Below are 461,373 nucleotides of genomic sequence, written 5' to 3'. Positions count from 1 at the left end.
TTTATCCTGGAAGGTACGGGGGCTAAGATTCGTTCTGCGTCTGATATCAATATCAGCGCTACCTTGGGGAACTGGGGTCTAACTATGTACAACGATGCGTTGATTCAATCAACGGGTGGAAATATTTTAATTACCTCTAGCGGCACATCTGGAGGTTTATATACAAATACTACTGGCGGTATAGCAGCAAGCAGTGCTGCGACTACGCCAACAACCACCACGCCAACTGATGGCGGTACGCTCACAATTAATGCAACGGGCGCCAGCCAATATGGTCTTCAGATGAATACTGGCTCGCTGGTTTCATTCGGTGCGATGAGTATCACCGCTCGTGGTGCCGGAGCATTTCAAGGTGCGTATGTTTACGGTACGGGCACATTTAAAGCGGTTGGTAACGTCACCATCAATAGTTCCACCAGCGGTGGGCAATGGGGGTTGGATTTCAGTGCTAGCCGTGTTATGCAATCTACTGCTGGCAATATTTCAATCACTGCAGTTGGTGACTACGGAATGTATTTGAGCGGTAGCATCGTGGCAAGCACTAGTACGACCGATACATCCCTTGCAGCCGTTCCAACGACCGGCGGTTCTATTACGATTAGTGCGACTGGACGCACCCAGCAAGGTTTGGAAATGGCTGCAGGCTCGCTCTTTGCTAATAACGCGATATCGATTACGGGCAGTGCCACGGGTGGATACCATGGCGTTAAATTGGCTGGTGCGGGCACCACAAAAGCTGTTGGTGATATCACCATTAATGCCTCGAATACTGGTGCGCAATGGGCGTTCTACCAATACGACAGCCGCTTTACGCAATCAACAACCGGTAATATTGCCATCACCGCAACGGCGTTGGCGGGCCATGGTATGTATATTTACGGCGGCGGTTTAGTCGCGGGCAACAGTACCACCGCGCCAACAGCGGGGGGCAGCATAACAATTAATTCTACTTCTGGCGCCAATAATATTGCCGGCGCAGCTTTGCGCATGGATGCGGATAGCACCAAGATCATTGCCTACGGTGATATCAATATTTACGCCAATGGTGCAGCTGCAGGTTTGAATACAGCTAGTCAGCAAGGTCATGGCGTGATTCTTTGGGGTAGTTCACAAGTGATTCGCAGTTATAACGGCGCCTTAAGTATTACTGGTTATGCAAGTCAATATTACGTCTACAACACAGGATTATCTGATTATGCTGGGGGTATTACCCTTTACAGCGGTTCAGATTTATTGCAAGCCAAAGGCAATGTGACGCTGAATGCGGTAAATATGCCAGGCATAGCCCTTTATTTAACAGCGGCAAACGCTTCGGGTGGTGGCGTTATTTCTGATACAGGAAATATCGTCATGAACGGCTTAAGTAATTGCATTGCTCAGCCCGCTACCTATATTCGTATGGCGATTACCGCCACACTGGGCTCAGTAACCATTTCAGGCGCAGGCAATAAATATGGAATTTATCAAGATGCTTGGTCTGGTTCGGTTACGGCTAAAACAGATGTGAATATGATTGGCTACGCATTAACAGGTTATGGCATTTACTACGGTATTGGCCCAGTCACCTCAAGCAATGGAAATGTGATTTTGTCTGGCTATACCTCGAGCGCCACAACTACCGATTACGGAATTTACTCAAATGCGATAGGCGTATCAGCTAGCAATGGCTCAGTGACTTTCCAGGGCTCTAAGATGACTTCGGCATCAACAGGTAGTGGTTATTTAATTAATGCTGCCGGTACCATGTCTGGCGGAACGCCAAATATTCCTGTGCCAATATGTGCAGTCGCTGATTCTGCGAATTCAGCTTTCGCTGCAACTTACGGTGTCTACTGGACCGGAGCAATTGCAGCTAATACAACAACTGGTCAAATTAACTTGTACGCTAAAGCCCCGTATATCAGCGGTGTGATGACGGCATATGGCTTATTGTTGGGAACTGCAAATCAAAGCTATTCGCTCACAGGGGCAAACTCTGTAATTAGCGTGCTCGCCGGCAGTATTGGTACAGGCAGCTTAAGTTATCAAACTGCATCGAATCTTGAGATTGGCTCCTTGTCTGGTGTTGATGGATTTACTGGTGGCAGCTTATCGATTACTGAAACTGCAACCCTCACTCAAACTAAGCCAATTAGCGTCAACACCTTAACGCTGGCTGGTTCTGGTGGTGTATTTGTATTGAGTCAAGCAAATACCGTCAATACCAGCATTACTTTGAATAGCGGTACGCTCAAAGTGGGTAACTCTTCTGCTTTGGGTAGCACTTCCAAGCCATTAACTATGGCCGCTTCTACGATTTTGCAAGCAAATGCTGATTTGTTAACGTTGAGCAACCCCATTTCCATGAGTGGTGCGGCAACAATTAATGCGCCATCGACATATACATTTACCCTGTCTGGCATTCTCAGCGGCGCAAGTGGGGCATTAGCGATTAATAGCCCAACTTCAAATACCGGCACAGTCATTCTGACTGCAGCCAATACATACGGTAGTACAACGACTGTCAGCTCAGGTACCTTGCAAATTGGTGCGCAAGATAATAGCTCTGCAACTTTAGGTGCAAGCGCAAGTTACGCTCAGGCCTTGACTGTTTCATCTGGAGCTGCATTTAATTGGTATAGCTCTGCAGCGCAAACATTTACCAATCTTGCGGCTGGTGGTACGACCGGCGCTATCAATTTCAATAGTACTGGTACCAATGCAGTCACGATTAGTGGTGATCAAGCATTTACAGGTGTGGTGAACGTCTCCCAACCAGTAATCATGTCTGGCGGATCAAATGGCGCTAAAACTGGATTAGGTAATACACAAACAGTGCGCATTAAAAATGGCGGCACCATTACGTTGACCACGACAGCCGATAACGCTTTCTTAGGTTCTTCAGTAAGCTCCAATCTAATTATTGATCAAGGGGGAGTCCTCACAACTAACGCATCTTCAAGTTATAGCTACCACATGGGTACGATTACCCTAAATGGTGGCACCTTGGCTTATGGGAATACATCCTTAGTATCTGGTGGTTGTGCGCTTGCGTGCGGAACTTACAACCTAGACGGTAAAGTTACCGTGACCGCGAACTCAACAATCAGCGCAATTGGGGTTCTGTTAAGTCAAACTAGTGGGACTATTTTTGATGTTGCCAGTGGCGTTACTTTGACAGTAAGCGGCATTTTGTATAAGCCAACCATCTCTATACAGATACCGGCTTAATTAAGCAGGGCGTCGGCACCATGATTTTGTAGGGAGCTAATACAGGTGCAACTACAGTGAGCGCTGGTATTTTGGCCGTCGTTCATGCAACAGGCTTGGGGGCAACTGCTGGTGGAGTAACAGTGGCCAGCGGCGCAACGCTAGACCTTCAAAATATAAGCGTGGGTGCTGAGGCGACTACGCTCAATGGCGGAACATTATTGGTCAGTACAGGAACTTCTAGCTTAGGTGGCACGGTTGCCCTGGGTGCCAATAGCACGGTGAATGTAGCTGGTACGCAACTCACCATTTCTGGCGCAATTTCTGGAACAAATTTTGGTTACACAAAATCTGGAGCTGGCGATTTAATTCTGACAGCAACGAATGCCTATACAGGCGCAACCACGATTTCTGCCGGTACATTGATATTCCAGAATGACGCACCAAGCTTAACTTCAAGTAGCTTTGCAGGCCCTGGTAGCTTAGTTATTAAACCTAATGGCACAAGCTTCACTAGCGCCTATACATTTGACGAGTCTCTCAGCGCGGTAACTAAGTTGAGCGCATTGACACTGGGCAAGTCGGGCAATGCGGCAAACATTACGGTTTCAACCGCTGCCAATGTAGCAGGCCCAATCACCATCTACGGTGGAAATATTGTCATCAGCAATGCCCTAAATACCACTGGAGCTACTGGATCTACTGGCGTAGTTAGCTTGTATGCTAGCGACACAATTAAAGTTTCAAGCAATATCACCACTACTGGCGCCGCTGTATTAATCACCTCGAATACTGATGGCTTAAATGGTGGGGCAATTAACTTGAATGCCTCTACCATTACAGCAGGGTCTTTAACTATTCCTGCAGGATCAACTTCTGCAATTAACTATATTCAGCTAGCCTCAGGCGCAATTCTGAATCCAGGAACAATTGGATCGGCTTCAATCAATTTGCCTGGTTATGTGATTCTTGATAATACGTATGGTTGCGCAACCACAGGCTGTACTCCATACAGCGGTTATTTGAATAGCAGTCTAGCCAATTGGGCAACCTTAGTCACGTCGAGTCACGCAATTACAGTAACGGCAGGTAATCCTATCTATGCCGCTAGCAACATCACTATTAATGGTGTTAGTGCAGGCGGTAGGGCGGTGCTGATAGGCTCAAATTTAATATCTAGCACAGGCAATATTAATGTTGCTGGTACGGCTACAAATGCTTGGTCAGTCACGAATTATGATGGCACCAATTGGTTAACTGCCTTAATCACTGCCAATAATGGGGCTATTAATATTACGGGAATATCGACTACAACAGGTAGCGGAATTGTTCTCGGACCAAACAATAGTATTAGCGCTAAATCGATCACTATCTATGGCTCGGAAGTTGGTGGATCTTATGCGGCGTATCTGAATACTTTGACGCTTGTTGCAGGCGGCAGTAATTTGAATGCTACAGATACTGGCATTTATCAGGCTGGAGCTATTACTGGTAATGCAGTGGGCTCAAGCATTACCTTTATTAGTAACGGCAAAATCAATCAAACCGGTGCGATTGCGTTGGTGGCCAATACGGGTGCTCCAGTTGCCAATGTTATTTATGACACAACTGGCGGCAATAAATCCTCGGACATCACTAGCGGAACCTTATCTTTTACTTCTAGTGCCAGCACTGTTATTAACTTTATTGCCAAATCGGCAGGCTCTGCTATTGCAACGAGTGCAATTGGTACAAGCGCAATACCGTTACCCGGCTATGTATTGATAGATAACAGCTTCGGTTGTGCAACAAGTGCTTGCACACCTGCCAGCGGATACGTTGTTACAGGAAACGCATCCACCTTAGCAACGGCCTCAGCTGGAGCAACTATTTCTGGCGCAATCTATGCCATTGGAAATATCAACATCAAAGGTCTATCAAGTGGCGCATCTGGCATTAATTATGCCGCTGCAATTAAATCAACGGGCGATGCTATTACCTTAACGGGTATGTCTACTACTACCTACGGTATCTATGGAAGCACTGCGGCTAGCATTGTGACTGCAAGTAGCACGACGGCTGGGCTGGTGAGGATGACGGGTACCTCTACGCTCAGTACAGCCACCGGAATTTATACAGCGTCTTCAGCAACGATTACAGGTGGCGCAGGCGTTTATTTGATGGCTGATGGTGCGGGTGGCAGCATTAATGCTGGTGCACAAATTGAAAACACTGGTTCTACCAGTGGTGTAACAGTAAATGCCTACGGCAACGTAAATCTGACTGGCGTCAGAAATACGGGTATTAATGGAATTACCATTATTGCTGGTAGAGGCATTGCCGCTGGCACAACTAGTGGCGGCAACGTAACAGCGGTTGGCACTTTATCCAATAGCGGTGGCGGTGTGATTGCTGTATCGATGGCGCTACCTGGCAGCGCTACAGGCGATGCAATTGCAACCGCTTTAGGGATTACTAGTGCCAATGCAGATGTAACTAAGAATCTAGCTTACGGGATTGTTGGCGGTACACCCGTAAAACCGAGCGGCTACATTAGCGGGAACTATATTAGTTATCGTCAAAAGATTTCTAATACCGTTACAGTAAATGCCACTTTAAATGCTGATTACTCAGCTGTATATGGCACGGGTTATAACTCTTCCTCTGCCAATGCTTGGTTGCAGGCGAATTCAACCATTAGTTATACAGGCGCAATTACGGCAACCTTTGGGTTGCCAACTGTATCTTTGGCTTACATTAAGTCTGCGTTGGTATTTAGCCCAACAGTAGGCGGAACTACTTCAGCCAATGGTACAAATGCCAATGCCGTGCAATCTGCCACGCTACTGACAGCTGCCAGCATATCGTCTACAGACGGTTCGATAGTCAATGTGACGCCTGCAGGCCATACCTATACGGTCACTCCAGCAATATTGGGTATATCAGTGTCAGGTGTATATAACGGCACTAGCACATTTACTAGCGCTAATGCCACGATTACAACTACAGGCTTGGCATCTTGGGACAAGATTACGAATGTCACAGTAAGCGCATCAAGTGCCAATGGCGTTGGCACTTATGTGACAGGCATCGCTGGAAATACTCCTGCAACCGTTACCAATACTTTCTCATCGCTAAATTATTTAATTAATGCAGGCTATAACAACACCTTAGCTAGTGGATTACCCGTTAATGCTACTCAATCTGCTGCTACTAATATAGTTAGCATCACACCCGCACCCTTAGGCGTGACTATTAATGCAATTTATAGTGGCACCACAACAGTTACGCCGACTTCTTTTGTGGTGACAGGCTTGGTAAACAGTCAAACTATTAGCGGCATTAACTCGGCAACGATTAATGCAATTAATGTGGCGGCTAATAATAGTAACTATGTTACGGCAATCACCATCGGCAGTGGTACTGCATCAATTAGCAACTATTCCATCACTGCCGCCTATAGCACTGTCGGCAGCAATACTCAAAATACCGTCACGCTGACTCCAAAAGTATTAACAGTCACTGGCATCACTATCGCACCTAAGATCTATGATGGTACGAAGAGTGCGACAGTCAGTGGCGGCTCATTGGTTGGTGTTGCAGTAAGTGATATTGCTAACGTCACCCTTGCTCAGAGCGCTACTTTTGTCTCTGCTAATGCAGCAAATAATGTAGCCATTAGCAATGGTTGATAGCATTTCAGGATCAGCAAGCGGTAACTATGTATTAACTCAGCCAACAGGAATCACTGCCAATATTGCACAAAAGGTACTTACTGTTAAGCGGTACGGTAGTTGCGGCAAATAAAATTTATGATGGTTCGAACACGGCAACAATTTCTGGTGGAACGCTAGTTGGCGTTATTGCTGCAGATGTAGCAAACGTAGATTTGACTCAGTCTGGCACTTTTACGCAAAGTAAGGCTGGTAATGCAATTACGGTAACCATAAACGATAGCTTGAGTGGGCCCGCAGCATCCAATTACATTCTGACTCAACCAGCTAATGTGACTGCAAATATCACGCCAAAAGTGCTAACGGTTACTGGCACTACTGTTGCAAACAAGGTTTATGACGGCTCAACAGTCGCTACAGTTACCGGTGGCAGCCTAGTAGGTGTTCTGAGTGCTGATGCAGCGAATGTGACTTTAACTAAGGCCGGTAGCACTACTGCAAATGCAGGAACCGGTATTGCGGTCACTATTACCGATAGTATCAGCGGTAGTTCAAGCGCAAACTATGTATTGACTCAACCTAATGGTGTAATTGCCAATATCACACCAGCGCCATTAGGTATCACGTTAGCTGCTTTATACAGCGGTTCAACCACTGTTACCCCGACTTCATTTACGTTGACTGGCTTGGTCAATGGTGAAACTATCACTGGAATTTCTAGTGCTACCGTTTCAAACATCAATGTCGCCGGTAATGCAGGTAATTTTGTGCGTTCAATCGTGATTAGCGGCGGCACAGCGCTTGCCAGAAATTACGCCTTTACTTCTGCGGCTAGTAATACAGCAGGCACTAGCCTCAATAGTGTGACGTTATCAGCTAAGACGCTTACTGTTACCGGAACTCTTGCAGATTCTAAGGTTTATGACGGGACAAGCAGTGTAAACGTATGGGGCGGTACTTTAGCCGGTGTGGTTGGTGGTGATGTTGTAAGTCTAAAGCAGGCGGGGGCGTTTAATAGTGTCAATGTGGGTTCAGCAGTTTCAGTCATTGTTAGTGACAGTATTTCTGGTTTATCTGCCGGTAACTACACTCTAGTTCAGCCTACCGGGGTAACTGCGGCAATTACACCTAAAACCTTAACCGTGAGTGATGGAACAGTTGCACACAAAACCTATGATGGCACCACATATGCATCGTTGACTGGCGGCGGATTAATAGGTCTGGTTACAGGCGATATTGGTAAGGTCAACCTGGTGCAGGCCGGCAGCTTCTCTTCACCAAACGTCAGTAACGGCATCATTATTATTGTGAATGACTCGATTACTGGTGTGGCAGCAAGTAACTATCGCTTAGTACAGCCAACTGGAATCACTGCAAATATCACCCCTGCAATGCTGGGTATTCAGGTTGTAGGTGTAGCTAACGGCACTAATAACATTACCCCGATTTCATTCACCATTAATGGTTTGATTAACGGTCAAACGATTACCGGTCTGAGCAGTGTGACCGTTAGCAGCTCAAGTATTAGCAGTAATGGCAGTAACTTTGTGACTGCCATGGTGATTTCTGGTGGTACCGCATTAGCGACAAACTATGCATTTGCTCCGGCCTATAGCGCTACCTCAGGCATCGGCCAAAATATTGCAACTTTGGCGGCTGCAAGTCAGAGGGTATTAACAGTTACAGGTACGGTTGCAACTACTAAGGTATATGACGGCACAACCACAATTACGATCACTAACGGCTCGCTTGTAGGTTTGTTGGCTGCTGATATCGGTAAAGTTACGCTTGTTCAGTCAGCGGTTCTGGTTAGCGCTAATGTTAGCAATACCGCCTCTGTAATCATTAGTGACACAATTACTGGGGCATCGGCTGCAAACTACATCTTGGTTCAGCCAAGCGGCATCACAGCTATCGTTACTCCAGCGCCACAGTAAGCAATGCGAACGTAGCCAATAACGGCAGCAACTACGTGACCTCGATTGTGAGCAGCGGTGGTACCGCATCACTCATCAACTACAGTATTAATTCTGCCTACAACGCGACTGCTGGCAACATTAAAAACATTGCTACCATTACAGCAAAAGCGCTAACTGTAGGTAGCGGCTCAGTTGTTGCCGATAAAGTCTATGATGGCACGACGGCTGCAACGATTACCGGTGGTTCGTTGGTTGGTGTAATTGGTTCTGATGTCGTAAGTCTCACTCAGGCAGGTAGCTTTGCTCAAAGCGCAGTGGGTAATTCAATTGCTGTTACTGCTGTCGACACGTTAAGCGGCGCATCAGCCACCAATTACTCCATTATTCAGCCAACAGGTCTCAGCGCTAGCATTACGCCTAAATCGTTAACGGTGAGCGGAATTACTGTTAGCAATAAAGTCTACGATGCAACTACTGCTGCGGTTGCTACAACCGGTACCTTAGTTGGTCTAGTGGCCGCTGATGCAGCTAATGTGACATTCACGAAATCAGCCACTTTCAGCTCCGCTAACGCAGGTAATGCCATCGCTATTGTCATGAATGACAGTATTACTGGAACCGCTGCGGGCAATTACGCCTTGACTCAACCTAGTGGCATTACAGCAAATATCACGCCTAAAGCACTTACGGTGACTGGAACTTCGATTGCGAATAAGGTTTATGACGGCACGACATCAGCTGCCGTAATTTCTGGAGGCAGCTTAGTTGGGGTTATTTCTGGGGATGCGGTTGGGTTAACTGAGGCTGCAAGCTTCAGTCAGTCCAATGCAGGTACAGGTCTTGCAGTAACTATTGCCGATGCACTCACCAACAATGCAGCTGGTAACTACACGCTTACTCAGCCAACTGGATTTACCGCCAACATTACACCCGCACCAATTACGGTTTCTATTGCATCTCAAACTAAAGAATATGACGGCACCAATGCCGCTAGCTTAACAGCTGGAACTAGTGGCAATGCTGGTAGTTACACTCTCACTGGATTTGTTAGTGGGCAGGGCGCATATATTAATCAAGCCAATGCCACCTATAACAGCGCAAACGTTGCTAGCGCAACAGCAGTCACAGCTTCACTAAGCCCTAGCAACTTTATTGCTACTGGTAATACGAATCTATCTAACTATGCATTACCCAACATCTGTAAGTGCTACTGGGGTAATCACTCCAGCTACCTTGACGATGACGGCCAATGCTTCAGCAAAATTCGATGGACAGTCTGACCCGAGTTTTACCTACTCACTATCTGGGCTCAAGGGTGCGGATACCTCGAGCGTATTAAGTAATGCAAGCGTTACTCGGGCTGCGGGTGAGGTTGCGGGCGCTACTTATACATTAACCCCTAGCGCAACAGCGGCAAACTACACCATTGTCCCGGTGACAGCTAGCTTTACGATCATGGCACAAGGTCAGCTACTCATAACCGTTGCCAATGCATCAAGAGCGTATGGCACATTAACAGCCGCCAATATTGCTTCTGCCGCAACTGTGTCAGCATCCTATTGCACGATTGGCGCAGATTGCTCTCTATCTGCCATCTATCATTACCTTGAACATGGTGGCTGGCTCATCAGTAAATACATGGGTTGCAACGGATGCCAAGCCAGGCGCTACTCAAGGCAACTACACGCTGACTATTACACCGCCAACATTGACTGCGGCCAATAGTAGTTCTGGTGGCTACTTAAACGTAGGCAGCTATACATATTTACTCCATCAACCACCGTAGTGACCAATCCTGGTTTCTCTGCAAACTATGCGACTGGTTATCCAGTACTCGTCGTGCCAGGCACGATTTCAATTACTCCATTGGCGTTGAGTATTAATGCACCAACACAAACCAAGGTCTACGACGCTAGCGCTGCGATTACTGGTAAGACCTTGACTGCAAGCAATGCTGTGGCCGCCGATCAACTGACAATCACTGGGTCTGGTACATATGCAAGCGCTAATGCTGGTACTAACTTGTCATACACCATCGGCGCTATTGTTCTTGGTGGTGCTGATGCAGCAAACTATTCATTCCCAGCTAGCGTGACTGGCACAAACGGCGTCATTACTAAAGCGGCCCTAACAATCAGCGGCGCTACCGTGGCAAATAAAACCTATGACGGTACTAATACAGCAAGCTTTAGTGGCGGCACATTAAACGGTGTAGTGAGTACCGATAGCGCCAATCTTACCCTGACACAGACTGGTACATTTAGCCAGGCAAACGTAGGCAATAACTTGGCGGTCACTGCAGCAGATACTCTTAGTGGTTCAGCTGCTAGCAACTACACCTTAACTCAACCGACTGGCTTAACTGCCAACATCACGCCAGCACCATTAGGTGTAGTAGTTACTGCCACATATGGCGCTAGTGTGACGGTTACTCCGACTTCCTTCGCCGTGACAGGTCTTGTAAATGGTGAAACGATTACCGCTATCAGCAGTGCCGTCTTTAATAACGCTACCGTAGCAGCTAATGGCAGCAATTATGTAAAAGCCATCACCATCGGCAACGGTACTGCAGTTATAAGCAATTACGCTATTACTCAAGCCTACAACAGCACATCAGGAAGTACGCAAAATACAGCAACGATTGATGCGAAAGCCTTAACAATTACTGCCAATGACGTAAGCAATGCTGCCTACGGTACTGCTTATGCATTGGGAACAGCAGCATATACAACTAGTGGTTTGGCGGCCGGCGATGCCATTAGCTCAGTCACCTTGTCCTATGCTTCCGCTAATACAGTTTCAGCAATTACCAATGCGGGAACCTATAGTGCCGGCATTATTCCTAGTGCTGCGGTTGGCACTGGCTTGTCAAACTACGCCATTACCTATGTGCCAGGCAGCTTAACCGTAGGGCAAGCCACCCTTACTATTGCACCAAACGCTGTTTCAACGGCCTATAACAGTAGTGCTTTAGATAATGCGGCGTATTCTCAAACGATTATCAACTACACAGTGTCTGGATACAAAAACTCAGATTCAGTAGTCAATGTTCCTGTAGCTTTAACAGGCAGCATGAGTTTTGGAGGTGCTGTTAACGCTAATGTTCAGAATGCCGCTAGCTATAGCCTTGCAGGTAGCAGTAGTAACTCCAACTACACAATTACTTTTGCAAATGCGGCTAATAATGCCTATGTCATTACTCCGATCACGCTCGCAATTTCCGCAACCAAGGTTTATGACGGCACAACAGCCTTTGCAGGTAGCGCCATCTCATCAAGTACTGGCATTGGTACTCAAACGGTTGTCCTGACTGGCTCAGCAACAGCTAATAGTGCCAATGTTCTCGGTGTAAGCAGTCTTACTACATCCGGTTTGCAAATTGCCAACGGTACAAATGGTGGTTTAGCAATCAACTATGTTTTGCCAGCGAGTACCGGCAGCGTATCTATTACGCCGGCCCCAATTACGGTATCAATCGCCAATCAAACCAAGGTTTATGACGCCGCAAATACTGCTAACTTAACTGCGGGTAGTAGTGGAAGCGCTGGAAGTTATGTTTTGAGTGGATTTGCCACAGGGTAGGGTGCATATATTAATCAAACTAGCGCAATTTATAACAGTGCGGACGTAGCTGGTGCTACTACGGTAGCGACAACATTGAGTAACTCGAACTATATCGCTACTGGTAGTACAAACTTATCAAGCTATTCATTACCACTTTCTATAAGCGGTAATGGGGTTATTACACCAGCAACCCTAACAATGTCTGCCAATGCGGCAGCGAAGTTTATTGGACAGGCTGATCCTGTCTTTACCTATACTTTGTCAGGTCTTAAGGGTAGTGATACTCCTAACGTACTGATTAATCCGGTGGTGACACGCCCCGCAGGTAATACTGCAGGCGCTACCTATACCTTGACCCCAAGCGCTACTGCAGCTAATTACACGATTACCCCCGTAACTTCTACCTTTACGATCATTGCTCAAGGTCAGTTGCTGTTGACGGTGACCAATACCTCTACTGCATATGGCACTTCGACTGCGGGTAATATTGCCGCTTCTATCCCAGTGACCGCATCCTATTGCACGATTGGAAGTGACTGCTCGGCCCCATTCATCGTAAATCTCGCCGTTACTCCAGGAGCTTCCGCTAACACTTGGATTGCTGTGGACGATAAAGTTGGCAGTGCCCAAGGTAACTACACCTTAACCGTGACACCTCCAAGCTTTACTGCTGCAAACAGTAGTGCGGGTGGATTCTTAAAGGTTGGCAATTACACCTTCACGCCATCGACAGCAGTTGTTACTAATGCTGGGTATTCCACAAACTATGCCACTAGCTATCCAGTGGTGAGCCTAGCTGGAACTATCTCAATTACTCCATTGGCTTTAAACGTCGCAAATTCAGCTCCTTCGAAGGTGTATGACGCAACCAATGCAATTACTGGCACGGCTCTCATTGCAAGTAATGCAAAATCAGGCGATTTAATTAGTCTGATTGGGTCAGGAGTTTATGGCGCTGCTAATGCAGGTACTGGCTTGTCCTACACCATCAATAGTCTAGCTATAAGTGGTGCCGATGCAGCTAACTATGCCTTTAGTGGGGCGGTTACGGGTGCCAACGGTGTTATCACGCCAGCTCCATTAACCGTGAGTGGCATCAGCGCTAATAACAAAGTCTATGACGCAACTACGGCAGCCACATTCTCCGGAACGCCAACCTTAATCGGCGTTATTTTGGGCGACTCGGTCACAGTAAGCGGCACCCCATCTGCTGTCTTTACTCAGGCTAACGTAGGAAACAATATTGCAGCTGCATTTGATAACAGCAGCCTGACGCTAAGCAATACCAATTACACAATTAGTGGTTTAACCCTGAGTCAGCATGCCAATATTACGCCGGCGCCTATCACGGTGACAGCATCTAAGGTTTATGACGGCAATACTTCTGTAAATGCATCTGGTCTAGTTATTGTGGGTGTTGCTGGCCAAACCCTTGGTGCTAGTTCTGGAAGCGCAATTTTGACAAATCCAAACGTTGGTGCTGCTGCGCTACAAAGCTTTAGTAATTTGGTGTTGGCTAACGGCACTGGATTGGCATCCAATTACACCTTGCTTAATCCAATCTTCGGAAGCGTCACAATTACACCGGCGCCATTAATGATTACAGCCCCTAACGATAGTAAGGCATACGGCAGCTCCACTACGACCAGTAAATGTTACCTACAATATCTTAGGGTCTTCTACAGCATCTTCTGGCTACGTTGTCTCAGGCCTCATTACTGGAACCGCCGATGCTATTGGCTCAGTTACTTTGAGTAGTTCCGGTGGCCAAGCAAGTGCTGGCGTCAATGGTGGTAACACATACACCATTACCCCAGGTGCAGCTTTAGGAAGTGGACTTGCAAACTACAGTATTACTTATATTGATGGCGCAATGACAGTTACGCCGGCGCCAATTACAGTAAGCGCTACTGCAGCATCCATGGTGTATGGATCTAGCGCTCCAAGCTTGGTCTACACCTATACAGGCTTAGTAAACGGTGATGCGTCCGCAAACTTCAGTGGTGGCCTCATCACAACAGCGACAAGCTCTTCTAATGTAGGTTCAAATTACCTAATTAGCCGCGGAACTTTGGCGGTTTCCGGCGACTACGCATTGACCAACTGTGTGCCAGCCAATATTACGGTGACTCCAGCGTCAATCACAATCTCAGCGGCAAAAGTTTATGACGCTTCCACCGCAGTGGCTGCATCTGGTTTAACTATTACAGGTATTTTGGGTCAAACTCTTGGGGTTGTTTCTGGTGGAGCCGTTTTAACCAACCCGAATGTGGGATCTGCGGCTCTGCAAAGTCTGAACAATCTCGTTTTGGCGAACGGTACAGGTTTAGCTTCCAACTACACCGTAATCAACCCAACTTTTGGCAGCGTGACCATTTCGCCAGCGCCGTTAACTGTGCGTGCTACAGCTGCTTCCATGGTTTACGGTTCCGCAGTTCCAAGTTTGGCCTATACCCTATAGTAGTGGTTTAGTTGGGGGTGATACATCTGCCACCTTAGCCGGTAGCCTCACCACAAACGCCTCCAATACCGCTAATGTCGGATCAAGCTATGTCATTAGTCAAGGAAACGTAGCGGCAAGTGGAAACTACACTATTGCTAGTTATGTTCCAGCGAACGTCACGATTACGCCTGCACCACTTGTTATTACTGCTGCAAACGATAGCAAGGTCTACGGCAATCTTGCTACAAGTACTAATAGCGTTACTTATAACAGCGGTGGGGTAGTGGCTTCCGCTGTTGTCGGCTATACAAGCTCTGGCTTGTTGAATGGAGATGTAGTAAATTCCGTCAACCTCAGTAGCACAGGAGGTCTTGTTACAGCATCAGTAAATAACGGTTTGGCTTATGCAATAACACTAAGTTCTGCTACCGGAGTGGGTCTGGGCAATTACACCATTAGTTATGTGGCCGGACAGATTACTATTACGCCTAGGGCTTTGACAATTGCAATTGATAATAAAACGATGGTATACGGTGCATCCACCTTACCCGTGCTTACGTATTCAATTGCTGGTCAAGGATTGGTCAATGGCGATTCCACGCCGGTATCTTTAACAACAACAGCGCGCTCCTTTAATGGAACGGCTGGTTCAGCATCTCCCGTAGCTAACTACCCAATTACAGCAACCGCTACAAGCAATCCTAATTACATCATTACTGCTCCAGATGATGTGCTCAGCATTACGAAGGCAAACTTAATAATTGCTGCAAGTAATCAAACTACAACCTATGGATCCCCATTGGTGCTGTCCCAACAATCAGCCCTTACGGCTACAGGCCTAGTAAATGGTGACTATGTATCAACCGCCGTCATTTTGAGTAATGCCTCACAAACAGGCCAAGCGGGGGGGCAATAGCCAAGTAGTTTCTGGACTGATTAATGCTAATCCAACGGGCTATGCCGGCAATCTTCTCATTAGCAATCCTGCAGGCTCAACAGTAGGATCGGGTGGTTTTGCAGGTAACTACGACATTACGTATACACCTGGAAATCTCATTGTGAATAAGGCTGTCCTAACTGCAAATAGCGTCGCGATTGATAGCCTCAGTTTGAATGGTGCTAATTTTGGCAATGGCCTTGCTGTATTAGGTTTGATTAATGTAACGCCTAAAGTATTGAGCTTCAATGATCTTGGCATTACCGGCACTACTAAACCATATGACGGTTCTGTATATATGACTGGTTTGGCCTTAACGACAAGTCCTGGAGCATTTTTCAATGGCGATAATGTGAGTGCCTTGGCTACGGGTACCTTCAGCACTCAGAACGTAGGTGCTAATTTGGGTTATACAGTTGGCATTACTTTCTCAGGTGCTGGTGCCAGTGCCTCCAACTACGTTGTATCTGGTGGTGCTGTTTATGTTGCTGGAGCCGGTGGTAATGGACCCGCGAACGGTGAGATCACGCAACTCAATTCAGTTACCGATACAGGCCCTAATGGAGGCAATTGGTCTAATCCTGCGAGCTGGACAACTACCGGTACTTCTATAGTTGGCGCGGTACCAACGCAATCACCAGTTGGTTTGGTTGGCGTAGGGACGCCTAACGTAGCAAATGTCATCATCCCAGTCGGGAAAAATGTTGTTTACGATGCGGCGGTAGGTATGCCCATCACATCTGCAGTTGAAGATAACGGCAATCTTGCGATTAACCTGCCAAGCGCTGCAACTCTAGCAATGCCAATTAGTGGTGTTGGTAGTGTCACGATTATGAATACCGGTGCGGTAACCCTATCTGGAAACAATTCATTTACCGGTGGCACAACCATCAACTCAGGTGCAACGTTAATTGCAGGGTCAAATAATGCGATTGCTGCGGGCAATATCCAGTCCAACGGCGGTCTATTTGGTACGGCTAGCGGCGGCGTGACATTAGTTGCCGTTAATGCGACGGGCTCTATGACCCTCTTGAGTAGCATCACCACTACAGGCACTCAGTCTTATGGTGACTTAAGGCTTGCTACAACTGCGGCTGGTTTAAACGCCTCCATGGCAGGCGCAAATACTATTAGCCTAACTACCCAAAATGCCAATATCAGCTTGCTGGGCACTGTTGACGGGCAGCCTCTAAGACGCAATCGTTATTAGTTGATGCAGGTACCACGACCGTTACATTGGGCGACAGCATTGGCTTAATTGCACGCCTTAATTCCATCGAGATTACAGGTAGATCGATATATGTGTTGGCAGATATCCTTACTGCAACATCACAAACATATACTGGCAACATATTCATTGGTGATGCTACTTATTTGAATAAACCAAGGACACTCGGTTTCTTGTTTAACGGCTATCGTGAGTATTTTGAATACCAGCGCGGCGCCTTAGTGAGCTCGATTGATTACCTCAATACAAACCCAATGTACATCAGAACCTTGATTTCTGAATACCCTAGCGTTGTCTTTAATGGTTCCGTAAATGATGTCATAGTGAATACGCATACTTTACTGGTAGCTGCGATTGCACCTTCAATTGCCTCGGCTGCATCCAGCCCGCCAGCCATTGTGTATGGTGAGCCTGTGGGTGCTATTGCACCACTCTATAGCGTGAACAGCCAAACAGCCATAAACCACAGCGCCGTGCCTGCAAGTAGCAATAGTCAGTATGTTGGCAGCATCAGCATTGTTGGTGGTGCAGCTACTTATTCAAGTCAAATCTACGGCGCGGCAAGTATGACGGCTTCTGCTGCTACAAGCGGTGGCGTTGTTACATTCTCAGTCTGGGATCCAGTGGCTGCACAGGCAGTTAACTTCATTCTGCCAACCCACACAAGCAACGGTGAGGTGCAGCTCAATCTTTACAACGGTAACTCTGCATCATTAGCTATCTATGGATCAAGCAACTATGCAAATAATTCAAATACCGGTAGCGCTTCCAATCAATGGTCTGCGCCAACCTTGGCTAATGCTCTTGGGTATGTTGCTCCTGAGACATATCAGGCGCCATACCAAGCGTCTCCATCCATTGCATTTACACCTTCAATTGTGGATGCTGGTTCACTCAGGGAAGTAATAGACTTCCACGCAGATCAAGTGCAAATGACGGCGAATGAGCGCGCCCTCATAGCAGCCGTCTCTGTCAGCGCTCCTGTAAGGGCTGAGATTGTGCGTAGCAGATCGGTTGCTGCAAATGCATTGGTTAGCAAGGATGGCGTGGATGCAGTATGTACCGTTGATTCCAACGGTGATATGAATTGCGGTGACAACTAAGAAATAAAAAATGCCCCTCAATAAAAAGAGGGGCATTTAGAGGCTCTCAGATCGAACCTTCATCGTTAGATTAAGAAGATTTAAAACGGCAACTTTGCACCAGGCTTAGCAGCCAACAATACAGCTTTAAATTCTGCTTGAATACGAGCAATCGCTGCTTCACTATCAGCCTCAAAACGCATGACCACTACAGGAGTTGTATTGGATGGTCTAGCCAAACCAAAACCATCGGCATATTCCACGCGTACACCATCAATTGTGTTGATCGATTCAGAAGTGGGGAACTTGGCGTTGGCTTTGATGGTTTCTAGCAAAGCAAAAGGCTCACCTTCAGCGCAGGCTAGTTGTAATTCAGGGGTGCAGATCGCATTTGGTAAATCATTGAGCGTTTGATTGGGATCTTTCTCTTTGGAGAGGATCTCTAATAAACGAGCGCCGGTATAAAGGCCGTCATCAAATCCAAACCAGCGGTCTTTAAAGAAGATATGGCCTGACATTTCACCGGCCAAAGGAGCGCCAGTTTCTTTGAGCTTTGCTTTAACTAAAGAGTGACCCGTTTTCCACATTAACGGTTCACCGCCGTGTTGTTTTACATAGGTAGTGAGATTGCGGGTGCACTTGACGTCATAAATAATCTGACCGCCTGGATTTCTGGAGAGAACATCTTTTGCAAACAACATCATTTGACGATCAGGAAAAATCACTTGACCATCTTTAGTGACTACGCCTAAACGGTCGGCATCACCATCAAAAGCAAGGCCTAATTCATTATCGGTAGTCTGTAGGTTCTTGATGAGATCTTGCAGGTTCTCAATATGGGCTGGATCTGGATGGTGATTCGGAAAATGGCCATCAACCTCGCAGAATAGTTCCTGTACTTCGCAACCTAAGGCTCTAAAGAGTTGACCCGCAAATGCACCGCCAACACCATTACCGCAATCGACAGCAATTTTCATAGGGCGAGCTAACTTCACGTCTCCCACAATATGCTTGAGATACATCGGGAAGATGTCAAAAGTAGAGCGGCTACCTTGACCTGTGGCAAATTTCTTGGCTTCAATGCGCTGACGTAAAGCCTGAATCTGATCGCCGTAGATTGCTGCGCCACCCAAAACCATTTTGAAGCCGTTGTAGTTTGGCGGATTGTGGCTACCAGTAATCATGATTCCTGACTTAGGCTTCTTGCCATCAAGTACTTGGTTCGCGCCAAAGTACACCATAGGGGTCGCAACCATGCCTAAGTCAATAACATTAATGCCTGTAGAGAGTAAGCCTTCAGTTAAGGCTTCAATCAGGCTGGGGCCTGACAAACGTCCATCGCGACCAATGACAATCTCAGTTTCGCCAAGCTCGCGCATTTCAGTGCCAAATGCTTGGCCAATCAACTTGGCAATAGAAGGATCTAGCGTCTCATCGATGATGCCGCGAATGTCATAGGCTTTAAAAATAGATGGAGACAGTTGCATGAAAACCTTCTAACTAAGAATTTAAGAAATTAATGCGGGCCGCTGTAACTGCGTCGATGCTATCTGTTGGGCTAATTTGATCTGAGCCGCCTACTAAGGCTTTTTCAATCGGCTTAGCGAGTACTTTGCCGTATTCAACACCGGGTTGATCAAAACTGTTGATATTCCACAGTGCACCAAGAGTGGCTGCACGATTTTCATATAGCGCTAAGAGGGCGCCGAGGTAGAACGCATTGAGTTCAGGCAAGAACAAGAGATTGCTTGGGCGATTACCTGGGTAAACATCATTTGGGTTGGCGGCTGACTTGCCGTGTGCCAAAGCCTGTGCTTGAGCCAGGCAATTGGAAAGCAGGATGTGATGATGAGCCATGGCCTCAGGCCGATCACTCATCGGTTTGCGCACAGCAATAAAGTCAATGGGGATGACTTCAGGGCCTTGGTGGAAAAGCTGAAAATAAGAATGCTGCGCATTACTTCCTGCGCTACCAAATACCACTGGTGAAGAATGCTTAACTGGCTTACCATCCCGACCAACGCTCTTGCCGTTACTTTCCATATCCAGCTGCTGCAGCCACTTTGGAAACCAATCTAAGGCATCCGCATACGGAATGGCTGCATAAGCTTTGATGCCACGTTTTTCTTGTTGGTGCAGTAGGGCAAGCGCCATGATCACCGGCAGGTTTTGCTCAAGCGGGGCATTTTTAAAATGCAAATCCATGGCATGAGCGCCGGCTAGGAAATCTTCAAAAGTTTTAAAGCCATATTGCAAAGCAATTGGTAGGCCAACTGCAGACCATACAGAATAACGGCCACCCACCCAATCCCAGAATGGGAAGATGTTATCCTCTTCAACGCCAAACTCTTTGGCGGCAGGAACGTTCGCTGTCACTGCAAACAAAGAGCGCGCAATCTGACCTTGGGTGCAGCCACTGTTTTTAAGCCAGGCAACGACCGCCTTGGCATTCATGGCGGTTTCTAGGGTGGTGAACGACTTAGAAACAATGATGGCACGGGTGCTATTGGGTTGTGCACGATCTAGGATGCGCGCTAATTCAGCAGTATCAATATTGGCAAGAAAATGCATCTGCATACCGCGGCTTTCAATCTCGGGAACGTGTGCCAAAGCTTCGATAGCCAGGCGTAGTCCGAAATCAGAGCCGCCGATACCAATATGAATGACATCGGTAACGCCAACCCATTTATTACAGAGCGCTTCAATGCGCTGCCAGACTTTGGTTACCGCAGGCATGACATCTTTACCGTCGAGCAAAACTGGTGCTTTAGAAAGATTGCGTAGCGCAGAGTGCAGAGCCGGGCGATCTTCGCTTAAATTGATGTGCTTGCCGGCAAACATGTCGGCAATGAATTCTTCTAGCTTGGATTTTCTGGCGGCAGCAAACAAATCGCTCCACTGCGCGTCATTGATATTTTGATAGGCAGTGTCCAGCACTACGTCTACAGCTGTATGCGCGCTATTGGGCAAATTGTCTGGGGATTGCATGGGTCTAGAAGACATTTCTAGATTTTATCAAGAAGGGCTGGAAAAACCCCTAAAACACTGAAAATGATAGGATTTCGGCATATTCCAGGCAAGGAATGAAAAACCCATAAAAATTGGACAATAGTGGGTAAATAAGTGAGACAAATTCATGGAGCAAATTGACTGTGTAGTGATTGGGGCCGGAGTGGTGGGGCTTGCTGTCGCTCGCGAAATGGCGCTTCAGGGTCGAGAAACCATCTTGCTAGAGCGTGAGAATGCCTTTGGCACAATTAGTAGCGCCCGAAACAGCGAAGTGATTCATGCGGGTATTTATTACCCCAAAGACTCCCTCAAAGCCAAGCTCTGTGTCGCAGGCAATCGACTCCTTTATGAATATTGCCGTAGCCACCAGGTAGCTACTCAACCATATGGAAAACTGATTGTGGCTAGTGATGCCACTCAAATGGATGATCTGCAAGCCATTCTGTTATAAGGCGCAAAACAATGGAGTGCCTGAGATCAAAATGATTTCGGGTGATGAGGCAAGGGCGCTTGAACCTAATCTACAGTGCTGCGCAGCGATTCTGTCATCCTCAACCGGTATTGTGGATAGTCATGGTTACATGTTGTCACTACTGGGTGGCTTTGAAGATGCAGGCGGCATGATTGCTTATCAATCTCCTTTATTAAGCGCCAAGCCTATTGGCGCAAATGCAGAAGGTGGATTTGAGCTAGAGATCGGCGGGCCCGATGGTATGAAGATTCAAACCACGCTGCTGATTAATTGCGCAGGTATGAGTGCGCCTGCAGTGGCTCAAAAAATTGGGGGCTTAGAAAAGGGTCGAATTCCGAAAGCCTATTTTGCAAAAGGAAACTATTTCTCTCTGTCTGGTAAGTCACCCTTCAAACATTTGATTTATCCGATCCCAGAGCCTGGCGGGCTAGGCGTTCACCTCACATTGGACATGGGAGGGCAGGCCAAGTTTGGTCCCGACGTAGAGTGGCTCGATATCGAGACGGAAGGGCAGATTGACTACACAGTCGATCCAAAGCGGGGAGAAGGCTTTTATGAGGCAGTCAGGCGCTATTGGCCAGACCTCAAAGACGGCTCATTACAACCTGATTATTCAGGGGTCAGGGCCAAAATCGTCCCCCAATGCCCCGGCCGGAGACTTCTGTTTTGACACCCCCAAAGAACACGGTTTGCATGGACTCTTTAATCTATATGGCTTTGAGTCCCCTGAGCTTACTTCTAGCTTGGCCATAGCCAGGTATTTAGAAGGTCAAATCAAAAGTTCTTTATAATCTAGGGCTTGAATCGAATCGGATTCAAGAAATGGAAGAGTGGAAATGGAAGAGTGGCAGAGCGGTTGAATGCACCAGTCTTGAAAACTGGCGAGGATGAAAGTCCTCCGTGAGTTCGAATCTCACCTCTTCCGCCAAATTCTACTAACCACCTGCGGGTGGTTTTTTTATTGGTTATCGTTATTGATTGCAGTATGATTTCTTAGCTTAGGCAAATCAAGCGCCTCAAAGCAGCTTGCAGATAAGCGGTGCGGGCTGAGTATAAAAACATTACAAAGTGGAGATGGCGATGTTCTTGAAGAAAATCCTGATTGGAATATTGTCCATTTCATTTATGCATGAGCTGCCAATGGCTAATCCAAACTTTTCTTTAAAGTGTCTACCGCTCGCGGCGGTCTCTTTGCGGATTTAGTTGCAGAGATGGATTATCGCGTTGGACAGGTAATGCAGGCGGTAAAGGATGCTGGTGTTGAAGACAACACCATCTTCATTTTCAGTAGTGATAATGCTGGCGGCGGTGCAAGTCCTCAAGTTGGTGGGGCGACTAATGGGCCATTTCGCGGTAATTTTTTCAGCACGCCGTTTGAAGGAAGTATGCGCGTGCCTGCAATGATTCGTTGGCCGGGTCATGTTCCATCTGGCGTCGTTACTGAGGAAATGTTTGCTGCAGTGGATTGGATGCCAACAATCGCTGGCATGGTCGGCTCATCCAATTTGGTGCCAAAGGATAGACCGATCGATGGCGTGGATGCTTCGAATTTCATGTTAGGTAAGAGTAAAACGACTGGCCGCGATTTATATCCATTCTTTGGTATTGATGGTGAGTTGATGTCGATTAAGTGGAAAATCTATAAAACGATCTTCCGCTACGCAGAATCTCCTGAGTCAATTGGTAAGCCTTATGTGAAGCCGCAGATTCCGATGATTTATGACTTGAGTAGCGATCCGCATGAAGATAACAATCTTATGTACACGGATCTGACTCTAGGTTGGGTTTATGCCATGAATTTCAAATGGATTGATGGCTATGAGAAGAGTATTAAAGAGTACCCCAATATCAAAGTAGGTGAGGACTTTAAGGACTACCCTAAAAAGCAGGCATCTCTAATTAATGATTGAATTTAAAGTGAAGAGAACAGCAATGCTATTTAAACGCATTCTTATTGGAGTTTTGTCTGCCACGATGGTTGTGCCGGCTGCATTCGCCCAATCTACTTCAACCCCAAATCAAAAGAAACCAAATGTTGTATTCATATTGGCGGATAACGTTGGATATGGGGATCTGGGTTCTTATGGAGGCGGTGAGTTACGAGGTGCGCCTACACCACGTGCAGATGAATTGGCTAAAAGTGGATTGCGACTCACTCAATATTTGGTTGAGCCTGCTTGCACACCATCACGCGCTGCATTGATGACTGGGCAATACTCGATTCGCAATGGTTTGTCACTCGTTGCTGAGCCCGGGACGCTCAACACTCTTTCTAGTAAGGCCTACACAATGGGCCAGCTATTTAAGGATGCAGGTTATGCGACAGCTATCTTTGGTAAGTGGCATCTTGGAGGTGCGCCTCAAAGCCTGCCAGGTGCTCATGGCTTTGATCAGTACTATGGAATCCCTCCAGATACCTCTTGGGATTCTGCTGCATATGTGCAAATGGCAATGCAAACACACTCGTTTGGAAATGCTCCTGAGAAAGTTCTTTATGACAAAGGTCCGTGGATAAATCAGCAAAAGGGAAATGGACTGCTAGAACATGTGAAGCCATACACCATGGCTGGCAGTGCGTGCAGAAATTGACAATGAGCTCACTGATAAGTCGATTGCATTCATGAAGCAGCAAAATGCAGCTGGCAAACCATTCTTCCTTTATCTCCCATTTTCAATGGGGCATTCACCGAACCTCCCATCAAAGCAGTTTGCTGGAAAGTCTCGCATTGGTCAGTATGGAGACAAGATGATGGAAGGCGATTATCACGTTGGACAGGTAATGGATGCCCTCAAAGAAATGAATATAGAGGACAACACTATTCTTGTATTTGCGTCTGACAATGGTGGCACCGGCCAATACTTTATGAATTGGGATCGTCTGGGCTTGGGCGCGCCAGACATGGGATCGAACGGTCCGTTTCGCGGCGATCTCGGTGAGCCTACTGAGGGTGCTGTTCGTGTACCTTCTGCATTATTCGTTGGCCTGGTCATATAGCACCAGGAAGCACTTCGTATGCCATGTTCTCAACCATGGGCTTTATGCCGACCTTTGCCAATATTCTGGGTGCAAAGCTGCCGTCAGATCGCGCCATTGATGGAGTTAATCAGATAGATGTGCTGAATGGAAAAAGTACCGCAGGCAATCGCGAATCTTTGCTTACCTTTATTGGTCCTGATTTAGTGGCTGGGCGCTGGAAGCAGTGGAGATACTATTTCAAAGACATGGCACGAACAGGTACTGGGCAACAGATGGTTGGCGGTATCTATGCGAATGCTGCACCGATGTACTATCCAAAGTTCTACAATATTGAAATGGATCCACACGAAGATCTACAAATGACCCATTACGGATGGACTGCAGAGCCAATCTTTAAAGTGGTTCAGGAGTATTTGGCGTCTGTTAAAAAATTCCCTAATCCGCCACCTTCTAATGCGACTAATTTTTCACAGCCATTAGGAAAATAGAAGTTTTATCCTCAATTGAATTCACGAATTAAATAGAATGAATAAACCCAAAAGGACTCAACATGTATTGTTCGAGTCCTTTTTTCTCGTAATGCTATCGCTATTGCCGATAATGGCTCAGGCCAATACGCCAGTATGGCGGCCGTTCCTATGGCTACTGGCTGGTCTCTGGTGGCAATGCCATACTCCTATAGCGGTAGCGCAGATAAATCCAAAACATTCCAACACGGACAAAGTGTGAATGCTGGATTGAGCGCAAGAGAATCTTTTATGTTGATTCAGCTTGGATATGTCGCAGAGGAAAAGGTGCTTGGTGGCCAGCCTTATGTTGGTTTAGGTTGGGGGCCTGGTACAAACACCACAACGGCATCAGTTAGTGTTACCAATCCAAATGCGCAATTGAATCGCTCGAATACCAGTAACGGAAGTACCAATATTTATCCGCTAGCAAGCCTGACCTGGAATAAGGGAAATAACAATTTCAAAACCTATATCACTGGCGATATTCCCGTTGGCACCTATAGCCCAACGAGTTTATCTAGTATCGGTATCGGGCATGCGGCGATGGATATACCTATTTAAACAATACCACTGGCCTTGAGTTTTCTGGCATCTTTGGTGCGACGTATAACTGGCAAAACAATCAAACCAATTACAAAAACGGTATTGACTCACACTTAGATTGGTCTATTTCACAATTTGTATCTCAAAGCTGGTAAGTTGGTATTGCGGGTTATGTTTACTATCAATTAACTGCAGATACTGGCAGCGGAGATAACGATGGCGCCTTTAAATCACGCGTGTCTGCTGTTGGTCCACAGATCGGATATCTGTTTAATATTGGGGCCAAGCAGGCCTATATTAATGTTCGGGCCTATAAAGAGTTCTGGGCTCAAAATCGGGTCGAAGACTATGCGACTATTGCAACTGTCAGCATTCCTCTAGGAAAGTGATTTGATGAAAAGATTTCACTATCGTTTCCTGTATGCAGCTTTACTAGCGGCAATCACAATTGGTGCATATTTAGCCTGGAATACATTTTCTGCAAAACCTCAACAGGCAGCTCCGCAAATAATCTTGGGCGATGGGGCAAATGGACCTAAAGGCATGGCCTGGGTTCCTGGCGGTGAATTTCTGATGGGAAGCGATCACCAGAAGGCGCAGGCCAATGAGAAACCAACGCATAAAGTGAGGGTGGCCGGATTTTGGATGGACGCTACCCATGTCACAAATGACCAATTTGCACAATTTGTAAAAGCTACTAAATACAAAACTACGGCAGAGCAAGTTCCGGATTGGGAAACCATTCGTGTGCAGTTGCCACCTGGTACACCTAAGCCGCCAGCCTCGGTTTTTGTTCCAGGTGCAATGGTTTTTGTTGGCACCAAAGCGAAGGTTAATCTCAATGACTACTCGCAGTGGTGGGCATATGTTCCGGGCGCGAATTGGCGCCATCCGACCGGCCCCCAAAGCAATATCGACGGTAAGGGTGACCACCCAGTAGTGCAGGTGAGCTATGAAGATGTCTTGGCTTATGCAAAGTGGGTGGGCAAGCGTATACCTACTGAAGCTGAGTGGGAATTTGCCGCGCGCGGAGGACGCGGAGGATTGAATCAAGCGACGTATGTGTGGGGCGATCAGTTAGAGCAAGATGGTAAATTGCCAGCCAATATTTGGGATGTCAAAAAACAGGCATTTCCGGTAGTGAGTCCAAAGGCTGGTCTATTGGTACAAGTGCGGTTGGAACCTATCCTCAGAATGGGTATGGCCTGTTTGATATGACTGGCAATGCATGGCAATGGGTTGCTGATTGGTATCGCAAGGATTATTTTGCAATGCAGGCTAAAGAATTCGGCAATAGCGTTATTAATGATCCAAAAGGACCAGGTGACTCTAGCGCTCCGCTCCAGCTAATGTGCCTAAACGTGTAGTGCGTGGAGGCTCGTTCTTATGTAATGAAGACTACTGCCAGTCTTATCGTCCTAGCGCTCGGCGAGGCGCCGATCCTTATAGCCCAATGTCGCATTTAGGATTTCGCTTGGTAAAGGACGTCTTACCGCAAATGGGTTATGCCTGATGAAGCTCTGCTAACCACCTTCGGGTGGTTTTTTATTAGAAGCTTGCGGCTAAACCTATAGAGGTGCCGTGTACGTTTTGACCAAATTGGTAGCGGAACACTACGCGAATTCTAGTAAATATCGGATCAGATGCACTTCGATCCAACTCAATGCCAGTGCCGACAGATGAGAGTGAATTAAAGCCTAGTGCACCACGGAGATCCCCCAGAAATTCCGTATGAGCTAATTCAAACACCGCTCTTAATGGCCGATCCAAAAGAGTGATTGGTGTTGGAACACGACTGCGAGCCCAGATTGCAGCACTTTGAGAGTCTGCGGATCCTTTAACCGCTGTAGATGAATCAAATGTTTGCACTGGAATATTGGTGTAGCGCAATTCAATATCAATTTCTTGATCAGGCTTGTAGTTTTCATAATCCAGCATGACCGAACCACCAAGGCCATATGAGTTCATGCGGCCACCATTCAAAAATTGCATATCAACGCCAGTGCGATTTTGGATCACTCGTGAGGCAATTGATATATCGCTCTCTAAGTGACCTAGCATCACGTTGGCAATAGGTCTAAAACGCAATTCATTGGTAATAGGGAAGTCCCAGCCGATACCACCCGTACCAGTGATGCTGTTCCAGTGGACGGGAACGGTAACCGAGCTATTCCCAATGCCATCACTAAAGTTTGGATTGTATCGATTGATTGTCATGGTTCCCTCAAGGTAAAGGGGGAAATTGGCGCTTATACGGTCACCGCCACCCAAAGAGATCATTTGCAAATCAGAGTTATCGCCGCCGTTATTGCGTATAGAGAGCGATCCAGTGGTGACATCAGGCGTCAACGAATAGCCTGTAATCGTCATAAAGGCATCCGCTCTTTTCTTAAGGTAGTTATTTGCCGCGTTGTAGGGGGCAGATTGGGCATAAGCCTCTCCCAGGGTGATGCCCATCAGCACAGCGCAAGAAAAGAGAAGTCGGGATAGATAAAAATGCATTGGCATGAATTTTAGCTAATCATGTCCGTCGAGTTACGATATAGCCATGAAGATCTTGAACGCCCTGTACTTTTTCATTCTGGCCATTATTCAGGCGGGCTTGTTCCTGGGTGTTTATCACTATTACCGCTCCCAGGGATCCGTTAGGCCGAGCCCTTATTGGATGGGGTCGCTGTTAACGAGCATTCTTGCGCTCATTATTTTTGGAGCGGGCATTGTCACTATTACAGACGTTGCTAAACCAGAATTTAATTTCACTATTGCAAATTCGCTATTTTATATTGCCGCCATTTTGCAAGGTCTCTTCTGTAGGTCTCTAAATCGAGAGATCTCTAAGAAGATCACCATTATTTTTTTATAGCTTCCGCAGTCCTTTTTGCAATTACTCTTGAATTGTTACGTATTCATTCCAATTTTGAAATTCGCACTGCATTTATGTGCATTCTTACTAGCATCCTATATGCCTGGTAAATTATTGAATTAAAGACAAAACGAAAAGAGTCTCCATCGCGGCAATTGCTGTATTTGCAATTCGCCAGCACTGGAGAGTTGTTTTTTGCAATGGGGCGTCTGGCAATTCTCATTATTTCCTCGCTGGCCATACGTGAAGTAGAGCAAATCCCTCAGATATTGATTCTCTTTACGATTACGCAGCTGGTCAAGAATGCTTTGCCCTACATTGCCATCGGCGGTTATTGGGCAGAGCGTATAGCAGTTAGTAATGCTCAATCTAAAACGGAGAACCAAGAGATTAGGGCGCTACTGCAAGAGCGTGAAAACCTCATCAACTCATTGTTAAAAGCCAACAAGACAGCGGCTACCGGGGCTTTGTCAGCTTCTATTGCCCATGAGTTAAATCAGCCCTTGGGGGCGAGCAGCTTAAATATCCAGTTTTTACAAAAGAAATTAGCCGATGGTCAGATGGACCCTAAGCTCCAGGAAGAGGTCTTAAATACCTTGCTTGTCGACAATCAACGCGCGGCTAATATTATTCGCACCCTAAGATCTGTTTTTGCAGACGAGCGCATTGAAAGTGCTAACGTCGATTTAAGTCTTTTAATTAATGACGTGCTGAGTATTGCAAGGCCGGAGATTGTTTCAAAGCAAATAAAAGTGAGGCAATTGCTTCCATCAAACCTTGTTGTGCAAACAAATCGTAGCGAGATTCAACAAGTGCTATTGAATTTACTCAATAACGCTATTCAGGCCTTAGCAAGCTCTAAGCAGGCCGCCAAAGAAATTGTGATTGAAGGGCGCTTCACCGAGTCCGGCGTGGAATTGCTGATAATGGCGACGGTGTTCCTTTGCAGGCTCAGGCCAATTTATTTGAACTCTTAGCTGATAGTCAGAAGAAGGGCATGGGTTTATTAGGGCTTTGGTTATGCAAGCACATCGTCATGCGCCATGGTGGAACGATTCATTACGAACCCAATCTGCCAACTGGTGCAAGATTCATCATCCAACTTCCTGTTGCGTCTAAAGCAATCTAGTTTTAATCTACAGTTGCAACTATCTATTAGCTCTTAAGCTAATTGCCATTGAAGCATCCAAACATATCATTCAAAGTATTAAGTACTTTTTTAGGAATATTTAGATGAATATCAGGCTTACTCAAATTGCATTGGCAGCTTCATTGCTTTCTTCTGGGCTTTTGATGGCTGCTGGTGGGGGCGGTGTTATCGCTGATCCAGGCGCAATGCAGGGCAAAGATTTTGATAGCGTGCATCCTTCGTTGCAACGTCAGGCTATTCTGAATATGGGCTATGGCCTTTATGAAGTGGTGCCAGGAAAGATCTATCAAGTTCGCGGCTTTGACTTGGCCAATATTAGCTTTATCAAAACGAATTCTGGATGGATCGTATTTGATCCATTGACTGCTAAAGAAACTGCTCGCGCAGCACTTGAGCTTGTAAATGAAAAATTAGGCGAGCGACCAGTGGTTGCAGTGGTGTATTCACATTCACATGGGGATCACTTCGGTGGTGTGCGAGGCGTAGTGGATGAGGCGGATGTAAAAAGTGGCAAAGTCAAAGTTATTGCGCCTATCGGTTTTATGGACCATGCCGTGGCTGAGAATGTATATGCTGGCAATGCCATGACCCGTCGCATGTATTTTCAATATGGCGTCTTATTACCCCGCAGCCCATTTGGTCACGTTGACCAGTCAATTGGTAAAAATACAGCGGCCGGTAATCTAGGCTTAATCGAGCCTAACGTTTATATTACTCAGCCATACGACACTATGAACGTCGATGGCGTGGAGATGGAGTTCCAGAACACGCCTGGTACAGAAGCGCCTGCGGAGATGAATACCTATTTCCCGCAATTTAAAGCATTTTGGGCTGCTGAAAACATTACTGCGACGATTCACAATATCTACACCTTGCGTGGTGCCTTGGTGTGAGACTCTCTCGCTTGGTCTAAAAACATCAACAATGCTTTATATCGTTATGGCACACAAAGTGAAGTTATGTTTGCGTCACATAGCTGGCCACGCTGGGGTAATGAGCGCATTCAGGAAGTAATGCGCACCCAAAGAGATAGTTATGCACATTTACACAACGAAGTTTTGCATTTGGCTAACAATGAATGGCGTCACGATTAATGAGATTCAGAACGTCTATAAGCAACCAGACAGTCTCAAGAAGCAATGGGCGGCTCATAGCTATCACGGCTTAGAAGAGCACAACAGTCGCGCCGTCATTAACCGTTATCTTGGCTATTGGGATGCAAACCCTGCAACCTTGGCGCCGCTATCGCCTAGAGATTCTGCCCCTTTATATGTAGAGATGATGGGTGGATCTGGAAAGATTCTCGCCAAAGGCAGAGAGCTTTACAGGCAAGGTAAGTATCGCGAAGCAATGGAGATTGTGAATAAGCTGGTTTACGCACAACCTGACAATACTGCCGCTAAAGACTTACTGGCAGATATCTTTGAGCAAATTGGCTATCAAAAGGAAAGCCCCAGTATGCGCAATAGCTTCTTGGGTGCTGCCTATGAACTACGCCACGGTATGCCAACAGGCGCATCGCCAAAATCAAATGGCCCTGACATGATTAAAGCGATGAACACGGAGTTATGGCTCAATTCATTGGGAATCAGCTTGGATAGCAAGAAGGCTGCCGGTATGAACTTCACAATTAATTTATCTACCCCGGATAACGGTGAAAAGTTTATTGTGGAGATGAGCAATTCTGCGTTGACCAATATTAAAGGTCAGCAAGCCAAGAATCCAACGCTATCTATAACTCGGCATCGCAGTGATTTAGAGCGAGTGATGGGCGGTCAAACAACCTTTGAGCAATTGCAGGCTGAGGGTAAGGCGAAGTTTGATGGTGATCGCAAAGCTTTTGACCAACTCAAGAGTGCTCTCACTGTATTTAAGCCGGACTTTGAGTTAATGCCAGGTACTAAGTCTAAGCAGATACCAAAACCGGTCAATACAAAACCACAAGATCCATTTACTGCCCAAGAATTGGCAATTACTGCTGGAGAGTAAGGGCTTGAATAGGAAGGTTGATTGAGAAGGTTAAGAAAGAAATAAAAAAGGACTTGAAGAAGTCCTTTTTTATTGTGTGCAACGAATTAACTGCTCAGTAATTAATTGAGGGCCACCTGGAGTTTTGCATCCTTCGCCAACTTCGCCCACTGATTGCGATCTTTGGTGATGAACTTACTAAAGGCTGCCGGTGTGCCGCCACCGTCTTCTGCGCTAACCTCGGCCAATTTGGCTTGGATTTCAGGTTTACGTAGAACGGTATTTACGTCAGCGTTAATTTTGTCCACTATTTTTGGATCTAATTTTGCGGGACCCATCAAGCCGTACCAAGCGGTAGCTTCAAAACCAACATAACCCAATTGCTCCATGGTTGGCACGTTCGGGTAAGCTGGTGAGCGTTTTGTACGAGTTTGTGCCATTGGAATAACTTTGCCGCTTTGAATATGGGGCGTTGCTGCACCCATGGTTTCAAAGGTGTAGTTAATGTGACCGGCCATCAGATCTACTAATACGGGACTGCTACCTTTGTAAGGGATATGTAAAGCCTGTGTACCAGCCATATGCATAAAGAGTTCATAGGCCAGGTGTTGTGTGCTGCCATTGCCGGCTGAGCCAAAAGTCACCTTGCCTGGGTTCTGTTTCATGTAGGCAACGAGATCTTTTACATTTTTAGCGGGTGCATCGACATTGGCAATCAGAATGTTTGGTGTAATTCCCAATAGAACGATGGGTGTAAAGTCCGTGCTGGCGTTATAGGACATTTTTTGTCCTAAGGCCGGAATGGATGGACATTGCATTGACGTGAGCTAAGCCTAACGTGTATCCATCGGCAGGAGATTTGGCTACAAGATCAGCCGCAATCGTTCCAGCTGCACCGCCGCGATTATCAATAACAACTTGTTGACCCCACATTTGAGAGAGGTTGATTGCAATGACGCGTGCAATAGCGTCGGAGCCGCCAACGATGAGTTTGATCGGTTTATCGGGCCAGTTTGCTTGAGCAATAGCGGCTTGCGAAAATGTTAAGGTGCTCATTGCTAAGGCGATGCAAACCAATAGGCGAGAGCGGATAAGGCTCTTTAAATCGTGATGAATCATGAATTGTCTCCGAGGCGGATTGTTATATTTATTAAGCGGTTTACTTTAACCGAGAAATATCTCTTGGAGATTATTGAGGTAGCGTAAACCCTGATCAGTTGCCTTTAATTTAAGGGGGTTTTCATCCAGCAATCCCTTTTTACTGGCTTCAGCAATCCCTTTGCTGATAACGTTTAAAGGTAGGCCCGTACGCTCGCTAAAGGTATGGGTGTCGACACCATCAGTTAGTCGCAAGGTATTGAGCATGAACTCAAAGGGGAGATCTTGTGCGTTTATTTCTTTGGATTCTATTAAGGCATTGCCTTGAGTTTCCATCGCCTGCATATAGTTCTCTGGATGGCGCTCCCGCACCTGGCGGGTAATTTTTCCGGGGAAAGAAATCTTCCCATGCGCACCTGCGCCAATGCCAATGTAATCTCCGAAGCGCCAGTAGTTGAGATTGTGTTTGCACTCTTGATCTTTTTTGGCATACGCTGAAACTTCATAACGTTTGTACCCAGCTTTCTCAAGTAAGGCTAAGTTTTGCTCAAAGATGGCATCAATCTCATCATCACTTGGTAGCTTGGGTGGGAAGTTGGCAAAGTAAGTATTGGGTTCTAGTGTGAGGTTATAAAAAGACAGGTGTGGAGTATTGAAGGAGAGCGCAGTTTCTATATCGGCTTTAGCGGCCTCAAGAGTTTGATTGGGTAAGCCGTACATCAAGTCCAAATTCACCGACTTAAAGTGTTTTAAGGCAATATCAATCGCACGTTTTGCTTCGGCGCCATTATGGATACGACCCAGCGCCTTAAGTTGTTCATCTTGAAAGCTCTGAATACCCAAGGAGATTCGGTTAATGCCTGCCTTTGCAAAGCCCGCAAGCTTGTCTGTCTCTACAGAGCCTGGGTTTGCCTCCATCGTAATTTCAGCATCAGGCTCTAAAGTCACTCTGGCGCGAATGGCGGAAAGTAATTCATCCATACCCTCTGGTGAAAGTAGGCTTGGTGTACCGCCGCCAATAAAAATACTGTGGACATGCCGACCCCAAATATTGGGCAGCTCAGTTTCTAAATCTGTAATGAGTGCTTTGATATAGCGCTGCTCATCAAACCCCGCTTTACCAACTCCGTCTTTAATTTGATGAGAATTGAAATCACAATATGGACACTTCTTTTCACACCATGGGAAGTGAATGTACAGGGCCAGTGGCGGCAACGCGGTGAGCGAGACTGTATTGGGGCTACTGTTAATCACGATCAGAATCTTTAAGTGCGTGACTTCAATTGCACAATAAGCTCTCGCAAAGCTTGGCCGCGATGGCTAATGAGATTCTTTTGCGCAGGATCCAGTTGGGCTGCAGTGAGATTGAACTCAGGAATATAGAAGTGCGGGTCGTAGCCAAAACCATTCGACCCTTTGGGCTCCGCAATGATTTGCCCATGCCAGCGCGTTTGCACAATCAGTGGCTCAGGATCATTTGCACTAGTTACAAAGACGAGGGCGCATACATAATGCGCACCCCGATCTGCTTGGCCATTTAAGTCTGAAACAAGCTTTTGATTATTTGCGCCATCGTTTGCAGGCTCGCCTGCAAATCGTGCAGAGAACACGCCTGGCTTTCCGTCTAAGGCATGCGCGCAGATACCGGAGTCATCTGCCAGAGCGGGCAAGCCACTAGCAGAGCTAGCATGACGTGCTTTGGCTAAGGCATTTTCTACAAAAGTTAAATGAGGCTCTTCGGCTGACGGAATGTCTAATTCACCTTGCGTGATGACCTGAAAATTCAGTGGGGCTAAAAGCGCCTGAAATTCCTTCAGCTTGCCAGCATTGTTGGAGGCGAGAACAATTTTCTGCATCAATAGAATCGGTTATTTGAATGCGTCAATTTGTAACTGGGTCAATTCATGAATACCTTGTTCGGCAAGATCAATCAAGGCATTCAGTTCTGCTCTAGAGAAGGCTGCGCCTTCTGCTGTTCCTTGAACTTCAATGATGCCGCCTTTGCCAGTCATAACGACATTCATATCGGTATCGCAAGAAGAGTCTTCCGGATAGTCTAAATCTAATACAGGGGTGCCTTGATAGATGCCAACAGAAATTGCTGCAACGCTATCAATAATTGGATCTTGTTTTAGGGTGCCACTTTTGAGTAATTGATTCACTGCATCTCTTGCCGCAACATAGGCGCCCGTAATAGAGGCTGTGCGAGTGCCGCCGTCTGCTTGCAAAACGTCACAATCCAAATGAATGGTGCGCTCACCCAATATCTTCAGATCAAAAACACTGCGCATAGAGCGGCCAATGAGACGCTGAATTTCTTGTGTGCGACCAGATTGTTTGCCGCGGGCTGCTTCGCGATCACTGCGAGTGTGGGTAGAGCGGGGGAGCATGCCGTACTCCGCGGTAACCCAACCTTCACCTGAGCCTTTTTTATGTGGCGGAACCCTTTCCAAAATACTCGCCGTACAAAGCACCTTGGTATCGCCAAACGCGATTAGTACAGAACCTTCAGCATGTTTGGTAAAAGCCCTGGAAATAGTGACTGGTCTTAAGTCTTTTGGTTTACGACCGCTAGGACGGCTGATATTGGCTGTAGAGGGGCTGGTTTGGGTGCTCATGGGTCAAGTCCTAAAGGGTGGGCTGCAATTGGTCTGAAATTCGGTCTGTGCGTCTATAAAGAATCTACAATGTCCATATGATATCGAGCATGACTGGTTATGGCAGCGCTTCTCGCCAAGTCTCCCTAGGAGCGGGCGTAGTTGCTGATCTGCAGGTGGAATGTCGGGCTGTTAACAGCCGCTTTCTGGATTTGGGCTTTCGTCTTCCGGACGAGTGTCGTGGGGCCGAGCCTGCCTTGCGTGAGATGGCTACACAAAGCCTTTCTCGCGGCAAAGTTGAGTTTCGGGCTGCTTGGCGCGTAAACAGCGGGGCTGCTGGTGCCGCCAGGAGTAATCCGCATGCCCTCGGTGCAATTAATAAAGACCGCTTAGACGCACTTTATACCTTGCAAGAAAAGGCCCAGGATGCCTTTCCAAAGGCTCAAGAACTCAGCATTGCAGAAGTATTGCGTTGGCCTGGTGTTGTATCCGAGCCTAGAGGCGAAGAAGAGGGCTGGATGAGCGCAACGGTAGAGGCCGGTCGCGCTGCTTTGGCTGCTTTGATGGAAAGCCGTCATGCAGAAGGCAAGGCCTTGGTTGGCGTTCTGACCAATATCACTACCAAAATGTGGGAGATCGTTAAAACGATTGAACCCAAGGTACCGGTTTATGTAGCCCAGTATCAAGAAAAGCTGACTGAGCGCTTATCGGAAGCGTTGGCTGCACAAGAGCAGGCTAAATCTGGCGCAGAACTGATGGAGCGCATTCGTCAAGAGGTTGTTCTCTATGCGGTACGTATTGATGTTGCCGAAGAATTTGCGCGCCTCAAAACCCACCTACAGGCAGTAGATACTGCGCTGGCTGGCAAAGGCCCTGTAGGCAAGCGCTTAGACTTTTTGATGCAAGAGCTCAATCGTGAAGCTAACACCTTAAGCTCTAAATCTGTTTCTGAAGAGTGCACTCAAGCAGCGCTTGAGCTCAAGCTATTAATTGAGCAGATGCGCGAACAAGTTCAAAACTTAGAGTAATCCGTACAATTTACAAATGACCAGCCCCATCTCGACCCCCTCATACCAAGGCAGCATGTTGATGATTGTTGCGCCTTCTGGTGCAGGCAAATCTTCGCTAGTGAGTGCATTGCTAAAAGATGATGCTGGACTCAAACTTTCTTTATCCACTACTACACGTGCGCCAAGACCAGGTGAAGTAGATGGCAAGGACTATCGCTTTGCTAGCAAAGAAGAGTTTATTAGCGAAAGAGATCAAGGGTACTTTTTGGAGTGGGCAGAAGTGCACGGCCATTTTTATGGCACTTCAAAACCTTGGATCGAATCTCAAATGCAAGCAGGTAGCGATGTCATGTTGGAGATCGATTGGCAGGGCGCACAACAAATACGCAAAATTATTCCAGCGGTGCAATGGACCTTTATTTTCCCGCCATCTATTGAGGCTTTAGAAGAGCGCCTACGCAAACGTGGTCAGGATGATGAGGCGACGATTCAGCGCCGATTGGCGGCTGCCCATGTAGAGTTATTGCATGCCCATGAGGCTGATTACATCGTGGTAAATGACTCCTTTGATCAGGCCTTGGTAGACCTGAAGCATATTTTGGCCTCCAGCCGCCTGCGCTCAGGGCCCAGTATGGCTAGAAACCCAGCCCTTTTAAAGCGACTCGGGGTCTAATCAGTTATCCTATAGGTATTGAAGCTAAATTAAGTGAGTTCCGCATGGCCCGTATTACTGTAGAAGATTGCCTTAAAACCATCCCAAATCGTTTTGAATTAGTTTTGGCTGCGACTTATCGCGCTCGCCAATTAGTTCAAGGTCACTCTCCACGCGTTGAGTCAAGAGACAAAGCCACTGTAGTTGCCTTACGTGAAGTTGCAGCTGGCGTGACTGACCGTGACATGTTGACCAAAGTTCCTTTGTAATTTAGGAGTTCCGGTGTGGAGCTCCCTTTAGGAACAACCAAAACATCGGAATTAGTAGTAGGAGGGGTCTCGTCCACCGAGGCCTCGCTTGGAACCCTCCAGGCAGATCTGTTGGACTCTCCATCAGACTCAGATACTCAAGGCGGTAAAAAATCGATCATTGCGTCTTTATTGGCGCAATCGAGTCGTCATTTGTTCGGCCCCACTTCGGCTCCGAGCACACCCTTAAAACATCAAGTTGTTTCTATTGAAGGTTTGATTTCTAAACTGAGCTATCTCAAGCCAGAAGAAATTGCGCAAGTTAAAAAAGCTTTTCAGTTCTCAGATGCTGCACATCTGGGTCAGTATCGCCATAGTGGCGAGCCTTACATTACTCACCCTGTAGCCGTGGCTGAGCTCTGCGCCACCTGGCGTCTTGACGCACCATCGATCATGGCTGCATTGCTGCATGACGTGATTGAAGATACGGGCTGCACCAAAGCCGATTTAGTAGAGAAGTTTGGCACCAAGGTCGCTGAGCTCGTTGAGGGCCTTACTAAGCTTGATAAATTAGAGTTTCAGAGTCATGCAGAGGCGCAAGCAGAGAGCTTTCGCAAGATGTTTATGGCAATGGCCCGTGACGTGCGGGTTATTTTGGTCAAGCTGGCTGATCGCACGCACAATATGCGCACCTTGGATGCCGTACCCATGGCCAAGCGCCGTAGGGTAGCTGCTGAAACAATTGAGATCTACGCACCCATCGCCCATCGTTTTGGCCTTAACGTTATTTATCGCGACTTACAAGATCTGAGCTTTCGCTATTCCATGCCCATGCGTTTTCGGGTTATCGAAAGCGCTGTTAAACGGGCGCGTGGCAATCGCAAGGAGATGGTCGAAAAGATTTTGCAAGCCTCACGTATGGCTTTTGCAAAAGCCAACCTCGATGTTGATTTGCGCGGACGTGAAAAAACCTTATTCAGCATTTACACCAAAATGCGCAATAAGCATCTCAGTTTTTCTCAGGTGCTTGATGTATATGCATTCCGTGTAACGGTCGGCAGTATTGATGAGTGCTATCTATCGCGCTCTAGGAAGCAAGTTTAAGGATTACATTGCTATCCCTAAGCTCAATGGCTATCAGTCATTGCACACCACCTTGTTGGGGCCTTCTGGCGTTCCTGTGGAGTTTCAAATCCGTACAACCGATATGCATGCGGTCGCGGAGGCGGGTGTAGCGGCTCACTGGGCTTATAAGGATGGTTCTCCTGATATGAGTGAGGTGCAAAACCGCGCTCATCAGTGGTTGCAATCTTTGATCGATATTCAGGATAGTAGCGGCGACTCTCAGGAGTTCTTGGAGCATGTGAAGATTGATTTGTTCCCGGATGCGGTATATGTGTTTACGCCAACTGGACAAATTCGCGCTCTACCAAGAGGTGCTACCGCTCTAGACTTTGCTTACTCCATTCATAGTGACCTCGGAAATACCTGTGTCGCCGTCAAAATTAACGGCTTGCAGTTGCCATTACGCAGTGAGCTAAAAAACAGCGACATTATTGAGGTGATTACCTCAGCTAGCTCACAACCGAATCCAGGTTGGTTAGCATTTGTACGCACCGGTAAAGCGCGTGCCTCAATTCGCCACTCATTAAAAACAAAACATTATTCAGAGTCTCTCCAATTAGGCGAAAGACTCTTGGTCAACGGCCTACGCCAACAAGGGGTTGATGCGGCGCTATTGACCCCAGAGATTTGGGAAAAGCTGATGCACTGGACGGGCGATAAAACTCGCGAAGAAGCTTGCGTCAATATTGCTTTAGGTCGTCACTCGCCTCAAGAGTTGGCAATTCGTCTTAAGATTTTGATTGACGATGAGGGCGGCTCAGAGCAAATGCGCCTTGGTGCGGCTGACTGGGTGGCGCCTAATCAGGAGATGAATCACCATCAGCGTCAAGCCATTCTGGTGGATGGCTGCGAAGGGAACTCCATCCACTTTCAGAGCTGCTGTCATCCCATCCCTGGCGACAACATCATCGGCTATTTAGGTAAGGGCGAGGGACTGCAGGTTCACACCAATGATTGCCCAATCGCTTTGCGCATGCTTTCTAAAGATAATGACAAGTGGGTCGAGGTCGAGTGGGGCAAAGATGTTAATCGCGAGTTCGAGGTGGATCTTGCAATCGATACCCGTCAGGGTAAGGGTGTATTGGCACGCGTTGCTAGCAGCGTCACTTCGGCAGACCCCAACATCATGAATGTATCGATGGATGACCGTTTTAAAGAAGATTCAGTCACGATTCGATTTACCATTCAGGTCTACGATCGTTTGCATCTCTCTAAGGTAATGCGTAGTCTGCGTACCAATCCAGATGTGATGCGCGTTACGCGTACTAGAGCTACCTAGTAAAAACTAAAATCAAGCTAAAAATACGCAAACCCTACAGATATTGAACGTCTAGGATTTCAATTTCACAAGGGCCGGTTGGCGTTTGGATAAATACGCAGTCACCAATTCTTGCTTTGATCAATGCCTTGGTAATGGGTGATACCCAACTGACATGTCCTTTGTCGAGATCCACTTCATCCACGCCAACAATAGTGATGCTGGTCTCTTTTCCGCTCTCTGGGCCGTCCAGCGGGGTGTAGGTGACGGTAGCGCCAAAGAAGACCTGGTCGGCATCAGATCCCCCGGATTTTCGGGCTGAATTATCGACAACCACAGCAAATTCCAGGCGTTTATTGAGGAAGCGAATCCGCCGATCTATCTCCCGAAGGCGCTTTTTTCCATAGATATAGTCGCCATTTTTAGAGCGGTCGGGTCGCCGTTGCTGGCTGCCCAGTGAGCCACCTTTACAACCTCGGGCCGATCAAGGTTTAGGAGCTGTAGGAGCTCACTTTTGATGCGTTCGTGACCAGCGGGTGTGATGTAGTTCTTCTCTTCCATGGCATAATTATGACTGTTGCGGCTGTAGCTCAGCTGGATAGAGTACTTGGCTACGAACCAAGGGGTCGTGGGTTCAATTCCTGCCAGCCGCACCATCTCATACAGGGCCTAGTTGAAAAACTAGGCCCTTTTTCTTTTTTGGCGTTTTTTATATCTTTCACACAGAGCCCTTATAGTTTGTCTATGAGTATTTCTACAGCCATTTCCCCTGTTTCAGAGTCCCCGGTTGCGGTTTGGTCCCAGCCAGACAACGCGACTGCAAAAGTGACTCTGAGCGGGACCGTAAATGTCTATTCATTGGGTGGCACGTGGTCTCACATTCGTGAATCGCAAGATGCCTGGTTAAAGCAAGGCGACCCAAAAAGTAAATCATTAGTTTTTGATGCATCTCAAGTTGCTTCTTTAGATGGTGCCGGCATTGCATTCTTGATCGGCGTTCAGGAGGCGCAGCAAAAGGCTGGCGCTAAATTTGAAGTGCAGGGCCTTGATACTCGCTATCAGCCATTGCTTAAAGAATTTGATCCGATTGCAAATTTATTCCCGGCTCCAGTAGAAAAGCCCAAAAGAAGTTTTGTGGTCAGCGCTGGTATGGCTACGCAAAATCTATTAGATGATGCCAAAGGCTTAATCACATTTACGGGGCATCTAGCAGCAGACTTAGTTTGGTCTATTCGTCACATTAAACAAGTGCGTTGGGGTGATTTTGTGAATGCCGCAGTAGAGGCGGGGATTGCAGCCTTACCAATCATTGGTTTGGTTTCCTTTTTGATCGGTGTGATTCTGTCCTTTCAGGCGGCTATTGGCATGAAGCAGTTTGGGGCAACCACCTTTGTAGGCCCCCTGGCAGCACTTGGGATTGTTCGTGAGATGGGCCCTTTAATCACCGCCATCTTATTGGCTGACCGTTCATCCGCTGCGTTTGCTGCAGAAATTGGCACGATGACAGTCAACAGCGAAGTGGATGCCTTGGTAACCCGGCGGCCTTAGTCCGATTCGATTCTTGGTGGTGCCAAGGGTGTTGGCCGGCATTTTGGTTGCGCCCATCTTAACTCTTTTTGCAGACATCGTGAGCGTTATCGCATCGATGCTAACGATGTTAATTTATGGCATTCCATTTATTAACTTTTACAACGGCATGATTAGTGCGGTTGATGTGGAAGACGTGCTTTCCGGTTTAGTAAAGGCGACGATGTTTGGTGTCGTTGTTTCGGCGATGGGATGCTTGAGGGGTATGCAGACAGGAACCGGGGCAGCTGCCGTAGGTATCTCTGCAACCCGTGCTGTGGTTAGCAGTATTGTGATGATTGTGATTGTTGACGGCATCTTCGCCGTTATTTCCTACAAGACGGGTTTCTGATGAATACACCAGTTACCACTCCAGCAAGCACATGCGCCATTGATGTAAAAAATCTTACCGTAGGGTATGGATCCAATGTACTGATGAAGGATCTCAACTTCACAGTGAATAACGGCGAGATCTTTGTGATTTTATGAACTTTGCCCCACGCGCAATGATGTCCTTAGAAGATTTGCCGGCTACAGGTTTAATTGGATTGGGAAGTAAGGGCGACTTATCGACTTCTTCTAGCTGGGTCGGATGATCTGATATCGGCCATCTTTAGATTGCTATTGGGCTACTTAGTCCAACATCTATTGATAGTGCTCTTAGGCGGATTACTGATTGCGAATTTACCAATCATTTCACCTGCGCCTGCATTGTGGAGCGTTCTCTTTGCATGGACTCTGTTGCTAGGCTTTGCAGGACCTTCTTTATTGGGTTTAATTAAGGTTTCGCCGATCCGCCTTATTCGTAAGGAATTCGCCTCTTTTCAAACTGCAAAAGCTTGGTTGGTATTAATGGCTTTTATTACCTGTGCGGCATTAATTGGCATTGCTGCTCGTGACTGGAGGTTGGCACTTTGGACTGGTTTAAGTTTTAGTGGGGCCATAGTCCTATTTGCATCTACTGCTTGGGTTTGTTTGTTGTTGCTTTCACGTTGGCGTACTAGTAACTTTGCCATCATTGCTCAAGCTAGGCAATCCGGTTATGCCGTCATGCAAATTACAGCCTTAGGAATTGCTTTGATGGCTTTGGTGATCATTTTGTTGTTGCGTCAGGACTTGTTGAGTACCTGGCAAGGAAGTATTCCTGTTGATAGCCCCAATCGCTTCATGATTAATGTCCAAGGTGATCAAAAGCAGAAAATCTTGAAGACTCTAGAGGGTGGATGCTGGAGTATCAACGCCTACTTTTTATCCCATGGTTCGCGGCCGCCTTACCGCCATTAATGAGCGTGACGTTTTGCCAAACGATTTTGCCGAAGACAATGCCCGCCGTCTAGTGGATAGAGAATTCAATCTCTCCTATACGGATCAATTGCCAGCGGGTAATCGCCTGCTTGCTGGTGAGTGGATTAAGGGTGATGCACCGCAAATTTCCATGGAAACGGGAATCGCCAAAACCTTGAAGCTCAAGCTGGGCGATACGCTAACTTTTGAGGTGGCAGGCGAATCGATCACTGCACCCATTACTTCATTGCGTAAATTGGATTGGGGCTCAATGCGAGTGAATTTCTTTGTCATCATGCCGCCTGCTCAACTGAGCTCGTTGCCGCAATCGTGGATCACTTCCTGCTATCAAGCTCCAAGCGTGGGCTCTTTGGATTTTCAACTTAGCCAGGACTATCCAAACTTAACGGTGGTGGATGTTTCTGCTTCTTTGGGCCAAATACAGGATGTGCTGAATAAATTATCTGCCGCCTTGGGCCTATTGTTTGGTCTAACCCTATCAGCCGCAATCTTGGTTCTGATGGCAGCTATGATGGCAACTCAAGATCAGCGCTATCGAAATGCTGCATTGCTAAAAGCGGTTGGTGCTTCACGAGCTGTGCTGGCAAGTATCTCTCGCTTTGAACTGCTAGTCGTGGACTTGATATCGGGTGTGCTGGCAGGCTTAGCGTCAGGGCTAGCTGCTTGGCTGCTAGGGCGTTACGTCATGGAAATTGAGTTCAATGCTTTTGGCCAAGCCTTGATGATGGGTGTGCTCTTTGGCGTTGCTGCAAGTCTAGCAGCTGGATATCGATCCCAGAAAAGAATTCAGAGTGCTACTGCAGTCGAATGCTTAAGAGAGAGTTACTAGGTTCTTAGGGAGTTCTACGAGGCGGGTGCCGGCCAATCGGTCTGCAAGGCTCTGACGCAACAGAGGTGCTGTGCGATCAAGGTAAATACTCAGTGGCCAAAAAAACAATGCCACCGTAAACAGCATTTCAATAATTTGCCACTTTTCTAAATGAAAAGCCCATTGCAATAAAACGCAGGGAGCAATCCAAAGTGAGCCATATACATAGCGCCAAATAGCTTGGCGACGATTGACTGTGTACCCATTTTTACCGATAAGACGTACACGCCAAGTTTGCATTGCCAATGTTTGTCCAGATTTAGTCCAATACCAAACAAAATAAATGCCTAGTACTGCGTAGAGATAAATAAAGGTAAGCCAGCTCGGCAGGGAGATGCCAAATAAAATTCCTAGGGCCAGGTTGGGTACTAAGAAAGTAAGGGCGATCACGCCCAACAAAACCAATTGTTCGTAGAGCGAGCAAGAAACGCGTCGCCAAAATTGAGGTGAAGGCAGAATGTCTAATTCAGCAGGCGTCATGAATCTGCTTTTATTTGAAGGGTAAATTAATTGCTGCTAGAGCCAGATTCAGCAGTAGAATCTGAGCTCTCGGCAGGTGCTGGTGGGCTTGGTACGGTTGCTGCAGCTGGCGGTAAGGTCGCTTTTGAAGATATGGGATGCTGCTGAAGGGTTGGAGCATTTGTAGCGCTAGGCCTTTTCTTTGCTTCAGTTTCGGCCAACTTCTTTTTTTGCTCATCGCTGAGCTTTTGGTAGGCACTCCAAGCTTCAGCCTTTTTCTCGGCCGGGAACTTGAGACTGCTTAAATAATTTTCACGGGCAATGCGACGTTCTTTTTGCGAAAGGTTTGACCAGCCAGTCATTCTTGACTGCAGACGCTCTTGATCTTGAGCACTCATCTTGGGATAAATATTGGCAACCTGCATCCACTTCTTGCGGCTATCTGGGAGCATGTAGTCCCAATCATCCTCAAGTGGAGCAAGAATCTTTTGCTGAGCGGGCTTTAGGCTATCCCATGTGCCATCCGGTTTCTTTTCAGGAATGGCGGTAGCTTTGCCGTGCGGCGGCGATGTCTGTCCAAGAGCTGAAGAAATATTGATTGCAAAACATGCCGTAGCAAGTAGCACCAATAAACTTGCTTTGTATGTATGTTTTTGCGCAAGCATTCGGCGAAGGTCGAAAGAATTACTTACTGAGCGCAGAGTCGGTAGCGCTATCGCCAGAATCGGATAGAGGACCATTTTTTAGGAAGGCCATAAATCCGCTATCAGCATAGGCATCTGGTGGAACGTCATCTGATAACAATGCCGCATCCACTTCAGCGATATCGTTAATACGGGAATCATCTTGCCACTGAGCGATGCCAATAAGGCCAAAAACCAAAACCACTAATGGGGCTACCCAACCAACGGTATCCCAAACGCCATTAGAGCCAGAAGTCCAAGTGCCGCTAGATCCTGCAAAAATTGGTTTGCGAACCAGGGCTTTTTCAGGCTTTCTGACAGAGAGGGCTTTCATGCGAGCCGCATGAAGTCGATCTTTAATATTTGCCGGCAGCTTGTGAGCGCCTTGAGAAAGCAGGGCGGCACTGGTCCGGCCAAATTGATCGGCCTGGACGTCGGTTGGTTGCTTATCAAAGTCTTTCACAGCGTAATTCCTTTTAATTTCAATGCTTTAGCTAGGGTTTGGGTGGCTCTAGAACAATGAGTTTTTACACTTCCTTCACTACAACTCATGGCTTTAGCGGTTTCCGTAATGCTTAGCTCATCCCAATAACGCCTCAGGAAGGCTTCTCGTTGACGTACAGGTAATTTAGATATTTCTGACTCCAAAGCCTGTAAAAGCTGGCTTTGTTCTAGTTTTTGAGCCCCATCATCTTGGTGAATTTCACTATCGTCAGGGGCTGAAAGTGACTCCAGGGGGTCAAAATCATCGTTTTCATCGGCTTTTTTACCCATATTTGAAAACAGGGTGACCCAGGTATTTCGGACTTTCTGGCGTCTAAACCAGTCATGAATACGATTCTGGAGAATTCTGGTGAACACTGGTGGGAGCTCAGCGGCGGGTCTGTCCCCATATTTTTCGGCCAATTTAATCATGGCATCCTGAACAATATCGAGCGCGGCGTCATCATCACGCACGGCGTAGACAGCCTGCTTAAAAGCGCGCTGCTCGACACTACTCAAAAAGTCAGATAATTCTTGGGCTGATGCCATGCAATGGATTAGACCTGAATCGGTAAGAATTCATTCATTTTAGGGGACTGCTATAGAATATAGGGCTTACTACCTAGAATCTCACTCAAGAAGTGAAGTGGTTTTTTCCGGTAGCAGCGCCGTTCGAACTCAGGCCATAAGCAGGAGACAGAACAGACCAAACAATTTTTTGCCGAAAATTGCAAAGGACGAAAGAAAATGAATACAAGCAGCGCCGAATTTTTAGCTACTAAAGCTAATAAAGAATCAATAAATACAAATAATGATGCAGCGCCTCCAGAAATGATTGGCGCAGAGATGCTCGTGCATGCATTGCACAAAGAGGGTGTTGAATTCGTTTGGGGTTACCCAGGCGGCTCCGTTCTCTTTATCTATGACGAAATTTTTAAGCAGGACAAGTTTGAACATATTCTTGTTCGCCATGAGCAAGCAGCAGTTCACGCTGCAGATGGCTATGCGCGCGCAACCGGTAAGGTTGGTGTTGCCTTAGTGACCTCTGGTCCCGGTGTAACTAATGCCGTTACTGGTATTGCGACTGCTTGCACAGACTCCATTCCAATGGTGATCATCAGCGGCAACGTACCAACATACGCTATTGGTGAAGATGCCTTCCAAGAAGCAGATTCCGTTGGTATTACACGCCCAGTTATAAAGCACAACTTCCTCGTGAAAGACGTTAAAGATCTTCCATTGGTTTTGAAGAAGGCTTTCCATATTGCACAGACAGGTCGCCCTGGTCCTGTGTTGATTGATATTCCTAAAGACGTATCTGCGGCCAAAGGCGCATTTGTTTATCCAGAGACTCTGGAAATGCGTTCCTATAACCCTGTAGTTAAGGGTCATAGCGGTCAGATTCGTAAGGCAGTTGCTTTATTGCAAGAGGCCGAGCGCCCATACATCTATACAGGTGGTGGTGTGATTTTGTCTGATGCAGCGCCTGAGCTAAAAGAGTTCGCAGACTTGCTCGGCTATCCAGTAACTAACACCCTGATGGGTTTAGGTGGATTCCCAGGAACAAGCCCACAGTTTTTGGGCATGCTCGGTATGCACGGTACCTATGAAGCCAATATGGCAATGCAACACAGTGATGTCTTGATTGCTATCGGCGCGCGTTTTGATGATCGCGTTATCGGAAACACTGCACACTTTGCAAGTCATCCACGCAAGATTATTCACATTGATATTGATCCTTCCGTTATTTCTAAACGCGTTAAGGTAGACGTTCCAATCGTAGGTAATCTCAAAGAAGTTTTGGTAGAGCTGACTGCTCAGCTCAAAGCTGCTGGCCCACGCAAGAATGGCGATAAAGTTGCCGCCTGGTGGGACCAGATTAATGAGTGGCGCAAAAAAGATTGCCTGAAATACGACGAAACTTCTCAAATTGTTAAGCCGCAGTACGTTGTTCAAAAGTTGTGGGAGCTCACCGGCGGTGATGCTTTCATTTGCTCTGACGTAGGTCAGCATCAAATGTGGGCTGCACAGTTCTACAAGTTTGATAAACCACGTCGTTGGATTAACTCTGGTGGTCTTGGCACCATGGGCGTTGGCTTGCCATACGCCATGGGCATCAAGAAGGCTTTCCCTGATAAAGATGTTTTCACTATTACTGGTGAAGGCTCTATTCAGATGTGTATTCAAGAGCTATCTACTTGTAAGCAATACGACACACCGGTAAAAATCGTGTCATTGAACAACCGTTACCTTGGAATGGTTCGTCAGTGGCAAGAACTTACCTATAACAAGCGTTATTCCAGCTCCTATATGGATTCATTGCCAGACTTTGTGAAGTTGGCTGAAGCCTATGGTCACGTTGGTATGCGTATTGAAAAGAAATCTGATGTTGAGGGCGCCCTTAAAGAAGCAATTCGCTTAAAGGATCGCACCGTATTCATGGATTTCCAGACCGACCCAGAAGAAAACGTTTGGCCAATGGTTCAAGCGGGCAAGGGTATTACTGAAATGCTTTTGGGTAGCGAGGATCTCTAATGCGACATATTATTTCTGTACTCATTGAGAACGAGCCGGGTGCATTGTCACGCGTAGTAGGTCTTTTCTCGGCTCGTGGTTACAACATCGACACCTTGAGTGTTGCGCCTACTGAAGATCCTTCTTTATCTCGCATGACGATCGTGACCTTTGGGTCTGATGACGTTATTGAGCAAATTACCAAGCACTTAAACCGTTTGGTTGAAGTAGTGAAAGTGTTTGATTTGAGCGAAGGCCTACACATTGAGCGCGAGCTCATGATGATTAAGGTGCGGGCTGTAGGCAAGGAACGTGAAGAACTCAAGCGCACTACTGATATCTTCCGCGGTCGCATCATTGATGTGACTGACAAGAGTTACACCATCGAGTTAACTGGTGATGGTGTCAAATTGGATGCCTTTATTGATTCGATCGATCGCGCATCGATTCTGGAAACTGTCCGTTCGGGCGGCTCTGGAATTGGTCGTGGCGAACGCATCCTCAAGGTTTAATTTTTTATTAACTGATTACTGCATTAATTACATTTTCAATACAAGGAAAGAGCATGAAAGTTTTTTACGATAAAGACGCTGATTTGTCCCTCATTAAGGGCAAGAAAGTCACCATCATTGGTTATGGTTCACAAGGTCACGCACACGCATTGAACCTTAAAGATTCTGGCGTTAACGTTACTGTTGGTTTGCGTAAAGATGGCGCTTCCTGGAGCAAAGCAGCAAATGCTGGTTTGACAGTTAAAGAAGTTGGCGAAGCAGTTAAAGATGCTGACGTAGTGATGATGCTTTTGCCTGATGAGCAAATCGCTGATGTTTATAACAAAGAAGTGCATGGCAATATCAAGCAGGGCGCAGCCTTGGCTTTTGCTCACGGCTTTAACGTTCACTACGGTCAAGTTCAGCCACGCGCTGACTTAGACGTGATCATGATCGCTCCTAAAGCTCCTGGCCATACAGTACGTGGTACTTATGCTCAAGGCGGCGGCGTTCCTCATTTGATCGCTGTTTACCAAGATAAATCTGGCTCAGCACGTGATGTTGCTTTGTCATACGCTACAGCAAACGGTGGCGGTCGTGCCGGCATCATCGAAACTAACTTCCGTGAAGAAACTGAAACCGACTTGTTCGGTGAGCAGGCTGTTCTCTGCGGTGGCGCAGTTGAGTTAATCAAAGCTGGCTTTGAAACTTTGGTTGAAGCTGGCTACACTCCTGAGATGGCTTACTTCGAGTGCTTGCATGAGCTCAAGTTGATTGTTGACTTAATCTACGAAGGCGGTATCGCAAACATGAACTACTCAATCTCTAATAACGCTGAGTACGGTGAGTATGTGACTGGCCCACGTGTTGTTACAGAAGACACTAAGAATGCAATGCGTCAGTGCTTGAAAGACATTCAGACTGGTGAATACGCTAAGAGCTTCATCCTCGAAAACAAGGCTGGTGCTCCAACATTGATTTCACGTCGTCGTTTGAATGCAGAACATGACATCGAAGTAGTGGGCGCTAAATTGCGCGCCATGATGCCTTGGATTACTAAGAACAAGTTAGTGGATCAAACCAAGAACTAAGTAAGTACTCAGAAGTACGCATCAAATTAATAGAAGTTCATTAAAAAAAGGCTCAGAACAAAGATGATGTATCCACACCCCATTATTGCGAAAGAAGGTTGGCCGCATTTAGCTCTAGTGGGGGCGGTGACTTTGCTAGTCCACTATTTGGGTGGCATTGCATGGTCATGGCCTCTTTGGATCATCTTTATCTTTGTTCTGCAGTTCTTCCGTGATCCACAGCGTATTCCTGCTCTGGGCCGCGATTTGGTTTTATCTCCAGCGGATGGTCGAATTGTTGTGGTTGAAAATGCCAACGATCCGTATGCTGGTCGTGAAGCGCTCAAGATCAGCGTATTCATGAACGTCTTTAATGTGCACTCGAACCGCAGCGCAGTGAATGGCTTGGTTAAAGAGGTGCAGTACTTCCCTGGCAAGTTTGTTAATGCGGATTTAGACAAGGCATCTACCGAGAATGAACGTAACGCCGTTGTTATAGATGCTAACGGTCAAACCGTGACCTTGGTTCAAGTGGCTGGCTTAATTGCCCGCCGCATTCTTTGCTACATCCACGTTGGCGACCGCCTCAAAGCAGGTGAGCGCTACGGATTTATTCGTTTTGGTTCAAGGGTGGACGTATATTTGCCCCTAACTGCTGAGCCTTTGGTTAGTGTTGGTGATAAAGTGTTTGCAACGAATACCGCTTTGGCACGTGTGCCTGGCTTAGATTGATTCGAAATATTATTCGCTGCTGGGATATTCATTGACTACATTTCGCCGTCGTGGCCGTTTAGATCGCAGTCGCCTTTCACGTCATCGCGTTGATCGCAATGATGATGACTGGGTAGAAGAGCTTCACCCACAAAAGCCCCGCTTAAGAAGCAAGGGCATCTATCTGTTACCAAACGCATTTACTACCGCTGCATTGTTCTGTGGTTTCTTCGCTATTGTCAATGCGATGAACCATCAGTTTGAGATTGCTGCCATTGCAATTTTTGCTTCCTTGGTTCTGGATGGTATGGATGGTCGCGTTGCGCGCATGACTAATACACAAAGTGCTTTTGGCGAGCAATACGACTCTTTGGCTGACATGGTGTCATTTGGCGTGGCACCAGCTCTGGTTGCTTACGAGTGGGCCTTAAAAGATTTGGGTAAATGGGGCTGGTTGGCCGCCTTTACTTATTGCGCTGGCGCTGCCTTGCGTTTAGCTCGTTTTAACGTCAACACTGGCGTTGTTGATAAGAAATTCTTCCAAGGTTTACCAAGCCCAGCGGCAGGCTCTTTGATGGCTGGTTTCATTTGGTTGGCCGATGACAATAAGATTCCGGTTCGTGACACAGCGATTCCCTGGATTACCTTCTTTATCGCGGTATATGCCGGCCTGACTATGGTTTCCAATGCTCGCTTCTATAGCGGTAAGGCCTTGGATGTACGCTATCGAGTGCCTTTTGGCGTCATGGTTCTCATGATCCTGACCTTTGTGCTGATTTCCTCTAATCCACCCTTAACCTTGTTTGGTTTGTTTGTGGTGTATTCGATTTCTGGTTATGTGATTTGGGCCTGGGAACGTCTCCGGGGCCGGCGTTTTAGCTAATTAGCTATTTTTCGGGTATATTTATTCCATGTTGGTGAATTTCTCACTTCTCTCTAGCCTTCTTCTGCTAGCGCTAAGCCTAAAGCTTGGGGCGGGTAAGGCCTGAGTTGATGAGACTGAATAGAATCCATTAACCACCACATACCAGCCCCAGCAAATTGCTGGGGTTTTTGTTTTAGAGATTGAATAAAGCGGTAACTTAATAAGTATCCACATTGGAGAGTAGTGATGAGCGACAAAGTAATTATTTTCGATACCACCTTGCGTGATGGAGAGCAGTCTCCAGGTGCATCTATGACCAAAGACGAAAAAGTACGCATTGCACGTCAACTTGAACGTTTAAAGGTGGATGTTATCGAAGCGGGCTTTGCAGCTAGCTCTGAAGGCGACTTTCAGGCAATTTCAGCTGTAGCTGCTGCGGTAAAAGATTCTATTGTTTGTTCGCTGGCAAGAGCTAATGACAAGGACATCACACGCGCTGCCGATGCTTTACAGACTGCTAATGCCAAGCGTATCCATGCCTTCTTGGCAACGAGCCCATTGCATATGGCGGTTAAATTGCGCATGTCTCCAGAAGGGGTCTTGGAGCAAGCCAAACGCTCAATTCGTTTTGCTCGCAACTTTGCTTCTGATATTGAATTCTCTGCTGAAGATGGTTACCGCTCAGAGATGGATTTCTTGTGCAGGGTTGTTGAGGCCGTCATTAACGAGGGCGCTAGCACAATCAATATTCCCGATACAGTTGGTTATGCAACCCCGGAGTTATACGGTGAATTTATCAAGACGTTGCGTACTCGCGTGCCAAACTCAGATAAGGCCGTATGGTCTGTACATTGCCATAACGACTTAGGTATGGCCGTAGCTAACTCGTTAGCTGGCGTGAAGATTGGTGGCGCTCGTCAAATTGAGTGCACCATTAATGGCTTGGGTGAGCGTGCAGGCAATACCGCCTTGGAAGAAATTGTGATGGCCTTGCGTACGCGCAAAGATTACTTTGATATGGTCTGCGGTATTGATGCCACTCAAATTGTCCCGGCGTCTAAATTGGTTTCTCAAATCACTGGCTTTGTGGTTCAGCCCAATAAGGCAGTGGTTGGCGCCAATGCATTTGCACACACCTCTGGCATTCACCAAGATGGCATCTTAAAGAACCGCGACACCTATGAAATCATGCGCGCTGAAGATGTGGGTTGGTCCGCAAACAAGATAGTCTTAGGAAAGTTATCAGGTCGCAACGTCTTTAAGCAACGCTTGCAGGAGTTGGGTATTACTGTTGAAGTTGAAGCAGACTTGAATGAGGCATTCACACGCTTTAAAGCTTTGGCTGACCAAAAATCCGAAATTTTTGACGAAGACATCATTGCCATCATGTCAGATTCAGCAGTGGCTGAAGGGGGCGAGCACTACAAATTTATTTCATTAAGCCAGCATTCTGAAACTGGGGAGCGCCCTAAGTCACGCGTGACTTTCCGCATGGGTGATAAAGAAATCAGCTCAGAAGCGGAGGGTAATGGACCGGTTGATGCCAGTTTGAACGCAATTGAAGGTATTGCCAAAAGCGGGGCAGAGCAATTGCTGTATTCCGTAAACGCAATTACTTCAGGCACTCAGTCCCAGGGTGAAGTAACTGTTCGATTGACCAAAGGTGGGCGCATTGTGAACGGCGTTGGTACTGACCCCGACATCATTGCGGCTTCTGCCAAGGCCTATTTATCGGCCTTAAATAAGCTCCACGATCCCAGCCAGGCCAAGTTAAATGCCCAAATGCCCCCTTAAATATAGCTAAGTTATTGATTTATAAGGGAAATTAAATCAAAACCGCTTTATATGGCGGTTTTTTTTNTAAGGGGGGGCTTTTACCTGGCTTGATCTGCTACAATTCGAGGGCTTTGATTTATAAAGCTTTTTTATTTTAATTTGTTAATAACGCACGACACAGACTGGGTGAAAGCTCAGGTGTTCGCAAGTAAGGAGTATTAAAAATGGCAGTTGCTGATATCAAAACGGCGGAAATCGTCAAAGAAAACGCGCGCAGCGCAAACGATACAGGTAGCCCTGAAGTTCAAGTTTCATTGCTAACAGCCCGCATCAATGAATTAACCCCCCATTTCAAGGCTAACGCTAAAGACCATCACAGCCGTCGCGGTTTGTTGAAGATGGTTTCACGTCGCCGTCGCCTCTTGGATTACCTCAAAGGCAAAGATCTGGATCGCTATCGCGCATTGATTGAGAAATTAGGTCTCCGTAAGTAATTCTTATCGGTATGCAATGCCATCTATCTTAGGGTTGTTTCTTTGCAGAATCAGTCTTAAGAAGGTGGCATGTTTTTTTGAGCGCTTTTAGATTATTTGTGTAGGGGGATTGTGTCATTCCAATGAGTTTCTGAGTTTTATGCAGAGCCTCCCCGGAATGGCATCCCTTGTAATCCTAAATCGCTCCAGTGTTGTCGTGACACTGCTTTATCCCACGACAAGCGCAATGCTCATGTGAGTTTTGCGTGAACAATTTGGAGAAGATCAGAATGACTATGTTTAAAAAAGCAGTAAAAAGTTTTCAATGGGGTAACCACCAAGTAACAATGGAAACAGGCGAGATCGCTCGTCAATCTGGCGGTGCCGTAATCGTTAATGTGGATGACACAGTAGTAATGGGTACAGTTGTTGCCTCTAAGTCTGCAAAGCTAGGCCAATCCTTTTTCCCATTGACTGTTGATTACCTAGAAAAGACTTACGCTGCTGGCAAGATCCCTGGTGGCTTCTTCCGTCGCGAAGGCCGTCCATCTGAAGGCGAGACATTGATCTCCCGTTTGATCGACCGTCCATTACGTCCTTTGTTCCCAGAAGGCTTCTTGAATGAAGTTCAGGTCGTTGCTCATGTGTTGTCCATCAACCCTGATGTTCCTTCTGATATTCCTGCATTGATTGCTGCTTCAGCAGCTTTGGTAATTTCAGGCATCCCATTTGCTGGCCCTGTTGGTGCGGCACGTGTTGGCTACGCTAACGGCCAGTACCTTTTGAACCCAACCCGTACAGAACAAGCTACTAGCGAACTCGATTTGATCGTTGCTGGTACACAAGCAGCTGTATTGATGGTTGAGTCAGAAGCAAATCAATTATCTGAAGAAGTAATGTTGGGCGCAGTTGTATATGGCCATGACCAAATGCAAACAGCGATCAACGCAATTAATGATTTAGTGCGTGAAGCTGGCAAGCCTGAGTGGGATTGGACTGCTGCTCCTAAAGACGAGCCATTTATCGCTAAGGTAACTGCATTAGCTGAAGCGCCATTGCGTGAGGCTTATCAGATTCGTCAAAAGGGCGCTCGTTCAGACAAGCTCAAAGAAATTTCTAAAGAAGTAATGGCTAAGTTATCTGAAGAAGGTGATGTTGATGCTGTTAGCGACATCATGTTTGAAATCGAAGCGAAGATTGTTCGTAGCCAGATTTTGAACGGCGAGCCACGTATTGATGGTCGTGATACACGCACTGTACGTCCAATCGAAATTCGTAACGGCGTATTGCCACGTACACACGGTTCTGCATTGTTTACTCGTGGTGAAACACAGGCTCTCGTAGTAGCTACCTTAGGTACTGCACGTGACGAGCAAATCATCGATGCGCTCGAAGGTGAGTACCGCGATCGTTTCATGTTCCACTACAACATGCCTCCGTTTGCTACTGGTGAAACTGGCCGTGTAGGTAGCCCAAAGCGCCGCGAAATTGGTCACGGCCGTTTGGCTAAGCGCGCATTGATTCCAGTATTGCCAAGCCCAGAAGATTTCGCATACAGCATCCGTGTTGTTTCAGAAATTACTGAGTCCAATGGCTCATCTTCAATGGCTTCTGTTTGCGGCGGCTGCTTGGCGATGATGGATGCTGGTGTTCCAGTTAAAGCTCACGTTGCTGGTGTTGCAATGGGCTTGATTCTTGATGGCAACCGCTTTGCTGTGTTGACCGATATCTTGGGGGATGAAGATCACTTAGGCGATATGGACTTCAAGGTGGCAGGTACTGCCAATGGTATTACCGCTCTCCAGATGGACATCAAAGCTCAAGGTATCACTAAGGAAATTATGCAAGTAGCTTTGGCGCAAGCTAAAGAAGGCCGTTTGCACATTTTGAGCAAAATGCAAGAAGCGATGGGTTCAGTTCGCACTGAATTATCAGCACATGCTCCACGCATGGTTTCTTTCAAGATTCATCCAGACAAGATTCGCGAAGTAATCGGTAAGGGCGGCGCAACAATTCAAGCGTTGACTAAAGAAACCGGTTGCAGCATCGACATTAAAGATGACGGTACCGTAACAATTGCCTCTACTTCTGCCGAAGGTATGGCTGAAGCTAAAGCGCACATCGAAGGTATCACTGCTGAAGCTGAAGTAGGCAAGATCTACGAAGGCCCAGTTGTGAAGTTGCTCGAATTCGGCGCATTGGTAAACATTCTTCCGGGTAAAGATGGCCTCTTGCACATCTCAGAAATTTCAAATGAGCGTGTAAAAGAAGTTAAGGATTATTTGACAGAAGGCCAAGTGGTTCGCGTGAAGTTGTTAGCTGCTGATGAGCGCGGTCGTTTGCGTCTATCACTTAAAGCTGCAATGGCTGATGAGGGTGGCACGATCGCTCCTTTGGCTGGCGCTGCTGATGTTGTGGCAGAAGCTGCTCCAACCAACGAATCAGCTTAAGCAATTTCATCAAGATCATTCGGAGCTTTCAATGCGTGTAATTGAGATCAAAGAATTTGGCGCACCAGAAATGTTGGTGCCAACCACTCGTCCAGATCCTGCTTTACCAAGCACTGGGTCTGGCGAGGTTTTGATTAAGGTTTTAGCGGCAGGCATTAATCGCCCAGACGTTTTACAACGTAAGGGCCACTATCCAGTTCCTGCTGGTGCATCCGATATTCCTGGTCTTGAAGTTGCTGGTGAGATTGTTGGCGGTGACTTGGCTCATGCAGACAATGCATTTGGCTTAAAGATTGGCGATAAGGTTTGTGCGTTGGTTCAAGGTGGTGGCTACGCTGACATGTGTACCGCGCCAATTGCACAATGTTTGCCATATCCAAAAGGTTTTACAGATCAAGAGGCTGCGGCTTTACCTGAGACTTTTTACACTGTGTGGAGCAACGTCTTCATGCGCGGTGAACTATCAAAGGGTGAGACCTTGCTAGTGCAGGGCGGCTCCAGTGGTATCGGTGTGACAGCCATTCTGATTGCAAAGGCATTGGGTCACAAGGTATTTGTCACTGCTGGCACTGATGAAAAGTGCGCCGCTTGCGTTGCCTTAGGCGCTGATCTTGCTATTAACTATAAGACGCAAGACTTCGTCGAAGAGATCAAAAAAGCGACTGATGGTAAGGGTGTCAACGTCATCCTCGATATGGTGACGGGCACCTACGTACAACGTGAAATCGATTGTTTGGCAGATGATGGCCGTATTGTGATCATTGCAATTCAGGGTGGATCAAAAGCAGAAGTTAGTACCAATCAAATTTTGCGTCGTCGCCTTACCATTACAGGCTCTATATTACGTCCGCGTCCAGTTTCTTTTAAGAAGCAAATCACCAAACAACTCTTTGATAATGTTTGGCCATTGCTGAATGCTGGCCAGCTCAAGCCGGTAATTTATAAAACATTTACTCTTGACCAAGCTGCTGATGCACATCGTTTGATGGAGTCATCGGAGCACGTAGGCAAGATTGTTTTAACGGTTTAGGTCGACTGACTGCTTACTTACTATGCGCCCGCTCATCGTTATTGGTAACTGGAAAATGAATGGCAGTCTTGCAAGCAATCAAGACTGGATCAAAACCGTTGCCCGTGGGATGGAAAGTGGGATGCCTTCTGGTCGCAAATTTGCCGTTTGTCCGCCGTTCCCATATTTATCGCAATGTGATCAGTTGATTAAAGAGCATTCATTGGCATTTTTGAGTCTTGGCGCTCAAAATGCCTCGGCACATATCTCTGGTGCATATACCGGTGAAGTTGCTGCCCCAATGCTCAAAGAGCTTGGCTGCACTTATGTCATTGTTGGCCATTCAGAGCGACGTCAAATGCATCACGAGGTTGATGAGGCTGTTGCGACTAAGGCATTGCAGGTATTATATGCCGGTATGATGCCAGTGATCTGCGTCGGTGAGACTGCGGACGAAAGAAACTCTGGCAGGGCAGAAGAGATTGTCTGTGGTCAGATTGCTAAGCAGGTATTGGTTTTGCAGGATCGCTTGGCTGATTGTTTAATTGCTTATGAGCCAGTATGGGCAATAGGTACTGGTAAGGTTGCAAGCGCTCAGGTAGCGCAAGATATGCACCGCGCTATTCGCCTGCAATTAACGGAATTTAACGAAGATGTTGCATCACATGTAGGTATTTTGTACGGCGGTAGTGTTAAACCGGACAATGCTGTGGAATTGTTTGCCATGCCAGATATTGATGGTGGATTGGTTGGGGGTGCATCTTTGAACCCGCAAGACTTTCTGTCCATCTGTCAGGCATAGATTTTTTATTTGGAGATAAGCTGTGGAATGGTTTAAGACATTACTAATCGTATTGCAGGTAATTTCAGCGGTTGCTGTCATTTTGCTGGTGTTATTGCAGCAAGGTAAGGGCGCTGATATGGGTGCTGCATTTGGATCAGGCTCTTCTGGTAGCCTCTTTGGCGCCAGCGGTTCTGCCAACTTCCTTTCCCACGCAACTGCTATTTTTGCGGCTGTTTTCTTTATTTCCACTCTAGGCATCACCTGGATTGGCAATAAAAAGGAAGTCAGTCCTGGAGTCCTGTCTGGAACAGTGGCCCCGGTGGTAGCGCCAGCTGCTCCAGTAGCACCTGTTCAGGACCCAACAAAACCTGCAGTTCCTAAGTAAAAAAGTAGGTTTTTACGGATTTATCTGCCCCAAAAATGGGGTAGTCAGCTTGTGCAATGCAGTAGAATTGATGGGTTTTGCAAGATGCCGACGTGGTGAAATTGGTAGACACACTATCTTGAGGGGGTAGTGGCTTAGGCTGTGCGAGTTCGAGTCTCGCCGTCGGCACCAAAAAATGAGTATTGCTTAGGGTTTTTGCTCTAAATCAATACTGAATGAAGTGGAATAATTAATAATTTGCTGCTTTTAGGATTTACCAGACAAACGAATCAGGGCTATTTTGAATCTCGCTAATTACTTTCCTGTTCTGCTTTTCATCCTCGTAGGTATTGGGGTCGGTTTAGTCCCCATGTTCCTCGGAAAAATTTTGGCTCCTTCAAAGCCCGATGCTGAAAAACTGTCACCATATGAGTGTGGTTTTGAAGCTTTCGAAGATGCGCGTATGAAGTTTGACGTGCGTTATTACCTCATTGCCATTCTCTTCATCTTATTCGATTTAGAAACAGCATTCCTGTTCCCGTGGGGCGTTGCTCTGCGTGATATTGGTTGGCTTGGCTACGCCTCTATGGTGATTTTCCTCTTGGAATTCATTGTGGGATTTGTATATATCTGGAAAAAGGGCGCTCTCGATTGGGAGTGATAGATATGGCATTAGAAGGCGTTCTCAAAGAAGGTTTTGTTACAACTACTGCTGACCAGTTAATTAACTGGGCGCGCAATGGTTCTTTATGGCCTATGACCTTTGGTTTGGCTTGTTGTGCTGTTGAAATGATGCATGCTGGCGCATCCCGCTATGACCTAGACCGTTTTGGTGTGATGTTCCGCCCATCTCCGCGTCAGTCTGACTTAATGATTGTTGCTGGTACTTTATGCAACAAAATGACACCTGCTTTACGCAAGGTTTACGATCAAATGCCAGAGCCGCGTTGGGTTATCTCGATGGGCTCATGTGCTAACGGCGGCGGTTATTACCATAACTCCTATTCAGTAGTGCGCGGTTGCGACCGTATTGTGCCGGTGGATATTTATGTTCCTGGTTGCCCTCCAACTGCAGAGGCATTGATCTACGGAATCATTCAATTGCAATCAAAGATCGCTCGCACTAGCACGATTGCGCGGAAGGCTTAAACCATGTCAGACCGTTTAGTTCAATTAGCAGCCAATCTAGAAAAAGTTTTAGGTAAGCGCGCTCTATCAATCGAAACCGCCCTTGGTGAAGTGACTGTTGTTGTTAATGCAGATACCTACTTAGAATCCGTCTTGCTCTTGCGCGATGACCCATCACTCGCATTTGAGCAATTGATTGATTTATGTGGCGTGGATTATCAAGATTTCCGTGACGGCGCATGGAGTGGTCAGCGTTTTGGCGTAGTTAGTCACTTACTCTCCATTGAGCACAACTGGCGCCTACGTGTGCGCGTATTTGCAGCAGATGACAGTTATCCATTAGTGGCTTCAATCACACCGGTTTGGAATTCAGCTAACTGGTTTGAGCGCGAGGCATTTGACCTCTATGGCATTTTGTTTGATGGTCATGACGACCTACGTCGTATCCTCACAGACTATGGCTTTATTGGTCATCCATTTAGAAAAGATTTTCCAATCAGCGGCAATGTGGAAATGCGTTACGACCCAGAATTGAAGCGCGTTGTCTATCAGCCTGTCACGATTGAGGCTAGAGAAATTACTCCACGCATTGTTCGTGAAGAGCAGTACGGAGGTCCGGTTTAAGTCATGGCACAAATTAAGAACTACACCCTCAATTTCGGCCCTCAGCATCCTGCTGCGCACGGCGTACTGCGCTTAGTGCTTGAGCTCGATGGAGAGGTGATCCAGCGCGCTGATCCTCATATCGGCTTATTGCACCGTGCTACTGAAAAATTAGCGGAGACTCGTACTTGGATTCAGAACGTTCCTTATATGGATCGTTTGGATTACGTGTCTATGATGTCCAATGAGCATGCTTATGTAATGGCAATTGAAAAGCTGTTGCAGGTAGATGTTCCTTTGCGAGCACAGTACATCCGTGTGATGTATGACGAGTTAACCCGTTTATTAAATCACCTGCTGTGGATCGGCTGTCATGGTCTTGACGTTGGTGCGATGGCGGTATTCCTCTATGCCTTCCGCGATCGTGAAGACATCTTTGATATGTATGAAGCAGTATCTGGCGCGCGTATGCATGCCGCTTACTATCGTCCAGGCGGCGTATATCGCGATTTGCCTGATCAGATGGCTCAGTACACAAAGAACAAAATTCGCAGTACTTCAGCTATCAAGCGTTTGAATGAAAACCGTAGCGGTACATTGCTTGATTTCATTGAGCGGTTTGCCAATAGCTTTGATGCAAACGTTGATGAGTACTGCAATCTGTTAACTGATAACCGTATTTGGAAGCAGCGTTTAGTTAATATCGGCATTGTGACTCCTGAGCGCGCTTTGCAGCTTGGCTTCACCGGCCCAATGTTGCGTGGCTCTGGTATTGAGTGGGATCTTCGTAAGAAGCAGCCATATGAAGTCTATGATCGCCTGGACTTTGATATTCCGGTAGGCGTAAATGGCGACTCTTATGACCGCTATCTAGTTCGCATGGAAGAAATGCGCCAATCTAATCGCATCATTAAACAATGCGTAGCTTGGTTGAAGGCAAATCCAGGTCCAGTCATGAGCGACAACCATAAGGTTTCTCCGCCTAAGCGTGTAGACATGAAGACCAATATGGAAGAGTTGATTCACCATTTCAAACTCTTTACAGAAGGTATTCACGTTCCTGATGGTGAGGCTTACTCAGCTGTTGAGCATCCTAAGGGTGAGTTTGGTATTTATCTCATTTCAGATGGCGCTAACAAGCCGTATCGCATGAAGATTCGTGCGCCAGGATTTGTTCATTTATCTGCAATGGACGAGATGTCACGCGGCCACATGCTGGCTGACGCGGTAACTATTATTGGTACCCAAGATATTGTGTTTGGGGAGATTGACCGCTAAATCAGCGGGCCAAGGAATATTTAATGACTACCACTCTTCAACTATCCGATAAAACGCGCGCAGACATGCGCCGTAATATCGCTAAATATCCAGCAGAGCAAAAGCAATCTGCTGTCATGGCTTGCTTGATTGCCGCTCAAACTGAAGTAGGTTGGGTTTCACCTGAGGTGATTGCCACAGTAGCGCAAATTTTGGAAATGCCTAGCATTGCTGTTGAGGAAGTTGCTACTTTCTACAACATGTACAACACAAAGCCAATTGGCAAATACAAATTGGTTATTTGCACCAATTTGCCTTGCCAGTTGACGCACGGTGAAACTGCAGTCACTTACTTAAAAGAAACATTGGGTATTGGCTACAACGAAACTACACCTTGTGGCACTTTTACCTTGAAAGAGGGTGAGTGTATGGGTGCTTGCGGCGATTCTCCTGTTATGTTGGTAAATGACAAGCGCATGTGCAGCTTTATGAGCAAAGAAAAGATTGATGCATTGTTAAGTGAGTTACGTGCAGAAGGGAAAGCAGCATGACCTGCTCGCACGATCGCCACATCAAGCCTTTAATCCTCGCCGGATTAAATGGAGATAACTGGCGTTTAAAAGATTATGAAAGTCGTGGCGGCTATCAACAGCTCCGTCATTTAATTAACGATAAAGTTGCTCCGGATGCCATCATTGCTGAATTAAAAGCTTCATCACTACGTGGTCGTGGTGGTGCAGGCTTCCCAACTGGCTTGAAGTGGAGCTTTATGCCGCGCCAGTTCCCAGGGCAAAAGTATTTAGTTTGTAACAGCGACGAAGGTGAACCTGGTACTTTTAAAGACCGCGACATCATGCGTTACAACCCGCATGCCTTAATCGAAGGCATGATCATTGGTGCTTACACCATGGGTATTACAACTGGCTACAACTATATTCATGGCGAAATCTTTGAGGTGTACACACGTTTTGAAGAGGCCCTAGAAGAAGCGCGTGCTGCTGGTTACTTAGGCGATAAGATTCTTGGTAGCGATTTTTCATTCCAATTGCATGCTGCACCTGGATGGGGTGCATACATTTGCGGTGAAGAAACTGCATTGCTCGAATCTTTAGAGGGCAAAAAAGGGCAGCCACGCTTTAAGCCACCTTTCCCGGCAAGTTTTGGTTTGTATGGCAAACCAACAACAATTAATAACACCGAAACTTTTGCTGCTGTGCCATTTATTTTGGCCATCGGCGGTCAAGCCTATTTGGACCTTGGCAAACCGAATAACGGTGGAACAAAAATATTCTCTATTTCTGGTGACGTGGTTCATCCTGGTAACCATGAGATTCCATTGGGCACACCTTTTGCAGAGCTGTTAAAGCTCGCTGGTGGCATGCGTGATGGCAAGGCGTTAAAAGCAGTAATTCCTGGTGGATCTTCATCTCCTGTTGTGCCTGGTGCGCAGATGATGGAACTCACAATGGATTACGACAGCATTGCTAAAGCTGGATCTATGTTGGGTTCAGGTGCCGTGATCGTAATGAATGAGACACGCTGCATGGTTCGTGCATTAGAGCGCTTGTCTTATTTCTATCATGAAGAATCATGTGGTCAGTGCACACCATGCCGTGAAGGTACTGGCTGGTTGTGGCGCATTGTTCACCGCATTGAACATGGCCAAGGGCGTCCTGAGGATTTAGATTTGCTCAATGACGTAGCTGCCAACATTCAGGGTCGTACGATTTGTGCTTTAGGTGATGCAGCTGCGATGCCAGTACGTGGCATGTTGAAGCATTACATGGATGAATTTGCGTATCACGTAGAACATAAGCGCTGCTTAGATTCTGCGAAACCTTTATAAAGATTTAGAGCACGGGATATCTTAAAGTGAGCATGGTAGAGATCGAATTAGATGGTAAGGTAGTAGAGGTTCCGCAAGGTTCGATGGTGATGCATGCCGCGAATAAGCTTGGCACCTACGTTCCTCACTTCTGCTATCACAAGAAATTGTCTATCGCTGCTAACTGCCGCATGTGTTTGGTAGAGGTAGAGAAGGCTCCTAAACCATTGCCTGCATGCGCAACTCCAGTTACTCAGGGCATGAAGGTGTTTACGCATTCTGCTAAAGCGGTAGAAGCGCAACGCTCCGTGATGGAATTCTTGCTCATTAACCATCCTTTGGATTGCCCAATTTGCGACCAAGGTGGAGAGTGTCAATTACAAGACTTAGCAGTTGGTTACGGCAAGTCCAATTCACGCTACGATGAAGAGAAGCGTGTTGTATTCCACAAAAATGTTGGCCCTTTGATCTCCATGCAGGAGATGACGCGCTGTATTCACTGCACCCGTTGCGTACGCTTTGGCCAAGAAGTTGCAGGCGTAATGGAGTTGGGCATGATTAACCGTGGTGAACATTCTGAGATCACAACCTTTGTAGGTCAGACCGTAGATTCAGAGCTTTCTGGAAGCATGATTGATTTATGTCCAGTTGGCGCATTAACAAGCAAGCCGTTCCGTTATGAAGCTCGCACTTGGGAGCTCGGTCGTAAGCGCTCTGTAAGCCCACACGATAGCTTGGGTGCTAATACAACGGTACAAACAAAAGCGAATAAGGTTATGCGCGTAGTTGCTTTGGAGAGCGAAGCAATTAACGAATGCTGGATTAGCGATCGTGATCGTTTCTCCTATGAAGGCTTAAACAGTGCTGATCGCGTCACAACACCCATGGTTAAGCAGGGCGGTCAGTGGCTTGAGACTGACTGGCAGTCAGCATTGGATTACGTTGCTCACTCTTTGAAGACAATTTCTGCTGAAAGCGGACCTGAATCTATCGGTGCTTTAGCGCATCCAATTTCCAGCACGGAAGAATTGCATCTCTTGCAAAAATTAGTGCGTGGTATTGGCTCAAGTCAAGTTGAGACTCGCTTGCGTCAAACCGATATTAAGGGGGCAGCAGCCGCTCCTTGGTTGGGTATGCCAGTTGCAAAAGTAAATGAGTTAGATCGCGTTTTAATTATTGGTAGCTTCTTACGTAAAGAGCAGCCCGTATTCGCAGCCCGTATTCGCACTGCAAGCAAGCGTGGTTTACAGGTGCTTCGGATTGATGCTGGTGGTGATGATTGGCTTATCTCAAGCAGCGCCATTGCTGCCGCTCCAAGCGCATGGCTTAATACATTAAGTGAGGTTGCATTAGCGATTGCGAAGGCAAAATCTGCATCTGCTCCATCTGGTACGCCTAACGTTACCGTTTCAGCGCAAGCTCAAAAACTGGCTGATAGCCTACTCTCAGGCTCCGCTGTTTCAGTGTTGCTTGGATCTGCTGCTATTGCCCATCCACAAGCCTCTGACATTCAGGTGCTAGCTCAATTTATTTCTGCGCAGACGGGTGCTAGTTTTGGTTTCTTGCCTGTTGGTGGTAACGCAGTTGGCGCCGCTTTAGTAAATGCAAATGGCTCTGGTGTTGAATCAGTGTTGTCTGGCGATCGCCGCGCAGTGCTGCTGATGAATATTGAACCAGACTCCGACTTACCAAATCCAGTTGCTGCTCGTGCCGCTTTAGCTAAAGCAAACACAGTAATCGCTTTGAGCGCTTATAAGAGCGCTGACTTGATGGAAGTGGCTGATGTCATTTTGCCAATCTCCACATTTACCGAAACAGTATCTACCTTCGTCAATCTAGAAGGTAGAGCGCAAACGATTCAACCTGCTGTTAAGCCTTTGGGTGATTCACGTCCCGCATGGAAAGTGCTTAGAGTTCTTGGTGGACTGTTAGGCTTAGATGGTTTCTTGTTTAATGCGCCAGAAGAAGTGCTGGGTGAGGCGTTGGATGATAACTATTGTACTCGACTTAGCAATCAACCTTTGACGAGTACTGTTGCCGGTGCCGGTGCCAATGCAATTACTAATAGTGGTTTAGAGCGCGTAGCCGACGTCAATATTTATTCTGGCGATCAAATTGTGCGTCGTTCATCTGCATTGCAATTAACACGTGATGCGAAGCGCGGAAACCAAGCTGGATTGAATCAAACCACATTTATAGAGTTGGGCTTAAAGACGGGTGATGCAGTGCGCGTTACTCAGGGTTCACAGTCTGTTGATATGCCTGCGACATTAGAGGCAAATCTAGCGCCAGGCGCCATCAGAATTTCTGCTGGCACTATGGCTAGTGCGAAATTAGGATCGATGTTTGGTCCGGTAACTGTAAGCAAGGCATAAGGTACGAGATGGATAATTTCTTGAACCTCATTACCACCCAAGGCGAAGCCATTTTTGGTTCTTTATGGCCATTGGTTTGGGCATTGGTGCGTATCGTCATCATCGTATTGCCAATGTTTGGTTGCGTAGCTTACTTAACCCTGTGGGAAAGAAAGTTAATCGGCTGGATGCACATTCGCCTTGGGCCAAATCGCGTAGGCCCATTGGGTTTGTTGCAGCCAATTGCAGACGCCTTAAAGCTCTTGATGAAGGAGATCATTTCTCCAGCTCAAGCTAGCAAAGTACTCTATTTCATTGCCCCAATCATGGTGATCATGCCTGCGTTTGCAGCGTGGGCGGTGATACCTTTCCAAGCCAAGATGGTTTTAGCTGATGTCAATGCCGGACTTCTTTACATCATGGCCATTTCATCTATTGGCGTTTATGGCGTGATTTTGGCTGGTTGGTCTTCAAACTCTAAATACCCATTCCTTGGCGCAATGCGCGCTTCAGCTCAGATGATCTCCTATGAGATTGCTATGGGCTTTGCATTGGTTACTGTACTGCTGACTTCTGGATCTTTGAATTTAAGCGCTATCGTTGCCTCGCAAGAGCAGGGCTTCTTTGCAGGAATGGGCTTGAATTTCTTGTCATGGAACTGGCTCCCATTGCTGCCAATGTTCTTGATCTATTTCATCTCCGGTGTAGCTGAAACAAACCGTCACCCATTTGACGTGGTTGAAGGTGAGTCTGAGATTGTTGCTGGACACATGGTTGAGTACTCAGGCATGTCTTTTGCGATGTTCTTCCTAGCTGAATACGCCAATATGATTTTGATTGCTGCTGTAGCGTCAATCATGTTCTTGGGCGGTTGGCTACCAATTGTTGATTTGCCTATCTTGCGCGATATTCCAGGTTTCTTCTGGCTGTTTGGCAAAACCTTCTTCCTTTTGTCATGCGTTATTTGGTTGCGTGCCACATTGCCGCGTTATCGCTATGACCAAATCATGCGTTTGGGCTGGAAGATCTTTATCCCCATCTCCGTATTCTGGGTGGTTGTTATCGGCGCATGGGTTATATCCCCATGGAATATTTGGAAATAAGTTGATCAATCATGTTTAAGAAAATTTCCCAATTCCTCGATAGCTTGATGCTTAAAGATATTTTGACTGGTATGTCTATTACAGGTCGCTATCTCTTTAAACCAAAAATTACTGTTCAATACCCTGACGAAAAGACTCCTTTGTCTAATCGTTTCCGTGGATTGCATGCGCTACGTCGTTATGAAAATGGCGAAGAGCGTTGCATTGGCTGTAAATTGTGCGAGGCAGTATGTCCAGCGTATGCCATCACAATTGAAACAGCAGAACGTGATGACGGAACACGTCGTACTAGTCGCTACGACATTGATCTGACTAAATGTATTTTCTGCGGCTTTTGCGAAGAGGCATGCCCGGTTGATGCGATTGTAGAAACTAATATTTTTGAGTATTTCGGCGACAAACGCGGCGATTTGTACTTCACTAAAGAAATGCTCTTGGCAGTCGGCGACAAGTATGAAAAAGACATCGCCGCTAACCGTGCAGTTGATGCACCTTATCGTTAATCGAATCGAGCTTAACTAGTATGACATTCGATCCATCTACATTATTCGCAGTTTTCTTTTACGGTTTCGCTGGTTTACTGGTGATTTCAGCATTGCGCGTGATTACAGCACGTAACCCAGTGCACGCTGCACTGTTCCTCGTATGGGCTTTTTTCTGTGCATCTGGTATCTGGATGCTCCTTAAAGCAGAATTCTTGAGTCTGGCCTTAATTTTGGTTTATGTCGGCGCTGTAATGGTTCTCTTCTTATTCGTTGTGATGATGTTGGATTTAGAGCATCTACGTCGAGATTTCAAAAAATTCTTACCTGTTGCATTTTTAATGGGCGCAGTGATTGTGTTGGAGTTATCCATCGTCATCATTCGTAGCTTTATTGGTACCAACGCACCAGTTCAACCAATGCCGGAAGAGGTAATGGCAAACAATACTCAAGCTTTGGGCATGTTGATCTTTGTAGACTATGTTTATGCCTTTGAGGTGGCTGGTGTGATCTTGTTGGTGGCCATCATTGCTGCTGTTGCCTTGACATTGCGCAATCGGAAAGACTCAAAATCTCAGAATATCCATGAGCAAGTAAATGTGGTTGCTGCAGATCGTATGCGCATTGTGAAGATGGGTTCAGATATGGCTGCAAAGCAAGATACAAGAGGAGAGAAAGAATGAATATTACTCTCGCCCATTATTTAGTGCTTGGTGCTATTTTGTTCGCCACCAGTGTGATTGGTATTTTCTTAAATCGTAAGAATGTCATCGTTCTGCTCATGGCAATTGAGTTGATGCTCTTGTCGGTAAACATGAACTTTGTTGCCTTCTCTCATTATTTGGGTGATATGGCAGGTCAAGTATTCGTATTCTTTATTTTGACTGTGGCAGCTGCTGAGGCAGCTATCGGTTTGGCAATTTTGGTTGTGCTCTTCCGTAAGGTAGACACCATTAATGCCGAAGATCTTGACCACCTAAAAGGCTAGTCATGCAATTGACCTTAAATATCCCTGTTCTCTGTGCAATTCCGTTGGCGCCATTAGTTGGCTCAATGATTGCTGGCTTTTTTGGCACCAAATTAGGCGGTAACCGCATTGGACATGGCGCCAGTCAATTTGTGACTATCTTGGGTGTCACGATTGCTTTTGTTTTGTCATGCAATGTTCTTGTTCAGGTAATGGATGGCTTCTATTTCAACGGAACCGTTTATCGCTGGATGCAGTTGGGCGAACTCAATTTGGATATTGGCTTTCTAATTGATCCGTTAACGGCAACCATGATGTGTGTTGTGACCTTCGTGTCATTGATGGTTCACATCTACACCATTGGCTATATGCATGGGGAAGAGGGCTATAACCGCTTCTTCTCATACATCTCACTCTTTACTTTTGCCATGCTGATGCTCGTAATGAGCAACAACCTCTTGCAGCTTTTCTTTGGCTGGGAAGCGGTGGGTGTAGTTTCTTATTTGCTGATTGGCTTTTACTTTGAACGTCAATCTGCGGTATTTGCCAATATGAAGGCTTTCCTAGTTAACCGCGTCGGTGACTTTGGCTTCATTCTGGGCATTGGTATTTTGCTTGCCAGCACTGGTTCAATGCAATATGACGTGATCTTTGCGCAGAACTCTGCTTTAGCAGCACAAACATTGCCTGGCACAAGCTGGAACCTCATGACGGTTGCCTGCATTTGCTTGTTCATTGGCGCAATGGGTAAGTCTGCACAGTTTCCGCTTCACGTTTGGTTGCCTGACTCGATGGAAGGTCCAACACCGATTTCTGCATTGATTCACGCTGCAACGATGGTTACCGCAGGCATCTTTATGGTGTCACGCATGTCTCCACTGTTTGAGCTTTCAGATGCGGCGTTGAGCTTTATCTTGGTTATCGGCTCTATTACTGCGCTCTTTATGGGGTTCCTTGGCATCGTCCAGAACGATATCAAGCGTGTAGTTGCTTACTCAACCTTGTCCCAGTTGGGTTATATGACTGTTGCATTGGGTGTTTCTGCTTACCCAGTAGCAATTTTCCATTTGATGACCCATGCATTCTTTAAAGCTCTGTTGTTCCTAGCTGCAGGTAGCGTAATTTTGGGTATGCACCACGAGCAAGATACGCGTAAGATGGGCGGCCTCTGGAAATATATGCCAGTTACCTGCCTCATGATGCTGCTTGGTAATTTGGCGCTAGTTGGAACGCCATTCTTTTCAGGTTTCTATTCAAAAGATTCCATCATCGAAGCTGTTGCTGCAAGCCATATTCCAGGTTCTGGATTTGCCTACTTTGCCGTGATGGCCAGTGTATTTGTAACTGCTTTGTATTCCTTCCGTCTCTACTTCTATGTATTCCACGGAAAAGCGCGCTGGGGTCATGCTGACTCACATGCCCACGACCATCATGGATTGGCTCCAGGTCAAAAGCCGCACGAATCCCCATTCGTGGTGACATTGCCTTTAATCCTTTTGGTTATTCCTTCAGTCATCATTGGTTTCTACACAATCTCACCATTGTTGTTCGGTACATACTTTGGCGATTCCATCTTTATTGATCTGGCTCGTCACCCAGTCATGAAAGAGTTGGAAGATGAGTTCCACGGTCCTGTAGCAACGGCGATTCATGCGTTCACATCACCGGTATTGCTGTTGGTCGTTCTTGGTGTATTAACTGCTGCAGTTGGTTATCTATGGGCACCTAAATTGCCAGCAAAGGTTGCAGAGACTTTTGCGCCAATCAAGAAATTATTTGATAACAAGTACTACCTTGATGAATTAAATCAAGCAGTATTTGCAAAGGGGCTCATCTGGATTGGCAGCTTCTTATGGCATCGTGGTGATCAAAAGGTTATCGATGGATTCTTTGTTAACGGCAGTGCGTACTCTGTAGGTCGCTTTGCTGGAGCTATTCGCCATTTGCAATCCGGTTATCTCTATCACTACGCATTTGCAATGATTGCTGGCTTGGCGATTTTGCTGGCTTGGGTTTTGTATGCTTACCTGCCTTTTGTTCGCTAGGCCTTTGTTACTTAAGTAGCCACTATGATTCTTTCTTACGCAATTTGGACTCCGATTCTCTTTGGACTCATTATTCTGTTTTATGGGTCTGAGAAACCATCTGCCGGCGTTCGCTGGTTAGCGCTTGTTGGTGCTGTTCTTGGTTTTATTGCCACGCTTCCATTGGTAATCAATTTTGATATTGCCAATGCTGGCATGCAGTTTGTTGAGAAGGTAAGTTGGATTCCGCGCTACGATATTAACTACTATCTAGGCATCGACGGAATCTCTGTTTGGTTTATCGTCCTTACCGCTTTCATCAACATAATTGTTGTGATTGCAGCTTGGGAGGTTATTGATACCAAGGTTTCGCAGTACATGGCTTCTTTCATGATTCTCTCTGGATTGATGATCGGCGTATTTTGCGCGCTAGATGCCTTGTTGTTCTACGTATTCTTCGAGGCTACATTGATCCCGATGTACATCATTATTGGTGTATGGGGTGGTCATAACCGTATCTACGCCGCATTTAAGTTCTTCCTGTACACCTTGTTAGGTTCATTGCTAACACTGGTTGCTATGTTGTATTTGTATAACGTTACAAATACCTTCGATATTTTGGCTTGGCAGAACGCACGACTTGATATCGTTGAGCAAATCCTATTGTTCGCCGCATTCTTTATGGCGTTTGCTGTAAAGGTGCCAATGTGGCCATTGCATACATGGTTGCCTGATGTGCACGTTGAAGCGCCGACAGGCGGCTCTGTGGTTTTGGCTGCAATCATGCTCAAGCTGGGTGCCTATGGATTCTTGCGTTTCTCATTACCTATTGCCCCAGATGCTAGCCAGTATTTAGGCCCGTTTGTTATCTTCTTATCGCTTGTTGCCGTTATTTATGTTGGCGCGGTAGCTTTAGTGCAAAAAGATATGAAAAAGCTTGTAGCTTATTCATCAGTAGCACATATGGGATTTGTAACACTCGGCTTTTTCCTCTTTAGTCCATTGGGCATAGAGGGCGGCATTGTGCAGATGATTTCACACGGCTTTGTTGCCGGCGCAATGTTCTTGTCTATTGGCGTCTTGTATGACCGCATGCATACACGTCAAATTGCAGATTACGGCGGCGTGGTTCATCGCATGCCTGCATTTGCCGCATTTGCAGTATTGATGGCCATGGCTAATTGCGGCCTGCCTGCCACTTCTGGTTTCGTTGGCGAGTTTATGGTGATCTTGGCGGCAGTTGACTACGATTTCTTTATCGGTGTCCTGGCAGCCACAGCGCTGATACTTGGCGCGGCGTATTCCTTGTGGATGGTAAAGCGCGTGTTTTTCGGCGCCGTAACAAATAAGCATGTTGAGGTTCTCAAAGATCTCAATGCTCGCGAATATTTCATGATGGTGGTGTTGTCAGTTTGCGTGATGGGAATGGGTGTTTATCCGAAACCATTTACCGACATCATTCATCCTGCTGTGATTAATCTGCTACAGCACGTTGCTGTTAGCAAACTCTGAGTAAAAGCAAATGCAAGCATTCGACCTATACGCCATCCTGCCGGAACTCGTTTTACTAGTTGCTACCTGCCTATTATTGGTGGTTAGTGTTTATGTGCGCGAGAGAGTGGTATCCACTCCTGGCGTTGAACAAGATATATTCCATACCCCTCGCGGCGTTGGATTTGTATATTTTTTCTCGATCATTCTGCTGGCCTATCTTGCGCTCGCCTTCATTGGGCGCATGGGTGACGGCTCTCTAGTAGCGATGAATGGCTTATTTCAGTCAGACCCATTCTCCAATTTATTGAAAGCTTGCTCTTGCTTGGCGGTATTGATTGGCTTGATTTACTCCAAGCAATATCTCATGGATCGCGCATTATTCCGTCCAGACTTTATTGTTCTGGCTTTGCTTGCTCTGCTTGGTCAGTTTGTTTTAATTTCAGGTGCCAACCTCTTAACTTTGTACCTTGGCCTTGAATTGATGGCATTGCCAACATATGCCTTGGTTGCGATGCGCCATAGCAGCGAAAAGAGCGTAGAAGCGGGTATTAAGTATTTCATCCTTGGCGCTTTGGCATCCGGTTTCTTGTTGTACGGCGTGTCTATGCTTTATGGCGTCACTGGCTCGCTTGATCTGATTGAGATATTCAAAACAGTTGCTGATCCACGTGTAAATCACTTGGTAATGGCATTTGGTTTGGTATTTATTGTTGCTGGCTTAGCGTTTAAGCTAGGTGTCGTACCTTTCCATATGTGGGTGCCAGACGTCTATCAAGGCGCCCCTACAGCTGTTACTTTGATGATTGCTGCCGCACCTAAGCTGGCTGCTTTTGCCTTGTTATTCCGTCTGCTCGTAAATACTTTGTTGCCATTGATGGGTGATTGGCAACCAATGTTGGTATTGCTGGCTTTGTTATCTCTAGTGGTTGGTAACGTTACTGCGATTGCGCAAACCAATGTGAAGCGTATGTTGGCCTATTCAGCTATCGCGCAAATGGGCTTTGTTTTACTGGGTATGTTGTCGGTATTTGATGATCACGCATTTAGCGCATCCATGTTCTATGCGATCACCTATGTTTTGACAACATTAGGTACGTTCGGTTTATTGATGGTTTTATCTCGCAAGGGTTATGACTGTGAAACGCTGGATGGCTTAAAAGGCCTTAATAAGAAGCACCCCTGGTTTGCATTTATCGGCTTGGTGATGATGTTCTCATTGGCTGGTATTCCGCCGACAGTTGGATTTGCAGCTAAATTAGGTGTACTTGAGGCTTTAGTTGATGCGGAGCATACCTTCTTGGCAATCATTGCAGTGATTGCATCCTTGATTGGCGCTTTCTACTATCTTCGTGTTGTGAAGGTCATGTATTTTGATGAGCCTGAACACGAGATCACTGTTTCTGGATCGGGTTTTGCTAAAGGCATCCTAGGCCTAAACAGCATTCTGGTTCTGGTGATTGGCATTGTTCCCGCCGGCTTAATGAGTCTATGCTTGGATGCAATGCGTCGCACATTACTAGGTTCCTAAGGACTGCGGTAACAGTATATAAAGGCTCCTAAGTGGAGTCTTTATTATTTGTGACATCGTAATGACACTTATTTTTTATAAGATAAATCATCCTACTTTTAAAGAGATATTTGATGGCTGAAAAAACATTTGAAGATTTGCCGGCGGGTGACCAGCACTTAAGAGAAGAGCGTATCTCTGGAGAAGATATTTACGGCGGCATCTTTTTACACATGAAGCGCGATACAGTTTCATTGCCTGATGGACAAGAAGCCACGCGAGAGTATTTAACGCATCCCGGAGCCGTTGCTATTGTCGCAATCTTAGATGATGGCAGGGTTCTTTTAGAGCGCCAATATCGCTATCCAATCGCTAAGGCATGCATTGAGATACCCGCAGGAAAGTTAGAGGTTGGTGAGGATCATTTGTTGTGTGCCCAACGTGAGCTCGAGGAGGAGACTGGCTATACCACTGAAAAGTGGAGCTATATACGTCGCATTCATCCTGTAATTTCATATTCAACAGAGTTAATTGATATCTACTTGGCTGAAGACTTGGTTCCCGGAAAAAGTCATCTGGATGATGAAGAGTTTTTAGACGTATTTGCGGCCCCACTTGAGCGGCTAATATCCTGGGTCGAAGAGGGTGAGATTACCGACGTAAAAACCACGATATCCGCCTATTGGTTGGACCGCTATCGTCGTGGATTGGTGGCGCCAACCCCAATTAAATAGGTGAAGGTTAATCCCGATTAAAATAGGGCTATTGAATTTAATGATTTTGCCCACATATATACGTTTTATGAAAGTTTATAACCTCGCTTGCCCTCTAGATCATCGTTTTGAGGGATGGTTTGCCTCAGAGCAGGACTGTCTTGATCAACAAGATAGCGGAATGCTTGCTTGCCCAGTATGTGACAGTACTGAAATCACGCGCATGCCGTCAGCGCCACATATTGCAAAATCTAGCAGCTCTACCGAGCTGACTGTTTCTAAGGCGGATATGGGCAGCATCAGCGGTGATGTTGTTGCACTTACAGGCAATGACCATTCTCAACTAGAGGCTCAGGTTCAGGCTGCTTTTCTCAAAGGTATGCGTGACTTGATGGGCAAATCAGAAGATGTTGGCACTGCATTTGCTGAAGAAGCTAGAAAAATTCATTACAAAGAATCCCCGGAAAGAAGTATCCGCGGTCAAACTACTTTGGATGAGGCAGAAGCGCTTCAGGATGAGGGTATTGAAGTGATGGCGATGCCCATGATGCCGGCGCTAAAAAATACCCTTCAATAGGGCCCCTTGTATCAATACCTCTTCGGGAGGGCAAAAAATAGCGATCCGTAGATCGCTATTTTTGTATCAAGCCAATATTACTTAGAGGTTGGTATCACAAACTCTGCGCCCTTAGCAATGCTCTCGGGCCAGCGCTGCATTACGCTCTTCTGCTTGGTATAGAAGCGAACACCTTCTTTACCGTACGCATGCATATCGCCAAAGAGTGATTTCTTCCAGCCGCCAAATCCGTGCCAAGCCATTGGCACAGGAATAGGTACGTTAATACCAACCATGCCTACTTGAACGCGACGAGCAAACTCGCGGGCAATATTACCGTCACTTGTAAAGCAAGCAACACCATTGCCGTATTCACAAGAATTCACGAGATTCAAAGCCTCAGTAAAGTTGGCAACGCGTAAGCAAGACAGAGCTGGTCCAAAGATTTCTTCGAGATAGATCTTCATATCTGGAGTAACGCCATCGAATAGGGTGCCGCCCAAGAAGAATCCATTTTCACAGCTAGGCACTTTTACTTTTAGTCCGCGGCCATCAACCAAGAGTTTTGCTCCTGATGCAACGCCGTTATCAATGTAACCAGTGATGCGCTCTAAAGCAGCCTTTGTAATTTGTAACGATTGGGCCCATTTCAGCATCCAATTCCATGCCATTTTTTACTTTGAGTGTTTTGGTGCGCTCAATCAGTTTTGGCATAATTTTTTCAGCAACATCGCCTACTAGTACTGCAACTGAAATTGCCATGCAGCGCTCGCCGGCAGAACGATAAGCGGCACCCACCAAAGCATCGATGGCTTTATCTATGTCGGCATCAGGCATGATGACCATGTGATTCTTGGCGCCGCCCAATGCTTGCGAGCGTTTGCCAAAATGGGCGCAACGTTCGTAGATGTAGTTTGCAATAGGAGTTGATCCAACAAAGCTAATTGCTTTTACGTCTGGATTTTCAATCAAGGCATCAACAGCTTCTTTATCGCCTTGCACCACATTAAATACGCCATCCGGAAGACCGGCTTCTTTTAAGAGTTTGGCCATAAACAATGATGCGGATGGGTCGGTAGGACTGGGCTTGAGGATGAAGGTATTGCCGCAGGCAATTGCCATTGGGAACATCCACATAGGAACCATGACGGGGAAGTTAAATGGCGTGATGCCTGCAACTACACCTAAAGGCTGGCGCATAACCCAGTTGTCAATGTCAGTTGAAACTTGCTCTGTGTACTCGCCTTTGAGCAATTCCGGAATGCCGGTGGCAAATTCAACGATTTCAATCCCTCGAGTAACTTCGCCTTGTGCGCCAGTAAATACTTTGCCATGCTCAGCGGTAATGATCGCGGCAAGCTCATCACGGTTAGCGTTGAGCAATTCGAGATATTTGAACATGATACGAGCGCGACGTAGGGGGCTTGTCTGGCTCCAGCTCTCAAAAGCCTTCTGAGCTACAGCTACAGCAGCAACGACATCCTTGCGGCTTGCTAGGGCAACGCGACGGGCTACAGTACAGTGCCTTTGGCTGGGTTATAGACATCCGCAAAGCGTCCATCTTTTGGGTTTAGTACAGCGCCGCCAACGTAGTGGCCAATATCTTCTTTGGATTCAAAGGCTTGAGGTGCGTTCATAGTCTCTTAATTTGAGTGGTTTGTATCGATAAATGTCAAAAAAAACCGATCAACCTAGTGGTCTGCACGACTTCGCTGTCTCGTTTATTCTGCTTTTTAAGTATTCTATCGCTTAACGGTATTTTTCGTATTTTTGACCCCTTTTTGGGACTTTTAAGGCATTTCATGAGTCTCCTCTTTTCAAGCTATACCCTCAATTCTCCGCGTGACCCCTTGGGGCTGGCAAACCGCATTGTGATTGCCACAATGTGCCAATATTCGGCAAATAATGGCGAGGCGACTGACTGGCATTTAATGCATTGGGGTAATTTATTGAATGGTGGGGCCGCTTTATTCATTATTGAGGCTACAGGCGTTACCCCTGAGGCTCGTATTACAACCCGCCTGTTTAGGCTTATGGGATTGACCGCACTGAGGCCGCCTTCGCCTACAACACCTGTGTTTATCCAATTGGCACATGCAGGGCGCAAGGCTTCAAGTGCAACCCCTTGGGATGGTGGACAGTTATTACCGGCTGAACAAGGCGGTTGGGAAACTTTAGCGCCTTCAGCCATTCCTCAGCTTGACGGTGAACGCTTGCCACACGAACTTACCAAAGACCAATTGCAGGGAATCATCGATGCATTTGTTACGGCAGCCATTCGTACTGAACGAATTGGTATTGATGGAATAGAGCTACATGGAGCGCATGGCTACTTATTGCATCAATTTTTATCGCCTATAGCCAATCAAAGAACCGATGAATATGGCGACTCCTTCGAAAACCGCATTCGCTTTCCGCTTGAGCTCTTTGCAGCGGTACGCAAAGCCTATCAAGGTGTTTTGGGCATTCGAATTTCAGCAAGCGATTGGATAGAGGGGGCTGGACCCCTGAAGAAACTGCGCAATTTGCGCAAATGTTAAAACCTCTCGGATGCGACTTTGTTCATATATCTTCAGGCGGTATATCTCCTAAGCAAAAAATAGCTATTGGACCTAACTACCAGGTTCCTTTTGCAAAGATTGTGAAAGACCAATCAGGTTTGCCAACTATGACGGTTGGATTAATTACGGACCCACATCAGGCTGAAGAAATTTTGCAGCATGGTGATGCAGATTTAATCGCATTGGCCAGAGCATTTCTTTATAAGCCACGTTGGGCCTGGGAAGCTGCCGCAGCTTTAGATGGTAATGTCGTTGGTAATGAGCGTTATTGGCGCTGCCTACCCAGAGAAGCGCAAGCTGTATTTGGAAGCGTTAAAGTTGGGCAAAGATAAATTACAAATAACTAAAAAAATATACAGGAGCCTTGAATGAAAAAACTTCACCTTTCGCATAAGCTAGTAGTTGGCTTTGGCTTTGGCTTTGGCTTTGCCTTTGCTGCGTGCACTCAAATCCTAAGCGCACAAACCTATCCAGATAAGCCCATTACTTTGGTAGCTCCTAATCCACCAGGTGGTTTGGTTGATACCTCAGCGCGACTATTAAGCGAGCCTTTATCCAGGGTAATTGGTCAGACAGTTGTGGTTGATAACAAGCCTGGCGCTAGTGGCAATATTGCTTATCAGTATGTTGCCAATGCCAAGCCTGATGGCTACACGTTGTTAATTTCTTATTCTGGTTATCACGTAGGAAATCCAGCCTTAATGGATAAACTTCCTTGGGATCCGATTAAAGATTTTTCACCAATTGCGTTATTAACTGTCTCTACTAATGTCATCGCTGTTCATCCATCCGTGCCAGTGAATAATTTAAAAGAGTTTATTGCGTATGCAAAAGCTAACCCAGGGAAACTTAATTACGCCTCCCAGGGCAACGGTTCTGTATCGCATATTGGTACCGAGATGTTTAAGCAAACCACTGGCGTTGACATGGCGCACGTTCCTTACAAAGGATCCGGCCCAGTAATTCAAGACGTACTAGCTGGTCAGGTGCAGGTATTTATCAGTACACCACCATCACTCATGCAGCATGTGCAAAGCGGTAAGCTAAAAGGGCTTGCGGTGACAGGTAAAAACCGTCATCCAGGCACGCCGAACGTACCTACAACGGCGGAAGCTGGCTTACCCTCATTTCAACTAGAGTCTTGGGCGGCATTATTCGCGCCTGCTGGTACGCCGGCTCCAATCGTGAATAAATTGACGGCTTCTGTAAAGAAGAGTTTGGCCTTGCCTGAGATTAAAGAACGTGCGGATGCCGCTGGCGTAGAGTTGCGTTACCTCACTCCTGCAGCCACTGATGCTCTTGTGAAAAAAGAGCTGCCTTATTGGAACAAGGCAATTAAATCCGCAAACATTACTTTGGATTAAAACTTTTAAGCCTGATCTCGTAAAACGGGGTCAGGCAATGCCTTGGCAAAAGCTCTTGCTACGCTGAGCAACAAATGATCTTTACCAGGGCCCGCTATTAGTTGTACGCCAACAGGTAAACCATTTGGGCCGCTTGTGACATTAATATTAATGCAAGGCAGCCCCAATAAGGTCCAGCCTCTACAAAAAATAGGGTCTCCAGTGCCTTCTTTAATTAAGGGCGCTTGGTGCTATGAGGATATCTACTTGATTGTCGAATAAGTCTTTAATCGATGTCTTTGTAGTGTTGGCAACAATGATGTCAGAGGCATATTGCAAATACGCAATCTCAGCACCGTCATCAAGTTGCTTTAAAAGTAGAGCGCTTAACTTTTTAGGATAGTGAATTCTTTCGAATGTTAGTCTGCGAGACATTTCGGAAAGCATGATGCGTGCTTGAACTTGTTCGATCTCATTGCAAGCATTCGGCAGGGTTAGGTCAAGGACGGAACCTTTGCATAATGATTCAGCTGCATGTCGAGCAACAGCTAAAGCGGTGCTAGTCTCTTTGTACGCTTGTGACCATGATGATGTTTTGCAGATAGCAATTCGGGGTTTATTGTGCAGCTCTTGCACTTTGGCCATTTCATAATCGCCACTCATGGCTGCTACCCCAAGGGCAACATCCTCAACCGTTCTGCCAAAACACCCCATTGTGTCTAATGACACCGAGAGGCTTTTTACACCCGCGATGCTGATCTTTCCAAAGCTAGGTTTAAAGCCAACAACACCGCAAAAAGAGGCGGGGCGAATAATCGAACCAGCCGTTTGACTTGCTGCCGGTAGCAAGGAGAACCATGAAGTCCGCTACAGCAGCAGCTGATCCGCTGGATGAGCCGCCAGGCGTAAAGGAAGAATCATGAGGGTTGGTGGTCTGGGCGGGTTTAAAAGAGGTAAATTCTGTCGTCTTGGTTTTGCCTAGAATGATTCCGCCTATTTGCCGCATTAATGCAATGGATACAGCGTCCGTTTCTGGGTAGTGATTTGCGTATATAGGGGACCCATAGGCCGTTGGGAGGTCAAAGGTGTCATACAGATCCTTAACGCCAATAGGAAGACCGTGTAATAGGCCTTTTACAGCACCTTTATCCAGCGTTTTAGCTCGAGATAAGGTGTTCTCCTTGCTAAGGCTTGTCCAGGCTCTCTTTTTGCCCTATACGGTCTAAGCAGGAGAGCAGGAGGTCGGAGGCCTTGATTTCCCTTTTGGATAGGGCGTGAACGGCTTGGGTTGGGTAGCGCTGAGGCTCTCTAGGTCTTTCATCAGTCCATTCTACTGATGGTGGCGTATGATCGCAATTTACCGTTTTACGTCTTAAACCTGCATTTAAAGAGAAGCAATATGAAGCAACACACAGTACGTGAAGCCTGGCTAGAGGACGCCGTCAGACATCTAGAGCCAGTATTTTCAAAAGCCGGTTATGCCATCCCACCAGTGAGAGTTTCATGTGGTTTCCCTGCTTCCAGTAGCCCTAGAACTACCTTGGGCCAATGCTGGCCTAGGGAGCGCTCAGGCGGTGGTGTAAATGAGATATTTATCTCGCCAAAATTAGATGAGCCAGTGCAATTGCTCGATACCCTGGTGCATGAGTTATGCCATGCGGTTGATGATTGTTTTAGCGGCCATGGTGAAGATTTCAAAGGCATCGCTCAAACGGTGGGTCTTGAGGGTCCAGCAAGAATGGCTCATGCGACTGAAGAGCTGACAGTCAAACTGATGATGATTAGTCAAGAGTTAGGGCCTTATCCACATCAGGCTATTGTTTTTCCCCCTCCTAGGCCGAGTAATGCCAGTCGAAGTAAGGCTAAATGCGGCCAGTGCGGCTACGAAGTGACCTTGCTTAAAAAGTGGGCCAGTTATGGCGCACCAATTTGCCCAAAAGATAATGTTCGGATGCAAGAAGCCGTACCCGAGACGATTGAGAACACCGCAGAGCATGATAGCGAGTCTGTTAAGGGTGCAAGACCTGCTCCCGATGAGATCCGCAGGGCAATTAGCTAGTTTTAATATTAGTAAAATAGCATTTCAATAACAACAAACATTCAATAGAGACAACTTTCCTATGAACGCCAAAAAAATATTTAAAAATCCGAAGATCGCCGTGGTACCAGGTGATGGCATTGGCAAAGAAGTGATGCCTGAAGGTCTGCGCGCACTAGAAGCAGCCAACCGTAAATTTAATATTGGAATGCAGTTCGATCATTTTGATTTTGCGAGCTGTGATTACTACCTAAAGCACGGCAAGATGATGCCGGATGATTGGTTCGATACCCTGATGAAATACGACGCCATCTTCTTTGGCGCTGTTGGAATGCCGAATATTCTTCCTGATCACGTTTCTTTGTGGGGGAGCTTGATTCAGTTCCGCCGTGGATTTGATCAGTATGTGAACCTTCGGTCCCGTGCGTTTGCTTCCGGGAGTTCCATGTCCATTGGCTAATCGCAAGCCTGGTGATATTGACTTCTTTGTGGATCGCGAGAATACAGAAGGTGAATACTCTAGCGTTGGCGGAAAAATGTTCCCAGATACTGACCGTGAGTTTGTGATTCAGGAATCCATCTTCACTCGACAAGGTGTAGATAGTATTTTGCAATACGCTTTTGATTTAGCCCAGAGTCGCCCCAAGAAGCACCTCACTTCTGCCACCAAATCCAATGGTATTGCGATTACCATGCCATATTGGGATGAGCGTGTTGAGGCGATGTCTAAAAAGTACGCAGATGTTAAGATGGATAAATATCACATCGATATTTTGGCTGCCCATTTTGTAATGAATCCTGACCGCTTTGATGTTGTTGTTGCAAGTAACTTATTTGGCGACATTCTTTCGGACTTGGGTCCAGCCTGTACTGGAACGATCGCCGTTGTGCCATCTCATCTGGAAGCATTAATCCTGAGGGCAAGTTTCCATCACTCTTTAAGCCTGTCCATGGGTCTGACCCTGATATATATGGCAAGATGATTGCCAACCCAATTGGCCAGATTTGGAGTGGGGCGATGATGCTTGATCACCTTGGCTATCCAGAAGCAGGCGCAGCAATATTCTCTGCTATTGAAAAAGTCTTGGCTTCAGGTCCCGGTCATTCACCATTAACCCCTGATTTAGGTGGCACTGCAAAAACGGATGATTTAGGCAAGGCAATCGCCGCAGCCGCTTGACGCATTCATCATGGCGCAACCATATGCTCCTTTACTCCAACAGATGCTATTGGAGTTCCAGAACCAGCGCCATGATTCAGCAGAGCGAATTGCTCAATCCATCCTTCGTATAAATCCGAAGGATGGTGTCGCTCTCCAGGTGCTTGGTTTGGTTTTGGCAATGCAGAGCCGGTTTCTTGAGGCTGTAGCGCCTCTTTCCAAGGCCGCATCTCTTGACAGCAAAGACCCAGAGCTACTTGCTAATTTAGCAAGGGCTCAATATAGCGCCAAGTTGTATTTTGAAGCTACCCAGACTTTCGAAAAGCTTAATAGATTTATACCGAATAATCCGCAAATTTTGTTAGATAAAGGCACTGCTCACGCAAAACTTCGTCAGTACGAGCAAGCTGCATTTTGCTATGACAAGGTTATTGAGTTAAGTCCTGATTATTTTCTCGCGTGGTCCAATCGCGGAAATTTATTAGCAGACTTAGGTTTTCCAGCAAAGGCGATTGAGTGCTATGAAACCGCACTTCAATTTAATCCTAGCTATCCCGAGACATGGACGAACTATGGCAATGCTTTATATGACCTTGGAAGGCTGGAAGAGGCAAGATTAGCGCATGAAAAAGCGCTAACAATCGACCCCAACTATGGTGAGGCATGGTCAAACCATGGCAATGTTTTATTAGACTTGAAGCTAGTCGACGAAGCTTTCATTAGTTACAAGAAGGCATATAGCATTCTTCCTGAGCTTCCGCTTTTAAAAGGTCAACTAATTAACTTCTATGGAAGCCTTTGTGACTGGCGGGATAGGGATGCATTGGTTGAGGTGGTATTGCATGAGATTTCTCAAGCGAAGCCTGCCTGCCATCCATTTGCCCTACTTCAAACTAGCGCTTCGCCGTCGGATCAAAAACAGAATGCTGAAATTTTTACCAAATTTCGTATCCCAATCTTAAATGATGAACTTCCGAAGCCAGTACCTTTAGCTAAAAAAGACAAAATTAGGATAGGGTATTTTTCTACCGACTTCATGGACCATCCAGTGGGCATGCTGATGGAGAATCTACTTCGCCTACACAATAGATCGCAGTTTGAGATTTATGGATTCTTTTTAAATAAGAAGGTTGGAGACGCTACTGAGCAACGTTTAACCCAGTTATTTGATAAGTCTTTTGATCTTTTTGGCATTAATGATGCTGACGCTCAAAAATTATCCATAGAACAAAATCTAGATATTGCAATTGATCTTAATGGACATACCTCTGGAGCAAGAATGGGCATATTCGCAAGAAAGATTGCGCCCATTCAAATCTGCTATTTGGGCTTTGCCGGTACAACTGGTGCAGATTTTTACCAGTACTTGATTGCCGATCGCATTGCAATCCCACCAGAGGATCAGAAATTTTATAGCGAACAAATAGCCTATCTACCGAACTCCTTCTTTCCTGCGGATACCCTGATTGCTCGAGAAGATTTTGGTGTCTTGCCAAGTCGCTTATCTCAAGGGCTTCCAGAGTCAGGCTTTGTTTTTTCTTGTTTCAATAACTCTTACAAAATAACTCCTGACATTTTTGACATTTGGATGAATCTTTTGAATGCTGTCCCTGAGAGTATTTTATGGCTCTCCAAGCCTTCGGATGGTGCAATGGAAAACTTAAAAAAAGAAGCTTTGGCTAGAGGCGTTGACTCATCTAGATTGATATTTGCCATACGCGAACCGACCAGAAAAGGTCATCTCAGTAGACTGCGCTTGGCTGATTTATTTTTGGATACCGCTTTCTTCAATGCGCATACAACGGCTGCTGATGCCTTATGGGCTGGCGTGCCAGTCCTAACTATTCGTGGGAATACTTTTGCTAGCAGGGTGGCTTCAAGCATGCTTACAGCACTGGACATGGATGAGATGATCGTCAATTCAAAAGAGGGGTACTTCAATAAGGCTCTAGATTTGGCGACTCATCAAGATAAGATTACCCAAGTGAAGGAAAAGCAGGAAGTTAATCGCTCAAATACAGCACTGTTTGATACAAAACAGTATGTAAAGGATATTGAAGACCTATATTCAAATGCCGTAAATAAACGGCTCTAGCTACTGGTAGCCGAGAGCCATACAGCATCTTTTTTTGCGGACTTAGTTATTTCGGCCAAGATTTTTTCATGCGCTTGTAGATCATCGGTGTTGGCGCTTAAAACTTTCAGGGTCGTTGGCAATGCTCTACTGTGGCCAGTAGAATCTGCTCCAACCGTATAGTCAATGAGATCAATGGAGAGATCCTCTTGGCCCCTAGTCATTGCTACATAGACTTCGGCCAGCAATTGGGCATCCAAAAGCGCGCCGTGCAAGGTGCGGTGTTTACTGCTGATTGAAAAACGCTCGCACAATGCATCTAGCGAATTTCGCTTACCAGGGAACATTTGGCGTGCATCAAGCAGAGTGTCGGTTACCTTGGACGCAAGATTTCTGAAAGGAGGGCGCTTGAGTAGGGCAAACTCATTATCTAAGAAGCCCAAGTCAAAGGCTGCGTTATGAATCACAATTTCTGCGCCATCTACAAATTCGATTAATTGCTCAACAATATTTGCAAAAACAGGTTTATCAGATAAAAATTCTCTTGATAGACCGTGAACTGCAAATGCTCCCGCATCAATATCACGCTCGGGATTAATGTAGTAATGAAAAGTTCGGTCGGTTAAGCGTCGGCCAACCATCTCCACGCAACCGATTTCGATAATGCGATCGCCAGTAGCGGGGTTAAGTCCCGTGGTTTCGGTATCGAGAATTACTTGACGCATTAGGTTCCCTCTAGAACGGACGCTGGAATATCCTTGGGACCATTACCCGCGTATTTATCTAAATACAGATAAATAACCGGGGTAACAAATTGGGAGAAGATGAGACCACCGGCAACGCTAATACCCAATGGCTGACGTAATTCAGCGCCAGCCCCCAAACCAAATGCAATAGGGAGGGCACCCATTAATGCAGCAAAGGTGGTCATCATAATAGGGCGGAATCGCAAGATGCATGCTTCACGAATGGCTTTTTCTGGAGTCATGCCTTGGTTGCGTTGCGCATCCAATGCGAAGTCAATCATTAAGATTGCATTCTTTTTCACAATACCAATCAACAGCAAAATACCAATCGACGCAATGATGGTGAGCTCAAAGCCAAAGATGCGTAGCGCAAGAATGGCTCCAATAGCAGCCGATGGCAATCCCGCAAGAATGGTGAGAGGGTGAATATAGCTCTCGTATAAAACCCCCAACAGAATATAAATAACACCAAGTGCCGAGGGGATCAAAATTAGTTGACCGGATTGGTTACCCTTAAATACGGCAGCATCACCACCATAGCTCGTAATGATAGAGGGTGGTAAATCAATTGCTTTAGTAAAGGATTCAATTTGTTTTGTTGCATCACCAAGGAAGACGTCTGGTGCTAAGTTAAATGAAAGTGTTACAGCCGGAATTTGTCCTTGATGGTTTACGGCTGTTGGGCCTACGGTTCTCGTAAAGCTTGCCAGACTAGAGAGGGGGATCAGCTTGTCAGTAGCGCGACCGCGCACAAAGATCTTGTTCAGGTCGGCTTCATACTGTCGATCTTCGACCGCACCCTCAAGGATGACGTAATAAGTATTCACCGGCGTATAGATGGTGGAGACTTGCTTTTCACCAAATGTAGCGTAAAGGGCTGTTCTAATATCCGCAATACTGACGCCAGCACTGGCAGCCTTTTCTCTGTCAATATTAATTTTGACGTTAAGCCCCTTTAATTGAGAATCGCTGGTCACATCCCTGAATATTGGATCGGCACGCATCTTTTGCATGAGCTTATCTGCCCATTCATTAACGCCCTCAAACCCGACGCTCTGAAGCGTAAATTGATATCGGTTCTTACTGCTTTTTCCACCAAGTTGTAAGTTTTGAACGGGGCGCATATAAACCTGCAACCCAGGAATTTCTTTAAATTTGGTTCGCAAGCCTTCCATGATCTTCGCCATCTTTGCGCGATCACCCTTTGGCTTGAGGATGATGAAGATGCGTCCCGTGTTGTAGCCTGAGCTTGCGCCGCCACCGATGACGGAAATTGAGCTGGCTACGTTCGGGTCGGTATTAACCAATTCAGCGGCTTGATCTTGAAGTGCCAGCATCGCTCTAAATGAAATATCTTCAGAGGCTTCAGTGGTAGCTAGAATTTGCCCAATATCTTCTTCTGGGAAAAAACCTTTAGGGCTCATTACAAAAAGAACCACCGTGATAACGAAGGTAGACAAGGCACCCCAAAGAACCTTTTTACGGTTTCTTAAAGCAAGGTCAAGGTAGTGAATATAGGTTTTAAGCATCCAATCAAAAAAGCGATCAAACTTTTTGTTGATGGCATATTCTTTTGCATGCTCTCCAGGTTTTGGTAGGAAGCGGCTGCAGAGCATTGGCACAACCGTTAATGAAACTACTGCTGAAGCCAGAATAGAGAGAGAAGCAACTACTGCGAATTCTCTAAAGAGAAGTCCAATTGGTCCCGGCATAAAGAACAAAGGGATGAATACAGCTACTAATGAGATCGAGATAGAAATAATAGTAAAGCCCACTTCTTTGCTGCCTTTGAGTGAAGCCTTCAGTGGATCCATGCCTTGCTCGATGTAACGCATGATGTTTTCAAGAACCACAATTGCATCATCGACTACCAGACCAACGGCCAAGGTAATACCCAACAAGGAAATGTTATCTAAGCTATACCCCATAAAGTAGAGTAAAAAGAATGCGCCAATTAATGAGATTGGAAGGCTGATCGACGGAATGATGGTTGCTGAAATGTGCTTTAGGAATAGGAAGATCACGAGAACCACAAGCAGCACTGTTAGGGCCAACGTCAGATTCACATCATGGATTGCCTCAATGATCGATAGCGATCGATCATTTAAGAGCTGCAAACGAATGGATTCTGGCATTTGCTTTTGAAGCTGTGGCAAAAGCTGCTTCACAGCCTTAACCACTTCAACAGTATTCGCGCCAGGCTGGCGAAGAACGGCAACGGCAATAGAGCGTTCGCCATTTGAGCTTGCAAGGGTTTTGACATCCTCATAACTCTCAATTACATCAGCGACATCTTTTAAGTAGATCGGCAAGCCATTCTTTTGGCTAACAATCAAATTTGCAAATTCTTCGGGTCTAACTAATTGAGGATTTGCATAAATGGTGATTGCTTGACGTGGACCATCGAGAACACCGACTCGACTATTGGAGTTAGCCTTATTAATTGCAATCGCAATATCATCAACAGTGAGATTGCGGTTAGCTAAAGCATCGGGATGAACACGTACGCGAACTGCATAACGCTTTGCTCCATAAACCAGAACCTGTGCAACGCCACTAATCGTAGATAAGTTTGGCGATACTAAGTTTTCCGCATACTGGTTAATGTCCGAGAGGCTGATGGACGGAGAGCTCATCCGCACCACGAGTACGGGTGTGTCGGAAGGGTTGATCTTGCGATATGACGGTGGAACAGTCATCTCAATCGGTAAGCGTTTTTGTGCACGCAATAAGGCGGCCTGTACATCCACAGCTGCCTTATCAATATCACGATCGTTATTGAACTCTAAGGTGATGCTTGTGCTGCCTAATGAGTTCGTAGAGCTGATAACGGTAATACCGTCAATAGTTGAAAACTCTTTTTCTAAAGGAAGCGCCACGGCGGAGGCCATGTTTTCTGGCGAGGCACCCGGTAAAGATGCGCTTACAGAAATTACCGGCGTATTAAAACTAGGTAGGGCTGCAACAGGAATTTTTACATAGGCAACAGCACCTGCAACAACGGTTGCTATTGAAAGCAATACCGTCATCACGGGACGCCGAATACATAATTCGGAGAGCGTCATTTTTTATCTGTTGCTGAAGGGGTTGTTGGAGTAGCGGCAGCTTGGGCAGGGGCAGGCGTAGCAGTAGGTGTCACTTTAGCTTCGCGGACTTTGCTTCCAGGTCGCAAGTTTTGCTTTCCTTCAACCACCACTCTATCTCCCCCCTCAATACCCGTAACCACGGTTGTGCCTTGATATTCGTAAACTACCTTAATGGGCTTTGATACTGCCTTACCATCTTTATCGACAACGTAAACCAACTTCCCTCGCGGATTAATGACAACGGATTGAGAGGGAATTGATAGTGCGTCTTTTAGTGTATTGGCAACTAAAGAGGCGTGGGCAAACTGACCAGGCAATAAAGTTTTATCTTCATTTGGGATTTGAGCTTTTACTCGAACCGCGGCAATAGAAGGATCTACTTGGTTATCAATTACAAGGACCTTACCTTCATAGCTTCTTTTGCCGCTATCACCAAAATTGACTTTAACGGTCATCGCTTCCCAATCAAGCTGATTCTCCAGCATGATTGGGATGTCTTTTTCGGGGATAACGAATTGAACATTGATTGGGTTCAGTTGAGTGATGGTCACCATCGATCCGACGCTAGAAGTTGCAGTTGAGCTAGTTGCTGTCGTTACAACGTTGCTTGCTTGAACCAGAGAGCCGGGGAAGACGTTCACGATACCGGCGCGTCCATCGATCGGCGATTTAATGTAATCAAAAGACAGTTGAACCTCCGCAGAGCGCGCGGCTGCTTGGGCTGATTTAGCGTTGGCAGAAGAGGTTTCGAGCCCAGCCTTGGAGTAAAGTTTTTGGCTACCAACTCTTTGGCGCGTAAGTATTGTTTTTGAGCATCGCCTGCCAAAGCTTTTAATTTTTCGTAATTCGCCTTGTCGTTGCGATCATCAAGCGTAAATAGTAGATCGCCTGCCTTTACCTCTTGCCCATCCTTGACGTTAACTTTGGCAACAGTATTCGTAACCATGGGGCGTATATCTACAATGCTGCTGGAAACAATAGTGCCCGTTGCTTCAATAATGAGTGGAATATCTTTTTTCTCAACAACGATGGAAGTGATGGTTACCGGACCGCCAGATTTTTCAGATGCAGGGAAAAAGTAATCGTATGTCTTGGAGCCAGCATATAGAACAATTAAAACCAACAGAATGCGCCATTTGAATTTAATCGCAAAACTTTTGACTGTTGGGTAATCCAATTGCTTTAACTTGTTGAGTTTTGGCGCATGCTTTTGCCAAAGAGAGTGCAAACGGGTTTTCCCGGCATTTTTTAACCCAACTACTTTTGCAGCCGCTTTATCGAGAGAAGATTCTATTTTTGACACAGTCTCGTTTTCTTAGTTTTTATGGTTTAAATGCCATTTCTAGCCTATTTGCAGCATAGGCATTCTCTCATAATAGAGCCATAAAAGCGTACGGTGGAGCGCTATTACCCCTAAGGCAAAAACTCTTCGACGCCTTTATTGGCGAGCTGATCGGCCAGTTCATTTCCTGGGTGGCCGTTATGCCCCTTGACCCAATGCCATGAGATATCGTGCCCAGGCAGGAGGGAGTCCAATTCTTGCCATAAATCTGCATTTTTTACTGGCTCTTTGCTGGCCGTCTTCCAACCCCGTTTTTTCCAGCCTTCAAGCCATTCTGTAACACCTTTTTGAACATACTGGGAATCTGTCCATAGCTCTACAGAGCTGCGTTGTTTTAAGACTCTTAGGGCGAAGATCGCCGCGCAAATCTCCATACGGTTATTCGTGGTGAGTTTTTCGCCCCCATGAATATGCTTTTCATGGCCTCCTGACCTGAGTACCGCCCCCCAGCCTCCGGGCCCAGGGTTGCCCTTGCATGCGCCATCGGTATAAATCACGATATGGGGTATTTGCGGGTGGTGGTCAGTGTTTTTTGAGTGCGGCATACGTTTAATTTACTGGGTCTTGGGTTTGTTTGATCTTATTGCGCTCTGCAGCAGGGGTTAAATTAGGTACAACCGGTACCCGAACAGGCGCTATTTGACCTATGAGCCTAAGCCCCTTGTGGCGTTTTATGGCTGAAACTACAAAGACTGCACCAAAAATAGGCCACCAACGATTACCCATGGGCTCTAAAAAATCCATTCGTGACATGGCAGATTGGCCATGAAGGGGAAATTTGTAGCAACCAAAATGGCCTCGATCCAGAGAAAAATTAAGCAATTGGAGCCAATCTTTAATACGTATAAGACTAATAAATTGTCCATCGCGCGGTAGGTAGGGGTTCCCAATTAACCTGCTGAGATACTGCCTAGCACCCCATAAGCTTGCGGGATTAAATCCCGAGATTACTAATCTACCCTCGGGTCGTAAAACACGATCTACTTCACGCAATATTTGATGTGGATCAGCTGCAAATTCAAGAACATGGGGGAGTACCACCAAATCCAAACTTTTTGATGCAAAGGGAAGCTCGGCTGCTTCGCCCTGCATTAAATACCAATTAAACCGACGTGCATGTTCGCGACCGTCATTCGAGTGAGACAGCAGGACCTGCAAAGGCATCCGGTTTTCAGTCAATGTATTGATTTGGGGTAGCCCGATTTGAACTGCATGAAATCCAAATACATCAGCCACAATCTGATCAAAGCATCTTTGCTCCCAGCCCAAAACGTACTTACCTGGGGGTGATTGGAGCCATTTCTCCCAGGAGCTCCATGGGGGTGCAGGCATCTGAGAAGGGATAGGTGGGGTTGGTATCATCGGTCTATGGATAAGAATACTTTATTGCAGGTCTGGCCTATACCCGCTTTTGATGACAATTACATTTGGCGCATCCACGATGGAAGCGCTGCTTTAGTTGTTGACCCAGGAGACGCGGGTCCAGTTTTAAAGTATCTGGAGCGTAACAAATTAAGCTTAAGCGGCATTCTGATCACCCATCATCATGCAGATCATACTGGCGGAATATTGAATCTACTGGAGGCCTTGGGTTCAGATCTTCCAGTGTATGGGCCCGTAGGAGATGGCATACCCGGTAGAGCAGTAGTTGCAATGCAGGATGACAAGATTGAAATTCCATCTCCACGCATCAGCCTCAAGGTTATTGAAGTTCCAGGCCACACACTGACCCATATTGCTTATTTTGCGAATATGCAGGCAAACGTTGTTGAGCCAATGCTTTTCTGTGGCGATACATTATTCGCTTCAGGATGCGGTCGACTTTTCGAAGGGACCCCAACTCAAATGTCAGAGTCATTGGGTAAGTTTGCTTCGTTGCCCAAAAATACTTTGGTGTATTGCACCCATGAATACACCTTATCCAATATTCGATTTGCCTTAGCGGTTGAGCCGAACAATTTAAATCTGATTTCTTGGTCTGATAGAGCCCATTCTTTACGTAATCAAAAGTTACCTACTTTGCCAACAACGATTGGCCAAGAGCTGCAGGTCAATCCATTTATGCGCTGTGATCAGCCTGAGGTTATTGCAATGGCTAAAGAGGTTTCTGGGCAAGATCAATTGCCAACCACTGCGCACGTATTGGCTGTCATTCGCGCCTGGAAAGATCGCTTCTAATGCGTTTAGTATTTGCGGCAATTTGCCTTGCCGTATTTCTCTCGGGTTGCGCTAGCTCAGGCGACTGGTCTTCGGATACGCCAACGAGACCCAACCCCAAATCATCTAAGGCAGCACGGGTTAATCTAAAGAATCAATCTGTTAGTAAGCTCTACGCGCCGTCTGATAATTTATGGCTACGTATTCGGGATGGCTTTCAGATGGAGCCAATGAATACGCCTTTAGAGATAGAGCAGGTTCGTTGGTTGGCAGCTCGCCCTGATTATGTTCATCGCTCAATGGAGCGATCATCACGCTACCTTTTTTACATAATTCAAGAGGTCAACGCACGCAATATGCCGACAGAAATTGCTCTGCTTCCTTTTGTTGAGAGTGCATTTGTAACCAATGTCAAATCCAGTGCAAAAGCAGTGGGTCTGTGGCAATTTATGCCTGCCACGGGCAAGGATTTTCGTCTGACGCAGAATGTTTTTCGGGATGAAAGGCGAGACGTCATTCAGTCTACAGATGCAGCCTTAGATTACTTGCAGCGCCTAAATAATCAATTCGGTAGCTGGGAATTGGCTCTAGCTGCATACAACTGGGGCGCCGGAAATATCACCAAGGCTCAAAAGCGCAATGCTGCCGCAGGCCTACCGGTTGATTACGAAAGTCTTACTTTGCCGCGCGAGACACGAAATTATGTTCCTAAGCTAATGGCATATCGCCAAATTGTTCTTGATCCCCAAGCATATGGAATTGTTCTTCCAGAACTTGAGAATCACCCATACTTTGTGGCAATCGATGTTGGCAGTGATATTGACGTTGCCTTAGTGATTAAATTGGCCGAGATACCCGCAGATGAATTTCAAAATCTTAACCCTTCATTTAATAAGCCGGTCATCTTAAGCAATGCTAATCAGCAAATCTTGCTGCCTTTTGCACATGCTGAAATCTTCCAGGCAAATCTCAAGCAATACAACAAACCACTTTCGTCTTGGACTGCCGTGCAAATCTCCAAAACAGAAAGTGTTGATCAAGCAGCCAAAACCTTAGGTGTAGATGTCGATACGCTAAGGGAAATCAATGGCATTCCAAAAGGAATGAGAATTCGTGCTGGCTCAACGGTTTTGATACCGAAAACTAGTCGCCGACCAGGCGATGTTTCAATATCCATGGCAGAAAATGCGAGCCTCAGTCTAGAAAGGCCTCAGCCCCCTCCAGTTAAGTGCCCAAAACCGGTTAAAGGAGCAAAGCCGGTCAAGTGCACACCATCGAATAGCGGCAAAACTGCCGAAAAAGGTGGTTCTAAGGGTAATTCTTCCGGAAAAAATGCTGTATCTCAGCATAAATCCGCATCGACAGGGCTTGCAAAATCTGCGAAAAATGCTAGTTCAGCCACCTCAGGCAGCAAAGGGGGGGTGAGCAAAAGCCAGTAATTTGAGTGACTTTTTTAAAGAAATTAGGTTGACCATGTCCTATAAAGCACATCACGAACGCTCAATTAAAGACCCAGATGGATTTTGGGGTGAGCAAGCGCAATTGATTCACTGGGAAAAACCATTCAACAAAGTTCTAAATTACGATAATCCGCCATTTGCAAAATGGTTTGAGGGTGGCTTAACGAATCTTTGCTTTAACGCAGTAGATCGCCACCTAAAAGATCGCGCCGATCAAATCGCTCTTGTAACCGTTTCCACAGAAACCAATCAAGAGAAGGCATACACATTTAAAGAGTTGTACGAAGAAGTCAATCGTATGGCTGCTATCTATAAAGCAAACGGCGTCAAGAAGGGTGATCGTGTACTGATCTACATGCCAATGATCGCCGAGGCATGTTTTGCAATGCTTGCCTGTGCCCGTAGTATTGGCGCTATTCACTCCGTTGTGTTCGGTGGCTTCGCATCACACAGTCTTGCATCACGTATTGATGATACCAAGCCAAAGCTGATTGTGACTGCTGAGGCTGGTGCTCGCGGTGGTAAAGCAGTCCCTTACAAGCCTTTACTTGACGAAGCAATTTCATTAGCCGAATACAAACCTGAAAAGGTATTGATTGTGAATCGGGGTTTAACTGAATTCACAACCGTAGCTGATCGCGATTTAGATTACGCAAGTGAGCGTCAAAAGCACCTCAATGATGTTGTGCCGGTTGTTGAGTGGGTTGATGCAACGCATCCATCCTATATTTTGTATACCTCCGGCACAACAGGAAAGCCTAAGGGTGTTCAGCGTGATACGGGTGGTTACGCAGTGGCGCTTGCAGCATCAATGAAGCACATCTTCACCGGTAACCCTGGTGAGACTATGTTCTGTACATCAGATATCGGTTGGGTTGTTGGTCACAGCTACATTATTTATGCACCTTTGCTCTCGGGCATGGCAACCATCATGTGTGAAGGTACGCCATTGCGTCCTGATGCTGGCATTTGGTGGGAGTTGGTAGATAAGTACAAAGTGTCAGTCATGTTCTCTGCTCCTACTGCAGTGCGCGTTCTCAAAAAACAAGATCCCGCATCCTTAACAAAGTATGACCTTTCTAAATTGCGCGCTTTGTTCTTAGCTGGTGAACCGCTGGATGAGCCAACAGCAAGCTGGATTCATGGCGCCATTAATAAGTCGATTGTCGATAACTATTGGCAGACAGAAACAGGCTGGCCAATACTAGCTATTCAACGCGGTGTGGAAGTAATGCCTCACAAGTTTGGCTCACCAGGCGTTCCTTCATTTGGTTACAACATGAAGTTGCTTGATGATGTGACCTCTGAAGAGTTGGGTCCCGATCAAAAAGGTGTGATTGCAATTGAAGGCCCATTACCTCCGGGTTGTATGCAAACTGTTTGGGGTGACGATAAGCGCTTTATCAGCACCTATTGGGAAGCGATTCCTGGCAAGTTGATTTATTCAACCTTTGACTGGGGCATCAAAGATAAAGACGGTTACTTCTTTATCTTGGGCCGAACAGACGATGTGATTAACGTTGCTGGACATCGTCTTGGTACACGTGAAATTGAAGAGAGTATTTCTAGCCACTCAAATGTTTCAGAAGTTGCCGTGGTGGGTATAGAAGACAAACTAAAGGAACAGGCTGCGATTGCATTCGTGATCCCTAAAGATTCTTCAAATACCGCCACTTTAGAGGCGGAGTGCATGAAGACTGTAGATTCCACTTTGGGTGCGATCGCTCGCCCTGGACGCGTATATATCGTCACAGCTTTGCCTAAGACCCGCTCCGGCAAGATTGTGCGTCGTGCGCTCCAGGCCGTTGCTGAGGGCCGTGATCCTGGTGATATCAGCACCATGGACGATCAGTCTGTATTGGCTCAAATCAAGACGATTATTGAGCAAAGCGCCAAGGCCAAAAAAACCGGTAATTTTGGCCAAAAGGCTCTCCTAGCTTTATTGCTGGGGGAGCTTTTTTGCTTCCAAAGCCCCATTTGGCTTGGTATTCAAGGGTTTACGAGCAAAAATGGTATGATTGCAAGGTTCGAAACTAATTAAATACCCTAGCGCTTAAAGACACTCACCTCCCGCAAAAACATCCTCGGGTTAGTCTTTTTGAGGGTTTTGAGCGTCGGATGGAGCAGGGACTGGAGATGGTTTGTCACCCTTGCTTCCTTCTTTTCCTCCCGCCGTGTTGGCTTTAGCCGACGGTACCTTATTTCCCGGATTTAGTATTGACGCCCCAGGCGAAACTACCGGCGAAGTCGTTTTCAATACCGCATTGACTGGATACCAAGAGATCATTACTGATCCTAGTTATTCACGCCAAATCGTGACATTGACTTACCCGCACATTGGTAATGTAGGCGTAAATGCTCAGGATGCTGAGTCTGATCAGATACACGCTGCTGGCTTGGTTGTAAAAGACCTTCCAAAGCGCGTATCTAACTTCCGCTCCGAGGGCTCCCTAGATGATTACCTCGCAAAAGCAGGTGTTTTAGGCATTGCTGGAATTGATACTCGCAAACTCACCAGAATATTGCGCGATAAGGGCGCTCAATCCGGCTCTATCGTTGCCGGAAAAATCGGCGATGACTATGAGTCTTTAGGTAAAAAGGCCTTAGAGCTTGCTAAGGCATTTCCTGGAATGGCTGGATTAGACCTTGCAAAGGTCGTTACCACCAAGAAAGCTTACGAATGGCGTGAGGGCGAATGGGATCTGCATGGTCCTAACGGCAAGCCTGCTTACAGAACATTGGATACAAGCAAACCAGTTAAAAAAGTTGTTGCTTATGACTTTGGTGTAAAGCGCAACATTTTGCGCATGCTTACCGAGCGCGGTTGCCAGCTAACGGTTGTCCCTGCACAAACCAGTGCAGCTGAAGTTTTAGCTATGAATCCAGATGGCGTGTTTTTCTCAAATGGACCTGGCGATCCTGGTCCTTGTGATTACGCTATTACTGCCGCCAAGGAAATTATTGAGAAGGGCGTTCCAACATTTGGCATCTGCTTGGGCCATCAAATTATGGGTCTGGCTGCTGGCGCAAAAACTTTGAAGATGAAGTTTGGTCATCACGGCGCTAATCACCCTGTAAAAGATTTGGATACTGGTCGCGTAGCTATTACTTCACAAAACCATGGTTTTGCAGTTGACGCTAATACCTTGCATGCCAATATTCGTGTAACGCACGTTTCTTTATTCGATGGATCTTTACAGGGTCTGGCTTGGAACGACAAGCCAGCACTGTGCTTCCAAGGACATCCTGAGGCTTCACCTGGTCCTCATGACATTGCCTATTTATTTGATCGTTTTGTGGAGCTCATGAATGCTGCCAGCAAGAAGCAGGGCAAATAATGCCTAAGCGTAGCGACATTAAGAGCATCTTAATTATTGGTGCTGGCCCAATTGTGATTGGTCAGGCTTGTGAGTTCGACTACTCAGGCGCACAAGCTTGCAAGGCATTGCGTGACGAAGGCTACAAAGTTATTTTGGTGAACAGCAATCCTGCAACCATCATGACTGACCCTGAAATGGCTGATGTGACTTACATCGAGCCAATTACTTGGGAAGTGGTTGAACGCATTATTGCTACCGAAAAACCGGATGCGATTTTGCCAACCATGGGCGGACAGACTGCGCTGAATTGTGCGCTAGACCTCCATCGTCATGGTGTTTTAGAAAAATACGGTTGCGAATTGATTGGCGCATTGCCAGAAGCAATTGATAAGGCTGAAGATCGTCAGAAATTTAAAGAGGCGATGACCAAAATTGGTCTAGGCTCGGCTAAATCGGGCATTGCTCACTCAATGGATGAGGCGCATGAGGTGCAGCAGCGCATTCAGCAGGAAACCGGTAGTTCAGGCTTCCCAGTAGTGATTCGCCCTTCATTCACCATGGGTGGATCAGGCGGTGGTATTGCATACAACCGTGAAGAGTTTGAAGAGATTTGTAAACGCGGCCTAGATTTGTCACCAACTCGCGAGCTCTTGATTGAAGAATCTCTTTTGGGTTGGAAAGAGTTTGAAATGGAAGTGGTGCGTGATCGCAATGACAATTGCATCATCGTTTGCTCTATTGAAAACTTAGACCCAATGGGAGTGCATACCGGTGACTCCATTACCGTAGCTCCCGCACAGACTTTGACGGATAAAGAGTATCAAATCATGCGTAATGCATCGATTGCTGTTCTTAGAGAGATCGGCGTAGATACCGGCGGTTCTAACGTTCAGTTCTCCATCAATCCAGTTGATGGCCGCATGATCGTGATTGAAATGAATCCACGCGTTTCACGTTCATCAGCTCTGGCTTCCAAGGCAACAGGCTTCCCAATTGCGAAGATTGCAGCCAAGCTTGCCGTCGGTTACACATTGGACGAATTAAAGAATGACATTACTAGTGGTGCAACACCTGAATCATTTGAGCCTTCAATTGACTATGTCGTAACCAAGATTCCTCGCTTTGCATTTGAGAAATTCCCGCAAGCAGATTCACGCTTAACGACGCAAATGAAATCCGTTGGCGAAGTGATGGCGATTGGCAGAACCTTCCAAGAGTCTTTCCAAAAAGCCCTTCGTGGCTTAGAGGTTGGAGTTGACGGTCTTGATGAAGTTTCTACGGATCTCGATGACATCATTAATGAGATTAACGAGCCGGGACCAGATCGCATCTGGTATCTGGCTGATGCTTTCCGTATGGGCATGGGCCTTGATGAGATTTATGCCGAAACTAAAGTGGATCCTTGGTTTCTCGAGCAGATTGAAGAGCTTATTACGATTGAGTCCGAACTTAAGCAGCGCAAAATTGATAGCCTGACTGCGCCTGAGTTGCGCTTTGTAAAACAAAAGGGCTTCTCAGATCGTCGCCTAGCTAAATTACTCGGTATTGACCCGGCATCTGTGCGTGCCGCACGTCATCGCCTTAAGGTTGTTCCGGTTTATAAGCGTGTTGATACCTGTGCGGCTGAGTTCTCAACAAATACTGCGTACCTGTATTCAACTTATGAAGCTGAGCATGGCGAGTGCGAATCGCAGCCGACCAATAAAGAAAAGATCATGGTTCTGGGCGGTGGCCCAAATCGTATTGGCCAAGGCATTGAGTTTGATTACTGCTGCGTACATGCTGCCTTGGCAATGCGTGATGATGGCTATGAAACCATCATGGTCAATTGCAACCCTGAGACTGTTTCTACCGACTACGATACTTCTGATCGTCTTTACTTTGAGCCCCTTACTTTAGAAGATGTGCTCGAGATTGTCGCCAAAGAGAAGCCTAAAGGCGTTATCGTTCAGTACGGCGGCCAAACACCTTTGAAATTGGCATTAGATCTAGAGCGCAATGGCGTCCCAATCATCGGAACTTCGCCTGACATGATCGACGCTGCGGAAGATCGTGAGCGCTTCCAAAAATTATTACAAGAGCTTGGTCTGCGTCAACCGCCTAACCGTACGGCTCGCACTGAAGAAGAAGCCCTCAAGCTCGCCGAAGAAATTGGTTACCCACTAGTAGTAAGGCCTTCCTATGTTTTAGGTGGTCGAGCTATGGAGATCGTTCATGATGGCCGCGATCTCGAGCGTTATATGCGCGAGGCTGTAAAGGTCTCCCATGATTCGTCAGTTCTTTTGGATCGCTTCCTCAATGATGCTATTGAGTGTGACGTTGACTGCATTAGCGATGGTGAAAAAGTGTTCATTGGTGGTGTGATGGAGCATATTGAGCAGGCTGGCGTTCACTCAGGTGACTCAGCATGTTCGTTGCCGCCATATTCATTATCCGATGCGACAGTTGAAGAGATTAAGCGTCAAACAGCTGCCATGGCTAAAGGCCTGAACGTAGTTGGTTTGATGAACGTCCAATTTGCTATTCAAAATGTGGATGGCAAGGACGTAATCTACGTTCTTGAAGTCAATCCACGTGCATCACGTACCGTTCCATTTGTTTCTAAAGCCACTGGACTGCAGCTCGCGAAGATTGCTGCTCGTTGCATGGTCGGTCAAACTTTAGCGCAACAGGACATCAAGTCAGAAGTGAAGCCTCCATACTTCTCTGTTAAAGAAGCGGTGTTCCCATTTAATAAGTTCCCAGGCATTGATCCAATTCTTGGACCTGAAATGCGATCCACTGGTGAAGTCATGGGTGTTGGCAAAACATTTGGCGAAGCTTTATTTAAATCCCAATTAGGTGCTGGCATTAAATTACCTAAGAGCGGGACTGTTCTTTTAACCGTCAAAGATGGCGACAAGCCGAAGGCAATTGAAGTTGCTAAGCTACTACATCAGCTTGGTTTCCCAATGGTTGCTACGAAGGGTACTGCTGCAGCTATTGAAGCTGCTGGTTTACCGGTTCGCGTAGTGAATAAAGTAAAAGATGGTCGTCCGCATATTGTGGATTTCATTAAGAACAGGGAAATTTCGCTGGTATTTACCACGGTGGATGAGACTCGGACTGCTATTGCTGATTCCCGATCAATTCGTACCAGCGCTCAGGCCAATGGCGTGACCTACTACACGACAATTAGTGCGGCAAGGGCTGTTATGGATGGATTGCTTGCCTCGCAAAATGGCAAGCTAGAGTCGCTTGAGGTCTATTCATTACAAAACTTACATCGGGAACTTATTTAATCTAAAATTCATTTTTAGATGCGTAATTTTGCGCAAGAATTTAAGTTAGGTGAGTAGCATGAGCATAATTCCAATTACCAAGCGTGGTGCAGAACTCCTCAAAGAGGAGCTGCATCGCCTCAAGCAGGTAGAGCGTCCTTCAGTCATTAATGCTATTTCTGAGGCCCGCGCTCAAGGCGATCTCTCCGAGAATGCCGAGTATGACGCCGCTAAAGAAAAGCAGGGATTCATTGAAGGGCGCATTCAGGAGTTGGAAGGCAAGCTCTCTGCAGCCCAAATTATTGATCCTGCATCGCTTGATGTGACTGGACGAGTGGTGTTTGGTGCTACTGTTGACTTGGAAGACCTTGAAGACGGTACAAAGCTTACTTATCAAATCGTTGGTGATGATGAGGCAGATATCGCCTTGAATAAGATCTCGATTAGCTCCCCAATTGCCCGCGCATTAATTAGCAAAGAAGAGGGTGATGTAGTGGCTGTTCAGGCTCCAGGCGGTAATCGCGAAGTAGAAATCTTGGCGGTACGTTACGTCTAATGCGTACTGGACAAACCCAGAGATTATTTAGCCTTCTATCAGGACTCTGGGTCGGAAGCTTCATCACAATAGGATTTCTAGTCGTACCTGTACTGTTCTCATCTCTAGGTGACAGGCAGATTGCCGGAATGGTTGCCGCAAAACTTTTTGAGCTTACCGCCTACTCAGGCGTTGTAATGAGCGTCATTTTGATGGTGATGGCGAACTATCTCGTCAGAGAAAATTTAAACTCCTACCGCATCACACGATGGATTTTACTTGGCATGCTGATATGCGCTATTGGCGCTGCTTTTGTCATCATTCCCTGGATGAACTCTCTACGGGATCAAGCTCTTTACTTGGGCCTGTCAGTGCGTGAATCAACGAATGCAACTTTATTTAGTCGCCTTCATAGCGCCTCAAGCAGCTTATTTATGATTCAAGCCATACTTGGCCTTTTTCTCGTTTGGCGGGCAACAAAAAACGCCGACTAGCGGCGCTTTTTCATTCAGCGTTACGCTTAAGAGCCCAAAGATTTCTTCTTGGTGCTGCTCATTCTGACTTTACGTTTCTTAATTGGAGCGGGAGCAGCTACCGCCTTTCTATAACCAGGGGATGACCAGCCGATTTTTGACTCCGCAGCCTCTGAACGCAAAACACGTTTCTTAGGCGTTGCGGATTTAACTGCTGCGGCTCGCGCAAATGGTGAAGCATTAGATGCAGAGCGTCGATCAGATCTTTCTGAGGTGCTGGTGCGAACACCTGTTTTTGTCACAGTACGATTAGGCTGTCTTTTTGTGCGCGGAGCTTGCAAAGATTTTTTAGTTTGTTTGCTGGAGCGACCAAGATTGCTAAAGGCCTCATCGATCACATCTTTTGGCTTCCAGAGAACAAGCAACTTACCAATGTGCTGAACAGGAGCGGCATCTAGTTTGTCGCAGAGCTCTTCATAGATAGCGACGCGAGCCTCACGATCATCACCAAAAACGCGAATCTTAATTAACCCATGATGATTAATAGCCAATTTAGCTTCTTTGATTACGGCAGGTGTTAAACCATCTCCGCCAACCATCACTACAGGACTTAAGTCATGAGCATCGGCTTTAAGGGATTTACGTTGTGCGGGGGTAAGAATGAGTGCAGTCATGGGCTCGATGATAGAGCATTCGTTGCCAAAATCAGCCTATTCAGTCGAATTTGCGGGTATTTTTCTCAATTCCTTTTGCTTTAGAGGGCGGAAACCAGGAAAATGGAACTCGAAAGTGTGGGTGAGTTGTGGCAAAGAATAAATTTAATAAAAGTTGGTTGCAGGATCATTTAACTGATCCGTACGTAAAGATGGCTCAGAAAGAGGGCTATCGCGCGCGAGCTGTTTACAAGCTCAGCGAAATCGACGAGGAGGATCACCTCATTAAAGCGGGTATGGCCATTGTGGACTTGGGGAGCGCTCCAGGAAGCTGGTCTCAATATGCCCGCAATCGTTTAACTGAGCTTGGTAAAAGCAACCCAAAGATTGAATCTGGTAAGCCTGATGGTCAGATTATTGCTATTGATATTCTGCCAATGGAAGATATTGCAGACGTAAGCTTTATCCAGGGAGACTTTAGAGAAGATGAAGGTCTTGCCGCTCTTGAGGCGCTATTGCCCAAGGAAGCAGAAGGTAAAGTAGATTTGGTGCTATCTGATATGGCTCCAAATCTTTCTGGAGTGGGTGTGGCAGATGCAGCCAGAATGGCCTTTTTGGCAGAAATCGCCCTTAATTTTGCTGTGGCACATCTCAAACCAGAGGGCGCATTGCTGATTAAGTGCTTCAATGGCAGTGGCTATAGTCAAATTGTTGAGTCCTTCAAGAAGGTCTTTAAGACGGTTGCTTCCAGAAAGCCGAAGGCCTCCAGGGCCCGTTCATCAGAGATATTCTTATTAGGCAGAAATCTAAAGCCGCCAAAATAAGCTCTCTACCGCCTCAATAACCCTTAATTTATAGGGTTTTATTAAATAACTATCCCATTAGCCCTTGAAAAAGGGCGGTAGTAGAATCAAATACATAGGTAGCGATTCGCTTTAACTCCTGGGTTAATCCAGAAAAGGACTCATTTTGAACAGCAATATGTTCCAAAAAATCGGTGTATGGCTCATTGTGGGCTTGGTGCTTTTTACTGTCTTTAAACAGTTTGATAAGCCCAAGGACCAAAATCAGGTCACGTATTCCCAATTCATGGATGACGCGAAAGCGGGAAAAGTAAAGCGCGTTGATGTGCAAGGCCACACTTTGCAAGTGACTCCGGCTGATGGCAATAAATATTCCATTATTTCTCCGGGCGATATTTGGATGGTTGGTGATCTCATGAAGTATGGCGTCCAAGTAACCGGCAAAGCAGATGATGAGCCAAATATGTTGGTATCAGCTTTGTACTATCTCGGCCCAACTTTATTAATTATTGGCTTCTGGTTTTTTATGATGCGCCAAATGCAAGGTGGCGGCAAAGGTGGAGCATTCTCCTTTGGTAAATCCAAAGCGCGTTTGATTGATGAAAATAGCAACACCGTAACTTTTGCTGACGTCGCTGGATGTGACGAGGCAAAGGAAGAGGTTTTCGAGTTAGTTGATTTCCTTAAAGACCCTCAGAAGTTTCAAAAACTGGGCGGCCGTATTCCGCACGGTGTATTGCTTGTTGGCCCTCCGGGTACAGGTAAGACCCTGTTGGCGCGTGCCATTGCAGGCGAAGCGAAGGTACCATTTTTCTCAATTTCGGGATCAGATTTCGTCGAAATGTTTGTTGGTGTTGGCGCATCACGTGTACGTGATATGTTTGAAAACGCCAAGAAGAATTCTCCTTGCATCATCTTTATTGATGAGATTGATGCTGTTGGTCGTCATCGTGGCGCAGGAATGGGTGGTGGCAATGATGAGCGCGAGCAAACACTTAATCAAATGCTTGTTGAGATGGACGGCTTCGAAAGCAATAGCGGCGTAATCGTTGTTGCAGCCACAAATCGCTCTGATGTTTTGGATAAAGCCTTATTACGCCCTGGACGATTTGATCGTCAAGTACACGTAGGTTTGCCCGATATCCGCGGACGTGAGCAGATTTTGCAAGTGCATATGCGCAAAGTTCCTATTGATCCTGATGTCAATGCCGCCGTTTTGGCTCGTGGCACGCCTGGATTCTCTGGTGCTGACTTAGCAAATTTAGTAAACGAAGCTGCATTGTTTGCTGCACGTCGCAACAAGCGCTCAGTTGACATGAAAGACTTTGAGGATGCAAAAGACAAGATTTATATGGGCCCTGAGCGCAAGTCTGCCGTTATGCGCGAAGAAGAGCGTCGTAATACTGCTTATCACGAGTCTGGGCATGCGGTTGTGGCAAAGGTACTTCCTAAAGCCGATCCTGTTCATAAAGTTACCATCATGCCGCGTGGTATGGCTTTAGGTGTGACATGGCAATTGCCAGAGTTTGACCGCGTCAATCTTTATAAAGATCGCATGCTAGAAGAGTTGGCTATTTTGTTTGGCGGTCGTGCAGCTGAAGAAGTTTTTCTCAACAGCATGAGTACTGGTGCTTCAAATGATTTTGAGCGTGCTACAAAAATGGCGCGTGATATGGTGACGCGTTATGGCATGAGTGATAGTTTAGGTACGATGGTCTACGTTGATACCGAGTCTGAAAGTATCTTCGGTCGCAACAGCACCAAAACCGTTTCTGAATTAACTCAACAGAAGGTTGATGCTGAAATTCGTACCTTAATTGATAGTCAATACGCATTGGCGCGCTCTATCTTGGAGCAAAATCGCGACAAAGTTGAAGCAATGGTTGCCGCTTTGTTGGAATGGGAGACCATCGATGCTGAGCAGATTAATGACATCATGGAAGGTCGACCACCTCGCGCACCTCTGCCGCCACCGGCTACTCAGTTTGGCAATTCTGCTGGCGGAGCACCTGGTCCGGCTGCTGGTAGTGCGCCTGCGACTGCCTAAGTTTTATCGCCAAGCTTGGTAATTGATGCTTAAGTCAGGTATCAAAGATATGCCCACAACATGGCGTTGTGGGCGTTTTCTTTTTGACTTTGCTAAACGAAGGCGCCCTGTAGTTATGGGCATACTCAACGCCACGCCTGATTCATTTTCTGATGGTGGTCAACATCGAACTGTAAAAGATGCCATACATCATGCAGAGTTAATGATTGCTAATGGTGTTGATCTCATTGATATTGGTGGGGAATCTACAAGAAGAGCTTGATCGGGTGTTGCCAGTGATTGAAGCCTTAAAAGACTGCGGTGTGCCGCTTTCTATTGATACCTATAAAGCCGAAACAATGCGCCAAGCCCTAAAGGCGGGCATTGATTGCGTCAATGACATTTGGGCGCTTAGACAAACCGGTGCTGTAGACGCTGTACTGGAAAGTCAAAGTTGCGGCATTGTATTGATGCATATGCAACGCGATCCTCTCACGATGCAATTTAATCCTGAATACATCAATGTGATTGCTGAAGTAAAGCGGTTTCTAAAGGATCGGGCTGATCTCTTGATTTCTTCTGGCATTACAAATGATCGCATTGCTATAGATCCAGGCTTTGGTTTTGGTTTTGGTAAGAGCTTGGAGCACAACCTCAATATGTTGACTAATTTTGCTGAATTTTCATCCTTGGGGCTTCCTGTGTTGGCTGGTATCTCGCGCAAATCCATGATTGGAAAAGTAACCGGCAAGGAAACAAATGATCGTGTTGCCCCTAGCGTTGCTGCAGCCATTATGGCGTCAGACCGTGGAGCCACTATTGTGCGGGTTCACGACGTAGCCGAGACAGTTGACGCTCTAAAGCTATGGGAAGCCATTCAAGTAGATATGTCGGTCTAAGTTTTATAATTAATCCTATGAAAAAACAATACTTTGGCACCGACGGAATCCGAGGAGAGGTGGGACAATTTCCTATCGTTCCAGAATTTATGACTCGCTTGGGTTATGCGGCCGGCAAGGTATTAACACGCAATGCAAAGCCAGGCGAACGATGCAAGGTTCTGATCGGCAAAGATACCCGCGTTTCAGGATACTTGTTAGAGGCAGCATTGGAGGCGGGCTTTGCAGCTGCAGAGGTGGATGTAATGCTCTGCGGTCCTATACCAACACCAGGCGTTGCTTATCTCACGAGAGCCTTGCGCTTGTCTGCGGGGTTAGTAATTTCTGCCTCTCACAATCCTTATCAAGATAACGGTATTAAATTTTTCTCTGCAGAAGGGGATAAATTTTCAGATGATTTTGAGTTCGCCATTGAAAAAGAACTAGAAAACCCAATCGGCTGCGTAAGCTCTAAAGATTTAGGTAAAGCATTTCGCTTAGATGATGCAGCAGGTAGATATATTGAGTTTTGTAAATCTACTGTTCCTGGTCATCTCAATCTAAAGGGATTGAAGATCGTAGTTGATTGCGCTAACGGTGCCGCTTACCATACAGCCCCTCATGTGTTTCATGAGCTAGGTGCTGAAGTCATTTCAATTGGCGTTCATCCTGACGGCCGTAATATTAATGATGGCTGTGGTGCTACCGCACCTGCGGCTTTAATTGCTAAAGTTCGGGAAGTAAAAGCAGACATAGGAATAGCTTTGGATGGGGATGCTGATCGCTTGCAGATGGTTGATGCATCCGGCAGATTGTTTAATGGCGATGAGTTGCTTTATGTGTTGGCAAAAGATCGTGTTGACCGTGGCGACAAGGTTGGTGGTGTAGTTGGCACATTAATGACCAATCTGGCCGTTGAATATGCCATCAAAGAGCTCGGCATTGGATTTGAGCGTGCCAATGTTGGCGATCGCTATGTATTAGAGCTTCTCAAAAAGAATGACTGGCATGTCGGCGGAGAAGGCTCTGGTCATTTACTTTGCTTAGATCGCCATTCCACAGGTGACGGCACCATCGCAGCGCTGCAGGTGTTAACCGTTATGAGTCAATCCAAGAAGAGCCTTGCGCAACTCTTGGATGCAGTCAGCATATTTCCGCAGGTGCTTCTTAATGTAAGGTTTAAGCCTGGCTACGACTGGAAGTCTGATGAAGCGCTAAAAAAACAAATTTCTTTGGTTGAGAATAAGCTCAAAGATATCGGCAGGGTGTTAATTCGCGCCTCAGGGACTGAGCCATTGCTACGTGTGATGGTGGAGACAAAAGATGGTGATCTTGCAATGAGTGCTGCTAAAAGCATTGCAGATCTGGTGCCCACGGCTTAATCTGCCCACTACGTTTTTTTTAAAAAGCACCTCTTAATCCAATCATAAAACTTCGGCCTGGCTGTGGGGCATAGAGTCTTACAGCCATCGGCGTAGTTGCATATCGAATCTGCTCATTTAACAAATTCTTCATATTTAGATATGACTGTCCAGTTCACTTGCTGAACCCGCTCTGTATAAGAAATTCCTGCATTTAAAAGGTTATAACTAGGAGCAGGGCCTTGCTCCCAGCTTGCCAAGCGATTCTGTTGGTAACTATAGATGTAGCTTGCATTGGTGAGCCAGCCATTTTTCTGATGAGCAACCTCAGCGCCGAGTCTAGGTGCCGGCTGTAGCGGTAAGTTACCACCTGCATTAAAGCTACCCTGAGAAGCATCACCAAATAGTCTGCCACCTAAACCTTGCTCTCGCCAGTTATAAGTAATTTCGCCTTCTATACCCTTAATAGTTGCCGCCGCCTGTTGAGCGGTCACCACGCTAAATCCATCGCCTTCCTGGCCGCCATTATTAATTGCATTGCCCGTGTAATAACCATAGATGTAGTTGTTAAATCGGTTTGCATAGACACTTGCCTTGCTGCGAAAAACCCCCAATGTCTTTTGATGGTTGAACTCTAGATTATTGGATATTTCTTTATTTAAATTTGGGTTACCAATATCAAATGTGGCCGTAGATTCATGCGCGCCATAGGAATAAAGTTTTTGAGCACTGGGAGCTCGTTGCGTCACCGTATAAGCAACTCCCAAACCATGATCCCTGAAGAAATTCCACAGGCCGCCTGCAGAATAAGAGATCAGATTGAAGTTGCGATTTTGCAATGTAATTGCTGGGGTAGATGATCCTGCAGAGGTTTCTTGAGGCTGAAGGGTGGTACTGCTATTGGGATTTTGTCCAACATTGTTGTATCTCAATCCAAGGCTGCCTTGCAATGCATCCCATTTGCCTTCCTCAATCCAAAAGAGAGCATTGGAATTGGTTTTCGTAGGAGGCAAAATTGAATAGCTACCACTACCGACTTCCGTGGCGTTAAGCGATGCCGCAGTGGCCTGGGCGCCAAAGGTACCTTTCCAGCCCAATAGCGGATTGTGCGTTAGCTCAAATCGCGCCTCATTTGCCAAATTCCTCCAAAGGGATGCCGCCTCTCCGGTGTTTGCAAATTCGGTATGGGTGTAATTCGTATTTGCAGCACTGAATTTGAAGGATGAAAAGCCGGAAAACGGATCTCGAGTTTGATGTTGCAGGTCGTAGCGATTTTGCGATTGGTTGATCGATCCACCCTCTGGTGTTGGGATGCCATAGTTATTATTTAATCGCTCGACAGAGAGGCCTGTGTATTCAAAATTACCAATGTAGGAAACGCCAAACCCTACATTGTTTTGATTGCTATAGCTATTGGGTAATTTTCCGGTGTAATTGTTTCCGCCGTTTCCACTCGGTGGAACTGTCCAACCACCAATAGGCTCACCCTGTGTCTGCGTTGAACTTCCGGGAATAGAGTAGTTATTTGCATTGTTAATTGCGGTATCGACGTGCACGGCTACTGAGCCAACAGAACCATCAAGCTCTACAGATCCAGCCCGGCCATTGTTTACGGTCTCGTAGCTGGTGTTAATTGCTCCGGTAGCTCTATCTCTATCAGGCAGATTTGTCAGAATTCGATCATTTACTACGTTAACTAAGCCGCCCCGCTCGAGCCTGACCCATAGAGTAAGGCAGCTGCACCACGCAAGATTTCAACCTGGTGCGTGTTTTGCATATTGTTTCCGACAGCATGATCTTGGGAAATATTCGAGACATCACCTACTGAAAGACCATTCTGCAGAATTTGAACGCGCGATCCCTCAAGGCCGCGAATAACAGGTCGTGATGACCCTGCGCCATAGCCGGTTGCTGACACCCCCAACTCATTGGCTAAGGTGGCGCCAAGGGTGCTGCCGAGTTTATTCAATAACTCATCACCCTGAAGAATTTTTGTTGGCGTCAAAATACTTTGAGCGGCTTCTTGGCTACCGGTAGCGGTTATCTCAAGACTAGGATTTAGATCTTGCGCAACAACATAGGAGCCAAAAAGATTGGAGGCAACTAGAAAAAGTAGTTGCTGCTTCGTTACGTATTTACACTTCATTTAAAAACCTTCTTGCACTACGCCAACAAAGGGCGCATATAAATATCATTAACTAGTTATGGCAACTAGTCGCTAAGGTGATTTAAAGAAGAAGGCTGGGCGGGGCTCTTGATTGGTAAGACTTAATGCTTGCTTGAGCAATGAAAGAGGCATTTGAAAAACTGGGTTGGTGTGTAAAGGCGTTATGAACACCTCCAGCAACAGAGTCCACAGCAATGAATCCAGCCAATGTAAGCGCATCAAACAAATGACAGACATCAGAGCTGTGATTCAGCGAAGGCAGGGCGCTCTCTGTATTGAGGCTGATATTTGCTTGGCCTTGAGGCTGCGCATGAGAAATGCTGTGTGAGAACCCAATCCAGTGGGTGCCAATCAAGCAAAACAACAGCAAAAAGACTGATAGAGCAGTCCGAGTTTGCTTGGTAAATTTGCTGTAAAAATAGGCAACCATGAGGCGAATCTTACAGGATTTGCCTCATAGGACGCTCTCGGTGTAGAATATCGATTCCGTCGGAGTGTAGCGCAGCCTGGTAGCGCACCTGCTTTGGGAGCAGGGGGTCCAAGGTTCGAATCCTTGTACTCCGACCACTTTCTCTTTGTATAGCTTAAATTCCAGCATTTATCTGCCCATAGCTCAGCTGGATAGAGCAACGCCCTTCTAAGGCGTAGGTCGCACGTTCGAATCGTGCTGGGCAGGCCAAATCCTTCCTCAATTCCCACTGTTTCCCTGGTTTTTCCAAAATATACCCATAATTTATTGGGGTAATCATCAATTACGTGCATTAAAACCGCTATAGGGTTGTTAAATTTGCTATAAATACATTTGTATCAATATAAGTAAAAGTTAAAACAGGGGATTCCTTATGAAAAGCAAGAATTTAATTAACGCAGGCTTAGTAGCAGCAGGCTTGTTGTTTGGTGCATTGAATGTTCAAGCCGCTAGCCAAACGATGGACAAAATCAAGTCTTCAGGCGCCGCAACAATGGGTGTTCGTGAGTCTTCTATTCCAATGTCATACACCACTGGCGATAGCCGTTTCGATGGTTACCATGTAGAAATTTGCCGCATGATTTTGGGCGACATCAAAGATAAGCTCGGCATGAGCACTTTGCGCATCAACTATCAACCTGTGACATCACAGAATCGCGTTCCATTGGTGCAAAACGGCACAGTGGATATCGAGTGCGGTACGGCCACAAATTTCGTGAATCGCGCAAAAGACGTTGGTTTTGCAAACACGCTGTATGTTGAAGAAGTACGCATCACCGTAAAAGCAAATTCTGGCATCAACTCTATTTCTCAGTTGGCTGGCAAGAAAGTGGCTACAACTACCGGCACAACATCAGTTCAATTGTTGCGTAAGTATGAGAAGGCTAATGGCGTGAACTTTGATGAGGTATTCGGTAAAGACCATGCTGATAGCTTTTTGCTATTGGAATCAGGTCGTGCTGACGCCTTCGTAATGGATAGTTCTATTTTGGCAGGCAATATTGCTAACTCTAAGAACCCTAAGGACTACAAAATTGTTGGTGAAGTCTTGGCTACAGAGCCAATCGCCATCATGGTTCGTAAGGATGACCCTGAATTCAAAGCTGCTGTAAATGCTGCGATTGCAAAAATCGTTGCTAATGGCAACATGCCAAAGCTTTGGAACAAATGGTTCTTATCACCAATTCCACCGAAAAATATCGTAGTAGGTCTTGAGTTATCTCCAGCAACTAAAAATGCTTGGGCAAACTTGAATGACAAGCCTGCAGAAGATTACAACAAGAAATAATTCAAATCGCTGATAGATAGGTTTATATGGATTTAGGAATCTTTTGTAAAAGCACCTTAGACGGAGAAGTGGTTGATCACTGCTTCTCCGCTTTACTTGGTATTGGGCAAAATGCTGACCCCAGCTATTTAGACTGGCTGATGAAGGCATGGGGGTGGACCTTGGCTGTTGCAGGTCTTGGTTTGGCTATTGCACTCTCGCTTGGTGCCGTAATGGGAACATTGCGGACACTGCCAAACGAAACCGCACTCAATCGATTTTTAGTGCGCCTTTCCACGGCTTGGGTCGAACTCTTTAGAAATATCCCGATCTTGGTTAAGGTGTTTCTTTGGTATCACGTTATTCCGGCCTTCATTCCACCCTTAAAAGGTTTCCCCTCTTATTTGTTGGTTAGTATCGCCTTGGGATTTTTTACCTCTGTACGTATTGCAGAGCAGGTTAGGGCGGGTATTCAGTCACTTCCTTCAGGGCAAAGGGCTGCAGCTACTGCGCTTGGACTTAATACGTTTCAGAGCTACCGATACATCATCTTGCCAATGGCGTTAAGAATTGTGATTCCGCCATTGACTTCTGAGAGCATGAATCTCATCAAGAACTCTTCAGTAGCATTTGCCGTTTCCGTTCCAGAGCTCACATTATTTGCAATGCAGGCGCAAGAAGAAACTGCACATGGCGTTGAGATTTATTTAGCCGTTACATTCCTTTACGCACTTTCTGCATTCGCAGTAAATCGCGTGATGGCCTATATTGAGAAGCGCTCACGCATTCCCGGTTTTATTGTGTCGAACACTGAAGCGGCGGCCCACTAAATGACTAAATTAATGGTGTCCACATGTTGAGCCTAGACCTGAGTTTTTACAATTGGGATCTTTTTACTAACTACATTCTGAAGGGCATGCTCTTCAGCCTCCAATTAACAGTAATCGCTACAGTTGGCGGAATTGTTTTTGGAACCTTCTTGGCGCTGATGCGCTTGTCTGGCAGACCAAGCTTGGTTTATCCGGCAACTATTTACGTCAACACCATGCGATCGATTCCATTGGTTATGGTGATCTTATGGTTCTTCTTATTGATTCCAATGCTTATTGGCAGGCCTATTGGAGCTGATCTCTCGGCTACGATTACTTTTATTGCATTTGAAGGTGCATTCTTTTCTGAAATTGTGCGTGCCGGCATTCAGTCTGTTCCCAAAGGCCAGGGATACGCAGCGCAAGCTCTTGGCATGACTTACGGTCAAAACATGCGCTTCATTGTTTTGCCGCAAGCTTTTAGAAATATGATTCCGGTATTCATGACCCAAACCATCATTTTGTTTCAAGACACATCTTTGGTTTATGCAATCGGTGCGTATGACCTATTAAAAGGCTTTGAAATTGCCGGTAAGAATTATGGTCGTCCAATTGAGACTTATATCCTCGCTGCATTTGCTTATTTCATCATCTGCTTCTCGCTCTCAAAAATTATGAGAAGAGTGCAGTCCAAAGTGGCGATTATTCGCTAATTTATCTTTAATATTAGACAAGCAATTCATCATGATTGAACTTCAAAATGTCTCAAAATGGTATGGCAACTTTCAGGTTCTCACTGATTGCAGCGCTTCAATCCAAAAAGGTGAGGTAGTTGTTATTTGCGGCCCATCGGGATCCGGCAAATCTACGCTCATTAAGACAATCAATGCGCTCGAGCCATTTCAGGCTGGTGAAATTACCGTTGATGGTATTCGTCTACACGATCCAAAAACCAATCTTCCTAAGTTAAGAGCTAGGGTAGGGATGGTGTTTCAGCACTTTGAGCTATTCCCCCATTTGAGTATTACGGAAAACCTCACGCTGGCCCAAATGAAAGTATTAGGTCGCTCAGCCGATGAAGCCAAAGCGCATGGTCTAAAGTACTTAGAGCGAGTCGGCTTAATGGCTCAGAAAGATAAGTTCCCCGGTCAACTCTCTGGCGGCCAACAACAACGCGTTGCTATTGCGCGCGCATTGAGTATGGATCCGATTGTGATGCTCTTCGATGAGCCTACATCAGCGCTTGACCCAGAAATGGTAGGCGAAGTTCTAGATGTTATGGTGAAATTAGCCAATGAAGGCATGACTATGTGCTGCGTAACTCACGAAATGGGCTTTGCAAGGAAAGTCAGTAATCGCGTGATCTTCATGGATCAAGGTCGCATCATTGAAGATTGCAGCAAAGATGAGTTCTTTGGAAACCCTGATGCTAGATCACACCGCGCTAAAGATTTCCTCTCAAAAATATTGGCATACTAAAAATTCGGGCTCACCGCATGCTCTCGTCAACCAGGTTATTGATTTTGATGCTTGGTTTATTAACGCTCTCTGCATGCACTGTTGCCAAATTAGAGGCGCGACTTGAAGCCAATCCTCAGTGTAAGGATGTAATAAACCCAAAGACTGGGACCGTTATGCCTTGCCCTGGATCAGATAAATCCTTTTATCGCTCGGTTGGCCTTGAGCCGCAAAAAGTCTCTTCAGCAACTTCACCACCTAGCGTGGTTGGTGCGACAGCTGGCTCAACGCCAAACGCTGATTCAGTAATTAAATCAAATTCACCCGCTGCAGCAGCTATTGAGTCCTCGGCACGCCCGCCGGATTGCAAACCTCAGATTCATAAAAAACTGGCGGTATGTTGCCATGCCCCATCCCCGATTAATCCATCCCGTATTTATTTGCACCAACTAAAGGAATTCAGATGCGTAAATTCATCGTAGTAGCAGCATCCATTTCGACCGCTGTTATTTTGGCGGCATGTAGCAACACACCAAAGCTTGCTTCAGAGCCAATGCCACGATCAGGTTTCTTGCCAAATTACTCTGTATTGGTACCAATGGCTACAAGTCAGTCAGATGCGCGCATCTGGAGATACCGTAAGTCTGGAGTAAATCCCGGAAATTACACCGCTGTCATTCTTGATCCAATCTACCTAAACCAAAGTGCGACCAAAGAGATTAGCGCAGAAGCGATTTCTCAGGCTCAAATTACACTGCAAGATTCAATGGTTTCCGCAGTAAATTCTCGCGGTAATATTCGCATTGTCACAAGCCCTGGTCCCGGTGTAGCGCGTATAACCGTTGGCATTACTGGCGCCGAAAGCTCTGTAAATAGTTTGCAGCCTTGGAACTTTACGCCGATTGGTTTAGCAGTTAATGCAGCAACCTATGCGGGCGGCGTGAACTCCAAGACACCTGCATTGCTCGTCGAAAGCAAAATTACTGATAGCCAAACAAAAGAGTTATTGGGTGAAGGCTTGGTAACAATTCAAGGGGAATCATTTAGAACTGGCTCAGGCTCCGTAGAGTCTATTATTGAAATGGCGAAGAAGGTAGTGCGGGTTGCAATGGAAACTTCCGCAAATCTAACTCCTACTGGAAAATAAAATGGTTACAAATCATTTCTTAAAACTGACTGCAATTTTCTTGGGTCTTTTATTTGTCACTTTTTCTAGCTATGCAGATGACGCTAGCAAAAATCGTGAAATCGCCCAACGATTTGCTAAGTGCGATATCAATCATGACGGCAAGCTAACCAAGGACGAGGCAAAAGGCTGCATGCCGCGTATTTACGATCACTTTTCCTACATAGATTCCGGCAACAAGGGTTATTTGACCGTATCCGAAATTCAAGCGGTAGCTGATGGATAATTTTTTATGGCGATCATCTTTCCTGGATTTGAGAGCAGGGTAACTACCGTTTCATCGAATGACGGGGCAATTGATATTGCCTATCAAATTGGTGGTAGCGGTCCCGCATTACTGATGCTTCATGGCTTCCCTCAAACAAAAGCGATCTGGCACCAAGTCGCACCGGAGCTCTCTAAATCTTTTACGGTGATTGCTGCCGATCTTCGCGGTTACGGCCAATCTTCTAAGCCACATGGAAATCCAGATCATTCAACTTATTCGAAGCGCTCCATGGCTGCCGACCAGCATGCCTTAATGCATTCATTGGGTTATGAAAAGTTTTTCCTGCTCGGGCATGATCGTGGTGGACACGTTTCCCACCGCCTGGCAATGGACTTTCCCAAAAGCGTTACAAAGCTGATGGCCTTAGATATATCTCCAACCCTGACGATGTATGAAAACACTTCGATGGAGTTTGCCAAGGGTTATTGGTATTGGTTCTTTTTAATCCAGCCTGAGCCCGTACCAGAAACGATGATTGGTGCCAATCCTGAATACTGGCTAAAGAATCACATGGGGCGCCATGCGGGAGCTGGTATTTTTTCACTGGATCGATGGAGCGAGTACTTAGCTGGAGCAACTAACCCAGATTGCATGCACGCAATGTGTGAGGATTATCGAGCGGCTGCCACCATTGATTTAGTGCATGATCGCGCAGACCGCGAGCAAGGAAAACGACTTCAGATGCCCATAAAGGGTACTTTGGGGGGAGCATGGACTTGTAAATAAGTGTTTTGCACCGGTAGATGACTGGAAAAGGGTAGCCACTGATGTTAGCGGCATGGCGGCCCCTTGTGGACATTACATACCTGAGGAGCTTCCCGAGGTAGTTATAGCCGAATCAAAGCAGTTTTTTGCTTAAATGGATACCAAAAACCCCATAAAAACAAAAAAACCTAAATAAATCAGATATTTAGGGTTTTATAGCTTTATTCTGGGTGAAAATTATTACTGGCCATGAAGCTGATGGTGCGCTCAAAGCCAAGAATTCGGATGTAACGCCAAGCAATATCGCGATATTTGCTATCTAAGTAGCCAATAGCGACCTCAGGCGTCCTTTTGGACAAGTCGATCTGTTGAATTGCACGGGCCCAACGTTTGAGTCTTGTGCCGTTTTAAGGGCTCTCATGAGGTCGTGGGCTACCGCACCCTTGTGAGCCCTTAATCCATCTAATTTAAGCTGCCCCACACCCACACCGTGTTCTGCAGAAATGGAGCCCTTGCAGCGTTCAACTTGGCTATAAATCAGCTCATGGATAGCTTTTTCATTGGCCAGATTGAATGATTTAGGGTCAACTCCAAGCGGTGGGGCAATGTTGTAGTGAAGATTGCCGTCGCCCAAGTGTCCGAAATTAATGATTCTGACGCCTGGATATTTAGAGCGCATTAAACCATCCGCTTCCTCAATAAAGCTTTCAAGGGCCGAAAGAGGGATGGTGATGTCATGTTTTAGATTGGCGCCTTCTTCAGCTTGAGCTAGGGTAATGTGCTCGCGCATCTGCCAAAACGATTTAGCCTGACTTAAGTTACTGGCAATGACAGCATCAGAAATCAAATTCGCCTCGAATGTGCTTCCTCCAAAACAGTTTCCAGGAGCTACCTTACATGCTCCTCGCTCTCGTGATCAGAAAGCTCAATTAATACTGTGTAGGCTGGATTGCCTTGTAGCGGATTAGCCATGTGCGGAAAGTGCTTTGTATTTAATTCCAAAGACTCCTGCGTCATCATTTCAAATCCGGTAAGTATTGATGTTGCGCGTTTCTGGAATAAATTTAATAAATCGATGGTAGATGCAACGCTATCGACTGCAACCAGTGTTGTCCATTGTGAGATGGGCAGGGGATAGAGCTTCATCACTGCAGCGGTAATAATGCCTAGCGTGCCTTCGGACCCAATAAATAGATCTCGTAAGTCATAGCCGGTATTGTCTTTGCGCAAGCCCTTTAAGCCATCCCAAATTTCACCTTTAGCGGTAACTACTTCCAACCCAAGGCATAAGTCACGCGTATTTCCATAACGCAGCACATTTGTGCCGCCCGCATTGGTTGCAAGATTGCCTCCAATCATGCAGCTTCCTTCGGCACCAAGACTTAAAGGAAATAAAAACCCATGCTCTGCAGCTTGCTCTTGAACTGATTGCAAGATACAGCCAGCCTCTAACGTGATGGTTTGATTGGCGCTATCTATATCCAATATTCGATTCATGCGCTTGAGGTTCAAAATAATTTGCTTACCACTAACTATCTGGCGTAGCTCCACCGCAAAAGCCAGTATGGCCACCCTGGGGAACAATCGCTACATTGCTCTGCGCACATGCCTGAACAATCTGTGATATTTCATCAGCGCTATTAGGCAACACAACAGCCAAAGCTTTGCCCGTATAGCGTTTGCGCCAATCCGTTAGGTAGGATGCTTTATCAGCCTCTTCGGTAAGAATGTATTGCGCACTCAAAATGCCATGAAGCCGCTTGATGAAAGATTGCATCAGCCTTTTGCCTCACGCATTTTCTTAAGACTTTTAGCTTCTTTTTTAATGGGCTTTAAATAAACTAATAAACATATAAAGCCGATAGTGGCAAGAATTGTCTCTAATAGCGCGAGCCAAAAGTTTGCTCCAGTTTCTAGAATTCGTACCAACCCTTCGGTCACGTAAAGCAAAATTAGCATTGATGCCCATTGCATGGTGTAAACCTTGCCTTTCCATAAACCAGGAATAGCAAATAGCAAAGGAACGCCTTTTAAGATCAACCAAGATCCACCAGGGCGCAGTGGTGAAATAAACCATTCCCAGCAAACGCACAGAATGAATAGATCGATAAATGCCGCTGTCGCTATTAGCTGGTAGGGATTCTTTTCAAGAATTTTCTGATACATATTCATTGCTCGCAAAATTGTTATCAGCTCTTCAGAAGTTTTAATGCTGCTTCGGCAAGGCGCTTGCCTTGGGCTTTTGCTAGACGCTGCTCTTCAGGGCTAATGGGAGCTCTCTTCCATCAGCATGAGCTAGATGAGTGACCCCATAAGGGCTGCCCCCAGTACTTGAAGACATTAAATCGGACTCGCTGTATGGCAGGTCCATGATTAACATACCGCGATGAAGTAGGGGAATCATCATGGTGAGCAATGTACTTTCTTGGCCGCCATGCATGCTGCCAGTGCTAGTGAATACGCAAGCAGGCTTCCCAATGAGGGCACCGTTAAGCCACTCTGAAGAGCTACCATCCCAAAAGTATTTCATTGGTGCAGCCATATTGCCAAACCTAGTGGGCGATCCTAGGGCCAACCCAATACATTCCTTCAAATCGGAATACTCAACATAAGGGGCGCCTTCGCTAAGAACCGGAGATTCAGATGCCTCGCAAACCGTGGAAACTGCTGGAACAGTCCTTAAACGCGCATTTACCCCTGGGACGCTTTCGATTCCTTCGGCAATGAGGCGCGCCAAGTCCTTGGTGGCACCATAGCGGGAGTAGTACAAAACTAAAATTTCTGGTTGGCTCATATTCTTCTCTTATGATACGGCGATGCGCATTATTCGTAACCCCCAATTATGGCTCTCCCTGGGCAAAGAGCTCTGGGAGGGAAACCGCGATCAAAATTTAAAGCAAATTGCCGCAAGCCTATCGTTTACGACCACTTTATCCCTTGTGCCAATGATTACCATAGCCACAATGCTGATAGGTTACCTACCAAGCGTTATTCAGGTAAAAAATACGTTCAGAACATGGTTGTTAGATACGTACATGCCTGGCGGCTTAAATCAACAGGTCTTCATGTATTTAGACCAATTTTCCTCAAAAGCCAGCGGCCTTACCTTCGTCGGTCTAATTGGATTGGTGGTCACCACAATCATGACTCTTGCAGTGATTGAGGGGGCCTTTAACCAAATTTTTAAAGTGAAGCAGAGTAGGCCACTGCTTAAGAAGGTGATTATTTATAGCGCCAGTACTCATGGCGGTTGCGGTATTTGCGGTCGTATACAAGATATTGCCTTATGCCAAGATTCTTTGGGTTGATGCTTTTGCCGCCTTAGCCTTTGAGCTGATGAAATTTGGCTTTGCCATCTTCTTAAGTCACACCGCCTTTTACAAAACGGTATATGGCGCCTTTGCTATATTCCCACTGGGCCTGATTTGGATTTACATGACTTGGTGGATTACCTTAGCTGGAGCCGTTTTAGTGGCCAACCTACCCGATATCCGAAGTGGGGTAATTAGGGTTATTCGTTACTAAAAGTTAGCGCTAAAGCCTTGATTGAAACAGGGCTTGAGGATATATTGAGTCTATACATGGATCAATTCCGGAGACAAAATGAAAGTTCGTGACATATTGAGGGTAAAAGGCAGTACTTTATTTACCGTCGCCCCTGATACCGCTTTGCAAACAGCTGTATTGGTAATGAGCGAACACGGCATCGGCTCCTTGATAGTAATGCAATACGATAAGCTCGTTGGGATACTGACCTTTCGCGAGGTTATTGCTGTATTGGCAAAGCATCATGGAAAGTTGGATGGTTTGCAAGTTAACAATGTCATGAATCAAAAGCCGCTCACCTGCAATATGGAAACTGAGATCGATGAGGTTCGCCGCATGATGTTGGTGGACCATGCTCGCTATTTGCCCGTTGTGGACCAAAAAATGCTCATGGGCGTAATCTCGTTTTATGACGTAGCAAAATCTGTCGTAGAAGCTCAAGATTTCGAAAATACGATGCTTAAAGCCTATATTCGGGACTGGCCGGAAGATACCGAAAAAGCTTCCAACTAAGCCGTTCTAGCCCAATTTTCCCGAAAAATGACATAATGTCGATATGTCAGGAAATACTTTAGGCCTCCTTTTTACTGTTACCACCTTTGGTGAATCCCACGGTCCCGCTATTGGGGCGGTGGTTGATGGCTGTCCACCGGGAATGAATCTTTCTGAGGCGGACCTTCAGATAGATCTAGATCGCCGTAAGCCTGGAACCTCACGCCACGTCACCCAACGTAAAGAAGAAGATAAGGTTGAAATCTTATCTGGCATTTTTGAAGGCAAAACTACTGGCACGCCGATAGCCTTACTCATTCGCAATACAGATCAGCGTAGTCAAGACTATGGCGACATCTTACAAACTTTCCGCCCTGGACATGCTGACTATGCGTATCAGTACAAATATGGCATTCGCGACCCTCGTGGCGGCGGAAGATCCTCAGCACGTTTAACCGCTCCTGTTGTTGCAGCAGCAGCGATTGCTAAAAAATGGTTGCATGAAAAGTATGGAACCGAGTTCTATGGCTATATGAGTCAACTCGGTGAATTGGAAATTCCATTTATAGATGCATCCCAAATCAAAAACAACCCATTCTTTGCGGCTAACGCTGAAATGATTCCCCAACTTGAGTCCTATATGGATGAGTTGCGCAAAGCAGGGGACTCATGCGGCGCGCGGATTGAAGTGCGAGCCCGAAATGTTCTTATTGGCTTAGGTGAGCCCTTATTCGACAAGTTGGATGCGGATATTGCACATGCAATGATGGGTATCAACGCCGTTAAAGGCGTTGAAATTGGTGCCGGCTTTAAATCAGTGTCCCAGCGAGGAAGCGAGCATGGGGATGAGCTGCATCCTGATGGCTTTGCAAGCAATAACTCTGGTGGAACACTGGGCGGCATCAGCAGCGGTCAAGACTTACGCGTTTCGATTGCTATTAAACCCACCTCAAGCATTTTGAGTCCAAAGCAATCGGTAGATTTAGCGGGCAATCCGATTACCGTCCAAACCAAAGGGCGTCATGATCCTTGCGTAGGAATTCGGGCAACGCCTATTGCTGAGGCAATGCTGGCTTTGGTTCTAATGGATCACGCATTGCGTCATCGCGCTCAATGCGCAGATGTCATCATGCCAACCAAATCTATTCCGTCATCCCAACCAGGCTCTAGCAAAGATTAACGCGAACTAGCTGAGATGACGCCTTCACTTCGCTGGGCCTTCGGGTCCTTTTTCTTTTTATATTTTGCGTATGTTGGGCTGGTTTCCCCTTACGCCAGCCTATTTTTTCAAGATCGCGGCTTTAGCGTAATTGAAATTGCAGTTCTAATGTCTATACTGCAAATCACGAGGATTATTGGCCCATTCTCATGGGGTTGGCTATCAGACTATCTGTCGAATAGAGTTGGCATTATTCGATTTTGCTCATGTTTGGCAGCCATTGTATTTCTACTAATCTTTTTTCTACAAAGCTACATTAGTTTTTTCATTTGGATGTTTGTGTTGCATACCATCCTAAGTAGCCTCATGCCCCTTGGTGAATCAGCCACCATACATGCCTTATATAAAGATAACTCCTTTGATAAGCGCTACGGCCGCCTTCGTCTATGGGGTTCTATTGGTTTTATCGTAATGGTTCTTGCTGCAGGCGAATTATTTCAACGTAAGTCCATTGAACTTTATCCATTTGTTGGCGCCATTGTTTTGTTAGCGCTTGCGTTTATTAGCTTCCAGCTGCACGAACCTAAGATGGAGCGGCGCAAGATGGTTAAAGGCGAGCTGCTAATTGTGCTGTTTAATCCAGATGTCCGCTGGTTCCTGGTGTCCGGATTTTTCATGATCTTTGCGCATGCATCCTTATATGTTTTTTATTCCCTATATCTTGCTGATCTTGGATATGACAAATTTCAAATAGGCCTATTTTGGGCTCTTGGAGTCATGGCTGAAGTTGTATTTTTCTATTTTCAAAGCAAGTTCCTTAGCAAATTGGATGCTGAAGTCATTCTTCAGGCAGCATTCGGTATTGGAGTCATACGCTTTGTCTTGATTGCATTCTTACCCATTACTTCGGTTTTGATATTGGCGCAGTTAATGCATGCCGCCGGTACATTTGCGGCCCATCGGACATGACAAATATATCTCTAGGTTGAGATAGATCCCAAATCCAACCAGCACAAAGCCCCCCCTAACGTTCCGCCAAGCCCATAAGAGATGGGGTTGCCATAAGCGCTTGCCCGCGTGCTTGCAGTGGACCAGTAAACCAACGCTGCAGCAATTTGTTTGCTGCACTCCGCATTTGCATGCGGATTGGCGGGAACGGCAATCCAGAAACTCAGACCGCGACGCTATCCCGCCAGGTAAGCTGCTTTATTGAATTTTGGCTTTAGCGCGGAGCTTTTGCATCATTTCTGAGGACTTCGCTTTCTGCCAATTCTTGTCAGACATAATCATTTGCTTAAGTTGATCTTTGATTTCATCTATGCTAGGCGCCTTCACATCGCGCACATCAATCATTTTGATCACATGCCAACCGAATTGAGACTTCACTGGTTTTTCGGTGATTTGTCCATTCTTAAGTTGCACCATGGCTTTAGAGAATTCAGGCACAAGAGCCTTGTCGCTAACCCAACCAAGATCACCACCATTTTTTGCTGATCCAGGATCTTGAGATTTCGCTTTAGCAATCTCTTCGAAGTTAGCGCCTGACTTTAACTGCGCAATAATTGCCTTGGCATCAGATTCTTTTTCTACCAAGATATGCTCGACATGGTATTCCTTGCCGGTATATTGAGACTTCACGGAGTCATAAGCGGCTTGAAGATCTGCCTCTGCAACACCTTCTTTTGCAACATAGTCTTCAAATACAGCCGCAATCAAAACACTCATTCGTGCCTGCTCTAATTGTTCTCGAACTAATTCGTTTTGAATCACTCCGCGTTTATCCGCTTCTTGCAGAATTAATTCACGTGTCACCAACATTTCACGCGCTTGATCACGCACCTGCGGGTTGTCAGGTTGACCAGACTTTTGGACCAGCTTATCGAGCTGAGCTTTGGGGATCGATTTACCATTCACAATCACTGCGTTTTGCGCATATGAGTAGCTAGAAAGGAGAGAGGCGCTGAGTACGCTAATAGCGAAGATTTGGCGTTTATTAATCATTTTTTTATGTGGAATTAAATAGTAAAAGGCTTGTTGAGTTTAAATCATGACCAAGCTAAACCTCATCAGCAGAGAGGGCTGAAATAGTCAAGGCATGTATTTCTTTGGGAATATGGCGCTGAAGAGGGCTGCATAGATTGCTCGATGACGGGCTACAAGGCTCAAACCTTTGAATTCTGGGGCTGTAATCGAAAGCTTAAAATGCCCACCACCAGTTGCAGCGCCAGCGTGGCCGGCATGAAGATGGCTTTCATCTTCAATGATGAGGCTCTGCACATCAAACGCTCTGCGCAGATCGGCTTCAAACAATAAAATGCGCTGTTGATTAATGCTCATTCTGCAGGATGCTCCATGTGCCGAGACAACCAAACGCCTTGAATGATGACGAACACAACCAATAAACCAGTGCTGCCGAATAACTTAAAGTTAACCCAGGTCTCCTCAGAATACTCAAAGGCAATATATAGATTGAGAGCGCCCATTGCAAAAAAGAATGCTGCCCATGCCATATTTAATTGATGCCAAACTGAATGCGCACTTTCTGACTTAAGAGTTACTTGCTTACCCATTAAGACCTGAATCCAATTCTTCCTGAAGAACTGAGCACTAATAAAAAGGACTCCAGCAAAAAGCCAGTAGAGTGCTGTTGGCTTTAGCTGAATAAAAGTTTTGTCGTGTAGAAAGATCGTTAAGCTACCAAATACTAAGATCATGACCAGGCTGACCCATTGCATCGCATCAATCTTGCGGTGGCGGTAGTAGACCCACAATATTTGCCCGATTGTTGCAACCATGGCAACTATCGTAGCCGTATAGATATCGCCAAATTTAAAAGCAATAAAGAAAAGAATAATAGGGAAGAGGTCGAATAAAAATTTCATAGGCTGAATTATCCTGCTATTTAACTTTTAGTCCGGATTTGCGAGTAGAGCATTGTCACCCGGCTCAAAACTCAAAGATGCTGAATTGATGCAGTAACGAAGACCCGTAGGGTTAGGGCCATCATCAAATACGTGACCCAGATGGGCATCACAGTTGGCGCAGCGCACTTCAGTGCGGATCATTCCATGACTCATATCCCGAATTTCTTTTATGGATGAGACGTTTTCAGGGGCGTTGTAACTTGGCCAGCCGCAACCAGCATCAAATTTTGTTTCAGATAAGAAGAGGGGGGTATTACAACAAACACATTTATAGCGACCCCTATCCCAGCGATCCCAATATTTGCCAGAAAAAGGACGCTCGGTCGCAGCTTCACGAGTAACGCGATACTCGATATCACTGAGTTCTTGCTTGTATTCTTGATCTGTTTTTTTCATAGAGATTTTTATAGTTAAAGTTATTCATTCTTATTTAAGATGAACAGCTTACTTCAATGCGAGATAAATCCGCGGGAGGGGGATATGAGTAGCTTTCATATTGCGGTTGTTCTTCAAAAGGTTTTTCAAGAACTCTAAGTAAAGTGGCTACCTCAGAAAAATCTTTTTCTTTTGCTTTATCAATTGCAACTTGGGCTAAATGATTTCTCAAGATATATTTAGGGTTAACCTCATCCATTCTTTGCTTGCGATGCAAGTCATCACTCGACTCCTCGTTTAATCTAATAAGGTAATCAGAGAACCATTGGTCTATGGCTGGACGATTAATGAAATTATCTCTCAAAGGAATCTGATCCACAGTCGCGCCTGCCTTCACGTCACTCAATTTCCGAAAGAAGTTAGTGAAGTCAATCCTCGACTCATGCATGGCCTGCAGCAATCGTTCAATCAAATCCATATCCCGATCAAGAGAGCTAGCCAATCCTAATTTTTTGCGGAAGAGCGATTGCCATGTTTTGGCATAAATTAGGGGGAATTGTTCGAGGGCTGATCTGAGCAGTTTTTCTGCCTCATCAACATCAGCGGTCAGCTCAATCAACGGCATCATTGCGCTTGCTAGACAGGCCATATTCCAATGCATGACTTGAGGTTGCCGATGATAGGCATAACGACCGCCTTGGTCGCTGTGATTGCAGATATGGTCAATTTGAAATTGATCCATGAAGCCAAAAGGACCGTAATCCATGGTTAAGCCCAACACGCTAATGTTGTCACTATTGAGGACGCCGTGACAAAACCCGACTGATTGCCACTGGGCAGCTAGAGTGGCATTTCTCTCGCATATACGCGTAAAGAGATCCAGGTAATTATTTTGACTTTGCTTGCATTCTGGATAGTGCTCATTAATCAGTAAATCTGCCAACTCCTTTAAACGCGGAGTATTTTGCAAAGAGGCGAAATGCTCAAAATGCCCAATCCTAATAAAGCTTGGCGCAAGACGTGCACAAACAGCCGCCGTTTCAACCGACTCACGCCGAACTGGTAAATCTGATCCAACAATTGATAAAGCTCTTGTAGTGGGAATACCCAATGCATACATAGCTTCGCTGCACAAGAACTCCCTAATGGAGGATCGCAAGACTGCGCGTCCATCGCCCATTCGGGAGAATCGCGTTTTCCCCGCCCCCTTAAGCTGTAATTCTTGTCCCGCCATTTCCCCCAATAGAATTGCTCTTCCATCTCCAAGCTGTCCTGCCCATACGCCAAATTGATGACCGCTATAGGCGGTAGAGATTGGATTAGGAAAGATTTCGGAGTGATTGATTGGATTATTACCAGCCAGTACCTCAAGCCATGTTGGGTCGGATGGCAAATTATCCCTCCCAAGGGATAAATCTATCAAGCGCGCCGACGCCGCTGAAAAAGCTACCCAATATGGATTGGGTATAGGAGTTGGTAGGGGTTTTTTACAGGCGTCTTCGCCAGTTAACTTAAAGGCCATGGAACTATTCTAGGGGGATTTCCATATTCGCGTACAAGCCTCTAAAATCAAATGATGAATAAACAAGTCCAAATTAACCCCCCAAACCCAATTTGCCAATTTAGGCGAAGAACTCAATGTGCCTTTTCTAAAGCTTTTGGGTGTGAGATGTTTGAGCGCTGAAATGGGCAAGGGCGAAATATTGCTCGCCTTGAAGCCTGAACACACCAATACCTGGGAAGTTGCTCATGGAGGGGTATTGTTAACCTTGATGGATGTTGCCATGGCGGTTGCGGCCAGATCAGGAGATCCAGGCGATCGCAGCGTTGCAACAATTGAGCTAAAGAATAATTTTATGCAGGCCGCTCTAATGGCGTCCTCCGCGTTAAAGCAGATACAGTCCGCCGAACAGCAACTATGGCGTTCTGTGAGGCCAAGCTATACAACGATCAGGGCGAGGTATGTTGCATGGCTACAGGGGCATTTAAGTATCTTAAGCGCCTAGCAACTCGAAATGCTGATGGCGAACGTGTTGTGAACGATGATCAGCGCCCACGATAATTAGACTGACAGATTCGAGCCCGGCGCTGAACTTAGGGCTCCGGTGATGACATCGTGACCAATGGATCCTGCTGCATCAAAGCGTCGTTCAACCATCTCAAATTGACCATCCCTGCGAACTCTTAGCACCGTGCTGGAGCGAGTTCCGTAAGAGGGGGTTTTTACAAAGGCTGGTGATAAAGCCTTTTCCCATTCTTTGCTTACACCCGTATTTGGAAGTTCATGATCACTCACTTGATGCGTATCAGCTAATAACTTAAGGTACTGATCCACATTTTTTAATTGTCCTTGATCCATGGCCAATGCTTGCGCAAAAGCGGCGACACGATGATTGACCTTGGGCCAAGGTGTATCGAGCATAGCGTTTGATAAACCATAAACACCAGCTTCTAGGGCTTGCTCGGGAAAAATTTTTCGTGGGCGAATGCTTTGTCCCATCGCCATACGATTGCTCACCCAATGCATTTCGGCATTTGCGGGATCGCTGAAATCAGCCATCAGCATATTAAATCCGTTGTATTGCTGAAAGCGTTTGGCGTTATTTTGAATGAAATCGACGGGGCGATCTATCCCGGCTAAGTACGATAATGAAAGTTCTCCGCGAGTTCTTGCATCGGGATTTTTTTCGCTTGGTGCCCTAACATTGGTTACAGCGGCAAACCTACCAGTTTTTGTAAATCCAAGCCATGTGCCAGGGCTGCCCAATACATCGGCGCGATCTTTGCCTGCCAAAATATGTGGGTGTTCAGCCCACCAAGCGACCGCCTCAGTATCACGCTCATAAAACTCATCGCGATTTGCGGCCACCACTAAGGGGTAGTCAGGATGAGATTTCCAGGCAAATAGGATGAGGCACATTTTTAAGCTTAGATTTCCAGAAGTGGGTAAGGCAGTACATCTATTTTTAACACAGGACCCTGAGGGCTACCAAGATGTAAATTTCCACTTTCTAGAGCGTCTAATTTGCATTCAATTTGTAGATCAACCCTATGCAATTCGATTGGATTTTCTGATGCTAGAACAACCATGCCTGCGGGCTGAGTTGGATCATCAGAATGAAAGATTTCGGTACCGGGTACAAGTAAAGCTAGATCAATCTTCTCTGTGGAACAGTGCGCAAGCTGGAGCCTTCTTTTAATTGCGCCACGATATTGACTGCGCGCCACTATTTCTTGACCTGGATAGCAGCCTTTTTTAAAGTCTACGCCAGCAACGGATTCAAAGTTAATCATTTGGGGCACAAACTGTTCTTGGGTTGCCAGAACAATTCTTGGTATAGCGCTGATTACCTCTAGATAGTTCCAGTTACTTAAATTCTCTTTGTCTAAGTTAACGTCATTGTTGGCTGGATCGGCAATCAAAACCCTTGCAAAGGTTTGGTCGTTCAGCAACACATCCGGCAATCGTAAGCCAAGCTGCTCCGCACCTAAGCTAACTCCAGATATTTGGTCGTCACTTCCAACCAAACAAGAAATGATGTACTTGCTAGAAACATCTAAAACCTTCACTTTTGAACGTAGAACAAACATAGATAGGCGCTTCGCTACAGTCGAAGCAATGTCTGCCGAGATAAATAATCCAAAGCGATCCTCAGATGGCCCTTCCGCAGGAAAGAGCCCAATCCATGCACTAGCCAAAAGCCTACCTTTCGGACTGCAATAGCCAATAAGCCTTACTGCGTCAGTATTTTGAGCAATTTCAGTTGGTTGAGTAGCCCTAAGACCCAAAACGGAATTACTCAGCTGGTTCTGCAAAAAGGCGCTCGCATCCACCCCCTCAACAATGATTAAGCCCCATTGCGGCAATAGACATGGCTTTTGGAGCTTACTTTGCCCAGAAAGAAGGGTGTTTTGAAGGGAATTTGTCATGACCCTTTTATCATAGCCTGATGAGCAGAAAAATTCAGAGGAGATCGTTTTTTAGAAAAAAACGGTTCGATGTCAAAGGGTTAAAAACATTACTCTCAATTGCCTTCATTCTGGCAAGCGTCTTCTATAGCGCCATCTTCTTATTACCGGTTGTACCCAAAGAGTCGAATATTTCAAATTCATCCGAGTTTAAGATTCAAATTAAGCCTCAGTCAGGTCTTGCTAGCATTTCAGACCAATTGCAGGCACAAGGCATTTCGGTCAATATTCTTAGCTTTCAGATCTCTGCAAAAGCTTTGTTTGTTGGCTCCAAACTAAAGCCAGGCACTTATCTACTACCAACTGGCGCAAGTCTGGGAAAAATTCTTTTACAGATTGCGCGTGGAGATAGGGTCAGAGAGAACATCGCCATTATTCCGGAGAGGATGTCATTATGGCAGTTACGCGCCATGGTAGATGCGCATCCAGCCTTAATTCACCTAACCAAAGGAATGACCACTAAAGATTTGTTGCAAAGTCTGAACTTAAGCTACCCAAACGCTGAGGGTATATTTTTACCTGATACCTATATTTTTGACCCAGATGAACCTGACCTCAATATCTATCGTCGAGCCTCACAGGCCATGCAAAAGCAGTTAATAAAAATTTGGGTTCAAAGGGCAGAGGGGCTGCCCTTACAAAATCCATATCAACTATTGATCCTAGCCTCTATTGTTGAAAAGGAGACGGGGCGCTCAAGCGATAGGGGAATGATTTCGGCAGTTTTTGTTAATCGACTTAATAAAGGGATGCCTTTGCAGACTGATCCAACCGTTATTTACGGAATTGGGCCGAAATTTGACGGGAATCTACGTAAAGCGGATCTTCGCAAGGACAGTCCCTACAATACCTATATGCACAAAGGTTTACCACCCACCCCGATTTCGATGCCAAGCAAAGAGTCAATTCAGGCCTCTTCCCATCCGGAAAAAAGTGATGCGTAATATTTCGTAGCCAAAGGGGATGGAACAAGCCACTTCTCACGCAATTTAAGTCAACATGAAGAGGCTGTGGATCGGTACCAACGAAAACCAAGCCAAAATAAATCAAATAAATAATTTTTTATGACATCACTGTATCCAGGGCATTTCATTAGTTTTGAAGGCATAGACGGCGCCGGAAAAAGTACGCACGTAGATGCATTTTGCAAATTGATGCAGGATCGCTTTCCGGGCAAGGAAATTATCCTAACAAGAGAGCCAGGCGGCACTGCATTAGGCGAGCAACTTCGGAGCTTGCTACTTGATGCCCCAATGAACCTTGAGACTGAAGCGTTATTGATGTTTGCTGCTAGACGCGAACATATCGCTCAAGTTATTGAGCCGGCACTTACCGCCGGAAAGATTGTGATTTCAGATCGCTTTACCGATGCAAGCTTTGCCTATCAAGGCGGTGGGCGTGGCCTTAGCATTCAGAAGCTCAATGAATTAGAGCAATGGGTGCAGGGTCGTGCCGATGGCAAGCTACTTCAGCCAAATTTAACCATCCTATTTGATCTTCCTGGCGAGGTTGCCGAGGGACGCAGGTCGAAGGTAAGGGCGCCCGATAAGTTTGAAAAAATGGATTTAAATTTTTTTGATAAGGTCCGCCAGGAATATCTCCGTCGCGCAAAAGAAGATCCCAAGCGTTTCTATCTCGTAGACGCAACCAAAACCCCGGAATCTATTTGGGGTGATTTGCAGGCTATAGAAATCAAGATTTAATTAATTTATATGCCAACGAATGAACGCGAAAACTCTCATATTGCTCCATGGCTACAATCGCTATGGAGCAACTTAGACTTCCAAAATCTTCCTAATGCAATCTTGCTCCATGGACAATCGGGAATAGGGAAGTTTGCTTTTGCTGTTGAGTTAGCTAAGGCGCTTTTGTGCGAAGGCAGTCAAACCAATAAAAGGCCATGCAACCAATGTGAGGCTTGCCATTGGTTTAATACCGGCAATCATCCAGACTTTATTCCCCTCGTCCCCGAGACGCATCGAAAGCTTTTACCCCATGCTGATTATGAGGGTGATGAAGCCCCTAAAAAAGGGCGGGCGGCGCGTGATGATGGCGATGGAGCTACTAGCGAAAAGAAAGAAAAGAAAAATATCTCCATCGAGGAAACTCGCACTGCAATTGAGGGGCTCTCCATTGGATCTCATCGCGGCGGAAATCGAATTATTTTGATCTACCCACTGGAGATGTTGCGGTCGGATTCTGCAAACACATTACTCAAATCCCTGGAAGAGCCTCCTCCAAATACGATTTTCCTTTTGCTAGTGGATCGCGTACTGCCAACTATTCGCTCTCGTTGCCGTTTATTAACAGCACCTCGCCCAGATCGCCAGCTTGGCTTAAGTTGGTTAAAGGGTAGGGTGCAAGATATCCCCGGCTTGAATATTGCAGATTCTGATATTGAAACAATTTATGACGAGCAGGGCGGAGCACCATATTCAGTGCTGGAGTCTTTGGTGGCTCGCCACAACAAAGATGAAAAAGATGAATTAACCATCTCCATTCAAGCATCTCGCTATTTACTGCAATCCATGTCACAAGGCGCTCGCATAAACTGGCTTGATGCAGCCGAAAAGATTAACAAGGCTCGTTACTCATTTTTATTGGCCACCATGCAACGTTGGGTATCCGATCTTCAGTCAGTGGCGCAAGGAGGCAATCCCCGCTATTACCCAAAACACATGTCCACCCTGCAAAATTTGTCTAAGAATGCGAATTTAGCCAAACTACTCAATTTTTGGAAATCGTTAACGCAGGCGCGTCGTCACGAAAATCATCCACTGGCCAACAGAATTCAACTGGAAGCATTGCTCTCTCAATATCAACAGCTATTTAGCAGCTAGATTGCTGCTAGGCAGGCTAAAATAGTGAGTCATGTTCATAGACAATAGTGAGTCATGTTCATAGACTCTCACTGCCACCTCGATTTCCCTGAATTTCAAGCGCGCCTGCCTGAGGTCCTTGCCAATATGGACGCTGCCAAAGTTAGCCACGCTTTATGCGTTTCAGTAGATTTGCCCGATTTCCCTAATGTCCTGCAATTGGCTCAAGATCATCCAAACCTTTATGCCTCTGTGGGCGTTCATTCAGACTATGAAGATACGCCCGAGCCAAGCCTTGATTTCCTGGTGGAAACAGCCCTAAAGCACCCAAAAATAGTTGCCATAGGTGAAACTGGTCTGGATTACTACAGAATGGGTGATCGCAGCTACGAGTCAATGGAGTGGCAGCGTGAACGCTTCAGAACCCATATCAGGGCATCTATTGCCTCTCAAAAACCGCTCATTATTCACACTCGCTCTGCCTCAGAGGACACAATAAGGATATTGAAGGAGGAGGGTGCAGAACGCATAGGCGGAGTGATGCATTGCTTCACTGAAAGTTTCGAAGTTGCCAGGGCAGCAATGGATATGGGCTTTTACATCTCTTTTTCGGGAATAGTGACCTTTAAGAGCGCCAAAGATCTGCAGGAGACCTGTAAGCAGGTTCCCCTGGATCGAATGCTCATTGAGACAGATTCGCCGTATTTGGCCCCAATTCCGTATCGAGGAAAGACAAATGAGCCGGCTTGGGTGGCTAAGGTTGGTGAATTTATAGCCGACCTCAAGAATGTACCGCTTGAGGAGCTAGCTAACCATACCTCTAGTAATTTTTATCAATGTTTTCAAATAATTAGGAATTAATAGTGAGAAAATTGATTAAATTAACATCATTACTTTTCACCATAATCGCGCTTGGGATTACATCCGTATGTGCGCAAACCGAGGATCAAATCACCGCCTTCACTAAGGCTGCAAAATTTGATGACGTATCCGAGGTAAAAGCACTTCTCAAACAAGGTGTTAGCCCTAATGCATTGGATCCTAAAGGCAGCCCAATGTTGGTTCTAGCTGTTAAAGACAGGTCTAGCGCTGTTATTGAGCTTCTTCTTGCTGATAAACGTACTGATGTTGATTTATCCAATAAATATGGTGAAACACCCCTCATGATTGCCTCAATCAATGGCAATTTACCAATAGTAAAGACCCTGGTGCTGCAAAAGAATGCCATGGTAGACCATGTTGGCTGGACACCTTTGCATTACGCCTGCACCAATGATGGCCATATTGAGGTTACGCAATTTTTACTCGCCAATGGCGCTACTGTGGATTCACGTGGCTTAAATGGAACAACGCCGCTGATGATGGCCGTTCAATCAGGAAACGAGGATTTGGTTAAGCTGCTTCTCGATAAAGGCGCCAATATCCAAATACGCAATAACTTAGGCTTAACGGCTATTGATATTGCCGATATATATCAAAAGCCTTGGATTGGGGATGGCCTGAGATCTCGTTGGCTGAAGCTATATAAACAGGTCTATGTAAGCAACATTAAGCCTGTCCAATCGAATCCTTGATATATGCTATCTGCGTATAATTATTATTATGTCAAATAAGATATTTCAGTAGTACAACCTAGATGGTAAAACCATGTTTTTAGACTTCTTGCACAATTCCGACCTCCCTAGCTTCACCACGCTATTTTCTGAAATCAATACGGATATGGGAAATAGTCAAATATGGTTGGCATTGGTTCTGGCTTGCTTGCCTGGGCCTATATTTGTTTGCGTTGCACTTAAGGTTTTCCCAACGAACCCCCAGACCTTTTACTTTGCAGGTATGTATACAACCGTTGGATACGGTGATTACACGCTATCTGAGCATTGGAGAGTGTTACCCAATCATCATCTCATTCTCGGGGGGGATATTTGCCGTTTCTCTATGTCCGGAGCGGCCTTGTATTCAATGATGGGGGCTTTATTGGGTAGATCAAATCAGGGCCCCAAATCTGGCACAGGCTTTTAAAGATCCTCGCTAATTCACTCTTGGGGTGCCTGGAATCGGGCTCTTTTGCTTAAATAATACTAGCTCTAGAACCCTGCCATTCGGATTCTAGAGACCAAATTCGACCAGGCAGCCAATCCAAGTAGTCCTTGGAAAACCAAATATCCACCTGTCGTTTGTATGGGTCATTTTCACGCTGCATTAGGGCGTAATGACGATTAAGCGTCTTGCCCAACGAAGGCACATCGTCCGATAGGCTCTCGCCATAACTTTTAAAAAATTGTCGCATTTCAAGGGTGTTGTAGTCAACAACCGGTATGGAGCGAATGCTGCCCGACGCATCAATTTTATTGTCGCCATTAAGCAAGGAAGCAAATTGAAATAAGAGGCTAAAACGATCCCGTGTTCCGAGGAGAATTTTAGGCGCGTACTCTGGCTTCTCTGAGAAAAACATCTGCCCTTCCCCTTTTTCGTTTCTATCGAACCTGGAAAAGCGAGGATTTTTGGTTCCACGTTGAGTCCAATAAATCGCGAAGGAGAAATTCCGTACGCGTCTATTGACCCTCTAGATTCAAACACAAATGGACCAACAAATGCATAGGGGAATATAGATGTAGAGGCGATAGTTGCTGCCATCGTTCACCCAATCAATTTCTCCAGTTTGGTATTTCTGCCCATCTACGTAAGAATCGTAATAAATAATCCCTGACTCGGGAAGCTTAAAATGCTACGCCCTGTTGATCAAAGGAACCGCCCTGCCCGCCAGGTATTTGACTTTTATCATCAGCAATTTGTGAGCTTTGGCTTGCTTGCTTAGGAGTCTTTTTTAAAGACTTGCTCATTTGAATTTTTTTAGGGGGTTCCGACTTGAGTTCCGTGCGGATGATGAGATCGTCTGGAATCTGAGATCTGAGGAGCGGAATTGAACGATAAGAATGGAATTCCAAAAAAAGAATGGGGTGGCCTACCAAAGAGAGCGCCAGTGCAATCAAGACGATCCGCAATGATTTCATATGCACAATACTTTTAAAGCTGGGCATCGAATGCAGGATCAGATTACACCCTCTAATAGGCGACTATTTTTTGGTAGGTTCGCTGCAAGAAAGTCCATTTGATCGGCCAAGATGTTGCGACCTTTGAGAATCATATCTTCATAGAGGCTTGGCAAGTAAGGGGCATAGAGGAGACTCATGCCCGCCTGCTCAGGAGTGCGATTTCCTTTTTTCTGATTGCAAGGCCTGCATGAAATAACCAAGTTCATCCAACTATATTTTCCACCACGGCTATTCGGAATAATATGTTCGGCCTCCGCTTGATTCTCATGTATTGCATCTCCGCAATATGCGCAGAGACCTCGATCTCGCTTAAACAATTTATGTCGCGTAATCACGGGAACAACATCGAAGAGATTGATCTTCGCCGTTCCCTTAACCGCAATAATGGAGTGCAGCTCAATGATTGATTGGAGGCCGCTAGATCTAGAGATTCCGCCGCGCATTTTAAAGATAGGGTCGCCAAGCGTCCAAAGTACACTCTTATCGGCGTAGCTCTTGGTGGCCTCTTCAGCGTTAACCCAACCCTGGGGAATCCCACCTGCGTTTAATTTCAAGATGCTCAGCACAAACCCTCCTTTTGAGATCTAACCCTATGCTATGGTGCAGATCATTGGAATCATCTTACAGAAGAAGCTTGCTGCAATCAAATGGCTAGCTAGAGATAAAGCTCATAACCTCCGGGAGGTGATCTGCGTAGTCAGCAATCCCGTGATCACTTCCCTCTAGAACCAATTGCTTAGATCCTTTATAGAACTCCACCATCTCTCTCCAGTCAAGCAATTCATCACCTTTAGCTGCAATCAAAAAATAGCGTTGCGGATCAGTAATTTTTTCAACCTGGAGCGCCTGTAATTGGTCAATATATTCCAGACGAAAATCAAACGGCTCATCACTGTCATAAGACGTCATCATTCCAACGTGTGGCGCCAGCTCTTTTGGAGCTCTTACAGCTGGATTTAGCACAACCGCTTTGCAGTCATATTTTTCAGCCAGGTAATTAGCATAAAAACCACCCAATGAAGAACCAATGACAACCAAGCGATCAAATGAGGAGGTTTCAATACGCTGAACCACCAGATCCATGCTTTCTTTAGGGGAGGCAAGTAATTGAGGGCAAAACCATTTAAAAAGATTGCCGCCATTAGATGCTGAGTTAACCGCCACAGCAGTCATTACCGCCTTGCTAGATCTTGGGGATGATCGAAAACCATGTAAGTACACGACAAAAGTAGTTGCCATGACTATTTAGGCCTTCTGCCCAATTTCAAAATTGGCTAATTTTTCTAAAGCCTTGACCATTGCAGAGTGATCCCATGCTTTACCTCCATGCGCCGAGCAAGAGTTGAATAACTCTTGAGCGGTAGCGAAACCCCGAGAGCGCGGGCACTATTTAATGCCAAGTTCAAATCCTTTTGATGCAGCTCAATTCGGAATCCTGGATCAAATGTACGCTTGACCATTCATTCCTTTCGCCATGTACCTCCAGAATTTTTGAGCCCGCAAAACCACCCATCAATGCCTGGCGCACTTTTGCCGGATCTGCTCCAGCCTTAGACGCAAACAGCAGTGCCTCTGCAACAGCCTCAATGTTTAATGCAACAATAATTTGATTGGCAACCTTTGCAGTTTGACCATCGCCATTTCCGCCGACTAAATTAATGTTTTTCCCATTAATTCAAAGATAGGTTTGACCTTATTAAATATCGCCTCATCACCTCCAACCATGATTGAAAGGGTTGCATTCTTAGCACCAACCTCTCCGCCCGATACGGGCGCATCAAGATAATCGCAGCCTAGCGCATTGATTTTCTTGGCAAACTCTTTGGTGGCAATCGGGGAAATCGAGCTCATATCGACAACGATCTTTTCCTTTGAGAGGCCAGAGGCAATTCCTTTTTCGCCAAATAAAACTTTCTCAACATCAGGCGTATCGGGCACCATAGTGAAAATAATGTCAGCCTTACTAGCCACTTCTTGAGGTGAAGCGCAAACCTGTGCATTTGATGAAGCTAGGGTCTCAGGCACTTTACTGCGGGTATTGATGAACACATCATGCCCTGCAGCTATCAAATGACCTGCCATGGGTGCGCCCATAATGCCTAGACCAACAAAACCCAGTTTTAATTTATCGCTCATCATATAGTCTCCAAGAATATTTTTAGATTTAATTTACTTAGTTCAGCTCTTTGATCCAGCCAAGCCCGTCAACAGTATTGGTGGCTGGTTTATATTCGCAGCCAATCCAACCCGTATAAGCAATGCGGTCAAGAAATTGAAAGATATGTGCATAGTTTAATTTCACCAGTTCCAGGCTCATTGCGCCCAGGGTTATCGGCTAGTTGAATATGTGCAATGCGCGATAAATTGGCTTCTATCGTCTTGCAAAGCTCCCCTTCCATGCGCTGAGCATGATAAATGTCATATTGCACAAAAGCATTGTCAGCACCAACTTCATCAAGAATTTCGATTGCCTGTTTGGTGCGAGATAAAAAGAAACCGGGAATATCAAAGGTATTAATTGGTTCGATCAACAGCCTTAAATTAGCTTTTTTTAGCTCTGCAGCGGCATAACGCAAGTTACTCACAAAGGTTTCATGAAGAATCTGGGTGTCAATACCCACGGGAGCCTTGCCAGCGAGACAATTTAACTGAGGGACGCCAAGAGTCATCGCATATTTAATCGCATTAGCAACACCAGCCCCAAAATCCTCAACCCTATCTGGTAAACAGGCAATACCACGCTCACCGGAATCCCAGTCACCCGCTGGCAAATTATGCAAAACAATTTGCAGATGATTTTCATCTAACTTTTGTTTAAGCTCCCCCGCCGAATAAGCATATGGAAATAGAAATTCAACTGCTTTAAAGCCAGAATGAGCTGCCATTTGGAAGCGCTCTAAAAATGGCACCTCATTAAACAGCATCATAGTGAGATTGGCAGCAAATTGAGGCATTTAGAACCCTTTAAAGGAGAAATCAAGAAATAAAGATGGTAACAAAGAACTAAATTTATAGCTTAGCCAACGCTCGCTCCGTAACATGTCAAAAGCCCTTAAAAGTAAGCTAATATTGAATTTGTCAGCTTTTATACATAAGGAAAATAATAATCATCAAATCTACCTCAGTCAGAGTCAGCCTGCTTTTGGCGGCTTTATTGGCAAGCTCCTCAATTAATTGCGATTGCTCAGCCTAATTCGGCCCAATCTGGCGCCAATAAGCCAGTGAGCGGTAATTGATGCGGCAGTTACGGATAATCGTTACCAGCTGTATGAAGGTGAAGTTGTCAAGGTTGACAAAAAGACACGCACCATTATTACGTTTAAAAACAAAGAAGGTAGCTCTAAATTTGTTGCAGGGCCTGAGATAACCAATTTTGATCAAATCAAAAAAGGTGATCGCGTTAATGTTACCTATGAGCTAGCCGTTGCAATTGAACTTATCAAGACAAAAAGTGATGGATGGTATTCGCAGCAAGGTTGAAACCAACTCAGTTTCAACTTCGAAGGCAAATGAAAAGCCATCTGAAAAGATTACCAGCACCACAACAACCATCATTGCAGATATTGTTGAAGTTAATCGTGAGAAAAAACTGGTATCTGTAAAAGGTCCTAGCGGCAAGATTACAGTAGTCACCGTTAAGAACCCCGCCTTGTTAGCTGACGTAAATGTAGGCGAACAAGTTAAAGTGATTTACTACGATGCAATGGCTGCGTCCATCACCACGCCTAAGAAGTAAAATGCTCACTTGAAATACAAAAAGCTTTCAACGAGTCTCGCTGACCAACATCGCCACTTTGGAGTTATATTGTTCGCGACGTAATAATTCGACCAAAAAGCTAGATAGTAGTGTGTAAGATAAATAAACGAATAAAGTGGTAATGTCACGCTGATCAACAACACTAAGAACACCAAACGGCTCCATGAAGTAAAAGATCATCAAGGGAGCGCTCATAAGTATGGTGAATAACCCTGGCCCCACCCCAAACAAGTAAACAATCAAAATTGTATTGATTTGGAAAAAGAATAGCGGTAAAGAGCTACCTAAAAAGGGATGCAATATATAACGCATAGAAAATGCAACTAATACGCCGAAGATCGCTATTACATAGCCCTGTGACTTATTGCTACACCAGCGTTTAGAGTTTAGATTATGTGTCATGGCTTTTATACGAATTCAGTGTATCCTAAACCATAAATTAAAAAACGCGTCCCCTGCATATGCTAGAAAACCCTAAGACCCAAGCAAAGCATGATCTAACGATCATTGTTCCAGTAACTTAATGGCAGCGGGCTTGAACTGGGCCAACTACCAAGATTTCTCGAGGCTGCAGGACACGATGTTTTGGTTCCTGAGATTGATGGCTTTTTATTTGGGCTACCCGCAAGCAATTACCAAGGCTGGGTTAGTAATCTGCATCACATTATTGATGAGCAGAAGGAATGCTGTGATGTGATTAATCTAGCGGGTATCAGCATGGGTGCGACCTTGATTACTTTGGTAGCCTCACAGCGCACAGATATTTCATCATTAGTTTTAATGTCTCCCGTCCTCAAATATGACGGTTGGTCAGTACCGTTTTATCGCCCCCTTTTGGACATTCTTTATTTCCTCGGCTTTAGGAACTGGGAATACTCAGAACGTGAGCCGTTTGGCGTCAAGAACATCGATCTTCGCCGCAGAATTGGAGAGAAATTTAAAACCTCAAAGGTTTCAGAAGTTGGTGCGGCGTCAATTTCCGCTCGACACCTTCATGAGGCTAAAGGACTGATGTCAAGAACCCAAGAGTCCGCATTCAATATAAGCTCAAGACTTTTATTAATTCAGTCTGTTGAGGATGATACGTGCAGCATATGGTCCGCAAATGAGATTCTGGCGCACGTGAAGTCAGAGCTTCGACGGGTAATTTGGCTTGGCAATAGCTATCACATTGTCACCATCGATAATGAAAGAGAAATTGTACTCAATGAGGTTCTGAATTTCATATCTCAAACCAGCGCTGTTGAGCGGCATGCAATTGATCACTCGGATAATGAAAATAGAAAAGTGTTGAAATTACGAGTAGGCTACGAATAAAAAAGCCCCCTTTTATTAGGGGGCTTTTTTATTGTCTTGGCGGAACGGACGGGACTCGAACCCGCGACCCTCGGCGTGACAGGCCGATATTCTAACCAACTGAACTACCGCTCCAAAATACATCGAGTAACGCAACATCATACATCTTTACAGCAACCAGAAAGAACTGGCGTCCCCAGGGGGATTCGAACCCCCGTACTCACCGTGAAAGGGTGATGTCCTAGGCCTCTAGACGATGGGGACCTGGGCTACTACAAAACTCTTTTTTGAGTTCTTGGTGGAGATAAGCGGGATCGAACCGCTGACCTCTTGCATGCCATGCAAGCGCTCTCCCAGCTGAGCTATACCCCCGAAATCTCGCAATAAAACTACAAGAGACTCAAAACAATCCAAGATTTTAGCCTATTTTTTGTGCAAGTACGCAAATTGCTTATTGAACGACCTTGGAAAGCCTATTTACAGCCTCCTTCTTACCCAAAACAACCAATACAGAATCGATCGCCGGAGTCTGAGTTGTGGCAAATAAAGCGTATCTAACCGGCATAGCCAAGGCTGGCATTTTAAGTTGGTGGGCTGCTAATACCTGCTTAAATGCGGCCCCATAAGCCTCTTTATTTGGCTCAGCATTCTGAATAATGGCCAATACCAGATCTTTAAGCGCCGGAATGATTGTCTCGGGGATATTTTCTGAGATTTGCTGTGCAGTCAATTCGGGGGCCGGTAGATAAAACAATTTTGCGCCTTCCGCAATTTCAATCAATGTATTAGCTCGACCTTTTAATAAATCAACCACCTGAACAAAATCAGGACCCTTCTCCGTATTCATGCCAAGCTCATGGGCAAATGGCTTAGTCGCTTCAGCCAGCTTCACTGGATCTGCATTTTGAATATATTGGTGATTTAACCAGAGCAACTTTTCAGGATTATGTTGTGCCGGGGAGCGCCCTAAACTTGCCAAATCAAACCAGGAAACAAATTGCTCTTTAGTAAAGATCTCAGCATCACCATGAGACCACCCTAAACGAGCCAGGTAATTCAAAATTGCCTCTGGCAAATAACCTGCTTTTTGGTAATCCCGCACGCTCATAGCCCCGTTGCGCTTACTCATCTTCTCGCCAGAATCGTTGAGAACAGTAGGTAAATGGGCATAAACGGGCGGCTCACAGCCTAGGGCCCTCATGATATTGATCTGTCTTGGAGTGTTATTGACGTGGTCATCACCACGAATAACGTGGGTAATTTTCATATCCACATCATCCACCACTACACAGAAGTTATAAGTAGGAGTGCCATCAGGACGAGCAATTACAAGGTCATCTAGCTCATCATTGCTAATCTCGATCTTCCCTTTAACGGCATCATCCCAAACAACAGAACCGCCGATTGGATTTTTGAATCGAATGACCGGAAGCACACCCTCTGGAACTGCGGGAGGGATTTTTCCTGGTTCAGGCCTCCACAATCCGTTATAGCGCGGCTTCTCCTTGTTGGCCATTTGCTCATCGCGTAGTTTGTTTAACTCTTCTTCGCTCATGTAGCACGGGTAAGCCAAACCGGCATCCAGCATTTGCTTCAAAACTTCACGATACCTATCAATGCGCTGCATTTGATAGATTGGGCCCTCGTCCAAATCAAGGCCTAGCCAAGACATTCCTTCGATAATGACATCAACAGCCTCTTGGGTTGATCTCTCCAGGTCAGTATCTTCGATGCGCAAAATAAAGTCGCCTTTATTGTGCCTAGCAAAAGCCCAGGGATAAAGTGCGCTGCGAAGATTTCCCAGATGAATAAAGCCCGTGGGACTTGGGGCGAAACGTGTACGAATATGCATAAAACGTATTATCTCAGGTCGCGCAAATTGACATGAAATTTGAAAAAAGTGGATACTTTGCCCTATGAATGAATTACTTGTATTCATGTGTGATGGCGCGCCCCAGTTCGCGGGGAAATAGTCTCGATCAGCAGCGCTTGGCAGGCTGTTTTAGAGCGCCGTAATGATGACCCCCCCTGCAGTTCGCCGCCATACTGGGTGACTTTGTGGGTGCTGCCACCCTTTTAAGCGCCAGCTTAAAGTTTGATGGAACCCTCATCATTCAGGCTCAGAGTAAGGGCCCTATTCAATTGATGGTCATCGAATGCACCTCGAACTTATCGATGAGGGCAACGGTCAAACTTTCTGTTGACCCTTCTGAAATTCCTCCTGATGCAAGCCTAGGTGAACTCCTAGATGCTAGTAATACGGGCAGGCTTGTGATTACCCTAGACCCAACCAATAGAGAGCCAGGTCAACCACCCTATCAAGGCATTGTTGCCCTTCAAGAGCATCGTGGCGCCGTTATTAAGCCCGTTTCAAGCGCTGCAGAAGCGGATTGCACTGTATATGCAAAATTCGGGGCAATTAGACACGCGAATCTGGCTAGCCTCTAGCGATACACATGTTGGCGGCCTATTGCTACAAAGACTTCCGGATTCTGGTGGTCATGTGCATTTAGATCCGCTAACTGCTTCCGAGGGTTGGTCACGCATTCAGACTTTGGGCGAAACCATTACCAATGAAGAATTGCTCACGCTTGCACCCGAGACTATTCTGAGGCGCTTATTTTTAGAAGAATCTTCTGAAAATGGTGTTCGCAGTTTTCCGCCTAGACCCATTCATTTCTCCTGTAGATGCTCACGCAATAAAGTAGCCGACGTTCTTCGCATGCTTGGCGAGGAAGAGGTTCAGAGCATTTTGAATGAACAGGGTTCAGTGGAAACAGTTTGTGATTTTTGTGCAAAACCCTACCGCTTTGATGCCGTAGATTGCTTGCAGGTATTTAAGACGGACTCGTTAAGCGACGCTACACGACCACCATCAAGCGGTCACTGATACAGCAATACTTATTGCTTGGTTACCGAGGCCTCAGTGGATTTATCGGCTGGCAGAATTTGAACGAAGTACTCACCTTCTTTAATTAGGCCATGCTCCACCCTTGCGCGCTCTTCGATGGCTCTGGTTCCGTCCTTTAAGTCTTTAACGTCGCCTGACAGCTTTGCATTACGGAGAGCCAAGAGACTATTTTTAGCCTTTTGTAGCTCTACTTGTTTTTCCATCTCATAAACCTTAAGCCATCTACCCTTACCCAACCAAAGTGGGTACTGGATTGCGATTAGCAATACCAGCATAGAGTAGATGACGATACGCATACTTGAAGAGGTTTTAACGCTTAAGGCTATAAAAAACGGATTTACCTGGGTAGCTAGCTACATCACCCAAATCCTCTTCAATTCGCAATAGCTGGTTGTATTTAGCAATACGATCAGAGCGAGATAAAGAACCTGTTTTAATTTGGCCGGCATTAGTTCCAACAGCGATATCGGCAATAGTGCTGTCCTCTGTCTCGCCTGAGCGATGTGAGATCACTGCCGTGTAATTTGCGCGCTTAGCCATTTCAATTGCCGCAAATGTTTCTGTCAACGTACCAATTTGGTTGATTTTGATCAGGATTGAATTGGCAATTCCTTTTTCAATGCCCTCCTTCAAGATACGTGTATTGGTAACAAATAGATCATCGCCAACCAACTGGATTTTCTTACCTAATTTTTTAGTAATATCGGCCCATCCATCCCAATCACTTTCATGCATTCCATCTTCAATGGAAACAATTGGGAATTGATCCGCCAGATTACCCAGGTAGTCCGAGAATTCGCTAGAGCTCAACTGCAGGCCCTCTCCAGACAAGTGATATTTGCCATCTTTATAGAATTCGCTAGCAGCGCAATCCAAAGCCAGGACAACATCTTCACCGGCCTGATAGCCTGCGCCCTCAATCGCCTTCATAATGGTCTGCAGGCACTCTTGATTACTCTTGAAGTTTGGCGCAAAGCCACCCTCATCACCAACTGTTGTTGGCATCCCTTGGGCGCCGATAATTTTCTTGAGCTCATGGAAGATTTCAGCACCACAACGTAGTGCATCGCGGAAATTTTGCGCACCTACAGGCATCACCATGAATTCTTGAATATCTAAACTATTGTTAGCGTGGGCGCCGCCATTGACAATATTCATCATTGGCACAGGTAATTGCATGCCGCCAGATCCGCCAAAATAACGGTACAAAGGCAAACCAGCTTCTTCTGCAGCGGCTCTGGCAACCGCCATTGAAACCGCAAGCGTAGCGTTAGCGCCAAGACGAGCTTTGTTATGAGTCCCATCCAATTCAACTAAGGTGTGATCCAAAAAGGCTTGCTCGCTTGCATCTAAGCCAAGAATGGTTTCCGCAATTTCAACATTAATATTTTGAACGGCCTTTAATACGCCCTTACCCAAGTAACGAGCTTTATCGCCATCGCGCAACTCGATTGCTTCACGTGAACCAGTCGATGCGCCTGAAGGTACAGCAGCACGTCCCATTACGCCAGATTCAAGTAAAACATCGCACTCTACCGTTGGGTTACCGCGTGAATCTAAAACTTCTCTACCGATGATGTCAACAATGGCGCTCATGCACCTTCTCCTTAAAACAATATGAATTGGTTTGGTTAAATTACTTAAAACTATCTTCTAAAAATGAACCACTTGATTTAACGACTGTATCGATAGCTACAAGTGATTCAAGTAAATCTTTCATCCGATTTAAAGGCACCGCATTCGGGCCATCAGACAATGCCTTTGATGGCTCTGGATGCGTTTCCATGAATAGGCCGCTGATGCCTACAGCGACAGCGGCTCGAGCCAACACCGGCACAAACTCACGCTGCCCGCCGCTAGAATTTCCTTGTCCACCTGGCAGTTGCACAGAATGCGTTGCATCAAAGACAACAGGCGCTTGTGATTCACGAAGAATAGAAAGGCTGCGCATATCGGAAACTAAGTTGTTATAGCCAAAAGAGGCGCCACGTTCGCAAACCATAAATTGATCAGCAAGGCCTTTTTCTTTGGCAGCAGCGCGGGCCTTCTCCACCACATTAAGCATTTCATGAGGTGATAGAAACTGACCTTTTTTGAAATTCACTGGCTTGCCACTTTGCGCACAAGCACGTATGAAATCAGTTTGTCTGCACAAAAATGCTGGGGTTTGCAAAACATCCACCACACTAGCAACAGCTGTAATTTCACTGATGTCATGAACATCAGTTAATACGGGGACACCAACTTCCTTTTTAACCTTGGCTAATATCTCTAACCCTTTTTCCATTCCAAGACCACGGAAGGATGTGCCCGAGGAACGATTAGCCTTATCAAACGATGACTTGTAGATAAAAGGAATCTTCAAGGAGGTGGTGATTTCTTTAAGTTCGCTGGCAATATCAATAGCCGACTGCTCCGATTCGATTACGCAAGGACCCGCAATCAGAAAGAAGCGTTGATTAAGACCAACATCAAATCCACATAGCTTGAATGCGCTCATTTCTTCCTCTTAGGCAACTTGTTTGAGAGACTGGCTCTGATGTGCAAGTGCGGCACTAATAAACGCAGAGAATAATGGGTGGCCATCACGCGGAGTAGATGTGAATTCTGGATGGAACTGGACTCCGAAGAACCATGGATGCATTGATGTTGGTAACTCCATCATCTCTGGCAAAGATTCATTTGGAGTTCTTGCGGAGATGATTAATCCAGACTCTTCCAGCTTGGGAACATAAGTATTGTTGACTTCATAACGATGGCGATGACGTTCATTAACTTCTGCACCATAAATACGGTGAGCTAATGTACCTGCTTTAACAGGGCAACGCTGTGACCCAAGGCGCATTGTGCCGCCCAGATCAGAATCATTCGTACGCTTTTCAACCCGTCCTTCTCTATCAAGCCACTCCGCAATTAGGGCAACAACCGGCTGTTCAGACGCAGGATCAAATTCTGTACTATTTGCTTTAGATAGGTTTGCTACATGACGTGCAAATTCAATAACAGCCAATTGCATGCCCAAACAAATGCCTAGATAAGGCACGTTGTTCTCACGAGCATAGCGAATTGCCGCAATTTTTCCTTCCGTGCCGCGCTTACCAAAGCCTCCTGGCACCAGAATCGCATCTAAATTAGTCAGGCAATCGATGCCATCCTTTTCGATCACTTCCGAATCAATGTAATTAATGTTGACTCGTGTATGCGTATGAATACCCGCATGACGCAAGGCCTCAATCAACGACTTGTATGACTCAGTTAGCTCGACATATTTACCAACCATACCGATAGTCACTTCATGCTGAGGGTTGGCCATTTCATAAACAAGATGGGCCCATACTGATAAATCAGCAGGCTTTGCATTCAACTCTAATTCACGGCAAATCAAATCATCCATGCCTTGAGCGTGCAGCATTTCCGGAATCTTGTAGATCGTATCTACGTCCCATACGGAAATAACTGCCTCTTCACGAACATTCGAGAAAAGAGAAATCTTGGCGCGCTCATCTTCTGGAATTGGGCGATCTGCACGACATAGCAACACTGTTGGCATGATGCCAATTTCGCGGAGCTTTTGAACCGAATGCTGGGTTGGCTTTGTTTTTAACTCGCCAGCGCTGTTGATATAGGGCACCAAGGTCAAGTGGACAAAGGCGCAGCTGTGCAGTGGCAAACGCAAGCTCATCTGCCTTGCTGCCTCTAGAAACGGGAGGGATTCAATATCACCAACTGTGCCGCCGATTTCACAAATTGCTACATCAGCCTTGCCATCGTGACTAGCTTTAGCACCGCGCTCTACAAATGCTTGAATTTCATTGGTGATGTGTGGGATTACCTGAACGGCTTTCCCCAAGTATTCACCACGACGCTCTTTGCTGATGACTGATTCGTAGATCTGTCCAGTAGTGAAGTTGTTGCTTTTGCGCATCTTCGCAGAAACGAAGCGCTCATAGTGACCCAAATCTAAGTCAGTCTCGGCGCCATCTTCGGTAACGAAAACTTCGCCATGCTGCAGCGGACTCATTGTGCCCGGGTCAACGTTGATATAAGGGTCTAATTTTAGGAGGGTGACTTTCAGGCCGCGGGATTCAAGAATCGCGGCAAGCGAGGCAGCTGCGATTCCTTTCCCTAAAGAAGAAACCACACCACCAGTGACAAAAACGTATTTGGTCATTGCTTAAGCTCTGTTGGAAAAAGTAATTATAACGACACCAAGAATGGAATTTAGAAATTGAAAGTCGGTAATATTGCAGGACACTCGCTAAATCCGACTTTTTGAACCCCAAATGCGCCTATTTTTTGCTGTTTTACTGACAATGCTGTCCCTCTTTTACTTTCTTCCTTTTGCCATTGCATTTAGACGGGCTAATTCAGGGGCTATTTTTGCCCTAAACCTATTTTTAGGATGGTCGCTCATTGGTTGGGTTGTTGCCCTAGTTTGGGCCATGAAGGATGTGAGCAGATCCTTTAATCAGACAATGTTTGATCATTATCGCCAAAATCGTACCCTTAAAATCTTATAAGTCATTGAATTTATTAATAAAAGTACTTTTTTCGTGCATTTAAGAGTTTAAACTCTTTCTTATATAAGACTTAAATTAACAACTATAATTTCGCAAAACGGGAGAGAATTCCCTTTTGGCCTTTCTATTGATCACTTTTACCTCATAGGAAACACAATGTTAGAAGCCTATAACGCCCACGTAGCTGAACGCGCAGCCCTCGGTATTCCAGCCCTTCCTTTAACCAAGGATCAAACTGCTGAGTTAGTGAAATTACTAAAAAATCTACCGGCCGGAAAAGAAGCTGAGCTAGTTGAACTCATTACCAATCGTGTTCCTGCAGGCGTTGATGAAGCCGCTAAGGTTAAGGCTGAATTTTTAGATGCTGTTGCCAAAGGGGCAGAAAAGTCACCGCTAATTACTCGCGTCCGTGCAACTGAATTGCTGGGCACTATGCTCGGTGGATACAACATCAAGCCATTAGTGGAGTTGCTTGCTGATGCTGAATGCGGTGCCGCCGCTGCAGAAGCGCTCAAGAAAACACTCTTGATGTTTGATTACTTCAATGATGTGCAAGAGCTTGCCGAAAAAGGTAATGCCAACGCTAAATCCGTTCTCCAAAGCTGGGCTGATGCAGAGTGGTTTACAAGCCGCCCTGCTGTTCCAGAAAGCATGAAGCTCACCGTTTTCAAAGTAACAGGTGAAACTAATACCGACGATCTCTCGCCTGCACCAGACGCATGGAGCCGTCCTGATATCCCATTGCATGCAACGATCATGCTCAAGAATCCACGTCCAGGTATTGAGCCTGATGAAACTGGTGTTCGCGGCCCAATGAAACAAATCGCTGCCCTCCAGAAAAAAGGCAATCAGATTGCTTATGTTGGAGATGTGGTTGGTGCAGGTTCCTCACGTAAATCTGCAACCAACTCAGTTCTTTGGTGGACAGGTCAAGATATTCCATTCGTGCCAAACAAACGTTTTGGTGGCGTGTGCTTGGGCACTAATATCGCTCCTATCTTCTTCAACACCATGGAAGATTCAGGCGCTTTGCCAATCGAATTAGATGTTTCCCAAATGAACATGGGAGATGAGATCGAACTTCGCCCATACGAAGGGAAAGTATTTAAGAATAGTAGTCAGATTACTAGCTTTTCATTGAAGTCGCCGGTGATTTTGGATGAAGTTCGTGCAGGCGGGCGCATTCCTTTAATTATTGGTCGTGGTTTAACTGCCAAAGCACGTGCAGCTCTTGGCTTGCCGGCTTCCACAGAATTCCGTCTGCCAGTAAATCCAGCGGACAACAAAAAAGGTTTCAGCTTGGCGCAAAAGATGGTTGGTCGCGCATGTGGATTGCCAGAGGGTCAAGGCGTTCGCCCTGGCACTTACTGCGAACCACACATGACTACTGTTGGCTCACAAGACACCACAGGCCCAATGACTCGCGATGAATTGAAAGACTTGGCTTGCCTTGGCTTCTCATCAGATCTCGTAATGCAGTCGTTCTGCCACACGTCAGCATATCCAAAGCCTGTTGATATTCGTACTCAACATGAGTTGCCACCATTCATGACCAATCGTGGTGGCGTTGCCTTACGCCCAGGCGATGGTGTGATCCACAGCTGGTTAAACCGCTTGCTCCTGCCAGATACATGCGGCACTGGCGGCGATAGCCACACTCGTTTCCCAATCGGCATCTCCTTCCCTGCTGGCTCTGGCTTGGTAGCTTTTGCTGCAGCAACTGGCGTCATGCCATTGGATATGCCTGAGTCTGTATTGGTGCGCTTCAAAGGCAAGATGCAGCCTGGCATCACTTTGCGTGATTTAGTAAACGCAATTCCTTTGTATGCAATCAAAAAAGGATTGTTGACTGTTGAAAAACAGGGCAAAAAGAATATTTTCTCTGGCCGCATTCTAGAAATCGAAGGTTTGCCTGATCTGAAAGTTGAGCAAGCGTTTGAATTATCTGATGCTTCAGCCGAGCGCTCTGCTGGTGGCTGTACAGTTCACCTCAATAAAGAGCCAATTATTGAGTACATGCAATCTAACATCACTTTGATGAAGTGGATGATTGCGAATGGTTATGAAGATAAGCGCACTCTTGGTCGTCGTATTAAAGCTATGGAAGCTTGGATTGCTAATCCACAACTTCTGAAGGCTGATGCAAACGCTGATTACGCAGAGATCATCGAAATTAATATTGATGAAATCAAAGAGCCAATTCTTGCTTGCCCTAATGACCCAGATGATGTCAAAGTATTGTCTGAGGTTGTTGGCGACAAAATTGATGAAGTGTTCATTGGTTCATGCATGACCAATATCGGCCACTTCCGTGCTGCAGGTCAAGTTCTTCAGGGCAAAAAAGATATGCCTACTCGTCTATGGGTAGCCCCTCCTACCAAGATGGATGCCATGGTTTTGATGGAAGAAGGTTACTACGGTATGTTGGGCGCAGCTGGTGCTCGCATGGAAAGCCCTGGCTGCTCTCTTTGCATGGGTAACCAAGCTCAGATTCGCAAGGGTTCTACAGCAGTATCGACATCTACACGTAACTTCCCTAACCGCCTGGGTATTGATACTCGCGTTTATTTGGCTTCCGCTGAATTAGCGTCTGTTGCAGCCCTCTTAGGTCGCCTACCTACTCCTGCAGAGTATTTGGAGCAAGTGAAGGCGCTTGATGCAAAAGCTGGTGACGTTTATAAGTACATGAGTTTTGACAAGCTCAAGTCATTTAGCGATGTTGCAGATACTGTAACGGTTTAATAGACTAAGAGCCTCAGCCTTTTATAGGGCTGAGAAATAAAAAAGGCGATCAAATGATCGCCTTTTTTATTAGATATAAATCAGTTTAAATCGATAACATATCTTCTTGACGGGCATTCTCGCGACTAATGCCCGATACCCACTTGTTCGTTGGGAGCCCTGTTTTTTCAAGTATCAACTTCGCACGCTTAGATACGTCTTTCCATTGAGCCTCCAATTTAGGACCCTTGAATGCAATAGCCACAACGTTACAGTCATGAGATTCAGGAAAAAGCAGCACGCGGTTATCAAAAGCTTCGCAGATATTTTTCAAATTCACATCAAAGCTTTTATGCCTTGAAAATAAATTCACTGTTAGAACACCTGGTCCCTTGAGAATGTTGTAGCAGCCCTTATAAAAATCTAATGAGCTCGCTGCTGGGCCATCGCAGATAGCGTCATACAAATCTACTTGTACCGCATCAAAAGTGTCCCCATATTGCTTATTATTTACAAAGGCTTTTGCATCAGCTTGTAACGTTTCCAATCTACGGTCGTCATCAGGAGTAAAAAACATGGGCCTAGCGGCAACAATCACTGCGGGATTGAGCTCAACCACTGTTGTCTTTACTGCTGGACAGTACCGATGCTGAAATTTAGTTAATGCTCCGGTGCCAAGACCGAGTTGCGCTACGCGCATGCCAGGCTTGGTTTCCAGGAACAGTAGCCAAGCCATCATTTGCTGGTTGTACTCAAGATAGATTTCATCGGGGTCGCGAATACGCATTGCCCCTTGAATCAATTCAGTACCAAAATGCAAATACCGAACACCGCCACTCTCAGAAAAAGTTACAGGCTCCATCAGCATACTTACTTAGCCCAGCGACGTGCATTGCGGAATAGACGCATCCATGGGCTTGCACCATCTGAGGTGTTTAGCCATTCTGGAGGACACCAACTCATTTGTGCAGCGCGTATTCCGCGCTCAGGATGAGGCATCATGACTGTGAAGCGTCCATCGGTAGTGGTTACACCTGTCAAGCCACCAGGTGATCCATTAGGGTTCATTGGATAGATCTCGGTAGGATTGCCTTGGTTATCAACAAATCGTAAGGCCGCCAATCCTTGTTTCTCAATTTGCTCTAAGTTGCCTTGCTGACTAAAGTTTGCATACCCTTCGCCGTGTGCAATCGCAATGGGCAACTGACTACCTTCCATGCCTTGCGTAAAGATTGATGGCGATGCCAATACTTCAGCCATAACTAGTCGCGCTTCATATTGCTCTGATTGGTTGCGGGTAAATTTAGGCCAATCTTGCGCCCCAGGAATAATTCCGGAAAGATTGCTCATCATCTGGCAACCATTGCAAACCCCCAAAGCAAAACTATCCTGACGACTAAAGAATGCAGAAAATTGATCACGTAACTGTTGGTTAAAGAGAATCGTTTTTGCCCAGCCTTCGCCAGCACCCAAAACATCTCCGTAGCTAAATCCACCGCAAGCAATCAGGCCACGGAAATCATCAAGCTTCGCTTTACCACTCAACAAGTCTGACATGTGAACGTCAAAGCTATCGAATCCCGCCCAATTTACGGCATAAGCCATTTCTACATGGGAGTTAACACCCTGTTCACGCAAAATGGCAACTTTAGGACGCACACCTTTTTGAATATAAGGCGCTGCCACATCCTCGGAGATGTCAAATGTTAAATTCGGAGTCATTCCCGAATCAGCAAGATTATCTAGCAAAGAAAATTCGCTATCCGCACAGGCTGGGTTGTCGCGTAGACGAGCAATTTGATAGCTGGTATTAGTCCACATTTTTTGTAGAACCTCACGAGGCTCGGCAAAGATGTTTTTAGCGTCACGCCAAATTTCAATGCGGCCATTTGTGTTGGACTTAGCAATCACATGGCTATAAGCACTTAAGCCAACTTTGCGCAGCACTGCAAATACAGCATCGCGATCTTCTCTACGTACTTGGATAACAGCACCTAGCTCTTCATTAAATAAAGCGCGTAGGGTTTGCTCATGTCTACGGCCAGATACTTGTTGAGCCCAATTCTTAGCATCGCCATGATCAGGCTCTTGGCCAACATCAACTGCGATCATATCGACGTTGATAGAAATGCCGCAATGTGATGCGAATGCCATTTCAGCAATAGTAGCCAAAAGACCGCCGTCAGAACGATCATGGTAAGCCAATAACTTGCCATCTTTTCTAAGCTCAATGATGGCTGAAGCTAGTGCCTTCAAATCTTCGGGATGGTCAACGTTTGGCGTATCTTTGCCTGATTGGTTAAGCACCTGAGCAAGAATGCTGCCTGCCATTCGGTTCTTACCGCGACCTAAGTCAATCAGAATTAATTCAGTCTCAAGACTAGCGCCGTTAGTGGTCTTAAGGCTTAGGAGTGGCGTCAATGTTTTGCGAACATCTTGCACAGAAGCAAATGCAGAAATAATGAGCGATACCGGTGAGACAACCTTCTTGGCTTGATCGCCATCGCGCCATTCTGTAGCCATTGATAATGAATCTTTACCAACAGGGATGGAGATTCCCAGCGCAGGACACAGCTCCATACCAACCGCTTTAACTGAATCGTATAACTTGGCATCTTCGCCCGGCGCACCACATGCTGCCATCCAGTTTGCGGAAAGCTTAACGCTCTCAAGGCTAGAAATATCAGCGGCCAATAAATTGGTAACAGCCTCACCAACTGCCATTCGAGCTGCTGCAGGGGCATCCATAACTGCCAGCGGGGTTCTCTCACCCATGCTCATTGCTTCGCCGCGGTATCCTTTGTAATCCATCAAAGTTACAGCGCAGTCAGCTACTGGAACTTGCCAAGGACCAACAAATTGATCGCGAGCATTTAATCCGCCGACTGTTCTATCGCCAATAGTGATCAGGAAAGATTTGCTAGCAACAGTAGGTTGCTGCAACACCCAAGCAATAGACTTCGCTAAATCAGCATCGGTTACTTCCAACTCAGAAAATTCTTGGGAAATACGCTTAACATCACGATGCATGCGCGGAGGCTTGCCTAGCAAAACTTCCATTGGCATATCAATTGGCAGCTCGGCATCTGTACCAGCATTTTGCTTGGAATCCGTTAGCTTTAATTGACGCTCAGCAGTGGCTTCACCCACAACGGCAAATGGACAACGCTCGCGCTCACAGAATGACTTAAATAAATCCAAGTCTTTTGCTTCAATTGCTAAAACATAGCGCTCTTGAGATTCATTACACCAAATCTCAGCTGGGCTCATGCCGCTTTCTTCTAGTGGAACGCTGCGCAATTTAAACTTCGCACCAAGCCCAGCACCATCTGCAAGCTCCGGGAAGGCGTTGGATAGACCACCAGCACCCACGTCGTGAATAGAAACAATTGGATTATTTTTACCTAAAGCACGGCAGGCATTAATCACTTCTTGTGCACGCCGCTCCATCTCAGGATTGCCGCGTTGCACAGAATCAAAATCTAAATCAGCGGTATTGGTGCCGGTTGCGACAGAGCTACCAGTAGCACCGCCCATGCCAATACGCATTCCAGGACCACCCAATTGAATCAGCAAATGTCCCGCTTGAATGGCTTTTTTCTCTGTATGAATAGAGTCGATACTACCAATGCCACCTGCAATCATGATGGGCTTGTGATAGCCGCGACGCGTGCCATCCAAGGTTTGCTCGAATACCCGGAAGTAACCACCCAAAATTGGTCTGCCAAATTCATTATTGAATGCTGCGCCACCTAATGGACCATCAATCATGATCTGCAATGGTGTTGCTATACGCTCAGGCTTGCCATACTGCTCAGACTCCCACGGAAGATCTGTACCAGGAATATTGAGGTTGGAGACCGAGAAGCCAGTTAAGCCAGCTTTAGGACGTCCGCCTACACCAGTAGCACCTTCGTCACGTATCTCACCGCCCGCGCCAGTAGAGGCTCCAGGGAATGGAGCAATAGCTGTTGGGTGGTTATGAGTTTCCACCTTCATCAATGTGTGGACTAAACGCGTATCTTTTGCATATTGCTGTTGATTGCCTTGTGGAGCCCATGTCTCAGCTTCGCAACCAACCATCACCGCAGAGTTATCAGAGTAAGCAACGATAGTGCCTTCTGGTTTCAACTGATGCGTATTACGAATCATGGCAAACAAAGAACGCTCTTGATCATCCCCATCAATTGTCCAGCTTGAATTAAAAATCTTATGTCGGCAATGCTCGCTGTTTGCCTGCGCAAACATAATCAGCTCGACATCGCTTGGGTTGCGCTCTAGGCGGATGAAGTTTTCAGTCAAATAAGCAACTTCATCATCAGATAGAGCCAAACCTAATTCTTGGTTTGCCTTATCCAGAGCCGCCCTACCTTCTGAGAGGACTGGGATACGCTTCAAAGGTCGATCATCCAATGATTGATACAGTGCATTTGCATCTTCCACCGATTCAATCACCGCCTCAGTCATGCGATCGTGCAACGCTGCCAACACTAATTGAATCTGTTCGGCATTTAATGGTTTTTTGCTCTTCCAAGCAAACTGAACTCCGCGTTCAATTCGCAATACGTTTAGGCCGCACTGACGAGCAATGTCCGTTGCTTTGCTTGCCCAAGGGGAAACTGTGCCCAATCGGGGAATAACGATTGCTCCCTGTGCATCTCCAGAACCTTTGCCAAACCAAGATTTACCTTTAGAAATAATGGATGAGAATGGTTGACCATACGTCAGCAGGCTAGCCAAAACTTCTAGGCTATTTGCATCCAACTCCTGATCAGACCAGACAAAGTGAAGGTATTGACCCTCAGTAGACTCTAAATCGACGCCTTGTGAGGCTAAAGAGGCCAAAAGGCGCTGTTGACGGAATGGGGATAGCGCATCTGCACCCGGTAAAAAGTGGTAGGAGGACATCCCTAGATTATAAGGTTTTGCCTACAGTAAGCGGCCACCCTGAAGCCGTAATTGGCGCTGGCCAAGGCTGGATCATGGGTCACCAAAATAAGGGTTGAATTATTAGCTCAATTTAGCTCAAAAAGCAGCTCAATCACCCTATTTCCGCTGGCTTCGTCCAGACTCCCCGTAGGCTCATCGGCAAATAAGATCTCTGGTTGAGTAATAAATGCTCTGGCTAGGGCAACTCGTTGCTGCTCGCCCCCCAGAAAGCGTTCTAGGAAAGTGTTTTGCACGCTCATTGAGGCCGACCTTTTCAAACCAATTCAATGCCTGCTCTTTCGCATTTACGAGGCCATTTAGCTCGGCTGGAAGCATGACATTTTCTAAGGCCGTTAAATGAGGTAAGAGTTGAAAGGACTGAAATACAAACCCAACATGTAAACCGCGCAATCTAGCCCTACCGTCTTCATTAAGCTGGCTAAGGTTCTGCCCCATTAAATTAACATGCCCCGCGCTTGGTAAATCAAGTCCAGCCAAAAGCCCTAATAAAGTGCTTTTACCCGAGCCCGATGATGCTCCTGTAATGACAATACTTTCCCCTGAAAATATATCAAAGCAAATGTCGTGCAAAATAGATAAAGAGCCATCACTGGACACTACAATCCTTAACCAGATGATTTGCGCTTAGAACCTTTGTTGAAATGCTCATAAATGAATCAAAGTAATTGGCTAACCTTAGTGAGTAGAAAAAATCTATTGATAGGCCTATTTTGCCTGTTAATTCCGGTTGTCACCGTTGCCCAGTCCAACCCAACGATTTTGGTTCTGGGTGATAGCCTTTCTGCCGAGTACGGCATTCAGCGGGGAGCAGGATGGGTTCGCCTACTTCAGGATCAACTAATAAAGCAGGGTTCCTCGTGGACAGTGAGCAATGCCAGCATTAGCGGTGAAACTACCGCGGGCGGATTAAATAGGTTACCTGCCTTACTTGCACAAAAGAAGCCCAAAATCGTATTTTTAGAGCTCGGCGTAAACGATGCGCTTCGTGGGCTCTCAATTGGTGAAACAGAAAAAAATCTTCGCGCCATGATTGTTCTTAGTAAAAAATCAGGGGCTAGAGTATTGCTCTTTGGAATGCAAATTCCCCTAAATTATGGCCAGGACTACACCAAACAATTTAAAGATTTATATCCCAAGCTTGCCAGCAGTGAAAATATTAATCTACTCCCCTTCTTTATGAGTGGCGTAGTAAGTAATAGAGATCTATTCCAGGCAGATAACATTCACCCAAACGAACAGGCTCAGCCCCGGCTCTACAAAAACGTATGGGGTGCTATGGCCCCATATCAATCAATGCTTTTAGGAAACTAGCCTAGCTACCTGAGCTAGATGTATTTTATTTAAGAGGGTTGATGGTTTTTACGTTAGCCGCGTCGCGCCAATAGGCCATAAAGCCTGCGAATTCTGACTGAGCCACCAAAGCCTGGATTTGCTGAGCTTGAGCTTTATGCACCTTGGCATCACCGCCTGACGGTTGACGCACTTGGTCTACGCGATACAAGGTTACACCAGCTCCCGGCTCTTTTACAGATACTATCGCTGGTAACTTATTCGGGTTTGTAGCCATGACATCATCGATTGCGGAACCAACTAAATTAGCGGGCTTGTTGCGCGATACCCAAACTGGTGCAGCAAAGCCAGCTGCATTTTTGGGATCTTTTTCTAGGGATGAAAAACGATCAGCAGCTGCATTGATTGCAAGCTTTTCAGCCGCACGCTGACTCACTTGACGTTTCACCTCACCAGCCACATCTTTAAAAGGAAGGGTTTGTGCTGGATGGAAAATGACTACGCGTGCGGAAACAAATACTCCAGGTGCGACTTGAACGGCTTCAATATTACGTTTATTTTTAACAGCCTCATCACCAAAAAGGGCTTGAACCACCTTTGGATTGGCGAGTGGATGATCCCTTGAAACGCCGACAGGGCCAGATCTTGTGAGACCTTTTTGTGTCTGAATTCTCAGCTTTAATTTATCCGCCGCAGGCTTAAGGCTATCAGACTGATCGTAAGTCATATTTGCGAACAGATCAGCTTTTTCACTAAAGACCTTGGCATCCGACTTGGGGTCAGCCTTCAGTACGATGTATTCGACATCAACATACTCGGGACTCTCAAACAGCTTTGAATTAGCACTATAAAAAGCCTGCATCTCTTCTTGGGATGGGTTTACCTTAGACAAGTAATCTTTGGCATCAAATTTCAAAGCCTGAACTTGGCGCTCAGTTTCGTATAAGGTTGACACAATTTCAGAAAGCTTGGGGCTTGCAAGCTCAGTACGAGCCACTGAATTTACTAATTGACTAATCTTTAGGTCAAACGACGCTTGGCTAGCATAAAACTGCTCTTCGTTTAAACCGTTATTTGCCAATAACTGTTTGAAACGAACATCGTCAAAGCTACCATCCTGTCTGTACAAAGCACGAATCTGTGGAATATTTTGTAGACTTTTGATTAAAGCCTCTTTGCCAACTTGCAAACGCAAATTGATTACGGCAAAACCTAAAATGCGTTGCTGTAAAAGCTCATTCAAAATTGCCTGTCTAAACGGAAGACTTTGAGCAATCTGCACATTTCCGCCAACACGTTCAGCTTGACGCTTTGCTGCGTTATCGACTTCCTGCGAAGTAATGGGCTTGCCCTTCACTTTAACAAGGTCAGTTTCCTTATCCATAAAGCCGGAATAACTTGAAATACCGAACATCACAAATGAAGGAACAATAAACAGCATTAAAACGAGCTGAAGAATCTTTTGGTGCTTACGGACGGTATCAAACATGAATGGGGTCGCTAGTAATGCTAGTAATAAATATCAATCGAATGATTTTACTAGGCTATCAGAATTGAGGGGTGTGGAATGCCAGAACTGAGGCGTAGAAAAGTAATGTTTTGGTGGGCGCTGAGAGGCTCGAACTCCCGACATTCTGCGTGTAAGGCAGACGCTCTACCAACTGAGCTAAGCGCCCCAAAATATTACAGCTGAGATTGTAACCTAAGCGCGGCTAGTAAGCATAGAAACCGCCAGATTTACCCGTAAATTTCGAGCAGAAAAGACTGGAAATATGCCCACAAGCCGTACTTCTTAGTGCTTCAGAACCTCTCCGGACGATAGCTTCTCGTTAGCCTTGCTGGCCTCTGCCGCCTTTTTGGCGAGCTCTTCTGGGGTCGGCTCCGGTAAGGCCTCAGGCATGCGTTCTAACGCCAGCTCAAGGACCTTATCAATCCAGCGAACTGGAATGATTTCGATTGCATTCTTCACGTTATCCGGAATATCAATCAGATCCTTAATGTTTTCCTCTGGAATTAAGGCCAATTTAATCCCGCCGCGGTGAGCAGCCAAAAGCTTCTCTTTTAACCCGCCAATCGGAAGCACTTCTCCACGCAAAGTAATTTCACCGGTCATGGCCACATCGGATCGAATTGGAATACCCGTGAAAACCGATACCAAGGCAGTAGTAATCGCAATACCTGCTGAAGGGCCATCCTTGGGAGTCGCACCATCTGGGAAGTGAATATGAATATCTTTCTTCTCAAAAGCTTCGTCGGCAATACCAAGGCGGCGAGCTCGAGAGCGAACTACAGTGCGAGCAGCCTCAACAGACTCTTTCATTACGTCGCCAATCGAACCAGTACGAGTGATTACGCCTTTACCAGGCATAACAGCGGCTTCAATTGTCAATAAATCGCCGCCAACTTCTGTCCACGCTAGGCCAGTAACTTGACCAACCTGATTCTCTTTACCTGCCAGACCAAAGCCATACATCCGAACAGAAAGGAATTTCTCAAGGTTATCGGCATTCACCACAACTGGCGCAGCTTCTTTCTTCAAGAGCAGCAACTTGACTACTTTACGGCAAATCTTGCTGATTTCCCTTTCCAAAGAACGCACACCAGCTTCGCGGGTGTAATAACGAATCATATTGCGAACAGCACTCTCTTCAATCTTCAACTCATCCTTCTTCAAACCATTATTTTTGATTTGCTTAGGAAGCAAGTAATTGACAGCAATGCTAGTCTTTTCATCCTCGGTATAGCCTGCTAAACGAATAATTTCCAAGCGATCTAACAATGGGCCGGGAATATTCAATGAGTTTGATGTTGCAACAAACATCACATCGGAAAGATTGAAATCTACCTCAACGTAATGATCTTGGAATGTGTGGTTTTGCTCTGGATCCAACACCTCCAATAAAGCACTTGCTGGATCACCACGGAAATCCATGCCCATCTTGTCCACTTCATCCAAGAGGAATAAAGGATTGCGTACACCTACCTTGGTAAGGCTGGTCAAAATCTTGCCAGGCATCGAACCAATGTATGTACGACGATGGCCACGAATTTCAGATTCATCGCGAACGCCGCCTAAGGCCATGCGCACAAATTTTCTATTGGTGGCGCGCGCAATGGATTGCCCTAGCGAAGTTTTACCAACCCCAGGAGGGCCAACCAAGCAAAGAATCGGGGCTTTCACACGATCAACGCGCTGCTGAACCGCGAGATACTCCAAGATGCGTTCTTTAACCTTATCTAAGCCGTAATGATCTTCATCCAATACTTTTTCGGCGTTAGTTAAATCATTATTGATCTTGGTTTTTTTCTTCCAAGGAAGATTAACTAAGGTATCAATAAAGTTGCGAATCACGGTTGCCTCTGCAGACATCGGTGACATGAGTTTTAGTTTCTTTAATTCGGATTCTGCTTTTTTGAACGCCTCTTTTGGCATACGAGCGCCCTTAATGCGCTTCTCAAGCTCCTCAAGATCAGCGCCCTCTTCGCCCTCACCTAATTCTTTTTGGATGGCTTTAACTTGTTCGTTGAGGTAATACTCACGCTGACTCTTCTCCATCTGGCGCTTCACACGCCCACGAATACGCTTCTCAACTTGCAAGATATCGATTTCGCTTTCCAAATCAGCCAATAAGCTTTCTAGACGCTGAACTACATCAGTCATTTCAAGCAAGCGTTGCTTTTGCTCTAGTTTGACTGGCAAGTGAGCACAAATCGTATCTGCTAAGCGACTTGGGTCATCGATGCCTCCAAGTGAAGACAGAATCTCTTGCGGAACTTTTTTATTGAGTTTTACGTATTGATCAAACTGGGCCATGATTGCGCGGCGTAATGCCTCAGTCTCATGCGCATCAATTGCGTTGATCGCTGTTGGTGTAGCCTCACAATTGAAGTAACCCAAGCTATCTTCAATCTGACTCACTTCAGCGCGTTGTACGCCCTCAACCAATACTTTGACAGTGCCATCAGGCAACTTTAGCATTTGCAAAATATTGGCAATACAGCCGACCTCATAGAGATCTTCAATTCCTGGCTCATCCTTGGCGGCCGTTTTTTGCGCAACCAATAGGACGTTTTTACCCGTTTCCATGGCAGCTTCGAGCGCTTTAATGGATTTTGGGCGACCCACAAACAAAGGGATCACCATATGAGGGAACACAACTACATCCCTTAGAGGGAGCAAAGGTAGTTGAATCGGTTCAGAGGGTAGTAATAAGTGGCCAGGCATAGGGCAATTCCTCCAAAGTAATCAATCCTCAAAAGTCTCAAAAAGTAGCTGAACTACTATATGGGTAGGCTTTAGAGAAAAACAAGGGGTAAAAAGACAAAAAAGGGGCAAAAATGCCCCAAAAATAGCAAAAACCCTAAGAATTTAGGCTTTTTTGCTTAAATCCGCCTGTTCAGCATCTTGCTTATAGACCAGAAGTGGTTTTCCACCCTCAGCAATGCTGCTTTCGTCGATAACAACCTTTTGAACGTTCTTCAATGAAGGGAGGTCGTACATGACGTCCATCAAAGAGCCTTCCAAAATTGACCTGAGGCCGCGAGCACCAGTTTTGCGAGCGATAGCCTTTTTAGCAATGGCTGACAAAGCCTCACGGCGCACTTCGAGCTCAGAGCCTTCCATGGTTAGGAGCGCTTGGTATTGCTTAACCAATGCATTCTTAGGTTCAGTCAGAATCTGAATCAATGCTTCTTCATCAAGCTGAGCCAAGGTCGCCACTACTGGTAGTCGACCAATCAACTCTGGAATCAAGCCAAATTTAATTAAATCTTCTGGCTCTACTTCGATTAATAAGTCACTAACACCGCGATCATCTTTGCCTGGAACCGTAGCATTAAATCCAATGCCTGTTTTAGCCGTGCGCTGTTGGATTACTTTTTCTAAGCCATCAAAGGCGCCGCCGCAAATAAACAAGATATTGGTAGTGTCAACTTGCAAGAAGTCTTGATTGGGATGCTTACGACCGCCCTGTGGTGGCACGGAGGCCATTGTGCCCTCTACCAATTTCAGCAAAGCTTGCTGAACGCCCTCGCCAGATACATCGCGAGTAATGGATGGGTTATCAGATTTACGTGAAATCTTATCAATCTCATCAATGTAAACAATGCCACGCTGTGCTTTTTCAACGTTGTAATCACAAGCCTGCAAAAGTTTTTGAATGATATTTTCAACGTCCTCACCAACATAACCAGCTTCAGTTAATGTGGTTGCGTCAGCCATCACGAATGGCACATCGAGCATGCGCGCCAAAGTTTGCGCAAGCAACGTTTTTCCTGAACCAGTAGGTCCGATCAATAAGATATTGCTCTTAGCCAATTCGACGCCGTCAACCATGGCCTTGGCTGGCTGCTTAGATTCTTTCTTGTCTGCGCCCTCTAGCGGCTTACCATCTTTATCTAATTTTTCTTTTTTAGGCTTAGGGAGGTATTGCAGACGTTTGTAGTGGTTATATACAGCAACCGCCAATGTCTTCTTTGCATGGTCCTGGCCAATTACATACTGATCTAAATTCTCGCGAATTTGATGTGGTGTTGGCAGCGAATTATTGCCCTCTTCTCTTGGAAGCTTAGCAATTTCTTCTTGAATGATGTCAGTACAAAGATCGATGCACTCGTCACATATAAATACGGAGGGGCCGGCAATAAGTTTTTTCACTTCGTGCTGGCTCTTACCGCAAAATGAGCAATACAGAACTTTTTCAGTTGAATTTGTGGCGTTTGTATCGCTCAAAATAAACTCAGTAGATATCTAAATAGAAATTAAGGGCGCCTCTCGATAACCTTATCAATCAAGCCATATTCACGCGCTTGCTCAGCAGACATGAAGTTATCGCGATCAGTATCTTTTGCAATAGTTTCAATAGACTGACCAGTGCGATCAGACAGAATCTTATTGAGACGCTCACGCAAATACAAAATTTCACGTGCTTGAATTTCAATATCAGAAGCTTGGCCACGTGCACCGCCTAATGGTTGGTGAATCATGACGCGTGAGTTTGGCAAAGCATAGCGCTTACCCTTCTCGCCAGCGCACAACAAGAATGCGCCCATACTTGCAGCCATACCCATGCACAAGGTGCTTACATGCGGCTTAATAAACTGCATTGTGTCGTAGATTGCCAAACCTGCTGATACAGAACCGCCAGGTGAATTGATATACAAAGAAATCTCTTTGTCTGGGTTCTCACTCTCTAAAAAGAGTAATTGGGCGATCACGAGGTTGGCAGTTTGATCATTCACTTCGCCGACCAAGAAAACAACCCGCTCCCTAAGAAGACGGGAATAGATGTCATAAGCACGCTCCCCTCTACCTGAGGTCTCAATCACCATTGGAACCAGACCTAAGCCCTTTGGTTCTAGATTTTCAGTCTGAAAATGGTTTTGGTGCATTGTGAGACCCCTTGTAGGTAAATTAGTAGCGTTAACAATTAGTTTAGCTTGCTTAACTCTTCGAAGCTAATTGCCTTATCAGATACCTTCGCTTGTGCAGTGAAGTACTTGATTACGTTATCTTCAAGCACCAAGTTTTCAATATCCTTCAAGCGACTTGGATTGCTATAGAACCAACGCACCACCTCTTTTGGATCTTCATAAGTAGCAGCCTGGTCATCGATTTCAGCCTTGATTTGATCCGCAGTAGCGGCCAAATTTTGCTTCTTAACCAAATCCGAAAGAATCAAGCCTAAGCGAACGCGTTTGGTAGCTTGTTCAGCAAAAATTTCCGGTGGAATTGGAGCGTCTTTTGCATTAGGTACACCGCGCTGCATTAAATCCTGACGAGCACCTTCAACCAAACGCTCTTGCTCTGAAGCAACTAAAGACTTGGGGACATCCAATTCACACAAAGTATTGAGCTTATCCATTACTTCATTCTTTAACAAAGAAGTAATTCGACGCTTAACTTCACGATCTAAATTTTCTTTTACTTCCGCACGCATTTTTGCAACGCCACCCTCTGTTACGCCCAGAGATAATGCAAATGCATCGTCAACTGCTGGTAAGTGAGCCCAATTTACTGCTTTTACAGTAATGGTGAATTCTGCTGTTTTACCTGCAACATCTTTACCGTGGTAGTCAGCTGGGAAGCTCAATGGAAAGGATTTGCTCTCGCCCACTTTGAGACCCAAGGTAGCAGCTTCAAATTCAGGCAACATGCGGCCTTCGCCTAAAACGTATTCGAAATTTTCAGCTTTGCCGCCAGCAAATTCAACGCCGTCAATCTTGCCAACAAAATCAATCACCACTTGGTCGCCACTTTGTGCAGCAGTGTTTGCACCGCCATCGCCATGAGCGCCGGCTTGGCCGCGAGCGTGATAGTGCACTTGCTGCTTACGCAATACATCTAGCGCACGATCAATTTCTGCCTCACCAATTTCAGTAGTGTATTTAGCAACCTCTGCTTTACTGAAGTCACCAATTTTTACTTCTGGTAACACTTCAAAGTAAGCGTCAAAAATAATTTTGTCTGCTTCGAGTTCGCTCTTTGGCTCAAGACGTGGTTGACCTGCCAAAGCTACGCCTTCTTTTTGAGCTAACTCATAAAAGAGTTCAGCAGCCTTGTCATATTGCAACTCAAAGTCCACTTGCATACCATGTTGTTTTTCAACGAGGTTCTTTGGAACTTTGCCTGGACGAAAGCCAGCCATTTTCATGGTCTTACCAACTTGTGCCAAACGGGCCTCACGCGCTTTTGCCAAATCGGCACGAGCGAATTCCAAAGTCATTTTGCGGCCCAAGGAACCTAAGTTTTCTATTTGCATAGCCATTCTCGTCTCTTAATTGAAGATCAGGATATGTGAAGCCCAAGCCCAAGTAGCAATCTTGTGGTGCGAGGAGGGGGACTCGAACCCCCACACCATTTCTGGCGTCAGGACCTAAACCTGGTGCGTCTACCAATTTCGCCATCCTCGCGAATTTCCGCAAACACTGCCAAGCTTAAACTTCACTCTAAAGACCGTAATTCTACAATGCTTAGGGTTTTAGAGGATCTTTTAGGCCTTGTAGAGCAAAGCCACGGCGTGGACGGCTATCCCCTCGCCTCTTCCAAGATGGCCAAGGGATTCGTTGGTTTTGGCCTTCAGATTGACGTGACTAGGGGTCACCGCCAAGTCGGCAGCAATACTTCTGACCATTTCAGGCAAAAAATCCGCCAATTTTGGCTTCTGGCAAATGATGGTGGCATCAACGTTACCAATCTGAAAGCCTGCTGCCTGAACCTTTTGAAGTGCTGCACGCAGCAAGATGCGGCTATCCATACCCTTAAATTGTGGGTCAGTGTCAGGAAATAGCTGCCCTATATCGTTTAATCCTGCGGCTCCTAACAGTGCATCAGTTAAGGCATGCAACAAAGCGTCTGCATCTGAATGCCCTAGCAAGCCCTTTTCGTATGGAACATGAACTCCCCCAAGAATAAGCTTGCGCTCAGCCACCAGGGCGTGAACGTCATAACCCTGACCAATGCGAAATTGTGGGATATGTGTGTTCGATGTAGTCATATGCGTCTTTTTATTTACCAGTACTGCTTAAGAGCAGCTGCATTAAATCCCAATCTGCGGGATGGGTCACCTTGAAGTTTCGTGTTGCACCCTCAATAAGCAGGGGCTTAAATCCTGCCAGCTCCATTGCGCTTGCCTCATCAGTAACATCCTCCGCCTCCAGACGAATTGCATCCTCTAGGGTAGCATGTAATTTTTTTAAGGCAAACATTTGAGGGGTTTGGGCCTGCCACAAATGGTCGCGAGGAATGGTTTGCTCCACATGAGGCACATTGCCCGCCACCACAGAGTCGAGATCGGCCTTCTTTAATGTATCAGCCAAAGGAACTGCAAGCAAGCCGCCAGATTCAGAAGTGGTTACTGCTGAAATCAACTTTTCAATTAGCGCTGGAGTAATGCCAGGTCTGGCTGCATCATGAACCAAAACCCAATCATGAGGAGCGAGATCCGCCTTGAGCATTTCGGCCAAAGTATTGCGAACGGTTTCTTGACGTGTCGGTCCACCTGTAGGCAGAAAATAAATTGGCTTGCTGGCACTTGAAAAGCTTTGAAGAATTGGGTTGTTCATAAAACCTGGGCTAACGCCAATCCAGATGGACTCAATTAACGGGGATTGCAAAAAAGCCTCGATGGCATAAGCTAACATCGGCTTTCCAGCCAATTGCTGAAACTGCTTAGGTAGTTCACCGCCCAAGCGAGAGCCAGCTCCTGCAGTAGGCAGGAGAACATGGCATTTTGAGGCGGATGTGTTTGAAGAGCTCATGCCTGATTCTATAATGAGCACAGATGTCAGATGCATTAAATCTAGTACCCCCATACCCGCGCCACGGGCTGGGCAGCGCTTTACCTTTTCAGGGCTAGTTGGCTCCGCAGATGCCGCTTTAATAGCTCAAAATGCCCTACGCTATCGCAACCAATTTTCAGTCATGGTCATTTTCTGTGCCCAGCGCCTTCTGGAAGAAATTCCAGCATTTGCGCCGCAACTTAAAACAAGACTACTGCCTGACTGGGAGATACTTCCCTACGATCATTTTTCACCCCATCAAGACTTAGCATCCGAGCGACTTGCTACTCTTTATGAATTACTAAATGGCAGCTGCGACATTGTCTTGGTGCCGATCACTGCCGCACTACAGAGACTGGGGCCTCCAAGTTTTTTATCTGGCCATACCTTTTTCTTTAGGCAAGGCGACAAACTCAATGAGGCCGCTTTAAAACTCCAGCTCCAACAGGCTGGCTACGATCCCGTAAGCGCCGTAATGCGCCCAGGCGAATACAGCATTCGCGGCGGTTTGATTGACTTATTCCCCATGGGCTCAACATTGCCCTACCGTTTGGATTTATTCGGCGATGAAATTGAACAAATCAGAGCATTCGATCCCGATACCCAACGCAGTCTTTATCCAGTAAAAGAAGTACGCCTACTGCCAGGCCACGAGTTTCCTTTTGACGATGCTTCCCGCACTGCATTTAGAGGTCGTTGGCGCGAAGTATTCGAGGGCGATCCAACACGCTGCTCTATTTATAAGGATGTCAACTTAGGCATTCCTAGCGCAGGCATTGAATCCTACCTGCCTCTATTTTTTGAAGAGCGCTCAAACTTATTCGATTACTTCCCGCGCTCAGGTGACCCTGTCTGGCTTCTCAATATTGGCGATGCCGAAGAGGCCATTAAAGGGTTTTGGAAAGACACTGCTTCACGTTACGAATTTTTAAAGCATGATCTCGATAGGCCCATACTGCCGCCTAAAGAATTGTTCTTGGATGTAGATGAGTTTTTTAGCACGTCCAAACTATACGCTCGCCTCAATCTAGAAAAAGACTCCGTCGAAGCACCACAGTTTTTGCCAGTACCCGATATTGCAGTTCATCGCCGCGATGCAGACCCTATTAACCGTTTACGTCAATTGGTATCAACAGAAAAAGTACGCATACTGATTTGCTGTGACAGCGCTGGACGCAAAGAGTCTATTCGGCAATTGCTAGATGAAAGCAATTCCGTTGCCGGTCAGGACGGTAAACCTCTTTACCCCTTAAAGCCTGAAGGCTTTGATGGAATATCCGATTTCATTAAGAGTGATTCGTTATTTGGCCTAGTAACTGCTCCACTATTTAGTGGATTCTCTTGGCCAGCAGAAAACCTCATTCTCATCACTGAGGCTGAATTATTTACTACCACGGCACGTCAACGCCGTAAAGGCAAAGGTTCTGAGAGTGCCGATCCTGATATGCTGTTCAAGGATCTCTCTGAGCTAAAAATTGGTGATCCAGTGGTTCATGCAGAACATGGTATTGGACGTTATCAAGGCCTTGTATTGTTAAATTTGGCGCCGCCTAAAGAAGCCCCTATTTTTGAAGAGTTCTTGCATTTGCAATACGCAGGACAGGCTACTTTGTATGTTCCGGTTCAGCAACTGCAAATGGTCACTCGCTATGCAGGCTCCGATCCAGATTCAGCACCTTTACATCAACTTGGCTCTGGCCAGTGGGATAAGGCAAAACGCAAGGCGGCTCAACAAATCCGCGATATGGCTGCTGAGTTATTGGGACTTTATGCTGCTAGAGCAATTTGCAAGGGTCATGCTTTCGAATTTTCCGCACATGACTATGCTGCTTTTGCTGAAAGCTTTGGCTTTGAAGAAACCCCAGACCAAGCCAATGCAATTGCCGCCGTCATTGGCGATATGACCAGTGGCACTCCAATGGATCGCCTAGTTTGCGGAGATGTTGGCTTTGGAAAAACAGAGGTTGCACTGCGCGCTAGCTTTATAGCGGTGATGGGTGGCAAACAAGTTGCAATATTGGCTCCAACCACCCTGCTTGCCGAACAACACATTGCCGCCTGGAAAGACCGTTTTGCGGACTGGCCAGTTCGCATTGTTGAACTCTCACGCTTTAAAACTACTAAAGAGATTAATGCAGCACTAGAGGCTATTGCCAAAGGTGATGCGGACATCATTATTGGCACCCATAAACTTCTCTCAAAGGAAACTCAGTTTGCAAATTTAGGCCTGGTAATCGTGGACGAGGAGCACCGCTTTGGCGTTCGACAAAAAGATGCACTTAAGGCGTTGCGCGCTGAAGTTGATATCTTGACTCTGACGGCAACACCCATACCTAGAACATTGGGCATGGCCATGGAAGGTTTGCGAGAGTTCTCCATTATTGCCACCGCACCTCAAAAACGCTTGGCCATCAAAACATTTGTGCGGCGCGAAGGTGATGGCGTTATTCGCGAAGCAGTCCTGCGCGAAATTAAACGTGGCGGTCAGGTGTACTTCTTGCACAACGAAGTAGAAACTATTCAGAACCGCAAGCATGCGCTTCAAGAGTTAATTCCAGAAGCCAGAATTAGTGTTGCTCACGGTCAAATGCATGAGCGCGAACTCGAATCAGCAATGCGAGAATTTGTGACCCAACGCACTAATATTTTGTTGTGCACCACCATTATTGAAACGGGAATTGACGTTCCTACCGCCAATACCATCCATCATCATGCATCGCGCTGATAAATTTGGCTTGGCCCAGTTACATCAACTACGTGGTCGTGTAGGTTGCTCCCACCACCAAGGCCTATGCTTATCTCTTGGTCCCAGATCCCGAGGCTTTGAGCAAGCAAGCTCAATTGCGCCTAAACGCCATTCAAGCCATGGAAGAGTTAGGCTCTGGTTTTTACTTGGCCATGCATGACTTAGAGATCCGTGGTGCCGGTGAAGTTCTAGGCGATAAGCAGTCTGGTGAAATCCATGAAATTGGCTTTCAGCTTTATACCGAGATGCTAAATAGAGCCGTAAAGTCTTTACGCAGTGGCAAAGAACCAGACCTTCTTTCGCCACTACAGGCAACTACTGATGTAAACCTTGGTGTGCCTGCATTACTACCAGAGGATTACTGCCCTGACGTTCATGAGCGCCTATCTTTGTATAAGCGCTTTGCTGGCACAAATGATTTTTCTGAATTAATGGGCTTGCGAGAAGAATTAGTTGATCGTTTTGGGGATTTACCTGACCAAGCTAAATCTTTCTATGAAACCCATCGCTTGCGATTAGGGATGGTTGGTTTTGGTATTAAGAAGATTGATGCAACACCTGCATCTATACAAATTCAATTTATCCCCAATCCACCAATTGATCCAATGAAGATAATTCAACTCATTCAATCTTCCAAGCACATACAACTGAATGGCCAGGATAAGTTGAAGGTCCTCCCCCAGAAAGAACGTGAATTTGAGACGCTTGAACAACGCCTAGACGCCATTAGACAGATATTAAGGCGCTTAATTAAATGAGTCTGCGGTCTTAAGTTCCATGAAGTCTAAATAGTGTGAGCTTTACGATTATGATTAATACCATGTCACATCAAACACTAGTCGCCCTCTCCAGAGATCCAATTCCAGAAAAGATGGTTTTTGATCTAAAAAATCACGCCCTTAAATTTGGAGCATCTCTGCATACGGTCGGCGGGCAAATTAGCAGTGCCAGCTACTTCTCTGAACGATGGGATTGCGGCATCCATCTTGACACCGGCGCAAGAGAAGAGTTGCGCTCCATAAGCTCTCGATTTAATGTCGATCTATGTTTTTTAAAGGCTGGACTCAATACGCCAGACATTCAAGTGCTTGCGATGGACATGGACTCTACATTAATCAATATTGAATGTATTGATGAGATTGCCGACTTCACTGGTAAGAAAGCTGCTGTCGCACAAATTACCGAAGCAACCATGCGCGGCGAAATCAAAGACTTCAAAGAGAGTTTGCGCAGACGTGTTGCCTTATTAGAAGGTGTGCAAGCGGACGCACTTGAAGCGGTGTATCGCGAACGTCTTCGCCCAAACCCTGGTGCAGCGGAGCTATTGGCAGGTGCCCATGCGCGTGGAATTTATACCCTCCTAGTGTCCGGCGGCTTCACCTTCTTTACGGAAAAGCTGCGCGAGAAATTTGGGTTGAAGCAAACTCAAGCCAATACATTAGAAATTATTGACGGCAAACTCACGGGTAAAGTGCTTGACGATATTGTGGATGGCGCAGCAAAAGCAGCGCATCTTGATGCTGCTTGCTTAACGCTGGGTTGCACCAAGGCTAGAGCTATTACCATGGGTGATGGCGCAAACGACCTCATCATGATGAATGGTTCAGGCATTAGCGTTGCCTATCAAGCCAAACCCGTAGTTAAAGAAAAAGCCGACGCGGCTTTTGACCATGTCGGCTTAGATGCTGCTTTACTACTGATCTCTTAAGCAGTAGCTCAAGAGATCCCTCGTAAGTATTGCGTAGCGCTTACATGCGCTCGAAAATCGTAGCGATGCCTTGACCACCGCCGATACACATCGTTACTAAAGCATATTTGCCTTGAACGCGTTGTAATTCGTGAATGGCTTTGGTTGCAATCGCTGCACCAGAGCAACCGATTGGGTGACCCAATGCAATCGCACCGCCGTTTACGTTAGTTTTGGCTGGATCTAAGCCCAAACCTTTAGTCACTGCCAATGCTTGTGCAGCAAAGGCTTCGTTAGACTCGATCACGTCCATTTGATCCAATTTCAGACCAGCACGCTCAAGCGCAAGCTTAGTAGCTGGGATTGGGCCTTCGCCCATGATGTGGTTTGGCACGCCAGCAATTGCGTATGACACCAAATGCGCGATAGGCTTGTGACCAGCTTTCTTAGCTGTCTCAGCATCAGCCAAAACAAAGAATGCAGCACCATCATTGATGCCTGATGCGTTACCAGCGGTAACAGATCCACCCTCTTTTTTAAATACAGCCTTCATCTTGCCCAATGTTTCCATTGTGGTGTCTGGCTTGCAATGTTCGTCAGTATCAAACACCACATCACCCTTGCGAGATTTAATGGTGATTGGAACGATCTGTGACTTAAAGCGACCTTCTTTAATAGCATTGGCCGCGCGACGATGAGATTCAACAGCGAGCGCATCTTGCTCTTCGCGAGTAAATTTCCATTTTTCTACAAGGTTCTCAGCAGTAACACCCATATGACCAACGCCAAATGGATCGGTCAATACTGAAACCATCAAGTCGATCATTTTGGTATCGCCCATACGTGCACCGCTGCGCATTGCCGGTGAACCGTACATACCGCGAGACATTACCTCAACACCGCCACCAATACCGTAATCGCAATCACCAAGCATGATTTGTTGAGCGGTGGTCACAATGGCTTGTAAGCCTGAGCTGCATAGTCTATTGAGGGCCATTGCAACAGATTCCATTGGAAGGCCAGCCTGAATAGAAGCAACGCGCGCGACATAAGCGTAACGATTGTCTGTAGGGATAGTATTGCCTACAGTTACATAATTAATGAGTGCTGGATCTACACCAGAGCGAGTTACCGCTTCTTTCATCACAATGCCACCAAGCTCAGATGGCTCAAAACTACTGAGTGAACCATTAAAGGCGCCGATTGCGGAACGAACTGCGCTTAAGACAACGACATCACGACTCATATCAACCCCCTTAGCTTTGCCTAAAAATTAGGCTAAATTGGTACTACTTACATGCTGATTAAATCAACCAACTAGTAGTTTTATTCGATTCGTCAAGTTTCGGCTATTAGGTCATGCCCTTGGGAGCTAATAACAGTAGCGCGGATAATTTCCCCGGTCCGGTAGCGTTTAGAGGGCTTACTAGGTGGCAAAACCCTCACTAAACCATCAATTTCAGGGGCATTGCCGATAGTTCTGCCAATTCCGCCAGCCTCGTCTACGCGATCAATCAGGATTTGAACGCGTTTACCCACCTTTTTAGCGAGGCGTTTTATAGAGATCTCTTCGGCCTTAGCCATAAATCGTGCGCGACGCTCTTCACGTATTACATTAGGAACGGGGTTATCCAATTGATTCGCAAGAGCACCCTCGACTGGCGAATATGCAAAACAACCAGCACGATCAATTTGCGCCTCGTCCAAGAAGTTCAAAAGATATTCGAATTCTTCCTCTGTCTCACCAGGGAATCCCGCCATAAAGGTGCTGCGAATCACCAAATCTGGACAAGCTGCGCGCCAAGCCAAAATACGTTCTAAATTTTTCTCGCCACTAGCCGGACGCTTCATTCTTTTAAGTACATCTGGGTGGGCATGCTGCAGGGGAATATCTAAATAAGGCAACACACCATGCTCAGAAAACTCGGCCATGAGTGGCAACACGTCGTCTACATGCGGATAGGGATTAAACATAATGCAGTCGAACCCAGGCCTGATGCTCACGAGCGATTTGATTTAAGGCATTTACCAAGTCAAACATTTTGGTTTTAACTGGCTTGCCATCCCAAAATCCAGTGCGGTATTGAATATCTACGCCGTATGCACTGGTGTCTTGAGAAACAACTAATAATTCTTTTACACCAGATTCAAATAAACGCTTTGCCTCTAGCAAAACTTCGCCAATCGGACGAGAGACTAAATCGCCGCGTAAATTTGAGATGATGCAAAACGTACAGCGATGGTTACAGCCTTCAGAAATTTTGAGATAAGCGTAGTGCTTAGGCGTTAACTTCACGCCGGCTGGTGGAACTAAATCAGTGAATGGGTCATGTGGTTTCGGCAAATGCAGGTGAATCGCCTGCATATCCTCATCGGTGGCGTGAGGCCCTGTAACAGCAAGGACTTTCGGGTGAATACTTTGAATAAGATCAGAGCCGTCAGCATTTTTCCTGGCCCCTAAACAACCGGTAACAATAACCTTGCCATTCTCTGCAAGCGCTTCACCGATGGCGGAAAGACTTTCTTCAACTGCTGAATCAATAAAGCCACATGTGTTGACAACCACAAGATCTGCGTCAGAATAATCCTTAGCGGTTTCATACCCTTCCGCACTTAACTGCGTCAGAATAAGTTCAGAATCTACAAGCGCCTTAGGGCACCCCAAGGATACAAAACCAATTTTTCCTGCCACAACTATTCTTTTTCTGTCTTATTGGGTTGTGGGGTAAATGGGAAATTGCCGCCAAACATGTTTTGTGGGTTTTGCATTTGCTCTTGCATCTTCACAAATAGATCTTTGCTTTGCTCCATGTAATTCCCCATCAAACCTTGCATGAGGGGGTTTTGCAGATTGAGCATTTGTGACCAGGCCTCAGGAGTACTACCAGCACCTAAGCCCTTAGTTTGGTCGCCAAGCTTGTTATGGATATCCACAAAAGACTGCATAGTCTTTTCCAGATAATTTCCCATCAAACCTTGCATTGAGTTTCCGTAGAAGCGAATGATTTGGGAAAGCATTTGAGATGAGAATACCGGCGCTCCGCCAGCCTCTTCTTCAAGAATAATTTGCAACAGAATATTGCGAGTTAAGTCTTCATCGGTTTTTGCATCAACCACTTTGAATTCTTCGTTCGCCATCACCAAGCCCTTGATGTCTGACAAGGTAACGTAGGTGCTAGTCTGGGTGTCGTAGAGACGACGATTCGGATACTTCTTGATGAGTCGATCTTCACCAACTCGTTTTGTGCGGGTAGCCATGTTTTTCCTTACTCTTTACTGCAACGCAACATCAGCATAGTTTATCTCTTGTTTGACCAATAGGTAAATATGCTGAGTTGCGCACTTCCACTACATCAAAATTGCTGCGATGCAATATTAACCAGTATGAATACCACCGTTTAATGAGAAGTCTGCACCAGTTGCATAGCCGCCATCATCGGATGCGATCCAACAGCAGATAGAAGCGATTTCTTCTGGGGTACCCAAACGCTTCACAGGAATGCCAGAAACAATCTTTTCAAGGACATCCTCACGAATTGCTTTAACCATGTCGGTACCGATATAGCCTGGAGAAACGGTATTCACGGTCACACCCTTAGTCGCCACTTCTTGAGCCAAAGCCATGGTGAATCCATGTAAGCCAGCTTTTGCCGTTGAATAGTTTGCTTGGCCAAATTGACCTTTTTGACCATTCACGGAAGAGATATTGATGATGCGACCCCAGTTGTTCTCAACCATGCCATCAATAACTTGCTTGGTTACGTTAAACAATGAGTTTAGGTTCGTATCAATCACCGCTTTCCAAGCATCTGGAGTCATTTTGCGGAAAACGCTATCACGGGTAATGCCAGCGTTGTTTACCAAAACATCTACGCGACCCACTTCAGCTTTAACCTTTTCAAAGGCGGCAACCGTACTATCCCAATCAGACACATTACCTTCAGAGGCAATAAAGTCATAACCCAGAGCCTTTTGCTCGCCGAGCCAGCGGTCTTTACGGGGTGAGTTTGGGCCACAGCCAGCAATGACCTTAAAACCATCTTTTGCTAAGCGTTGGCAAATAGCGGTACCAATACCACCCATTCCACCTGTTACGTATGCGACTTTTTGAGACATTACTTTCCCCTTGTAAAAACCTTCGTTAAATATTGATTTGTTTAAGCTGCTTTTTCTTTGACGTACACACCTGGTGCAGCTTCCATTTTTTTGTATTTGGCATTACCAAATGTATTGCTTGCCGGCTTCTTCTCGCCAGCAAATTGCTCCAACCATTTTGTATAGTTCGGCCACCAGCTACCCGGTATTTGAGTAGCGCCCTCAAGCCATTCCTGTGCTGTAGGGGCGATTTTGTTGTTCTCAAAGTAGTAGCGCTTATTTTTTGCCGGCGGATTAATCACCCCGGCGATGTGACCTGATGCTCCCAACACAAAGCGATTCTTACCCTTAAGAATGTGAGTCGATTCATATGCTGACTGCCAAGGAACAATGTGATCCTCTTGAGATGCATAAAGATATGCTGGACATTGAATCTTGCCCAGATCAATTTTTTTACCGCAAATTTTGACTTTGCCCGGCTTGACTAAATCGTTTTGTAAATACGTATGGCGCAAGTACCAGCAATACATATTTCCAGGTAAGTTGGTGGAATCGCCATTCCAGTAAAGCAAATCAAATGGAGGCGGAGAATTGCCTTTCAGGTAATTCTCAACAATGTAGTTCCACACCAAATCATTTGGACGCAGGAAAGAGAAGGTATTGCCTAGATCAAGCCCAGACATCATGCCGTACTTGCCGTACTTGCCACCAATCGAATTCTCACGCATCTCAACCATGCCTTCATCAATGAAGACATCCAAGATACCGGTGTTCGTGAAATCCAATAAGGTCGTGAATAAGGTCAAGCTAGCAGCTGGATGCTCATCCTTTGCGGCTAGGACAGCCAAGGCCGAGGTGGTCAAGGTTCCACCCACACAGAAGCCTAGGATATTGAGCTGATCAACGTTGCCGATATCTTTGACCACTTCAATTGCCTTGATAACACCCTTGCCTACGTAGTCATCCCAGCTTACTTCTGCCATCGATGCGTCAGGGTTCTTCCACGAAACCAAGAAGACTGTATGCCCTTGACTAACCATGTGACGCACCACGGAATTATCTGGCTGCAAATCCAAAATGTAATATTTATTGATGCATGGCGGCACCATTAAATAAGGGCGCTCAAATACATTTTCCGTCAGCGGCGTGTATTGAATTAATTCAAATAAGTCATTGCGAAATACGACATGACCTTCTGTGGTCGCAATATTCTTGCCAACCTCAAATGCAGTTTCATCGGTAATCGAAACTTTGCCCTTCTTCATATCGCCAAGAAGATTAACAATGCCCTTCTGAATAGATTGACCTTGAGTGCTAATAATGTTTTCCAAAACCTCCGGATTGGTTGCAATGAAGTTGGATGGAGAAAGCGCATCTATCATTTGCTCGGTCGTAAACAAAATCTTTTGTTTAGACTTTTCATCTGTATCTACCGCTCCAGCAAGAGCCATCAGATGTTTTGAATTGAGTAAGTATGTGGCGGCAATCACCTTGCTCCAAGATGAGTGCCATGCTTTACCAGCAAAGCGACGGTCTTTTACCTCGATTGCTTCTGGGTTTGTAGCGATATGGGCTAGCTCGGCAAAATATTCTTTTTGAATTTCAGCCAAACGCTCTGGTGGAATTAGTGCCATATGGTGCGGCGCCAAAGAAGGCGTTGCACCGGTATTCATGCCTGCAAACATAATGATCTCTTTTAGTTATTAGAGACATTCTCCATGCATACCGTATATAGGGTTATACGCAATAACCCCTAGCTGTAGGGCTAAGCTAGGGGTTACCCGCACATAAATTGCGGCGAACTATTTGGCAATCCAAATGAATGAGGCAAATCGACCAGCTTTTCCATCTCGGCGATAGGAAAAGAACTCTTGCCCCTCTTTTACGGTGCATCGATCTCCACCATAGATGGTTTGAATCCCCAACGCAGATAATCGGTCTCGCGCCAATTGATAGATGTTTGCAAGGTATTTTCCGGATTTACCCGCAATTGGACTAAAAGCCGAAACAGACATCGGGACATCTAGTCCCTCAAATGCCTTCACAACATCTTCGCCAACCTCAAAAGACTCGGGGCCAATTGCTGGACCAAGCCAAGCGATGATGTCTTTTGCAAGCAATCGATCTGAAAGCGTGCACATTTGATCAACTGTATTTTTAATCACGCCAGCACTAAGGCCGCGCCATCCAGCATGCGCCGCACCAATAACAGCGCCATCTTTGCTTGCAAGCAATACCGGTAAACAGTCAGCAGTCAAGATTGCCAAAACTTCGCCTGGAATATTGGTCACTGCAGCGTCAGCAGAAATTGGGGCGCTAGCGTACTCACGACTTTTTGGAGTGCTCACTACAGTACTGTGCGTTTGCGCCAACCAAATTGGCTTGGATGGTAAGTGAGTTGCAATTAATGCCCTATTTTCGAAAACACTTTTTGGATCATCCTCAACATGATCACCAAGATTGAGGGAGTCATAGGGAGCGTTGCTTACACCGCCAGATCTGGTTGTTACAAATGCGTGAATATTTTGAGGGGCAGTCCATTGAGGCGTAATCAAGTTCACGATTGACGCTCATTTTGAATCGAATTAAGAAGCGCCTGCTCCTGTGGCAAAGTCTCCAGACCCAAAGCCACCTGAGGCATAAGATCCATTAAATCTTGAGGCGGCAAACGAAACCACGTCATTAAGTCATTGCTCGCCGGATGCTGCAGCGTTAATGCAAAAGCATGAAGCGCCTGCCTTTCGAATGGCAATGACTTTGCAGCTCCCGGGGTCTTCTTTCGATAGACCGGATCACCAAGCAATGGAAAGCCAAGCGATTCAAGATGCACTCGAATCTGATGGGTGCGACCCGTTTCTAATCGACACTCCAATAAAGCAACTGGACTTTCCAAGAAGGCGCCTTTTGCAAGACGGCGAAATAGCGTTGCCGCCGGCTTACCTTGAGGACTGCCTGCAGCCATCTTTAAACGATCGCGCTGATCACGACCAACAGATGCCAAAACTTTTCCCTGGCTTGGGGCATCACCCCAGACCCAGGCTAAATATCTACGCCCTACTGTTCTTTCTTGGAGTTGCCTAACCAATAATGTTTGAGCCTGAGCAGTACGAGTAACCACCATCAATCCAGACGTATCTTTATCTAGTCGGTGCACAATGCCGGCGCGCGGTAAAAGCTTTAACTCCGGATAATGAAATAGCAGTCCATTTAATAGCGTTCCCGCCCAGTTTCCTGCGGCAGGGTGAACAACTAACCCAGGAGGCTTGTTCACGACAATGATGGAGTCGTCCTCATAAACCACATCCAAAGGGATGTTTTCTGGGCTAAAAGCGTATTGCTCTGGCATTTCCTGTGGAAACACCTTAATACTCTCGCCTCCATGCAGTAAATAGCGGGCTTTTGTGACCTTTCCATCGACCATGACGGCGCCGGCCTCTACCCAAGACTTGAATCGGTTTCTCGAATAATCAGTCAAGGAACCCGCCAGCACCTTGTCCAGGCGTTCACCAGCCATGTCCAGGGGAATTTCCAGGGAGATGAAGTCCTCATCATCGATATAATCAATGGGATTCGATTCAGGAGTTTGCGGCAATGCCACGCTTAGAAAGCCTTTCAGTTATGTCCGACGTAATATCAGACGCCAGTTTAAGGCTTACCGGGAAACACTCCCCACAAAAATCTGCACCCCTTTTCGGCTTGCGCTCTATCGCCCTGCCTTTGAGCCTCTTTGCAGCCCTAATCATTCTTAGTGGATGTGCAGGCAGTGAGGGTCAAAAAGATGACACTGATATTTGGTCAGAAACAAGATTGTATTCAGAAGCGACAGACAAATTAAATGATGCCGACTTTGCGAAGTGCGGTAAGTACTTTGATAAATTAGAAGCTCGTTTTCCATTTGGCCCCTATTCTCAGCAAGCACAAATTAATGCAGCTTATTGCTACTGGAAAGCTCAAGAACAAACTCAAGCATTGGTTGCTATTGATCGCTTTATTAAATTGCATCAAGGTAGCCCAACACTAGATTACGCCTACTACCTCAAAGCACTCATTACTTTTAATGATGATTTGGGATGGCTTGGAAAGTTCACTGGTCAAGATTTAAGTGAGCGCGACCCAAAGGCTGCTAAGGAAGCATTCGAATCTTTCAAGACTGTTGTAGAGCGCTTTCCAGACAGCAAATATGCGCCTGATTCACTAGATCGCATGCGCTATATCGTGAACTCTTTAGCTGAAGCTGACGTGATTGTGGCGCGCTTTTACTACCAACGCGGTGCATACTTGGCTGCAGCCAATCGTGCCCAACTAGTAATCCGAGACTATGATCGCGCTCCTGCTGTAGAAGAGGCGCTTTATATCCTAACAAAGTCTTATGAAAAGTTAGGCATGGTAGACCTTAGCAATGATGCCGCTCGCGTATTTAAGTTGAACTTCCCAGACAGTCAAATGTTGCTCACTGGCCAAAGGGTTCAGAAGGAGCGTAGATGGTGGCAGCTCTGGAATAAGTAAGAACTGCACAGCAATTACAAAAAACCCTCCAATATTTGGAGGGTTTTTTTATCTCACTTTTGCTTGATGTCTTTTGTCTTTCGCTATTTAATCGCCACCGGCACGCGTGGTGCCACTGCACAAAGCAATTCGTAGCCGATCGTATCGCTCAGACGAGCTACCTCGTCAACGGGAACCCTATCCCCCCAAAGTTCAACGGTAGTGCCAATACGTGCATTTGGCGCATTGCGCAGATCAATAGTCAGCATATCCATAGAAACGCGACCTACGATTGGGCAAATCATCCCCTCACCCGATTTGGTGGCTGAATCTACCCAAACAGGCGTGCCATCTTTTGCTTGTCTTGGATAGCCATCAGCGTAACCACAGGCAACAATACCAATACGCATAGATTCTGGAGCCTCATAGCGACCGCCATATCCGATGCGATCACCCTTCTTTAATTCCTGAATATCAATAATCTCGCTACCCAATTGCATTACCGCTTTTAGATGAGCATTCTCAATATCCGCAAATAAACCTGTGGGTGATGCTCCATAAAGCATGATTCCAGGCCGTACCCAGTCACCTAGAGCATTGCGATGCCAAAGTATTGCCGCTGAATTTGCCAGTGAAGTAGCGCCATCCAAACCAGTAATCGTTTGATCAAATAATTCCTGCTGACAGCCAACAGACGGTTGGCGGTCTATCTGATCGGCATTTGCAAAATGTGTCATGTGATGCATATGACAACCAGCAGCATGTAAGCGATGAAAGGCTGTTCTGTAAACCTCTGGCTTAAAGCCCAGTCGATTCATGCCAGTGTTCATCTTCAGAAAAACATTAAATGTCTTATGGTCTTTGGCTTCAAATTTTTCCAGCCATTCAAGCTGAGCGTCGCAATGGACTACGAGATCGCAGGCCAACTCTCTAGCCAATGCCAATTCATTTTCATGAAATAAACCCTCTAAAAGCAGAATTCGGCCCTGCCAGCCATGTTCCCGCAACCAAACAGCATCCTGAATATCCAACAAGGCAAAACCGTCGGTTGAGACAAGTCCCTTTAGGGCCGCATCAAAACAATGCCCATAGGCCCTAGCCTTAATTACCGACCAAATCTTAGATTGGGGCGCCAACTCCCGAACTCTGCTTAAATTATGTCGAAAGGCCTCAGTGTGAATAGATGCCAAAATGGGTCTATTTATCAAGCCATTAGCCGTTGTGCCCATATTCACCCCTTCTTTCATGCTTTAATTACATTAATGACTAGATTGTACGAATGAACCGTAGCTTTTACATCATTATGGCGGCGCAATTTTTTTCGTCGCTTGCTGATAATGCTCTGCTGATCGCAGCAATTGCCCTCCTGGCCCAGCTCCATGCCCCGGCCTGGATGACTCCTTTACTCAAATTATTCTTCGTATTGTCCTATGTTTTGCTGGCCGCCTTTGTAGGCGCCTTTGCTGATTCCCGCCCAAAAGGGAACGTCATGTTCATTACCAACACCATCAAGTTCGTTGGCTGTGTAGCGATGCCATTTGGGGGTCACCCACTTCTGTCTTATGCGATTGTTGGTTTGGGCGCGGCAGCATACTCCCCGGCCAAGTACGGAATCCTGACTGAGTTATTGCCGCCAGAAAAATTGGTTGCAGCTAATGGCTGGATTGAGGGTCTTACAGTTGGCTCAATCATTTTGGGAACTGTCCTTGGTGGCGTATTGATCAGTAGCACGGTTTCGCACAGCCTATTGGCGTTGGATATTCCAACTTTAGATACCGGAATTGATACTCCCGCCGAATCCGCCATCCTCATCATCATGATGATTTATGTTGTTGCCGCTCTGATTAATCTAAAGATTCCGGATACTGGAGCTCGCTACGCATCCCAAAAAACCAACCCAATTGAGTTGGTAAAAGATTTTGCTGTTTGCTTTAAAACACTTTGGGATGATCGCTTAGGTCAAATCTCACTAGCAGTTACCACCTTATTTTGGGGTGCGGGCGCTACTCTCCAATTTATTGTGATTAAGTGGGCTCAAGTTGCGCTCCATATGAATCTATCTCAGGGCGCTATTCTGCAGGCTATCTCTGCCGTTGGCGTTGCTGGCGGCGCCGTCTATGCCGCATGGCGTATACCTTTGCGCAAATCGCTAAATGTTCTCCCATACGGCATTGCCATGGGAATAGTAGTGTGTGTAATGGCCATTTACAACTCTGACATGCTTCCTGATATGGCAATATTTACGATCGGGAAAATGCATATCTCCCTTAACTTATTGCCAGCGTATCTCTTATTGATATTGGTTGGGTGGTTGGCAGGTTATTTTGTGGTGCCGATGAATGCCCTATTACAGCATCGCGGTCACGTATTGATGTCGGCGGGCCACTCTATTGCCGCGCAAAACTTTAATGAAAATATTTCTGTATTGATGATGCTCTTGATTTACTCTATGCTCATCTGGCTTGATGTGCCAATTCAATTTGTAATTGTTGGCTTTGGCGTTGCAGTCAGCCTCATCATGTGGCTTGTGATTAAACGTCATGCCAAAAATCAAGCGGAGTATGACTCCATGCACCTCATCGGCGAGCACAAACACTAATTCAAAAAATTAGATGTTTTGCAGAACAGATTTAGCCAGCAATAAATCCTGCCAAAGTAATGCCTTTTCATTTGGCTTGCCAATTGCCTGATTTAGATCAAATGAGGCAATGACGGGTATCTCATCATCATTTCCAGTGTTGAGCGCCAGAACTGTCTCGCGCAGCTGAGGCAACGCATCTCGCTCGCCAGTAATCTTCTGCGCAACAGGTCCACCAAAAGCAAACGCAACAACTGGCATGCCATTTTCCGGCGCAATAATTTGATGCAAAGGATCTGAAGCATTTTTCCAGGACCATTCACTAGGACTCAAACCTAAGACACGAATCATGTTTTGAAATAGCACTTGGGCGTCTCCCTGAGGTTTTTGCCCAAAAAATAGCCACCCACCTTGAGGTGCGCGTTCTGAAGAGGGGGCTTGCTGAGTTGTCTTATCTTCAGCAATAGCGCTTACTGACGAGGCCGCAGATGCCTGCCGGAGCTGGTCACGCGACGACCACTCTGTAATGCCCATCTCTTTAAGGAATTCGGAATTGCTCATGACTCTAGCTTAATCGATTTAGCCATCACAATGGCATCCTCCCGCGAACCCGTCTCTGGGTTATGTGGGTAGTAACTCTTACGCAAGCCAATCTGCTCATACCCCAAAGACTGATACAGACCAAGTGCCGCAAGATTGGAGGGTCTTACCTCCAAGATGATTCGAGGAATGTTTTGCTGCGCCGATACTCCCTCTATTGCAGACATTATTCGTTTACCCAAGCCCAGTTTTCGCAATTTAGGAGAAACGGTAATGTTCAGAAGATGTAGCTCATCTACCGCCGGGAATAACACACAGTAAGCCCACAAAATGGCAGGATCAAGATAGGACCCTTTTACCATTTGATCGACCTGAGGGCGAATGCAATACGCCCAATGACCAGCAGCCAAGGAGTCTGAAAAGTTTCCTTTTGTCCATGGATGTAGATGTGACACACCCTCAATCTCCAATACGGAATCTATGTCTGGGGCTTGCATTGGCAAAAAGGAGAGTTCTGCTACGCCCTCAACGGCAGATTGATTGGGCATTACTTAAATGCCCCCATACGCTCGACCGTAGTCAAAGCAACCTTATCGCGAATATAGAGCAGCTCAAGATCGTGAACATCACAAGAGCGGCCCTCTTGTTGCATTTGAATGGCAACATCCAAAATGCCTATTGCAGATATCGTTATGTCTGCATCCGTAGCAATCAAGTCAGCAGATGGTTTTTTTGCTTGCAATACTCTTTCGCCATATTCTTTAATGGCACTACCAGCCAAATATTGAATGTCAGTCAGATCCATGTCCTCGGGCTTTGATAAATGGATATTACCTATACGAACAGGTAATTGTTGTTCGCACTTTTCGTACTTGGCCCAATAGACTTCATCCATGCGGGCATCGACCGCAATCATGAAATGCTTGGGATTTATTTTTTGAAAGGCCGGGGTTTGAATTACTTGGGCGGCTATAGCATCCAAGCTAGCCACTGGGATTACTGGCAAGCGCTGGGATATAGCCAACCCCTGCGCCGCTGCAACTCCTAAACGAACGCCAGTAAAGGCGCCAGGACCAATCCCAACAGCGATCGCGTCTAGCTCGCCTAATTTGAAGTTTGAGGCCTCTAACATTGCCTCTACCCAAGGCAAAAGCAATTGGCTAGCGCCAGCCGTCACTGCTTCATGACGGAAAGTGGGCTCCTGCCCATTTAAAGATAAAGCCACCGAACACCACGCTGATGAGGTGTCGATGGCCAGGATATTTGCCAATTACAGATGTATAAAGCCAAATTATGAACTTAAACCAGCAATCACTTCTGGAGGAGCCTGAACCAGCTCAATCAAGACGCCTTCGCCACTAACTGGAAACTCGTCATTGCCTTTTGGATGAACAAAAGTAATGTCGTAACCTGCAGCACCCTTGCGAATGCCACCAGGAGCAAATCGCAGACCATTTGCAGCGAGCCATTCAACCGCTTTAGGAAGATCATCTACCCATAAGCCGATGTGGTTCAAAGGAGTTTGGTGGACTGCAGGCTTTTTTTCGATATCAAAAGGCTGCATGAGATCAACCTCAATCTCATGGGCACCAGAACCAATAGCGCAAATGTCTTCATCGACGTTTTCACGCTCAGAAACAAATGTGCTCTTGTATTCAAAACCGAGCATATCAACCCATAATTTCTTGAGTCGATCTTTGCTTTCACCGCCAATAGCGATTTGTTGTATTCCCAATATCTTGAATGGCTTAGCGCTCATCATCAATCCTTATTCAAAACGAATGATTAATTGATCTACAGCCAAGCTATCGCCTTCTTTAGCGCAGATTTCAGCAACAACGCCATCCTGCATTGCAGAAAGTGTGTTTTCCATCTTCATCGCTTCAATCGAGGCTAGCTTTTGACCAGCGGTAACCGCTTCGCCAACCTTAACCGCAATCTTGGTCAACAAGCCCGGCATTGGTGACATCACCAACTTGGATGTATCAGGCGGTAACTTCACGGGCATGCGACGCTGTAGCTCAGCACCCAATGGGCTCAGAACCATACATTCAAAATTAGCGCCATCCAAGATTAATTCATAGCGCACGCCTCGACGTTCAACCTGAGCCGTGATCTTATGAGTGCCGTTGATAGTTGCATTTAAGCAAGTCTGACCAGGGCGCCAATCGCTGACGATGTCATAACGACTTACGCCATCAGCCTCTTCGAGGTATACAGAATAAATGCTATCTTTGAGCTCAACACGGATAGGCACTTCAATCGGATCGCTCATTGAGCCAGATTTTTTACCGGTAACCACTACAAACTTCTTACCAATAATCATCTCGTGACCAGCCAATTGGCCATCAATCATTTGAATATGCTGGAGATAGCGATAGCGCATAAATGCAGCTAATGCAGCCAAACGCTTTGGATCGGCCGGCTGTACAGAATCCTTCTTAAAGCCTTCTGGATACTCTTCAGCAATAAAGCCGGTAGTGAAATCGCCATTCACAAATCGTGGATGCTGTAACAAAGCCGCTTGGAAAGGAATGTTGGAGTGAATTCCGCGAATCACAAAATCATTTAAAGCTGCACGCATCTTCTCGATGGCTTCGGTACGGTCTTTTCCATGAACAATCAACTTAGCGATCATGGAGTCGTAGTACATCGGGATCTCGCCACCCTCATATACGCCAGTATCAACGCGTACGCCATTAATAGACTCTGGTGGACGGTATTTAACAAGACGGCCTGTTGATGGCAAGAAGTTGCGGAATGGATCATCCGCGTTAATACGGCACTCCATAGACCAACCATCAAGCTTTACATCTTCTTGCTTAAATGCCAACTTTTCACCGGCGGCAACGCGAATCATTTGCTCAACTAAGTCCAAGCCAGTAATAGATTCTGTAACCGGATGCTCTACCTGTAAGCGAGTGTTCATTTCTAGGAAGTAGAAAGACTTATCCTTGCCAACCACGAATTCCACAGTACCTGCAGATTGGTAATTCACTGCTTTAGCCAAAGCAACGGCTTGTTCGCCCATGGCTTTGCGAGTTGCTGGATCAATGAATGGTGATGGCGCCTCTTCAATCACCTTTTGGTGGCGTCGCTGAATCGAGCAATCGCGTTCGTTTAGGTAAACCACATTGCCATGAGAGTCGCCCAGAACTTGGATCTCAATATGACGTGGGCCCTCAACGAACTTCTCGATAAAGATACGATCATCGCCAAAGCTATTCATCGCTTCGGTTTTACAAGCAGCAAATCCTTCGGCCGCCTCTTTGTCATTAAAAGCTACGCGCAAGCCTTTGCCGCCACCGCCTGCAGATGCTTTAATCATCACAGGGTAACCAATACCTTGAGCAATCTTAACGGCCTCTTCATTGGTATCAATAGCTTCGTTGTAACCAGGAATGGTATTGACCTTGGCTTCTAAAGCAAGCTTCTTAGAGGCAATCTTGTCACCCATCGCTGCGATGGATTGATGTTTAGGCCCAATAAATACAATGCCCTCTTCCTCGCAACGCTTAGCAAACTGTTCGTTCTCAGACAGGAATCCACAACCAGGATGAACTGCCTCAGCACCGGTATCTTTGCAAGCCTGAATGATTCTATCCATTACGAGATAGGATTCACGCGAAGGCGCAGGCCCAATGCAGACCGCTTCATCTGCGAGCTGTACGTGGCGCGCCTCTTTATCCGCCTCTGAATATACGGCAACCGTTTTGATGCCCATCTTTTTAGCGGTCATCATTACACGGCAAGCAATCTCGCCGCGGTTAGCAATCAAAATTTTTTTAAACATTTTCGTAGTCATAATTTGTCAGCGCCTTTACAGAGGAATGTTGCCGTGTTTACGCGCAGGATTCTTCAAGTCTTTATCTTTGAGCATTGCTAGTGAACGAGCAATGCGCTTGCGGGTTTCGTGCGGAAGAATGACGTCATCAATATAGCCACGACGCCCAGCCACGAATGGGTTGGCAAACTTAGATTTGTACTCTGCTTCACGTGCCGCAATCTTCTCAGGATCAGACTTTTCTTCACGGAAGATAATTTCCACCGCGCCTTTAGGTCCCATCACAGCAATTTCTGCTGAAGGCCATGCAAAGTTCACGTCGCCGCGTAAGTGCTTAGAAGCCATCACGTCATAAGCACCACCGTATGCTTTACGGGTAATAAGGGTAACCTTAGGCACTGTGCAATCAGCATATGCATAAAGCAACTTAGCGCCATGTTTAATGATGCCGCCGTATTCTTGAGCTGTACCCGGCATAAATCCAGGGACGTCCACCAATGTCACTACTGGAATATTGAAAGCATCACAGAAACGCACAAAACGCGCTGCTTTAATAGAAGCCTTAATGTCTAAACAACCAGCTAGTACTAATGGCTGATTCGCAACGATACCGATTGAGCGGCCTTCCATGCGCGCAAAACCAATCACAATATTTTTTGCGTAATCAGGCTGCAATTCGAAGAACTCACCATCGTCCACAATCTTCTCAATCAACTCTTTCATGTTGTATGGTTGATTTGGATTGGATGGGACTAATGTGTCTAATGAGAAATCTGGCTCTTCTGTGCGATTTGCACCTTTAATCAACGGTGGTTTTTCGCGATTAGAGAGCGGCAAGTAGTTGAAGAAGCGACGCAACATCATGATTGCGTCAACATCGTTATCAAATGCTAAGTCACACACACCAGAAACAGTTGAATGCGTTACCGCACCACCCAATTCTTCAGCAGTAACATCCTCATGAGTAACCGTCTTTACCACTTCAGGACCAGTAACGAACATATAGGAGCTGTCTTTCACCATAAAGATGAAATCAGTGAGGGCTGGTGAGTACACGGCACCACCAGCTGATGGCCCCATGATCAATGAAATCTGTGGAATTACGCCAGATGCGGTCACATTGCGCTGGAAAATTTCTGCATAGCCGCCAAGAGAAGCAACACCCTCTTGAATACGCGCACCACCAGAGTCATTTAGACCGATTACCGGCGCCCCAACTTTGAGCGCCTGATCCATGATTTTGCAGATCTTTTCAGCATGGGCTTCAGACAGAGAACCGCCCAAAACCGTGAAGTCTTGGGAGAACACAAATACCAAGCGGCCGTTAATCATTCCATAACCAGTCACAACACCATCGCCAGGAACAGTTTGATCACCCATGCCAAAGTCATGGCAACGGTGTTCAACAAACATATCCCACTCTTCGAAAGTGCCAGCATCAAGCAAGAGCTCAATACGCTCACGGGCTGTTAATTTACCCTTTGAGTGCTGAGCCTGAATACGCTTTTGCCCGCCACCCAATCGGGCGAGCTCACGCTTCGCTTCCAGTTGTTGAATGATTTCCTTCATTTCCTACTCCTTAGAAAAATTCATGCCCCATGGACTCCAGCAATCGTCTTGCGGCGACTGCAGCGGCCATAGTTCCTTGGTTTACTTGTGCTACTAAACTTGGTAGAAGCTCCTGTACAGCTTCATTACTACGAAATGCATTCTTTAATCCAGCATCGATGCGATCCCACATCCATGATCCTGCATGCTGTTTGCGACGAGAATCAAACTTCCCATTGGCCTTTTGTAGCTTTTCAAAATGAGAGACTTTGTCCCAAAGTTCGGGAACACCCTTGCCTTCTAAAGCGCTTAAAGTCATCACTTGTGGATGCCAAAACTCTTTGTCATGTGATGTATGATCTGGATTGCCTTGAAATCCTAATAGACGCAATGAACTCGTGATGAACAGCTGTGCACGCATCGCAGCATCTGGATCAATATCCACTTTATTAATCACGATTAAGTCAGCAATTTCCATGACGCCTTTTTTAATCGCCTGAAGATCATCGCCAGCATTTGGTAATTGCAATAAGAGAAACATGTCTGTCATACCAGCAACAGCGATCTCACTTTGCCCAACACCCACAGTCTCAACAATGATCACATCAAAGCCAGCAGCCTCAGCCACCAACATCGCTTCACGAGTCTTTTCTGCAACGCCGCCTAAGGTGCAGGAAGATGGACTTGGGCGAATAAAAGCATTCTCGAGAACCGATAAGCGCTCCATGCGAGTTTTGTCACCCAAGATAGATCCGCCAGATAAGCTAGAAGATGGATCAATTGCTAATACTGCAACCCGATGGCCTTTCTCAATGAGATACAAGCCCAAGGTTTCTATCAAGGTTGATTTGCCTACACCTGGCACACCAGAAATACCCAGGCGAAATGAGTTGCCCGTCTTTGGCAGAAGCGTATTAAGCACATCATCGGCACGATGCCGATGATCCAAGCGTGTTGATTCAAGCAAAGTAATGATCTTCGCCAATGCACGTCGCTGTTTTAGCGAAGGCGCACCAGTGAGATCACTCACTAGAGCTTGATCAGCAGCTTGTAGCATGCCTGTAATCCGAATTAAGCTGGTTTATTAACAGACTTGCGGATCTGCTCAAGCACATCCTTAGCCGAAGCCGGAATTGGCGTGCCAGGGCCGTAGATTCCCTTAACACCTGCTTCGTACAGGAATTCATAGTCTTGTCTTGGTATGACGCCACCAACGAACACAATAATGTCGTCTGAACCTTGTTTTTTCAATTCAGCAATGATGGCTGGCGCCAGAGTTTTGTGGCCGGCCGCCAAGGTGGATACACCCAAGGCATGAACGTCATTCTCAATCGCTTGGCGTGCACACTCTTCTGGGGTTTGGAACAACGGTCCAATATCCACGTCAAAGCCCAAGTCAGCATAAGCAGTGGCAACCACTTTTGCACCACGATCATGGCCATCTTGACCAAGCTTAGCAATCATCACGCGAGGGCGACGACCAAAGTCTTTTGCAAAGTCAGCGATTTCTGTTTGAAGTTTTGCCCAACCTTCGGCTGAGTCATAAGCAGCTGCATACACACCGGTCACCTTTTGAGTATCGGCGCGATGGCGCCCGTAAACTGTTTCTAATGCATCGGATACTTCGCCCACTGTTGCGCGTAAACGAATTGCATTTACCGATAATTCCAACAAGTTTCCAGAGTTATCTTCCGCAGCTTTAGTCAAAGCCTCTAATGCAGCTTTGACTTTTTGATTGTCACGCTTCGCCTTGATATCTTTTAGGCGAGCAACTTGATCTTCGCGCACTCGATCGTTATCGATCATCAATACATCAACGAGATCTTCTTTACCAAGTTTGTATTTATTCACGCCAACAATGACATCAGAGCCGGAGTCAATTTTGGCTTGCTTCTCAGCTGCAGCCGCTTCAATCTTCAATTTGGCCCAACCACTTTCAACAGCCTTAGTCATGCCGCCCATTGCTTCAACTTCTTGGATGATTTCCCAAGCCTTGTCAGCCATCTCTTGAGTAAGGTTCTCCATCATGTAAGAACCGGCCCATGGATCGATCACACTAGGAATATGGGTTTCTTCTTGGAGAATTAATTGGGTGTTGCGGGCAATACGACTTGAGAACTCAGAAGGAAGTGCGATTGCTTCATCTAATGAGTTGGTGTGCAGGGATTGAGTTCCGCCAAATACCGCTGCCATTGCCTCAACCGTTGTTCTCACTACGTTGTTGTATGGGTCTTGTTCTGTCAAAGACCAGCCAGAAGTTTGGCAGTGCGTACGGAGCATCAAGGATTTTGGATTCTTTGGCTCGAAGGACTTCATAATGCGCCACCACAACAAACGAGCAGCGCGTAACTTAGCAACCTCAAGATAGAAATTCATGCCGATTGCAAAAAAGAATGAAAGGCGTCCTGCAAAACCATCAACATCCAAGCCTTTAGCAAGCACCGTTTTTACATACTCTTTACCGTCAGCTAGAGTGAATGCCAATTCCAATACTTGATTGGCGCCAGCTTCTTGCATGTGATAACCCGAGATCGAAATCGAGTTAAATTTCGGCATATGTTTAGCCGTGTATTCAATGATGTCGCCAATGATGCGCATTGATGGTTCTGGCGGATAAATATAGGTATTACGCACCATGAACTCTTTCAGAATGTCATTCTGAATGGTTCCGGATAACTGCTCTTGCTTTACGCCTTGCTCTTCGCTGGCAACGATATAGCCAGCCAATACCGGTAATACCGCGCCGTTCATGGTCATGGAGACTGACACCTTGTCCAATGGAATGCCATCAAACAAGATCTTCATATCTTCAACCGAATCAATCGCCACTCCAGCTTTACCAACATCACCAGTTACACGAGGGTGATCCGAGTCATAGCCACGATGTGTTGCTAAGTCAAAAGCAACTGATACGCCTTGACCACCCGCATCTAAGGCTTTGCGATAGAAAGCATTGGATTCTTCCGCAGTAGAGAAACCTGCGTATTGGCGAATAGTCCAAGGACGCACTGAATACATTGTTGCCTGGGGTCCACGAACGAATGGCTCAAAACCTGGCAAGGTATCGGTGTAATTAAGACCTTCAATATCCGAAGATGTGTAAAGCGCTTTTAAATGAATTCCATCAGGCGTTTTCCAGCCCAATGAATCAACATCACCATTAGGTGCGGATTTTTTCCATGCGTCCAGATTGGTTTCTGGTACTGATGGCCATGATTGATTAGACGAACTTTTCTTTTCTGAACTCACAAAGCACTCCCGGTTGGCTTTATTACAAAGTTGCTAAATATGTCAGACATTTTGCTTGACAATTTGATATTTGTAAAGTTATTGTATATATAATTATGAATACAAAACTGAATAACAGACCACTATACGAGGACGTAGCTGAACGCCTCAGAGCGCAGATTTTTGCCCATGAATTGACCCCTGGAAGCTGGTTAGACGAACAAAGCTTAGCGATTCAATTTGGTATTAGTCGCACCCCAATGCGTGAAGCCATTAAGGTTTTGGCATCTGAGGGCCTTGTTACGATGAAATTGCGTCGTGGCGCCTACGTAACCGAGGTTGATCGTGGTGATTTAGAGCAAATTTTTACCATCCTCTCCCTGCTGGAGGGTCAAGCGGCCAAAGAAACCGCCCTTAAAGCTACCGAAGCCCAATTGACTCAGCTAGACGATATTCACCACCGTCTAGAAAAGGCGGCTGCAGATCGTGATGCTGAGCAGTTTTTTGAGGTAAACGTCCGATTTCATGAGTTGATACAAGAAATCGCAGGAAATCGCTGGATGAATGGTGTTATTGAGGACCTTAGAAAGGTTCTGAAGCTACAAAGACGAGACTCCTTGAGTAGAACCGGTCGACTGCAGAGCTCACTATTGGAGCATCGCCAGATTCTGCAGGCCATCCTCAAGAGAGACCCTGTGGCGGCCGAGCTCGCAATGCGTAACCACCTGGCCCGCGGCCTAGAGGCAGTTAAATAAGAATTATTTTTTTATAAATACCTATAAAAAATAAAGGCTTAGAGTATTAATCTAAGCCTTTATTTTAAGTAGCCGAAGCTGGGAAATCACTTCTTAATTACAAAGTTTCCTGGCAAAGAAGCAACATAAGCGGCGATATCTTGCAAATCAGCATCGCTGAAGTTTTGCACTTGAGAGCCCATTACAGCGTTATTACGACCAAACTGAGCATTGCCATTACCCACTTTGTACGCTTTTAAGGCGTAATAAACATAGTCAGCGTACTGTCCAGCTAACTTAGGATAAGCCGGCAAGATTGGGGCATTCAGACCAGCACCGTGGCAAGAGGCGCAATTAGCCTTTTCTACCAACGCCTGACCTTTGTCCACGCTAGCAGCATTTGCCACGCTTGTTAAACCAATGCTGGAGAGCAAAACTGCAGTAATAAGTGCAAATTTCATAAAAGTATCTATCTCTATGTATCTTTATCAATGAATCACTTCAATGGGTTGTTAGGTGAGCTGGCTGTTTGCGCAGCATAGTATTCGCCGATGTCAGCCATATCTTGATCAGAAAGGCTAGCGGCAATAGAACGCATTGTTGGATGCTTTCTTTCGCCTTTTTTATAAGCAGCCAATGCACTTGAAATATAAGCAGCATTTTGACCGCCCAACATTGGCACTTTGTATACCAGTGGGTAATCAGCACGATAGTCAGGAATGGAGTGGCAACCAACGCAGAGCCAAACCTTAGCGTTACCTGCAGCAGCGGTACCTTTTACTTCATCAGCCTGAGCAACAGAACCAGCAAAGGCTAAAGTTGCAGCAACGGCCAAATGAGGAAGAATTGAGAGTTTTTTCATGGCAATCATTATTAATGAGTTTGATTTAGATCAATTTGGGAAGAGTATAGCGGACAGACGCCCTTCCCGCCATTCTGAGGCCCAAAATCAGTAGAAACACTGAAAAATTCGCCCCATTTACCTATACTTGAACGCTTATCCAGGCACTTATTTAGGCAAGCTTATGAGCAAATCCACCCACTCACCCCAAAATCGCTTTGCAGGCAGCGAAAGCTATGTCGCCACAGATGATCTCAAATTGGCCGTCAATGCTGCTATTGCACTTCAACGCCCTCTCTTGATTAAAGGTGAACCAGGCACTGGCAAAACGATGCTTGCCGAAGAGGTAGCTGCCGCCCTGAAGATGCCGCTTCTACAGTGGCACATTAAATCCACCACGAAAGCTCAACAAGGCCTCTATGAATACGACGCCGTTAGTCGCTTACGCGATTCGCAATTGGGCGATGAAAAAGTAAAAGATATTCGCAACTACATTGTTAAGGGCGTGCTTTGGCAAGCCTTTGAAGCAGACGAGCCAACCGTACTGTTAATTGATGAAATTGATAAAGCGGATATTGAATTTCCAAATGACTTATTGCGTGAGATCGATCGCATGGAGTTCTACGTTTATGAGACCCGCGAGCTCATTAAGGCAAAACATCGCCCACTAGTCATCATCACTTCCAATAATGAAAAAGAGCTGCCAGATGCGTTCTTGCGTCGCTGCTTCTTCCACTACATTACCTTCCCGGATGCCGGGACGATGCAAAGTATCGTTGATGTTCACCACCCCAATATCAAGCAAGATCTTTTAGATGCTGCCCTCAAGTCCTTCTACCAAATACGCTCCTTGCCCGGGTTAAAGAAGAAGCCGTCTACTTCGGAGCTTATTGACTGGCTAAAACTTTTACTGGCGGAGGATATTCCACCAGAAGCCCTTTACAGCAATGACGAGAAGATTGTGGTGCCGCCTTTGCATGGCGCCTTATTAAAAAATGAGCAAGATATTCATTTGTTTGAACGCTTGGTCATGATGAATCGCAATCATCGCTAATTCAGCTTTTTCATGCTGATTCAATTCTTCCTGAATCTGAAAGAGGCTAAAGTGCCTGTTTCTGTGCGAGAGTTTTTAACTCTCTTGGAGGCTTTGAAGTCGGGTGTTATTAATCTATCGATTGATGAGTTCTATCAACTCTCACGCCTGACCTTGGTAAAAGACGAGCAGCACTTTGATCGCTTTGATCAAGTATTCGGGAGCTACTTCAATGGCATTGAGCAAATCATTGCGCTTTCGCCAGATATTCCATTAGATTGGTTGGAGAAAAAGCTTCAACGGGTTCTTACTGATGAAGAAAAGGCAGCTCTCAAAAAATTAGGCGGGCCGGAGGCATTAAAAAAACGCCTGGAAGAATTATTAAAAGAGCAAAAAGAATGGCATAGCGGTGGCAACAAATGGATTGGCGCTGGGGGCTCATCACCATTTGGGCATAGCGGCTACCACCCTGAAGGCATTCGCATTGGTGGCGAGAGTGCTGGCAATAGAACGGCCATCAAAGTTTGGGAAGCAAGAGAGTTTAAAGACTACGACAGCGATTTGGCGCTAGGCACTCGGAATATTAAAGTTGCCCTGCGGCGCTTACGTCGCTTTGCAAGAGAAGGCTCTACTCTAGAGCTCGATCTAGATAAAACAATTCACTCCACTGCCGCCAATGCAGGCATGCTCGATATTCAAATGCGTCCTGAACGCCATAATCAAGTCAAGGTATTGCTCTTGATGGATGTGGGTGGCTCCATGGACGATCATATTCAACGCATAGCGGAATTATTCTCAGCTGCTAAAGCTGAATTTAAGCATTTGGAGTACTACTACTTTCACAACTGTGTTTATGAAAATCTGTGGCAAAGCAATCGTCGCAGAAGAGATCAAGTGACGGCCACGCAAGACATCATTAATAAATATGGTCCCGACTATAAGCTGATCTTTGTGGGTGATGCCACCATGTCCCCTTATGAAATCCTGAGCCCCAATGGCTCTGTCGAATACAACAATAAGGAGGCTGGTACAGTCTGGATCAATCGCCTGATTGAGCATTTTCCGCATTTTGCGTGGCTCAATCCTGAACCAGAATCTATTTGGCAATATCGACAATCGATCGACATTATGCAAAACCTCATGAAGGATCGGATGTACCCCGTAACCCTCAATGGCTTAGAGAGCGCTATGCGACAACTTTCCAAGTAAGATTCCGATATTCGGTTTTTAGCTTCACTTCTTTTTTATATTCAAATAATTGGTATCCATCATGAGCACAAACATCAGCGAACGCCTTAAGACCCTTGGAATTGAATTGCCTCCAGATGGACCCCCTGCTGCAGCCTATGTGATGGCCGCTACTACTGGCAATACCGTTTTTCTTTCTGGTCACATTGCTAAACGCGACGGCAAACCTTGGATAGGAAAGCTGGGTAAAGACATGGATACGGATACTGGCAAAGCAGCAGCGCGCTCTATCGCTATCGATTTAATTGCAACTCTACAGAATCACTTAGGTTCTTTGGACAAAGTAAAGCGCATCGTCAAAGTCATGGGTTTAGTGAACTCAACCGATAGCTACACAGAACAACACCTGGTTGTGAATGGCTGCTCGGAACTGCTGTTTGAAGTATTTGGTGATGCCGGCAAACATGCTCGTAGCGCATTCGGTGTCGCGCAAATCCCTCTGGGTGCATGCGTTGAGATTGAACTCATCGCTGAGATTTAATACGGATCAAATCTATTGATTCATTTTTTGAAGCCCTAATTTTTGGATGTCAGTCGAAGTATCGACATCCAATACATAGGCTTCATTCTCGGATTCTAAAGTTCTGACCAGGCCAGGATGCTGATCCATAAAGGGCCTACAGGCCATTGCTGGTATTGCCAAGATGTTATCAATCACGCTCTTAGAAAATAAAACAGGGTTGCCGCGTTGGCCCTTAACCATTGGCAAAATAATTTCTTGTCCTGGTAGTCGTTGTTGAAATTGCTCCAAGAGAGCATCAACTTCTAATGCGCCAATATTAGGCTGATCACACAAAGCAATTAATAAAGCATCGTAGCCACTCTTGAGGCTCTCGAGTCCGAGTCGAACAGATGATGACTGCCCTGCATTTGGGTTTGGATTATTCACCCAGGTAATTTGGCCATGTAGCTCTTGGTTGGTTGATTGAATTTCTTCTTCAATTTGATCATCATAGAAACCGGTAACAACCAATGTTTCAACCGGTGAAAAGCCAGTCACTGACTTGCAAAAGCGCCTTAGCAAGCTGACGCCATTCTGTTGAAGCAATGCCTTTGGATATCCGCCCAGGCGTCTACCCTCACCCGCAGCCAATATCAAGACGGCAAGACGCAATCTTAGGGTGCTAGGGGTTTTACTGGAATCGGTCATTAGAGTGATAATAAATAGTAATCAAACACATTATTCATAAAAATAAGATAAGCATGAACAGTACCGATTTAAGCGTTCTCAAATCCGCAGTCGAATGGCTCAAATCTGGCCAGCCCGTTGCCATTGCTACAGTCGTTCAGACTTGGGGCTCGGCCCCTCGCCCGGTAGGATCGTGGCTAGCCATCCGCGCTGATGGTCAAGTCGCCGGCTCAGTATCAGGCGGCTGCGTTGAAGATGACCTTATTCGTCGAGTTCAAACCGAAATCCTCACTCGCAACACCCCTGAGATGGTCGTTTATGGAGTAACGCAACAAGAGGCGGCGCGTTTTGGCCTGCCTTGTGGCGGGACCTTACGCCTTTTGGTTGAACCCAAACCTGAGTTAGCCGCTTTAGAAAAATTACTGGAGAACATTTCATCCCATCAAATTACACGTCGGAGCGTCAATTTAGAAACTGGGATATCAACACTGACTCCTGGCGATCGTAGCGATGAGTTCGCCTGTACTGAGCAAGCCATGCAAACAACCTATGGCCCACGTTGGCGCATGGTGATTATTGGCGCCGGACAACTTTCTTTGTACACAGCAGATTTTGCGCTTGCCTCCGACTTTGAGGTTATCGTGATTGATCCTCGCGAAGAGTACGCTGAGGGCCTTAATCGTACTGACATCACCTTTTCAAAAGAGGCATGCCGGATGATGTCCTGCTTGAAATTGGCGTGGACTCCCACACTGCAGTGGTTGCCTTAACGCAAGACCCTAAACTGGATGACATGGCACTAATGGAAGCGCTGCCTGCGATCACCCGCTTTTTATGTGGGCGCACTAGGAAGTCGTAAAAATACCCAGAAACGCAAAGAGCGTTTGCTAGAGTTTGACTTGAATCAAGCGCAAGTAGACAGGCTGCATGGCCCCGTGGGCCTTTATATTGGGGCGCTCACTCCACCAGAGATCGCGGTATCGATTCTGGCGGAAGTGATTGCCGTTAAATACGGTATTGCTGTACCAAAGAAAATATAAAAAAATTAATTCGCTTTGAGCTTGCCGTCTTTTAGGCGCGGCTCAACAAAGTGGCCTTTGCGTGCGCGGTTACCAGCAAATGATTTCAGAGTCTTTGCATCCAAACTCAATTCAGTTGGTTTACCAGCACGTCCGGCGCCAGAATAAGTAGCGCCATCTGGACCAACCGCAATAGCGGAAGCCAAGAACTCTTTGTCGTCCAGACCCATCAAGATGACGCCCTTGCCGCCTGTAGGCAAACGCTTGAGCTCATCTAACGGGAAGACCAATAGCTTGGAAGCTTCAGATAAGCATGCGACTTGCTTCATGCCTGCCTTAACCTTAGCCGCACCTAATGGAGCATCTCCAGGAACCTTGGCATCCACGCTTAAGAATGATTTACCCGCCTTATTACGAGTACTCATATCGGCGACGTTAGCTAAGAAGCCATAACCAGCCTTAGTAGATAGCAATACCAAATCATCTGCCTGACCAGCATAGTAGGCAACCATTTGCGAGCCTGCTGCCAAGTTCACAAAGCTAGTCAATGGTGATCCATCACCCCTGGCGCCAGGAAGCTCGCTAACGGGAACCGTATAGACCCGCCCATCACTACCAAAGCCTTGAATTACATCCACCGTTCTAACTTCAAAGGTGGCGTACAAAGCATCACCCGCTTTGAAGCCAAACTGGGTTGCGTCGTGCTCATGTCCTTGGCGAACACGAACCCAACCTTTTTGGGAGACGATCACAGTAACAGGCTCGTCAATCACCTTAGTTTCAGCAACAGCGCGTTTATCTTCCTGAATAAGGGTCCGACGATCGTCGCCAAAGTCCTTCATATCAGATTCGATTTCTTTAATGATGCGCTTACGTAAAACGGTATCGCTTTGCAATAAGCCCTCTAAATCATCACGCTCAGCTTTCAGCTCTTTGAGCTCTTGCTCAATCTTGATGCCTTCCAAGCGCGCTAACTGACGCAAGCGGATATCCAAAATATCTTCAGCTTGTCGGTCTGTGAGCTTGAACTCTTTAATTAAGTCCGCTTTAGGCTCATCGCTATTGCGAATGATCTTAATAACCTTATCAATATTGAGAAGAACGGTTAAGCGCCCTTCCAAGATATGCATACGGTCTTTTACTTTGCCCAAGCGATGCTGAGTTCTGCGGGTAACGGTAGCAACCCTAAATGCGATCCACTCAGTCAGAATCTCTTTGATACCCTTTTGACGTGGGCGACCATCGTTGCCGATCATCACCAAGTTCATTGGGGCGTTAGACTCTAAAGAGGTATGCGCAAGCAATAGATTTACGAACTCGTTGACGTCAATATTCTTGCTCTTTGGCTCAAATACCAAACGTACTGCAGCATCTTTACTGGATTCATCGCGTACACCATCAAGCACATTCAAGATGGTGGACTTCAGATTATTTTGCTCTGGAGTTAAAGTCTTCTTGCCAACCTTAACCTTAACCTTGGGATTGGTGATCTCTTCAATCTCTTGCAAGACACGCTGAGAAGATGTTGCTGGTGGCAACTCATTGACAACAACCTGCCATTGGCCACGAGCCAATTCCTCAACGGACCAACGTGCACGTACTTTAATGCTGCCTCGGCCTGCTTCGTAAATCTGCGCAATTTCCGCCGCAGAAGAAATAATCTGCCCGCCACCTGGATAGTCGGGACCAGGCATGATTTCCAATAGCTCTGAAGTACTCATCTTCGGAGACTTCATTAAAGCAACGGCAGCGGTAGCTACCTCGCGTAAATTATGCGAAGGAATCTCCGTTGCCATACCAACCGCAATGCCTGATGCACCGTTAAGCAGTACAAATGGTAGGCGTGCAGGCAAAAGCTTAGGCTCTTGGAATGAACCGTCATAGTTCGGCGCAAAATCAACTGTACCTTCATCGATTTCACTTAGAAGCAGGCTGGCGATCTTGGTTAAACGCGCCTCGGTATAACGCATTGCTGCTGCGCCATCGCCATCACGTGAGCCGAAGTTACCCTGACCATCAATTAATGGATAGCGCAAGGAGAAGCTTTGGGCTAGACGTACTAATGCGTCATAAGCAGATTGGTCGCCATGTGGGTGAAACTTACCGAGTACATCACCAACAACACGGGCGCTCTTTACAGGCTTAGCGTCTGCTCGCAAACCCATCTCGCTCATCGAGAACAAAATACGACGTTGAACTGGTTTTTGACCATCGGCCACATCCGGCAATGCACGGCCCTTAACAACGCTGATAGCGTAATCAAGGTAAGCACGCTCTGCATAGACAGCCAAAGTCAGACTATCTTTACCATCTTCATTTAACTCAACAGTCTTTGGATCATGAGTACCAGAACCGCCGCTAGAGCTAGCTGCTACTGCTGGAACCTCATCGACCTCAACAATGTCCATCTCTACGGGATTGGAAAACAGGTCCGCTGGATCCACTGGATCATTCTTATCTGGAGTTTTTTTAGTAGCCATTAGATGTCCGCCTCTACTTCATTGCCACGCTCTTCAAGCCAATCGCGACGTGCCCCAGATTCTGATTTACCCATCAACATATCCATGGTTTTAAATGTTTCACCTTCTGTCCATGTGCCTAAAGTTACAGGCAATAAACGGCGTGTATCCGGATTTAATGTGGTGTCCCACAATTGCTCTGCACTCATCTCTCCCAAGCCCTTAAAGCGGGAGATTTGCCAGGCAGTTTCTTTAACGCCATCCTTACGCAATTTATCTTCAATAGCCTGCAATTCACTAGCATCTAATGCATAGATCTTTTGCGCAGGTTTCTTGCCGCGTGCTGGTGCGTCCACTCTAAATAGAGGTGGTCTTGAAATATGTACATGACCTAACTCGATGAGTTTAGGGAAATGTTTATAGAAAAGTGTTAGCAGCAGTACTTGAATATGTGCTCCATCCACGTCAGCATCAGACAAGATGCAGACCTTGCCATAACGGAGGTTAGATAAATCAGGATTGTCATTTGCGCCATGAGGATCAACGCCAATCGCTACCGCAATGTCATGAACTTCATTATTGGCAAACAAGCGATCGCGCTCTACTTCCCAAGTATTTAATACCTTGCCGCGCAATGGAAGAATCGCTTGATATTCCTTATTGCGGCCCATTTTGGCTGAACCACCTGCTGAATCACCCTCCACTAGGAAGATTTCATTCATGGCGATATCTTCGCTTTCGCAATCAGTCAGCTTGCCTGGCAATACCGCCACACCAGAAGACTTCTTCTTCTCTACCTTTTGGCCGGCGCGAGTTCTTGCTTGCGCCTGCTTGATGACTAAGTCGGCTAGCTTGCGACCGTAGTCAACAGGTTGGTTTAACCAAAGTTCCAGCGCTGACTTTACATAGCCAGAAACGAGACGCACAGCATCACGAGAATTTAAGCGTTCTTTAATTTGGCCTTGGAACTGAGGATCCAATACCTTGGCAGACAAAATAAATGAGGCGCGTGCAAAAACGTCTTCAGGCATCAACTTCACGCCTTTTGGTTGCAATGCATGCATCTCGATGAAGCCCTTGACTGCATTAAAGAGACCTTCACGCAAACCGCTTTCGTGTGTGCCGCCCGCAGGAGTCGGAATCAAGTTCACATAACTCTCACGAACCGGTGCGCCATCTTCGGTCCAGCAAACCACCCAAGCCGCGCCCTCACCCTCAGCAAAGGAATCATCATCACCAGTGCCTGTAGCGTATTGCTCACCTTCAAATGGTGGAATTACTTCTGCGCCATGACCAGCTTGGGCCATTGCTTCGTTTAAGTAACCACGTAATCCTTGGGCGTATTGCCAAGTTTGGGTGTCACCTGATTTTTCTTGAATCAGCGTTACCTTAACGCCTGGCAACAACACTGCTTTAGAGCGCAAGAGACGAATGAGTTCAGGCATCGGAATTGCTGAACTATCAAAATACTTGCCATCCGGCCAAGCGCGAACGCGTGTGCCGTGAGACTTCTCCTCTTTGGAAGAAGGTTTAGATTTGAGCTTTTCAATCACCTTGCCATCGGCGAAGGTCAAAGTAGAAACTTGGCCATCACGCCAGACTGTTACTTCCAATCTTTTGGAAAGCGCATTTGTTACCGAAACGCCAACACCATGCAAACCACCTGAGAATGCATAAGCGCCGCCAGTACCTTTTTCAAATTTACCGCCAGCATGCAATTGCGTAAATACGATTTCAACTACCGGCAACTTCTCGGTTGGATGCATTCCAACTGGAATGCCTCGACCATCATCCTCGACGCTGACGCTGCCATCGGTATGCATAGTCACAATAATTTGCTTACCAAAACCGCCTAATGCTTCATCAGATGCGTTATCAAGCACCTCCTGAATGATATGCAAAGGGTTATCGGTGCGAGTGTACATACCAGGCCGTTGACGGACTGGTTCCAGTCCTTTTAGGACCTGAATCGACGATTCGCTGTATTCGGAAGTTTTACGGGTAGCCATGCGCGCAAATTGTAGTCATGTCTGAGCCCAAAGCCGAAATTTTCGGGTATTCCCCTGTCATCCATGCCAAAATTGGGGCATGGGAGCCTTAAGTCATATTCGTGTTTTAGACCTCAGCCGAGTGCTGGCAGGTCCTTGGTGCGCACAAAATCTAGCGGATTTAGGCGCGGACGTCATTAAAGTCGAGAGACCAGGCGTTGGAGACGATACCCGCCACTGGGGGCCTCCTTTTGCAAAAGACGCCAATGGCAAGGATACCGACGAATCTGCCTATTTTATTTGCATTAACCGCAATAAACGCTCTATTACGGTTGATATCGCCAAGCCTGAGGGCCAGGAATTAATCCGCCAGCTAGCCGCAGAATCCGATGTCGTGATTGAAAACTACAAAGTCGGCGATCTAGCCAAATATGGGCTGGGCTATGAAAGCCTAAAGAAAGTTAAAGCTGATTTGGTCTATTGCTCCATTACAGGCTTTGGTCAAACCGGACCCCATATGCCCATCGCCCTGGATATGACTTCATCATTCAGGGTATGGGTGGTTTTATGAGTGTCACCGGTGAAGCCCATGACTTCGAAGGCGCAAGCCCCCAAAAATCTGGTGTTGCCATCGCAGACATCTTTACCGGCATGTATGCCAGCACCGCGATCATTCATCGCGACCAGACTGGCGAGGGTCAATACATTGATATGTCGTTCCTCGATACGCAAGTAGCGGTAATGGCCAATGTTTCCAGTGCCTATCTCACCTCAGGTGAAGTTCCTAAGCGCTGGGGCAATGCCTCCCCAATCATTGTTCCCTATCAAACCTTCCCCACTTCGGATGGCTGGATGATTGTGGGCGCAGGCAATGACAGTCAATTTAGACATTTTGTTACTGCAGGTGGCGAGGCTCACTTAGCCGATAACCCACTCTATGTATCAAATCCTCTGCGCGTTGAGCATCGCAAGCAACTCATCCCTTTGCTAGAGCAAATGACTCGCAAAAAGACTAAGGGCGAATGGATTGCCATGCTTGAGAAAGCCAATGTACCTTGCGGCCCAATCAATAACTTCAAAGAAGTCTTTGAAAATGAGTAAGTCATTCATCGCGGCGTACAGATTGATGTTCCTCACCCAACTACCGGAAACATGAAGTTGGTAGCTAGCCCGATGCGCCTTTCAAAGACCCCTACAGAAGTTCGCATGGCGCCACCAACCTTGGGCCAACATACAAATGAAATCTTGCATGAGCGACTTAAGCTCGATGACAAGACTATTGAAGCATTGCGTAACAAAGGGATCATCTAACCCTTATGAGCCAGCAAAGCACCAAACCCGGCCTCTCGATGCAGCAGGTTCTCATCTATGGCGGGCTCATGGTGACCTTATCCATGGGCATTCGCCATGGGTTTGGCTTATTTAATCTTCCGATTACTTCGGCCAATGGCTGGGGCCGCGAGACCTTTGCACTGACTATCGCCCTTCAAAATCTCATTTGGGGCGCTCCATCGCCATTAGCGCATTCTTATTGCTGCCGCCCACCCCCCCAATGAGCACCTATATTTTTGCCGCTGTCATGGGCTTCTTGTGGCTCTCTACCATTCACTGACAAACGGCATCGTGGCACAAATATTTAGTGTGAAATATCTCACCATGCTTTCTGGCTTAGTGTTCTTCTCGCATCAGCTAGGCAGCTTCTGCGGCGCATTCTTAAGTGGTTACTTATTTGATCGAACTGGTTCGTACATGATTGTTTGGGAAATCGCGATTGGTTTAGGTGTCTTTGCATTCTTGGTAAATCTTCCTGTAAAGGAACGCGCCATTCATAGAGTCGCCAATGCTTAGAAAAAATTCAGTCCCCAGGAAATTCATCTCCTATGGCTTGGCTTTGTTTGTATTGTTGTTTGTTTTTTCGCTGTACTTTGCACCCGATATGATGGTGGCTGTGACAAATCAAGTATGGGCTCTCTTGCGGCTGGTAAGCATCTAAATGGAAGCTGGCTTAAGATTGCAGCACTTAAAATTGTCATAGCACACTTTTATTTTTTATATATTCTCGCCGTAGCACAATGGATAGTGCACATGCCTCCTAAGCGTGGGATACAGGTTCGATTCCTGTCGGCGGGACCAGAAGCTCCCCATACTTATCCACAGGCCTTGTGGATAAATCAGCAAAAGTTTTCGTAAGTCACAGATTTGTATAGGTAGACCTAGCTTGCCTAAATTGTGTGCAGAATCAATTTCCCCACTCTACCTATTTGCTTATAATTTTTTAAACTATCCGTGATGATTTTTATGCTAGACAAATCCATCATTTGGGGCGTAAACCCCCAAGTTCCCTTACACTTAGGGCCATGACCAGTCTTTCCACCAGCACGCTAGCCGCCCTAGAAGAAATGCTCCAAAACACGGCACGCTCTGCTCCGGCAGATTTCATGCCCATATTTTTATCGCGCGGCGCTGCTGATGATCAACTCATAGGACACCTTAATCCAGAGTTCACCCCTTACCTGCAAGAGTCTTTGCAAAATCAATCTATTCCGCTCATTCACATGGGGAATGACAAGTTAACGATTCAGATTGGCAAACCTAGAGATTTATCTGCAAGTCTTTATCAACTTGATGATCGCATGAGAATGGGTGGATACATTCTTGGTTGGCGCAATGAAGACTTTGCTTGGGTAGATAACAATGGTCACAAATACTTTCGCCTTGAACGTGCAGCATTTAGAACATTTGGTTTTCGCAGTATGGCGACCCACACATCAATGGCTATTATACCCAAGGCAATACGATTTGGCTAGGACGACGCAGTGAAACCAAGCCTACCGACCCAGGCAAATTAGACAACCTGGCTGCTGGTGGTATTACGGCCGATGAAACTCCTTGGGTTAGCGCGCGTCGCGAGCTCTGGGAAGAAGCTAGTGTGCCAGAACAAATTGCCGCCCAGATTGAACCTGTTGGGCGCATTCATATGCGCCGCCCAACTCCAGGACGCGGTTTTCATGACGAACAGCTCTATATTTACGATTTGGAATTAGTCGACAACTTCGTACCCACTAATCATGATGGTGAAGTAAGCGGTTTTATTGAAATTTCACTGCCAGAATCTTGGCCGATGAGTTCACTTCTGATGCAGCCTTTGTAACGTCAGACTTCATATTGCGTCGCAATAGGTAGTTTTAGAGCCTGATTGGCTCTCTATACCCCTGCTTGACTCTCGTCATGCGGAAATTCCTCAATTCGTGGTTAAATCCTTATTAAGGATGAAACAGGGGTGCCCTTCATAGCGGTTTTAGCTTGAAGGCGCTGAGAAAGACCCTCGAACCCGATCCAGGTAATGCTGGCGTGGGGAGTTACATCAGACCGACACCCGGTTTCGTCCATCTAAAAACGCTAGGAGATGGACATGAGTACAGGTAAATCTGCAAATAAAAACGCAAAACACGAAATTCCAAGCCTCAAAAGCTTAGAACGTGACTTCGGGCAAAAGTTTGCCTATCCCGCTTCAACGAAAACCTATTTGCAAGGCTCAAGACCTGACATTAAGGCGCCAATCAGAATGATTGAGCAATTGCCTACTCGTGTTGGCGAAGAGCTATTAGCAAATCCACCTGTTCCTGTTTACGACACCTCCGGCCCATACAGCGATCCAGATGTTGTGATCAACCTTGAAAAAGGTTTGCCAAGACTGCGTGATGCGTGGATTGCTGAACGTAATGACACCATTCAATTAGCAGGCCCCAGCTCTGAATATGGTGTTGCTCGATCTAAGGATGAAGCAACTCAAAATTTGCGCTTTTCACACATCAGTGCGCCACGCGTAGCAAAGTCCGGTCAGAACGTTAGTCAAATGCACTACGCTCGCAAGGGGATCATTACTCCCGAGATGGAATACATTGCATTGCGCGAGTCTATGGGTCTTGAGCAATTGCGTAAAGATCCTGCTTACAAACAACTCTTGAAGCAGCATCCTGGCAAGGGCTACGGCGCCAATCTTCCTGAGATCATCACCGGCGAGTTTGTACGTTCTGAGATTGCCGCAGGCCGCGCCATCATTCCGGCAAACATTAATCACCCTGAATTAGAGCCAATGATTATTGGTCGTAACTTCCGTGTGAAGATTAACGGCAATCTAGGCAACTCTGCTGTGACATCATCCATCAACGAAGAAGTTGAAAAGATGGTGTGGTCTATTCGTTGGGGTGCTGACACCATTATGGATTTATCCACTGGTAAGCACATTCATGAAACACGTGAGTGGATTATTCGTAACTCACCGGTTCCTATTGGTACCGTTCCAATCTATCAAGCACTGCATAAAACTGGCGGTATTGCAGAAGACCTTACTTGGGAAATGTTCCGCGACACCTTAATTGAGCAAGCAGAACAAGGTGTGGATTACTTCACCATTCATGCTGGTGTATTGCTGCGCTATGTACCGCTTACAGCTGATCGCATCACCGGCATTGTGTCTCGTGGTGGCTCTATCATGGCTAAGTGGTGTCTTGCGCATCACAAAGAAAACTTCCTCTACACCAAGTTCGATGAGATTTGCGAAATCATGAAGGCTTATGACGTGTCATTTAGCCTTGGTGATGGCTTGCGTCCTGGCTGTATCGCCGACTCCAACGATGCCGCTCAATTTGGTGAATTGCATACCCTTGGTGAGTTAACTGCTAAAGCCTGGAAGCATGATGTTCAAGTCATGATCGAAGGCCCTGGTCACGTACCAATGCAGCGTATTGAAGAAAACATGACTGAAGAGCTCAAGCATTGCTTAGAGGCGCCGTTCTATACCCTTGGACCATTGATCACTGACATCGCCCCTGGTTACGACCATATCACCAGCGGTATTGGCGCTGCGCAAATTGGTTGGTATAGCACAGCGATGCTTTGCTATGTCACTCCAAAGGAACACTTAGGCCTGCCAGACAAGGAAGACGTACGCGAAGGGATCATCACTTACAAGATTGCCGCCCATGGCGCCGATCTTGCTAAAGGCTTGCTTGGTGCTCAAGTTCGAGATAACGCCCTATCTACGCCCTATCTAAAGCGCGCTTTGAGTTCCGCTGGGAAGATCAGTTCAATCTCGGCTTAGATCCTGAGCGCGCACGTGAATACCATGATGCAACCTTACCAGCTGAAGGCGCCAAGATTGCGCACTTCTGTTCGATGTGTGGACCGAAGTTCTGCTCAATGAAGATTACTCAAGAAGTACGTGACTACGCCGCTACATTAGATGCCGATGGCAATCCAAAAGCCAAAGTGATTCCAATTACCGAAGTTGCCGATGCCTCTAAGGGTATGGAAGAAATGTCTGCAGAATTCCGTAAGCGCGGTAGTGAGATTTATCAGTAAGCATGGGCAAGCAAGTGCTATCCGATAGCAAATACGCCATTGTTGGGGCCGGCCTAATAGGTCGGCTACTGGCAATGTCGCTTGCTAGACGTGGCGCCCAAGTTGACCTTTTTGATAAAGGTGGTCCTGACGGCTCACATGCCGCTGCGCGAATCGCAGCCGCTATGTTGGCGTCCCTCGCTGAATCTGCCATTACAGAAGACTCAGTCGTTCGTATGGGTCAATATAGCTTGCCGCGCTGGAAGGCGTTAATTAGCGAGCTATCTGAGCCCGTCTATTTTCAACAGGATGGCACGCTGATTCTGTGGCACAGGCAAGATGCGAGTGATGCGGAACGTTTTAGCGCCCACCTAGAGAGTAATTGTCGTAGCAATCCATCATTAACTAAGCCACAAAATTAGATAACGATCAATTGCGCAACATCGAACCAGGTGTAGCTGATCGCTTTAATCAAGCCTTGTATTTACCCAATGAAGGAAGGCCAATTAGATAATCGCCAATTGCTTGATGCGCTGATTGTTGAGTTAAATGCATTGAAGGTCAACTGCCACTGGAATGCAGAAGTTAATCCAGAGGACTTACGTAAACAGTCATATACAGCAGTGCTTGATTGCCGAGGGACTGGCGCCAAAGACCAATGGGCTGCAACTCAGACTCAAAATACCCTGCGTGGTGTGCGTGGCGAGGTTGTACGTTTATATGCACCAGAAGTGAAATTACGTCGCCCTACACGCTTAATTCATCCGCGCTACCCTATTTATATTGCCCCAAAAGAAAACGATATTTATGTTGTGGGCGCCACGGAAATTGAATCAGATGACCTCTCTGAAATGAGTGTGCGCTCCGCTATGGAACTACTTAGCGCTGTTTACACTGTGCATAGCGGATTTGCAGAAGCGCGCATTTTAGAAATGGCGACTCAGTGCCGCCCCACCCTCAAAAACAATCTTCCAGAAATCAGAACACAGCAACAAAAAGGGCTTTCTGATTTGATCATGATCAACGGCCTTTATCGTCATGGTTTTATGATTGCGCCAGCAGTGCTTGATTGCACTCTTCAGCTTTTAGAGCACGGTGAGAGCGCCTCTGCTCTGGAATTAGGATTAAGCATTACTAAAGGGCTTCAACAACAAGAGGTTGCATGCGCGTAATTGTGAATCAGGTCGAATATGAAGTTCCAAGCCAGAGCGTGATCTCTGACGCACTGGCATTAATTGATGCCAAACCGCCGTACGCTGTAGCGGTAAATATGAATTTCGTACCCAAGACCAAGCATTCAGAATTTGCGCTTAATGAAAATGACCAAATCGAAGTGATTGCCCCGGTCACTGGCGGCTAATCCCCAATATTCAACGATTAAAAATGACTGCTCCACTTCCAAACAATCTCAATAGCGCTAACGCCTTAGTGCTCTATGGTGAAAGCTTTGCTAGTCGTCGCTTACTTCTAGGAACTTCTCGCTATCCATCGCCACAGGTTCTGGGGAACGCAGTACAGGCATCCAATCCCGCCATGATTACCGTGAGCTTACGACGTCAAGGTAGCGCGACAGCTGAAGCGCATAGTGGTTTTTGGGATCTATTAAAGAAGATGGCTGTTCCGGTATTGCCAAACACTGCTGGATGCCATAGCCCGCAAGAAGTAATTGCTACTGCACGGATGGCGCGCGAAGTATTTGAAACGGATTGGATTAAGTTAGAACTCATCGGTGACGACTACACCTTACAACCAGATACATTGCGATTGGTGCAAACTGCTGAAATTTTAATTAAAGCTGGTTTTAAGGTTTTGCCTTACTGCACAGAAGATTTGATTTTATGCCAACGACTTGTCGATGTTGGCTGCCAAGCTGTAATGCCTTGGGCCGCCCCCATTAGTACTACTGGGCAAGGCCCTTTAAATCCCTATGCCATGAAACTCTTGTGTGACCGCTTAAAGGTTCCGCTCTTGGTAGATGCTGGTCTTGGCCTACCTTCTCATGCTTGCACTGTAATGGAATGGGGCTTTGATGGTGTACTACTCAATACTGCCGTAGCATTATCCGATGATCCTGTTGTGATGGCAAAAGCCTTTTCTATGGCAGTAGATGCCGGTCGCTCTGCTTATCTATCTGGCGCCATGAAGCCACAAGCATCTGCTCAAGCCAGCACTCCATTGGTAGGCACCCCTTTTTGGCACCAAAGCTAAGTAGTACACTGATTTCATGAGTTTGATACGCGACCTTGCCGATCAAATTGTTGCAGCCCATCGCAATGAAGATTTGTGCATTCCGATTCCAACTTACACACTGACATCCCCGCCACCCAAAATTGATAATGAATCTGCAGTTGATCATTACGAACTCGCTGGCGCATTAGCCAGCATTGAGATGGGCTTTATTGAATCCGACGCCAAAGTGCTTGGTAAGGCGTGGTCCAGAATGGCCCAGCATGATGGTGGCTTTAATCCATTTAAATGGCCTGACAGACCTGAACATTTTGACTTACTGCCTTGGACTCGCAATATGAACCCCAAGGCTTTTCCTGAATGTCCAAAACGCTTGGGGCTCTATGGTGTGATGCCTGATGCAGATTGGGTGAAGCGCATGGTTGACGCTGAGATTCCGACCGTGCAATTGCGCCTTAAGTCAGAAGATAAATCCAAGATACGCAAACAAATTAAAGAGGCTGTAGCGGCCGTTAAAGATAGCAAGACCCTGCTCTTTATTGATGACTATTGGCAAGAGGCTATTAATGCCGAAGCCTATGGCGTTCATCTCGGCCAAGAAGATTTAGAGTTAGCAGATTTAGAAGAAATACATGAAGCCGGCCTAAGGCTTGGCCTAAGTACACACGACTATGCAGAGCTAGTCTATGCAGATCGCATTTGCCCAAGCTATATTGCAATGGGCGCAGTCTTTCCAACTAATCTCAAGAAGATGCCAACGGCACCGCAAGGATTAGGACGTCTATACAAATACGCCAAGTTAATGAGTCACTACCCATTGGTGGCTATTGGCGGCATTGACCAAGATAGCATTCATGCTGTGAGCAGGAGTGGCGTTGGTTCAGTGGCCGTAGTTCGAGCCATTACACAAGCTAAAGATCCTAAAGCGGCTGTTAAGCACCCACAAGAATTGATGCGCGCTTAACTTAAGACGTCCTTTGCGGCGTCTTAATTAATGCTTTTCTTTTTCGTCTATCAACGCTCTGTTGGATAAAAATCGTGCATATGCCACAACGGTCCAGGGCCTTCCCCAATACTTAAAAAGCGACCCGCTTCCAATCCAGCCTCAACATATGCAATCGCCTTAGCAACTGCATGACTAAGATCATGACCATCCGCAAGGTATGTTGCAATTGCTGAAGATAACGAACATCCCGTGCCATGCGTATTGGGAGTATTAACGCGATAGTGTTTAAATTCTTTTGACTGTACTACTTCAAGACCATCCTCAATAGTGCGCCACAGTAAGTAGTCGGTAATTTGGGTATGCGTACTATCTAAGTGCCCACCTTTAATTAACACCGCCTGAGGACCCATCTCTAGCAATTGCTCTGCGGCCAATTTGAAATCATTTGGTCCGATAATTTCTCTACCGAGTAACAATGAAGCTTCATCCATATTGGGCGTAATCAATGTTGCTATTGGGAATAATTCAGCAATCATTGCTTGAGCAGTGTCATCACCATCCAAACTTGCCCCTGAAGTTGCCCTCAAAACCGGATCAAGAACAATCCGCTTGACTCCATGCTTACGTAATGCTTTGCTACTGTTCTTACGATTTCTGGGCTGGCCAACATCCCTATTTTGACAATATCAACCCCAATATCGAGCAGAACGGCATCAATTTGAGCCTCCACCACATCAAGGCCCACGTCTTGGATCCTTGTGACCCCAAGAGTATTTTGAGCCGTTATAGCCGTAATCACGGACATGCCGTAGCCGCCCAAAGGCAGTAATGACCTTGAGGTCCGCCTGAAGCCCCGCCCCGCCGCCGCTATCAGAGCCAGCAATGGTCAGTACTTTGGGGATCTGCACAGAAGTGGGAAGAAGTGATTTCATCTTGCTATAATATCGGCTTATTCCTCGATAGCTCAGTCGGTAGAGCGCCGGACTGTTAATCCGTAGGTCCCTGGTTCGAGCCCAGGTCGAGGAGCCAAATAAGTAAAGCCCCTAGAGAAATCTAGGGGCTTTTTCTTTTTCAGGCCTGTTTAAGGGGTCTCTTATTTCTCAGGCTTAAATGAGCTATCCAAGAACTCTTTGAGCTATCCAAGAACTCTTGAACGCCATCAAACATCAACAATACGGTTCTTTTTCATAATAATGGTGTGAGTACCTTCGCTGATCTGCAGCATGATTTTGTATGGCGCATTCTCTAGTTTAGTGAAGTACTCGTACAGCATATAGCTTGGCAAATCCGCATCCCACTCTGCCTCTGCGTGCACGAGCATTACTGGTACACGAATGTCTTTAGGCTCATAAACGGGCTTGCCTGCTGTCCAGTACTCACGCGCATCTTGCACTGTTCCATTAGGCGCTCTTAGCTTCTTTGGAGTCTGCGTTCTACCCCATGGATCAGTGTCAAATGTGGCTTCAGCCCACTTCTCAAACCAACCTTCTGGAATTTTTGAGAATGTAATCAACTGCACTAGATACCTCTCTTACGGCAACATCGGTTCTGACAATCGGAGGATTTTGATCTGCAGGTTGATCCATCTCCGGAGGTCTTGTCGATTTTCCATAGCCACGCAGATCTACCAACCAAACGTCATACCCATGTGATGCCATGTACTCCATCCAAGAGGTTCCGCCCAAAGTTAAATCAAAGGCAGTTTCTGCTGGGTAGGTAGAGCCGTGAACATAAAGCAGGGTCTTTTCAGCTGAAAACTTCTTCATGCCTGCTAAATGTGCGAACATAAAGCGAAATACCAGGGGTATCGCTTTGAACCATGTACTCGTTCATTTGAATCTTGCCGGCGGCAAATGCTTGGCCGAGAAAGACGCATGAGATAACTGCAAACAATGCCTGTGCTGTGAATTTCACCTAGTCTCCTTTTGGGTTTATACCCATTTGTATTTATGGGTCCAATATAGCATTTCCGAGATTCCCCCAAACGGAAAATTTGGCCATTTAGCCGTTGCCTGGGCCTCCTATCCGCATTAGTTGGGCTTAAACCCCAAACCACCGCCCCAAGCCCTTTAAAATAGAGCCCATGAAAAAAATTCCAGAACTTCTAGCCCCTGCAGGCAGCCTTTCGATGCTCCGCACTGCCTTTGACTTTGGCGCCGATGCGATTTATGCCGGGCAGCCTAGATATTCATTACGCGTTCGCAGTAACGATTTTGGCAAGATCGAGGTCCTCAAACAAGGAATCGATACCGCGCATGATCTAGGTAAAAAGTTTTACCTGGTTTCTAATTTATTGCCACATGGTGGTAAGACGCGCACCTATATCAAAGATATGGATCCAGTGATTGCATTAAAGCCTGATGCCTTGATCATGTCTGACCCTGGTTTGATCATGATGGCAAGAGAGGCATGGCCAGATATGCCTATTCACTTATCCGTTCAAGCTAATACCGTAAATGGCGCCTCTGCAAAATTCTGGAGATCCGTTGGTATTAGCCGCGTGATTTTGTCTCGTGAGCTTTCATTTGATGAAATCGAAGAGGTTCGCCAAGATTGTCCTGAAACGGAATTAGAAGTATTTGTCCATGGCGCTTTGTGCATTGCCTATTCTGGTCGCTGCCTACTATCTGGCTATATGTCTCACCGAGATTCTAATCAAGGCGCATGTACCAATGCTTGTCGCTGGAATTACAAAGTAAAACCTGGTCAACAAACGACCAGTGGCGATGTTGTATTGCTTCAAGAGGCTCGTAGGCCTGATGATTTAATGCCAATGGAAGAGGATGAGCACGGCACTTACATCATGAACTCCAAGGATTTGCGTGCAGTCGAACATATTGAGCGCCTTACTAAGATGGGTGTTGATTCATTTAAGATTGAAGGTCGCACCAAGTCCCCTTACTACGTATCTAGGACGGTTCAAGCCTATCGTTCAGCGATTGATGATGCTGTTGCTGGTAGACCTTTTAATACAACCCTGCTTGGAAACTTAGAGGGTCTTGCTAATCGTGGCTATACCGATGGCTTTTATGAGCGTCATCACGATAAAGAGTATCAGCTCTACATGAGAGGTCACTCTCTTTCTGGCAGAAGTTTGTATGTTGGTGAAACGCTGGATATAGATCCCACATCTGGTCGCGTCAAAGTCGACGTTAAGAATCGTTTCTCAGTTGGCGACAAGATTGAAATCATTGAGCCACAAGGTAACAAGGATTTAGTCCTGGAGAAGATGTGGAATATGAGTGGTGAACCGATTGATGTAGCGCCAGGTTCAGGGCATTTTGTTTGGCTTGAGTTGCCGATGCAAAGCAAGCACGCCTTTATTGCGCGTTACACGCATGAACCCGCGCCTGTAGAAGCCTGCTCTTCTTGTAGCGAATAGTTTTTTATCCACCAATTACCCAATGACTGCCTGAATGACTGCAACTTCTAAACCAAACGCCCCCTCACACGGAATCAAAGAAAAGATTAAGGAAGGGTTTAAGAAAGCTTTAGCGCTTACTCTTTATTTTGGCACTTGGTTTTGCGCAATCACCTTCATGGCGGCCACCGCCCTTGAAGAGAGGCCTATCCCGCTTTCACTTTTTGGATTTGCATTAATCAAAGCTGGCATCTCGGCGAAATTTATGTTGATTGCCCAAGCCGCCTACCCAATCAAAGTTAGCAAAGAGCATGGCATTGTGAAGTCTCTCTTTAATGAGTCTCTGGTGTATATCGTCATCGTGCTTGCATTGAATTATTTAGAGGCAGGGTTACATGGCTTAATCGATGGCAAAGAATTTATTGCCTCTATGGGTGCCTTCGGTCATGGCGAGCCATTGCGAATTTTGGCCCTATCCATTGTTTATTGGCTAATCGTCTGGCCATACTTGATTTTTATGGGCGTCAATCAAGCCCTCGGAAACACGGCAACACTCGCCATCCTATTTGGCTCTAAAAAGTAATTGCTAGCTGTGAGTGTGAGAATTTTTTGGCTTTGCTTGCTGTTAATGCTTTCCGGGCAATTGCATGCCCAAGAAATCGAAGCGCGCCTATATTCCAATGCGCCCATTGGAATGAACTTTGCCACCGGCGGTATTGCACAAGCCAAGAGCGGCTCATACAAATTAACTACAGAAGCAGTCAGCCTAACCCATGTCTTAGATATTGCCGGCCAATCTGGGCGTCTTAGCTTATTACTACCTTACGCAGAACTCTCTGGTACAGGCACAGCAGGCGGTCAAACATTTAATGCGTTATCAGAAGGCATGTCTGACCCCGTGATCAAAGCCTCAGCAAATTTGTATGGTGCACCCGCCCTGAGTTTGGATGAATTTAAAAGCTATAAGCAGGATTTAATTATTGGCGCCAGTATTGCCGCCTCCGTTCCTTGGGGCAAGTACAACAGCGAACAAATGGTCAATGTTGGTGCCAATCGCTGGTTTGTTCAGCCGGGACTTGGTGCATCGCAGGCAATAGGTCCATGGCGTCTTGAGTTGGCTGGTATGGCTACTATTTACACCAATAACACTAGTTTAAATGATGGGTGCAGCTTCTGCTGGATTACCGGCTTCATGTTGACCGGCTCTCATCGTAGTGAGCGCGTTGGTGCATGTACTGACTGCCGTCGTTGCTGGGGCAAATTCCGCGCTGGTGAAATCGACGAAGTTGAAAAAGATGAAGTGAATGATCAACTGGTTGCCAGCGCAGGAACCTGCTCTGTCATGGGCACAGCCAGCACCATGGCCTGTATCTCTGAAGCCTTGGGTATGGGTGCCTGGTGGCGCAACGCCTCCCGCTGTTACTGCTGACCGCATTCGCGTTGCCGAAGAAACCGGTACTTGTGCAGTCAAGATGGCCAAGGAAGGTTTAACCATTGATAAAGTCCTAACAGCAGATGCATTTGAAAATGCAATGCGCGTATTGCTCACTATTGGCGGCTCTACAAATGGCATTGTGCACTTGGCTGCTATCGCTGGACGCATGGGTCTTGAAATTGCTTTAGATGCCTTAGACAAAATGGGAGATGAGACTCCTGTATTGGTTGATCTCAAGCCGTCTGGCGATCATTGCATGGAAAACTTCCATGATGCTGGCGGCATGAGACCACCCTACTGCGTGAACTTAAGCCACTTCTCAAGCTGAATGCCATGACAGTCTCTGGCAGAACGCTTGGTGAAGAAATTGATGCAGCAGCTCCTAACTTTAAACAAGCTGTCGTGCGGCCTTTTGATAAACCCATTTATCCGCGCGGCAGCATTGCCGTACTTCATGGCAATCTAGCCCCAGGTGGCGCCATCATTAAACAATCTGCCGCCAACGAAAAGCTCATGGAGCATGAGGGTCGCGCTGTGGTCTTTGAAGATGCCGCCGACCTTGCCAACCGAATTGATAGTCCTGACTTAGATGTCTATGCAGAAGATATCTTGGTCTTAAAAAATATTGGTCCTAAGGGTGCGCCAGGCATGCCTGAGGCAGGATACATTCCTATTCCGATGAAATTAGCACGCGCTGGCGTGAAAGATATCGTGCGTATCTCCGATGGCCGCATGAGTGGCGCTGCGTTCGGAACGATTGTTTTGCATGTCACACCAGAATCCGCTATTGGCGGTCCACTGGCTCAAGTGCGCAATGGTGATCGCATTCGTCTAAGCGTAAAGAATCGTGAGATTAGCTTATTAATTTCATACGCTGAGCTGGCTCAGCGTATGAAAGACAATCCAATCACTTCACCAACTGCTGAACGCGGCTACAAGAAGCTGTTCTTAGATACGGTTACCCAAGCCGACCAAGGCGTCGACTTTGATTTCTTGAGAGCCGCAAAGATGGTGGGTAAAACGCCAAGAAAGTGATTGTTTTTGCTCAGAGATTTCTGAGTTCGCGCCTAAGGATCTTCCCAACATTTGATTTGGGCAGATCATGCACGAAGATGACGTTTCTGGGGCGCTTGTAGCTGGTGAGATGCTCTTTGCAGTACTGCAAAACATCCGCCTCAGTAATGTGATAATCGGATCTCACTACAAACGCCTTCACAATCTCGCCTAACTTGCGATGCGGTGCACCGATCACTGCGCATTCTTTAATGCCTGGCATCTGCACCATTGCATCCTCGACATCATTCGGAAATACCTTAAATCCCGCAACCACAATCATGTCTTTTTTGCGGTCAACAATTTGTACATACCCCTCGGAGGTTATGAGGCCAATGTCACCGGACTTAAAGTAGCCATCAGCCGTCATGCAGTGATGCGTTTCTTCAGGCTTATTCCAGTAGCCTGCCATGACCTGCGGGCCTTTAATACAAATCTCTCCGGGCGTTCCATGCGGCAATACCACCTCGTCATCATCCAGAATGACGACATCTGTTCCTGGAACTGGCGAGCCAATGTGGCCTGTGAAATGTTTCTCAAGCGGGGCTATTAACGCAAACACTGGGGATGTTTCTGAAAGGCCGTAACCTTGTGTGATCGGCACGCCTGTAATAGCTTGCCAGTGGTCGGCAGTTTTCTGATGAACGGCCATTCCGCCGCCAATCGTGACGAGTAAATTGGGTAGCTTGACCTGCTTAAATTCAGGACGATGAATTAAGGCATGGAACAAAGTGTTTACGCCTGGGAAAATATGAATCTTGGGATGCTTCATCAACATTTTGATAAAGCCTGTGATGTCCCTAGGATTGGCCACTAAGATTAAAAGGCCGCCTTTAGCAATGCCTAAAAAGGCACATGCTGTTAACGCAAAAATATAAGTTAGGGGTAAGGCGCACAAAAAGACCAGCTGCTCATCGCGTTGGTGCTTAAGGCCGGGCCGGGAGTGAGCCAAGACTCAATTTGCATCACATTAGAAAGGATATTTCGGTGTAACAGTACTGCCCCCTTGGATACGCCCGTAGTACCACCGGTGTATTGCAAAAAGGCAATGTCGTCTAAGCCAATCTGAGGCTTATCAAATGCATGACCACTACCAATCTGCAAAGCTTCCTTAAAAGCAATATGAGGAAAATCCCAGGGCGGGATCATTTTTTTGATATTGCGAGCAACCCGATTAATGAGATGCCCCTTCATTCCAAGCAGCTCACCTGGGCTGCTAACAATTACACGCTGAATTGATGGCTGAGTGGGAATTTGTTGATAGGTCGCAGCAAAATTTTCCATCAGCACCAAGGCCGATGCGCCACTATCGTTAATTTGCAGCTCTAACTCTCTTGCCGTGTAAAGCGGATTGACGTTAACCACTACGTAACCAGCGCGCAGGGTCCCAATCATGGCAATGACATACTCCACAACATTCGGATACATCAGAGCAACACGTGCGCCCTTCTTTAGACCTAAGGTCTGCAGATAGGCGGCAAAGTCTTTGGATAGCCGATCGATCTGACTATAGGAAAAGAACTTTCCCATTGACTCAACGGCCTTGCGATTTCCAAAGCGGTTAAAACACTCATCTAAAAATTCCGCCAATGAATCATATGGCAAGGGGCCAATGCCAGCAGGGACACCGGCAGGGTAATTTTTAAGCCAAGGTTTTTCAGAGTTCATGATGAGCGTAGGCTTCTTAACCGAGAACTTGCTTTAATTCTTGCAAAAAGAGATCTTGGCCATGATTGACCTTTTCTTGCCAATCGTTGCCTGAGTTTTCATTTGCATCATCAGCAATGTATTTGTATGCAGTCCATGGAATATCGTGATGATGGGCAGAAGCTGCAATTGCAAATAATTCCATATCTACTACGTCTACACCCTGACTATGCAGCCAGGGATCATGCGCAGTGACGAAACTGCCACCAGATCCACAAAGATATTTACCGCTAGAGTGATATTCATGAGGTCTTTCGCAAAATGGCGTCATGCCACGGGGTGCCAAAGGCTCTGTGTGCATATCTCGCTGAATCACTTTTGCAATCGATAGCAATCCATGCAAAGATGGATTGACCTTGCCGGCAGTACCAAAGTTCAAAATCTGTTTTGGAGCGAATTGGTGGATTGCCTTAACCGTAGTTAATGTCGCATTGATTTTGCCGATTCCTGAATAGACGATCTCTATCCCTGCAGGCAGGGCTTCACGCTTGAGTTCAGACTCCAATGCCGCGATAATTAGTAGATTCATAAACCCAAAGCCCTATAACTCCATCGCCGCTATTAATGAATTTACTAGATTATCTACCTGGAGTGCCCGACTTTCCGAAACCCGGAATTCTGTTTAGGGACATCTCCCCATTATTGGCGCATCCAGCCGCTTTCAGAGAGGCTATTGCGCAATTGGAGGTTCTGGCCAAGGGTTTGATTACAACCCACATCCTAGGCATCGAATCTCGTGGTTTTATCTTTGGCTCCGCCCTAGCGCATCACACCCACAAAGGTTTAGTTTTGGCTAGAAAGCCTAATAAATTGCCGCTAGCAAGTCATCGCGAATCTTATGGATTGGAGTATGGCTCTGACTCACTGGAGTTTCAGCAGTCCAGCCTTCCAAAGCATGCAAAAGTTTTGTTGCTAGATGATGTCTTGGCTACGGGAGGAACGCTTATTGCGGCCGATAAATTAGTGCGTAGCGCTGGTTTTGCAGTATGCGGCGCTAGCACTCTATTAGAAATCTCTGCACTGAACGGCAGCGCCCTGCTCTCTCAAAACGGAATTACCAACAAATCGGTTTTGGTTAGCTAATCCTTCTATTGCCTAGACCAGCTTTTTGACACTCTTAAATAGTTTTACAGTGCCCCAGCCTACTGCAAGAACCTTGCTGGCTAACTTGGGCTTGTAATGCGCTAACGCCGCAAATGTGCACCGGTCCACAAAATAGGGTTGGTTTGCAAGAAATGATAAGCGTCTACACCCTTATCCGCCCATGAGAGCGGCTTCTCCCAAGGTTCAAAATGTTCAGCAAATTCTTTACGCTCCCGCCCAGCCTGGGCCATGCATGAGGGCATGGCCCAGGCTGTTCAAGGGCCTTTAATTTAGAACTCATTTGTGAGCTCTTCGCGATCTTTAGAGGGCTCTGCAATGGAAGCTTCAAATAGTCTTGGCATCTTTTACGCAAGGATTGCATGATCAATAACGCCAGAATGCAACCAATAGATAGAAACGCACCCGTTAGTAAGGCAAGCGCCATCATGCGATCTGTTTCCCAGCTATAAATCACAATAAACAGGGCCAACATAACCAGACCAAAGAATAAAAAGAATAAGGCACTGACAATCATCACTAGCAAACTAATAAATGTACTTCTAGCAATTTAATTTGTACATCGACCGATAAAAGCTCTAAACGCGTTTGCGCAATAGAGGCGCCTGTTGCAGCCAACCCCTTAATTGAAGTCAGTAGATTTTCTTGAGTCATATTGAATTACTTACGTCTAATAAAAAGGCCAATCAACAAACCAAGACCTGCAGCAACGCCAACTGCCTCCCAAGGTTTGCGATGCACAAAGTCATCTGCACCTTGTGCAGCAGCCTTTGCCTTTTCTGCTAATTGATCTTCTACACCAGAAAGACCCTCCTTCGCGCCTGCCAAGGTTTCAAGCGCCTTGGCTCGAATTGAGCCTATGACGCCCTCGTGCTGACCCTCAGTAGCATGAATCAAAGCTTCTGCATCAGCCATCAGCGCTTTAAATTCCCCAATGAGCTGGTCTGCTCCAGTTGTAGCAGCCTCAGGTGCGTGCGCATGCTCTAGCTTCTTACTTGTCATATAAATGATTTCCTGATGTATACCAGCTTATTCTAAGCACTTCTTGCCTTAGAACCTAGCAATAGCACTGTCATACCAGCATTCCCTTCTTTAAAGCGCTGGAGGTAACGCTTCAGGCTTGGCCTTCTTTTCAAAAGCGCATGATAAGCGGCGCTTCCAAAAGGCACACTTTCTCCAAAGTAATACTCCTCGACCCGATCGGAATATCGATTATTTTCAAGCGCATCATGGATGGCCCACTTAATGCGGCCACCCTCTCCGCTTGATCCATATCCATGAATCAGAACTATGGCCTTAACCCCAACCTCGATAGACTTGCGTAAATAGTCCGTCAGCCGCTCTAAGGCTTCTTCTACGTATGGCCCCATCCTGCTTGATATTGATTTCAACAGTATCTGAACTCAGAATCGGTATTTGCTCAGAACCGCAATGCGGGCACTGATTAAACAATGCCCGCGCGTTTCCACAATTAGGACACTGAGCGGCATAAGACACCTTGAGCTAACTTAGCATTGCTTTAGGAGCAATACTTGCCTTCCAAAGTTGCCACATCTGTTGATTTGTCATCTACCATCAGATTCAAAGCCTTTTGCGCTACCTCACGGTTCTCTTGGGTCTTTAAGTGCGTATTGATCAGACTAGATACATCTTTTCTAATTGACGTATTACCGTAGCGCAATCCCTTCAAGGTAGATACCGCTTCAGCAGAAATCTTGCACTGCTGATTTACCAACTCAGAAGAATCTGACGGCTTTGTATTTGCGTAAGCAAACGCAGCAACGGAGATTGATACGGCTGCTAATAGAGTCTTTTTCATCTTAGTTCCTTATTTTGTGACCACACGTTGGACAACAACCCACTTCTCTTGCTCTCGTCTTTCTAAGAGCGGCATAAACACTGGATTCTGAAATCTCCAACTTTCTAGCTGCTTGAGCTGCAGTCATGCCTTTACCTACCCACTCCAAGGCTTGATGCGTTTTCGGTATCTGTTTCTTCATTTCATCTCCCAGTCCCCACACTATACCACTGAAGTTGTGAAGTTTAGTAATATAGGAATTACACCTAGGCCGATAGAGCCAAAAAGGAACAGGGGAAATAGAAGGTCGTCAGTTAAGCGGCAAGTGCGCGCCTAGTGAGCTTTGGTGTTATAAATACTTGGCGGCCAAGTAGAGTCCATGTTCGACAACGCACCATCTGCCCTACCCCATATCAAGGCAGGCAAGCTTCGTCCGATTGCAGTCACTAGCGCTCAACGTTCTCCATTCCTTCCAGACGTTCCTACAATTGCAGAATCTAGCTACCCAGGTTTTGATGCGCAGTCTTGGTTTGCATTGGTTGCGCCAGCAGGCGCCCCTAAGACAATCATCATGCATTTAAATTCAGCCTTAAATAAAGCACTAAATTCGCCTGAAGTACGTCAGCGTATGCAAGAATTGGCTGCAATGCCTGAACCTGGTACACCAGAAAGGATGGCTGCTTTTGAAAATGCCGCAGTGAAACGTTGGCGTGAAGTTGTTAAAGAATCCGGTGCTAAGGCTGAGTAATCTCCATCAGCAGCATTAGCCAACAGGATTAATAACAATCAAGAGCGCTGTAATCCAAAAACTTCAAACACCAACTTCATAAGTACAACATGACTGATAAAAAACTCCGATTACCGGACTCTGTACACATACCCTCACTAGCCTGCATTACCGTGATGCAGATTTAGTGGAAGATCTGATGGGTAAGAAAACGTTTACCGAAGTCATGCTGATGCAGATTCTTGGTAGAGAGCCTCGTGGTGTTGATATTCGCATTACGGATGTTGTATTAATTGTGCTGATGGAGCATGGCTTAACGCCCAGCGCCGTTGCAACCCGCCTGATCTACATGACCGCTCCCGAAAATCTACAAGGCGCAGTATCAGCAGGCTTGCTTGCTGTTGGCAGTTCATTCATTGGCACGATGGAAAACTGCTCCGCGCTACTTGATCGCATCATTGCAGCCAAAGATCAATACGCAGAAGCACTCTCGATTGCCCAACACTACAAGAGCATTAAGGCGGCGGTTCCAGGCTTTGGTCATCACCTGCATAAGCCAGTAGATCCGCGTGCTTACAAGTTATTAGATATGGGCCGCGCTGAAAAAGAACTCAAGGGCGACCATATCCGAGCGCTGGAGACGCTATCTAAAGCAGTGGATGAGGTTGCTGGCCGCCCGATCACCATTAACGCCGCAGGTGCTGTAGCAGCACTCTTGGGCGAAATTGGTATCCCAACAGCTGTGATGCGTGGCTTTGCGGTCATCTCCAGATCTGCCGGCTTGGTTGCACACATTGTTGAAGAACAACAAAGTCCGTCTGGAAGATTTATTTGGGATACCGTTGAGCATGCCATTCCATTTGTTGACGGCGCCAATAAGATTGGCTAATGATGAGCAGTCAGAGCAACTCTAAAACCAAGGAAGCGGTTCTAGTTACCGGCGGCAGCCGTGGGATTGGACGCGCTATTGTTGAGCGACTAATGGCCGATGGCATGCATGTCATTAACTTTGATAAAGCTCCGCCTTTAGTGCTTGCTGCTGATGAAAGTTATTTTCAGGTCGATGTATCCAAGGAAAAAACTTACGCTCCGCGCTTTCTGATGCCGTCGCTAAATTCAATATCACACGCTTAGTCAATAACGCTGGCATTGTGCGCCCTGCCAATATTGATAAAACAACTACTGATGATCTTCACGCTGTAATGAATGTCAATTTAGCAGCAGCCATTATTTGCGTACAAGCCCTACTGCCCACTATGAGAACCGCTCATTTTGGACGCATTGTGAATATCGCCAGTCGCGCAGCCTTAGGCAAGGAAGAACGTATTGTCTATGCCACCACTAAAGCGGGCTTGCTTGGATTAACCCGAACCCTTGCACTGGAGTTGGCTTCAGATGGCATTACCGTAAATGCTATTGGCCCAGGCCCTATTGCTACAGAATTATTTCAGAGTGCTAACCCACCTGGCACACCTGCTACTCAACGCATCTTAGATAGCGTTCCACTTGGTCGCATTGGGCAACCTGAGGAAGTAGCGCATCTAGTTGCGTCCTTACTCGATAGTCGAGCTGGATTTACTACCGGTCAGGTGGTTTATGTCTGTAGCGGCATGACAGTGGGCTTAAGTCAGTAAATGAACTCAACTTCACTGCCAGCAGGACTACCAACAGACCTATCGGATCGCGTGATCTTTGTTTCTGGTGGCGGATCAGCCGGGCCTGGCTGGAGTATTGGCCGCGCCTCTTGCGTGACCTACGCCCGCTTAGGCGCCAAGGTTTGCGTAGTCGATAGAGATGCAGCTTCTGCAGAAGAAACCACCAAGATCATCCAAGATGAAGGTGGCATTGCCCATACTTTTATTGGCGATGTTTCTGAAGAAGAAGATGTTAAGCGACTGTTTAGTGAAGCGCGTAAACATTTTGGTCCAATCGATGTTCTGCGCCACAATGTTGGCATTGGTAAAGTTGGTGACCCAATGGAAACCAGTGCAGACGATTTTGATCGCATTCACAAAGTCAATGTGCGGAGCTTATTGTTAGCAGCGCAAGAAGTCTTGCCTGAAATGGCTGCACGTGGCAAAGGCAACGTCATTGCTATTTCTTCAGTAGCTGGGATGCGATATTTGGGATACCCCCATCTTGCCTATAGCGTCACCAAAGCAGCTAATACACAATTTATTCGCATGATTGTCCAACAATACGCAGATAAAGGTATCCGGGCCAATACGGTAGTCCCTGGACTCATCGATACCCCTCGCATTGCCCATACGGTAGCCAAGATGTTCGCTGAAAACAACCTGGATGAGGGGCTCGTGCAGCGCGCGATCGTCAGGTGCCCCTAGGCCGCTCAGGATCAGCCTGGGATATCGCCTATGCCTGCGCCTTTCTAGTCTCCGATGCTGCCGCTTATGTCACAGGCACTGAGCTGGTTGTAGATGGCGGCCTTACCGGCAAATACGTCTAAGCACTAAAAGCGGGCTCCCAAGCAAGGGATAGTATGATTTGGTGATTCTTTAGGAGTTTTATATGCGACGAATCATCTGTCGAATTGTTCTTTTGTTGGCGGTAAGCACTGCCTTGATCGCATGCAATCACAACGACAAAAAAATTAGCGGTTGGGAAATCAATGATGTGTATCACTCAACCATCATTACTCCGAACGCCATCACTGGCGGAAAAACCTTTCAAGGCCCTCCAATCAACACCATGGATGAAGCCAACACCTATGAAATGTTTGGCCTAAAGGCAGAACAATCAAAGCAAGGTGTTAAGTCTTATGAACTCGTTGCCCAGTTAACGTATTTTTCACAATGGCGTTATTACGATTCGGCATCCCAAGAAGGATCCCCTGCCAATGCATTTAAAGTAGTTGGCAGAGAAGCTGGCGCCTGTGGCGAAAGAGGCTGCAAAGAGGCTGCATTTTTAGAGGGGTACTTTCTATCTCTTTAACTGAAGCATTCTTGAAAGATCGTCAAAGCAAAGGTTTTATTGTTACCGTCTCTTCTAAGTCCGGAGTGAAGACTGAACTGTATGTGCCACCTCAATATATCCAAGGTTATATGCAGGCTGTCAACGGCTCTAAGTAATCTTGAAGCAGCAAAAAATAAGCCACCCTTGGGTGGCTTATTTCATTTAGGGGCGCACAATCGCCACTCCATAAATCATCTTGCTGTTTCTACCAGGGCAATACTGGTTTTAGTCCAGCTTTTTGTATCGTAGGGGCCGCTTTAGGCGAAGCCAAGAATGCGATTAAATCTCTGGAGGCATTCAGGTTAGAAACATTACTGGTGATTCCAGCTGAAAACAACACTGTCTTTTGAGCCTCAGGCGGAAGCTCGCCAATAAAGTCGACACCGGGAATGGGAATTAACTCGCTAACCTGCTGAAATCCAAGCTCAGCCTCGCCTCTCGCCACTACCGAAGCAACACGTTCGCTATAAATCTTTCTGGCAGTTTTATCCATTTGCTCAGAGATACCCATCTTCGGAAATAACTCTGTCGACAAGTACACGCCGCTAGCACTTGCAGAATAGGCGACTGATTTTGCATTCAGGAGTGCGGACTTGAGTCCGGCCATAGTGCTAATGTCAGGTTTAGGCGCTCCAGCCTTTACCACTGCACCCATTACAGATGCCACTAAATCAACACGCGTTCCTGGTTGCACTGCCCCACTTTTAACAAAGTCCTCTAAGGATGGAGATGCCAAAATAAGTACGTCAAACTTCTCATCCCTTGCCAATCGCGAAGGAATTGAATCGGGAGCCTTACCCATCGAAGAGCCATAAGAGATGATGACTTTATTGGGAGATTGCTTCTCATACTCAGGCACCAGGGATTTAAGCGCTTCTGCAAATGCACCTGAGGTAATTACATGTATATCGGCCGCTACTAAGGCTGAGGTGGCAAGAAATACGCTAGCTACGAGAGCGAGAAAGGTTTTCATTTTTGAGTTCATCAACATAACTTTACCCCAAGCATCCTTAGGCTGCGAATTGGATGATGGCGAGAAGATGATTGCGATCAGCCCGGCTCCAGAAAACAAAAAACCCAGCAATTCAGCGAATTATCTGGGTTCATTTGAAAGTACTGGCGGAGACGAGAGGATTCGAACCTCCGATCAGAGTTTTAGCCCTGATGCTCCCTTAGCAGGGGAGTGCCTTCGACCAGCTCGGCCACGTCTCCGTACTTTCTTACTGCCTTTTTACTGCTACTGCGCCCAACAGTTTAACGGATAACCGCTTCTGAGGGGTTTTATTGCCCTTTTACTTATGGTCCAGCTCAAATGCCTTATGCAAGGCACGGACAGCCAGCTCCATGTATTTCTCATCAATAACCACTGAAATCTTGATTTCGCTAGTAGAGATCATCAAAATATTGATGCCCTCTTCTGACAAGGTGCGGAACATTTTGCTAGCGATACCAACGTGGGAGCGCATGCCTACGCCAACTACTGAAACCTTAGATACCTTTGGATCGCCAGAAATCTCTTTTGCTTCGATATGGGCTTGAACGGTATTTTTCAAAATGTCCAAGGCCTTTTGGTAATCGGCACATGGCACTGTAAAAGTAAAGTCGGTCTTACCTTCTACAGATTGATTCTGAATAATGATGTCCACATCAATATTGGCATCCGCAATCGGACCCAAAATTTGATAGGCAATGCCTGGACGATCAGGAACTCCAAGAACGGTAATCTTCGCTTCATCACGCGCAAAGGCAATGCTGGAAATAACTGCGGCTTCCATAGTGCTGTCCTCTTCAAATGTAATCAAGGTGCCCGAGCTCATCTCATCAGCAAGGGGCATCAATGGGTCTGTCAAAGAAGACAGAACCCGGGTTTTAACTTTGTACTTACCAGCAAACTCAACAGAGCGAATTTGCAATACTTTTGATCCAAGGCTGGCCATTTCCAGCATCTCTTCAAAGGTAATCTTGTCTAAACGACGTGCATCTTCGCAAACGCGTGGGTCGGTTGTGTAAACACCATCAACGTCGGTATAGATCAAGCACTCGTCTGCTTTTAATGCAGCAGCCATTGCCACTGCAGAAGTATCAGAACCACCACGACCTAGTGTCGTGATGTTGCCATTTGGATCAACACCCTGGAAACCAGTTACCACTACGGCACGACCAGCATTTAAATCAGCCAAGATCTTTTTGTCATCAATGCTTTTGATGCGTGCTTTAGTAAATGCAGAGTCTGTATGAACGGTAACTTGCCAACCTGCGTAGCTAACCGCATCAATACCTTCGCGCATTAATGCAAGCGCCAACAAACCAGAACTGACTTGTTCGCCGGTAGAAGCAATTTGGTCCAGCTCACGTGGATTAGCTTCCGGATTGATTTCTTTTGCCAAGCCAAGTAGGCGATTAGTTTCGCCCGACATTGCAGAGGGAACTACGACCACTTGGTGGCCTGCACGCATCCATTTAGCAACGCGTTTGGCAACATTGGCAATGCGCTCTACTGAGCCCATTGAGGTGCCACCATATTTATGAACGATAAGAGCCATAAAAACCGTCTATTTAACTAATCTGTGACAGGGAAATTGTTCCCTGAGGATCTAAAAAGGGCTTATTTTACAGGGTTTTGTAGCCATTCCGGCACTACCCGCTTGCCAGCGGTTTTTAGGTGTGGATAACTCACCCCAATACCCGCTACAGCGATCAAATCGCCATCGATATACAGCAATGGCGCTTGGCGCTGCCATGGCGGCACATCAGCCTCCTGAAAGAGATTTTTGAGTGTTCTACGGGGGCTGTTGGACTTAATTTGGAGCTTTTCTGAACCAGATCTAGCTTTGCTGGTGACTAAGTTGTTTTCGAGCGCTTCTTTGACCCAGCTCGCTGATAGTCCAGGCTTTTTGCTGGAACTTGATAGAGGTTTAAACACCCACCGACCAGTGCCACCTTCATCGGACTTTGAAATCTGCAACAGCCCTCTCCATAGCCGAATAACGCAATCATCGTGCACCCATTGCAACTCAGCGCTGGCTTTTGCTTGGCTTAGGTCTCGCCACCATGCTTGTAGGCGTTCTTTCGAAGGCATGACAAGTTGATGCGATTGGAGCCAATAGCGTAGAAGATTATTGGCAGCTGGTAAATCTTGATTAGCTAAAACCAATAGAGGCGCAACCTTAAGCTGATCTTTACTGAGAATGGCTTTTCCATCCTGCGCTGCCAAGCGATTCAATAGAGTTTGTACTTCGCCTAGCAAGCCTGCGCTACGCGCAAGATTTGCTATTACTTCTGGTTGAATCTTTTCTAACCTGGGAATAACTTGCTTACGAATCGCATTGCGGCGATATTTTTCACTCTGATTGCTAGGGTCTTCAATCCATTTAAGCTTGCGCTCTTTTGCATAAGCCTCAAGCTCTGACTTGCTTTGCTCAAGCAGCGGCCGCCATAAGGCAATGTTTTTATCGCTATGCTCTAGCGCCCTACTGTTCGGCATGCCAGACAGGCCTGCAACACCAGAGCCACGCAGCAGTTGAAGCAGCACGGTTTCTGCCTGGTCATTTTGATGATGCGCTAATAGCAGGTCTTCAATGCCGTACTCTTCGCAAAGATCGGCCAACGCTTCATAGCGCCCCACTCTTGCTCTTGCCTCGACATTACCCTTCTCACTTGGGTCGGCTAAATGGAGAAGACGAAAATCAAAATGAATCTTATATTTTTTGCAAAGCTTCTCACAAAAGATGAGCCCTTCATCGGCCTGCTTTTGTAAGCCGTGATGAATATGAAAAGCGTAAATTTCAGTATTGTGTTTTTGGGCTTGCGCTTTGCAAACCGTATCGAGCAAAACAACCGAATCAAGGCCGCCACTCAGGGCGACCGCAATTCGTCTTGCCGACTTAGGACTTGGCTGTGATTTCCTTGAACTTGCCATAGCTCATCAAACGCTCATGACGACGTTCAAGTAATGCATCCACTTTCATGCCATCAAAGGTTTTTAGGGATTCAGCAAGTGCTTTACGCATATTGCTCATCATGCTTTCGTAATCACGATGGGCACCGCCAATCGGTTCGGCCACGATCTTATCAATCAAGCCCAATGCTTTGATGCGTTGAGCTGTTAAACCCAGCTGCTCTGCAGCCTCAGAAGCCTTATCAGCAGTCTTCCAGAGGATAGATGCACAACCTTCTGGTGAGATCACGGAGTATGTTGAGTTTTGCAGCATCAACACAACATCGCCCATTGCAATTGCTAAGGCGCCGCCGGAACCACCTTCACCAATAATGGTGGCGATAATCGGCACTTCTAGTTCTGCTTGTACATACAGATTGCGTCCAATTGCTTCAGACTGATTGCGCTCTTCTGCATCGATACCTGGAAATGCGCCAGGTGTATCAACGAATGTAAATACTGGTATGCCAAACTTTTCCGCAAGGCGCATTAAGCGCATTGCTTTACGGTACCCCTCGGGACGGCTCATGCCAAAGTTACGCAACGCGCGCTCTTTAGTATCGCGGCCCTTTTGATGACCAATCACCATGCAAGGTTGATTGTCAAAACGGGCTAGCCCGCCAATGATGGATTGATCGTCTGCAAAAGTGCGATCGCCATGGAGTTCGTGAAAATCAGTAAACAAAGCGCTTACATAATCTAATGTGTAAGGTCTTTGTGGATGACGTGCTACTTGAGATACCTGCCAAGGCGTTAAGTTCGCGTACACATCTTTTGTTAGCTGCAGACTCTTTTCAGAAAGCGTCTTGAGCTCATCGGAAATATCTACCGATGACTCATCTTGCACAAAACGCAGCTCTTCGATCTTTGTTTCTAATTCGGCGATTTGCTGCTCAAAATCCAGGAAAGTCGTTTTCATTTTCATAGTCTGATTTTAATATTCAACCGGGATTGGGTCGATACTTCTCCACATATACCAGGTAGCAACCGTACGCCAAGGGGCCCAATTTGCTGCCACCTCACGGGCCTCATGACGGCTCACAGGCTCTCCGCTGAAGTAATTGAGGGAAATAGCCTTAATTAGACCAACATCGTCCAGCGGCAGGATATTAGGGCGAACCATATTAAAAATGAGGAACATTTCAGCCGTCCAGTGGCCAATTCCCCGAATTGAGCTCAATTCCTTGATAACACTCTCATCATCCATATCTTTCCACTGATTGGCGTGTAATCGACCAGAATCAAAATGATCGGCTAAATCGCGGATGTATTCCACCTTGCGACCAGACAATCCTGCGGCACGTAATTCTTCCACTGTCAGCGCTAGGATGTTTTTAGGGGTGACTTTCTTTTTGCTAGCAGCAACCACTCTATTCCAAACAGATTGCGCAGCCGCTACTGAAATCTGCTGTCCCACAATCGCTCTTGCCAAAGTGTTAAATGGATCTCCGCGTGTTACCAAAAAACCCGATCCGTATTTCGGAATGAGTTTTTTGAGAATGCGATCTTGCTTCATCAATTCTTTGCAAGCCTGCTCCCAATATTCAGGGGCGACTTCTTCAAGAATTGCTTCAGATTTTTCTGTTTTTACTGATTTGTCTTTTACTACGGTCATTAAGCCCTACGCCATTCTGTTATGCCGCCTGGTTTATCTTCCAATACCACCCCTTGGTCGAGAAGTGATTTATGAATGGCATCAGCCTTAGCAAAATCTTTTGCTTGCTTGGCGGCCACACGTGCAGCAATGTGCTCTTCAATTTGATCGTTGCTAATGCCGTCTTGATCTTTGGAGCCTGCTTGTAAAAATGCTGTTGGGTCTCTTTGTAGGAAATTCAGGGCCAGCCCTAAAGACTTCAAGGTGCCTGCCAATGTTTGCTTTTCTTCGCCTTGCGCTCGATTGACTTCGCTTGCCAAATCAAACAGGACGGCAATTGCCTCAGGGGTATTGAAATCATCATTCATGGCATCAGCAAAGCGCTTAGCCCATGGGTTATTTGGATCTAGCTTGCCAGCTTGCGTATTTGGCGCCTGTGCCAAGGCGGTATAGAGCCTCGCTAAGCCTGAGCGCGCCTCTTCTAACTGGGCATCGCTGTAATTATTGATAGGACTCCGGTAATGCGCCTTGAGTATAAAAAAGCGCAACACTTCTGGGTCAAAGCTTTTAAGTACATCACGAATTAAGAAGAAATTTCCAAGCGACTTGGACATCTTCTCTTCATTTACACGAATGTGTCCATTATGCATCCAGTAACTTACAAATGGTGCATCGTCATCCTTGCGGTCTTGACCATACAAAGCGCCTTCGCTTTGAGCAATTTCATTCTCATGATGCGGGAACTGTAAATCAGCGCCGCCACCATGAATATCAAAGTGCTCACCCAAGAGGTCGCAAGACATGGCTGAGCATTCGATATGCCAACCTGGACGGCCTTCGCCCCAAGGTGATTTCCAACGAGTATCTGCGGGCTCCTCTGGCTTGGCGCTCTTCCACAGAACAAAGTCCAGGGGATCACGCTTACCGCCAACAATAGCAACACGCTCACCGGCATTGAGCTCATCTAAGCTTTTGCCAGAGAGCTGACCATATCTTGGTAATAAGCGAACGGCGAAGTTCACGTCGCCATCATCTGCTTGGTAAGCCAATTCGTTTTCAATCAACTTGCCGATTATGCCTTGCATCTGGTTAATGTAATCAGTAGCGCGTGGCTCTTGATCTGGATGCATTAAACCTAACTCATCTGAGTCAGCATGCATGGCATCAATAAAGCGATTGGTTAGCGCAGAAATTGGCTCGCCATTTTCAATGGCACGATTGATGATCTTGTCATCAATATCGGTGATATTGCGCACGTAAATCACTTCATACCCACTGGCACGCAACCACCGTACGACCATATCGAACACAATCATTACCCTTGCATGGCCAATATGGCAAAAGTCATAAACCGTCATACCGCACACATACATCTTTACCTTGCCCGGTTCAATGGGCTTAAAGACCTGTTTTGAGCGACTGAGGGTGTTATAGATTTGCAGCATAGGGTTATAAAGGTGGGGCAAGTAGCGCCAATTTGTTAGACTGAGCGCTGAGTATATCGAATGAGCCAGTTTTATACCCCTGCCCCTATGCCTGTAACCCTCCCAGCACCACGCCCAAACCTTTTTAAGCTCTCCCTAGCTACCTTTGCTATTTCCTTAGTAATGGGCTGCAGTACGACTGCGCAGCAGGTGGCAGACGCTGAAATTAAGGCCGTCAGTAGCCAGGAACTCAAATGTGGGCCAAATTCGCCTTATTTAGGCTCAGGCAACCCTGGCGACGCTCAAAAGCTCTCCACCGATATGCCCTATAACCCTTCGAATCCAGAGCTATCTGAAACCGTTGCCCTGCCGTTTTTATCTTTTCTCATCATCGAACCAGACCCAGTTACTAAAAATGCTGTCCCTTCTGATGTTGAGAAACTTGTTAAGGCACGCAAATTTCCAGAAGCCATTGAGCTGATAGACGCCCACTTAAAGAAGACACCAAAGAATGTTCAGTTACGGTTCCTGAAAGCTCGCTTACAAATCGAGATGAAAGACTACGATCAAGCCAAGAAAACTTTGATCATAATTACTCAGCAATTTCCTGAACTACCAGAGCCTTATAACAATCTTGCCGCCATTGCCGCCAATGAAGGCCAATGGATTGAGGCACGCGATTATCTAGAGCTCGCTTTAAAGCTGCGCCCTAGCTACGCTGTAGCTTCAGCCAACTTAGGCGAAGTCTATGTGCGTCTTGGTGCACGGGCTTATGAAGATGCCTCTGAGTCTGCGCAACTCAATCAACGTCAATATGCCAATAAGGCAAAAGTACTATTAAATCTAATCAAGACGCCGTCTAAAGACGTCCCAACCAATACTTCATCCACTAACCTTCCAGAAAGTAGATCCAAATAATGTCTAAAGTACTTCTTAAAACCAATCATGGCGACATCACCCTAACCCTGGATGCCGCCAAGACACCAAAGAGCGTTGCCAACTTTTTACAATATGTCAAAAGTGGTCACTACGATGGCACGATCTTTCATCGCGTCATTAATAACTTCATGATTCAAGGCGGCGGCATGACTGCTGGTATGAAACAAAAGCCAACAGGCGATGAAATCGAAAACGAAGCAACTAACGGTTTAAAAAATGATCGTTACACAGTAGCAATGGCGCGCACTAGCGACCCACACTCAGCAACAGCGCAATTCTTTATCAACGTGAATGACAATGATTTCTTAAATCACACTGCCCCAAATGCCCAAGGCTGGGGTTACGCTGTATTTGGCAAAGTGACTGATGGCATGGATGTTGTTGATGCGATTCGCAAAGTAAAAACTGGTAGTGCTGGCGGCTTTCATCAAAATGTACCTGCAGAAGATGTTGTAATTGAGAAGGCCACTGTTCTCGAGGAATGATTCCGAAGCACTCAAGCGCCCTGCTCATCTCCGATATACACCTGACGCCGTCAATGCCCTTGACGGCGCAGCGCTTTTTCGACTTCTGCGAAAAAGAGGCGCCCAAAGCTGAAGCGGTATTTATTTTGGGTGACTTATTTGAATATTGGGTTGGCGATGACGCTGCAGCACACTCACCTTTTCAACAAGAGGTTAAAAGTGCAATTGCCAATTTATCCACTAAGACCAAAACGTATTACATGCATGGCAATCGTGACTTTTTAATCGGTCACGCCTTCTTAAAAAAGACCGGCATGACTTTATTGCCAGATCCTTCTGCAGTTGAAATTGCCAGCGAGAAATACGTCCTAAGTCATGGCGATGCACTTTGCAGTGCTGATGTGGGATATCAAATCTTTCGTGGCTGGGTCAGAAAATCTTGGATTCAAAAGTTGTTCTTACGCCTACCGGTAACTTGGCGTCGCTCCGCAGCTCAACACCTTCGTAGCAATAGTCATGTGCAATATCAGCGCACCAAACAAAGTGCTGACGCCCACATGAAGACCAATGTCACTACAGATGCATGCGCAGCGACTCTGCGCGATATGGATGGCCAAAAATTGATTCATGGACACACCCACTTACCAGCCCATCACCAAGAATCATTAAAGGGACAGGAATGGCAGCGCTGGGTTTTGTCAGACTGGGACTTGGATCACCCGGATGCAGTATTACCGAGAGCTAGCGCACTAGCCACTGATCAGAATGGCGCACGCTATCTCGATTTAGTTAAGGCTTAAGAGACCTTTCTTTAGCCGTCTTTACTTGGCGCTTGAGTACTTAGAAAGACATTGCACCATCTGTGCAAAGATGCGTGGGTTAGCCGCCATCACTTCACCACTCTTCAAAAATCCTTCTTCACCGCGATAGTTGCCGATTAAGCCACCTGCCTCAGTAATTAATAGAGCGCCTGCTGCCATATCCCACGGCTTTAAATCGCTTTCAAAGAATCCATCGTAACGACCCGCTGCTACGTACACTAAATCCAATGAAGCAGCGCCTGGACGACGAAGACCTGCGCACTGACGTGACATCTCCGCAAATATCTTTAAGTATTTTTCTAGGTCTTGATCTTCGCGGTAAGGAAAGCCTGTACCGATCAATGCATTTGCCAAACGATCTTGCGTAGCAACACGTAAGCGACGACGATCCAAGTAAGCACCCGATCCACGAGTAGCAGTGAATAACTCATCGCGCGTTGGATCATAGACAACTGCTTGCTGGGTTACACCATTAACAGCAAGTGCTATAGATACGGCATATTGTGGAAAGCCGTGAATGAAGTTTGTTGTGCCATCCAATGGATCGATGATCCAAACGTTTTCTGCATCAACATTGTGTTCGCCAGTTTCTTCGGCCAGGAATCCATGGGTTGGATATGCCTCGCTGAGCGTCTCAATAATGGCTGCTTCCGCAGCTTTGTCCACCTCGGTTACGAAATCATTGTGTTGCTTGCGGTCAACCTGTAAGCGCTCCAAATTTAAGGAAGCGCGATTGATCACGGTACCAGCACGACGGGCGGCCTTTACGGCCACATTTAACATGGGATGCATAGATTAGATGGACAAATTAAATAAGGACAAGGCTTTAATATTGCCAAGCATTACTGCAAACTGCATGACAATATGAAGCTAACAGGTTGATTCTAAACGATTAGCCCATTTACCCCCCTAACCTGACCCTTGAATGCGCTCATGAATTCTAAGAAATCCCAATTACTTCGCTGGGTGCTGGTGGAAACCAGCCACCCCGGTAATGCGGGTTCTGCTGCAAGAGCCCTTAAAACCATGGGCTTTGGCGATTTACACCTCATTAATCCAAAGATTAAAGGGGTTGCTAAAGAATCCGAGGCAATTGCCCTGGCAAGCGGTGCTGCTGATATTTTGGAATCCTCCCAAGAAACTGACTCCCTTGAGTCAGCTGTTGAGGGATGCTCCTTGGTGCTGGGCTTAACCAGTCGCGATCGTGAATTTGGGCCTCCAGCCCTCGATTGGCCAACAGCCCGAGACATGATTCGGGAAGTCATTCAAGGCAATGGCAAGGTTGCCCTACTTTTTGGCCCTGAGCGTACCGGTCTAGATAATGAACATTTGGCTTTATGTACCCATCGGGTCTGGTTAGACGCCAATCCAGCCTATCCATCACTAAACCTTGCTCAGGCCCTCATGGTTTGCGCCTACACCCTTAGAGAGGCCTTAAAAGACGATTCTAAAGGGGAAAATGCTGGTTTATTGGGCAATAGAGAAGAAATGGCGGATTTTGCCGATCCAGCTGCCATTGCCGCCATGCTGGAGCACTGGCGCGAAGGACTGGAGGCTATTGGGTATTTAGACCCGGCAAATCCCAAGAAACTCATGCCTCGCCTGCAGGCATTATTTGCAAGAACCCGCCTGCATAAAGAAGAGATTGATCTTTTGCGAGGCATTGCAAAACAGATGCTCCAGAAAAAATAAGCGCTCCCCGTTAAAATCAACCAATGTCAAATTCACTATTCGATCAAGTCGACTCCATCATTGCCAGAGATCCCGCTGCGAGAAATCGTCTAGAGGTCATCACCTGCTATCAAGGTCTGCATGCTGTTTGGCTGCATCGTATCTCTCACTTTTTGTGGGGCATTGGCCTGAAGTGGTTTGCTCGCTTGCTGTCGATGTTCTCTCGCTTCATTACCGGGATTGAAATTCATCCGGGCGCAAAGATTGGTCGTCGCGTATTTTTAGATCACGGCTTAGGTATTGTGATTGGTGAAACAACTGAAATTGGTGATGACTGCACCATCTACCAAGGCGTTACCTTAGGAGGTACATCGCTTTATAAAGGCGTTAAGCGTCACCCCACTCTTGGTAAAGGTGTAGTTGTCAGTGCGGGCGCAAAAGTATTGGGCGGCTTTACAGTCGGCGACGGAGCTCGCGTTGGTTCTAATGCGGTTGTCTTAAAAGAAATTCCAGCGGGCGCTACAGCAGTAGGTATACCTGCGCGCATTCTTCATCCAGACTTACCTCAGGGTGCCGACATTAAAGCCAAAGAGTATTTTCAAGCTTACGGCGTTACACCCAATGTGGATGACCCTGTATCTATGGCTCTTAAGGGTTTGATCGATGCAACGATTGAACAAGAAGCCAAGATTGCTGCACTAGAAAACGCGCTAGCTAAACTGAGCAACACACCAAAAGATGCCGCCGGTCCTAGCGATACGAAGCGTGATCTTGATGCCATTAAAGAATGGCTCAAAGAGTAAAGAATTAATGCAGCGTGCGTGGGTTTGAATTACCGGAACCTAAGGCACCACCAGGAAATTCACCTTCCTCGTCGCCGTCATCCTCATTTGGCATACCAAAAGTAAAGCTCTCGCCACCTTCAGGATGACGGTTTTCTATTTCAGCTTCAGTAGCAGCGCACACATCTTCTACTTGCACCCAAAAACGTAATGCCATGCCAGCTAATGGATGGTTACCATCCAACACAACTTGGCTGTCATCGGCAACATCGGTCACCGTGTAAATCAATGGCTCGTCATCGGCATCAGTGTCAACGCTCGCATCTGAACCTTCTTCGGCATCAGGTACGCCCTCAAACTGCATCCCTACTTCAAGCGGTTCGGGAAAGCGTACACGTGGCTCTATTTTTAGAAGTTCAGGATCGTACTCGCCAAAAGCCTCATTAGGCTCCAATTGAATAGTGGCTTCATAGCCAATATCCTGACCTTCTAACAATGTCTCAATTTTTGGGAAAGTACCCTCATAACCACCGTGCAGGTATACCATCGGAGAATCTGGTTCCTCGATGAGATTATTTTGCGCATCGGTTAACTTATAACGCAGGGATACGATGGTATTTTTTCAATCTTCACGCTAAATCTGTCAGACATTCGTTTTTAATTAATTTTTTAACTAGCTTTTACTTTATGACCTCATTTTACTTGAGCAAGCCTTACGAACCCCCACGGACGCCCAAAAACCTGCCTCTGAATGCGCCTTGGGCCCTATTTGGCGGAATTAGCCCAGACCAGTTTATGAAACAGTACTGGCATAAAAAGCCTCTAATGGTTCGCGGCGCAATCCCTGCTTTTGCCCTGAGCTCACAACAGGGAGAGTCATTAGCAAGCCCTATTTCTGCAAAAGAACTTGCTGCTTTTGCCCAAGATGAAATGGTCGAGTCTCGCCTAGTGAAATCCAAGCCCTGGAGTTTTGATATGGGGCCGTTTTCTAAAAAGGCGATTCCTGCTATCGATAAGCCGAACTGGACTTTATTACTTCAAGGCATGGAGGCACACCACCCTGCTGCCGCACATACCCTCTCTTGGTTTAGATTTATTCCAGATGCGCGCCTTGATGACTTAATGATCAGCATCGCTGGCATTGGTGGCGGCGTCGGACCTCACTTTGACTCATACGATGTTTTCTTAATCCAGATGTCGGGGAGACGGCAATGGAAAATTTCCGAGCAAAAAGATTTGAGCCTTAGCCCCGATCTCCCTTTGAAAATTCTGAAAAACTTCAAACCAAAAAACGAATGGGTGCTTGAACCAGGCGACATGCTCTACTTGCCACCTCATGTAGCCCATGATGGCATTGCTTTAGATGCTGGGTGTCAAACCTGGTCCGTTGGATTTAGATCCCCCAGTTTTAAAGAATTACTACAAGAAGGACTTTGGCGCCTAGCCGAGTCACTCGACGATATTCCAGGGCTTGAGAATAAGTTTGCAGATCCAAAGCAAGGCGCTACAGATCGTGCCGAGCAACTACCCGATGAACTCATTAAGCAAATTGAACTCAAATTGAAAGAACTCAAGCTTGATCGGGTGAGCCAATTTTTACCCGGGATTACAGCTTACCTATCAGAGCCTAAACAACAAGCCCTCTTCGATGCCCCTGGCGCGCCATTAAATCCCAATGCGTTTATCAAAAAACTTGCTACTCACGAACTCGTTTGTAGTCCGCAAACTCGTATTCTGAGTCTGCAAAAACAGGTGTTTTGCAACGGGGAAAACATGACACAAAGCCAGACCCCAGACATTGTCCGTGCCTGGCAAGAGCTTTCCGCAAATAAGGCCCTAAGAGCCCAAAAATTAGGCAATATCAATGCCAGCAGTCTTTATGAGGCTTATTTGGCAGGTTGGTTGATTTTTGAGGGCTAAATAAAGACGTGGCTATAATAAATACTGGAAATTACCTAGGGATTATCCCTTGGAATTTTCGACACAATTACCGGTAATTGTTGTTAATTTTTTTAAAGAGGAAATTTCAAATGAAGAAGTCACTCGTATTCGCTGCAATGTTAGCTATCGCATTGGCCGCTTGCGGTAAAAAAGAAGAAGCAAAGCCAGTTGAGGCTCCTGCTGCTCCAGCCGCTGAAGCTCCTGCTGCTAAGAAGTAATCTTCTTCATGAAGATAAAAAAGCCGCTTTTAAGCGGCTTTTTTATTACTTAAAAATCTTGTAACTCTTGCCAAATACTTGCTTAGCGGGAAAGCTGTTCTGTTAAGAGAGTCAAGAGCTGGATTCCAGCAGGTGTATTTTCAGGCTTACCATCAGCGTCGAGTGCATATACGCTTACAGAATTTTCTCCAGTAGTTTTTAATACCACTTGGTACTTTTTAGCTTTCAAGCTTGAATCATCCTTGCTGCTAAAGAGATTGGAGAAGAAGCCTTTGGAGTCACCCACATCCTTTGCATTAACATAGCGAACGTAGTAAATACCTGTTGATCGATTGCGATCTTCAACTGTAAAGTTTGAGCGATCCAATGCCAAGCCAACATCACGCCAAGAGCGATCAAATCCAACGCTGAGCTCGATATGAGCCTGATTCGTTCCATCTTGCACAAACTTCGCCTTAGGTGTCTTAGGACCTAATGGTGCCGCCACTATTGCCTTGGCCTGCTCTTGAGTCATACCCAAGCGCTCCATCAAACGAGCCAAGAAAGCAGCCTCTAATTCAGGGTCGTTTGGACGAGGTGTCCATATGGTGTACAAACAAGAGCCTGTAGCATCGGTAACGCATTTCTCTAAGGCGCCTTTCTGGGTGATGTAGATCTCAGTCTCATTTGGCTTGCTAACTTCTAAACGTGTTTTGTACTTATCACGTTCGCCTGAGTCATACACCGTATCTAGCACCGATCCCAATACTGAGCGAATAAAGTCTTGGGCAATTTTGGCGCGGTTTTCAGCCCAATCGGTTTCCATAATGCCGGTCGATGGAGAGTCCACCACCAACAAGAATCCATTCTCTTGCCAGAAATCTTTTACTTGCGGGTACAGCTCTGGGGCTGGCTTCTCAACCACCAACCAACGTCGCTCACCATCGCGAGCGATACGCATACCAGGGATGCCGCTCAAAACGTTGCTACGCATTTGTGCCGACTTTTTTACAGCCGCATTGTATTCAGACATGGTTGCCGTGCCGTCCTGAACAATGTAGCGACGGTCCGCTTGCGCTGTAATCAAGTCTGGCGGATATGCCAAATTGGGTCCACGTACAGCACCGGCACTCTTGTAATCTACCGTATCGCTACTGGTAACGGATTTGCATCCAGTCAAAACTGCAGAGGCTATAAACACCATAGCCAGAATCGATAAATATCGACGGTACATGTGGAACAAATTCATCATATTAAGTTGGCCTGTTTTAATGCTGCCTTCAAAAGCTCTCGCAAAGAACTGCTCAAAGGGGTTAGTGGCAAACGAATGCCGGAAGCGATCTTGCCCATCTCATGCAGGGCCCACTTCACTGGAATAGGGTTAGCTTCAGTAAACATTGCCTTGTGCACGGCAATCAACTGATACTGAATCTCACGGGTTCTTTTAACGTCATCAGACATGGCTGCAACGCAGAGCTCATGCATTAAGCGCGGTGCAACGTTAGCGGTAACAGAGATATTGCCTTTGCCACCCATCAACATCAACATCGCCGCAGTTAAATCGTCGCCAGAAAATACTGAGAAATCGCTATGGCCTGCACGCTTGAGATCATTGATTAACAAGGTTCCGCGCTCCAAGCTTCCTGTAGCATCCTTGATGCCAATAATTCCAGGAACACCGGCAAGACGAACTACTGTGTCACCCGCCATATCGGCAACTGTTCTACCTGGCACGTTGTACAAAATAACCGGCAGATCTACTGATTCAGCAATCTTCTTAAAGTGGGCATACATACCCTCTTGGGTTGGCTTGTTGTAATAAGGAACTACCTGCAAGCTTGCATCAGCGCCAACGCTTTTTGCATATTTAGTTAATTCAATTGCCTCTTGAGTGGAGTTGCCACCAGTACCGGCAATCACCGGAATCCGGCCTGCAACCTGTTCAACCGTTACGCGAATAAGCTCACAATGCTCTTCAACAGAAACCGTTGGGGACTCGCCACTTGTTCCTACGATCACAATGCCGTCGGTACCCTCTGCAACATGCCAATCCAATAAAGAACGCAAACTAGCGTAATCCAAGCTACCGTCTTCTAACATTGGAGTTACGATCGCAGGCATGCTGCCGGCGATGGGTTTTTTACTGCCTTGAGATTGAGCTGTATTTGTCACCGAATTTATACCGATTTTTAGCTGTATTAAGCTTGAAATTGTAACGGAATGTGCTCTTTTAGCCCGTCTTTTACGGCGCATAGGCGCTGAACCATGGCTGGTTTGGGCTGGTCTACGTAAAAATATCTTCATAAGCCACCACTTTAAGGCCGTGCAGAGCTGAAAAAGCAAGCAATTCCCCTGGATTTAAGAGGAAATTAGGGTTCGATGGCTTCCCAAAATCGCCATTTCCCTGGGCAAAGGTTTCATAGATCAAGACCCCTCCTTTTTGCAGCATTTTTGGCAATTGATCGAGGTGGGGACGATAGAGGTAATTGGTCACCACTATGCCAGCCACCTCCAGATCATTCAGGGGCCAAACTTCGAGCTCAAGATCTAGGGTTTTAGCTGTAATCGATGGATTCTGTAGCAAGCTGATATTCGATACATCCTGATCAACAGCCAAGACGCTATAACCAAGCTCTGCTAATAGGCGTGAATGGCGACCAGATCCACATGCAAGATCTATCACTGTACCGCCTTTGGGAATGGCGGGAGCAAAATGTCGCACCCAAGACGATGGGTTGAGAGTTACCTCATGCAGCGTAGTCAAACTTGCAGCCTTAATCGTATGCAAGGCCCATTGACTCACGGACCTCGCGCATGGTTTCTTGAGCAACCTTGCGCGCCTTATCGCAACCATCGGCAATGATGGAGCGCAATAAGCTCGGATCATCCAAATGCTTTTGAGCGCGCTCAAACATCGGTTGCTGCTCTGCAAGAATGGCGTCGATCACAGGCTGCTTGCATTCCAAACAGCCAATACCGGCAGATTTACAGCCCTTGTCCACCCATTGTTTAGTTTCTTCATTGGAGTAAACCGTGTGCAATTGCCATACAGGACAACGCGCAGGATCGCCTGCATCTGTTCTGCGAACGCGCGCAGGATCCGTTGGCATGGTGCGAATCTTCTTAATCACATCTTCAGGATTTTCGCGAATGCTAATCGTATTGCCATAGGACTTAGACATCTTCTGACCATCAATGCCCGGCATACGTGATGCCGTTGTGAGCAATGCTTGAGGTTCTGGCAGAATAATTTTGCGTGCGCCCTCTAAGAATCCAAAGAGTCTTTCGCGATCAGCCATTGATAGGCTTTGCGCCTCTTGCAATAAAGCCTTGGCTTGCTCAAGAGCCTCATCATCACCGCGCTCTTGAAAGGCAACACGTAACTCTGCATACATCTTGGCGCGTTTACTACCCAATTTCTTCACCGCTTCCAATGCTTTTTCTTCAAAGCCTGGCTCACGTCCATATAGATAGTTAAAGCGGCGCGCAACTTCACGCGTCATCTCTACGTGCGGCACTTGGTCTTCACCTACCGGCACATACTGCGCGCGATAAGTCAAAATATCTGCAGCCTGCAGCAATGGATAACCTAAAAAGCCATAGGTTTGAAGGTCTTTTTCTTTGAGCTTCTCAATCTGATCTTTATAGGTCGGAACGCGCTCGAGCCAGCCCAATGGGGTTCCCATGGATAGCAATAAAAAGAGTTCAGCATGCTCAGGAACCTTGCTTTGAATAAACAAAGTGGCTTGGTTTGGATCTACGCCAGTAGCCAACCAGTCAATCACCATATCCCAAACAGATTGCTCGATCACATCTGGTGTTTCGTAGTGCGTAGTTAACGCGTGCCAATCGGCGACAAAAAAGAAGCATGGATACTCGGACTGCAGACGTACCCAATTCTTTAGGGCCCCATGGTAATGGCCAAGGTGCAAATTACCCGTAGGTCGCATGCCAGAGAGAACACGTTCAGCAAACATCTTTAGTCTTTATCGTCGTTATGAATTAATGAAATGCAGACCACACCGGTGTGAGGTGGTCAGGCAAATGCGGCAAATTTCCAAGATCAATATGGCTTTCATTGGGATCGTGAAAATCTGACCCACGAGAAGCTAAAAATCCATATTGCTGGGCTATCTTGCCATAAGTTTGGTACTGATGAGGGCTATGGCTTCCGGTGATCACTTCAATAGCCAATCCACCGATATCTTTGAAATGCTTAAAGAGCGCATCCATCTGCATAGCGTTGAGCTTATAGCGTCCAGGGTGGGCAATGACTGCAACGCCGCCAGCCGCTTTAATCCAAGCTACTGCCTCATCCAAAGTCGCCCACTGGTGTGGTACATAACCTGGCTTATCTTCAATCAAATAATTTTTAAATACGTGCTCTGTATCTTTGCAAACACCCTGCTCCACTAAAAAGCGCGCAAAGTGCGTTCTCGAAATTAATTCATGATTACCCGCAAAATGCAGAGCGCCTTCATAAGCGCCGGGAATTCCCGCTTTGAGTAATTGCTCGGCCATGAGTTTGGCGCGATTACCGCGACCATCACGGGTACGACGCAAGCCTTCAATAATTCCAAGGTGCTCGGCATCAATACCTAAGCCAACGATGTGAATAGTTTGCCCCATCCAGGTTACGGAGATTTCTACACCAGCGAGGTAGTCAATCTTTAAAGCACTCGCCGCTTCACGCGCACGTTGCTGACCACCGAGCTCATCATGATCTGTCAGCGCCCACAAATGAACGCCATTGGCCTTAGCTCTTTCCGCCAACTCTTCAGGCGTCAGCGTGCCGTCAGAAATCACTGAGTGGCAATGCAAATCGGCATTAAGGGGTGAAAAGCTGCTCATGACCCTATTTTAGGTCAAGCTGGTGTCAATTACCCGGCGCGGAGCATCTAGGTAGTCACGAGACTGCATCTCGATCAAACGGGACACCGTTCTTGAGAATTCTGCGGTAATTTGACCTTCCGTGTACAAATCCGGGGCTGGGACCTCAGCGGAGATAATTAACTTAATCTTATGGTCGTATAAGACGTCAATTAGCCAAATAAAACGACGGGCTTCATTGGTCATTCTCGGAGGCATGTAAGGAACCCCAGAAAGAATCACCGTATGAAACTGATTGGCAATTTCTAGGTAGTCATTTTGGGAGCGTGGACCGCAACAGAGCGTTTGGAAGTCAAACCACACTACACCATCACCCATATGCAATGACTTGAGCTCGCGCGACTCAATACTCAGAACTGGGTTGAATACTTCCTGTTGATTGCCAATCAGATTAGTAAACATCTCCAATAGGCGTGTATCGGTTTTCTCATTGAGCGGCGTTAAATACGCCTCTACTTGCGCCATCTGCACGCGGCGGTAATCATTGCCCGCATCCACGTTTAATACATCGAGCTTTTCTTCCAACAGCTTAATTGCCGGCAACAATCGATCGCGGTGTAAGCCATTTGGATAAAGTTGATCGGGTCGATAGTTCGACGTCATCACAAACTGCACACGATCAGCAAATAGAGCGCTTAGTAAGCGATACAAAATCATGGCATCAGCGATGTCATTAATATGAAACTCATCAAAGCAAATCAAACGATAACGTTTTGCAATTCGCTTAGAAAGCTCATCCAAAGGATCCGATAGGCCTGAGAGCTCATGCAACTCACGATGAACTTCACGCATGAATTCATGAAAATGGATGCGAACCTTCTTTTCTAGTGGTGAAGCCGCATAAAAGCAGTCCATCAAAAAGGATTTTCCGCGACCCGCCCCACCCCAGAGATATAAACCCCTGGGTAAAGTCGGCTTGAATATTTTTTTCTTGAGATTGCTACTGCGAATATCTTTGTAGGCAATCCATTCATCTTCGCACTGCTGTAAACGCTCTACAGCGCGAAGCTGCGCGGGATCACTTTGATACCCGCGCGCTTTTAACTCTTGTTGGTAAAACTCAATGGTTTTCAATTACATATTTAATGCACGTGAGTCTGTCGCTAACGCTGCTTCGCGCATCACTTCAGACAAACTTGGATGTGCATGACAGATGCGAGCAATATCTTCTGCTGCTGCTTTGAATTCCATTGCAACTGCCGCTTCAGCAATCAGGTCTGAGGCATTTGCACCGATGATGTGTACGCCGAGAATCTCATCTGTCTTCGCATCAGCCAATACCTTGATGAAACCATCAGCACGACCCATGCCTAATGCACGGCCGTTAGCAGCAAATGGGAACTGACCTGCTTTATAAGCAACACCAGCTTCTTTGAGCGCTTGTTCTGTTTTGCCAACCCATGCAATCTCAGGATCCGTGTAGATAACCCAAGGAATACAGTTGTAATCAATGTGTGGTTTTTGACCCGCAATCACTTCAGCAGCCAAAACACCCTCATCCTCTGCTTTATGTGCCAACATTGGTCCGCGCACTACGTCACCTACGGCGTAAACGCCAGGCGCTGCGGTTGCACAAGTATGGTCATCGATTGGAATGAAGCCACGCTCATCCACTTTGAGGCCAATCTTGTCTAGACCTAATTTGTCGGTGTTTGGTACGCGACCAACAGAAACAATTAAGCGCTCGCATTCCAACTTAGCGGCTTTACCAGCGCTATCAGTGTAGTTAACCACTACACCCTTCTTGTCCGCTTTAACGTCGCCAATTTTGACGCCGGTATTGATGCTCAAACCTTGCTTAGCAAATAACTTTTGAGCTTCTTTAGCGATACTGACATCACAGGCACCCAAGAAAGAGGGCATTGCTTCAAGAACTGTCACTTCGGCGCCAAGACGACGCCATACAGAACCCAATTCCAAGCCGATTACGCCGGCACCGATTACACCTAATTTCTTAGGAGCGGAATCAAATTTAAGCGCGCCTTCGTTATCGCAAATCAATACATTATCAACAGCAATACCAGGAAGGTGACGTGCTTTAGAACCAGTTGCAATAATTACATTCTTGCCGGTTACTGTAGTTTTGTCTTTTCCATCAATTTTGATTTGATAGCCGTCAGCACCCTTGCCTTCAAATGAAGCATGACCTTTTATCAAAGTGATTTTGTTCTTGTGGAACAAATACTGAATACCACCAGTCATCTTGGTAACGATGTCATCTTTGCGGGCAATCATCTTCTTAGAGTCGATGCTTACTGAACCCACTTTAATTCCGTGATCAGCAGCATGATGGTTGATCTTCTCGAATTTTTCTGAAGATGCCAACAAAGCTTTGGAAGGAATACAACCTACGTTTAAGCAAGTACCACCTAAGCGTGGCTCACCTTTAGGATCGTCATAGGAACTAGATTCAGCACAGGCAACCTTAAAGCCGAGTTGCGCTGCACGAATAGCGGCGATGTAGCCACCAGGGCCACCACCAATTACAACTACGTCAAAAGCTTGGCTCATGATCTTCCCTTCTTACAAATCAAGGAGAAGACGTGAAGGATCTTCCAAAGCATCCTTCATAGCAACCAAACCAAGCACAGCTTCGCGGCCGTCAATGATGCGGTGATCGTATGACAAGGCGAGGTAGTTAATTGGGCGAACAACGACTTGGCCGTTTTCAACAACAGCGCGGTCTTTAGTGGCGTGGATACCCAAAATAGCGGATTGTGGTGGGTTGATGATTGGAGTAGAAAGCATGGAGCCGAATACACCACCGTTAGAGATGGAGAATGTGCCGCCAGTCAACTCTTCAATCGACAACTTACCTTCACGAGCTTTAGTACCGAACTCGGCAATCTTCTTCTCGATATCAGCTAAGTTCATTTGGTCAACGTCACGCAAAATTGGAACTACCAAGCCACGTGGTGAACTTACAGCGATACCGATATCAAAGTAACCGTGGTAAACGATGTCGTTGCCATCAACAGAAGCATTGAGCAATGGGAATTTCTTCAAAGCGTGAGTAGCTGCTTTAACGAAGAAAGACATGAAACCCAACTTCACGCCGTGAGTCTTCTCAAACTGGTCTTTGTATTTGTTACGCAAAGCAATCACTGGACCCATCTTGACTTCATTGAATGTAGTCAAGATGGCGTTGTTTGCTTGAGACTCAAGCAAACGCTCAGCAATACGAGCACGCAAGCGGCTCATTGGTACGCGCTCTTCTGGGCGATCGCCCATTGGAATTGGTGCACTTGGCAATGCAGCTGATTTGGCGCCGCCTGCAGAAGCGTTTAGTGCATCACCCTTAGTGATACGACCATCGCGTCCAGAACCAGCAACTTGTCCAGCGTCAACACCCTTCTCTGCAAGAATTTTTGCGGCTGAAGGAGCTGCTGCTTTTGCTGGAGCTGCGGCTGCAACAGCAGTGCTGTCGATCTTCGCGATCAATTGCTCGGCAATAACAGTGCCACCGTCAGCAACAACGATTTCTGTGAGAACGCCGGCGGATGGCGCTGGAACTTCGAGAACCACTTTATCTGTTTCGATTTCGATCAAGATCTCGTCTTGACCTACAGCGTCACCAACTTTCTTTTTCCATTGCAACAAAGTTGCTTCAGCAACTGACTCAGAGAGTTGTGGAACTTTAACTTCGAAAATAGCCATGATTAATCCTGTTTATATGTATGTGTGTTTGTTGAGTTATGAAGACGATTATTTCGTGATCACGTAACCTTTTAATTTGGCAAATGCCGCATTCAATAAAGACTTCTGCTGCTCTTGATGGAGATGTGCATAACCACAAGCTGGTGAAGCTGATGCAGGACGGCCCGCATAACCCAACTTCATGCCATCAGACATGTTTTCCAAGATGTTGTGCTGTACAAAGAACCAAGCACCCTGGTTTTGTGGCTCATCCTGACACCACACCACGTCTTCCAACTTATGATACTTCTTCATCTCAGCAGTCAATGCTTTATGCGGGAATGGATAGAGCTGCTCCAAGCGAATGATGGCTACATCGCCAATCTTCTTCTCGGCACGCTGTTTAACCAAGTCGTAATAGACCTTGCCAGAACACATGACCAAACGGGTGACCTGTTTAGCATCGATAGAATCATCGCGCTCACCGATTACAGTTTGGAAACCACCTTTTGTAAATTCAGATAACGGTGATGCAGCTTCTTTATTACGCAGCAATGATTTTGGTGTCATCAAGATCAGCGGCTTGCGGAACTGACGAATCATTTGACGACGCAACACGTGGAAGATTTGCGCTGCTGTAGTTGGCTGAATCACCTGCATATTGGTATTAGCACACAACTGCATAAAGCGCTCAAGACGTGCGGAAGAATGCTCTGGACCTTGACCTTCGTAACCGTGCGGCAACATCATGACCAAGCCGTTTGCACGACCCCACTTCACTTCACCGGAAGCGATGAACTGGTCAATAACCACTTGCGCACCGTTTGCGAAGTCGCCAAACTGGGCTTCCCAAATGGTTAAGGTGTTTGGTTCAGCTGCGGCATAGCCGTATTCAAAACCAAGTACAGCCTCTTCAGAAAGAATCGAGTCAATCACCACAAACGGTGCTTGATCCTTAGTAACGTGCTGAAGCGCAATGTAAGTACCGGTGTCCCACTTCTCACGATTTTGCTCATGCAATACCGCGTGACGGTGAGTAAAGGTACCGCGTCCGCTATCTTCACCAGATAAGCGTACTGGGTAGCCACTTGCAACTAAGGATGCGAAAGCCATGTGCTCACCCATACCCCAGTCAACATTGGCCTCACCGCGACCCATAGCAGCACGGTCGTTGTAGACCTTGGCAACTAATGGATGGGCTTTGAAGCCTTCAGGAATGGTTGAGATCTTTTTAGCCAAACGCTTCCACTCAGTTAATGGAATCGCTGTATCCGCTTCATCGGTCCACTTCTTATTCAAGAATGGTGACCAATCTACTGCAAACTTACCTTTAAAGTTGCTCAATACTGGATCAGAGGTTTGCTTACCTTCATCCATCGCAGCACGGTACTCTTTAACCATTAAGTCGCCAGTACCAGCTGGCAATACACCTTGAGTCTCTAACTTGTCTGCGTAGAGCTTACGTGTGCCAGGATGCGCAGCAATGATCTTGTACATCAACGGCTGAGTCATTGCAGGTGTATCTTGCTCGTTGTGGCCCAATTTACGGAAGCAGATGATGTCAACCGCAACGTCCTTATGGAACTTCATGCGGAACTCAACAGCCAACTTCGTTGCCAATACAACAGCTTCTGGATCATCGCCGTTCACATGCAATACCGGAGCATCCACAATCTTCATGGTGTCCGTGCAATACAAGCTTGAACGTAAATCGCGTGGATCAGATGTTGTGAAACCAATTTGGTTATTAATCACAATGTGCATTGTGCCGCCCGTGGAATAGCCACGAACTTCAGACATTGCCAATGTTTCTTGCATCACGCCCTGACCTGCAATCGCAGCATCACCGTGAACCAAAACTGGCATGACCTGCTCACCCAACATATCGCCACGACGCTCCATACGAGCGCGTGCAGAACCTTCAACTACTGGGTTCACGATTTCTAAATGGGATGGGTTAAATGCCAATGACAAGTGAACAGGGCCGCCAGGAGTAGAAATATCGCTTGAGAAACCTTGGTGATATTTAACGTCACCGGCTGGCAATGTTTCCGGACCCTTATGCTCAAACTCAGCAAACAAGTCTTTAGGCATCTTGCCCAAAGTGTTTACTAATACATTGAGACGACCACGGTGGGCCATACCAATAACGATCTCTTGAATACCTTTGTTGCCAGAGTCACGAATCAGCTCGTCCATACAGGCGATGAAGCTTTCACCACCCTCGAGAGAGAAACGCTTTTGACCAACATATTTAGCCTGGAGGTAACGCTCTAGACCTTCAGCAGCGGTAACGCGGTCCAAGATTTGACGCTTCTCATCCACATTAAATTGTGGGGTTGAGCGAATGGACTCTAACTTCTCTTGCCACCACTTCTTAATCTTCTGGTCGGCAATAAACATGAACTCGACACCAATCGTGCCGCAGTAGGTTTCGCGCAATGCTTGAAGCAAATCGCGCAAAGACATTTCGTTTTTGCCGAAGAATGTATTACTTGTATTGAAGACGATATCCATATCGCCATCTGTAAAGCCATAGAAAGCGGGATCTAATTCAGGAATGTCCTGGCGCTCTGTCCGCTTTAATGGATCTAAGTTTGCCCAGCGATTGCCAACGTTACGATACGCGGCAATTAACTGCTGAACAGCAACGCGTTTGCGGCCCATCTCTGAGTCAGCCGAATCAGAAATCGTTCTGATAGGACCTTGCTTAGCGCGCTCAGCAAATGAAGCAACAATCGGTCCGTGAGCAATATCAGTTCGAGATGAACCGTCAACCGCTGGAACCTGTTTCACGTTATCGAAATAATCTCGCCAATGATCAGCTACGGAAGCTGGATCGTGCAAGTAGGATTCGTAGAGTTCCTCTACGTAGGGGGCGTTTCCGCCGAAGAGATAGGAGTTATCTCTTTGATCCTGCATCATGATGCTCACCTTTCATCGGGTTTCCCGAATAAAAACTGTGGGTATAACCATCCGCTTAACGGCTGTACCGTCTCACGAATTGCTCTGTGCAAATACTGGTACTACGACAGTAATTTAACACGATTGACCATTGACAGATAAAGGGCTTTCCCTGATTTAAAGGGTTTTGGGGGTATTTCCCTAGAAACGCAATTGAATAAGAATTTTCCTACCCCGCTTTCAAGGATTACCGACAGATTTGCCGTGATTTGATTTTTATTCTCTAAATCTTCAATTGAATTAATGAAATTAAGGTTAAGGGAAATATGAAATCAATTACCCCAGAAATGGAATATCTCAGCACCAGACAGAGCGCCAAGGTATTGCAGGTCTCGCTTGGAACCGAACCGTCCAGAAAATGGTGGAGTTAGGTGAATTAATTGCCTGGAAGACTCGAGGCGGCCACAGGCGGATATTGGCCAGCTCGCCAGATCAACAGCTACAAAGAAGAAAACGCGCAATGCGCCAGAAAACTACTCAAAACTGTATTGCAGTGGGGATATTTAGGCGCAGTGAAAATGGCCAAGAATTACTAGAATCCATTGCCGATTGGCAGCTAAAAGTGGATATGGAGGTTGCTGTGGACAGTCTAGAGGGTCTGATGAAGGCGGTTTCATTGGCTCCCAACCTTATCTTTTTGGATGCCTTGATACCCCCAGTTGAGCAAGTCCATTTAATCCATTATTTGAGTAACAACAAGGACACGCAGAGGATTCCTATTCTAGTAGATGAAGGTTTTATCAAGCTTCACCCAGGGGTTGTTGCCCTGGCAGACGAGAATCATGGCAGCCGCCCCCCCTTTTTTTTAACAGAGTGCATAAAAGAAGAGCTTGAGAATGGCCTTATTGAGCTAAACCCCCTCATCATTGTTTATCCAGCCACCACAGCTGAATCAAATGGGGTTTGGGCGGATGGCAATCGTCATGAATTGCTAGAAGCGCTCTTCTTAGAGGCATTAGCCAGGAAGTGTATTTAAAGCTAGAAAATGCTGAAAAGAAAAAAGGCCGCTGATAGCGGCCTTTTAAATATCCTTATTTAATTCAAGGACTTAGATAAATTAGATCAGATAAGCACTGCGATCCTTGCCATCAATCCACTTAGGAGCCTTGCCGCGACCCGTCCATGTCTCGCCTGTGGATGAATTGCGGTACTTTGGCGCTACTTTGCCACCAACGCTCTTGCCTGCCTTGCGACTAAATAAGTCTGAGGCTGACAAGCCGTATTGCTCAATAATGAGCTTTGCCTTAGCAATGCCATCAGCCTTTTCAAGCGCTATCGCCTCTTTAATCTGTTTGTCCAGCTGCTCACGTTGGGCTAATAGCTCTTTATAAGAAGGCATGTATTTTTCTCCGAATAATAGGTTATGTGGAATAGTTTTATTAAAACTATTAACTCACATTATATAAATCGGATTATTCATCAATATCTATTAATAAGAATAATGACCCTTATTTGTTGAGGATAAATCAATTGAGCCGAATTAATATTGATAATAATTATTATCAATAATCACACTTATTACTTTCTCAACATAAATGTGCCGCTGGATTTAGCGGTCATCTCGCCGGACTCACTTAAAACAACGGCTTCGCAGTAATTAATAGACTTGCCAGCCTTCAGCACCCTGCCTTCTACGACGATTTTTCCAACGCTAGTACGCAAAAATCTGGTGGTCATATCAATAGTGATGACTCCCAAAGGATGGTTAAACGAGCTACGAGCAGCTGCAGCCATTGCAAAATCCAGCAAGGTCATAATCAGGCCGCCATGGGCCACCCTGAAAACTATTGGTGAACTCGGGCTTTAAGTCCAAACTGATGCGGGACTTGCCCCCTTCCGCCATCTCTGGGACCACACCCAAGTGATCAAGAAAAGGAATATTGAGACCAAAGAAACTAGTTGGTTCACGATCAGGATTTGTGGGATTGGTTGTGTTTGTCATGGAATAAATTAAACCACTAAACAAGACACGAGAGAGAAATGGTCGGGGCGAGAGGATTTGAACCTCCGACCACATGCACCCCATGCATGTACGCTACCAGGCTGCGCTACGCCCCGACGAAAGACAAAATTGTATCAGTAACTATTTAGTGAGAATTTGCAGAACTGCTAGCAATTCATCGCGTAGGCGGAGCTCTCCGCGCACCTCATCAAGACGGTTACGTGCACCGCTGATGGTGAAGCCCTCTTCATATAAGAGCGCTCGAATTTTGCGAATCAACACCACTTCATGATGTTGATAGTAGCGACGATTGCCACGGCGTTTTTGCGGACTTAACTGGGAAAACTCTTGCTCCCAGTAGCGCAATACATGCGAACGCACGCCACAAAGATCAGCTACCTCACCAATAGTGAAGTAGCGTTTAGCAGGTATAGGGGGAAGTTGAGAGCTCGGTAGTGCCGAGCTTGCATCAAACTCGGTTTTCTCGAGCATGTGACTCCACTACATCTTTAAGCTTTTGACTTGCATGAAAAGTAACTACACGTCTTGCAGCAATCGGAATCATCTGACCTGTTTTTGGATTGCGGCCAGGGCGAGCCGATTTATTGCGCAACTGAAAATTACCAAAGCCTGAGATCTTGACCTCAACACCGGTTTCAAGTGACTGGCCAATGTGATCAAAAAACGCATCGATCATATCTTTTGCTTCACGCTTATTTAAACCAACCTGGTCAAAAAGTGCTTCAGAAAGCTCATTTTTGGTAACGGTATCGTTTGAGGTCAATTCAGTCATTGCAAGTCTCTTTGGTAACCATTTATTTGATTTATAAGTAATACTAAACCTAGCGCAGACGAGCTGCGCACTTTTTCTCAACGGCGCCCAATAAAGCAGCCATTACTGCATCAATTTGGGGATCTTGTAACGTTTCTTGTGGATTTAAGAGGGTCACTCGGAAAGCCAAGCTCTTCTCGTCATCCGCCATACTGGCCGAGCCTGATTTTGGCTTGAATTCATCAAAAAGCTCAATTGCACGCACAAAGTTTTGTTTGCTAGCTGCCATTGCATCTAATAATAACTGCGCAGAAACGCTTTGCTTTACAACTACTGCCAAATCACGTTGCACCGCGGGGAATTTACTTAATTCCTCTGGCACGGGCAATCCAAGTTCACGAATTGGCTCTAAATCTAACTCAAATAACACTGGTGCTTGTGGCAACTCATAGGCTTGCTGCAGGCCAGGATGCAATTCACCAATCCAGCCAATAGAAATATTGTTTTTGCCGGCTTTCAAGAAAACCTGTGCTGAACGGCCTGGATGCAGCGCTGGATGCTGAGCAGCTTCAGTCACAAAATGCAGAGGATCCAATACACGCTCAAGATCACCCTTCACATCAAAGAAATCTACCGCTCTTGTGGCGCTAGCCCATTGCTCAGGCACAAATGATCCATAAGCCAAACCGCCAATCTTTTGCGGTTGAGAAAAGCCTGCTACTTTGCCAGCCTCTTCCTGGACATTAACATCACGCTTAAATACGCGCCCAGTCTCAAACAATCGTACACGCCCTGCTCCGCGGTTCAAATTGGCCTTGAGGTTGTTTAACAAACCACCCCAAAGATTGCTACGCATTACGCCATATTGACTAGCGATTGGGTTTAGCACCGCACTAATGTCTTTTTCAGTAGCTCCTGCTAAACGCTTTTCACTTTCGATATCCGTGAAACCAAAGTTCACTGCCTCTTGATAGCCTTGTAGCGCCAAACGCTGACGCAATAAATGAACGCCACGCTTTGCTTCAGCTTTGGCACTCATTTTTAATGAGGCTACTGGCGGTTGATCTGGGATATTTTCAAAGCCGTACATACGTGCGACTTCTTCAATTAAATCTTCTTCGATTTCAATATCAAAGCGATAGCTTGGAGGGGTAACAATAAATGCGTCGCCCTCTTGCTTGAATTCAAAACCCAAGCGCTTAAATACATCACCAACCACTTCTTTTGTTAGTGGAATACCAATCACTTTTTCTGCTCTTGCCAAACGCATTTTGACGGGCTTGCGTTCTGGAACATTTAAAACTTGATCGTCAACTGGACCTGCTTGGCCGCCGCACACTTCAATAATTAAGGCGCTGAGGTATTCCAGGCAGTTAACGGTGTTTTGTGGATCTACGCCACGCTCAAAGCGATGCGCAGCATCAGTGCTGAAATTAAAACGGCGTGCACGTCCTCCTTGGACGGCTGAAGGCAACCAATAAGCCGCCTCAACATAAACATTCTTGGTGTCATCAGTTACAGCGCAGTGGTTGCCACCCATAATGCCGGCAAGTGCAACTGGACCTGATTGGTCAGCAACTACGCCAGCGTCTTGTAGCTTGCCAGCTGTATCGGGATCCTGCAAGGTTACAGTCTGACCATTTAATAATTCAAGCGTTTCACCTGCTTTAGCCCAGCGAACAGCGATATCGCCATTTAACTTATCAATATCAAATACGTGAGTAGGCTGACCCATTTCTAACATCACATAATTAGAAAGATCCACCATTGCTGAAATACTTCTTTGGCCTGCACGCGCTAAACGTTGCACGATCCATTCAGGCGTTTTAGCCTGTGGGTTTACGCCACGAATCACACGACCCGCAAAACGCCCACAAAGCTCTTTGTTTTCTACAGTAACTTTACGCTTATCTTCAATTGATACTGCTGGAGGAGTCCACTTAGGCGCACACAGTGCAGCACCAGTAATCGCAGAAACTTCTCTAGCCATACCCATTAATGAGAGGCAATCGGCTTTATTGGGGGTTAGCTTGATGACAAATATCTGGTCATCTAAATCAAGATATTCACGGATGTCTTTTCCGACAGGCGCATCAGCAGACAACTCTAGAATGCCCTCGTGATCATCGCCCAGGCCGAGTTCACGACCAGAGCAGAGCATGCCTTGGCTCTCGACGCCACGCAGCTTGCCAACCTTAATCATGAAAGGCTTGCCACCCGCTTCAGCAGGAGGTAATTCAGCACCAACCATGGCACAAGGAATCTTAATGCCGGCACGCGCATTTGGAGCACCGCATACGATTTGCAATTCTTGTCCTGTACCGGCGTCTACTTTACAAACACGCAAACGGTCTGCATCAGGATGTTGCTCTGCAGATAGAATCTGCGCAATCACAATCTTGGTAAATGCAGGTGCAACCGAATGCTGCTTTTCAACTTCTAAGCCAGCCATTGTCATTGCATGACCAAGCGCATCGCTATCGAGCGATGGGTTTACATACTGACGGAGCCAAGATTCAGAAAATTGCATAGCGCGATCTAATATTTCTTAATAAATAATTTGTTATGCAGGAAACTGCGCTAAGAAACGTAAATCGTTTTCAAAGAATAGGCGTAAATCATCTACGCCGTAACGTAACATGGTTAAACGCTCTAAACCAGATCCAAAGGCAAATCCGGTATAGCGCTCTGGGTCGATACCCATATTGCGAAGAACGTTTGGATGAACCTGCCCCGCTCCAGAGATTTCTAACCAACGGCCGGCAAGCTTGCCGCTACCAAAGGCCATATCAATTTCTGCAGAAGGCTCTGTGAATGGGAAATACGATGGACGGAAACGAACTTGTAACTCATTCGTTTCAAAGAAGGTTCTTAAAAAATCGGTATAGACACCCTTGAGGTCTGCAAATGAAACGCTCTCGGCAATCCATAAACCCTCAACCTGATGGAACATCGGTGAATGCGTTGCGTCGCTATCAACACGATAGGTTCTACCTGGCGCAATCACTTTGATTGGCGGCATGACATCAGCGTGAGCGTATTTCTTAACATGCTCGCTCGCATAACGAACCTGAATAGGACTAGTATGCGTGCGCAATAACAAAGGCTTCTCGTTAGAATCTTTGCCATCAATATAAAACGTATCCTGCATTGAGCGTGCAGGATGATTCTCGGGGCTATTTAAGGCGGTGAAATTAAACCAATCGGTTTCAATTTCAGGGCCATCTGCTACATCAAAACCAATGGAGCGGAAGATCTCTTCAACACGCTCCCAGGTGCGCATCACAGGATGCAAGCTACCTACCGCTTGACCACGGCCAGGCAAGGAAACGTCAATAGACTCCGCTGCAAGACGTTGCATCAATACAGCATCAGCCAATGATTGGCGACGCTCTTGTAATGCAGCTTCTACTTGGGTTTTGATTTGATTAATTTGGGCGCCAGCACTCTTGCGCTCCTCAGGCGACATTCCACCAAGCGCTTTTAAACGCTCAGTGAGAACACCTGACTTACCGAGATACTTGGCTTTCGCGTCCTCTAGAGCTGCCGCATCGGCAGCTCCGAGGAAATCACGTTTAGCATCCTCGACAATGTGGTCGAGAGAAACCATTGCAGCTTAGTTTAGAAAACTAAGATTAAGCTGCAGCGTTTACTACGGATTTGATCCGAGTAACCAAAGCAGCAAAAGCCGCTTTGTCAGCAATAGCCATATCAGAAAGCACTTTGCGGTCGAGTTCGATCGCAGCCTTCTTCATACCATTCATGAATAAGCTATAGGTCATGTCATGCTGACGAACTGCCGCGTTGATACGAGCAATCCACAAAGCGCGGAATACACGTTTCTTATTGCGACGGTCACGATACGCATATTGACCAGCACGCATAACCGCTTGCTTAGCAATACGGAATACGTTTTTACGACGACCGCGGTAACCTGTTGCGGCATCGGTAATTTTCTTATGACGGGCTCTTGCTGTAACCCCACGTTTGACTCTTGGCATTTAATTCTCCTAATCTAGTCTGAGGTTAAGCGTATGGAAGCATAGAGCGAATTGACTTAACGTCAGCTTTCGCAACTTCTGTGGAACCACGGAGGTGACGCTTATTCTTTGTGGTCTTCTTGGTGAGGATGTGGCGTTTGAAAGCCTGACCTCGTTTAATCGTTCCGCCTGCGCGAACCGTGAAGCGCTTTTTAGCGCTACTCTTGCTCTTCATCTTGGGCATAAAGCACCCCTTCAATTACTTGTGCAACATAGGTGGTAACCAACGGTTACTCTTCCTGTACCCAGAAGCACTTCAAACTATCGGCGCCTTTCAGCGCCTCCCTACATAAGAAAAAGATAATTCCTGCGAATTGCCTTTTTACTTAGCCTTACGAATGGGGGCCAACACCATCACCATCTGGCGGCCTTCCATCTTTGGAAACTGTTCGACTTGGCCGTACTCAACGAGATCCAACTTCAAACGTTCCAACATTCTGACTCCGATTTCTTGGTGGGCCATTTCACGACCCCGAAACCGCAGCGTAATCTTTGTCTTATCGCCATCTTCCAAAAAGCGGATTAGATTGCGTAGCTTCACACCGTAGTCACCATCATCAGTACCAGGGCGGAATTTAACTTCCTTCACCTGAATGACTTTTTGCTTCAGCTTTGCTTCATGCATCCGCTTAGCTTCTTGGTATTTGAATTTGCCGAAGTCCATGATGCGGACTACAGGTGGAGCAGCCGTAGGAGCAATTTCAACCAGATCGGTCTCCTTCTCTTCTGCTGCAGCCAAGGCTTCACTCAAACTAACTACACCGATGGGCTCTCCATCAATTCCAATCAAACGCACTTCAGGAGTAGTAATTTCCCGGTTAATGCGCTGCAATTTTTCAGTAGCGATCTTCTTAATTCCTCTAAAAAACAATAAAAACCGTTCTAGCCCTAGCTAGGCTCGGGTCCGACTTTCTGGGATATATCCTGCTGGAGTCGGGCAACGAAGGCATCAAGAGGCATTACACCTAAATCCACTCCGCCACGGGCACGAACGGCCACCGTATTACTTTCTGATTCCTTATCCCCTACAACGAGCAAAAATGGGATCTTCTGTGATGCGTGCTCGCGTATTTTATACGTAATTTTCTCGTTCTGCAAATCAGATTCGACTCTAAACCCTTGTTTTTTCAGCAATTGCTGCACTTGTTGTGCATATGCAGCAGAATTTCCTGAAATATTGAGGACTACAGCCTGGGTCGAAGCCAACCAAACCGGCATATTTCCGGCGTGATTTTCGATCAAAATGCCGATAAAACGCTCTAAAGAACCCACAATTGCCCTGTGGAGCATGACTGGAGTCTTACGGCTATTGTCTTCAGCCACGTATTCAGCCCCCAAACGGGCTGGCATTGAGAAATCCACCTGAATCGTGCCGCACTGCCATGTACGCCCAATAGAGTCCTTGAGGTGATATTCGATCTTTGGACCATAAAAAGCACCCTCACCTGGCAATTCTTCCCACTCTTGACCGGAGGCCTTTAAAGCGCCGCGCAGGGCTTCTTCAGCCTTATCCCAGATTGCGTCGTCACCAACACGCTTCGCAGGACGTAAAGCCAGCTTCACAGCGACCTCAGTAAAGCCGAAATCTTGGTAAACAGCACGAACCGCTTTATCAAACGCAGCAACCTCTGATTGAATTTGATCTTCGGTGCAGAAAATATGGCCGTCATCTTGCGTGAAACCACGCACTCGCATCAAACCATGCAAAGCACCTGATGGCTCATTGCGATGGCACTGACCAAACTCACCGAAGCGCAATGGCAACTCGCGGTAACTATGCAAACCAGAGTTATAAATTTGTACGTGACCAGGACAGTTCATCGGCTTTAATGCATAAGCACGATTCTCCGACTCGGTCGTGAACATATTTTCTTTGTAGTTTTCCCAGTGGCCAGATTTTTCCCAAAGACCGCGATCCAAAATTTGTGGTGCTTTAACTTCTTGGTAGCCTTCTTGCTGATACACGCGACGCATGTATTGCTCAACCTCTTGCCAAATCGACCAACCTTTTGGATGCCAGAAAATTAAACCAGGCGCCTCTTCTTGAAAATGGAATAAATCGAGTTGCTTACCAAGGCGACGATGATCGCGCTTCTCCGACTCTTCCAGCATGTGCAAATAAGCGTCTTGATCTTCCTTGCGCAACCAGGCAGTACCGTAAATACGTTGCAACATCTCATTCTTGCTATCGCCACGCCAGTAAGCGCCAGCAAGCTTCATAAGCTTAAATACTTTGAGCTTTCCTGTTGAAGGCACGTGTGGGCCACGGCACAAATCAGTGAACTTACCTTCGGCATACAAAGAAACATCCTCGCCTTGCGGAATACTCGCAATCAATTCTGCTTTGTAGCTCTCGCCCTGCTTCTTGAAAAACTCAACCGCTTCATCACGCGGCATGACGGTACGCGTTACTGGCTCATCTTTTTTAGCGAGCTCAGTCATTTTCTTTTCTAAAGCAACCAAGTCATCTGGAGTAAATGGGCGGTGATATGAGAAGTCGTAGTAAAAACCATTCTCGATCACTGGGCCGATGGTTACTTGAGCATCGGGAAATAATTCTTTTACGGCGTAAGCTAATAAGTGCGCTGTGGAGTGACGAACAATCTCTAAAGCTTCTGGACTCTTGTCGGTAATGATGGCCAGCTGACTATCTTTATCGATCACAAAACTGGTGTCGACCATCTTGCCATCGACGATGCCACCTAATGCGGCTTTTGCAAGACCACTGCCAATACTTTGCGCAACATCAGCAACGCGAACTGGGGCATCAAACTCACGTTTTGATCCATCGGGTAGAGTAACTACAAGCATGACGACTCCATCTTATTTACTGAGCTTCCGTTGTACTTCGATGACCTAAAAATAAAGCGCGGCAGCTTTTGGGCAACCGCGCTTTGGGTCCTATTCGTTGGTAGGCTCGATTGGACTCGAACCAACGACCCCCACCATGTCAAGGTGGTGCTCTAACCAGCTGAGCTACGAGCCTATAACACTATACAGCCATAGAGTTTATCACCGGCGGCGCACTTGGGTGACCCCTTTGACCTCTTCTAGGCTGTTTTGAACCAGGCGTAAGACCTCCGAATCCTTTACCTCCACAGTCAAAAGGATCTGTGCCAGACCCTTTTTGGCCGATTTACGCAGATCGATGACATGAACGCCTTGTCTGGTGAGAATCTCAAAGAGCTCTCGCATCAACTCGGGACGATCCACCCCAGTCACAACCAAATCCGCTGGGAAAACCCGTTTTTGATCCTGACTGACCACCGGATCGGCGGCTGAAGCAGTCCAAGCTGTTTGAATTACCCGCTCTGGCGTCCTTTCTAGCAAACCTCTAAAGGTCTTACAAGAACGTCGATGAATAGACACCCCCCTGCCTTGCGTGACAAATCCTGCAATGGCATCAGGCGGCACAGGTCGACAGCAACGTGCCAACTGAGTTAGCAATGAATCCACCCCAACCACTAGTACATCTCCGCCGCGTCCCGCCTTATGGGTGCTATTACGAAGAATGATTTCAGGAGGGGTTGCAACCACTTTTACTTCTGCAGCTACATCAGCTTTACTCTCGGAAGTTTTTCCAGCGCCACCAGTTTCCTCATCATCGAGCGCATTAAACCAAGCGCGTACGCGTTGACGCGCTCTTTGTGAGCGCACATAGTTTTTATCAGGGCTAATCCAGTCTCTTGATGGACCGCCATGTTTCACTGCAATGATCTCGATGGTTTGGCCGTTCTTTAATGCAGTTTCTAACGGCACCATCGCGCCATCTACTCGCGCACCACGACAGCGATGCCCAAGATTAGTGTGCACAGCATAAGCAAAGTCAATTGGCGTTGAACCCTTCTCCAAGGAAATCACTTTCCCCAAAGGAGTGAGAACGTAAATGTGATCATCAATCTCATGGTGCTTAAGTTGCTCCCATGCATCCTCTTTCCATGAGATCAGTTGACGTGCCCAGGCGATCTGTCTTCCATACGCAACTTCAGCGCTATGCGTACCTTGCTGATGGTTGGCGGTAGGCTTGTTGATTTTTTGAGGGCTTGGTGGCGTCGCCATGCCTGCATATGCACCCTCTTTGTAGCGCCAATGGGCAGCCAAGCCGTACTCTGCCTGCTGATGCATTTCTTGTGTGCGCACCTGAATCTCAAATGCAGTGCCATCTTCATTCATGACTACGGTATGCAAAGATTGATATCCATTAGGCTTCGGTCTTGCTATGTAGTCATCAAACTCTCTTGGCACTGGCTGCCAGACGTTATGCACGATACCTAGCACGGCATAACAAGATTTCACATCAGCAACTAAAACACGAAATGCCCTGACATCGTAAAGATTGGCAAAGTCTAAAGACTTGCCCTCCATCTTTTTCCAAATGCTGTAGATATGCTTGGGCCGTCCAAGAACCTCGCCATCAATTTGCGCAGTCTTTAATTCTTGCTGTAGTTGCAAAACAATTTGATCGATGAATGATTGGCGCTCAATGCGTTTGGCATCTAGCATCTTGGCAATGTCGAGATAAATTTCTGGCGATAAAGCTCTAAATGCTAAATCCTCCATCTCCCACTTCATTTGCCAAATACCCAAACGATTTGCCAACGAAGCATCAATATTAAGAATCTCTTGTGCCCACACTGCAGGCATCCGCATCTTCTCTTGCGTTACCCAGCGTAAAGTCTGCAAACGAGATGCAAGATAGATCAAAACTACCCGCAAGTCATCGCCAAAAGCCAACAGCATCTTGCGCAACATCTCTTCTTGGCCGGAAACACTCAAACCGCCATCGTCGCGTACTAACTTTGCCTGCGCTTGACGCAATCCGCGATAGCCTATTAATAATTTGGCGGGCTCCTCACCTATGAGTTTAATGAGCGCTTCCTTGCCATGTGTGCGCGCAGTATTACTTGCGGCAGTTAAAGTCGCTTCGTCTAAATTAAGGGACTGCAATATTTGTAGGACGCCAGCCGCATGAAATTCTGCTGGCTCGCCATACCAAGCATCAATGATTATTGGTGCGCCGATCGATTTGCTAGGGGCATTTGCCATTGGCAACTAGAAGTAATTAACTAAAGAACTCTTTTGCTAAAGCAACTTGCTCTTGCTTCACAAATGCTGGCGCATGACCAACATTCGGAATCTCAATACTGCGCGCATAAGGATTGACTTTGCACATTTCTGCAACTGTAGCCGCTGAAAGCAAGTCTGAATTGCCGCCACGCACGATGAGCATCGGAATATGAATCTGCTTAAAAGCATGCCACATCGCCATCTCACCAGCTTTAGCCATGATGGGATTGACGGATGCAAACGGTACAGAAATATCGGGGTCGTAATGCATGATCCATTTACCTTCCTTCTGAATCAACATCGGGCCGTTATAGATTTCCCACTCCTGCGCGGTATGTTCACCAAAGCTAGCGCAAATTTCATTTAAACGATTCAATGTATCACTGCGACTAGCAAAAGTAAATGGTTGGCCTACGTAGGAGCCTAGACGCTTAATTGCCTCAGGCTCAATTCTTGGGCCCACATCATTAATCAGCATGCGACGTATGGGTGAATTTGGCATTGCGGCGTACACCATGCCAATAAGTCCACCCGTTGATGTACCAAACCAGTCCACCTGAGTGACGCCGAGTTTTTTTTACCAGCGTAGCCATATCCGAAACATACTGCGGTACGGCATAGGGCATTGGGTTGGCGAGGCGCTCTGAATCGCCCCTACCCACCACATCCGGACAAACAACGTAATAGTCTTTGCACATGGCCTGCGCGAGTGTCTTAAAGTCACTAACCACGTCTTGTTAAGCCATGAACGCAGAGTAAGACCCTGTTACTTGGATTGCCCCACGCGTGATAGGCCATGCGGTGTTTTTCATCGCCACTAGAGCAATCCACATAAAAAGTTTCGCCGTCGTGAAAGACGTTTGCCGCCTGAGCTGCATTATGGATTTCACGACTCACATGATCATGCTCATGGTCGTGATCTTCGCCAACCTCTTCAGGCTGCAGGGTAACGTGATCAATGCCGTGCTTATCTAAAAGCATCGTGTTAATACGGGACATGATCGCAGGCCACTCTCGCATATCAGCAATTTCGATATGGCCAATGAGCGCCGGAAAGCTCGGAGTCATTTCCCAGACGTGCAGATCGTGTACCGCTAGCACGCCAGGAACTTTTCTTAAATCTGTACCAACCTGTAAATAATCAATATGAAGCGGTACGCCCTCCATGAGAAGGTGATACGACTCGTGAAGAATAGAGATGGTGGATTTGAGGATCAGGAGAGATACTAATATCGAAAGAATCGCGTCGATAGGCATCCAGCCTGTTAGCTGAATGACAACACCAGCAATCAATGCAGCGATCGAACCCAATAAATCGCCCATGACATGAACTAGCGCAGCACGAGTATTTACACTCTTCTTATCACGAGACAACACCCAGGCTACAACGATATTCATTAGCAAACCAACTGCTGCAACGACTGTGACCGTGAGGCCATCTACTTTGTGCGGATCATAGAAACGACTAACCGCTTCGACTACGATCCAAACTACTAATGCGAGCATCACAATACTGTTCACAAATGCCGCTAGCGCTTCAGCGCGTCCAAAGCCAAAGGAATGCTTAGGCGATGGTGGGCGACGAGAAATAATTTGCGCCAATAAGGCCAGACCTAAGGCTGCTGCATCGGTCACCATATGACCAGCATCCGAGATCAGGGCCAATGAATTAGCAAAGTAAGCGGCAGCTCCCTCAATCCCTGAGAAACCTAGAGTCAATACCAGGGCAATTAAGAGAAGATTTTGATTGGAGACTTGCTTGCTATGGGTGTGCTTTGTATCACCCTTTTTATGGGCATGCAATGAGGGGTCTGTACCAGAATTCATCTTTGGCACCGAGGGTTTTGAAGAAGAAAAATGGGATCCCGACATAGTGATCCCATTATTTCATTCATCCGGATAAATTGCTTCAAAACCCGTTGTGTCAACAGGGGCGCCGGTCTTAGCAATCACTTCTTCCTTTGTTACACCTGGAGCTAATTCAGTCAACTTCAAACCCTTAGGCGTAATGTCAAGAACACAAAGATCAGTGATGATCTGGCTAATGACGCCTACACCAGTCAATGGCAAGGTGCACTTAGGCAAAATTTTGAGTTCTTCTGTGCCATCTTTCTTTTTGGCGACGTGCTCCATCAGCACTACAACGTGTTTTACGCCTGCAACCAAGTCCATTGCGCCGCCCATGCCTTTAACCATTTTTCCCGGAATCATCCAGTTGGCTAAATCGCCATGCTCACTCACCTGCATCGCACCCAAAATCGCAATATTGATTTTGCCGCCACGAATCATTCCAAAAGAATCTGCGGAAGAGAAAATAGATGAGCCAGGCAAAGTCGTAATCGTTTGCTTACCAGCGTTAATCAAATCTGCATCAATTGTTTCTTCGGTTGGAAATGGGCCTATACCCAAAAGCCCATTCTCGGACTGGAGCCACACCTCCATGTTCTTTGGCACATGGTTTGCTACCAAGGTAGGCATACCAATGCCCAAGTTCACGTAGTAACCGTCTTTTAACTCTTTAGCAGCACGTGCTGCCATTTCATCTCTTGTCCAAGGCATTTCGATCCTCCTAAGTATTTTGTTCTATTGCTGTTTTATGGCTATTGTTCGGGGAATTAAGCTTTTGCTGTCAAGGTGCGTTGCTCAATCCGCTTTTCTGGAGTCTTATGCAGCACCAAGCGGTGTACGTAGATGCCCGGAGTATGGATCTCATCCGGATGTAATTGACCGTTCTCTACGATCTCTTCCACTTCCGCAACTGTGATCTTGCCAGCCATTGCAACAACAGGATTAAAGTTACGCGCTGTGTAGCGATATACCAAGTTTCCTAATTTATCTGCTTTCCATGCTTTCACTAAAGAGATATCCGAAACGATAGAACGCTCCATGATGTATTTCTCACCATCAAATGTTTTCTCTTCTTTACCATCGGCAACTAATGTACCAACACCCGTTTTGGTATAGAAAGCAGGAATACCGCAACCACCTGCGCGTAATTTTTCAGCCAAAGTTCCTTGTGGCGTAAATTCCAACTCAAGCTCGCCTGCTAAATATTGACGTTCGAATTCTTTGTTCTCGCCCACGTAAGAGGCAACCATTTTTTTGACTTGACGGGAATTGAGCAATAAACCGAAACCATCTACACCAGCGTTATTGGCAATGGCAGTCAGATTCTGAGCGCCCAAATCCTTTACCGCCTGAATCAAAGCTTCAGGAATTCCGCAAAGACCAAAACCGCCCACAGCTAATTTTTGTCCGTCTTTTAAGATATCCCGCAGGGCGTCAACAGCCGATGGGTAAGTTTTATTCATAAAACTTTTGTCCTAATATTGCCAAAATGGGTAAAAAAGCAATCATAACGCTTTAGACCCCCAGCCTAGGTGGGTTTGGCACTAGAAGGGATTTTGGCAGTTAGAACTAAACTATTGGGGCTAAATACCCTATTTTGAGATACCTCGGAGAAACTGAATGAATGCTGTAGAACTGCTAGAACAATTTGGGCCTAGAGAGTCCATGGACTATGACCTAGTCGTTGTTGGCGGTGGCCCTGCTGGTCTATCTGCGGCTATTAAAGCCAAACAATTGGCTAATGCTTCTGGCAAAGAGATCAGTGTCTGTGCCTTGGAAAAAGGCTCCGAGATTGGCGCTCACATTCTCTCGGGAGCAGTAATGGATCCCAAGGCACTTACAGAACTCTTTCCCGACTGGAAAGAATTGGGTGCCCCACTCGATACCGCCCTAACAGAAGATCAATTTTTATTTCTCACTGACGACAAATCCTACCAAGTTCCAAACTGGTTGTTACCTCACTGCTTTAAGAATGAAGGTAACTACATTGTTAGCCTTGCGAACGTGACTCGCTGGCTTGGACAACAAGCCGAGAATCTTGGTGTTGAAATTTTCCCGGGCTTTCCGGCTGCAGAAATTCTTTATAACGAACAAGGTGCAGTTAGCGGTGTTATTACCAGCTCAATGGGTTTAGATAAAGAAGGAAATCCTACTGATCAATTTCAGCTGGGTATGGAATTGCGCGGTAAGTACACCCTCTTCGCTGAAGGCGCACGCGGCCACCTTGGCAAACAACTCATTACTAAATTTGCCCTTGATAAGGATGCAGACCCTCAAAGCTATGGCATTGGCATTAAAGAGCTGTGGGAAGTGGAACCCTCTAAGAGCAAGCCAGGGCTGGTAGTTCATACCGCAGGCTGGCCTTTAGAGAGCGACACCTATGGGGGTTCGTTCCTTTATCACCTAGGCGATAACAAGGTTGCCGTTGGCCTGGTGGTCGGACTCTCTTACAAGAACCCATACCTCTCTCCATTTGAAGAGTTCCAACGCTACAAATTACATCCGAAGATTCGTGAAACCTTTGAAGGTGGCAAGCGCATTGCCTATGGTGCACGCGCATTGACTGCGGGTGGATTAAATAGTCTTCCAAAAACCGTGTTCCCAGGCGGCGCTCTAATTGGTTGCGATGCTGGCTTTCTAAATGCTTCACGCATTAAAGGCAGTCATGCTGCGATTAAGACCGGCATGCTTGCGGCAGAAGCTGCGGTTGCGGCAATTAATGAAAACCGCTCTGAAGATGTTCTTTCTGCTTATCCGGCTGCGTTCCAAAATAGCTGGCTACATACTGAGCTAAATCAAGCGCGCAACTTCAAACCATGGATGTCAAAAGGCCTCTACCTTGGCACGATCATGGTTGGTCTTGAGCAAAAGTTATTGGGTGGCAACATGCCGTGGACCGTGCATTTAAAACATGCTGATCATGAATGCCTAGAGCCAGCAGCGCAACACAAGCCCATTGATTATCCTAAGCCGGATGGCAAGATTACTTTTGACCGCCTCTCATCAGTATTTATTTCCAATACGAACCACGCTGAGAATCAGCCTATTCACTTAACCCTGAAGAATGATTCGGTACCAGTGGATATCAATCTCAAAAGCTATGCGGGCCCAGAGCAGCGTTACTGCCCTGCTGGTGTCTATGAGTATGTGGAGACCGATGGCAAGCCGCGCTTACAAATTAATTCACAGAATTGCGTTCATTGCAAAACCTGCGACATTAAAGACCCTACCCAAAACATCATCTGGATCACACCAGAAGGTGGAGGCGGACCAAACTACGCAGCAATGTAATAAACCCAACCCCGACTTCATGTCGGGGTTTTTCATTCGAAACACGATTCAATAAATAGCGTTATATTTATCCCATGATAATCCTGCACACTATGCTTCGCGTTGGCGACTTGAATCGCTCCATTAATTTCTACACAAACGTATTGGGTATGAATGTACTGCGGATCACTGAACGCCCTGAGCAAAAATATTCACTTGCTTTTGTTGGCTATGGCAAAGGTAATGCAGATGGTCAGACTGAAATCGAGTTGACCTATAACCATGGCGTTCATAGCTATGACCTAGGGACTGCCTATGGCCATATCGCCATTGGTGTTCCAGACGCTTATTCTGCATGCGCCAAGATTAAGGCTGCCGGCGGAAATGTTACTCGTGAAGCCGGTCCTGTAGCTGGCGGCGACACCATCATCGCTTTTGTCACCGATCCAGATGGCTACAAAATAGAGCTTATTCAGCGCTAATCGTGGCAAAGCCCGATTCATTTCAATTAGAGATAGTAGATCGCCTAAGCGATATCTCGGCCAATCAATGGAATGCGCTACTCGCGAAAGATGCGGGTCCTTTTCTTCGCCATGAATTCTCCTTTGTGCATTAGAGGAAACTGCTTGCGTAGGCGGTAATACTGGATGGCAAGTTGCCCACCTCACCCTCAAGGATGGCGCACAATTGATTGGGGCTATGCCTCTATATCTCAAGCAACATTCTTACGGCGAGTTTGTATTTGATTGGTCTTGGGCACAGGCATATGAGCAGCAAGGCATGGAGTATTTTCCAAAAGCACTTTGCGCCATTCCATTTACACCAGTCCAGGGCCCAAGAATCCTTGGCGATAAAGATGTCGATCTTGCGACTGTTCAGAAGAACTTAATTACGGGCTTAAAGACTTTAGTTACCCAAAACAATCTTTCCTCGGCACACATCTTGTTTCCAACGGCCTCGGAGGCAAAGGGCTTTCAGGAGCAAGGCTTCATGCTGCGGGACTCAGTGCAGTTTCATTGGCATAACCAGGGCTTTGAGCATTTCGAACAATTTTTAGCGGCGCTGACAATGAAGCGTCGAAAAAACATTCGACGTGAGCGCGAGCAAGTGGCCCGAGAACTGATCAACTTTAGACATGTCCCAGGAGAGTCTTCAAGTGATGCCGATTGGGAGTTCTTTTATCGCTGTTATGAAAACACTTATGTAGAGCATCAATCCAGCCCCTACCTTAGTGAAGCGTTCTTTAAGTTATGGGCGCAGCGCATGCCTGAAAACTTGCACCTCATCATCGCAGAGCGTAGTGGAAATCCAATTGCAGCCTCATTGCTTGTTGTTGACCACATAAACTCCAAAGCCTATGGAAGATATTGGGGTGCATTAGAGCATGTGCCCTGCTTGCATCGCGAACACCAGGGTATAGGAGCTTATGTGGATGAGCTTGCCGAGCACAGTCCCCCTGAAATCGTCTAAAGTACAGCCATGAATTCCGAAGACACCAAACCGAACCTGCAGGATGGCTCGCACTCCCTATCAACCGGGGATAATGAATCGGATTCCCCCTGCATCGGCGTATGCACCACGCTTTACGATGAGATTTGTCAGGGCTGTGGGCGCACACTCAATGAAGTCAGCAATTGGGTGTTCTTTTCCGACGAAGAAAAAACATCTGTATGGAACCGCATTCGCGCCGAAGGAACAGCAACACGCTTTCAGCGGCAAGCCAAAGAAAATAAGCCCGATTAAAGGCTTATTTTTTGATTACTAAGAATTAAGCTTAGCCCTCTAGCGCTTGGCTACGCAAATACTCTTCGTAGGTTCCAGAGTAATCAGTAACCGTACCATCCATCTTCACTTCTAAGATGCGATTGGCTAGAGCAGAAACAAACTCGCGGTCATGAGAAACAAATATCAATGTGCCATCGAATTTCTCGAGCGCAATTTGTAAACTCTCAATGGATTCCATATCCATGTGGTTGGTTGGCTCATCCATTGCTAGGACGTTATATTTTTGGAGCATGAGTTTGCCCCAAATCATTCTGCCCTTTTCACCACCGGAGAGAACCTTTACAGACTTACCAATGTCGTCACCAGAGAACAATAAACGGCCCAGGGTGCCACGAATAACTTGATCGTCGTCGCCTGTATTGCGCCAGTTGTTCATCCAATCCATGAGCAACTCGTCTTTAGCAAACATCTCGGTATTGTCTTGAGGCATGACACCAACGTTAGCGTTCTCGGCCCACTTCACATCACCACTGTCTGCTGCAATACCATCAAAGCGCTTGCTCAAGATGGTCTTGAGTAGTGTTGTCTTACCGGCACCGTTTTGACCAATAATGGCAATCTTTTCGCCAGCCCGTACACCGAGCTTAAAGTTTTTGAAGATAGTGCGGTCGTAGGCTTTAGTCAGTGCATTACACTCAACCGCCATATTGTGAAGTTTTTTCTCGGTATCAAAACGAATAAATGGATTTTGACGTGAAGAAGGCTTCACTTCAACAATCTCAATTTTCTCTAACTGTCTTTGACGTGAAGTCGCTTGACGTGCCTTAGAAGCATTTGCAGAGAAGCGAGCCACGAAAGCTGCTAATTCAGCAATTTTTTCTTTAGCTTTTACGTTATTGCTTAGCTGCTGAGTGCGAGCCTGCACCGAAGCCAGCATGTAGGAGTCATAATTGCCCGGATAAACCTTCAGCGTTCCATAGTCCATATCGGCCATGTGCGTACAGACTTCATTTAAGAAGTGACGATCATGGGAAATGATGACGATGGTGCTCTTAATTTGATTGAGGATGTCTTCAAGCCAATGAATGGAGTGAATATCCAAGTTATTGGTTGGCTCATCAAGCAACAGCACATCTGGATCAGAGAACAAAGCTTGCGCAAGCAATACGCGCAACTTCCAGCCTGGAGCAACGTTGCTCATCAAGCCTTCATGTTGCTCGATTGGAATACCAATGCCCAGCAATAGTTCGCCTGCTTTAGCTTCTGCGGTATAGCCACCGTATTCGGCATACTTACCTTCGAGCTCAGCAGCCTTCATGTAGTCTTCATCAGTAGCATCCGGGTTCGCGTAGATAGCATCGCGCTCTGCAGCAGCTTTCCACATTTCTTCATGACCCATCATCACTACGTCGAGTACGCGTACATCTTCGTAGGCGAATTGATCTTGACGCAATTTACCCAAACGAATTCCAGGATCCAAGCTCACGTTACCGCTGGTTGGCTCGAGCTCGCCACCCAATATTTTCATGAAGGTAGATTTACCGCAACCGTTTGCGCCGATGAGGCCGTAACGGTTGCCGCCGCCAAACTTCACGGAAATGTTTTCAAACAGAGGTTTTGCCCCAAACTGCATAGTGATATTAGATGCTGACAGCACGGATGTTTTCTAGCTTTCTGAAATTCAATAGTTACCCCGAATGGGGGCAAAGACCATTATTTTAACGGCTTAGGGCGCTTTGTTGGCAGGAAGCCAATGCTCTTACTTAGACTTTGACCCTAAATGGGGTGAAATTCGTATGAATATCGTAGAAATCCTCGTTTTCCTTGCGCTTTAGGAAGTTCACGACCCACAATAGGTTAATGGGGTTGCCAGAACCTCCCAGGAGGTTTTAAGGACGTACTGAGCTAGTGCAACCTGAAGGATTTCATGGGTAGACCAAATGCCATAGAAAGCCAGCATATAAAAAAATGAGGAGTCGACCAACTCCCCCACGCCAGTTGAACCCAATCGTGCGCATCCACAAAAAGCGCCCCTGCGTCCAGATTTTCATCTTCGCTAGAACATAGCTGTTAGTTAGACTGCCGCACCAGAATGAGAACATCAAAGCCAAGGCGATTCGCCAAGAGTTTCCAAAAACAGTTTCCAAGCCATGTTGGTAATTGGCCATATAGTCACCGGGGGCCACTGGCAAAGCGATGACAATCTGAGCCATCACTGCGGCAAATGCGAGCGCCAATAAAGTTTGAACACAACAAAACGACTACAAAGGCAGCCAGAATGAGGTCGTAATAGCGGTGGTGGCGTCGAGGCGAGTCCATAAGTCCAGAAAAATGGATAATAGAAACAAGAATATCTGCATTCCTGAAAATTCGCAGGAAGCAGGCCAAAAGTGATGACAAAACCGCATATAGGATGACAAAGCAATGAGTACAAGTAAGGCCAGCTTTAATTGGGCAGACCCCCTCCTTCTCGATACCCAACTCACAGAAGAGGAGCGCATGGTGCGCGATGCAGCCGCAGAATATGCTCAAGGTCGCCTGATGCCTCGTATTCACGATGCCTATCGCAATGAAACAACCGACCCCGCCATCTTCCGCGAAATGGGTGAATTAGGCCTCTTGGGAATCACCATTCCTGAACAGTACGAGTACGGCGGCGCTAATTTGAATTATGTATCTTACGGTTTAATCGCCCGCGAAATTGAGCGCGTAGATTCTGGCTATCGTTCCATGATGAGCGTGCAGTCATCTTTAGTGATGGTTCCTATCAATGAATTTGGTAGTGAAGCACAAAAACAAAAGTACCTTCCTAAATTAGCCAGCGGTGAATGGATTGGTTGTTTTGGTTTAACTGAACCAAACTACGGTTCTGATGCTGGCGGCATGATTACGCGCGCCAAGAAAGTGCCTGGTGGATTTTTATTAACCGGCTCAAAGATGTGGATCTCGAACTCTCCGATTGCCGATGTATTTGTAGTGTGGGCGAAAAATGATGAAGGCATCATTCGTGGCTATATCCTTGAAAAAGGTCTTGATGAAGGGCTTAAGCGCCCCGAAAATCAGCGGCAAGATGGGTTTTACGCGCCTCCATCACTGGTGAAATCGTGATGGACGAAGTGTTCGTACCAGCAGAAAATGAATTCCCTGAAATTGAAGGCCTCAAAGGCCTCTTCACCTGCTTAAACTCTGCGCGCTACGGAATTGCCTGGGGCGCACTCAGGGTGGCTGAATGGTGCTGGTATGCAGCTCGTCAGTACACCATGGATCGCAAGCAGTTTGGTAAGCCACTCGCAGCCAATCAATTGATTCAGAAAAAATTGGCTGATATGCAAACTGAAATTGCTTTAGGTCTCCAAGGTTGCTTGCGCTTGGGTCGCGTGAAAGACGAAGGTATTGCCGCTCCAGAAATCACCTCCATCATGAAACGCAACTCTTGCGGTAAGTCTCTGGATATTGCCCGTATGGCGCGTGATATGCACGGCGGTAATGGCATCTCTGATGAGTATGGAGTGGTACGTCACATGTTGAACCTTGAGGTTGTGAATACCTATGAAGGCACTCACGATATTCACGCACTGATTCTAGGTCGTGCCCAAACGGGTATTCAGGCGTTCAGCTGATTAACTAAGAACCTAGTTTTGTGACGATGGCTTTTGCTGCTTTAGTAAAAGCCTCATCACTATCATTTTCTAGTTGTACAAAATTCTCAATCTTGTATTGCGGAAAATTTCGCACAATCGATGATTGATACGAGGGGTCATAATGTTTTACGAGTAACCCCTCAACCAGCTCCGGAAAATTACCGGCATCAATGGCTTCATTCCATTTGGCGATCTGTACTTTTCCATAATGGGCGGTTAGTAAGGCCAACTTACGCTTGAAGTTATCGGTATCGGTTAAGAAGTGATGGTAATCACGAATCAACCAAGAAACGCGAGTTTCTGGGCTAGATCGAAGCTCTATGCATGCGCCATTGCGGATCTTTTCCATCAAGGCATCAGGTACGTGTAAACCACCAACCTTTTTGCTTTCAGATTCGACATATACAGGCCTAGCAGGAGCTAATGAACGCAATGCATTCCATAGGGCTGTCTCAAATCCTTTTTGGGATGGCTGGTCTTCATTGGGCTCATTGCCAAGGACCGAACCGCGATGCACAGCTAAACCCTCTAAATCGAGAATTTGAGCGCCTAAGGAACCAATCTCTTGCAACACTCTGGTCTTGCCACTTCCCGTCATCCCGCAAATCACCTGAAATGAAAATTGACTAGCGGCAAACTCCAGGCCGTCTATTACCGTACGACGAAAGCCTTGATAACCGCCCTCAAGTTGCTTCGCTTTCAAACCAATGCGATTGAGGATGTGAGTAAACGCACCACTACGCTCACCACCACGCCAGCAATAAATCAGTGGACGCCATTCACGCGGCATTTCCAATAAATGATTTTCAAGGTGGCTAGCAATATTTCGTGAGACTAATGCCGCACCGAGTTTCTTGGCAGCAAATGGAGACTCTTGCTTATATAGAGTACCCATGGTTACACGCTCATCATTACTCAGCACTGGGTAGTTAACCGCCCCTGGAATATGATCAAGAGAAAATTCTGCAGGCGACCTGACGTCAATAATGGCATCAAAGCTATCTAGCTCTGATAGAAATTGGCCTAACTTTAGGATGTGGGGATTACTGGGTTGCACGATGAACTAGCGCAACTTCTCTAAAACATGCTCAGGCCAAGGGGCTGATTTATTCGTTGTGAGATCAACCCACACCATGGTGGCACCACCAATGGCAGCCTCTACGTCAGGTGACGTGGTCAAAGCCATGCTGGTGTAGACGTCCAAGCTGGTTCTGCCTACAGCGCCAATGGAGGTTTTTAAGATCAACTCGCCAGGGAAAGTGAGTTGTTGATAAAAATTACAGAAGCCATTGAGCATCAACATCGATTCACGGCCTGGAGCAACTTCATAACCCATCGCAGCAATCCACTCGCAGCGAGCCTGCTCCATGTAGCGGAAGTAAATAGTATTGTTGACATGACCATACGCATCCATATCACCCCAACGAATGGGCATGATCATTTCATGAACCAGTTTTCTCTCTTCAGGAATCGTGATGCGCATACTTAGATAATGATTTTTTTAATTAACCAAGCTGCAAGGCAAGTTGATACAAGTTTGTAGAGCGTGCACCTGAACGGCAAAAAGCCAATACAGGACCAGGCAGAGTTTTTAAAAGGCGAGCCGTTTCTTGAACTTGGGCAGGTGTAAAAGCTCCTGGAACCACTGGCAAGTAAACGTAGTTCAAACCTAGCTTTTCTGCTTCAGCCTGAATCGACGCATTGGTTGGCTGATCAGGGCCGCCCTCACCATCAGGACGGTTATTAATCACGCTCTTATAGCCTTGTGCGGCAATCTCAGCCAAATGGCTTGGGTCAATCTGACCAAGGGTGCCGAACTGTGCGTTATGACAAGAAATAGGAAGACTCATAAAACCCTCTACATGCAATAAATATGTAATAGGGTTGATTCTAAATCAGGCTTGTTAGGCCTGGGTTGGCTTGTTTCTGTGGGCGGCAAAGAAGCGCTCACAGATCTCCATACCTGCAAGCATGGCGATAACAAACACCAAGGCCTTGACATGCCCCGCACCCATGGCAACCAACGCCGGACCAGGACAAAATCCCGCAATACCCCAGCCCGCTCCAAAGATGAGGCTGCCAATAATTAACGGCTTAGTGATGTCTCTACGGGTTGGAATATGTAAAGCGCCACCAAAAAAAGCTTCTGTTCTTTTGCTGACAATGTAAAAACCACCAAGACCAACCAACACAGCGCCCAACATCACAAACATTAAGGATGGATCCCAGCTTCCAGCTAAGTCCAAAAATCCCAATACCTTCTGAGGATTGCTCATGCCGGAGATGATTAAGCCCCAACCAAAAAGCACGCCAATCGCGTACTGACTAAAAAGACCAAAGTGCTTTTTCATTTCAGAGTCCGATCAGGTGGCGAAGAATAAAAACAGTCACAAAGCCAGCACCCATAAATACAAGGGTGGCAACGAGTGAGCGTGGCGATAAACGCGAGAGTCCGCATATGCCATGACCGCTTGTGCAGCCAGACCCGTATTGAGCGCCAAAGCCCACCAACAGACCAGCAATCACAATTGCAATCCAGTCGGATTCAATTTCTACAACAGGAAATATACCGAAAAATAGTGCAGCCATAAATGGCGCCGAGACCAATCCGAAAACCAAACTTAAACGCCATGCTGTGTCAGTTAATTTTGGATGCAGAAAACCAGAAACAATTCCACTGATGCCAAGGATGCGCCCATGCAATAAGACATACAGAGCTGCAGCAACTCCAAGAATCATTCCTCCAAGCAATGATGGTATTGGAGTAAAGGACATCCAGTCAATTTGCATTCAGTATTCCTATGTTGAGATTAGCTGCAAGGATTAGGGGCAAGACGAACCTGCAGGTACCGTAAACCCAAATAAGCACCAAAGATAAATCCAGGCAGAGCTAGCAATGAACCAAGGGCCAAGGTAGAAGTGCCACTCAAACCCTGACCTACCGTGCAACCTAAAGCGGTTACGCCACCAAAGCCCATCAAAGCAGCGCCAACTAAATGATTGGCGGTATCTTCAGTGTTACGGAAAGACTCCCAACGGAATGAATTTGTTGCAATTGGCATAACTGCAGATCCCAGAATCATTCCCAAAACAGCCACGATGCCGACAGTTAAAACCTTAGAGGTGTCGCTATACATCATTAGCCAATCTAGCGAGTAAACATAAGGCGCAACAAACGATAAACTTTCCATGCGCCCAGAGTTCGTCACCAAAAAGACTTCCTCTAGTGTATTTGGATCTTCAGCTACATACCCTAAATTACCTGATACCCACCATACGGCGCAAATTGCTAATCCAACCGCAATCCCTGCAGTTAAATTTTCGGTAGTCCAGAATGTTTTTCTTGCTAATGCGTAAGCAATAAATGCAGAGCCAATAATCAATCCGAGAGCAAGATGAAGGGCTGGACGCGCAATGCCAAGCGGGGAACTTAATAGACTAGGTAGATCTTGCGGAGTATTAAGGGCGATAAAAAATGTATCCAGGGTATTAATGCGGATTACACCCAAGAATCCACGCATGGTCATATAGGCAGTAAGACCTAGAACCATGAACACAACAATAGACTTTAGATTCCCTCCACCGATGCGCACCAAGGTTTTACTGCCACATCCCGATGCCAACACCATACCAAAACCAAATAAAACGCTTCCAACCGCAGTTGAAAGCCATAAAAATTTATTGCTGGTGTACATGCTTTTCAGTGGGTCAACCATCCCAAAGTAAGACATCAAGGCAAAGCCAATGATGGCAACGCCAATAGCCAAAAACCATTGCCTTAATCGATCCCAGCTTGACATGATGAAAGCATCCGAAACAGCACCCATGCTACAGAATCCTGTTTTTTGCATTACTGCACCAAGCAAAAAGGTAATAGCAAAGGTTGCCCAGAGAACTGACTTACTTAAAGAGCTGATATCAACAACATCCATAGCGACTGTATCTTGAAAAATTAAGGTTTAAATTTATAAAACTGTTGATTGAGAAAGGCCGTGACATCCGCCTCATCCTCAGGGAATAAATCTAGGCGGAGCTCTGTATTGCAAAGCGAGACCATTTTCTTCAAATTGGCCAAGGACTTTACTTTGCTATCCGAGCGGGTGTAAATCATGTCGCCATTTCCAAAGCCACTTTTCTTGGCATGGCAGGCATAGCACTTTTGCTGATCAATGACCTTACCATTCGCCAAATCCGGGGCAGCAAATGCTGGTGCACCAATCCAATTAGCGCACTAAATACAATTGCCAGGATGAATCGGGTGAAAGTCATTTTCATTACAAATCAAGGATTTAGCATTAATCCTCTATTTTAAGGCCCAAAGCGAGAACTTGCCTTACTCAGCTTGGATGGACAGGTAGACGTTATAGGCATTCATGCGGTTAGCTGCCCTAAATAAAGGCATGCCGTCGTATTCTGACCAATCGGCCTGCTTATAAGCATCCTCGAAAGGATCCATATTGATGGCAGCCTTGGACATCGATTCACGCAAATATTTCAGATAATCCCTTGTGAAGGCGATGTCCTCAGCGGGCTTAACCGAATAGTTCCCATGACCCGGAATCACAATACTGGGATTCAGTTTTTCAATTTCATCAAGCGCAATTAACCACCCCTTGCTATCCGCATTCCCAACGAATGGAATGCGTCCCCTGAAGACTAAGTCGCCAGCAAAAAGCACCTTTTCAGAGGGTACATAGACCATTAGATCCTCGGGGACGTGAGCAGGCCCCACTCTACTAATGAAAAAATCTATTCCGCCAATCGTTAACTTAATTTTTTGGTCGATCCACACATCAGCAGCAATCAACCGAGTATCTGCATTAACCCAGGGCGCAAAATCAACTCTGGAAGCAATCAAACGTTGCTTCGAAGTTTCAGATGAGAGATAGCTTCTGCCCTCACCCTGCGCATAAATCTTAGCGCCAATCCTTTTAAATTCTTGTAAACCATAAACATGGTCAGCATGATAGTGACTGACGATCAGGGCCACAATTTTTTGTGAAGTAATTTTTTTATTTCAGCGATCAGCTTTTTAGCCAGGATCGGCGATCCCAATGCATCAACCACCACCCACTCCGCCCGGAGTAACAACAAACCCAGCATTGGATATGAAATTTTGATTGCTGCTGCTACCCATTTCTGGAAAGCCTTGCACAAAATAAGTATGAGGCGCAACTTGTATCGGCTTGAGCTGAACTGCATCAATGGACTTACTTTGTCCAAAGGCTTGACCAAAAAAGATAAGGGACCCCATCAGAATCCCCGCAAGACTTTTAAAGCAATTCATTTGAGCTTAATTAAGGCTTGATGTAGGCAAAGCCATCTTTGTATTGCAAATCAGCCACGCGCACCACACCTGATGGCGTGAAATCCGCATCCAACGTGAACTGATCTTTTTTCAAATTGCGATTCTTTAATGTGATCTCACAAACTTCAAACTTCACACCGCGAGATTTGAGGGCGCCAACTAATGGTGCATATTCCACGTTGTTCTTTTTGTCTTTGCCGCCCTCCATCAGTAAATCCACTCCATTGGCATGGGTCACAACAATGATGGTGGTTTGCGGAGATACATCCAGATGATTACGGATATTTCGCAGACCCTTTAAGCCTTGAGTTTCAGCGTCATCAATGTGATAAACCACTTTGGTATTTCCAGTGGATTGGGCGGAGGCTATAGAGCAAAATCCAAAAGTAAGCACTGCCGCGGTAATGATAGAAAGTAGTTTTTTCATGTTGATGTTCGTGTAGTTAAATATGCAGGCGATTAAATTGGGGCCATGCCAGGGTTATTGGCAACACCTTTAATGATTGGCTCATTGAGCTTAACCGCTTTGACAACTTTAACGTCTCGCAAGTGGCGATCCATCACATCCCAGATTAGCTCTCCGCCAGCATTCTTTGCGTCTTCGCTTACTGGGGCCCAACCTGCAACCTTATAGGTCTTGCTAGCCTCAATAGGCTTACCATTCAGTCGCATGTCTGTAATACGTTTACCGGCAGTTTGTGCTGGATCAATCGTATATTGCATACCCCCAACGCGCACCATGTCTCCGCCCTGTTGGTAATACGGATCCGGATTAAACAAGTTATCAGCCACATCCTCAAGAATGGTTTTAATGGTTTCGCCACTCATATTAGTAACGGTTGTGTATGGATAGGTGATCGCGGTTTGATCCAACAGGTTCTCACGAGTAATTGCTTGACCAGGTAATAAGCTTGTTCCCCAACGGAAGCCTGGTGAGAAAGCAATCTCTGCATTCTTCTGCGCCATTAATCCATCCAAAATTAATTGATCGAAACTGCCATTAAAGTTGCCTCGACGATATAAGAGGCCTTCAGTGGTTGCTAACTTCTCATTCAGCTTAGCTTCATACGGCGCCCTAACCTTGGTAATGAGCTTGCTCATAGTTGGGTCAGCTGGAATCATATTGGAGAAGATTGGCAGTAACTTATAACGGAAATCAACAGGTTTGCCGCCCTTCACATCAAAGTCCAGTACACCTAAAAACTTACTATTCGATCCAGCGTTAGTTACCAAAGTAACTCCACCTGCATTCTTAACCTTCACTGGAATAGGAACACCATCGTGAGTGTGTCCGCCCAAGATCGCATCTAATCCACGCACGCGGGATGCCATCTTTAAGTCTACACCCATGCCATTGTGCGACAGAAGCACCACTACCTTTGCACCCTTTGATCTAACCTCATCAATAGTCTTTTGCATATTCTCTTCTTGAATACCAAAGGTCCAATCAGGAGTGAAATAGCGTGGGTTAGCAATCGGCGTATATGGGAAGGCCTGTCCAATAATGGCAACCTGAATGCCATTCTGAACTTTCATGACATATGGGTTAAACACCATATCGCCGAAGTCAGCTGTCTTGATATTTTGTGCAATGAAGGAAACTTTACCTTTAAAGTCGCCGTTCACGATTTCCATCACGCGCTTCTCACCCAAAGTCATTTCCCAATGCGGTGTCATGACATCCACACCCAAGGCAAGTGCGGCATCAACCATATCCTGACCATTGGTCCAGAGCGCAGTGCCGGAGCCTTGCCAGGTATCGCCGCCATCGAGCAATAGAGCACCAGGACGACTTGCCTTCATCTGCTTGACTAATGAAGCCATGTGAGCGAAACCACCCATCTTGCCGTAGTTTTGGGCTGCAGCTACATAATCTAAATAGGTAAACGCATGCGCATCACGAGTGCCCGGAGCAATACCATTGGCTTTTAAGAAATATTCGCCAACGAGATGCGGAGTCTTACCTTCTTGCGCACCAATACCGAGGTTTACGTTGGGCTCGCGAAAGTAAATCGGTAGCAATTGCGCATGGCAATCTGTGAAATGTAGAAAGTGCACATTGCCAAATTTAGGTAAGTCATAAAATTTTTGCGCAGTAGTTTGGGCATTTACAAAATTGGACTGCAAGCTCATTCCACCTGCAGATGCAATAGCCAAGGCCCGCAAAAAATCGCGACGACTTAAAGACATAACTTTCCCCTTATGAAAACAGGCCTGTCGGCCTGTTTTTTAATTTCTTATTTATTGACTGGCGAAGCAGGATCAAGCAGCAATGCCATGACATCCTGAATCTGTTGCTCACTTAAGAGTTTGAAGTGTGCAAACCTAGGCATATTACTACAAGCGTTATAAGCCTTGGAATTATTGATGCGATTCCAGGTATAGGTAACCACTTCTTGTGAGTAGCCGCGCAACTTTCCATAACCAGTTAAAGATGGGCCAATATTTCCATAGGAAATTTCCTTGGGATCGATCTGGTGACAGTTATAGCAGCCACCACCAATAACGGTATCAGCCTTGTCGGTCCAAGTAGCCCCACGACCACTTTGAGCGATTTTCTCGCCATTCTTCCAGTCCCCAATATATTTTCCGTCAGATGGTTGTTTGATGGAATCCATATTGATTTTCTGAATCTTTTCGCGCATCTTCTCACCTTGCTTGCTGTTAGCAAACACTGGGTCAGAACAAAACTTTTGGGTTTCATCCTGCTGAATGCGGTCTAAACCGGCGATGCCTTCAGCTCTAAAGCCATCCTTCATCATTTTGTTGAATTTAGGATCATTTGCCTGCTGGGCCAATGCAGTGCCTTGAATGGCAACTACAGTAACGGCAAACGTGGCAATGGCTAAGAGGGATTTAATGTTTTTCATGTTCATAGTCTCTGTCTCTTATCCATTAACGCTTCAAACCAGGGGTTTCAACTGTCCCGCCATTAGCGTTCTTGGCCATATGCATAGATATAGCCACAGTTAAATCAGAGGCATAAATCGGGAATGGGGAACGTTGCTGACGGTAGCAATCATTCAAACGTTGCTGCATCGTCCAGAACTGCCCACTTGATACGCGATACGCAGGCCAATAACCCCACCCCATTGCGGCACCCTTTTGGGTTGTGATGTTTGGCAAATCTTGCAAGCGAATACGCTTACCATCTTCACCGTGACAAGAGGCGCACGAGAAATCCATTGGACCACCTTGGAAGAAGAATGCGCGCTTACCAAGCTCATACATTTCTTTTTCTTTTGGATGTGCTGTGCTAACTTTAATCTTTTCGCCTTTAGATAAGGTGGCTACGTAAGCAACAATAGCCTCCATATCTTTCTTGGGGCCCTTTTGAAACGGCGCATCCACCATCTCTTGCGGATCACGCCCTTGTAGCTTCTGCATACAAGTCATTAAACGGGACTCAAGATCTTGAACTTTATTAGTGTCCTTGAAATAGCGTGGCAACTGAGCTGCCGCGCCCTTCACCACTCCAGGCCCTAAACCTAAATCACACTTTTCCAAAGTGGCGTTCTTTGGGCCAGCAGGCTTTTTCCATAAATCTTCACCAGCCGCCTCATAAAGCTCAGAAGGGCTGCCATCAGCAATCATCTCGCGATATTTTGCAATATCGTCTGTTGCACTATTTTGTGCTGAGACTGACGACGACACCATTAATAAGGTAGCCAAAAATCCCGTGGCTAGCCCTAAAGTAAATTTACGCTGCATTTGCAACCCTTTCAAAACTCATGAGATGGTAAAGATTTATTTAATCGACCAGCGCTTAAGAGGCAGTTGCTTCGTCGGTACGCTTGTCGCCTTTGCTATCCACCCAGCTCACAACAATCTTGGCGCCTTTGGCGCCTTTGTATTTGAAGTTCAAAAATGGATCCTTAGAAACTGCTGGACCAAACTGACCATTCAGTACATCTTTACCATTTGCTTTGACGTTGATAGTGCTGATGAACCATGCAGGAATCGTTTTACCGGCAGCATCTTTACGCTGACCAAACTCCATGTCGTGTTTCATCAAAATCTTTACGTCCACAATTCCACCGTTCTCAGCAGCTCTAACGCGCATTGGATCAGCCATGTTTTCCTCTTGTAATCTAGTAATTAATGGTTTAGTTGTTGGGGGCAATTAACCGCCGCAACCACCTAAAGTAACTTTCACTTCCTTAACAGCCATACTCCATTTGCCGTCGGCTTTAACCAAGGCGTATACGTTGGAGGTTTGACCCATCTTGATACGAGTAGTAACAAATGGCTCTGTACCAGAAGGAATGAAGAATTGCGCAGCCAATGCACTTGGGTTTTTCTCAACCAAGATAGCCATTTGCTCTGCTTTCAGTGTTGTGACAATTCCAACTGGAACTACCGCACCATTTTCCGCAATATCAGGGGCATTCAAAGTTACTGCACCAGACTTGTCAGGGCTACCTGCGCCAAGGATTTTGAATACGTCATCAAGGCTCTTGCCTTCAAAAGCGGCTTTATTCCACTCTTGAGCTTGGGCTACGCTAATAAGACCTGCAGAAGCCATCAAGCCGAAAACAGCTGAATATTTCAATAAACTGCGTCGCTGCTGATTCATAAAAACTCCTTTAATAATCTACTCTTGGTATCAAATATAGCGGTATTTCAAAAAACCTTCTGTAAATCTATTGTCCGGTGAGAACCCAGCGGACAAGTGTTGCCCTATCCTCATCCGATAACTGAGACTGCGGCGGCATTGGAATAGCCCCCCAAACCCATGAACCCCCATTTTTGACCTTAGCCATGAGCTTTTCTTGGGCCCCACTCTGTCCCTGGTATTTCGCAGCAATATCGGCAATGGATGGGCCAACTAATTTGGCGTTTGGTGCATGGCAAGCAGAACAGTTTTCGTTTTTAAACAATGCTGCAGGACCCTTGGTAGAGGCAGCATGAGTATCGGACGCATGGGCCAGACCTTCACCCGATGATCCTGATAACTTAGCAATTGGCGGCTTAGTTGAGTCTGAACCGCGATATGGTCCATACAAGCGATTTTGCTCTGCAATATTGCCATGGGCATTCCTTGCGAAATCTGGAAGGGTCGAGCCGATTTGCACAAACTTAACGCAATTAGTCATACAAGATGAACCGTTCACATCAGGCTTTCCATTAACACTCCAGAATCCATGATTGCGCGTCATGCCATTGCGATTGGGCATCTTCTTCTGCACTTCAGCAATATTGGCGTTACTTAGCACAAAATCATCCGGAACAATTTCACCCAAACTTAATATGAACGCAACTACGGCATAGGTATCATCCGGCGTTAATGATCTAGGCGCATTCCATGGCACGGCACGATAAATGTAATCCCACAATGTAGAAACTGTAGGCACCTTCATTAAAGTAGTCCGCTGTGGCTGCTTACGATCAGCTAAAGAAGCAACTCTTCCGGTCTTAATATTATCAGTAGTTGTACCGCCAGCGATCGGGGTAAAGATCTCATTCGACTCGCCAAAGACACCGTGGCAGCTAGCGCACTTAGATTCCCAAATTGCTTGACCCTGCTGAACAGAGCCAGATCCCTTTGGTAGACCTTTAAAGTCCGGACGGACATCAATATCCCATGCAATCACCTCTGCAGGAGTTGCGTTACGGCCAATCCCAGGAAGCTTAGAGGAGCCCTGCGTGCTTTGTGCAATAGAAATCTGAGTCGAAAAGACTGCGAGACTCAGCAAGCTCAAACGAGCAATAAAGTTAACCGACTTGAACATTGCTCACCTCGCCGTTTGAATCCAATTTCCATGACTGAATTGCATTATTGTGATAAATCGAACGGTTGCCGCGCAGATCGCGTAAAACCTTGATCGAAGGCTGGATGTAGCCGGTGTCATCCACAGCTCTAGATTGCAATATTGCAGGTGAGCCATCCCACACCCAATCAATATTGAAACGTGTAATGGACTTAGTAAGAACCGGGGTCTCCAGGCGCGCTTGACGCCAGTTGTTGCCGCCATCAAATGAGACATCTACACGCCTAATCTTGCCTCGACCCGACCAAGCCATACCACTGACGTTATAGAAACCATTATCTAGCAATTGCTGGCCACCAGAAGGGGTAGTAATTACAGATTTACATTCTTGAATAGACGCATATTGGCGATGCATACCATCTGGCATGAGTTCAATATAGTGAACCGCTTCATCTTTTGCATTCCATGGCATATCACCCACTTCTAAACGGCGTAGCCACTTAACCCAGCTAACGCCTTGCACGCCAGGCACTACCAAGCGCAGGGGGAAGCCATTCTCTGGACGGAGCATCTCTCCATTCATACTCCAAGCAACAATCGTATCGTCTAAACAGCTCTCCAAATTGATGGCATGCCATACGGCATAGTGGCAACGTTCTTTCCAAGTGTAGTCTGCCACTCTTGTTTTTCAAGAATCGCCGGATCTCCCTCACCAGCAGCAAAAGCCAGCGGCGCCGCCAGCTGCGGACATAAATCCTTTGCGCAAGAAGCCACGACGCGTTTCATCAAGACCATTGGCATTGATGTCGGCAATTAACTCTTGAGAGATAAAGTGCTCTGGCGCCTTAACTAAACGCGCCCTATTGGCAGGCTTCTCAACCGCAGAAATATCCTCAGCGCTCAATTCAATTTGCTTCTTAGTCATTTGACCTCTACTTAAAAAGTGATTTACTGCAAAACTTATTAACTACTCTTAGTGAATGCCTTCAGCAATCTTTGCGCAGACTGTCTGACACATCTCTACGGTCGCGTTATCCGCAATCGAGTAATAAACCGTTACACCCTCTTTTCGCCTCATTAAAATTCCGGCTTTATGAAGAGCTAATAAATGTCGTGAGACGTTTGCCTGACTCGTGCCACACATCTCAACAACTTCAGAAACAGATTTTTCACCGCTACAGACCGCATACATAATGCGTAAGCGTGCAGGCTCAGAAAGGACATTGAAATAGGCCGCCACTTGAGAAAAGACCCTCTCCATCTGTTTTGGAGTAAAGTTTTTCGTAGCTTTTTGAACCTTAGATTTCACAAAAAAATCGATGCCTTATATATGCGTATATATTTGACCCTGCGCTGAGACAATTCGATATAGTGAGATACCCTATATTGCTAAACAATACAATCAAACCATGGATATGGAAGCAATTCTTTCGCTAAAGCTTGCGCTGTGGACCCTGGTCCTCATCATCCCATTTGGGGTCTGGGTGGCACACTCCTTGCTTCAGCTCGATAAAAGCAAGCCCTGGATCGAGGCTGCTTTAGCCCTTCCCTTAGTTCTACCCCCAACTGTTCTGGGCTACTACCTGTTGGCAGGTCTTGGCGGCAAAAGCCTATTTAGCTTTCCTTTAGTGTTTTCGTTTACGGGAATCCTGATTGCCTCTCTTATTGTGAACCTCCCCTTTGCCATTCAACCGATTCAACGCGCCTTTGAAGCTATAAATCCAGATATCAGAGAGGCGGCTCAGGTCAGCGGCCTATCAAAATGGCAAATTTTTCATTTAATTGAGCTTCCATTAGCCTGGAGAGGTATTACGTATTACTAGCGCCGCTGTACTGACTTTTGCACACACTCGGGGAGTTTGGGGTCGTATTAATGGTGGGCGGCGCCATTCCAGGCGAAACCAAGACCGTTGTTGCCATTTCAATATATGACAAGGTGCAAAGCTTTGACACTGCGGGTGCCGGAGCCTTAGCCTCATTACTACTCGGAACTTCCCTCATCGCGATTGCAGTTTCTTATGGGGTATTCGGAAAACATCGAACTACTCCAATCGAGGGCAAGGCTGATGCTTAAGCTAAAAATTAGCCAGACGGCACCCAACCCACTTCAGATCAACCTGGAATGTGCAGCCGGTCAATTACACGCCCTTGTAGGGCCTTCCGGCAGCGGTAAGACCAACACACTCAGAGCAATAGCTGGCCTTAGCCTGGCCAAAGTAGGCAAAATTGAGTGCGATGGCAAAGTTTGGTTGGAAGCCAATGAAATTTCTGGGGCCTATACAGATCTACCTCCAGCGGAGCGCTCATGTGGATTCTTATTCCAGCAATACGCACTCTTTCCGCACCTTTCAGCTATTGAGAACGTAGCAATCCCTCTGCACAACTCCGCCATCACCGCAGCAGAGCGCAAAAAAAACGCTCAAGAGCTGTTAGATCGCATGGGAATTCCCGAGCTTGCAAATCGCATGCCGCACCAACTTTCTGGCGGCCAACAGCAACGTGTTGCGCTTGCACGTGCATTAGCAAAAAATCCGAAAATCTTATTACTGGATGAGCCTTTTTCAGCCATTGATGCACCAACACGTCAAAGTCTTTATAAAACTCTTGCCGAATTACGCAAAGACTTGAATATTCCAATCCTGCTTGTTACTCACGACTTGAGAGAAGCAAGCTTGCTTGCCGATCAGATTACCGTTATTGATGCCGGCATTAGCTTGCAAACTGCTCCGCCGCAGGTGTTGTTTCAAAAACCTAGAAACTCACGTGTAGCCGAGTTGGTTGGCATCAGCAATTTATTTCATGGCATATTTAATGAAGGCAATCTCACTTGGGATGGCTGCGATAAAACCTTTACCGTGGCCGATAAGGGCAAAATCCCTCCAAATGCGCAAGTGGCATGGGTAATTCCACAAGATGGCTTAAGTATCCATAGCGCGCCAACAGCGACCAGTATTCCCGCCAGTGCCGCAGAGATTAGTGTCTTAGGTCAAATTGCGGTGATCCAACTACAAATTCAAAATAGCGTGCATAAAATTGAATGGGTTGCATCTGCATCTGAAGTTAAAAGACTAAATATGGAAGTTGGCAGTCAAATGCATATTGAATTAGATGGCAATCAAATTCACATCATGCCGTTACACCCAATCAACGACCCTAGGCGATTTGTTGGCCACTAATCTGCATAGATCTATATCGCCATGAGCATGGTCCTCAAGTTATTTCTAGCAACTCGGCCCGCATTTCTCACAATTACCCTTTTAGGCTGCCTTATTGGGCTTTCGATTCCAAGCTCTAGAAATGAGTCTATGGCAATCAACCTGCTTGCTGTGACTTTGGCCCTTTGCATACATGCTGGAGCTAATTTAATAAATGATTACTTTGATCACCTCAATGGTAGCGATGAAAATAATCGCAATCGAATTTCACCATTTACTGGCGGCAGCCGCTTTATACAAAACCATAAAGCCAATCGAAATATATCAGCTTGGTTTTGCGCTAATCATACTTAGCGTCTTCATTGGCTTATATATTTGCTCGCAAACTACATGGCTCTTAATACCGCTGGGGTTCATTGGAGTAACCGCCGCATGGACATACTCCGCACCACCACTGCAGCTGATGTCTAGGGGGGTTCTCGGAGAGTTATCTATAGCTATTGCATGGTCGCTTGTGGTTATCGGATTCGCCTTTATGCAAACAACCAATAATGCTTACCAGACAATCCCGATTGGACTTGCATATGGATTAATGGCTTCCAATATCCTGCTAATAAATCAGATCCCAGATATTGAGGCAGATCGGCTTGCACAAAAGTTAACTCTTGCTGCCAAGAGTAGCCCTCATGAATTGCGTGCCTGGTATACGGGCATATTAATTGCAGCTTATACCCTTCAAATAATTGGAATTTATTTTTATGGGATTCCAATTCAAACGTTGATTACCTTATCTGTACTTCCAGTATTTATATTTTGCGCCAATCAAATATCAAGAGCAATGGTTCGAAAAGATGCAATTAAGAAACTTATTTTGAATAATTTAGTGGCAATACATCTGTATTCCCTTCTATTACTCATAGGACTACTGTGGCGGTAATTAAATTTGGGTATAAAAAAGGGCAACCTCAGTTGCCCTTTTTTATATAGTCAACTTATTTACAGCAACCGCCGCCGCCACATGAAGAATCAGTGCCACAAGTATTAATTCCTAGGAGTGGGTACGCTGGGCAAAATCTAAATAGACCCGTTGCGAGAGGTACAACACCAATCCAACCCCATGCACCAACAGTTCCGGTTACGGCTAGACCAATTAACACTAAGCCAACCACCATACGTAACATACGATCAACACCACCGACATTGCATTTCATATTAAGACCCCTTTTGGTTATTTACTGCAGTAATTTTGATAAAGCACATTCATCACTTCCAAAGCAATCCGATTAGAAAGTGAATAATAGATTTGCTTACCATCTCTTCTGGTTTGGACCAGCTCTTCATTTCTCAGAACAGTGAGTTGCTAGGATAGGGTGGGCTGATGAATATCAAGACATTCCTCGAGCTCACCAACGCATAGCTCTCCCTGACTTATCTGGCATAGCAACAACATGCGGTCTCTATTTGAGAGTGCTTTCATCAAGCGACGAGCATCGTCTGCTGATGACTGCATCCTCTCTAGATCGATACTGCCCTTAAGCGCTGGCATGACGAGCGCTCTTAGTTCAGCGGAACACCGACCAATGGACGACCTTCAAGCGTCCAAAGATACAAAGAACCATCGTATAACTTGGTGGATTTATTTCCCACTAGCTCCGACATTACAAACCAACCGCCAGCTGCTAAGTGCCCGGTATTGCAATAAGCAATTGTTGGCCATTTCACACTTAAACCATTGGCTGCCATTAATGCGTCATAAGTATTTTTCTGCCAGAAATACAATGCGCCATTGCTTGGCTTTGCTAACAATTCAGGCGCCAACTCTTTTGAGCCCGCAATATGGCCAAAAGTCAGCACATCTGGACGTTTTGCAAGACCTAAGTATTGGGCAGGCTGACGCGCATCCAATAATTGTGGCTTACCTGCTTTGGACGCAGCAGCTACATCATCTGAACTGGCGATTAATTCTTTGCGATATGCTTTTGCAGACCAATTGCCAGTCGCTTTTTGAGCATTGGTAGTTACATATTCACGCCCCTCACCGAGCCATCCAGCACAGCCACTTGATCTCCGCCATACACCTTGAATGACCAATAGGTTCTTAAAGCCTCGTCGATATCGGACATATCCTGGCCAATAGGCACGAGCACAATCGGCTTATCAGAGTTGACACCTAAAGATTGAACCAGCTTCTCAAAATCTGCTTTTTCAGGAATTAGAAACTTAATCTTCTTACCATCTACTAAGCGCTCAACACGAACTTTCTTAAAATCTAGGAGTGTTGAATTAGCAATATGGCCACCTACTTCTACTAGGAATTTCTTACCAGTCTTTTTGTCGGTATCAAATTCAGGGTTTCTGAGGTAGCTTGCTAAATCCGTTCTTACTTCAATTATCTGAACATCAGATAGATTATTGGACAACCAATCGGCACTGACTACTGGACCAGGCAAAGTAATTGCCTGAACTAGGCTCACCAAGCCGGTTAGGGCAAATGCTAAAAGCAATTTAATTTTTTTCATCTCTACTCCCTTATGAATTTACAACTAACAAATTGTCTGAAAGACGACCCATCAAATCAATCTTGCATTCTGATAAAACATGATGCTTTTTTGAGTTCAATACCAGCTCACGATTGATTGCCCTGCTCTTCCACTAGTCGAGCAATCTTTTGATCTCGCTCCAAAAGCAAACCCTCAATCTCTGCAGCAAATAATTGAATTAAAGCGCCAATCCAATTGCTTACTGGAGCCATTCGACCTTTTGTGGTCACTTGAAACTCTTTAGTGAGTTTGATGACAATGTCCGAATTAGCCATCTCTTCGCCGGTAACCCACTGATTAGTGGTAAATAAGCGAACTGGCAAACCCTTCTGGTCTAAAGAAATACCAATAAGGTGATGAAAGCTCTTCTCATCACGCTTAATCACATGAAAATGACCATGCTCACCATTAGGCATTTCATCTGCAGAATGCGCATGGTAGTAGAACTCATAACCACTTTGCTCATCCACAAGGTCATTGCTTGGATAGTGCTGCCACTCAATAAAATCGTTGGCGCCACATAAAGCAGCTTCATTCAAGGTGCGCCCAGTTTCGGCATATCGCATCTGAATATTTGCTAGCGCTTGTGCGGCCAACCAGAGATTAGATTGAGTAAGCATATATATTTAATTACTCTGCAGCTTTACGCTTTTTAGGGCCGCATGGATTTGCCGACTCTTTTTTAGGACCGCAGGGGTTCTTCTGCTCTGCGCCTGATGGATTAGCAGGGGCATCTGCTGAATGTGCCAATGGCGCAGCCGCCAAACCAGCTAAAGCCATTGCCAACGCAGCTACTGTTGATTTCTTAGACATAACTTTCCTTTTAATTGATTAAACCTGGGAACTAACCGGGTCTTTGGATTTCTTCTCCATCCAAGAACCCAAGATAAATACTCCGACGGCCGCAATAATCAAGCCAACATCGATTGATAAACCCGATATGTGGAAAGCGTCAGGCAATGAATCTGCTTTTGCATATTCACCCAAAGTCGTCAAGAACTCGATGCTTGGATAGATACCAGCAAACAATACAGTCCCTAACAATAAGCCAAGCAAAAATATGGCCACATCAATGCGTCCAGACATCAAACCGACGACTGAGGTTCCAGGGCAATATCCACCAATTGCAAAGCCTGCACCAACAAATGCTCCACCAAGAGCGGCAGCGCCTAAAAATGCAGGTGGTACAAATAAATTACCGGCATCTACAAAGCCCACACGCTCCAAAACTAAGAGGCCAACAGCAGCAAACACAATGGCGGTGAACATCACCTTAAATACAGACCAATCTGTTAAGCGAAATTGGCCAATCAACTTATTAGGATTACCGAATCCGGCGCGTTCCAAGACATAGCCAAAAGCGCCGCCCAATAAAAGCCCCGAGAGAATTTCACTCATCTTATTTCTCCTCTTTCAAGAAACGGCTTGCCAACAAACCTACGGCAAAAAATGTTCCCAGGAAGGTAAAGCCGGCCAGGCTCAGTACTGCTGCACCGGACAAACCAAGGCCGCTAGTACAGCCAGCTGCAATCCTTGCACCAAAGCCTGCAAGCACGCCCCCACAAAGGGCTGTCCATGGACGCTTAGATCCACCTAAAAACCTCGCTCCGTCCATCTTGAATTGAATTCTGTGCGCAAAAAATGCAGAAGTAAGCGCCCCAAGAGCTACGCCAATGACTTGCCAAGTAATCCATGCATTTAATGGCTTGCCCTCTTCAACCATCCCACCCAGGCAATCATTTGCATTGGTTACCACAGGCGCAACGTACATTCCAACCCATGCAGTTAAGCGAGTAGTAAATCCTGTAGCACCTAGCCCATGCCCAGTGACAACAAAAGTTGCCAATAGAAGGATTCCCGCTAAAAGTGGGCTCATATACGACACCGGTTTAGCCCGCTCCACCTTATTAACCATATTTTCTCATTTCATTTAAATATTTAATAATATATTTATATTTATATTTATATTATATAAATAGCATGCAATGTCAAGACAAGGCAATAAATTAGTAAGCATTTTTTGATCTACATCATTAGATTAAGCAAGAGCGCAAAAAAAGGGAGCCTAAGCTCCCTTTCCTCATCAATATCAATGAACTTGGTTTAAAACTCACCTTTAATGGTGGTTAGACCCAATGCATCCCAATCAAGCATGCCGCCACGGTAGTAATAAATCTTAGTAGCAGGAAAACCATCGCGAGTCATGGCAGCCATCGCCATTGGACTTTGTGGACACACAGGTCCGCTACAGAAGGCATAAACCTTCTTCGCCTTAGAGCAGTCCCATTTAGTAGAACCTGCTGCAGGCTTTTTGCAACCCAATTCATCCATGCGCATAGCGACTTCGGTATAAGGAATGCCAATAGAGCCAGGAATAGTTCCTTTGACGCGGTCATCAACCACTCGCATATCGACCACTAACGAGTCCTTGTCATTTAATGCATTAAGAACATCAATCTCATCAACCGGCACAACACCCTTAATTGGAATTAAGGGCTGTAGCCAACCCTTATTTTTTGCACAAGGCGTCATTACGCGTGTGATTTCAACTGGGCCTTTGGCCGTTTTGACTACAAAGTTGGTGGACTTATCAATAATTTGCAGCAACTCTGGATTGGCGGGCGCACTGATTTGCGCTGCGGCGAGACCTGAAAACAACATCAGGCCAAGAGAAAGAATCTTTTTCATAAAACCCCTTAATTTGGATATACATCTGTTTTAAATGCTTCTATACGCATTTATGCATATTTACATAGTGTGAGGCCATGCCTGGTTAAACTTAATACTGAGAAACCCCTATTGATGGTGGAGTTATCCCCTTTAATATGCCGTATAGCTAGTTATTTAGACTTTTTATTTACCCAAACACTGGAACTCTTATGAAAAATAGTCGTCGCCAATTTATGATTTTGTCTGCTGCTGCTGCTGGTGCTTGCACCCTCGCATTGAACGGCACAGTTCAAGCTCAAGCAATGGTTGCTGAAACTGATCCGCAAGCTGCTGCATTAGGATACAAAGCTAATGCAACAACCGTTGATAAAGCGAAGTATGCAAAATACGCTGCCGGCCAAGAGTGCGATAACTGTGCATTGTTCCAAGGCAAAGCAGGAGATGCAACTGGTGGCTGTTCATTATTTGGCACGAAGAAGGTTGCAGGCAAGGGTTGGTGCTCTGCTTACGCCAAGAAAGCTTAAGTTCGCAATATAGAGTTTTAGTCGAATCATTTCGATAAATAAAAAAGACTGCCAAGGCAGTCTTTTTTATTTTTAAGTACCAGCTTGAGAAAAGCTTTCAAGCTTTTTTATACTCGGAATTTGAATGCTTAACTTTCCGATGTTGGAAATTAAGCCCTGTTCCGCCATAGAAGCAAGGGCTCTACTGATAGTTTCAAACTTCACGTCCATCATTAAGCCCATATCCTCTCTCTTAAAGAGTGGCGCAACTGCCATATCACCAGAGACCTTAGCAACTCGCAAGAAAAATCGAGCTAGACGCACTTCGATTCTTCCGGTATTGATTTCAGAAAACCATGACTCAGACTGAGTCATGGCTTCACCCCATTTTTTAACAATTTGACGATGTAAGCGTGGGGACTCTTCACCCAAGCTGGAGATAATCGCCTTTGGAATGCGGCACAGGTGGACATTAGATAGAGCTGCAGCAGTATGCGTATAAGTCTCACCCAACAAAGCCTCCATACCAAACAAATCACCCGGCATTACTAAGCGCACAATTCTGCTTGAGCCGTCGGAATTGATATGCAACAGCTTAATATAGCCTTCACGTAGGTATACAAATGTTCTGCAGAATCCCCCTGGGTGTATATACCTGAATTAGCCTCAAAGCGAAGATCGTCAATAGGGGAATGAATCTTAGAAAAATCTTCTTCATTCAGTTCAGCAAAAAGCGCAGAGCTGCGAATAGAGCATGCATTGCAATCGCTATTACCCTGCCATGCACTTTTTATTTCGATAATCTTCATACGAAACTACTCATTTTCTGCAAACTAAGCCCAGTATTGCTGATATACCAGTATGTCTTGGACCTTCAGAGAGTTCTTTCTCGTAGCTAACGAGTTCTAGGATTTGAAACTCTTTAGCAAGATCTCTGATCAACTCTTCTGTGTACAGATGTTCTATTAAAGATGGTCCACCAGTCTTGTAATCTAGCTGCTTAGGTGTATAGCCCTGCAGAATGAAGAGCCCGCCTGGCTTGGTCGCCTTATATGCTTGCTGGAAGATTCTGGCGCGCATTGCTGGATCCGCAAACTGGATAAAGATACCGATGACTGCATCATAAGTATTCTCGGACCATGCATAGCCATCAGTATCAGAGAATGAATACTCAACCTCCACTTGATTGTCTTTGGCAAACTGCTTTGCCTTGGCCAAAGCGATATCCGATGCATCAAAGCCAACTACTTGCATGCCTTGCTTAGCCAGCCAGACGCCATTGCGACCCTCGCCGTCAGCAATACATAAAACCTTATCTTTGGGTTTTAAGTACTCCTTCGCCTTTTCAACTAAATACTCATTGGGATCTTTGCCGAAAATGAACTCTTCTCTATCGAAGCGCTCATTCCAGAACTGGGTGGCATCCGCAAAACTCATAGACCGATCCTGATGAACTTGATTATTTTTTGAGTCCGCCAACGAGATCATTCTTTAAATCGTTGATGTTTTCTAATCCCACCGCAATACGTACCAAGCCATCAGAGATGCCTGCAGCTTTACGAGCCTCAGGGCTAACGCGGCAATGTGTCGTTGTAGCTGGATGCGTAATAGTCGTGCGGGTATCGCCCAAATTTGCAGTAATCGAGCAAAGCTTAGTTTGATTAATCAGTTTGAATGCAGCCTTCTTGCCACCCTTGAGTGTGAATGACAGAATTGCGCCACCCTCTTTTTGCTGACGCTTCTCTAAAGCATGTTGAGGGTGAGATTTGAGGCCTGGATGATAAACACGCTCCACCCCTGACTGCTTCTCAAGCCATTGCGCTAAGGCGAGAGCGTTCTGACTCTGTTGCTTCATGCGAAGCTCTAAAGTCTCCAAGCCCTTCAAGAATACCCAAGCATTAAACGCTGAGAGTGTTGGGCCCGCGGTACGCACATACGGGAATACTTTACCCATGATGAAATCTTTACTGCCTACAATTGCGCCGCCCACTACCCTACCCTGGCCATCGAGATACTTGGTGGCAGAATGAATCACGACATCAGCACCGAGTGCCAATGGTTTTTGTAATGCCGGCGTACAAAAACAGTTATCTACCGCAAACAATGCTTTTGCCTTCTTAACAATCTTTGAAATTGCTCTGATATCAGCAATTTCAGTTAAGGGATTGGAAGGCGTCTCTAGATAAAAGAGTTTGGTATTTGGCTGGACAGCAGCTTGCCATGATTTGGTATCAGCCAAATCAACATAGGTAGTGGTAATGCCAAAGCGACCCAAAATATTGCTAAATAACTGAATCGTTGCACCAAATACGGAGCGCGAACAAACAACATGGTCACCTGCTTGTAGATGAGCCATCGCCATTGTCAAAATGGCTGACATGCCTGATGCTGTAGCAATACATGCCTCACCACCCTCTAAGGCAGCCAAGCGATCCTGGAACATGCTAACGGTTGGATTGGTGAAACGAGAATAAATAAAACCTTGATCTGCGTGTGCGAAACCATCGGCAGCCAACTCTGCACTATCAAAACAAAAGCTAGATGTTAGGAACATTGCTTCTGAATGCTCTTGGTATTCAGCGGTGCGACGAGTGCCCGCGCGGACAGCCAAGGTCTCCAGCGCCAGCTTAGAAAAATCGGGTTTTTTGCGTGTAGTTTTGCTCTTCATACTGCTATTTTGACACCGAATTGAGGATTTGCCTCGAGTGAGGCAAATTCCTGTCGCTTTTTAGTCTTCGGTAGCCGTAGCCAAATGCAGGTGGAACTGGGAGCGGGCAAAGTCGCTAGAGTCTTTCTGACGATCCGCTTTAGCAGCAGAGGTATTTCTGGCTGCCTCTAAAGCATCTAGATAGGACTCGGTAATATCGCCAGTAATGTAGAAACCATCAAAACAAGAGGCCTCGAAGTTCTTAATATCAGGATTGATATCCCGTACCGCCTGCTTCATGTCTTCTACGCTTTGATAGATGAGTTGATCGGCGCCAATCATCTTATTGATTTCTTCATCAGTGCGGCCGTAGGCAACTAACTCACTACGCGTTGGCATATCGATACCGTAGACATTCGGGAAACGTACTGGCGGTGCAGCGGATGCAAAGATCACTTTCTTAGCGCCCGACTCGCGTGCCATTTGCACGATCTCAAAAGATGTTGTTCCACGAGCGATGGAATCATCCACAATTAATACAGTCTTATCTTTGAACTCAATACGCATAGCATTGAGTTTTTGGCGGACTGATTTCTTGCGAACAGCCTGGCCTGGCATGATGAAGGTACGGCCAATGTAACGGTTCTTGAAGAATCCTTCGCGATAGTCTACGCCGAGGTTCTTAGCTACCTGCATCGCTGCAGGACGACTAGAGTCCGGAATCGGCATAACGACATCGATCTCGTCAACATTGGTCTCTTTGCGAATCTTTTCAGCGAGATAGTCACCCATACGCATACGCACGTTATAGACGGTCACACCATCAATGGTGGAGTCTGGACGAGCCATGTAGACATACTCAAAGATACAAGGCGTTAGAACCGCGTTCGGCACACACTGACGTGAATAGAAATTACCATCTAAGTCGATATAAATTGCTTCGCCTGGATGAACGTCGCGTACGAATGTAAAGCCCAGGCCTTCAAGCGCAACAGATTCAGATGCAATCATCCACTCAGGACCTTGCGGCGTATCAATACGTCCAATACATAAAGGACGAATACCGTATTGATCACGGAAGGCCAATAAACCATAACCAGCGATCAATGAGACCACGGCGTAAGAACCTTTCACGCGATTCGTTACTCCGGTAACCGCATTAAACATCGCGCCCTCATCAAGTGCTGCACTATTCGTTTCTTTTTGAAGCTCATAAGCCAATACGTTGAGTAATACTTCGGTATCGGAGCTCGTATTGATGTGGCGGCGATCACGATAAGCCATCTCTACACGCAAACTCGGTGCGTTGGTGAGGTTGCCGTTGTGTGCCAAGATAATTCCGTACGGCGCGCTTACATAAAATGGTTGCGCCTCTTCTTCGCTGCTGGCTGAACCTGCAGTTGGATAACGTACTTGACCAATACCAGCATTGCCAACCAAGCTGCGCATATTGCGAGTTCTAAAGACATCTCGTACCAAGCCGTTGGCTTTATGCATCGTGAACGAATTGCCGTTCATAGTTGCAATACCTGCCGCATCCTGACCGCGATGTTGCAATAGCAACAACGCATCATAGAGAAGTTGATTTACTGGTGAGTGGGAAACAGTTCCGACGACGCCGCACATATCTCTAGATTCCTATTGTTAATTTAGGAGTAATGGTAAGTGTTACTTTGGGCATTGCTTCACCCAATTGCTTAGCCCAGTCAGCTGGTAGCCAACCTTTAATTAAACCGGTTGCCATGTCAATTGCTGGTCTGGTGATTGCATTTTTCCAAGCCATACTTTGCTGAATAGGCGTCAGCGCTGCAAGAGTTGCAAGCACCACCACAATTAACCCGCCGCGCATAACGCCAAACACGAGACCCAAAAAACGATCTGTCAAACTTAGGCCAGCTGACAAAATAATTTTTTGCACCACTCCACCAAACAAGCCACAAATAATCAGAGTTAATACAAAGAGGATTAAGAAGCTAAGGCCAAGACTGAGTAATTCATCCAAGTGGAATTTGGATAACCATTCGGTAGAGAGGTAGTTGCTGTAGTGATAAGCAACCCAAGCTGCAGCAAACCAAGAAGCCAGCGCGAGCACCTCTTTGAATAATCCACGTGAGATACCGACTAAAGCCAAAATCAGGAGCACAACTAGGGTGAAATAATCCACCGATGTTAGCTTGAGGGTGGATAAGTATTCCATTACTGCTTACCGGATTCGACGAGTCTTGGAGAAAGACCCATCGATTTAATTTTCTTCTCTGCAGCCTCTGCAGCATCTTTATCCGTAAACGGACCTGCTCGCAAGACATACAACTTGCCACCATCAGCACCTGTCTTGTTTAAGACATAGTTCGGAATTTTTTGATCTTTTAGTTTTGCAATCCAACTTTTGGCACGATCTTCAGAAGCAAATGCGCCAATTTGAATTACGTACTTACCGGAGCCACTTGAGGCGCTAGGCTTTGTTTCTTCTGTTTTAGGTCTTGCACCTGAAGCAGCAACCACCTCTTCTCCAGCAGCTAAACCCATAGCCGCAGATTTATTTGCTGGCTTAGTTTCTGCTTTTGCTTTTGCCTTTGGTTCAGGCTTGGGTTCTGGTTTTGCTTCTGCCACTGGAGCGGCTTTAGGCGTTTCTTTAGCGACCTCAACAGGAGCTTCAGTTTTTAGCTTTTCTTCTGGTTTTGGATCAGAACCCGGAATAGGCAAGCTAGTCACAATATTGACAGCAATGTCATTTGGAGCCGATTTGGGCTTGTTATCCAAAATGCGTGGGAGGCCAACAACGGCGATGAGCACAAGAACCGCAGCGCCAATTAATCGATGGCGCGCTCTTTGTTGTTCTGGATCCTCGGTAAGGGCTAACTCTTCAGCCTCTGCTGCACGCTGAAAACTACGCGGAGCAGCTCGTTTAGTGGTGCGACTACCCCTTGAACCTAATTCAAGGTCCTCAGACTGGGTTTTTCGCTTAAAAAAGCTTGGTAAACGAATCATGGATCAGTGGGCCTGGTTGTTTCGGTAAATCATTACGCCTACAACGGTATAGAAGGATCCGAAGGTCACAATTCTACCACCCTCACCAGCCTGAGATAGCGCTTTTTGATACGCTGCAGCAGGATTTTCGAAGATTTCGATCCCCCCGTCTGCCCCATTTTTAGGCTTTACGCCCATGGCCTCAAGCTTCTCGGCCAAGGCCTTAGCGCTAGCTGCCCTAGGAGTAGGCAAATCCGTGCAAAACCAGAAATTGATGATTCCTAAAAGAGGTTTAATCACTCCCTCGATATCCTTGTCGGCCATAGCCCCAAAAATGGCATAGGTATAGGGGTGATAGCCCATCTTATCGAGCCCCTGCCCCAAGGTTGCAGCCGCATGAGGGTTGTGGGCTACGTCAAGAACGACTGTAGGCTGACCAGGCAGGACCTGGAAACGCCCCGGAAGCTCGACCAAGGCAAAGCCGTTGCGTATATCTTGGGCGCTGACAGGCAGCCGCTGGTGCAATGCCATCAAGGCAGCTATGACAGCGGATGCGTTGAGAATCTGATTGGCACCTCGTAAGGCTGGGTAACCTAAGCCACTGAAGCGCTTATTGCGCCCCGCCCAACCCCATTGCTGTTTATCACCCTGAAAGTTGTAATCCCGGCCCTGAAGCCAAAGGTCACAGCCCAGCTTTTCAGCATGGTCAATTAATGATTGTGGCGGGACCGGATCTCCGCAAATTGCGATATGATCCGGGCGGAAGATGCCTGCTTTTTCTAAGCCAATTGCTTCTCTTGTTCCACCTAAGAAATCAGCGTGATCAATATCAATACTGGTGACGATCGCACAGTCTGCATCCACGATATTGACAGCATCAAGACGACCGCCCATACCCACTTCTAAAACAACAGCATCTAAATTGGACTTAGCAAACAAATGCATGATTGCCAAAGTAGTGAACTCGAAATATGTCAGGGTCGGCGCATCCACCAAACTCACGCGCGCTTTTTCTACCGCCGCGAAATGCTCGAGCAAGGCGCTGTCATTCACATCTTCGCCATTCACACGTGCACGCTCGTTAAATTTCAGCAAGTGTGGTGAAGTATGGCAACCCACCCGATAGCCTGATGCAAGCAAGATGCTTTCTAAATATGCACAAGTAGAGCCTTTGCCATTGGTACCGGCAACAGTGATCACTGGACAATCAAAATGGAGATCGAGCGCCGCCTTCACACGATTGATTCGCTCAAGACCCATATCGATACCGACAGGATGAGCAGTTTCGAGGTGGCTGAGCCAAGCCTCTAGGCTAGGAAATAATATGGGGGCTTGGTGTGCCGTGCTCAAGCGCTTAAACGGCTGCGCTACCCGCAATCGCAGGCTCTGGCAGTTTTTGCAACAAAGCCAACAATCGCGCAATCTCACCACGCATCTGACGACGATCAACAATCATGTCAATGCCGCCCTTTTGCATAAGGAACTCAGAACGCTGAAAACCTTCTGGTAACTTTTCACGAACGGTTTGCTCGATCACACGCGGACCAGCAAAACCAATCAATGCTTTTGGCTCGGCCATCACTACGTCGCCCATAAAGGCAAAGCTTGCAGAAATGCCGCCCATGGTCGGATCGGTAAGTACGCTAATGTAGGGCAAGCCTTTTTTAGCCAACAAGGTCAACATGGAGTTGGTCTTGGCCATTTGAAAGAGGGATAACAAACTCTCTTGCATACGCGCGCCGCCTGTAGCGGTAACGCAAATGAAAGCGCATTTCTTGTTAATAGCTTCTTGTGCGCCGCGAGCAAAGCGCTCACCCACTACAGAACCCATTGAGCCGCCCATGTATTGGAATTCAAAACAAGCAGCTACTACTGGAATCGTTTCAATCTTGCCACCCATCACAATGAGGGCTTCAGATTCGCCAGAAGCATCATTTGCTTCTTTAATGCGGTCTGGATATTTTTTAGAGTCTTTGAATTTCAGTGGATCGGTTGGATAGATGTCGGCACCAATTTCATAACGGCCCTTTTCATCTAACAAACTATCCAAATGCAAACGTGCACCAATGCGCATGTGATGACTGCATTTTGGACAAACGGAAAGATTGGCTTCAATGTCGGTACTGTAAAGAACAGTTTCACAACTTGGGCACTTTACCCACAGTCCTTCTGGCACTGATTTGCGATTCGCAGGGTCAGTGTGTTGAATTTGGGGTGGGAGTAATTCATCTATCCAGCTCATTAGTTTTTAACTATCCAATGCGTCGCGAATCTCACGAATGAAGGTTTCCAGTGATTGTACCGCCTGCCCAGGGGGCGCATCCTCTAAAAGGCGAATAATACGGCTGCCAATCACCACCGCGTCGGCGCTGGCCGATACAGCCTTGGCGCTGGCTGCATCGCTGATGCCAAAGCCTACGGCAATCGGAATATCGGTTTCTTCGCGGATTTTAGGGATGATGCTGGCTACATCCTGAGTATTGAGGTGTGAAGCCCCTGTAACACCCCGCATCGATACGTAATAGATATAACCAGAAGCTATTTTGGCGGCCTCTTTAATGCGCTCATGCGATGAAGTAGGCGCCAACAAGAAGATAGGGTCAATTCCAGCAACACGCATGCGTGCTGCAAAATCCACGCACTCTTCTGGCGGGTAGTCCACCACTAGCACGCCATCCACACCAGCAGCTTTTGCTTCGGTTGCAAAACGCTCTGCCCCCATTTGCTCTACTGGGTTTGCATAGCCCATCAGTACAACCGGAGTATTGGCATCTTTTTTGCGAAACTCTTTCACCATCTCCAAGCAGCTATGCAAAGTGACGCCATGAGTTAAAGCGCGCTCGGAGGATCTTTGAATGACAGGACCATCAGCCATTGGATCTGAAAATGGCACACCTAATTCAATCACACTTGAACCACCACGCACCAATGCATGCATGAGTTCAACGGTTTGCTTTGGATCTGGATCGCCCGCAGTAATAAAAGGAATTAATCCCTTTTTACCAGTTGCTTTTAACTCCTTAAAGAGTGCAGTAATTTTTGACATAACTAATTCGTTCTTCTTTTTTCTTTGTTTTTTTATTCTTATTTTCGTTTTTTTACTCAGCCTTCTGATCCCGTTGCTTGGGCAACAGTATATGCATATCCTTGTCGCCACGACCAGAAAGATTTACCAAGATAGTTTTGTCTTTAGGTAATGTCTTGGCTAGCTTGCAGGCATAGGCAATCGCATGAGAAGACTCCAGCGCTGGAATAATGCCCTCAATCTGGCAGCAATCGTGGAATGCTTTGAGAGCCTCTTCATCGGTAATCGCCACATAGTCAGCGCGACCCGAGTCTTTTAACCAAGCGTGCTCAGGTCCTACGCCTGGGTAGTCCATACCAGCTGATACAGAATGGGTTTCGGAGATCTGGCCATTTTCATCTTGCAAAAGGTATGTGCGGTTACCGTGCAATACACCAGGCTTACCTACGCACAGTGCAGCAGAATGCAAACCACTTCCCAATCCGTGACCTGCAGCCTCTACTCCGACCAACTTCACTTCTGGGAAATCAATGTAGGGATAGAAAATGCCCATCGCATTTGAACCACCACCAACGCAAGCTAGTACATAGTCAGGTTGACGGCCAGTCATCTCTGGCATTTGTACTTTGCACTCTTCGCCAATAACGCTTTGGAAATCTCTCACCATCATGGGGTATGGATGCGGACCAGCAACAGTGCCGATGATGTAGAAAGTGTTATCAACGTTAGTAACCCAATCGCGCATCGCCTCATTGAGCGCATCTTTTAAAGTTTTGGTGCCTGACTCCACTGGAACCACTTTGGCACCAAGCAACTTCATGCGAAATTCGTTTTGCGCCTGACGAGCTACGTCAACAGATCCCTGATACACCGTGCAATCAAGACCGAAGCGAGCACAAATAGTCGCAGTTGCAACGCCGTGCTGGCCTGCGCCTGTCTCGGCAATAATGCGGGGCTTGCCCATACGCTTAGCCAGCATCGCTTGGCCAATCACGTTATTAATCTTGTGAGCGCCAGTGTGATTTAAATCCTCACGCTTAAGATAGATCTGCGCACCACCGAGCATTTCACTCCAACGCTTTGCGTGATAGACCGGCGAAGGTCTACCAACAAAGTGCTTTAACTCGTAATGAAACTCTTCAATGAATTCTGGATCGTTCTGATATTTTGCATATGCCTCTTTGAGCTCATCTAATGCATACATCAATGTCTCAGAAACAAACGCGCCACCATAGGGACCAAAGTGTCCTCGTGCATCTGGCTTGTCGTACATAGCTACCTCTTTTGATTTTTTACAGCAAATTATTGGGATGATGTTTTCGCATCTGCTGCGCGCACTGCTTTGACAAACTCAGTCATGAGCGCAGGATCTTTAACACCCCTGCTGCTTTCTACGCCACTGCTGACGTCAACTGCGCAAGGATGCAGGCGAGCAATCGCCTCGCCCACGTTGTGCGTGTTCAATCCACCACTCAAAACGACCCGAGGCGCGTTTTCGCTTACCCATGTCTGTGGAATTCCTTGCCAATCAAAAGGAACGCCTCCGCCACCATATCCCTCAACGAGGGCATCCAGCAGAAAAGCGTTTGCATCCCCATATTGTAGGGAAAATTCATCAAATGCGAAGCCGGCTCCTACATGGGCCGCTTTCATCCACGGTTCGCCAGCAGCGAGCTGTGCGCAGCGTTCTGGGGTCTCATCCCCATGAAATTGCCATAAGGTAATCGAGGCAGCAGCCCGAATAGCCGCAAATTGCTCATCTGTAGCATTTACGACCAGTCCAACGGCGTCTACCCCTGCTGCTGGAAGCCTAGAAATGAGCTGTGCAGCGATATTGGGGCTAACGGCACGCACGCTTGGCGGGTAAAAGACAAAGCCAACGGCATCTACCCCAGCCAAAACAGCAGCATCGATATTGGCAGCCGTCTTTAGACCGCAGATTTTGACCCTTGTACGGCCCGGAGAATGTGTCAATAAGCCCATAAATGAATGATAAGGCCAAGGGCCTGTTATTTCTTTTGTTCTTTCTTTTGTTGCCCGAGGACTTTGGCGGGTAGCCAAGAGTTTTCAAGCCAAGGCTGCGGGATGGCGAATTCCTCTGGGTAGGTTATTTTGGCCAAATACAGCCCATCTGCCATAAACGTGGGTGCAGCGATTTGCCTATTCTTGGCGGCCAAAACTTCTGTCATCCACTCCGGCTTCTGCCTACCTTGACCGATCTGCAAAAAACATCCAATGACATTGCGAATCATGTGATGTAAAAAAGCATTGCCCCGAATTCTGAAATAGACCCATGGCTGCTCTGAAATGATTTCGATAGAGTAAATTGTTTTAATTGGTGTCTTGCTTTGACATTCAGATGAGCGGAAGGAGCTAAAGTCATGCTCGCCAATGAGGCATTCGGCTGATTTTTTCATAGCATCAACGTCTAGCCACTGATTTGGCGGCAGCATTAAATACCCAGCACGTGAATGCGACATTGGAGATCGGTATGGGCCTGCTTGCAGTGCATAAATATATTCGCGCTCAAATGCTGAGAAGCGCGCGCTAAATTCTTCACTCACAGGCTTTGTCCAATTCACCACAATCGATGGAGGCAAAAATGAGTTCACCCCCCTCACCCATGAAAAATCTTCACGCTCAACATTGGTATCAAAGTGAACGACTTGTCCTAGTGCATGTACACCAGTGTCAGTTCTTCCGGCCGTAATCGTATGAATGGGCTGCTCTGCGCAAGCCTGCTCGCCGACAAAAGCGGATATTGCCTTTTCTAATTCGTCTTGTACTGTGTTGTGATTGACCTGTGTTTGCCAACCAGAGTACAGACTGCCATCGTATTGAAGGCCCAGGGCTATGCGCATGATCTAGGTATTGCGATGCGAGATCTCTGCCAACAAGCCCTGCGCTTCGATGGTGATTGCTGGATCAATTGAGCTACTAATACGCAACACCTCATCTAAAGACTTTTTAGCCGCAGAATAATCTTCAATCGTGATGTAAGCACGCGCTAAATTTAGTTTGACGCACAAAGTATCTGCCAGCGGATTGGATACTGGAGCAGCAACTACTGGTGGCGCCTCTTTTGCAGGTTTTTCCAGATCAAGATCAATGCCTTCAAACAGGGCTTTGGCTCGTGCCGGCATTTCAAAAGTAGAAGACGCAGGCTTCTTGTTCGCTAACGGCATCTTTGTGTATAGGTTGCTCTTTGGCGGCATGACTGCCTGACGAATGAAAGCTTGGTGTTTCTGAGCGACGAGAATTGCGAGCTAGACCCCAGAGCAACAAGCCAGTTAATCCAATCAAACCAATAGCTAAAATGGCTGGGCCAAAGCCACCTAAACCAAAGTTATTGTCTACCGCTTTCTTCTCTTTGGACTTATCTAGAGGCTTTTGCAAATCAGCAATATTCTTTTCTAACTCCGCTACGCGGGCTTTAGTTTGCTCAAGCATCTTCTCCTGGGCAACCAACTCCTCTGTATAACGACGTTCTTGCTCATTACCATCCATCCGTACTCGAACCAATCTTAAGGCGATCTTTAGGTGAAGCTTCAGTAGCCTTGGCATTGGCGGCCTTTGAGTCTGCGGAAGCGCCACCTTTTTCACCGCGCTCTTGGCGCCATTGCTCATTCGCCTCCGCTGCAAATTGGTTTGCTTCTGCAGGGCCAATAGAGCGTAATAGCGCCTGACTAGGCTTTGCTAATTCAGCACCAGCAGCCAGACGATTAATACTGCCACTGGCAAATGCATCTGGGTTGGCTTTATACAAAGTCATCATGGTTTGATCTAGCGTTGCGCCATCTAATTGAGGCGCCATGATGGCAGCAATCTCTGACAAGGTTTGTCCGGGTTTAACCGTCACCTTTTGCACATCACCTAATAACAAGGTGAATGTTTTGGTTAGTTAGGCTACCGCTGGACCAATTGAGATTAACCAACACATCCAAGAACGGATCATCAGTCATCGGTACGGAGTTAACCGTTTCAACCAACACCATCAGCTGCTCTTGACGATTACGATAGACCATCGCCTGCGGATTGAGATCGAGAATCTTCTGGGAGATACCTAAACGTTCATAAGCTGCCTTGTTAGGCATCGCCACATTTAGACTAGATAAGGCGCCCTGCTCGTCAGCCCCAACGCGAATCGGAATCTCTACACGAAGAGGCTCGCCAGGCCGAGACTGCAGCTGCGGAGCGCCTAAAGAGACGGCGCCGGCCAAAGATGACCAGCCAAGCAAGATAAAGCTAAGTAGCTTTACAAGACTTAACTGGTTTATGCGAAACATAAGAAAAGAATTACTTCTCAAGCAAGATGCGCAACATGCGGCGCAGCGGCTCAGCAGCACCCCACAACAATTGGTCGCCAACTGTGAAAGCACCTAAGTACTCAGGGCCCATAGCCAATTTATGCAAACGACCGATAGGCACAGTCAATGTTCCACTCACTGCTGCAGGCGATAAATCACGCTCTGTAGTTTCACGATCGTTGGGAACGACTTTTACCCACTGATTATCGGCAGCCAAAATCGCCTCAATCTCTTTTAGTGGAATATCTTTTTTGAGTTTTACTGTTAAGCCTTGTGAATGGCAACGCATAGCGCCTACACGCACACAGAGGCCATCGACTGGAATGCTGCCAGGTGTACGGAATGCAGGACGACCCAAGATCTTATTGAACTCAGCGCCACCCTTCCACTCTTCTTTTGTTTGACCATTCTCAACAGGAACATCAATCCAAGGAATCAAGCTACCTGCTAAAGCTGTGTTGCGGAAATTCTTTTTCGGAAAATCTGCAGAACGCAATGTTTCAGTTACTTTGCGATCAATATCCAAAATCCATGAAGATGGGCCTGCCAATTCGCTAGCAACGCTGTCACGCAATGCGCCCATTTGGAGCAACAGCTCACGCATGTTCTGTGCACCAGCACCAGCAGCTGCTTGGTAAGTCATGGCGCTGATCCACTCAACCATGTCAGCCTTAACCAAACCACCCATGGCGATCATCATCAAACTAACAGTACAGTTGCTGCCAATCCAATTCTTACCGCCAGCAGCCAAAGCCTTATCAATCACCGGACGATTTACTGGATCCAAAATCAATACCGCATCATCTTTCATGCGCAATGCACTAGCAGCATCAATCCAGTGACCGCTCCATCCTGCAGCACGCAACTTAGGGAAAATGTCATTGGTGTAGTCGCCACCTTGGCAAGTCAGAATGATGTCGCAACGTGAGAGCGCTTTAATATCATTCGCATCTTGCAAAGTGCTTTCGCTCTTAGTCACTTTTTGACCATTCAGGAGCGGCACTTCTCCACCCGCTTGGCTTGTACTAAAAAATACCGGCTCAATCAGATCAAAGTCTTTCTCTGCGAGCATGCGCTCCATGAGAACGCTACCAACCATACCGCGCCAGCCAACTAAACCAACCAAAGGTGTTTTTGTATTTGCCATGATGTTTAACTATCTAGTGAATTTGATTTCTGTAATGAGATTTTTTGTTTACCTCTACTGACTCTTAAGCAAGCTCTGCAACTACAGCATCGCCCATTTCTACGGTAGATACCTTTTTGGTGCCCTCGGTATAAATATCCGCAGTTCGTAAACCTTGCGCCAATACCTTTTGCACTGCTTTTTCAATGCGGTCCGCCTCAGCAGGCACTCCCAAGGAATAGCGCAACATCATTGCGGCAGACAAAATCGTTGCCAATGGGTTTGCAATGCCTTTGCCAGCGATATCTGGTGCAGAACCATGAATTGGCTCATATAAGCCTTTATTGTTCTTGTCCAGAGATGCTGATGGCAACATACCAATAGAACCAGTCAACATCGCCGCTTCATCAGACAGGATGTCACCGAATAAATTACCAGTAACCACGACGTCAAATGCCTTAGGCGCTTTAACCAATTGTATCGCTGCGTTATCCACATACATATGGGACAACTCTACGTCTGGATAGTCCTTTGATACACGAATCATCACTTCACGCCAAAGCTGTGAAGTTTCTAATACGTTCGCTTTATCAACACTACATACTTTTTTGCCACGTTTGCGTGCCGCTTCAAAGGCAACATGAGCAATGCGCTCTACTTCTGGCTCGCTGTAATGCATGGTGTCAAAACCTTCGCGAGCGCCTTTGAACAGCGGCAACTCTGAAGTGCGAATACCGCGTGGCTGACCAAAATAGATGTCGCCATTTAACTCACGCACGATCAAAATATCTAGGCCGCCAATAATCTCAGGCTTCAGACTGGATGCTGCAGTGAGTTCTGGATAGCAAATCGCTGGTCTAAAGTTAGCAAATAACTCAAGATGTTTACGCAAACCCAAAATAGCCTGCTCTGGACGCAACTCGCGTGCAAGCGTGTCGTATTTCCAGTCGCCTACCGCGCCAAACAAAATAGCATCTGCTTTTTTAGCCAACTCTAAAGTCGCTGGTGGCAAAGGATGGCCGGCAACGTCATAAGCAGCCCCACCAACTGGTGCTTCTTCTAAGTCAAACTTTGGGCCAAGCGCTTGGAGCACTCGAACGGCTTGAGCAACGATTTCCGGGCCGATACCATCGCCCGGTAGAACTGCAATTTTCATGAAAGGCCTTTAAATCAACGAAATTACGGCAGTTGTGTAGCGAGCCAAGGCATTTTTAGAATGCGCTCGGCTTCATAAGCCTTGATTTTATCTGCATGTTGCAGGGTTAAGCCAATATCGTCTAAGCCGTTGAGTAGGCAATACTTCCTAAAAGGAGCTACATCGAAGCTATAGGCTGTGCCGTCAGGGGAAATCACCTGCTGGGCCTCTAGATCAATGGTTAACTGATAACCGCTAAATGCGAGGGTTTCATTGAATAAATGATCGACCTGCATTTCTGTCAAAACAATGGGTAAAACCCCATTTTTGAAGCAGTTGTTGTAAAAGATATCCGCAAAGCTTGGGGCAATAACCGCTCTAAAGCCGAATTGATCCAATGCCCATGGTGCGTGCTCACGGGAACTGCCGCAGCCAAAGTTCTTGCGAGCCAGCAAAATGCCGGCGCCTTTATAGCGGGGCTGATTCAGAACGAAGTCAGGGTTGAGAGGACGAGTACTGCAATCTTGGCCAGGTTCGCCATGATCTAAATAACGCCACTCATCAAATAGGTTTTGACCAAACCCAGTCTTCTTAATGGATTTCAGAAACTGCTTTGGAATGATGGCATCGGTATCCACGTTCTCACGATTAAGCGGAGCAACTAAACCTTTGTATACCGTAAATTTATCCATGATTCTGACTTTGACTCTAGTTGATTACTTCACAGGAGTAACGACAACGTCTTTACCCTTAGTTTGTGATTGATTGCCTTGCTGACTTGAGCTAGAGCCCCCCATTGAGGTTCCCATGTTCTGCAAATCTTTACCGAAACCTTCCATCGTGCTGCTGCAAGCTGAAATCAGCAAGCCAGCAATACCAACAATAGTCAATCTTGTAATGAGGGATGTTGAAGTAAATTTCATTCTTTAGTTGCCTTTATGAAATCTTACGAACGTCAATAAAGTGACCTTCAATTGCAGCAGCCGCAGCCATTGCTGGACTAACCAAATGGGTTCTGCCACCGTTACCTTGGCGACCTTCGAAGTTGCGATTTGAAGTTGAGGCGCAACGCTCACTCGGCTCCAAGCGATCGGCATTCATTGCCAAGCACATGGAACAACCAGGCTCACGCCATTCAAAACCTGCGGCCTTAAAAATGCGATCCAAACCTTCACGCTCCGCCTGGGCTTTAACCAAACCAGAGCCAGGAACAACTAGCGCCAACCTCACATTGGCGGCAACTTTCTTGCCGAGGCGGTCCACTACCTTAGCAGCGGCACGCATATCTTCAATGCGGCTATTAGTACAAGAACCGATAAATACCTTATCAACAGAAATACTACTAAGCGGTGTATTTGGAACGAGGTTCATATACTCCAATGCACGCTCCATTGCTGAACGCTTGTTTGGATCACGCTCTTTCTCTGGATCAGGAACGCGCTCACTAATCGCAAGCACCATTTCTGGTGAAGTTCCCCAAGTTACTTGTGGAGCAATTTCTTCTGCACGTAATTCCACTACTGCATCAAACTCAGCGTCTGCATCGGAATGCAAGGTTCTCCAATACTGCAATGCTTGCAATAAGGCCGGGCCTTTAGGTGCATATGGACGACCTTGGGTGTATTCAATCGTCGTTTCATCTACAGCAACCAAGCCAGAACGTGCGCCAGCCTCAATCGCCATATTGCAGACCGTCATGCGACCTTCCATCGACAGATTGCGAATCGCTTCGCCAGCAAACTCGATGGTGTATCCAGTGCCGCCAGCAGTGCCAATCTTGCCAATGACAGCAAGCACAATATCTTTAGCAGTAGAGCCTGGCTGCAAACGGCCATCTACACGCACCAACATATTTTTGCTCTTTTTCATGAGCAAAGTTTGAGTAGCCAGTACATGCTCAACTTCGGATGTACCAATACCAAACGCTAATGCGCCAAATGCGCCATGCGTACTTGTATGGGAGTCGCCGCAAACTACAGTCATGCCAGGTAAAGTTGCGCCCTGCTCCGGTCCGATGACGTGAACAATCCCCTGACGGGTGTCGTTCATCTTGTATTGAGTAATGCCAAAGGCATCGCAGTTTTGATCCAAAGTATCCACTTGCAATTTGGAGATTGGATCGGCAATGCCTTCTGAGCGATCTGTCGTTGGAACGTTGTGATCAGATACCGCCAAATTAGCGGAGATACGCCAAACAGGACGACCAGCCAAATTCAAACCTTCAAATGCCTGAGGACTGGTTACCTCATGAAGCAACTGACGATCAATATAAATCGTGGCTGTGCCATCCTCTTCGGAGTAAACAACGTGGTCATCCCACAATTTGTCATAAAGCGTACGAGACATGAGAGACCTTAAAAAACCTTATTTACGAACTGTGATGTTTGGAACCTTGCGTGTTGTTTCGCCAACATACAACTGACGTGGGCGTCCAATCTTGTACTCAGGATCAGTGATCATCTCTTCCCACTGAGCAATCCAACCTACTGTTCTTGCCAAAGCAAAAATACAGGTGAACATTTCTGTTGGGATACCGAGAGCACGCTGAACGATTCCTGAATAGAAGTCTACGTTTGGATAGAGCTTACGACTTACAAAGTAGTCGTCCTCCAATGCAATCTTCTCGAGTGTCATTGCAAGCTTGAACAATGGATCATCCTGAAGGCCCAATTCATTCAATACTTCGTAGCAAGTTTCACGCATCAATTTAGCGCGTGGGTCAAAGTTTTTGTAAACGCGGTGACCAAAGCCCATCAAGCGAACGCTAGAGTTCTTGTCTTTTACTTGGACAATGAATTCATGAATCTTGTCTACGCCACCGTTTGCTTGAATCTCATTGAGCATCTGCAAGCAAGCTTCGTTAGCACCGCCGTGCGCCGGGCCCCAGAGGCAAGCAATACCAGCAGAGATTGCTGCAAAAGGATTTGTGCCTGAAGAGCCGCACAAACGCACAGTAGATGTAGAGGCGTTTTGCTCATGGTCTGCATGCAATGTGAAGATGCGATCCAAAGCACGTACCAATACTGGGTTTACTTTGTACTCTTCACATGGTGTTGCAAACATCATGCGCATAAAGTTAGCGGTGTATGACAAAGAGTTATCTGGATAGATAAATGGTTGTCCTGCGGAATATTTGTAAGCCATTGCAACCAAAGTTGGCATCTTCGCGATCAAGCGAATCTGCGCTACTTCGCGAGCATGTGGGTCGCTGTAATCGATCTCATCATGGTAGAACGCAGCCATTGCACCAACCAAGCCAGTCAATACTGACATTAGATGCGCATCACGGCGGAAACCGCGCAAGAAGAATTGCATTTGCTCATGAACCATTGTGTGGTGCATAACCATCTCATCAAATGCTTTTTTCTCTGTGGCGTTTGGCAACTCGCCATTGATCAAGAGGTAGCAAACTTCCAAGAAGTCGCAGTTATTTGCCAAATCTTCAATTGGGTAGCCGCGATAGAGCAATTCACCCTTATCGCCATCGATGTAGGTAATTTTGCTATTGCATGATGCAGTAGATAGAAAGCCCGAATCGTAAGTGAACTTACCGGTCTGACCGTAGAGCTTGCGAATGTCGATTACGTCAGGACCTACTGTCCCTTTGTAAATTGGCAGATCAATATCTGGTGTTCCATCCGAAAACGAGAGTTTTGCCTTGATGTCTGATTCAATCATTTCTAATCCTTAGTCATTCAAAATTATGATTAATACACTATTCGTTCACATGCTTTCGCTACTACTGCACCAAAAGACTGAACTATTTCTCTCTCAGCTTTTGTAAAACCGTCTTGAAAGAGTCTGTTTGCATCTCTTTCTCCAGGCTAGCTACAGAATCTTTACGACCAATTAACAAATCCATTAAGTCGTTGTCATCTAAAGCTAATAACTGGCTTAAAACTTTTCCATCCTCGACACTTAATTGAGCGCCATGGCGCTCAAAGAAACGCTGCAGAATTAAATCGTTCTCAAGCAAGCCCCTGCGAGCATCACTCTTTAAACGATATAACTCTGCATTGCCGAGGGTCATACCGCCCTACGAACCATCAACTCCTTGATCTTGCCGATTGCCTTCGTTGGGTTCAAGTGCTTAGGACATACGTCCACGCAATTCATGATGGTGTGGCAACGGAACAAGCGGTATGGATCTTCTAAGTTATCCAGGCGTTGTGCAGTTTCTTCATCACGGCTATCGGCAATAAAGCGATATGCCTGTAACAAGCCAGCCGGACCAACGAACTTATCTGGATTCCACCAGAAGGATGGGCATGAAGTTGAGCATGATGCGCACAAGATGCACTCATACAAACCATTCAACTCTTCACGCTCTTCAGGACTCTGGAGACGCTCTTTTTCAGGAGGTGGATTGTCATTAACCAAGTAAGGCTTGATAGACAAGTATTGTTTGAAGAACAAAGTCATGTCGACGATCAAATCGCGCACCACTGGCAAGCCAGGTAATGGGCGCAATGTGATGACCTTAGGCAAAGTCAACATATTAGTCAAACAAGCCAAACCATTTTTACCGTTAATGTTCATAGCATCTGAACCGCACACGCCTTCACGGCATGAACGACGATAAGAAATTGTTTCGTCTTGCTTCTTCAAAGAAATCAAAGCATCCAACAACATACGCTCACCAGTGAGTTCTAACTCATAGCGTTCCATGCGTGGAGCTGCATCGACATCTGGATCGTAGCGGTAAATTTCGAATATACGGATATCACTCATTTTCTATTTCTCTTCGCTTAGAAAGTACGTTCTTTTGGAGGGAAGGACTCAACAGTTAAAGGCTTCAAAATAACTGGTTTGTAAGTAAGCTTATTGCCCTCGCTGTACCAAAGGGTATGCTTCATCCAGTTCTCATCATCACGATGCGGATGGTCATCATGTGAGTGAGCGCCGCGACTTTCTTTACGAGCAGCCGCAGAAATCATGGTTGCATTTGCAGTCTCAACCAAGTTAGCCACTTCCAAAGCTTCAATACGTGCTGTATTGAAAATCTCTGATTTGTCTTTTACCCACAAGTGCTTAGCGCGCCCTGTCAATTTAGCCATTTGACGAACACCTTCGTCCATCAACTCTTGATTGCGGAATACGCCAGCATATTTCTGCATGCACTTGCGAATGTCATTTGCAACGTCTTGCGCATACTCACCAGAAGTAGAGTTATCCAACTTCGCAATACGCTCCAATGTTTGCTCACCAGCATTAGCAGGTAATGACTTGAATTCGCGATTCTTGAGATCAAGGCCAACAATGTGGTTACCAGCTGCACGACCGAATACCAAGAGGTCGAGCAATGAGTTAGTACCCAAGCGGTTAGCGCCGTGAACGGAAACACATGAACACTCGCCAATCGCATATAAGCCATTAACGATTTCGTTGTGAATGCCGTTAGCAGGCACAACAACTTGACCGTTGATGTTCGTAGGGATACCGCCCATCTGATAGTGAATGGTTGGCACAACCGGAATTGGCTCTTTAGTAACGTCAACGTTAGCAAAGTTGATGCCAATCTCATATACAGAAGGCAAACGCTTCATGATCGTATCGGCACCAATGTGTGTCAAATCGAGCACCACATAGTCGCCGTTAGGACCGCAACCGCGCCCTTCTTTAATTTCTTGGTCCATTGAACGAGATACGAAATCGCGTGGAGCCAAATCTTTCAATGTTGGCGCATAACGCTCCATGAAACGCTCGCCATCTTTATTGCGCAAAATACCGCCTTCACCACGGCAACCTTCTGTCAACAACACACCCGCACCAGCTATGCCAGTTGGGTGGAATTGCCAGAATTCCATATCTTCCAATGGAATGCCTGCGCGAGCTGCTAAGCCCATACCGTCGCCGGTATTAATAAATGCGTTTGTAGATGCATCCCAAATACGACCAGCACCACCCGTAGCCAGCATCACAATCTTGGCTTCCAAGATGTATACCTGGCCTGTTTCCATTTCGAGAGCAGTTACACCAACAACATCACCTGCGTCGTCACGAATCAAATCAAGCGCCAACCACTCAACAAAGAAGTTGGTTTTAGCGCGTACGTTACGCTGATACAAAGTGTGCAACATTGCATGACCAGTACGGTCAGCTGCAGCGCAAGCGCGTTGTACTGGCTTCTCGCCGTAGTTGGCAGTGTGACCGCCGAATGGACGCTGATAAATCGTGCCATCTGGGTTGCGGTCAAACGGCATACCGAAGTGCTCTAACTCATAAACAACTTTTGGAGCTTCGCGACACATAAATTCGATTACGTCTTGGTCACCTAACCAGTCGGAACCTTTGATAGTGTCGTAAAAGTGATAGTGCCAATTGTCTTCACTCATGTTGCCTAATGAAGCACCAATACCACCTTGTGCAGCAACAGTATGTGAACGTGTTGGGAAAACTTTAGTCAGTACAGCAACATTCAAGCCGGCTTCAGCCAACTGCAATGATGCGCGCATACCTGAACCACCAGCTCCAATAATCACCGCATCAAAACGGCGGCGTGGCAATGATTTTTTAATTGCAGTCATCGAATTACACTTTCCACAAAATTTGAACGGCATAGGCCGCACAGGCTACGAGATACAGAACGGTTAACACTTGCAGTGTTAAACGAATGCTGACGGGCTTGATGTAATCCATCCAGATGTCACGTATGCCAATCCAGGCGTGATAGAACAAGCTAATGAAAGCCAAGAGCGTTAAGAGCTTCATGACTTGGCCACTGAACAAGCCAGACCAACCTTCGTAGGTCGCGCTGCCAGTGACACAATAGTCAACGAGCAAAACAATCGTAAACACCACCATCACAATCGCAGTTACGCGCTGAATGATCCATTCTTTAAGACCGTAATGAGCGCCTACAACTAAGCGCTTTGGTCCAATTTGATAAATAGGCATGAAATTTCCTTAAATGATGTGCGCTTAGTACACGCCGAATAATTTGAGACCCACTACCGCAGTCAAAGCTAAGCCAAGGAACAAAACAACAATGGCGGAACGATTCGCTTCAGACTTCTCTACGCCGATTTCTAAATCGAGCAAGAGGTAACGGATACCAGCACAGAAATGATGCAAGAAAGACCAGATCAGGCCTAGGCAAATAATCTTCACCAAGATGTTGCCGGTGAACGCCTGGAATTTTTGATAACTCAACTCAGAAGCAAGGCTCTGATCGAAGAGATACAAAATAAATGGCAACAAGAGGAACAAAGCTGCTCCACTGATGCGATGAAGAATGGAAACTTTACCGGCCCAAGGAAGGCGGTATTTATCCAGTTGGGCTAGACCAATATTTCGGTAAACCGGTCTGTCTTTTTTAACGTTTTGCTGTGAATCAACCATGGGTAATCTCTATCTTTAGGTGGAGGTTCAGTGTGGTTTTGTTGTATCGCAACATATTCTATTGGAAACCTTAGGGGTGGTGGGGAATTTTTAGCGTTTTTTAAGGGGTTAATTACTGGTTTTTACCGATAAATTTAATTCAACTTGTTTTCGTAGTGCTGATCAGAAGTGTCGTATCTTGCGTGCCGAATTTCTACTGGTTTATTCCCGTAGGTAAAGGCCACCCTCTCCACCGAAAGCAGTGGCGCGCCAGGCTCCAAATGAAGGTGTTTGGCTAGTGTTTCATCGGCGGTTACGGCTTTGATTTTTTCCTCTGCGCGCACCACGTGCGTTGCAAACTGGCTCTCGTAAAAGGCATATACCAGGCCATGCCAATTATTCAAAGCCTCTAGATCCAAGCCTTTAAAGCGAGCTCCTGGGAGAAAAATCTCTTCAAAAACAATGGGTTTGCCTGCAAAACTCTGCACCCGGTCAATGTGAATAATAGGGTCACCTGCCTTTAATTTAAGCAAATTGGCCACATAGGCGCTTGCCTTGGTGTTTTCGCAGGATAAAAACTGGTTAATCAGGTGAAATTTCTCACCAGAATCCGGGGCCAGGCGCAAAAACCGGTATTGCCAGTCATCTTCCTGATGGGTGGCAACAAAAGTACCCCTCCCTTGGCGGCGAACCAAAAGGTTTTGGGCTGCTAGCTCGTCAATCGCCTTGCGAACCGTACCTTGGCTGACCGCATATCGGGCTGCAAGCTCCATTTCACTGGGAATAGCCTCTCCTGGAAGCCATTCTGAGGCTTGTAAGCTGGCCAAAATCATGGCCTTAATCTGCTCGTACAGAGGGCTAAATGAGGCTATAGGCAATGTTAGATCTGACAAATTCACTCCACGGGGACATCAATTGGATAAAATCTACAGCAATTCTAAGTCTTATATAAGACATCATTGACAGTGTAAAGCGAAAGTCCATACACTTGAATGGATAATAGAAAAGTTTTCATTAATTAACCCTCTTAACCTTCTTTCTGGAGTTATTAGTAAAATGGCAAAAGCCCCAATGCGTGTCGCCGTAACCGGTGCAGCCGGTCAAATCGGATATTCCCTTCTATTCCGTATTGCCAATGGCGACCTTTTGGGCAAAGATCAGCCCGTCATTCTCCAGTTGCTTGAGATTCCTGATGAAAAGGCACAAAAAGCGTTAACTGGCGTCATGATGGAATTGGAAGACTGCGCATTCCCACTTTTAGCTGGCATGACTGCTCACTCTGATCCAATGACTGCCTTTAAAGACATCGATGTTGCCCTGTTAGTTGGCGCACGTCCACGTGGTCCTGGCATGGAGCGTAAAGATCTGCTCTCCGCTAACGCACAAATTTTCACAGCACAAGGCAAAGCATTGAATGCTGTTGCTAAGAAGACTGTAAGAGTATTGGTTGTTGGTAATCCAGCAAACACCAATGCTTACATCGCGATGAAATCTGCACCAGATATTCCTGCGAAGAACTTCACAGCAATGTTGCGCCTTGACCATAACCGCGCGCTCTCACAATTGGCTAACAAACTGAATAAACCTGTTGCTGATATTGAGAAGTTAGTTGTTTGGGGCAACCACAGCCCAACAATGTATCCAGACTATCGCTTTGCAACGATTGATGGCAAGTCTGTAAAAGACGCTATCAACGATGCGGCTTGGAATAAAGATGTATTTATTCCTACCGTTGGCAAACGTGGCGCATCCATCATTGAAGCACGTGGCCTTTCATCTGCAGCTTCTGCAGCGAATGCGGCAATCGACCACATTCATGACTGGGTTCTCGGCACTAACGGCAAGTGGGTAACAATGGGTATTTCTTCTAAAGGTGAATACGGCATTCCTGCTGAAGTGATTTATGGCTTCCCAGTGGTATGCGAAAACGGCGAATACAAAATGATCGAAGGTTTAGAGATCGATGAATTCTCCCGCGAGCGTATGACTCACACCCTCAACGAATTACTTGAAGAACAAGCTGGCGTTAAGCACTTGCTCTCTTAAGGAAAATCTCAATAAAGAAAAACCTTCTCACCATTAGCGTTGTAATTGCTGGCCTTTTGGGTGCTGCAAATGTCAGCGCCAATGAAGAAGCATTTACTTGGACGTGTCAAGAGAGTAAGCAGTTCAAAACTGCTGGCACAACCGAGAAAGTTCGCCTCATATGGGAATCTAAAACGTATAATTTAGATCGTCAGACTTCCCTGCCGGGTAGCTTGCGTTACAAAAATACGAACTCTGGATTTGACCTCGTAGTGTTGGGCAACAAAGCGATGTTGTTCAACATTAAAGCAGGTGTACGACTTGCTGATTTCTGCCAAACAGCAGAAATGAAGTCCGGTAAGTTGCCGCATTTGTTTGCTGGTGCGGAACTCTTTGTAGCGAATTAATTTTTCACATTGTCTTAATTAAAAAAGGGTTGCTGCGTTGGTGTATCTTCTGGCATCTCCGCATGCACTGCTTCGCCCGACCTATCAGGGAACAACGGTGCGCCGCAATCATCACATAGCTCCGGATCAAACAACATTGCGTGACGGAAGACATCTTCGACCCCAGCATCATGCAATGCATCACAAATTTTCTTAATCGGGCTCTCGTCATCGGACAAGTCATTTAAGGCATCACTACTAACGCTCTCGCGATCGTAGAGTGGCCAAATCACCCCATACATCACGTCAGAAGACCCCTTTGCACTGAAAGAGATGCGGTATTCATCTGCCTGCTCTTCACCGAAGGCGCCGACCACGCAAGATAGGCCTGCGGGAAGGGTGCCTAAGGTACTTTCCAGGAAATTAACTGCCGCACGAATGCTCAAAGGACGAACACGCTTATCGGCCAAGCGGCAATTTGTGAAATACGCCTCTGGCAATAACAACTCAAACTCACATCCCGGCAGCAAAGAAGCAATAGGCTCTTGCATCGCATTTTGCCAACCGATTAAGCTCACGCCCCGCTCTTGTCGAGCCGGCGGCTCTGCTTGCCAGCGGAAGATGGGCGAACCACTTGGCGCGCTTAAGGCAGCAATAATGAAACGTGGGTCAGCCAACACGGCAATTGTTTCTGACATATCACGCAGTTCTAACTTCACTTCTTTTCCAGAGATGGCTGCAGCCGCTAAAGATTCAGTCAATACACGAGTTTGATAATGAGAATACGGCATTTGATCCATGCTGTAGAGCCAAGGCACGATAGCTAGACGGGTATCGGTTGAGGCAATGGCGCTATGCAAAGCTTGTGCGGTAGCTTCAATGATATTGACCGGCAAAGGGCCAGAAGGAATCTGATAACGCGTATGCGCAACGATAGGCATAGCCAAGAGCAAGACATCCCACTCCTGACCTTCATGCTCTAGCTTCAAGGACTCTGCCAGAGTTTCTGCAATATCAGCAAGCACCTCAAAGACTACGGCATTGATGCGGAAGGTTTGATCTAACGCAGCATCAATCACATTTTGATTTTGACTCTTGAGCAAACGCATGAGGCGCACATTCAAACGCTCTTCCCAGAATCGATCTTCAACTTGACTTCCAGAGGCGGCCAAAGAAATGGCATCCGCTACTAATTTCTCCACCTCAGGGGAGTTGCGTTGTGATGCTTTAGTGCGATGTACAGCCATTATTTTCTTTCTGCCCTTCTAAATACAGGCTTATCCAACTTGGAATCTGCAGCGTAATACTTATAGCCATCCAAATTAAAACCCTTCAAATCCGCAGGATCTGTAATGCGATTCTCAACTACATAACGAGCCATTAAACCGCGTGCACGCTTGGCATAAAAAGAGATGATCTTGTACTTGCCATCCTTAGCATCCTGAAACACTGGCGCAATTACAGGGCAACCCAACTCTTTTGGCTGAAGCACCTTGAAATACTCCTCCGAAGCCAAATTCAGTAATACAGGCTTCTTTTGTTTTTCCAGAACCTTTTTCAGGGAATCAGTCACCCGTGAACCCCAAAATGCATAAAGATCCTTACCTCGTGGATTTTTAAATGCAGTACCCATTTCAAGGCGGTAGGCCTGCATCAAATCTAGGGGCCTTAAGGCTCCATATAGCCCTGACAAGATCCGAATGTGATCTTGCGCAAAATCAACAGCCTTGGCGTTGAGGGTTTTGACATCAAAACCATCGTAAACGTCGCCATCAAATGCGTAGATTGCAGGCTTACTATTTTCTTCGGTAAATTTCTTAGACCAATCACGATACCGACCGACGTTCAAGGTGGCTAATTGATCCGATAAACCCATTAAGTTGGCAACGTCCTGAGGGGCCAGTTTTTTAAGGTCAGCAATGAGCTTGGCTGATTCGGAGACGAATTCTGGCAAGGTGGGGGCCTTAACCTTGACGGCAGTCTTGTAATCCAAGGATTTAGCGGGAGAAAGGACGATCAGCATGGCACAATTTGTATATGTATTTTTACCATTCTAGCGACTACCAGGAATACCCGCTTTAAAAGCCCTACTCCTCCAATAAACACTATGAACCCGCAAGAGACTCCAACATTTCCGAGCCGCCTACCCAAGGTGGGGACTACCGTGTTTACGGTGATGTCTGCTCTTGCGAATGAACATCATGCGATTAATCTAGGGCAAGGTTTTCCAGACTTTCCCTGCGATCGACAACTCATCACGCATGTGAATGAAGCCATGTTGGCTGATCACAATCAATACCCTCCGATGATTGGAGTTGCGGATCTGCGCAACGGGATTGCGGAAAAGATTCAAAACTTATATGGTCATCATTGCGATGCCGAATCTGAAATCACAATAACTGCTGGCGGCACCCAAGGCATCATGACTGCAGTGCTCTCCTGCGTGAGCCCAGGGGATGAAGTCATCATCATTGAGCCAGCATACGATAGCTATCGACCATCAATAGATTTAGCTGGTGGCAAAACGATTGCAGTATCACTAGAAGTGATACGCGATGAAGCTGGACTGGCCACCTCTTATCAAATTCCTTGGGATACATTAACAAATGCAATTAACCCCAAGACGCGACTCATCATTATTAATACACCACACAATCCCACTGGGATGATTTGGGGCACCGCAGATTTAGATCAACTAGCAAATCTGGTTCGCAATACCTCCGCCTTAATTCTGAGCGATGAAGTATATGAACATATGGTCTATGACGGTGCCAAGCATCACAGCATAGCCTCCCACCCAGAGCTTGCCGCAAGAAGCTTCTTAATTTCTAGCTTTGGGAAGACCTATCACGTCACGGGCTGGAAGGTTGGTTATGTTGCTGCCCCGCAGCCACTCACAAAAGAATTTCGCAAGGTACATCAATTTAATGTGTTTACGGTTAACGCGCCAATGCAATATGGTTTAGCCTCTTATCTAGTTGATGCCAAGCATTATTTAAATCTGCCAGCCTTCTATCAAGCTAAGCGAGATTTTTTTAGAGCGGGCTTGAGTAAGACGGGTTTTAAATTACTACCCACTCCGGGCACCTATTTTCAATGCGTAGATTACACGGCATTAAATATTCCGGAAGCGAAATTAAATGAAGCAGATTTTTGTAAATGGCTCACCGCCAAAATTGTGGGGTTGCTGCCATTCCCGTATCCGCCTTCTATGATCAAGCAACCGAGTCCGGCGTGATTCGTTTTTGTTTTGCAAAACAAGAACAAACGCTGACAAATGCACGGCAACGTCTCCAAAATCTATAAAGGCACCTATGGCAAAGCAAAAATCTAGCAATGTGATTGACGTTTACAGCTGGCCCACACCAAATGGCCACAAGGTTCACATCATGCTAGAAGAATGTGGCTATCGACTTGATCGAGATTGGATTGCGCACCCCATTGATATTGGCGCCGGCGATCAGTTCGCTCCAGAATTCCTGAAGATTAGCCCCAACAATAAGATTCCAGCAATCGTTGATCCAAATGGGCCGGATGGTAAGCCAATCAGTATTTTTGAATCCGGTGCCATTCTTTTGTATTTAGCCAGCAAGACCGGGAAGTTTTTGCCTGAAAGCGCGCGTGGAAAATACGAGGTTTTGCAATGGCTCATGTTTCAAATGGGTGGCCTAGGCCCCATGCTAGGTCAAAACCACCACTTCCGGCTCTATGCCCCAGAGAAAATTGAGTACGCCATCAATCGATACACTAATGAAGCTAAGCGAATTTATGGGGTGCTCGACGGCCAACTGAAAGATAATCCTTATATCGCAGGAAAAACCTATTCCATTGCGGACATGGCTATTTACCCATGGACGCGGAACTGGAAAAACCAAGGTATTGAAATAAATGAATATCCGCATTTCAAGAAATGGTTTGAAATGATTGGCGAGCGACCAGCCGTAAAGCGTGGTTGCCAAGTATTAACAGCGTTACGTAAACCCTTGCTGACAAGGCTAGAGAGCAGTTGTTTGGTTCAACTCAGTATCAAAAGAGGAAATACGATGAAGATTCAATCAGTCGGTGTGATCGGTGCGGGAACAATGGGCAATGGTATTGCACAAGTATGTGCAGTTGCCGGTCTGGACGTAGTGATGATTGATATCAACGAAGCCGCAGTACAGCGCGGCTTAGATCAAGTGAGTAAAAGCTTGGATCGCCTCGTCAAGAAAGAAACATTATCTGCCGAAGCAAAAGAGTCTGCCCTCAAGCGCATTAAAGGCAGCACCTCTTATGCAGACTTAAAAGGACTGGGCTTAGTCATCGAGGCTGCCACTGAAAACCAAGCTGTTAAAGAAAAGATTTTGAAGCAAGTTGACGAGATTGTGAGCAAAGACACCATCATTGCAACAAACACTTCTTCCCTCTCCATTACCAAATTGGCTGCATTAGATTCCAATCCTGCACGCTTCATTGGCATGCACTTCTTTAACCCGCCGCCCCTCATGGCACTGGTAGAAGTGATCCGCGGTCTACAGACTAGCGATGAAACGCATGCTGCCATTATTGAAATGGCCAAGCGTGTTGGCAAAGAGCCGATCACCGTCAAGAACTCTCCAGGTTTTGTGGTTAATCGCATCTTGTTACCGATGATTAATGAAGCCTTCTTCGTACTATCAGAGGGACTCGCAAGTCCTGAAGATATCGATGCTGGCATGAAGTTGGGTTGCAACCAACCAATTGGCCCGCTCGCCTTGGCTGACTTGATTGGTCTTGATACCTGTTTAGTAGTAATGGAAGTGTATTTTGAAAACTTTAGTGACTCTAAATACCGCCCATGTCCATTGCTTCGTGAAATGGTTGCCGCCGGATATCTTGGCCGCAAAACAGGCCGCGGCGTTTACACCTACGACAAATAATTTATCCATTCATCACTTAACTTAAATCATTTGTTGGATTGGCGCTGATGGTGCAATTGGCACCCACTCCCCTGAATTATTTAAGTGCTGAATCATTAGCAGGCTACGGCGCTGTCATTACTTCATTTATGGGTGCCTTACATTGGGGTGCAAACCTGCACTTACTTGGCAAAGCACCTACGGGCGATCGCTGGGAAGACCGCAATGCCTGGATTTGGGGTGTCATCCCTGCCCTAGTTGCCTGGGTAGCGCTACACATCTACATCCCAGTTGGTCTCTTAATCCTGGCTTCTACATTAATCATCCAGCGCAATATTGATCAAAACACCTATCAATATTATTTTGCCGATGAAGTGACGCGCTCTGCATTTATGACAATGCGCAATCGCCTGACCTATGTAGCAGCAGCTTGCCTAACTTGGGCGTCTTTAGTCATTTTGTTTATTCAAGCATGATTCGATGAGCGGTCTTTTTGATAGCACCCCGCCACCGCCATTAGCGGAAGCGCTTCGCCCAAAAACGATCGAAGAAGTCATTGGTCAAACGCATTTACTAGCTGCGGGTAAACCTCTCAGTCTTGCATTTGCCTCCGGAAAACCCCACTCCATGATTTTGTGGGGGCCGCCAGGCGTTGGTAAAACGACGCTTGCAAAACTATCAGCCAAAGCCTTTGATCGTGAGTTCATTGCAATCTCTGCCGTCCTCGCAGGCGTCAAGGAGATCCGTGAAGCAATTGAGCAAGCACAACAAAACATGGCTCAATATGGCAAACAAACGATTTTGTTTGTCGATGAAATTCACCGCTTCAACAAGAGCCAGCAAGATGCCCTACTACCCCATGTGGAATCAGGCTTATTTACCTTTATCGGCGCCACGACAGAGAACCCTTCATTTGAGGTGAACTCCGCACTGCTATCGCGTGCGCAGGTATACGTACTGAAGTCGCTGAACGAGGTAGAACTTAAAACCCTATTTGAGCGCGTGCATCAATACGCAATGCCGCAGGTCCAGTTTGAACCTGCGGCAATTGACACTCTGATTTCCAACGCAGATGGTGATGCCAGACGTTTACTAAACCTCGTTGAGCAAGTTCGTAACGCTGTGTTGACGCCGAATGCTCAAGTCGAGACTGTGGACCAAACCTTTATTGAGAATGCGCTGACCGTCCAAGCCCGTCGCTTTGATAAAGGTGGAGATCATTTTTATGATCAGATCTCTGCACTGCATAAATCGGTCAGAGGTTCTAATCCCGATGCAGCCCTCTATTGGTTCTGCCGCATGCTTGATGGTGGCGCAGACCCACGCTATCTTGCTAGACGTATTATTCGCATGGCTTGGGAAGATATTGGTTTGGCCGATCCAAGGGCAATGCAATTGGTGAACGATGCTGCACAAACATTTGAACGATTGGGATCCCCAGAAGGTGAGCTTGCCTTAGGTCAGGCGGTGGCCTATCTTGCTGTAGCCTCTAAAAGCAATGCCAGCTACAACGCTTTTAATGCTGCTCGAGCTTATGTAGCAAACGATCAATCTAAGCCCGTACCGAATCATTTACGCAACGCCCCCACTAAACTCATGAAAGAGCTTGGCCATGGCAAAGAGTATCGCTATGCCCATGATGAACCCCATGGCTATGCTGCAGGGGAATCTTATTTACCAGAGGGTATGAAAGAGCCGCATTGGTATGAGCCTGTTGAACGTGGGCTTGAATCCCAAATCAAAGAGAGGATGGCTTTCTTACGCAAACTCGATGCGGAGCATCAAAAGAAATAAGGAATGATCTCGTGAGCGAAAAAATTTCAGCCACTCTGTATTACGACATTATTTCGCCATTCGCCTATCTCTATATCAAACAGAGAAAGCGCTTAGAGCAAAAACTTGACATCAAGCCTGTGCCAATTCTGTTGGGCGGACTCTTTAGAGCTACCGAAAATAAAGGGCCTGGAGAAATTGCTGCCAAGCGACCACACACCTATCAATTTTGTGTGTGGCAAGCAGAAAAGTTGGGTATTCCTTTTCGGTTTCCAGAACATCACCCCTTTATGACAGTTGCGCCACAACGTTTATTGGTTGAGCATCAGGCAAATTGGGAAATGGTTGAGCGCGCTTTTGACTATGTGTGGATGGAAGGCAAGGACCCCAACCTTTCCTGGTCTGAATTTTGCATCTACTTGGGCTTACCAGCCGATACCGCCAAACCTGAAAATCCAGAGGTGAAGGCCCAACTGATTGCCAATACGAATCAAGCAAAATTAGATGGCGCCTTTGGGGTTCCAGCTCTGATTGTCAATCAACACTGCTTCTGGGGCGTTGACACAATCGATTGGACCTTAGATTACCTTGCGCGCCCCGGCATGTTCAATGAAGCCTCGTACGCCTATGCCGGCAACGTACCTAACGGCCTAGCTTAATAGACTGCAAGTGGTTTATATCCATTCGGGGATTGCGCAATACAATCTTCAATACAGGACTTTTCAATCATTTAAGGAGGTTTTATGCGCAAGCTATTTGCCAGCCTCGTTCTTATCGCAAGTTGTTTCCTAAGCCAAGCCGCCCTCGCAGGCCCAAAGGTGGAATTTAAAACAACCATGGGTGATTTCGTAGTGGAATTAGATGATGTGAAGGCCCCAAAATCAACCGCCAACTTTTTGAACTATGTCAAAAGCGGTTTTTACAACGGCACCATCTTTCACCGCGTCATTGACGGCTTCATGATTCAAGGCGGCGGCTTTACTTCCAACCTCTCCCAAAAGCCAACCAATGGTCTGATTGTTTCTGAGGCGCAGAATGGCTTAAAAAATAATCGTTACACGATTGCAATGGTTCGCACTTCAGATCCAGACTCAGCAACCTCACAGTTCTTTATCAACGTGAATGACAATGCCGCTTTGGATTACCCAAATGCAATGGGCAATGGTTACACCGTATTTGGCAAAGTGATTTCTGGAACTCAAACCATAGATGCCATTCGCAAGATTCCAACCATGGTTGCCCCGGCTCCACGTATGGGCAGAATGGCTGATGTTCCTACCAAGACTGTCACCATTGAATCTGCAACCATTCTGAAGTAATTCGAGATTACCGGGTCGGCCGCAATGATTTTGCTCGATGATGCACAAAGCACTGCGGCCGAACCCTCTAGCCGCCTCTATGGAGATGCCCTGCATTACTGGTGCATTCTTCCCGGCGGCGATAACGATCAAGTTTGCGTTGCAACGCAAACTTGCTTAGCGGAAATATCTGCAGCACTGGCTAAGGGGCAATTTGTGGTGGCTGCTTTTGCTTACGAGCTTGGCAGACAAATTCATAAGCTAAAGCAAAGATCAAAAGATGGAGAGCAACCTCATCCATTAATTGAAGCATGGTCTTTTGCTGGCCTTAATAAATTATCCAAGCCAGAAGTAGATCAATATATCGATCAGCAGCTAGCCAAACTCCCAACTACAAATAGGGTTGCTGGAGTTTTAGATGTCCAGGAATCATTAAACGAGCAGCAATTTTCCTCTGATATCGAGACCATTCAAGAATATATCCGCAATGGCGATACTTATCAGATTAACCATACTTACCGAATTCATGGTGAGGCATATGGTTCGTCCTTGGCGCTATATCAACGTCTGCGTGAACGCCAGCCAGGAAGATTTGGCGCATATATTGACCATGAGCATCGTCAACTTTTATCGCAATCTCCAGAACTCCTCATTGCGCGCGAAGGTGATACCCTCAAAGCCATGCCAATGAAAGGCACTGCCAGCGCCCTTTCCGATGTAGCTAGCGCAGCACTATCTGATGATCCGAAAAATCAAGCTGAAAATGTCATGATTGTTGATCTATTACGCAACGACTTGAGCCGCATCTCACTTCCAGGCACAGTCACTGTTCCGCATTTATTTGAAGTAGCAAGACATGGTGATGTATTGCAAATGACTTCAACCGTGCAGGGCCAAGCAAAGCCGGATACCAGCTTGTTTGATATTTTGAGCGCCGTGTTTCCTTGTGGGTCTGTAACAGGCGCTCCAAAAAAACGCAGCATGGAAATTATTCAAGAGCTTGAGGGTGAAGATCGTGGGTATTACTGTGGCGCCTTAGGCTAGCTTGACCCCAATGGCGACTTTGCTTTTAGCGTTCCGATTCGCACCGTAGAGATCAATGAAGACAAGAGCTCTCATCGGTCCAACTTTACGCTGGGCATAGGTGCCGGCATCACCAATGATTCTGATGCAGCTAGTGAATGGCAAGAGTGCCGTATTAAGTCTGCATTCTTAATGGATCTACCTAGCGCAACAGGCTTATTTGAGACGATTGCTATTGTCAATGGCGAACCACAGCGACTGCATGCGCACCTCAGCCGCATGCAAGCCTCTGCTAATGCCTTAAGAATTCCATTTGATTGGGATGCCGCACAGAGCTTAGCGTTAGATGCCTGCGCCCAACTAGATAAAAAACATCTTCATCGCATGCGCTTGGATCTTTTGGCGAATGGCGATCACTCAATAACAACCGGCATACTTGATCCTATCTCCGAACCAGCGAAGATCTTCTGGGCCAAAGATATTTTGTCGGCAAACACTGAAATGTTCTCTGGGGACCCGCTGCTACGTCATAAGGTAAGTGCTCGAAATATTTATGACCAAGCATGGCAAGAAGCATCTAAGCTGGGTGGATTTGACGCCCTCTTTACCAATGAACAAGGCTTTGTCACCGAAGGCGGCAGAACGAGCGTCTTCATTAAATCCAAAAATGGCCAAGAATGGTTAACCCCGCCAATTTCCGCAGGCTTGTTGCCTGGGGTAATGCGCGCCACCCTGCTGGCCGATCCGTCTATGAATGCCCGTGAAGCCAACCTGACTATTGAAGATGTTTCAATGGCAGATGAGATTATTCTTTGCAATGCCTTGCGAGGCGCCATCAAAGCCCACTTTTAGAAAGTCGACATGAAGTACTGCCCCAACTGCGCTGCTACATTGACGATCAAGATACCTGCAGACGACTCACGCGAGCGTCACATCTGTGAGGCTTGCGGCAGTATTCATTATCAAAACCCTCATAATGTGGTTGGCAGCATTCCAGTGCATGGCACACAGGTTTTACTTTGCCGCCGCGCAATCGAACCACGATTAGGTTATTGGACGCTTCCAGCAGGGTTTATGGAGCTTGGAGAGAGTACTAGCCATGGCGCTGCCAGAGAAACCTTAGAAGAGGCTGGTGCTGTAGTAGAAATTGGACCGCTCTACTCCTTGTTAAATGTGCCTCACGCAGAACAAGTTCATTTGTTTTATCTAGCAAAAATGACATCCCCTGAATTCTACGCGGGTGAAGAAAGTCTAGAAGTGGCACTCTTTGAGGAACATGAAATTCCCTGGGATGACATTGCCTTTCCTGCCGTCAAACAAACACTCGAATGGTTTTTTGCCGACCGCGCATCTGGCGCTTTAGAGGCAGACAAGGAATTTCATGTCCGCAGTCGCGATGTTTTGCCATCCGAAAGAATTTAATCGTTAAAAATGGGTCAGATTTCCTGGCTAGGGCCGCATGACTCCTTTCCCAACCCTCGGTTTGAGGCCGATCCTGATCCCAGTGTTCCAGGGCTAATCGCCGTCAGCGAACGTATTTATCCAGGGCAACTTTCTAAAGCGTATAAACTAGGAATATTTCCCTGGTATTCGGATAACCAACCAGTTTTATGGTGGTCCCCTGACCCTAGGATGGTATTAAAGCCTTCTGAATTTAAATGCGGTGACTCACTGCAAAAAATCATTCGCCACTTTTGCCAAGATACGCGCTCCCAAATTTTGGTAGATGCCGATTTTGGTGCCGTGATTCGCTCTTGCGCAACGAGCTCCCGCAAAGATCAAGATGGAACTTGGATTACCCATGAAATCATGGATGCATACACCTCTCTACACGAACAAGGCAATGCTCATAGCATGGCGGTCACGGAGGATGGTCAAATTATCGGCGGCCTTTACTGTGTTTCGTTTGGCGGTATGGTCTTCGGAGAGTCAATGTTTAGTCGCAAATCCAATGCCTCCAAAATTGCATTAGCAGCGCTCACAGCATGGTGCTTGGAGATTGGGGTTACGATGATTGATTGCCAACAAGAGACGGCCCACCTCCACTCCTTGGGGGCTGCACCGATCCCACGTCAGGCATTTCTAGAGCAACTGCAAGTATGCTTAAATCAATCTAATATGAAGCATTCTTGGACTTTTGACAAAACCATCTTGCATCACTGGCTATGACCCGCATTAAAGAGCTCCCATTAACAGCCTTGCAGTTTTATGCAACAGCGCCCTACGCTTGTAGCTACCTGCCTAATAAGACTGCGCGCTCACAGGTTGCAACACCATCACATCTCATTCATGCCGATGTGTATAACGAGCTAATTCATGCGGGCTTTCGTCGAAGCGGCCTTTATACCTATCGCCCCTACTGTGATGAATGCAGAGCCTGCATTGCTACGCGTATTTTGGTTGATCAATTTACCCCTTCTAGAAGCCAGCGTCGTGCCTGGAAGAAGCACGCCGGACTAGAGGCGACTGTACTTAGTCTCAGTTATCAAGAAGAGCATTACCAACTCTATCAGCGCTATCAGAACCAACGTCATGCAGGTGGCGATATGGATAGCGATGATCAGGATCAGTACATGCAGTTTTTATTACAAAGTCGTGTGAACTCGCGCATTGTGGAGTTTCGAGATGGCCCCCATGATCCGCATCCTGGACGTTTACGCATGATCAGCATGATTGACATCCTTGAGCAAGGAATTTCATCGGTCTATACCTTCTATGACACCTCAGAACCATCTGCAAGTTATGGCAGCTACAGCATTCTTTGGCAGATAGAGCAAGCACGCGGTCTGGGACTGCCCTATCTCTATCTTGGCTACTTCATCAAAGAGAGTGAAAAGATGTCCTATAAGGTCAAATATCAGCCCATGGAGGGCTTGATTGATGATCACTGGCAGCCACTGTCTGGGTCATAATATCTACCCATGATCGATCGCTATTCCTTTTTACGCCCTTGGCTATTTTGTTTAGACCCTGAGCAAGCCCATAACGTCACATTAGGTAACTTAGATCGTGCTGAGCACTGGGGTTTACTAAAGCGCTTCATCACTAAGCCTCTCGCCGATCCACAAACACTGTGCGGCATTGAATTTCCTAATCCCGTTGGTCTGGCTGCGGGTTTAGATAAAGATGGCAAACACATTGATTCCCTTGCGGCATTGGGATTTGGCTTTTTGGAAATTGGCACCGTAACGCCACGCCCTCAGCCCGGCAACCCAAAGCCTCGCATGTTTCGCCTGCCACAAGCTGAAGCAATTATTAATCGCATGGGATTTAACAACGATGGTGTTGAAGCCTGCGTAGCACGAGTACGTCGCTCCAAGTTTTGGCAAAACGGCGGTGTTCTTGGTTTAAATATTGGGAAGAACGCAAGCACTGCAATTGAAGATGCGGCCAGCGATTATGTTCTCGCCATGGAAGCAGTCTATGAGATTGCCACCTACATTACCGTGAACATCTCCTCCCCTAATACGCAGAACTTACGCGCTCTCCAGGGCGAAGAGATGCTGCGTGCATTACTAGGCGATCTGGACGAATCTAGAAAACGCTTAAGCGATCGCTACGGTGTTCGTAAACCACTCTTTTTAAAGATTGCTCCAGACTTAGATCACGCTGACATCAATCTCATTGCTGATCTCTTAATGGAATTTGGTATTGATGCGATCATCGCCACCAACACAACTATTTCTCGAGAGGCAGTTCAAGGCATGGGACATGGCCAAGAACTTGGCGGATTATCTGGTGCCCCAGTTCGGACTGCCTCGAATTTGGTTATCAAAACGCTCAAGGCAAGACTTGGCAATGAGCTGCCCATCATCGGTGTCGGCGGAATCATGAGTGGCGCAGATGCCCGTGAAAAGATCATGGCTGGCGCAAGTTTGGTTCAGCTCTATAGCGGCTTGATCTACAGAGGCCCAGACCTTGTGAATGAGTGCGCCAGGGCTATTAGGCATCCTTAGTCATTCTTAGGCAACAAAACCCCATTTAGACGCACCAAAACTAGGCTTTTTAGCACTGGGATCTATAAAATCCAATTTCATAATATGCAATTGCAGCCCAAAAATCGCTACAATTAGCCCTATGAACACAAGCAAAGTCGTCAAAACCTCTAAAAATACTGGTGAAGTTGGCAAAACAGCCATCCAGGTGGTGGGAGCGCATGATGAATTTGCTGGACGCCCTAGCCGATCAAGAAGAGTCCTGTAGCCTTAAAAGCCTCGCTGAGCAGACTGTGGCCTACACCCATCTACCGCTTCACCGCATCCTGAACGATATGGTCGCCTGCAGATTAGTCGAGCGCGGTGACGGTGGTACCTATCGACTGGGTCTCAAACTATTAGAGCTAGGCAATCTTGTAAAAGGCAGACTCTCTGTACGTGATGCTGCCCAAGTACATATGCGCACCCTACACAAGCTGACGGGCGAGACTGTCAACCTATCCGTGCGCCAAGGCGATGAGATTGTTTATATCGATCGCGCTTATAGAGCGAACGTTCTGGCATGCAAGTGGTTCGCGCCATTGGTGGTCGCGCACCTTTGCATCTCACCTCGGTAGGAAAACTATTCTTAGCTAGTGATGATCCCAATCAGGTTCGCGCTTATGTCACGCGCACCGGTTTGTCTGGGCACACCAGAAACAGCATTACCGATTTAGCCAAACTCGAAACCGAATTAAATCAAGTTCGAAAAGTGGGTAACGCTCGCGATGATGAAGAGCTCGAGCTAGGCGTGAGCTGTCTTGCTGCCCCTATTTTGGATGACACTGGTAAATTGGTTGCCGGTTTATCTCTGAGCGCCCCAACTGACAGAATTCAGGCAGATTGGCTTAGAGTGCTACAAGACACTGCCCTGCAAATCTCCAAAGGAATGGGCTTTAAACCCAAGTCTGCAGAGCCAGGTACTTCGGCCTAATCTACACCCACAGAATTACATCAAGCGGCGAATTGGTTGCGCACCAGATGGCATGCGCTCATACCAGTCACGAACGCGCACTGCATCCGCAAAACGAGACTGTGTACCGACAGAATCCAAGAACACCAATAGCAATGGCGTGTTGTTGACTCTAGCCTGCATCACCAAGCACTTACCGGCAGCGTTAATGAAGCCAGTTTTCTGAAGGCCGATATTCATATCGCCAGAACGTACTAGTCGGTTGGTATTTAAGAACTTCTGGGGACGCTTTGCAATCACCATAGTCAAATCTGGCCAAGTAGAGAACTCGCGGATCATCTTGTATTGATAAGCCGCATTTAGCATGCGCGTTAAATCTTCGGCGGTTGCTACGTTCTCGCTGAGAAGCCCAGTAGGATCGGCAAAATGCGAATGATCCATTCCCAAATCTTTTGCCTTACGATTCATTGCATCCACAAATGCTGGAATGCCGCCTGGATAATTTCGACCCAAGGTATATGCCGCACGGTTCTCAGAAGACATAAGCGCTAGCAGCAATGCCTCTTCACGAGTAAGCACTGTGCCACCTGCTAAGCGTGAGGTGCGATAGATATGCACATCATCCGCATTAATCACGAGTGTTTCATCTAATGGCAATTTGGAATCCAATACCACCATTGCAGTCATCAGCTTTGTGATTGAAGCAATCGGCAAACTCACAGATGGATTTTTTTCAAAATACACTTCTTTAGTGTCTTGATTAACTACCATTGCAACGCTTGATTTGAGGTTAAGGTCATCATGCTGACCACGTAAACCTAAGGCAGTAGCAAGTGATGGTCTTGCAGGTATCACCGGTTCATTTGAACGAGTAACCGTGACTCGAACGGCTTTTGGCTTTTTGGGGGACTTTGAAGCAGTCTTCGTAACTACTTTAGTTGTCTTTGCCTGCTTTTCCTTATCCTTAGTGGAAGCAATGACAGGACTATTTAGAGTAGCGCCAACAGCAAACAGCAATGTGCAGACCAAGAGCCAAAATCGATTCAAACGCATCCCAAAATACCTTCCAAAACATACGGAATGATAATTAATTTCTTGAGGGCAAAGTGATTTATTCGCCCCATCTTGGTTAATTCATTCCACTAAATTGGCTTTATTTCACCTGCCCTACTCTGCAATCGTCGCTACTGTGTTGGTTTGACGTGCATTTACCAGAACCACCCCTGTCATCGTCAAACATAGACCGGCAGCCATCATTAGGGTAAATGGCTCGTCAAATAAGAGCCATGCCATTGCTGCCGTTGTCGGTGGCGTGAGGTACAAAAGACTGGTTACCTTAGTTGCAGCCCCTTTACGAATCATCATAAATAACAGACTGATCGATCCAATAGACAGTGGAAAGATCGCCCACAACAACGCACCGATGACTGATGCATTCCAAACCATGACGCCAGTTTCAAAGAAATACATACAGACAAAACAGAGAACTGCAGAGACGCCAAACTGAATTGAGGATCCTGCACGCAAATCAAATACGGGGCAGAATTTTTTCTGATATAGCGTTCCAAACGTAATCGATAGAAGTGCAATAAATGCCAGCACGTAGCTAGCAAAAGGAATGTGCGCAAATCCAATCTTCTCAGCCACAACCAAAGCAACTCCAGCAAAACCAAAAGCCAAACCGATCCACTGTCTTGGCGTTACCTTCTCTGATACCCATGCAGCAAACCAAGCCGTCAAAATAGGTTGAAGACCAACGATGATGGCAACCAGTCCCGCGGTCATACCAAGACGCACGGCAAACCAAACGCCTAAGAGGTAGCCAAATTGCAGCAACATACCTGCGACTGCAATGTGCTTAATTTGAGACCAGCTTGGCCAAGTAATTCTCCAAACCAAGCTAAGCGCAGCCATGGCCGCCAAAACACCCGCAAAACGCCAAAATAAGAAAGTGGCCGGCTCTACATAAGGCATTGCCAAACGCGCAATCACAAACCCAGTACTCCAAATGAGTACAAATATAGGTGCAATGGCGTTATCGAGGCTTAGCTTCATGGGTAACTTGCTAAAAATATTAAGAATATTTATCTAAACACTGATTTTAGGCTCTTTTGGAATTCCCATACCCAAGTGGTCCAGCAGCTTCTTTTTATGCTGCCGCGCAATATTAATCGCTTATCGCGCTGCAGAAGAAATTAAAATAGAAGACATACGTAAATCTGTCAAAAAAAGACCCATTTGAAAGGGAACGAAATGAACTTAACACCTGAACAAATCGCAGCAGCACAAAAAGCCAATTTAGAAACGCTCAGCGGTTTAACTAACCAGGCGCTCCAGAGCATTAAGAAATTAGTTGAACTCAATATGCACATTGCCAAGCAAACCTTAGGCGATAGCATGAATAGCGCCAAGAAAGCTTTGGAAGTGAAAGACATTCAACAGCTGCTCGCCCATCAAGCCGAAGCCGTTCAACCAATGGCAGAAAAGATCATGGCGTATAGCCGTCACTTATATGAATTGGCTCATGAGACTCAAAATAGTTTTACCCAGTCAGCTGAAAAAGAATTTCAAGCGGGTCAAAAGAAAGTGAATTCTTTGGTTGAAGAGTGGACTAAAAATGCACCCGCTGGTTCTGATGCCGCCGTGCAAGCAATGAAGCAAGCCATCGCTTCAGCAAACAACGTATTTGAAACCAGCCAAAAAGCAGTCAAGCATGCAGTTGAAGTTGCCCAAACCAATCTGCACACCACAGCAGACACAGTCTTCAAAGCTGCAGACTCTGCCACCAAGGCCGCCAAAAAGAAATAATTGCCATTGTTTCAATCGCAGACTTTGGTCTGCAATGCAAAAGCCCCGATCTCTCGGGGCTTTTTCTTTAATACCTAATACTCTAGGCAGCTCTCACGAACTAGCTTATGACCTCTTCTTAACGGGAGGCAAGTCAGTGCAATGACCATGCGCAGCTTCAGCAGCTAAACCCACAGACTCGCCCAGGGTTGGATGAGGATGGATGGTCTTGCCGATATCTACGGCGTCTGCGCCCATCTCGATCGCCAAACAAACTTCGCCAATCAAATCACCGGCGTGTGTACCAACAATACCGCCACCAATAATGCGATGGGTCGTAGCATCAAAAATGAGTTTAGTAAAACCTTCATCACGCCCATTAGCAATTGCACGACCACTGGCCGCCCAAGGGAATAGACCTTTTTCGTAAGCAATGCCTTGAGCTTTACACTGCTCCTCTGTTAATCCAGCCCAAGCAACTTCTGGGTCAGTATAGGCAACAGATGGAATTTGCTTCGCATCGAAATAGGATTTTTCACCTGCAGCAGCTTCAGCCGCTACATGGCCTTCGTGAACCGCTTTATGCGCCAACATTGGCTGCCCAACTAGATCGCCGATCGCAAAAATATTGGAAACGTTGGTGCGCATTTGCTTGTCAACTGGAATGAAGCTGCGCTCATCAACTTGAACACCTGCCTTACCAGCATCAATCTTCTTGCCATTTGGCGTGCGTCCCACAGCAACCAACACCAAGTCGTAGGTTTGTGGCTCAGCTGGTGCATTTTCACCTTCAAACGTTACTTGGATACCATCTGGCTTCACTTCCGCCTTATCTGCGCGGGTCTTGAGCATGATCTTTTCAAAACGTCCGGCATTGAATTTCTCCCAGACCTTTTCTAAATCACGATCAGCTCCCGCCATGAGACCATCCATCATCTCGGCAATATCAATGCGTGACCCTAGCGTGCTGTAGACGGTTGCCATCTCTAAACCAATAATGCCGCCGCCAATAACCAACATACGCTTTGGAATGCTCTTCAGTAGCAAAGCGCCCGTGCTATCAACAATACGCGGATCTTCTGGCAAGAAAGGCAGCTTCACAGGCTGACTACCAGCGGCAATGATCGCCTTCTGAAAGCGCACTACTTCTTTTTTACCTGTGAGGTCTTGGCCAGCACCATCAGTTAATTCAACCTCAACGTGATTCGCATCTAAGAATTTACCTAAGCCACGAACAACTTTCACTTTACGTGCTTTAGCCATGCCAGCGAGGCCGCCTGTTAATTTTGCAATCACAGATTCTTTGTAACCACGCAATTGATCAATCTCGATCTTTGGCGCACCAAAAGTAATGCCGTGTTTAGCCATGGTCTTCACTTCATCCATGACAGAAGTTGTGTGCAGCAACGCCTTAGATGGAATGCAACCTACGTTTAAGCAAACGCCACCCAAAGTTGGATAACGCTCAACTAAAACTGTGTTCATACCCAAGTCAGCACTACGAAATGTTGCGCTATAGCCGCCAGGGCCAGCGCCAAGAACCAAGACTTCACACTCATGATCCACTTTGCCACTGTATTGACCAGCTATCGGCGCAGGAGCTGCTGTAATTATTGGTGTAGCTGGTGCTGGGGTAGGCTTAGCCGCAGGTGCAGGTGCAGCACCGCTTGCCTCTATCTCCGCAATCACAGAACCCTTGCTAACCTTATCTCCTAGCTTGACTGCAATGCTAGTCACAGTACCTGCAGCATCAGCCGGCACTTCCATAGTCGCTTTATCAGATTCAAGCACCAATAGCGGCTGTTCTTTTTCAATGACATCGCCAACTTTTACTAATACTTCAATCACCGGTACATCTGAATAATCACCAATATCCGGAACAAGGATCATTTGCTTAGCCATAGATCCTCCTTACAGACTGGCGCGACGGAAGTCGGCCAAGAGCTGAGCAATGTACACATTGAAACGCGTGGCCAATGCGCCATCAATCACGCGATGATCGGCAGATAGAGACAATGGGCAAATGAGACGAGGCACAAATTGCTTACCATCCCATACAGGCTTCATAGAGGCTTTGCTTACACCAAGGATCGCAACTTCCGGAGCGTTCACAATCGGCGAGAAGTAGGTTCCACCAATACCACCTAAAGAGGAGATTGTGAAACTTGCACCTTGCATTTGATCTGGTTTTAGTTTGCCATCACGAGCAAGTGCCGCTAACTCTGAAGTTTCTTTAGCCAATTCAAAGATGCCCTTCTTGTCTGCATCTTTAATGACCGGTACAACCAAACCAGTTGGCGTATCGGCTGCAAAACCAATATTGAAGTACTTCTTCAGAATCAGATCATCGCCATCCAAGGAGCTGTTGAACTCTGGATATTTTTTCAATGCAGCAACAGCAGCCTTCATTAAGAAAGCGAGCATCGTGATCTTAACACCCTTCTTCTCATTCTCTTTATTAGTGAGAACACGGAAGGCTTCTAAATCAGTAATATCAGCATCTTCGTGATAGGTCACCGCTGGGATCATGACCCAGTTACGGCCTAAATTGGCGGCCGTGAGTTTCTTAATACGATTTAATGGCTGGCGCTCAATCTCACCAAACTTCGTGAAATCAACCTTAGGCCAAGGAATCAGATTTAATCCGCCCAAGCTACCGCCACCAGAGGCCGACGCGGAACTACCTGCTCCACCACTCATGGCAGCCTTCACAAATGCTTGGACGTCTTCTTGTGTAATGCGGCCTTTAGGACCAGAACCTTTGACCTGCGTAATAGTGACACCGAGTTCACGTGCAAATTTACGAACTGATGGACTTGCATGGCTAACTGCTGCATCTACTGGTGCAGGTGTACTGCTTACAGGAGGTGGTGCAGGGGCACGAGCAATAGGAGGCTCTACAGCAGGCGCCTTATTTACCGCGGGTACCACTGGTGCATTTGTGGATGCTGGCGCTGGAGCGGCAGACGAAGATCCGCCTTCCAAAATAACAACCACCGATCCCTCGGAGAGATTGTCACCAACCTTCACTTTGACTTCCTTGACGATGCCAGAGTGTGATGAAGGTACATCCATGGTTGCTTTGTCAGATTCGAGAACAACGATAGATTGTTCTTTCTCAACCTTGTCACCAGCTTTAACCAATACTTCGATCACCGGCACATCTTTGTAGTCGCCGATATCCGGGACTTTGATTTCAATTATTTGACTCATAGTATTTATCTCTTATCAAACCGTCATTGGGTTTGGTTTAGTAGTGTCGATGTTGTATTTCTTAATCGCTTCGGCCAACTTAGAGCGATCAAGCTGACCAGAGTCAACCAAAGATCTCAACGCAGTTACTACAACCCAACGACGATCTACTTCAAAGAAATCACGGAGTTTTTCGCGAGTATCGGAACGACCAAATCCATCGGTACCCAAGACCTCATAGCGACGACCCATATGTTGAATTGCTGGACGAATTTGCTCAGCAAATAAACGAACGTAGTCAGTTGCAGCGATCACAGGGCCAGAGGTGTCTTTGAGGCACTTCTCAACATGAGATAAAGCTGGAGCAGCCGTAGGATTTAAAAGGTTATTGCGGTGTACCGCAGTCCAATCGCGACCAAGCTCAGTAAAGCTTGGGCAACCCCACAAGTCTGCAGCGATACCCCAGTCTTTATGGAGAATCTCAGCAGCTTCAATTACTTCACGGAAGATGGTTCCAGAGCCTAAGAGCTGTACGCGCAGTTTTGCGTTGGCATCACCAACAGACTTCAGCTTGTACATCCCCTTGATGATGTCTTTTTCAGCACCCTTAGGCATTGCTGGATGCGCATAGTTCTCATTCATCAAAGTCACGTAGTAATACACGTCTTCTTGAACTTCTAGCATGCGACGCATACCGTCCTGAATCACTACCGCCAATTCAAATAAGAATGTTGGATCGTAGCTAATACAGTTCGGAACTGCCCCACTCCACAGATGGCTATGACCATCTTCGTGTTGCAAGCCTTCGCCATTCAAAGTAGTTCTGCCGGCCGTACCGCCCAACAAGAAACCACGGCTACGCATATCACCAGCCGCCCATGCTAAGTCACCAATACGTTGGAAGCCAAACATCGAGTAGAAGATGTAGAAAGGCAACATTGGCACGCCATGAGTGGAGTAAGAAGTAGCAGCTGCAATCCAGTCGCACATACCGCCAGCTTCATTAATACCCTCTTGCAAAATCTGGCCGGTCTTATCCTCTTTGTAGAACATCAATTGATCATGATCTTCTGGGGTGTAGAGCTGACCCAACTGATTCCAGATGCCTAACTGGCGGAACATACCCTCCATACCAAAGGTGCGAGACTCATCCGGAACGATCGGCACTACGCGTTTACCTAATACCTTGTCACGCACGACAGTATTGAGCATGCGCACAAACGCCATCGTTGTAGAAATTTCACGGCCTTCTGTGGTTGCCTCAAGCAAAGGTGCAAAAACATCCAGCGCCGGGACTGGCAAGCTCTCAGCTTTGGTGCGACGTTGCGGCAAGTAACCGCCCAATTCTTGACGGCGCGCCTTCATGTACTCGAGCTCAGGGCTGCCTTCAGCGAACTTCACTAAAGGCATTTCATCTAACTGCTCATCCTTAACTGGAATCTCAAAGCGATCACGGAAACGACGTACGTCATCCGCATTCATCTTCTTAGCTTGGTGGGCAATATTCATCGCCTCACCAGATCCACCCATACCGTAACCTTTAATGGTGTGAGCCAAGATAACCGTTGGTTGCTCTTTGTGATTTACGGCAGCATGGAAAGCTGCAAAGACTTTATGAGGATCATGGCCGCCACGATTCAGTTGCCAAATCTCGTCATCACTCCAGTCGCTTACCAAGGCCTTTAGTTCTGGCGTATTAAATACGATCTCACGAACATAGGCGCCATTCTTAGACTTCATCGTCTGATACTGACCGTCAACGATTTCGCCAAGACGCTGCATCAAGATGCCCTTTTTGTCACGAGCGAATAAGGCGTCCCATTGTCCGCCCCACACTACTTTGATGACATTCCAACCAGCGCCACGGAACTCGCCTTCAAGCTCCTGAATAATTTTTCCATTACCGCGCACTGGTCCATCTAAGCGCTGCAAGTTACAGTTGATAACAAAAATGAGGTTGTCGAGTTTTTCACGACCAGCCATACCAATCGCGCCCAAAGACTCTGGCTCGTCGGTTTCACCGTCACCGAGGAAAGCCCAAACCTTGCGGCTTTGCTCCTGAATAAATCCACGGTCTGTCAGGTACTTCATGAAGCGCGCTTGGTAGATCGCCATGATTGGACCCAAACCCATCGATACCGTTGGGAACTGCCAGAAGTCTGGCATCAACCATGGGTGTGGATAGCTAGAGATACCTTTGCCACCAACTTCTTGGCGGAAGTTATCGAGCTGACTGTCTTCAAGACGGCCCAACATATAAGCACGTGCATACACGCCCGGCGCTGAGTGACCTTGAACAAATATGAGATCGCCACCATGCTCTGGAGATGGCGCATGCCAGAAGTGATTGAAACCTACGTCATACAAAGTTGCCGCAGACTGAAATGAAGAGATGTGCCCACCAACATTGGTATCTTTATTTGCACGCAGAACCATCGCCATTGCGTTCCAGCGAGTGTATGAACGAATACGGTGCTCAACATTCTGGTCGCCTGGTAAGCGCGCCTGATTTTCAACTGGAATGGTATTGATGTAAGGGGTCTCCGCATGGAAAGGTTGGACTACACCATTTACCCTTGCATGAGAAATTTGTTGGTCTATTAAATAGGCAGCCCGTTCAGGACCTTCGTTACGAATCACGCCATCAAGCGCTTGTAACCATTCTTGAGTCTCACCCAGATCAACGTCTTGGGCGTTTTGCTTACCTAAAATCTGCTCTGGAACCGCTGCCATATTTGTCTCCATTGAATACTTATTTATTAGCCATTAACTCTATAGGCAACATTCTAGGAAGGTATATGGGTGTAAACAAGCAATTTTCCACATAATGATAGTATTTCTCATAATGTGGTATTTTATTGCGGTGCAAATTATAAGAGGCTCTATATATAGTATATAAGATCAGAAATCCTAATTTAGAGCGCGCATTAGGGCAAAATGCTTAGTATTCATGAAAGTATCAGCCTCTTCTAACCTATTTCTTAGGCCATTCAAATGGCTACGCAAAATTCGGGGATTTAGGCTCGTTTACACCCCTTTATTGGCGATCGTGCTCTTTACCTCGGTAATGGGCATCATCCTGGGGGCATTACATTTGCAAGAAAAGAGTCAACAAGAAGCCGCCCTCTTTAGAGAACTGTCTTTTGCAAAGCAACGGATTCAAACGCGTTTTGTTAGCAATGTGAATTTACTCTCCACCATTAATCGGGAAATTGCCGCGAGCGATAACCAAACCAAACTCAAGCAAATTGCTTTCGAGCAAGCTGATGAGCTAGTAATCAACAATCATGAAATTATCAAAATCATTTCGTTAAATAATAGAAATGAGCGTCAATGGGTGGTCCCGCCAAATGCCAATAAAAATGATTGGCTAGTCAAAACCCAATCTGATCCAGCCACTAACGACGCATTAAATTCCACTATTGAGCTCAGCAAGGTAACCAGCCAGAGCAGCATTTAGCCACTTCTTCTCCCCTAACATTGCCAGCAGCGAACCTCTCGCTAGAGAAAGAAAAAATCATTTTTGGCAAGTCGTACCCAATATCGTGAGCGGTGAAGTGGTTGGCTTTCTGGCCGTGCTCTACACATCACAGGGCCTATTAGATGTCATACCAAACGAACTTAAAGCACATTACCGCTTCACCCTGCTTACAGATAACGAACAAGTTCTAGCCATTTCTTCCGATCGCAATACGCCAAAAAGAGCTTTTAGCAATCAAACTTCTCTCGATATTGGTGTTCTTAGCCCAAACCTGACGCTTCGGATTGATACCTATCCGCCCCCAACGAATCTGACATTCAGGATGTTGATTGGTGTAGTGCTTGGACTATCGGTATTCGTGATCTGGAGTCTGTGGTCAGTACTCAAACAAATGCAGGTTCGTCAGGAGGCTGAAGCCAGTCTTCGCAGCGAAACCAACTTTCGAAGCGCAATGGAAAACTCCACCCCTGTGGGTATCCGTGCGCATGACATGCAAAAGCGCATCGCCTATGTCAATCGAGCATTTTGTGAGATGACGGGGTGGACCCAAAAAGAATTGATCGGACTCATGCCGCCCTTCCCTTTTTGGCCCGATAGCAGAAGAGATGAGCTGGTAGAGAAAATGAACCGCGCCTTAAAGGCGGATGTCGGAACTGGCAAGATGGGCATTTAAGGAGCCATCTTGCGTCGCGATGGCTCCTTAAATCCAAACCCGCACTTTTATTGCCCCACTCATTAATGAAAAGGGCAAGCAAACCGGTTGGGTTACCTCCTTGATTGATATTTCTGAACCAAAAAAGATTCGGGAAGAATTAGCTGCATCACAAGAACGCTTTACTACTGTTCTAGAAAGTTTGGATGCGGCTGTCTCTGTCGTATCCCTGGAGACGGACGAGCTACTGTTCGCCAACCGCTTTTATCGCGAAAACTTTGGCGATGACTCCAAAGGACATTTCCAATTAGCCCATCAAGACATCAGACTTCCAGCTTTGCACAATATTGCACAAGATCTTCATGACTATGTTCGTGATGGCATTCCTACCTCATTTCTTTACCAAGAATCAGAGTCAGAAGATATTCAATTGACCGATGGTAGCAATAAATGGTTTGAAGTGCGACATCGCTTCATTCCCTGGGTTGATGGTCATCTACTAGCGCAACTATTGATTGCCACAGACATCACTAGTCGCAAAGAGGCGGAAGACCTGGCGCGACAGCAACAAGAGCGCATGCAATTTACAAGTCGCTTGACCACCATGGGTGAAATGGCGTCTTCGCTAGCGCATGAATTGAACCAGCCTTTGGCGGCCATCTCGAACTATTGCATGGGCGTTGCGAAACGCTTAGATGGAAATTTAGATCCCGCTATTAGCAAAGAAATTTTACCGGCTCTTGAAAAAGCATCTGATCAAGCGCACCGCGCCGGAACCATCATTCAGCGCATCAGAGGCTTCGTAAAACGCAGCGAACCCCAAAGTAAGGCTTCCTGCATTAATGAAATTATTAGTGATGCAGTAGGTCTGGTGGAAATTGAGGCCCATCGCCATCGCCTAACCATTAGCTCAGAAGTTGCTGAAAACCTTCCTTTGGTTGACTTGGATCCCGTCTTGATTTTGCAGGTGGTGGTGAATCTCCTTAAAAATGCTTTAGATAGCATGCGCGAGGCCTACCCCCTCTCCTCTCGCTGGTCAGCGCCTCCAGTCAAAATTAGCGCAGATTTGGATACCAGTATCTTTCCTGCCATGCTCCGCATTCAGGTTACAGACGCAGGGGGCGGGATACCTGAAAACGTCATAGAACGCATATTTGAGCCATTTTTCAGCACTAAATCCGACGGAATGGGCATGGGACTCAATATTTGCCGTTCTATCATTGAATCCCATCACGGCAGGCTTTGGGCCACCAACGTCAAGGATTCAGAACAGACCAGGCTGGCTGGCTGCACCTTTACAATACTTCTACCGCTGGAATCGCCAGATTCTGCGGCTAATGTTTAATCATCGAATTTTTAGAATTACCACACGAGAACCGATATGAACTTAAGTGCTACTGCAAAACCAAACCAAGCTGAAGTTGTATATGTAGTTGATGACGATGAAGCTGTTCGTGATTCGCTCACTTGGCTTTTAGAAAGCAATGGTTATGTAGTTCGCTGCCACGCAAGCGCCGAACGCTTCTTGCAATCACTCCAAAGCACTGATAAATCCACTATTTCTTGCGCCATTTTAGATGTGCGCATGCCCGGCATGTCTGGCCTTGAACTTCAAGAGCGCCTTACCAGCGAAAACCTGCCAATGCCTGTTGCATTCATTACCGGTCACGGCGATGTCTCCATGGCGGTATCCACCATGAATCGTGGCGCAGTAGATTTCATTGAAAAACCATTCAAAGAGAACGATCTTTGTGGCTTGGTAGATCGCATGCTTGCTAAAGCACGCATTGACTACTCACAAGCTAGCCAACGCAAGATTACTCAAAGCTTACTCAGCAAATTAACAGGTCGTGAGCGTCAAGTGCTTGAGCGTATCGTTGCCGGTCGTTTAAACAAGCAGATCGCTGATGATTTGGGCATTTCCATTAAGACGGTTGAAGCACATCGCGCCAACATCATGGAAAAGCTCAACGTCAATACTGTTGCGGACCTCCTCCGCCTCGCTTTGTCTGACCCGCAACCCAATTAATAGTAGGTTCAAGCTAGATGCCAGCTCAATTACTAGACGGAAACGTGCTCTCCAAAAAACTGCGCACTGAAATTGCTGCTCGCGGTGCAATTGTTACTGCCAAAGGCGTTAGACCTGGGTTAGCAGTGATTGTGGTTGGCGATAATCCTGCCAGCGCTGTGTATGTTCGCAATAAAATGAAGGCTTGCGAAAACGTTGGCTTTCATTCTGTTTTAGAGCGCTACTCTGTTGAGCTAGGCGAAGAAGAATTACTAGCCCGTATCGCAACCTTAAATGCAGGCTCTGCTATTCATGGCATTTTGGTTCAACTTCCATTGCCAGAGCATATTGCTTCTGAGCGCGTTCTTGAAGCGATTGCCCCGGAAAAAGATGTGGATGGCTTTCACGTTGCAAATGCTGGCGCATTGATGGTTGGTCAGCCAGAATTCAAGCCTTGCACTCCCTATGGCTGCATGAAGATTCTGGAAAGCATTGAATATCCAATTCGTGGAGCACGTGCCGTCATTGTTGGTGCATCAAATATTGTTGGCAAGCCAATGGCTATGTTGCTATTGCAAGCAGGCGCAACAGTAACCATTTGCAATAGTAAGACCCGTGACTTGGCGCACCACACTAAAGATGCTGATATTTTGGTGGTGGCTACCGGTAAGCCCAAAATGATTTCTGGTGATATGGTTAAAAATGGCGCCGTTGTCATTGACGTCGGTATCAATCGCCTGCCAGATGGTAAGCTCTGCGGCGACGTAGACTTTGATACAGCTAAATATGTTGCTGGCTGGATCACCCCAGTTCCTGGTGGCGTAGGCCCTATGACTATCACCATGCTTTTAATGAACACATTAGAAGCTGCTGAAAAGGCTGCTAAACCTTAAGGAATTTACTGGGACTTTTGGCAAAAATGATCCCTTGCTGACCTTTGGTAGAGGTATCGCAGCCTACTCTGAAGTAAAGCCTGAACACATTGCGCCTGCAATTGGGTACCTTCTTGGACGAGTACAAGAAGCCGTGGATGTTGCAGTCAATCCCAATACTGCTGCGACTTGGAATGCACTGGCAGAACCGCTGGAAGATGCAACAGAATTTTTAGGAAGGTCTTGGGGCGTCATCTCACACCTCAATAGCGTAGCTGATACACCAGAGTTACGCGCTGCTTATGGCGAAATGCTTCCTGAAGTAACTGCATTCTTTTCTAGTCTTGGACAAAATTTAGAACTCTATAAAAAGTTTAAAGAGCTGAGCGCAAATCCTGAGTTTTCCAAGTTAAGTGCCGCCCAGAGAAAAGTAATCGAAAACTCATTACGAGATTTTCGTTTAGGCGGCGCCGAATTAAGCGATGCTGACAAGCCCCGCTTTTCCCAGATACAAGATGAGCAAGCAGTTTTAGGAAAGGCCTTTTCTGATCACGTCTTAGATGCCACCGATGGCTTTGTTCACTTGGTTACAGATAAAGCGGAATTAATTGGCCTACCAGACGATGCGATTGCCGCTGCGGCCGATACGGCGCAACAAAAGAATCTGCAAGGCTGGGCTTTCACCCTCCACTTCCCATCGTACTACCCGGTAATGCAATACTCAGAAAACCGCGCCTTGCGACGCTTAATGTATGAGGCTTACGTCACTCGCGCTTCAGAGCTAGCACCAAAGTATGCCAACGGAAAATTGGATTTGGATAACGCCCAAAATATGCTCGATCAACTGCGCCTACGTGATGAAGAAGCACAGATGCTGGGGTTTGCAAACTATGCCGCCCTGAGTTTGGCCCCAAAAATGGCTGATACCGTTGAGGAGGTTGATTCCTTCTTAACGAATTTTGCACAAAAGGCCAAACCATTTGCGAAAAAAGATTGGCAAGAACTCTCTGATTTTGCAAACACTCTAGGGCTTACCAATGGTCTTGAACCTTGGGATATTGCATTTGCGTCTGAGAGATTAAAACAAGAGCGGTATTCATTTTCAGAAAATGAACTCAAGCAATACTTCCCATTACCAAAGGTATTGGACGGTCTATTCAAGGTGATTCAAACTCTTTTTGGCGTCAAAATTGAATCAGCAGACCTACCAACCTAGCATGCTGATGTGCAATCCTTCTCAGTGAAGAATGCCAAGGGCAATATCGTGGCTTATTTCTACCTAGATCCCTATGCTCGCCCAGGAAAGCGCGGCGGTGCGTGGATGGATGATGCGCGTGGACGTAGAGAGCTCCCTAACGGTGAAATTCAGGTGCCGGTTGCTTACTTAGTTTGTAACTTTGCACCTCCGGTTAAGGTAGATGGTGTTCTACGCCAACCCACTATCACCCATGATGATGTCATCACTCTCTTTCATGAAAGTGGCCATGGCCTACACCACCTTTTAACGCAAGTGAGTGCTTTAGGCGTATCAGGCATTAATGGTGTTGAGTGGGATGCTGTTGAGTTGCCAAGTCAATTTATGGAAAACTTCTGCTGGGAGTGGGAAGTTCTGAAAAAAATGACTGCCCATGCAAAAACCGGCAAACCATTGCCACGAGAGCTGTTTGAAAAAATCCTGGCTGCTAAAAACTTTCAGAATGGTTATATGACCTTACGTCAGGTTGTGATGTCACTAACAGATTGGCGCTTACATGCTAGCTTTGATGCGAAGAATGCCAAAGGTCAGGCGGTTTTGGATCTATCTAGAACTATCGCTGATGAATTCAACGTCATTCCTCAGCCCGAGATCTCGCGCTGGATTAATACCTTTAGCCACATCTTTGCTGGCGGCTATGCAGCTGGCTATTACAGCTATAAATGGGCGGAGGTTCTATCTGCAGACGTCTATTCGGCTTTTGAAGAGGCGGCAAAACTCACTGGCAGCGTATTAGATGAGAAGACCGGCATTCGTTATCGCCAGGAAATACTCGAAGTAGGCGGAAGTCGCCCTGCTGCTGAGTCCTTCAAAGCCTTTAGAGGTAGAGAACCCAGTATTGATGCCTTACTTCGACACGGTGGGCTTGCTTAGTTAGCGCTTGAGTCAATCCACACTGGATGCTTTTCCATCACCGACTCAAATAATGGCGACTCAATCAGTTGAGCTAGCCATTTTTGAGTGGCAGGAAGAGCTAACTCTGCAAATCTCTGTGAATCAACCATAGCAAACTGCCTGATAAACGGGAAGATAGCAATGTCCACCCAACTTACACTATCCCCCAATAGATACTGTGTGGAATTTAAAGTAGTCTCCATGGGCTTAAGAATGCGCTCAACCGAATCTCTTAAAACATCTTCTGGATTTAGTTCTGGGTAGCGATTTGGGTACTTGTATTGATCAAGCAGCTTCCTTCTTAAATACGCTATCGTTTTTTTCAATCCACGCTTGAGCGATAACCGGATCAATAGCCATCCAGCCATTTGGGTCTGACTGACTCAGCACCCAATGCATGATGTCTAAGCTTTGATCGATCACGCGCCCATCTAAGCATAAAACCGGCACAGCGCCTTTGGGCGAAGCAAGTAGCATCGATTTTGGCTTCTCCCTTAAGGAAATTTCTCGATGCTCGAGCGCAATCCCCGCATACTTCAATGCCATACGAGCCCTCATGGCATATGGGCATCTGCGATAGGAATACAAAATTGGCGTCATGGATGATTTGCAGCTCAACACTCTAAAGATTTAATAATCTTATAGCAGTATTAGGATTTTTTAATCTCAGCAATGACAGGAGCATGATCTGATGGCTGCTCCCAGGTTCTCGGCTCTTTATCTACCGTACTAGCGCTGCATTTTTCCTTTAGCGCATCGCTGAGCAAGATGTGATCAATACGCATGCCAGCATTTCTTCTGAAACCCATCATACGATAGTCCCACCAACTAAATGTTTTTGGAGCTTGCTCGAACATTCTGAAGGAATCATGCAATCCAAGACCGATCAGCGCTTGAAAGGCATCACGCTCTGGTTGAGAAACTAGGTTCTGCCCTTCCCAGGCTTTAGGGTCATGCACATCAGCATCGGCAGGCGCAATATTGAAATCTCCTAAAAGCGCCAAACGTGAAGTTTGTTCGAGTTCTTGCGCCATCCAAGTTTGCAGGGCATTAAGCCAGCTCAATTTATAAACAAACTTATCGCTATCAGGCGACTGTCCATTAGGAAAGTAAGCCGAGACCAATCTAATAGGCTGCATACCTGCAAATGGAATGGTTGCCGCTAAGATACGCTGCTGTTCATCTACAAAGTTTGGAATATTTCTAACGGGCTTTAGAAAGGTAGTTGCCAAATCAGATGCAATAGGCGCTAAAGCAGCTTTACGAACAATAATGGCAACGCCGTTATAAGTCTTTTGCCCTGCTGCCAAACTCAGATAACCAGCCTCCTCTAACTCTTGATGGGGATACTTATCATCCGTCAGTTTTAATTCTTGCAAGCAAAGGGCATCAATCGGTTTTTTTGCCTTTTCTTGATCCTGCAGCCAGCGTAGGACGTGCGGAAGGCGAACTTTTAAGGAGTTCACATTCCACGCTGCAATCCGAACTGAATCAGTCATCAATCCCAAGTTCCTGCAATTTACGAGTGATCGTATTCCGACCAATGCCAAGACGCTGTGCAGCCTCAGCCTCAACACGACGACCACGAGTCACTTCCAATGCCGCCTGTAATACTGCCTTTTGTCGTAATTGCGTATGATCCGCAAACCTTTTGGAAACTCTGCCAATACCAAGCTACGCACACGCTCTAATGCCTCATGCACATTGAAGGACTCCATCACATGGGCCTTGCGATGCGGCGCCAAAAGGCGATCAACCAAAGTCTGCAGGCGATCTGATTCTTTAATGATTACTTGCGTGTACTCGCGCAGACCCTTTTCAGGGAGTTCAAACTCTAATAACTGGGCGGCCCCACGAATTCCACCCAATGGGTTCTTAATCTCATGCGCCAAATTGCGCATCAATTGTTTATTGGCTTCCACCTGCTGCGTTACGCGTTCATCGCGTTCGCTGCGAAGCTGCTGATCTATCGGAAACCATTCCATCATCAGCAACTCAGGATCATCAAGCAAAGCAATCGCCACATGCGCTGGGATTGAATCCTGATGAATACTGCCTGGTAATGAATGCAAAACCATTTCTTGACGTTGAGCCTGCACATGACCTAGCTTTACTTCACTAATCATGTAAGCAAGAGCCTCATTCTCGCCAAACAAACCATGCACAGATTGCCCCTCAAGTGACTTACGCGAAAGATCCAAAGCTGACTCGGCAGCCGGGTTCACGTACACCAATTGTTGGGTCTCCGCCCTAAATACCACTATGGCATTGGGCATCTGATCGAGCAATGTCGGAAAAAAAGGAGCAGCCGAAGCTGCTCCCTTGAACGAATTGCGCAACATACCTGCGCTCAAGTTCTCTCCTTCGCTTACAGGGAGTAGTACATATCAAATTCGATTGGATGTGTAGTCATACGGAAACGTGTGACATCTTCCATCTTCAAATTGATATATGCATCAATCATGGACTCCGTGAATACACCACCGCGAGTCAAGAACTCGTGATCTTTCTTCAATGCATCCAATGCCTCTTCCAAGCTTGCGCAAACGGTTGGGATCTTTGCATCTTCTTCTGGTGGCAAGTCATACAAGTTCTTGTCAGCAGCTTCGCCTGGATGAATCTTGTTCTGAACGCCATCCAAACCAGCCATCATCAATGCAGAGAAGCAGAGGTATGGGTTAGCCAATGGATCTGGGAAGCGAGTCTCAATACGACGACCCTTAGGACTTGGAACGTGTGGAATACGAATTGAAGCGGAGCGGTTACGTGCTGAGTAAGCCAACTTAACTGGAGCTTCAAAGCCTGGTACCAAACGCTTGTATGAGTTTGTACCTGGGTTAGTAATCGCATTCAATGCCTTAGCGTGCTTGATGATGCCGCCGATGTAGAACAGAGCAAACTCTGACAAACCAGCATAGCCATTACCAGCAAACAAGTTCTCGCCGTTTTTCCAAATAGATTGGTGAACGTGCATACCAGAACCGTTATCGCCAACTACTGGCTTAGGCATGAATGTTGCAGTCTTGCCGTATGCATGAGCAACGTTTTGAATGACATATTTCTGCCAGATAGTCCAGTCAGCGCGCTGCACCAATGTGCTGAACTTTGTACCCAATTCGTTTTGGCCTTGACCAGCAACTTCATGGTGATGAACTTCAACAGGAATACCCAGTGATTCGAGAATCAAACACATTTCAGAACGCACGTCTTGGAATGTATCTACAGGAGCAACTGGGAAGTAGCCGCCTTTTTTGCCTGGACGGTGACCAGTGTTACCAACTTTGATTTCAGCAGCTGAAGACCATGGAGCCTCTTCGGAATCAATCTTCACGAAGCAACCCTGCATGTCGGCACCCCAACGAACGCCGTCAAAAATAAAGAATTCTGGTTCTGGACCAAAGTACGCTGTATCACCCAAGCCAGTGCTCTTCAAATATGCTTCAGCGCGCTTAGCGATAGAACGTGGGTCACGGTCGTAACCTTTGCCATCAGCTGGCTCGATCACATCGCATGTCAATACCAAAGTTGGCTCTTCATAGAATGGGTCGATATAAGCAGCTGTTGGATCTGGTTTGAGCAACATATCAGAGGCTTCAATACCCTTCCAACCAGCAATAGAAGAACCGTCAAATGCATGACCGCTCTCAAATTTGTCTTCGTCAAAAGCAAAAATAGGAACTGTCGTGTGTTGTTCTTTACCCTTTGTATCTACAAAGCGGAAATCAACGAAAGTACATTCTTTCTCCTTAACTAACTTCATCACATCAGCGACGGTCTTCGTCATGCAAATCTCCTCTATTAACTAAATTCGGAATCAAAACTTAAGGCATACACCCTTGTTTATTCCAGGCACCAAACATGCCTTATGGATGTATGTAATTTACCGAAGCAAACAAATGGGAACTCTCATTATTGCACTGTTTAAGTGCTGAATTACCCCGTATCCAGGCTCAAAAACCCCTATTTGCACCTTTTTAGTGCGTTTTAGCTTAGCTGATGTCGTGGATTTCGTAACCGAGCTCTTGGGTACCTGCCCGCAAAGCAATCCATGCACTTTCTTCCAAGAGGTTGGCATTGCCTTTGATACCTAGCTCGATATAGCGCTGAGCATAAACACCGCCCCTAGAGGCATCCCCAACCGACGGAAGACTAAAGACCTTTACCCCAGGGAAATTGGCCTCTATGCGCTCCATAAGAGGTGTCAATGTGGATTCGATGCCCTTAGGAACAATAAAACTCTGCTCTGCCCAGTTCTCTTGGTGGAAAAGATCCCTGTAGTAAGTATCCAAGCACCAAGCCATCATAGGGGCGGCCATTACTGGAAAGCCAGGGACAAAGTGATGCTCTTTAATCCGAAAGCCCGGAATTTGGTTATAGGGGTTGGGAATAATGTCACTACCAATTGGGAATTCACTCATCTTGAAGCGATGTTGGTTTTCAGGAGTATTTAAATCCGCCTTGATCGGATCGCCTTCGGCCATTGACTGAATACGTCCAGCAATTAACTCTTTAGCAGTCGGATGCAATTCTGTTTTTGTACCCAAGGCAAGAGCAGCACATTGACGTGTGTGGTCATCAGGAGTAGCGCCAATGCCGCCAGTACTAAACACTACATCACCGCTCGCAAAACTTTCCTTTAAGGTTGCAGTAATTTGCGCAGGATCATCGGCAACATACTTGGCCCATGACAGACTCAGGCCGCGCTCATTGAGCAATTCAATGATCTTGCTCATGTATTTGTCTTGACGGCGCCCAGACAAGATCTCATCGCCAATCACAATCAAGCCAAAGCGACGTTGCGCCTTGGTTGGATCATCTATTTCAACTGTTTTCATTACATCAACCATGATTGGGAAGTTCCATGTCAACTACACGTGATTGCACTGTCAGCGCTTTATCCAATTCATCTTGCCGCAATTCTTTCAAGGCATCCAATAAGAAATGACTAAACCAGAGTGCAGCAAAAACAAAAATGAGCGAGTAAATCCAAAGCGCTACAAAACTCACAATTGGGAATAAGACCAATGCTAGTGCCGAAGTAGCCCAGAAGAATGTAGGTACGGCGCCCAGCATTCCAGAGATAATTCCCATGGTAAGCAAAGACCAACGATACTTTTCCAATAATAGATCCCGCTCTTCTGTGCTGGCATGTTTTGCCAAGACGTCATAAGACATGAGCCGCATTGTTAACCAACCCCACAACAAAGGAGGAAGGACTGCAAACAGCGGAGGGATCCACCATACCGGCAACGTTAGCATCACCAACACCAAGCAAATGAGCGCTGACCACAAGGTATAAACCAAGCTACCAAATAAACCGCCGCCGCGCTTGCATTCCAAATCTTGATAGTGGGCTTGTCTAATCACATTCTTTACGATCGCAGGAACAGTTGAGAAAGCAATTAAAACTAATAAGCTAATCGTGATGAGTGGAATGATCAGCATCACGAAAAATAATGGCGCAATAAAGGCTCTAGCATTTTCAAGGCCGGCCCAAACTAAACCTTCTTGTATCCAACTGGTAAATATCGAAGTCGTCAAAAAAATACTGAGCGCCTCTAGTGCAGGAGTCCAGGTAAGCCAGATGAGACAACCCCATAAAACAGAGATGATTAGAAATGGGCGAAGACTCAGCCATAGCATCCGCGGATGCATGGTTCCTATCAATGCCAAACCAAACGATCTCATTACCTGCTGCAAGCCGACCATAAAACTCCTCTTTAATACAATGGGCATGGCCCATGTACGCTTACTTTGTGGCATCAATTCACGAACAGAGCGAACAATTCCTTGCCACTGTTGAGTGAAAATATTTTCAGAAACGGTTAGGTTTCTTACACCAGTAGGATAGACCTCTTGAGGGAAGATGGCAATTCGAAATGCCATATCCCACCATGGAAACAATATTCCAAAGTTACAGCCACCTAAGACCCCAGGTTTGCCTTGTGCCTCATGCCCGTAGCCCACAGCATGATGCATGCGATGGTACATCGGAGAAATGAGCAAGTACTTTGCAGGCCCCAGGTGAACTTTGAGATTAGCGTGCTGCCAGCTTTGAATAAATTGACTGAGTGCAATCAACATGATGAATTGCCCAGGAGATACCCCAAACAATAGCGCGAAGAAAGCCATGAAGGTTGCGCGCATGATGTCATCAAGAATGTGATTGCGATTGTCGGACCAGGCAGTCATGACCGTTTGACTGTGATGCAAGGCATGAAGCTGCCACCACCAGTTAAATACATGTGAGGCACGGTGGTAGAGATAGTCAACGAAGTCCAAGAGAAGAGGATTAGGTAGATGAGAAAACTGACCACAGGAATTGAAGTTACGCCAGGCCACCAAGACTCAACATTAAAATGTTCGAACCGGAAATCATGCAAGACGGAATCAATTTCAAAAAAGATACCGGACAAGGCAATAAAGATGATGCCGTGAAAAATGCCTAGGCGATGAAACAGGGTATAAAACACATCCGCCCTACTGGCCTTAGCGAAACGCCCTTGTTTTTCTGCAGGAGCAAAGCGCCTCCAAGTTCTCAGCACAACAAGGATCAGGAAAATCTGAATGCAGCCAAATAGAAACCAGTCAATGCCATCAAAGACATCCTCTGCCCACGACATCAAATTGAATTGATAAAGAATCGGAGCTGCAATATTTGAAAAAACAAATTCTTGAACGCTGGCGTAGGCGGCCGCAATCCCCAAGAGGTAATCGTATTCAAATCCATGCTTTATTTTGACTGATTTGCGGTATTTTTGGGTAGCAAGCCAAAACAAAAGCCGCGGCCCTTCAGATTCGTAATTAGCTGCTCCAATACCGCAGGCACCCAAGGGTCTTTTCTAGACCAAATACCTAAGTGGGCCATGGTGATATCACCATCGGCAATAGCGCGAGTCGCCTTATCCAAGAGAACATTATTTGGATACTTGTCAGAGTTCAGCTCATCTCCCAAGAAATCAGCTGCCGCCCAAGCAATATGCTGATAACCACACATATCACCCATCCGAATTAAGGTTGGAGAGGTTTTTCCACCTGGGGCGCGCCATATCTTTTGCAAGGGCTGACTTGTTAACTCTTGGAAGCGCTGATCTACCCTGCGGATTTCTTTGCACATGGCTGCTTCGTTATAAAGCACCGTCATTCCAGCCTTAGGTCCAAATTGCGGCTTTTCAAAGACCTCGCCCTTTGGGCCGTCTTTTACAAAATAAGTATGGTCGTATGTATGACTACCAAAGTGGTGCCCTTCTTTAGCCCGCTCTTGCCAAAATGGTTTCCAGGATTCGTCTAGGGAAAAGTCGCCACGAAAAGTTTTCTCATTGGCCAAGAAAAAAGTTGCTTTGACATTTTGACGCTTAAGAATCTCTGCCACATTTTCTGCGACAGACATATTGCCGGTATCAAAAGTAAGGTACACCTTCTTGCTGCATTCTGCCGCTTGAGCTACAGGGCCCAATGAAAAACAGCCGAGCAAAAGCGCGGCTGCATAACGAGTAATTAAATTACAGCACATGATGAGTATTTATTCCCACCCAGCCCTTGGGGGCTAGGCGTCTTCGCCAACTTCACGGTCTTAGCCAATTTCAGATCAGCGCCGTTAGCCGCATAAATATCGACACGGTCTAAACGATTTCCATTGGCAACAAACTATTTGTGATTTGGTGAGGGTCAATAATGTCTGGAATCCTGCCAGTTAATTCGCCAGTTGTTGGATTCATCAAGACAACGTCATTGCCAGCGGCATTAGCAATCAAAAGCGTTTTTTGATCGGGTGTGATCATTAAGTGATGTGGCTCTTTGCCAACCGGAATGGTCTTTATCACCTGACGGGTAGCCATATCGATCAAACTGACTGAGGCTGAGCCAGAATTGAGAATCGCCGCCAACTTTGGTTGATTTGCTGAGTTAGACTGCGCAGCCGAATTGTTAACTTGCGCAAAAGCGCTTTGATTGGCCAACATAAATGCCAATACGGCAGAGGTTGCAATTGTGCGAAAACCTCTAATCTTGATAAATGTATACATCCCCCTATTGTAAGCAACCAAAGATCCGGAAAAGACCTCCAAATCCTATGGATATGACTGTGTATTTGACTTAGCGCAAGCTCGCCAAGACCTTTTCAAGGCGCCTTAAGGACATTGGGGTTAGGGTTTTGAGCTCCTGGGCGTACAAAGCCACTCTAAGCTCTTCAAGCTGCCAACGAAAATCTGTCAAGGCCTGATCCTCGGCCATTGCATACGAAGCAGTCCCCTTCTTACCCTGCATCAACTTCTGCCAAGGTCTTGCAACTGACTCCCAGTCTTTTTGACATTGGGCATCGCGACTTGGATTTGAGCGCAACTTATCAATCCGCATGGCAATTGCTTTGAGATATCTCGGCAGATGCACTAATTGCACATACGGAATCTCCGCTACGAACTTCGGAAAGATGAGGCCCCGCATTTGGGTTTGCATATCCGCATACGCTGCTGGAGATGCAGCTTTAGCACTAACCATCTTCCTCTGCAAATCTGCATGGGCCTGCAGCGCATTTAGAGAGTGTCGAGAAATTTCTTGAGCAATGAGTGCCAGTCTGGGTTTGCCCGCTTGCAGGCGCTCAACAAATTGTTCGACATTCACTGGAAGCGGCTCCGTCATAAAGGCGCACTCAAGGGCGATATTCAGAATCTGCTCAATTAAGCCATCTACTGAGCCGACATTAATAAACAATAAACCCAATTCACGAATTCCGGGCAGCTGTTTTTGTAAGGCCTTGAGCGTGTCTTTATTGCTCAGCGCAAATAATCGACGCAAGCCAAGGGCATGCTGTCTTCTAGCTACTTCTAAGTCATCAAAGACTTCAAGATCACAGAAGTCTCCGCGATCAACCAAGGCTGGATAACCGAACAGGGTTTTATTTCCCTTTTGAATCTCCAGGGTTTCTGGTAATTCGCCAAACTCCCAGGAGCGGTAGCCGCCCTGCTCAACCCTTCGCGTGGAGTCAGACGCATTTGCCTGAGATGTCTTTCCTGCAGAAGGCTCTACACCAAGTTCCACCTGCGCAGTTTCTTGAGCAATCGCTTGAAAGGCATTACGAGCTGTTTCACCGTATTCAGAACGCAAGCGGGCTAAATTACGCTCCACCTCAAGTTGACGGCCATGCTCATCAGTCAAGCGGAAGTTCATTGAGGAATGCAATGGCAATGACTCCGGCCTAAAGTCTGTACGCTTAATTTCTAGACCCCGTTCTTTGCGGATATCGATAATGAGACTATCCAAAAAATCACCGACACCAAATTGCTTCTCTTCAAGCTTGCGATCAAGATAGGATTTTGCGTAATCAGGCAGGGGCACGCAATGACGTCGCAACTTCTGCGGTAATGATTTGAGTAGTAACAACACCTTCTCTTCACACATACCAGGCACCAACCACTCACAACGACGTCCATCAACCTGATTTAACTGGGTCAAAGGAACTACTAGCGTGACCCCATCTTTGGGGCTGCCTGGCTCAAAGTGATAAGTCAGGCTCAGTTGTACGCCACCCACCAACATATTCTTTGGATAGCGATCCACCGTAATGCCGGCTGCCTCATGACGCATTAAGTCGGCTTTTTCTAAGCGCAATTGCGCGTCTAAGTCAGGCTGCTTACTTAACCACGCCTTGAGGCTTTCACGACTGCGCACTTCCTTGGGGGTGCGGGATTCGTAAAAAGCAAATAGCAGATCGTCATCTACCAATACATCTGGTCGGCGTGAACGATGCTCCAATGCTTCAATCTCTTTTATGAGGCGTCGGTTATGCCAAAAGAACCCAAAGAGGTTGGGATATTTTTTCTTAGCATCAGCTTCTGTTTCGCGCTGGAGTGCAGGCGTATCCATACGACCAAACATTTCCTCTTGAACCAAGGCTTGACGAATAAATAATTCCCTCGTCTCATCAGGATTATGTGGTTCGTAACGAACCCGACGGCCATGGTAAATCGGCAAGCCATACAAGGTGCCGCGCTCAAACGCCATCACCTCACCCTGACGGTTATCCCAGAAAGGATCGCTAAGAGATTTAATCAGGCGGTGGGCCGCAACTCGCTCTACCCATTGGGGCTCAATCTTGGCAATGGTTCTAGCGTACATGCGATTAGTTTCTTGTAGCTCGCCCGCCAATATCCAGGCACCTGCCTTTTTACCAATGGTTGAACCAGGCCAAATGAATGGACGAATACCGCGCGCTCCAACATAACCACCCGTCTTGCTATTGCGATCTTGAGATTTTTCATCTTCTTCTTTTTTTGCTACATAACCCAAAAGGCCGGTTAACAAAGATAGGTGGACCTGCTCGTAGGTTGCGGCTAAGCCATTTTCCTTCCAGCCCTTTTCACCGAGCATAGTATGCAGTTGACCATGCACATCACGCCACTCTCGTAAGCGACGCGGAGAAAGAAACTTACTCTTGCAAAGATTCTCTAGCTGACGATTGCTGTGTTTATGCTGCAAAGCATCCTGATACCAATTCCAAAGCTTTACAAAACTCAGAAATTCGGAACGTTCGTCAGCAAACTGTAGGTGCGCTTGATCAGCTGCGGCAGCCTGATCCATTGGTCTGTCGCGAGGATCCTGTGTGGCCAGCGCTGAAGCAATGATGGTGACCTCTTTTAATGCATTCTGCTCTTTGGCAGCCAACAACATTCTGCCGATACGCGGATCGAGCGGTAGGTCAGATAGCTGCTTACCTATTGCAGTCAGCTTGAAGCTGTTATTAATGTCCTTACTAATATTTTTTTCATCTACTGGTTCTGACTCATCAAATTCGATTGCGCCCAATTCATCCAGAAGCTGTACACCATCTGCAATCGCCCTACCTAGAGGTTTATCAATAAAGGGGAAATGTTGAATCTTCGGTAAGCGCAAAGAGCTCATACGCAGCAACACGGCGGCTAATGAACTACGCAGTATTTCTGGGTCTGTAAATTTAGGGTGGCTTTGATAATCTTGCTCGCCATATAAGCGTATGCATATGCCATCCGATACGCGACCGCAGCGCCCAGCCCTTTGATTAGCAGCAGCCTGTGAGATGGGCTCAATCTGAAGCTGCTCCACCTTATTGCGATAGGAATAGCGCTTAACTCTAGCTAAGCCACTATCAATCACATATCGAATATTAGGAACAGTTAACGAGGTCTCGGCAACGTTGGTTGCCAAAATAATTCGGCGGCCATTACCTGGGCTAAATACTCTTTCCTGCTCGGCAACCGATTGGCGCGCAAACAGACTCAGAATTTCTGGGTGAAAACGCTGTTGCAAGACATGATCCTTGCGTAATGCTTCTGCGCAATCGCGTATCTCACGCTCGCCCGGCAGGAAGACCAATACATCTCCAACGCCCGCTGCACCCTCACGCCATAAGCCAGCAATTTCTTCAGTTACTGCATCCGGAATTTCTTTGGCAGCTTTGGATTCTTTTTTGCCATCTGGTTTGGCATCAGGCTCCAGAGGTGCATAGCGCTGCTCCACTGGAAAGAGCCGACCGCTGACCTCAATCACTGGTGCCACCTTGCCATTCATTGCAAAGTGCTCAGCAAAACGCTGGGCGTCGATCGTTGCCGATGTAATGATCAGCTTGAGGTCTGGTCGCTTCGGAAGAAGCTGGCGCAGATACCCCAATAAGAAATCAATATTGAGGCTGCGCTCATGCGCTTCGTCAATGATGAGTGTGTCGTAGGCGCGCAGCTGTGGATCGCGCTGAGTCTCCGCCAGCAAAATGCCATCTGTCATTAACTTAATAGAAGCCGTATTGCTGGTTTTGTCTGCGAAGCGAACCTGGTAACCAACATCCTGACCTATGGGCGAGCCTAGCTCTTGGGCAATTCTCTTTGCGGTTGCAGTTGCGGCTATCCGGCGAGGCTGAGTGTGACCAATGAGCTTACCGCCATTGATGGTGCCCCTACCCAGGTCTAGGCAGATCTTCGGTAGCTGAGTAGTCTTACCTGAGCCAGTCTCGCCACAAACAATGACCACCTGGTGGCTTTGCAGGGCATCCTTGATCAGCTGACGCTGACCTGAGACCGGCAATTCCTCCGGAAAGCGAATATCTAAGCTGCGCGAGGTGTTGGAAGCAGGCACAGGCTTTGGCATTGCTTTGGGTTTTTGTTGGTTTATAGGCTCTTGCACCCTATAATTTTCTCACTATGCCAACAAATGCACCGAACCAGGCCTTAAATGCCGAAGAAACGACCTCCAACTTCCCCTTTGTAGGGTGGTTGCGCGATGTTGCGCCCTACATTCATAGCTTCCGCGAAAAGACCTTTGTCATCGCATTTGCGGGTGAACTTGTCCAGGAAACTGGCCTCGAGAATCTGATTGAAGATATTGCCATGTTGCATGCCATGGGTATGCGCATCGTCTTGGTTCATGGCATCCGCCCTCAAATTGAGGAGCAGTTAATGCTCCGCAAGATTAAAAGTAAATTTGGCAAGAGCGCTATGCACAGCTATCGGATTACAGATGCAGCCGCATTAGAGTGCGTAAAAGAAGCTGCTGGTGAACTACGCCTTGATATTGAGGCAGCATTTAGCCGTGGATTACCAAACACGCCAATGGCTGGCTCACGTATTTCCGTTATCTCTGGAAACTTTATTACTGCAATGCCTGTTGGTGTTGTGGAAGGCACTGACTATATCCACACTGGACTAGTTCGCAAGGTTGACTCTGGATCCATTAGACAGTCTCTTGATAGCAACAAGATTGTCTTGCTTTCACCTTTGGGATTTTCTCCAACAGGTCAGGCCTTCAATTTAGCCTACGAGGATGTTGCCGCATCTACTGCTGCCGCCTTAAAAGCGGACAAACTCATTTTCTTAAGCCCTTTTGCTGGCTTAAAAGATGCAGAGGGCGATTTCATTACCGAACTATCTATGCCACAACTCCAAGAATATATTGGTCAGCACAAAGATATGGACCTGAGCATGAAGAGCTTGCTCAATACCTCAGGCAGAGCCATCCGTGCAGGCGTTAGCCGTGTTCACTTCTTGCCATGCAATCAAGATGGCGCGCTTTTGGAAGAGCTCTTTACCCATGATGGTACTGGCATGATGCTAGCCTCTTCCGATATTGAGAACTTGCGCGAAGCCAATCAAGATGACGTTGGTGGTATTTTGCAATTAACAATGCCACTTGAAGATGAAGGCATCTTGGCTGCCCGCGGCCAAGATGTGATTGAGCGCGATATTCAGCGCTTCTCAGTAATCGAGCATGACCGCGTTCTCTTCGGCTGCGCAGCCCTCTTCCCATTTCCTAATGGTGTTGGTGAGCTTGCTTGTTTAGCGATTGATCCAGATGTTCAGGGATCAGGCGACGGCGAGCGCCTCCTCAAGCGTATTGAAATGCGTGCGAAGCAAGAAGGCATTAAAAAATTATTTGTTCTCACCACGAGAACAGAGCACTGGTTCTTAAAGCGTGGCTTTAAGCGGGCCACTGTTGATGATTTGCCAGAAGAAAGAAAGCAAATTTACAACTGGGACCGTAAGTCCATGGTTTTAACTAAAGACTTATAAGAGATATAAGAAAGGCATTACAGATGGCACGCATGGTTCAATGCATCAAACTGAATAAGGAAACTGAAGGCATGGATTTCGCCCCACTTCCTGGTGAACTTGGCAAAAAGATTTGGAATCAAGTATCTAAAGAAGCTTGGGCCGCTTGGTTAAAGCAACAAACTATGTTGATCAATGAAAATCGCCTCAACATGGCAGACCCACGCGCACGCCAATACCTTTTAAAGCAAGTAGAGAAGTATTTCTTTGAGGGTGGCGCGGATATGGCGCAAGGCTATGTACCGCCAGCAGAGTAATTGTTATTGCGGTACAGCATCGAATCCCCATAAAAATGCCATCTTATTCTTGACACCATAAATATCGAAGCATAGGATGAAGTTGTGGCGATGCAGTTAGAGTGCGCTGCCACATTGGCGAAAGCCATTACAAATAAGCGCATCTATGTGCTTATAGGCTAAGGAACTAAATACCTTCCGAGCGCCTGCGCCATGCAAACCATGGCAAAACAACCCGACGGGGGGCATCCCCATCGGGTTGTTTATTGTCTAAAACGCAATTCTTTCAACGCCAGCAGCATTGCTGACTAGCAAAATATTGACCTTCTCTTTTGCAAATAGGCCGACAGTGATGACGCCAGCAATTTGATTAATCTGCGACTCCATCTTCAGTGGATCTGAAATTTTCAATCCTGCTACATCCAATATCCAGCCACCGTTATCTGTCGCAAACGGTTCGCTTGGGGTTTGATTTAAATCGGGGCGAGTGTTTTTCGCTAGACGCAAACTAACTTTGCCGCCAAATTTTTCTAGCTCTCTAGTGACAATGCCCTGAGCCAATGGAATAATTTCCACTGGTAGTGCGAAATTACCCAATACAGGCACTTGCTTTGAGGAGTCGCAAATACAAATAAATTGCTTGGCCATAGAGGCGATAATTTTTTCTCTAGTTAGAGCTCCGCCGCCACCCTTAATCATATGACCGGCTGGATCAATTTCATCAGCGCCATCGACATATGCAGGCAAGCTCACTACATCATTCGGGTTAAGCACTTTGAAGCCATGCTTAAGCAATCGTTCGGTTGTGGCGTTTGAGCTTGATACCGTGCCAGCAAAATGATCCTTATGTGGCGCTAGAGCATCAATAAAGCAATTAGCAGTAGAACCAGTACCTACCCCCAATATTTGACCGGCCGAGAGTTTGAGAACCTCATCTCGAGCCGCCTCACCTACCATTTGCTTAAGTTGATCCTGATTCATAGGTCTGCCAAATGTCCTTATGCCTTAACTGGAACTGAGTAAATAATCCATCTATCATATGACATTCAAGAAAATTCCTTTTGTGATCGCCTTGCACCCTTATGAATAGCACCTCTTTAGCATCCAGCCAACTTGAGCAACTCAAGAAACTCACTACGGTAGTAGCCGATACAGGCGATTTTGAGCATATGCAGGCATTTCAGCCGCAAGATGCGACTACCAATCCTTCATTGATTCTGAAAGCAGCCCAGCAAAGTAATTACCAGAGTCTTGTGCAATCCGTTAAAGATGCACATCCCGGCATGAGCCCTACAGACTTAGTTGACTACATCTTGGTTGCTTTTGGCTTAGAGATTCTAAAAATCGTCCCAGGAAGAGTATCCGCAGAAGTGGATGCAAGATTATCTTTTGATACCAAAGCTACAGTAGCAAAAGCAAAACATTTAATTGCTCTTTACGAATCACATGGGATTGATCGCAAACGTATTCTGATTAAATTAGCTGGCACATGGGAAGGTATTGCAGCCGCTAAAGAGTTAGAAGCTAGTGGTATTCATTGCAACATGACCCTGCTCTTCTCTTTAGTACAGGCCGCTGCATGTGGCGCCGCTAACGCTAAACTGATTTCACCATTTGTAGGCCGCATTACCGATTGGTACAAAGCAAAACTCGGTGCAAATTGGAGTGATGCAAACAATGGTGGAGCGAATGATCCGGGCGTGACTTCAGTGAAGAGAATTTTTCACTATTACAAGCACTTTGGCATCCCTACAGAAATCATGGGGGCGAGTTTTCGGAACACTAGCCAAATATTGGGGCTAGCTGGAGTGGACCTGTTAACGATTAGTCCAGAGCTACTAGCTGAATTACAAGGTAGCAATGCGGTAGTAGGCAAAAAGCTGGATGCCGCTAACGCTAGCTCTGCGTTACAGACTGGGGGTATTACGCCTTTGAAATTGGATGAGTCCAGTTTCCGCCTGCAACTCAATAACGATGCTATGGCAACCGAGAAATTAGCCGAAGGTATTCGGAACTTCTGCGCGGATACTGAAAAACTCGAAATACTGCTCGCAAAATAATTGCGCCTTACCCAATTACTTACTGCCAATTGTGCTCTTCTGCACTTTGAAAAAAGCTAAGCAGATTACAAAAAGCATTGTAAAAATAGGTACCAGCCCTAAAGTTTCATAAAGCGCTTTCAAAGGCCAGACCTGAGAGCTGGCATCAGTAACGCTGCCACCAGTGTTTGTAAATACAGCTGAAATAGGCCCCAGAAAAATACTGCCGTAAATAATAATCACAAGATACCAGCTTGATTTCTTGCTGTCCTCAGCACAATTTTGCATTTCATTTGAGCGCATTAAATAAAATGCCCAAAACTGGAAGATGGTGTAGACGCAGAGAAACCACCCCATGAAGTTAGAAAAAGGAACCCCAAAGTAACCTCCTCCGTCACGCCAAATCCACTCATGCTTAACTGTAGATGATGCTGGGTCAATACTCATATCCCACATCACCATAATAAAACTGGCAATAACGGGAATTGCAAACATCAAACGTTTCTCAATTTTGAGATCAAATTTATGCAAAAGAACGTGAGCTAAAGCCCATGCAAGGTAGCAAACGCCAAAATAGGATGGCATGATCATTAGCGGGACAGTTCCTAGTTTTAGCCCCAATTCAGATGTATAAACGTAATGGCCAAAAGGGAAACCAGTTGCAATGCTTAAGGATTCATAACACCAGCTAACAATGCATGTGATGCCAAACATGATTCCGAGTCTGCGCCAACCCAATCGCTGTGAGCCGTGTATTAAGGCAAAAAGTAATCGCGCAGAAATGGCAAAAAGTAATCGCGCAGAAATGGCAATAATGCTTAATTTTCCAGCGATACCGACAGCAAATGGCATTGCACCGATGAAGGAAATAATGGCAAAGAGAGCAACAAGCAGCCAGAGAATGAATTCGTGATTTTTATTAAACATAAAACCCTGTAGAACAATTTAGTTGTGCTGCCTATTTACCCCGGGATGGCGCCCCTAAAAATTGGTATTGCGAGTGAGTGGACGCCTTACTTTTTAGCTGTATTGATACCAAGAATGCTATAGGCCGGGCAATTGCCGATCATTCCCGTTAACAGAGGGACAATGCCAATCCAAGCCCAGGGGCCCGTAATTCCAAAACCTGCCAAGCCCATGAGGGTTACGCCAACAGTCATGCGTAGAACGCGATCGGTGTGACCAATATTGCATTTCATAGCAAACCTCTTTTCAAGTTACTTGGCAGCTTTAGCTAGGCGCTGTCTTAATGCCTCATACAAGCATACGCCACTTGCAACGGAGACATTCAAACTCGAGACCACGCCTTGCATTGGGATACGTACGAGCTCATCACAGTTCTCTTTCGTGAGGCGACGCATGCCCTCACCTTCGGCACCCATCACAATACCAATGGAGCCCGTGAGATCGATGTCATAAATTGATTTTGTTGCCTCATCATCCGTACCAATCAGCCAAACACCAGCTTCTTGCATCTCTTTCATGCTGCGAACGAGATTCGTCACGGTAATCACCGGCATGACTTCGGATGCCCCGCTTGATACCTTACTCACAGTCGCATTGATCGAAGCTGAGCGGTCTTTAGGAATTACTACTGCATCCACTCCGGCGCCGTCGCCTACCCGCAGGCATGCGCCGAAGTTATGGGGATCGGTTACGCCATCCAATACCAGAAATAGTGGTTTCTCTTTTGCACCCTCTACATCCTCAACCACTTCTGTGATGGTGCGAGCGATAGTCATTTTTTCTGCTAAGGCGACTACGCCTTGATGGCGATCATGTCCTGTTAATTTATGCAAACGTTCAGCATCGGCAGCATGCAAACGCTCACCCAACATCTCTTCAGCCTGTTTTAAGAAATCCCCCATACGTCTATCACGACGGCTAGGATCAAAGTACACCGACTTCAAGCTATCTGGATCAACACGTAAACGCGCTTGAACCGCATGAAAACCTACCAATATTTGTTTCATTATCTTTTCTAACTCAATCTCTATTGACGACGTAATTATTTACGACGCGCTTTTGTACTGCGGACTGGCGGCTTACTTCCAGCGGGCTTACCAACAACTCTCCCAGGCTTGGATTTACCGTTTTTGCGGGTTGCCTTGCTCTTGGATTGATTGGCACCTAAAGTGCCGGCTGACTTAGCAGCATTGACATTAATGCCACTAGGTTTTTGCGGAATCTTGCTATCAGGCCGGCTCTTTTTAGACGCAGCCTTCTTATTAGGTCTACCAGTATCCGTTGCCAGTAATAGTTGGCGACGATTTGAGGAGCCGCCTGGTTCTGCGCCAACCGATTTAACAAGGCTAAATTCAATCTTGCGAGCATCCAGGTCAACACGACTTACCAATACATGCATACGATCACCTAAGCGATAACGAATACCTGTACGCTCACCACGCAACTCTTGGCGAGCCTCGTCGTATTGGAAGTAATCCCCGCCTAGCTCAGTGACGTGCACCATGCCTTCGACAAAAAGATTTTCCAACTGAATAAATAAACTAAAGTTGGCAACGCCCGTTACCGTGCCAGCGTATTCTTGACCCAAATGGTCGCGCATGTAATAACACTTGAGCCATGCCTCTACATCGCGCGACGCTCGTTTGATGAGCAATGCACGCCCAACTGACCCCAGATTGGCAATGCTGCATTGGCGCCCTTAGCTGGTTTAGCTCCTTTTTCAGCCCCTGCTTTTGCATCGCTTTGGGATTTTTTGGCATTCACTGCGTTCTCACGACCTTTGCCCTTACGTGGCAAGGTTAAGTTCAATGGAACCTTCGGCGGCAAGACCGGAACATACGGCTTTTTCTGCAGAATCGACTTTATGACTCGATGTGTCAATAAATCCGGATAGCGGCGGATCGGACTCGTGAAGTGCGAGTAAGCGGGGTATGCCAGACCAAAGTGACCTTCGTTATCTGGTTGGTACATTGCTTGCTGCATAGAGCGCAAGACAACTGACTGAAGCATATTGGCATCAGGACGATCTTTAATCTCACGAATCAGCTTGGCAAAATCGCGCGGCTTTGGTTTTTCACTGCCACCCAAAGATAGGCCTGAGGTTCGCAGAACTTGGCGCAAGGTCATCAGCTTTTCTTCTGATGGCTCACTATGCACGCGATACAAACTCAGATGTTTATTCTTCTCAATAAAGTCAGCAGCACAAACGTTAGCAGTCAACATGCACTCTTCAATTAAGCGATGCGCATCATTACGGATACGCGGTTCAATGCGAAGTATCTTGCCCAGCTCATTACTAATAATTTGAGTCTCAGTGGTTTCAAATTCGATAGCACCCCGCTTCTCGCGCGCAGCCAGCAGAATTTTGTAAAGAGAATATAGATTGGTCAGCAAAGGGCGGAACGGTGCAAAACGCGCTGCTTCAGGACCCTTACTATTAGAGAGAATTTCCCAGACAGTGTCATAGGTAAAACGCTGTGCAGAATGCATCACTGCTGGATAAAACTGGTATGCCAGCACAATGCCATTGTTATCAACCACAGAGTCGCAGACCATACACAGTCGATCTACTCCAGGGTTTAATGAGCAAAGGCCATTTGAAATCTTCTCCGGCAACATCGGAATCACGCGCCTTGGGAAATACACTGAAGTCGCCCGTAACAGACCATCATCGTCTAGTGGCTGGCCCGGCTTTACATAATGAGAGACGTCCGCAATAGCGACAATCAGACGCCACGCTTTAGTCTTACCGTACATGACCGGCTCACAATAAACCGCATCATCAAAATCGCGAGCATCTGCACCGTCAATCGTTACCAGCGGTACATCACGTAAATCGACACGACCTTCTAAATCTGCCTGCTGAACCGTGTCAGGCAAAGCAGCCGCTTCTTTCATAGCTGCAGCCGAGAACTCATGAGGAACGCCATACTTGCGCACGGCAATCTCAATTTCCATTCCAGGATCATCAATCTCGCCTAAGACCTCGACTACACGACCTACCGCCTGGCGATAGCTATCCGGATAATCAATGATCTCAACGCTAACTACTTGTCCAAGCTTGGCATTACCTTGAGCCTTAGGAGGAATCAAAATGTCGTGACCAATACGCTTATCTTCAGGCGCAACAATCAAAACACCATTCTCATTTAAGAGTCGTCCAATCACGACTTTATTGGCGTGCAGAACCACTTCAGCGATCCGCCCCTCTGGACGACCACGCCGATCTGTTCCTAATACCCTGACATTTACTCTGTCGCCGTGCATGACGCGGGACATTTCTCTTTCCGAGAGAAATATGTCTTCACCACCATCATCGGGAATGACAAATCCAAATCCGTCTCGATGCCTTTGGACTGTTCCTAAGCGGTCAGCCTCACGTGGCACCAAGTCTTTTGCTTTACGCATTTAATTCCTTCGGCAATACATGCCTTATATAGCTATTTTTGTTATGAATTAAGGCTACTGTATCAAACCACCAAGTCTGAAGGGAAAAAGCCAAATTGGGTTGAAAAGGGCGAAAAATGCCCATCCCTCTATAATAGAGCCATGCCCAGGTGGCGAAATTGGTAGACGCACCAGCTTCAGGTGCTGGCGATCGTAAGGTTGTGGGGGTTCGAGTCCCTTCTTGGGCACCAAATACTCTAGTTATGGCTAAATATGGGGGCATTATGCTCAAATACAAGCCCCACCCAAGTCAGGCTCTAGAAATCTCTGTGAATTCAGCGCTCCTAAAGACAGCAAGTAAGCACGGCAAGGCCATTGGCCTTTTTTCCGCAACCGCCTTAGGCATAGGCGGCATGATGGGTGCCGGCCTCTTCTCTCTACTTGGCACAGCCAGCATGCATGCTGGAACACATATTCCCCTGGCTTTTCTGATTGGCGCCATTGCAGCCTCATTCTCTCTGTTTACTCATACGCCAAATTAGGCGCCACATTTCCAAGTAGCGGCGGCGCTACTACTTTTACCGTCATGAGTTTTGGGCCTGGCGTTATTGCAGGCGGCCTGAATAATTTTCAATACATTGCGTATTTAATTGCTGCCGCTCTTTATGCTGCCGGGTTTTCTGAATACACCAATACATTGCTTGGTGGCAGTCTTTCGCCAACCGAAGTGAAAATGGTCGGTGCTGGTATCGTAGTTTTATGTGCTGGCATCAATGTACTTGGCACCAATTTTGTTGGTCGCGCTGAAACACTGGCTATCGGCTTTGTCACTATCGCTCTCTTACTGTGTTCAATTGAGGGTATCCGCGTTGCCGATATCAGCGCGTTTAAATCCGCTGGCGGATCCATCAACGGCATAGCGATTGCTACCGGCATTCTGTATATCAACTATCAAGGTTTTGGCGTAGTGACGAATTCATCAAACGCCATGCAAAAACCCCAAAAGGAACTGCCGCTTGCGATGTTTTCCGCCTTGATATTGGTGACGATTGCCTATGTATTAGTAAGTAGCGCAACAGTTCTGCTGCTGCCACCAGAACAGATGCAGCAATTTAATGGTCATGTTCTTGCAAATGCAGCGCAGATCGTTGCAGGTAAGACGGGGTTTGCCGTGATTGGCGCAGCAGCACTCAATGCCACGATTTTTGCCGCCTCTAATATTGCAGCCGATATGGTGAGCAAAACTTCAATCTCTCAAATGCTGGGCCAAACGATTCTCAAAACACGGACAGGCGCACTCAGCGCATCCACCCTCTTTGTGGCCATCTTGGTGTTGATATTTCCGCTCAATATCGTTGGGCAGATGGCCAGCCTAGCATTCTTATTGGTCTATGCCGCCATTACCTATGGTCATCTGAAGGTTCGCAAGAAGACTGGCGCTAGACAATGGCCGCTCTGGACAGCCATCATTATTAATCTCTACTTATTCGTTACGCTTTTGGTGAGCGTTATTGAAAATGCTCCTGGCAGCGCAATTGCATTAATTGGCGCGCTCATTGGCTCTTTTGCACTAGAAGCTTTTTATACAAAATTTCTGAAAAAGAAATTTGGTGCCTAGACGCTGTAACTTAAAGCCCCATATTGCGATGAAGAATCTTGGACTTCATCTCATAGACTTTGAAAATCTTCAGTCTTTGCTTCAGAGAGTTTGATGGGCTCGAACAATCCACCAAAAATAATAGGCCCCTTTTTAACCAAGGTTTTTTCGAATTCGCTCAAACCAATCGGTTTATCGTCCATATCCCTGGTTAACTCTGCCGAGCAGACTATGGCTTCTTCGTCATCTTTATCAACTACTGCAAACTCAATGAACTGCTGATTGTTCTCCACAATCACCAAGGTGCCTCGAGCATAAGAAACTGCATCATGTTGCTCAACGATATATGCGAGAAATTGATTCTCCTCTTCTTTTTCCATTCGAAGATCATCGATAAAGAAAAGATACTGATCCCCTTCAGCATTAACCAAGGTAAATACCTTGGGGATAACGCCATGGCCTAGCGCCAAGTTGCGATAGTAACTAGAGATTTCAACCGCGAGATTTTCAGAGAACAGGCGCATATTAAAAATGTATCAATAAAGCGTGATTAAGCTAAATTCTTTTTCAAAAATTCAAAGGTGCGATGATCCCGGGCCAACTGGGCGGCCTCGGCATTGTATTTTAGAGGCGGCAAACCACGAGCATCAGACTTTGGATTCGCAAATGCATGCTTAGTGTCATAACGATAAAACTCAATATTTGCTCCTGCCGCCTTTAGCTTTTCTTCTAATTGATCAACTCCAGCCGGAGCAAAGAACTCGTCATGCAAAGCCCAATGTGCCAACATCGGCTTACTTACTGCATTGGCATCCACGTATTCAAGTGGAGGGTATCCGTACCATACCACCGTGCCATCTAATTCAGGAACATTGCATGCCGATAGCACTGTTAAGGCGCCGCCCATACAAAAACCAGTTACGGCCACCTCTTCTTGCTGCCAGTCGCCTTCAGATACTGAACCGCCCCACGAATATCTTGTCCGGCAGCATCTCCAAAGTTCAAATCATTCATCAGATGCTCAGCTTCATTAGCCTCGAGCGCTAATTTGCCGCGATATAGATCAGGCACTAACGCGCGATATCCCGCTTTAGCTAAGCGATCGGCAACAGACTTCACTTCGTCATCCAGGCCCCACCACTCCTGAATCACCACAACACCCGGCGCATTTGGTTTGTCGGTAGGCTCAGCCAAATATCCATTTATGGTTTTGCCGTCCGGTCTTTTGTATTCAATCATGTTCTTTCCCTTATCACCTTGATCTCTGAATGACTTCGTCGCCACTTACTGAGGGGCTTTTGCATCCGAATGGATATATCCTACCAGCCAGATTGTTAGCAATCCACAAATGGCTGCCCCGTAACCCACAATGTTGTAGTGCTCCATCATGCCGTCCGGCCTAATCGTCACAATTGCGCCAGCTATTACTGAAGCAATACCGGAAGACAGCATTTGTACCGATCCAACAAGACTCATAAAGGTGCCCCGAATTTTGTTATCTACGACCTGACTCACAATTGCCATAGCAGGAATCATGCGACCAGAAACTAAGATGAAAAATGCTGTTGAATTGATTAAAACAATCCATAAAGGAGTTACCGGCAAATTCGTAGTGACTACCAAAGGAATTAGGCTGATGACTGCAAGCACCCTGAACACTTTGACCTTGCCATATTTATCTGCCATGTGCCCAATAAAGCGTGAACTCATTAGGGTTGCGATCCCGCCACATAAATAGATCAGTGAAATATAAGAATTATCAATACCCACATTAGTAGTGAGATAAAGCGCGATATACGGAATAACCGAGAATCCGGTAACCATGATGAAAGCCATAAATACAAAGGCTTTTAAATGCTGCTGCGCCGTCAATATCTTATAGATCTGATTAAAGCGACTGCCCTCGTGCACATGATCTAAGTGCCCTGCAATCTTGGGAATATTGCGATAACCCAAATACAAAATCAAAGTAGAAACCAAAGCAATGAAAATGAATGGCGCGCGCCAACCTAAAGCCGGAATGTGATTTGCCAAAAATAAACCTAAAGGTACGCCTGCAACCGTAGAGACCGAGAAAGCCACCATCACTGTGCCCAGCGCCTTTCCTCTGCGCTCAAACGGAATGGAGTCAGCCACAATGGTTTGCACTAGGGAGCCTAAGATACCGCCAAACGCACCAGCAAAAGCTCTAGCGATAAAGAGCATTTCATAATTTGGCGCCAAACCACAAGCCAATGTTGCGATGATGAAAAAGGCATATAGACTTAAGAGCAGTTTTCTACGCTCAAAACGATCTACATAGTAGGTGGCAAATACACCAGCGGCTGCCGCTGCAAATGTATAAGAAGACAGGAGCAACCCAAACTGATGGGTATTGATATTAAGGACTTTGATGAACGCGGGCCCTAAGGGCATCATGATCATGAAATCCAAAATATGAGTGAACTGAATGCCTGCCAAGGCAAGCAAAAAGAAACGCTCTTGCGAGGGGGTTCGAACAGAACTCAAAGTGGGATCAACAGTGCAAATTGGGGATGAAAGTCCATTATCCACTCTAGCGCCCCAATCTGCATTGAGGTACGATCAAAGCTAAATCATCGACAAAACTCCGCCAAACGGACTTGACAACAACCATGCCACCTACCGCAACCAGCTTTTCCTTTACCTTCCTCTTCATGGACATCGTTCTTGGAATCTTGGGGCTTGTATTTGTTCTGATATTTCATGGAAGTGCTCTGAATCACATGGTGATGCGCTTTGAATTGCTGACCAAGAAGAACCTTTTGAGGGGGGCAAGTACAACTGGGTCTTTACCCATTTTTACGTGGCATTTATTGTCATTGCCCTGATTCACATTAGCGAAATCTTTATTTGGACCGCCTTTCTTCTGTGGCTAAAGCTCATTCCCAATAGTATTGATGCCATCATGTTTGCTGGCAGTTGCTATACAACTGTTGGCTTTGTAACTGACATTCTGCCGCTTGGCTGGAAAAGCATGGCTTTCTTTATCGCCTTCAGCGGTCTGTTTTCAGTCGCCTAGACTACCTCGGCCATGATTATGATGACTGGGGTCTATAAACAGGCCTGGCTTCTCAAGTACACACCCAAGAAGAAATCACTTTAAGAAAATTTGCCCTTTTCAGGCGATTTTCTGGGTAATTTATGCTGTTTTTTAGCAAAAAATGCTCGTTTTTATGAACTTCAGGAATTACTTTAAGTTTTGATGTAATACCCGTAAACACAGCGACTTCCACCTCTAGATGGGTCGTGGGTATCTTGGATAACACCATCAATCACAGCGGTGAGGTGCTTTGACACCTTCACTATCAAAGTGCCAGCCGGTAGCTCGTCCGGCCTTAGGTGGACCTGACAACCTACCCCAATCTTCATCGTCGGAACCCATTTAAAACCATACTTGAGAATGTAGTCATGGAAGACATTCCGATGGTTACCATTGCGCGGGGATGAGCCTTTCGCGCTTAATCTCTTAGCAAGTCTATCGTTACGGGAGGATTGGGCATATGACTCATTAGCAAGCCTGAGGTCCTCATAGACCTGCATATAGGGCAAGTTCGCTGCAATCGCAATAGATCTGACCACGCAGTCACCTGCGCCACCCTTAAAGCCAGACTTTTGCCTACCCCCATCATTCAATTGAAATGGGAAGCTCGTATTTGATCTGGAGAAAAGGTTTAGAAAGCCAAACATGAGGTGTCGCCCAATAAAAAATGGATTTGCTTTGTGGGCAAATCCATTTTTGGTATGGTCGGAGCTAAATTACTTCGCGCCAGCCTTCTTAACCTCTAAACGCCAAGCGTGCAACAAAGGCTCGGTGTAGCCGTTTGGCTGCTCAAGACCTTTGAAAATCAAATCGCTGGCCGCTTTATAAGCATAAGAATCTTTGTAGTTTGGCATCATTGGCTTGTACAAAGGATCGCCAGCGTTCTGACCATCCACCACTTTAGCCATGCGCTGCAAAGTCTCATTTACCTGATCAGCAGTCACGATACCGTTGAGCAACCAGTTAGCAATGTGTTGGCTGGAGATACGCAAAGTTGCACGGTCTTCCATTAAGCCAACGTTATGGATATCTGGAACCTTAGAGCAACCAACGCCTTGATCGATCCAACGAACCACATAACCCAAGATGCCTTGGCAGTTTGTTATCCAATTCTTGCTGAATCTCTTCTTTAGACCAATTAGCCTTCTCAACCACTGGAATAATAGTTAACAAGTCATTGATCAACGCTTCAGCTTCAGCAGCGGTGTCGAGCTTTTCCATTTCCTTTTGGAGCTCTGCTACGTTTACTTGGTGATAGTGCAGTGCATGCAAAGTTGCTGCAGTTGGTGATGGTACCCAAGCTGTATTTGCGCCTGCCTTAGGATGAACAATCTTCTGCTCAACCATAGCCTTCATCATGTCTGGCATTGCCCACATACCTTTACCGATTTGAGCGCGGCCACGCAAGCCACAATCCAAACCTGCAAATACGTTACGACGCTCATAGGCAGACAACCACTTGCTGGTCTTCATATCACCCTTGCGCATCATTGGGCCCGCGTACATTGCTGTATGCATTTCATCACCAGTACGATCCAAGAAGCCATTATTAATAAAGGCAACACGTGCACCTGCAGCAGCAATTGCCGCTTTGATGTTGGCACTCATGCGACGCTCTTCATCCATGATGCCAAGCTTGACTGTGTCTGCTGGCAAACCGAGCAACTTCTCAACGCGACCAAAGAGCTCACCTGCAAAAGCCACTTCTTCTGGGCTGTGCATTTTTGGCTTCACGATATAAACGGAGCCCTTGCGTGTATTACCAATTGCTTGGCTTGCTGGACGATTAATGTCGTACAAATCGATCAATACAGTCACTACTGCGTCCAAGATACCTTCATAGATCTCTTTACCTTCGCCGGTAATGATGGCTGGGTTGGTCATTAAATGGCCAACGTTACGGAGGAACAAGAGTGAGCGGCCATGCAAAGTGACAACGCCATCTTTTGCATCAACAGCGCCAATACCAGCCTTGTACTTACGGTCTGGGTTGAGTGCACGAGTAATGGTCTTATCGCCCTTCTTCACTTCCTCAACTAAAGTTCCCCTGAGGATGCCTAACCAGTTCTCATAAGCAACGACCTTGTCATCACCATCCACTGCAGCAATAGAGTCTTCCAAATCCAAAATGGTGGATAGTGCGGCCTCAAGTACAACATCATTGATGCCTGCAGGATCGCTTGCGCCAATGGTTTTGGTCTTATTAATTTCGATATCAATATGAACGCCGTTATTGCGCAATAAGACTGAGCTTGGTGCAGCCGCGTCACCTTGATAGCCAACAAATTGCTTCTCATCAGCTAAACCAGTAACGCTGCCATCTTTTAATTTAACGGAAAGCTTGTTGCCGTCGACTGTATAAGCAACTGAATCACGATGTGATCCTTTAGCCAATGGAGCAGCTTGATCCAAGAAGTTACGAGCATAAGCAACTACCTTAGCGCCACGAATTGGGTTGTAAGCACCCGTCTTAGTAGCGCCATCCTCTTCAGAGAGAACATCGGTGCCATAGAGAGCGTCATATAAAGAACCCCAACGTGCATTCGCAGCATTCAATGCATAACGGGCATTTAAAACAGGAACTACCGGTTGAGGACCTGCTTGAAGCGCCAACTCATCATCCACATTCTTGGTTGTTGCGGTAATTTTTCCTGGAACGTCGACTAAGTAGTCAATTTCTTTTAAGAATTTACGGTATGCAGGCATATCCTTGATTGGACCTGGATTGGCTTGGTGCCATTTATCCAAGTCAAGCTGAATGCGATCGCGCTTTGCTAGCAATGCTTCATTTTTTGGAGTTAAGTCTTTAACAATTTCATCAAAACCCTTCCAAAAGCCAGCGCTCTTAATGCCAGTACCTGGAAGTACTTTGTCTTCGATAAAACGATATAGAGGGATTGCCACCTGAAGGCTATTACAGGTAGTACGCGCAGTCATGTTGTAAACCTTGGTTCTTACAAAAAGTTAATAAATTAGTTAATAAATGCTGAATCAATTATTTTCCATCAACCCTGAAAAGGATGCTGAAGGAGGATGGTTTCATCACGCTCTGGGCCTGTAGACACCATTGCGATTGGCTTACCAGCCACTTCCTCGATACGACGCAGGAACTTTTGAGCCTCAGGTGGCAATTTATCCCACTCACGGATACCGAAGGTTGTACCCTTCCAGCCCGGGAAATCTTCATAAATTGGCTCACAGCGAGCAACAGATTCTGCGCCGCGTGGCAACACATCTAACTTCTTACCATCGAGGAGGTTGTAGCCAACGCACAGACGGATAGTTTCAAAACCATCTAGTACGTCCAATTTAGTAATACATAAACCAGACAAGCCATTGATCTGAATCGAACGCTTTAACGCAGCAGCATCTAACCAACCAGTGCGACGTGGACGACCGGTAACGGAGCCAAACTCTTTGCCAACTTCAGCCAAGCGTACGCCAACTGGATCTTGCTTTGCCGGATTGTCATGATCGTAGAGCTCGCTTGGGAATGGACCCGCACCAACGCGAGTGCAATAGGCTTTAGTGATACCCAGGATGTATTGCAAAGACTCAGGGCCAACACCTGAACCAGCAGCAGCATTGCCTGCTACACAGTTGCTGGATGTGACGTATGGATAGGTACCATGATCGATATCGAGTAATGTGCCTTGAGCGCCTTCGAACAATAAGTTTTGTCCAGCTTGCTCAGCTGCGTAGAGCGCGCTAGACACGTCAACCACCATTGGCTTAAGGCGTTCAGCATATGACATTGCTTCAGCCAAAGTCTTTTCATAATTAACAGGCTCAGCACCGTAGTAATTGGTGAGCATGAAATTGTGATATTCCAAATTCTCACGCAATTGCTCTGCAAATTTTTCTGGGTAGAACAAGTCTTGAACGCGCAATGCACGGCGTGCAACTTTATCTTCATATGCCGGCCCAATACCGCGGCCAGTTGTACCAATCTTCGCCTCACCACGCTTCTTCTCGCGAGCATGATCAATTGCTACGTGGTACGGCAGAATTAAAGTAGTCGCTTCTGAGATCTTCAGGCGGGATTGAACATCCAATCCAGCCGCTTCTAGTTCGCCAATTTCTTTAAAGAGTGCCTCTGGAGAAAGCACTACGCCATTACCGATGTAGCAAATCACATTCTTGTGCATGATTCCAGATGGGATCAAACGCAAAATAGTCTTCTTGTCACCGATGATGAGTGTGTGGCCCGCATTGTGACCGCCCTGGAAGCGAACTACCGCTTGAGCATGGTCAGTCAACCAATCCACTACCTTACCTTTACCTTCATCACCCCACTGGATGCCAATGACAACTACGTTACAACCATGTGCTTGCTGCTTTGAAGACATAATGAAATCCAAAAAGATAATTACAAAATAGGTTAACTACTGCTTATAGGTTTACTTCTTCAGGTTTACTTCTTCAGGTTTACTTCTTTTTTACTTCTCAAGGGCTGCCTTGCTTCACCAACTCTCGATCACATTCATATTCGGCAGCCTCTACTGTTGTACTAGCTGGCGCCTGTATCACTACCTCACCCTGACTTCTCAAACTGCTTATTGCTTTATTCAATTCCGCATCCTCAATCCAAGGAGCCAGAATTGCTAACTTGCGCGCCTTTAAAGGAGACAAGTTAGCCAAGGTCAATAGATCTAATGAGAAACCAGTTGCAGGACGTGGGCGACCAAAAGCTTGACCAACATGGTCATAGCGACCGCCTCTTGCAATCGGTTGCGGCAACTGATCAACATACGCAGCAAACATTACGCCGCTGTGATATTGATAGCCACGCAAGTCAGCCAGATCAATACTGAGCTCTAATTTTGTAGATAAAGCACTTGCAGCTAAGGCTAGGCGCTCAAGGTCAGCTAAGGCTTGATCGACTGCAGCATGTTTCGGCAATACTTTTTTAGCCTTTACGAGTACTTCAGTGCATGGGCCATTTAATTCTGTCAGAGCAATGAGTGCTTCAGATATTTTGGCGGGCAAACAAGTGGTCCATTGGCTCAAGCGCGGGCGATCCTTGCTTTGCAATAAACCATACAAAGTCTCAATGGTTTCTTTATCGAGTTTTTGGTCAGCCAAGATACCAGTCAGAATGCCAGCATGCGACAAATCTAGATAGACCTTATCTAAACCTGCTACTGCAAGCGTTTTTAACAATAAGGTCATTGCCTCAAAGTCTGCTTCCCAAGTGGCGCAACCGTAAATCTCGGCACCGAGCTGCAACTCTTCACGAGCAGAACTGCCAACTGGTGTGCGAGCATGCGCAACAGAACCGGCGTAGCAAAGACGGGTGACACCAGCGCGATTTAAGAGATGCGCATCAATACGAGCCACTTGCGGAGTCATGTCTGCCCGCAAGCCTAGGGTGCGACCTGATAATTGATCTACCAACTTGAATGTTTGTAGATTGAGATCTGAACCAGTACCAGTCAATAAGGAGTCTAAGAACTCAAGGATTGGGGGAGCAACCAACTCATAACCATAGGATTGATATAAATCCAAAATGGCACGACGCAAAGACTCTACCTTGCGAGCCTCTGCTGGCAAAACATCTGCAATATCTTCAGGAAGTAACCAACGATTCATGATTTGGAATATTCACTTTCTTATTTTTTATGCAGGAACTTAAAGAATTCGCCATTAGGCTCAACCACCATGATGTCTTTCTTATCCTTGAAAGAGCTACGGTAGGCTTCTAAGCTTTGATAGAACTGCGCAAACTGAGGGTCGCGCCCAAATGCCTCGGCGTAAAGTGCTGTTGCCTTGGCATCACCTGCACCTTTAATCTTTTGTGCGTCACGATAAGCTTCAGCCAAGATCGTGTCACGCTGACGCTCCGCATTGGCACGAATCTTGTCAGATTCAGCGGCGCCGGTTGAGCGCAACTCATTGGCAACACGCTTACGCTCTGCTTCCATACGACGATAAACAGAATCACTAATCTCAGCCAAGAGGTCAACGCGCTTTAATCTCACATCCACGATCTCTACGCCGATATCAGCAGCATCATCTGCCACCTTCTTACGAATACCCTGCATCACTTCTTCACGCTGATCAGAGATCAACTCGCGAACAGTACGCTTCGTGAACTCTTCATTAAGGGCAGAACGAACCAATTGGGTTAAGCGATCTTGCGCCAAACGCTCATCACCCTTAAAGCTAATAAAGAACTTACGTGGATCAACAATGCGCCATTTCACATAAGAATCCACCAAGAGGTTTTTCTTCTCAGCAGTAATAAAGCGCTCTGCTTCTGGATTGTCAATTGTCAGAATACGGCGATCAAAGAAACGCACGCTTTCAAACGGCGCCGGCAACTTCACTTGAATGCCTGGCTTTTCAATGACACGAACAATCTGTCCAAAAGAAAACACGACAGCAAACTTACGCTGATCAACCACAAAGACGCTGGAAGACAGCACATAAATGAGTGCAATGCCAGCAGCAATTAAACGATTCGCATTCATTATCTGGACTCCCGATCACGACTACGAAGACCATCACGTTTGTCTACATTGCTACTTGCAGCAGGCGGTGTTGTCGCTGGTGCGCCAGAAGAAGGGTTTGGAGCGCTCGCTCCTGTTGCCCCTCCTACAGTCACACTGCCAGTTGGAGTGGATGCCCCCGACTGGTTAACTTGAGCACTTGCTGCTTGAGCGCTTTCAGCACTGACTTGAGCAACGATCTTATCGAGCGGCAGATACAACAAGCTATTGCTCTTGGTTGTATCAACCAAAATCTTCGTAACGTTGTTATACATCTCACGCATGCTGTCGATATACATACGATCGCGAGTTACTTGCGGCGCTTTGGAGTACTCCACCAAGATTTGTTTAAAGCGAGTAGCGTCACCCTCTGCTGTAGCAACAACACGGGCTTTATAGCCTTCGGCCTCTTGAATGAGGCGAGCAGCGGTACCCTTGGCGCGCGGAATAATGTCATTGGCGTAGGCCTGACCTTCACTCTTCAGGCGCTCCTGGTCTTGACCGGCTTTCACGGCGTCGTCAAATGCTGCTTGAACTTGTTCTGGCGGCTGAACGTTTTGCACGGTCACGCTAGTGACGTAGATACCCGTCTTGTAGCTATCCAAAATCTTCTGAATTGAGTTTGCTAAATCAATGCCAATCTTTTCGCGGCCCTCATACAAGACGGCATCCATCTTGCTGCGCGCAACGATTTCCCGAACAGCTGTTTCTGCCGCTTGAACTACTGCAGCATCTGGATCGCGGTTGTTAAATAAATAATCAGCTGGATCTTTCAGGCGGTACTGAACAGCAAAGCGCACATCGATGATGTTTTCATCTTCGGTGAGCATAGAAGAGTCTTTTTGATTGGTGGCCTTAATCAATACCGGACGACCCACTTCTACTGAACGGACTCCAGATAGATTGACAGTCTCTTCAGACTGAATAGGCCAAGGCATACGCCAGTTGATACCAGGCTTGGCGGTGTGGTCGTATTTTCCAAAAGTGAGGATAACGCCCGCTTGGCCTTCTTGAATAATGAAAAAGCCACTACATACCCAAATGAAGAATACGGCAGCCGCTCCAATCAGAACGCTAGCCTTAGATCCGAATGGATTGCTGAAATTAAAGTTAGGTGCAGATGGACCGCCACCATTGCCACCGCTATTACCGCCACGTTGTGACGGCGGAGGAATATCAGTGCTATTAGGTTTGTTACTAGGCTTTTGTGCAGAGCTACCCGTGACACCAGGTTTTTTCTTGCCGCCAAACATTCCAGCAATTCTGTCGTTGAAATCACGCCACAGCTCATCCAAATCTGGAGGGCCATCTGGCTTAGCCGGTTTATTGCCTGGCTGACTAGTTGGCGGAGTTTCTGTTGGTTTTGTATCTGAATCTACTTTTGGAGCTTGTTCATTTCCCTGCCCATCTTTGGCATCTTTTGATCCGACGGTGTTGTGGCTATTGCCCCAACCTGGATCATTGACCGAAAAAAGGCCTAGAAATTTACGCATCATTAGAAAAATAGCTTCGTTTAGGAATCGGATTAAATTCGGATGATTCTAGTCGTTCTGGTAATGGTGCTAAAAACTCGTCCGGGGCCATTTGCGTCTTGGCACGGTTGTGTTCGACCCTTATTCTATCAGTCATTTGGGAGCATTCGGCCAGCGCTGAGCGCAGCAAATCAAGGCCCAAGCCAGTCCGGGCTGATAGGAAAACCTGGCTAGGGAAGCCCTGCTCGTCCCGCTCCAAAACCGCCCCTCGAGTGAAGGTTTGCGGCATCTGGTCAATCTTATTCATGACCTCGATTCTGGGGATATCATCAGCCCCAATTTCCTCCAAAACGGCCTCTACTTCCGCTTTTTGCTCCCTGGCAACCGGGCTGCAGGCATCAATGGCATGCAAAATCAGGTCGGCATGGATGGTTTCGTCCAAAGTGGCCCTAAAAGCCTCTACCAGCTGGTGCGGCAAATCCCGGATAAAGCCAACCGTGTCAGAAACCACAATGGAGCCGACTCCGTCCAAATGGACCCTCCTAGAGGTGGTGTCCAAAGTGGCAAATAGCTGGTCAGCCGCATAAGTCCCCGCTTTGGTGAGGGCATTAAATAGAGTGGATTTACCAGCATTGGTGTATCCAACCAAGGAGACGGAAAACACGTCTTTGCGATTGCGCGCTCTTCTTTGCGTTCTTTGCTGACGTTGCAACTTTTCTAGTTCATTTTCTAAGCGCTTAGCTTTGGTTGCCAACATACGGCGGTCCAACTCCATCTGCGTTTCACCAGGACCACCACGCACACCAATACCACCTCGTTGACGCTCTAAGTGACTCCATGCCCTTACTAAACGCGACATGCGATAGCGCACTTGCGCAAGCTCAACCTGTGTCTTACCAATATGGCTTTGTGCTCTCTGACTAAAGATATCAAGGATCAAACCCGTACGATCCATCACATGAAAACCAATGTGACGTTCTAAATTGCGTTGCTGGGTTGGAGAAAGTGGATGATTGAAGATAGCGAGCTCAGCTCCCTGCTCCTCCATCACCTTCTTGAGCTCATTCGCCTTGCCAGAGCCTATGAATAGGGCTGGATCGGTCTTGCCTTTACGTGCAATAACGCTAGCTGCGGGTATTGAGCCGGCGCTGTCAGCCAGAAGACTGAGCTCTGCCATGCTATCTGCAAAATCTTCGCGTCCTGTGTCTACTCCAACCAGAACGGCGTGAGTCGCATCTACTCCAGTTTTATACAGGGCTAGCTTCTTCTAAACGGAAATCAATCGCGCGAGCAGGAACGATCGTCGAGATTGCATGCTTGTAAACCATCTGCGTCACAGTATTGCGCAAGAGGACAACGTATTGATCAAAAGATTCAATATTGCCTTGCAACTTAATACCGTTCACGAGATAGATCGAAACAGGAACAGGTTCTTTGCGCAAAGCATTAAGAAATGGATCCTGAAGTAATTGAATTTTGTTGTTATTCATACTGCCCCTTATTTATCTTTTGTTAACTACTTTTTTGGGAGTCTTGCTTTTTTATTTAAATACCAATTTCATTACATATTGCGTAATACAACTTCATTACAACCTACTGAACTATCTATATTGGGCTGATTTCTGAAAAAATCAAGCCCCCTTCAAATCAGACTGAAAGCTTAGCCCAAATTAGCGCTTTTTGCCTTTTTTACCCTTATCAGCATCTACATAGGGGTTTTTAGCGGTATTCATCTGGATGCGTAATGGTGTGCCCCGTAATTTAAAGGCATCCCTAAAGCGCCCTTCTAGATAGCGCTTGTAGCTATCGGTAACACCACTCAAGGAAGTGCCATGAATAACCACGATTGGAGGATTCATGCCCCCTTGGTGGGCGTAGCGCAATTTTGGACGTCCCATATCAACCCGTTTTGGCTGTTGATGCTCAATAGCCTCTTGCAAGATACGAGTTAAGCGTGGTGTTGGTAGTTTTGCCATTGCTGCAGCGTAAGCGGCATCCACATCTTTAAAAAGTTCTTTAAGACCAGTGCCCTTCTTAGCGGAGATCGGATGAACGTTCGCAAAATCGAGGAAGCGCAGCTTTTGGGCAATCTCTAGGCGGGCATGCTCTTTAACGTACGCATCGATCCCATCCCACTTATTCACCGCAACTACTAATGCGCGGCCAGCTTCCACAATAAAGCCAGCGATATGAGCATCTTGCTCAGAAATATCTTGCTGAGCATCCAACATCAAGATCACGACATTACAGTCCGCAATGGCTTGCAATGTTTTAACCACAGAGAACTTTTCAATCGCCTCAAATACTTTGCCGCGACGACGCAAACCTGCGGTATCAACCAGAATATAAGGCTTACCGTTGCGCTCAAACGGAACTTCAATCGCATCGCGAGTAGTTCCAGGCATGTCAAATGCAATCACGCGCTCTTCACCAATCAGCTTATTGATCAGCGTTGATTTGCCGACGTTCGGACGACCCACTACCGCAATCTTCATTGGGCGATTTGGATCGTTGGCCAATTCATCTTCATCCGGCTCTGCAATACCAAGAGAATCCAAGGCATCATCAATCAGACCGCGAACACCGTCACTGTGCGCAGAAGAAATTGGGAATGGCTCACCTAAGCCGAGCTCATGAAAGTCTGCGGTAACTACACCCGCTTGCATACCTTCAGTTTTGTTTACCGCCAGAATGACTGGTCTACCGGTCTTACGCAAGAAATCTGCAATGACTCGATCTTGCGGCGCCATACCTAAACGGCCATCTACCAAGAAAATCACAATGTCAGATTCGGCAACGGCTTGTTTGGTTTGCTTTGCCATCTCGGCAACAATGCCCGTTTTGGCGACCGGCTCAAAACCACCGGTATCAACGCAAATAAACGCACGCTCACCGATACGACCTTTGCCATAGTGACGATCTCTGGTTAAACCAGAGAAATCGGCCACCAATGCATCACGTGAACGCGTTAAGCGATTAAAGAGAGTCGACTTCCCCACATTGGGACGACCGACGATGGTGATGACTGGATTCATTTTGGACTGTACGCCGCTATTTTTCCACCTTGAGACTGAACCAAGATGAGGCCGCCAACTGCAATTGGCGCTGCCGAGATTGGACTGCTATCGTGACGAATACGCGCAACCATCTCGCCATTCGACTGTGAAAATGCATGGATGTAGCCTTGAGCATCACCCATTAATAAAACTCTACCGATGGCTAGAGATTCACCCACATCTCGGTATGTGAGCTGGGTGTTTTCCCAAACTTGTGTGCCATCTTTGACCGCGAAAGCAGTGACATAAGATTTTTCATTTGCCGAGAAGACAAGCTCTTGGCTTTGTGAGGTGCCGGTATAGCTTGAGTAATCCTTAAACCACAAAAGGTTTCCTGTACGCGCCTGGCCACAACCAATCCGGCCTTGATATGAAACCGCACAGATGATTTCGCCTTCCATGCTTGGCTTGGCTGTAACGTCATTCAAGCGCTCAATCTCAGAAAAGCCTTTAGGGAAAGAAACCGGTGTTTCCCAAACAAGACCGCCATTGGCAATCACAATCATGCCAAAACGACCGCCAGCAAATCCAGTCACAATCACTTCGTTATTAATAGCGAGCATGCCGTAACCAACGCGTAAGGACAGGGCGGATTGCTGACGCTGATATGTCCACTTGCGCACGCCTGTTTGCGCATCCAAACCGATGAAACGATTATCCAGGGCACGAACAACCACAATGCCGCCAGCCACCACTGGCTCGCTCAATACTTCACTGCCAACGCTTACCTTCCAAATCTGCTTGCCGGTATCGTCATAGGCATACACGGTTCCCTTGGTGCTTACGGCAACAGTAGTGCGGCCGTCAGATCCTGGACCGATGGACAAACGCTCGGGAACCGATGTCTCCCAAACCTTTTCGCCATTATTTAAATTGATTTTTGCTAAGTTGCCACGATGAGATGCCGCATACACAGCATCACCCGCAACTACAGGATGAAAGTTAAATGTCTCTGAAGAGCCAACGCTGGTAGACCATACTGGCTGCAAGTCAAACTGATTACTAACCGGGGCCAATTCAGCCGGCTTACGAACTCTTGAACCACCAGAACAAGCAACTAATGCAAGAGTCACAGAACCCACTAAAAGGGCTGTGCCAATAACCTTTGGTAAATGCTTCATTGCTTTCATTCCCGTATTTATCACTGAGCGATTCCGCCTACAGCATCCAATTTAACCTTTAAGAGACGACGCGCCTCTTCAGGGAATTCTTTTGCCTGGTCTAATTTCTTCCAAGCCTCTTGATAACTTTGCTTGGCTTTTTCATTTTGCTTTTGCGCCAGATACCAATCTCCGCGACGCTCAAGCCATAAGGCTTCGAAACCGGCAACAGGCTTGTCTTTCAAAATTTGATCTGCTTCTACAGAATCCTTTTCGCCACCCTGCTCAATCAATTGAGAAACTAAACGTAATTTAGCCAACGCAAGGTAGCCATCATTTGAAGCATTCTTAGCGGTCCAACGCAAATAATCCAAAGCCTTAGCACTGTCGCCAGCATCAGAGGCAATGCGCGCAGCAATCAAACTCGACATAGGAGCATATGGTGTGCGTGCAAAATCTTTTTGCAAATCATCGGCGGCGCGCAAAGTTTGATCTTTATCGCCTTTAGCAATTGCAGAGACCATGGTTTCGTAAAGTTTCGACGCCTCCAAAGCTTGGTTATTACGCCACCATTGGTAGCCGCTATAAGCGGCATATGCAAATAAGGCAACGGTCACAATACCAGTGATCAGATTGCGATACTTTTGCCAAAACGCTTTAAGTTGGTCCCACTGTTCTTGTTCTTCTAAATCTAAAGGCATATCAATCCAAGCCAATTAATCAGTAATTGAGGGTATATGAAGCTCATTCTATTCGGAGGCGCCTACTAGGGCATCAATTGCCGCCCCCAGGACATCATCCAAGGGAACAGACTTTTGCTCGCCTGTGCCACGTAAGTCCTTGAGTTGAGCCTCATTTTTAGCTAGCTCATCAGGGCCAATAATCACCGCAAAGGCAGCCCCACTGCTGTCGGCTTTCTTCATTTGAGACTTAAAGCTGGCTGATTGCCCATCTGGCGGGCAGAACAAAATAGTATCGATTCCAGCGCTACGTAAGCGCTCAGCAATAATCATGGCGGCCGTTAGCGTCTCGCCACCTTGATGCAGAACAAAGATATCGCATTGGGCATGCGCTTCCGGCGAAGAACCGGAGACCCTCATTAACTCCAGAACACGCTCCATACCCATTGCCCAACCACAAGCAGGTGCAGCCTTGCCGCCCATACGCTCGATCAATGGATCGTAGCGCCCACCACCTGCGATAGTGCCTTGCGCACCTAACTCATCAGTGATCCATTCGAATACAGTCAGATTGTAGTAATCCAAGCCACGCACTAAACGCGGATTAATTTTGCAAGGAATATTGTTTGCTTTAAGCAAGGCCTGCACTGCGTTGAAATGCTTAAGCGACTCTTCACCCAAGAAATCTAATAGTTTTGGCGCACCTTCAATCAAGGCCTGCATCTCTGGGTTTTTAGAATCCAAGATTCGCAAAGGATTGCTAATCAAGCGACGTTGTGAATCTTCATCGAGCTGTGATTTGTGTTTCTCAAAGTAAGTCACTAAGGCTGCGCGATGCTCTGCGCGCTCAGGGGCCTGACCTAATGAGTTAATTTCTAGACGAACACCTTTCAGTCCTAGCTCATCCCATAGGCGTTGACCCATCAGGATGATCTCTGCGTCGATGTCGGGGCCAGCAAAGCCAAGCGCCTCAATGCCAAATTGATGAAACTGGCGATAACGACCACGCTGTGGACGCTCATGACGGAACATAGGACCGGTATACCAAAGACGCTTAGGTCCTTCGTAAAGCAAATTGTTTTCAATGACAGAACGCACTAATGCAGCGGTGCCCTCAGGACGCAAAGTGAGTTGCTCACCATTCAAGCGGTCCTCAAATGAGTACATTTCATTTTCAACAATGTCAGTGACTTCACCGATGCCACGCTGAAATACCGCAGTCGCCTCAACAATTGGCGTTCTCAAAAATTCATAGCCATAGGCGCGAGTTAAATCGCGCAGAACATGTTCAAGATGAGCCCACTGCGCAGCATCCGCTGGTAGCAAATCATTCATGCCGCGTACGCCATTGATTTTTTGAATCTTGGCTTGCGCTTTTTGCTCTTTGTTTTGATCAGTCATTTTTATTCTTGTTCTAACTTGGCTTTATTCAACTTTTGCTGCGTAGTTTTGTTTAACGTACTCGTCAACAATCACTTGGAACTCTTCTGCAATTTTCTCACCGCGCAAGGTTTTTACCTTAACACCATCCACAAACACTGGTGCCGCTGGGGTTTCACCTGTTCCCGGCAGGGAAATGCCAATATTGGCATGCTTACTCTCACCTGGGCCGTTAACGATGCAGCCCATTACAGCCACATTCATATTCTCCACTCCCGGGTGGGTTTTCTTCCAGACCGGCATTTGCTGGCGCAGATAGGATTGAATGTTTGCTGCTAATTCTTGAAAAGTGGTGCTAGTCGTTCTCCCGCAACCAGGACACGCAATCACCATTGGGGTGAAGTTACGCAAACCCATTGTTTGCAAAATCTCTTGAGCAACAATGACTTCGTTTTCACGTGGCGCACCAGGATCAGGCGTTAATGAAACGCGAATGGTGTCACCAATACCCTCTTGCAACAAAATACCCATTGCTGCAGTGGAGGAAACAATGCCTTTGCTGCCCATACCTGCCTCAGTTAAACCCAAGTGCAAAGGATAGTCAGAGCGACGTGAGAGGTCGCGATATACCGCAACCAAGTCTTGCACATTACTGACTTTGCATGAGAGCAAAATTTGGTTTGGGTTCATACCAAACTCAACTGCTTTTTCTGCTGACTGTAAGGCCGACTGAATCAGCGCCTCAATCATCACTTCTTGCGCAGTCTTTGGAGTAGCCAATGCAGCATTGCTATCCATGATTGAAGCTAAGAGGTCTTGATCTAAGCTGCCCCAGTTCACACCAATGCGAAGCGGCTTGTCATATTTACAAGCCGCTTCAATCATTTGCGCAAACTGTGGGTCACGCTTGGCGCCCTTACCCACATTGCCTGGGTTAATACGGTACTTCGAGAGCGCTTTAGCGCACTCCGGAAAATCATTTAATAAAGTATGGCCGTTGTAATGAAAGTCACCAATCAAAGGCACCAACACATCCATCTTGTCCAACTGCTCACGAATATACGGAACGGCTGCTGCAGCTTCCGGCGTATTCACAGTGATACGCACCATCTCAGAGCCGGCGCGCGCCAATTCTTTTACCTGAATTGCTGTACCTACTGCATCAGCAGTATCGGTATTCGTCATCGATTGCACGCGTACAGGTGCATCACCACCAACGGTGATGATGTTGGACTTCCAGGCAACGGTAGCTTGACGCGTTGCTCGCTTAGGGCTTGGCCCCAAGGGTAGTGGTGGTAATGAATTATTAGAGCTCATGAGGTTCTAATCTTTAATTTAATTTTTTGAGCCACTCGATGGGATGTGTACATTTGGCTCTGAATCAAAATCGTCATCAGACTCAACTTCGGTAAGCTCTATCTCAGCATTGTGCACAGCTCGTTCACGAACTCGAGTGCGGTCTACAACATCCCCTGCCAATTGACCGCACGCCGCTGTGATGTCATCACCACGAGTCTTACGCACCGTCGCAACCATGCCAGCATCCAAGAGAATGCCAGCGAAAGCATTCACACGCTGAGCCGGCGAGCGCTTAAGACCAGACTCTGGGAACGGATTAAAGGGGATGAGATTGATCTTGCATTTAATGTTTCTAAGCAAGCGCACCAATTCTTTTGCCTGAATATCAGAATCATTCACACCATCGAGCATGCAGTATTCAAAGGTCAAAAAATCTCTTGGCGCAAATGGTAAGTAACGCTCACATGCGTCCAGCAATTCGCGTAATGGATACTTTTGATTGAGCGGCACCAATTGGTCACGCAATGCGTCATTCGGTGCATGCAATGAAACTGCCAATGCTACTGGGCAATCTTGCGCAAGACGATCAATCATCGGTACGACGCCCGATGTAGAAACTGTCACACGACGACGTGATAAACCATACGCCCTGTCATCGAGCATTAAGCGCAATGCAGAAACCACATTGTCGTAATTGAGCAAGGGCTCACCCATACCCATCATCACCACATTCGAAATCACGCGACCGGTATGCTCCCAACCAGGTGTTGGAAACTTTTCGATTCTGCGTACAGCCTCCGGATCATTACGCAAAAGATGTTCTGCAAACCAAAGTTGCCCGATGATTTCACCGGAAGTGAGATTACGTGAGAAGCCTTGATATCCTGTTGAACAGAAGCGGCAGTTCACCGCGCAACCAGCCTGAGAAGAGATGCACAAGGTGCCTCGATCATCCTCAGGGATAAAAACAGACTCGACCGCATTACCAGCGCCCACGTCCAGCAACCACTTGCGGGTGCCGTCAGCGGCGTGTTCGTCTTTAATTACGGGGAGAGAAAGCACTTCTGCTTTGTCTAGCAATGTTGCTCTGAAGCTTTTTGCCAGATCGCTCATGTCATTAATGTCAGATACACCGCGTTGATGTATCCACTGCATGAGCTGCTTTGCCCTAAAGGGCTTTTCATTCAACCCCGCGACATACGCCGCCATTTGGTCAGCGTCAAAATCTAAGAGATTTACGCGCGGGGAGGTCAATGCGCCTACTTATAAATGAATAGGTTTATCGATTAACGATTGAAAACATTCATGCCAGGGAAGAAGAAGGCAACTTCCACAGCAGCTGTTTCAGGAGCGTCAGAACCATGAACGGCGTTTGCATCGATACTGTCAGCAAAGTCAGCACGGATTGTGCCTTTTTCCGCTTTCTTAGGATCGGTAGCGCCCATCAAGTCACGATTCTTAGCAATAGCGCCTTCGCCTTGCAATACTTGAATCATTACAGGACCAGAGACCATGAAGCTCACCAAGTCTTTAAAGAAAGGACGGTCTTTATGAACGCCATAGAACTGCTCAGCTTCAACTTGTGAAAGGTGCGCCATTCTGGAAGCAACAATCTTCAAACCAGCAGATTCAAAACGGTCATAGATTTTGCCGATGACGTTTTTAGCGACAGCATCAGGTTTGATAATAGAAAGGGTGCGTTCAATTGCCATTCAAGACTCCAATAGTGATTTCAAAGGTATTTGCTGGGTAAGGCCAAAAGCCACCCTACTTCAGCGACCCCCGAATTATACATTGCCTGACGGTATTTACCCCTATATAAGTAGGGCTAAGCCATTGAATTTACAGGGCATAAGCCTTTAATTTGTAGGTCTTTTAGGTGGGGGCTTGAAATTTAGGCGTTTTGTCTATACTTACGTCTATACTTACCCTCAACAGCCCTACTTACTAAATATATGGGTATGGGCTCTTGTATTAACTATGAAAAAGAAGGAGTCAATATGAGTGATCTGAACTCTTACGGCTTTGGCCAAACCGGCTCAATTAGCACTATCCAAGTACGCAACCGTGTACTTCGCAATACTTATGCCCTATTAGCACTGTCCATGGTGCCTACTGTTATTGGCGCCTGGCTCGGTGTTGCCATGGGTCTAGACCTGTTCTCAGGTAGTCCTTTTATTGGCTTTATGGTGTTTATGGCTGTTGCCTTTGGCTTCTTCTGGGCAATCGAAAAGAATAAAGACACCGGCGTAGGCGTTCTCCTGTTGCTGGGCTTTACCTTCTTCATGGGCATCATGATGTCCCGTTTGGTTGGCTTTACGCTCAATAGCTACAGCAATGGCGCGACCCTCATCATGCTGTCCTTCGGCGGTACAGCAGCTATCTTTGCCACCATGGCGACGATTGCCACTGTAAGCAAGAGTGACTTTGCTGGCATGGGCAAATGGCTGATGGTTGGTGTGCTGCTCTTGATTGTTGCTTCATTGGCAAACATCTGGTTGCAGCTGCCCGCCTTGATGTTGACTGTGATGGTACTAGCTATCGCAATCTTCTCAGCCTTTATCTTGGTTGACGTTCAACGCGTCATTAATGGCGGCGAGACTAACTACATCATGGCTACTTTGGCTATTTACTTAGATGTGTATAACGTCTTCACTAACCTGCTCGCATTGCTGGGTATTGTTGGTGGCAATAGAGATTAACTGATGTAATTAAGAACTGAAGTGTGATGTTCTCTAAAGGCGCCTGCGGGCGCCTTTTTCTTTGCTGCGATTCTGTCAATTCGCGTGCAACCAATAATTAGGCTGCTACGAACATACTTACAGCGTAAGACAGCGCCATCAAAATGAATAAGAGGGCAAAACTATCCGAGGCTTTCATGACACACTCCCAAAAGTAATTGCGGGTTTGGCGCCTACACTTCTGCGCACAAGTTCAATCTACTCTTCTATAAGACGGGCTTTTTTGCCTATTGCACCGCATAAATGCCCTATGCACAAAATTGGGGCATATTGGGATTGATTTTGATGAAACCACTTCTAAATCAGAGGCTTGAGCACCTAGATGCGATCAAAAACCGCCATAGATTCCACGTGGGAGGTGTGCGGGAACATATTAATAATGCCCGCACTACTCAATCGATACCCTGCGTGGTGGCAGAGAATCTCCACGTCTCTTGCTAGGGTTTTGGGATTGCACGACACATACACAATGCGCTCTGGAATTAAATCACTTTGTTGCAAATGCAGCTCTGCAAGTGCTTTGCAAATCTCCATGGCGCCTTCACGCGGTGGATCCATTAACCAACGCCCAGCTCTACCCCAAGATGCGATCGTTTCTGGCATGACTTCAAACAAATCACTTTGCATGAAGCTCGCTTTATCCACTAGGCCATTGTGAAGCGCATTTGCTTTTGCTCGAGTCGTCAAACTCTCGAGACCCTCGATTCCTAAAACCTGTTTTGCTTTTCTAGCAAGCGGTAGTGTGAAATTACCAATGCCACAAAATAAATCGAGTACTCTATCTGTTGGCTTTACTTCCAATAATCGTATCGCCCTACTTACCAAGGCACGATTCATCATGTGATTGACCTGCGTAAAATCTGCAGGCTTAAATGGCATCTCAATCTCGAACTCAGGCAGACGGTAGCAAAGCTTACCGGTCTCTGGATAGAACGGAGCCACAGTCTCTATACCCTTAGGCTGCAGCCAAATCCAAACCTGATGCTGGTCGGCAAAGGTTCGCAACAACCGCTCGTCTTCCGCCGTTAATGGCTTGAGATTGCGAAACACTAAAGCGGTGACTGGCTTGGATTTTTTGGGGTCGTCAGATTGCGCATCTTCTGGCTCGCCAACCGCAATTTCAATTTGTGGCATGCGGTCAACAATAGACAGCCCCATAACCAATTTACGCATCTCAGGCAGCAAAACCGATACATGCTTTGGCAAAATCTCACAAGCAAGCATATCGGCTACATAACCACTCTTACCCTCATGAAAACCAATCAGTACCGTGCCCTTTTTAATTGAGCGATTAACAGCACTTAAGCGTGCACGATGGCGGTATTCCCATGTGGGGCCACCCATTGGGCGCAGAATTTCTTCAGGCTTTACTTTAGCGATATGCTGCAAGTCATCCTCGAGCACTCGCTGCTTCATGGCTACTTGTGCACGAATATCCAAATGCTGCATAGTGCAGCCACCACAGACACCAAATGCAGCGCACTTAGGCTCCGCTCTAAATACTGCGGGCTTTAGAATGTCGCGCACCTTGGCCTTGCTAAAGCAAGCCTTATCACTGGTGATGGTGTAAGTCACCAGCTCTATTGGCAGTGCGCCTTTAATAAAAATGATTTTGCCACTTTGCCCCTGGCTTACCTCTTCCTCATTGGGGGCTAAGCGAGCAATTCCTTGGGCATCTAAATCCAGGGCTTCGACTTTAATTGGCTCAGTCACCTCAATATTGACTGGCTTATCACCTCTACGCATCTGGCGAAAAACCTTGCAGATATTCTTGCCACTGCCCACCATTAGGTTCTTTGGCTTCTTTTTCCAAATACGCTTTTACAAAGTTGATTTCTTCTTGATACTCTTCATGAGAAAAGCCACTGCGCAATAGCTGGAAACGGCAGTACATGAGATAAGTATTAACCACATCAGTCTCGCAGTAACGACGAATATCATTAATCTTGCCATCCTGATAAGCCGGCCAAACTTGGCTGCCATCCATGCCCATCTTGCCCGGGAAGCCACAAAGCTTTACCAACCCATCTAATGGGGCATTCGCACGGCCATTAAATTTCGCTAACAAATCCATCATGTCGAGATGACGCATGTGATAATGACTAATGTAGTTGTTCCACTTAAATTCTCTACTATCTGAATCTTGGCTCTCACCCATTTCCCAGTAACGCGGAGCTTGCACATGATTTGCTAGAGCGCGGTAGTGCAATACAGGCAAGTCAAAGCCGCTGCCATTCCAAGAGACTAATTGCCGGAGTGTATTTTTCAATGAGGTCAAAGAAGGCTTGGATTAATACCTTCTCCTCATCTTGCGGTGTGCCTAAGGCGCCGACCTTAATTTATGGCAAACCTTCTTTGGTGGTCCTACGAATGACACAAGAAATTGCTACGATCTTTTGCAGAAATAAAGGGAGAAAATCGCTACCCGTTTTTTCTGCCCGCTCAGCCATGACTTTGGCAGCTACTTCTGCATCACTCATCGAGTCCGGAAGATCCTCCAAACGACGCAAGCCAGCTACATCCGGAATCGTTTCAATATCAAATACGAGAACAGTGGCCATGCGTACTTACTGCAACACTACTGCAAATACGGCGTTGGATTTACCGGTTTACCGTTTACGCGCAGCTCAAAGTGCAACTTAGCTGCATTGGCGCCTGTATCCCCCATCTCAGCAATCCTCTGGCCCTTACGGACGGCATCACCCTCTTTAACCAAGAGCTTACTGTTATGAGCGTAGGCAGTGAGATAGGTATTGTCATGTTTAACAATTACCAAATTTCCATAGCCGCGCAAACTATTGCCTGCATAAACTACCTTGCCATCGGATGCAGCAAGCACAGGTTCGCCCACCTTACCAGCAATATCAATACCTTTATTTGTTTCGCTGAACTCACCCGTTACTTTGCCCTTGGCAGGCCAAGATAAACGAATGCCGGGCTCGGCAACTGCTTCTGCTTTTACAGGCTCTGGTGCCTGTACCGATGCATCTGGTTTATCACTTGTAGGTTTTTTATCGGCAACGCGTACAGGCTTAGTGCCAGCAGGTGCCTTGATCATAATTAAATCGCCAACCTCAATCACATTGGGATTAAAGCTAGGATTAGCAGCCTTGTTCCATTGCACAACATCGCGTGGCGCCTGACCATGGTCTAAAGCAATGCGCGCTAAGGTATCCCTTTTTTTTACTCGATAGTAGCCAGGAGGTGCCGGCTCACTAGAGCCACCAGTCCGATCAGTCACGCTAGCAGGTTTAGTGCGAGGCACAGAACATCCTGCTACCAACAGCAAGGAGGAAGACATCAGCGCAATCAGAAAATGTTTGGATAAGGTATATGGCATTAATTTAGTTTTTTGAATTGGTGAATTCATCATACATTTCATACTACCCCTGATTGTAAGGGGACAAAAAAGACCTCGTCCAGTACAGTTCTTTGATAGCGCTGGGAGCTCATTCTTTCAACCATCACGAGCTGCTGCTCTTTCTCACTTTTGGCAACTTGGGCAACTAATCGCCCACCTATGGCCAATTGGTCCAATAAGGCATCAGGGATGCCCAAGCCCGCGGCTGCCAAAATAATGCCATCAAAAGGCGCTGCTTGAGGCAGCCCCAAGATGCCGTCACCATAAATGAGGCGCAGATTATTAATTCGAAATGGGCGTATAACTTCGCTCTGGCCATGTCATGGAGTGGGCGAATGCGTTCAATGGAATACACCTCATCTGCCAACAAACTCAATACTGCCGCTTGATAACCACAGCCAGTGCCAATCTCTAATACTTTGCCAAGCTTAGTTTTAGGCTTATGTAGTAATTCGATCATGCGCGCCACTACAGATGGCTTAGAGATGGTTTGCTCATGACCGACCGATCGGCAATGCAGTGTCTTCATATGCCTGCGCATGTAGACCTGCATCCATAAACGCATGGCGTGGGACGGTGGCAATAGCTTCTAAAGTTTTACCGTGTTTAACGCCGCCGGCATGCACTTTAGCTGCTAAGGCTTGCCGATAAGCAGCGAAGCGTTCGGTTGGGGCCTTCAACCGCGGTCCCAACCATTTGCACGCATTGCTGCTAAACGCGCATGGTGCGTCAAATCCAATTGCATTGGCGCAATTGAAATACACCCCCTCAGCAATAGCATGAAAGTCAGTGCCTTCGGAGCCTTCTTTTACATCTCCTGCAGCACCGATCCAATATATCTTTTCGCCACGTGGGCTATCCTGCACCACTACTGGTTGTGAATGATGGCGATTACCCAAACGGGTAACACGCCAGCGATAGAGATCAGCATAAGGACGATTTGGAATATTGACGTTCAGTAATGTTGCTACCCCATCTGCGTGGTTTCTGCTTAAAGCAGAAACCAACATTTGTGCCACAACATCATGCGCTGCTTTAGCCGCATCTTCAATCCGATTCCAACCACGATCAATTTGCGAGAATGCGATGCCCGGCACACCAAACATAACGCCCTCAACTGCAGCAGCAACAGTGCCAGAGTAAAGAGTGTCCTCCCCCATGTTCTCGCCTTGATTGATTCCAGAAATCACGAGATCGGGCTTCTCATCTAAAAAACCCGTCATCGCAACGTGAACACAATCTGTTGTTGGCGTGCCGTTGATAAAGAAAAACCCGTCACGCTCACCGCCGGCAACTCGATGAATCGATAGCGGCCTAGAAGGCGTCAGTGAATTCGATGCGCCGCTGTGATTTTGCTCAGGAGCAATCACCGTAACGCGACCTAACGGACGCACTGCATTGACTAAAGCCAGCAAGCCAGGAGCTAAATAACCATCATCATTGGATACCAAGATGTGAGGTTGACGATTACCCATGATTTTGAGATTTTCTTTTGACGAAGGATTAAACATTGCTTGCAGGAGTTAAGGCACGCGCTCTAAACCAGCCGTATATTACCGGTAAAACCAGAAGCGTCAAGATAGTCGTAGTTACCATACCACCCACAATCACTAAGGTCAAAGGACGCTGGGCCTCAGAACCAATCGAATGCGATAAAGCCGCTGGCAAAAGGCCTAAGCCTGAAAGTGCAGCAGTCATCAGCACAGGGCGCACGCGCAAGGATGCACCCTCAACCATGATGTCCTTCATCTGACCGTGCTCCGTCGCTGCCGTCTTATTAATAAAGGAAATGAGAATCACGCCATCCTGAATCGCTATACCAAAGAGCGACAAGAAGCCAAAGAATGCGAAGATACTCAAAGTCTCTCCTGCTAAGTGCAAGGCAATCACACCGCCAATTGCGGCAAATGGTACATTGATCATCACAATGAAAGCATCACGGAAGTTGCCAAATGCACTCACAAGCAACAAGAAGATGCCCAGCAAGGCCAGCGGCACAATCAACATCAACTTTTTCTGAGCTTGCTTCATTTGATTGAACCGACCATCCCAGCTAATTGAATAGTTTGGTGGCAGCGTAATATTTTTCTCAACCAAGAACTGCGCATCTTCTACAGCGCTACCAAGATCGCGGTTACGAACGCTAAATTTAATCGCAATATAGCGCTTACCAGCTTCGCGATAAATGAAGAAAGGGCCATCGGTTAAGCGAACGGTAGCAACCATAGATAAAGGTATCTTCGTACCATCTGGAGCCTCAACCAATAAATGGCCGATATCCGCAACGTCATTACGACTGCCCTCATTCAGGCGCACAGCAATACCAAAGGTCTTTTCATCTTCAAGCAAATTGGTCACGGCAGCGCCACCAATGGCATTTGCTACCACTGTCTGGATATCATTCACATTAATACCGTAACGCGCAGCACGATCACGATCAATTTGAATGTTGAGTGTTGGCTGACCTAGCTCTTTCAAGATACCTTCGTCTGCAACACCTCTAACTTTTTTGAGCTGGTCAATCACCTCGTGGGCTTTTTGATCAAGGACCTCTAAGTCGGTGCCATAAACTTTGACGGAGTTCTCACCCTTAACGCCAGATAAAGCTTCATTCACGTTATCTTGAATATATTGAGAGAAGCTATAAGTAATGCCCGGGATCTTATTGAGCTCTGCTTCTAAGTGCGTAATGAGATCTTTCTTTGAAGAGCCACTTGGCATCTTGTCAGGACTCTTGAGGTAAAGGCCATACTCTTGGTTAAACACACCTGTGGAGTCCGTACCATCGTCTGGGCGACCAATCTGCGCAGCAACCTTATCAATCTCAGGTTGCGCCATAAAGGTTTCACGGAGTTGATTGGCAATCTTAACGGAGTAGTCCAGATCAACTGTATTTGGTAGGGTTACGCGCAACCAAATATTGTTTTCCTCCAGAGTTGGCAAGAATGCAGTACCCAGGCGAGTCATACTCAGCAAGGAATACCTAAAACAAAGACAGCAACTGAAAATACGGTTAGCGGACGATCCATCCACCTTCTCAATAAAGGCTTATAGCCATCCAAAATCTGCGTAATGAATGATGGCGGCTTGTGGTGAAGATTTTCACCAAATACCAGAGAGATCATTGCGGGCAAGAATGTCAGGCTCAAGATCATTGCAGCAATCAAAGCAAAGCCCATGGTGAAAGCCATTGGCTTGAAGATGATGCCCTCAACCCCGCCCATAAAAAACAGTGGGGAGTACGCCACAATAATGATGCCCGTGGAATAAATCATCGCACGTTGCACTTCGCTAGTCGCAAGAATGATGCTTTGGTTCAGGCGTTTACCGCCCTCTTCCAAGTGGCGCATAACGTTCTCAATCAAAATCACTGCAGAGTCAACGATCACACCAAAGTCAATTGCACCCAAAGAGATCAAATTAGCAGGCACACTCCATAAGTGCATCTGTATAAAAGACACGCAGAGCGCCAATGGAATTACTGCTGCCACTACAGCTGCAGCGCGAATATTCCCCAAGAAGAAAAACAAAACTGCCAAAACTAAAGAAATGCTGAAGAATAAGGTGTGCTTAACTGTGCCGATGGTGATATCCAAGAGAACTTGGCGATCATAGAAAGGTTTTACTTCAATACCAGGAGGCAAGACATGCTTATTAATATTTTCCACAGTGCTGCGAACGCGCGCCAATACTTCAGTGGCATTCTCGCCGCGACGCAAATAGCAAATAAACAATACCTTCTACAGAATCCGGGTTGTCATTGAACTGGAACATACCCAAGCGCGGCGCGTTACCAATTTCCACGCGAGCAACATCGCCAATACGAATGGGAACGCCATTATTAATAGCCACTACAACCTACTTGATATCGTCGATATTCTTCAGCAGTCCAACATCGCGCACAACAAACTGTTGCTCACCACTTGGCAATAAACCGCCACCCGCATTGCTATTGGCATTTGTTAAGGCGGTCACTAATTGATTAACCGAGATGCCTTTAGCCTGCAAACTCTCAGGACTCACAATCACCTGATACTGTCGAACTTTGCCACCAAATGAAGAGACGTCTGCTACGCCTGGAGTTTGCTTGAGCTCCTTGTAGACCTCATAATTTTGCAAAGTCTTTAGCAAGGTTGAGGTTGCGTATTCTGATCGAACTTCGTAACGCATAATTTCGCCAGTAGCATCGGAGTCCGGGCTAATGCTAGAGGTTACACCTGGCGGGAATGCCACATTCGCCAAATTGGCTAAAAAGGTTTGACGCGCCTTAAATGGATCGGCAGTGTCATTAAATTTGAGTGTTACTACAGATAGACCAAACAGTGAAACCGAGCGGAATGCTTGCAAACCTGGAATTCCTGCCAAAGCATTTTCAACAGGAATTGTTACTTGCTGCTCAACCTCGGTTGTACTTCTTCCTGGCCACTGAGAAATGGCTTGAATAGTTAATGGTGCAACACCAGGATATGGCTGAATCGGCAATTTGCTCAAACTGAGCATGCCCAAGCCAAGCAATACGATCGACGCAAAAATGACAAGCGCGCGCTTCTCAACTACCCCTCGAATAAAGGAGGTGAAGATGCTCACTTAGTCCTCCTGCTTGGCAAAGCGGTCATTTAACAAAACAGCGCCCTCAGCCAACGCCTGCCAACCCTGCTCTACACCCTCAATAGCAAAGCTCTTGCTATTGAGGTCATATCCTTTTACAGGTACACGGCGGAATGTTTCAGGGCCTACCTTAATAATGGCAAAACGATTCTCACGAATTCTCACAATAGCTGACTGAGGAACCACCACTGCGTCCGCCGTTCCAGTAGTCAGCAGAGCAGAGGCATACATATCAGGGCGCAAAAGATCATCGGTATTTTCTACATCAGCACGAATCAATAAAGCACGTGTTTGCGGATCAATCGCTGGCGCAATGTAATTGGCATAAGCAATAAATTCTTTTTCTGGATAAGTCTCAAGCTGCAAAATCATTTTTTGACCCTGCTTGATCAAGCGGAAGTCCTGCTCAAATACATTTCCCAAGAACCACAGTTGTTTAGGATCCGCTAAAGTAGCGATTACATCACCGGAGTTAACAACGGCGCCAGGCTCGACTCCGCGCTTAACAACAACACCTTTTAATGGCGAACGCATGATCAAGTTACTAGCTGTCTTACCGGTGGACTCGATACTCTTGATATCACCCTCACCAGCGCCGAGATTTCTCATGCGGTTAGCTGCAGCTTGCTGAGTAATGCGTGCATCACCCAATAAATCACTCATTGTTTTATTAGCTTCAAGAACTTTGGCAGTCTTTGAGGACAGCAAATACTCTTGCTGCGCAGACAGAAACTCTGGGCTATACAACTCAACGATAGGCGAGCCAACCTCCACCTGAGCTCCATCAAAAGCATAAATACGCTCTACTCGGCCAGGAGCGCGAGCAGAAAGTACTTTGGATTTTTTAGCATTAAACGCCAAGCGTCCAGGCACTTTGATATTGACTGGCACCTGAACTTTTTCCGCTGCTTGAAATATATAAATCTCAGGATTGAGTTTGATGCCCGGTAGTTTCAACTCAAGAACACCTGTTTTTTCTACCTTCAGCGCTTTATCGGAGGCCTCTATCTTTACCGTACGGCTTACGTTGGTAACGCGACCTACTACGATACCAAAAGATAGGATGGCAAATGCAAAGGCAGCCAAGCGAACGCGATAACGATTTTGCGGGGTGAGATTCCAATACAAGCCCACCAAACCCGCTGCAGCGACTTTTGCATGATGCGCACCATGGCGCGCCCTTATGCAAATGCGGTTTTGCCTTCTCGTAGAGGCCTTTTAGAAACGAAAGAATTTTGTCTTTCAAAACTATCCCTTAAAAAGGTTCTTTGCCAGCAGAAACCATCAGCACTGCTTGCGCTTGCAGCAGATTACTTTCAGCCTGAGCCAGCGACACTTCTAAATTGCGCAACTGCGTTTGCGCAGTCAATAAATCATTAAAGCCTTGCCCATTGTTGGAATACTGAGTGAGACCAACTTTATAAGCAGCATCCGCCTGAGGCACTTGTCGCTCTTTTAGAAACTGAGTTTGATTCTTGGCTTGCTCGTAGGCCGCATAAGCAGTATTCACGGCCAGGACGATTTGTTGACGATTGGAAATATTGCCGGCTTCAGCGGCCGCTTGATTGCGCTGCGCTTGCTCTACCCCATACTTTTCTTTGGTAAAGAAATACAAAGGAATAATTAAATCAAGCTCAAATTGATAAAACAAAGCACCGTTGTTGGCTGAGAATGGGCAGCGCGGCGTATAGGAAGAGCCAATAACCTGGAAGTCGGGCAAGTATGCCTTCTTAGCAAGCGCCACGCCCTTGCGTGCAGCATCTAACTGCAGTGCTCAACTCTTTAATGACGGGTGACTGTTCTCTGCATAATCTTCCAACTCAATTAAAGCTGGAACGCTGTTGATTGCTCGACGTACATCACCGCGCAATATTAATTTTTCACGTGAATGACGGCCGACCAAAGTATTGATATTGTTTAGACCAACTTGCAGTTGACGCTCTACGTTAAATTGGTCCGCCTGTGCAGCACTTTGCGCCACCTGGGCATTGAGATACTCGACGTAAGCCGCGGCATTGTTCGCATACCGCGCTTTGGCCACACTCTTAATCATTTCCAAGCGCATGACAGACTCTTTAAGTACTGTAGCTGCTTCTGTGCAGCCAATGCGTTGTAGTAGAGGGTGGAAAGCTGGGCACCCAATTGCAAATAAGTTGATTCAGAAGTGGCAAGCAAGGCCTCTGCGTTCGTATCGGCAATTTCAGCCACAAGACTCTTCTTGCCCGGAAACTGAAAAGGTTGCGCAACGGAAATTGAGTTTTGCTACTAATGCCTCCGGGGTATTGCTGCGATGGAGTGTTGGCTCCACCCAATGCAAGGGGAGAATTCACTGGCATACCTGACCACACCATTCCCACTTGGGGATTGGCGGGTGCATTAATTTGAGGAACAGTCGCCTTTGCGGACAAATATGATTCACGCAATGAAGAAAGCTGCGGGTTATTAATCTTGAGCTCATTCCATAGCTGCCGCAAATCCATTTCCGCCGGCCCTGATGAAATAGGCTTGGTATAAATCTTTGGGGTATTTGCTTTTGTTACGGGAGCAAACAACTCCGTTGCTTTGGATTTCGGATCTTGTGCGCCAAGCTGCGCACCAATAGACGGTGGTGCAGCTAAAGAAGTATCACCGGATTGAATCGTCACACTTCCAGGAGTGCCATCGACAGTAGATTGGGCGGATATAGAAATAGAAAAAGTGGGCACACAAACAACAAAAGCGGCCATGGCAAATGGAGTCATGCTTTTGAGCGAATAAAGAACGCTGGTTTTGTGTTTGCCGAGAATCAACAAATGCGGCTGCCTCTAAATCAATATAAATGCTGTTTTTATAGCCCCTAATGCGGATTTAGAACCTATCTGCACCCAATTTAGGGGATTTTAGGGGTTATAGGGGACAAAAGTCAAATAATTAGAAATCCCTATCTCATTGATTCTAAAGATAATAATTATCACTAAAGTCGGCAAAACCCTTAAAACTCGGCATGAATCCTAAAAGAAAGGATATTTACCGGGCCACGGGCCGCGTTGTAGGCTGGATTATTGATGTGCTGAAAGTTCAAACCAGCCAGGACATTCTTAATCACGGTGGCGTTGTAATACACCTCACCAATTCGCTCTGGACGATATGAGATCGATTGACCTGGGCCAGCATAGTCGCCAATAAAGTAAGACACGCCACCCGTCTGCAGATAGTTCTTACGATAGCTTGATAAGCCATTTTGCATCATGGAAATGCCGATCGTATCTTTGGGTCGACTCCAGCTTGTGCCATTGAGACTCATACCTATCGACATAGAATTATCTGCCTCAGTAAAGGGCATTGTTTCTGTATGGCCATCAGATGTAAAGGCGCGGCCATAGATGCCAAGATCCTTAGTTAAAGCTTGCTCACCGTTAATTCCAATACCGGTTTTGTATTGATAGTTACTGCGAACATTATTAATCGCTTGTGTACCTTGCGCATTATTAGTCACCCCATAATTTGTCGCATCCTGAAAGCGAGCTAAGATCATTCTGTTGCGATATGCCAGTACACTGACCTTACCAGGCAAGTCGCCAATCTGATGTTGGCGCTCAACCTCAAATTGATCGCCATAAGCATTGAAGATTTGCCAATTCAAATCGCGACCATTGGGATTCTTGGGCGCAAGCATCCGGGACGCTCTCATCACCCAATTGCTGAGGCACCACTCACCCGCCAAGCCCGTGCTGTAGCCGCGTAGTCATAGGCCAGGTAGGTCATATTGCCCCAGTTCATAAACTGTATGCGCGGATCTTTGGCATAACGACTGTCGTCAAATATATCTAATGTAGAAAACTGTCCGGCGGTGAATACCACACGATTACTGCTAACAGTTTGGGTAATCTGGTTTGCCTCGTTCTCAAGAAGGACTTTGTTGCCCTCTTGATTAAATGTTTGACGCAAAAAAGCGCGTGCAGAATAAAACTTGGCTTGCGCACCATTCGCTTTGGTTGCCTCACCATTTGAGAAGCCACCTAAACCCGATAAATCAGAGAATGGCACGCCAGATACTACTTCTGGGTTGAAATAAATATCTGTATTTTGAGCTAAGCGCGCACCAAAAAATAAAGTTCCTGACCAGGTATAGCTCATCGACTTTTGCGATGACATGCTATTTTCGCCAGAATAACTAGAGGTGAAATTGTTGTAACGCTGATTGATGTAGGTCGTTTGACCGTGCACGTTTACTGGCAAACCAAAGAACTCACCCTCAGTTGGGAAATTATCGATAGGTGCGGCAAAACTTGCAATTTGGTCCGAGCCTGATCCCGCCTTCTGCGCGAACGCAGTTGCGCCAAAAATGGTGCATATCATGCTCAACAGGAGAAGTAGATAAATCTTGCGGGTCATTCACAATTTCTAATTGGGATGCCCGTGCTATGCATTAGCAACATGCCGCGAAGGGGAAAACTAGGCAAACACAGCTTGAGATTGAAGCCCAAGGGTGGTGCAGGCCAAATTATCCCCAAAAAGAGGCAATTTACCTAGTCTTTATGTCGTGGCAATGACAGATTGGTGGCAAATGGGCGACAAAACCCAAAATGCTAGGCGTAGACGCCTGGTTAATTCTTTGGCTTAGCAGTCCAGCGATAGATCACTTCGAGTGTCTGGCCATTATTGATTGGCTTAGAGCTTGAGAGGACCATGCCGCCATCTGCATCTCTCCAGTCGGTATTTTTATCCAATAGCTGGGCCAATTTAATTTGGTTGAGTCATCTAACACCTTAGAGCTCTCTGAGCTGGCATTGATATCTTTACCGCTTTTATCTAAAAACACTTCTCTATCTGAGGCGACTAGATTTTGCATATCAGTCACGCCACTTTTCTGTTGCTGACTTGCATGCTCAAGATTAATCGAGATGATGCTAGCTGAGAGTGAACCCGTGAGCATTTTCTTGTCGATGAAGTTTTTGAGCTGTACCTTAGAAATTTTCTCAGATCGTTTTTGAGCACTCTCCGTTGCTGATAGATCTGCGCCAAATATCGGTGTGTAAACAATAGACTCAACACTCGTTAATTTGCCATCGAGTGTATAAGCAAGGCGTATACCATCACGATCAAAGTTTGACACTGCCACCCTTTGCGCATTCACACCCAAGTTAGTCGTAGGATTTGAGCGGCACAAAGCAAAGCAATAGTAGATTTTTTCATGATGAACCTAAGGTAAGTTTTAAAACAAATAAGGGTAAGATCAACGGCGATCCATCAAGGCTCTTGCCAATGTGCCGGCATCGACATACTCAAGCTCTCCACCCACGGGAATACCGCGAGCAATGCGAGTTACCTTGATGCCCTTGGCTTTGAGGACCTCGCCAATGTAATGGGCTGTAGCCTCACCTTCACTGGTGAAATTCGTTGCCAATACTACTTCGCGAATGGGAACACCAGTATCAGGAGTCTCTATACGAGCAAGTAATCGATCAAAGCCTATCTCATTAGGGCCCATGCCATCGAGTGGTGACAGGCGCCCCATCAATACAAAATAATTGCCTTTAAAGCTTAAGGTCTGCTCCACCATCACTTGATCGGCAGGTGTTTCCACAATACACAGGAGCGATGGATCGCGGCGATCGTCAGAGCAAGTGCTGCAGATCTGCGTTTCTGAAAATGTATTACAACGAGCGCAATGTCCAACAGTTTCAACTGCTTCACCTAATGACTGAGCAAGTATCGCTGCGCCATTGCGATCGTGCTGCAAAAGGTAGAAGGCCATGCGTTGAGCGGATTTAGGACCCAACTCCAGGAAGCACGCGTAATGCCTCAATCAATCGACCGAGTGCATCTTGAGGTGCTTCTATGCGCGCCATTAAATATTTGCTGTCGATTAATTAAAAAGGAAGCTTAAAACCAGGAGGCATTGGCATGCCAGCAGTTGCGCCAGACATCATCTGTGCGCTTGCTGCCTCTACCTGCTTAAATGCTTCTGTGTAGGCAGTCACGATGAGGTCTTCCAGCATCTCACGATCATCCATTGCACCAGGGTCAATCTGTACACGCTTGAGCTCGTATTTACCAGAGATAGTTACTTTTACTAAGCCACCAGCTGCTTGGCCAGTCACTTCCAACGCTGCCAGTTCGGCTTGCGCGGTTTTCATCTTCTCTTGCATCTGCTGAGCCTGTTTCATGAGGCCAGCAAGTCCACCTTTCATCATCGCTTTATTTCCTTAGTGCTTATGTATTGATATTTAAATTAAAGAAGCTGCATTAAAGGGGTTTTACAGAGCCACCAACTACTTTGGCACCAAACTCTTTTTCTAATTGCTGAATAAAAGGATCGGCTGCGATCATTTGCTCAGCATTCATTCTTTTCTCTTGATGGATCTGGGCATCAACCTTAGCAACGGTCTTGCCTTCAACTTCACCTTTTTCAATCACGATCTTTACTGGCTTGTCAAAGTGTGCGGTAAGCGCATCAGCAAGACGAGCAACGGATGCTTCAGATGCCAACCGCGGCATCGGAGTCACAATCGTTGCGCGTACGCCTGCCGCTGCATCATTCCAATCCTGCAGCTCCGTCTGAAACGCTAATTGCTGAACCAAACCTTTTACTGGCAACTGACGCATCAATGCATGCCAATCGGGGCGATCAGCTGAATTTGCTACGGCAGCTGGCGCTGATGGCGCTTGAGCGACCGCTGCTGGAGTGGATGCTCTTGCAGCTGGTGCTGCGGATTTAGCTGCGGGTGCTGTTGACGTTGCTGCTGGGCGAGCAGTATTTACTGGCGGGGCCGAGGGTGCTGGAGATGAACCACCTCCTCCACTACTACCCGGGCGAAACGCCAGCATACGCAAGAGCGTCATAGCAAAGCCGGTTTGCTCATCTGGAGCAAGCGATAAGTCTGGGCGGCTTGTAATCGTAATTTGATAGAAGAGCTGCGCCTCTTCTTTTGTGAGCAGACCGGCTAAGCGACGAATCTCGCCTGCTTCTGGCCAATCATCCAATACAGACTCCGGAACAACTTGCGCTGCTGCAATTTTTTGCAAGAGGCTTGAGAGATCTTGCAATGCTAATGAGAAAGACATGCTGCGCTCTCCCATTTCATTCGCGACTGCGAGTAAGCTTGCGCCATCTTTAGCAATTAAGCAATCAAGAATGCGAATGAGATAAGCATCGTCCAATGTGCCGAGCATGCCGCGCACAGACTCTTCAGTCACCTTGCCAGCAGCGTAAGCAATAGCTTGGTCTGTGAGTGATAAGGCATCACGCATAGAGCCTTGAGCAGCCTTAGCTAAGACGCGCAATGCGTTGACTTCGTATTCAACCTTTTCTGAGGCGAGTACTTTCTCCAAATGCTCAACAATGAGTGGCACTGGCATTTGCTTGAGATTGAACTGCAAGCAACGAGACAAAATAGTTACTGGGATCTTTTGCGGATCGGTAGTGGCTAAAATAAATTTGACGTGCTCTGGAGGCTCCTCCAAAGTTTTAAGCATGGCATTAAAGGCATGATTGGTGAGCATGTGCACTTCGTCAATCATGTAGACCTTGTAACGACCATTGCTTGGTGCGTAAGCTGCTTTTTCTAAAAGGGCGGCAATATCATCAACGCCACGATTACTTGCAGCATCCATCTCGATATAGTCAACAAAGCGACCTGCATCGATTTCCATACAAGCCGGGCATTTGCCACAAGGCTCTGAAGTCATCTTGCCGGAACCATCCACTCCCGTGCAATTGAGTGCCTTAGCCATAATTCGGGCAATCGTCGTCTTACCTACCCCACGGGTGCCTGTAAAGAGCCATGCGTGATGCAAACGACCCTGGTCTAGGGCATGAGTTAGAGCCTTAACCACATGGTCTTGGCCGACTAATTCAGAGAAGGTTTTGGGGCGCCACGAACGGGCTAATGCCAATGCTGTCATGTCTTACATTCTAACAAGCTAAAATGGAATTGGATGGGCCTCCCCGCATGGTGGGTTGGATAACCTGGTCAGGTCGGGAGCGAAGCAGCCAAACCTAATCTCTGCCAGTGCCGGGGGTTTGGCTCATCCACCCCTCCCCAACGATTTAAAGGATCTTCAAAATCCTAAAAATCCCCATCAATTGTCCAAATAATTAGCAAAACTAGGACGGTTCGTGCGTCTAGGGAAATTCGAAATAATTACAATTGCTTATGAGAACACTCAATAGAAACTCGCAAAGCCAGCCCTCCTTGGCATAGAAAAATTGAGCGTAGAGCTTTGAAGTCTTCGTGAATAGAGGGCTCAGATGATTTAGGTGTAAGCCAACAGATAGTCAGGGCACAATATATCCACACAACATCAATAAAGTCCTTATGCCCCAAGCCATTATTTTCGACGTAGAAGCAACCGATAAGAACGATGCCGTCATTATTGAAGCCGCCTCGGTTGATGTCACCTCTCTCAATCCATTTGAAGTGGGCAATCCCTGGGTGCAGCGATACAACCCAGGTAAGCCAATCAGTTTAGGCGCCCTTGCTACGCATCACATCATGGATGAAGAGTTGGTTAACTGCCCTGCAAGCAGCTCTTTTAGATTGCCGACTGGTACTAAATACTTAATTGGTCACAACATTGATTTTGATTGGGTTGCGATTGGCAAGCCCGATGTCAAACGTATTTGCACCCTTGCTCTTGCGCGCAGCCTTTGGCCGGATCTCGATAGCCACACCCAAAGCGCCCTACTCTATTTCTTTGAGCGCGATACCGCTAGAGAACAATTGCGCAATGCTCATAGCGCCCTAACTGACGTTTGGATTTGCTCAAAGATTGTTGGACATATTATCGATAAGTTGCATCCAGTTTCTTTAGATGCCCTCTGGGAGATGTCTGAGAAAGCCAGGGTTCCGAAGATTATGCCTTTTGGCAAACACAAAGGTGAACTCATCAGCCAAGTTCCAAGCGACTACAAGCAGTGGATGTTACGCCAAGATAATGTTTCTGAATACTTGCGCAAAGCCCTAGAGGCCAAGTAAATCAGCCTTTACTAGGGAATAAGGAATCCGTGATTTCCTTATTCCCCTTCCAGGCCTGCTGCTTATTCTTTACTGATACTTGCAACTAAACACTTGCTGATTAGTGCTTTCATTGCGCTTAGTATTTTTTAATACCGCGCAGTAAGACAGGATCATGATCACTGCCAATGAAATACCGTTGAAGTTATTCATCAAATTGGTTATTGCGTCCATTTACTTCTCCTTTATGCGTTGTTACGTCTTATTTACTTATTAATATTTGCTACTGAATTTCTTTATCTCGCCACTGGCAATTCATCCCAGCGAGTTGTGTAGTTCGGTGACCGATTGCTTGATCGCAGCTGCCGATCTGATCACCGCATTACCAAAACGTGTATTAATCTGATCTACTGTCTTCATCAGGTGCGCAGACTTACCCTTTGTCTCAATATCCTCAAATAAGGATTGCTGTGCAGTGGGTTTGTCGCCAATCAGATTGAGGATGACGCCCGCTTTCTTGTAACGAAAGCTCGCTTGATAAATTTGCTTGAGGCCCGCTAGCGCTGCGTTTGTTAATGTCAACGTGTTATCCGTTGGGTCTGCCAGCGGAATCGTGACGCTTTGATGATGTTGTGGCTCGTTTTGTTTAAACGGATTGGTCTGAATAAATACCGTGAACGCGCCCGTAGCGCTGTTTTGTACTCTGAGTTTTTCTGCTGCACGGGCTACATGGGTAGCAACCGACTGCGCAAGCTCAGCTTGGCTAGTTACAGGTTTACCAAAGCTACATGAGGCAATGCTTTGCTGTTTAGCTGGTGCCACTTCCTCCAACTGCAAACAAGATGTGCCGCGTAACTCATAACAAAGGCGCTCCATCACCACACCAAACTGCTGACGCATTGCTTGCGGTGAGGCTTGCAAGAGATCAAATACGCTCTGAATATTTTGGGCTTTGAGTTTCTTGGCGATTTGTTTACCCACACCCCAAACCTCACCCACCTCAGTCTCACTCATCCACTGATAGAGCTCTTCTTCTGGCATTGCATTCACATCGCATACGCCGGCAAACTGCTGATGCTTTTTAGCTAAGTGATTGGCTAACTTGGCCAAAGTCTTGCTAGAGCCAATACCCACACAAACTGGTAAGCCAGTAGTGTCTTTGACCTGTTCTTTGATCTTCTGACCCAACTCAATGGTGTCTTGATATTACTTGAGGACAGTCTCAATTTGCAAGAAGCTCTCATCAATGCTGTAGACCTCTAAATTTGGTGTAAAGCCTCTAAGCACCTGCACTACCCGGCTACTCATATCGCCATATAGGGTGTAGTTAGATGACTGGGCTTGAATACCATGCTTCTTAGCCAGCTCTTGCATCTGAAACCAAGGTGTGCCCATCTTCACGCCAAGCACTTTAACTTCAGCACTACGCGCTACAGCACAGCCATCGTTATTAGAAAGCACCACCATCGGTACATCTTCTAACTTAGGCTGGAATACACGCTCGCAAGAAACGTAGAAGTTATTCACATCTACGAGTGCGAAGAGTGGGGTTGAAGTGTTTTGTGCATTCATCTCACTTGCCCTCTTTGTTATATCTAGTGCTGGCGTTGCTGTACTTGCGCACCACTCCAACAACCACACCCCAGATTTGCAACTCACTGCCTTCATTAAAGGTGATGGGTTGATAGTTTGGGTTTTCTGGTTGCAGCTCAACACGACCACGCAGCTGATAAAGGCGCTTGATGGTGTACTCCGCCGTTAACGACTGCCACAACGATGTCTTTGTGTTTTGGTTTGAGCGCCTTATCAACAACAACCTTGTCGCCATCGCAAATGCCTGCGCCCAGCATGGAATCCCCCTTCACGGTGAACATGAGGGTGGCTGGCTTGTTCTGAACGAGGTAATGATTCAAATTCAGGCCATCCTCAGCGTAATCTGCCGCTGGACTAGGGAATCCAGCTGAAATACGATGGCTTAGAAGCTTGAGCTCATAGGCGGCAAAATGCCCCGCCAAGGCTTGTGGTGCCTGGGTAAGGGTTACTTTTGCGGAGTTCATTACTTGCGTCATAGTCATTAATATACTGTATGTTTATACAGTATATGTAAAAACTGCAAAAACAGGGTTATTTTTGTTGTTTTAGGGCTATTTGCTCAAAATTTAGGCAACAAAAATACCACCCGTAGGTGGCTTTTCAGGGCTGTTTTGCTCTTAGCAAAACGCAAAGGCAAGGATCGCTGGATCGTCTACAAAAGCATTTGAGAGATAAATGCTGGCGCGATACAGCCAAGGCTGCGCAATGTCGACAAGCTTAGTAAAGTGATCCATAGCCTCTAGTTTAACCGCCCAGGTAATCCGTCTTCCCGATCTCTACCCCGTTGTGACGCAGGATGTCATAAGCCGTAGTCACATGGAAATAGAAATTAGGAATGATCCAAGTCAGCAAATACTGCTCGCCGACAAACTCAAAATTCCACTCTTTAATTGAGAACTTAATTTCTTTTGCCTCAGTGCCATCTACTTGCGCTGGCTTGAGACTATTAGCAAAAGCAATGGTTTTAGCAATGCGGTCTTGCAATTGCACAAAAGTAGTTTCGTTATCTTCAAATTTAGGTATCTCAACACCAGCCAAACGTGCCATGCCATTTTTGACTTGATCACAAGCAATTTGGATTTGTTTAGGCAGCGGAAACATATCTGGAGCAAGCCGCCGCTTCATCCATGCCGCTTCATCCATGCCCTTAGCGCGTGCAAACTCCTCTCTTTTTTAAGAATATTGGAGAGATTAGTGAGCATCTTCGTAAATTGGGGAATAGAAGCCTGGTACATTGAAATTGCCATGGGAGTTCCTGGAGAGTGAAGTAATAAGTAAGGCGAAGCTACCAAACCGCTTGGTTCAGTTTAATGGATCTCTTGAATCTTGCCTTGTGCAGAAATCAAGTAAGCCTTGTTTGGTTTGTCATTTCTGATTCGGGCAAGTTCAGTCTGATAGCCCTGTAACTGCTTGCGATACCTCTCATACTTCTCGCTGCCCACCTCTGGAATCGCGAGTTTGTAATCGATGATGGCCAAATGATCATCAAACTCCACCAAGCGATCCATGCGATAGCTCTTGCCGTCTTCACTCGCAATATCCAGCTCATTCCAAGCTTGCAGCCACTCGCCCGATGTCAGATAGCGTTTGAGCTCTGGCGTCTCTAGCACCGCCTTAATACGAGCAATCAAAGTGCTTGCATGCTCTTGATCGACACCCAGCCAGTTTATGAGCTCTTGCTCGCTGGGCATGGGTGGCTTTGCTTTATTACTAGAGTCTGAGGTCAAGAACTCAAGTAACTTATGAAAGTTCGTGCCCTCTTCCAGAATTTCTGGGTCAGGCGCTTCTTCAGTCTGCATGACTTGCGCTATGGCGCCACCCTCAATATCCAGCAGCTGCTGTTGATGACTGAGTTTTGACGGATCCCAGGAAACGCAGAAGTCTTCAATACTAAAAGCATCTGATGCGCTTTCTTTTGAAGGGCTTAATGACTTAGCCCTATCAATGGGGCCTTCTGGTGCGAGCTCAATAGTGGGAAGTTTTCCAAACTGAACTCTTGCGTACCAGGATTTTGAATCTAACCCCGCTGGATTATTGCTAGTAGGCTCTTTTGCTACACCACTAATCCACAGCCCTTGTTTAGCGCGAGTCATCGCAACATACAGCAAGTTCCAATTTTCATTTTGACTAATCACCTCTTCATCTTCTCGAATTTTGCTACGCGGAGAAGTGAGGCCGGATTTGGTATACATCGATAAATGCGATGGACCTCTATCATTAGGTGGCCACTCCAACAAAACACCAGAATGATCGGCAGCGCCAACCGTATGATTAGCGTCCAAAATAATCACAAAAGGCGACTCTAAGCCTTTAGCCCCATGGATTGTCATAATGCGTACGCGCCGATGCTTGTCGTCTTCCGACATCTCGCTGTCTACATCCACTTCGGCAAGCTCTACCCCAGACTCCGCCTCCGCATCTCCTTCGTCCGGCGTTTCATCGTCATCACCTCGACGCATTAAATTGATTTCATCGATAAAGCGACTCAAACTCGGATAGCGACCGCCATCTTGATTTAAAGACAGCTCCAAGAAAGCATCTAAGTTCGCAACGATCTGTGCACGAGCCAAAGGCTGGGCGCTCATTGCATACTGAAAACGTAAATTACTTTCTTGGTAGATTTGATCTAACAAGTCATGTACTGGCAAACGCTCAGCCAATCTGCGCCAATGTTCCAAAAAGCGAGCAGCCTTTTGAACTGAGGCATCTTGACTATCTTGTACGACATCCCACCAAGAGCGGTATTGCTGCTGATTGGCCTTGGCAACACTAAGACTCTGCATTTGCTGATCAGTAAAAGCAAACATAGGACTTCTTAATACCTGCGCCAAAGGCAGATCATGGCGTGGCGATAGCAATACCGTGAGTAATGCAATCAAGTCGTCGATCTCAAGAGTGTTGAGTAGTCCGCCAAGCCTGGAACTGTCATAGGCCAGATCAACTTCACGCAAAGCCCTCTCAATTTGTGGCAAATATTTACGACGTTTCACCAATAACAAGAAATCGCTCTCTCTGGCTGCTCGCCAAACCATGCGTCCATCTTTCTCATCGATCACTTGACGTGTTGCCATCACCTCACGAATCAAGCGGCTAACTTCCTGACCCTCTAGATAGCGCTGAGTAACCGAAACTGTTTGATTGACATCTGTAATAGGAGCGTCAAAAGCATTGCCCACTCGTGGCTCTAGCTCTTCTTTGATATAAGGAATGAGCGGCAGTAGTGCAGCCTCACCCTCTTTTGGTAAAGCATCTGGTAAGGGCTTCCACAAAGTGTCCTGCTCATTAAACTCATAAGTAGGCGGCAATTGCGAACGGTCAAAAGTAGCATTTACTGCCGCGTTAATGCAGGGCGCATTGCGACGCGTTGTATCTTGGTCTAGCGCTACCGCGCCCATCTCGGACTTTAGAAATTCTTTAGCACTTGCAAATAAACGTGGGTCTGCCCTACGGAAACGATAAATGGATTGTTTGGGGTCTCCCACAATAAAGACGCTGGGCTTACTTTTATCTTCGCCATAACCCTCAAACCAGGAGCGCAAAATTTGCCACTGCAATGGGTTTGTATCCTGAAACTCATCAATCAAGATATGTTGATACCTAGCATCTAAGCGAGCTTGTAAATAGGCTGCGTTAGCCGAATCAGCCATCAACTTACTCACGCCGATTTCTAAATCGTCAAAATCTCGTACGCGCATTGCTTCTTTGGTCGCAGCAGCATGATCCATCATGCGCTCACTCATGGCAAACCAAGCTTGATTCAATTCGTAAACTTCTTTTTCAGCCTGCCAATTCAAGAAATCAACAAAGGCTTGCGCCCAAGCCTGCTTATAGGCAATGTGATCTGACTCGAGATTGCTTAAACCTTCATTCTTAAGATAGGTCTTCATCGCACCAAGGGCTTTATTGTTATTAGAGCGAGACTGGCCATCGGCATTTAAAAAAACGAGCTGTAGAGCGGAAGCCACTTCCATCACATCACCGCCGCGCTGCATACACTCCAAAGCAGACACCAAACGTGGCGTGAACTCACTTTCTTGCGTGCTGCTATGTGCAAAACAGCGCACCAGAAACTCAAGATCCGCTCTTGCATTAGGTGCATTCCACATGTGCAATAAGGGATTTTCCAAATTGAGTCTAGGCAAGAATTGCTTGAGATGCTCAATTGGAGTGATTCCCTTTGCTTTGCATGATTGAGCAAAGAAAGTCCAGGCGCCGCGCTGCTTCATTAAGCCGTAGCTACCCATTAAGAACTTTTCGGTATTGCTTGCACCGAGTTGCTTTAGAAGAACGTCATAGTGCGCTTTGAGATCTGCAGGAAGATCGCCCCACCAATCATCCAAACATTCATCCAGCAATCTCTTGCCATCCTCGCGCAAACTAAAGCCGGGCTGCACCTCAGCTGAGATGGGGGCTGCATTTAGCAAACGACCAAACCAACCGTGAAAGGTGTCGATCACAATGGCTTGAGGACTCGCCAAGACTTTAAGGTAAAGCGCTCTAGCCTGCGGCAATAGTTTGACGGCTTCTGAATTTGTAAGCCCCCTCTTTTCTAATTCGCCTACGAGAGTTTCATCATCGGCGGTGGAGAACTCCTGTAGCAAGCCATAGAGACGATCGCGCATCTCTTGCGCTGCTTTGCGAGTAAACGTTAATGCAAGGATTTCATGTGGTTTAGCTCCTGCAAGCAAAAGACGAATCATGCGCGCAACCAATAGCCATGTTTTGCCACTACCAGCGCAGGCAAAAACAATGACTGACTTATGAGGATCGCAGGCTATGGCGTTATCAAACTTTTTCACCACATCCCCTTTCTGCAAATACCTCTTGCCTCGCAGTATTGGCACACACCATCGGGCGCAAACGCGCTCAACTCTTTACCGGACCATAGTTTTTGTATGTCCTCAGTCATTTGCTGGTTCATCTGCGGCATTAATGCTGAAACGTCCTCTACTTCCAGCGATCTTTGGAGCTTCTTATCTCTCTTGATATCTACTTTGAGAGAAACCCACTGCGCCCGATTCACCTGGCGGCCTTGCAGATGGGCGCTAATTGGACTCTCGTTAGCAGCTCTAGCGTAGATGAGCAACTGCGGGTCATCCAATAGGTGTTCGGCACGCTTTTTAATCTTCGTCATCGACTGATTTTTGTAGTCAATCACTTCTGCTTGATCGTTGGCATGGGCATTGATATCAAAACGATCTGCTCGTCCCTCGATCCGAATCACCCGGCCCTCACCATCAGGCCCCACAAAATGCAAATCAAATCCCACTTTTTGCTCGGCATTTTGATAATGCCATCCATCCGCTTCTCGTTGGAGTTGCCAATCCACAAAACTCGGAATTTGTTTTTGCCAATCTCTCAAAGTACCAAGCACCCTGCCGTCACCCTCAATCATGCGCTTAAATTCTTTTTCAGAAATGGTGGACAGTTGTTGCTCCATCCACACGCGACGAGCTTGCGTATTGTGAATAATTGGTGAATCTGATTTAAGTTCTTCAGTCTTTAGTGCCTGATAAAAGTTACGCAACAAAGCATGTAAAGATTGCCCCGCCAAAGAGGCGTCAAAGCCATCTTCAAATTCTTTTGCCTCCCTCAACCCCAATAAACTGCGCACATAATATTTATATGGACAGTCTCTCAGCGCTTTATAGGCGCTAGGACTCATTGAGGGCGGCAATGGCAAGTCTTTGGCCAAAGTGGTCACCGACTGCTGTAATGGCTTAGCCTTACCTACAGATAACTCAGGCCTAAAAACTTCCGCCTTCCATTGTGGCAATTCAGCCTGAAGCCGCTGAATCCAGGCTGATGGCCTGAGTGGCTCTCCACTTTTGCTTTTGCTCTGCCACAGCAAATCTACATTGGGGCAAGAAATTAATAGTTGCGATAAATCACGCGCCTGCTGAATATATTGCGCAGTCATCGTTGATGATTTAAGTAAACGATTTAGTGCATCCGAGAAAAATAATGGCGGCTCAGAAAAAGCAGGCAATTGCTGCTCATCACAACCCACCACTACTACCGCATCAAAACTTCTTAAACGGGCGGAACTCAAAGGCAGGATGCTCAAATTTGCTTGCGCCTCTGTACCAGCCTCTTCATAAGAAGCCTCTTCTAAGATTGACTTAATCAGACTAATCCACTCGGATAAGCGCATTGCAGTGCTGTGGTAATCAGTAGCTCGTAAATCAAAAGTGTTCATTACTTCGAGCAATTGTTTGCCAGCAGCATCTCTTTCCAGGGCCTGAGCCATGCCAGTATCTTGCAAGTTCTTTTGAAGTAGTGCGTAAGCATTGGCGCAATTAAGATTGATCTCTTGCCAGGCATGGTGTCGCCCCCTGACAAACTGCAGTAGCCTTAATAAAGCCTCGTTCGGAGTGCCTTCATGATTGGCGGCATATGCATTAGCCCGCTCAATAGCCATATAAAAAGTTTCCCAGCCAGACTTTGCCTGACTAGCAATCAATATATCTTCAAGCTGGGCCACTAGACCAACACAGGCCTGCGGTGACTTTTCAATACATGTGGGAATATCGATATAGGGGTTTTGCAAGAACTCCAATAAAGCGCTCGCAGTTGGCCCCTCCTTTGGAGCTCGAATTAACTCCAACCAACTATTGAACGCTGCTGCTGCCCGAGTGGTATCCAACTTCCAGCCGGTTTCATCACAAATATTCAGTGCTGGCCCTAAACGCGCCAATAATGCTCGCGCCCGTCTTGCAGCCAAACGATCCTGTGCAACTAGTGCAATATTTTTCTTGCCGGCAATGAGGTGCGCCTCAATCGATTTGGTTGCAGCCCATGCTAATTCCTCAAAACGCCTTGCGGATATTAAATGCCAATCTTTATAAGAAGCTCCTTTGATATTGACATGTAGTTGCTGCTCTTGCTCGACGTTTAACTCTATTAAGTCGCCAGAGGAACTTTCCCCCGCAAGCGCTTCGGACCATAAGGCAACAGACCGCCAATTTAATGCAACCTCTACAACAGGCGCGTATTGAGCGTAATCGTTTAAGTACTTACCCATTACCTCGCGGTCAATTGGCCTAGGGTCTGCCGTTTGAACCCAAAGCAACGGTCTTGCTCGACTCTGAGAGGCTGCCGCTAATTCCAAGTGCGCTGCCATAGCAAATTGCTTGCGAAAGACTGCGTCGCCTGCGCCACTCAAATAGCGCCAGAAAGTGAGTAAGACTTCCGATTCTTGATCAACTACTTTTCGCGAGAGATCCGGGTACGCTTGTGCGATTGTTTTCTCCAAGATCCCTTCTAATTTCTTGGTCCACAATTCTGAATCCAGTGCACCACTCTCAATGAAAAGATTTAACTGATCATGCAATTGCGGAATGATGGCCTCGGACAAAATATCGCAAGCATCAATAACAGATTTAGCAAGCCCCCATGCGCCTGAATCGCCCTCCGCTTTAAACCAAGTTTTGAGCTTGGGATGTTTGCGAAGATTGATATAGACCGATAACCATCGCTCAATATCGCTTTGCTTCTTGGGGAATTTCCATGCGCCTGGCGCAGCTTCTAGCCAATCCGTGAAGCTAATAACTTGAGGCAAGAAGGCAATATTGCTTGGCAGCTCTTTTGGTCGGTTTTGCTCCAAAGCCGCCCTCACCCCAATGAGTGGTCCAGCAGTACTAAGCACCACTAGAGGGCGTTGATTGGTTTGCACTGCACAATCCCAGATGCCTTTTGCCAATTGGGCGAGCGCTTGGCTATTAGGCGTTATTGCCCAGGCTTGTGGCTGCTTTTGGTCAGAAATGATAGGGAAAGGCTGAGGCATTAATCAAGTAATTTATCTGTTTTGAGCAGAACATTCCGCTTATTGCTAATATAAGTGCTGCTGTAACGCCATAATTAAATAACTCGCTAAATAAGTCTAAATAAGGAATTTTCATGAGTGCCGGCATTAAATATGTAACTGACGCCTCTTTCGAACAAGACGTCCTCAAGTCCGATAAACCTGTTCTGCTCGACTTCTGGGCTGAGTGGTGCGGTCCTTGCAAAATGATTGGTCCGATCTTGGAAGAGCTCGCTGGCGAGTATGGCGACAAGCTACAGATCGCAAAAATGAACGTGGATGAGAACCAAGGCGTTCCTGCCCAATTCAATATTCGCGGCATTCCAACCTTAATCCTCTTCAAAAACGGCACCGTGGCTGCTCAAAAAGTAGGCGCTTTGGCCAAATCCCAGTTGACCGCCTTTATTGATAGTCACCTATAAATAGTCTCAGACCACAGGTTCATCAGCTGAGGCCTGTGGTTTTTACCGCTTTACCGTGCTTGTCAGACCCGTTTTTTAGTGTAGTATTGCATTTAACAGCAGTTCAGCGCTCTTAGAAATTCATCAAAGACAGCGCCAATTCCCAGCAATTTACCTCCCCCTTCTTTTAGCAAACATCCAAAATTCTGTTTTCCATACCTGCGTGATTTGAATCAGCGCAGCGATACCTCAAAACAAATTTCCCTAATTCATTCTTATCTTTACCAACACCCGAGAACCACATGCAATTAACTGAACTCAAAGCCCTCCACGTATCCGCTCTGCTCGAAATGGCGGCTAGCTTGGAGATTGAAAATACTCAACGGATGCGCAAACAAGAATTGATGTTTGCTATTCTGAAAAAACGTGCAAAGGCTGGTGAAACCGTTTTCGGCGACGGCACTTTGGAAATATTGCCTGACGGCTTTGGTTTCTTGCGCTCTCCTGAAGCCTCTTACATGGCTTCTCCTGATGACATCTATATTTCTCCTGCGCAGATCCGCCGCTTTAATCTGCACACCGGTGATAGCGTTGAAGGTGAAGTGCGCACCCCTAAAGATGGTGAGCGTTACTTTGCATTGGTAAAAGTAGACAAGATCAACGGTTTGGCTCCAGAAGCCCTCAAGAACCGCATCATGTTCGAAAACTTAACGCCTTTACACCCTAACCGTGTAATTAGCTTAGAGCGTGATATCAAGGCCGAAGAGAACCTTACCGGCCGAATCATCGACATGATCTCCCCTATTGGTTATGGCCAACGCGGTTTGATCGTTGCCTCACCAAAATCCGGCAAGACCGTGATGATGCAGCACATTGCCCATGCAATCTCTGCAAACAATCCTGACGCCATCCTCATCGTGTTGCTCGTTGACGAGCGCCCTGAAGAAGTTACCGAGATGCAACGCTCCGTTCGCGGTGAAGTGGTTGCCTCTACTTTTGATGAGCCAGCTGTACGTCACGTTCAAGTTGCCGAGATGGTGATTGAAAAGGCAAAACGTTTAGTGGAGATGGGCAAAGATGTGATCATCTTGCTTGACTCGATCACGCGTCTTGCTCGTGCATACAACACAGTTGTCCCCTCATCAGGCAAGGTTCTCTCTGGTGGTGTTGATGCAAATGCCTTGCAACGCCCTAAGCGCTTCTTCGGCGCAGCTCGTAATATTGAAGAAGGTGGTTCACTCACCATCATCGCTACCGCTCTGATTGAAACTGGTAGCCGTATGGATGACCTCATCTATGAGGAATTCAAAGGCACCGGCAATATGGAGGTTCATCTTGAGCGTCGTTTGGCTGAGCGTCGCGTTTACCCATCGATTAACCTCAACAAGTCCGGCACACGCCGTGAGGAATTGTTGGTTAAAGCTGAAAACCTCCAGAAGATCTGGGTATTGCGTAAATTGCTGGCGGATATGGACGATATTGAGGCGATGAACTTCATTGTTGATAAGCTCAAATCCACCAAAAATAATGGTGAATTCTTCGACCTAATGCGTCGCGGAGGCTAACTTAAATGCCCCTAGGGACTATTTGAAGGCAAAAAGGGGCTGTTTAGCCCCTTTTACACACCTAAACAGCGCTTTGTTGTTGATTTCATGGCATAATTTCGCCTTTGTGCAGCACCATTAACTTGCTTTTAAAACCTGGGAAAGTATTTAAGTCAATTTGGCTCAAACGGCTACCCGCTCATAGGACTCAACATGAAACCTGGCATTCACCCCGAATATCGTGAAATCGTCTTCGTAGACGTTTCTAATAACTTCAGCTTCAAGACTCGCTCCACAATGTCTACTAAAGAGACAATCAAGTGGGAAGATGGCAATGAATATCCATTAGCCAAGATCGAGACTTCATCTGAATCACACCCTTTCTACACTGGTACCCAGAAAATTATGGATACCGCTGGTCGTGTTGAGAAATTCCGTCAGAAATTCGGTAGCAAAGCTGTTGCTAAAGCTACTGGTGATGGCGCTGCTAAAACAGCTAAGAAGAAGGCTTAAACCACTTCTATTCGCGGGGCGGGGTATGTTAAATACCTGCTCTGCGAGATAATCAAGGCAGCGTTTGCTGCCTTTTTTATTTTTAATTCCATGCATGGTCAAACTTACCGCTGCCGCTACTAAATCAATTCCGCGCATCATTATTTTTGCGCTGACTTTGATCTATGGTCTTGCCGGCCTCTTCTTCCGTGATCCTTGGAAGAATGAAGATGCGATTGGATTTGGCGGTATGTGGACATTATTTCGCGGCAATTCGCTTGACTGGGTCGTTCCACATTTAGCGGGCCGCGACATCTCTTTAGGCACTCCACTGCCTTATTGGATTGGCGCCACACTCATTGAATGGTTTGGCCCCTTCATTGGCGCTGCAAACGCTGCCCGCCTATATTCCGCCACCTGCTTTTTCTCTGCAGCACTAGCAATCTGGTACGCAACCTATTTGTTAGGCCGCCGTCGCGAAGTACAACCCATGGCACTCGCAGTTGGTGGACAGCCCGACATGAAGAGTTATGGCATGACACTAGCAGATGGTGCATTACTCATCTTCCTGGCTTGTGTAGGTCTTGCTCAGCGCGCGCATGAAACTACGCCAATGATGGCGCAATTGATGGGGATCAGTATTGTGTTGTACGGCACAGTGCGCGGTTTGGATAAGCCATGGCAAGGGGGTTTGTGGACCGGCCTAGGCATTGCAATCGTCGCTCTTTCGAGCAATCTCACGCTCAGCCTAATCATTGTTACCTCAACCATCATTGCAGTGATCGCTAGCAATGCCAAACTACGCTTTCGCCGGACACTTACCAGCACCGTTCTCGGTTTAATTGGCTTTGCGATTTGGCCAATCATTTGGTATCTCACCGACCTTCCCGTTCACTGGCGTCACATTGCACAAGAAGGTTGGCGCAATATGCCCGAAATGCGCGCAACCCCTTCGATTGAATCTCTGGGCTTCCTAAGCGTCAACTTTTGGGCTTATGCATGGCCTGTCTGGCCCTTGGCAATCATCTCCTTGGCCCACTGGGGCCGCACTAAAGCATCTGGTGCTTGGCGAACTCCCCACCTTTGCATTCCCCTGAGCTTATTTATTGGCAGCTTGATCTATGTTTTGTTCCGCAGCGAAGCTAACGAACATGATTTGTTAATCTTGATTCCGAGCCTTTCCATTATTGCCGCCTTTAGCTTGCCCGTTCTAAAGCGTAGTGTCATTAGCTTCATCGACTGGTTTGCGATGTTCAGCTTCACGCTGATTGCTCTGGCTATTTGGATTATTTGGCTAGCAAAAGTCACTGGTTTCCCAGAAACGACTGCCGCCAATATTGCACGTCTTCTTCCGGGATTCGAGAGTCAATTTAATCTCTTGGCTTTTGTAGTGGCACTTGCTATTACTGGCATATGGCTATCCGTAATGCGCTGGAGAATTTCTCGCGCCCCGAAAGAAATCTGGCGCTGCCTCATCATCTCTGCGTCTGGCACTACCTTGATGTGGGTTCTGCTAATGACTTTATGGCTTCCTACAATTAATTACGCCAAAACCTATCGCTTAGTATCAGTGCGATTAGCGCAAGTAGTGCCATCTGGTGGCGGCTGCATTGATACAAGCAATCTTGGCTTTGCGCAACTTGCCTCATTTAGCTACTTTACTAAACTTAATTTGCGAGACGATGCTAATTGCCCATGGATGTTGACCCATAGCCAGTCAGAGGCAAAGGCTTACGCAAAACTTAACAATAAAAAGCTCAGCTTGTTGTGGGAAGATCGCCGCGCCGCTGACCGTGACGAACGCTTACGTCTCTACGAAGTTATTCCAGAGTAAATCATGCTGCACTTTAAGTTAACGCGTTTACGCGAGGACATCCCCTCTCTACTGAAATTAGCTGGGCCTTTATTAATTGGTCAGTTAGCTGTCATTGCTTTTGGTGTACTAGATACAGCCATGACAGCGCGCTACTCTGCCGATGACTTGGCAGCCCTTGCGATGGCATCTGCTATTTTTATCAGCATCTACGTAGGCTTAACGGGAGTTGTCTCTGCGCTCGCACCTATTGCCGGACAGCTATTGGTGAAGAGGTTCGGCAGGCAACCTGGCTAGCCTTTGGTTTGACCATTTTGGGTTGCTTTGTTTTACTCAATGCAGATCATCTTCTAGCTATCTCGCAGGTGAATGAAGCAATTGAGGGCAAAGCAAAACTCTATCTCAATATCTTAGCCATTGGATTGCCGGCCAGTATGGCAATGCGCGTATTAATGGCTTTGCATAACGCAGTATCTCGCCCTGCCGTAATTACTGTTGTGCAACTGATTGGTTTAGCCCTCAAACTTCCATTAAATCTACTGTTTATCTACGGCGGATTTGGATTTGCACGATTTAGCCTGCCGGACTGGCATCGCATCTGGACCTTGCTAAAGCTTGGGACGCCCATTGGCTTTAGCTACCTGATTGAAGTGACATCGTTCACCTTTATGTCCTTGTTTATTGCGCGTCTGGGAACTACTGCATTGGCTGGCCATCAAATTGTTGCCAACATGGGTACCGTTATTTATATGGCGCCTTTATCACTCTCGATTGCAACGATGACTTTAGTGTCTCAATCGATTGGCGCCAATAAGCCTGAGCGCGCCGAAGAAATTGGTTGGTCTTCGGTATTTTTTACAACCGCACTCTGCATCACGATTGGCATTGCCGTATGGCTGCTCAGAATGGAGCTTCTAGATTTATACGACCCGCCCGCAGAAGTGAAAGTATTTGCAGTGCCGCTATTTTTATTTATTGCTTTTTATCAAGTCTTTGATGCTCTACAAGTCACAGCGGCATTTATTTTGCGCGCATATCGCATTGCCTTTTGGCCTATGCTGATTTACGCAGGATCACTCTGGGGTGTGGGCTTAGGCGGTGGCTACCTATTAGGCTTTAACGTATTTGGCAATACGCCATTGTTTTTACAAGGTGCTAATGGCTTTTGGACCGGTAACAGCATCAGCCTTGGATTGGCTGCATGCTTGCTGCCCTATCTTTTTAGAAGAACGGCGGAGCGCTATGAGAAGACGCATCCGCCAGTGCAGGTGTAAGCAAGCTTTTATTAAAGTTATTTATAAACCTTTAGAGTGGCGGCATCATCATTTAAGCGGCGTTTTAGGTTCCACTTTTCACCATCGGAGCCTGGATTATTGGTAATGAAGTTTTGACTCGCCAAGTTCTTCCTTACATCTTCAGCCAAATCCAAAGAAGCCAGCTTCATTAACTTAGCCATGCTTGGCTTAAAGCCATTGTCTTTGCCGTCAATTCTGACTTCCTTACCATCACCAGAGGCAATGAATGAGGCCACAATCTGATCGGTTTGCGTATCAACCACATTGAAGTCAACCGTCACCTCAAGCGTTACTTGCTGTGATGTAGATTTAGAACCGGGAATGGCATCAACGTTATCGGTCACAGAGACCTCAGCCAAAACGCCATAAAGTACATAATTGGCATCGGTAAAATCGCCCGCTTTGATGCGCTTCACAATATCAAAATACTCATCACCCTGATTTGGTATGGCCACTGAAGGCTTAGCCTGCATCACCTTGTACCCAGACTTGATTAATAAACCACGAATGGGATTGGCGAGATAACGCAACTCGCCATACTCAATATTACTTTGATAGCCTGATTTTTTCTGAGTCTGACTATTGGTGCTAGCGATATTACTGGTTGCAGATGCATCTGGCGCTGGTAACGCAGGAGTGGCGCCTGGCTCTGTCGACTTAGGGTCCGCTAAGTTTGTGAACTTCACGGGGAATGCGGAAGAATTGGCGCCGCCAGTTAATGCGGAAGCATTCGCTTTATCTACATCTACCTCCACGGTCTTTGGCGTAATCACTGATGAAGTGCTATTGCCTGTAGTGGTTTTGGTCTCTTCAATATAAGTTAGGTTCTTGCCTTCTTTTTTGAAGTAAATGTCCGTTACTGCTATAGACTTTGATTCTGATTTAAGCGCTTCAGCATTAATCACCGGGTTTTTTGGGGGATCCGCTGGCGTCTGGCCAACGATTTCTGACTCCGGCTTTACTAGTGGTGCCTTAGAGGCGCAACCTGCGAGCAAAGCAAAGCTAGCCCCGGCGCACAACAAGACAGCAATTTTATTTAAACGCATTGAGAACGTCCTCTTTCTCTTTTATTGTATGGACTGCTAATTAGCGAGTAGCCGTCTTACGAATCTCTTTTTCGTCTGCCCATTCAAGCAAACCAGATTCGTTATTAATGAGATTTAAGTTAAAGACATAATAGACATCCTTAACGTCCTTATTGGTCTTTACGATAGATGCAATAGAGCCTTCAATGCGATATTGAGCGCCCTGCATATTGCCAGTTTTAGCAATCGTGCTGTTCTTGTACAACCCTGATTGGTTCTGACGTTTGAGCTCGTCAGTCTGATTCTGCATCTCAGACACGCTCACCGCAAAACGCACCTGTCCACTCTTCATGAGCTGAGTACGGATTTTATCGGTGATCACTCGTATATCGATATATTCAGAAGTCTTGTTCTTCACATCTGCCAAGGTCACAATCGGCGCATCTTTACTGCCAGAGATTGCTTTTGATTGCAGCAATGATCTTGTCATTGCCTCAGCGATCATTTGCAGATCGGTTGATCCATAGTTTGCATTTACTGTCTCTACCGTTTTTGTATCGCCATAACGCACCTGTGGGCCAGAGCAAGCGACAAGTAACGCGACGGATAATAAGAGAGCGGATAAATGAATGGTTTTATTAATTGCGTTCATGGTGATTAGCCTTAGGATTACTTATATTGATTTAATTCGAAACGAAAGTCAGTGGCATCGGGCGTTGGAGCAATGCCCATAATAACGGTCGACTGTCCCTTACCCACAGTCACCGGCTTCCAAGCCTCTTCATCCGTCACGGACACGCCATTTTTGCCGAGCCACTTAAAACGATAAGAAACTAAATTGGATCTACTGTCGTTTTGGATGGTTACTTGAGCGGTCAGAACGCCGTTACGCTCGATGCTGCGCATATCGGTAACTTGAATGCTATTATCGGTATCGCCCATGCGAACAGTCATATCCTTCATGGAAGGAGTGGAGCCGCACGCTGCCAGCATTAACGCTGCCAATACGGTGAGGAGATATTTTTTCATACTCGGTCTTTCTAGTTAAAAAGCTTTTGAAAGCTATTTAGTAAATTGGGTGGCTCCATAGGGCTTCACTTCCTCAATATTACTGCTAGCAGGGGTTGATGCAGGGCTCGATATCGGTATTACAATATTGGCAGGGGTTGGCGTTGCCACCATTAGCAGCCCCTTCGTCTAACTTGGGCTCCTGAAGTCCGCCCCAAAGTTTTTTCAAACCTTCAAATGCGCCTTCCTGCGGCTTTGGCTGAATGACTGCAGGCAACGGAGACACCCCTACAGCAGTAGGGACTGCTTGAGTAGCTGGAGCCTGAAGAGTCGGAGTCATTACCTTTGCAGGCAATGCTGCCGGGTCATTTGATGTGAGAACAGTTGCTCTATTTCTAAACATACGTATGTAAATAACGTTATAGCCACCAACTAGGTTGACTGTTTGGCTCAGTGTTGCCCCTGAAGGCAAGGTGTATTTGAGTACGGTTGGGCCAATTGGCATGCCCATTCTGGCCATATACGTTTGCGCAGGTAAGGTTGACCAATGACGCGTGTCTGTCACATTGATTGCCTGTAAACCATAACCAGTGATTAGCCCAGCAATTGCTCCAACAATCGCAGCGGTGCCATTGTTTTGATTGTTTTGGTTATTTCTTCGGGCTGCTTGTTGGGCAGCCTGGTCTGCGGCGTATTGAGCAGCCAGAGAAACTAAAGCCCTGGATGAGGCTCTTAAAACATATCCCGGCATCTCATCATGCAAATTCTTTCTAGCCATAGCATCAATATTGGCAACCAACTCAGGGTTGGCAGCTCGATCACCCAACTGTACGAGAGTTGGCTTGTAGCGCTCGGTGGACTTTTCAATGACAGGGAAGGTTAAGGTAGCTAATTTTGAATTGCCGCCAATATTGAATGTTTGGCTAATTTGATAAGGCGTAATTTTTGGCATGTAGCCCGTATCAATAACGATTAAGGCATCAGCAAAACTTTTTTTCTGATTCGCAATATTAGAATCGAGCTTAGCAATACTAGTTTTGAAAAAGCTGACTTGGGGGCGCAATTCAATTGCCAAACGATAGCCCGGTGCTGCAAGACTAGCCTCCCCTTGGGACTCATGTATGAAACCCGATAGATAATAGGCAGCTGGGTTTTGATATGAATTCTTGAGGCTACGCGTTTCTTCGTCATCCAATAAGTTAATGGGGTAGCCATTAATCTCCTGAATACGACTCGTGGCACCACGCGTTGTTTGATTATTTTGTTGCTCTTGCTCTGTTTTCAAAACTGCAGCAACTTTGCTTTGAATAAGTTCTTCAATCAACTTTTCACGTTGCGCCATTTTTTTGGCCTCAACCATAGCGTCATCCCACCGCCCCTGAGATAAGTGATTGAGCGCAAGTGTTTGACTTAACAGCGTCACTTCGTACGGCTTAGGATCGTATTCACTACTGACACCTTCAGAGAGCACATAAGAACTTGCTCCAGAAAAAGAACGCCTCACTTTATCGCTAGTAGTGATTTCCCAGCGACTCACTAATTGATCTGCGGCTAACAAATTTTGGGTGCTATTGGGAATCTGAGTAGGTCCCTGCAGCCTTTGGACCTCGCCTAACTCAAGGTAGTAAAGCGTATTTTTATCTTTAAATGCCGTTTGGATGGCGGCGGCAGTATTTTGTAGATCGCCGTTTTTGAACTGCTCCTTGGCGTCGTTCATCTTCACTTGCTGCATTTGCGTCGCGCAACCAACCAAGAGCGTTAGCGCCAGGACAGGCGCAAACCTTAGTGAGCGTAATGCTGAAAATTTAAGCAACCGAGCCAGCTGAAGGCATTCAAAAGTAAAGATACTACCCATGCTGTATATAACGCCTTAAATAGGACTAAGCTGACAAGAAAACAGCTTATTTACTGATCTAGTTTCTCGCACCAGACTGAGTAACCACTCTACCCCACTTACTAGACTCGCTGGCAATCAATTTCGATAGATCCTTAGGGCTTGCCAGGGGCGGGCTCTAGACCGCCTGCCAAGAGCCGGCTTTTGACATCAGGATTGCTTAATGTTTGACGCACTAGTTGATTTAAGCGATTTTGGATATTCACAGGCAAGCGTGCAGGGGCCATTAAAGAAAACCAGGAAACAGCTTCAAAACCAGGCAAGCCTTGTTCGGCCAAGGTCGGAATTTCTGGAGCTGCTGGCGAGCGCTTTAAAGTAGTCACCCCTAAAGCATGCACCTCCCCCGCTTTGATTAATGGCAAAGAAGATGACAGGTTGTCAAAAAGCATGGAGATACGACCGCTTACCAAGTCCGGCAAAGACTGAGCGCGGCCTTTGTAAGGAATATGACGTATTTGTATTCCTGCCATTTCTTTAAATAACTCGCCCGACATGTGCAATGAGGTGCCGACACCAGAAGAGCCAAAGGTCAATTGGTTGGGCTTAGCTTTAGCTAGCTCGATCAGCTCATGCCAATTAATCACACCTAATTGTTTATTCACAATTAATACATTGGGAGTGCTAGCCAAAAAACTAATCGGGATGAAATCTTTCGCTGGATCAAAAGACATCTTGTCGTAGAGCGAGTTATTAATCGCATGAATACCGACAGTGCCAATGAGTAATGTGTAGCCATCGGGCTCGCTTTTAGCAACCAGATCAGCGCCAATATTGCCGCCATAACCAGGGCGATTCTCAACCAGCACAGGCACACCCAAACTTTGCTGCCAACTCTCCGCTAAAACGCGTGCCAGAATATCTGGGGCGCCTCCAGGCGTAAAAGTCACCACTATGCGAATAGCCTGCTTTGGCCAACTGGCTTTTGCTTTTGAGCCTTGCGCATGAGCACCCAGGGAATACAGCGAGAGCGCGAAAAGGATGAGAAAAGTGTTTAGAGCTCGGGGGTATCGCATAGTCTATTAATCTAAAGCCAGCCCTCATATTTCACTGGATCATCAGCGCAAGGGCCAATGCCACACTCGAGCAAAGTAGAAACCAGGTTACCTAACACCAACAAGATAAACACAATAACCAGCGCGTTTGCAAACCAAGAGCGTGAACGTACGTTCCGATTTGGGAGCATTAAAAGAATGGCCGCCTGTCCAGCCAGAAGACCCATATAACCCACAAACGCCCAGGTGTAAAAATGCAACTCTAGAAAAGTAGCGCCAAATCCTTTATCGCCTGGCAGGATATGAAGAAAAACTTGGCGCAGGGAAACCATCATTCCCACTAAGCCGCCAAGAATACCCCAGCCATAGTGAGCGTAATGTTCGCCACAACGAATATTGAGCACCAAAGCAAAACCGATGATGACAAAACCAACCCGCTGCATTAGACACAAAGGACAAGGCAGCTCACCAAAATAAATCTGGTCTACGAATGCGTATGAAAGTATCCCAATAACCGCTAATAATGCTAACTGGTTACCAAGTGCGGCGAGTGATGGAAAGGCGTACTTGCTCACAATAAATTACAGACTGATGTTGAGATGACTGGTTGCATGAAAGCGGAACCAAGCTGCCAAGATGGCAACAGTAATTGCTAAAACTGCTACACCTGCAATACGTTTTTCAAACCAGACCAAAATGAGTCCGATAAAGGCTGTCAGAAAAGGCAGGAACATGTACATGGTTGAATTCTAGCGCAGGAGCCTACTCGTAAGAATAAATTACCTAAGTCAGGGCTATGGGCATGGCCTTTTGTTTAGAATGCCTCTATGACTACAAGCGCCAACCCACCCTGCCTCAACCTGGAAATCATCGGCCACATTGCACGGATTACATTTAACAATCCAACTGCCCGTAATGCCATGACCTGGCAGCAATCTTCCCGACTGCACAGACTTGATGCGTGAGACCTATAACAGCAATGACTTCAAAGAGGGTGTGAACGCCTTCTTAGAAGGTCGCTCACCCAAATGGAATGGCAAGTAATTAGTTTTTAGCGTTTAAAAACTGCACCACTGTTTTAACAAATACATCAGGCACCTCTACGTGAGGCGCATGACCCACGTTTTCAATTGGCACTAACTGAGCATTAGGAATCGCCGCCTGGGCCTTTTTCCCTAATTCCGGGAAGTTGCCTAGAGACTTAACGGCTTCCGGCGGCGCGAAGCGACGACCAAATACCGTCCGATCCTTCTGCCCTATCACCAACAATACCGGCATCTTCAATTGCGGCAAATCATTGACTACTGGTTTTTCCGCGATCATCTGATAGGTCAACACTGAGTGAGGTTTTGGCATAAGCTGGGTGGTAGTCAGGCCCCTTTTGCACTCGCACGTAAACCTCGACAAACTTTTCATAACTTGGCTGCCAGTTTGGGAAGTAACTTTGTAAGAAACGGCGATAACTCGTTTCTGTTTGAGCCATCTCTAATTTCAGTAAATCATCATTTTTCTGCGGAGGAATATCTTTGGAGTAATCCTCAAGACCAAGCGGGTTTTCAAGCACCAGCTTTTGGACCGTTTGCGGATGATAAAGACGGGCAAAGCGTACCCCAACCATCCCACCCATGGAATTAGCAATGGCAGATACCTTTTGAATTTTGAGTGATGCTAATAAAGCTTTGGTATTAGCCGCCAAATCATCAAAGTGATAAGCAACATCATCCGGCTTAGATGACTTACCAAAACCAATTTGATCTGGCGCAATGACGCGATAACCAGCTTGAGTTAAACCAGCAATTGCGGGAGCCCAATAATCACTGGAAAAGTTTTTTCCATGAAATAGCAGCACCACACTTTTTGCTTGCCCACCGCTGCCACATCCATATAAACCATTGCTGCAGACTGACCCTGCAAAGAAGTTTTAAATTCTTTTAATGGGTATGGATAAGGCCAAGCACTTAGACGCAGATCCAACGGTGCCGCATTGGCATAAAAACTGACGGGCGTCGTTGAAGATGCTTGCTCAGTACTTACGCAGGATGTTAGGGAGGCCACACATATTACCGCTGCGCACACTGTAGAAATTCTTCTGAGCAAGATCATCATTTCAGCAATCCGATTAAATAATTTTTGTCTTCAAGCTTGGAAGGCCTGCTACGCTTCCCTCTAGTACGTCACCCTTCTTAACCGGACCAACCCCAGCAGGCGTTCCAGAGAAAATTAAATCCCCTGGCTCTAAAGTGAACAAGGTGGAAAGATAAGCAATGGTGTCAGGCACATTCCAAATCAATTGATTCAGATCGCCTTCTTGGCGCACTTCGCCATTCACTAGGAGCTTTACGCTACCTTTGGCAGGATGGCCGCATTTGCTAGCCGGAGTAATTTCTCCGCACGGAGCAGATTGGTCAAATGCTTTGCCTGTATCCCAAGGGCGCCCCATCTTCTTGGCCTCGCCCTGAAGATCGCGTCTTGTCATATCCAAACCAACGCCGTATCCATAGACATGATCTAAGGCTTTATCTGCAGAAATATTTGCGCCGCCCTTACCAATTGCGACGACCATTTCAATTTCATGATGGACATCATTCGACAGACTAGGAAAATGCATATCTTTACCGTCGGTCACGATAGAGTTTGCTGGTTTCATAAAAAAGAAAGGTGGCTCACGATCTGGATCATGGCCCATCTCGCGTGCATGATCGGCATAATTGCGGCCAACGCAGTAAATGCGATTGACTGCAAAGCGACGTGAGTCGCCAGTCACGGGCAATGAAATAACTGCTGGCGGATCAATCACGAAAGCTGAACTCATAAGATACCTTTCTAAGAATTTTGATAATGGCGTGTTTTATTTCTGATGTTTAGAAGTATGACGCAATTTCAACAATAAGATGCTAAGGGCCAAAGCAAAAGTTAGTGCATTCGCCAGGATGAGAGGCCACTTCTCAATAATCAGGCCATAGACCAGCCATAAACCCACCCCAGTCGTAAATAAGGAATACATCCCCAGGGGGGAAATTCCAGAGAGGTCTTTGGCGCGCCAAGACTGGATTGCCTGAGGCAAAAAGGCCACAGTCGTTAAGAATGCAGCGCAATATCCAACGATTTCAATATGGTGAGGCTCTAGGGTCATTAACTCATTGTAGTTAAGGAAACAATGAATTCATTGACCCAGCGCAGGAATCTGAATTCTGTAGATAATAGAAATTCGCATCCAAACCAAATACTAAAAATACAACATGAGACTAAATCTAACTAAGGGCTTCGGCCTACTCCTATGCGCCAGCTTGGTAAGCAGCCCCCTGCTTGCACAAACCAGCAGCGCTGCAATTAAAAGCTATCCAGATAAACCAATTAAATTAGTTATTCCTTACCCGCCAGGTGGAGCGACTGATGTGATTGGCCGCATCATGGCTCAAGAGCTTTCGAAAACACTGAACCAACAGGTAATTCCTGATAACCGCGCAGGCGATATCGGCAATATCGGCGCAGACATGGTTGCCAAGTCAACGCCCGATGGTTACACCTTATTAATGGGTGCCCTAAGCTTACATGCCATTAACGCCAATCTTGATAAAGACAAGATCAAGTACAACCTTGAAAAAGACTTCGCTCCTGTCGATGTGGTGGGTGTAGTGTCGCTTGTATTTGTTGTGAACCCGTCTGTCCCCGTGAAGAATATGAAAGAGTTCATTGCTTATGCAAAAGCCAATCCAGGAAAGCTGACTTTTGCATCTTCTGGTGCTGGAGCACCTCAACGTCTTGCGATGGAAATGTTTAGGTTCCAGCTCGGATTAGATTTATTGCATGTACCTTACAAGGGCAGCGGCCCTGCTATGACTGACTTAGTTGGTGGCCAGATGCTGGCTATGTCCGAGACCGTCCCTGCGGCCTTGCAATTTATTCAAGCAGGCCAATTGAGACCCTTAGCGGTTACTACAGCCAAACGCATCAGCCAATTGCCAGATGTACCCACAGTTACTGAGGCTACTGGCTTGCCGAACTTTGATGTAGTAAGCATGTTTGGCATTTTGGCGCCAGCAGGAACGCCTAAACCCATTATTGATAAGTTGAGCACTGATATCAAGTTAATCTTGCAACGCCCGGATCTTCAAGAGCGCATGCTTGCTGCCGGTGTTTATGTGAACTACCTATCTCCAGCAAGCGAATCTCCCGCGAACTCAGTATGTGGAGCAAAGTTGTTAAGGACGCCAATATTAAGGCGGACTAATAGATCAATCGATGCTAAGTGCGCTTAGCATCGATTGCATTGAATTACTGCCTGCTAGATCCTGCTTTACGCACTTCAATTTCTTTATTGATTGCTGCAATCGTTTTTGCATCCGGTGATTTCCAGTTACCGCCAGAGTTATTCACCATATAAACCAGTGCATCAGAAAATCCTTCGATGCTCAAATTGGGATTGCCGCCTTTTGGAGGCATCGCACGCACGCCAAAATAAGCATGGGCAGTCAATGTGACCTGGCCTTCGGCAATCAATGGTGCCCATTTAGCTTTATCACCGAACTTAGGGGCATTTAGTACGCCCGCGCCATGGCAATTGGCGCAGACTTGCTTATAAGTGCCCTCACCTGACTGAGCCATCGCCAAATTTGAGGCTGAAACACCAATCAAACAGGACAGTACAAAGAAAAGGGGGTTGCAAGTCATTTGAATACTCTCTTTATTAATGAATACCTAAGAGAGTATCTGAATTTAAGAAAGCTTGCTTTGATCCAGAGCCAATTAAGCCAGGCCTAGTGCGCTAGCAATCTGATAGGTAATAAAGGCAGCGATATATGCCAGGCCAAATAAGTAACTGAGCATAATGATCGGAATTTTCCAGCCCCCAGTTTCGCGCTTCACTGCAGCAATGGTTGATAGGCACTGAGGCGCAAATACAAACCAAGCCAATAAAGAAAGTGCTGTTGCCAATGGCCAGCCACTAGAAATCAGAGGAATAAGTGCATCAGCAGCATCTACACTAGAACTAGATAGTGCATAGACAGTTGCCAATGAGCTCACCACCACTTCGCGAGCAGCCATACCAGGCACCAAGGCAATACTAATTTGCCAATTAAATCCAATCGGCGAGAAGATATGTGCCAAGGCCTGCCCCATCATCCCCGCAAAACTGTACTGAATCGGCGATCCGGTAGCACCCTCAGGAGGAAATGGAAAGCTAGACAGCGCCCATAAGGCAATTGTCATGATCAGGATGATTCCGCCGACGCGACGCAAGAAGATTTCAGCGCGCTGCCACAGGCTAATAGCTAAATTACCTAAGCGCGGCAAATGGTAACTAGGTAGCTCCATCATGAGCGCATTCATCCCAAACTGCTCGCTGGTGAAGCGCTTCAGAATCCACGCCACCGCCATAGCCCCCAAGATGCCCGCTAGGTATAACAAGAACAGAACTAGGCCTTGCAAATCAATACCAGCCCAAAGCTTTTGCTCAGGAATAAATGCAGAGATTAACAGGGCGTACACAGGCAAACGCGCAGAGCAAGTCATCATTGGCGCAATCAAGATGGTCACCATGCGATCTCTAGCATTGGAGATGCTTCTGGTTGCCATGATGCCGGGGATCGCACAAGCAAAACTAGACAGCAACGGAATGAATGATCTGCCAGACAGACCAACGGAGCCCATCACTCTATCGAGCAAATAGGCAGCCCTTGGGAGATAGCCTGATTCCTCAAGCAACAAAATGAAAAAGAACAGAATCAAAATTTGCGGCAGGAAAATTACCACCCCACCTAGCCCGGCCAAAATGCCATTGATAAATAAACTGCGTACCCAATTATTTGGCAGGAATTCAGCAATTTGCGCACCCAGATATTCAACCGCAGTCTTAATCAGATCCATGGGTACAGTCGCCCAACTAAATACTGCCTGGAATATGCAAAAGAGTAGAGCCACCAAAATGATGGGGCCAAAGACCGGATGCAACAACACCGCATCTAAGCGATCACTCAATTGATCAGGAATAATCCGATCCAGTTTGAGGTTTTGCAAAATTCTTTGTACTTGAACGTTATCAGATTCAGTATGCGCAATATGCGAAGCTGCATTCTCCAAAGTGGCATCACTGGTACCAGTCTGTAATCCCTGTAAGTTACGCCAATCTAGCCCTGATAGAAACTTCTTAATCCCATCTGCCCCATTAGCTTGAATTCCAATGCTAGTGAGCACCGGTAAGCCCAGCTCATTCGATAAAGCAGCAGTATCAATCTGCAAGCCTTGGCGCTGGGCAATATCGAGCATATTCAACACCACTACACAAGGCAACCCTAGGCGCTTGGCTGCCAATACCAGACGTAAGTTGCGACGTAAGTTAATAGCGCTTAATACACAAATCACCAAATCAGGACGCTTCTCGCCCTCTGCTCTGCCCAGCAATACATTGCAAGTCACACGCTCATCGAGTGATCTTGGATAAAGACTATAGGCACCAGGTAAATCAAGAATGCGAATATTTTTTCCAGACTCCAGAGCGAGGCGCCCTTCTTTTCTATCGACAGTGACACCAGAATAGTTGGCCACCTTCTGACGACTACCGGTAAGTAAATTAAATAAGGCCGTTTTTCCGCAATTGGGATTACCCAATAAAGCAACGATAGGCTCGTTTGAGAAAAAATGGACTTTAGATTCAGACATGCGACAAAGCTTCAACAGAAATCATGCATGCCTCAAATTTGCGCAAAGCAAAAGTTGAAGCGCCAACACGAACCATGTATGGACCTTTACCCAATAATCCCTTACGCAGGACAGTTACCTGCTCGCCTGGCAAAAAGCCAATATCCTCCAGCTGCCCCTTAATTTGAGGGGCGCCTTTTGGCGCATTTACTTCGCTAACGCGATAAAGGCTGCCGAGATCAACCTGGTCTAATTTCATGAATTGGATATGGGCTTGGTATTTGTTGAATTATATCCCCAAATGAGAATGAATATTATTCGTGTGAAATCGGGCTCTACCCTCTCATGATGGGCTATTTGAGACCCTCAAGGCTTGATCCAAAACAAAAATGGCGGGATTAATGCATACTAATCACACACTATTTTGACCACACCATCATGTACCTACCTAAACATTTTTTAGTTGAAGATCCAGCGATTTTGGGTCAATTAATTTCAGAGCACCCACTCGCTACGATCATTGGCAATCTAGATGGTCAGCTAGAGATTAATCATCTGCCATTAATGTTGAGTGAAGACAAATCTAAACTCTACGGACATATCGCCAGAAGCAATCCATTAACCAAAGTTGCCGGCAGCGCAAATACTGCTGTTACAGCAATCTTTAATGGTCCCAATGCTTACGTCACACCCACCTGGTATCCCTCCAAACAAGAATCTGGAAAAGTGGTTCCAACATGGAACTACGCTGTAGTGCACGCACAAGGATCAATCAAACTCATTGATGACCCAGCATGGCTCAGAAGTCATGTCGCACAAATGACTAACATTCATGAGCCTACCTATCAATCCACCCGGAAGCTAGATGATGCCCCAGAGGAATACGTTCAGATGATGCTCAAAGCGATTATTGGAATAGAGCTAACGGTCAATAGCTTGGTTGTGAAATTTAAACTCAGTCAAAATCGTCCGGCACAAGACTATGAGGCAGTTGTAAAGCAGCTAGAGAAATCACCGCGGGAAGCCTTACAGGAAATGCTTCAATACATGAAGCCAGCTCAATAACTAGGGCGCGGTGTAGCCGTATTTTTGCAAGATCGCTTTTGCTTTTGCACCCTGCATAAATTGATATAAATCTTGCGCCTCTTGAGGGGCAACCTCAGGAGACCTGGCCAATGAGAGGGCAGTAAATCCTAGATCGGCAGCGCCAGTAACAACATAGGTTGTTGCAGCCCCAACGTTATCTCCGTATACCAACTTATCTTTAGCCAAATCCCAAAGGCCCTCTGCCTTGAGATACTCCACAGCCGCTTTGCCGTAAGGAGCAAGATCTGGTTTTGCAATGGCAATCTTATTGGCCCTTGCAATTGCTTTAGCAATCTCAACTTTGTTATCTACCAAAGTGATTCCAGAGGATGTTTTTGCTATTAGCGCCAGTTTGCCTATTGCATAAACTACGCCTTCATTGACAGCCTTGCCCTTTTTATATAACTCCAGAGGGAAATGCTCATCGGCAGCAATCAATACATTAAATGGAGCACCATTCAGAATTTGTGCAGTGAAGTTTCCGGATGAGCCATAGACCACCCTCATCTCAGATTTACCGGTTAGCTTGAAGGCGGTTGCAATTTCACCAAATGCATCTTTCATATTGGCAGCGACAGCAACAGTTGCACCCTGGGCAAATGCTAGATTTGCACTACAGAGTATTGTGATCAGGAAAAGGTGAAGGCGAGATAGCATGCCAACCATTCTATTGGATTGAATGCAACAAAACTACGGACTTTTGAATTACAACCAGTTCTCAATTTGACGATTTAAGCCAACCGCCTTATAGCCAGGCGTCTCACCAGAATAACTTCGGATTTTACGAATCAGCCTGGAGGCCTCAGCTTGCGCCACCATATCTTTATGCATAGCAAGGAAGAAGATCTCATCCTTCAGGGGGATAAGCCCAAGACCGTTTTCCATCGCGATATTCTTGACGCCCACACCAACATCAGCCTTACCTGCCAAGATGGCATTTGCAACAGCTGAGTGCGTAAATTCTTCTTGTAGGTAGCCGTTAATCTCCGAAGCCTCGATTCCCTCTTCCAATAAGAGAGTGTCAAACAAGAGTCTGGTACCCGAACCTATCTGACGATTGATAAAGCGGATCTTTGGATTAAGTAAATCGTCTAGAGATTTAATGTGCAAAGGATTTCCTTTTTTCACAATCAAACCCTGAGTTCGCTTCATTACTGGATAGATCTGAATATCGCTCTTAGAAAGACGGCGATGAATCGCTTTAGAGCTTTGCTCATTTGAAACATGGTATCCAGCAATATGTGCTTCTTTATTTAAAAGCTTTTCAAGCGATTCACCTGAACCGGCAATCTTTAAATCAAAGCCCTTCAGCTCGCCCGCAACTTTTTGAATAATAGAATCACTGCTAGAGAGGAACTTCCACTTTAAGCTTTCGGATTTTTGAATCTTCTTAATTTCCTTTATCAAGCTATCTTGATAGGTGCTGCCGTATTGCGAGAATCCAGCTTGCATATCATCAATGTACTGAATTAAGAATTTTCCAAATTCCGTTAGTACCGAACCGTGGCCTTTGGTGCGCACAATCAAGCTCATTCCAAGTGCAGCTTCGGCCTCATTCAGCTTTCCCCAGGCGCCCCTATAAGATGTGCCAGATTTTTTACTGGCAATAACCAAGGAGCTCCCGCTCCCAATCTCTTTAAGAAGCTCAACCAGCCAAGCAAGATCAATGGATCCCTTACCTTCCTTGGGGTTATTAACGATAAGCGTTGGTCTGACCTCAATTTGCATATGTAATTTTTTGCATATTCATGTAGTAATAATGTATGCGATGATAACCACTTAATCAACCCTTTTATTGTTTGCCATGAAAAAACTATATTTAGCAACTTAGTAATGAGTGCCATCCTGGCTCTCTCAATTCCTGGCTCTCTCAATCTCTGGTCATCAAGCTTATGCACAAAGCAAAAGCATCGTAGTTTCCTCGACCACATCAACAATCTGGACTATTTAACTTTATCCTCCCCATCTTTAAGATGAAAACAGGTATTGAGGTAAAAGTTGTCGCAGTTGGCACGGGCCAAGCATTAGATATTGGTCGCCGTGGCGATGCAGATGTTGTATTTGTTCATGACAAGCCTGCGGAAGAAAAGTTTGTGGAAGAAGGCTACTCCACTAAACGCTACGAAGTGATATACAACGACTTCGTTCTCATTGGGCCAAAATCAGATCCTGCAAAAATTGGTGGCAGCAAGGATATTCAAGCGGCACTTCAAAAGATTGCAGCGGCTCAAGCGCCCTTCGTATCCCGCGGCGATAAGAGCGGTACTCACGCCGCAGAACTTCGCTACTGGAAAGGTGCCGGTGTAGCGGTATCCCCACAAGCCAGGCTTGGTATAAAGAAACTGGCTCAGGTATGGGCCCCGCCCTGAACACAGCATCTGCGATGAATGGCTACATACTTGCAGACCGTGGTACGTGGATTAGCTTTAAAAACCGTGGCGACTTAACTATTCTGGTTCAAGGAGACCCAAAACTCTTTAATCAATACGGCGTCATGCTAGTGAACCCAGCAAAGTTCCCGCATGTGAAAAAAGCAGAAGGCCAAGCCTTTATTGATTGGCCTATCTCCAAAAATGGACAGGACGTTATTGCTAGCTACAAGATTGATGGCGAACAACTCTTCTTCCCGAATGCTAAAAAACAATGAGAACATCCCTCAAGTATTGGCTAATGATGATTGCTGGTTTAACTACCAGCATCACCATGCAAACCACAATGGCACAAAATAATTCCCTTAAGCCTGAAGCGACCTACGGACAAGGCAACAAGAGTTTCAAACTTGCCACCGGCAGCCCAGGGGAACTTGGACTACTTCAAGCACTTGGGGGGCTTTGACAAGCAGGAAGGTGCCCGCCTTATTTGGATCAAAGCTGGTAGCGGTGCATCCCTCAATCTACTCAAGAATCAACAAGTAGATATGATCATGGTGCATGCCCCTGATGCGGTAAATAAAGCCATCTCCGAAGGCTGGGCCACTAACAGAACGCTGATTGGATCTAATGAGTTTTACATTGTTGGCCCCAAGTCAGATCCTGCAAAGATCAAGTCCTCAGCTAGCGGTGCAGACGCCTACTCCAAAATCGCAAAGGCTCAAACCAATTTCATTTCTCGCGGAGATAAATCTAGCACTCATCAAAAAGAGATGGGTATCTGGAAGCAGGCAGGCATCACTCCTGAAGGTGGCTGGTATATCGTTACTAATGACTTTATGACTGCGTCCCTCAAAAAAGCAAATGCTGAGAATGCGTACTTTATGAGCGATAGCAGCACCTGGGTTGCCGAAGAGGACGTTGCCCCTAAGTTAGTTATTTTGTACCGCGGCGATAAATTCTTGGTGAACACCTATGATGCGCTTGCCGCCCCTGCCGGCAGCACTCCAGATCGCGAAATTGCCGTGAAATTCATCCAATTTGTAGCATCAGATGAAGGCCAGTCGATTATTCGTAATTACGGCAAGTCCAAATATAAGGAGCCTCTTTATAATGATGCTGCATATGCAAAGCAGTACGTTCCTTAGGAGAAATCATGGAACTCAAGGTCAAACTCAGCGCGCGCAACACCCTTAACGGCAAAGTTGTTGAACTCAAAATGGGGTCAAACCACTTCACACGTAAAACTTGATATTGGTGGGGGTCATATTGTTACTGCTTCTATTACCAATGAGGCTGTTGACGAGCTCAACCTCAAGGTTGGTGATCAAGCCTGGGCTGTGGTCAAGGCCTCTGACGTCATGATTGCCAAGGGTGCTTAAGTACTCCCATTAAGTAGATATAAAAAAGCCCGCATTAGCGGGCCTTTTTATATCTGACGTAACAGCCAGCATGTTTAATGCTTAATTCAATACTTACTTCTTAGGTGTTACGAAGCCGATAGCTGTATCGTCAACAAACTCAACCATCACGTCATCACCAGCTTTGAATTTCTCGAGGCCGAGAACTGCAGGATCAACTTTTACCTTTTGCTTCTCGCCATTAGGCATTGTGAAAGTCGTCACGATACGTGTTTTTTGATCGATTGTTGAAATCTTGACAGTTGCATAAATAGTGTCAGTTGTTTCTTCAAATGGCTTAGCTGAACCTTTGCCAGCAACAACAACAGAGCGCACACTTGATACACCAGGTTTTTGATCTTTACCAACTGCAGTCAAGCCAACTGCAATCGCTTGTGCATGCTCAACCAAGAACAAGTCACCTTTTTTAACTTTATCTAAATCATTAACAGATTTAGCAACATTCATTTGCACCAAATTACCGTTTACATCTTTCAATACAACGATACGTTTTTTAACATCCACTGAATCAACCGTTGCGCTAAGCACAACTACTTCAGCTGCCAAAGGCAACATTTTTGCAGGTGCTTGAGCAAAAACAGAGGCCGCAAAGGTAATACCTACGGCTGCAAACAAACCAGCTAATAAAGATTTCTTCAAAATAACCCCTATTTGAGTAAAAGGTTTAGATGGGCTCTAGAAGGGGCCACAATTCATTGTAACCATGGAATAAGACTCTTTTAGTGCGCCACAGAACTATTACAACCCTTCTTTGGTAAATTGAATGGTGATTGGCAATTAAGAGCCCATAGATCTTGAAAATACTGACTAAATCCTGGCAAGAAGCAGAAATAGACGCCTTTTTGGTACGTCGAGGTGTTCATCCAAGAGCAAGGGGTGCCATTCGAGCTAGAAATCGATGAGTTTGATTTATCCGCTGCCCACGCCCTTGCCTACCAAGACGCTCAATGCATAGGCACGGGTAGATTAGTAGGGCTCAGTGGTGGTCAGGCCCAAATTGGAAGAATGGCCGTCTTGGCTCAATTTAGAAACCAAGGTGTTGGAACCCAGATTCTGAAAAGACTAATCGACTTGGCAAAGTTGCAAGGGGTTCAGAAATTAATCTTGCACTCCCAAGTGGCTGCTATGCCATTTTATAAATGACTGGGCTTTGTAGTTGAGGGCCCTACGTATGATGAGGCCGGCATCCCTCATCGTAATATGATCCTATTATTGCCAAAATAGATTTAATAACCCATGACTAATCTCCCTGCTCCAGACTCAGCCGTCACTTACATTCATCGGGTTTGTTACTCCGATACCGATGCAGCGGGCTTTGTATATCACGGCCGTTATCTCGAAATTTTTGAACGCAGTCGCGCAGAGTGGCTTGCCCAAAAGGGGTTGAGTCCAACTAAGCTTATCGATGAATTGAATATCGTCATGCCGGTTCGTGAGCTGACAATGAATTTCTACAAGCCAGGTCGCCTGGATGACATTCTTTATATCGACCAAGTCATCGAACACCGCAGTCGCACGCAAGTAACAGTGAAGCAAACTGCACAACGAAAGCTTCCTGATAGCGACGAACTGCAAGTCATCGCAAGCGCTACATTACATATTGTCTGTGTAGACACCGGCACCCTGAAACCCAAAGCATGGCCTGAATGGCTATTCTCTACTGAGTGATATCAGCAAAGGAGCGCAAGATGTCTGATGGAAAATTACTGAGCTTTGTTAAAGATCTGAGCGTACTGCTTGAAGAAAATCCAAGCGAAGAAATTATTTTTACCAAAGGCAAAAGTCTTTTAGAAAAACTGATTGCCACTGATGATTGGCTGCCAGAAGAATTCACAAAGCCTCACCCACAGCATTACCAACAATATCTGCTCTATGCAGACCCATTAGATCGCTTCTCTGTTGTGAGTTTCGTGTGGGGCCCTGGACAGAAAACACCCATCCACAATCACACTGTCTGGGGCATGGTTGGCCAACTGCGTGGCGAGGAAAAGGGCACGCCATACTACCCCTCAAGCAGGAGGCGGCTTTAAGGCGGGCGAAGCTTGTGTCAGCCCTCCTGGCCATGTGGATACCGTATCACCGAACACGCATGATATTCATGTGGTTGAGAACAGCCTGAGTGATAAGACTTCGATCAGCATTCATGTATATGGCGGCAATATCGGCAGAATTCATCGTTCAGTCTTTGATCCCATTACAGGCGCAGAAAAATCATTTGTCTCTGGCTATGCCAACAATCTTGTGCCTAATCTATGGAATCCAGCCTAATTCTCTAGTTATTAAGGAGGATGACTTAAAATAGGGCCTCTTACTGCAAACGCTCTAGCGTGGCAGCTCACCCCATTGACCGGGATAGTCGATTTTTAAATACGTTGAATACGGTCAATACTTTATTGGCCCCTATGTTATTTACAGATCTCGGTTTATCAGAACCTATTCTTCGCGCTATTGCTGAAGAAGGCTACACCAGCCCCACCCCCATTCAAGCTAAATCAATTCCTGCCGTTTTAAAAGGTGGCGATCTATTGGCTGCAGCGCAAACTGGGACAGGAAAAACCGCTGGCTTTACGCTGCCAATCTTGCAACGACTTACCTCAACCAAGGCAGCTTCAGGCAAGCGTCTATTGCGCGTATTAATTTTGACGCCCACTCGTGAATTAGCAGCCCAAGTTCAAGAGTCAGTTCTAACTTATGGCAAATACACTGGTTTAAAGTCCACAGTCATTTTTGGTGGTGTGGGCGCCAATCCACAAATTAAAGCTATTGCCGGCGGTCTCGATATTTTGGTTGCCACGCCTGGACGACTATTGGACTTGATGTCACAAAATTGTGTATCTCTCAAAGATATTGAAATCCTGGTTCTTGATGAAGCAGATCGCATGCTCGATATGGGCTTCTTACGTGATATTAAGAAAATCTTAGCTGTCCTTCCTAAGCAACGTCAGAACCTTTTATTCTCGGCAACCTTCTCTACTGAGATCAAAGCATTGGCCGATGGATTATTAAACGCACCAGAATTAATTGAAGTAGCCCGCAGCAATAGCGCCAATGAGGCAATCGCCCAACTCATTCACCCTGTAGATAGAACAAAGAAGCACCCTTTATTAGCCCATCTGATTAAGAGCAATGACTGGAAGCAAGTGCTGGTCTTTACTCGCACTAAGCATGGTGCCAATAAGTTGGTAACCCAACTGGAGAAGGATGGCATTACCAACATGGCTATCCATGGTAACAAGAGTCAATCCGCTCGCACCAAAGCATTGGCCGACTTCAAAGCTGGCAAATTAACGGCATTAGTTGCCACAGATATTGCTGCGCGCGGTATTGATATCGACCAACTGCCGCACGTAGTGAACTATGACCTACCAAACGTTTCCGAGGATTATGTACATCGCATTGGTCGCACCGGTCGCGCAGGATCTAATGGTGTGGCGGTTTCTTTGGTGTGCGTAGACGAACACCAAATGCTCAGGGATATTGAAAAACTTATCAAGCAAAAGCTCCCGCAAGAAGTGATAGCCGGTTTTGAGCCGGATCCGAATGCCGTTGCCCAACCAATTCAACTACGCAGCCAACAACACCAGCAATCTAGAAAGCCTAGACCTTCAGACTCTGGTGGCGCCCCTGCTAAAAAAGCACCCGCAAAGCGCAGCAGCAGCCCACCGAAACGAAGCTTTAATCGCTAATTCATCTAGGATTTAGAATATTTGGTATGAGTCAAACTACTGAGACACAAACAATTGAACCACGCCTGACCTCCCTATCTCATGGCGGGGGTTGTGGCTGCAAGATTGCTCCTGGCGTTCTCTCTGAAATTCTCAAGAACGTTCCACAATTACCTTTTCCAAAAGAATTGCTCATTGGCATCGAGACTTCGGATGATGCCGCTGTTTATCAAATCAATGAATCTCAAGCGATCGTAGCAACGACAGATTTTTTCATGCCGATTGTTGACGACCCATTTGACTTCGGAAAAATTGCAGCAACGAATGCAATTAGTGATATCTACGCAATGGGTGGCACACCGTTATTTGCTCTTGCATTAGTTGGTATGCCAATTAAAGTTTTATCCAACAATACGATTGCCCGCATTCTAGAAGGTGGTTCTGAAGCCTGTCGTAGCGCCGGCATTCCTATTGCAGGCGGACACACGATTGATTCAGTCGAACCTATTTATGGATTGGTGGCAATTGGCATCGTCGATCCGAAGCGTGTGAAGAGCAACGCCAGCGCTAAACCGGGCGATGTATTAATTCTAGGTAAGCCGCTAGGTGTAGGCATCTTATCTGCCGCCCTAAAGAAAGATCTTCTGGGCCAGGATGGCTATCGAGAAATGATTGCCAACACAACTAAGCTCAACTCTGCAGGACCAGACCTAGCAAAACTGGCTGGCGTGCACGCTTTAACCGATGTCACTGGTTTTGGTTTGGCTGGCCACACCTTAGAGCTCGCAAGAGGGTCAAACTGCACAGCACATATTGACTGGAGCCAAGTACCACTGCTCTCTAACGTACAAACACTAGCTGATGATGGCGTAATTACCGGCGCCTCAGATAGGAACTGGCTGAGTTATGGCAATGAGGTTGGCATCCCAGCAGACTTCACGCCAGCGCAGCGCGCCCTATTGACTGATCCGCAAACTAGCGGTGGACTATTGGTTTCTTGCAGCCCTGATAGCGTCAAAGAAGTGTTGGATATTTTTAATCAACATCAATTCTTGGGCGCTCGCGTCATCGGTCAAATGAGCAAGCGTCAAGAGAAGCCTCTAGTTGTTTCTTAACTTGATTTGCTTATTTCTTTAGATTAAACACACTTGAGAAATCAAGCTGACCATTGCCGGCTTTGCTGTGACTCTCGTAAAGCTGTTGCGCCAACTGGCCCAACGGGACATTAGCATCTAAATTTTTTGCATTCTCAACTGCTAAGCCCAGATCTTTTAGCATCAGATCTACCCCAAAGCCACCGGCATATCCTTTTGAAGATGGAACGTTTTCCATAACGCCTGGACAAGGGTTGTATAATTCCAAAGCCCAGTTACGTCCTGAACTTTTTGACATGATATCCGAGAGGACTTTTGGGTCCATACCATTGGCAATTCCCAATCGAAGAGCCTCGCTCGTTCCCAGCATCTGAATACCTAAGAGCATGTTGTTACAAACCTTAACAGTTTGTCCTGCGCCATTAGCGCCCGCATGAAAAATATTCTTACCCATTTTTTCTAGTAATGGACGTGCACACTCTACTGCACTCGTATCGCCACCCACCATAAACGTTAATGTGCCAGCCTGTGCACCCGCAGTTCCGCCAGAAACAGGCGCATCAATCATGACAAAGCCTTTTACTTTTGCCTCTGCCGCAACGGCCTGCGCAGCTTTAGGTGAAATGGTTGAACAGTCAATGAGCAGTGTCCTAGGATTTGCACTGGCCAGTAAGCCTGCTGCACCAAGGTATAGCCCTTCAACATGACGTGAAGCAGGCAACATCATACTAATCAACACATCCGCATCCTTGGCGGTCGCATTTGCATTAGCAGCAACAGCGCCACCCGCAGCCGCAAAGGCATCCAATTGACTTTGCACTAAATCAAAGCCGGTAACCTCATGCCCCGCTTTTAATAAGTTAAGGGCCATTGGTAAGCCCATATTTCCCAAACCAATAAATCCGATTTTCATAACGATCCTAGTTTTATTGTTTTCTTGAAGCCAAGTACTTCACGCCTTGCGGTCCATAGGATTCTGCATGAGGCTGTCCGCAGTCCAACTGAAAAATGTCGCCAGGCTTATATACACTGCAAATGCCATCAATAACAATACTACCTTCCGTAACAAGCGCCTTCACTTCGAACGGGTGCTCATGCTGATCAAGGCGGCCATTAGGAATTTGCTGCACCTCTACCGGTTCAGGAAATCCGCTTTGTATTAGCTGCTCTGTAAAAACCGCTCTCTATTCATCTTATAACTATAGCGTGGATATACTCTCTTAGCACCAAGCAATTATTATGGGAAATCAATATGGTCAAAGTCATTGGATTAATGGAGTTAAGCGATCAGAGTGCTTTTGAGCAGTACCGCTCACAGGTTAGTCAAACCGTTGAGCTTTATAAGGGCTCCATACGGCATTGCGGATCAATGGCCGAACTCTTTTGGAATCAGCTGGGTTGCGCACCTTTCACTACATTTGTGGAACTAGAGTTTCCAAGCGCAGAAGATGCTCACACCTGGGCCAATAGCCCCGAATACCAATCCTTGATCCCTATACGCAGCCAAGCAATGAAGCTCACTCTATTTAGTTTAGCGTTATAATTTAAAGTAATTATTAATGTAGGGATTGCAAATAAAAAAGCCTAGCTCGCAAAAGCTAGGCTTTTTAATCGGTCTGAAGTCAGGATTACTTCTTAGCTTCCATTGCTTCTTTAGCAGCAGTAATTTCTTTGCGACGCTCTTTGCAAGCACCAGCGATTTCTTGCAAGGCTTTGCGTGCACGCGCAGCAGATGCCTTAATACCTTTTTCAATAAATTTTTCGTTTTCAGCTCTGTAAGTTTCAAAAGCAGCCGACAATGTGTATCGTGTTGTGACATCTCGTCTCCTATTAACAAATAAATTTTTTCTGACAGCCAAGCCAGTATATATCTATAGAAACCATAGAAAATCGCCTGTCAAATCAGGGATAACTCTTATATTTACAGCTTCGGCCAAAATAGGTTAATTACCCAAAAATAGCCTGGAAAACCTCAAAATGCTCAGAAAAATCCTTCTATTACTCTCATCGGAACCCTGATTGGGCTTACAACCTATGCCCAAAATAGCTCCTGGCCAATCACCTTCATCAATCCCTTCCCTCCAGGTGGGGCTGTAGACGCTTTTGGACGCCCTCTAGCCAAGCAACTCTCAACCCAGTTAAACGACTCTCCATCGTGGTCGATATCCGCGGTGGTGCAGGTGGAACGCTTGGTGCTGCAGTTGCAGCAAAAATGGCTCCAGATGGATATACCTGGCTTCTTGGTGCAGTGCATCACTCAATTGCGCCAAGTATGTACACAAACCTTTCTTATGACATCACTAAGGATTTTGAGCCTATCGCCATTATTGGCAGCGTTCCCCATGTCATTGTTGTGAATCCAAATAAGCTTCCAAAAAATGATCTGAAATCCATCATGGAAGAGATTCGCAAGCATCCCGGTAAATATAACTACGCCTCTACCGGCAACGGCACATCACAGCATTTAACGGGTGAGCTCTTTAAGATGCAAAACAAGTTATTCATTACACATATTCCTTATCGCGGCACAGGACCTGCACTACAAGATCTTGTGGGCGGGTCAAGTGGATATGATGTTTGATACCTTAGCCGGTGCTGCACCATTTATTAAAAACGGGCAGTTAATTGCCGTAGCTGTAGCCACCCCAAAAAGAGTAGATGTATTTCCGAATGTCCCCACCCCACCGCTCAAGAGCTAGGTATCTCCAATTTCATTGTGAATAGCTGGTATGCCATGTGGGCCATCAAAGGCACGCCTAAGGATATCGTCGATAAGATGAGCGCTGAAGTGCAAATTGCCCTAGCCTCTCCTGTGAAATCAAAGAGCGCTGGGCGTCTATGGGTGCAAGCGTTCCTAAAATGACTCGCCCTGAGCTGGCAAACTATATTAATCAAGAAATTTCCCGCTGAAGCGAAGTGGTAAAAAAATTCGGTGCTAAGTTAGACTAAATAGAGCTAGATTAAAAATATAAAAAATAATTAAGAAACAGCATGGCCATTCAGACTAAAAACCTTTCCTTTATTCGCAATAAACTACTCCTCAATAAAGAAGAGATTGCATTCTTAGACGTTCGTGAAGAACACCCTCACGCACAAGAACATCCGCTATTTGCTGCAAATGTACCGCTCTCTCGCATTGAGATTGACGCCTATGGCAAGTTGCCGAAGAAGAATGTACCCATCGTGACATTAGATGATGGTGAAGGGTTTGCCCAACTAGCTGCGCAGCGCTTGATTAATCTTGGCTATACCGATGTTTCTGTATTTGAAGGAGGCGTTCAAGGTTGGAAGGCGGAAGGCGGAGAATTATTTAAAGATATCAATGTTCCCAGCAAATCCTTTGGTGAGTTTGTTGAGTCTAAGCGCCATACCCCTTCTTTATCAGCGCAAGAGGTAAAGCAATTAATTGATAACAAAGAAGATGTCGTTGTCGTTGATGTGCGTCGCTTTGATGAGTACAACACTATGAGCATTCCAACGGGGATTAGTGTTCCTGGTGCAGAACTTGTGCTCCGCCTCCCAGAGTTAGTACCCAACCCCAAAACCAAGGTGATCGTGAACTGCGCTGGCAGAACCCGTAGCATTATTGGTACCCAGTCACTAATCAACGCCGGCATCCCAAATGAGGTGAACGCGCTGCGCAATGGAACCATTGGTTGGACTTTAGCCGGGCAAGAGCTAGGCAAAGGTCAGAGCAGAAAGTTTCAAGAAGTAAGCGAAGATACAAAGAATGAGGCTGCAATACGTGCGCGTAGTGTTGCTGATAGAGCTGGTGTTAAACGCGCTAACCTTGAAGATGTACTGAAGTGGAAATCACAATCTGAACGCACTACTTATCTATTTGATACGCGCACCCCGGAAGAATATGAATCCGGCCACCTCCCGGGCTTTAGATCCGCTCCTGGCAGTCAACTCGTACAAGAAACTGAAATGGTTGCGCCTGTTCGTGGCGCCCGCATTGTTTTAGTAGACCCTAGCGGCGGCAGTGTGCGCGCCAATATGCCTGCATCTTGGCTAGCGCAAATGGCCTGGGATGTTTATGTTCTCGATGGCATTAATCCATCAGACCTCACCGAGAAAGGCTCCTGGAAAGCGCCACTGCCAAGTCTCTCAACGCGTTAGAGAGCGTGGATGCGCAAACAGTTTCTCATTGGCTCAAAACCGATAGCAACACGATTGCGGTTGATTTCAGTACACATGCAAACTATGTCAAAGGACATATTCCTGGTAGTTGGTATGCTCTGCGCTCTCAACTTGCTGAAGCCATCAAAAAAATTCCTCAAGTAGATCGTTATGTGATCACGAGCACCCCCCACCTGAACTCAGCCTCTATGCAGCGCAAGAATTTCAGGCGCTCATAAATGCTGAGGTACTTGTTTTAGAAGGCGGTAATACTTCGTGGGTAAAGGCCGGCCTGGAGCTAGAGAAAGGGCCAAGCCATTTAGCCTCACCTCCTTTGGATCGATACAAGCGTCCATACGAAGGAACGAGTGTTGACCCTGCGGCAATGCAGGCTTACCTAGATTGGGAGTTTGGTTTGGTAGAGCAACTGGGCAAGGACGGAACCCACCATTTCTGGGTTCTCTAAAACACTAGGTCGTCCTTGCTGTTGTTTTTGCTTAAGAGCTAAGCGATCTTATTGCGAATAATGCCGACGCCGGTGATTTCAGTTTCCATACTGTCGCCCGGCTTTAAAAACTCCGGTGGTTTTCTGCTGTAACCAACGCCAGACGGAGTGCCAGTTGCAATGATGTCACCAGGCAATAGCGTTAGGCTACGAGAAAGCTCAGCAATCACCACTGGAATTTTGAAATACGTTTGTTTGTAGCTAGCATTTTGCTTTTCAACACCATTTACGCGACAAATGATTCGGGTGTCATCTAGATTAACCCCGCCTGCAGTCACAATCCATGGGCCCATTGGGCCATGTCCATCTAAACTCTTACCTTTGAACCACTGGCCAGAGTGACGTTTTTGCTGAACATCGCGCGCAGTAGTGTCGTTATAAGCAGCATAGCCAAAGACATAATCCATAGCATTTTCTTCGGAAATATTTTTACCTTTCTTACCAATGACTACCGCTAACTCAGCCTCCCAGTCAATCATGGTGGAGTAACTGCCATCGTAAGGGATGGAGTCAAAAGGCCCATTCATTGTTTGAGTGCCTTTAGTAAAGAGTACCGGTACCTTTGGATATTCCTTTACACCCTGATCGGCACGTCTATCTTTGCCTTCATCAAAGTGATCTAAATAATTCCAACCCACGCAGTAGATATTGCTTTGCGGCCTAGGAATCGGTGATAACAAAATCACTTGGTTGACATTCTGCAGATTAGATCCGCGGCCTTTAAACAGCGCAGCTAACTCAGCCAAACCCTTATTACCAGAGGCTGCTAATGAAATGGTTGATGTGGGATCAAAGGAAAGTTGCACTTTTTGACGAGCTGCTTCAGCCGGGATATCGACAACCATGCCATCGTTGGTTACCAAACCCAATCTAGATGTCGCACCCATTTTCGGCAAATAGTTAGCAATTCGAAAACCAGCCTTACCAGTCAATGGCTCAACCACAATAGGCTGACGAGCGTCAGGGGCGGCAATTGCGCTTGAAATAAACATGCCGCTCACGGCAGCAGATGCACCCAATTTAAGTGCATCTCTACGATTTGTATCCACAGCGTCTCCTTTAGTATTTTGTTATTAATATTTAATTAATACTTTAGCGTTGTTTATTAAACATATCTGACATAAATACTAATACCAAACGCTGTTCCTGGGCAAAATATTCAAAAAATCGCTATGCTTGGGTAATGGCGCCACGCAAAAACCACCCCATATCTTCGCCATCTAGCTTGCATTCCCATCCTGCTGGGGTTATGCGCCTGTGAACGGGATAGCTACACGAGCTGGAGCTGCAACACCCAAATAGAGACCAAAATCTCGATGGTGCTGCGCAAGGCCCAGATGGAATTTAGGGGTGAGAAATTCGATTACTGTGGAAGCTTAGGCTCTCAAAGTTACTTTGATCAAAGGTGCCCGCCTCAGACCAATCAATCGAGCGTGACATTTACACCATCATCAGGATTGCTGGTAAACAAGGATCAGGAGTTTCGGTGCACAGCCCTATAAGCAATAAGCTGAGTCCCAAGAAGTTATTGCTGACCAAGTGGACGGCGGGCGGTAACGCCCATTGCCAAACAAAAACATTTTCTGGTCAGAAAGGTGATTCTCCCGGAACCGCCAAATGAAAAAATTGAGTTTGTAGAAATCGAGGCAGTCTACTCCAAGAAAACCTCGCTCATCCCCTGGCGCAACCTTACCAACAGCGAGCTTTGGATACAGGGCTGGAAATAAAAATGCCACCTCATCTCTGAGGCGGCATTTAGCCTTATCATTCTATCGAAGTGGATATCAATCAGACTTCTTTTTGCCTCCAGATTTTTTGACTAGATCGTCGATATTCTTTTCGGCAGCGTCAGCTACTTGATTCACGATACGACGCCCTTCTTTAAACATCTTCTGGCCAGTGGTCGACATCTCATTGACCACCTTAGAAAGCTTATCAGCATGGCTGGGTAATTTGTTTTCAGCATCTTCTAACCAACCCACTAACGAGCTACGAACTTTCTCCAAATGCTTTTCCGTTTCGTCGGCAGCACTTTCACCAATGTCTTTAAGCACTGACTTCACTTTCTTTTGATAAGCAGTTGCACTGCTTATCAGCTTCTTCCTGTAGCGCCTTTAACTTAGCTAAATCATTTTTTGCTGCTGACTTGGCGCTATCTAAGGCATTTTTCATGCCCCACTCCATCTCAGCAATGTGATGTTCACTCAATTCTTTTGCGGCGTCTAAAAGCTTATATGAGTAATCAAATAGCTCTCTAGCTTTTTCCTGCTGCCACTTTTGAAGATCTTTTGCATCCATTTGTTCTCTCCCAAGAAATAGGTGTTAGTAAAGCCTCTTATCAACTCTATACCCAAATTGGCAAACTGCCAATTCCCTCGATTTCCCCCAATTCCAAGTATTAAAATATGGGAATGACAGAAAGACAATCCATTTATGACGCCATCGGTGGCATAGACAAAATCGATGAATTGGTAGACCGCTTTTACGATTTAATGGCCTTGGAGCCCAAATTTAGCGATCTTCGGGCTATGCATGGACAAGACCTTACCAACTCCAGAGAAAAGCTGAAATTCTTTCTTACGGGCTGGATGGGCGGACCCGATATCTATTCACCTAAATATGGCCATCCAATGCTAAGAGCGCGCCATTTGCCTTTTAAGATTGGTTTGAATGAGCGCAATCAATGGCTTGCCTGCATGTACCAAGCATTAGAAGATTGTGGAATTACCGGCAGCACCGCGAAGCAACTCGAAGAGTCATTCTTCAACACTGCTGACTGGATGAGAAACTAACCCAACTAACAATTAGTCGAGCTTGGCTCCCGCCTGCTTGACTGCCTTTGCCCAACGCGGCATTTCTGCGGCAAGAAATTTTGAGAATTGATCTGCATTGAGGTAAGCAGGATCAGCACCTTGATCAGTCATTTTTTTCTGAATGTCGGGTGACTCAAGCGTTTCCTTAAATGCCTGACTTAACTTATTCACGACATCTGGCGGGGTGCCCTTGGGTGCCAATATTCCATAAAAGCCAACCACCTCTAAGTTCGCAACACCTGTCTCGATCGCGGTTGGCGTATTAGGTAATGCTGGATTGCGCTTTGCACTAGTTACCGCCAGGGCCTTGATTTTCCCCTGCTTAACATAGTTGGCTGCTTGAGGAACGGACTCCGCCATAAATTGCACATGGCCTGCGATCAAATCGGTAAATGCAGGAGCGCTTCCTTTGAAGGGAATGTGCGCTATGAAAATTCCCGTCTCACTTTTAAGCATCTCAGTTACTAAATGGGAAATGCCACCATTGCTAGCTGACCCATAGTTCAGCTTTCCAGGATTTGCTTTTGCGTATGCGATAAATTCTTTCAGCGTATTAGCCTGCACATCTTTATTCACAATCAATGCGAGTGGTTGCTGAGCAGTTCTAGCGATCGGCTGAAAATCTTTTAGGGTGTCATAAGGTGATTTGGTGTAAATCGCTGGGTTAATCACCATGGTTCCAGTATTAGCCAATAGCACTGTATATCCATCAGCCGGTGATTGCGCGACATACTGAGCACCAACCGCGCCACCTGCTCCAGCCTTGTAATCGACGATGACTGTTTGTCCTAAAGCAGACTGCAGCCTATCAACCAACAGTCGAATGTGAGCATCCAAAGGTCCGCCTGCAGGAAATCCAATAATGATTTTGACTGGTTTATCAGGATAAGCCGCCTGAACCGCTTTCCAGGAGCAGCAAAGCAATAGGCTTAGCAGAAATATCCTGATGATTTGTGTGGACTTATACATATGAGGCGACATTTAATTTACTTGGATACACTTTACCTTATCACCACATTGGCAAAGTAGAAAATGATCGAAAGCTTTGTGCAACTTATCAGCGACCCCAATGCTTGGATCGCATTTTTAACGCTTTCTGCCTTAGAAATTATTCTAGGCATCGACAATATCATTTTCATTAGCGTTATTGCCAATAGGCTCCCGATAGAAATTCGGGAAAAGGTACGCCGCTTTGGTCTGATCTTTGCATTAGTAACGCGCATTCTGCTATTACTTAGCTTGTCATGGGTAATGGGGTTAACCGCCCCTCTCTTCAGCATTTCGGAACACGTCATTAGCGGTAGAGATTTAATCCTTCTCCTTGGCGGCTTCTTCTTGATTTGGAAGGCCTCAAAAGAAATCTACGTTGAGGTTGAAGTGGGAGAGCATGGCGAAGCACATAGCAACGCGAACAGCCAAAATGCTGGCAAGTCGATGATGACCCTCTTTGTTGGCTCCGTTTTGCAAATCGGCTTACTAGACATCATTTTCTCTCTAGATAGCGTAATCACCGCAGTAGGTATGGTTGATCAAATTAGCGTCATGATTGCAGTTGTTCTTGCTTCCGTTCTCATCATGCTAGTGGCAGCAAAACCTATCGGAGACTTTGTTTACCGCCACCCATCCATCAAAGTCTTGGCATTGTCTTTTCTGACAGTGGTAGGTATTGTATTGATTGCAGAAGGAATGGATGTTCATATTCCTAAAGGCTACGTCTATGTCGCTATGGCGTTTTCACTATCGGTTGAGCTTTTAAATATCCGCTCGCGGGACAAGAAAAAGCGTCAGGGGTAAGACTATAAAGCTTGCGCACAAGCGAAGCCGCTTGCCCAGGCCCATTGGAAATTGTGACCACCTAAATGGCCAGTGACATCGACGCACTCGCCAATAAAAAATAGCCCTGGATGTTTGCGTGACGTCATGGTCTGCCCATCAAACTCTTTGGTATCAACGCCACCCAACATCACTTCAGCTTTTTTCCAACCTAGGGTTCCGGCAGGTTTTACAGACCAGTTAGTTATTAGCTCTTTAAGGGCTTGGCGATCTTTTTTGGATACCTCAGCCCACTTTCGACCTACTAAATTTTTCTGTTCAGCAAATGCTTTTGCTAAACGCTGAGGTAAAACAGAGGCAAGAATGGTTTCAGTTAGCTTTAAGCGGTTCTCTTCGTTATTGAATAGCTCATCACAATTAAACCCTCCAAGACGCTCGACGGCCCCAAGCCAATCAATATGAATGGGCTCACCCTCCTCCCAATAACTACTTGCCTGGAGAACAGCGGGGCCAGATAGACCCTTATGAGTCAGCAAAAGATCCTCATTAAATCTACACGCACCATAGCGATGCCCTTTAGAGCCGGAGGCTATTCTGACGGGGACGCTAAGTCCAGCCAAATCATTAAGATTGCCAAAAGTGTCTGCAGTAAAAGACAGCGGCACCAGAGCAGGTCTTGGGTCAATGACGTTTAAGCCAAACTGTTTTGCAATATCCAATGAATACGCAGTAGCGCCAATGGCTGGAACTGGCAAACCACCGGTTGCCATGACTACTGCTTTGGTCCTTTCAAGACCCATGTTGGTACGAACAATCCAAGCATCACCATCTTGGGAGATCGATTCAACCGCGACAGGATTACGCACCGTCACTTTGCCTTTGGCGCACTCACTAAAAAGCATATCAATGATTTGCTTGGCTGAATCATCGCAAAACAATTGCCCTTGGTGTTTCTCATGGTAATTAATCCCATGGGCCGTGACCAGCTTAATAAATTCAGATGAAGGATATCGTGCTAGCGCACTTTTAACGAAGTGTTGATTAAGCGATAAGAAATTGGCTGGGCTGCTATGCATATTAGTGAAGTTGCAACGACCGCCTCCACTAATACGAATCTTTTCGCCCAATACTTGCGCATGATCTAAAACCAGGACCTTCTTATCCAACTGACCGGCTACGCCAGCACAGAATAAGCCGGCAGCACCTCCACCGATAATGATGGCATCCCAATTTTTACTCATAGATTACTCAAAGCGATCGATGATGTCAGATGAGATATTGAGTTTTCTCATGTGAAGCTTGGTATAGGCCTGACGAAAATTCTTTGTCATTGAAATCATGACGGATGCAGTCCAGGCAAACGCAAACATTCCAGAAAAAGCAATAATGACTGCCAGCATCTTCCAGCCGCTCGGAAGAATGTCTTCCATGAAACCCATGGCCGTATAGGTGCTGCCACTAAAGAGAATGTTTTGACCAAGCTCGGGTAGCAATTTAAATGTATATAGAGCAATACCCCAAATGAGTATTTCAGCGATATGCGTTAAGAACAAACAAAAGACGCTGGTGTAAAAACACATTGCCACTGCAGAATATTTCTTCTCAGATAAATGCAGAAAGGTTTTGACTTCATAGCGTTTGGCAATTTGCAATAAAAGAACGCCATGAAAAATCATCGCCAGCAAAAGCATGGCACCACCCAAAAGGTAGCCCGGGAGATCAAGAGATGTTGCAATACTGGCTTGAGATGAATTCATGATGGAGATTTTACAGGCGACCCTACTTAGCCAAGTTGATACCAGCCCTGAATAACCTGCCAGGCCTCTTCGGCAGTCTCTACAAAATGGAGGATGCGCATATCCTCTTGATCAATCACACCAAATTCCACCATGTGATTGAAGTTCACCATCTCACTCCAATAATCTTTCTCTACCAAGATGACCGGAATAGGAACCACCTTTTTAGTCTGAATGAGCGTTAGGACTTCGAACAATTCATCAAAGGAGCCAAAGCCTCCGGGATAAGCCACAATTGCCCTAGCTCGCAACATAAAGTGCATCTTGCGCAAAGCAAAGTAATGGAAGCGAAAACTGAGCCCAGGACTGATGTAAGGATTGGGGTGCTGCTCTCTGGGAAGGCTAATATTAAAACCAATGGTTTTATCGCCAACTTCAAATGCACCACGATTGGCAGCCTCCATAATGCCCGGTCCACCACCAGTACAGATATGCAATTTATTGGAGTTTAGTTTTTGGGTTTCGTTGTAATGCGCCACCAAAGCACCAAACTGTCGAGCGGACTCATAGTACTTGCTGTGCAGAATGGCTTTTTTCGCTGCCGCAACCTCTTCCGGTGTCTTAGCATTCTTTTCAAGATCTAAAGCGTGCTGATGGCTGACAAAACGAGTTGATCCAAATACAGTAATGGTGTGATCAATACCATGCTCTTTAAGCAAGGCCTCGGGTTTGAGCAACTCAAGCTCAAAACGAATGCCCATAGTTTCTCTGCGGGCCAAAAAAGCTTCGTCATCAAAAGCAAACTTGTACGAATCATCCGAGCCATCTTCAGCTATTTGACTGTGATGCAAATTTAAAAATTCAGTAATTGTTTGTGAGTTGTGAACGGGAAGCTTTGGACTCATGTTGCGACCTTCTGGCGTATATATAGAGTCATCTTAACCTGCGTTCCAAATTAGTGTTAATACCTAGTTTTGCCTTGGATATAGGGTCCTAGGGCTTTTTGGGATTTACCCAGCGCCCTTCCCGAGTTAATATTGATGCAATTTCAACCAAATCGAAGGAAAAGCAATGAGCAACCGTTCAATCATCAATCATCATGGTACTAGTCTTAGTTGGTGCCACAGCCTATTTACTCCTCAAAGGTGATGGCGACATTGATATGGGTGGCGAAAAGCATGGTGCAGAAGCTGCGCACATGGAAGAGGCCAAGAAAGATGCTCCTGCTGCTCCTGCTCCTGCTCCTGACGCTAAGAAGTAATTTTTAGCGCTGTAGACAAAACCGCGGTCCGCCGCGGTTTTTTTGTCTCATCTTTTAATGAAATTCATATCTCCTCTAGTGCTTTCTCTAACGCTTCTGTGTTGCCCTCAAATCGCCATTAGCCAAAAATCTCTCGTTATGAAATCTATCAGCCCTGCAGCCCTCACTTCTTTTGTTCCGACCAGCACTTTGCGTGTCGGCATCAATTTGGGAAATCCTATTCTTGCGAACGAAGATCCGAATACCAAAAATCTATATGGTGTAACTATTGATATCGCCAATGAAATTGGGAAACGAATTTCTAAGCCAGTGCAACTCATTCCATTTAAAACCGCAGGAGCAACGGTTGATGCAGTAAAAACTGGTGAGATTGATTTGGTATTCGTTGCGATTGATCCAGTGCGTGGCACAGATATCAGCTATACGCCAGCCTATATTCAGATTGAAGGCGCCTATATGGTGAAATCTTCTTCTTCATTAAAGGCCAACGAAGAGGTTGATATTTCTGGAAATGAAATCGTAGTCGGCAAGGGAAGCGCCTACGACCTTTACCTAACGCGTGAAATTAAAAACGCCGCACTATTGCGTGCCGCTAGTTCACAGGCTGTTGTAGATGACTTCATATCAGGCAAAGGTAACGGTGGCTGCAGGTGTAAAGCAGCAGCTAGAGAGTGATGCAAAACGCTACGAAGGTTTACGTATGCTACCCGGACGCTTTATGGTCATTAACCAGGCTATCGGCGTTCCGAAAGCAAGGTCAAATTACGAAGACACAACTGCTTATCTAGGCAATGTCATTGCAGAACTAAAGCAGTCTGGATTTGTGGCGGATGCTATGAAGCGCCATAATATTCAAGGGGCAAAAGTCGCCGAATAAGTTAGCATTGATAAGTATGCAAACGCTCAGGGACGATGACATTGCTCCAATGCAACTCCTCTCTGATGCTTTGCGCTAATACCGAAGAAGATTCTGGTTCGCCATGTACTACAAAGACTGTTTTTGGTGGCCGCTCAAATCCCTTAAGCCAGTCTAATAAGCCCGCTTGATCTGCATGAGCAGATAGGCCGCCGATTGTATGCACAGAGGCCCTGACAGGAACCTCCTCACCGAATAAACGAACTTTCTGCACCTTATCCACTAGGCGCCTACCAAGACTGCCGTAGGATTGAAAACCGGTAATGATGATAGCGTTTTGAGCTCTTGGTAAATTGCTAGCCAAGTGGTGAACAATTCGTCCTGCATCACACATACCGCTGGCTGAAATAATGATGGCGCCACCTTTGACCTTATTCAGCGCTTTGGATTCCTCTACATCCGCAATAAAGCGAAGATCTACGGAGCCTGGATTATCTCTATACCACTCAAATGTTGCCTGAGACTCTCCATCCAAATGGGAGAATAAGTGCTGGGTTAAATGGGTTGCGGCAGTAGCCATGGGTGAATCCACCCAAATACTTAAATGGGACAGACGCCCTCTTCTCACCAAATCAATTAAGAGAAATAAAATTTCTTGTGTGCGACCAACAGCGAAGGCTGGCATAACGACGTTGCCGTGCCCAGCCATAGTTGCGTTGATGACTTCAACCAACTCATCTTCAGTATCCCGCAAGCTTCGATGGAGGCGATCGCCATAGGTAGATTCAACTACGACCACATCTGCGTTTTTGATCAGGTCAGGATCAGGCATTAATACTTTACCCTTCATACCTATATCCCCAGAGAAAACGCAGCGTTTTTTCTGGGCACCATCCTCCGCAACATCAATGACCGCAATTGCTGAACCCAAAATATGTCCAGCATTATGAAACTCCAACTGCAGCCCTGGAGCCAACTCGATTGATTCCCCATATTCCAACACCTCAAACTGAGTAAGGGTAGTTTCTACCTCTTCTCGAGAATACAGAGCAATCGGCATATCTCCACGCCACTTACCTGCTTTTTGCTTTCGTTCGGCTCGCTCAACGTCCGCGCGCTGTAAATGCGCGCTATCACGTAACAGAATTTTCAATAATTCAAAGGTGGCGCTCGTGCAATAGATCGGTCCAGCAAACCCTTCTTGTGCACATAAACGTGGCAGCAGACCGCTATGATCTATATGGGCATGCGTAAGCACTACAAAATCGAGATCTTTTGGCGCAAAGGGCAAGGACTCTAAATTTTTATTGGCAGCTTCTCTGCCACCCTGAAACATTCCATAATCCACCATGAAATGTCTTATCTTGCCAGCCAACATTACCTCCACCGAATGCTTTGATCCAGTGACTTCTCCTGCAGCACCTAAAAATTGAATCTCCATACAATCAGCATACTCTCTCTTAAAATAACTAAACAACATTCAATTTAGAACATACTGTCCCCATGGCCTTTCACAATCAACTTAATGCACTCCCTCTAGCTGTTAGGCTGAAGCGAGAGCCTGCCGAACATAAGGGAAGCGCAGGCAAGGTAATACTGATTGGCGGAGCACCTGGAATGGCAGGCGCCCTTATTCTTGCAGGTAATGCTTGCTTGCATCTTGGTGCCGGGTGGACCATGCTCGAAATGCTAGATTCCGCATCAGTACATGTAGATATTGATCATCCAGAATTAATGATTCGACTAGCGGACCACAATCCAAATACAGTACTCATCAATAACAAGCCAGATTTACTTGCAATTGGTCCCGGCTTAGGAAGGTCAGGCACTGCAATTGCATGGCTACAAAGCACCCTTGCTTTAGAAAATATTCCATTAGTGCTTGATGCTGATGCCTTGAATTTAATTTCAGAGTCAGAAAATTTATTGGCAGCACTGAAAAAACGTAATCAAGAATTTCTAGAGGCGACCGTTTTAACGCCCCACCCTGGCGAAGCTGCAAAATTACTTAAGCTCACCACGGAACAAATTCAATCCGATCGTGAAAGCACTATCGAGAAACTGGTGAGTCTTACAGGATCGATCGTGGTTTTAAAAGGTCAACACACCTTGATTGCTTCACCACACCATCCCGCCCTTGTTTGCGCGGAAGGAAATCCCGGCATGGGCACAGGCGGAATGGGTGACATCCTTACGGGCGGTATTGCAGCTCTAGCTGCCCAAGGTATTCGTCATCACCTGGATTTATGGCAGGCCTCTTGCCTGGCTGTTCAACTTCATGCCAGCGCTGCAGATAGCTTAGTTAGCAAAGGGATTGGGGCCATTGGCCTCACCCCTTCTGAGACAATTTTTGAAATGAGATCCCTGCTAAATAAGCTGTTATAAATCCATATGCAGTCAATCAGCAAAGCACATAACCGCAAGCCTTACCTCTATGGCATTTTGATGGCCGGAGTTGGGTCAATGCTGTTCTCAGGAAAAGCCATTTTGGTTAAGCTGGCATTTGGTTATGGCGCTAATGCCGAAACGCTTTTAGCATTACGCATGCTGATGGCCCTCCCAATGTTTTGGGCAATATTCTGGTGGGAATCTCGCAGAAAGTTGATGAGCCCGATCACGTGGCTTGATCGTGCTAAGTTATTTTTCCTGGGGTTCTTGGGTTACTTTCTTTCTAGTTATATTGACTTCTTAGGTCTTCAATACATTTCGGTTGGGCTTGAGCGCATTGCTTTATATCTCACACCTCCAGTGGTACGTCCTGATCGTCGGCTACATTGGCGTGTTTATTGTTTTCATTCAGGATGCAAGCTCTACCGGAATCAGTGCCTGGCTGGGCATGCTCCTAGTTTTTGGAAATGCCTGCTCTTATGCGGCCTATATGATTGGCGCCGGAGAAATGGTTAAACGCATTGGTAGCATCCGCTTGGTTGTACTGGCGAGCTCAGCATCCGCTATCTTAAGTCTGCTGCAGTCTTCTCTACACAACCCAACTGCCATCTTTGAGCAAGTTCCACAGATCTACTGGTTTAGCCTGCTCAATGCGAGCCTGTGTACCGTCATTCCAATGTTGCTCATTATGATTGCGATCAATCGAATTGGATCGCCGCTCGTTGCACAAGCGGGAATATTGGGCCCGGTCTCCACCATCTCTTTATGGGGTATTTAATTTTGTCGGAGCCAATTACCTGGACTCAAATTGGCGGAATGACTTTGGTTATTGCAGCGATGTGGTTACTAGTGCGAAATGATGCGCCAACAAAAAAGTCACCGGACCTCAAAAAATCCGATGACTTCGCTTCGATAGTGCCGAACCCCTCAATTAAGAGGGATCAATTTACTGAACTGCTGCGTCGGCAGCTGGCTTAGCTTTCTTTTTAGATTTCTTCTTTGCTTTTTTCTCAGCAGCCTTCTCGGTTGGCTCAGCAACTGGAGCTGGAGCGGCAGCAGGAACTGCTGCTGGTGCAGGTGCCGGCGCCGGATCTGCTGCCATCACTGAAACTGGAGAAATACCAATCGCTGCGGAAATAAGGGTTGCTAGACTGAGGCGAGCAATACGTGAAATCATGTAAATCTCCATGTAAGTTTGTGGATAATTTAATAATACTCAAAAATTTGAGATAAATGCTTCATTTTTAAAGGTTTCCCAATGAATGAATTCCCCCAAGACATTTTTACTGAGCCGCAGGGTTACTCAGTCAATACATTAGAAAATCTTGGGCCGCTCACTGGGATGGCTGGCATTTGGGAAGGCATTCGCGGATTGGACGTCAAGCCCAAAGCAGAGGGCCCAAAGAAACAGGCTTATGTCGAGAGAATTGAGCTTCAACCCATAGACCCACAAACCAATGGACCCCAATTATTTTATGGCTTGAGATACCACACCCACATCACCAAACCAGATCAAGTCAAAACCTATCATGATCAAGTCGGCTACTGGCTATGGGAGCCTGCCAATGGCAACCTTATTCATACCCTTACTATTCCCCGCGGCATGACAACAATGGCATCCGGCAATGCCTTGCCTACCGCCAAGCAATTTGAGCTCTTCGCAAAAGAAGGTGACCCTAGCGCAGGCATGTCTGCCAATCCTTTTCTCAATTACGCTTTCAGAACCGTAGAGTTTCGGATTAAGGTAAACATCAATGACGATGGCACTTGGTCATACGAGCAAGGTACCGTTATGAAGATTAAAGATCAGTCGGAATTGTTTCATCATGTAGACAACAACACTCTTCACAAGATTGGGGAAGCGACCCCAAACCCACCTGCAAGATAAGTATTGATTTCGCAATAGAAAAAGGCCATTAATAGATGGCCTTTTTTGTTATGCAGCTATGCTTACATCCGATTACGCTGGTTGTGCTTCAGACTCAGTGATCTTCTCTAATGCAGCAGCCAAATGTCCAACGGTACGATCTACGTGAGCTAATTTCTCTAGACCAAATAAACCAATACGGAAGGTGCGGAAGTCTGGACGCTCATCACATTGCAGCGGCACACCTGCTGCAGTTTGCAGACCTAGGGCAATAAACTTCTTACCAGATTGAATATCTGGATCTTTGGTGTAACTAACCACTACGCCAGGAGCCTGAAAGCCTTTGGCAGATACAGAGCTATAACCGTTAGAAACCAATAATTCACGAACCTTGTTACCCAATTCCACCTGCTTGGCTTTCAGAGCCGCAAAGCCAAGGGATTGCGTTTCTTTCATAACGTTGCGCAAAATCTTGAGCGCATCAGTCGGCATCGTTGTGTGATACACATGGCCACCCTTTTCATAGGCTTCCATAATCTGCAACCACTTCTTCAGATCCATAGAGAAGCTACTGCTTTGGGTTGCATCGATGCGCTCACGAGCGCGATCAAAGCACAGCATGGTGAACTGCTCCAGCCTTTTTGTGGGGCAGTAATTAATACGTCCACATTGCAAGCCTTCATATCTACCCACATCGCACCAGATGCAATGCAGTCCAATACAAATAAACCATTTACAGAGCGAACCGCCTCACCTACTGCTTTAAGGTAATCATCAGGAAGAATGATTCCAGCCGAAGTTTCTACGTGAGGTGCGAACACCACCGCAGGCTTTTCTTTCTTAATGAAAGCAACCATCTCTTCAATCGGGGCTGGCGCAAATACGCCCTGAGCTGCATCCTCTAATTGATGACCCTTGAGAACAGTCACATCACCAGTAATATTGGCTAAATCAAAAATCTGAGTCCAGCGATAGCTAAACCAGCCATTACGCAAGACTAAGCATTTTTGATTGTTGGCAAATTGACGAGCAACTGCCTCCATGCCAAAAGTGCCGCTACCAGGAACGATGACCGCAGAGCTTGTGTTATACGCATCCTTCAACACACGCTGGAGATATCCACCATGACGCGTTTGAACTCTTCAGACATGTGATTGAGGGAACGGTCTGTATAGACAACCGAGAACTCCAACAAACCATCTGGATCAACGTTGGGGAGCAAGCCTGGCATAGTAATTTCCTAGGGATTTCAGTGATTAGCCCTAAATGATACTGATTTAAGACTTTTTTGGGTGATAGGCCCAAAAACGCCGCTTAAAAGGGTATTTTTGCCTGTTTTTCTAAATCTATTTAGCTGTTTTAGAGGAAATAGCGTTGCCAGCCACGATCAAGGCAAAAGCTAATCCATGGAATAGTTGTGGTGGCTCACCCAGCATGGCGGCCGATAGAAGCGCTGTAAATAAAGGGATGAAATTAGCAAAAAAGGCTGCGACCGTTGGGCCTGCTCCATTAACACCCAAACCCCAACAGCGATAGGCGATCAACGAAGGGCCAACCGCTACAAACACTATTAATGATGCAGTCCACCAATTCAGATCAATGAAAGCATGACCGGCAGCAATTTCAAAACCGTCAAAAAATCCGGTCCATAACAAACCGATGGTTACTTGCGCCATTAAAAATTCAGCCCATGGCCATTGACGCTCTGTACTAGCGCCAGGGCGACTTAACATCCAACTATAAAAAGCCCACAAGATGGTGGCCAACATAATAAGTAGATCACCAATAACCATTTGCATAGAGAGTAAGGCTGCTAGATCTCCACGTGTTAGCACAATTCCAACACCGAGCAAACTCACAACCGCGCCAATCATTTGCAAAATACTTGGTTTGACTTGATAAAACACGGCGCCAATAAATAACATCCAGATGGGCATGCTGGCGCCGATTAAGGTGACATTAATCGCAGTGGATGTTTGAAGAGCAAGATATAAGAGTACGTTGTAACTACCCACTCCAAATAAACCCAAGAGCAGGAAACGTTTCTTGTTTTGCCATAAGGCACTTTCCGGCTTAAATACGCGCCAGCCCAGGGGAAGCAAAAGTAAAGCTGCTAATCCCCAACGAACTGCACTCAGGGTGATGGGAGAGATGCTACCCACCAATACACGCCCAGCTATTGCATTGCCTGCCCATAAGGCTGTGGCTGTGAGCAAATAGAAAATGGTGGCGAAATTGAGTTGTTGCATTCAGCGAATTAATGGGGAAGCAGTTATTTAGGGTCCCCAAGCAAGGGATACCCTGGCATTGTAGAAACAAATCCCCAGTATTGCTAAGATAGAGCTTAAATTAAGCTTTTGTCTTAGCAAAATAGCATCAAACCGAAGGATACATTGTGGCAATCATTACCAATATAGAAGACTTACGGGTCCTCCATCAAAAACGCACCCCTAAGATGTTCTATGACTATGCCGATTCTGGCTCATGGACTGAGTCAACCTATCGCGCTAATGAGTCCGATTTTCAAAAGATTAAGTTGCGTCAGCGTGTAGCAGTTGATATGACTAATCGCACAACTAAGACAACCATGGTTGGACAAGAGGTCACCATGCCAGTTGCGCTAGCCCCTACCGGCCTTACCGGAATGCAGCATGCTGATGGTGAAATTTTGGCAGCCAAAGCTGCTGAGAAGTTTGGCGTGCCTTTTTGTTTATCCACTATGAGCATTTGCTCTATTGAGGATGTAGCAGAGCGCACAACCAAACCATTTTGGTTTCAACTATATGTCATGAAAGACTGTGGCTTTATTGAGCGCCTGATTGAGCGCGCTAAGGCAGCTAACTGTTCCGCACTTGTATTGACCTTAGATCTACAAATCTTAGGTCAGCGCCATAAAGACTTAAAGAGTGGACTCTCTGCGCCGCCTAAACTGACTATTGCCAACATGATCAATATGGCGACCAAGCCACGCTGGTGCTTAGGCATGGCCATGACTCCTCGCAGAACCTTCCGTAATATTGTTGGTCATGCAACAGGTGTCGGCAACATGTCTTCACTCTCTTCTTGGACTGCAGAACAATTTGATCCGGGCCTCAATTGGGGTGATGTGGAATGGATCAAAAAAACTCTGTCTGGGGCGGCAAACTCATCATCAAAGGAATCTTGGATGAAGGTGATGCGCGCTTAGCGGCAAACTCGGGAGCAGATGCTTTAATTGTTTCCAACCACGGCGGACGTCAATTAGATGGCGCTGTTTCTAGCATTCAAGCGCTGCCTGGAATTGTGGATGCAGTTGGCAAAGATATCGAAGTATGGATAGATGGCGGAATCCGCTCAGGTCAAGACGTTCTTAAAGCCTGGGCCTTAGGTGCACGCGGCACGATGATTGGTCGCCCATTCTTATATGGTTTGGGCGCTATGGGTGAGGCTGGTGTTACCAAGTGCCTAGAGCTCATTCATAACGAACTGGACATCACTATGGCATTTACAGGCCATCGCGATATCCAGAACGTCACTAAAGACATCTTGTATCCAGGGACTTTTTAAATTACTCATATCCTCAACTACCCTCTTGCCGTATTTGGAATTTCTTTCCTCGTATTTGCTTTTGCTGTTTGGTTTGGGCACGCTGGACTGAGTCGCTACCGCACCAAAGATACTGAGACCTCTGAGGATCTCGGCATCATTCAGACAGCCACCTTAACCTTGCTGGCCTTAATTATTGGCTTCACCTTCTCAATGGCTATTGACCGTCATGATCAGCGGGAGATTTTTGAGGAAGGCGAGGCAAATGCCATTGGAACCGAATACTTGCGAGCCGATCTTTTGCCTCCAAAAGCATCTGCCGCCACCAAGGAATTACCCCTAAAGTACGTAGATCAACGCATCCTGTTTTATTCCAAGCAGAGCTCAGAAAAGATTCAAGAGATTCGCGATAAAACCGATCAACTGCAAACCGCCCTTTGGAATGAAATTGTTCCGGCGGTGAGAGCCCAAGCGAACCCAGTCACAGCCCTAGTTGCCTCAGGTATGAATGACGTTTTAAATTCTCAAGGCTATGTACAGGCTGCCTGGTGGAATCGCATACCGTTTACAGCATGGGCATTGATGGCAGCCATTGCTACCTGCGCCAATCTTTTAGTGGGCTTTGGTGCGCGTAATTTTGAGAAGAATATTGGCCTCTTCATGATCTTCCCTTTTGTTATTTCAGTATCTTTCTTTTTTAATTGCCGATATTGACAGTCCAAGAGGTGGCGTCATTCGAATTGAGGCTAGAAACTTAGTGGCACTCAAAAACAACTTAACCCAACAGATGGATGCAGCCACACCATCAATCAGCAAGAAATAAGCTTCGCCATAAAGGCGGTCCAGATGAAACGTGTAGTAGATATATTTAAAAACCGTGGTCGCGAGCTTGTTTGGACGTATGTCATCCACCTTCAGAATGATGAAGAATTCCACCCGGGACAACTGGACTTTGAAGTTGAGGCCCTGCGACTGTCTCAAATAGATAAACGCGGCATGGCAAATGAGCTCAGCGCCAAGGTTAGGCTCAATAACTGAGCTTTAGCAGCTGTTTTAAGGGGCATTACCCCTGGTGTTGCTAATGTTAATGAGATTCATTAATATTTGGGATGAATCCACCAACACTGACGCGCCATGACCAGAACCAAATACCATCCAGCCTCCATCTTCTTTCACTGGCTGGTATTCCTCCTCGTTGTAGCCGCTTTTATAGTGATTGAACTCAAAGGGCAATTTCCTAAGGGAAGCGAGCCTCGTGAGCTCTGCAAAACAGTCCATGGCGTCATTGGACAGGTGATTTTTATAGCGATGGCACTTCGTCTCATGATTCGCTTAACTTGTGGGGTACCCGAGCCTACAAACCCAAAGCCTTTATTTGTATCTCTAGCTAAGGCAATGCACTGACTTCTGTACGCCCTGCTTTTAATCTCACCTATCTTTGGCATCCTATATTTTCAGTATGGCGGCAAGGAAATCCACTTCTTTGGCTTGGTTTGGCCTCAACTAGTAACCCCTGATCCTCAGATGAAAAAAGTAGTTGAAGGTATACATGAATTTCTAGGAAACTCACTGTACTTTCTAATTGGCATCCACGCCTTGGCAGGTTTATGGCAACATTACGTCATTAAGGACAATACACTTCGCCGCATATTGAATAAAGCGAATGGCTAACCAAATCTGGAGTGATGAATAAATGAAGCCGCTTTCTAAAAAAGCCAAGATGGCAGTTGGCTGGACTGTCTTAATGACCATGGTTGGAACCGCAATGCTGCACCAGTGGCAATTCTTTGCTATGGGCTGCGCATCTCTAGCGATGTTGCTTGTAGCCAACCACTATGGCCTTTTAAAAGACCCTGAAGACAAAAAATAAACCCCGACTAGATTACAGGCGAGGCTTATTAATTTCAAACCCAGAAAAAAATTCTGGGATCACGCATTAAAGACTGGGGTAGTCGGTATAACCTACTTCATTGCCGCCATAAAAAGTAGCGCGATTATATGCATTAATAGCAGCCCCCCGTTGGAATCGCTCTGCCAAATCTGGATTAGAAATATAAAGACGTCCGTAAGCAACCGCGTCAGCGAAGCCCTCTTCTAAAACCTTTTCACCCATGACCTGGTCATAACCACCAGCAGTGATAAATTTCCCTTGATAGGCAGTGCGGAACATTTCTGATGTGATTGGGGCATCTTCATTTGTCTGGTCGCCACCTCCAGCGCTGGTTGAACGTGGCTCAATCATATGAACGTAAGCTAAGTTGTAGTCATTTAGCTTTGTAATTGCAGCAGTGAACAATGCCACTGGATCACTATCACTCATGTCGTTAAAAGTACCGTACGGGGAAAGGCGCACCCCTACTCGGTCGCTTGCGAATGCTTTAGTTACCGCTTCAATAACTTGACCCAACAGGCGCAGGCGATTTTCAATCAATCCACCATACTCGTCTGTACGTTGATTGGTTTTGTCTTGCAAGAACTGATCCAACAAGTAGCCATTGGCTGAGTGAATTTCAATGCCATCAAATCCTGCAGCTTTTGCATTTTGAGCGGCAGCTTCAAACTCTTTGAGCAAGCGCGCAATATCTTGATGACTCATTGCTTTTGGCGTCTCATAGCCATGCAACCTCCAATCAGCACCGTAAGTTTGACCGGCTGCAGCAATTGCTGAAGGCGCCTCAGGAACGCCCTGCTCTGGATGCAATGAAGAGTGGGAAATGCGTCCCACATGCCATAACTGCGCAACGATCGAACCACCTTTAGCATGAACTGCCTCGACGATTTCTTTCCAAGCTGCGGTTTGTTCTGCAGAGTAAATTCCAGGGGTTGCCGGGTAACCCTTACCCAACGAAGAAATTTGTGTCGCCTCCGTAATGATCAAGCCAGCACCAGCACGTTGTGCGTAGTATGTTTTTTAGCCAATGGATGGGTTTGGCACATCGCCGGCAACTGCGCGCATTCTGGTGAGTGGCGCCATCACTAAACGGTTTTTTAAATGAATGGATCCGAGGCTAACCGGGGTGAACATGATTTCTTTGCCTGACATTTGCTGCCTTTTTAGTAAGTATTAAATAAGATGGGTGACTGTAACAAGAATAAGTAACTTTTGCTGAGGAGGGGTAGCGCAATTAAGCTGCGCCAAATTGCTCACGTATGCAGGTAGCTAGCGCATTGAATTCTTGGGCATGAGCGGTAGATGGTCGAGCAAC

The 461,373-nt window shown here is 46.4% G+C and carries 444 protein-coding genes, 16 tRNA genes, 1 other RNA gene, 60 pseudogenes and 1 riboswitch (2 of these 522 running past the window's edge); of the genes and pseudogenes, 227 read left to right on the top strand and 294 right to left on the bottom strand.

Features of this window, described 5'->3' with window-relative positions:
• From DXE27_RS08625 to DXE27_RS08575, 11 genes are all read left to right on the top strand, one after another.
• Positions 1-3,210, top strand: partial view of a beta strand repeat-containing protein gene (locus DXE27_RS08625; RefSeq protein WP_128113634.1) — the 3' portion only. 189 nt of this gene lie to the left of the window's left edge; 3,210 of the gene's 3,399 nt are visible here — the last part of the coding sequence; its start codon lies beyond the left edge, outside the window; the stop codon is at positions 3,208-3,210.
• Between the two features lie 56 nt (positions 3,211-3,266).
• Positions 3,267-6,860: a beta strand repeat-containing protein gene (locus DXE27_RS08620; RefSeq protein WP_128113633.1), complete on the top strand. Its 3,594-nt coding sequence runs from the start codon at positions 3,267-3,269 to the stop codon at positions 6,858-6,860.
• Between the two features lie 65 nt (positions 6,861-6,925).
• Positions 6,926-8,779, top strand: coding sequence for a beta strand repeat-containing protein (locus tag DXE27_RS08615; RefSeq protein WP_128113632.1), 1,854 nt, complete (start codon positions 6,926-6,928; stop codon positions 8,777-8,779).
• A 35-nt stretch (positions 8,780-8,814) separates the two neighbouring features.
• Positions 8,815-10,041 carry a YDG domain-containing protein gene (locus DXE27_RS08610; protein ID WP_128113631.1) on the top strand — a complete coding sequence of 409 codons (1,227 nt, stop codon included), beginning with the start codon at positions 8,815-8,817 and terminating at the stop codon, positions 10,039-10,041.
• Complete coding sequence (locus DXE27_RS08605; protein ID WP_231969882.1) at positions 10,001-10,486, top strand: MBG domain-containing protein; 486 nt, start codon at positions 10,001-10,003, stop codon at positions 10,484-10,486. The genes DXE27_RS08610 and DXE27_RS08605 overlap by 41 nt, the downstream gene beginning before the upstream one ends.
• 60 nt (positions 10,487-10,546) lie before the next feature.
• Complete coding sequence (locus DXE27_RS08600) at positions 10,547-12,343, top strand: beta strand repeat-containing protein (protein ID WP_128113629.1); 1,797 nt, start codon at positions 10,547-10,549, stop codon at positions 12,341-12,343.
• 75 nt (positions 12,344-12,418) lie between these two features.
• Entirely contained in the window at positions 12,419-14,083 is a 1,665-nt protein-coding gene (locus DXE27_RS08595; protein WP_128113628.1) for a YDG domain-containing protein, read from the top strand.
• Positions 14,076-14,786 carry an MBG domain-containing protein gene (locus DXE27_RS08590; RefSeq protein ID WP_128113627.1) on the top strand — a complete coding sequence of 237 codons (711 nt, stop codon included), beginning with the start codon at positions 14,076-14,078 and terminating at the stop codon, positions 14,784-14,786. The genes DXE27_RS08595 and DXE27_RS08590 overlap by 8 nt, the downstream gene beginning before the upstream one ends.
• Entirely contained in the window at positions 14,725-15,684 is a 960-nt protein-coding gene (locus DXE27_RS08585) for an MBG domain-containing protein (RefSeq protein ID WP_128113626.1), read from the top strand. Before DXE27_RS08590 ends, DXE27_RS08585 begins: the two co-directional genes overlap by 62 nt.
• On the top strand, positions 15,650-16,915 hold the full coding sequence (locus DXE27_RS08580; protein ID WP_128113625.1) for a YDG domain-containing protein: 1,266 nt from the start codon (positions 15,650-15,652) through the stop codon (positions 16,913-16,915). The genes DXE27_RS08585 and DXE27_RS08580 overlap by 35 nt, the downstream gene beginning before the upstream one ends.
• 26 nt (positions 16,916-16,941) lie before the next feature.
• Positions 16,942-18,036, top strand: coding sequence for a hypothetical protein (locus DXE27_RS08575; RefSeq protein ID WP_172457133.1), 1,095 nt, complete (start codon positions 16,942-16,944; stop codon positions 18,034-18,036).
• An 80-nt stretch (positions 18,037-18,116) separates the two neighbouring features.
• Here the strand turns inward: DXE27_RS08575 and DXE27_RS08570 are convergent, their stop codons facing one another.
• Together DXE27_RS08570 and pgi are read right to left on the bottom strand one after the other, a co-directional pair.
• Positions 18,117-19,502, bottom strand: coding sequence for a phosphomannomutase/phosphoglucomutase (locus tag DXE27_RS08570; protein WP_128113623.1), 1,386 nt, complete (start codon positions 19,500-19,502; stop codon positions 18,117-18,119).
• 13 nt (positions 19,503-19,515) lie between these two features.
• Entirely contained in the window at positions 19,516-21,018 is a 1,503-nt protein-coding gene (gene pgi, locus DXE27_RS08565) for a glucose-6-phosphate isomerase (protein WP_231969758.1), read from the bottom strand.
• 133 nt (positions 21,019-21,151) lie between these two features.
• On the opposite strand from pgi, the pseudogene DXE27_RS08560 reads away from it, so the two are divergent.
• The 9 genes and pseudogenes from DXE27_RS08560 (at position 21,152) to DXE27_RS08515 (ending at position 27,038) form a co-directional block, all read left to right on the top strand.
• A pseudogene (locus DXE27_RS08560) lies at positions 21,152-22,287 on the top strand (NAD(P)/FAD-dependent oxidoreductase).
• Between the two features lie 47 nt (positions 22,288-22,334).
• A tRNA-Ser gene (locus DXE27_RS08555) sits at positions 22,335-22,424 on the top strand.
• Between the two features lie 238 nt (positions 22,425-22,662).
• Positions 22,663-23,406, top strand: a complete 744-nt coding sequence (locus DXE27_RS08550; protein ID WP_128113622.1) for a sulfatase-like hydrolase/transferase — start codon at positions 22,663-22,665, stop codon at positions 23,404-23,406.
• Entirely contained in the window at positions 23,399-24,085 is a 687-nt protein-coding gene (locus DXE27_RS08545) for a sulfatase-like hydrolase/transferase (RefSeq protein WP_128113621.1), read from the top strand. The genes DXE27_RS08550 and DXE27_RS08545 overlap by 8 nt, the downstream gene beginning before the upstream one ends.
• Entirely contained in the window at positions 24,069-24,491 is a 423-nt protein-coding gene (locus DXE27_RS08540; protein WP_128113620.1) for a sulfatase-like hydrolase/transferase, read from the top strand. Before DXE27_RS08545 ends, DXE27_RS08540 begins: the two co-directional genes overlap by 17 nt.
• Positions 24,492-24,514: 23 nt before the next feature.
• Positions 24,515-24,961 (top strand): alkaline phosphatase family protein, encoded by a 447-nt coding sequence (locus DXE27_RS08535; protein ID WP_128113619.1) that lies wholly within the window; start codon positions 24,515-24,517, stop codon positions 24,959-24,961.
• Between the two features lie 135 nt (positions 24,962-25,096).
• Positions 25,097-25,543 carry a transporter family protein gene (locus DXE27_RS08530; protein ID WP_128113618.1) on the top strand — a complete coding sequence of 149 codons (447 nt, stop codon included), beginning with the start codon at positions 25,097-25,099 and terminating at the stop codon, positions 25,541-25,543.
• 29 nt (positions 25,544-25,572) lie between these two features.
• Positions 25,573-25,914: pseudogene (locus DXE27_RS10480) on the top strand (transporter).
• 4 nt (positions 25,915-25,918) lie between these two features.
• Positions 25,919-27,038 (top strand): annotated as a pseudogene (locus DXE27_RS08515) (formylglycine-generating enzyme family protein).
• Between the two features lie 35 nt (positions 27,039-27,073).
• On the opposite strand, the gene DXE27_RS08510 reads toward DXE27_RS08515, so the two are convergent.
• Positions 27,074-28,033 carry a hypothetical protein gene (locus DXE27_RS08510; protein ID WP_231969757.1) on the bottom strand — a complete coding sequence of 320 codons (960 nt, stop codon included), beginning with the start codon at positions 28,031-28,033 and terminating at the stop codon, positions 27,074-27,076.
• Positions 28,034-28,073: 40 nt separating this feature from the next.
• Between DXE27_RS08510 and DXE27_RS09360 the strand changes: the two genes are divergently transcribed.
• From DXE27_RS09360 to DXE27_RS09895, 6 genes are all read left to right on the top strand, one after another.
• The gene (locus tag DXE27_RS09360; RefSeq protein WP_197712380.1) at positions 28,074-28,388 is read left to right on the top strand and encodes a hypothetical protein; all 315 of its coding nucleotides are present in this window, start codon (positions 28,074-28,076) and stop codon (positions 28,386-28,388) included.
• Positions 28,389-28,552: 164 nt separating this feature from the next.
• Positions 28,553-29,365: a sensor histidine kinase gene (locus DXE27_RS09355; protein WP_231969756.1), complete on the top strand. Its 813-nt coding sequence runs from the start codon at positions 28,553-28,555 to the stop codon at positions 29,363-29,365.
• Positions 29,332-29,517 carry a HAMP domain-containing histidine kinase gene (locus DXE27_RS09350; RefSeq protein ID WP_197712378.1) on the top strand — a complete coding sequence of 62 codons (186 nt, stop codon included), beginning with the start codon at positions 29,332-29,334 and terminating at the stop codon, positions 29,515-29,517. Before DXE27_RS09355 ends, DXE27_RS09350 begins: the two co-directional genes overlap by 34 nt.
• 104 nt (positions 29,518-29,621) lie before the next feature.
• On the top strand, positions 29,622-30,431 hold the full coding sequence (locus DXE27_RS09900; RefSeq protein ID WP_231969755.1) for an MBL fold metallo-hydrolase: 810 nt from the start codon (positions 29,622-29,624) through the stop codon (positions 30,429-30,431).
• A gap of 66 nt (positions 30,432-30,497) precedes the next feature.
• Positions 30,498-30,632: a hypothetical protein gene (locus DXE27_RS10160; protein WP_269459819.1), complete on the top strand. Its 135-nt coding sequence runs from the start codon at positions 30,498-30,500 to the stop codon at positions 30,630-30,632.
• Positions 30,574-31,527: an alkyl sulfatase dimerization domain-containing protein gene (locus DXE27_RS09895; RefSeq protein WP_231969754.1), complete on the top strand. Its 954-nt coding sequence runs from the start codon at positions 30,574-30,576 to the stop codon at positions 31,525-31,527. The genes DXE27_RS10160 and DXE27_RS09895 overlap by 59 nt, the downstream gene beginning before the upstream one ends.
• Positions 31,528-31,628: 101 nt before the next feature.
• Here the strand turns inward: DXE27_RS09895 and DXE27_RS08495 are convergent, their stop codons facing one another.
• Genes DXE27_RS08495 through rph form a run of 5 tightly spaced genes read right to left on the bottom strand, consistent with a single transcriptional unit; the run spans position 31,629 to position 35,222 of the window.
• Positions 31,629-32,324: a Bug family tripartite tricarboxylate transporter substrate binding protein gene (locus tag DXE27_RS08495; protein ID WP_128113617.1), complete on the bottom strand. Its 696-nt coding sequence runs from the start codon at positions 32,322-32,324 to the stop codon at positions 31,629-31,631.
• Positions 32,278-32,625: a Bug family tripartite tricarboxylate transporter substrate binding protein gene (locus DXE27_RS10155; RefSeq protein ID WP_128113616.1), complete on the bottom strand. Its 348-nt coding sequence runs from the start codon at positions 32,623-32,625 to the stop codon at positions 32,278-32,280. The genes DXE27_RS08495 and DXE27_RS10155 overlap by 47 nt, the downstream gene beginning before the upstream one ends.
• Positions 32,626-32,670: 45 nt before the next feature.
• The gene (hemW, locus tag DXE27_RS08485) at positions 32,671-33,858 is read right to left on the bottom strand and encodes a radical SAM family heme chaperone HemW (protein WP_128113615.1); all 1,188 of its coding nucleotides are present in this window, start codon (positions 33,856-33,858) and stop codon (positions 32,671-32,673) included.
• Positions 33,859-33,869: 11 nt separating this feature from the next.
• Entirely contained in the window at positions 33,870-34,460 is a 591-nt protein-coding gene (gene rdgB, locus DXE27_RS08480; protein ID WP_128113753.1) for an RdgB/HAM1 family non-canonical purine NTP pyrophosphatase, read from the bottom strand.
• Between the two features lie 12 nt (positions 34,461-34,472).
• Positions 34,473-35,222, bottom strand: a complete 750-nt coding sequence (gene rph / locus DXE27_RS08475; RefSeq protein WP_128113614.1) for a ribonuclease PH — start codon at positions 35,220-35,222, stop codon at positions 34,473-34,475.
• A 77-nt stretch (positions 35,223-35,299) separates the two neighbouring features.
• Between rph and DXE27_RS08470 the strand changes: the two genes are divergently transcribed.
• The 4 genes and pseudogenes from DXE27_RS08470 (at position 35,300) to DXE27_RS08455 (ending at position 39,515) form a co-directional block, all read left to right on the top strand.
• Positions 35,300-36,229 (top strand): YicC/YloC family endoribonuclease, encoded by a 930-nt coding sequence (locus tag DXE27_RS08470; protein WP_128113613.1) that lies wholly within the window; start codon positions 35,300-35,302, stop codon positions 36,227-36,229.
• A gap of 16 nt (positions 36,230-36,245) precedes the next feature.
• Entirely contained in the window at positions 36,246-36,884 is a 639-nt protein-coding gene (gmk, locus tag DXE27_RS08465) for a guanylate kinase (RefSeq protein ID WP_128113612.1), read from the top strand.
• Between the two features lie 44 nt (positions 36,885-36,928).
• A complete protein-coding gene (rpoZ, locus tag DXE27_RS08460; protein WP_011902918.1) occupies positions 36,929-37,132 on the top strand; it encodes a DNA-directed RNA polymerase subunit omega in 204 nt (67 codons plus the stop codon).
• A 108-nt stretch (positions 37,133-37,240) separates the two neighbouring features.
• Positions 37,241-39,515: pseudogene (locus tag DXE27_RS08455) on the top strand (RelA/SpoT family protein).
• 34 nt (positions 39,516-39,549) lie between these two features.
• Here the strand turns inward: DXE27_RS08455 and greB are convergent.
• A pseudogene (gene greB, locus DXE27_RS08450) lies at positions 39,550-40,055 on the bottom strand (transcription elongation factor GreB).
• 18 nt (positions 40,056-40,073) lie between these two features.
• On the opposite strand from greB, the gene DXE27_RS08445 reads away from it, so the two are divergent.
• The 6 genes from DXE27_RS08445 (at position 40,074) to DXE27_RS08970 (ending at position 43,194) form a co-directional block, all read left to right on the top strand.
• Positions 40,074-40,150 (top strand) — tRNA-Arg (locus DXE27_RS08445).
• A gap of 88 nt (positions 40,151-40,238) precedes the next feature.
• A complete protein-coding gene (locus tag DXE27_RS10150; RefSeq protein WP_197712377.1) occupies positions 40,239-41,042 on the top strand; it encodes an ABC transporter permease in 804 nt (267 codons plus the stop codon).
• A gap of 28 nt (positions 41,043-41,070) precedes the next feature.
• Complete coding sequence (locus DXE27_RS10145) at positions 41,071-41,412, top strand: MlaE family ABC transporter permease (RefSeq protein ID WP_197712376.1); 342 nt, start codon at positions 41,071-41,073, stop codon at positions 41,410-41,412.
• Positions 41,412-41,549: a hypothetical protein gene (locus DXE27_RS08980; RefSeq protein WP_172457082.1), complete on the top strand. Its 138-nt coding sequence runs from the start codon at positions 41,412-41,414 to the stop codon at positions 41,547-41,549. The genes DXE27_RS10145 and DXE27_RS08980 overlap by 1 nt, the downstream gene beginning before the upstream one ends.
• A 135-nt stretch (positions 41,550-41,684) precedes the next feature.
• On the top strand, positions 41,685-42,344 hold the full coding sequence (locus DXE27_RS08975; protein ID WP_172457132.1) for an ABC transporter permease family protein: 660 nt from the start codon (positions 41,685-41,687) through the stop codon (positions 42,342-42,344).
• Positions 42,316-43,194, top strand: coding sequence for an ABC transporter permease (locus tag DXE27_RS08970; RefSeq protein ID WP_172457131.1), 879 nt, complete (start codon positions 42,316-42,318; stop codon positions 43,192-43,194). Before DXE27_RS08975 ends, DXE27_RS08970 begins: the two co-directional genes overlap by 29 nt.
• Here the strand turns inward: DXE27_RS08970 and DXE27_RS08430 are convergent.
• The 4 genes from DXE27_RS08430 to DXE27_RS08415 are packed head-to-tail and all read right to left on the bottom strand — an operon-like array spanning position 43,177 to position 45,407.
• The gene (locus tag DXE27_RS08430; RefSeq protein ID WP_128113611.1) at positions 43,177-43,713 is read right to left on the bottom strand and encodes an RDD family protein; all 537 of its coding nucleotides are present in this window, start codon (positions 43,711-43,713) and stop codon (positions 43,177-43,179) included. The two genes, DXE27_RS08970 and DXE27_RS08430, sit on opposite strands and share 18 nt — an antisense overlap.
• Before the next feature lie 26 nt (positions 43,714-43,739).
• Positions 43,740-44,357, bottom strand: a complete 618-nt coding sequence (locus DXE27_RS08425; protein ID WP_128113610.1) for a DUF3106 domain-containing protein — start codon at positions 44,355-44,357, stop codon at positions 43,740-43,742.
• Positions 44,358-44,376: 19 nt separating this feature from the next.
• Positions 44,377-44,838 carry a DUF3619 family protein gene (locus tag DXE27_RS08420; protein ID WP_128113609.1) on the bottom strand — a complete coding sequence of 154 codons (462 nt, stop codon included), beginning with the start codon at positions 44,836-44,838 and terminating at the stop codon, positions 44,377-44,379.
• Positions 44,835-45,407: an RNA polymerase sigma factor gene (locus tag DXE27_RS08415; RefSeq protein ID WP_128113608.1), complete on the bottom strand. Its 573-nt coding sequence runs from the start codon at positions 45,405-45,407 to the stop codon at positions 44,835-44,837. The genes DXE27_RS08420 and DXE27_RS08415 overlap by 4 nt, the downstream gene beginning before the upstream one ends.
• A gap of 198 nt (positions 45,408-45,605) precedes the next feature.
• On the opposite strand from DXE27_RS08415, the gene DXE27_RS08410 reads away from it, so the two are divergent.
• The 28 genes from DXE27_RS08410 to DXE27_RS08275 all read left to right on the top strand — a co-directional run bounded on the left by DXE27_RS08410 (position 45,606) and on the right by DXE27_RS08275 (position 73,399).
• Positions 45,606-47,393: an acetolactate synthase 3 catalytic subunit gene (locus DXE27_RS08410; RefSeq protein WP_128113607.1), complete on the top strand. Its 1,788-nt coding sequence runs from the start codon at positions 45,606-45,608 to the stop codon at positions 47,391-47,393.
• Positions 47,393-47,884: an acetolactate synthase small subunit gene (gene ilvN, locus DXE27_RS08405; RefSeq protein ID WP_128113606.1), complete on the top strand. Its 492-nt coding sequence runs from the start codon at positions 47,393-47,395 to the stop codon at positions 47,882-47,884. Before DXE27_RS08410 ends, ilvN begins: the two co-directional genes overlap by 1 nt.
• Positions 47,885-47,937: 53 nt before the next feature.
• Positions 47,938-48,954: a ketol-acid reductoisomerase gene (ilvC, locus tag DXE27_RS08400; protein WP_128113605.1), complete on the top strand. Its 1,017-nt coding sequence runs from the start codon at positions 47,938-47,940 to the stop codon at positions 48,952-48,954.
• A 63-nt stretch (positions 48,955-49,017) separates the two neighbouring features.
• Positions 49,018-49,665: a phosphatidylserine decarboxylase gene (locus DXE27_RS08395; protein ID WP_128113604.1), complete on the top strand. Its 648-nt coding sequence runs from the start codon at positions 49,018-49,020 to the stop codon at positions 49,663-49,665.
• Positions 49,666-49,696: 31 nt separating this feature from the next.
• Positions 49,697-50,527 (top strand): CDP-diacylglycerol--serine O-phosphatidyltransferase, encoded by an 831-nt coding sequence (gene pssA, locus DXE27_RS08390; RefSeq protein ID WP_128113603.1) that lies wholly within the window; start codon positions 49,697-49,699, stop codon positions 50,525-50,527.
• Between the two features lie 228 nt (positions 50,528-50,755).
• Positions 50,756-52,303 carry a 2-isopropylmalate synthase gene (locus DXE27_RS08385; RefSeq protein ID WP_128113602.1) on the top strand — a complete coding sequence of 516 codons (1,548 nt, stop codon included), beginning with the start codon at positions 50,756-50,758 and terminating at the stop codon, positions 52,301-52,303.
• A 206-nt stretch (positions 52,304-52,509) separates the two neighbouring features.
• Complete coding sequence (gene rpsO / locus DXE27_RS08380) at positions 52,510-52,779, top strand: 30S ribosomal protein S15 (RefSeq protein WP_068323724.1); 270 nt, start codon at positions 52,510-52,512, stop codon at positions 52,777-52,779.
• 269 nt (positions 52,780-53,048) lie between these two features.
• Complete coding sequence (gene pnp / locus DXE27_RS08375; RefSeq protein ID WP_128113601.1) at positions 53,049-55,208, top strand: polyribonucleotide nucleotidyltransferase; 2,160 nt, start codon at positions 53,049-53,051, stop codon at positions 55,206-55,208.
• Between the two features lie 31 nt (positions 55,209-55,239).
• Entirely contained in the window at positions 55,240-56,238 is a 999-nt protein-coding gene (locus DXE27_RS08370; RefSeq protein ID WP_128113600.1) for an NAD(P)H-quinone oxidoreductase, read from the top strand.
• A 22-nt stretch (positions 56,239-56,260) separates the two neighbouring features.
• Positions 56,261-57,019: a triose-phosphate isomerase gene (tpiA, locus tag DXE27_RS08365; protein WP_128113599.1), complete on the top strand. Its 759-nt coding sequence runs from the start codon at positions 56,261-56,263 to the stop codon at positions 57,017-57,019.
• A 22-nt stretch (positions 57,020-57,041) separates the two neighbouring features.
• Positions 57,042-57,386, top strand: a complete 345-nt coding sequence (gene secG / locus DXE27_RS08360; RefSeq protein WP_128113598.1) for a preprotein translocase subunit SecG — start codon at positions 57,042-57,044, stop codon at positions 57,384-57,386.
• Positions 57,387-57,472: 86 nt separating this feature from the next.
• Positions 57,473-57,557: transfer RNA gene (locus DXE27_RS08355), tRNA-Leu, on the top strand.
• A gap of 109 nt (positions 57,558-57,666) precedes the next feature.
• The gene (locus DXE27_RS08350; RefSeq protein ID WP_012357790.1) at positions 57,667-58,026 is read left to right on the top strand and encodes an NADH-quinone oxidoreductase subunit A; all 360 of its coding nucleotides are present in this window, start codon (positions 57,667-57,669) and stop codon (positions 58,024-58,026) included.
• A 5-nt stretch (positions 58,027-58,031) separates the two neighbouring features.
• A complete protein-coding gene (locus tag DXE27_RS08345) occupies positions 58,032-58,514 on the top strand; it encodes a NuoB/complex I 20 kDa subunit family protein (RefSeq protein WP_128113597.1) in 483 nt (160 codons plus the stop codon).
• 3 nt (positions 58,515-58,517) lie between these two features.
• Positions 58,518-59,117, top strand: a complete 600-nt coding sequence (locus tag DXE27_RS08340; protein ID WP_128113596.1) for an NADH-quinone oxidoreductase subunit C — start codon at positions 58,518-58,520, stop codon at positions 59,115-59,117.
• 3 nt (positions 59,118-59,120) lie between these two features.
• On the top strand, positions 59,121-60,374 hold the full coding sequence (locus DXE27_RS08335; protein WP_128113595.1) for an NADH-quinone oxidoreductase subunit D: 1,254 nt from the start codon (positions 59,121-59,123) through the stop codon (positions 60,372-60,374).
• Positions 60,375-60,397: 23 nt separating this feature from the next.
• Complete coding sequence (gene nuoE / locus DXE27_RS08330) at positions 60,398-60,904, top strand: NADH-quinone oxidoreductase subunit NuoE (RefSeq protein WP_128113594.1); 507 nt, start codon at positions 60,398-60,400, stop codon at positions 60,902-60,904.
• On the top strand, positions 60,901-62,199 hold the full coding sequence (gene nuoF / locus DXE27_RS08325) for an NADH-quinone oxidoreductase subunit NuoF (protein ID WP_128113593.1): 1,299 nt from the start codon (positions 60,901-60,903) through the stop codon (positions 62,197-62,199). Before nuoE ends, nuoF begins: the two co-directional genes overlap by 4 nt.
• A 32-nt stretch (positions 62,200-62,231) precedes the next feature.
• Positions 62,232-64,553, top strand: a complete 2,322-nt coding sequence (nuoG, locus tag DXE27_RS08320) for an NADH-quinone oxidoreductase subunit NuoG (RefSeq protein ID WP_128113752.1) — start codon at positions 62,232-62,234, stop codon at positions 64,551-64,553.
• Between the two features lie 8 nt (positions 64,554-64,561).
• Positions 64,562-65,635, top strand: a complete 1,074-nt coding sequence (gene nuoH / locus DXE27_RS08315; protein WP_128113592.1) for an NADH-quinone oxidoreductase subunit NuoH — start codon at positions 64,562-64,564, stop codon at positions 65,633-65,635.
• Between the two features lie 11 nt (positions 65,636-65,646).
• On the top strand, positions 65,647-66,138 hold the full coding sequence (gene nuoI / locus DXE27_RS08310) for an NADH-quinone oxidoreductase subunit NuoI (protein ID WP_128113591.1): 492 nt from the start codon (positions 65,647-65,649) through the stop codon (positions 66,136-66,138).
• Positions 66,139-66,158: 20 nt separating this feature from the next.
• Positions 66,159-66,800 carry an NADH-quinone oxidoreductase subunit J gene (locus tag DXE27_RS08305; RefSeq protein ID WP_128113590.1) on the top strand — a complete coding sequence of 214 codons (642 nt, stop codon included), beginning with the start codon at positions 66,159-66,161 and terminating at the stop codon, positions 66,798-66,800.
• On the top strand, positions 66,797-67,105 hold the full coding sequence (gene nuoK, locus DXE27_RS08300; RefSeq protein ID WP_128113589.1) for an NADH-quinone oxidoreductase subunit NuoK: 309 nt from the start codon (positions 66,797-66,799) through the stop codon (positions 67,103-67,105). Before DXE27_RS08305 ends, nuoK begins: the two co-directional genes overlap by 4 nt.
• Positions 67,106-67,107: 2 nt before the next feature.
• Entirely contained in the window at positions 67,108-69,129 is a 2,022-nt protein-coding gene (gene nuoL / locus DXE27_RS08295) for an NADH-quinone oxidoreductase subunit L (protein WP_128113588.1), read from the top strand.
• A 24-nt stretch (positions 69,130-69,153) separates the two neighbouring features.
• The gene (locus tag DXE27_RS08290; protein ID WP_128113587.1) at positions 69,154-70,620 is read left to right on the top strand and encodes an NADH-quinone oxidoreductase subunit M; all 1,467 of its coding nucleotides are present in this window, start codon (positions 69,154-69,156) and stop codon (positions 70,618-70,620) included.
• Between the two features lie 10 nt (positions 70,621-70,630).
• On the top strand, positions 70,631-72,130 hold the full coding sequence (nuoN, locus tag DXE27_RS08285) for an NADH-quinone oxidoreductase subunit NuoN (RefSeq protein ID WP_128113586.1): 1,500 nt from the start codon (positions 70,631-70,633) through the stop codon (positions 72,128-72,130).
• 113 nt (positions 72,131-72,243) lie between these two features.
• Complete coding sequence (locus DXE27_RS08280; protein WP_128113585.1) at positions 72,244-72,843, top strand: NUDIX domain-containing protein; 600 nt, start codon at positions 72,244-72,246, stop codon at positions 72,841-72,843.
• 67 nt (positions 72,844-72,910) lie between these two features.
• Entirely contained in the window at positions 72,911-73,399 is a 489-nt protein-coding gene (locus DXE27_RS08275; RefSeq protein WP_128113584.1) for a DUF1178 family protein, read from the top strand.
• Between the two features lie 77 nt (positions 73,400-73,476).
• On the opposite strand, the pseudogene DXE27_RS08270 reads toward DXE27_RS08275, so the two are convergent.
• A pseudogene (locus tag DXE27_RS08270) lies at positions 73,477-75,015 on the bottom strand (CoA-acylating methylmalonate-semialdehyde dehydrogenase).
• A gap of 165 nt (positions 75,016-75,180) precedes the next feature.
• Between DXE27_RS08270 and DXE27_RS08265 the strand changes: the two are divergent.
• Positions 75,181-76,271 (top strand): annotated as a pseudogene (locus DXE27_RS08265) (NADH:flavin oxidoreductase/NADH oxidase).
• Between the two features lie 36 nt (positions 76,272-76,307).
• A complete protein-coding gene (locus DXE27_RS08260; protein WP_231969753.1) occupies positions 76,308-77,303 on the top strand; it encodes a Bug family tripartite tricarboxylate transporter substrate binding protein in 996 nt (331 codons plus the stop codon).
• A gap of 210 nt (positions 77,304-77,513) precedes the next feature.
• Here DXE27_RS08260 and DXE27_RS10140 read toward each other — a convergent pair whose 3' ends face one another.
• Positions 77,514-78,131 carry an amidase family protein gene (locus tag DXE27_RS10140; protein WP_128113583.1) on the bottom strand — a complete coding sequence of 206 codons (618 nt, stop codon included), beginning with the start codon at positions 78,129-78,131 and terminating at the stop codon, positions 77,514-77,516.
• Positions 78,058-78,471 (bottom strand): annotated as a pseudogene (locus DXE27_RS10475) (amidase family protein); the annotation flags it as partial. The gene DXE27_RS10140 and the pseudogene DXE27_RS10475, both read right to left, overlap by 74 nt.
• Before the next feature lie 210 nt (positions 78,472-78,681).
• Between DXE27_RS10475 and DXE27_RS08240 the strand changes: the two are divergent.
• The 3 genes and pseudogenes from DXE27_RS08240 (at position 78,682) to DXE27_RS08230 (ending at position 82,574) form a co-directional block, all read left to right on the top strand.
• Entirely contained in the window at positions 78,682-79,341 is a 660-nt protein-coding gene (locus tag DXE27_RS08240; RefSeq protein ID WP_128113582.1) for a SprT family zinc-dependent metalloprotease, read from the top strand.
• Between the two features lie 61 nt (positions 79,342-79,402).
• Positions 79,403-80,500: pseudogene (locus tag DXE27_RS08235) on the top strand (tartrate dehydrogenase).
• 10 nt (positions 80,501-80,510) lie between these two features.
• Positions 80,511-82,574: an O-linked N-acetylglucosamine transferase, SPINDLY family protein gene (locus tag DXE27_RS08230; protein WP_128113581.1), complete on the top strand. Its 2,064-nt coding sequence runs from the start codon at positions 80,511-80,513 to the stop codon at positions 82,572-82,574.
• On the opposite strand, the gene dnaQ is transcribed toward DXE27_RS08230, so the two are convergent.
• The 6 genes and pseudogenes from dnaQ to DXE27_RS08205 all read right to left on the bottom strand — a co-directional run bounded on the left by dnaQ (position 82,571) and on the right by DXE27_RS08205 (position 89,089).
• Entirely contained in the window at positions 82,571-83,278 is a 708-nt protein-coding gene (dnaQ, locus tag DXE27_RS08225; RefSeq protein WP_128113580.1) for a DNA polymerase III subunit epsilon, read from the bottom strand. The genes DXE27_RS08230 and dnaQ overlap by 4 nt on opposite strands.
• Positions 83,278-86,364 (bottom strand): efflux RND transporter permease subunit, encoded by a 3,087-nt coding sequence (locus DXE27_RS08220; RefSeq protein WP_128113579.1) that lies wholly within the window; start codon positions 86,362-86,364, stop codon positions 83,278-83,280. The genes dnaQ and DXE27_RS08220 overlap by 1 nt, the downstream gene beginning before the upstream one ends.
• Positions 86,361-87,188 (bottom strand): efflux RND transporter periplasmic adaptor subunit, encoded by an 828-nt coding sequence (locus tag DXE27_RS09340; protein WP_231969880.1) that lies wholly within the window; start codon positions 87,186-87,188, stop codon positions 86,361-86,363. Before DXE27_RS09340 ends, DXE27_RS08220 begins: the two co-directional genes overlap by 4 nt.
• Positions 87,189-87,280: 92 nt before the next feature.
• Positions 87,281-87,331, bottom strand: a pseudogene (locus DXE27_RS09880) (hypothetical protein); the annotation flags it as partial.
• Between the two features lie 467 nt (positions 87,332-87,798).
• Positions 87,799-88,272, bottom strand: coding sequence for a ribonuclease HI (gene rnhA, locus DXE27_RS08210; RefSeq protein WP_172457130.1), 474 nt, complete (start codon positions 88,270-88,272; stop codon positions 87,799-87,801).
• Positions 88,273-88,276: 4 nt separating this feature from the next.
• Positions 88,277-89,089, bottom strand: coding sequence for a class I SAM-dependent methyltransferase (locus DXE27_RS08205; protein ID WP_128113578.1), 813 nt, complete (start codon positions 89,087-89,089; stop codon positions 88,277-88,279).
• 6 nt (positions 89,090-89,095) lie between these two features.
• On the opposite strand from DXE27_RS08205, the gene gloB reads away from it, so the two are divergent.
• From gloB to DXE27_RS08170, 7 genes are all read left to right on the top strand, one after another.
• A complete protein-coding gene (gene gloB, locus DXE27_RS08200; protein ID WP_128113577.1) occupies positions 89,096-89,905 on the top strand; it encodes a hydroxyacylglutathione hydrolase in 810 nt (269 codons plus the stop codon).
• Complete coding sequence (locus DXE27_RS08195; protein WP_128113576.1) at positions 89,905-91,323, top strand: transglycosylase SLT domain-containing protein; 1,419 nt, start codon at positions 89,905-89,907, stop codon at positions 91,321-91,323. Before gloB ends, DXE27_RS08195 begins: the two co-directional genes overlap by 1 nt.
• Positions 91,324-91,357: 34 nt before the next feature.
• A complete protein-coding gene (locus tag DXE27_RS08190; protein ID WP_231969879.1) occupies positions 91,358-93,385 on the top strand; it encodes a propionate--CoA ligase in 2,028 nt (675 codons plus the stop codon).
• Positions 93,386-93,494: 109 nt separating this feature from the next.
• Entirely contained in the window at positions 93,495-94,682 is a 1,188-nt protein-coding gene (gene carA / locus DXE27_RS08185) for a glutamine-hydrolyzing carbamoyl-phosphate synthase small subunit (protein WP_128113748.1), read from the top strand.
• Positions 94,682-97,945, top strand: a complete 3,264-nt coding sequence (gene carB / locus DXE27_RS08180) for a carbamoyl-phosphate synthase large subunit (RefSeq protein WP_128113575.1) — start codon at positions 94,682-94,684, stop codon at positions 97,943-97,945. Before carA ends, carB begins: the two co-directional genes overlap by 1 nt.
• Before the next feature lie 58 nt (positions 97,946-98,003).
• Positions 98,004-98,480, top strand: coding sequence for a transcription elongation factor GreA (greA, locus tag DXE27_RS08175; protein WP_128113574.1), 477 nt, complete (start codon positions 98,004-98,006; stop codon positions 98,478-98,480).
• Positions 98,480-98,953 (top strand): DUF4149 domain-containing protein, encoded by a 474-nt coding sequence (locus DXE27_RS08170; RefSeq protein ID WP_128113573.1) that lies wholly within the window; start codon positions 98,480-98,482, stop codon positions 98,951-98,953. The genes greA and DXE27_RS08170 overlap by 1 nt, the downstream gene beginning before the upstream one ends.
• 26 nt (positions 98,954-98,979) lie before the next feature.
• Here the strand turns inward: DXE27_RS08170 and DXE27_RS08165 are convergent, their stop codons facing one another.
• Positions 98,980-99,606 carry a YhbY family RNA-binding protein gene (locus DXE27_RS08165; protein ID WP_128113572.1) on the bottom strand — a complete coding sequence of 209 codons (627 nt, stop codon included), beginning with the start codon at positions 99,604-99,606 and terminating at the stop codon, positions 98,980-98,982.
• Positions 99,607-99,734: 128 nt separating this feature from the next.
• Between DXE27_RS08165 and DXE27_RS08160 the strand changes: the two genes are divergently transcribed.
• The 4 genes and pseudogenes from DXE27_RS08160 to glmM all read left to right on the top strand — a co-directional run bounded on the left by DXE27_RS08160 (position 99,735) and on the right by glmM (position 104,674).
• Positions 99,735-100,409: an RlmE family RNA methyltransferase gene (locus tag DXE27_RS08160; RefSeq protein WP_128113571.1), complete on the top strand. Its 675-nt coding sequence runs from the start codon at positions 99,735-99,737 to the stop codon at positions 100,407-100,409.
• Positions 100,410-100,554: 145 nt separating this feature from the next.
• On the top strand, positions 100,555-102,435 hold the full coding sequence (gene ftsH, locus DXE27_RS08155) for an ATP-dependent zinc metalloprotease FtsH (RefSeq protein WP_128113570.1): 1,881 nt from the start codon (positions 100,555-100,557) through the stop codon (positions 102,433-102,435).
• Between the two features lie 49 nt (positions 102,436-102,484).
• Positions 102,485-103,313 (top strand): annotated as a pseudogene (gene folP, locus DXE27_RS08150) (dihydropteroate synthase).
• Between the two features lie 17 nt (positions 103,314-103,330).
• A complete protein-coding gene (gene glmM / locus DXE27_RS08145; RefSeq protein WP_128113569.1) occupies positions 103,331-104,674 on the top strand; it encodes a phosphoglucosamine mutase in 1,344 nt (447 codons plus the stop codon).
• Between the two features lie 113 nt (positions 104,675-104,787).
• Here the strand turns inward: glmM and DXE27_RS08140 are convergent, their stop codons facing one another.
• From DXE27_RS08140 to DXE27_RS08135, 3 genes are all read right to left on the bottom strand, one after another.
• The gene (locus DXE27_RS08140) at positions 104,788-106,209 is read right to left on the bottom strand and encodes a TonB-dependent receptor domain-containing protein (RefSeq protein ID WP_197712373.1); all 1,422 of its coding nucleotides are present in this window, start codon (positions 106,207-106,209) and stop codon (positions 104,788-104,790) included.
• 140 nt (positions 106,210-106,349) lie between these two features.
• Positions 106,350-106,799 carry a TonB-dependent receptor plug domain-containing protein gene (locus DXE27_RS09330; RefSeq protein ID WP_197712372.1) on the bottom strand — a complete coding sequence of 150 codons (450 nt, stop codon included), beginning with the start codon at positions 106,797-106,799 and terminating at the stop codon, positions 106,350-106,352.
• Between the two features lie 82 nt (positions 106,800-106,881).
• Entirely contained in the window at positions 106,882-107,250 is a 369-nt protein-coding gene (locus DXE27_RS08135) for a hypothetical protein (RefSeq protein WP_128113568.1), read from the bottom strand.
• A 60-nt stretch (positions 107,251-107,310) separates the two neighbouring features.
• Between DXE27_RS08135 and DXE27_RS08130 the strand changes: the two genes are divergently transcribed.
• The 6 genes from DXE27_RS08130 to DXE27_RS08105 all read left to right on the top strand — a co-directional run bounded on the left by DXE27_RS08130 (position 107,311) and on the right by DXE27_RS08105 (position 110,844).
• Positions 107,311-107,387: transfer RNA gene (locus tag DXE27_RS08130), tRNA-Pro, on the top strand.
• A 35-nt stretch (positions 107,388-107,422) separates the two neighbouring features.
• A tRNA-Arg gene (locus DXE27_RS08125) sits at positions 107,423-107,499 on the top strand.
• Positions 107,500-107,662: 163 nt separating this feature from the next.
• Positions 107,663-108,577, top strand: a complete 915-nt coding sequence (locus tag DXE27_RS08120) for an amino acid ABC transporter substrate-binding protein (protein WP_172457129.1) — start codon at positions 107,663-107,665, stop codon at positions 108,575-108,577.
• Positions 108,578-108,603: 26 nt separating this feature from the next.
• Positions 108,604-109,386: an amino acid ABC transporter permease gene (locus tag DXE27_RS08115; protein ID WP_128113567.1), complete on the top strand. Its 783-nt coding sequence runs from the start codon at positions 108,604-108,606 to the stop codon at positions 109,384-109,386.
• A 23-nt stretch (positions 109,387-109,409) separates the two neighbouring features.
• Positions 109,410-110,078, top strand: a complete 669-nt coding sequence (locus DXE27_RS08110) for an amino acid ABC transporter permease (protein ID WP_128113566.1) — start codon at positions 109,410-109,412, stop codon at positions 110,076-110,078.
• A 31-nt stretch (positions 110,079-110,109) separates the two neighbouring features.
• The gene (locus DXE27_RS08105) at positions 110,110-110,844 is read left to right on the top strand and encodes an amino acid ABC transporter ATP-binding protein (RefSeq protein WP_128113565.1); all 735 of its coding nucleotides are present in this window, start codon (positions 110,110-110,112) and stop codon (positions 110,842-110,844) included.
• A gap of 184 nt (positions 110,845-111,028) precedes the next feature.
• Here the strand turns inward: DXE27_RS08105 and DXE27_RS08965 are convergent, their stop codons facing one another.
• Positions 111,029-111,193 (bottom strand): hypothetical protein, encoded by a 165-nt coding sequence (locus tag DXE27_RS08965; RefSeq protein ID WP_172457128.1) that lies wholly within the window; start codon positions 111,191-111,193, stop codon positions 111,029-111,031.
• Between the two features lie 93 nt (positions 111,194-111,286).
• On the opposite strand from DXE27_RS08965, the gene DXE27_RS08095 reads away from it, so the two are divergent.
• The 3 genes and pseudogenes from DXE27_RS08095 (at position 111,287) to DXE27_RS08085 (ending at position 113,136) form a co-directional block, all read left to right on the top strand.
• Positions 111,287-111,970, top strand: a complete 684-nt coding sequence (locus DXE27_RS08095; RefSeq protein WP_128113564.1) for a DUF3313 domain-containing protein — start codon at positions 111,287-111,289, stop codon at positions 111,968-111,970.
• A 1-nt stretch (position 111,971) separates the two neighbouring features.
• Positions 111,972-112,235 (top strand): EF-hand domain-containing protein, encoded by a 264-nt coding sequence (locus tag DXE27_RS08090; RefSeq protein ID WP_128113563.1) that lies wholly within the window; start codon positions 111,972-111,974, stop codon positions 112,233-112,235.
• Positions 112,236-112,241: 6 nt separating this feature from the next.
• Positions 112,242-113,136: pseudogene (locus DXE27_RS08085) on the top strand (alpha/beta fold hydrolase).
• A gap of 165 nt (positions 113,137-113,301) precedes the next feature.
• Here the strand turns inward: DXE27_RS08085 and DXE27_RS08080 are convergent.
• The 3 genes and pseudogenes from DXE27_RS08080 to wrbA form a co-directional block, all read right to left on the bottom strand.
• Positions 113,302-114,759, bottom strand: a pseudogene (locus tag DXE27_RS08080) (FAD-binding oxidoreductase).
• Positions 114,759-115,154, bottom strand: a complete 396-nt coding sequence (locus tag DXE27_RS08075; protein ID WP_415064452.1) for a DUF2069 domain-containing protein — start codon at positions 115,152-115,154, stop codon at positions 114,759-114,761. The pseudogene DXE27_RS08080 and the gene DXE27_RS08075 overlap by 1 nt, the downstream one beginning before the upstream one ends.
• 17 nt (positions 115,155-115,171) lie before the next feature.
• Positions 115,172-115,776 (bottom strand): annotated as a pseudogene (wrbA, locus tag DXE27_RS08070) (NAD(P)H:quinone oxidoreductase).
• A 22-nt stretch (positions 115,777-115,798) separates the two neighbouring features.
• Here wrbA and DXE27_RS08065 point away from each other — a divergent pair.
• The 4 genes and pseudogenes from DXE27_RS08065 (at position 115,799) to DXE27_RS08050 (ending at position 119,148) form a co-directional block, all read left to right on the top strand.
• Positions 115,799-116,507 (top strand): annotated as a pseudogene (locus tag DXE27_RS08065) (YhjD/YihY/BrkB family envelope integrity protein).
• 78 nt (positions 116,508-116,585) lie between these two features.
• On the top strand, positions 116,586-117,041 hold the full coding sequence (locus tag DXE27_RS08060) for a CBS domain-containing protein (protein WP_128113561.1): 456 nt from the start codon (positions 116,586-116,588) through the stop codon (positions 117,039-117,041).
• Between the two features lie 43 nt (positions 117,042-117,084).
• Positions 117,085-118,200 (top strand): chorismate synthase, encoded by a 1,116-nt coding sequence (gene aroC / locus DXE27_RS08055; RefSeq protein ID WP_128113560.1) that lies wholly within the window; start codon positions 117,085-117,087, stop codon positions 118,198-118,200.
• Positions 118,201-118,215: 15 nt separating this feature from the next.
• Complete coding sequence (locus DXE27_RS08050; RefSeq protein WP_231969751.1) at positions 118,216-119,148, top strand: MFS transporter; 933 nt, start codon at positions 118,216-118,218, stop codon at positions 119,146-119,148.
• Between the two features lie 237 nt (positions 119,149-119,385).
• Here the strand turns inward: DXE27_RS08050 and DXE27_RS08045 are convergent, their stop codons facing one another.
• The 5 genes from DXE27_RS08045 to DXE27_RS08025 form a co-directional block, all read right to left on the bottom strand.
• Complete coding sequence (locus DXE27_RS08045; RefSeq protein WP_128113559.1) at positions 119,386-120,180, bottom strand: peptidylprolyl isomerase; 795 nt, start codon at positions 120,178-120,180, stop codon at positions 119,386-119,388.
• A gap of 87 nt (positions 120,181-120,267) precedes the next feature.
• The gene (locus DXE27_RS08040; protein ID WP_231969750.1) at positions 120,268-120,516 is read right to left on the bottom strand and encodes a BolA/IbaG family iron-sulfur metabolism protein; all 249 of its coding nucleotides are present in this window, start codon (positions 120,514-120,516) and stop codon (positions 120,268-120,270) included.
• A complete protein-coding gene (locus tag DXE27_RS08035; protein WP_128113558.1) occupies positions 120,513-121,061 on the bottom strand; it encodes a septation protein A in 549 nt (182 codons plus the stop codon). The genes DXE27_RS08040 and DXE27_RS08035 overlap by 4 nt, the downstream gene beginning before the upstream one ends.
• Positions 121,062-121,088: 27 nt before the next feature.
• On the bottom strand, positions 121,089-121,505 hold the full coding sequence (gene msrB / locus DXE27_RS08030; protein ID WP_128113557.1) for a peptide-methionine (R)-S-oxide reductase MsrB: 417 nt from the start codon (positions 121,503-121,505) through the stop codon (positions 121,089-121,091).
• 28 nt (positions 121,506-121,533) lie between these two features.
• On the bottom strand, positions 121,534-123,000 hold the full coding sequence (locus tag DXE27_RS08025) for a protein adenylyltransferase SelO (protein ID WP_128113556.1): 1,467 nt from the start codon (positions 122,998-123,000) through the stop codon (positions 121,534-121,536).
• Between the two features lie 163 nt (positions 123,001-123,163).
• Between DXE27_RS08025 and DXE27_RS08020 the strand changes: the two genes are divergently transcribed.
• Positions 123,164-123,484: a PaaI family thioesterase gene (locus DXE27_RS08020; protein WP_231969749.1), complete on the top strand. Its 321-nt coding sequence runs from the start codon at positions 123,164-123,166 to the stop codon at positions 123,482-123,484.
• A gap of 56 nt (positions 123,485-123,540) precedes the next feature.
• Here the strand turns inward: DXE27_RS08020 and DXE27_RS08015 are convergent, their stop codons facing one another.
• Both DXE27_RS08015 and ygfZ read right to left on the bottom strand, forming a co-directional pair.
• Positions 123,541-124,398, bottom strand: coding sequence for an NRDE family protein (locus DXE27_RS08015; protein WP_128113555.1), 858 nt, complete (start codon positions 124,396-124,398; stop codon positions 123,541-123,543).
• Between the two features lie 8 nt (positions 124,399-124,406).
• Positions 124,407-125,408, bottom strand: coding sequence for a CAF17-like 4Fe-4S cluster assembly/insertion protein YgfZ (gene ygfZ, locus DXE27_RS08010; RefSeq protein ID WP_128113554.1), 1,002 nt, complete (start codon positions 125,406-125,408; stop codon positions 124,407-124,409).
• Positions 125,409-125,428: 20 nt separating this feature from the next.
• On the opposite strand from ygfZ, the gene mltG reads away from it, so the two are divergent.
• The 6 genes from mltG to DXE27_RS07980 all read left to right on the top strand — a co-directional run bounded on the left by mltG (position 125,429) and on the right by DXE27_RS07980 (position 130,288).
• On the top strand, positions 125,429-126,391 hold the full coding sequence (gene mltG / locus DXE27_RS08005) for an endolytic transglycosylase MltG (protein WP_231969748.1): 963 nt from the start codon (positions 125,429-125,431) through the stop codon (positions 126,389-126,391).
• A 120-nt stretch (positions 126,392-126,511) separates the two neighbouring features.
• The gene (gene tmk, locus DXE27_RS08000) at positions 126,512-127,150 is read left to right on the top strand and encodes a dTMP kinase (protein ID WP_415064451.1); all 639 of its coding nucleotides are present in this window, start codon (positions 126,512-126,514) and stop codon (positions 127,148-127,150) included.
• Positions 127,151-127,159: 9 nt separating this feature from the next.
• Positions 127,160-128,287: a DNA polymerase III subunit delta' gene (locus DXE27_RS07995; RefSeq protein ID WP_128113553.1), complete on the top strand. Its 1,128-nt coding sequence runs from the start codon at positions 127,160-127,162 to the stop codon at positions 128,285-128,287.
• Positions 128,288-128,341: 54 nt separating this feature from the next.
• Positions 128,342-129,127, top strand: a complete 786-nt coding sequence (locus tag DXE27_RS07990; RefSeq protein ID WP_128113552.1) for a TatD family hydrolase — start codon at positions 128,342-128,344, stop codon at positions 129,125-129,127.
• A 2-nt stretch (positions 129,128-129,129) separates the two neighbouring features.
• Complete coding sequence (locus tag DXE27_RS07985; RefSeq protein WP_128113551.1) at positions 129,130-129,840, top strand: ankyrin repeat domain-containing protein; 711 nt, start codon at positions 129,130-129,132, stop codon at positions 129,838-129,840.
• 73 nt (positions 129,841-129,913) lie between these two features.
• Positions 129,914-130,288, top strand: a complete 375-nt coding sequence (locus tag DXE27_RS07980) for a hypothetical protein (RefSeq protein ID WP_128113550.1) — start codon at positions 129,914-129,916, stop codon at positions 130,286-130,288.
• 49 nt (positions 130,289-130,337) lie between these two features.
• Here DXE27_RS07980 and DXE27_RS09325 read toward each other — a convergent pair whose 3' ends face one another.
• The 6 genes and pseudogenes from DXE27_RS09325 to hyi form a co-directional block, all read right to left on the bottom strand.
• Positions 130,338-130,721 (bottom strand): hypothetical protein, encoded by a 384-nt coding sequence (locus tag DXE27_RS09325; RefSeq protein WP_197712371.1) that lies wholly within the window; start codon positions 130,719-130,721, stop codon positions 130,338-130,340.
• A gap of 265 nt (positions 130,722-130,986) precedes the next feature.
• Positions 130,987-131,259 carry a hypothetical protein gene (locus DXE27_RS09320; protein WP_197712370.1) on the bottom strand — a complete coding sequence of 91 codons (273 nt, stop codon included), beginning with the start codon at positions 131,257-131,259 and terminating at the stop codon, positions 130,987-130,989.
• Between the two features lie 59 nt (positions 131,260-131,318).
• Positions 131,319-131,888, bottom strand: coding sequence for an HNH endonuclease (locus DXE27_RS07970; protein WP_415064450.1), 570 nt, complete (start codon positions 131,886-131,888; stop codon positions 131,319-131,321).
• 85 nt (positions 131,889-131,973) lie between these two features.
• Complete coding sequence (locus DXE27_RS07965) at positions 131,974-132,561, bottom strand: YqiA/YcfP family alpha/beta fold hydrolase (RefSeq protein ID WP_128113549.1); 588 nt, start codon at positions 132,559-132,561, stop codon at positions 131,974-131,976.
• Between the two features lie 6 nt (positions 132,562-132,567).
• Positions 132,568-133,461 (bottom strand): annotated as a pseudogene (locus DXE27_RS10470) (2-hydroxy-3-oxopropionate reductase).
• 34 nt (positions 133,462-133,495) lie between these two features.
• A pseudogene (gene hyi / locus DXE27_RS07955) lies at positions 133,496-134,276 on the bottom strand (hydroxypyruvate isomerase).
• Between the two features lie 476 nt (positions 134,277-134,752).
• Between hyi and DXE27_RS09315 the strand changes: the two are divergent.
• Positions 134,753-135,058 (top strand): hypothetical protein, encoded by a 306-nt coding sequence (locus DXE27_RS09315; protein WP_197712369.1) that lies wholly within the window; start codon positions 134,753-134,755, stop codon positions 135,056-135,058.
• A 27-nt stretch (positions 135,059-135,085) separates the two neighbouring features.
• Here the strand turns inward: DXE27_RS09315 and DXE27_RS07945 are convergent, their stop codons facing one another.
• Entirely contained in the window at positions 135,086-135,481 is a 396-nt protein-coding gene (locus tag DXE27_RS07945; RefSeq protein WP_128113548.1) for a DUF4118 domain-containing protein, read from the bottom strand.
• A gap of 183 nt (positions 135,482-135,664) precedes the next feature.
• On the opposite strand from DXE27_RS07945, the gene DXE27_RS07940 reads away from it, so the two are divergent.
• Positions 135,665-136,396, top strand: a complete 732-nt coding sequence (locus tag DXE27_RS07940) for an alpha/beta hydrolase (RefSeq protein WP_172457127.1) — start codon at positions 135,665-135,667, stop codon at positions 136,394-136,396.
• Positions 136,397-136,433: 37 nt separating this feature from the next.
• On the opposite strand, the gene DXE27_RS07935 is transcribed toward DXE27_RS07940, so the two are convergent.
• The 4 genes from DXE27_RS07935 to gltX form a co-directional block, all read right to left on the bottom strand.
• Positions 136,434-136,510: transfer RNA gene (locus DXE27_RS07935), tRNA-Asp, on the bottom strand.
• A gap of 53 nt (positions 136,511-136,563) precedes the next feature.
• Positions 136,564-136,639: transfer RNA gene (locus tag DXE27_RS07930), tRNA-Glu, on the bottom strand.
• A gap of 32 nt (positions 136,640-136,671) precedes the next feature.
• Positions 136,672-136,747, bottom strand: a tRNA-Ala gene (locus tag DXE27_RS07925).
• 79 nt (positions 136,748-136,826) lie between these two features.
• Positions 136,827-138,227, bottom strand: a complete 1,401-nt coding sequence (gene gltX, locus DXE27_RS07920) for a glutamate--tRNA ligase (RefSeq protein ID WP_128113546.1) — start codon at positions 138,225-138,227, stop codon at positions 136,827-136,829.
• Positions 138,228-138,433: 206 nt separating this feature from the next.
• Here gltX and DXE27_RS10120 point away from each other — a divergent pair, with 206 nt between their 5' ends.
• Positions 138,434-138,823, top strand: a complete 390-nt coding sequence (locus DXE27_RS10120; protein ID WP_269459816.1) for an Hsp33 family molecular chaperone HslO — start codon at positions 138,434-138,436, stop codon at positions 138,821-138,823.
• On the top strand, positions 138,777-139,265 hold the full coding sequence (gene hslO, locus DXE27_RS10115) for an Hsp33 family molecular chaperone HslO (protein WP_269459815.1): 489 nt from the start codon (positions 138,777-138,779) through the stop codon (positions 139,263-139,265). The genes DXE27_RS10120 and hslO overlap by 47 nt, the downstream gene beginning before the upstream one ends.
• Positions 139,266-139,276: 11 nt before the next feature.
• Here the strand turns inward: hslO and ftsB are convergent, their stop codons facing one another.
• Genes ftsB through DXE27_RS07895 form a run of 4 tightly spaced genes read right to left on the bottom strand, consistent with a single transcriptional unit; the run spans position 139,277 to position 143,457 of the window.
• Positions 139,277-139,582, bottom strand: coding sequence for a cell division protein FtsB (gene ftsB / locus DXE27_RS07910; RefSeq protein WP_128113545.1), 306 nt, complete (start codon positions 139,580-139,582; stop codon positions 139,277-139,279).
• A gap of 13 nt (positions 139,583-139,595) precedes the next feature.
• Positions 139,596-140,882: a phosphopyruvate hydratase gene (gene eno / locus DXE27_RS07905; protein WP_128113544.1), complete on the bottom strand. Its 1,287-nt coding sequence runs from the start codon at positions 140,880-140,882 to the stop codon at positions 139,596-139,598.
• 40 nt (positions 140,883-140,922) lie between these two features.
• Positions 140,923-141,786, bottom strand: a complete 864-nt coding sequence (gene kdsA / locus DXE27_RS07900; RefSeq protein ID WP_128113543.1) for a 3-deoxy-8-phosphooctulonate synthase — start codon at positions 141,784-141,786, stop codon at positions 140,923-140,925.
• 9 nt (positions 141,787-141,795) lie between these two features.
• On the bottom strand, positions 141,796-143,457 hold the full coding sequence (locus DXE27_RS07895; RefSeq protein ID WP_128113542.1) for a CTP synthase: 1,662 nt from the start codon (positions 143,455-143,457) through the stop codon (positions 141,796-141,798).
• A gap of 112 nt (positions 143,458-143,569) precedes the next feature.
• Here DXE27_RS07895 and DXE27_RS07890 point away from each other — a divergent pair, with 112 nt between their 5' ends.
• Both DXE27_RS07890 and DXE27_RS07885 read left to right on the top strand, forming a co-directional pair.
• On the top strand, positions 143,570-143,806 hold the full coding sequence (locus tag DXE27_RS07890) for a superinfection immunity protein (RefSeq protein WP_128113541.1): 237 nt from the start codon (positions 143,570-143,572) through the stop codon (positions 143,804-143,806).
• 156 nt (positions 143,807-143,962) lie between these two features.
• Entirely contained in the window at positions 143,963-146,548 is a 2,586-nt protein-coding gene (locus DXE27_RS07885) for a bifunctional aconitate hydratase 2/2-methylisocitrate dehydratase (RefSeq protein WP_128113540.1), read from the top strand.
• Positions 146,549-146,633: 85 nt separating this feature from the next.
• On the opposite strand, the gene DXE27_RS07880 is transcribed toward DXE27_RS07885, so the two are convergent.
• From DXE27_RS07880 to DXE27_RS07870, 3 genes and pseudogenes are all read right to left on the bottom strand, one after another.
• Positions 146,634-147,395: a spermine/spermidine synthase domain-containing protein gene (locus tag DXE27_RS07880; RefSeq protein ID WP_172457126.1), complete on the bottom strand. Its 762-nt coding sequence runs from the start codon at positions 147,393-147,395 to the stop codon at positions 146,634-146,636.
• Between the two features lie 2 nt (positions 147,396-147,397).
• Entirely contained in the window at positions 147,398-151,435 is a 4,038-nt protein-coding gene (gene purL / locus DXE27_RS07875; protein ID WP_128113539.1) for a phosphoribosylformylglycinamidine synthase, read from the bottom strand.
• 110 nt (positions 151,436-151,545) lie between these two features.
• Positions 151,546-152,095, bottom strand: a pseudogene (locus DXE27_RS07870) (ABC transporter ATP-binding protein); the annotation flags it as partial.
• A gap of 33 nt (positions 152,096-152,128) precedes the next feature.
• On the opposite strand from DXE27_RS07870, the gene DXE27_RS07865 reads away from it, so the two are divergent.
• Positions 152,129-152,788: an arylesterase gene (locus DXE27_RS07865; RefSeq protein WP_128113538.1), complete on the top strand. Its 660-nt coding sequence runs from the start codon at positions 152,129-152,131 to the stop codon at positions 152,786-152,788.
• Between the two features lie 25 nt (positions 152,789-152,813).
• Here DXE27_RS07865 and DXE27_RS07860 read toward each other — a convergent pair whose 3' ends face one another.
• The 9 genes from DXE27_RS07860 to ispD all read right to left on the bottom strand — a co-directional run bounded on the left by DXE27_RS07860 (position 152,814) and on the right by ispD (position 162,025).
• Positions 152,814-154,256, bottom strand: coding sequence for a SurA N-terminal domain-containing protein (locus DXE27_RS07860; protein ID WP_128113537.1), 1,443 nt, complete (start codon positions 154,254-154,256; stop codon positions 152,814-152,816).
• 111 nt (positions 154,257-154,367) lie between these two features.
• Positions 154,368-154,443 (bottom strand) — tRNA-Val (locus tag DXE27_RS07855).
• Between the two features lie 116 nt (positions 154,444-154,559).
• Positions 154,560-156,992 (bottom strand): endopeptidase La, encoded by a 2,433-nt coding sequence (gene lon, locus DXE27_RS07850; RefSeq protein WP_128113536.1) that lies wholly within the window; start codon positions 156,990-156,992, stop codon positions 154,560-154,562.
• 144 nt (positions 156,993-157,136) lie between these two features.
• The gene (clpX, locus tag DXE27_RS07845; RefSeq protein WP_128113535.1) at positions 157,137-158,498 is read right to left on the bottom strand and encodes an ATP-dependent Clp protease ATP-binding subunit ClpX; all 1,362 of its coding nucleotides are present in this window, start codon (positions 158,496-158,498) and stop codon (positions 157,137-157,139) included.
• Between the two features lie 29 nt (positions 158,499-158,527).
• Complete coding sequence (gene clpP, locus DXE27_RS07840) at positions 158,528-159,157, bottom strand: ATP-dependent Clp endopeptidase proteolytic subunit ClpP (RefSeq protein WP_128113534.1); 630 nt, start codon at positions 159,155-159,157, stop codon at positions 158,528-158,530.
• Between the two features lie 38 nt (positions 159,158-159,195).
• Positions 159,196-160,533: a trigger factor gene (tig, locus tag DXE27_RS07835; protein ID WP_128113533.1), complete on the bottom strand. Its 1,338-nt coding sequence runs from the start codon at positions 160,531-160,533 to the stop codon at positions 159,196-159,198.
• A 58-nt stretch (positions 160,534-160,591) separates the two neighbouring features.
• Positions 160,592-160,678 (bottom strand) — tRNA-Leu (locus DXE27_RS07830).
• Positions 160,679-160,758: 80 nt separating this feature from the next.
• A complete protein-coding gene (ispF, locus tag DXE27_RS07825) occupies positions 160,759-161,262 on the bottom strand; it encodes a 2-C-methyl-D-erythritol 2,4-cyclodiphosphate synthase (RefSeq protein WP_128113532.1) in 504 nt (167 codons plus the stop codon).
• A gap of 10 nt (positions 161,263-161,272) precedes the next feature.
• Positions 161,273-162,025, bottom strand: coding sequence for a 2-C-methyl-D-erythritol 4-phosphate cytidylyltransferase (gene ispD, locus DXE27_RS07820; protein ID WP_128113531.1), 753 nt, complete (start codon positions 162,023-162,025; stop codon positions 161,273-161,275).
• A gap of 13 nt (positions 162,026-162,038) precedes the next feature.
• Between ispD and mfd the strand changes: the two are divergent.
• Both mfd and serB read left to right on the top strand, forming a co-directional pair.
• A pseudogene (gene mfd, locus DXE27_RS07815) lies at positions 162,039-165,550 on the top strand (transcription-repair coupling factor).
• A 50-nt stretch (positions 165,551-165,600) separates the two neighbouring features.
• Positions 165,601-166,500 (top strand): phosphoserine phosphatase SerB, encoded by a 900-nt coding sequence (gene serB / locus DXE27_RS07810; protein WP_231969746.1) that lies wholly within the window; start codon positions 165,601-165,603, stop codon positions 166,498-166,500.
• 40 nt (positions 166,501-166,540) lie between these two features.
• On the opposite strand, the gene DXE27_RS07805 is transcribed toward serB, so the two are convergent.
• The 7 genes and pseudogenes from DXE27_RS07805 to DXE27_RS07775 all read right to left on the bottom strand — a co-directional run bounded on the left by DXE27_RS07805 (position 166,541) and on the right by DXE27_RS07775 (position 174,172).
• Complete coding sequence (locus DXE27_RS07805) at positions 166,541-167,725, bottom strand: acetyl-CoA C-acyltransferase family protein (protein ID WP_128113530.1); 1,185 nt, start codon at positions 167,723-167,725, stop codon at positions 166,541-166,543.
• 92 nt (positions 167,726-167,817) lie between these two features.
• Positions 167,818-169,171, bottom strand: a pseudogene (gene rimO, locus DXE27_RS07800) (30S ribosomal protein S12 methylthiotransferase RimO).
• A gap of 2 nt (positions 169,172-169,173) precedes the next feature.
• Positions 169,174-169,737 (bottom strand): polyhydroxyalkanoate synthesis repressor PhaR, encoded by a 564-nt coding sequence (phaR, locus tag DXE27_RS07795; protein WP_128113529.1) that lies wholly within the window; start codon positions 169,735-169,737, stop codon positions 169,174-169,176.
• A 117-nt stretch (positions 169,738-169,854) separates the two neighbouring features.
• Complete coding sequence (locus DXE27_RS07790) at positions 169,855-170,595, bottom strand: 3-ketoacyl-ACP reductase (RefSeq protein ID WP_128113528.1); 741 nt, start codon at positions 170,593-170,595, stop codon at positions 169,855-169,857.
• A 41-nt stretch (positions 170,596-170,636) separates the two neighbouring features.
• A complete protein-coding gene (phaC, locus tag DXE27_RS07785; RefSeq protein WP_128113527.1) occupies positions 170,637-172,259 on the bottom strand; it encodes a class I poly(R)-hydroxyalkanoic acid synthase in 1,623 nt (540 codons plus the stop codon).
• Between the two features lie 117 nt (positions 172,260-172,376).
• On the bottom strand, positions 172,377-173,135 hold the full coding sequence (gene pgeF, locus DXE27_RS07780; protein ID WP_128113526.1) for a peptidoglycan editing factor PgeF: 759 nt from the start codon (positions 173,133-173,135) through the stop codon (positions 172,377-172,379).
• Positions 173,132-174,172, bottom strand: coding sequence for an RluA family pseudouridine synthase (locus tag DXE27_RS07775; protein WP_197712368.1), 1,041 nt, complete (start codon positions 174,170-174,172; stop codon positions 173,132-173,134). Before DXE27_RS07775 ends, pgeF begins: the two co-directional genes overlap by 4 nt.
• Before the next feature lie 20 nt (positions 174,173-174,192).
• Here DXE27_RS07775 and DXE27_RS07770 point away from each other — a divergent pair, with 20 nt between their 5' ends.
• Positions 174,193-175,080 (top strand): outer membrane protein assembly factor BamD, encoded by an 888-nt coding sequence (locus DXE27_RS07770; RefSeq protein ID WP_128113741.1) that lies wholly within the window; start codon positions 174,193-174,195, stop codon positions 175,078-175,080.
• 83 nt (positions 175,081-175,163) lie between these two features.
• Here the strand turns inward: DXE27_RS07770 and alr are convergent, their stop codons facing one another.
• Complete coding sequence (alr, locus tag DXE27_RS07765; RefSeq protein ID WP_128113740.1) at positions 175,164-176,264, bottom strand: alanine racemase; 1,101 nt, start codon at positions 176,262-176,264, stop codon at positions 175,164-175,166.
• A 74-nt stretch (positions 176,265-176,338) separates the two neighbouring features.
• Here alr and lplT point away from each other — a divergent pair, with 74 nt between their 5' ends.
• Positions 176,339-177,658 carry a lysophospholipid transporter LplT gene (gene lplT / locus DXE27_RS07760; protein WP_128113525.1) on the top strand — a complete coding sequence of 440 codons (1,320 nt, stop codon included), beginning with the start codon at positions 176,339-176,341 and terminating at the stop codon, positions 177,656-177,658.
• Positions 177,659-177,667: 9 nt separating this feature from the next.
• On the opposite strand, the gene DXE27_RS07755 is transcribed toward lplT, so the two are convergent.
• The 8 genes from DXE27_RS07755 to scpA are packed head-to-tail and all read right to left on the bottom strand — an operon-like array spanning position 177,668 to position 186,758.
• Entirely contained in the window at positions 177,668-178,198 is a 531-nt protein-coding gene (locus DXE27_RS07755; protein ID WP_128113524.1) for a uracil-DNA glycosylase family protein, read from the bottom strand.
• Positions 178,195-178,725: a ribosomal protein S18-alanine N-acetyltransferase gene (rimI, locus tag DXE27_RS07750; RefSeq protein ID WP_128113523.1), complete on the bottom strand. Its 531-nt coding sequence runs from the start codon at positions 178,723-178,725 to the stop codon at positions 178,195-178,197. Before rimI ends, DXE27_RS07755 begins: the two co-directional genes overlap by 4 nt.
• Entirely contained in the window at positions 178,725-179,447 is a 723-nt protein-coding gene (gene tsaB / locus DXE27_RS07745) for a tRNA (adenosine(37)-N6)-threonylcarbamoyltransferase complex dimerization subunit type 1 TsaB (protein WP_128113522.1), read from the bottom strand. The genes rimI and tsaB overlap by 1 nt, the downstream gene beginning before the upstream one ends.
• Positions 179,448-179,468: 21 nt before the next feature.
• The gene (locus DXE27_RS07740) at positions 179,469-179,936 is read right to left on the bottom strand and encodes a VOC family protein (protein ID WP_128113739.1); all 468 of its coding nucleotides are present in this window, start codon (positions 179,934-179,936) and stop codon (positions 179,469-179,471) included.
• Positions 179,937-179,945: 9 nt separating this feature from the next.
• Complete coding sequence (gene accC / locus DXE27_RS07735; protein WP_172457125.1) at positions 179,946-181,970, bottom strand: acetyl-CoA carboxylase biotin carboxylase subunit; 2,025 nt, start codon at positions 181,968-181,970, stop codon at positions 179,946-179,948.
• Positions 181,971-181,997: 27 nt separating this feature from the next.
• A complete protein-coding gene (locus DXE27_RS07730; RefSeq protein ID WP_128113520.1) occupies positions 181,998-183,530 on the bottom strand; it encodes an acyl-CoA carboxylase subunit beta in 1,533 nt (510 codons plus the stop codon).
• 10 nt (positions 183,531-183,540) lie between these two features.
• On the bottom strand, positions 183,541-184,566 hold the full coding sequence (gene meaB / locus DXE27_RS07725) for a methylmalonyl Co-A mutase-associated GTPase MeaB (protein ID WP_128113519.1): 1,026 nt from the start codon (positions 184,564-184,566) through the stop codon (positions 183,541-183,543).
• Between the two features lie 14 nt (positions 184,567-184,580).
• On the bottom strand, positions 184,581-186,758 hold the full coding sequence (gene scpA / locus DXE27_RS07720; RefSeq protein WP_128113518.1) for a methylmalonyl-CoA mutase: 2,178 nt from the start codon (positions 186,756-186,758) through the stop codon (positions 184,581-184,583).
• 95 nt (positions 186,759-186,853) lie between these two features.
• Between scpA and DXE27_RS07715 the strand changes: the two genes are divergently transcribed.
• Complete coding sequence (locus DXE27_RS07715; RefSeq protein ID WP_128113517.1) at positions 186,854-187,492, top strand: GntR family transcriptional regulator; 639 nt, start codon at positions 186,854-186,856, stop codon at positions 187,490-187,492.
• An 86-nt stretch (positions 187,493-187,578) separates the two neighbouring features.
• Here DXE27_RS07715 and DXE27_RS07710 read toward each other — a convergent pair whose 3' ends face one another.
• The gene (locus tag DXE27_RS07710; protein ID WP_128113516.1) at positions 187,579-187,932 is read right to left on the bottom strand and encodes a c-type cytochrome; all 354 of its coding nucleotides are present in this window, start codon (positions 187,930-187,932) and stop codon (positions 187,579-187,581) included.
• A 35-nt stretch (positions 187,933-187,967) separates the two neighbouring features.
• Complete coding sequence (locus tag DXE27_RS07705; RefSeq protein ID WP_128113515.1) at positions 187,968-188,333, bottom strand: c-type cytochrome; 366 nt, start codon at positions 188,331-188,333, stop codon at positions 187,968-187,970.
• Between the two features lie 163 nt (positions 188,334-188,496).
• Between DXE27_RS07705 and DXE27_RS07700 the strand changes: the two genes are divergently transcribed.
• From DXE27_RS07700 to DXE27_RS07690, 3 genes are all read left to right on the top strand, one after another.
• Complete coding sequence (locus DXE27_RS07700; protein WP_128113514.1) at positions 188,497-189,366, top strand: AAA family ATPase; 870 nt, start codon at positions 188,497-188,499, stop codon at positions 189,364-189,366.
• A gap of 12 nt (positions 189,367-189,378) precedes the next feature.
• Complete coding sequence (locus DXE27_RS07695) at positions 189,379-190,554, top strand: vWA domain-containing protein (RefSeq protein WP_128113513.1); 1,176 nt, start codon at positions 189,379-189,381, stop codon at positions 190,552-190,554.
• Between the two features lie 61 nt (positions 190,555-190,615).
• Complete coding sequence (locus tag DXE27_RS07690) at positions 190,616-191,074, top strand: RidA family protein (RefSeq protein WP_128113512.1); 459 nt, start codon at positions 190,616-190,618, stop codon at positions 191,072-191,074.
• 12 nt (positions 191,075-191,086) lie between these two features.
• Here DXE27_RS07690 and DXE27_RS07685 read toward each other — a convergent pair whose 3' ends face one another.
• Positions 191,087-191,743 (bottom strand): nucleotidyltransferase family protein, encoded by a 657-nt coding sequence (locus tag DXE27_RS07685; protein WP_128113511.1) that lies wholly within the window; start codon positions 191,741-191,743, stop codon positions 191,087-191,089.
• 53 nt (positions 191,744-191,796) lie between these two features.
• On the opposite strand from DXE27_RS07685, the gene DXE27_RS07680 reads away from it, so the two are divergent.
• Together DXE27_RS07680 and DXE27_RS10310 are read left to right on the top strand one after the other, a co-directional pair.
• Positions 191,797-192,492, top strand: coding sequence for an XdhC family protein (locus tag DXE27_RS07680; RefSeq protein WP_331852067.1), 696 nt, complete (start codon positions 191,797-191,799; stop codon positions 192,490-192,492).
• Positions 192,493-192,558: 66 nt separating this feature from the next.
• Entirely contained in the window at positions 192,559-192,762 is a 204-nt protein-coding gene (locus DXE27_RS10310) for an XdhC family protein (protein ID WP_462803967.1), read from the top strand.
• A gap of 5 nt (positions 192,763-192,767) precedes the next feature.
• Here DXE27_RS10310 and parC read toward each other — a convergent pair whose 3' ends face one another.
• A complete protein-coding gene (parC, locus tag DXE27_RS07675) occupies positions 192,768-195,149 on the bottom strand; it encodes a DNA topoisomerase IV subunit A (RefSeq protein WP_172457158.1) in 2,382 nt (793 codons plus the stop codon).
• A gap of 71 nt (positions 195,150-195,220) precedes the next feature.
• Positions 195,221-197,209: a DNA topoisomerase IV subunit B gene (locus tag DXE27_RS07670; RefSeq protein WP_128113510.1), complete on the bottom strand. Its 1,989-nt coding sequence runs from the start codon at positions 197,207-197,209 to the stop codon at positions 195,221-195,223.
• A gap of 79 nt (positions 197,210-197,288) precedes the next feature.
• On the opposite strand from DXE27_RS07670, the pseudogene DXE27_RS07665 reads away from it, so the two are divergent.
• The 11 genes and pseudogenes from DXE27_RS07665 (at position 197,289) to thiE (ending at position 205,682) form a co-directional block, all read left to right on the top strand.
• Positions 197,289-198,499 (top strand): annotated as a pseudogene (locus tag DXE27_RS07665) (CaiB/BaiF CoA transferase family protein).
• 5 nt (positions 198,500-198,504) lie between these two features.
• On the top strand, positions 198,505-198,744 hold the full coding sequence (locus tag DXE27_RS09870; RefSeq protein WP_231969745.1) for a hypothetical protein: 240 nt from the start codon (positions 198,505-198,507) through the stop codon (positions 198,742-198,744).
• A pseudogene (locus tag DXE27_RS07660) lies at positions 198,684-199,036 on the top strand (MFS transporter); the annotation flags it as partial. The gene DXE27_RS09870 and the pseudogene DXE27_RS07660, both read left to right, overlap by 61 nt.
• Positions 199,037-199,246: 210 nt before the next feature.
• Positions 199,247-199,321 (top strand) — tRNA-Arg (locus DXE27_RS07655).
• Positions 199,322-199,545: 224 nt separating this feature from the next.
• Positions 199,546-199,995 (top strand): hypothetical protein, encoded by a 450-nt coding sequence (locus DXE27_RS09865; protein ID WP_231969744.1) that lies wholly within the window; start codon positions 199,546-199,548, stop codon positions 199,993-199,995.
• Positions 199,926-200,339 (top strand): NUDIX hydrolase, encoded by a 414-nt coding sequence (locus tag DXE27_RS09860; protein ID WP_331852078.1) that lies wholly within the window; start codon positions 199,926-199,928, stop codon positions 200,337-200,339. The genes DXE27_RS09865 and DXE27_RS09860 overlap by 70 nt, the downstream gene beginning before the upstream one ends.
• A 115-nt stretch (positions 200,340-200,454) precedes the next feature.
• Positions 200,455-200,563: riboswitch (TPP riboswitch) on the top strand.
• A gap of 37 nt (positions 200,564-200,600) precedes the next feature.
• Positions 200,601-202,552: pseudogene (gene thiC / locus DXE27_RS07645) on the top strand (phosphomethylpyrimidine synthase ThiC).
• 2 nt (positions 202,553-202,554) lie between these two features.
• A pseudogene (locus DXE27_RS07640) lies at positions 202,555-203,703 on the top strand (FAD-dependent oxidoreductase).
• Complete coding sequence (gene thiS, locus DXE27_RS07635) at positions 203,694-203,891, top strand: sulfur carrier protein ThiS (protein ID WP_128113509.1); 198 nt, start codon at positions 203,694-203,696, stop codon at positions 203,889-203,891. The pseudogene DXE27_RS07640 and the gene thiS overlap by 10 nt, the downstream one beginning before the upstream one ends.
• A 23-nt stretch (positions 203,892-203,914) precedes the next feature.
• Positions 203,915-204,739: a thiazole synthase gene (locus DXE27_RS07630; protein WP_128113508.1), complete on the top strand. Its 825-nt coding sequence runs from the start codon at positions 203,915-203,917 to the stop codon at positions 204,737-204,739.
• A gap of 16 nt (positions 204,740-204,755) precedes the next feature.
• Positions 204,756-205,682 (top strand): thiamine phosphate synthase, encoded by a 927-nt coding sequence (gene thiE / locus DXE27_RS07625; protein ID WP_128113507.1) that lies wholly within the window; start codon positions 204,756-204,758, stop codon positions 205,680-205,682.
• Between the two features lie 50 nt (positions 205,683-205,732).
• On the opposite strand, the pseudogene thiD reads toward thiE, so the two are convergent.
• Positions 205,733-206,596, bottom strand: a pseudogene (gene thiD, locus DXE27_RS07620) (bifunctional hydroxymethylpyrimidine kinase/phosphomethylpyrimidine kinase).
• A gap of 21 nt (positions 206,597-206,617) precedes the next feature.
• Between thiD and DXE27_RS07615 the strand changes: the two are divergent.
• Positions 206,618-206,693 (top strand) — tRNA-Asn (locus tag DXE27_RS07615).
• A 130-nt stretch (positions 206,694-206,823) separates the two neighbouring features.
• On the opposite strand, the gene DXE27_RS09310 is transcribed toward DXE27_RS07615, so the two are convergent.
• The 3 genes from DXE27_RS09310 to DXE27_RS09300 are packed head-to-tail and all read right to left on the bottom strand — an operon-like array spanning position 206,824 to position 207,578.
• Positions 206,824-207,183: a hypothetical protein gene (locus DXE27_RS09310; protein ID WP_197712367.1), complete on the bottom strand. Its 360-nt coding sequence runs from the start codon at positions 207,181-207,183 to the stop codon at positions 206,824-206,826.
• Complete coding sequence (locus tag DXE27_RS09305; RefSeq protein WP_231969742.1) at positions 207,140-207,451, bottom strand: alpha/beta hydrolase; 312 nt, start codon at positions 207,449-207,451, stop codon at positions 207,140-207,142. Before DXE27_RS09305 ends, DXE27_RS09310 begins: the two co-directional genes overlap by 44 nt.
• Entirely contained in the window at positions 207,411-207,578 is a 168-nt protein-coding gene (locus DXE27_RS09300) for a hypothetical protein (RefSeq protein WP_197712365.1), read from the bottom strand. The genes DXE27_RS09305 and DXE27_RS09300 overlap by 41 nt, the downstream gene beginning before the upstream one ends.
• A 169-nt stretch (positions 207,579-207,747) precedes the next feature.
• Here DXE27_RS09300 and DXE27_RS07605 point away from each other — a divergent pair, with 169 nt between their 5' ends.
• The 4 genes and pseudogenes from DXE27_RS07605 to DXE27_RS07590 form a co-directional block, all read left to right on the top strand.
• On the top strand, positions 207,748-209,046 hold the full coding sequence (locus DXE27_RS07605; RefSeq protein WP_128113506.1) for a peptidase U32 family protein: 1,299 nt from the start codon (positions 207,748-207,750) through the stop codon (positions 209,044-209,046).
• Positions 209,047-209,080: 34 nt separating this feature from the next.
• Positions 209,081-209,608 carry a hypothetical protein gene (locus tag DXE27_RS07600; protein ID WP_128113505.1) on the top strand — a complete coding sequence of 176 codons (528 nt, stop codon included), beginning with the start codon at positions 209,081-209,083 and terminating at the stop codon, positions 209,606-209,608.
• Positions 209,609-209,653: 45 nt separating this feature from the next.
• A pseudogene (locus DXE27_RS07595) lies at positions 209,654-210,169 on the top strand (transporter); the annotation flags it as partial.
• Positions 210,170-210,205: 36 nt separating this feature from the next.
• Positions 210,206-211,495, top strand: a pseudogene (locus DXE27_RS07590) (dihydroxy-acid dehydratase); the annotation flags it as partial.
• Positions 211,496-211,505: 10 nt separating this feature from the next.
• Here the strand turns inward: DXE27_RS07590 and DXE27_RS07585 are convergent.
• Positions 211,506-213,181, bottom strand: a pseudogene (locus tag DXE27_RS07585) (AMP-binding protein).
• 16 nt (positions 213,182-213,197) lie between these two features.
• Positions 213,198-213,749, bottom strand: coding sequence for a phosphorylase family protein (locus DXE27_RS07580; RefSeq protein ID WP_128113504.1), 552 nt, complete (start codon positions 213,747-213,749; stop codon positions 213,198-213,200).
• 35 nt (positions 213,750-213,784) lie between these two features.
• Here DXE27_RS07580 and DXE27_RS07575 point away from each other — a divergent pair, with 35 nt between their 5' ends.
• Positions 213,785-214,303, top strand: coding sequence for an adenine phosphoribosyltransferase (locus DXE27_RS07575; RefSeq protein WP_128113503.1), 519 nt, complete (start codon positions 213,785-213,787; stop codon positions 214,301-214,303).
• 101 nt (positions 214,304-214,404) lie between these two features.
• On the opposite strand, the gene DXE27_RS09850 is transcribed toward DXE27_RS07575, so the two are convergent.
• From DXE27_RS09850 to DXE27_RS07550, 6 genes and pseudogenes are all read right to left on the bottom strand, one after another.
• On the bottom strand, positions 214,405-214,566 hold the full coding sequence (locus DXE27_RS09850) for a YqjK family protein (protein WP_231969741.1): 162 nt from the start codon (positions 214,564-214,566) through the stop codon (positions 214,405-214,407).
• 161 nt (positions 214,567-214,727) lie between these two features.
• Positions 214,728-214,838: pseudogene (locus DXE27_RS10305) on the bottom strand (phage holin family protein); the annotation flags it as partial.
• Between the two features lie 2 nt (positions 214,839-214,840).
• Positions 214,841-214,975 (bottom strand): phage holin family protein, encoded by a 135-nt coding sequence (locus tag DXE27_RS10110; RefSeq protein WP_269459813.1) that lies wholly within the window; start codon positions 214,973-214,975, stop codon positions 214,841-214,843.
• Positions 214,976-214,981: 6 nt separating this feature from the next.
• On the bottom strand, positions 214,982-215,323 hold the full coding sequence (locus DXE27_RS07560; RefSeq protein ID WP_128113502.1) for an ElaB/YgaM/YqjD family protein: 342 nt from the start codon (positions 215,321-215,323) through the stop codon (positions 214,982-214,984).
• Positions 215,324-215,355: 32 nt separating this feature from the next.
• A complete protein-coding gene (locus DXE27_RS07555; RefSeq protein WP_231969740.1) occupies positions 215,356-215,691 on the bottom strand; it encodes a Smr/MutS family protein in 336 nt (111 codons plus the stop codon).
• A 149-nt stretch (positions 215,692-215,840) separates the two neighbouring features.
• Positions 215,841-216,140, bottom strand: a complete 300-nt coding sequence (locus tag DXE27_RS07550; protein ID WP_128113501.1) for a hypothetical protein — start codon at positions 216,138-216,140, stop codon at positions 215,841-215,843.
• A gap of 334 nt (positions 216,141-216,474) precedes the next feature.
• On the opposite strand from DXE27_RS07550, the pseudogene DXE27_RS07545 reads away from it, so the two are divergent.
• From DXE27_RS07545 to DXE27_RS10105, 6 genes and pseudogenes are all read left to right on the top strand, one after another.
• A pseudogene (locus DXE27_RS07545) lies at positions 216,475-216,867 on the top strand (Bug family tripartite tricarboxylate transporter substrate binding protein); the annotation flags it as partial.
• A gap of 109 nt (positions 216,868-216,976) precedes the next feature.
• Positions 216,977-217,735: a citryl-CoA lyase gene (locus DXE27_RS07540; protein WP_128113499.1), complete on the top strand. Its 759-nt coding sequence runs from the start codon at positions 216,977-216,979 to the stop codon at positions 217,733-217,735.
• Positions 217,735-218,480 (top strand): annotated as a pseudogene (locus DXE27_RS07535) (SDR family NAD(P)-dependent oxidoreductase). Before DXE27_RS07540 ends, DXE27_RS07535 begins: the two are co-directional and overlap by 1 nt.
• Positions 218,481-219,310 (top strand): annotated as a pseudogene (locus DXE27_RS07530) (SDR family NAD(P)-dependent oxidoreductase).
• Positions 219,311-219,372: 62 nt separating this feature from the next.
• Positions 219,373-219,795 carry a hypothetical protein gene (locus DXE27_RS07525; RefSeq protein WP_128113498.1) on the top strand — a complete coding sequence of 141 codons (423 nt, stop codon included), beginning with the start codon at positions 219,373-219,375 and terminating at the stop codon, positions 219,793-219,795.
• 11 nt (positions 219,796-219,806) lie between these two features.
• Positions 219,807-219,932, top strand: a complete 126-nt coding sequence (locus DXE27_RS10105) for a hypothetical protein (protein WP_269459812.1) — start codon at positions 219,807-219,809, stop codon at positions 219,930-219,932.
• Positions 219,933-220,021: 89 nt separating this feature from the next.
• On the opposite strand, the gene DXE27_RS07520 is transcribed toward DXE27_RS10105, so the two are convergent.
• From DXE27_RS07520 to cysS, 7 genes are all read right to left on the bottom strand, one after another.
• Positions 220,022-220,789 (bottom strand): substrate-binding domain-containing protein, encoded by a 768-nt coding sequence (locus DXE27_RS07520; RefSeq protein ID WP_231969739.1) that lies wholly within the window; start codon positions 220,787-220,789, stop codon positions 220,022-220,024.
• A gap of 144 nt (positions 220,790-220,933) precedes the next feature.
• Positions 220,934-221,028, bottom strand: a tRNA-Ser gene (locus tag DXE27_RS07515).
• An 80-nt stretch (positions 221,029-221,108) separates the two neighbouring features.
• Positions 221,109-222,359, bottom strand: a complete 1,251-nt coding sequence (locus DXE27_RS07510) for an aspartate kinase (RefSeq protein WP_128113496.1) — start codon at positions 222,357-222,359, stop codon at positions 221,109-221,111.
• 62 nt (positions 222,360-222,421) lie between these two features.
• Positions 222,422-223,735: a tRNA lysidine(34) synthetase TilS gene (gene tilS / locus DXE27_RS07505; RefSeq protein WP_128113495.1), complete on the bottom strand. Its 1,314-nt coding sequence runs from the start codon at positions 223,733-223,735 to the stop codon at positions 222,422-222,424.
• A complete protein-coding gene (locus tag DXE27_RS07500) occupies positions 223,701-224,672 on the bottom strand; it encodes an acetyl-CoA carboxylase carboxyltransferase subunit alpha (protein ID WP_128113494.1) in 972 nt (323 codons plus the stop codon). The genes tilS and DXE27_RS07500 overlap by 35 nt, the downstream gene beginning before the upstream one ends.
• Positions 224,673-224,687: 15 nt before the next feature.
• Entirely contained in the window at positions 224,688-225,368 is a 681-nt protein-coding gene (locus DXE27_RS07495) for a DNA-3-methyladenine glycosylase family protein (protein WP_128113493.1), read from the bottom strand.
• Positions 225,368-226,792 (bottom strand): cysteine--tRNA ligase, encoded by a 1,425-nt coding sequence (gene cysS / locus DXE27_RS07490; protein WP_128113492.1) that lies wholly within the window; start codon positions 226,790-226,792, stop codon positions 225,368-225,370. The genes DXE27_RS07495 and cysS overlap by 1 nt, the downstream gene beginning before the upstream one ends.
• A gap of 87 nt (positions 226,793-226,879) precedes the next feature.
• On the opposite strand from cysS, the gene DXE27_RS07485 reads away from it, so the two are divergent.
• Genes DXE27_RS07485 through DXE27_RS07475 form a run of 3 tightly spaced genes read left to right on the top strand, consistent with a single transcriptional unit; the run spans position 226,880 to position 228,974 of the window.
• Entirely contained in the window at positions 226,880-227,689 is an 810-nt protein-coding gene (locus tag DXE27_RS07485; protein WP_128113737.1) for a tetratricopeptide repeat protein, read from the top strand.
• Complete coding sequence (locus DXE27_RS07480) at positions 227,689-228,195, top strand: peptidylprolyl isomerase (RefSeq protein WP_128113491.1); 507 nt, start codon at positions 227,689-227,691, stop codon at positions 228,193-228,195. The genes DXE27_RS07485 and DXE27_RS07480 overlap by 1 nt, the downstream gene beginning before the upstream one ends.
• Complete coding sequence (locus DXE27_RS07475; RefSeq protein ID WP_128113490.1) at positions 228,192-228,974, top strand: UDP-2,3-diacylglucosamine diphosphatase; 783 nt, start codon at positions 228,192-228,194, stop codon at positions 228,972-228,974. The genes DXE27_RS07480 and DXE27_RS07475 overlap by 4 nt, the downstream gene beginning before the upstream one ends.
• Positions 228,975-228,995: 21 nt before the next feature.
• Here the strand turns inward: DXE27_RS07475 and DXE27_RS07470 are convergent, their stop codons facing one another.
• Complete coding sequence (locus tag DXE27_RS07470) at positions 228,996-229,787, bottom strand: inositol monophosphatase family protein (protein WP_128113489.1); 792 nt, start codon at positions 229,785-229,787, stop codon at positions 228,996-228,998.
• 141 nt (positions 229,788-229,928) lie between these two features.
• On the opposite strand from DXE27_RS07470, the gene DXE27_RS07465 reads away from it, so the two are divergent.
• On the top strand, positions 229,929-230,687 hold the full coding sequence (locus DXE27_RS07465; protein WP_128113488.1) for an RNA methyltransferase: 759 nt from the start codon (positions 229,929-229,931) through the stop codon (positions 230,685-230,687).
• Positions 230,688-230,710: 23 nt separating this feature from the next.
• Positions 230,711-231,469: a serine O-acetyltransferase gene (gene cysE, locus DXE27_RS07460; protein WP_128113487.1), complete on the top strand. Its 759-nt coding sequence runs from the start codon at positions 230,711-230,713 to the stop codon at positions 231,467-231,469.
• A gap of 4 nt (positions 231,470-231,473) precedes the next feature.
• Here the strand turns inward: cysE and DXE27_RS07455 are convergent, their stop codons facing one another.
• Complete coding sequence (locus DXE27_RS07455) at positions 231,474-232,061, bottom strand: FKBP-type peptidyl-prolyl cis-trans isomerase (RefSeq protein WP_128113486.1); 588 nt, start codon at positions 232,059-232,061, stop codon at positions 231,474-231,476.
• A 212-nt stretch (positions 232,062-232,273) separates the two neighbouring features.
• Between DXE27_RS07455 and DXE27_RS07450 the strand changes: the two genes are divergently transcribed.
• Together DXE27_RS07450 and DXE27_RS10100 are read left to right on the top strand one after the other, a co-directional pair.
• Positions 232,274-233,368: a cupin domain-containing protein gene (locus DXE27_RS07450; RefSeq protein WP_231969737.1), complete on the top strand. Its 1,095-nt coding sequence runs from the start codon at positions 232,274-232,276 to the stop codon at positions 233,366-233,368.
• A 110-nt stretch (positions 233,369-233,478) separates the two neighbouring features.
• Positions 233,479-233,607 carry a hypothetical protein gene (locus DXE27_RS10100; protein ID WP_269459811.1) on the top strand — a complete coding sequence of 43 codons (129 nt, stop codon included), beginning with the start codon at positions 233,479-233,481 and terminating at the stop codon, positions 233,605-233,607.
• 82 nt (positions 233,608-233,689) lie between these two features.
• On the opposite strand, the gene bamC is transcribed toward DXE27_RS10100, so the two are convergent.
• The 9 genes from bamC to DXE27_RS07405 form a co-directional block, all read right to left on the bottom strand.
• Entirely contained in the window at positions 233,690-234,838 is a 1,149-nt protein-coding gene (bamC, locus tag DXE27_RS07445; RefSeq protein ID WP_128113484.1) for an outer membrane protein assembly factor BamC, read from the bottom strand.
• On the bottom strand, positions 234,835-235,707 hold the full coding sequence (dapA, locus tag DXE27_RS07440; RefSeq protein ID WP_128113736.1) for a 4-hydroxy-tetrahydrodipicolinate synthase: 873 nt from the start codon (positions 235,705-235,707) through the stop codon (positions 234,835-234,837). Before dapA ends, bamC begins: the two co-directional genes overlap by 4 nt.
• Positions 235,708-235,870: 163 nt before the next feature.
• Positions 235,871-236,389 carry a class I SAM-dependent methyltransferase gene (locus DXE27_RS07435; RefSeq protein WP_331852066.1) on the bottom strand — a complete coding sequence of 173 codons (519 nt, stop codon included), beginning with the start codon at positions 236,387-236,389 and terminating at the stop codon, positions 235,871-235,873.
• Complete coding sequence (locus DXE27_RS07430) at positions 236,361-237,563, bottom strand: tryptophan--tRNA ligase (RefSeq protein ID WP_128113483.1); 1,203 nt, start codon at positions 237,561-237,563, stop codon at positions 236,361-236,363. The genes DXE27_RS07435 and DXE27_RS07430 overlap by 29 nt, the downstream gene beginning before the upstream one ends.
• 25 nt (positions 237,564-237,588) lie before the next feature.
• On the bottom strand, positions 237,589-238,437 hold the full coding sequence (locus DXE27_RS07425; protein ID WP_128113482.1) for a 3',5'-nucleoside bisphosphate phosphatase: 849 nt from the start codon (positions 238,435-238,437) through the stop codon (positions 237,589-237,591).
• A 9-nt stretch (positions 238,438-238,446) separates the two neighbouring features.
• Complete coding sequence (zapE, locus tag DXE27_RS07420; RefSeq protein ID WP_128113481.1) at positions 238,447-239,550, bottom strand: cell division protein ZapE; 1,104 nt, start codon at positions 239,548-239,550, stop codon at positions 238,447-238,449.
• On the bottom strand, positions 239,551-240,987 hold the full coding sequence (lpdA, locus tag DXE27_RS07415) for a dihydrolipoyl dehydrogenase (protein WP_128113480.1): 1,437 nt from the start codon (positions 240,985-240,987) through the stop codon (positions 239,551-239,553).
• A gap of 12 nt (positions 240,988-240,999) precedes the next feature.
• Complete coding sequence (odhB, locus tag DXE27_RS07410; RefSeq protein WP_128113479.1) at positions 241,000-242,133, bottom strand: 2-oxoglutarate dehydrogenase complex dihydrolipoyllysine-residue succinyltransferase; 1,134 nt, start codon at positions 242,131-242,133, stop codon at positions 241,000-241,002.
• Between the two features lie 48 nt (positions 242,134-242,181).
• Positions 242,182-245,037 (bottom strand): 2-oxoglutarate dehydrogenase E1 component, encoded by a 2,856-nt coding sequence (locus tag DXE27_RS07405; RefSeq protein WP_128113478.1) that lies wholly within the window; start codon positions 245,035-245,037, stop codon positions 242,182-242,184.
• Positions 245,038-245,536: 499 nt separating this feature from the next.
• Between DXE27_RS07405 and DXE27_RS07400 the strand changes: the two genes are divergently transcribed.
• Positions 245,537-246,052: a response regulator gene (locus tag DXE27_RS07400; protein WP_197712364.1), complete on the top strand. Its 516-nt coding sequence runs from the start codon at positions 245,537-245,539 to the stop codon at positions 246,050-246,052.
• An 81-nt stretch (positions 246,053-246,133) separates the two neighbouring features.
• On the opposite strand, the gene DXE27_RS07395 is transcribed toward DXE27_RS07400, so the two are convergent.
• The 18 genes from DXE27_RS07395 to DXE27_RS07320 form a co-directional block, all read right to left on the bottom strand.
• Positions 246,134-246,415: an H-NS histone family protein gene (locus DXE27_RS07395; protein WP_128113477.1), complete on the bottom strand. Its 282-nt coding sequence runs from the start codon at positions 246,413-246,415 to the stop codon at positions 246,134-246,136.
• A gap of 179 nt (positions 246,416-246,594) precedes the next feature.
• Complete coding sequence (locus DXE27_RS09845) at positions 246,595-246,831, bottom strand: PaaI family thioesterase (protein ID WP_231969736.1); 237 nt, start codon at positions 246,829-246,831, stop codon at positions 246,595-246,597.
• Positions 246,832-247,057: 226 nt separating this feature from the next.
• Positions 247,058-247,134 (bottom strand) — tRNA-Pro (locus DXE27_RS07385).
• A gap of 25 nt (positions 247,135-247,159) precedes the next feature.
• Positions 247,160-247,510: a MerR family transcriptional regulator gene (locus DXE27_RS07380; RefSeq protein WP_128113476.1), complete on the bottom strand. Its 351-nt coding sequence runs from the start codon at positions 247,508-247,510 to the stop codon at positions 247,160-247,162.
• Positions 247,488-247,811: an integration host factor subunit alpha gene (locus DXE27_RS07375; protein WP_128113475.1), complete on the bottom strand. Its 324-nt coding sequence runs from the start codon at positions 247,809-247,811 to the stop codon at positions 247,488-247,490. Before DXE27_RS07375 ends, DXE27_RS07380 begins: the two co-directional genes overlap by 23 nt.
• 49 nt (positions 247,812-247,860) lie before the next feature.
• Entirely contained in the window at positions 247,861-250,320 is a 2,460-nt protein-coding gene (gene pheT, locus DXE27_RS07370) for a phenylalanine--tRNA ligase subunit beta (protein WP_128113474.1), read from the bottom strand.
• Between the two features lie 33 nt (positions 250,321-250,353).
• The gene (gene pheS / locus DXE27_RS07365; protein WP_128113473.1) at positions 250,354-251,400 is read right to left on the bottom strand and encodes a phenylalanine--tRNA ligase subunit alpha; all 1,047 of its coding nucleotides are present in this window, start codon (positions 251,398-251,400) and stop codon (positions 250,354-250,356) included.
• Between the two features lie 25 nt (positions 251,401-251,425).
• Positions 251,426-251,791 (bottom strand): 50S ribosomal protein L20, encoded by a 366-nt coding sequence (gene rplT, locus DXE27_RS07360; RefSeq protein WP_128113472.1) that lies wholly within the window; start codon positions 251,789-251,791, stop codon positions 251,426-251,428.
• Between the two features lie 25 nt (positions 251,792-251,816).
• Positions 251,817-252,014, bottom strand: a complete 198-nt coding sequence (gene rpmI / locus DXE27_RS07355) for a 50S ribosomal protein L35 (RefSeq protein WP_011902674.1) — start codon at positions 252,012-252,014, stop codon at positions 251,817-251,819.
• Positions 252,015-252,152: 138 nt separating this feature from the next.
• The gene (gene infC, locus DXE27_RS07350) at positions 252,153-252,701 is read right to left on the bottom strand and encodes a translation initiation factor IF-3 (protein ID WP_172457124.1); all 549 of its coding nucleotides are present in this window, start codon (positions 252,699-252,701) and stop codon (positions 252,153-252,155) included.
• A 17-nt stretch (positions 252,702-252,718) separates the two neighbouring features.
• Complete coding sequence (gene thrS / locus DXE27_RS07345; RefSeq protein ID WP_128113471.1) at positions 252,719-254,641, bottom strand: threonine--tRNA ligase; 1,923 nt, start codon at positions 254,639-254,641, stop codon at positions 252,719-252,721.
• Between the two features lie 98 nt (positions 254,642-254,739).
• A tRNA-Val gene (locus tag DXE27_RS07340) sits at positions 254,740-254,816 on the bottom strand.
• A gap of 26 nt (positions 254,817-254,842) precedes the next feature.
• Positions 254,843-256,876, bottom strand: a complete 2,034-nt coding sequence (locus DXE27_RS07335; RefSeq protein WP_128113470.1) for a RelA/SpoT family protein — start codon at positions 256,874-256,876, stop codon at positions 254,843-254,845.
• Positions 256,877-256,892: 16 nt separating this feature from the next.
• Positions 256,893-257,399, bottom strand: coding sequence for an alpha/beta fold hydrolase (locus DXE27_RS10300; protein WP_331852065.1), 507 nt, complete (start codon positions 257,397-257,399; stop codon positions 256,893-256,895).
• The gene (locus DXE27_RS10295) at positions 257,365-257,595 is read right to left on the bottom strand and encodes a hypothetical protein (RefSeq protein ID WP_331852064.1); all 231 of its coding nucleotides are present in this window, start codon (positions 257,593-257,595) and stop codon (positions 257,365-257,367) included. The genes DXE27_RS10300 and DXE27_RS10295 overlap by 35 nt, the downstream gene beginning before the upstream one ends.
• A 25-nt stretch (positions 257,596-257,620) precedes the next feature.
• A complete protein-coding gene (locus tag DXE27_RS09835; protein WP_331852063.1) occupies positions 257,621-258,724 on the bottom strand; it encodes a cation diffusion facilitator family transporter in 1,104 nt (367 codons plus the stop codon).
• 60 nt (positions 258,725-258,784) lie between these two features.
• Positions 258,785-259,456 carry a CoA transferase subunit B gene (locus tag DXE27_RS07325; RefSeq protein ID WP_128113469.1) on the bottom strand — a complete coding sequence of 224 codons (672 nt, stop codon included), beginning with the start codon at positions 259,454-259,456 and terminating at the stop codon, positions 258,785-258,787.
• Between the two features lie 56 nt (positions 259,457-259,512).
• Positions 259,513-260,208 carry a CoA transferase subunit A gene (locus DXE27_RS07320; protein ID WP_128113468.1) on the bottom strand — a complete coding sequence of 232 codons (696 nt, stop codon included), beginning with the start codon at positions 260,206-260,208 and terminating at the stop codon, positions 259,513-259,515.
• A 157-nt stretch (positions 260,209-260,365) separates the two neighbouring features.
• On the opposite strand from DXE27_RS07320, the gene DXE27_RS07315 reads away from it, so the two are divergent.
• From DXE27_RS07315 to DXE27_RS07300, 4 genes are all read left to right on the top strand, one after another.
• Positions 260,366-262,036 carry an electron transfer flavoprotein-ubiquinone oxidoreductase gene (locus DXE27_RS07315; protein ID WP_128113467.1) on the top strand — a complete coding sequence of 557 codons (1,671 nt, stop codon included), beginning with the start codon at positions 260,366-260,368 and terminating at the stop codon, positions 262,034-262,036.
• A 74-nt stretch (positions 262,037-262,110) separates the two neighbouring features.
• Positions 262,111-262,497 (top strand): lactoylglutathione lyase, encoded by a 387-nt coding sequence (gene gloA, locus DXE27_RS07310; RefSeq protein ID WP_128113466.1) that lies wholly within the window; start codon positions 262,111-262,113, stop codon positions 262,495-262,497.
• A 115-nt stretch (positions 262,498-262,612) separates the two neighbouring features.
• Positions 262,613-263,485, top strand: coding sequence for a GNAT family N-acetyltransferase (locus DXE27_RS07305; protein ID WP_231969873.1), 873 nt, complete (start codon positions 262,613-262,615; stop codon positions 263,483-263,485).
• Positions 263,486-263,494: 9 nt separating this feature from the next.
• Positions 263,495-263,758, top strand: coding sequence for a DUF1289 domain-containing protein (locus tag DXE27_RS07300; protein WP_128113465.1), 264 nt, complete (start codon positions 263,495-263,497; stop codon positions 263,756-263,758).
• 31 nt (positions 263,759-263,789) lie between these two features.
• Here DXE27_RS07300 and DXE27_RS07295 read toward each other — a convergent pair whose 3' ends face one another.
• Both DXE27_RS07295 and DXE27_RS07290 read right to left on the bottom strand, forming a co-directional pair.
• Positions 263,790-265,397: an ABC-F family ATPase gene (locus tag DXE27_RS07295; protein ID WP_128113464.1), complete on the bottom strand. Its 1,608-nt coding sequence runs from the start codon at positions 265,395-265,397 to the stop codon at positions 263,790-263,792.
• Positions 265,398-265,503: 106 nt separating this feature from the next.
• Positions 265,504-266,059: pseudogene (locus tag DXE27_RS07290) on the bottom strand (queuosine precursor transporter).
• A gap of 105 nt (positions 266,060-266,164) precedes the next feature.
• Here DXE27_RS07290 and DXE27_RS07285 point away from each other — a divergent pair.
• Positions 266,165-267,360, top strand: a pseudogene (locus tag DXE27_RS07285) (acyl-CoA dehydrogenase).
• Positions 267,361-267,364: 4 nt separating this feature from the next.
• Here DXE27_RS07285 and mnmH read toward each other — a convergent pair.
• The 19 genes and pseudogenes from mnmH to DXE27_RS07200 form a co-directional block, all read right to left on the bottom strand.
• Complete coding sequence (mnmH, locus tag DXE27_RS07280) at positions 267,365-268,438, bottom strand: tRNA 2-selenouridine(34) synthase MnmH (RefSeq protein ID WP_128113463.1); 1,074 nt, start codon at positions 268,436-268,438, stop codon at positions 267,365-267,367.
• Between the two features lie 6 nt (positions 268,439-268,444).
• A complete protein-coding gene (locus DXE27_RS07275) occupies positions 268,445-268,864 on the bottom strand; it encodes an acyl-CoA thioesterase (protein ID WP_128113462.1) in 420 nt (139 codons plus the stop codon).
• 22 nt (positions 268,865-268,886) lie between these two features.
• A complete protein-coding gene (locus DXE27_RS07270) occupies positions 268,887-269,231 on the bottom strand; it encodes a protein tyrosine phosphatase family protein (protein ID WP_128113461.1) in 345 nt (114 codons plus the stop codon).
• Positions 269,232-269,285: 54 nt separating this feature from the next.
• Positions 269,286-269,732: a YeeE/YedE family protein gene (locus DXE27_RS07265; protein WP_128113460.1), complete on the bottom strand. Its 447-nt coding sequence runs from the start codon at positions 269,730-269,732 to the stop codon at positions 269,286-269,288.
• A gap of 1 nt (position 269,733) precedes the next feature.
• The gene (locus DXE27_RS07260) at positions 269,734-270,171 is read right to left on the bottom strand and encodes a YeeE/YedE family protein (protein ID WP_128113459.1); all 438 of its coding nucleotides are present in this window, start codon (positions 270,169-270,171) and stop codon (positions 269,734-269,736) included.
• Between the two features lie 20 nt (positions 270,172-270,191).
• Positions 270,192-271,313, bottom strand: a complete 1,122-nt coding sequence (locus DXE27_RS07255) for a YeeE/YedE family protein (RefSeq protein WP_128113458.1) — start codon at positions 271,311-271,313, stop codon at positions 270,192-270,194.
• Positions 271,314-271,333: 20 nt separating this feature from the next.
• Positions 271,334-271,570: a hypothetical protein gene (locus DXE27_RS07250; RefSeq protein ID WP_231969735.1), complete on the bottom strand. Its 237-nt coding sequence runs from the start codon at positions 271,568-271,570 to the stop codon at positions 271,334-271,336.
• A 144-nt stretch (positions 271,571-271,714) separates the two neighbouring features.
• Positions 271,715-272,371 (bottom strand): MBL fold metallo-hydrolase, encoded by a 657-nt coding sequence (locus DXE27_RS07245; RefSeq protein ID WP_231969734.1) that lies wholly within the window; start codon positions 272,369-272,371, stop codon positions 271,715-271,717.
• Between the two features lie 69 nt (positions 272,372-272,440).
• A complete protein-coding gene (locus DXE27_RS09830; RefSeq protein WP_231969733.1) occupies positions 272,441-272,635 on the bottom strand; it encodes a hypothetical protein in 195 nt (64 codons plus the stop codon).
• A 43-nt stretch (positions 272,636-272,678) separates the two neighbouring features.
• Positions 272,679-273,116, bottom strand: a complete 438-nt coding sequence (locus DXE27_RS07240) for a DsrE family protein (RefSeq protein ID WP_128113456.1) — start codon at positions 273,114-273,116, stop codon at positions 272,679-272,681.
• A gap of 32 nt (positions 273,117-273,148) precedes the next feature.
• Positions 273,149-274,879 (bottom strand): thiosulfohydrolase SoxB, encoded by a 1,731-nt coding sequence (gene soxB / locus DXE27_RS07235; protein ID WP_128113455.1) that lies wholly within the window; start codon positions 274,877-274,879, stop codon positions 273,149-273,151.
• Positions 274,880-274,926: 47 nt separating this feature from the next.
• Positions 274,927-275,565 (bottom strand): sulfur oxidation c-type cytochrome SoxX, encoded by a 639-nt coding sequence (gene soxX, locus DXE27_RS07230; protein WP_128113454.1) that lies wholly within the window; start codon positions 275,563-275,565, stop codon positions 274,927-274,929.
• A gap of 19 nt (positions 275,566-275,584) precedes the next feature.
• Positions 275,585-276,400: a sulfur oxidation c-type cytochrome SoxA gene (gene soxA, locus DXE27_RS07225; RefSeq protein ID WP_128113453.1), complete on the bottom strand. Its 816-nt coding sequence runs from the start codon at positions 276,398-276,400 to the stop codon at positions 275,585-275,587.
• A gap of 55 nt (positions 276,401-276,455) precedes the next feature.
• Positions 276,456-276,764 (bottom strand): thiosulfate oxidation carrier complex protein SoxZ, encoded by a 309-nt coding sequence (gene soxZ / locus DXE27_RS07220; RefSeq protein WP_128113452.1) that lies wholly within the window; start codon positions 276,762-276,764, stop codon positions 276,456-276,458.
• A 48-nt stretch (positions 276,765-276,812) separates the two neighbouring features.
• A complete protein-coding gene (soxY, locus tag DXE27_RS07215) occupies positions 276,813-277,265 on the bottom strand; it encodes a thiosulfate oxidation carrier protein SoxY (protein ID WP_128113451.1) in 453 nt (150 codons plus the stop codon).
• Positions 277,266-277,332: 67 nt separating this feature from the next.
• Positions 277,333-278,421 carry a c-type cytochrome gene (locus DXE27_RS07210; protein WP_128113450.1) on the bottom strand — a complete coding sequence of 363 codons (1,089 nt, stop codon included), beginning with the start codon at positions 278,419-278,421 and terminating at the stop codon, positions 277,333-277,335.
• A pseudogene (locus DXE27_RS07205) lies at positions 278,405-279,028 on the bottom strand (molybdopterin-dependent oxidoreductase); the annotation flags it as partial. The pseudogene DXE27_RS07205 and the gene DXE27_RS07210, both read right to left, overlap by 17 nt.
• Positions 279,029-279,109: 81 nt before the next feature.
• Complete coding sequence (locus DXE27_RS10465; RefSeq protein ID WP_415064449.1) at positions 279,110-279,325, bottom strand: hypothetical protein; 216 nt, start codon at positions 279,323-279,325, stop codon at positions 279,110-279,112.
• 48 nt (positions 279,326-279,373) lie between these two features.
• Positions 279,374-279,709, bottom strand: a complete 336-nt coding sequence (locus tag DXE27_RS07200) for an ArsR/SmtB family transcription factor (protein ID WP_197712363.1) — start codon at positions 279,707-279,709, stop codon at positions 279,374-279,376.
• Between the two features lie 100 nt (positions 279,710-279,809).
• Between DXE27_RS07200 and DXE27_RS09825 the strand changes: the two genes are divergently transcribed.
• The 4 genes from DXE27_RS09825 (at position 279,810) to DXE27_RS07185 (ending at position 282,492) form a co-directional block, all read left to right on the top strand.
• The gene (locus DXE27_RS09825) at positions 279,810-280,223 is read left to right on the top strand and encodes a molybdate ABC transporter permease subunit (protein ID WP_231969732.1); all 414 of its coding nucleotides are present in this window, start codon (positions 279,810-279,812) and stop codon (positions 280,221-280,223) included.
• Between the two features lie 17 nt (positions 280,224-280,240).
• Positions 280,241-280,474, top strand: coding sequence for a hypothetical protein (locus DXE27_RS09820; protein WP_231969731.1), 234 nt, complete (start codon positions 280,241-280,243; stop codon positions 280,472-280,474).
• Entirely contained in the window at positions 280,467-281,576 is a 1,110-nt protein-coding gene (locus tag DXE27_RS07190; protein ID WP_128113449.1) for an ABC transporter ATP-binding protein, read from the top strand. The genes DXE27_RS09820 and DXE27_RS07190 overlap by 8 nt, the downstream gene beginning before the upstream one ends.
• 193 nt (positions 281,577-281,769) lie before the next feature.
• Complete coding sequence (locus DXE27_RS07185; RefSeq protein ID WP_128113448.1) at positions 281,770-282,492, top strand: prenyltransferase; 723 nt, start codon at positions 281,770-281,772, stop codon at positions 282,490-282,492.
• Between the two features lie 55 nt (positions 282,493-282,547).
• On the opposite strand, the gene DXE27_RS07180 is transcribed toward DXE27_RS07185, so the two are convergent.
• The 9 genes and pseudogenes from DXE27_RS07180 to DXE27_RS07140 form a co-directional block, all read right to left on the bottom strand.
• Positions 282,548-282,766, bottom strand: coding sequence for a YgaP family membrane protein (locus DXE27_RS07180; RefSeq protein WP_128113447.1), 219 nt, complete (start codon positions 282,764-282,766; stop codon positions 282,548-282,550).
• A gap of 17 nt (positions 282,767-282,783) precedes the next feature.
• A pseudogene (locus DXE27_RS07175) lies at positions 282,784-283,101 on the bottom strand (metalloregulator ArsR/SmtB family transcription factor).
• Positions 283,102-283,112: 11 nt separating this feature from the next.
• Entirely contained in the window at positions 283,113-283,646 is a 534-nt protein-coding gene (locus DXE27_RS07170; protein ID WP_128113446.1) for a sulfurtransferase, read from the bottom strand.
• Entirely contained in the window at positions 283,574-284,074 is a 501-nt protein-coding gene (locus DXE27_RS07165) for a rhodanese-like domain-containing protein (RefSeq protein WP_128113445.1), read from the bottom strand. Before DXE27_RS07165 ends, DXE27_RS07170 begins: the two co-directional genes overlap by 73 nt.
• 107 nt (positions 284,075-284,181) lie before the next feature.
• Entirely contained in the window at positions 284,182-284,715 is a 534-nt protein-coding gene (locus DXE27_RS07160; protein ID WP_128113444.1) for a DUF6969 family protein, read from the bottom strand.
• A gap of 10 nt (positions 284,716-284,725) precedes the next feature.
• A complete protein-coding gene (locus DXE27_RS07155) occupies positions 284,726-284,908 on the bottom strand; it encodes a hypothetical protein (protein WP_128113443.1) in 183 nt (60 codons plus the stop codon).
• Positions 284,909-284,926: 18 nt separating this feature from the next.
• A complete protein-coding gene (locus DXE27_RS07150; RefSeq protein WP_128113442.1) occupies positions 284,927-285,493 on the bottom strand; it encodes a YeeE/YedE thiosulfate transporter family protein in 567 nt (188 codons plus the stop codon).
• A 1-nt stretch (position 285,494) separates the two neighbouring features.
• Positions 285,495-285,971: a YeeE/YedE thiosulfate transporter family protein gene (locus tag DXE27_RS07145; RefSeq protein WP_231969730.1), complete on the bottom strand. Its 477-nt coding sequence runs from the start codon at positions 285,969-285,971 to the stop codon at positions 285,495-285,497.
• Positions 285,972-286,198: 227 nt separating this feature from the next.
• Positions 286,199-286,783, bottom strand: a complete 585-nt coding sequence (locus tag DXE27_RS07140) for a rhodanese-like domain-containing protein (RefSeq protein ID WP_128113440.1) — start codon at positions 286,781-286,783, stop codon at positions 286,199-286,201.
• 191 nt (positions 286,784-286,974) lie between these two features.
• On the opposite strand from DXE27_RS07140, the gene DXE27_RS07135 reads away from it, so the two are divergent.
• Positions 286,975-287,289, top strand: coding sequence for a high-potential iron-sulfur protein (locus DXE27_RS07135; RefSeq protein ID WP_128113439.1), 315 nt, complete (start codon positions 286,975-286,977; stop codon positions 287,287-287,289).
• Positions 287,290-287,361: 72 nt separating this feature from the next.
• Here DXE27_RS07135 and DXE27_RS07130 read toward each other — a convergent pair whose 3' ends face one another.
• The 28 genes from DXE27_RS07130 to DXE27_RS07010 form a co-directional block, all read right to left on the bottom strand.
• Entirely contained in the window at positions 287,362-287,859 is a 498-nt protein-coding gene (locus DXE27_RS07130; RefSeq protein ID WP_231969729.1) for a Crp/Fnr family transcriptional regulator, read from the bottom strand.
• A gap of 228 nt (positions 287,860-288,087) precedes the next feature.
• Positions 288,088-288,705 carry a class I SAM-dependent methyltransferase gene (locus DXE27_RS07125; RefSeq protein WP_128113438.1) on the bottom strand — a complete coding sequence of 206 codons (618 nt, stop codon included), beginning with the start codon at positions 288,703-288,705 and terminating at the stop codon, positions 288,088-288,090.
• Positions 288,706-288,727: 22 nt separating this feature from the next.
• Positions 288,728-289,936, bottom strand: a complete 1,209-nt coding sequence (locus DXE27_RS07120; RefSeq protein WP_128113437.1) for an O-succinylhomoserine sulfhydrylase — start codon at positions 289,934-289,936, stop codon at positions 288,728-288,730.
• Positions 289,937-289,996: 60 nt separating this feature from the next.
• The gene (purF, locus tag DXE27_RS07115) at positions 289,997-291,541 is read right to left on the bottom strand and encodes an amidophosphoribosyltransferase (RefSeq protein WP_128113436.1); all 1,545 of its coding nucleotides are present in this window, start codon (positions 291,539-291,541) and stop codon (positions 289,997-289,999) included.
• 4 nt (positions 291,542-291,545) lie between these two features.
• A complete protein-coding gene (locus DXE27_RS07110) occupies positions 291,546-292,112 on the bottom strand; it encodes a CvpA family protein (RefSeq protein WP_128113435.1) in 567 nt (188 codons plus the stop codon).
• Complete coding sequence (locus DXE27_RS07105) at positions 292,112-292,903, bottom strand: SPOR domain-containing protein (RefSeq protein ID WP_128113434.1); 792 nt, start codon at positions 292,901-292,903, stop codon at positions 292,112-292,114. The genes DXE27_RS07110 and DXE27_RS07105 overlap by 1 nt, the downstream gene beginning before the upstream one ends.
• A 3-nt stretch (positions 292,904-292,906) precedes the next feature.
• Positions 292,907-294,232, bottom strand: coding sequence for a bifunctional tetrahydrofolate synthase/dihydrofolate synthase (gene folC, locus DXE27_RS07100; RefSeq protein WP_172457123.1), 1,326 nt, complete (start codon positions 294,230-294,232; stop codon positions 292,907-292,909).
• A gap of 4 nt (positions 294,233-294,236) precedes the next feature.
• Positions 294,237-295,124: an acetyl-CoA carboxylase, carboxyltransferase subunit beta gene (gene accD, locus DXE27_RS07095; protein WP_128113433.1), complete on the bottom strand. Its 888-nt coding sequence runs from the start codon at positions 295,122-295,124 to the stop codon at positions 294,237-294,239.
• A gap of 6 nt (positions 295,125-295,130) precedes the next feature.
• On the bottom strand, positions 295,131-295,928 hold the full coding sequence (gene trpA / locus DXE27_RS07090; RefSeq protein WP_128113432.1) for a tryptophan synthase subunit alpha: 798 nt from the start codon (positions 295,926-295,928) through the stop codon (positions 295,131-295,133).
• A gap of 52 nt (positions 295,929-295,980) precedes the next feature.
• Complete coding sequence (gene trpB / locus DXE27_RS07085) at positions 295,981-297,180, bottom strand: tryptophan synthase subunit beta (protein WP_128113431.1); 1,200 nt, start codon at positions 297,178-297,180, stop codon at positions 295,981-295,983.
• 29 nt (positions 297,181-297,209) lie between these two features.
• Complete coding sequence (locus DXE27_RS07080) at positions 297,210-297,890, bottom strand: phosphoribosylanthranilate isomerase (RefSeq protein WP_128113430.1); 681 nt, start codon at positions 297,888-297,890, stop codon at positions 297,210-297,212.
• A 26-nt stretch (positions 297,891-297,916) separates the two neighbouring features.
• A complete protein-coding gene (gene truA / locus DXE27_RS07075) occupies positions 297,917-298,771 on the bottom strand; it encodes a tRNA pseudouridine(38-40) synthase TruA (RefSeq protein ID WP_172457157.1) in 855 nt (284 codons plus the stop codon).
• Positions 298,772-299,050 carry a FimV/HubP family polar landmark protein gene (locus tag DXE27_RS09815; RefSeq protein WP_231969728.1) on the bottom strand — a complete coding sequence of 93 codons (279 nt, stop codon included), beginning with the start codon at positions 299,048-299,050 and terminating at the stop codon, positions 298,772-298,774.
• 1 nt (position 299,051) lies between these two features.
• Complete coding sequence (locus DXE27_RS09810; RefSeq protein ID WP_231969727.1) at positions 299,052-299,414, bottom strand: hypothetical protein; 363 nt, start codon at positions 299,412-299,414, stop codon at positions 299,052-299,054.
• The gene (locus DXE27_RS09805; protein WP_231969726.1) at positions 299,404-299,790 is read right to left on the bottom strand and encodes a FimV/HubP family polar landmark protein; all 387 of its coding nucleotides are present in this window, start codon (positions 299,788-299,790) and stop codon (positions 299,404-299,406) included. Before DXE27_RS09805 ends, DXE27_RS09810 begins: the two co-directional genes overlap by 11 nt.
• A complete protein-coding gene (locus DXE27_RS09800; RefSeq protein ID WP_231969725.1) occupies positions 299,777-300,193 on the bottom strand; it encodes a type IV pilus assembly protein FimV in 417 nt (138 codons plus the stop codon). The genes DXE27_RS09805 and DXE27_RS09800 overlap by 14 nt, the downstream gene beginning before the upstream one ends.
• A gap of 10 nt (positions 300,194-300,203) precedes the next feature.
• The gene (asd, locus tag DXE27_RS07065) at positions 300,204-301,361 is read right to left on the bottom strand and encodes an aspartate-semialdehyde dehydrogenase (RefSeq protein ID WP_128113428.1); all 1,158 of its coding nucleotides are present in this window, start codon (positions 301,359-301,361) and stop codon (positions 300,204-300,206) included.
• 64 nt (positions 301,362-301,425) lie between these two features.
• On the bottom strand, positions 301,426-302,496 hold the full coding sequence (gene leuB / locus DXE27_RS07060) for a 3-isopropylmalate dehydrogenase (protein WP_128113427.1): 1,071 nt from the start codon (positions 302,494-302,496) through the stop codon (positions 301,426-301,428).
• Between the two features lie 23 nt (positions 302,497-302,519).
• Entirely contained in the window at positions 302,520-303,167 is a 648-nt protein-coding gene (gene leuD, locus DXE27_RS07055) for a 3-isopropylmalate dehydratase small subunit (RefSeq protein WP_128113426.1), read from the bottom strand.
• Positions 303,168-303,191: 24 nt separating this feature from the next.
• Positions 303,192-303,398 (bottom strand): hypothetical protein, encoded by a 207-nt coding sequence (locus DXE27_RS07050; RefSeq protein ID WP_128113425.1) that lies wholly within the window; start codon positions 303,396-303,398, stop codon positions 303,192-303,194.
• A gap of 13 nt (positions 303,399-303,411) precedes the next feature.
• A complete protein-coding gene (gene leuC / locus DXE27_RS07045) occupies positions 303,412-304,821 on the bottom strand; it encodes a 3-isopropylmalate dehydratase large subunit (RefSeq protein ID WP_128113424.1) in 1,410 nt (469 codons plus the stop codon).
• An 18-nt stretch (positions 304,822-304,839) separates the two neighbouring features.
• A complete protein-coding gene (gltA, locus tag DXE27_RS07040) occupies positions 304,840-306,153 on the bottom strand; it encodes a citrate synthase (RefSeq protein ID WP_128113423.1) in 1,314 nt (437 codons plus the stop codon).
• An 82-nt stretch (positions 306,154-306,235) separates the two neighbouring features.
• A complete protein-coding gene (locus tag DXE27_RS07035; protein ID WP_128113422.1) occupies positions 306,236-306,505 on the bottom strand; it encodes a succinate dehydrogenase assembly factor 2 in 270 nt (89 codons plus the stop codon).
• Positions 306,502-307,206, bottom strand: a complete 705-nt coding sequence (locus DXE27_RS07030; RefSeq protein ID WP_062308838.1) for a succinate dehydrogenase iron-sulfur subunit — start codon at positions 307,204-307,206, stop codon at positions 306,502-306,504. The genes DXE27_RS07035 and DXE27_RS07030 overlap by 4 nt, the downstream gene beginning before the upstream one ends.
• Positions 307,207-307,223: 17 nt before the next feature.
• Positions 307,224-309,002 (bottom strand): succinate dehydrogenase flavoprotein subunit, encoded by a 1,779-nt coding sequence (sdhA, locus tag DXE27_RS07025; protein WP_128113421.1) that lies wholly within the window; start codon positions 309,000-309,002, stop codon positions 307,224-307,226.
• A 4-nt stretch (positions 309,003-309,006) separates the two neighbouring features.
• Entirely contained in the window at positions 309,007-309,372 is a 366-nt protein-coding gene (gene sdhD / locus DXE27_RS07020) for a succinate dehydrogenase, hydrophobic membrane anchor protein (RefSeq protein WP_128113420.1), read from the bottom strand.
• A 24-nt stretch (positions 309,373-309,396) separates the two neighbouring features.
• A complete protein-coding gene (gene sdhC / locus DXE27_RS07015; RefSeq protein WP_128113419.1) occupies positions 309,397-309,816 on the bottom strand; it encodes a succinate dehydrogenase, cytochrome b556 subunit in 420 nt (139 codons plus the stop codon).
• Between the two features lie 134 nt (positions 309,817-309,950).
• Entirely contained in the window at positions 309,951-310,694 is a 744-nt protein-coding gene (locus tag DXE27_RS07010) for a GntR family transcriptional regulator (protein ID WP_231969724.1), read from the bottom strand.
• 157 nt (positions 310,695-310,851) lie between these two features.
• On the opposite strand from DXE27_RS07010, the gene DXE27_RS07005 reads away from it, so the two are divergent.
• Entirely contained in the window at positions 310,852-311,841 is a 990-nt protein-coding gene (locus DXE27_RS07005; RefSeq protein WP_128113417.1) for a malate dehydrogenase, read from the top strand.
• 56 nt (positions 311,842-311,897) lie between these two features.
• Positions 311,898-312,227, top strand: a complete 330-nt coding sequence (locus DXE27_RS07000; protein ID WP_231969723.1) for a hypothetical protein — start codon at positions 311,898-311,900, stop codon at positions 312,225-312,227.
• A gap of 14 nt (positions 312,228-312,241) precedes the next feature.
• Here the strand turns inward: DXE27_RS07000 and DXE27_RS06995 are convergent, their stop codons facing one another.
• Complete coding sequence (locus tag DXE27_RS06995; RefSeq protein WP_128113415.1) at positions 312,242-313,453, bottom strand: DUF2863 family protein; 1,212 nt, start codon at positions 313,451-313,453, stop codon at positions 312,242-312,244.
• Positions 313,453-314,229 (bottom strand): peroxide stress protein YaaA, encoded by a 777-nt coding sequence (gene yaaA / locus DXE27_RS06990; RefSeq protein WP_128113414.1) that lies wholly within the window; start codon positions 314,227-314,229, stop codon positions 313,453-313,455. The genes DXE27_RS06995 and yaaA overlap by 1 nt, the downstream gene beginning before the upstream one ends.
• Positions 314,230-314,313: 84 nt before the next feature.
• Here yaaA and DXE27_RS06985 point away from each other — a divergent pair.
• The 14 genes and pseudogenes from DXE27_RS06985 to DXE27_RS06925 all read left to right on the top strand — a co-directional run bounded on the left by DXE27_RS06985 (position 314,314) and on the right by DXE27_RS06925 (position 326,085).
• Positions 314,314-315,512, top strand: a pseudogene (locus DXE27_RS06985) (methionine aminotransferase).
• 8 nt (positions 315,513-315,520) lie between these two features.
• Positions 315,521-316,093, top strand: a pseudogene (locus DXE27_RS09795) (glutathione S-transferase N-terminal domain-containing protein); the annotation flags it as partial.
• 156 nt (positions 316,094-316,249) lie between these two features.
• A complete protein-coding gene (locus tag DXE27_RS09790; protein WP_128113413.1) occupies positions 316,250-317,104 on the top strand; it encodes a 3-hydroxybutyryl-CoA dehydrogenase in 855 nt (284 codons plus the stop codon).
• A gap of 38 nt (positions 317,105-317,142) precedes the next feature.
• Positions 317,143-317,559 carry a DUF3429 domain-containing protein gene (locus DXE27_RS06970; RefSeq protein WP_269459810.1) on the top strand — a complete coding sequence of 139 codons (417 nt, stop codon included), beginning with the start codon at positions 317,143-317,145 and terminating at the stop codon, positions 317,557-317,559.
• 4 nt (positions 317,560-317,563) lie between these two features.
• Positions 317,564-318,877: a replication-associated recombination protein A gene (locus DXE27_RS06965; protein ID WP_128113411.1), complete on the top strand. Its 1,314-nt coding sequence runs from the start codon at positions 317,564-317,566 to the stop codon at positions 318,875-318,877.
• 11 nt (positions 318,878-318,888) lie between these two features.
• Entirely contained in the window at positions 318,889-319,515 is a 627-nt protein-coding gene (locus DXE27_RS06960; RefSeq protein WP_128113410.1) for a 2-hydroxychromene-2-carboxylate isomerase, read from the top strand.
• An 84-nt stretch (positions 319,516-319,599) separates the two neighbouring features.
• Positions 319,600-320,175, top strand: a complete 576-nt coding sequence (locus tag DXE27_RS06955) for a peptidylprolyl isomerase (RefSeq protein ID WP_128113409.1) — start codon at positions 319,600-319,602, stop codon at positions 320,173-320,175.
• A gap of 24 nt (positions 320,176-320,199) precedes the next feature.
• Positions 320,200-321,345: pseudogene (locus DXE27_RS09785) on the top strand (chorismate-binding protein); the annotation flags it as partial.
• 24 nt (positions 321,346-321,369) lie between these two features.
• Positions 321,370-322,029, top strand: coding sequence for an aminotransferase class IV (locus tag DXE27_RS09780; RefSeq protein ID WP_231969872.1), 660 nt, complete (start codon positions 321,370-321,372; stop codon positions 322,027-322,029).
• 9 nt (positions 322,030-322,038) lie between these two features.
• Positions 322,039-322,599 carry an NUDIX hydrolase gene (locus tag DXE27_RS06945; protein WP_128113408.1) on the top strand — a complete coding sequence of 187 codons (561 nt, stop codon included), beginning with the start codon at positions 322,039-322,041 and terminating at the stop codon, positions 322,597-322,599.
• 9 nt (positions 322,600-322,608) lie between these two features.
• The gene (aat, locus tag DXE27_RS06940; protein ID WP_128113407.1) at positions 322,609-323,346 is read left to right on the top strand and encodes a leucyl/phenylalanyl-tRNA--protein transferase; all 738 of its coding nucleotides are present in this window, start codon (positions 322,609-322,611) and stop codon (positions 323,344-323,346) included.
• Positions 323,343-324,089, top strand: a complete 747-nt coding sequence (locus DXE27_RS06935; RefSeq protein WP_128113406.1) for an arginyltransferase — start codon at positions 323,343-323,345, stop codon at positions 324,087-324,089. The genes aat and DXE27_RS06935 overlap by 4 nt, the downstream gene beginning before the upstream one ends.
• A gap of 9 nt (positions 324,090-324,098) precedes the next feature.
• Complete coding sequence (locus tag DXE27_RS06930; protein ID WP_128113405.1) at positions 324,099-325,133, top strand: quinone-dependent dihydroorotate dehydrogenase; 1,035 nt, start codon at positions 324,099-324,101, stop codon at positions 325,131-325,133.
• A gap of 121 nt (positions 325,134-325,254) precedes the next feature.
• Positions 325,255-326,085, top strand: a pseudogene (locus tag DXE27_RS06925) (IclR family transcriptional regulator).
• Positions 326,086-326,100: 15 nt separating this feature from the next.
• Here the strand turns inward: DXE27_RS06925 and DXE27_RS06920 are convergent.
• Both DXE27_RS06920 and DXE27_RS06915 read right to left on the bottom strand, forming a co-directional pair.
• A complete protein-coding gene (locus DXE27_RS06920; RefSeq protein ID WP_128113404.1) occupies positions 326,101-327,117 on the bottom strand; it encodes a serine hydrolase in 1,017 nt (338 codons plus the stop codon).
• 114 nt (positions 327,118-327,231) lie between these two features.
• Positions 327,232-328,119 (bottom strand): DMT family transporter, encoded by an 888-nt coding sequence (locus DXE27_RS06915; RefSeq protein ID WP_128113403.1) that lies wholly within the window; start codon positions 328,117-328,119, stop codon positions 327,232-327,234.
• A 198-nt stretch (positions 328,120-328,317) separates the two neighbouring features.
• On the opposite strand from DXE27_RS06915, the gene DXE27_RS06910 reads away from it, so the two are divergent.
• Positions 328,318-328,872 (top strand): phasin family protein, encoded by a 555-nt coding sequence (locus DXE27_RS06910; protein WP_128113402.1) that lies wholly within the window; start codon positions 328,318-328,320, stop codon positions 328,870-328,872.
• 105 nt (positions 328,873-328,977) lie between these two features.
• Here the strand turns inward: DXE27_RS06910 and lpdA (DXE27_RS06905) are convergent, their stop codons facing one another.
• The 3 genes from lpdA (DXE27_RS06905) to aceE are packed head-to-tail and all read right to left on the bottom strand — an operon-like array spanning position 328,978 to position 334,776.
• Positions 328,978-330,753 (bottom strand): dihydrolipoyl dehydrogenase, encoded by a 1,776-nt coding sequence (gene lpdA / locus DXE27_RS06905; protein WP_128113401.1) that lies wholly within the window; start codon positions 330,751-330,753, stop codon positions 328,978-328,980.
• 9 nt (positions 330,754-330,762) lie between these two features.
• Positions 330,763-332,064, bottom strand: a complete 1,302-nt coding sequence (aceF, locus tag DXE27_RS06900; protein ID WP_128113400.1) for a dihydrolipoyllysine-residue acetyltransferase — start codon at positions 332,062-332,064, stop codon at positions 330,763-330,765.
• A 15-nt stretch (positions 332,065-332,079) separates the two neighbouring features.
• Positions 332,080-334,776, bottom strand: a complete 2,697-nt coding sequence (gene aceE / locus DXE27_RS06895) for a pyruvate dehydrogenase (acetyl-transferring), homodimeric type (RefSeq protein WP_128113399.1) — start codon at positions 334,774-334,776, stop codon at positions 332,080-332,082.
• Positions 334,777-335,083: 307 nt separating this feature from the next.
• Between aceE and DXE27_RS09290 the strand changes: the two genes are divergently transcribed.
• The 6 genes and pseudogenes from DXE27_RS09290 (at position 335,084) to DXE27_RS06875 (ending at position 341,184) form a co-directional block, all read left to right on the top strand.
• Positions 335,084-335,503, top strand: a complete 420-nt coding sequence (locus DXE27_RS09290) for a hypothetical protein (protein ID WP_197712361.1) — start codon at positions 335,084-335,086, stop codon at positions 335,501-335,503.
• A gap of 85 nt (positions 335,504-335,588) precedes the next feature.
• Positions 335,589-336,197: a PAS domain S-box protein gene (locus tag DXE27_RS09285; protein ID WP_197712360.1), complete on the top strand. Its 609-nt coding sequence runs from the start codon at positions 335,589-335,591 to the stop codon at positions 336,195-336,197.
• 100 nt (positions 336,198-336,297) lie between these two features.
• Positions 336,298-337,521 carry a PAS domain-containing sensor histidine kinase gene (locus tag DXE27_RS09280; protein ID WP_197712359.1) on the top strand — a complete coding sequence of 408 codons (1,224 nt, stop codon included), beginning with the start codon at positions 336,298-336,300 and terminating at the stop codon, positions 337,519-337,521.
• A gap of 36 nt (positions 337,522-337,557) precedes the next feature.
• A complete protein-coding gene (locus DXE27_RS06885; RefSeq protein ID WP_128113398.1) occupies positions 337,558-338,205 on the top strand; it encodes a response regulator transcription factor in 648 nt (215 codons plus the stop codon).
• A 17-nt stretch (positions 338,206-338,222) separates the two neighbouring features.
• Positions 338,223-339,077 (top strand): bifunctional methylenetetrahydrofolate dehydrogenase/methenyltetrahydrofolate cyclohydrolase FolD, encoded by an 855-nt coding sequence (gene folD, locus DXE27_RS06880; protein WP_128113397.1) that lies wholly within the window; start codon positions 338,223-338,225, stop codon positions 339,075-339,077.
• Positions 339,064-341,184 (top strand): annotated as a pseudogene (locus DXE27_RS06875) (M3 family metallopeptidase). Before folD ends, DXE27_RS06875 begins: the two are co-directional and overlap by 14 nt.
• Here DXE27_RS06875 and DXE27_RS09775 read toward each other — a convergent pair.
• From DXE27_RS09775 to hrpA, 12 genes and pseudogenes are all read right to left on the bottom strand, one after another.
• A complete protein-coding gene (locus DXE27_RS09775) occupies positions 341,181-341,531 on the bottom strand; it encodes a glutathione binding-like protein (RefSeq protein ID WP_231969722.1) in 351 nt (116 codons plus the stop codon). The pseudogene DXE27_RS06875 and the gene DXE27_RS09775 sit on opposite strands and share 4 nt — an antisense overlap.
• On the bottom strand, positions 341,491-341,826 hold the full coding sequence (locus DXE27_RS09770; protein ID WP_231969721.1) for a glutathione S-transferase N-terminal domain-containing protein: 336 nt from the start codon (positions 341,824-341,826) through the stop codon (positions 341,491-341,493). The genes DXE27_RS09775 and DXE27_RS09770 overlap by 41 nt, the downstream gene beginning before the upstream one ends.
• Positions 341,827-341,855: 29 nt before the next feature.
• Entirely contained in the window at positions 341,856-342,704 is an 849-nt protein-coding gene (xth, locus tag DXE27_RS06865; protein ID WP_128113396.1) for an exodeoxyribonuclease III, read from the bottom strand.
• Positions 342,697-342,822, bottom strand: a pseudogene (locus DXE27_RS06860) (helix-turn-helix domain-containing protein); the annotation flags it as partial. The pseudogene DXE27_RS06860 and the gene xth, both read right to left, overlap by 8 nt.
• Complete coding sequence (locus DXE27_RS06855) at positions 342,795-343,547, bottom strand: two-component system sensor histidine kinase NtrB (RefSeq protein ID WP_269459830.1); 753 nt, start codon at positions 343,545-343,547, stop codon at positions 342,795-342,797. The pseudogene DXE27_RS06860 and the gene DXE27_RS06855, both read right to left, overlap by 28 nt.
• Positions 343,548-343,573: 26 nt before the next feature.
• On the bottom strand, positions 343,574-344,989 hold the full coding sequence (glnA, locus tag DXE27_RS06850; protein WP_128113395.1) for a type I glutamate--ammonia ligase: 1,416 nt from the start codon (positions 344,987-344,989) through the stop codon (positions 343,574-343,576).
• 205 nt (positions 344,990-345,194) lie between these two features.
• Entirely contained in the window at positions 345,195-346,040 is an 846-nt protein-coding gene (locus tag DXE27_RS06845) for a competence/damage-inducible protein A (protein ID WP_231969720.1), read from the bottom strand.
• A gap of 4 nt (positions 346,041-346,044) precedes the next feature.
• The gene (locus DXE27_RS09275; protein WP_197712358.1) at positions 346,045-347,487 is read right to left on the bottom strand and encodes a sterol desaturase family protein; all 1,443 of its coding nucleotides are present in this window, start codon (positions 347,485-347,487) and stop codon (positions 346,045-346,047) included.
• Positions 347,394-347,912 carry a hypothetical protein gene (locus DXE27_RS09270; RefSeq protein WP_197712357.1) on the bottom strand — a complete coding sequence of 173 codons (519 nt, stop codon included), beginning with the start codon at positions 347,910-347,912 and terminating at the stop codon, positions 347,394-347,396. Before DXE27_RS09270 ends, DXE27_RS09275 begins: the two co-directional genes overlap by 94 nt.
• A gap of 26 nt (positions 347,913-347,938) precedes the next feature.
• Positions 347,939-348,718: a polysaccharide deacetylase family protein gene (locus tag DXE27_RS06830; RefSeq protein ID WP_128113393.1), complete on the bottom strand. Its 780-nt coding sequence runs from the start codon at positions 348,716-348,718 to the stop codon at positions 347,939-347,941.
• A gap of 109 nt (positions 348,719-348,827) precedes the next feature.
• Entirely contained in the window at positions 348,828-349,229 is a 402-nt protein-coding gene (locus DXE27_RS06825) for a YncE family protein (RefSeq protein WP_231969719.1), read from the bottom strand.
• A gap of 70 nt (positions 349,230-349,299) precedes the next feature.
• Positions 349,300-353,316: an ATP-dependent RNA helicase HrpA gene (hrpA, locus tag DXE27_RS06820; protein ID WP_231969718.1), complete on the bottom strand. Its 4,017-nt coding sequence runs from the start codon at positions 353,314-353,316 to the stop codon at positions 349,300-349,302.
• Positions 353,317-353,369: 53 nt separating this feature from the next.
• Between hrpA and argA the strand changes: the two genes are divergently transcribed.
• The gene (gene argA / locus DXE27_RS06815; protein ID WP_128113392.1) at positions 353,370-354,734 is read left to right on the top strand and encodes an amino-acid N-acetyltransferase; all 1,365 of its coding nucleotides are present in this window, start codon (positions 353,370-353,372) and stop codon (positions 354,732-354,734) included.
• A gap of 23 nt (positions 354,735-354,757) precedes the next feature.
• The gene (locus tag DXE27_RS06810) at positions 354,758-355,030 is read left to right on the top strand and encodes an oxidative damage protection protein (RefSeq protein ID WP_128113391.1); all 273 of its coding nucleotides are present in this window, start codon (positions 354,758-354,760) and stop codon (positions 355,028-355,030) included.
• A gap of 249 nt (positions 355,031-355,279) precedes the next feature.
• On the opposite strand, the gene rpiA is transcribed toward DXE27_RS06810, so the two are convergent.
• Complete coding sequence (gene rpiA, locus DXE27_RS06805) at positions 355,280-355,990, bottom strand: ribose-5-phosphate isomerase RpiA (RefSeq protein ID WP_128113390.1); 711 nt, start codon at positions 355,988-355,990, stop codon at positions 355,280-355,282.
• A 101-nt stretch (positions 355,991-356,091) separates the two neighbouring features.
• Between rpiA and tal the strand changes: the two genes are divergently transcribed.
• Complete coding sequence (tal, locus tag DXE27_RS06800) at positions 356,092-357,069, top strand: transaldolase (protein WP_128113389.1); 978 nt, start codon at positions 356,092-356,094, stop codon at positions 357,067-357,069.
• A 15-nt stretch (positions 357,070-357,084) separates the two neighbouring features.
• Here the strand turns inward: tal and DXE27_RS06795 are convergent, their stop codons facing one another.
• From DXE27_RS06795 to rnr, 4 genes and pseudogenes are all read right to left on the bottom strand, one after another.
• Positions 357,085-357,975: a carotenoid biosynthesis protein gene (locus DXE27_RS06795; protein WP_128113388.1), complete on the bottom strand. Its 891-nt coding sequence runs from the start codon at positions 357,973-357,975 to the stop codon at positions 357,085-357,087.
• An 86-nt stretch (positions 357,976-358,061) separates the two neighbouring features.
• Positions 358,062-358,247, bottom strand: a complete 186-nt coding sequence (locus DXE27_RS06790; RefSeq protein ID WP_128113387.1) for a YgaP family membrane protein — start codon at positions 358,245-358,247, stop codon at positions 358,062-358,064.
• Positions 358,248-358,265: 18 nt separating this feature from the next.
• On the bottom strand, positions 358,266-359,021 hold the full coding sequence (gene rlmB / locus DXE27_RS06785) for a 23S rRNA (guanosine(2251)-2'-O)-methyltransferase RlmB (protein WP_128113386.1): 756 nt from the start codon (positions 359,019-359,021) through the stop codon (positions 358,266-358,268).
• 35 nt (positions 359,022-359,056) lie between these two features.
• Positions 359,057-361,422 (bottom strand): annotated as a pseudogene (rnr, locus tag DXE27_RS06780) (ribonuclease R).
• Between the two features lie 143 nt (positions 361,423-361,565).
• Here rnr and DXE27_RS06775 point away from each other — a divergent pair.
• From DXE27_RS06775 to DXE27_RS06765, 3 genes are all read left to right on the top strand, one after another.
• Positions 361,566-361,652: transfer RNA gene (locus DXE27_RS06775), tRNA-Leu, on the top strand.
• Between the two features lie 12 nt (positions 361,653-361,664).
• A complete protein-coding gene (locus tag DXE27_RS06770; protein ID WP_128113385.1) occupies positions 361,665-361,943 on the top strand; it encodes a hypothetical protein in 279 nt (92 codons plus the stop codon).
• Complete coding sequence (locus DXE27_RS06765) at positions 361,913-363,019, top strand: APC family permease (RefSeq protein WP_128113384.1); 1,107 nt, start codon at positions 361,913-361,915, stop codon at positions 363,017-363,019. Before DXE27_RS06770 ends, DXE27_RS06765 begins: the two co-directional genes overlap by 31 nt.
• A gap of 50 nt (positions 363,020-363,069) precedes the next feature.
• Here DXE27_RS06765 and DXE27_RS06760 read toward each other — a convergent pair whose 3' ends face one another.
• The 3 genes and pseudogenes from DXE27_RS06760 to DXE27_RS06750 form a co-directional block, all read right to left on the bottom strand.
• Positions 363,070-363,522 (bottom strand): hypothetical protein, encoded by a 453-nt coding sequence (locus DXE27_RS06760; protein ID WP_197712356.1) that lies wholly within the window; start codon positions 363,520-363,522, stop codon positions 363,070-363,072.
• Between the two features lie 26 nt (positions 363,523-363,548).
• Positions 363,549-364,237 (bottom strand): annotated as a pseudogene (locus DXE27_RS06755) (dienelactone hydrolase family protein).
• Positions 364,238-364,282: 45 nt separating this feature from the next.
• Positions 364,283-365,551: an MFS transporter gene (locus DXE27_RS06750; RefSeq protein WP_231969717.1), complete on the bottom strand. Its 1,269-nt coding sequence runs from the start codon at positions 365,549-365,551 to the stop codon at positions 364,283-364,285.
• 271 nt (positions 365,552-365,822) lie between these two features.
• Here DXE27_RS06750 and DXE27_RS09265 point away from each other — a divergent pair, with 271 nt between their 5' ends.
• Positions 365,823-366,038 (top strand): hypothetical protein, encoded by a 216-nt coding sequence (locus DXE27_RS09265; protein ID WP_197712355.1) that lies wholly within the window; start codon positions 365,823-365,825, stop codon positions 366,036-366,038.
• A 173-nt stretch (positions 366,039-366,211) separates the two neighbouring features.
• Here DXE27_RS09265 and DXE27_RS06740 read toward each other — a convergent pair whose 3' ends face one another.
• The 15 genes and pseudogenes from DXE27_RS06740 to ndk form a co-directional block, all read right to left on the bottom strand.
• Positions 366,212-366,706, bottom strand: coding sequence for a hypothetical protein (locus DXE27_RS06740; RefSeq protein ID WP_128113383.1), 495 nt, complete (start codon positions 366,704-366,706; stop codon positions 366,212-366,214).
• A 69-nt stretch (positions 366,707-366,775) separates the two neighbouring features.
• A pseudogene (locus DXE27_RS06735) lies at positions 366,776-368,996 on the bottom strand (malate synthase G).
• Between the two features lie 68 nt (positions 368,997-369,064).
• Positions 369,065-370,408, bottom strand: coding sequence for an adenylosuccinate synthase (locus DXE27_RS06730; RefSeq protein ID WP_128113382.1), 1,344 nt, complete (start codon positions 370,406-370,408; stop codon positions 369,065-369,067).
• A gap of 97 nt (positions 370,409-370,505) precedes the next feature.
• Positions 370,506-371,651: an ATP phosphoribosyltransferase regulatory subunit gene (locus DXE27_RS06725; RefSeq protein WP_128113381.1), complete on the bottom strand. Its 1,146-nt coding sequence runs from the start codon at positions 371,649-371,651 to the stop codon at positions 370,506-370,508.
• A gap of 20 nt (positions 371,652-371,671) precedes the next feature.
• Positions 371,672-372,532, bottom strand: a complete 861-nt coding sequence (gene hflC, locus DXE27_RS06720; RefSeq protein ID WP_128113380.1) for a protease modulator HflC — start codon at positions 372,530-372,532, stop codon at positions 371,672-371,674.
• Positions 372,532-374,046, bottom strand: a complete 1,515-nt coding sequence (hflK, locus tag DXE27_RS06715) for an FtsH protease activity modulator HflK (protein WP_128113379.1) — start codon at positions 374,044-374,046, stop codon at positions 372,532-372,534. The genes hflC and hflK overlap by 1 nt, the downstream gene beginning before the upstream one ends.
• Positions 374,036-375,277, bottom strand: coding sequence for a GTPase HflX (gene hflX, locus DXE27_RS06710; RefSeq protein WP_462803971.1), 1,242 nt, complete (start codon positions 375,275-375,277; stop codon positions 374,036-374,038). The genes hflK and hflX overlap by 11 nt, the downstream gene beginning before the upstream one ends.
• Positions 375,270-375,512 (bottom strand): RNA chaperone Hfq, encoded by a 243-nt coding sequence (gene hfq / locus DXE27_RS06705; RefSeq protein ID WP_128113377.1) that lies wholly within the window; start codon positions 375,510-375,512, stop codon positions 375,270-375,272. Before hfq ends, hflX begins: the two co-directional genes overlap by 8 nt.
• A gap of 180 nt (positions 375,513-375,692) precedes the next feature.
• Complete coding sequence (der, locus tag DXE27_RS06700) at positions 375,693-377,057, bottom strand: ribosome biogenesis GTPase Der (protein WP_128113376.1); 1,365 nt, start codon at positions 377,055-377,057, stop codon at positions 375,693-375,695.
• Complete coding sequence (bamB, locus tag DXE27_RS06695) at positions 377,054-378,223, bottom strand: outer membrane protein assembly factor BamB (RefSeq protein ID WP_231969715.1); 1,170 nt, start codon at positions 378,221-378,223, stop codon at positions 377,054-377,056. Before bamB ends, der begins: the two co-directional genes overlap by 4 nt.
• Complete coding sequence (locus DXE27_RS06690) at positions 378,220-378,894, bottom strand: YfgM family protein (RefSeq protein ID WP_231969714.1); 675 nt, start codon at positions 378,892-378,894, stop codon at positions 378,220-378,222. The genes bamB and DXE27_RS06690 overlap by 4 nt, the downstream gene beginning before the upstream one ends.
• A 33-nt stretch (positions 378,895-378,927) precedes the next feature.
• Positions 378,928-380,259 carry a histidine--tRNA ligase gene (gene hisS, locus DXE27_RS06685; RefSeq protein WP_128113374.1) on the bottom strand — a complete coding sequence of 444 codons (1,332 nt, stop codon included), beginning with the start codon at positions 380,257-380,259 and terminating at the stop codon, positions 378,928-378,930.
• A gap of 24 nt (positions 380,260-380,283) precedes the next feature.
• Entirely contained in the window at positions 380,284-381,555 is a 1,272-nt protein-coding gene (ispG, locus tag DXE27_RS06680; RefSeq protein ID WP_128113373.1) for a flavodoxin-dependent (E)-4-hydroxy-3-methylbut-2-enyl-diphosphate synthase, read from the bottom strand.
• 18 nt (positions 381,556-381,573) lie between these two features.
• Entirely contained in the window at positions 381,574-382,746 is a 1,173-nt protein-coding gene (gene rlmN / locus DXE27_RS06675) for a dual-specificity RNA methyltransferase RlmN (protein ID WP_172457122.1), read from the bottom strand.
• Positions 382,747-382,823: 77 nt separating this feature from the next.
• On the bottom strand, positions 382,824-383,249 hold the full coding sequence (ndk, locus tag DXE27_RS06670) for a nucleoside-diphosphate kinase (protein WP_128113372.1): 426 nt from the start codon (positions 383,247-383,249) through the stop codon (positions 382,824-382,826).
• Between the two features lie 288 nt (positions 383,250-383,537).
• Between ndk and DXE27_RS06665 the strand changes: the two genes are divergently transcribed.
• Positions 383,538-384,239: a Bax inhibitor-1 family protein gene (locus tag DXE27_RS06665; RefSeq protein WP_128113371.1), complete on the top strand. Its 702-nt coding sequence runs from the start codon at positions 383,538-383,540 to the stop codon at positions 384,237-384,239.
• A 357-nt stretch (positions 384,240-384,596) separates the two neighbouring features.
• Here DXE27_RS06665 and rlmD read toward each other — a convergent pair whose 3' ends face one another.
• The 18 genes and pseudogenes from rlmD to dnaX all read right to left on the bottom strand — a co-directional run bounded on the left by rlmD (position 384,597) and on the right by dnaX (position 400,134).
• Entirely contained in the window at positions 384,597-386,024 is a 1,428-nt protein-coding gene (gene rlmD / locus DXE27_RS06660; RefSeq protein WP_128113370.1) for a 23S rRNA (uracil(1939)-C(5))-methyltransferase RlmD, read from the bottom strand.
• Positions 386,017-386,839 (bottom strand): annotated as a pseudogene (locus tag DXE27_RS06655) (3'-5' exonuclease). The gene rlmD and the pseudogene DXE27_RS06655 overlap by 8 nt, the downstream one beginning before the upstream one ends.
• A 17-nt stretch (positions 386,840-386,856) precedes the next feature.
• Positions 386,857-387,648: a peptidoglycan DD-metalloendopeptidase family protein gene (locus DXE27_RS06650; RefSeq protein ID WP_415064468.1), complete on the bottom strand. Its 792-nt coding sequence runs from the start codon at positions 387,646-387,648 to the stop codon at positions 386,857-386,859.
• A gap of 8 nt (positions 387,649-387,656) precedes the next feature.
• A pseudogene (locus DXE27_RS06645) lies at positions 387,657-388,286 on the bottom strand (protein-L-isoaspartate(D-aspartate) O-methyltransferase); the annotation flags it as partial.
• Positions 388,287-388,315: 29 nt separating this feature from the next.
• Positions 388,316-389,114, bottom strand: a pseudogene (surE, locus tag DXE27_RS06640) (5'/3'-nucleotidase SurE).
• A 28-nt stretch (positions 389,115-389,142) separates the two neighbouring features.
• Positions 389,143-391,307, bottom strand: a pseudogene (locus DXE27_RS06635) (efflux RND transporter permease subunit).
• Between the two features lie 25 nt (positions 391,308-391,332).
• On the bottom strand, positions 391,333-391,491 hold the full coding sequence (locus DXE27_RS10095) for a hypothetical protein (RefSeq protein WP_269459809.1): 159 nt from the start codon (positions 391,489-391,491) through the stop codon (positions 391,333-391,335).
• A gap of 6 nt (positions 391,492-391,497) precedes the next feature.
• The gene (locus tag DXE27_RS10090; protein ID WP_269459808.1) at positions 391,498-392,226 is read right to left on the bottom strand and encodes an efflux RND transporter permease subunit; all 729 of its coding nucleotides are present in this window, start codon (positions 392,224-392,226) and stop codon (positions 391,498-391,500) included.
• A complete protein-coding gene (locus DXE27_RS06630; RefSeq protein ID WP_197712354.1) occupies positions 392,227-393,375 on the bottom strand; it encodes an efflux RND transporter periplasmic adaptor subunit in 1,149 nt (382 codons plus the stop codon). It abuts the gene before it with no gap.
• A 127-nt stretch (positions 393,376-393,502) separates the two neighbouring features.
• On the bottom strand, positions 393,503-393,991 hold the full coding sequence (locus DXE27_RS09765) for a TolC family protein (RefSeq protein ID WP_231969712.1): 489 nt from the start codon (positions 393,989-393,991) through the stop codon (positions 393,503-393,505).
• A 30-nt stretch (positions 393,992-394,021) separates the two neighbouring features.
• Positions 394,022-394,312 carry a hypothetical protein gene (locus DXE27_RS09760; protein ID WP_231969711.1) on the bottom strand — a complete coding sequence of 97 codons (291 nt, stop codon included), beginning with the start codon at positions 394,310-394,312 and terminating at the stop codon, positions 394,022-394,024.
• A complete protein-coding gene (locus tag DXE27_RS09755) occupies positions 394,297-394,455 on the bottom strand; it encodes a hypothetical protein (protein WP_231969710.1) in 159 nt (52 codons plus the stop codon). The genes DXE27_RS09760 and DXE27_RS09755 overlap by 16 nt, the downstream gene beginning before the upstream one ends.
• Before the next feature lie 763 nt (positions 394,456-395,218).
• Entirely contained in the window at positions 395,219-395,917 is a 699-nt protein-coding gene (locus DXE27_RS09750; protein ID WP_231969709.1) for a carbohydrate porin, read from the bottom strand.
• Entirely contained in the window at positions 395,917-396,585 is a 669-nt protein-coding gene (locus tag DXE27_RS09745; RefSeq protein WP_231969708.1) for a hypothetical protein, read from the bottom strand. Before DXE27_RS09745 ends, DXE27_RS09750 begins: the two co-directional genes overlap by 1 nt.
• A gap of 280 nt (positions 396,586-396,865) precedes the next feature.
• Positions 396,866-397,342: a hypothetical protein gene (locus tag DXE27_RS06615; protein WP_128113369.1), complete on the bottom strand. Its 477-nt coding sequence runs from the start codon at positions 397,340-397,342 to the stop codon at positions 396,866-396,868.
• A gap of 120 nt (positions 397,343-397,462) precedes the next feature.
• Positions 397,463-398,078, bottom strand: a pseudogene (gene recR / locus DXE27_RS06610) (recombination mediator RecR).
• A 21-nt stretch (positions 398,079-398,099) separates the two neighbouring features.
• Positions 398,100-398,423, bottom strand: a complete 324-nt coding sequence (locus tag DXE27_RS06605) for a YbaB/EbfC family nucleoid-associated protein (RefSeq protein WP_072582156.1) — start codon at positions 398,421-398,423, stop codon at positions 398,100-398,102.
• A gap of 52 nt (positions 398,424-398,475) precedes the next feature.
• The gene (dnaX, locus tag DXE27_RS06600) at positions 398,476-400,134 is read right to left on the bottom strand and encodes a DNA polymerase III subunit gamma/tau (RefSeq protein ID WP_128113368.1); all 1,659 of its coding nucleotides are present in this window, start codon (positions 400,132-400,134) and stop codon (positions 398,476-398,478) included.
• 32 nt (positions 400,135-400,166) lie between these two features.
• Here dnaX and ffs point away from each other — a divergent pair.
• Positions 400,167-400,265, top strand: an RNA gene (ffs, locus tag DXE27_RS06595) — signal recognition particle sRNA small type.
• Between the two features lie 282 nt (positions 400,266-400,547).
• Positions 400,548-401,207, top strand: coding sequence for a putative quorum-sensing-regulated virulence factor (locus DXE27_RS06590; protein WP_128113367.1), 660 nt, complete (start codon positions 400,548-400,550; stop codon positions 401,205-401,207).
• A gap of 69 nt (positions 401,208-401,276) precedes the next feature.
• Here the strand turns inward: DXE27_RS06590 and DXE27_RS08960 are convergent, their stop codons facing one another.
• From DXE27_RS08960 to DXE27_RS06565, 8 genes and pseudogenes are all read right to left on the bottom strand, one after another.
• Positions 401,277-401,420 (bottom strand): hypothetical protein, encoded by a 144-nt coding sequence (locus DXE27_RS08960; protein ID WP_172457121.1) that lies wholly within the window; start codon positions 401,418-401,420, stop codon positions 401,277-401,279.
• A 62-nt stretch (positions 401,421-401,482) separates the two neighbouring features.
• Positions 401,483-401,548, bottom strand: coding sequence for a DUF4113 domain-containing protein (locus DXE27_RS10460; RefSeq protein WP_231969870.1), 66 nt, complete (start codon positions 401,546-401,548; stop codon positions 401,483-401,485).
• Between the two features lie 109 nt (positions 401,549-401,657).
• Positions 401,658-402,758, bottom strand: a pseudogene (locus DXE27_RS10455) (Y-family DNA polymerase); the annotation flags it as partial.
• Between the two features lies 1 nt (position 402,759).
• Positions 402,760-403,014: a LexA family protein gene (locus tag DXE27_RS10085; protein ID WP_269459807.1), complete on the bottom strand. Its 255-nt coding sequence runs from the start codon at positions 403,012-403,014 to the stop codon at positions 402,760-402,762.
• Positions 402,896-403,261 (bottom strand): LexA family protein, encoded by a 366-nt coding sequence (locus DXE27_RS10080; protein WP_269459806.1) that lies wholly within the window; start codon positions 403,259-403,261, stop codon positions 402,896-402,898. The genes DXE27_RS10085 and DXE27_RS10080 overlap by 119 nt, the downstream gene beginning before the upstream one ends.
• A gap of 262 nt (positions 403,262-403,523) precedes the next feature.
• Positions 403,524-404,026 (bottom strand): annotated as a pseudogene (locus tag DXE27_RS06575) (DUF1993 domain-containing protein).
• A gap of 60 nt (positions 404,027-404,086) precedes the next feature.
• The gene (locus DXE27_RS06570) at positions 404,087-407,596 is read right to left on the bottom strand and encodes a UvrD-helicase domain-containing protein (RefSeq protein WP_231969707.1); all 3,510 of its coding nucleotides are present in this window, start codon (positions 407,594-407,596) and stop codon (positions 404,087-404,089) included.
• Entirely contained in the window at positions 407,575-410,565 is a 2,991-nt protein-coding gene (locus tag DXE27_RS06565) for a PD-(D/E)XK nuclease family protein (protein ID WP_128113365.1), read from the bottom strand. The genes DXE27_RS06570 and DXE27_RS06565 overlap by 22 nt, the downstream gene beginning before the upstream one ends.
• Positions 410,566-410,678: 113 nt before the next feature.
• Here DXE27_RS06565 and trxA point away from each other — a divergent pair, with 113 nt between their 5' ends.
• The 5 genes and pseudogenes from trxA to DXE27_RS06540 all read left to right on the top strand — a co-directional run bounded on the left by trxA (position 410,679) and on the right by DXE27_RS06540 (position 416,107).
• Positions 410,679-411,005: a thioredoxin TrxA gene (trxA, locus tag DXE27_RS06560; RefSeq protein WP_068321063.1), complete on the top strand. Its 327-nt coding sequence runs from the start codon at positions 410,679-410,681 to the stop codon at positions 411,003-411,005.
• Positions 411,006-411,286: 281 nt separating this feature from the next.
• Positions 411,287-412,549, top strand: coding sequence for a transcription termination factor Rho (gene rho, locus DXE27_RS06555; protein ID WP_128113364.1), 1,263 nt, complete (start codon positions 411,287-411,289; stop codon positions 412,547-412,549).
• Between the two features lie 192 nt (positions 412,550-412,741).
• Positions 412,742-413,041, top strand: coding sequence for a type B 50S ribosomal protein L31 (locus tag DXE27_RS06550; RefSeq protein WP_128113363.1), 300 nt, complete (start codon positions 412,742-412,744; stop codon positions 413,039-413,041).
• A gap of 94 nt (positions 413,042-413,135) precedes the next feature.
• Positions 413,136-414,854, top strand: coding sequence for an ArnT family glycosyltransferase (locus DXE27_RS06545; protein ID WP_128113362.1), 1,719 nt, complete (start codon positions 413,136-413,138; stop codon positions 414,852-414,854).
• A gap of 3 nt (positions 414,855-414,857) precedes the next feature.
• A pseudogene (locus tag DXE27_RS06540) lies at positions 414,858-416,107 on the top strand (MATE family efflux transporter).
• Between the two features lie 17 nt (positions 416,108-416,124).
• Here DXE27_RS06540 and DXE27_RS06535 read toward each other — a convergent pair.
• The 11 genes from DXE27_RS06535 to DXE27_RS06490 all read right to left on the bottom strand — a co-directional run bounded on the left by DXE27_RS06535 (position 416,125) and on the right by DXE27_RS06490 (position 424,180).
• Positions 416,125-417,174 (bottom strand): hypothetical protein, encoded by a 1,050-nt coding sequence (locus tag DXE27_RS06535; RefSeq protein ID WP_128113361.1) that lies wholly within the window; start codon positions 417,172-417,174, stop codon positions 416,125-416,127.
• Between the two features lie 40 nt (positions 417,175-417,214).
• Positions 417,215-417,805 carry a penicillin-binding protein activator LpoB gene (gene lpoB, locus DXE27_RS06530; RefSeq protein ID WP_128113360.1) on the bottom strand — a complete coding sequence of 197 codons (591 nt, stop codon included), beginning with the start codon at positions 417,803-417,805 and terminating at the stop codon, positions 417,215-417,217.
• Between the two features lie 17 nt (positions 417,806-417,822).
• Complete coding sequence (locus tag DXE27_RS06525) at positions 417,823-418,182, bottom strand: YcfL family protein (RefSeq protein WP_128113359.1); 360 nt, start codon at positions 418,180-418,182, stop codon at positions 417,823-417,825.
• 85 nt (positions 418,183-418,267) lie between these two features.
• Positions 418,268-419,878, bottom strand: a complete 1,611-nt coding sequence (locus DXE27_RS06520) for a COG3014 family protein (protein WP_231969706.1) — start codon at positions 419,876-419,878, stop codon at positions 418,268-418,270.
• A 272-nt stretch (positions 419,879-420,150) separates the two neighbouring features.
• On the bottom strand, positions 420,151-421,068 hold the full coding sequence (locus DXE27_RS06515) for a Bug family tripartite tricarboxylate transporter substrate binding protein (RefSeq protein WP_231969705.1): 918 nt from the start codon (positions 421,066-421,068) through the stop codon (positions 420,151-420,153).
• Between the two features lie 11 nt (positions 421,069-421,079).
• The gene (locus tag DXE27_RS06510; RefSeq protein ID WP_128113358.1) at positions 421,080-421,622 is read right to left on the bottom strand and encodes a disulfide bond formation protein B; all 543 of its coding nucleotides are present in this window, start codon (positions 421,620-421,622) and stop codon (positions 421,080-421,082) included.
• A gap of 6 nt (positions 421,623-421,628) precedes the next feature.
• Positions 421,629-421,787, bottom strand: coding sequence for a DUF5993 family protein (locus DXE27_RS08955; protein ID WP_172457120.1), 159 nt, complete (start codon positions 421,785-421,787; stop codon positions 421,629-421,631).
• A gap of 304 nt (positions 421,788-422,091) precedes the next feature.
• On the bottom strand, positions 422,092-422,370 hold the full coding sequence (locus tag DXE27_RS09260) for an alpha/beta fold hydrolase (protein WP_197712353.1): 279 nt from the start codon (positions 422,368-422,370) through the stop codon (positions 422,092-422,094).
• Positions 422,342-422,899 (bottom strand): alpha/beta fold hydrolase, encoded by a 558-nt coding sequence (locus DXE27_RS09255; protein WP_231969704.1) that lies wholly within the window; start codon positions 422,897-422,899, stop codon positions 422,342-422,344. Before DXE27_RS09255 ends, DXE27_RS09260 begins: the two co-directional genes overlap by 29 nt.
• A gap of 267 nt (positions 422,900-423,166) precedes the next feature.
• A complete protein-coding gene (locus tag DXE27_RS06495) occupies positions 423,167-423,859 on the bottom strand; it encodes a fumarylacetoacetate hydrolase family protein (RefSeq protein WP_128113357.1) in 693 nt (230 codons plus the stop codon).
• A gap of 36 nt (positions 423,860-423,895) precedes the next feature.
• Positions 423,896-424,180, bottom strand: a complete 285-nt coding sequence (locus tag DXE27_RS06490; protein ID WP_128113356.1) for a SemiSWEET transporter — start codon at positions 424,178-424,180, stop codon at positions 423,896-423,898.
• Positions 424,181-424,286: 106 nt separating this feature from the next.
• Between DXE27_RS06490 and DXE27_RS06485 the strand changes: the two genes are divergently transcribed.
• Positions 424,287-425,306: a Bug family tripartite tricarboxylate transporter substrate binding protein gene (locus DXE27_RS06485; RefSeq protein WP_231969703.1), complete on the top strand. Its 1,020-nt coding sequence runs from the start codon at positions 424,287-424,289 to the stop codon at positions 425,304-425,306.
• 16 nt (positions 425,307-425,322) lie between these two features.
• On the opposite strand, the gene DXE27_RS06480 is transcribed toward DXE27_RS06485, so the two are convergent.
• The 3 genes from DXE27_RS06480 to DXE27_RS06470 form a co-directional block, all read right to left on the bottom strand.
• On the bottom strand, positions 425,323-425,718 hold the full coding sequence (locus DXE27_RS06480) for a c-type cytochrome (protein ID WP_128113355.1): 396 nt from the start codon (positions 425,716-425,718) through the stop codon (positions 425,323-425,325).
• 75 nt (positions 425,719-425,793) lie between these two features.
• Positions 425,794-427,707 (bottom strand): ferrous iron transporter B, encoded by a 1,914-nt coding sequence (gene feoB, locus DXE27_RS06475; protein ID WP_128113354.1) that lies wholly within the window; start codon positions 427,705-427,707, stop codon positions 425,794-425,796.
• Positions 427,700-427,945 carry a FeoA family protein gene (locus DXE27_RS06470; protein ID WP_128113353.1) on the bottom strand — a complete coding sequence of 82 codons (246 nt, stop codon included), beginning with the start codon at positions 427,943-427,945 and terminating at the stop codon, positions 427,700-427,702. Before DXE27_RS06470 ends, feoB begins: the two co-directional genes overlap by 8 nt.
• 179 nt (positions 427,946-428,124) lie before the next feature.
• Here DXE27_RS06470 and DXE27_RS06465 point away from each other — a divergent pair, with 179 nt between their 5' ends.
• Entirely contained in the window at positions 428,125-428,751 is a 627-nt protein-coding gene (locus tag DXE27_RS06465) for an FMN-binding negative transcriptional regulator (protein ID WP_128113352.1), read from the top strand.
• Here the strand turns inward: DXE27_RS06465 and modA are convergent, their stop codons facing one another.
• Together modA and DXE27_RS06455 are read right to left on the bottom strand one after the other, a co-directional pair.
• The gene (modA, locus tag DXE27_RS06460; protein WP_231969702.1) at positions 428,752-429,429 is read right to left on the bottom strand and encodes a molybdate ABC transporter substrate-binding protein; all 678 of its coding nucleotides are present in this window, start codon (positions 429,427-429,429) and stop codon (positions 428,752-428,754) included.
• 48 nt (positions 429,430-429,477) lie between these two features.
• Complete coding sequence (locus tag DXE27_RS06455) at positions 429,478-430,500, bottom strand: substrate-binding domain-containing protein (protein WP_128113350.1); 1,023 nt, start codon at positions 430,498-430,500, stop codon at positions 429,478-429,480.
• 245 nt (positions 430,501-430,745) lie between these two features.
• Between DXE27_RS06455 and DXE27_RS10450 the strand changes: the two genes are divergently transcribed.
• From DXE27_RS10450 to DXE27_RS06440, 5 genes are read left to right on the top strand one after another with little or no spacing between them, the layout of a single operon-like run.
• Positions 430,746-431,141 carry an ABC transporter substrate-binding protein gene (locus DXE27_RS10450; RefSeq protein ID WP_231969701.1) on the top strand — a complete coding sequence of 132 codons (396 nt, stop codon included), beginning with the start codon at positions 430,746-430,748 and terminating at the stop codon, positions 431,139-431,141.
• Positions 431,126-431,419 carry a substrate-binding domain-containing protein gene (locus tag DXE27_RS10445; protein ID WP_231969700.1) on the top strand — a complete coding sequence of 98 codons (294 nt, stop codon included), beginning with the start codon at positions 431,126-431,128 and terminating at the stop codon, positions 431,417-431,419. Before DXE27_RS10450 ends, DXE27_RS10445 begins: the two co-directional genes overlap by 16 nt.
• Positions 431,416-431,607 (top strand): hypothetical protein, encoded by a 192-nt coding sequence (locus DXE27_RS09250; protein WP_197712351.1) that lies wholly within the window; start codon positions 431,416-431,418, stop codon positions 431,605-431,607. Before DXE27_RS10445 ends, DXE27_RS09250 begins: the two co-directional genes overlap by 4 nt.
• Positions 431,552-432,289, top strand: coding sequence for an ABC transporter substrate-binding protein (locus tag DXE27_RS06445; RefSeq protein WP_415064448.1), 738 nt, complete (start codon positions 431,552-431,554; stop codon positions 432,287-432,289). The genes DXE27_RS09250 and DXE27_RS06445 overlap by 56 nt, the downstream gene beginning before the upstream one ends.
• 60 nt (positions 432,290-432,349) lie before the next feature.
• On the top strand, positions 432,350-432,523 hold the full coding sequence (locus DXE27_RS06440) for a TOBE domain-containing protein (RefSeq protein WP_231969699.1): 174 nt from the start codon (positions 432,350-432,352) through the stop codon (positions 432,521-432,523).
• A 93-nt stretch (positions 432,524-432,616) separates the two neighbouring features.
• Here DXE27_RS06440 and DXE27_RS06435 read toward each other — a convergent pair whose 3' ends face one another.
• On the bottom strand, positions 432,617-433,201 hold the full coding sequence (locus tag DXE27_RS06435) for a hypothetical protein (protein WP_128113349.1): 585 nt from the start codon (positions 433,199-433,201) through the stop codon (positions 432,617-432,619).
• A gap of 237 nt (positions 433,202-433,438) precedes the next feature.
• On the opposite strand from DXE27_RS06435, the gene DXE27_RS06430 reads away from it, so the two are divergent.
• The 5 genes and pseudogenes from DXE27_RS06430 to selD all read left to right on the top strand — a co-directional run bounded on the left by DXE27_RS06430 (position 433,439) and on the right by selD (position 437,342).
• Complete coding sequence (locus DXE27_RS06430) at positions 433,439-433,705, top strand: GNAT family N-acetyltransferase (RefSeq protein WP_231969698.1); 267 nt, start codon at positions 433,439-433,441, stop codon at positions 433,703-433,705.
• Between the two features lie 93 nt (positions 433,706-433,798).
• Complete coding sequence (locus DXE27_RS06425) at positions 433,799-434,230, top strand: YbgC/FadM family acyl-CoA thioesterase (RefSeq protein ID WP_128113348.1); 432 nt, start codon at positions 433,799-433,801, stop codon at positions 434,228-434,230.
• Positions 434,231-434,250: 20 nt separating this feature from the next.
• Positions 434,251-434,830: pseudogene (locus DXE27_RS06420) on the top strand (cysteine dioxygenase family protein).
• 134 nt (positions 434,831-434,964) lie between these two features.
• Positions 434,965-436,248: a DEAD/DEAH box helicase gene (locus DXE27_RS06415; protein WP_128113727.1), complete on the top strand. Its 1,284-nt coding sequence runs from the start codon at positions 434,965-434,967 to the stop codon at positions 436,246-436,248.
• 26 nt (positions 436,249-436,274) lie between these two features.
• Positions 436,275-437,342, top strand: coding sequence for a selenide, water dikinase SelD (selD, locus tag DXE27_RS06410; RefSeq protein WP_128113347.1), 1,068 nt, complete (start codon positions 436,275-436,277; stop codon positions 437,340-437,342).
• Positions 437,343-437,352: 10 nt separating this feature from the next.
• Here selD and mmsB read toward each other — a convergent pair whose 3' ends face one another.
• Both mmsB and DXE27_RS06400 read right to left on the bottom strand, forming a co-directional pair.
• Positions 437,353-438,234 carry a 3-hydroxyisobutyrate dehydrogenase gene (gene mmsB / locus DXE27_RS06405; protein ID WP_128113346.1) on the bottom strand — a complete coding sequence of 294 codons (882 nt, stop codon included), beginning with the start codon at positions 438,232-438,234 and terminating at the stop codon, positions 437,353-437,355.
• A 13-nt stretch (positions 438,235-438,247) separates the two neighbouring features.
• Positions 438,248-438,451: a cupin domain-containing protein gene (locus tag DXE27_RS06400; RefSeq protein ID WP_231969697.1), complete on the bottom strand. Its 204-nt coding sequence runs from the start codon at positions 438,449-438,451 to the stop codon at positions 438,248-438,250.
• 122 nt (positions 438,452-438,573) lie between these two features.
• Between DXE27_RS06400 and DXE27_RS06395 the strand changes: the two genes are divergently transcribed.
• On the top strand, positions 438,574-438,864 hold the full coding sequence (locus DXE27_RS06395; protein WP_128113344.1) for a DUF1330 domain-containing protein: 291 nt from the start codon (positions 438,574-438,576) through the stop codon (positions 438,862-438,864).
• An 85-nt stretch (positions 438,865-438,949) separates the two neighbouring features.
• Here the strand turns inward: DXE27_RS06395 and DXE27_RS06390 are convergent, their stop codons facing one another.
• Positions 438,950-439,120: a hypothetical protein gene (locus tag DXE27_RS06390; protein WP_172457119.1), complete on the bottom strand. Its 171-nt coding sequence runs from the start codon at positions 439,118-439,120 to the stop codon at positions 438,950-438,952.
• A gap of 356 nt (positions 439,121-439,476) precedes the next feature.
• On the opposite strand from DXE27_RS06390, the gene DXE27_RS09725 reads away from it, so the two are divergent.
• From DXE27_RS09725 to DXE27_RS06380, 4 genes and pseudogenes are all read left to right on the top strand, one after another.
• Entirely contained in the window at positions 439,477-439,902 is a 426-nt protein-coding gene (locus DXE27_RS09725) for a tripartite tricarboxylate transporter substrate-binding protein (RefSeq protein ID WP_231969696.1), read from the top strand.
• Entirely contained in the window at positions 439,892-440,020 is a 129-nt protein-coding gene (locus tag DXE27_RS09720) for a hypothetical protein (RefSeq protein ID WP_231969695.1), read from the top strand. The genes DXE27_RS09725 and DXE27_RS09720 overlap by 11 nt, the downstream gene beginning before the upstream one ends.
• Before the next feature lie 17 nt (positions 440,021-440,037).
• Positions 440,038-440,184 carry a hypothetical protein gene (locus tag DXE27_RS09715; RefSeq protein WP_231969694.1) on the top strand — a complete coding sequence of 49 codons (147 nt, stop codon included), beginning with the start codon at positions 440,038-440,040 and terminating at the stop codon, positions 440,182-440,184.
• 128 nt (positions 440,185-440,312) lie between these two features.
• Positions 440,313-441,909, top strand: a pseudogene (locus DXE27_RS06380) (rhodanese homology domain-containing protein).
• 38 nt (positions 441,910-441,947) lie between these two features.
• Here DXE27_RS06380 and DXE27_RS06375 read toward each other — a convergent pair.
• A complete protein-coding gene (locus tag DXE27_RS06375; RefSeq protein WP_128113342.1) occupies positions 441,948-442,997 on the bottom strand; it encodes a fumarylacetoacetate hydrolase family protein in 1,050 nt (349 codons plus the stop codon).
• A gap of 546 nt (positions 442,998-443,543) precedes the next feature.
• Here DXE27_RS06375 and DXE27_RS10275 point away from each other — a divergent pair.
• Entirely contained in the window at positions 443,544-443,675 is a 132-nt protein-coding gene (locus tag DXE27_RS10275; RefSeq protein WP_331852062.1) for a TIGR02450 family Trp-rich protein, read from the top strand.
• Positions 443,676-443,732: 57 nt separating this feature from the next.
• Here the strand turns inward: DXE27_RS10275 and DXE27_RS09710 are convergent, their stop codons facing one another.
• Both DXE27_RS09710 and DXE27_RS09705 read right to left on the bottom strand, forming a co-directional pair.
• Positions 443,733-444,011: a hypothetical protein gene (locus DXE27_RS09710; protein WP_231969693.1), complete on the bottom strand. Its 279-nt coding sequence runs from the start codon at positions 444,009-444,011 to the stop codon at positions 443,733-443,735.
• On the bottom strand, positions 443,995-444,246 hold the full coding sequence (locus DXE27_RS09705; RefSeq protein WP_231969692.1) for a hypothetical protein: 252 nt from the start codon (positions 444,244-444,246) through the stop codon (positions 443,995-443,997). The genes DXE27_RS09710 and DXE27_RS09705 overlap by 17 nt, the downstream gene beginning before the upstream one ends.
• A 113-nt stretch (positions 444,247-444,359) precedes the next feature.
• Between DXE27_RS09705 and DXE27_RS06360 the strand changes: the two genes are divergently transcribed.
• Positions 444,360-444,740 carry a group II truncated hemoglobin gene (locus DXE27_RS06360; protein WP_128113341.1) on the top strand — a complete coding sequence of 127 codons (381 nt, stop codon included), beginning with the start codon at positions 444,360-444,362 and terminating at the stop codon, positions 444,738-444,740.
• A gap of 12 nt (positions 444,741-444,752) precedes the next feature.
• Here DXE27_RS06360 and DXE27_RS06355 read toward each other — a convergent pair whose 3' ends face one another.
• Positions 444,753-445,730, bottom strand: coding sequence for a Bug family tripartite tricarboxylate transporter substrate binding protein (locus DXE27_RS06355; protein WP_128113340.1), 978 nt, complete (start codon positions 445,728-445,730; stop codon positions 444,753-444,755).
• Positions 445,731-445,793: 63 nt separating this feature from the next.
• Here DXE27_RS06355 and DXE27_RS06350 point away from each other — a divergent pair, with 63 nt between their 5' ends.
• On the top strand, positions 445,794-446,555 hold the full coding sequence (locus DXE27_RS06350; protein WP_128113339.1) for a TerC family protein: 762 nt from the start codon (positions 445,794-445,796) through the stop codon (positions 446,553-446,555).
• Positions 446,556-446,557: 2 nt separating this feature from the next.
• On the opposite strand, the gene DXE27_RS06345 is transcribed toward DXE27_RS06350, so the two are convergent.
• Genes DXE27_RS06345 through DXE27_RS06335 form a run of 3 tightly spaced genes read right to left on the bottom strand, consistent with a single transcriptional unit; the run spans position 446,558 to position 449,175 of the window.
• Complete coding sequence (locus DXE27_RS06345; RefSeq protein ID WP_128113338.1) at positions 446,558-447,775, bottom strand: BaiN/RdsA family NAD(P)/FAD-dependent oxidoreductase; 1,218 nt, start codon at positions 447,773-447,775, stop codon at positions 446,558-446,560.
• A 3-nt stretch (positions 447,776-447,778) separates the two neighbouring features.
• Entirely contained in the window at positions 447,779-448,291 is a 513-nt protein-coding gene (locus DXE27_RS06340; RefSeq protein ID WP_128113337.1) for a hypothetical protein, read from the bottom strand.
• 26 nt (positions 448,292-448,317) lie between these two features.
• Complete coding sequence (locus DXE27_RS06335; RefSeq protein ID WP_128113336.1) at positions 448,318-449,175, bottom strand: LOG family protein; 858 nt, start codon at positions 449,173-449,175, stop codon at positions 448,318-448,320.
• Between the two features lie 194 nt (positions 449,176-449,369).
• Here DXE27_RS06335 and DXE27_RS08950 point away from each other — a divergent pair, with 194 nt between their 5' ends.
• The 3 genes from DXE27_RS08950 to DXE27_RS10265 are packed head-to-tail and all read left to right on the top strand — an operon-like array spanning position 449,370 to position 450,408.
• Positions 449,370-449,531 carry a hypothetical protein gene (locus tag DXE27_RS08950; RefSeq protein WP_172457118.1) on the top strand — a complete coding sequence of 54 codons (162 nt, stop codon included), beginning with the start codon at positions 449,370-449,372 and terminating at the stop codon, positions 449,529-449,531.
• 57 nt (positions 449,532-449,588) lie between these two features.
• Positions 449,589-450,206 carry a transporter substrate-binding domain-containing protein gene (locus tag DXE27_RS10270; protein WP_331852061.1) on the top strand — a complete coding sequence of 206 codons (618 nt, stop codon included), beginning with the start codon at positions 449,589-449,591 and terminating at the stop codon, positions 450,204-450,206.
• The gene (locus tag DXE27_RS10265; protein WP_331852060.1) at positions 450,172-450,408 is read left to right on the top strand and encodes a type 2 periplasmic-binding domain-containing protein; all 237 of its coding nucleotides are present in this window, start codon (positions 450,172-450,174) and stop codon (positions 450,406-450,408) included. The genes DXE27_RS10270 and DXE27_RS10265 overlap by 35 nt, the downstream gene beginning before the upstream one ends.
• Before the next feature lies 1 nt (position 450,409).
• Here DXE27_RS10265 and DXE27_RS06325 read toward each other — a convergent pair whose 3' ends face one another.
• The gene (locus DXE27_RS06325) at positions 450,410-451,828 is read right to left on the bottom strand and encodes an MBL fold metallo-hydrolase RNA specificity domain-containing protein (protein ID WP_128113335.1); all 1,419 of its coding nucleotides are present in this window, start codon (positions 451,826-451,828) and stop codon (positions 450,410-450,412) included.
• 62 nt (positions 451,829-451,890) lie between these two features.
• Between DXE27_RS06325 and DXE27_RS06320 the strand changes: the two genes are divergently transcribed.
• From DXE27_RS06320 to DXE27_RS09245, 3 genes and pseudogenes are all read left to right on the top strand, one after another.
• The gene (locus DXE27_RS06320; protein ID WP_128113334.1) at positions 451,891-452,772 is read left to right on the top strand and encodes an NAD(P)H-hydrate dehydratase; all 882 of its coding nucleotides are present in this window, start codon (positions 451,891-451,893) and stop codon (positions 452,770-452,772) included.
• 6 nt (positions 452,773-452,778) lie between these two features.
• A pseudogene (locus DXE27_RS10260) lies at positions 452,779-453,072 on the top strand (EamA/RhaT family transporter); the annotation flags it as partial.
• A 31-nt stretch (positions 453,073-453,103) separates the two neighbouring features.
• A complete protein-coding gene (locus DXE27_RS09245) occupies positions 453,104-453,553 on the top strand; it encodes an EamA family transporter (protein ID WP_197712349.1) in 450 nt (149 codons plus the stop codon).
• A gap of 168 nt (positions 453,554-453,721) precedes the next feature.
• On the opposite strand, the gene DXE27_RS06310 is transcribed toward DXE27_RS09245, so the two are convergent.
• Entirely contained in the window at positions 453,722-453,952 is a 231-nt protein-coding gene (locus DXE27_RS06310) for a protein tyrosine phosphatase (protein ID WP_128113333.1), read from the bottom strand.
• Between the two features lie 81 nt (positions 453,953-454,033).
• Here DXE27_RS06310 and DXE27_RS06305 point away from each other — a divergent pair, with 81 nt between their 5' ends.
• Positions 454,034-454,663, top strand: a complete 630-nt coding sequence (locus DXE27_RS06305; protein WP_128113332.1) for an FABP family protein — start codon at positions 454,034-454,036, stop codon at positions 454,661-454,663.
• Positions 454,664-454,735: 72 nt separating this feature from the next.
• On the opposite strand, the pseudogene DXE27_RS06300 reads toward DXE27_RS06305, so the two are convergent.
• A pseudogene (locus DXE27_RS06300) lies at positions 454,736-455,873 on the bottom strand (aminotransferase class V-fold PLP-dependent enzyme).
• A gap of 115 nt (positions 455,874-455,988) precedes the next feature.
• Positions 455,989-456,891 (bottom strand): DMT family transporter, encoded by a 903-nt coding sequence (locus DXE27_RS06295; RefSeq protein WP_128113331.1) that lies wholly within the window; start codon positions 456,889-456,891, stop codon positions 455,989-455,991.
• A 146-nt stretch (positions 456,892-457,037) separates the two neighbouring features.
• On the opposite strand from DXE27_RS06295, the pseudogene DXE27_RS06290 reads away from it, so the two are divergent.
• From DXE27_RS06290 to DXE27_RS10255, 4 genes and pseudogenes are all read left to right on the top strand, one after another.
• Positions 457,038-458,188, top strand: a pseudogene (locus DXE27_RS06290) (alpha-hydroxy acid oxidase).
• A 159-nt stretch (positions 458,189-458,347) separates the two neighbouring features.
• Positions 458,348-458,881, top strand: coding sequence for a hypothetical protein (locus DXE27_RS06285; protein WP_231969691.1), 534 nt, complete (start codon positions 458,348-458,350; stop codon positions 458,879-458,881).
• Positions 458,882-459,013: 132 nt separating this feature from the next.
• Positions 459,014-459,205, top strand: coding sequence for a hypothetical protein (locus DXE27_RS06280; protein ID WP_128113330.1), 192 nt, complete (start codon positions 459,014-459,016; stop codon positions 459,203-459,205).
• A 96-nt stretch (positions 459,206-459,301) separates the two neighbouring features.
• A pseudogene (locus DXE27_RS10255) lies at positions 459,302-459,838 on the top strand (cytochrome b).
• Here the strand turns inward: DXE27_RS10255 and DXE27_RS08945 are convergent.
• From DXE27_RS08945 to DXE27_RS06260, 4 genes and pseudogenes are all read right to left on the bottom strand, one after another.
• On the bottom strand, positions 459,773-459,997 hold the full coding sequence (locus tag DXE27_RS08945; protein WP_172457117.1) for a hypothetical protein: 225 nt from the start codon (positions 459,995-459,997) through the stop codon (positions 459,773-459,775). The pseudogene DXE27_RS10255 and the gene DXE27_RS08945 sit on opposite strands and share 66 nt — an antisense overlap.
• 106 nt (positions 459,998-460,103) lie before the next feature.
• Positions 460,104-461,063 (bottom strand): annotated as a pseudogene (locus tag DXE27_RS06265) (alkene reductase); the annotation flags it as partial.
• A gap of 15 nt (positions 461,064-461,078) precedes the next feature.
• Entirely contained in the window at positions 461,079-461,210 is a 132-nt protein-coding gene (locus DXE27_RS10440) for a hypothetical protein (protein WP_415064447.1), read from the bottom strand.
• Between the two features lie 82 nt (positions 461,211-461,292).
• Positions 461,293-461,373, bottom strand: the 3' end of a protein-coding gene (locus DXE27_RS06260) for a hydrogen peroxide-inducible genes activator (protein WP_128113328.1). The gene runs 825 nt beyond the window's last position; 81 of the gene's 906 nt are visible here — the last part of the coding sequence; the start codon falls outside the window, past its right edge; its stop codon occupies positions 461,293-461,295.

Source organism: Polynucleobacter necessarius, from assembly GCF_900096755.1.
Lineage (GTDB): Bacteria > Pseudomonadota > Gammaproteobacteria > Burkholderiales > Burkholderiaceae > Polynucleobacter > Polynucleobacter necessarius_K.
This window is presented reverse-complemented; position numbering and strand designations above follow the sequence as displayed.

What these genes read in the sequence shown, in the direction of transcription:
- DXE27_RS08605 (WP_231969882.1), top strand. Translation starts at nt 10,001, where the DNA reads ATGACGGCCAATGCTTCAGCAAAATTCGATGGACAGTCTGACCCGAGT.
- DXE27_RS08580 (WP_128113625.1), top strand. Translation starts at nt 15,650, where the DNA reads ATGCCTCACAAACAGGCCAAGCGGGGGGGCAATAGCCAAGTAGTTTCT.
- DXE27_RS08570 (WP_128113623.1), bottom strand. Translation starts at nt 19,502, where the DNA reads ATGCAACTGTCTCCATCTATTTTTAAAGCCTATGACATTCGCGGCATC.
- pgi (WP_231969758.1), bottom strand. Translation starts at nt 21,018, where the DNA reads ATGTCTTCTAGACCCATGCAATCCCCAGACAATTTGCCCAATAGCGCG.
- DXE27_RS08545 (WP_128113621.1), top strand. Translation starts at nt 23,399, where the DNA reads ATGATTGAATTTAAAGTGAAGAGAACAGCAATGCTATTTAAACGCATT.
- DXE27_RS08535 (WP_128113619.1), top strand. Translation starts at nt 24,515, where the DNA reads ATGTTCTCAACCATGGGCTTTATGCCGACCTTTGCCAATATTCTGGGT.
- DXE27_RS08530 (WP_128113618.1), top strand. Translation starts at nt 25,097, where the DNA reads ATGGCGGCCGTTCCTATGGCTACTGGCTGGTCTCTGGTGGCAATGCCA.
- DXE27_RS08510 (WP_231969757.1), bottom strand. Translation starts at nt 28,033, where the DNA reads ATGCCAATGCATTTTTATCTATCCCGACTTCTCTTTTCTTGCGCTGTG.
- DXE27_RS09360 (WP_197712380.1), top strand. Translation starts at nt 28,074, where the DNA reads ATGAAGATCTTGAACGCCCTGTACTTTTTCATTCTGGCCATTATTCAG.
- DXE27_RS09900 (WP_231969755.1), top strand. Translation starts at nt 29,622, where the DNA reads ATGAATATCAGGCTTACTCAAATTGCATTGGCAGCTTCATTGCTTTCT.
- DXE27_RS10160 (WP_269459819.1), top strand. Translation starts at nt 30,498, where the DNA reads ATGTTTGCGTCACATAGCTGGCCACGCTGGGGTAATGAGCGCATTCAG.
- DXE27_RS09895 (WP_231969754.1), top strand. Translation starts at nt 30,574, where the DNA reads ATGCACATTTACACAACGAAGTTTTGCATTTGGCTAACAATGAATGGC.
- DXE27_RS08495 (WP_128113617.1), bottom strand. Translation starts at nt 32,324, where the DNA reads ATGCAATGTCCATCCATTCCGGCCTTAGGACAAAAAATGTCCTATAAC.
- DXE27_RS10155 (WP_128113616.1), bottom strand. Translation starts at nt 32,625, where the DNA reads ATGATTCATCACGATTTAAAGAGCCTTATCCGCTCTCGCCTATTGGTT.
- rdgB (WP_128113753.1), bottom strand. Translation starts at nt 34,460, where the DNA reads ATGCAGAAAATTGTTCTCGCCTCCAACAATGCTGGCAAGCTGAAGGAA.
- rph (WP_128113614.1), bottom strand. Translation starts at nt 35,222, where the DNA reads ATGAGCACCCAAACCAGCCCCTCTACAGCCAATATCAGCCGTCCTAGC.
- DXE27_RS08470 (WP_128113613.1), top strand. Translation starts at nt 35,300, where the DNA reads ATGATATCGAGCATGACTGGTTATGGCAGCGCTTCTCGCCAAGTCTCC.
- gmk (WP_128113612.1), top strand. Translation starts at nt 36,246, where the DNA reads ATGACCAGCCCCATCTCGACCCCCTCATACCAAGGCAGCATGTTGATG.
- rpoZ (WP_011902918.1), top strand. Translation starts at nt 36,929, where the DNA reads ATGGCCCGTATTACTGTAGAAGATTGCCTTAAAACCATCCCAAATCGT.
- DXE27_RS10150 (WP_197712377.1), top strand. Translation starts at nt 40,239, where the DNA reads ATGAGTATTTCTACAGCCATTTCCCCTGTTTCAGAGTCCCCGGTTGCG.
- DXE27_RS08980 (WP_172457082.1), top strand. Translation starts at nt 41,412, where the DNA reads ATGAATACACCAGTTACCACTCCAGCAAGCACATGCGCCATTGATGTA.
- DXE27_RS08970 (WP_172457131.1), top strand. Translation starts at nt 42,316, where the DNA reads ATGGTTCGCGGCCGCCTTACCGCCATTAATGAGCGTGACGTTTTGCCA.
- DXE27_RS08430 (WP_128113611.1), bottom strand. Translation starts at nt 43,713, where the DNA reads ATGACGCCTGCTGAATTAGACATTCTGCCTTCACCTCAATTTTGGCGA.
- DXE27_RS08425 (WP_128113610.1), bottom strand. Translation starts at nt 44,357, where the DNA reads ATGCTTGCGCAAAAACATACATACAAAGCAAGTTTATTGGTGCTACTT.
- DXE27_RS08415 (WP_128113608.1), bottom strand. Translation starts at nt 45,407, where the DNA reads ATGGCATCAGCCCAAGAATTATCTGACTTTTTGAGTAGTGTCGAGCAG.
- DXE27_RS08410 (WP_128113607.1), top strand. Translation starts at nt 45,606, where the DNA reads ATGAATACAAGCAGCGCCGAATTTTTAGCTACTAAAGCTAATAAAGAA.
- ilvN (WP_128113606.1), top strand. Translation starts at nt 47,393, where the DNA reads ATGCGACATATTATTTCTGTACTCATTGAGAACGAGCCGGGTGCATTG.
- ilvC (WP_128113605.1), top strand. Translation starts at nt 47,938, where the DNA reads ATGAAAGTTTTTTACGATAAAGACGCTGATTTGTCCCTCATTAAGGGC.
- DXE27_RS08395 (WP_128113604.1), top strand. Translation starts at nt 49,018, where the DNA reads ATGATGTATCCACACCCCATTATTGCGAAAGAAGGTTGGCCGCATTTA.
- DXE27_RS08385 (WP_128113602.1), top strand. Translation starts at nt 50,756, where the DNA reads ATGAGCGACAAAGTAATTATTTTCGATACCACCTTGCGTGATGGAGAG.
- rpsO (WP_068323724.1), top strand. Translation starts at nt 52,510, where the DNA reads ATGGCAGTTGCTGATATCAAAACGGCGGAAATCGTCAAAGAAAACGCG.
- pnp (WP_128113601.1), top strand. Translation starts at nt 53,049, where the DNA reads ATGACTATGTTTAAAAAAGCAGTAAAAAGTTTTCAATGGGGTAACCAC.
- DXE27_RS08370 (WP_128113600.1), top strand. Translation starts at nt 55,240, where the DNA reads ATGCGTGTAATTGAGATCAAAGAATTTGGCGCACCAGAAATGTTGGTG.
- tpiA (WP_128113599.1), top strand. Translation starts at nt 56,261, where the DNA reads ATGCGCCCGCTCATCGTTATTGGTAACTGGAAAATGAATGGCAGTCTT.
- DXE27_RS08345 (WP_128113597.1), top strand. Translation starts at nt 58,032, where the DNA reads ATGGCATTAGAAGGCGTTCTCAAAGAAGGTTTTGTTACAACTACTGCT.
- DXE27_RS08340 (WP_128113596.1), top strand. Translation starts at nt 58,518, where the DNA reads ATGTCAGACCGTTTAGTTCAATTAGCAGCCAATCTAGAAAAAGTTTTA.
- DXE27_RS08335 (WP_128113595.1), top strand. Translation starts at nt 59,121, where the DNA reads ATGGCACAAATTAAGAACTACACCCTCAATTTCGGCCCTCAGCATCCT.
- nuoE (WP_128113594.1), top strand. Translation starts at nt 60,398, where the DNA reads ATGACTACCACTCTTCAACTATCCGATAAAACGCGCGCAGACATGCGC.
- nuoF (WP_128113593.1), top strand. Translation starts at nt 60,901, where the DNA reads ATGACCTGCTCGCACGATCGCCACATCAAGCCTTTAATCCTCGCCGGA.
- nuoG (WP_128113752.1), top strand. Translation starts at nt 62,232, where the DNA reads ATGGTAGAGATCGAATTAGATGGTAAGGTAGTAGAGGTTCCGCAAGGT.
- nuoH (WP_128113592.1), top strand. Translation starts at nt 64,562, where the DNA reads ATGGATAATTTCTTGAACCTCATTACCACCCAAGGCGAAGCCATTTTT.
- nuoI (WP_128113591.1), top strand. Translation starts at nt 65,647, where the DNA reads ATGTTTAAGAAAATTTCCCAATTCCTCGATAGCTTGATGCTTAAAGAT.
- DXE27_RS08305 (WP_128113590.1), top strand. Translation starts at nt 66,159, where the DNA reads ATGACATTCGATCCATCTACATTATTCGCAGTTTTCTTTTACGGTTTC.
- nuoK (WP_128113589.1), top strand. Translation starts at nt 66,797, where the DNA reads ATGAATATTACTCTCGCCCATTATTTAGTGCTTGGTGCTATTTTGTTC.
- nuoL (WP_128113588.1), top strand. Translation starts at nt 67,108, where the DNA reads ATGCAATTGACCTTAAATATCCCTGTTCTCTGTGCAATTCCGTTGGCG.
- DXE27_RS08290 (WP_128113587.1), top strand. Translation starts at nt 69,154, where the DNA reads ATGATTCTTTCTTACGCAATTTGGACTCCGATTCTCTTTGGACTCATT.
- nuoN (WP_128113586.1), top strand. Translation starts at nt 70,631, where the DNA reads ATGCAAGCATTCGACCTATACGCCATCCTGCCGGAACTCGTTTTACTA.
- DXE27_RS08280 (WP_128113585.1), top strand. Translation starts at nt 72,244, where the DNA reads ATGGCTGAAAAAACATTTGAAGATTTGCCGGCGGGTGACCAGCACTTA.
- DXE27_RS08275 (WP_128113584.1), top strand. Translation starts at nt 72,911, where the DNA reads ATGAAAGTTTATAACCTCGCTTGCCCTCTAGATCATCGTTTTGAGGGA.
- DXE27_RS08260 (WP_231969753.1), top strand. Translation starts at nt 76,308, where the DNA reads ATGAAAAAACTTCACCTTTCGCATAAGCTAGTAGTTGGCTTTGGCTTT.
- DXE27_RS08240 (WP_128113582.1), top strand. Translation starts at nt 78,682, where the DNA reads ATGAAGCAACACACAGTACGTGAAGCCTGGCTAGAGGACGCCGTCAGA.
- DXE27_RS08230 (WP_128113581.1), top strand. Translation starts at nt 80,511, where the DNA reads ATGGCGCAACCATATGCTCCTTTACTCCAACAGATGCTATTGGAGTTC.
- dnaQ (WP_128113580.1), bottom strand. Translation starts at nt 83,278, where the DNA reads ATGCGTCAAGTAATTCTCGATACCGAAACCACGGGACTTAACCCCGCT.
- DXE27_RS08220 (WP_128113579.1), bottom strand. Translation starts at nt 86,364, where the DNA reads ATGACGCTCTCCGAATTATGTATTCGGCGTCCCGTGATGACGGTATTG.
- rnhA (WP_172457130.1), bottom strand. Translation starts at nt 88,272, where the DNA reads ATGCCGCACTCAAAAAACACTGACCACCACCCGCAAATACCCCATATC.
- DXE27_RS08205 (WP_128113578.1), bottom strand. Translation starts at nt 89,089, where the DNA reads ATGATACCAACCCCACCTATCCCTTCTCAGATGCCTGCACCCCCATGG.
- gloB (WP_128113577.1), top strand. Translation starts at nt 89,096, where the DNA reads ATGGATAAGAATACTTTATTGCAGGTCTGGCCTATACCCGCTTTTGAT.
- DXE27_RS08195 (WP_128113576.1), top strand. Translation starts at nt 89,905, where the DNA reads ATGCGTTTAGTATTTGCGGCAATTTGCCTTGCCGTATTTCTCTCGGGT.
- DXE27_RS08190 (WP_231969879.1), top strand. Translation starts at nt 91,358, where the DNA reads ATGTCCTATAAAGCACATCACGAACGCTCAATTAAAGACCCAGATGGA.
- carB (WP_128113575.1), top strand. Translation starts at nt 94,682, where the DNA reads ATGCCTAAGCGTAGCGACATTAAGAGCATCTTAATTATTGGTGCTGGC.
- greA (WP_128113574.1), top strand. Translation starts at nt 98,004, where the DNA reads ATGAGCATAATTCCAATTACCAAGCGTGGTGCAGAACTCCTCAAAGAG.
- DXE27_RS08170 (WP_128113573.1), top strand. Translation starts at nt 98,480, where the DNA reads ATGCGTACTGGACAAACCCAGAGATTATTTAGCCTTCTATCAGGACTC.
- DXE27_RS08165 (WP_128113572.1), bottom strand. Translation starts at nt 99,606, where the DNA reads ATGACTGCACTCATTCTTACCCCCGCACAACGTAAATCCCTTAAAGCC.
- glmM (WP_128113569.1), top strand. Translation starts at nt 103,331, where the DNA reads ATGAAAAAACAATACTTTGGCACCGACGGAATCCGAGGAGAGGTGGGA.
- DXE27_RS09330 (WP_197712372.1), bottom strand. Translation starts at nt 106,799, where the DNA reads ATGAAGTGTAAATACGTAACGAAGCAGCAACTACTTTTTCTAGTTGCC.
- DXE27_RS08135 (WP_128113568.1), bottom strand. Translation starts at nt 107,250, where the DNA reads ATGGTTGCCTATTTTTACAGCAAATTTACCAAGCAAACTCGGACTGCT.
- DXE27_RS08120 (WP_172457129.1), top strand. Translation starts at nt 107,663, where the DNA reads ATGAAAAGCAAGAATTTAATTAACGCAGGCTTAGTAGCAGCAGGCTTG.
- DXE27_RS08115 (WP_128113567.1), top strand. Translation starts at nt 108,604, where the DNA reads ATGGATTTAGGAATCTTTTGTAAAAGCACCTTAGACGGAGAAGTGGTT.
- DXE27_RS08110 (WP_128113566.1), top strand. Translation starts at nt 109,410, where the DNA reads ATGTTGAGCCTAGACCTGAGTTTTTACAATTGGGATCTTTTTACTAAC.
- DXE27_RS08105 (WP_128113565.1), top strand. Translation starts at nt 110,110, where the DNA reads ATGATTGAACTTCAAAATGTCTCAAAATGGTATGGCAACTTTCAGGTT.
- DXE27_RS08095 (WP_128113564.1), top strand. Translation starts at nt 111,287, where the DNA reads ATGCGTAAATTCATCGTAGTAGCAGCATCCATTTCGACCGCTGTTATT.
- DXE27_RS08090 (WP_128113563.1), top strand. Translation starts at nt 111,972, where the DNA reads ATGGTTACAAATCATTTCTTAAAACTGACTGCAATTTTCTTGGGTCTT.
- DXE27_RS08075 (WP_415064452.1), bottom strand. Translation starts at nt 115,154, where the DNA reads ATGAATATGTATCAGAAAATTCTTGAAAAGAATCCCTACCAGCTAATA.
- DXE27_RS08060 (WP_128113561.1), top strand. Translation starts at nt 116,586, where the DNA reads ATGAAAGTTCGTGACATATTGAGGGTAAAAGGCAGTACTTTATTTACC.
- aroC (WP_128113560.1), top strand. Translation starts at nt 117,085, where the DNA reads ATGTCAGGAAATACTTTAGGCCTCCTTTTTACTGTTACCACCTTTGGT.
- DXE27_RS08050 (WP_231969751.1), top strand. Translation starts at nt 118,216, where the DNA reads ATGACGCCTTCACTTCGCTGGGCCTTCGGGTCCTTTTTCTTTTTATAT.
- DXE27_RS08045 (WP_128113559.1), bottom strand. Translation starts at nt 120,180, where the DNA reads ATGATTAATAAACGCCAAATCTTCGCTATTAGCGTACTCAGCGCCTCT.
- DXE27_RS08040 (WP_231969750.1), bottom strand. Translation starts at nt 120,516, where the DNA reads ATGAGCATTAATCAACAGCGCATTTTATTGTTTGAAGCCGATCTGCGC.
- DXE27_RS08035 (WP_128113558.1), bottom strand. Translation starts at nt 121,061, where the DNA reads ATGAAATTTTTATTCGACCTCTTCCCTATTATTCTTTTCTTTATTGCT.
- DXE27_RS08025 (WP_128113556.1), bottom strand. Translation starts at nt 123,000, where the DNA reads ATGGCCTTTAAGTTAACTGGCGAAGACGCCTGTAAAAAACCCCTACCA.
- DXE27_RS08020 (WP_231969749.1), top strand. Translation starts at nt 123,164, where the DNA reads ATGGGCAAGGGCGAAATATTGCTCGCCTTGAAGCCTGAACACACCAAT.
- DXE27_RS08015 (WP_128113555.1), bottom strand. Translation starts at nt 124,398, where the DNA reads ATGTGCCTCATCCTATTTGCCTGGAAATCTCATCCTGACTACCCCTTA.
- ygfZ (WP_128113554.1), bottom strand. Translation starts at nt 125,408, where the DNA reads ATGACAAATTCCCTTCAAAACACCCTTCTTTCTGGGCAAAGTAAGCTC.
- mltG (WP_231969748.1), top strand. Translation starts at nt 125,429, where the DNA reads ATGAGCAGAAAAATTCAGAGGAGATCGTTTTTTAGAAAAAAACGGTTC.
- tmk (WP_415064451.1), top strand. Translation starts at nt 126,512, where the DNA reads ATGACATCACTGTATCCAGGGCATTTCATTAGTTTTGAAGGCATAGAC.
- DXE27_RS07995 (WP_128113553.1), top strand. Translation starts at nt 127,160, where the DNA reads ATGCCAACGAATGAACGCGAAAACTCTCATATTGCTCCATGGCTACAA.
- DXE27_RS07990 (WP_128113552.1), top strand. Translation starts at nt 128,342, where the DNA reads ATGTTCATAGACTCTCACTGCCACCTCGATTTCCCTGAATTTCAAGCG.
- DXE27_RS07980 (WP_128113550.1), top strand. Translation starts at nt 129,914, where the DNA reads ATGTTTTTAGACTTCTTGCACAATTCCGACCTCCCTAGCTTCACCACG.
- DXE27_RS09325 (WP_197712371.1), bottom strand. Translation starts at nt 130,721, where the DNA reads ATGTTTTTCTCAGAGAAGCCAGAGTACGCGCCTAAAATTCTCCTCGGA.
- DXE27_RS07965 (WP_128113549.1), bottom strand. Translation starts at nt 132,561, where the DNA reads ATGGCAACTACTTTTGTCGTGTACTTACATGGTTTTCGATCATCCCCA.
- DXE27_RS07945 (WP_128113548.1), bottom strand. Translation starts at nt 135,481, where the DNA reads ATGACACATAATCTAAACTCTAAACGCTGGTGTAGCAATAAGTCACAG.
- gltX (WP_128113546.1), bottom strand. Translation starts at nt 138,227, where the DNA reads ATGCATATTCGTACACGTTTCGCCCCAAGTCCCACGGGCTTTATTCAT.
- hslO (WP_269459815.1), top strand. Translation starts at nt 138,777, where the DNA reads ATGCAAAATTCGGGGCAATTAGACACGCGAATCTGGCTAGCCTCTAGC.
- ftsB (WP_128113545.1), bottom strand. Translation starts at nt 139,582, where the DNA reads ATGCGTATCGTCATCTACTCTATGCTGGTATTGCTAATCGCAATCCAG.
- eno (WP_128113544.1), bottom strand. Translation starts at nt 140,882, where the DNA reads ATGAGCGCCATTGTTGACATCATCGGTAGAGAAGTTTTAGATTCACGC.
- kdsA (WP_128113543.1), bottom strand. Translation starts at nt 141,786, where the DNA reads ATGAGCGCATTCAAGCTATGTGGATTTGATGTTGGTCTTAATCAACGC.
- DXE27_RS07895 (WP_128113542.1), bottom strand. Translation starts at nt 143,457, where the DNA reads ATGACCAAATACGTTTTTGTCACTGGTGGTGTGGTTTCTTCTTTAGGG.
- DXE27_RS07890 (WP_128113541.1), top strand. Translation starts at nt 143,570, where the DNA reads ATGCGCCTATTTTTTGCTGTTTTACTGACAATGCTGTCCCTCTTTTAC.
- DXE27_RS07885 (WP_128113540.1), top strand. Translation starts at nt 143,963, where the DNA reads ATGTTAGAAGCCTATAACGCCCACGTAGCTGAACGCGCAGCCCTCGGT.
- DXE27_RS07880 (WP_172457126.1), bottom strand. Translation starts at nt 147,395, where the DNA reads ATGCTGATGGAGCCTGTAACTTTTTCTGAGAGTGGCGGTGTTCGGTAT.
- purL (WP_128113539.1), bottom strand. Translation starts at nt 151,435, where the DNA reads ATGTCCTCCTACCACTTTTTACCGGGTGCAGATGCGCTATCCCCATTC.
- DXE27_RS07865 (WP_128113538.1), top strand. Translation starts at nt 152,129, where the DNA reads ATGAATCAAAGTAATTGGCTAACCTTAGTGAGTAGAAAAAATCTATTG.
- DXE27_RS07860 (WP_128113537.1), bottom strand. Translation starts at nt 154,256, where the DNA reads ATGTTTGATACCGTCCGTAAGCACCAAAAGATTCTTCAGCTCGTTTTA.
- lon (WP_128113536.1), bottom strand. Translation starts at nt 156,992, where the DNA reads ATGCCTGGCCACTTATTACTACCCTCTGAACCGATTCAACTACCTTTG.
- clpP (WP_128113534.1), bottom strand. Translation starts at nt 159,157, where the DNA reads ATGCACCAAAACCATTTTCAGACTGAAAATCTAGAACCAAAGGGCTTA.
- tig (WP_128113533.1), bottom strand. Translation starts at nt 160,533, where the DNA reads ATGGCTATGCAAATAGAAAACTTAGGTTCCTTGGGCCGCAAAATGACT.
- ispF (WP_128113532.1), bottom strand. Translation starts at nt 161,262, where the DNA reads ATGACTACATCGAACACACATATCCCACAATTTCGCATTGGTCAGGGT.
- ispD (WP_128113531.1), bottom strand. Translation starts at nt 162,025, where the DNA reads ATGAGCTCTTCAAACACATCCGCCTCAAAATGCCATGTTCTCCTGCCT.
- serB (WP_231969746.1), top strand. Translation starts at nt 165,601, where the DNA reads ATGATTAATACCATGTCACATCAAACACTAGTCGCCCTCTCCAGAGAT.
- DXE27_RS07805 (WP_128113530.1), bottom strand. Translation starts at nt 167,725, where the DNA reads ATGAGTCGTGATGTCGTTGTCTTAAGCGCAGTTCGTTCCGCAATCGGC.
- phaR (WP_128113529.1), bottom strand. Translation starts at nt 169,737, where the DNA reads ATGGCTACCCGCACAAAACGAGTTGGTGAAGATCGACTCATCAAGAAG.
- DXE27_RS07790 (WP_128113528.1), bottom strand. Translation starts at nt 170,595, where the DNA reads ATGTCTCAAAAAGTCGCATACGTAACAGGTGGAATGGGTGGTATTGGT.
- phaC (WP_128113527.1), bottom strand. Translation starts at nt 172,259, where the DNA reads ATGTTTGCAGGCATGAATACCGGTGCAACGCCTTCTTTGGCGCCGCAC.
- DXE27_RS07770 (WP_128113741.1), top strand. Translation starts at nt 174,193, where the DNA reads ATGTCCGACGTAATATCAGACGCCAGTTTAAGGCTTACCGGGAAACAC.
- lplT (WP_128113525.1), top strand. Translation starts at nt 176,339, where the DNA reads ATGAACCGTAGCTTTTACATCATTATGGCGGCGCAATTTTTTTCGTCG.
- DXE27_RS07755 (WP_128113524.1), bottom strand. Translation starts at nt 178,198, where the DNA reads ATGAGCAATTCCGAATTCCTTAAAGAGATGGGCATTACAGAGTGGTCG.
- rimI (WP_128113523.1), bottom strand. Translation starts at nt 178,725, where the DNA reads ATGCCCAATCAATCTGCCGTTGAGGGCGTAGCAGAACTCTCCTTTTTG.
- DXE27_RS07740 (WP_128113739.1), bottom strand. Translation starts at nt 179,936, where the DNA reads ATGAGCGCTAAGCCATTCAAGATATTGGGAATACAACAAATCGCTATT.
- accC (WP_172457125.1), bottom strand. Translation starts at nt 181,970, where the DNA reads ATGTTTAAAAAAATTTTGATTGCTAACCGCGGCGAGATTGCTTGCCGT.
- DXE27_RS07730 (WP_128113520.1), bottom strand. Translation starts at nt 183,530, where the DNA reads ATGAAGGAAATCATTCAACAACTGGAAGCGAAGCGTGAGCTCGCCCGA.
- meaB (WP_128113519.1), bottom strand. Translation starts at nt 184,566, where the DNA reads ATGCTACAAGCTGCTGATCAAGCTCTAGTGAGTGATCTCACTGGTGCG.
- DXE27_RS07715 (WP_128113517.1), top strand. Translation starts at nt 186,854, where the DNA reads ATGAATACAAAACTGAATAACAGACCACTATACGAGGACGTAGCTGAA.
- DXE27_RS07710 (WP_128113516.1), bottom strand. Translation starts at nt 187,932, where the DNA reads ATGAAATTTGCACTTATTACTGCAGTTTTGCTCTCCAGCATTGGTTTA.
- DXE27_RS07705 (WP_128113515.1), bottom strand. Translation starts at nt 188,333, where the DNA reads ATGAAAAAACTCTCAATTCTTCCTCATTTGGCCGTTGCTGCAACTTTA.
- DXE27_RS07700 (WP_128113514.1), top strand. Translation starts at nt 188,497, where the DNA reads ATGAGCAAATCCACCCACTCACCCCAAAATCGCTTTGCAGGCAGCGAA.
- DXE27_RS07695 (WP_128113513.1), top strand. Translation starts at nt 189,379, where the DNA reads ATGCTGATTCAATTCTTCCTGAATCTGAAAGAGGCTAAAGTGCCTGTT.
- DXE27_RS07690 (WP_128113512.1), top strand. Translation starts at nt 190,616, where the DNA reads ATGAGCACAAACATCAGCGAACGCCTTAAGACCCTTGGAATTGAATTG.
- DXE27_RS07685 (WP_128113511.1), bottom strand. Translation starts at nt 191,743, where the DNA reads ATGACCGATTCCAGTAAAACCCCTAGCACCCTAAGATTGCGTCTTGCC.
- DXE27_RS07680 (WP_331852067.1), top strand. Translation starts at nt 191,797, where the DNA reads ATGAACAGTACCGATTTAAGCGTTCTCAAATCCGCAGTCGAATGGCTC.
- parC (WP_172457158.1), bottom strand. Translation starts at nt 195,149, where the DNA reads ATGGACATTGTTGAGGTCGATGAGGTTCCAGCAGTAGCAGCTAGCTCT.
- DXE27_RS07670 (WP_128113510.1), bottom strand. Translation starts at nt 197,209, where the DNA reads ATGGCTACCCGTAAAACTTCCGAATACAGCGAATCGTCGATTCAGGTC.
- DXE27_RS09870 (WP_231969745.1), top strand. Translation starts at nt 198,505, where the DNA reads ATGAGCCAGCAAAGCACCAAACCCGGCCTCTCGATGCAGCAGGTTCTC.
- DXE27_RS09865 (WP_231969744.1), top strand. Translation starts at nt 199,546, where the DNA reads ATGACCAGTCTTTCCACCAGCACGCTAGCCGCCCTAGAAGAAATGCTC.
- thiS (WP_128113509.1), top strand. Translation starts at nt 203,694, where the DNA reads ATGCGCGTAATTGTGAATCAGGTCGAATATGAAGTTCCAAGCCAGAGC.
- DXE27_RS07630 (WP_128113508.1), top strand. Translation starts at nt 203,915, where the DNA reads ATGACTGCTCCACTTCCAAACAATCTCAATAGCGCTAACGCCTTAGTG.
- thiE (WP_128113507.1), top strand. Translation starts at nt 204,756, where the DNA reads ATGAGTTTGATACGCGACCTTGCCGATCAAATTGTTGCAGCCCATCGC.
- DXE27_RS09305 (WP_231969742.1), bottom strand. Translation starts at nt 207,451, where the DNA reads ATGTTCGCACATTTAGCAGGCATGAAGAAGTTTTCAGCTGAAAAGACC.
- DXE27_RS07605 (WP_128113506.1), top strand. Translation starts at nt 207,748, where the DNA reads ATGAAAAAAATTCCAGAACTTCTAGCCCCTGCAGGCAGCCTTTCGATG.
- DXE27_RS07600 (WP_128113505.1), top strand. Translation starts at nt 209,081, where the DNA reads ATGACTGCAACTTCTAAACCAAACGCCCCCTCACACGGAATCAAAGAA.
- DXE27_RS07580 (WP_128113504.1), bottom strand. Translation starts at nt 213,749, where the DNA reads ATGAATCTACTAATTATCGCGGCATTGGAGTCTGAACTCAAGCGTGAA.
- DXE27_RS07575 (WP_128113503.1), top strand. Translation starts at nt 213,785, where the DNA reads ATGAATTTACTAGATTATCTACCTGGAGTGCCCGACTTTCCGAAACCC.
- DXE27_RS09850 (WP_231969741.1), bottom strand. Translation starts at nt 214,566, where the DNA reads ATGCCCTCATGCATGGCCCAGGCTGGGCGGGAGCGTAAAGAATTTGCT.
- DXE27_RS10110 (WP_269459813.1), bottom strand. Translation starts at nt 214,975, where the DNA reads ATGACTCAAGAAAATCTACTGACTTCAATTAAGGGGTTGGCTGCAACA.
- DXE27_RS07560 (WP_128113502.1), bottom strand. Translation starts at nt 215,323, where the DNA reads ATGACAAGTAAGAAGCTAGAGCATGCGCACGCACCTGAGGCTGCTACA.
- DXE27_RS07555 (WP_231969740.1), bottom strand. Translation starts at nt 215,691, where the DNA reads ATGGGGCCATACGTAGAAGAAGCCTTAGAGCGGCTGACGGACTATTTA.
- DXE27_RS07550 (WP_128113501.1), bottom strand. Translation starts at nt 216,140, where the DNA reads ATGAAAAAGACTCTATTAGCAGCCGTATCAATCTCCGTTGCTGCGTTT.
- DXE27_RS07525 (WP_128113498.1), top strand. Translation starts at nt 219,373, where the DNA reads ATGCGACGAATCATCTGTCGAATTGTTCTTTTGTTGGCGGTAAGCACT.
- DXE27_RS07520 (WP_231969739.1), bottom strand. Translation starts at nt 220,789, where the DNA reads ATGAAAACCTTTCTCGCTCTCGTAGCTAGCGTATTTCTTGCCACCTCA.
- DXE27_RS07510 (WP_128113496.1), bottom strand. Translation starts at nt 222,359, where the DNA reads ATGGCTCTTATCGTTCATAAATATGGTGGCACCTCAATGGGCTCAGTA.
- tilS (WP_128113495.1), bottom strand. Translation starts at nt 223,735, where the DNA reads ATGGCAAGTTCAAGGAAATCACAGCCAAGTCCTAAGTCGGCAAGACGA.
- DXE27_RS07500 (WP_128113494.1), bottom strand. Translation starts at nt 224,672, where the DNA reads ATGAAAACGACTTTCCTGGATTTTGAGCAGCAAATCGCCGAATTAGAA.
- DXE27_RS07495 (WP_128113493.1), bottom strand. Translation starts at nt 225,368, where the DNA reads ATGACCGTAGTAAAAGACAAATCAGTAAAAACAGAAAAATCTGAAGCA.
- cysS (WP_128113492.1), bottom strand. Translation starts at nt 226,792, where the DNA reads ATGCTGCAAATCTATAACACCCTCAGTCGCTCAAAACAGGTCTTTAAG.
- DXE27_RS07485 (WP_128113737.1), top strand. Translation starts at nt 226,880, where the DNA reads ATGCCTGTAACCCTCCCAGCACCACGCCCAAACCTTTTTAAGCTCTCC.
- DXE27_RS07480 (WP_128113491.1), top strand. Translation starts at nt 227,689, where the DNA reads ATGTCTAAAGTACTTCTTAAAACCAATCATGGCGACATCACCCTAACC.
- DXE27_RS07475 (WP_128113490.1), top strand. Translation starts at nt 228,192, where the DNA reads ATGATTCCGAAGCACTCAAGCGCCCTGCTCATCTCCGATATACACCTG.
- DXE27_RS07470 (WP_128113489.1), bottom strand. Translation starts at nt 229,787, where the DNA reads ATGCATCCCATGTTAAATGTGGCCGTAAAGGCCGCCCGTCGTGCTGGT.
- DXE27_RS07465 (WP_128113488.1), top strand. Translation starts at nt 229,929, where the DNA reads ATGAATTCTAAGAAATCCCAATTACTTCGCTGGGTGCTGGTGGAAACC.
- cysE (WP_128113487.1), top strand. Translation starts at nt 230,711, where the DNA reads ATGTCAAATTCACTATTCGATCAAGTCGACTCCATCATTGCCAGAGAT.
- DXE27_RS07450 (WP_231969737.1), top strand. Translation starts at nt 232,274, where the DNA reads ATGGTTCGCGGCGCAATCCCTGCTTTTGCCCTGAGCTCACAACAGGGA.
- DXE27_RS10100 (WP_269459811.1), top strand. Translation starts at nt 233,479, where the DNA reads ATGAAGAAGTCACTCGTATTCGCTGCAATGTTAGCTATCGCATTGGCC.
- bamC (WP_128113484.1), bottom strand. Translation starts at nt 234,838, where the DNA reads ATGATGAATTTGTTCCACATGTACCGTCGATATTTATCGATTCTGGCT.
- dapA (WP_128113736.1), bottom strand. Translation starts at nt 235,707, where the DNA reads ATGCCTGCGATCGTAACTCCAATGTTAGAAGACGGTAGCTTGGATTAC.
- DXE27_RS07430 (WP_128113483.1), bottom strand. Translation starts at nt 237,563, where the DNA reads ATGTTTGCTGAACGTGTTCTCTCTGGCATGCGACCTACGGGTAATTTG.
- DXE27_RS07425 (WP_128113482.1), bottom strand. Translation starts at nt 238,437, where the DNA reads ATGAGCAGCTTTTCACCCCTTAATGCCGATTTGCATTGCCACTCAGTG.
- lpdA (WP_128113480.1), bottom strand. Translation starts at nt 240,987, where the DNA reads ATGAGCCAAGCTTTTGACGTAGTTGTAATTGGTGGTGGCCCTGGTGGC.
- odhB (WP_128113479.1), bottom strand. Translation starts at nt 242,133, where the DNA reads ATGGCTATTTTCGAAGTTAAAGTTCCACAACTCTCTGAGTCAGTTGCT.
- DXE27_RS07405 (WP_128113478.1), bottom strand. Translation starts at nt 245,037, where the DNA reads ATGATGCAGGATCAAAGAGATAACTCCTATCTCTTCGGCGGAAACGCC.
- DXE27_RS07400 (WP_197712364.1), top strand. Translation starts at nt 245,537, where the DNA reads ATGCGCCAGAAAACTACTCAAAACTGTATTGCAGTGGGGATATTTAGG.
- DXE27_RS07395 (WP_128113477.1), bottom strand. Translation starts at nt 246,415, where the DNA reads ATGCCTTCTTATAAAGAGCTATTAGCCCAACGTGAGCAGCTGGACAAA.
- DXE27_RS09845 (WP_231969736.1), bottom strand. Translation starts at nt 246,831, where the DNA reads ATGACCTTGCTGGATTTTGCAATGGCTGCAGCTGCTCGTAGCTCGTTT.
- DXE27_RS07380 (WP_128113476.1), bottom strand. Translation starts at nt 247,510, where the DNA reads ATGCTCGAGAAAACCGAGTTTGATGCAAGCTCGGCACTACCGAGCTCT.
- DXE27_RS07375 (WP_128113475.1), bottom strand. Translation starts at nt 247,811, where the DNA reads ATGACTGAATTGACCTCAAACGATACCGTTACCAAAAATGAGCTTTCT.
- pheT (WP_128113474.1), bottom strand. Translation starts at nt 250,320, where the DNA reads ATGCAATTTTCTGAATCTTGGCTCCGTCAGTATGTAAACCCATCGCTC.
- pheS (WP_128113473.1), bottom strand. Translation starts at nt 251,400, where the DNA reads ATGGTTTCTCTCGACCACATTGTCGAGGATGCTAAACGTGATTTCCTC.
- rplT (WP_128113472.1), bottom strand. Translation starts at nt 251,791, where the DNA reads ATGCCAAGAGTCAAACGTGGGGTTACAGCAAGAGCCCGTCATAAGAAA.
- rpmI (WP_011902674.1), bottom strand. Translation starts at nt 252,014, where the DNA reads ATGCCCAAGATGAAGAGCAAGAGTAGCGCTAAAAAGCGCTTCACGGTT.
- thrS (WP_128113471.1), bottom strand. Translation starts at nt 254,641, where the DNA reads ATGCTTGTAGTTACTCTACCCGATGGATCAAAACGTGAGTTTGATGCC.
- DXE27_RS07335 (WP_128113470.1), bottom strand. Translation starts at nt 256,876, where the DNA reads ATGGCAAATGCCCCTAGCAAATCGATCGGCGCACCAATAATCATTGAT.
- DXE27_RS10300 (WP_331852065.1), bottom strand. Translation starts at nt 257,399, where the DNA reads ATGCCAAATTCACCCATACGTCGCATGCTGATTAATGATGTGGGCCCA.
- DXE27_RS10295 (WP_331852064.1), bottom strand. Translation starts at nt 257,595, where the DNA reads ATGTGCAAAGACTATTACGTTGTTTGTCCGGATGTGGTGGGTAGGGGC.
- DXE27_RS09835 (WP_331852063.1), bottom strand. Translation starts at nt 258,724, where the DNA reads ATGAATTCTGGTACAGACCCCTCATTGCATGCCCATAAAAAGGGTGAT.
- DXE27_RS07325 (WP_128113469.1), bottom strand. Translation starts at nt 259,456, where the DNA reads ATGCCTTGGACAAGAGATGAAATGGCAGCACGTGCTGCTAAAGAGTTA.
- DXE27_RS07320 (WP_128113468.1), bottom strand. Translation starts at nt 260,208, where the DNA reads ATGAATAAAACTTACCCATCGGCTGTTGACGCCCTGCGGGATATCTTA.
- DXE27_RS07315 (WP_128113467.1), top strand. Translation starts at nt 260,366, where the DNA reads ATGAATGCTGTAGAACTGCTAGAACAATTTGGGCCTAGAGAGTCCATG.
- gloA (WP_128113466.1), top strand. Translation starts at nt 262,111, where the DNA reads ATGATAATCCTGCACACTATGCTTCGCGTTGGCGACTTGAATCGCTCC.
- DXE27_RS07300 (WP_128113465.1), top strand. Translation starts at nt 263,495, where the DNA reads ATGAATTCCGAAGACACCAAACCGAACCTGCAGGATGGCTCGCACTCC.
- DXE27_RS07275 (WP_128113462.1), bottom strand. Translation starts at nt 268,864, where the DNA reads ATGCGCATCACGATTCCTGAAGAGAGAAAACTGGTTCATGAAATGATC.
- DXE27_RS07270 (WP_128113461.1), bottom strand. Translation starts at nt 269,231, where the DNA reads ATGAGTCTTCCTATTTCTTGTCATAACGCACAGTTCGGCACCCTTGGT.
- DXE27_RS07265 (WP_128113460.1), bottom strand. Translation starts at nt 269,732, where the DNA reads ATGAAAAAGCACTTTGGTCTTTTTAGTCAGTACGCGATTGGCGTGCTT.
- DXE27_RS07260 (WP_128113459.1), bottom strand. Translation starts at nt 270,171, where the DNA reads ATGCAAATTGACTGGATGTCCTTTACTCCAATACCATCATTGCTTGGA.
- DXE27_RS07255 (WP_128113458.1), bottom strand. Translation starts at nt 271,313, where the DNA reads ATGGATGTTGTTGATATCAGCTCTTTAAGTAAGTCAGTTCTCTGGGCA.
- DXE27_RS09830 (WP_231969733.1), bottom strand. Translation starts at nt 272,635, where the DNA reads ATGGGGTCCCTTATCTTTTTTGGTCAAGCCTTTGGACAAAGTAAGTCC.
- DXE27_RS07240 (WP_128113456.1), bottom strand. Translation starts at nt 273,116, where the DNA reads ATGAAAAAACTACTTTCTATCATTACCGCGGCAGTGCTTACTTTTGGA.
- soxB (WP_128113455.1), bottom strand. Translation starts at nt 274,879, where the DNA reads ATGTCTTTAAGTCGTCGCGATTTTTTGCGGGCCTTGGCTATTGCATCT.
- soxX (WP_128113454.1), bottom strand. Translation starts at nt 275,565, where the DNA reads ATGAACATGAAAAACATTAAATCCCTCTTAGCCATTGCCACGTTTGCC.
- soxA (WP_128113453.1), bottom strand. Translation starts at nt 276,400, where the DNA reads ATGCAGCGTAAATTTACTTTAGGGCTAGCCACGGGATTTTTGGCTACC.
- soxZ (WP_128113452.1), bottom strand. Translation starts at nt 276,764, where the DNA reads ATGGCTGATCCAATGCGCGTTAGAGCTGCTGAGAACGGTGGAATTGTG.
- soxY (WP_128113451.1), bottom strand. Translation starts at nt 277,265, where the DNA reads ATGAATCAGCAGCGACGCAGTTTATTGAAATATTCAGCTGTTTTCGGC.
- DXE27_RS07210 (WP_128113450.1), bottom strand. Translation starts at nt 278,421, where the DNA reads ATGTTCAAGTCGGTTAACTTTATTGCTCGTTTGAGCTTGCTGAGTCTC.
- DXE27_RS10465 (WP_415064449.1), bottom strand. Translation starts at nt 279,325, where the DNA reads ATGACTAAGAAGCAAATTGAATTGAGCGCTGAGGATATTTCTGCGGTT.
- DXE27_RS09825 (WP_231969732.1), top strand. Translation starts at nt 279,810, where the DNA reads ATGGATATGGAAGCAATTCTTTCGCTAAAGCTTGCGCTGTGGACCCTG.
- DXE27_RS07190 (WP_128113449.1), top strand. Translation starts at nt 280,467, where the DNA reads ATGCTTAAGCTAAAAATTAGCCAGACGGCACCCAACCCACTTCAGATC.
- DXE27_RS07185 (WP_128113448.1), top strand. Translation starts at nt 281,770, where the DNA reads ATGATTACTTTGATCACCTCAATGGTAGCGATGAAAATAATCGCAATC.
- DXE27_RS07180 (WP_128113447.1), bottom strand. Translation starts at nt 282,766, where the DNA reads ATGAAATGCAATGTCGGTGGTGTTGATCGTATGTTACGTATGGTGGTT.
- DXE27_RS07165 (WP_128113445.1), bottom strand. Translation starts at nt 284,074, where the DNA reads ATGAAAAAAATTAAATTGCTTTTAGCATTTGCCCTAACCGGCTTGGTG.
- DXE27_RS07160 (WP_128113444.1), bottom strand. Translation starts at nt 284,715, where the DNA reads ATGCTTACTCAATCTAATCTCTGGTTGGCCGCACAAGCGCTAGCAAAT.
- DXE27_RS07155 (WP_128113443.1), bottom strand. Translation starts at nt 284,908, where the DNA reads ATGTCTAAGAAATCAACAGTAGCTGCGTTGGCAATGGCTTTAGCTGGT.
- DXE27_RS07150 (WP_128113442.1), bottom strand. Translation starts at nt 285,493, where the DNA reads ATGAGTGAAATTCTCTCGGGGCTTTTATTGGGCGGCGCTTTTGGCTAT.
- DXE27_RS07145 (WP_231969730.1), bottom strand. Translation starts at nt 285,971, where the DNA reads ATGAGCCCACTTTTAGCGGGAATCCTTCTATTGGCAACTTTTGTTGTC.
- DXE27_RS07140 (WP_128113440.1), bottom strand. Translation starts at nt 286,783, where the DNA reads ATGAAAAAGATTCTTTCTCTTGGCCTGATGTTGTTTTCAGGTCTCGCC.
- DXE27_RS07135 (WP_128113439.1), top strand. Translation starts at nt 286,975, where the DNA reads ATGAAAAATAGTCGTCGCCAATTTATGATTTTGTCTGCTGCTGCTGCT.
- DXE27_RS07125 (WP_128113438.1), bottom strand. Translation starts at nt 288,705, where the DNA reads ATGAGTTTTGCGGATGCCACCCAGTTCTGGAATGAGCGCTTCGATAGA.
- DXE27_RS07120 (WP_128113437.1), bottom strand. Translation starts at nt 289,936, where the DNA reads ATGAAGAGCAAAACTACACGCAAAAAACCCGATTTTTCTAAGCTGGCG.
- purF (WP_128113436.1), bottom strand. Translation starts at nt 291,541, where the DNA reads ATGTGCGGCGTCGTCGGAACTGTTTCCCACTCACCAGTAAATCAACTT.
- DXE27_RS07110 (WP_128113435.1), bottom strand. Translation starts at nt 292,112, where the DNA reads ATGGAATACTTATCCACCCTCAAGCTAACATCGGTGGATTATTTCACC.
- DXE27_RS07105 (WP_128113434.1), bottom strand. Translation starts at nt 292,903, where the DNA reads ATGATTCGTTTACCAAGCTTTTTTAAGCGAAAAACCCAGTCTGAGGAC.
- accD (WP_128113433.1), bottom strand. Translation starts at nt 295,124, where the DNA reads ATGAGCTGGATAGATGAATTACTCCCACCCCAAATTCAACACACTGAC.
- trpA (WP_128113432.1), bottom strand. Translation starts at nt 295,928, where the DNA reads ATGTCAAAAATTACTGCACTCTTTAAGGAGTTAAAAGCAACTGGTAAA.
- trpB (WP_128113431.1), bottom strand. Translation starts at nt 297,180, where the DNA reads ATGTACGACAAGCCAGATGCACGAGGACACTTTGGTCCCTATGGTGGC.
- DXE27_RS07080 (WP_128113430.1), bottom strand. Translation starts at nt 297,890, where the DNA reads ATGGGCTTATTGACACATTCTCCGGGCCGTACAAGGGTCAAAATCTGC.
- DXE27_RS09815 (WP_231969728.1), bottom strand. Translation starts at nt 299,050, where the DNA reads ATGCCGGCACGAGCCAAAGCCCTGTTTGAAGGCATTGATCTTGATCTG.
- DXE27_RS09810 (WP_231969727.1), bottom strand. Translation starts at nt 299,414, where the DNA reads ATGGATGGTAATGAGCAAGAACGTCGTTATACAGAGGAGTTGGTTGCC.
- DXE27_RS09800 (WP_231969725.1), bottom strand. Translation starts at nt 300,193, where the DNA reads ATGTTTCGCATAAACCAGTTAAGTCTTGTAAAGCTACTTAGCTTTATC.
- asd (WP_128113428.1), bottom strand. Translation starts at nt 301,361, where the DNA reads ATGGCAAATACAAAAACACCTTTGGTTGGTTTAGTTGGCTGGCGCGGT.
- leuB (WP_128113427.1), bottom strand. Translation starts at nt 302,496, where the DNA reads ATGAAAATTGCAGTTCTACCGGGCGATGGTATCGGCCCGGAAATCGTT.
- leuD (WP_128113426.1), bottom strand. Translation starts at nt 303,167, where the DNA reads ATGGATAAATTTACGGTATACAAAGGTTTAGTTGCTCCGCTTAATCGT.
- DXE27_RS07050 (WP_128113425.1), bottom strand. Translation starts at nt 303,398, where the DNA reads ATGAAATTTACTTCAACATCCCTCATTACAAGATTGACTATTGTTGGT.
- leuC (WP_128113424.1), bottom strand. Translation starts at nt 304,821, where the DNA reads ATGTCTCGTACGCTTTATGACAAATTGTGGGATGACCACGTTGTTTAC.
- gltA (WP_128113423.1), bottom strand. Translation starts at nt 306,153, where the DNA reads ATGATTGAATCAGACATCAAGGCAAAACTCTCGTTTTCGGATGGAACA.
- DXE27_RS07035 (WP_128113422.1), bottom strand. Translation starts at nt 306,505, where the DNA reads ATGACCCTCGGCAATGCAGAGTTATATCGTTTAAAGAGTGATGCTCGC.
- DXE27_RS07030 (WP_062308838.1), bottom strand. Translation starts at nt 307,206, where the DNA reads ATGAGTGATATCCGTATATTCGAAATTTACCGCTACGATCCAGATGTC.
- sdhA (WP_128113421.1), bottom strand. Translation starts at nt 309,002, where the DNA reads ATGACTGCAATTAAAAAATCATTGCCACGCCGCCGTTTTGATGCGGTG.
- sdhD (WP_128113420.1), bottom strand. Translation starts at nt 309,372, where the DNA reads ATGCCTATTTATCAAATTGGACCAAAGCGCTTAGTTGTAGGCGCTCAT.
- sdhC (WP_128113419.1), bottom strand. Translation starts at nt 309,816, where the DNA reads ATGGTTGATTCACAGCAAAACGTTAAAAAAGACAGACCGGTTTACCGA.
- DXE27_RS07005 (WP_128113417.1), top strand. Translation starts at nt 310,852, where the DNA reads ATGGCAAAAGCCCCAATGCGTGTCGCCGTAACCGGTGCAGCCGGTCAA.
- DXE27_RS06995 (WP_128113415.1), bottom strand. Translation starts at nt 313,453, where the DNA reads ATGGCTGTACATCGCACTAAAGCATCACAACGCAACTCCCCTGAGGTG.
- yaaA (WP_128113414.1), bottom strand. Translation starts at nt 314,229, where the DNA reads ATGCTGATCGTCCTTTCTCCCGCTAAATCCTTGGATTACAAGACTGCC.
- DXE27_RS09790 (WP_128113413.1), top strand. Translation starts at nt 316,250, where the DNA reads ATGAAGATTCAATCAGTCGGTGTGATCGGTGCGGGAACAATGGGCAAT.
- DXE27_RS06965 (WP_128113411.1), top strand. Translation starts at nt 317,564, where the DNA reads ATGAGCGGTCTTTTTGATAGCACCCCGCCACCGCCATTAGCGGAAGCG.
- DXE27_RS06955 (WP_128113409.1), top strand. Translation starts at nt 319,600, where the DNA reads ATGCGCAAGCTATTTGCCAGCCTCGTTCTTATCGCAAGTTGTTTCCTA.
- DXE27_RS09780 (WP_231969872.1), top strand. Translation starts at nt 321,370, where the DNA reads ATGGATCTACCTAGCGCAACAGGCTTATTTGAGACGATTGCTATTGTC.
- DXE27_RS06945 (WP_128113408.1), top strand. Translation starts at nt 322,039, where the DNA reads ATGAAGTACTGCCCCAACTGCGCTGCTACATTGACGATCAAGATACCT.
- aat (WP_128113407.1), top strand. Translation starts at nt 322,609, where the DNA reads ATGGGTCAGATTTCCTGGCTAGGGCCGCATGACTCCTTTCCCAACCCT.
- DXE27_RS06935 (WP_128113406.1), top strand. Translation starts at nt 323,343, where the DNA reads ATGACCCGCATTAAAGAGCTCCCATTAACAGCCTTGCAGTTTTATGCA.
- DXE27_RS06930 (WP_128113405.1), top strand. Translation starts at nt 324,099, where the DNA reads ATGATCGATCGCTATTCCTTTTTACGCCCTTGGCTATTTTGTTTAGAC.
- DXE27_RS06920 (WP_128113404.1), bottom strand. Translation starts at nt 327,117, where the DNA reads ATGCGTTTGAATCGATTTTGGCTCTTGGTCTGCACATTGCTGTTTGCT.
- DXE27_RS06915 (WP_128113403.1), bottom strand. Translation starts at nt 328,119, where the DNA reads ATGAAGCTAAGCCTCGATAACGCCATTGCACCTATATTTGTACTCATT.
- DXE27_RS06910 (WP_128113402.1), top strand. Translation starts at nt 328,318, where the DNA reads ATGAACTTAACACCTGAACAAATCGCAGCAGCACAAAAAGCCAATTTA.
- lpdA (WP_128113401.1), bottom strand. Translation starts at nt 330,753, where the DNA reads ATGGCTAAGCAAATGATCCTTGTTCCGGATATTGGTGATTATTCAGAT.
- aceF (WP_128113400.1), bottom strand. Translation starts at nt 332,064, where the DNA reads ATGAGTCAAATAATTGAAATCAAAGTCCCGGATATCGGCGACTACAAA.
- aceE (WP_128113399.1), bottom strand. Translation starts at nt 334,776, where the DNA reads ATGGCAGCGGTTCCAGAGCAGATTTTAGGTAAGCAAAACGCCCAAGAC.
- DXE27_RS06885 (WP_128113398.1), top strand. Translation starts at nt 337,558, where the DNA reads ATGAACTTAAGTGCTACTGCAAAACCAAACCAAGCTGAAGTTGTATAT.
- folD (WP_128113397.1), top strand. Translation starts at nt 338,223, where the DNA reads ATGCCAGCTCAATTACTAGACGGAAACGTGCTCTCCAAAAAACTGCGC.
- xth (WP_128113396.1), bottom strand. Translation starts at nt 342,704, where the DNA reads ATGACTGATTCAGTTCGGATTGCAGCGTGGAATGTGAACTCCTTAAAA.
- DXE27_RS06855 (WP_269459830.1), bottom strand. Translation starts at nt 343,547, where the DNA reads ATGTTGCGCAATTCGTTCAAGGGAGCAGCTTCGGCTGCTCCTTTTTTT.
- glnA (WP_128113395.1), bottom strand. Translation starts at nt 344,989, where the DNA reads ATGACGAAGACCGTCGCTGATGTGATGAAGTTAGTTAAGGAGAAAGAA.
- DXE27_RS06845 (WP_231969720.1), bottom strand. Translation starts at nt 346,040, where the DNA reads ATGAAAACAGTTGAAATAGATGATCCAACCAAGGCGCAACGTCGCTTT.
- DXE27_RS06830 (WP_128113393.1), bottom strand. Translation starts at nt 348,718, where the DNA reads ATGTGCTGTAATTTAATTACTCGTTATGCAGCCGCGCTTTTGCTCGGC.
- DXE27_RS06825 (WP_231969719.1), bottom strand. Translation starts at nt 349,229, where the DNA reads ATGTATACATTTATCAAGATTAGAGGTTTTCGCACAATTGCAACCTCT.
- hrpA (WP_231969718.1), bottom strand. Translation starts at nt 353,316, where the DNA reads ATGCCAAAGCCTGTGCCTGCTTCCAACACCTCGCGCAGCTTAGATATT.
- argA (WP_128113392.1), top strand. Translation starts at nt 353,370, where the DNA reads ATGCCAACAAATGCACCGAACCAGGCCTTAAATGCCGAAGAAACGACC.
- DXE27_RS06810 (WP_128113391.1), top strand. Translation starts at nt 354,758, where the DNA reads ATGGCACGCATGGTTCAATGCATCAAACTGAATAAGGAAACTGAAGGC.
- rpiA (WP_128113390.1), bottom strand. Translation starts at nt 355,990, where the DNA reads ATGAATCAGGATCAACTTAAGCAAATGGTAGGTGAGGCGGCTCGAGAT.
- tal (WP_128113389.1), top strand. Translation starts at nt 356,092, where the DNA reads ATGAATAGCACCTCTTTAGCATCCAGCCAACTTGAGCAACTCAAGAAA.
- DXE27_RS06795 (WP_128113388.1), bottom strand. Translation starts at nt 357,975, where the DNA reads ATGTTTAATAAAAATCACGAATTCATTCTCTGGCTGCTTGTTGCTCTC.
- DXE27_RS06790 (WP_128113387.1), bottom strand. Translation starts at nt 358,247, where the DNA reads ATGAAATGCAATATTGGTCACACCGATCGCGTTCTACGCATGACTGTT.
- rlmB (WP_128113386.1), bottom strand. Translation starts at nt 359,021, where the DNA reads ATGAAACAAATATTGGTAGGTTTTCATGCGGTTCAAGCGCGTTTACGT.
- DXE27_RS06770 (WP_128113385.1), top strand. Translation starts at nt 361,665, where the DNA reads ATGGCTAAATATGGGGGCATTATGCTCAAATACAAGCCCCACCCAAGT.
- DXE27_RS06760 (WP_197712356.1), bottom strand. Translation starts at nt 363,522, where the DNA reads ATGCGCCTGTTCTCTGAAAATCTCGCGGTTGAAATCTCTAGTTACTAT.
- DXE27_RS06740 (WP_128113383.1), bottom strand. Translation starts at nt 366,706, where the DNA reads ATGTTTGGCTTTCTAAACCTTTTCTCCAGATCAAATACGAGCTTCCCA.
- DXE27_RS06730 (WP_128113382.1), bottom strand. Translation starts at nt 370,408, where the DNA reads ATGTCTTCAAAGCAGCAAGCACATGGTTGTAACGTAGTTGTCATTGGC.
- DXE27_RS06725 (WP_128113381.1), bottom strand. Translation starts at nt 371,651, where the DNA reads ATGAATCGTTGGTTACTTCCTGAAGATATTGCAGATGTTTTGCCAGCA.
- hflC (WP_128113380.1), bottom strand. Translation starts at nt 372,532, where the DNA reads ATGAATGCGAATCGTTTAATTGCTGCTGGCATTGCACTCATTTATGTG.
- hflK (WP_128113379.1), bottom strand. Translation starts at nt 374,046, where the DNA reads ATGATGCGTAAATTTCTAGGCCTTTTTTCGGTCAATGATCCAGGTTGG.
- hfq (WP_128113377.1), bottom strand. Translation starts at nt 375,512, where the DNA reads ATGAATAACAACAAAATTCAATTACTTCAGGATCCATTTCTTAATGCT.
- der (WP_128113376.1), bottom strand. Translation starts at nt 377,057, where the DNA reads ATGAATCCAGTCATCACCATCGTCGGTCGTCCCAATGTGGGGAAGTCG.
- hisS (WP_128113374.1), bottom strand. Translation starts at nt 380,259, where the DNA reads ATGACTGATCAAAACAAAGAGCAAAAAGCGCAAGCCAAGATTCAAAAA.
- ispG (WP_128113373.1), bottom strand. Translation starts at nt 381,555, where the DNA reads ATGAGCTCTAATAATTCATTACCACCACTACCCTTGGGGCCAAGCCCT.
- rlmN (WP_172457122.1), bottom strand. Translation starts at nt 382,746, where the DNA reads ATGGCGGCGTATGTCGCGGGGTTGAATGAAAAGCCCTTTAGGGCAAAG.
- ndk (WP_128113372.1), bottom strand. Translation starts at nt 383,249, where the DNA reads ATGGCAATTGAACGCACCCTTTCTATTATCAAACCTGATGCTGTCGCT.
- DXE27_RS06665 (WP_128113371.1), top strand. Translation starts at nt 383,538, where the DNA reads ATGAGTGATCTGAACTCTTACGGCTTTGGCCAAACCGGCTCAATTAGC.
- rlmD (WP_128113370.1), bottom strand. Translation starts at nt 386,024, where the DNA reads ATGCGTAGAGGTGATAAGCCAGTCAATATTGAGGTGACTGAGCCAATT.
- DXE27_RS06650 (WP_415064468.1), bottom strand. Translation starts at nt 387,648, where the DNA reads ATGAATTCACCAATTCAAAAAACTAAATTAATGCCATATACCTTATCC.
- DXE27_RS09760 (WP_231969711.1), bottom strand. Translation starts at nt 394,312, where the DNA reads ATGCGCTTGGAAATGATTAAGAGTGTGGCCAAAGCGCGGTATGCGAAC.
- DXE27_RS09750 (WP_231969709.1), bottom strand. Translation starts at nt 395,917, where the DNA reads ATGAGAGCGTCCCGGATGCTTGCGCCCAAGAATCCCAATGGTCGCGAT.
- DXE27_RS09745 (WP_231969708.1), bottom strand. Translation starts at nt 396,585, where the DNA reads ATGATATGCACCATTTTTGGCGCAACTGCGTTCGCGCAGAAGGCGGGA.
- DXE27_RS06605 (WP_072582156.1), bottom strand. Translation starts at nt 398,423, where the DNA reads ATGATGAAAGGTGGACTTGCTGGCCTCATGAAACAGGCTCAGCAGATG.
- dnaX (WP_128113368.1), bottom strand. Translation starts at nt 400,134, where the DNA reads ATGACAGCATTGGCATTAGCCCGTTCGTGGCGCCCCAAAACCTTCTCT.
- DXE27_RS06590 (WP_128113367.1), top strand. Translation starts at nt 400,548, where the DNA reads ATGCCCCAAGCCATTATTTTCGACGTAGAAGCAACCGATAAGAACGAT.
- DXE27_RS08960 (WP_172457121.1), bottom strand. Translation starts at nt 401,420, where the DNA reads ATGGACGCAATAACCAATTTGATGAATAACTTCAACGGTATTTCATTG.
- DXE27_RS10085 (WP_269459807.1), bottom strand. Translation starts at nt 403,014, where the DNA reads ATGGCGACAAGGTTGTTGTTGATAAGGCGCTCAAACCAAAACACAAAG.
- DXE27_RS10080 (WP_269459806.1), bottom strand. Translation starts at nt 403,261, where the DNA reads ATGACTATGACGCAAGTAATGAACTCCGCAAAAGTAACCCTTACCCAG.
- DXE27_RS06565 (WP_128113365.1), bottom strand. Translation starts at nt 410,565, where the DNA reads ATGCCTCAGCCTTTCCCTATCATTTCTGACCAAAAGCAGCCACAAGCC.
- trxA (WP_068321063.1), top strand. Translation starts at nt 410,679, where the DNA reads ATGAGTGCCGGCATTAAATATGTAACTGACGCCTCTTTCGAACAAGAC.
- rho (WP_128113364.1), top strand. Translation starts at nt 411,287, where the DNA reads ATGCAATTAACTGAACTCAAAGCCCTCCACGTATCCGCTCTGCTCGAA.
- DXE27_RS06550 (WP_128113363.1), top strand. Translation starts at nt 412,742, where the DNA reads ATGAAACCTGGCATTCACCCCGAATATCGTGAAATCGTCTTCGTAGAC.
- DXE27_RS06545 (WP_128113362.1), top strand. Translation starts at nt 413,136, where the DNA reads ATGGTCAAACTTACCGCTGCCGCTACTAAATCAATTCCGCGCATCATT.
- DXE27_RS06535 (WP_128113361.1), bottom strand. Translation starts at nt 417,174, where the DNA reads ATGCGTTTAAATAAAATTGCTGTCTTGTTGTGCGCCGGGGCTAGCTTT.
- lpoB (WP_128113360.1), bottom strand. Translation starts at nt 417,805, where the DNA reads ATGAACGCAATTAATAAAACCATTCATTTATCCGCTCTCTTATTATCC.
- DXE27_RS06525 (WP_128113359.1), bottom strand. Translation starts at nt 418,182, where the DNA reads ATGAAAAAATATCTCCTCACCGTATTGGCAGCGTTAATGCTGGCAGCG.
- DXE27_RS06520 (WP_231969706.1), bottom strand. Translation starts at nt 419,878, where the DNA reads ATGAACGACGCCAAGGAGCAGTTCAAAAACGGCGATCTACAAAATACT.
- DXE27_RS06515 (WP_231969705.1), bottom strand. Translation starts at nt 421,068, where the DNA reads ATGCGATACCCCCGAGCTCTAAACACTTTTCTCATCCTTTTCGCGCTC.
- DXE27_RS08955 (WP_172457120.1), bottom strand. Translation starts at nt 421,787, where the DNA reads ATGTACATGTTCCTGCCTTTTCTGACAGCCTTTATCGGACTCATTTTG.
- DXE27_RS09260 (WP_197712353.1), bottom strand. Translation starts at nt 422,370, where the DNA reads ATGATCGCGGAAAAACCAGTAGTCAATGATTTGCCGCAATTGAAGATG.
- DXE27_RS06495 (WP_128113357.1), bottom strand. Translation starts at nt 423,859, where the DNA reads ATGAGTTCAGCTTTCGTGATTGATCCGCCAGCAGTTATTTCATTGCCC.
- DXE27_RS06490 (WP_128113356.1), bottom strand. Translation starts at nt 424,180, where the DNA reads ATGACCCTAGAGCCTCACCATATTGAAATCGTTGGATATTGCGCTGCA.
- DXE27_RS06485 (WP_231969703.1), top strand. Translation starts at nt 424,287, where the DNA reads ATGAGACTAAATCTAACTAAGGGCTTCGGCCTACTCCTATGCGCCAGC.
- DXE27_RS06480 (WP_128113355.1), bottom strand. Translation starts at nt 425,718, where the DNA reads ATGACTTGCAACCCCCTTTTCTTTGTACTGTCCTGTTTGATTGGTGTT.
- feoB (WP_128113354.1), bottom strand. Translation starts at nt 427,707, where the DNA reads ATGTCTGAATCTAAAGTCCATTTTTTCTCAAACGAGCCTATCGTTGCT.
- DXE27_RS06470 (WP_128113353.1), bottom strand. Translation starts at nt 427,945, where the DNA reads ATGAAATTAGACCAGGTTGATCTCGGCAGCCTTTATCGCGTTAGCGAA.
- DXE27_RS06465 (WP_128113352.1), top strand. Translation starts at nt 428,125, where the DNA reads ATGTACCTACCTAAACATTTTTTAGTTGAAGATCCAGCGATTTTGGGT.
- modA (WP_231969702.1), bottom strand. Translation starts at nt 429,429, where the DNA reads ATGCTATCTCGCCTTCACCTTTTCCTGATCACAATACTCTGTAGTGCA.
- DXE27_RS06455 (WP_128113350.1), bottom strand. Translation starts at nt 430,500, where the DNA reads ATGCAAATTGAGGTCAGACCAACGCTTATCGTTAATAACCCCAAGGAA.
- DXE27_RS10450 (WP_231969701.1), top strand. Translation starts at nt 430,746, where the DNA reads ATGAAAACAGGTATTGAGGTAAAAGTTGTCGCAGTTGGCACGGGCCAA.
- DXE27_RS10445 (WP_231969700.1), top strand. Translation starts at nt 431,126, where the DNA reads ATGGGCCCCGCCCTGAACACAGCATCTGCGATGAATGGCTACATACTT.
- DXE27_RS09250 (WP_197712351.1), top strand. Translation starts at nt 431,416, where the DNA reads ATGAGAACATCCCTCAAGTATTGGCTAATGATGATTGCTGGTTTAACT.
- DXE27_RS06425 (WP_128113348.1), top strand. Translation starts at nt 433,799, where the DNA reads ATGACTAATCTCCCTGCTCCAGACTCAGCCGTCACTTACATTCATCGG.
- DXE27_RS06415 (WP_128113727.1), top strand. Translation starts at nt 434,965, where the DNA reads ATGTTATTTACAGATCTCGGTTTATCAGAACCTATTCTTCGCGCTATT.
- selD (WP_128113347.1), top strand. Translation starts at nt 436,275, where the DNA reads ATGAGTCAAACTACTGAGACACAAACAATTGAACCACGCCTGACCTCC.
- mmsB (WP_128113346.1), bottom strand. Translation starts at nt 438,234, where the DNA reads ATGAAAATCGGATTTATTGGTTTGGGAAATATGGGCTTACCAATGGCC.
- DXE27_RS06395 (WP_128113344.1), top strand. Translation starts at nt 438,574, where the DNA reads ATGGTCAAAGTCATTGGATTAATGGAGTTAAGCGATCAGAGTGCTTTT.
- DXE27_RS09720 (WP_231969695.1), top strand. Translation starts at nt 439,892, where the DNA reads ATGATGTTTGATACCTTAGCCGGTGCTGCACCATTTATTAAAAACGGG.
- DXE27_RS09705 (WP_231969692.1), bottom strand. Translation starts at nt 444,246, where the DNA reads ATGGATGCAAAAGATCTTCAAAAGTGGCAGCAGGAAAAAGCTAGAGAG.
- DXE27_RS06360 (WP_128113341.1), top strand. Translation starts at nt 444,360, where the DNA reads ATGACAGAAAGACAATCCATTTATGACGCCATCGGTGGCATAGACAAA.
- DXE27_RS06355 (WP_128113340.1), bottom strand. Translation starts at nt 445,730, where the DNA reads ATGTATAAGTCCACACAAATCATCAGGATATTTCTGCTAAGCCTATTG.
- DXE27_RS06350 (WP_128113339.1), top strand. Translation starts at nt 445,794, where the DNA reads ATGATCGAAAGCTTTGTGCAACTTATCAGCGACCCCAATGCTTGGATC.
- DXE27_RS06345 (WP_128113338.1), bottom strand. Translation starts at nt 447,775, where the DNA reads ATGAGTAAAAATTGGGATGCCATCATTATCGGTGGAGGTGCTGCCGGC.
- DXE27_RS06340 (WP_128113337.1), bottom strand. Translation starts at nt 448,291, where the DNA reads ATGAATTCATCTCAAGCCAGTATTGCAACATCTCTTGATCTCCCGGGC.
- DXE27_RS06335 (WP_128113336.1), bottom strand. Translation starts at nt 449,175, where the DNA reads ATGAGTCCAAAGCTTCCCGTTCACAACTCACAAACAATTACTGAATTT.
- DXE27_RS08950 (WP_172457118.1), top strand. Translation starts at nt 449,370, where the DNA reads ATGGTACTAGTCTTAGTTGGTGCCACAGCCTATTTACTCCTCAAAGGT.
- DXE27_RS10270 (WP_331852061.1), top strand. Translation starts at nt 449,589, where the DNA reads ATGAAATTCATATCTCCTCTAGTGCTTTCTCTAACGCTTCTGTGTTGC.
- DXE27_RS06325 (WP_128113335.1), bottom strand. Translation starts at nt 451,828, where the DNA reads ATGGAGATTCAATTTTTAGGTGCTGCAGGAGAAGTCACTGGATCAAAG.
- DXE27_RS06320 (WP_128113334.1), top strand. Translation starts at nt 451,891, where the DNA reads ATGGCCTTTCACAATCAACTTAATGCACTCCCTCTAGCTGTTAGGCTG.
- DXE27_RS06310 (WP_128113333.1), bottom strand. Translation starts at nt 453,952, where the DNA reads ATGATTTCACGTATTGCTCGCCTCAGTCTAGCAACCCTTATTTCCGCA.
- DXE27_RS06305 (WP_128113332.1), top strand. Translation starts at nt 454,034, where the DNA reads ATGAATGAATTCCCCCAAGACATTTTTACTGAGCCGCAGGGTTACTCA.
- DXE27_RS06295 (WP_128113331.1), bottom strand. Translation starts at nt 456,891, where the DNA reads ATGCAACAACTCAATTTCGCCACCATTTTCTATTTGCTCACAGCCACA.
- DXE27_RS06280 (WP_128113330.1), top strand. Translation starts at nt 459,014, where the DNA reads ATGAAACGTGTAGTAGATATATTTAAAAACCGTGGTCGCGAGCTTGTT.
- DXE27_RS10440 (WP_415064447.1), bottom strand. Translation starts at nt 461,210, where the DNA reads ATGTCAGGCAAAGAAATCATGTTCACCCCGGTTAGCCTCGGATCCATT.